Source organism: Kitasatospora sp. NBC_01539, from assembly GCF_045040525.1.
In the GTDB taxonomy this organism is placed as follows: domain Bacteria; phylum Actinomycetota; class Actinomycetes; order Streptomycetales; family Streptomycetaceae; genus Kitasatospora.
The window spans coordinates 4742783-5204155 of the sequence record NZ_CP109390.1 but is presented as its reverse complement, the minus strand read 5'-3'; the positions used below and the strand labels follow the sequence as shown (position 1 = coordinate 5204155).

The following is a 461373-nucleotide window of genomic DNA, read 5'->3' as shown; positions in this document are numbered from 1 at the left end:
GGAGCCGTGCCGCCGGCCGAGCCCGGAGTCGCCCATGCCGCCCATCGGCGAGGCCACCGAGCCGTACGCGGCGGCGTACGCCTCGTTGACGTTGACCGTGCCGGAGGTCAGGCGGGCGGCGACGGCCCGGCCGCGGCGGGTGTCCTTCGTCCAGACGCTGGCGTTCAGGCCGTACGGGGTGGAGTTGGCCAGGGCGACGGCCTCGTCCTCGGTGTCGAAGCGGTAGACGGAGACGACCGGGCCGAAGGTCTCCTCCGTGCACACGGCCATGCCGGGGGTGACGCCGTCGAGCACGGTGGGCTCGTGGAAGAGCGGGCCGAGGTCCGGGCGGGCGCGGCCGCCGGTGAGCACGGTCGCCCCGGCCTTGACCGCCTCCTCGACGTGCCGGGTGACGGTCTCCAGCTGCCGGGCGGACACCAGCGAGCCCATGTCGGCGCCGTACGCGAGACCGCCGCCGAGGCGCAGCGCCCGGGTGCGGGCGGTGAAGCGCTCCAGGAAGGCGTCGGCGACGGAGCGGTGCACGAAGAGCCGCTCGATGGAGATGCACAGCTGGCCCGCGGAGGAGAAGCAGGCCCGCACGGCGCCTTCGGCGGCCCGGTCGAGGTCGGCGTCGGCGAGCACGAGCAGGGCGTTCTTGCCGCCGAGTTCGAGGGAGCTGCCGACCAGGCGGGCGGCTGCCTGCTGGGCCACCTCGCGGCCGGTGCGGGTGGAGCCGGTGAACGAGACGTAGTCGGCGTGCGCGACGACGGCCGGGCCGATCACCGGGCCGTCGCCGACGACGATCTGCCACAGGTCGGCGGGCAGGCCGGCCTCGACGAGCAGTTCGCGGGCCCAGAGGGCGGTGAGGGCGGTCTGGGTGTCGGGCTTGGTGACGACGGCGTTGCCCGCGACGAAGGCGGGCAGGGCGTCGCTGACGGACAGCTCCAGCGGGTAGTTCCACGGGGAGATCTGGCCGACGACGCCCTTGGGGCGGCGGCCCTCGACGGTGTGGGTGAGCACCGGCAGGGCGCCGCCGCGGCGGCGGTCGCGCAGGTAGGCGGGCGCCTTGCGGCCGTAGTGCCGGGCGGCGAGGGCCGCGCCGAGCACCTCCTCGAAGGCGTGCAGGCGGGTCTTGCCGGTCTCGGCCTGGACGAGGTCGAGCGCCTCGTCCTGCCGGGCGAGCAGCAGGTCGTGGAAGCGCAGCAGGACGGCGGCGCGGCGGCGGACCGGCAGCGCGGCCCACGCCTGCTGGGCGCGGCGGGCGAGCCGGAAGGCGGTCTGCACGTCGTCCGGGGTGGACTGCGGCAGGGTCGCGAGGGGCTCACCGGTGAGCGGGGCCAGCGTCTCGGCGGGCCCGGCGCCGCCGGGGGCGGTGATGCCGCGGGCCAGCCGGGCGACGAGGGCGGGGGTGACGGCCGAGGCGACCGTGCGGGCGGCGCCGGGCGCCGCGGGGTTGCGTCCGGCCCCGCCGTCGGGCCGGGCCTGTGCGTCTGCCGTGGTGTCCGTCATGGAGCGCAGCCTAGGCCCTCGGCGGCCGGATGTGTACCCGCCGGTAACACCATTTTCCGTGACGGGTCACGCACGGAGCGCGACCGGACGGTGCCCGGTCACTGCTCCACGGAGAAGTTGTTCAGCACGACCGTGAACCGGCGCAGCGCCTCCTGCCAGTCCTTCTCCGGCGAGGCCACCAGCACGTCGTAGGAGGTGCCGTCCTCGGAGCGGAACTCGGCCTCCTTGAGGTGGCGGCGCCCGGAACCGTCCAGCGAGAGGTAGCTGAACTCCCAGACCGCGCCCTCCTGGCCGTTGACCTTGATGGGCGTCAGGCTCTCGCGCCGGTAGTCCTTCCGGTTCAGGTCGATGCTCTCCTCCATCTGCCGGAAGTGCTCCATCGGCGTCAGGGGCTGGCCCACCGTCACCGCGAACTGCAGGTAGTGCACCTTGGCGTCCGGGCTGTAGTAGATCTCGTTGTTGTCGGTGGAGCGCACCCACGGCTTGCCGCCGACGGGCAGCGGGAAGCGGAAGCCGGCCGCGTCCTCCTTCCACGCGTAGCCGCCCGGCGCGGGGCCGGGGTCCTTCGACGGGTCGGTGGTGGGCACGTTGATCTGCGGCGCGGCGCTGGTCGTCCGGTCGTCGGGGGTGCCGCCGCCGGACCCGCCGAGGCCGAGGGCGTAGGCGGCCCCGCCGGCGACCAGCGCGGTGGCCACGCCGGCGAGCAGCAGTCGGGGCCAGAGGCGCCGCGTACGGCCCGGGGCGGGCGGCGGGAGGGGCTCGGTGGCCCGGGCGGGCCGCGGGAGGGGCGCGGGCGGCGCGGAGACGGTGGGCGCCGGGGCGGGCACGGGCAGCGTCGCGGCGGTCGGCGGCGTGGCCGGCTCGACGGGAGCGGCCGGGGCCTCGGTGCGGTCGACGACGGGCACGGCCTGCGTGGGCACCCGGTGCGCACTGCCGTGCACCTTCATGCCGACGGTGTGCCCGGCGGTGACCTCGCGCAGCATCCGGGCGGCCTCGTCGGCGCCGGGCCGCGCGGCCGGGTCCTTGGTCATGAGGGCGGCGAGCACCGGCCCGAGCGCGCCGGCGCGGCGGGGCTCCGGCAGCGGGTCGCCGACGACCGCGGCGAGGGTGGTGAGCGGGGAGGTGCGGCGGAACGGCGACTCGCCCTCGACGGCGGCGTACAGCGTCGCGCCGAGCCCCCACAGGTCGGAGGCCGCGCCGGGGCGGTCGCCCTGCGCGCGTTCGGGGGCCAGGTAGTCGGGCGAGCCGATCAGGTCGCCGGGGCGGGTCAGTTCGGTGGAGCCCTCGAAGGTGGCGATGCCGAAGTCCAGCAGGACGGCGCGGCCGGTGCCCTTCTCCAGCAGCACGTTGGCGGGCTTCACGTCGCGGTGCAGCACGCCGAGCTGGTGGCCGCGGTGCAGCGCGGCCAGCACCTGCAGGCCGACCTCGGCGGCCTCGCGGGGCAGCAGCGTGCCGTCCTGGCCGATCACGTCGGCGAGCGAGCGGCCGTCGACGAGCTCCATGACGATCCAGGGCCGGCCGTCGTCCTCCAGCACGTCGTGGATGGTGATGACGCCCGGGTGCTTGATGCGGGCGGCGGCCCGCGCCTCCCGCTTCATGCGGGACTGCAGGATCTCCAGCTCCTCCTCGGGGAGGTGGCTGACGGTGAGTTCCTTGACGGCCACCTCGCGGTCGAGCATCTCGTCGCGCGCCCGCCAGACGGTGCCCATGCCGCCGCGGCCCAGCCGGTCGCCGAGCACGTACCGGCCGGCCAGCACGCGGGCGGTGTCCCTGCCGTCCGTCGACCGGTCCTGCACACCCATGGCGACCGTTCCCCCATCGTCGTTCCGCCGTCACCGCGACGGAGGATTCGGTGCACCGCAGACCCACCGTACGGACATCTTCCAACCCCACCCTAGGCGGCCGTCGCCCGGGGTTCGACAAACGGGCCGCAACCCGCCCGCGGACCGTTCAGCCCGCGACCAGCACCACCGCGGCCAGTCCCGCCAGCAGGGCCAGCAGCACCCCGCCGACCAGCAGCGGCCCCAGCAGGGAGGGCGGCACCCGCGGCGGACGGCGCGGCACCGGCAGCCGCTCCCGGCCGGCGTCCGCGCCGGGCCGCCGGGCGCGCGGGTGCGGCACCACGGGCCCGGCCGGGCGCACCACCGGCAGCAGCGGCGGAGCGTCGCGCAGCCCGTACGGCTCCGGTGCGCCGGCGAGCAGGCCGCGCAGCCGCTGCTGGACGTCCTGGGCGGTGGGCCGTGCGCCGGGCCGGGCGTCGAGCAGGTCGTCGACCAGGCCCCGCAGGGGGCCGCAGCCGTCCGACGGGTACCTGCGGCCGTCGCGGACGGCGGCCAGCAGGGTCGGCAGGTCGTCCTCCGGGTACGGGCCGTGGCCGGCCAGCAGCCGGTGCAGCAGCACGCCGAGCGCCCAGCAGTCGGCGGCCGGGCCGGCGTCGGCCGGCCAGCGCTCCGCGCGGGCGCCGAGCAGGTCGGCCCGGGCCTCGTAGACCCGGCGCGGCACGGGACCGCCGAGCTCCGCGCAGAGGGCCTCCTGGGCGGCGCCGAGCAGCAGGCCGCCGAGCTGGGCGGCGCCGTCCTCGCAGACCAGCACCGAGGCGGCGGTGACGTTGCCGTGCGTCAGGCCCGCCTCGTGGAGGGCGCGCAGGGCGCCCGCGAGGTCGGCGGCGATCTCGGCCACCCGGTACGCGGGCACCGGGCCGGCCCCGGCGAGGACGTCCAGCGGGGCGCCGCCGAGGCGCTCCTCGGCGACCCAGAGCAGGTCGCCGTCGGCGACGGCCCCGGTCTGGGCCAGCAGCCGGGGGTGACGCGGGGCGGCGGCGGCGAGGGCGGTGGCCAGGTCGGCCAGCCGGCCGCCCGTCCGCGGGTCGTCGCCGCCGTACACCTGACCGGGGATCAGCAGTTCGGGGAGGTCGAGGGCGTGCAGCAGCACCGGCGCACCCGACGCGGTGTCCAGCGCGGGCAGGCCGCCGCCCACCGGACGGTCCGTCACCCGGTACCGTCCGGCCACCACCTGACCGGGGGCCGCTCGCATGTGGAATCCTCTCGACCCGGCCAGCGTACGTCGGCACGGCCTCCGCCGGGCCCGGGCGCGGGCCGCGGAGCCGCCGCGGGCCCGCGGCTCCGAGGACGGCCGGCCGGCGCCGACGGTTGCACCGGGCGCCCGGGCCGCCCGCGGCCTCAGGTCACGGGGCGGGCCGGAAGGTCGCGAAACCGGTGCTGCGGGCCGCCGTGTCGGCGGCGGAGTTCCAGTCGGCGTCGGTGGTCGTCCAGTAGAGCGCGTAGCCGTACTTGCCGCCGCCGGTGACGAATCCGCGGTTCAGCGAGTGGTAGGTGGTGCTGCTGCCGTACGTCCACTCCCAGTCGGCGGCGTTGGTCCACTCGCGGTAGACGAGCGCCTGCAGCTGGATGCGCCGGTAGTTGCGGAAGGTCTGGTGCCGCTCGCTGGCCTGCCAGTCGGCGAGGGCGCTGTTCCCGGCGCCGAGCGTCCAGTCGACGACCAGCTTGAGGCCGTTGCCCTCGTACTTGCGGCTGGTCGCGTCGTAGTCCTGGCCCTTGTCGGCCATCCAGTCGGGCAGCACGATCGAGAAGCCGGAGGAGTCGCGGACGGTCCGGTACCCGGCCGGGACGGCGCCGTCGCCGCCGCCGCCGGGCGGGGTGGTGGCCGGGGCCGAGGCCGGCGGCGTGGACGCCGCGGCACTCGCGGAGGGCGGCGGCGTCGTCGCCGCGGCACTCGCGGAGCCCCCGGCGGAGGGGGTGCCGGCCGGGGCGGTGGCGGCCGCGGGCGAGCTCGCCGAGTCGGCGGACGGCGTGCCGCTGCTCCGGTCCTCGTCCCCGTCGCGCAGCACCAGGGCCAGGCCGACGAGCAGCAGGACGAGCAGCAGGGCGCCGGTGGCGATCAGCACGTTGCGGGGCGGCCCGCCCTGCGGCCGGACCACGGGGAGCGGCTCCGTGGGCGGGGCTGCCGGGGTCACGGGGGGCACGGCCGGCGCCGGCCCGGGTATCGGTCCGGCGGCACGGCTGCCGACCCGCACGGTGCCGACGCCGCCGCGCCGCGGACGGGCCGGGGCGGGCGCGGGGGTGGCGGGCTCCGCGGCGGGCTCCGCCGGGGCCGGCGCGGGCACGGGCATCGCCCTGGTGGGCTCGGCGACCGGCACCGCCTGCTGCGTGGTGGCCTCGGCGCGCGTCGTCGCCTCGGCGACGATCCGGCGCAGCGCGGCGCGGGTCGCGGAGGCGTCCAGGCGGAGGTCCGGGTCCTTCTCCAGCAGCCCTTCGATGACGGGCCGCAGCGGCCCGGCGTTGACCGGCGGGGTGAGGTCCTCGGTCATCACCGCGGTGAGGGTGGCGAGCGCCGAGCCGCGGTCGTACGGGGGTACGCCCTCGACCATGGCGTAGAGCGTGCCGCCGAGCGACCACAGGTCGGCGGGCGGGCCGGGCTTGCGTCCGCGGGCCCGCTCGGGCGAGATGTAGGACGGCGCGCCGACGAGCATGCCGGTGGAGGTGACGGAGGTGTCGCCCTCGACGCTGGCGATGCCGAAGTCGGTGAGGACGACGCGGCCGTCGTCGCCGATGAGCACGTTGGACGGCTTCACGTCGCGGTGCAGGATGCCGTGGGCGTGCGCGGCGGAGAGGACGCCCAGCACGTCGAGGGCGATCTCCGCGGCGCGGGCGGGCTTCAGCGGGCCGTCGTCCTTGATCACGTCGGCGAGGGAGCGGGACTCCACCAGCTCCATGACGATCCAGGGCCGCTCGTCCTCCTCGACGACGTCGAAGACGGTGACGGCGGCGGTGTGGCGGATCCGGGCGGTGGCCTTGGCCTCGCGGAGGGTCCGGACGATCAGGCGGTGCTTCTCGTCCTCGTCGACCCCGCCGTGCATGCGGAGTTCCTTGACGGCGACGACCCGGCCGAGCATCTCGTCCTCGGCCCGCCAGACCGTTCCCATTCCGCCACGGCCGAGCACCTCGGTCAGTCGGTACCGGCCGGCGAGCAGACGGCCGGTGGGCTCCTGCGGCTGCGTCATCGTGCGCTCCCCCATGTTGTGCTGGCCGTGTCGGTGATGACGGCGCGTCGGGCCACCGCGGGCGCACCCGGGCCTCAGAACGCCAAGTGCCCATCATCTCCTGTCGCTTCGGCCCGGGACCAATCGGCCCCATGGCCTGCGGTGGTCCCGCTACGGGGCAACGGTCCGTGCGTGGCCGAAAAACATCGCTCCGGACGGCCCGGAACGGGCCCCGCGGCCCGCCGCCGGGCACGCCGGAGCCCCCGGCCGCGCGGGCGGACGGGGGCTCGTACGGCCTGTCAGCGGTGGTTCAGCGCCGGGTTGACGGTGACCTCGACCCGCTGGAACTCCTTGAGCTCCGAGTAGCCGGTGGTGGCCATGGCGCGGCGCAGCGCACCGAAGAGGTTCATCGTGCCGTCGGGGGTGTGCGACGGGCCGGTGAGGATCTCCTCGATGGTGCCGACGGTGCCGAGGTCGACCTTCTTGCCGCGCGGCACGTCGTCGTGGACGGCCTCCATGCCCCAGTGGTGGCCCTTGCCGGGCGCGTCGGTGGCGCGCGCGAGCGCGGCACCGATCATGACGGCGTCGGCACCGCACGCGACGGCCTTGGCGATGTCGCCGCTGTAGCCGACGCCGCCGTCCGCGATGACGTGCACGTAGCGGCCGCCGGACTCGTCCATGTAGTCGCGGCGGGCCGCGGCCACGTCGGCGACGGCGGTGGCCATCGGCACCTGGATGCCGAGCACGTTGCGGGTGGTGTGGGCGGCGCCGCCGCCGAAGCCGACGAGCACGCCGGCCGCGCCGGTCCGCATCAGGTGCAGCGCGGCGGTGTAGGTGGCGCAGCCGCCGACGATCACCGGCACGTCGAGCTCGTAGATGAACTGCTTGAGGTTGAGCGGCTCGGCGGCGCCGGAGACGTGCTCGGCGGAGACGGTGGTGCCGCGGATCACGAAGACGTCCACGCCGGCGTCGACGACGGCCTTGGAGAACTCGGCGGTGCGCTGCGGCGAGAGCGCGGCGGCGGTGACGACGCCGGAGTCGCGCACCTCCTTGATGCGCTGCCCGATCAGCTCGGCCTTGATGGGCTCGGCGTAGATCTCCTGGAGGCGGCGGGTGGCGGCGGCCTCGTCGGTGATCGCGGCGATCTCGTCGAGCAGCGGCTGCGGGTCCTCGTAGCGGGTCCAGAGGCCTTCGAGGTTGAGCACGCCGAGGCCGCCGAGGTTGCCGATGGCGATGGCCTGCTGCGGGGAGACCACGCTGTCCATGGGCGCCGCCAGGAAGGGCAGCTCGAAGCGGTAGGCGTCGATCTGCCAGGCGATCGAGACCTCCTTCGGGTCGCGGGTCCGGCGGCTGGGGACGACGGCGATGTCGTCGAAGGAGTACGCCCGTCGGCCGCGCTTGCCTCGCCCGATCTCGATCTCAGTCACTTCGAGCCCTTCTGCTGCTTCTTTTCTCCCGACCGGGTCACCCCGGCCGCCCACCAGTATCCCGCACCGGGCCGCCGCCGTGCCGCGGCCACCCGCGGGCCGGACACCCCGGGCAGCGCGCAGGGCCCGCGCCGGGTGCGGCGCGGGCCCTGCGAGCGGCGGGGGTCAGCCCCGGCTGGTGTAGTTCGGGGCCTCGACGGTCATCTGGATGTCGTGCGGGTGGCTCTCCTTGAGGCCCGCCGAGGTGATCCGGACGAACCGGCCCTTGCTCTCCATCTCGGCGACGGTGGCCGCGCCGACGTAGCCCATGGTCTGCCGCAGGCCGCCGACCAGCTGGTGCAGCACGGCCGAGAGCGGGCCGCGGTAGGGCACCTGGCCCTCGATGCCCTCGGGCACGAGCTTGTCGTCGGAGGAGACCTCGGCCTGGAAGTAGCGGTCCTTGGAGTACGAGCGGCCCTGGCCGCGCGACTGCATGGCGCCGAGCGAGCCCATGCCGCGGTACGACTTGAACTGCTTGCCGTTGATGAACATCAGCTCGCCGGGCGACTCCTCGCAGCCGGCCAGCAGCGAGCCGAGCATCACGGTGTCGGCGCCGGCGGCGAGCGCCTTGCCGATGTCGCCCGAGTACTGCAGGCCGCCGTCGCCGATGACCGGCACGCCGGCCGCCTGACAGGCGACGGCGGCCTCGTAGATCGCGGTGACCTGCGGCACGCCGATGCCGGCGACGACGCGGGTGGTGCAGATCGAGCCGGGGCCGACGCCGACCTTGACGCCGTCGACACCGGCGTCGATCAGGGCCTGGGCGCCGTCGCGGGTGGCGACGTTGCCGCCGACCACGTCGACGGAGACGGCCGACTTGATCTTCTCGATCCAGGCGAGCGCGTTGTGGCTGTGGCCGTGCGAGGTGTCGACGACGAGGAAGTCGACGCCGGCGGAGACCAGGGCCTGTGCGCGGTCGAAGGCCTCGGCGGAGGCGCCGACGGCGGCGCCGACGAGCAGGCGGCCCTCGGCGTCCTTGGCGGCGTTCGGGTACTGCTCGGCCTTGACGAAGTCCTTGACGGTGATGAGGCCCTTGATCCGGCCCTCGTCGTCGACCAGCGGCAGCTTCTCGATCTTGTGGCGGCGCAGCAGCGCCATCGCGTCCACGCCGGAGATGCCGACCTTGCCGGTGATCAGCGGCATCGGGGTCATGATCTCCGCGACCTTGCGGCTGCGGTCGGTCTCGAAGGCCATGTCGCGGTTGGTGACGATGCCGAGCAGGCGGCCCTCGGGGGTGGCGACCGGGACGCCGCTGATGCGGAACTTCGCGCAGAGCGCGTCGGCGTCGGCGAGCGTCGCCTCGGGGCCGACCGTGATCGGGTCGGCGACCATGCCGGACTCGGAGCGCTTGACCAGGTCGACCTGGTTGGCCTGGTCCTCGACGGACAGGTTGCGGTGCAGCACGCCGACGCCGCCCTGGCGGGCCATGGAGATGGCCATCCGCGACTCGGTGACCTTGTCCATCGCCGCGGAGAGCAGCGGGATGTTCACCCGGACGTTGCGCGAGACGCGCGAGGAGGTGTCGACCTCGTTGGGGAGCACCCCGGAGGCCCCCGGCAGCAGCAGGACGTCGTCGTACGTGAGCCCGAGCATCGCGAACTTCTCGGGTACGCCTGCGGCGTTGTAAGACATTTCTGGGGACCTTCCGTGGCGGCCGCTGATCTGATCGCTTCCGGATGAGGGTGTCCGGACGCGTGGGTCTCGGAGGGTGGGGCACCGGAGCAGGTCCGGCGTCACACCCGCGCACACCGGCACGGACCGATTCGCCAAGACGCCGCAATGCTGGAGGTTCCTCCAGGGGAACCCCGACCGCACCCACGAAACTTTGGCGACCTGCCCAGGCGCCGATACCCCATGGTACCGGCGTCCGGCGTGTCGGATGGCGCCTCCTGGACAACGCCGGGATCAGGAGGACTCTTCCGCGAGCGCCCGCAGTCGGCTGAGCGCGCGGTGCTGGGCGACGCGCACGGCGCCGGGCGACATGCCGAGCACCTCGCCCGTCTCCTCGGCGGACAGCCCGGCGGCGACCCTCAGCAGCACGAGTTCGCGCTGGCGGGCGGGGAGGTTGGAGAGCAGTTCCCTGATCCAGGCGGCGTCGCTGCTGAGCAGCGCGCGCTCCTCCGGGCCGAGCGACTCGTCGGCGGTCTCCGGCAGGTCGTCGGGCGGGATCACGGTGGAGCCGGGGCCGCGCATCGCGGCCCGCTGCAGGTCGGCGATCTTGTGGGCGGCGATGCCGTAGACGAAGGCCTCGAAGGGCCGGCCCTCGTCGCGGTAGCGCGGCAGTGCGCAGAGCACCGCGACGCACACCTCCTGGACGACGTCGTCCACGTGGTGCCGGGCACCGCCGGGCAGCCGGACGAGCCGGCCGCGGCAGTAGCGGAGGGCGAGCGGGTGCACGTACGCGAGGAGGGCGTCGACGGCGGGGCCCTCCCCGGCGACGGCGGCCGCGACGACCTCGTTGAGCTGGGGGGACGGGCCGCTGCCCAGGACCGGCCGGCGGGGCCCGGCGGGGTGCGCGTACGAGACGGCCTCCGGGCCGTCGGGCTGTGCCTCGTCGGGCCGGGCCTCGGCCGGAGCGGCTGCCTCGTCGTCACGCATCGGTCCATGGTGCCTGGTCGACTCCGGGAACGCGGCACCGCGTCCGGAGTTGTGCACCGGAACGTTATGCGTGGACGCCGTACCCACCGCACCGCCTCCCGCCGCCGTACCGGTCGCCGCCTCTGCGGTCGCACTCGTCTCCGCAGTACCTGTCCGCTGGTCCCCGAGGTGCTCCACTCCTCCATGGTGCAGCCTCGGGACCACCACGTCACACGTCCGGGCCAAGGGATCTGCCGGGCGGCACCCTCTCAGCGGACCAGACCCCAGCGGAAGCCGAGCGCCACGGCGTGCGCGCGGTCCGATGCGCCGAGCTTCTTGAACAGTCGCCGGGCGTGCGTCTTGACGGTGTCCTCGGACAGGAAGAGCTCGCGCCCGATCTCCGCGTTGCTGCGGCCGTGGCTCATGCCTTCCAGCACCTGGATCTCACGGGCCGTCAGTGTCGGCGCCGCCCCCATGTCGGGGCTGCGCAGCCGGCGGGGGGCCAGGCGCCAGGTCGGGTCGGCGAGGGCCTGGGTGACGGTGGCCCGCAGCTCGGCGCGGGAGGCGTCCTTGTGCAGGTAGCCGCGGGCGCCGGCGGCCACCGCGAGGGCGACGCCGTCGAGGTCCTCGGCGACGGTGAGCATGATGATGCGGGCGCCCGGGTCGGCGGACAGCAGCCGCCGGACCGTCTCCACCCCGCCGAGGCCGGGCATGCGGACGTCCATCAGAACGAGATCGGAGCGGTCGGCCACCCAGCGGCGGAGGACCTCCTCACCGTTCGTCGCAGTGGTCACCCGGTCGACGCCGGGCACGGTCGCGACCGCTCGGCGAAGCGCCTCCCGGGCGAGCGGGGAATCGTCGCAGACGAGGACGGATGTCATGACCGTCCTCCGCAGCTGATCCGCGTCACGTTGAGCCTCCTGGCTGGTACGAACTCTCTCCGACACGGCCGTTTGGCGACGGGCCCCGTTTCTGATCGCCGATGCCACCGCGATCGTTCCCGAGGTCCGGCGCCCGCTAACCGCCTCCGTACATCCAACGACCGTCACTCGAATGAGTTACGGCCTTCGGGGCCATCACCGCCACTGTACGTGGCCGACCCATCACGCACCGGCCGCCTCGCGGCGCACACGCCGCAGTTTCGTGCGGTCCGCGCGCGGACCGCACGGCGCGCGCGGCCGAACCCGGGTGGTCGCACCCCGGGATCCGGTGCAGTGCCACCCGATTGCCACGCGGAGCCTGACCACCACCATGCCCCTTTTGTCCGTTTTTATAGCTTCCATACGGTCATTGACTGTTGTGTCGGTGTGTGGGTGACTTGTCCTGGTGAGTGGCGTAAGTCATATTTCCAGGTGTCCGTACCGGCCCCGTGCAGCCTCGCCGCAGCGAGCGGGCCCCGAGTCCTTGTGAAGCCGTCGAGTCCGAGCCCGAGTTCTGAGTGATTGAAGGGAATGAGCCATGGCCGATTTCTCCCGCCTCCCCGGTCCCAACGCAGACCTCTGGGACTGGCAGCTCTCCGCCGCCTGCCGGGGCGTGGACAGCTCGCTGTTCTTCCACCCCGAGGGTGAGCGCGGGGCCGCGCGCAGCTCGCGCGAGGCGAGTGCGAAGGAGGTCTGCATGCGGTGCCCGGTGCGCGCCGAGTGCGCGGCGCACGCCCTCGCCGTCCGCGAGCCGTACGGTGTGTGGGGAGGCCTGACCGAGGACGAGCGCGAGGAGCTGCTCGGCCGGGCGCGCAACCGGCAGCTGGTCGAGGTACCGCTGGCGATGCCGGCCACCATGCGGCGGTGAGGCCGGGGCAGGGCCGGGAGCGCCAGGGTCCGGCGCGCCAGGCTGTGCAGAAACGTTTCAGTCGCGCCGCCGTCCGGTGAGCGCGGCCCGTCAGTGTGCGGCGGCGACCGCCGTGAGCCGGTCCATCATCAGCTGCACCGCGGGCACGCCGACGAGGTCCGGCAGCGTCAGCGCCACCACCTCGCGCCGCGCCCGCTCCCCCGACGCCGCCACCAGGGGCACCGCCGCGACGCCCTCACGGCGCACCGCCCGCAGCGCCAGCCCCGGCAGCACCGCCACCCCCAGACCCGCCGCCACCAGCCCGACCACGGCCGGGTAGTCGTCGGTCGCGAAGTCGATCCGCGGCGCGAAGCCCGCCTCGGCGCACAGCTCCACCAGATGGCCGCGGCACTGCGGACAGCCCGCGATCCACGGTTCCTCCGCCAGCTCGGCCGGCGCCACCGGCCGGGCGTCCCGGTCTGCCAGCGGATGGCCGGCCGGGACGAGCACCACCAGCGGGTCGTCCAGCAGCGGCCGCACCACGAGGTCCGACCAGTCGGTCGCCGCGGCCGACGCCGCGGCCTCCAGCACCGCCTCCGCCCGTGCCTGCCGGGGCGGGGTCCGCGGCTCCGGCACCGGCCCGGCACCGCCGTACGCGCCCGGGTAGCGGAACGCCAGCGCCACCTCGCACTCGCCGGCCCGCAGCATCGCCAGCGACTCCGGCGGCTCCGCCTCCACCAGCGAGACCCGCACCCCGGGCCGGGCGGCCCGCAGCTGCGCCACGGCCTGCGGCACCAGGGTGGAGCTGGCCGTCGGGAAGGACACCAGCCGCACCCGCCCCGAACGCAGCCCGGCGATCGCGGCGACCTCCTCCTCCGCCGCCGACAGGCCCGCCAGGATCCCGGAGGTGTGCTTCAGCAGCACCTCGCCCGCCTCGCTGAGCTGCATGCCCCGCCCGGAGCGCACCACCAGCGGGGTCGCCACCGACTTCTCCAGCGCCTTCATCTGCTGGCTGACCGCCGGCTGGGTGCAGCCCAGCTCCCGCGCGGCGGCGGAGAAGGAGCCCGTCCGGGCGACGGCGCGCAGGACGCGGAGATGGCGGGCCTCGATCATGCGCCCAGGGTATAAGGCGCGCCGGGGTCCGCCCGGCGGGCGGAACGCCGGAGGCCCGGCCCGCCCCGGACGTGGTGTCCAGGGCGGGCCGGGCCTCGCGGGGTCCGACAGACGTCAGTGGGAGTGACCGTGGCCGCCGTGCGAGTGGCCGCTGTCGGACTCCTCCTCCTTCTTCTCCACCACGAGGGTCTCGGTGGTGAGGAGCAGGGAGGCGATGGACGCCGCGTTCTCCAGGGCGGAGCGGGTGACCTTGACCGGGTCGATGACGCCGGCCTTCACGAGGTCGCCGTACTCGCCGGTGGCCGCGTTGTAGCCGTGGCCGTCCTCCAGCTCGGCGACCTTGGAGGTGATGACGTAGCCCTCCAGGCCGGCGTTCTGGGCGATCCAGCGCAGCGGCTCGGCGAGCGCCTTGCGGACGACCGCGACACCGGTCGCCTCGTCGCCCGACAGGCCCAGGCCACCGTCCAGCACCTTCTGCGCGTGGACGAGCGAGGCGCCACCGCCGGCGACGATGCCCTCCTCGACCGCGGCGCGGGTCGCGGAGATGGCGTCCTCCAGACGGTGCTTGCGCTCCTTGAGCTCCACCTCGGTGGCGGCGCCGACCTTGATGACGCAGACGCCGCCGGCCAGCTTGGCCAGGCGCTCCTGCAGCTTCTCGCGGTCCCAGTCGGAGTCGGTCGAGGCGATCTCGGCCTTGATCTGGCCGACACGGCCGGCCACGCCCTCGGAGTCGCCGGCACCGTCGACGAGGATGGTCTCGTCCTTGGTGACGGTGATGCGGCGGGCGCTGCCGAGCACGTCCAGGCCGGCCTGGTCGAGCTTGAGGCCGACCTCCTCGGAGATGACGGTCGCGCCGGTGAGGACGGCGAGGTCACCGAGGATCGCCTTGCGGCGGTCGCCGAAGCCGGGGGCCTTGACGGCCACCGCGTTGAAGGTGCCGCGGATCTTGTTCACCACGAGGGTGGACAGCGCCTCGCCGTCGACGTCCTCGGCGATGATCAGCAGCGGGCGGGAGCCGCCGCCCTGCAGGATCTTCTCCAGCAGCGGGAGGAGCTCCTGGATGGAGGAGATCTTGCCCTGGTTGATCAGGACGTACGGGTCCTCGAGGACCGCCTCCTGGCGCTCCGCGTCCGTGACGAAGTACGGCGACAGGTAGCCCTTGTCGAACTGCATGCCCTCGGTGAACTCGAGCTCGACACCGAAGGTGTTCGACTCCTCGACGGTGATGACACCGTCCTTGCCGACCTTGTCGATGGCCTCGGCGATGAGCTCGCCGACCTGGGCGTCCTGCGCGGAGAGGGAGGCGACGGCGGCGACGTCGTCCTTGCCCTCGATCTCGCGGGCGATCGAGAGGAGGTGCTCGGAGACCGCGGCGACGGCCTTGTCGATGCCCTTCTTCAGGGCGGCCGGGCCGGCACCGGCGGCGACGTTGCGCAGACCCTCGTTGACCAGGGCCTGGGCGAGCACGGTCGCGGTGGTGGTGCCGTCACCCGCGACGTCGTTCGTCTTGGTGGCGACCTCCTTGACGAGCTGCGCGCCGAGGTTCTCGTACGGGTCGTCGAGCTCGACCTCGCGGGCGATCGTCACACCGTCGTTGGTGATGGTGGGGGCGCCGAACTTCTTGTCGATGACGACGTTGCGGCCCTTGGGGCCGATGGTCACCTTGACGGTGTCGGCCAGCTTGTTGACACCGCGCTCCAGCGAGCGGCGGGCGTCCTCGTTGAACTGCAGGATCTTCGCCATGTTCCCGTTTCCTCAAGGGTGTTACGGACGGACCGTGTGGATGGACCAACAAGCGCGCCCCGGGCCCGGGTCAGTGCTGACGCGGTTCCGGGGCGGGCTGCTGAGGCTTACTTCTCGATGATGGCGAGAACGTCACGAGCCGAGAGGACGAGGTACTCCTCGCCCTGGTACTTGACCTCGGTGCCGCCGTACTTCGAGTACAGGACGATGTCACCGACGGCGACGTCGAGCGGCAGGCGCTGACCGTCCTCGAAACGGCCCGGGCCGACGGCCAGGACGACGCCCTCCTGGGGCTTCTCCTTGGCGGTGTCCGGGATAACCAGGCCGGAGGCCGTGGTGGTCTCGGCGTCGAGCGGCTGGACCACAATGCGGTCCTCGAGCGGCTTGATGGCAACCTTGCTGCTGGTGGTCACGTCCGAGTTCCCCTTCGGAGATTACGGGGTTGTCTAACAGGAAAGGGCGATGTCCGCAGGCCTGCCGTCGCGGGGGTCAGGCTCGCTCGTCGCGTTGGCACTCACCCGGGGGGAGTGCCAGGAACGACCATAGGCCGCGGTTAGCACTCAGTCAACCAGAGTGCCAACGGAGACGCGGGTGTGTCGCGAAAGAGGTGAGTAGCCGTACTCATGTACGACGCACCGGCGCGGCGGACACTGGTGGCCATGCCCGCCACCTCCCCCGCACCCGGCCGAGAGCGCGACCGTGAGGGCGGCCGCGGCGGCGGCCGCCGGATCGCCGCGGACCTGCTGCTGGCCCTCGGCCTGCTGTGCCTGGAGGTCCTCGCCGCCGGATACACCCTGCTCGTCCTCGCGTTCGGCTCCCGGGAGGCCGACCCGGCCGGCGCCGCGACCGTCCCGCCCTTCGACTGGTCGCCGATCGCCGCCCTCGGCGGCTTCGGCGCGTTCGCGCTGCTCGTGGCGGTGCTCGCCGGCCGCGACCGGTGGTGGATCACCACCGTCGCGCACGGGCTGCTGGCCGCGGTGCTGCTGCTCGGCGCCGCGGCGGCGGGGGTCGGCCGGCAGCACGACCGGCAGCCCCCGGCCCGGCCGGAGCCGCTGCCCTCCGGCTACACGCCCTGCTTCAGCGGCAGCGGCCGGTGCAACTGACCCGAGCCGCGACAATGGCCGGGTGGAGATCGAATCGTTCCGGGCCCTGCTGACCGACGAGGGCCGCGCCCTGCTCGCCGAGCTGCGCGCCTTCACCCCCGACCAGGAGCTGGCGCTCGCGACCCGGCTGCGCCGCGAGCACCCGGCGGAGCTCGTCCGCGCCGCGTTCGAGCAGGCCAGGCTGCGGCAGCGGGCCCGCGCGAAGTTCGGCGACGACGCCGACGCCCTGTACTTCACCCCGGACGGCGTCGAGCAGGCGACCCGGCGCAGTGTCGCCGAGTGGCGGGCGCAGCGGTTCGCGGCGCTGGGCGTGCGGCGGCTGGCCGACCTGTGCTGCGGCATCGGCGGCGACGCGATCGCGCTGGCCCGGGCGGGCGTGTCGGTCCTGGCCGTCGACCGCGACCCGCTGACCTGCGCCGTGGCGGAGGCGAACGCGGCCGCGCTGGGGCTGTCGGCGCTGGTGGAGGTGCGGTGCGCGGACGTCGCCGGGATCGACGTGTCGGGCTTCGACGCGGTCTTCACCGACCCTGCGCGGCGCACCTCGCGCGGGCGGGTCTTCGACCCGGAGGCGTACTCGCCGCCGCTGTCGTGGGCCGTCGAGGCGGCGCGGCGCACGCCGTTCGGTGCGCTGAAGGTCGCGCCGGGCATCCCGCACGAGCTGGTGCCCGGGGACGCCGAGGCCGAGTGGGTCTCCGACCACGGCGAGGTCAAGGAGGCGGTGATCTGGTTCGGCACGGGCGCCGCCGAGCCGTACCGGGCCACCGTGCTGCCCGGCGGCCACAGCCTGGCCGGGGCGGGGCTGCCCGCGGAGGCCGGACCGGTGGGCCGGTACCTGTACGAGCCGGACGGCGCCGTCATCCGGGCCCGGCTGGTCTCCGACGTGGCCGCGCGGGTCGGCGGGCGGCTGATCGACCCGATGATCGCCTACCTGACCTCCGACCGGCTGGTCGCGACGCCGTACGCGCAGGCGTACGAGATCGGCGAGGCGATGCCGTACAACGTCAAGCGGCTGAAGGCGCTGCTGCGGGAGCGCGGCGCGGGCACCGTGGTGATCAAGAAGCGCGGGATCGCGATCACGCCGGAGGAACTGCGGCGGCAGCTGCGGCCGAGCGGGCCGCACGAGGTGACGGTGATCCTCAGCCGGACCGACCACGGGCCGCTGATGATGCTCGGTCAGCCCGCGTCGACGTAGTCCTCCAGGCGGGCGACCGCGAAGCCCTGCTCCCGGATGCGGCTGAGCAGCTCGCCGAACATCGCCGTCATCGACTCGCCCTTGAGGTCCTTCGGGCCGCGGAAGTGGGCGAGGATGATGTCGCCCGGGCGCAGCTTCTTGTCGGCGGCCTGGTACTGCATGTCGTGGATCTGCATCGACTCCCGCCACAGCACGACCGCGCGCGGGCCGCAGGCACGGACGGCGCCGCGCAGCCCGGCGCTGTGCGCGCCGTCCCCGTAGGGCGGGCGGAAGAGCAGCGGGGCGGTGCCGTACTGCTCGGTGAGGGCCGCCTGGGCGTCGCACACCTCGGCGTGCTGCCGCTCCGGGGAGATCGTGCTCATCGCCGGGTGGTCGGTGCTGTGGTTGTGGATGTGGTTGCCGAGGGCCTGCAGCGGCTTGAAGTAGCCGTAGTCGCCGCGGACGATGTCGCGGGTCAGGAACATCGAGAACGGCACCCTGAGGTCGGTCATCATCTCGACGAACCGCGGGTCCTTCTCGGCGCCGTCGTCGACGGTGATGAAGACGACCCTGTCCCGGGTGGGCACCTCGCTGAAGACCGGCACCTCGCCGTCGGCCGACAGCTTGACCGGCTTGTCGGCGGGCGCGGCGGGGGCGGCGGGGAGCGGCCGGAGGCCCCACTTCGCCCAGACGGCGGCCGGGTCGGCCGGGGGTGCGGCCGCGGCGGTGGTGCCGACCGGGCTGCCGGACGGTCCGGTGCGGGCGGGCGGCGCGGCGGCGGGCTTGCGCGGTGTGCCGCCGCACGCCGCGACGGCCGCCAGGAGGGCCAGTGCCCCCGCCACCCGGACCCATGACCTCTTCGGCACAGCGCGCTCCCCCACCCGCGATCCGGCACCGGATCGTGCGAATTCTCAGAGAGGCACGCTACTCGACATACGTACTGGTGAACGACCAGCGGTGCACGGGTCGCGCGAGCAGCCCGTCCGGCGGGTCGGGGACGGCGGCCGGCTCGCCCGGCCACCACGTGATCAGCAGGACGCGCCCGCCGTCGGCGGTGAACACCTCGCTGCGCACCGGTGCGGCGGGGCGCAGCGCGGGCAGGGCGGTCTCCCGCACCCAGCGCTCCAGTTCGGCGGCCCGGCCGTCGGCGGCGCGGGCCTCCCACATGTGCGCGCGGGTCACCCCAGCGACTCGTGGGCGTGCGCGTGCACGTCGGTGTGCGGCACGTGCACCTCGGTGACCGGGAGCGAGGAGTCCGCGGACAGGTCGAACGCCGAGGGCGTGCGGTTGCGGCGCACCATCTCGGAACCGAGCGCGGCGACCATCGCGCCGTTGTCGGTGCACAGGCCCGGCCGCGGCACGCGCAGCACGATGCCCGCCCGGTCGCAGCGCTGCTGGGCCATCTCGCGCAGCCGGGAGTTGGCGGCCACGCCGCCGCCGATCATCAGGTGGTCGACGCCGTTGTCCTTGCACGCCCGGACGGCCTTGCGGGTGAGCACGTCGGTGACGGCCTCCTGGAAGGAGGCGGCGACGTCGGCCACCGGCACGTCCTCGCCCGCGCGGCGCTTCGCCTCGACCCAGCGGGCGACGGCGGTCTTCAGGCCGGAGAAGGAGAAGTCGTACGCCGGGTCACTGGCGGTGCTCAGGCCGCGGGGGAAGGCGATGGCCTTCGGGTCGCCGTCGCGGGCGGTGCGGTCGACGATCGGCCCGCCGGGGAAGCCGAGGCCGAGCACCCGGGCGACCTTGTCGAAGGCCTCGCCGGCCGCGTCGTCGATGGTCGCGCCGAGCGGGCGGACGTCGCTGGTGATGTCGGCCGAGATCAGCAGCGAGGAGTGGCCGCCGGAGACCAGCAGGGCCATCGTCGGCTCGGGGAGGCGACCGTGCTCCAGCTGGTCGACGCAGATGTGCGAGGCCAGGTGGTTGACGCCGTACAGCGGCTTGTCGAGCGCCCACGCGTACGCCTTGGCGGCGGAGACGCCGACCAGTAGGGCGCCGGCGAGGCCCGGGCCCGCGGTGACGGCGATGCCGTCGAGGTCGGAGGCCTTGACCCCGGCGGTCTCCAGGGCGCGCCGGATCGTCGGGACCATCGCCTCCAGGTGCGCCCGGCTGGCGATCTCGGGCACGACGCCGCCGTACCGGGCGTGGTCGTTGACGCTGGAGGCGACCGCGTCGGCGAGCAGGGTGGTGCCGTGGACGATGCCGACGCCGGTCTCGTCGCAGGAGGTCTCGATGCCGAGGACGAGCGGTTCGTCAGCCATTCTTCGGGTCCTTCGAATCGTGCGTGGGGTGGTCGAGGCGCATGACGAGCGCGTCGACGTTCGCCGGCTGGTAGTAGCCGCGGCGGACGCCGACCGGCTGGAAGCCGAACCGCTCGTAGAGGCGCTGGGCGCGCAGGTTGTCGACCCTGACCTCCAGCAGCAGCTCGGCGCAGCCGCGGCGGGCGGACTCCTCGACGAGGTCGGTGAGCAGCGCGCTGCCGAGGCCGGCGCCCTGGAGGCGGTCGTCGACGGCGATGGTCTGGACGTCGCCCTCGGCACCGACGGCCATCAGTCCGGCGTAGCCGACGACACCGCCGTCCTCGGTGGTGGCGACGGTGTAGTGGCGGGTGCCGCCGGGGTGCGCCTCGGCCAGCTCCGACCAGTACATGGCGGGCGACCAGGCGTCCTCGGGGAAGAGCCGGAGTTCGAGCTCCATCACCGGCTCGATGTCCCACCAGCGCATCGGCCGGAGGGTGACGGCGGTCATGCCGGAAGCACCGCCTTGTAGCCCGCGGGCACCTGGGCGTCCGGGCGGCGCAGGTAGAGCGGGGCGTTCGGCAGCAGGTCGCGGCCGGCCGCGAGCTCGGCGGCGGCGAACGCGGCCAGCGCGCCGGCCGAGACGTGCGCGGGGCCGGTCGCCCCGGGGAAGGCGTCGGGGTAGAGCAGGGCGCCCGCGCCGACCGAGCGGGCCGGCGGGGCGAGGTCGCCGGGCCGGTCGACGGACGGCCCTGCGGTGCGGGTGCCGTCGGCGGCGTACGCGGCCCAGTACACCTCCTTGCGGCGCGCGTCGGTGGCGGCCGTGAACGCGCCGGCCAGGCCCTCGGTGCGGGCCTGGTGCGCGATCGCGTCGAGCGTGCAGACGCCGTGCACCGGCACGCCGAGGGCGTCGCCGAGCGCGGCGGCCGTCACCAGCCCGACCCGCAGGCCGGTGTACGGGCCGGGGCCGACGCCGACCGCGACGGCGGTCAGCTCACGCTTGTCGACGCCGGCGCTGCGGAGCACCGTGTCGATGGTGGGCAGGAGCAGCTCCCCGTGCCGTCTGGCGTCGACCTCGTAGGACTCGGCGAGGACGGCGGTGCCGTCGTGGACGGCGGCGGTGACGGCGGGGGTGGCGGTGTCGAACGCGAGCAGCAGCACGGCTCCAAGGTTAGAGGGTCGTCCGGCGGTGGCGTTCCGGCGGTACGGGCGCGGGCGGCGGGGCGGGAGGCGGCGGGCCCGGGACGGGAGGGGAACACACCATCGGATCGCCCCTGTCCGGCGGTGCGGACCTGGCACGATGGGGCCCGACACGTGGAGCGAGCGGCGGGAGCGTACGTGGTGAGGATGGGTCCTGGCGTGGTGGTCGCCGGGCTGACGGCGGCGGCGGTGGCCGTGGTGACGCTGCTGGCCGTGCAGGCGGACGGCGCCGGGTCGCGGGCCGCCGCCGCGGGGGCGTCGGCCGCCGCCGCCACCGAGGCCGCGCCGAGCAGCGGGCCCGCTCCCACCGCACCGGCGCTGCCGGCGTCCTCCGGTACGGGCTACCGCCTCGTGTACTCGATCGCCGGGCACCGGGTGTGGCTGGTCGACCCGAGGAAGACGCCGGAGCTGCAGGCCTCGTTCGCGGTGACCCCGGGCTCGGCGGAGCCGTCCCCGGGCAGCTACAGCGTGTACAGCCGCACGGCCACCGGGAAGGGCACGGACGGGCGGCAGATCGAGCACGTCGTGCGGTTCACCCAGCAGAGCGGCACGGTGTTCGGCTTCTCGGCCGCGGTGGACGGCTCGACGGAGCCGCCGGAGGCGGGCCTGCGGACGGGCGGCATCCGCTCGGCGCGGGCCGACGGGCAGCTGCTGTGGGACTTCGCGCCGACCGGCACCCGGGTGGTCGTGACGCCCTGAACCCGGGCCGCACCGGGCGCCGGCGGGCACGGCCGACAGGCCCGCCGCGCGGCCGTCCGCGGCTGCCGGGCGGCCCGCCGGGTCAGGCGGCCCGCGGCGGGGCGGACGGCTCCGTGCGGGCCCGCGCGGGCGCCGGGCGTGCGGGCGGGGTGGAGACGGCCGCGGCGGACGCGCAGGCCGCCAGCAGTGCCCGCATCGGGGCTCCGGCCGGGGCCGCGGTCGGCTCGGGCCGGTCCTGCGGCGTGGGTGCCGCAGCGGGGGTGGTGCTCGCCATGGGGCGCCTCCCTAGTTAGGCAGACCTAACCTCGGAGTCCATCCCATCACGAGCAACGGTCGTGCCGCAACACCTTGCCGACACCATGTCGGCAACCGTCGGCGCACCACGGCGGGGACGGAGACCCGGATCGGCAACCGTCGGCGCACCACGGCGGGGACGGAGACCGGACGCCCGCACGGCGCAACGGCCGGGTGGCATCGAAAGGCGCCCCGGCGCGTGCCGGGCGGCACCGGGGCCCGGACGGGTGCGGTGCGGCCCTGGCCCTAGCCCTCGCCCTCGCCCAGCACGGTGAGGTCGGCCCCGCCCCAGCGGGCGCCCAGCCCGGTCACCGTGACGCGGCGCGGATCGAGGTCGTCGTCGGCGGCCTCGGCGCCGATCGCCCGCTCGATCCGCACCTCCAGGCGCTCGTCGCTGAGCTGCTCGACCTTGCCCTCGCCCCACTCCACGACCACCACCGACTCCGGCAGCGAGACGTCCAGGTCGAGGTCCTCCATCTCGTCCAGGCCGCCGCCGAGCCGGTACGCGTCGACGTGCACCAGCGCCGGGCCGCCGGTCAGCGACGGGTGCACCCGGGCGATGACGAAGGTCGGCGAGGTCACCGCGCCGCGCACGCCCAGGCCCAGGCCCAGGCCGCGGGTGAGCGTGGTCTTGCCGGCGCCCAGCTCCCCGGAGAGCAGCACCAGGTCACCGGGGCGCAGCAGCGCGGCGAGGCCCCGGCCGAGCCGGCCCATCCGCTCGGGCGTGGCGACGGTGAGGGTGAGCTGGTTGCCCATGGCGGTGTCGGTGTCCTTCCGGTGGCGGCGCGCGGCGCGGGGGGTCAGCGTTCGGGGCGCGGGACGGGCGGCGGGGCGGCGTGGGCGTGCCCGGCCGCGCGGTGGAGCAGTTCGAGCAGGTGCAGGTCGACCGCTTCGGGGCGTTCCAGCATCAGCAGGTGCCCGGTGTCGGGCAGTACGGCGAGCGTGGCCTCGGGCAGGGCCCGGGCGATGTCCTCGCTGTGCGACGGCGGGGTGAGGAGGTCCTCGGTGCCGGCGAGGACGAGCACCGGGATGCCGTCCAGGGCGGCGAGCGCCGCCTTCTTGTCGTGCAGGCCGAACGCCGGGTAGAACTCGGCGACCACGTCGATCGGCGTGGCGTCGAGCAGCTGCTCGGCGAACCTCGCGACCTGCGGGTCGACGTCGTTCGAGCCGAAGGAGAACCGGCGGTAGAAGACCGCGGCGACGTCCGCGCCGAACCGCCGGGTGGCCTCGACGATCTCGACCTGGCGGCCGAGCAGCTTCACGGTGAGGGGGGCGATCCGGCGGAGCAGCTTGGCGCCGATCGGCGGGAGGCCGAGGGTGACGGAGTTCCAGTCGCCGGCGAGGGTGCCGACGAGGGCGACCCCGGCGACCCGCTCGCGGAACAGCTCCGGGTGCTGGTCGGCGAGTGCCATGACCGTCATGCCGCCCATGGAGTGCCCGACCAGCACGATCGGGCCCTCGGGCACGACCGCGTCGAGCACGGCCTTCAGGTCGCCGCCGAGCTGGTCGATGGAGGCCGGCTCACCGGCGAGGTACGAGCGGGAGCGCTCCGAGCGGCCGTGGCTGCGGTGGTCCCAGAAGACCAGCCGCATGCCGTCGCGCAGGGCGGCGCGCTGGAAGTGCCAGCTGTCCTGGCTGAGGCAGTAGCCGTGGCAGAAGACGACGGTCAGCGGCGGGGCGGCGGGTCCGCGCGTGCCGGGGGCGCCGCCCTGGGCGGCCCGGGCGAGTGCGCCGGAGCCGGCGAGCAGGCCGGGCAGGCCGCTGCGGTCGACCGGGCCGCCGCGGCGGCGGGCGAACCATCCGCGCCGCGCACGGCCGTCCTCCTCGGGCCGGGCGGGCGGCTCGGCGCCGGGTTCGGGCCAGCCGGTGCCGTCCAGCTCGACGTACAGCTCGGTGCCGTCGGGGGCGGCGACGGTGCGCGGGCGTCCGCGCAGCGAGCCGTACGGGGCGGCGGCGTCGAGCTCCTCGCGGACTCTGCGGCGCATCGACCGGCCGACGGTGAGGCGTTCGATCGCCACGCCGGCGGCGGCGCCGGCCGCGACCACGCCCAGGGAGATGCCGATCAGGCCGGCGCGGCTGACGCCGGAGGAGGCCGACCCGGCGACCCGGGCCGCCGTGACGACGGGGTTGGTGCCGGCCGGCCCGGTCATGAGGCCCCGGCCCCGGCGGCGCCCACGTAGCGGCGCGGCACCCGGGATCCGATCCGGGTGATGATCTCGTAGCTGAGGGTGCCGGAGGCCCGGCCCCAGTCCTCGGCGGTCGGCTCGCCGCGCTCGCCGCTGCCGAACACCAGGACCTCGGTGCCGACCTCGGGCGCGTCGCCGCCGAGGTCGACGACGAACTGGTCCATCGCGACCCGGCCGGCGACCGTGCGCCACTTGCCGCCGATCTGCACCGGGCCGGTGTTGGAGGCGTGCCGCGGGATGCCGTCGGCGTACCCGATCGGGACGAGGCCCAGGGTGGTGTCGCCCGGGGTCGTGTAGTGGTGGCCGTAGCTGACGCCGTGGCCGCCGGGCACCGTCTTGACGAGGGCCAGCCGGGCGGTCAGCGACATCACCGGGCGCAGCCCGAAGTCGGCGGGGCCGCCGACGTCCGGCACCGGTGACAGCCCGTACACGGCCAGGCCGGGCCGGACGAGGTCGTAGTGCGACTGCGGGAGCAGCAGCGTCGCCGGCGAGTTCGCGAGGTGCCGCACCTCGGGCCGGACGCCCTGGGTCTCGGCGTACCGGACGGCCTCGGCGAAGCCGTCCAGCTGGGCCTGGATCGACGGGTGGCCGGGCTCGTCGGCGGCGGCGAAGTGCGACCAGAGGCCGACGATCTCGACGAGGCCCTCGGCCTGCGCGCGCAGCGCGGCGGTGACGAGGTCGGGCCAGTCGTGCGGCTGGCAGCCGTTGCGGCCGAGCCCGGTGTCGGCCTTGAGGTGGACGCGGCCCGGAACGCCCGTCTCGCGGACCGCGGAGAGCAGCTCGTCGAGCGCCCACAGGCCGCTGACGGACACGTCGACGTGGGCGCGCAGCGCCTGCTGCCACGGTCCACCCGGTGTCCACAGCCAGCAGAGGATGCGGGCCTGCTCGGGGCGGATGCCCGCGGCCCGCAGCGCCAGCGCCTCCTCGGGGGTGGCCGTGCCCAGCCAGCGGACGCCCGCGGCGATCGCCTCGCGGGCGCAGGGCAGCGCGCCGTGGCCGTAGGCGTCCGCCTTGACCACGGCCATCAGTGCGGCATCGGTGCGCGCCCCGAGCGCGGAGAGGTTGTCGCGCAGGGCGGCCAGATCGATGGCGGCCTCGGCGCGGACCCCGTTCGTCAGGGCGGCGGTCCCGGTCGTCTTCGCAGTTGTCATCGCGTATCAGTCTCCCAGACCGGCGCCGCTGCCCGGCTCACGACCCCGGCCGGGCACGGCGGTCGTCAGGGGAAGACGCCGGAAACGGAGCGGACGGTTCCACCTCGGTCAGCCGTTCGGACCGGTACGGACCGCCCGCCAGGCCGCCGGCAGCGCCCGGGCGATGTCGAGGGCGGTGGCGGGCGCGCCGTCCGCGGCGGTACGGCCCGCCAGCCCGTGCAGGTACGCGGCCGCGGAGGCCGCGTCGAACGGCGGGAGGCCGGTGGCGAGGAGCGCCCCCGCGAGGCCCGAGAGCACGTCGCCGCTGCCGGCGGTGGCCAGCCAGGACGTGCCGGTCGGATTCACCCGGACGGCGCCGTCGGGCGTGGCGACCACCGTGGTGGAGCCCTTGAGGAGCACGGTCGCCCGGTAGGCGGCGGCGATCCGCCGGGCGGTCGCGAGACGGGCGGCGGCCAGGTCGTCCGCGGCGGGCGGCGGCCCCCCGTCGGCCCCGGCGAGCAGCCGGGCGGCCTCGCCGGTGTGCGGGGTGAGCAGCACGGGCGCGCGCCGCCCGGCCAGCGCGGACGGGCCGGTGCGGGCGAGTTCGGTGAGGCCGTCGGCGTCGACGAGCACGGGCACGTCCGAGGCCAGGGCCGCGCCGAGCACGTCCGCGGCGCCCTCCCCGGAGCCCGGGCCCGCCACCCACGCCTGCACCCGGCCGGCGTCCCGGGGACCGCCTCCGGTCACCAGGGCCTCCGGGAAGCGCCGCACGACCTCGGTGGCGGCCGTGCCCGCGTAGCGCACCGCGCCCGCGCCGCCGTGCAGGGCGCCCGCCACGGCGAGCACCGCCGCCCCCGGGTAGCGCGCCGACCCGGCCGCGACGCCGACGACGCCCCGCCGGTACTTGTCGCTCTCCGCGCCCGGCACCGGGAGCAGCGCCGCGACGTCCGCGTGCTGGAGGGCGGCCACGGCGGGCTCCGGCAGGTCGAGGCCGATCCCGACCAGCTGCACCACCCCGGCGTACGAGGCGCCCGGGTCGACCAGCAGCCCGGGCTTGTACGTGCCGAAGCAGACCGTGACGTCGGCGCGGAGGGCGGCGCCGGCCACCTCGCCGGTGTCCGCGTCGACACCGCTGGGCACGTCGACCGCGACGACCCGGCCGCGCCGCGGCAGCACCGCGTACGGCTGCGCGGCGGGCCGCAGCCCGCCGCGCCCGCCGATGCCGACGATGCCGTCGAGCACGAGGTCGGCCCGTTCGAACTCGGCGGGGTCCGTGGTCACCCGTCCGCCCGCGGCGCGCAGCGCGGCGAGGCCGCCCGGGTGCGCGCGGTCGGGCGACAGCAGGACGGCGGAGACCCGGGCTCCGCGGCGGGCGAGCGCGGCACCGGCGTACAGCGCGTCGCCGCCGTTGTCGCCGCTGCCGGCGAGGACGTGCACCCGGGCGCCGTACACGCGGGGCAGGAGGCGGGCGCAGGTCGCGGCGAGGCCGGCCGCGGCGCGCTGCATCAGGGCGCCCTCGGGGAGGCGCGCCATGAGGGCGGCCTCGGCGGCACGGACGTGGTCGACGGTGTGTGCGTGGCGCATGCGGGGCCCTCCTCGGACGCGCCCGGCGGCGCGTCAGCCTTCGGCGATCACTACCGCCGACGCTACGCCCGCGTCGTGACTGAGCGACACGTGCCACGAGCGGACGCCGAGTTCGGCGGCGCGGGCGGCGACGGTGCCGGTGACCCGCAGCACGGGCCGGCCGGAGTCCTCGGTGTGCACCTCGGCGTCGGTCCAGTGCAGGCCGGCGGGCGCGCCGAGCGCCTTCGCGAGGGCCTCCTTGGCGGCGAAGCGGGCCGCGAGCGAGGCGGTGCCGCGGCGGGCGCCCGACGGCAGGTGCAGCTCGGCCTCGGTGAACAGCCGGTCGGCGAGCTGCGGGGTGCGCTCCAGCGACGCCCCGAACCGCTCGATCTCCGCGACGTCGATGCCGACCCCGATGATCACCCGCGTAGCTCCTTCACGACACCCTCCGACACCGTCCGATGCCGGGGACTGTACGGCACACTTTCGGGTGAGTACCGCTTCGATCACCCTCCCGGACCGGTCTGTACGCCCACCGTGTGGCGCGGCACCGATCGGCAGGAGGGAGAAGGGCCATGGTCGCCATGCCAGCCGTCGAGCACCCGCCGCCTGCGGACGACCTGCTCCGCGCGTTCCTGGAGCTGGACACCGCGCACGTCCAGGTGTCGTTCGGCAAGTCGCTGGACCTGCCGGCCCCGTTCTCGTTCGCGCTCGACACGGGGCCCCTGCGGTAGCGCAGGGGCCCCGTGCCGGCCGTCGGCCGTCGGCTACTCGACGGTGACGGACTTCGCGAGGTTGCGCGGCTGGTCGACCTCGTGGCCCTTGGCGGTGGCCAGCTCGCAGGCGAACACCTGCAGCGGCACCGTCGACACCAGCGGCTGCAGCAGCACCGGGGTCGCCGGGATGCGGATCAGGTGGTCGGCGTACGGCACGACCGCCTCGTCGCCCTCCTCGGCGATCACGATGGTGCGCGCGCCGCGGGCCCGGATCTCCTGGATGTTGGAGACGATCTTGTCGTGCAGGATCGAGCGGCCGCGCGGTGACGGCACGACCACGACGACCGGCAGGCCCTCCTCGATCAGGGCGATCGGGCCGTGCTTGAGCTCGCCGGCGGCGAAGCCCTCGGCGTGCATGTACGCGAGCTCCTTGAGCTTCAGCGCGCCCTCCAGGGCGACCGGGAAGCCCACGTGGCGGCCGAGGAAGAGCACCGACTTCGCGTCGGCCAGCGAGCGCGCCAGCTCGCGGACGGGCTCCATGGTCTCCAGCACCTGCTCGATGGCCCTGGGGGCGTCGCCGAGCTCGCGGATGATGCCGACGATCTCGTCGCCCCACTTGGTGCCGCGCACCTGGCCGAGGTAGAGCGCCACGAGGTAGCAGGCGACCAGCTGGGTGAGGAACGCCTTGGTCGAGGCGACCGCGACCTCCGGGCCGGCGTGCGTGTAGAGCACCGCGTCGGACTCGCGCGGGATCGTCGAGCCGTTGGTGTTGCAGATCGCCAGCACCTTGGCGCCCTGCTCACGGGCGTGGCGCAGCGCCATCAGGGTGTCCATGGTCTCGCCGGACTGCGAGATGGCGACGACCAGGGTGCGGTCGTCCATGATCGGGTCGCGGTAGCGGAACTCGCTGGCGACCTCGACCTCGCAGGGGATGCGGGTCCAGTGCTCGATCGCGTACTTGGCGATCATGCCGGCGTGGAAGGCGGTGCCGCAGGCCACGATGACGACCTTGTCGACCTCGCGCAGCACCCGGTCGGGGATGCGCAGCTCGTCGAGGTGCAGGCGGCCGTCGGTGCCGATGCGGCCGAGGAGGGTGTCGGCGACGGCCTTCGGCTGCTCGGCGATCTCCTTGAGCATGAAGTAGTCGTAGCCGCCCTTCTCGGCGGCGGAGGCGTCCCAGTCGACGTGGTACTCGCGCACCTCGGCCGGGGTGCCGTCGAAGTTCGTCACGAGGACGCCCTCGCGGCGCAGCTCGACGACCTGGTCCTGGCCGAGCTCGACCGCCTCGCGGGTGTACGCGATGAAGGCGGAGACGTCGGAGGCGAGGAAGTTCTCGCCCTCGCCGCGGCCGACGACCAGCGGGGAGTTGCGGCGGGCGCCGACGACGACGTCCGGGGCGTCGGCGTGCACGGCGACGAGGGTGAAGGCGCCGTCCAGGCGGCGGCAGACGGCCCGCATGGCCTCCGCCAGGTCACCGTCGTAAGCCTCGCCCAGCAGGTGGGCGACGACCTCGGTGTCGGTCTCCGAGCGCAGGGTGTGGCCGCGCTCGGCGATCTCGGCGCGCAGCTGCGCGAAGTTCTCGATGATGCCGTTGTGGACGACCGCGACCCTGCGGTCGTCGTCCAGGTGGGGGTGGGCGTTGGCGTCCGTCGGGCCGCCGTGGGTGGCCCACCGGGTGTGGCCGATGCCCGTGGTGCCGGCCGGGAGAGGGGTCTCGGCCAGCGACTTCTCGAGGTTGGCGAGCTTGCCCGCCCGCTTGTCCGTGGCGAGGCTCCACTGCCCGTCGAGCCCCTGGGTCTGCACGGCCACACCGGCGGAGTCGTACCCGCGGTACTCCAGCCGTTGCAGACCTGCGATCACTACGTCGAGGGCCGTCTGGGACCCCACATATCCAACGATTCCGCACATGCGTGCCAGCATATGCGGCGTTCCGTTCACGCAGCCCACGCACGCCGCTCACCCCGGCCACGCCGCCCGGCCACCGCGCGTGACCGACACCACAGCACCCGCCGGGTCCGCTTCGGCCCACAATGGAGGATGTGCTGACCGAACTCTGTACGCGGGGCGCCACCACCCAGGCGCCCACCCCCTCCCCGTACGTGGATCTGGACCGGGCCGAGTGGAGTGCTCTCCGCGAGCGCACCCCGATGCCCCTGACCGCCGAGGAGGTCGAACGGCTGCGCGGTCTGGGCACCGCCCTCGACCTCGACGAGGTGCGCGACGTCTACCTGCCGCTCTCCCGGCTGCTCAACCTGTACATCCATGCGACGCACGAGCTGCGCAGCACCGTCGGCACCTTCCTGGACACCCCGGACACCGAGCGCATCCGCACGCCGTTCGTCATCGGCGTGGCCGGCTCGGTGGCGGTCGGCAAGTCGACCACCGCGCGTCTGCTGAAGGCCCTGCTGGCCCGCTGGCCCGAGCACCCCCGGGTGGAGCTCGTCACCACCGACGGCTTCCTGCTGCCCAACGCCGAGCTGCGGCGCCGCGGCCTGATGGCCCGCAAGGGGTTCCCCGAGTCGTACGACCGGCGGGCCCTGATGCGCTTCGTCGCCGACGTGAAGGCCGGCAAGGAGCGGGTGACGGCCCCGGTCTACTCGCACCTGGTGTACGACATCGTGCCGGACCGGCGGCTCACCGTGGAGCGCCCCGACATCCTCATCGTCGAGGGCCTGAACGTGCTGCAGCCCGCCCTGCCCGGCAGCGACGGCCGCACCCGCCTGGCCGTCGCCGACTACTTCGACTTCTCGATCTACGTCGACGCGCGCACCGACGACATCGAGACCTGGTACCTCGACCGTTTCCGCAAGCTGCGCGAGACGGCGTTCCAGGACCCGAGTTCCTACTTCCGCCGCTTCACCGAGGTGCCGGAGGAGGAGGCGATGGACTACGGCCGCCAGGTGTGGCGCACCATCAACAAGCCCAACCTCGTGGAGAACGTGCTGCCGACCCGGGGCCGGGCGACCCTGGTGCTGCAGAAGGGCGGCGACCACAAGGTGCGCCGCGCCCTGCTCCGCAAGCTCTGACCCCGAGCGCGGCGCCGCCGTCCGCCCGGTTCAGGGTTGCGGTGCCGCCGGCCACGGCCGGAGCGGGAGCGTGGCGATACCCGACCGGAAGGCCGCGCGGGCCCCGGGGTCGGCGGCGAAGCGGTAGTCGAACTTGCCGCCCTGGGCGACGCTGTGCTCGAACCAGACGAAGCCGAGCATCTGCGGGTGCGCCTTCATCCACTGGAAGAGGTCTGCGATCCAGGCGGGCTTGCCCGTCCCGGGCTTCGCCCCGGTCTCGGCGATGATCACAGGCCTGGAGGTGATCTTCCGGAGGGCCGCGTAGGTGGGGTCGAGCACCTCCGACGCGGTGGCCTCACCGAAGCCGTACGCGTCCATGCCCACCCAGTCGACGTAGTCGTCGCCCGGATAGAGCGGGGCGAGGTCGGCCGTCGTCCCGCGAAGCACGTTCGGGCTCCAGAGCCAGATGACGTTGTCGACCTTCTCGCGAGCGAAGACGTCGTGCACGTGTCGCCACGCGGCGGCGAGATCGCCCGGCCGGTTGCCGTTGACGTTGCTGCCCCAGGGATACCAGTCGCCGTTCATCTCGTGGGCGAACCGCAGCACCACCGGCCACCGCTGGTCCCGTACGGAGCGGGCGAAGCGCGTGATGTAGGCGTCGAAGTCTCCCGACGTGATCCGCCGGGGCGCGTACCACGGCTGGCTCGCGTCGTACGGAGCGTCCCCCGGCTCCCACGTGAGCATGGGAACGGCACCCTGGTGGTAGATCTCACGGACGGTCTCCGGGTCGAACTCCTTCCGCCAGTCGAGGAAGTACTGGAGCATCGTCGGCTTCCGCCCGGCCGCGGCGGCGACCGCCGCCGTCTCCTCGGCCGAGGGCGTCCGGAAGGTGCTGACGCCGAAGTACTGGCCGGCGGAACGCCTGATGTCCGCGGTCGCCGGCGGCTGCGCCTCCTGCGCCACCTTGTCGGCCTGGTGGGTCGGCGCGACCTGCATCCGCGGGCCCACCGTCGAGGAGGAGCAGGCCGGGGCCACCGCGACCAGCAGGACGCACACGACAGCGCGCAGCCACCGGCTGCTCCTGGTCATCCGTCAGCCCTTGTCGGCGCCGGCGTCCTTGGCGAGGGCTTCGCCGAAGTACGTTGCCAGCTCCTGCCCCGCAGTCCGCGCAATCGGGTTCTGGTCCCCGGCCGACCCGTTGAGCGGTCCCGCCACCGTGAGGTAGACGTAGCGGCCGGTGACGGCATGCGTCGTCGGGCAGGCCACGTTGCGGCAGAACTTGTTGACGCCGTCCTTGCCGTCCAGCGACTGGACCTGCCCCTTGAAGGCGCTCTCGGTCTTGCGCGCCTCGGCCTCGCTCTTGAAGACGGCCACGCCCACGGTGATCGCCGTGCTGCCCGAGAAGTAGGTGGCCCGCATGACCTGGGAGCAGTTGTTCGCGGTCAACACGTCCCCGAGGCCGAAGGCCGACGCCTTCCAGCACGGGATGTCGGTGGTGACGGTCTTCCGGACGTAGTTGTGGCCGCCCAGGTCGAAAGCGGCCTTGCCGAACAACTCGCTGGCGGACACGGCCGGCTTGAGCGGCGCGCTGGACGCAGGTGCGGGCGAAGCGCCTCCGGGCCCCTTGGAGCCCTTGCCGGGCGAGGCGCTCGCGGACGCCGTCGAGCTCGGCTCCGGGTCACCGCCCCGGGTCAGCAGGGCCGTGGCGACGGCACCGCCCCCCAGGACGAGGACGCCTGCGCCGACGCCGACACCGATGAGGAGCCGCCGGCGCTTCGCCCGCGCCTCGTGCTGCTGCGCCAGCAGCTGCCAGTCGGGCTCGGCGGGTTGGGGGAGCATGTGGTGCACCGGCGGCCACTGGGGCTGCTGGAAGGGCGGGGGCGAGCCGGCTCCCGGCTGGTTCCCCCCCTGCTGCGGGACGCCGAACGACTGCGGCGGCTGTCCCCCTGGAGTGTTCGGCGTCTGCGGTGCACCCGTCCCATCGCTCATGTGGCGGAATGCTAGGGCATTTCCCCCCGGCCGAGCCGCCCTGCCCGCCCGCTGCCCCCCTTTGCCCCGGTTCGGGATCCGCGGGCACCGGCCTTCGTGATTCAACCGTCACACGGGCCTTCAAGGGCCACCGTTGGCGTCCTATAAAATCCCCGGGTCACTTCGTCCGCACGACAACCGGCAGATCCGCCCGGACGGTCACACCACCGGGCCTGGGGGAAATCTTGTCCAGCAGTACCGATTCCGCGCACGGCACCGGGCGTCGCTCAGCACCCGCCCGCGGACGGAGGCGCAGGTCCGAGACCGCCGCTCCACAGCTGGGACTCCTGCCACGGCCTCCGGACGACCTCGAGAAGCACTCCTACGCCAAGCGGCACCTCTGGGTGCTCTCGGCCGCATCCCTCATCAGCTTCTCCTGCCTGACCGTCAGCCAGGTCGGCCTGGTGGCGGCCACCCCCTGGCTCTGGGCGTACGCACCGTTCCTCGCGTTCACCATCGTCTACTACCTCATCTCGCTGCGGGTGACCGGATTCACCGGTGATTTCGACGCGAAGGGTCACCGCAGACTCGTCCGTACCTGGCGCCCGGACACCTACCCCAGCGTCGACGTGTTCCTCCCGGTGTGCGGCGAACCCATCGAGGTGCTGCACAACACCTGGTCACACGTCCGCATCCTCGCCGACCAGTACCCGGGCATCTGCCGGCCGTACGTGCTCGACGACTCCGACAGTCCGGAACTCGCCGCCATGGCAGCCGATTTCGGTTTCCGCTACGGCACCCGACCCGACCGCGGCTGGTTCAAGAAGGCCGGCAACCTGCACTACGGGTTCGCGAACTCCGACGGTGAGTTCATCCTCGTCCTGGACGCGGACTTCACCCCGCGCGCCGACCTCCTGCAGGAACTGCTCCCGCACATGGCCGCCGATCCGCGGCTGGGCATCGTGCAGTCCCCGCAGTACTTCCGGGTGCTCGACTCCCAGAACTGGATCGAGCGCGGCGCCGGAGCCGTGCAGGAGCTCTTCTACCGGTCCGTCCAGGTCTCCCGGCAGAGCCGGGACGGCGCCATCTGCGTGGGCAGCTGTGCCGTCTACCGCAGGGCCGCGCTCGACGACAACGGCGGCACGACACTCATCGAGCACTCCGAGGACGTCCACACCGGGTTCGACCTCCGCCGGCTGGGCTGGAACCTCAAGTACGTGCCGCTCGCACTCGCCACCGGGGTCTGCCCGGACACCGCCGGCGCCTTCTACAACCAGCAGTACCGCTGGTGCTCCGGCTCGATGAGCCTGCTCGGCAGCAAGAAGTTCTGGGACACGAAGCTGCGCTGGAGCAGCCGGCTCTGCTACATGTCCGGCTTCTTCTACTACATCCACACGGCGCTGTTCATCTTCCTGGCACCCGTCATCCCGCTGTCACTGCTGCTCTGGCTCCCGGAGACGTTCCTCGTCGACCGACTGTGGCTGATCCTGCCCAGCCTGCTCTACACCACCATGATCTTCCCCATGTGGCACAAGGTCCCCTACCGGCTGGAGGCGTGGTCCTGCCGCATGATGTACGGCTGGGCCCACTTCTTCGCGATCTGGGACATCGTGCGCCGCAAGCGGATGGCCTGGCAGCCCACCGGATCCACCGGCGCGAAGAAGAACAAGACCCGCCGGCTCTGGATCGGCCTCTGGGCCTGGGGCGGCGGGACGGCCGCGCTGTGGGTCGGGCTCTCGGTCTGGCGGATGGCCACGCTGTACCCGCCGGACTTCGCCGTCGTCCTGGCCTCCGGCCTCTTCTACGCGCTGGTCGTCGGCCGCACCCTCATCCAACCCCGAAGCGAGAAGGTCACATGAGCCTGCTCCCGTCGCTCCGAGCGAAGGCCGCGGGCCTCGTCCTGGCGGTGGCCCTCACCGCACTCGCGGGCTGCGACCGTCCGGCGTCCGCAGGCAGCCCCGGCGACGCCCTCGACGCGGGGGCCGTCCAGGAGGCGCCCGCCGCGGGCAAGCCGCAGGACGGGGTGGACATCACCCCCCTCCTTCAGCCGTCGAAGAAGTACCTCGGCGTGGCGCTCGACGGCGCCCCGGCCTCCATGGACCCGGTGACGTCGTACACGGCGATGGTGGGCAAACAGCCCAACATCATCGAGAACTACGCTGCCTGGGGCGACCAGTTCGACGCCGCGGGCAGTCGGCTGAGCTGGCAGAACGGCGCCCTCCCGTACATCGCCTGGGAACCCTTCAAGACGCCCCTCGCCGACATCGCCGGCGGCTCCTCGGACGCCTACGTCAAGGGCTTCGCCTCGGCGGTCCAGAAGGCGAAGGTCCCGGTCGCCATCAGCTTCGCGCACGAGATGAACGGCCACTGGTACGACTGGGGCACCAAGTCCAACAGCCCCGAGGACTTCGTCAAGGCGTGGCGGCGGATCCACGACATCTTCCAGGACCGCGGCGCGAGCAACGTGATCTGGGTGTGGAGCCCGAACATCGTCAACCCCGTTCCCAAGGTCCCGTTGAAGCCCTACTACCCGGGTGACGGGTACGTGGACTGGGTCGGCATGGTCGGCTACTGGACCCAGTGCTGCGACCGCACCTTCGAGGGGCTGTACGGCCCCACCATGACCCAGATCCGCACCTTCAGCGCCAAGCCGCTCGTGATCAGCGAGACGGCGGCCGAACCCGGCAAGAGGGCCCCCGCCTTCGTCGACGAACTCTTCTCCGGTGTGGAGAAGCACGACGACATCGTCGGATTCATCTGGTTCAACATCACCAAGCGGGCAGACTGGCGCCTGGAGAAGGCCCCGACCACTCTCACCCAGTTCAAGCTCAGGGCCGCCGACGCGGCCTACGGTTTCGACCCGAGAAATCCCTGATGACACATCAGCGAGACACCTTCATCCCCGGCCAGGCATCCGAGTCGCCCCAGGACCACTCCTTCAGCTGGTTCGACGACCAGCAGATGTTCCGGGAGCCCGAGCAGACGCACGACGCGAAGCAGAAACCGGATCCGGGGTACGTGCTCCCCCCCGTGCCGGACGTCGGCTGGGACCCGCTGCCGAGCAGCCGCCGCGCGTGGCTCAGCAGGGCGCTGCTGGTCGGCATCCTCATCGCCCAGAGCCTGCTCACGCTCCGGCTGGGCAACAGCGCCTTCGAGGACGAGGCGCTCTACCTCTACGCCGGTCACCTGCAGCTCGACCACCTGCACGGAGGGCCCCCACCCCCGGCCTCCTTCGCGGCCTACTTCTCCGGATCGCCGCTGCTCTACCCGCCGTTGGCGGCCGCCGTCGACAACCTGCTCGGCCTCGCCGGGGCACGGGCCCTGTCGCTCGTCTTCATGCTCGCCACCACCACGCTGCTGTACATGCTGGCGCGGCGGCTCTTCAACGAGCGGGTCGGCCTCGTCGCCGCCGCCTGCTTCGCGGTGACCCAGTCCACGCTCTTCCTCGGCGCGCTGGCCACGTACGACGCCATGGCCCTCTGCCTGACGGCCCTCGCGGCGTGGCTGGCGGTCCGAACCGCCCGGAACCGCGCCTGGCTCTGCGCCCTCACCATCCCGCCGGTCCTGCTCCTGGCCACCGCGGTGAAGTACGCCGCCCTGATGTACGCCCCGGCCGTCGTCCTCCTCGCCGTCCTCGCTGCCGTGCCCTACCACGCGTGGTGGTCGCTGTCGCGGCTGTTCCTCATCCCGGGCGTCGCGGTCGGTGCCACCTACGGCGCGCTCAGGCTCAGCGGCTCCAACGTCCTGGAAGGCCTCCGCAGCACCACCACGGAGCGGGCTGCGGGCCACGGCGTGCCTGTGGACATGCTGCGCGACTGCGCCGAGTGGGGCGGCCTGCTCTTCGCCCTCGCGGTCACCGGCAGCCTGCTGTACGCCTGGAAGGGCCGCATGAACGAGGCGCCGCTCCTCGTCACCGTCCGCGTGCCGCGCAGGCTCTGGCGGGCCCTCATCGGCCTGCTGCTGACCGGCACCGCCCTGCTGGCGCCGGTCTACCAGATCTACCTGCGGGAGCCGGTCTCGCTGCACAAGCACATCGGGTACGGCCTGCTGTTCGCCGCTCCGATGGCAGCGATCGGCATCACCCGCATCGTCGGCTCGCACTTCCGCCACCCGCAGCTCGGCATCCTGGCGTGGGTGGCCATGCTGGTCCTCGGCATGGTCCAGTCGGCCGACCTGTACCACGCCTGGCCGAACTCCGAGGCGCTGGTCAGCACCATGCGCAAGCAGCTCGTGCCCGACGGGCACTACCTCGTCGAGGCCAACTCCGCGCCCCGCTACTACCTGCGGGACGACGTCGCGTTCGAGCAGTGGACGTCGACCTACACGATCAGCTACCGCACCCAGGAGAAGAAGATCCTCACCGGGGAGGCCGGGTTCCGCGCCGCCCTGAAGGACCGGTACTTCGACGTCATCGTCTTCGACCGCACCGTCACCAGGCCGCTGGACGACAAGCTGACCCAGCAGCTCCGCGTGGAGGGCACCTACCGCCTGCTGGTCAGCCTGCCGTACCACAACAGCTACGGCGACGGCTTCTACCAGGTCTGGATACCGGTGAAGAAGAAGTCCGCAGAAGTCCACTGACGGCAGGTCGGGGGATCACCGCGTCGACGGGATCCCCCGACAGCTCAGCCCAGGTACGTGCGGACGGCCTCGGCGAGGCGGTCCGCGACATCGCGGGCCTGGACCTCGTCGGCGGCCTCGACCATGACGCGGACGAGCGGCTCGGTACCCGACGGGCGCAGCAACACCCGTCCGGTGGCGCCGAGTTCGGCCTCCGCGGCGGCGACGGCGGCGTTGAGCTCGACACAGCTGGCGACCCGGGTGCGGTCGACGCCCTTGACGTTGACGAGCACCTGCGGCAGCCGGGTCATCACGGCGGCGAGGTCCGCGAGCGGCTGCTTGGTCGCGGCGAGGCGGGCACCCAGCATCAGACCCGTCAGGGTGCCGTCGCCGGTGGTGGCGTGGTCGAGCAGGATGACGTGGCCGGACTGCTCGCCGCCGAGGGCGAAGCCGTGCTGCTTCATCGCCTCCAGCACGTACCGGTCGCCGACGGCGGTCTGCACGAGGTCGATGCCCTCGCGCTCCATCGCCAGCTTGAAGCCCAGGTTCGACATCACGGTGGCGACGGCGGTGTTGCCGCGGAGCGTGCCGGCCTCCTTCATCGCGAGGGCGAGGACGGCGATGATCTGGTCGCCGTCGACCTCGTTGCCGTCGGCGTCGGCGGCCAGGCACCGGTCGGCGTCGCCGTCGAGGGCGATGCCGAGGTCGGCGCGGTGCTCGCGCATGGCGGTGCGCAGCTTGTCGAGGTGGGTGGAGCCGACGCCGTCGTTGATGTTGAGGCCGTTCGGCTCGGCGCCCAGGGTGTAGACGACCTCGGCGCCCGCGCGGGCGAAGGCCTCGGGGGCGACCCGGGCGGCGGCGCCGTGCGCACCGTCGATGACGACGCGCACGCCGTCGAGCCGGTTGGGGAGGACGGCGACGAGGTGGGCGACGTACTTGTCGAAGCCCTCGGTGTACTGGCGGACGCGGCCGACGGCGGCGCCGGTGGGGCGCTTCCAGTCCTCGTCGGTGCCGACGCCGTAGCGGTGGTAGTGCTCCTCGATGGCGTCCTCGATGGCGTCGTCGAGCTTGTGGCCGCCGCGCGCGAGGAACTTGATGCCGTTGTCGGGCATCGCGTTGTGGCTGGCGGAGAGCATCACGCCGAAGTCGGCGCCGAGGGCGCCGGTGAGGTAGGCGACGGCCGGGGTGGGCAGCACGCCGACCCGCAGGACGTCGACGCCGGCACTGGCCAGGCCTGCGATGACCGCGGCCTCCAGGAACTCTCCGGAGGCCCTCGGGTCGCGGCCCACCACGGCGACCGGCCGGTGCCCGTCGAAGGCTCCGGCGTCACCGAGCACATGCGCCGCGGCGACCGACAGGCCGAGGGCCAGTTCGGCGGTCAGGCCCTCGTTGGCCACACCGCGTACCCCGTCCGTACCGAAGAGTCGTCCCACTGTTCCGTCCTCAATGTCGCCCTGCTCGATGTTCATCGCCGTCCCGCCGTCCGCACCGGGCGGGAGAGCACGACGCCCCGGAGTACACGAGGTACTCCGGGGCGTACGGGTTGCACCGGGATGCGCACCACCGGAGCGGTACGCACCCCCGGGGTGCAATTAGCGCTTGCTGTACTGCGGCGCCTTGCGGGCCTTCTTGAGACCGGCCTTCTTGCGCTCGACGGCGCGCGAGTCACGGGTCAGGAAGCCGGCCTTCTTGAGGGCGGCGCGGTTGTTGTCCACGTCGGCCTCGTTCAGGGCGCGGGCCACGCCGAGGCGCAGCGCGTAGGCCTGACCGGAGGTGCCGCCACCCGCGATGCGGGCCACGACGTCGTAGCGGCCGTCGAGCTCGAGGAGCTTGAACGGCTCGTTGACGGTCTGCTGGTGCACCTTGTTGGGGAAGTAGTTCTCCAGGGTGCGACCGTTGATCTTCCACTTGCCGGTGCCCGGGACGATGCGCACGCGGGCGATCGCCTCCTTGCGGCGGCCGAGGCCGGCGCCGGGGATGGCCTCGCCGAAGCGGCCGGCCAGGGACTCGGAGGTGTACTCGGTCTCCGAGGTGTACTCTTCGACGTTCTCGTTCTCGTCGAACTCGACCTCGAGGGTGTTCTCGATGGCAGTCTCGGCCACGGTGTTCCTCAGCTCCTGCTGTAAATCAGTGATGTGGTGGGGTGGCCGAAATTACTGCGCGACCTGGGTGATCTCGAACGGCACCGGCTGCTGCGCAGCGTGCGGGTGCTGGTCGCCCGAGTAGACCTTCAGCTTCGAGAGCATCTGACGGCCCAGGCTGTTCTTGGGGATCATGCCCTTGATGGCCTTCTCGACGGCCTTCTCCGGGTTCTTCGCGAGGAGGTCGTCGTAGCGGACCGAGCGGAGACCGCCCGGGAAGCCGCTGTGGCGGTAGGCCAGCTTCTGGGTCTTCTTGTTACCCGAGAGGTGCACCTTGTCGGCGTTGATGATGATGACGAAGTCACCAGTGTCAACGTGCGGCGCGTAGATCGCCTTGTGCTTGCCCCGGAGGAGGTTGGCGGCCTGGGAGGCCAGGCGGCCGAGCACGACGTCGGACGCGTCGATGACGTGCCACTGACGCTGGACGTCGCCGGGCTTGGGGCTGTACGTACGCACGGTCGTAGCCTTCGCTTTTCAGTGAGTGGGTCCTGACAGGAGCACCTGGCCGACGTGATCAGCCTGGTCACCCCTGGACGCAATTCAGGGGCGAGCCGCTGGTCATCGACCGGGCAGTCTCCGGCGTACCGACCTCTCACGTGAGATGGAGCGAGCCAATACGCACAACAAGCGCCCAGCCTACCGGGCGTCCCCCGAAGGGTCAAAAACGCTCAGCGGTCACGCACGACGCGCGTCTCGTCCCAGACCGGTTCCGGCGACTCGTACACGCGCCCGTCGGAGCCGAAGACCAGGAAGCGGTCGAAGGTCCGGGCGAACCACCGGTCGTGCGTCACGCACAGCACGGTGCCGTCGAAGGCCTCCAGTCCCTGCTGCAACGCCTCGGCGCTCTCCAGGTCCAGGTTGTCCGTCGGCTCGTCCAGCAGCAGCGCCGTGACACCGGAGAGCTCCAGCTTGAGGATCATCAGCCGGGCCTGCTGGCCGCCGGAGAGCGACTCGAACTTCTGCTCCTCCTGGCGGTCCAGCTCGTAGCGGCGCAGCGCGCCCATCGCCGCGCCGCGGCTGAGCGCGTGCTCCTCCTCGACGATCGAGCGGACGGTGCGGCCCATCAGCTCGGGGTGGGCGTGGGTCTGCCGGAAGTGCCCGGGCACCACGCGGGCGCCGAGCTTCCAGCTGCCGCCGTGCTTCACGGTGCCGTCGCCGGCCAGCAGCCGCAGGAAGTGCGACTTTCCGGAGCCGTTGGAGCCGAGCACGCCGATCCGCTCGCCGTAGAAGACCTCCAGGTCGAAGGGCTTCATGAGGCCGCTGAGCTCCAGCTTCTCCATGGTGAAGGCGCGGACGCCGGTGCGGCCGCCCTTGAGCCGCATGGTGATGGACTGCTCGCGCGGCGGCGCCTCGGGCGGGCCGGCGTCCTCGAACTTCTTCAGCCGGGTCTGGGAGGCGGCGTAGCGGGAGGCCATCTCGTGGCTGACCGCGGCGGCCTGGCGGAGGTTGACGACGAGCTTCTTGAGCTTGGCGTGTTCCTCGTCCCAGCGGCGGCGCAGTTCCTCGAAGCGCTCGAAGCGGGCGCGGCGGGCGTCGTGGAAGGAGTCGAAGCCGCCGCCGTGCACCCAGACGCTGGAGCCGGCGGCGCCGGTCTCGACGCTGATGATCTTCTCGGCGGTGCGGGAGAGCAGCTCGCGGTCGTGCGAGATGTAGAGCACGGTCTTGTTGGTGGCCTTGATCGCCTCCTCCAGCCAGCGCTTGCCCGGCACGTCGAGGTAGTTGTCCGGCTCGTCGAGCAGGAGCACCTCCTCGGGGCCGCGCAGCAGCGCCTCCAGGACGAGGCGCTTCTGCTCGCCGCCGGAGAGGGTGTTGAGGCCGCGGAACTGCGCCCGGTCGAAGGGCATCCCGAGCGCTGCCGTGGTGCAGACGTCCCAGGTGGTCTCGTAGTCGTAGCCGTCGGCGTCGGCCCAGTCGGAGAGCGCCTGGGCGTACCGCATCTGGGTCTTCTCGTCGTCCTGCGCGAGCATGGCGAGCTCGGCGGCGTCGACCGCGCGGGCGGCGACGGCGATCCGGGCGGGGGCGACGGAGACCAGCAGGTCGCGGACGGAGGCGTCGGCGGGCAGGGCGCCCGGGGTGTCGCGGGTGTCCTCACGGCCGGTCGTGCCGACGAACTGGCGCATCACGCCGAGTCCGCCGGTGACGGTGACGGTGCCGCCGTGCGGCTGGACGTCCCCGGCGATCATGCGCAGCAGCGTGGTCTTGCCGGCGCCGTTCGCGCCGACCAGCGCGACGGCGGCGCCCTCGCCGACCCGGAAGGACGCGTCGTCGAACAGCACCCGCCCGTCGGGCAGGTAGTACTCAAGGTGTGAAATCTCGACGTGTCCCATGGCCCGGATTGTGCCAAGCGGGCGGCCCGGATCCCAAACCGTTATCGGGTGCCCGCTCCGGCCGGGCGTCAGTCCTGGCCGGGCAGGGTGCGCATCCGGCGGGAGGCCCGGTTGCGCTCGGCGAGGAGGTCGTCGGCGGGGTAGCCGACCTCCTCCAGCGTCAGCCCGTACGGGCGGACGACGTTGACGGCGGAGTTGCGCACCCGTCCGGCCAGCACCTCGCCGGGGAACTCCGGCGGGCGGTGGCCGTCGCCGACCAGCAGCATGGCGCCGACGAGCGAGCGCACCATGTTGTGGCAGAAGGCGTCGGCGCGCACGGTGGCGACGGCCAGCGTGCCCTCCTGGGCGGCGTACGGGTCGACGGGCACCCGGTCCCAGCGGAGTTCGAGCAGGGTGCGGATGGTGGTGGCGCCCTCGCGCTTCTTGCAGTACGCGGCGAAGTCGTGCTCGCCGAGCAGGAGCCGGGCGGCCTCGTTCATCAGGTCGACGTCGAGCGGGCGGTCGTGCCAGAGCACGTGGCCGCGCAGCAGCGGGTCGACGCCGCCGGGCTGGTCGGCGACCCGGTAGGCGTAGCGGCGCCAGACGGCGGCGAAGCGCGCGTCGAAGCCGTGCGGGGCCTCGGAGATCCGGTGGATCCGGACGTCGGCCGGCAGCCGGCCGGCGAGGCGGCGCAGCAGCTTCTCGCCGTGCTCGGCCCAGAGGTCCTCGGGGAGGTCGACGTGGGCGACCTGGCCGCGGGCGTGCACGCCGGCGTCGGTGCGGCCGGCGACGGTCAGCGCGAACGGGAGGGCGCTGCGGGTGACGATCTGCAGGGCGCTCTCGATCTCCTCCTGCACGGTGCGCCGACCGCGCTGGCGGGCCCAGCCGGAGAACTCGGCACCGTGGTAGGCCAGGTCGAACCTGATCCGGCGGTACCCGTCGGCCGGTCCGTCCTTGACGGGGGCCGGCTCGGCACAGTCGTTGACCACATCTGCTCCTGGGGGGACGGCCGGCGGCGGCCGGGAGGTCGGCGGCCGGGAGGAACGGCCTGCGGGAACTGCTCGGGCCCGCCCTCCCCACGGATGGGGAGGGCGGGCCCGGGTGTGACACCTGCGGGTGTCAGGCCTCGGTGGTCTCCGCGGCCTCGGCCTCGTCGGCCTTGGTCTCCTCGACCTTGGCCTCCTCGGCCTTGGCGTCGGACTCCTTGACCGCGCGCTTGGCGGCGGCCTCGGCCTCGGCGACGGTCGCCTTGGTGGCGATCTCGCCCTCGACCAGCTCGATCACGGCCATCGGCGCGTTGTCGCCGCGACGGCCGCCGATCTTGGTGATGCGGGTGTAGCCACCGGGACGGTTCTCGTAGCGCGGCGCGATCTCGGTGAAGAGGGTGTGCAGCACGGAGACGTCGGTGATCGTCTTGCGAACGAGGCGACGGTTGTGGATGTCGCCCTTCTTCGCCTTGGTGATCAGCTTCTCGGCCAGCGGGCGCATCCGACGGGCCTTCGCCTCGGTCGTGGTGATGCGGCCGTACTGGAACAGCTCCCGGCACAGACCGGCGAGCAGCAGCGGCTCGTGGTGCGGGCCGCCGCCGAGGCGGGCACCCTTGGTGGGACGCGGCATGGATGACTCCTTGGATCTCCGACTACGGCCGTATCAGGTACCGCAGCGGGCGTCCGGGCACTGTGCCCGGACGGCTTGGCATCGAAGCGGGGGCGATCCGCGAGGACCGCCCCCGGCTCCAAACTCTTAGTACTGCTCGGTCTCCGCGTAGCCCTGGTCGTCCAGGTCGTCGGCGCCGAAGGCGTCGGCGGCGGCGGTCGGGTCGAACCCGGGCGGGCTGTCCTTGAGGGCCAGGCCCATGCCGGCCAGCTTCGCCTTGACCTCGTCGATCGACTTCGCACCGAAGTTGCGGATGTCGAGCAGGTCGGCCTCGGAGCGGGCGACGAGCTCACCCACGGTGTGGATGCCCTCGCGCTTGAGGCAGTTGTACGACCGAACGGTGAGCTCCAGCTCCTCGATCGGCAGCGCCAGATCGGCAGCCAGGGCGGCGTCCGTCGGGGACGGGCCCATGTCGATGCCCTCGGCGTCGATGTTCAGCTCGCGGGCGAGACCGAACAGCTCCACCAGGGTCTTGCCGGCCGAGGCCATGGCGTCACGGGGGCGCATGGCGGGCTTGGTCTCGACGTCGACGATGAGCTTGTCGAAGTCGGTCCGCTGCTCGACTCGGGTCGCCTCGACCTTGTAGGTGACCTTCAGCACGGGGCTGTAGATCGAGTCGACCGGGATGCGGCCGATCTCCTGGCCGGAGGCCTTGTTCTGCACGGCGGAGACGTAGCCGCGACCGCGCTCGACGGTCAGCTCCATCTCCAGCTTGCCCTTGCCGTTGAGCGTGGCGAGGACGAGCTCGGGGTTGTGCACCTCGACACCGGCCGGGGGCGCGATGTCGGCGGCGGTGACCACACCCGGACCCTGCTTGCGCAGGTACATCACGACCGGCTCGTCGTGCTCCGAGGAGACGACCAGCTGCTTGATGTTGAGGATGAGGTCGGTGACGTCCTCCTTGACGCCCGGCACGGTGGTGAACTCGTGCAGGACACCGTCGACCCGGATGCTGGTGACAGCGGCACCGGGGATCGAGGAGAGGAGCGTGCGGCGGAGCGAGTTGCCGAGGGTGTAGCCGAAGCCGGGCTCCAGGGGCTCGATCACGAACCGGGAGCGGAATTCGTCGACGACCTCTTCGGTCAGCGAGGGGCGCTGAGCGATCAGCATGAGAGGTGTTCCTCCAGTTGTCTTCGGCACCCACTATTTGATGCCGACAGGACCAAGCGTACGGGGTCCCGCGCGAAGCAGGACCCCGTACGAGGTTTACATCACCCGCGTGCCCGAAGGCACCGCGTCAGACGCGGCGGCGCTTCGGCGGACGGCAGCCGTTGTGCGGGGTGGGGGTGACGTCCTGGATCGAGCCGACCTCCAGGCCGGTGGCCTGGAGCGAGCGGATCGCGGTCTCGCGGCCGGAGCCCGGACCCTTCACGAAGACGTCGACCTTGCGCATGCCGTGCTCCTGCGCACGACGCGCGGCGGACTCGGCGGCCATCTGCGCGGCGAACGGGGTGGACTTGCGCGAGCCCTTGAAGCCGACGTGGCCGGCAGAGGCCCAGGAGATCACGTTGCCCGCGGGGTCCGTGATCGAAACGATGGTGTTGTTGAACGTGCTCTTGATGTGAGCGTGCCCGTGGGCGACGTTCTTCTTCTCCTTGCGGCGGATCTTCTTCGCGCCGGCAGCCTGACGACCCTTGGGGGGCATAAGTCTGTTCTCCTACTGAGGTGGTCGGTCCGCTAACCCGCGGGCCGGAGGGATGTCCGGTGACGGGACGGACTACTTCTTGCCCGGCTTCTTCTTGCCGGCGATCGCGCGACGCGGGCCCTTGCGGGTACGCGCGTTGGTGTGGGTGCGCTGGCCGCGCACCGGAAGGCCACGACGGTGACGCAGACCCTCGTAGCAGCCGATCTCGACCTTGCGGCGGATGTCGCCGGCCACGGAGCGGCGGAGGTCGCCCTCCACCTCGAAGTTGGCGTCGATGTACTTCTGCAGCTTGACGAGGTCTTCCTCGGTGATCTCGCGGACGCGGACGTCCGGGTTCACTCCGGTCTCGGCGAGAGTCTGCTCGGCGCGGGTGCGACCGATGCCGTACACGTACGTGAGGGCGATCTCAATCCGCTTCTCGCGGGGGAGATCAACGCCGGCAAGGCGTGCCATTCATGGCTCCTGTGATTTTTCAGAGGTCTTGCGTGCCGCCTACTCCGTCGCCTCTCGGCGAGGGAGCCCCGGCCTCTGACCGGGGGTGGCAGTCCGTCCCGCGAGGGACGGATCGGGCAGCCCGCGTATGACGTTGTTGCGCGTCGCGCGAAGTACTACGAGAAATGCTGGAGAGCGTCAGCCCTGGCGCTGCTTGTGGCGCAGGTTGTCGCAGATCACCATGACCCGGCCGTGACGGCGGATCACCTTGCACTTGTCGCAGATCTTCTTGACGCTCGGCTTGACCTTCATCGTTCAGGTTCTCCGGGTCTCGATCTGACGGGTCTTTACTTGTAGCGGTAAACGATCCGGCCACGCGTCAGGTCATAGGGGCTGAGCTCCACCACGACCCGGTCGTCCGGGAGGATACGGATGTAGTGCATCCGCATCTTTCCGCTGATGTGCGCGAGGACCTTGTGACCGTTCTGCAGCTCGACCTTGAACATGGCGTTCGGAAGAGACTCGATCACGGTGCCCTCGATCTCAATGGCGCCTTGCTTCTTTGCCATGAACTGCGAGATCCACCTTCCGGGGCCGGCTACCGCATGCGGCACGCTCGTGCGAGCCTGGGTCCACCCCGCCCCTGCCGGAGAAAGCCCTTGCGGGATCCCGATCGGGAAGAGGACGTGCCGAAGCACGCTACGAGTGAGCCGACGCATCAGTCTACGACAGCCCCCAAGCGGACGCCAAAACGGCTCGGACGGTCACGCCCGGTGCTGCAGCGGCAGGGCCGCCAGGGGCTGCACCTGGGCGGTGCACGCCGAGCAGCGGCTGGCGGCCTGCGGGATCTCCGTCAGGCACTCCGGGCAGGGCCGCTTCGGCGTGGCGGGCTTCTTCGGCAGGTACCGCGCGGTGGCCTTCGTCACCGGCAGCACCACGCAGAAGTACAGGACCGCGGCGGTCAGCACGAAGGCCATCATCGCGTTGAGGAACTGCCCGTACGGGAACTCCACCCCGCCCAGGTGCGCCTTCTTGCCGCCGAAGTCACCGGCCGCGCCCACGGCCACACCGACCAGCGGGGTGAGGAAGGCGGAGACGAAGCCGGTCACCACACCGGTGAAGGCGGCACCGATCACGACACCGACCGCGAGGTCGATGACGTTGCCGCGCATCAGGAAGTCCCGGAACCCCTTGAACACTCTTCTTCTCCTTCGTCGCCGCACATGGCCGCGCGTGGCCGCGCCGTCCGCCGATAAAAATAGGACAAAGGGCCTGGAGAGCGAAACCTCCAGACCCTTCGGATGTCCTGCCGGCCGGGCTCAGCCCAGCGGGTCGGGCGCGGCCACCACGCCGTACCTGGCCAGCTCCGCGCGGCCGCCGTCGAAGGCGGTCAGCACGAGCGGGCCCTGCTCGGTGACGGCCACCGAGTGCTCCCAGTGCGAGGCCCAGGTGCCGTCGTTGGTGACGACCGTCCAGTCGTCCTCCAGCACGGCGGAGTGCGGGGTGCCGAGCGTCACCATCGGCTCGATCGCGAGCACCGTGCCGGGGATCAGCTTGGGGCCCTTGCCGCGGCCCGCGACGTAGTTGAGGACGTGCGGCTCCATGTGCATGGCGGTGCCGATGCCGTGGCCGCCGTAGCCCTCCACGATGCCCCACTTGCCCTTGGGCGGCAGCGGCTGGCGGCGGATGAAGCCCTCGATCGCCTTGGAGACGTCGACCAGCCGGTTGTTCTTCTTCATCTGGGCGATGCCGGCCCACATGGAGCCCTCGGTGACCTGGCTGAGCAGGGTGTGCTCCGCCGCGACCTCGCCCACGCCCACGGTGATGGCCGCGTCGCCGTGCCAGCCGTCGAGGATGGCCCCGCAGTCGATCGAGATGAGGTCGCCCTCCTGCAGGACCCGCTCGCCGGGGATCCCGTGGACGATCTCGTTGTTCACCGAGGCGCAGATCACACCGGGGAACCACAGGCCCCCGTGGTGCGCCCGGAAGTTCGAGGTCGCGCCGTGGTCGGTGATGACCTTGTCCGCGATGTCGTTGAGCTCCTGCGTGGTGATGCCCGGGACGACCGCCTCCCGGCAGGCCTTGAGCGCTTCGGCGACGACCAGCCCGGCCGCCCGCATCTTCGCGATCTGCTCGGGGGTCTTGATCTCCACCATCTGGTCACGCCTTCCACTGTCGGACGCCGTCCGGTCCTTGCCGGGCGGCCGTGCACTCGTTACCACCGTACGACGCCGCAACGGCCGGGACGCCCCGCGAGTGGGGCTTCCCGGCCGTTGCGGACCGTCTCAGGCGCTCTTGTTCTGCTCCAGGGCGGAGACCGCGCGCTCGGTCACCTCGTCCACCTTGCCGAGGGCGGAGATGGTGACCAGCAGGCCCTGCTCCTCGAAGTAGCCGATGATCGGCTCCGTCTTGGAGTGGTACTCCTCCAGGCGGACCCGCACGGCCTCCTCGGTGTCGTCGGAGCGCTGGTACAGCTCGCCGCCGCACTCGTCGCAGACACCTTCGGCGGTGGGCTGGTTGTACACCACGTGGAACACGTGGCTGCCGTTGTTGCGGCACAGCCGGCGACCGGCGATGCGCTTGACGACCTCGTCCTCGGGGACCTCCAGGTCGAGAACGCCGTCGAGGGCGATGCCCTCCTCGGCGAGGATCTCGTCCAGAGCCTTGGCCTGGCCGAGGTTCCGCGGGAAGCCGTCGAGCAGGAAGCCGTTGACGGCGTCCGGCTGCAGCATGCGGTCCTTGGCCATGCCGATGGTGACCTCATCCGGTACCAGTCGACCCGCGTCCATGTACGCCTTGGCCTCGAGCCCCAGAGGGGTGCCCTGGCTGATGTTGGCGCGGAACAGGTCACCGGTGGAGATGTGCGGGATGGACAGGGTCTTGGCGAGCACGTGCGCCTGAGTACCCTTCCCGGCCCCGGGAGGTCCGACGAGGACGATACGCATCAGCGGAGGAACCCTTCGTAATTACGCTGCTGGAGCTGGCTCTCGATCTGCTTCACAGTTTCGAGTCCGACGCCGACGACGATGAGCACGCTGGTGCCGCCGAACGGGAAGTTCTGATTCGCGTTGAAGGCAACCAGGGCGATCATCGGGATCAACGCGATCAGGCCCAGGTAGAGCGAACCCGGCCACGTGATGCGGGTAAGCACGTAGTTCAGGTACTCGGCCGTCGGTCGGCCGGCCCGGATGCCCGGGATGAACCCACCATACTTCTTCATATTGTCGGCAACTTCTTCGGGGTTGAAGGAGATGGCCACGTAGAAGAAGGCGAAGAAGACGATGAGGACGAAGTAGGTCGCCATGTAGACCGGGTGGTCGCCCTTGACGAAGTTCTTCTGGATCCAGCTCGCCCAGCCGGAGTCGCTGTTGGTGAGCTGCACCAGCAGGGCCGGGATGTAGAGGAGCGACGAGGCGAAGATGACCGGGATCACACCCGCCTGGTTGACCTTCAGCGGGATGTAGGTCGAGGTGCCGCCGAAGGCGCGGCGCCCGATCATCCGCTTCGCGTACTGGACCGGGATCCGGCGCTGGGCCTGCTCGACGAAGATGACGAGGCAGACGACCACGATGCCGATCGCGATGACGCTGAAGAACTCGACCCAGCCGCCGCCGATGGTGCCGGACTGCTTGATCGCCCACATCGAGCCGGGGAAGCCGGCCGCGATGGAGGTGAAGATCAGGATGGACATGCCGTTGCCGATGCCGCGGTCGGTGATGAGCTCGCCGAGCCACATGATCACCGTGGTGCCGGCGGTCATCGTGATGACCATGGTGGCCACCCGGAAGACGCCGGTGTCCGGCACGACATCGCCGGCCACGGAGCAACCCGAGAACAGCGCGCCGCTGGAGGCCGTCGCGACGATGCCGGTGCCCTGGAGCACGGCGAGCGCGATGGTCAGGTAACGGGTGTACTGGGTGATCTTCGCGGTACCGGCCTGGCCCTCCTTCTTCAGCGCCTCGAGTCGCGGGATCACGACCGTGAGGAGCTGGAGGATGATGCTGGCCGTGATGTACGGCATGATGCCGAGCGCGAAGATCGTCAGCTGCAGCAGCGCGTTGCCGCTGAACAGGTTGACCAGGCCGAACAGGCTGTTGGACGAGGTGTCCTTGAGACACTGGTTGACGGCCACGAAGTTCACGCCCGGAATGGGAACGTGTGCGCCCAGCCGGAACAGCACCATGATGCCCAGCGTGAACAGCAGCTTCTTGCGCAGGTCGGGCGTCTGGAACGCCCGCGCGAACGCACTGAGCACGGTGCCTCCTGCGCCTCCCGCACGTCGTCGGCGGGAGGGTCGGTCCTGATGGGGGGGTGGGTCCTTCTCGGCTCCCGTGCGCCTGCACAGACATGCCTGTGCCGCAGCGTACAAGGGAACTCCACGGACTCTAACAGTGTGCGGCGACGCTGGAGAAGCGCGTCAGGGCGCCATCCCCCGACCGCGAGCCGGGATGCCCGGTTTTGGCCGGTGTTGAGCACACGTCAGTTTCGGCGGAGCCGCCGGAAAGGCAGCAGGCCCGCACCTCCCGGAAGAGGTGCGGGCCCGCTGGGGTCAACGAGTTCAGAGAAGCTCGGTGACGGAACCGCCTGCGGCGGTGATCTTCTCGGCGGCGGAGCCGGAGACGGCGTCGACCGTCACCTGCAGCGCCACGGTGATGTCGCCCTGGCCGAGGACCTTGACGAGCTCGTTCTTGCGAACGGCGCCCTTCGCGATCAGGTCGACCACGGTGACCTCGCCACCGTTCGGGTAGAGCTCGGCCAGCTTGTCCAGGTTCACGACCTGGAACTGCTTGTGGGCCGGGTTCTTGAAGCCCTTCAGCTTCGGCAGGCGCATGTGGAGGGGCATCTGGCCACCCTCGAAGCGCTGCGGAACCTGGTAACGGGCCTTGGTGCCCTTGGTACCACGACCGGCGGTCTTACCCTTGGAACCCTCACCGCGACCCACACGGGTCTTCTCGGTCTTGGCGCCGGGGGCGGGCCGCAGGTTGTGGATCTTGATCGGCGAGTCCGCCATGTCAGTCCACCTCCTCGACCGTGACGAGGTGACGAACGGTCTGGACCATGCCGCGGATCTCCGGGCGGTCCTCCTTCACCACGGTGTCGTTCAGCCGCTTGAGGCCGAGCGAACGCAGGGTGTCACGGTGGTTCTGCTTGCTACCGATGTAGGACTTGGTCTGCGTGACCTTGAGGCGAGCCATCAGGAGCTCACCCCAGCCGCGCGGGCCCGCAGCAGGGCGGCGGGAGCCACGTCCTCCAGCGGCAGGCCACGACGGGCAGCGATCTCCTCGGGGCGCACGAGGCCCTTCAGAGCGGCCACCGTGGCGTGCACGATGTTGATCGCGTTGTCCGAGCCGAGCGACTTCGACAGGATGTCGTGGACGCCGGCGCACTCGAGGACGGCACGCACCGGGCCACCGGCGATGACGCCGGTACCGGGGGACGCCGGCTTCAGCAGCACGACGCCGGCCGCCTTCTCGCCCTGGATGGGGTGCGGGATGGTGCCCTGGATACGGGGGACCTTGAAGAAGCTCTTCTTGGCCTCCTCAACACCCTTGGCGATGGCGGCCGGAACCTCCTTCGCCTTGCCGTAACCGACACCCACGGTGCCGTCACCGTCGCCCACCACGACCAGCGCGGTGAAGCTGAAACGACGACCACCCTTGACTACCTTGGCGACACGGTTGATCGCGACGACACGCTCGACGTAAGCAGTCTTCTCGACGGCGGGGGCGTTGCCCCGGTCGTCACGCTTACGGTCGCGCCGCTCGCCGCCGGTGCCACCGCCGGCGCCGCTACCGCGGCGCTGGGGTCCAGCCATTGGAATTACCTCTCTCGTTTACGTCCGTCGACAGAGCCGACGAGCGGCTTAGAAGTCGAGCCCGGCCTCACGGGCCGCGTCCGCCAGAGCGGCGATGCGGCCGGCGTACCGGTTGCCCGCGCGGTCGAAGACGACCGCTTCGATGCCGGCGGCCTTGGCGCGCTCGGCGACCAGGCTCCCGACCTTCTTGGCCAGCTCGGTCTTGTCGCCCTCGGCGCCACGGATGGACACATCGAGGGTGGACGCCGACGCCAGGGTGTAACCCTTGGCGTCGTCGATGACCTGGGCGACCATGTGACGGTTCGAACGCGTCACGACGAGGCGCGGACGCACCTCGGTGCCGACGACGCGCTTGCGCACGCGGATGGCGCGACGCTTGCGGGCGGCGTTCTTGTAGGCGTTGCCCTTGCCGATCTTGACAGAGACGCTCATCGCTTACTTACCACTCTTTCCGACCTTGCGGCGGATGACCTCGCCCGCGTACTTGACGCCCTTGGCCTTGTACGGGTCGGGCTTGCGAAGCTTGCGGATCTTGGCAGCGACCTCGCCGACCTTCTGCTTGTCGATGCCGTCCACGTGGAACTTGGTGGGCGTCTCGACGACGAAGGAGATGCCCTCCGGGGCCTCGACGAGGATCGGGTGGCTGTAGCCGAGCGAGAACTCCATGTCGGAGCCCTTCGCCGCGACACGGTAACCAACACCGCTGATCTCGAGCGACTTGCGGTAGCCCGCGGTCACGCCGGTGATCATGTTCGCCACCAGCGTGCGGCTCAGGCCGTGAAGGGCCTTCGACTGACGCTCGTCGTTCGGACGCGAGACGATCAGCTTGCCGTCCTCGCCCTTGCCGATCTCGATCGGCGCGGCGACGACATGGGTGAGCGAGCCCTTGGGGCCCTTCACCGAGACCGCCTGGCCCTCGATGGTGACGTCCACGCCGGCGGGAACCGGGATGGGCAGCCGTCCAATGCGCGACATTGCTGTACCTCCGTTTCCCGAATTACCAGACGTAGGCGAGAACTTCTCCGCCTACGCCCTTCTTGGCGGCCTGCTTGTCGGTCAGGAGGCCGGAGGACGTGGAGATGATCGCCACGCCCAGGCCGCCGAGAACCTTCGGCAGGTTGGTGGACTTTGCGTACACACGCAGACCCGGCTTGCTGATGCGCTTGATGCCGGCGATGGAACGCTCACGGTTGGGACCGAACTTGAGCTCGATGGTCAGCTTCTTGCCGACCTCGCCCTCGGTGGGGTCGGCAACCTGGTAGGAGGAGATGTAACCCTCCTGCTGCAGGATCTCGGCGACGTGCGCCTTGATCTTGCTCGACGGCATCACGACGGAGTCGTGGTACGCCGAGTTGGCGTTACGCAGACGAGTGAGCATGTCTGCGATGGGGTCGGTCATGGTCATGGTGGCCTCAGGCCTCTCCCGCCGTGGTTTCTCCGCGCCAGGTCCCCCTGCCGCACTCACGGGGAGTGCGGAAGGGGCACAAACGCAGGGGACCTGCGACGTAGTAAGACATGGGTGTGAGCCCTCACTAGAGAGCCGCGAGCATCCATGGAGATGCCGCGGCAGGGGCCCGACCCCACCACCTTACGGGATTCCGAACGGAAGCCCAAAAGTGCGGGGGCCGGGCACGCTGCTCATCGGTGGTGTGCCGTGGGCGCCTGGACTACCAGGAGCTCTTGGTCACGCCCGGCAGCTCGCCGCGGTGTGCCATCTCACGGAGGCAGACACGGCACAGGCCGAACTTGCGGTACACCGAGTGCGGGCGACCGCAGCGCTGGCACCGGGTGTAACCCCGGACGCCGAACTTCGGCTTACGCTCGGCCTTTGCGATCAGGGCCTTCTTCGCCATGGCTCACGCCTCCTTGAACGGGAAGCCCAGAGCGCGCAGGAGCGCCCGGCCCTCATCGTCGGTCTGAGCGGTGGTCACGACGGTGATGTCCATACCGCGCTGACGGTCGACCTTGTCCTGGTCGATCTCGTGGAACATGACCTGCTCGGTCAGACCGAAGGTGTAGTTTCCACGGCCGTCGAACTGCTTGGGCGAGAGGCCGCGGAAGTCACGGATACGCGGCAGAGCCAGCGACACCAGACGGTCCACGAACTCCCACATGCGGTCACCACGGAGGGTGACGTGGGCGCCGATCGGCTGACCCTCGCGCAGCTTGAACTGCGCGATGGACTTGCGGGCCTTGGTCACGGCCGGCTTCTGGCCGGTGATCGCGGTCAGGTCCTTGATCGCGCCCTCGATCAGCTTGCTGTCACGGGCTGCCTCGCCGACACCCATGTTGACCACGACCTTGACCAGGCCGGGGATCAGCATGACGTTCTCGTACGAGAACTCCTCGTGCAGCTGGCCCTTGATCTCGGAGTTGTAACGCTCCTTGAGACGGGGGGCCACCTTCTCAACAGTCGTCTCAGACATCAGATGTCCTCACCGGTTCGCTTGGCAACGCGGATCTTGTTGCCCTCGTCGTCGAAGCGGTAGCCAACGCGGGTGACGACCTTCTTGCCGTCCTTCTCCACGACCAGCTGGACGTTGGAGACGTGCACGGGGGCCTCGACGGTGACAATGCCACCCTGGGTGCCCGGGCCCGGCTTGGTGTGCTTCTTGACCCGGTTGACACCCTCGACCAGGACCTTGTTCTCGGCGGGGATGGCCTGGATGACCTTGCCCTGCTTGCCCTTGTCCTTGCCGGTGATGACCTGGACCAGGTCACCCTTCTTGATCTTCATGCTGTTCGCCATGGGTTAGAGCACCTCCGGCGCCAGCGAGATGATCTTCATGAACTTCTTGTCACGCAGCTCGCGGCCCACCGGGCCGAAGATGCGGGTACCACGGGGGTCACCATCGGTGTTCTTGAGAACGACAGCGGCGTTCTCGTCGAAACGGATGTAGGAACCGTCCGGACGACGGCGCTCCTTGACGGTGCGGACGATGACGCACTTCACGACGTCACCCTTCTTCACCGAACCGCCGGGGATCGCGTCCTTCACGGTGGCGACGATGACGTCCCCGATACCGGCGTAGCGGCGACCGGAGCCACCGAGAACGCGGATGCAGAGAATCTCCTTGGCACCCGTGTTGTCGGCGACGCGCAGTCGCGACTCCTGCTGGATCACAGCTTTCTCCTGATCGTCAACGAGAGTCGACGGGCCGGCCGCTGCTCACTCGATCGCATCGCTGCATCGAGCACATACGGCCGTACCACATCGGCTTCGTTACTTGGCCTTCTCGAGGATCTCGACGACGCGCCAGCGCTTCGTCGCGGACAGCGGCCGGGTCTCCATGAGGAGGACACGGTCGCCGACACCGCACGAGTTCTGCTCGTCGTGCGCCTTCAGCTTGTTCGTACGGCGGATGACCTTGCCGTACAGCGCGTGCTTGACGCGGTCCTCGACGGCGACGACGACGGTCTTGTCCATCTTGTCGCTGACGACGAGACCCTCACGGGTCTTGCGGAAACCGCGCGTCTCGTTGGTGTTCTCAGTCATCAGGCGTTCTCCACCGTCTCGATGCCCAGCTCGCGCTCGCGCATCAGGGTGTAGATCCGCGCGATGTCCTTACGGACCAGCTTCAGCCGGCCGTGGTTGTCGAGCTGCCCGGTCGCCGCCTGGAAGCGGAGGTTGAACAGCTCCTCCTTGGCCTCACGCAGCTTGGCAACGAGGCCCTCGTTGTCCAGCTGACGAAGCTCAGCAGCCTTGATAGCGGCCGACATCAGCTCTCACCGTCCTCGCGCCGGACGATCCGGCACTTCATCGGCAGCTTGTGCGCGGCGCGGGTGAGCGCCTCGCGAGCAACCTTCTCATTCGGGTACGACAGCTCGAACATGACCCGACCCGGGTGCACGTTCGCGATCCACCACTCCGGCGAACCCTTACCGGAACCCATGCGGGTCTCGGCGGGCTTCTTGGTGAGGGGACGGTCCGGGTAGATGTTGATCCAGACCTTGCCGCCACGGCGGATGTGACGGGTGATCGCGATACGAGCGGACTCGATCTGACGGTTCGTCACGTACGCCGGGGTGACGGCCTGGATGCCGAACTGGCCGAAGGCCAGCTCCGTACCGCCCTTGGCCGCGCCACGCCGCTTGGGGTGGTGCTGCTTGCGGTGCTTGACCCTACGGGGGATCAGCATGGGGGTCAGGCCTCCGTTCCGGTGTTCTCGGCAGCCGGAGTCTCGGCCGCAGCGGCCGCGGGGGCCTCGGCGGCGGGACGACGGCCACCACGGCCACCACGCTCGGCACCGCGCTCGCCACCGCGGCGCTCGCCACCGCGGGCGGGACGACCACCCTCGGGACGGGCCGGGCGGTTGCCCGAGCGGGCGGCGGCGTTCTCAGCGCGGACCTCGGCGATGTTCTTGACGTCGCCCTTGTAGATCCAGACCTTCACGCCGATGCGGCCGAAGGTGGTCTTGGCCTCGAAGAAGCCGTAGTCGACGTTCGCACGAAGGGTGTGCAGCGGCACACGGCCCTCGCGGTAGAACTCCGAACGGCTCATCTCGGCGCCGCCGAGACGACCGGAGCACTGGACCTTGATGCCCTTGGCGCCGGACTTCATGGTGCCCTGCATCGACTTGCGCATGGCACGGCGGAACGACACGCGGGAGGACAGCTGCTCCGCGACGCCCTGAGCCACGAGCTGGGCGTCCAGCTCGGGGTTCTTGACCTCGAGGATGTTCAGCTGGACCTGCTTGCCGGTCAGCTTCTCGAGGTCGCCGCGGATGCGGTCGGCCTCGGTGCCGCGCCGGCCGATGACGATGCCGGGGCGAGCGGTGTGGATGTCGACGCGGACGCGGTCGCGGGTGCGCTCGATCTCGACCTTGGAGATGCCGGCGCGCTCCATGCCCTTCGTCATCATGCGACGAATGGCGACGTCTTCCTTGACGTAGTCCTTGTACAGCTTGTCGGCGTACCAGCGGGACTTGAAGTCCGTGCTGATGCCGAGACGGAACCCGTGCGGGTTAACCTTCTGGCCCATTACCGGGTCCCTTCCTTGCTGCTGACGACCACGGTGATGTGGCTGGTCCGCTTGCGGATCCGGTAGGCGCGGCCCTGAGCACGCGGACGGAACCGCTTCAGGGTCGGACCCTCGTCAACGTACGCCTCAGAGATGTAGAGGTCGTCCACGTTGGAGTGGTTGTAGTTGTGTGCGGCGTTGGCGATGGCGCTGTCGAGCACCTTGCCGACCGGCACGGTGGCGGCCTGCGGAGCGAAACGCAGGACCGCCTGGGCCTCCGTGGCGTTCAGGCCACGGATGAGGTCCACCACGCGGCGGGCCTTCATGGGCGTGACGCGGATGTACCGCGCCTGGGCCCTGGCTTCCATGGTTGTCCCCTTAATGGAGTAAGTCATTGAGTCGTTCTGGCGCTAAAGCTCAAGCTCAGCGGAGCGACTAGCGACGCTTCGACTTGCGGTCATCCTTCACGTGCCCCTTGAAGGTGCGCGTGGGAGCGAACTCGCCGAGCTTGTGGCCGACCATCGACTCGGTGACGAACACCGGGACGTGCTTACGGCCATCGTGGACCGCGATCGTGTGACCCAGCATGGCCGGGGAGATCACGGAACGACGGGACCAGGTCTTGATGACGTTCTGCGTGCCCGCCTCGTTCTGGACATCCACCTTCTTCTGAAGGTGGTCGTCGATGAAGGGGCCCTTCTTGAGACTGCGCGGCATCTGACCTGCTCCTAGCGCTTCTTGTTGGTCTTGCGGCGGCGCACGATGAGCTTGTCCGACGCCTTGTTCGGGCGACGGGTACGGCCCTCGGGCTTGCCCCACGGCGAGACCGGGTGGCGACCACCGGAGGTCTTACCCTCACCACCACCGTGCGGGTGGTCGATCGGGTTCATGGCCACACCACGCACGGTCGGGCGGACGCCCTTCCAGCGCATACGGCCGGCCTTGCCCCAGTTGATGTTCGACTGCTCGGCGTTGCCGACCTCGCCGATGGTGGCGCGGCAGCGGGCGTCGACCAGACGGGTCTCACCCGACGGCATGCGCAGGGTCGCCATGCGGCCCTCACGCGCCAGCAGCTGGATGCCGGAACCGGCGGAGCGGGCCAGCTTGGCACCGCCACCGGGACGCAGCTCCACGGCGTGGATGGTGGTACCGACCGGGATGTTGCGCAGCGGCAGGTTGTTGCCCGGCTTGATGTCGGCCCCGGGGCCGTTCTCGATCCGGTCGCCCTGAGCAATGCCACGCGGCGCGATGATGTAGCGCTTCTCGCCGTCGAGGTAGTGCAGGAGCGCGATGCGCGCAGTGCGGTTGGGGTCGTACTCGATGTGAGCGACCTTGGCCGGCACGCCGTCCTTGTCGTGACGACGGAAGTCGATCACGCGGTAGGCGCGCTTGTGACCGCCACCCTGGTGGCGAGCGGTGATACGACCGGCGTTGTTACGGCCGCCCTTGCTGTGCAGGGGGCGAACCAGCGACTTCTCCGGCGTGGACCGCGTGATTTCGACGAAGTCGGCCACGCTGGAGCCACGACGGCCCGGCGTAGTCGGCTTGTACTTGCGGATACCCATTTTCGTCCTCGTCCTTAACGACGATCACGTTCCCCGTCAGGCGGAGACCGGACCACCGAAGATGTCGATGCGGTTGCCCTCGGCCAGCGTCACGATGGCGCGCTTGGTGTCCTTGCGCTTGCCAAAGCCCGTCTTGGAGCGCTTGCGCTTGCCCTGACGGTTGAGCGTGTTGACAGCCTCGACCTTGACCGAGAAGACCGCCTCGACGGCCTGCTTGATCTGGGTCTTGTTGGCACCCGGCGCCACGACGAACGTGTACTTGTTCTCGTCGAGGAGCGAGTAGCTCTTCTCCGAGATAACCGGCTTGACCAGGACGTCACGGGGGTCCGTGTACGTCTTGCTCGTGATCTCCGCGGCCATCAGGCAGCGCTCCCTTCGAGCTCGCCCTCAGAGGCGACAGCCTTGGCGGACGCGGCCGGACCGGCCACGAAACGCTCGAAGGCGGCCTGGGTGAAGACCACGTCGTCAGCGACGAGCACGTCGTAGGTGTTCAGCTGGCCGGCGTCCAGGATGTGCACGTTCGGCAGGTTGCGAGCGGACTTCAGGCCCAGCTCGTCCTCGCGCTCGACGACCAGGAGGACGCTCTTGCGCTCGGAGATCTTGCCGATCAGGCTCTTCGCGGCCTTGGTCGACGGCGTCTCGGTCGCGGTCACGCCGGTGATGACGTGAATGCGGTCGTGGCGGGCCCGGTCGGTGAGGGCACCGCGGAGCGCGGCGACGATCATCTTCTTCGGGGTCCGCTGCGAGTAGTCGCGCGGCACGGGACCGTGCACGACGCCACCGCCGGCGAACTGCGGCGCACGGGTCGAGCCCTGACGGGCGCGGCCGGTGCCCTTCTGGCGGTACGGCTTGCGACCGCCACCACGGACCTCGCCGCGGCGCTTCACCTTGTGCGTGCCCTGACGGGCAGCGGCGAGCTGTGCGACGACGACCTGGTGCATCAGCGGAATGCTGACCTTGGCGTCGAAGATCTCGGCGGGCAGCTCGAGGCTGCCGGCCTTGTCGCCGGCCGGCGACAGGATGTCAATGGTGGTCATATCCTTCACAGCCCCTTCGCCGCGGTGCGGACGAGGACGAGGCCGCCGTTCGGGCCCGGGATTGCGCCCTTGATGAGCAGCAGGCCCTTCTCCGCGTCGACCGCGTGCACGGTCAGGTTCTGGGTGGTCACACGGTCGTGGCCCATCCGACCCGCCATGCGCATGCCCTTGAACACGCGACCCGGGGTGGCGCAGCCACCGATGGAACCGGGCGAACGGTGCTTGCGCTGGGTGCCGTGACCGGCGCCGAGGCCCTTGAAGTTGTGACGCTTCATGACACCGGCGAAGCCCTTGCCCTTGGAGGTGCCGGTCACGTCGACCTTGACACCCGCCTCGAACAGCTCCGCGGTGATCTCCTGGCCGAGGGTGTACTCGGACGCGTCCGTGGTACGGATCTCGACCAGGTGGCGGCGCGGGGTGACACCGGCCTTGGCGAAGTGACCCACGAGGGGCTTGTTCACCTTGCGGGGGTCGATCTCGCCGAAGCCGAGCTGCACGGCGTCGTAGCCGGAAGCGCTGTCGGCGGTGTGGACCTGGGTCACGACATTCGGCCCAGCCTTGACGACGGTCACCGGGACGACCCGGTTGTTCTCGTCCCAGACCTGGGTCATGCCGAGCTTCTCGCCCAGGATGCCCTTAATCTGCTTAGCCATCTTCGGTGCGCCTCTCAGAGCTTGATCTCGATGTCGACGCCGGCCGGCAGGTCGAGACGCATGAGCGAGTCAACCGTCTTCGGCGTGGGGTCGAGGATGTCGATCAGACGCTTGTGAGTACGCATCTCGAAGTGCTCGCGCGAGTCCTTGTACTTGTGCGGCGAGCGGATGACGCAGTACACGTTCTTCTCAGTGGGCAGCGGCACCGGGCCCGCGACCTGCGCACCAGTACGAATCACCGTCTCGACGATCTTCTTCGCCGAGGAGTCGATGACCTCGTGGTCGTAGGCCTTGAGCCGGATGCGGATCTTCTGTCCCGCCATGGCTACTCAGTAGTCCTTTGTGTCGTCTGCTGCTACTACGACCGGCCTAGTCCGGGTGGACTCGTCCGGCGGCGCCCCCGGGTGGTTACCTCGCGGTCTCCCTCCGACCCCCGCGCTCGGGCGTGTCGCCCTACCGCTTGCAAAAAACCAAAGAGGAATCAAACCCTCTTCGGTTCCAGCTCCGGGATCGGTGAGGTCTTGCACCCACCAGGCGCCGGGTCGAGGCCCCGTCCACGCTTCCCGGAAGATTCCCGTACGTCCGCCCCGCAGCTGCCGCGGTGTCGCTTACACACCACTGCGTCCACATACAGCACGTGAACACATGAACGGCCATCACGGGAACGACGAGTACATGGGACTCGCTTCCGGTCCTCCCGGCGGGAGGCGCGCAGCATCGGCACTCAACCGAGCAACTTGGACATACTGCCATACGGCGGAGCCCAAACGCCAATCGGGCGCTTTTCTGCGGCGCCCGCCACCCCCCGGCCGGGGCTACCCGCACACCCGGGCGTCCGGCCCTCCCGGCCCGCCCCGGCCGAGGTCCACGGACTCGGTGCCCGCGGTCCCGCCGCGTACCGCCCCGACCTCCAGGGCGCCCCGCAGATCGCCCGGCAGGGTCACCACGTAGACGGTGCGGGCGCCGTCGCCGGCCGGCGCGCCGTCCGGCTCCCGGAAGGGCAGGTACGTGCCGCCGCAGGCCACACCGGTGACCCGCTCGCCGTCGGCGGCGAGCACCAGGCGCCATCCGCCGGGCCCGGCCGCCGGGCCGAACACCCGGACGGTACGCGGTTCCCGGCCCACGGGCAGGGCGGCGGCGGCCCGGACGGCCCGGTCCAGCCCGGGATCGGCCGGGGGCGCGCCCGAGGTGACCGCGCCCCCGGCCGCCGCGCGCTCCGGCGCGACCGGTGGGAACGCTCCCCCGTCGCCGGTGCGTCCCGGGGCGCACCCCGCGGCCAGGGCGGCCGCCACCGCGACGACGGCCGCGAGACGGGCGGTGCGGAAGGGCGTACGGGAGTGCATGGGTCACGTCCGGGGGCAGGGGGTCCGGGTCTCGGGGCGACGGTACCCGGCCCCGCCGTACGGGCCCGCAGGCGGGCGGGTCCGGTCAGCCGGAGCGCCGCTGCCAACCGGAGTCCAGCCCGGCCGGGCCCGGCGCGCGTCCGGCCCGGCCCGTCCACCACTGCCGCCGCTCGTGCTCCGATGTCATCGCTCTCCCCCGTCGCTCCCGGCCGCCCGTGCGAACGGCCCCACCCATCCAGACGCTGCGGGCGGCCCTCCTGGTCACACCCCGGCCGGCTCTTCGCGGGGGCAAGGCTGCGCCGCCGGGCCGGGGATCACCCGTGGGCGGGTCGCCGGGCCCGGAGCTCGGGGCTGACGACCAGCTCGCGCAGCTGCACGAGGGTGAGCGGCGGGGCGTCCATGGCCGGCCCGGGGGCGCGGTAGCCGTGGTAGCCCGCGATGGCGTCGACGTACAGCGCGGTGCCGTCACCGAGCGGCAGGACGGCGTCGTAGCTGCGGCCCCAGCTCAGATCACTGCCGGCCGGGCCGCCCGGGGAGCGTTCCGTGACCTCCAGGCCGGCCGAGCCGAGCCGGGCGGGGTAGGTGCACGTACGCGGCGCGGGCTCGGGCAGCTCGGGGGCGCAGCCGAGCGGTACGGCGGAGGCTGACGTGGCCGTTTCGATCCGCACGACGCCGAGGCGCCCGTCCCTGCGGATCCAGTAGACGCCGTCCAGGGCGCCGGCGGCCCCCGGGTGGAGGACGTCGGCCGCGGCCTCCACCGATCCGATGCCGGGCGGCAGGAGCTCCCGGAGCCGGGCGGCCCGGTCGGCGGGGCCGACCGGTGCGGGCCCGTGCCGGCCGCCGGTCGCACCGGGTGCGATCACGGCGGCCGCGGCGACGAGCGCGGCGGCCAGCCCGAGTCCGGCCCTGCGGCGACGGCGGACGCGCCGTGCCTGCGTGAAGAGTTCGGCCGCGGGCCGGGGCTCCGGGGGCTCCACGAGTGCGTCGGCCAGCAGCGACCCGACCGTGGTGGTGCGGCTCATCTCGCGTCTCCCTGCAGCTCGTGGGTGTCCGAGGGGAGGAGGCCGCGCAGCGCGGCGATCCCGCGGGCCGAGTGGCTCCGGACGGTGCTCTCCGGCAGGCCGAGCAGGTCGGCCGTGGCAGCGACGCTGAGGTCCTCCCAGTAGCGGAGCACCAGGACGGCCCGCTGCTTCGGCGACAGGACGGCCAGGGCCGCCCGTACGGCGACCCCGGTGTCCGCGTCGTACGCGGGCAGGGGGGTCTCCGGCAGTTCGCCGTAGGCGTGTTCGCGCCACCAGAAGCGCCGCCGGGAGGCGATGAAGGTGTTGACCAGGGTCTTGCGCGCGTAGGCGTCGAGGCTGTCGATCCGCCGGAGGCGCCGAGCGCCGAGGATCAGCTTGACCAGGGTGGCCTGGACGAGGTCGTCGGCCTCGTCGCGGTCGCCGCAGAGGAGGAAGGCGCTGCGGAACAGCGCCGGCCTCCGCGCGGTGACGTAGTCGTGGAGCTCCTGCTCCTGGCGCACCGCCCCTCCCTCCCGGGCCGCCCCACCGGCGGCCCCACCCCTTCCAGTGCGGTGGGGCGGCCCCGGCGTTGCAGGCGTCGGTCAGGCGGAAGGGATCGGCTCCGCCTCGGCGCCCGCGGGGGCCGAGGCGGAGGGGCGGCGCGGGACGGCGCCGCGCAGGCTCCACAGCATCCCCGCGGCGCAGGCGAGCGGGCCGGCGGCGAAGGCGACGCAGACCCGGCCCTCGATCGGTCCCGGCACCAGGGTGACGCCGACCAGGACGGCGGTGCCGAGCAGCCAGCAGACCAGCTGGGCGCGGTGCCGGTGCAGCACGATGAGCGCCTGGCCGAGGACCATGGCGAGCAGGTAGCCGAAGGCGCCGAGGCACAGGCAGAGGAAGTCGGCACGGTCGAGCACCTCGGGTGCGGCGAACAGCAGGTGGATCAGCCACGGCCCGAGCACGACGGCGGGCACGGAGATCGCGACGCACAGCAGGGTGACCGCCGCGCACGCCCTGCGCAGCATGGCCAGGAAGTCGGCGTGCCGGCCGGCCGCCGCGGCACCGGCCAGGCCGGACAGCAGGGACGCCTGGAGCGCGCCGAACACGAAGATCGGCACCCGGGCGAGGACGAGGGCGCTGAGCAGCGCGGCGACGAGGTCGACCTGGTCCGGCTCCAGGAGCTGGACGCTCATCACGGCCGCGCTGACCATCCACTGGGCGAGCAGGGTCGACCCCATGAGCGGGCCGAGGCCGCGGACGAGGCCGGACCAGGGCTGCGGCGGTCCGGGGCGGACGGCGCGGACGGTGGCGGGCAGCGTCGCGAGCAGCGCCAGCAGGGGCGCGACGGTCATGATCAGGCTGAACGCGAGGGCGGAGTGCAGGCCCGCGGCGGCGCAGCCGAACGCGAGCAGCATCCGCAGCGCGCCGTCGACGGCGAGTTGGGTGCCGTACGGCGTGAAGCGGCCGAGGCCGGCGAGGATGCCGCGGGTCAGGTAGCAGAACGCCATGGCGGCGAAGGCGCTGCCGAGGGCCGCGACCAGGGCGGTGTCCCCGTGCAGCAGGAGGTCCGCCAGGGGGCGGGCGAATACCGCCATCAGGGTGAGGATGACGCCGAGGATGCCGCAGGTGAGCAGTGTCGCGCGGCGCAGGACGGGCCGGGCACCCTCGCCGCGGACGGTGCGGGCCGCGACGATCCGGGTGAGTTCCTGTTCGAGCGGGAGGAAGAGCCCGATGCCGACGGACATGACGATCGTCCACAGCACGGAGACGCCGGCCATGGCCTCGGTGGTGAGGCTGTGCCCGGCGACGGCCAGTTGCAGGTAGGAGGCGACGCCGAGGACGGCGGTGCCGACGGCGACCGTCCGGAGGCCGGCCGGCAGGGCGGTGGCGAGGCTGCGCAGGCGCTTCATCGGTCAGCGGGCCGCGTGCTTGATCATGGCGTTGACTCCCGGGCGGCCGGCGTGCCGGGCCGCACCCGGGAGCAGGGTGAGGGCGTGCAGGCGGGAGGAGAGGTGCAGCCGGGAGACCTTGGCGGCGCGGTGCCAGCCGAGGGCGTCGAGGCGGTCCGCGGTCTCCCGGAAGAAGCGCTTGGCCTCCTCGAAGCGGCTGCCGGTGTACGCCGTGGCCGAGGACTCGCTGCCGGCGTGCCGGCGGTAGCTGAAGCAGACCTCGGGGGCGGTGGCCAGGGACTCCCCCGCGACGAGCAGGTCGACGACGAGCGCGAGGTCCTGGATGACGCCGAGGTCGGCGCGGAAGCCGTACGGGCGGACGGCTTCGGTGCGCCAGCAGATCGACGGGAAGTACAGCCAGTTCCCGCGGAGCAGGCTGACGGCGAGGTCCTCACCGCCGAGGAGGTCGCGGCCGGGGCCCTTCGGGGCGTACAGGCGGCGCTTGGTGCGGTCGACGAGGGTGTCGTACGGCTGCCCGTCGGTGCCGATGACCTCGACGCCGGGCTGGATCATCGCGGCCTTGGGCTCGCGGGCGACGGCGGCGCGGACGACGTCGAGGTAGGTCGGGTGCATGAGGTCGTCGCAGCCCATGAGCACGAGGTACTCGTACTCGGCGAGGGCGACGCAGCGGTTGAAGTTGCCGGTGACGCCGAGGTTGGCGTCGTTGCGGAGGTACCGCACGCGCGGGTCGGCCAGGGTCTCGAACCACTCGGGCACGCCGGGCTCCTTGCCGTCGTCCACGACGGTGAGGCGCCAGTCGTCGCCGCTCTGCGCGAGGACGCTGTGCACGGCGTCCTGCATGAGGCGGACGTCGCCGTAGTACGGCAGGAGGATCTCGTAGCGGGACACGTGGCTCCTAGACCTCGGCCTCGGCGGGGGCGGCCGCGGGCGTCCGCCGGGCGGCGAAGGCGCGGTAGAAGTCGGACCCGGGGGCGAAGTCCCGGACGTGGCGGGGCATCCGGCGGATCACGGCGAGGAGCAGGACGAGTCCGGCGCGGACGAGGTAGACCATCGCCTTGAGCGGCGAGGCGCTGGGGCGTCCGGTGGTGCGGGCCCGCATCGCGACGGGGACCTGGCGGACGGTGAAGCCGCAGCGGGCGGCGCCGACCAGGCTCTCGACGGTGTCGCCGAGGTACTCGACGGGGTACCAGCGGGCGAAGAACTCGATCAGCGGCCGGTTGCAGGCGCGGAAGCCCGAGGTGGTGTCGGTCAGCCGGGCACCGGCGATGCGGGAGAGCACGAGGGAGAGCAGCTTCATCGCCCAGCGGCGCGGCCCGCGCACCCGGTAGTCGCCCTCGCCGTCGAAGCGGGCGCCGATGACGAGGTCGGCGTCGGCCAGGCGCTCCAGCAGGAGCGGCACGTAGAACGGGTCGTGCTGGCCGTCGGCGTCGACCTGGATGGCGACGTCGTAGTCGTGCTGCTGCGCGTAGCGGTAGCCGAGGCGCATGGCGCCGCCGACACCGAGGTTGAACGGCAGCCGGGCGACGGCGGAACCCGCCGCGGCGGCGACCTCGGCGGTGCGGTCGGTGGATCCGTCGTCGACGACGAGCGTGTCGACGTGCGGCAGCTGGCGCTTGATCTCGCCCAGGACGGCGGGCAGGCCGTCGGCCTCGTTCCAGGCGGGCAGGATGATCAGGACGCGCTGGCCAGTGGTCACGGCGTGGCCTCCGGGGTGGTGGCGGGGAGGGAGGCGTGCTGGGGGCCCGTGAGGATGCCCTGTTCGGCGAGCTGGGCGCGTATCAGGGCGACGTCCTCGGCGAGGGTGCGGGTCTCCGCCTCGAGACGGCTCGCCTCCCAGCTGAGGTGGAGGCTGACCAGCAGGACGAGCACGAAGCCGGCGAAGAGCACGAGGCTCACGCCGGACGCGACGCCGAGCCGGCGGGCGGTGGAGTCGAGCAGCGAGGGGAAGAAGCCGAGCGGCGCTATGGCGAGACCGATGGTCAGCCATATCGCCGCGTACTTCTCGCGGAGCTGCTGACGACGCAGCAGCTCCAGGATGTAGGCGAGCACCACCACGCCGGTGATCGAGGTGAGGATGGAGAGTTGCACTGCCGGCGCCTTCCGTGCGCGGGGCGGTCCCCGTGGGTGGCCAACAGCCTAAGGCAGCGGCCCGACGCACTCGAACGGGTGGTCGGCTAGGTGGCGGGGGTGACGAGGTCGCGGAAGGCGGGACGGCGCAGGGCTGCGGCGAGCGAGTCCCGCCAGTCCGGCAGCGGTGCGAGGCCCGCGGCGGCCCACCGGTCGTGGCCGAGCACGCTGTAGGCGGGCCGTACGGCCGGGCGGGGGAACGCGGCCGACGTGGTCGGCCTGATCCGCTCGGGGTCGAGCCCGGCGAGGGCGTACGCCTCGCGGGCGAGTCCGTACCACGTGGTGCGGCCCGCGGCGGTGCCGTGGTAGACGCCGGCCGGGGCGTGCGGGGCGCGGCCGAGGGCGAGCAGCCGAAGGGCGAGGTCGTACGACCAGGTGGGCTGCCCGTGCTGGTCGTCGACGACGTCGACGGTGGCGCGGACGGCGGCGAGCTTCAGCATGGTGGCCACGAAGTTCGGCCCGTGCTCGCCGTACAGCCACGCGGTGCGCACGACGTAGCCGGTGCCGGGGAGGAGCTCCAGCACCGCCCGCTCCCCCGCGAGCTTGGAGCGGCCGTAGGCGTTGACGGGTCCGGTCGCGGCGGACTCCGGGCAGGGCCGGTCGGTGTCGCCGGGGAGGACGTAGTCGGTGGAGACCTGGAGGAGCCGGGCACCGGCCTCACGGCAGGCGAGGGCGAGGTTGCGTACGCCGGTGCCGTTGACGGCGGTGGCGGCGGCCTCGGCGCTCTCCGCGCCGTCGACGTCCGTCCAGGCCGCGCAGTTCACGACCACCTCGTGGCCGTGCACGGCTTCGCGGACGGCCTGCGCGTCGGTGACGTCGAGCGCGGAACGGTCGAGCCCGGTGGCCTTCTCGCCGGCCGCGTCGAGCACGGCCAGCAGGTCGCGCCCGAGCATGCCGCCGGCACCGGTGACGAGCCAGGTGGTCATGCGAGGGCCGCCCGGGCCTTGAGCGGCTCCCACCAGGCGCGGTTCTCGCGGTACCAGGCGATGGTGTCGGCGAGGCCGTCGGCGAAGGACACCTGCGGCTCGTAGCCGAGCTCCTCGCGGATGCGGGTGATGTCGAGCGAGTAGCGCAGGTCGTGGCCCTTGCGGTCCTCGACGTGCTCGACCATGTCCCATCCGGCGCCCGCGGCCTCCAGCAGGAGGCCGGTGAGCTCCTTGTTGGTGATCTCGGTGCCGCCGCCGATGTTGTAGACCCGGCCGGCCCGACCGCCGCGCAGGGCGAGGTCGATGCCCCGGCAGTGGTCGGAGACGTGCAGCCAGTCGCGGATGTTGCCGCCCTCGCCGTACAGCGGCACCTTCCGCCCGTCGAGGAGGTTGGTGGTGAACAGCGGCACGACCTTCTCCGGGAACTGGTGGTGCCCGTAGTTGTTGGAGCAGCGGGTGACCACCACGTCCATGCCGTGGGTGCGGTGGTAGGCGAGCGCCAGCAGGTCGGAGGAGGCCTTGGAGGCCGAGTACGGGGAGTTCGGCGCCAGCGGCCAGTCCTCGGTCCAGGAGCCCTCGCTGATCGAGCCGTACACCTCGTCGGTGGAGACGTGGACGAAGCGGCCGACGCCGTGGCGGAGCGCGGCGTCGAGCAGCACCTGGGTGCCGACGACGTTGGTCCGCACGAAGGGCCCGGCGCCCTCGATGGACCGGTCGACGTGCGACTCGGCGGCGAAGTGGACGACCGCGTCGTGGCCGGCCATCGCGGCGTCCACCGCCTCCGGGTCGCAGATGTCGGCCCGGACGAAGCGGTAGCCCGGGTGGTCGGCGACCGGTGCGAGGTTGGCCTCGACGCCCGAGTAGGTGAGCTTGTCGAGCACGGTGATGCGGGCCGAGGCGTCGGCGCGGAACTGCGAACGGACGAACTCGGAGCCGATGAAACCGGCGCCGCCGGTGACCAAGATGCGCATAGTGCGCGCAGTCTACCGGCGGGCTCCGGCCGGCCCGAGGACGTCCGCCCGGGAGCCCGGACGGGCTCCCGTAGGCTGCTGCCCATGCGTGGAATCCTGCTGGCCGGCGGTACCGGCTCCCGCCTGTGGCCGCTCACCCGGGCCGTCTCGAAACAGCTGCTCCCGGTCTTCGACAAGCCGATGGTCTACTACCCGCTCTCCACCCTGGTGATGGCGGGCATCGACGAGATCCTCATCGTCACGACCGCGGACGACCAGCCGCAGTTCCACCGGCTGCTCGGTGACGGATCCCAGCTCGGCCTGCGGCTGCAGTACGCCGTCCAGGAACGGCCCGAGGGCATCGCGCAGGCCTTCGTGCTGGGCGCGGACTTCATCGGCGACGAACCGGTGGCGCTGATCCTGGGCGACAACATCTTCCACGGCAGCGGGCTCGGCACCCGGCTCGCCGAGCACACCGATCCCAAGGGCGGGCTGGTCTTCGCCTACCCGGTCGCCGACCCGACGGCGTACGGCGTGGTGGAGTTCGACGAGGACGGCCGGGTGCTGTCGATCGAGGAGAAGCCGCAGCAGCCGAAGTCGCGGTACGCGGTGCCCGGGCTGTACTTCTACGACAACCGCGTCGTGGAGATCGCGCGCGGCCTGAAGCCCAGCGCCCGGGGCGAGTTGGAGATCACCGCGGTCAACGACGCGTACCTGCGGGCCGGCGAGCTGCAGGTGACGAAGCTGGATCGCGGCACGGCCTGGCTGGACACCGGGACGTTCGTCTCGCTGGTGCAGGCCTCGGAGTTCGTCCGGGTCATCGAGGAGCGCCAGGGCCTCAAGATCGGCTGCATCGAGGAGGCCTGCTGGCGGGCCGGCCTGATCGACTCGGCCCGACTGCGCGCCCTCGCCGAACCGTTGACGAAGAGCGGGTACGGCCAGTACCTGCTGCACCTGCTGCAGGAGGAGAACCCCCGGTGAAGTTCCGCGAGTTGGCCATTCCAGGCGCGTTCGAGATCACGCCCGAGCTGCACGGCGACCCGCGCGGCCTGTTCACCGAGTGGTACCGCTTCGACCGGCTCGCCGAACACGTCGGCCACCCGCTGCGCCTCGCCCAGGCCAACCTCTCGGTGTCGGCCCGCGGCGTCGTGCGCGGCATCCACTTCGCGGACGTGCCGCCCGGCCAGGCCAAGTACGTGAGCTGCGTCCGCGGCGCCGTGCTGGACGTGCTGGTGGACCTGCGCACCGGCTCCCCCGCCTTCGGGCGCTGGGAGGGCGTGCGGCTGGACGACACCGACCGCCGCGCGGTCTACGTCCCGGAGGGCGTCGGCCACGGCTTCTGCGCGCTCACCGACGACGCCACGCTGTCGTACCTCTGCTCGGAGACGTACAACCCGGTCGGCGAGCACGGCGTGCACCCGCTCGACCCGGACCTCGGCATCGCCTGGCCCGCCGACGCCCCGCAGCTGTCCGACCGCGACGCGGCCGCGCCCTCGCTGGCCGAGGCGCTCGCATCCGGCCTGCTGCCCTCGTACGAGGCCTGCCTGGCGTACACCGCCGGCCTCCGGCACCCCGGCGCGGCCGACTGACACCGACGACGGGGCCGCCGGGAACGCGGCACCGGACACGCGGCACCGGACACGCGGCACCGGACACGCGAAAGGGCCCGCCCTCCCGTCCTTGCGGACGGAGGAGCGGGCCCTTCCGTTGCCTTGCGGCGAGCCTGCCGAACGGCGGACCGGGGTCAGATCATTACTTGATGATCTTGGTGACCTGGCCGGCGCCGACGGTGCGGCCACCCTCACGGATGGCGAACTTGAGGCCCTCCTCCATGGCGATGGGCTGGATCAGCGCAACGGTCATGGCGGTGTTGTCGCCCGGCATGACCATCTCGGTGCCCTCGGGGAGGGTCACGACGCCGGTCACGTCCGTGGTACGGAAGTAGAACTGCGGGCGGTAGTTGTTGAAGAACGGGGTGTGACGGCCACCCTCGTCCTTCGACAGGATGTACGACTGGGCCTCGAAGTCGGTGTGCGGCGTGACCGAACCCGGCTTGATGATGACCTGGCCGCGCTCGACGTCCTCGCGCTTGATGCCACGGAGGAGCAGACCGACGTTCTCGCCCGCCTGGCCCTCGTCGAGCAGCTTGCGGAACATCTCGATACCGGTGACCGTGGTGGTGGTCTTGGTGGTCTTGATGCCGATGATGTCGACGGTCTCGTTGACCTTGAGGACACCGCGCTCGATGCGACCGGTGACGACGGTGCCACGACCGGTGATCGTGAAGACGTCCTCGATCGGCATCAGGAACGGGAGCTCGGTGGCGCGCGCCGGGGTCGGGATCGACTCGTCGACGGCGGCCATCAGGCCGAGGAGCTTCTGGCCCCACTCGGCGTCGCCCTCGAGCGCCTTCAGCGCCGAGACGCGAACGACCGGCAGGTCGTCGCCCGGGAACTCGTACTCGGAGAGGAGCTCACGGACCTCGAGCTCGACGAGCTCCAGGATCTCCTCGTCGTCCACCATGTCGGACTTGTTCAGCGCGACGACGATGTAGGGGACGCCGACCTGGCGGGCCAGGAGGACGTGCTCCTTGGTCTGCGGCATCGGGCCGTCGGTGGCGGCGACGACGAGAATCGCACCGTCCATCTGGGCCGCACCGGTGATCATGTTCTTGATGTAGTCCGCGTGACCCGGGCAGTCGACGTGGGCGTAGTGACGCGCCTCGGTCTGGTACTCGACGTGCGCGATGGAGATGGTGATACCGCGCTGCCGCTCCTCCGGCGCCTTGTCGATCTGGTCGAACGGCGTGAAGGGGTTGATATCCGGGTAAGCGTCGTGCAGCACCTTGGTGATCGCCGCGGTCAGCGTGGTCTTACCGTGGTCGATGTGACCGATGGTGCCGATGTTGACGTGGGGCTTCGTCCGCTCGAACTTCGCCTTCGCCACTGCAGTCCTCCTGAGGACAGTTCTGTACGCCGTACGACGTCAGTTGGTCTGGATCGGGTTTGGGAACAGGGCGCCGGTAGCGCCTCGTGCCGTCCCGCGGGGTGGGGTGCCGGAGGGCCCGGGGGGATCTGGGGAGATCCCCCCGAGTTTCCTCCTTCTAGCCTAAGGGGTCGGGAAAGTCCCGTATGTCGGCAGCATGCGCCGCCGGCACGGCGGAACTACTCGCCCTTGGACTTGGCGATGATGTCGTCCGCCACGTTCCGCGGAACCTCGGCGTACGAGTCGAACTGCATCGAGTAGCTTGCGCGACCAGAGGTCTTGCTGCGCAGGTCACCGACGTAGCCGAACATCTCGGAGAGCGGGACGAGCGCCGAAACGACGCGGGCGCCGTGACGCTCGTCCATGGAACGGATCTGACCGCGACGGGAGTTGATGTCGCCGATCACGTCGCCCATGTAGTCCTCGGGCGTGGTGACCTCGACGGCCATCATCGGCTCCAGGATGGCCGGGGAGGCCTTCCGGGCGCCTTCCTTGAACGCCATCGAACCGGCGATCTTGAACGCGAGCTCGGACGAGTCGACGTCGTGCGACGCACCGTCGAGCAGGGTCACGCGAACGCCCTGGAGCGGGTAGCCGGCGAGGACACCGAACTCCATGGCCTCCTGGCAACCGGCGTCGACCGAAGGGATGTACTCCTTCGGCACGCGGCCACCGGTGACCTTGTTGACGAACTCGTAGCCCTCGCCGGACTCGAGCGGCTCGATCGCGATCTGGATCTTCGCGAACTGGCCGGAGCCACCGGTCTGCTTCTTGTGCGTGTAGTCGATGCGCTCGACGCCCTTGCGGATCGTCTCGCGGTACGCGACCTGCGGCTTGCCGACGTTGGCCTCGACCTTGAACTCACGCTTCATACGGTCGACCAGCACCTCGAGGTGCAGCTCGCCCATACCCGCGATGATGGTCTGGCCGGTCTCCTCGTCCGTGTTGACCTGGAAGGACGGGTCCTCCTCGGCCAGGCGCTGGATGGCGGTACCGAGCCGCTCCTGGTCGCCCTTGGACTTCGGCTCGATCGCGACGCGGATGACCGGGGCCGGGAAGTCCATGGACTCCAGGATGACCGGCTGCTTCTCGTCGGACAGGGTCTCGCCGGTGGTGGTCTGCTTGAGACCCATGACGGCGACGATGTCGCCGGCGCCCACCGAGTCGATCTCCTCACGCTTGTTCGCGTGCATGCGGTAGATCTTGCCGATGCGCTCCTTGCGGCCCTTCACCGCGTTGAGGACGGCGGTGCCGGCCTCAAGGCGTCCGGAGTAGATCCGGACGAAGGTGAGCTTGCCCAGGTGCGGGTCGGACATGATCTTGAACGCGAGCGCGGCGAGCGGCTCGTCGTCCGAGGCCTTGCGCGAGATCTTCACCGAGTCGTCGCCGGGCTTGGTGCCCTCGATGGACTCGATGTCCAGCGGCGACGGCAGGTACTTCACGACGGCGTCGAGCAGGGGCTGAACGCCCTTGTTCTTGAACGCGGTGCCGCAGAAGATCGGCGTGAAGGCCGACTCCAGCGTGCCCTTGCGGATCGCGGCGATCAGCAGCTCCTCGGGGATGTCGTCGCCCTCCAGGGCGAGCTCCATCACCTCGTCGCTGACGTTCGACACGGTGTCGAGCAGCGCCTCGCGGTACTCGGCCGCCTTGTCGGCGAGCTCGGCCGGGATGTCGACGACGTCGTACATCTCGCCCTTGGTCGCCTCGGGCGACCAGACCAGGGCCTTCATCTTCACCAGGTCGACGACGCCGACGAAGTCGGCCTCCGCGCCGATCGGCAGCTGCATGACCAGCGGGGTCGCGCCGAGGCGGTCCACGATGGTCTGCACGCAGAAGTAGAAGTCGGCGCCCGTGCGGTCCAGCTTGTTGATGAAGCAGATGCGCGGGACACCGTAGCGGTCAGCCTGCCGCCACACGGTCTCGGACTGCGGCTCGACGCCGGCGACGCCGTCGAACACCGTCACCGCACCGTCGAGCACGCGGAGCGAACGCTCCACCTCGACGGTGAAGTCGACGTGGCCCGGGGTGTCGATGATGTTGATGGTGTTGTCGACGCCGTCGAGCGTCCAGTGACAGGTCGTCGCGGCCGACGTGATCGTGATGCCGCGCTCCTGCTCCTGCTCCATCCAGTCCATCGTGGCAGCGCCGTCGTGGACCTCACCGATCTTGTACGAGACGCCGGTGTAGAACAGGATCCGCTCGGTGGTGGTGGTCTTGCCCGCGTCGATGTGCGCCATGATCCCGATGTTGCGGACCCTGGCGAGGTCAAGGGAGGTTGCAGCCATGGTGGCTCGTTCTCTCTCTGTCTAGTGACGGGGTTCGGACTACCAGCGGTAGTGCGCGAAGGCCTTGTTGGACTCGGCCATCTTGTGGGTGTCCTCACGACGCTTCACCGAGGCGCCCAGACCGTTGCTCGCGTCCAGGATCTCGTTGAGCAGGCGCTCGGTCATGGTCTTCTCGCGGCGGGCGCGGGAGTAGCCGACGAGCCAGCGCAGGGCCAGCGTGTTGGCGCGGCCGGGCTTGACCTCGATCGGGACCTGGTAGGTCGCGCCACCGACACGGCGGGACTTGACCTCGAGGGTCGGCTTGACGTTCTCCAGGGCGCGCTTGAGCGCGACCACCGGGTCGGCGCCGGTCTTCTCGCGGACGCCCTCGAGGGCGCCGTACACGATCCGCTCGGCGGTGGAGCGCTTGCCGTGCAGCAGGATCTTGTTGACCAGCGAGGTCACCAGCGGGGAGCCGTAAACCGGGTCGATGATGACCGGGCGCTTCGGGGCGGGGCCCTTACGAGGCATGGTTACTTCTCCTTCTTGGCGCCGTAGCGGCTGCGGGCCTGCTTGCGGTTCTTGACACCCTGGGTGTCGAGGGAACCGCGGATGATCTTGTAGCGGACACCAGGAAGGTCCTTCACACGGCCACCGCGGACCAGCACGATGGAGTGCTCCTGCAGGTTGTGGCCCTCGCCCGGGATGTAAGCGGTGACCTCGATCCCGCTGGTGAGGCGCACACGGGCGACCTTACGAAGCGCCGAGTTCGGCTTCTTCGGGGTGGTCGTGTACACACGCGTGCAGACGCCGCGTCGCTGCGGCGAGCCCTTGAGGGCGGGCGTCTTGTTCTTCTCGACCTTGTCCTGCCGGCCCTTTCGGACCAGCTGCTGGATCGTAGGCACCGTTTCTCCGTTTTCTGTGTGCCAAGGCTGCGTAAAACTAACCTGGGGCGAACCCAACTCTCCGACCCACGCGGTCGGGTGTGTTGGGCCTCCTGACGGAGGACGCGCGGAATCCCATGAGCTAGGGCAGCGTCGGCGCTCGCACGGCAAGAGCGGGATGCGCTCTGCTACGGCGGCCGGTCTGCTGGCACGCACAAGGACCCGGGGACACCCCAGGCACGAAACAGAGCGTACCTAGCGCATCGGCGGCGGTCAAAACAAATGGAACGCCGCAGCTCACCCGGGACGGCGCACGATCGGCCGGACGACGGTGGAGGTGTCCCGCCGTCCTACCACACGCACCACCCCTCCGCCACCGGAGCGGGCCGGGAGCCGGACCCCGGTCAGGCCGAGGAGGCAAGCGCCAGCAGGATCATCATCGCCCATCCGCCGATCGACAGCCACCCGATCACCAGGCCGGCGGTGGCCATCCCGTCGCCCTCCTCGCGGCCCTGCTTCAGCTGCGACTTCGCCATGTGCCCGGTCACCACCGCGGGGACGCCCAGCATGCCGAAGGTCGGCAGGCAGAGCAGCCCGAGCACCATCGAGGCGATCGCCAGACCGTTCGTCCGCACCGGGGCGTACGGCATCGGCGGCGGCAGGAAGGCCTGCGGCACGACCGGTCCCGCCTGGGAGATCTGCGGCGCGACCATCGGCCCGGACGGCAGGTCGCCGACCAGGTGGGAGAGCTGCCCGTACGTCTGCGCGCGGTGCACCGCGTCGAAGCGCTGCGAGTACTCCTCGGCCGTCAGCCGGCCCTCCGCGTACGCGGCCTTCAGGACGTCGACCGTCCGCTCGCGGTCCGCGTGGGCGGCGCGCATCGCGGACTGGGGGGTCTGCTGCGCGGGCTGCCACGGCTGCGGCTGCTGCCCGTACGGCTGCTGCGGCTGCCCCCACGGCTGTACGGCCATCCCGGCCACCTCCCTGACGCCCCGTCGCGCGCTGTGCGCACGCTGTGCCCCTACAGAATGCAGGACGAGTGGGCGGGGCGAGTAGTTGCCGGTGCGGCACCACGGATTCACCGGCCGCGCCCGCACGCCCGTACGGCCCGTACGGGCACCCCCGCGGTGTGACGCACCTCGCACCCGCCGGGCGCACCCGGCGCTCCGGCATCATGGACGGGCCGGGCCGGCGGTCGGACGGCGGTGGACGGAAGAGGCACAGTGGGCAAGCGCAGCAGCAGGGACGGTCGGGGTACGGCCGTCGACGGACTGCTGGCACAGGCGGTCGGGCAGGTGGTCGCGGCGTCCCCGGACGGCCTCGACTACGCCCTCGACGTGGGGGCGTCGCTGCTGGCGGCGTCCGCGGAGCAGTGGCCCGAGGTGAGCAGGGCGCTCCTCGCCCACACGGAGCTGACGGTCGGACGGTGCTGGAGCGCCGGGTGGCGGCCGGCCGACGTGGTGCGGGTGGTGCGCCGCGGCCTCGGCCCGGCCCACCTGGCGCTCGCCGTCGACCTGATCGCCGCCGAGGGCCGGCGGCACCCGGCGTCCTCGCTGGACCGCCGCTGGCACGAACAGCTGCGCGAGCTGGCCGTCGAGGTGTGGTGGGACGGCGACGAGGCCTTCCTGTCGGCGTTCGCGGAACGCCACCGGCTCGACCGCTTCGCCCTGGCGACGGCCGCGCTGGAGGTGCTGCGGACCTGGTCGCTGCTGCCGCCGGTCGCGCCCGTCGGCCCGGTGCCCGGGCAGGGCGCGCCGTCCGCCCGGTCGTTCGTCGGGGCTCCCGTCCGCTCGGCGGGCGAGCCGCGGATGCTCGGACGGATCCGGGCCCTCCTCGCGAAGGCCGAGTCGACCGAGTTCCCGGACGAGGCCGAGGCGCTGAGCGCCAAGGCACAGCAGCTGATGGCGCAGTACTCGATCGACGAGGCGCTGCTGGCGGTCGGCGCGCGGGCGAAGGACGCGCCCGCCGCCCTGCGGATCGGGGTCGACAACCCGTACGAGAGCCCGAAGGCGATGCTGCTGGACGCGGTCGCGGCGGCCAACCGCTGCCGGGTGGTGTGGGCGAAGGAGTTCGGCTTCTGCACGGTGATCGGCTTCGACGCCGACCTGGACGCGGTGGAGCTGCTCTACACCTCGCTGCTCGTCCAGGCGACGGCGACGATGAGCCGCGCCGGCAGCCGGAAGCACAAGGACGGCGCGCCCCGGACGAAGGCGTTCCGCCAGTCGTTCCTGATCTCCTATGCTGCGCGGATCCGCGAGCGGCTGACCGAGGCCACCGAGCGGACGACCGCGGAGGCCGCGGCCGGCCGGCACCTGCGGGAGGACGGCACCTCCGAGCAGCTCGTGCCGGACGAGCGGCTGCTGCCCGCGCTGGCGGCCCGCGGGCAGGCCGTGGACGAGACCGTGGGGCAGATGTTCCCGAAGCTGGTCTCGCAGCGCGTGCGGGTCAGCGACGGCGAGGGCTGGGCGGCCGGCCGGGCCGCCGCCGACCGGGCGGCGCTCCACGGCCGCGCCGGGGCCATCGGGCACTGAGCCGGACGCCACCGGGCGGACGGTACGGGCGGACCACACGGAGGGGGCAGGCATGGCAGGGGCGGGCAGCACGGCGGGGGCGGGCTCAGCGGACCGCGGCACGGAGGGCGGCGGCGCGGGGAGCCACCGCGACCGGGTGCGGGGGGCGCTGCTGGGCGGGGCGGTGGGCGACGCCCTGGGATGGCCGGTGGAGTTCCTGCGGCTGGAGGCGATCCGGCAGCGGTTCGGCCCCGCGGGGGTGACCGGCCTGCAGGGCGACCAGGTCACGGACGACACCCAGATGACCCTGTTCACCGCGGAGGGCCTGCTGCGCGGCGGGCATCCGGAGGCGCTGAAGGCGGCGTACCACCGCTGGCTGCTGACCCAGCGCCTGTCGGCCCCCGAGCGGCAGCCGGACGGCTGGCTGCTGGGGCACGCCTTCCTGTACGCCTCGCGCGCTCCCGGCACGGCCTGCCTGACCGGCCTGACGGAGCATCCGCGCTACGAGCCGGCGGCGGAGTTCGGCCGGCCCGGGCCGGTCAACCCGCACTCGAAGGGGTGCGGCACGGTGATGCGTTCGGCGCCGTTCGGGCTGGTCGGGCTGGGGGTGGAGGACGCGTTCCGGCAGGCGGCCCTGGCCGCGCAGCTGACCCACGGCCACCCGACGGGCTACCTCGCGGCGGGCGCCTTCGCCGCACTGGTCGAGCGGCTGGCCGCCGGGGTCCCCCTGCCGTCGGCGGTCGCGGAGACGACCGCCCAGGTGGCGGCCCTTCCGGGCGCCGGGGAGACCGTGACGGCACTGGAGCGGGCGGTGCGCGTCGCCGCCGAGGGCCCCGGATCGGCGGAGGCGGTGGAGCGGGTCGGCCTCGGCTGGATCGCCGAGGAGTGCCTGGCGATCGCGGTGTACTGCGCACTGGTCGCGGGCCCGCGGGAGGCCCTGCTGCTGTCGGTCAACCACTCCGGCGACAGCGACTCGACGGGCGCGGTCTGCGGCAACCTCGTCGGCGCGGTGCACGGTCTCACGGCACTGCCCGCGGAGTGGACGGGCGCGGTGGAGGGCCGTGAGGTGCTGCTGCAGGTCGCGGACGACCTGGTCGCGCAGGCCGGGGGCGACCGCGCGGCACTGGCGGGACGGTACCCGGTGTGGGTCTGAGCCCGGAGCAGGCCGCGGCGGACGCGCCGGAGCCGGTGGGCCCGTACCGGTCCGCCGGGGCGGGCGTCGACCGGTCCGGGTGACGGCCGCGGTCTGCCGCGCTCAGTCCCAGAGGGCGCCGAAGGCGAGGAGCTCGTCGCGGTACTCGATGCGCTCCACCCAGTCGCCGGGCCAGGCCGCCTCGCCGTGGTACGCCCCGGCGAACGCGCCGGCGAGGCACGCGACGGAGTCGGAGTCGCCGGAGGAGAAGGCCGCGCGGCGGACCGCGGCGACCGGGTCGTCCGGCAGCAGCAGGAAGCAGAGCAGGCCGGTGGCGAAGGCCTCCTCGGCGATCCAGCCGGCACCGGTGATCTCGCACGGGTCGGTGTCGAGCGACGGCCGGGCGAGAGCCGCGTCGAGCCGGTCCAGCACGAAGAGGCAGTCGTCCCAGCCCCGGGCGGTGAACTCCTCCGCCGCGTGGTCCTGGGTGTGCGCGGCGAGGTCGCCCAGCCAGAACGCGTCGTGCCGGGTGCGGTTGCGCAGCGCGTACCGCCGCAGCAGGCCGGGCAGCTCGCCGGGTGCGGTGCCCTCGGCGAGCAGCCGCACGGTGTACGCGGTGAGGTCGCTCGCCGCGAGCGCGGTCGGGTGGCCGTGGGTGAGGCCGGACTGCAGCTGGGCGGCGCCGGCCAGCTGGCGTTCGGTCAGGGAGCGGACCAGGCCGAGCGGGGCGACCCGCATGTTGGCGCCGCAGCCCTTGGAACCGATGTCGCTCGCCTCCTGCCAGGGCCGGTCGGGCCTGCTGAGCCGCTGGCAGGACTTCAGACAGGTCATGCCGGGCGCGCGGTTGTTCTGGGGCGAGCGCCACCAGTCGACGAACTCCTCGCGCACCGGCCGCTCCAGGCGCAGCGGGGTGAGCGGGCCGCGCTCCAGGGCGGTGCGCAGGCCGCGGGCCAGTGCGAGGGTCATCTGGGTGTCGTCGGTGACGCGGGCCGGGGCGGGCAGCGGGAGACGGCGCCAGTCGGGGCAGTGCGCGGCGATCTCGTCGAAGGTCTCGAACTCGGTCGGGTGGCCGAGGGCGTCGCCGATCGCCAGGCCCAGCAGTGCTCCGGTGGCAGCGCCCATGTGTCCCCCTCGGTCCGGTCCTAGATCTCGACCGCCAGCTCTTCGAGTCCGCGGATCACGTACCCCGGCTGCCAGACGGGCTCGCGGAGCAGCCGCATCCCGGGGGCCCGCCGCAGCAGTGCGCCGTACGACTCCGTGAGCTCCATTCTGGCGAGCGGGGCGCCGAGACAGAAGTGGATTCCGGCGCCGAAGGTGATGTGCGGGTTGTCGGTGCGGCCGACGTCGAGGCGGTCGGGGTCGGCGAAGCGGGCCGGGTCGCGGTTGGCGGAGCCGAAGAGCAGGGCGACCTCGCTGCCGCGGGGCACGGTGGTGCCGTCGATCTCGATGTCGTCCAGCACCCAGCGTTCGAACATCTGCAGCGGGGTGTCGTGACGCATCAGCTCCTCGACGGCGGTGGGCAGGAGTTCGTCCACCGCGCCGCGCAGCCGGGCGAGTTCGCCGGGGTTGCGGAAGAGCGCCCACCAGCCGTTGCCGGTGGTGTTGACGGTGGCCTCGTGCCCCGCGTTGAGCAGCAGCACGCAGGTGGAGACCATCTCCTGCTCGCTGAGCACGTCGGTGCCGTCGGCGACCTGCACGAGGGCGCTGACGAGGTCGTCGCCGGGGGTGGTGCGGCGGGTGCGGATCAGCGCGCGCAGGTAGTCGGAGAACTCGGTGCTGGCGCGGACGGCGCGCCGTGCGGTCTCCTCGGACGGGTTGAGCTCGAACATCCCGGTGATGGCGGCCGACCACGGGCGCAGCAGCGGGCGGTCGGCCTCCGGGACGCCCAGCATCTCGGCGATGACGGCGACCGGCAGGGGCTCGGCGACGGCGGCGACGAGGTCGCCTCCGCCGTCCGCGAGGAGGCCGGTGACGAGGTCGTCGGCGAGCCGGGCGACGGTCGGCTGCAGCGCGGCGACCATCCGCGGGGTGAAGGCCTTGGCCACGAGCCGGCGGATCCGGGTGTGGTCGGGGGCCTCCAGGTCGAGGAGTCCGTGGTCGTTGAGGGTGTGGAACGGCTCGTGCGCGGGGTCCGGCGCGGACCGGCCGAACTCCTCGTGGCCGAAGCGGTGGGTGTAGGTGCGTCCGAGCCGGCGGTCGCGGAGCAGCGCGGAGACGTCGGCGTACCGCGGCACGAGCCACTGGCCGGTGGGTTCGTAGAAGTGGACGGCCCCCTCGTCGCGCAGCGCCGCGTAGGCGTCGTACGGGTGCGCGACGAACGCGGGGGACCACGGGTCGAAGTGTGCAGCCGTCATGTCCGCTCCCTGCCGTTCGGGTGGCGCCATGCTATGCGGCGGCCGCTCCGGGCGCCGGGCCCGGTCCCCCGCGGGACTCACTCCCCCGCGGCGCCCGCTGCGAGGTCGCCCGTGATGAGGCGGGCCACCAGGGCGGGCAGGGCGGTCGAGATCGGTTCGCGGATCACCTCGTCCGCGAGCGGGTCGTACGGCGTGGGCTCGGCGTTGACGATGATCAGCCGGGCGCCGTTCTCCACCGCGAGCTCCGCGAGGCCCGCCGCGGGGTGGACCTGCAGCAGGGTGCCGACGGCGACGAACACCTCGCAGGCCCGGGCGATCGACGCCGCGGTGCCGAGCACGGTCCCGTCGAGGGCCTCGCCGAACATCACGGTGCACGGCCTCAGGATTCCGCCGCAGGCGCGGCAGGCCGGGTCGTCCTCGCCGGCGGCGACCCGGGCCAGGGCCTCGTCCATGCCGCTGCGCACGCGGCAGCGCACGCACTGCACCCGCTGTGCGGTGCCGTGGAGTTCGAGCACCTTGCGCTCCGGCAGGCCCGAACGCCGGTGCAGGCCGTCGACGTTCTGGGTGAGGACGCGCATCGGCACGCCGCTGCGCTCGAGTTCGGCCAGGGCGAGGTGGCCGGCGTTGGGTTCGGCACCGACGGCGCCGACCTCCTGCCGCATCCGCCACGACCGGCGCCGGACGTCCGGGTCGGCGAGGTACGGGCCGATGGTCACGAGGTCCTGTGCCGCCGGGTCGCGCTGCCAGAGTCCCTGCGGGCCGCGGTAGTCGGGGATGCCGGAGTCGGTGGAGATCCCGGCGCCGGTCAGGACGGCGACCAGGGGGCGCTTGGCGTTCATGGCCGGGACCGTACGCGGCGGGGGTGGGCCCGCGCCACCGGAAAACCGGGTGCGCGGCGGCGGCGGCCCGCGCACACTGACCGCGAACCGCCCCTCGTCGAAGGAGTCCCGTGCAGGGTGCCGTCACCGTCTCGCCGTCCCAGGTGCCCGAGTTGCTGCTGGGTCTGACGATCACCCGGCCGGTCTTCCTGTGGGGTGCCCCGGGCATCGGGAAGTCGTCGCTGGTACGGGAGTTCGCCGACTCGCTGGGCCTGGAGTGCGTCAGCCTGATCGGCACGCAGCTGGCGCCGGAGGATCTCGTGGGTGTCCCGCAGATCACCCCGGACGGCCGGTCGCGGTTCTGCCCTCCGGAGTCGATCGCCCGCGACACGCCGTACTGCCTGTTCCTCGACGAGCTCAACGCGGCCTCCCCGGACGTGCAGAAGGCCTTCTACTCGCTGATCCTGGACCGCCGGATCGGCTCGTACGAGCTGCCGCCCGGCTCGATCGTGATCGGTGCGGGCAACCGGGCGACCGACGGGGCGCTGGCCCGGCCGATGGCGTCGGCGCTGGTCAACCGGCTGGTGCACGTGCACCTGCGGGCCAGTGCGACCGACTGGCTCCGGTGGGCGGCGGGGAACGGCGTCCACCCGTGGGTGCTGGACCACCTGACGGACCGTCCGGACCACCTGTGGTCGGCGCCGCCGAAGACGGAGGAGCCGTTCTCCACCCCCCGGTCCTGGCACATGCTGTCGGACGCACTGCACTCCTTCGGCTCCGGCGTGGACGAGCGGACGCTCGCGGTGCTCGCCCACGGCCTGCTCTCCCCCTCGCACGCGGTGGCGTTCTGCGGCTACGCCAAGATCGTGCGGCACGCGTACGGCCTGGACGCCATCCTCAAGGGCGACGCCCGCTGGCCGCACCGGCCGGAGGACCGCGACCTGCTGTACTACCTGGCCGACGGCTTCCGCGGGCGGCTCGCGAAGGAGCTGCCGGCCCGCAAGGAGCAGGCCTCCCCCGCGCTGCGGCAGACGGCCTTCCGGGCGAAGTCGCTGCTCGTGCAGCTCGCGGAGATCTCCGTCGAGGTCGCCCAGACGGTCATCGCGGACGGATCGGACGGCAACCCGGTGCTGCCGTCGTGGTTCCTGGTCGAGGCCGCGCGCGACCTGCCCCGGCTGGTCGAGGCCCGCCGGTGAAAGCCCGCTCCCGCGCGCCGGAGCCGAGGCCCGACCCCGCGCTGGAGGCGTTCACCGAGGGGCTGGCCGCGGTGCGGGGCAACCCCGCGCTCGCCGCGGTGGGCGGCGACGTCTGCCGGGAGGAGGCCTGTGCCCCGGTCGGCGGCTGGGCGGCCGTCGACTCGAACGGCACCGTGCACGTGAACGTCCGCCGCCGGGCCGAACCCGCCGAGTGGGCGTGGGTGCTGGCGCACTGCCTGCTGCACCTGGGCTTCGGCCACGTGCCCGCCGCGCACGGCAGCCGCCCCGGCCCCGACGCGGACGACCTGGCGGCCCGCTGCGCGGTCGTGCACCGCTTCCAGGCGGGGTTCCCGCTCGGCCGCGCCCCGTACGAGGTACCCGTGGTGCCGGGCGGCGACGAGGAGGAACTCGCCGCCCGCCGGCGGCGCGAGGACCTGCCGCCCGTGCCGGGCACCGCCGGGCCGCACGAACCCGACCAGCGGCTGGTGCCCTGGCGTCCGCACGTCGACCTGCCTGACTGGATGGCCGCGTTCGCCGCCGCCCTCACCCGCACCGTCTCCGCCGCCATGGACGCCGCGGGTGGGCGCGCAGGCGGGCTCACCGCCGCAGGACTGCCCGTCCGGCCCTGGGATCGCGCGCTCTCCTGGTTCGTGTCCTCGTACCCGCTGCTCGGAGGCATCGCGGCCGGGCTCACCCTCGTCGCCGACGCCGAACTCGCCCGCGCCCACGGCATCTCGGTGGCCGCCGTCAACACCGCGGCCGGTGAGATCTACGTCAACCCGCTGCTGCGGTTCGCCGACGAGGAATGGCGGTTCGTCCTGGGCCACGAGATGCTGCACGCCGCGCTGCGGCACGGCGAACGCTGCGGGGCCCGTGATCCGTACCTCTTCAACGTCGCCTGCGACTACGTCGTCAACGGCTGGCTGCTGGAGATGGGCGTCGGCACCATGCCGGGCGGGCTGCTGCACGACCCGCAGCTCAAGGGGCTGTCCGCGGAGGAGGTGTACGACCGCATCGTCCGCGACGAGCGGCGGATCCGGCGGCTGGCCACCCTCGCCGGCAAGGGCCGCCCGGACGTGCTGGGCGAGCCGCTGGGTCCCCCGCGCGACTACGTCGACCTGGACGGCTTCTACCGGCGCGGCCTCCAGCAGGGCTTCGACCTGCACCGGCGTGACGACCGCGGCCTGCTGCCCACCGGGCTGGTGGAGGAGATCCGCGCCCTCGCCCACCCCCCGCTCCCGTGGGACGCGCGGCTCGCCCGCTGGTTCGACGAGTTCGTCCCGTCCCCGCAGACCGTCCGGAGCTACGCCCGGCCCTCGCGCCGGCAGGCGTCCACGCCCGGCATCCCGCGGGCCGGCCGGTACCGGCCGGAGGAGGAGCTCGCCCGCTGCACCTTCGGCGTGGTGCTCGACACCTCCGGCTCGATGAGCCGGGTGCTGCTGGGCAAGGCGCTCGGCGCGATCGCCTCGTACGCCGCTGCCCGCGACGTCACCGCCGCGCGTGTCGTGTTCTGCGACGCCGCCGCGTACGACGCGGGATACCTGCCCGCCGAGGACATCGCCGGCCGGGTCCGGATCCGCGGCCGCGGCGGCACCGTGCTGCAGCCCGGCGTCGACCTGCTGGAGCGCGCCGAGGACTTCCCGCCCACCGCGCCCGTGCTGGTCGTCACCGACGGCTGGTGCGACGTGCTGCGCGTGCGCCGCGAGCACGCCTACCTCGTCCCCCACGGGGCGGTACTGCCGTTCACCGCCCGCGGGCCGGTCTTCCGGATGCGCTGACCGGCCGCACCGCACGGACGCACCACCAGGACACACCGCCCGGACGCACCGCGCGGCCGCCTCGGCCGGCCCGCCGGGACGACCCGGAGCGCGGCGGGGGCGGGAACGCCGCAGGGCGGCCACCCCTTCCGGGGTGACCGCCCTGCGCCCGTGACGTGACCGTCAGCCGCTGTACGGGCCGTAGTCGTAGTCGTCCAGCGGAACCGCCTGGCCGGAGCCGGCGCCGAAGGGCGACAGGTCGTAGTCGTCGTAGCCGACGGCCGAGTACATCGCGGCCTTGGCCTCCTCGGTCGGCTCGACCCGGATGTTGCGGTAGCGGGGCAGACCCGTACCGGCCGGGATGAGCTTGCCGAGGATGACGTTCTCCTTGAGGCCCAGCAGCGGGTCCGACTTGGCGTGGATCGCCGCGTCTGTGAGCACCCGGGTCGTCTCCTGGAAGGAGGCGGCCGACAGCCAGGACTCGGTGGCCAGCGAGGCCTTGGTGATACCCATCAGCTGCGGACGGCCCGAGGCGGGGTGACCGCTCTCGGAGACCACGCGACGGTTCTCGGTCTCGAAGCGGCCGCGCTCGACGAGCTCGCCCGGAAGCAGCTCGGCGTCGCCCGACTCGATGATCGTCACGCGGCGGAGCATCTGCCGGATGATGATCTCGATGTGCTTGTCGTGGATCGACACACCCTGCGAGTTGTAGACCTTCTGGACCTCGGCCACCAGGTGGATCTGGACGGCACGCTGGCCCATGATGCGCAGGACGTCGTGCGGGTTGGTGGCACCGACGGTCAGCTTCTGGCCGACCTCCACCGCCTCGCCCTCGGAGACCAGCAGCTTCACGCGCTTGGAGACCGGGTAGGCGATCTCGTCGCTGCCGTCGTCGGGGGTGACGACGACCTTGCGGGTCTTCTCGGTGTCCTCGATGCGGACCCGGCCCGCGGCCTCCGAGATCGGGGCCACACCCTTGGGGGTACGGGCCTCGAAGAGCTCGACGACACGGGGCAGACCCTGGGTGATGTCGTCACCGGCCACACCACCGGTGTGGAAGGTACGCATGGTCAGCTGGGTGCCGGGCTCACCGATGGACTGGGCGGCGATGATGCCGACCGCCTCACCGATGTCGACCAGCTTGCCCGTGGCCAGCGAACGGCCGTAGCACATGGCGCAGGTGCCGACCGCGGACTCGCAGGTGAGGATCGAGCGGGTCTTGACCTCGCCGATGTTGTGGCGGATCAGCTCGTCGATCAGGACGTCGCCGAGGTCGGTGTTGACCGTGGCCAGCAGCTTGCCGTCGACGGTGATGTCCTCGGCGAGCATGCGGGCGTAGACGCTGGTCTCGACGTCGTCCGTCTTGCGCAGGACGCCGTCGGCACCGACCGTGCCGATCGCCAGCTTGAGGCCGCGCTCGGTGCCGCAGTCCTCCTCGCGGATGATGACGTCCTGGGAGACGTCGACCAGACGACGGGTGAGGTAGCCGGAGTCGGCGGTACGCAGGGCGGTGTCGGCGAGACCCTTACGGGCACCGTGGGTGGAGATGAAGTACTCCAGCACGGACAGGCCCTCACGGAACGAGGCCTTGATGGGACGCGGGATCGTCTCGTTCTTGGCGTTCGAGACCAGACCGCGCATACCGGCGATCTGGCGCATCTGCATCATGTTTCCGCGCGCACCCGAGTCCACCATCATGAAGATGGGGTTGGTCTTCGGGAAGTTCGCGTTCATGGCCTCGGCGACCTCGTTGGTCGCCCGGGTCCAGATGCCGATGAGCTCGCTCTTGCGCTCGTCGTTGGTGATCAGGCCGCGCTCGTACTGCCGCTGGACCTTCTCCGCCTGCGCCTCGTAGCCCTCGAGGATCTGGGGCTTGCTCGGCGGGACGACGACGTCGGAGATCGAGACGGTGACGCCGGAACGGGTCGACCAGTGGAAGCCGGAGGCCTTCAGGTTGTCGAGCGTCGCGGCGACGGTCACCTTGGGGTAGCGCTCGGCCAGGTCGTTGACGATGGCCGAGAGCTGCTTCTTGCCGATCTCGTAGTCGACGAAGGGGTAGTCCTCGGGCAGCAGCTCGTTGAAGAGCGCGCGGCCCAGGGTCGTGGTGAGCCGGAAGGGCTCGCCCTCGAACCAGGTGGTCTGGCCGTCCTCGTCGACCGGGGCGGTCCAGCCGCGCGGCGGCACCGTGCCGGCGGGCAGGCGCAGCTCGATCGGGGCCTGGACGTCCAGCTCGCGGGCGTCGAAGGCCATGATCGCCTCGGCGGTGGAGGAGAAGGAGCGGCCGGCGCCCTTCACCTCGTCGCGGTCCGAGGTGAGGAAGAACAGACCGAGCACCATGTCCTGGGTCGGCATGGTGACCGGACGGCCGTCGGCCGGCTTCAGGATGTTGTTCGAGGACAGCATCAGGATGCGGGCCTCGGCCTGCGCCTCCGCGGAGAGCGGCAGGTGGACGGCCATCTGGTCACCGTCGAAGTCCGCGTTGAACGCGGTGCAGACGAGCGGGTGGATCTGGATGGCCTTGCCCTCGACCAGCTGGGGCTCGAAGGCCTGGATGCCGAGGCGGTGCAGGGTGGGCGCGCGGTTCAGCAGCACCGGGTGCTCGGCGATGACCTCTTCGAGGACGTCCCACACGACCGGGCGGGCGCGCTCGACCATGCGCTTGGCCGACTTGATGTTCTGCGCGTGGTTCAGGTCGACCAGGCGCTTCATCACGAACGGCTTGAAGAGCTCCAGCGCCATGGCCTTGGGCAGGCCGCACTGGTGCAGCTTGAGCTGCGGGCCGACGACGATGACCGAACGGGCCGAGTAGTCGACGCGCTTGCCGAGCAGGTTCTGGCGGAAACGACCCTGCTTGCCCTTGAGCATGTCGGAGAGCGACTTCAGCGGGCGGTTACCGGGGCCCGTGACCGGGCGGCCGCGGCGGCCGTTGTCGAAGAGCGCGTCGACGGCCTCCTGGAGCATGCGCTTCTCGTTGTTCACGATGATCTCGGGGGCACCGAGGTCGAGAAGGCGCTTCAGGCGGTTGTTGCGGTTGATGACGCGGCGGTACAGGTCGTTCAGGTCGGAGGTCGCGAAGCGGCCACCGTCCAGCTGCACCATCGGACGCAGGTCCGGCGGGATGACCGGGACGCAGTCCAGCACCATGCCCTTGGGCTTGTTGGTGGTCTGCAGGAACGCGGAGACGACCTTGAGGCGCTTGAGCGCACGGGTCTTCTTCTGGCCCTTGCCGGTGCGGATGATCTCGCGGAGGCGCTCGGACTCCTCCGCCAAATCGAAGGACTCCAGGCGGTCCTTGAGCGCCGCGGCGCCCATCGAGCCGGAGAAGTAGGTGCCGAAGCGGTCGCGGAGCTCGCGGTAGAGCAGCTCGTCGCCCTCCAGGTCCTGGACCTTGAGGTTCTTGAAGCGGCTCCACACCTCGTCGAGGCGGTCCAGCTCGCGCTGGGCACGGTCGCGGAGCTGCTTCATCTCACGCTCGGCGCCCTCGCGGACCTTGCGGCGGACGTCGGCCTTGGCGCCCTCGGCCTCCAGCTCGGCCAGGTCGGTCTCGGCCTTCTTGGCACGGCCTTCGAGGTCGGAGTCGCGGCGGTTCTCGATCTGCTGCCGCTCGACGGAGACGTGCGCCTCCAGGGAGGGCAGGTCGCGCTGGCGGCGCTCGTCGTCGACCCAGGTGATCATGTAGGCGGCGAAGTAGATGACCTTCTCGAGGTCCTTCGGCGCCAGGTCGAGCAGGTAGCCCAGGCGGGACGGGACACCCTTGAAGTACCAGATGTGGGTGACCGGGGCGGCGAGCTCGATGTGGCCCATCCGCTCGCGGCGCACCTTGGCGCGGGTCACCTCGACGCCGCAGCGCTCACAGATGATGCCCTTGAAGCGGACGCGCTTGTACTTGCCGCAGTAGCACTCCCAGTCCCGGGTGGGGCCGAAGATCTTCTCGCAGAAGAGTCCGTCCTTCTCGGGCTTCAGGGTGCGGTAGTTGATGGTCTCCGGCTTCTTGACCTCGCCGTGGGACCACTGGCGGATGTCGTCGGCGGTGGCCAGGCCGATGCGGAGCTCGTCGAAGAAGTTGACGTCAAGCACTGGTCGTCAAGCCCTCTTTCGTGATTCGAGAGTTTGTCTGTGGTCTGAGGGGGGCCTGGGGGCGGGCCGGCTGCCTGGTTCAGGGGCAGCCGGCCCCACCTCCGTCAGACCTCTTCGACGCTGCTCGGCTCGCGCCGGGACAGGTCAATGCCGAGCTCCTCGGCGGCGCGGAACACGTCTTCGTCGGAGTCGCGCATCTCGATGGACTGGCCGTCCGAGGACAGCACCTCCACGTTGAGGCAGAGCGACTGCATTTCCTTGATGAGGACCTTGAAGGACTCGGGAATGCCGGGCTCGGGGATGTTCTCGCCCTTGACGATGGCCTCGTAGACCTTCACACGGCCGAGGACGTCGTCGGACTTGATGGTGAGCAGCTCCTGCAGCGCGTACGCGGCTCCGTACGCTTCGAGGGCCCACACCTCCATCTCACCGAATCGCTGACCACCGAACTGCGCCTTACCACCGAGCGGCTGCTGGGTGATCATCGAGTACGGGCCGGTCGAACGGGCGTGGAGCTTGTCGTCGACCAGGTGGTGCAGCTTGAGGATGTACATGTAGCCGACCGAGACCGGCATCGGGAACGGCTCGCCGGAGCGGCCGTCGTACAGCCGGGCCTTGCCGGTGGAGTTCACCAGGCGCTCGCCGTCACGGGTGAGCGTGGTGTGGTCCAGCAGGCCGGTGATCTCGTCCTCGCGGGCGCCGTCGAAGACCGGGGTGGCGAGGTTGGTGCCGCCCTCGACCTTGTCCGCGCCGATCGCCTGGAGGCGCTGGGCCCACTCCTCCGCGAGGCCGGAGACGTCCCAGCCCTGCTTCGAGAGCCAGCCGAGGTGGATCTCCAGCACCTGTCCCGGGTTCATGCGGGACGGGACACCCAGCGGGTTGAGGATGATGTCGACCGGGGTGCCGTCCTCCAGGAACGGCATGTCCTCGACCGGCAGGATCTTCGAGATGACGCCCTTGTTGCCGTGGCGGCCGGCGAGCTTGTCACCGTTGGTGATCTTGCGCTTCTGGGCCACGTAGACGCGGACGAGCTGGTTGACGCCGGGGGGCAGCTCGTCGCCCTCCTCGCGGTCGAAGACGCGGACGCCGATGACCTTGCCGGACTCGCCGTGCGGCACCTTCAGCGAGGTGTCGCGGACCTCGCGGGCCTTCTCGCCGAAGATCGCGCGGAGCAGGCGCTCCTCCGGGGTCAGCTCGGTCTCGCCCTTGGGCGTGACCTTGCCGACCAGGATGTCGCCGGTGACGACGTCCGCGCCGATGCGGATGATGCCGCGCTCGTCGAGGTCGGCGAGGACCTCCTCGGAGACGTTCGGGATGTCCCGGGTGATCTCCTCGGGGCCCAGCTTGGTGTCACGGGCGTCGACCTCGTGCTCCTCGATGTGGATCGAGGAGAGGACGTCGTCCTGCACGAGGCGCTGCGACAGGATGATCGCGTCCTCGTAGTTGTGGCCCTCCCACGACATGAACGCCACGAGGAGGTTCTTGCCGAGGGCCATCTCGCCCTCGTCGGTGCAGGGGCCGTCGGCCAGCACCTGGTTGACCTCCACCCGGGCGCCCTCGTCCACGAGCACCTTCTGGTTGAAGGCGGTGCCCTGGTTCGAGCGGGTGAACTTGGCGGCGCGGTACGTGGTGTACGTGCCGTCGTCGTTGGCCACGGTGACGTAGTCGGCCGAGACCTCCTGCACCACGCCGGACTTCTCGGCGGTGATGACGTCGGCGGCGTCGACGGCGCAGCGGTACTCCATGCCGGTGCCGACCAGCGGTGCCTCGCTCTTCAGCAGCGGCACGGCCTGGCGCATCATGTTGGAGCCCATGAGCGCGCGGTTGGCGTCGTCGTGCTCCAGGAACGGGATCATGGCGGTCGCGACCGACACCATCTGGCGCGGCGAGACGTCCATGTAGTCGATCTCGGTGCCGGGGATGTAGTCGATCTCGCCGCCGCGGCGGCGGACGAGGACACGCGGCTCCGCGAAGGTCAGCTCCGCGGTGAGCGGGGCGTTGGCCTGCGCGATGACGTAGCGGTCCTCCTCGTCGGCGGTGAGGTAGTCGACCTGCTCGGTGACGACACCGTCGATGACCTTGCGGTACGGGGTCTCGATGAAGCCGAAGGCGTTCACCCGGCCGTACGACGCGAGCGAGCCGATCAGACCGATGTTCGGGCCTTCGGGGGTCTCGATCGGACACATGCGGCCGTAGTGCGAGGGGTGCACGTCACGGACCTCGAAGCCGGCCCGCTCACGGGACAGACCACCGGGGCCGAGCGCGGACAGACGACGCTTGTGGGTCAGGCCCGACAGCGGGTTCGTCTGGTCCATGAACTGCGACAGCTGGCTGGTGCCGAAGAACTCCTTGATGGAGGCGACGACCGGCCGGATGTTGATCAGGGTCTGCGGCGTGATCGCCTCGACGTCCTGGGTCGTCATGCGCTCGCGCACGACGCGCTCCATGCGGGCGAGACCCGTACGGACCTGGTTCTGGATCAGCTCGCCGACGTTGCGCAGGCGCCGGTTGCCGAAGTGGTCGATGTCGTCGACCTCGATGACGATGTCGCGGCCCTCGTCGTCGCGCCATTCGGTCTCGCCGGCATGCAGCTTCACCAGGTACTTGATGGTGTTGATGATGTCGGGCTCGGTGAGCACGCCGGAGTCCAGGGACTCGCCGTTGCCGAGCTTCCGGTTGACCTTGTAGCGGCCGACCTTCGCGAGGTCGTAGCGCTTCGGGTTGAAGTAGAGGTTCTCGAGCAGCGTCTGCGCGGCCTCACGCGTGGGCGGCTCGCCGGGGCGCAGCTTGCGGTAGATGTCGAGGAGCGCGTCGTCCTGGCCCTGGGTGTGGTCCTTCTCCAGGGTGGCGCGCATCGACTCGTACTCGCCGAACTCCTCCAGGATCATCTCGGTGGTCCAGCCGAGGGCCTTGAGGAGGACGGTGACCGACTGCTTGCGCTTGCGGTCGATGCGGACACCGACCATGTCGCGCTTGTCGATCTCCATCTCCAGCCAGGCACCGCGGGAGGGGATGATCTTCGAGGAGTAGATGTCCTTGTCGGACACCTTGTCCAGGGTGGAGTCGAAGTACACGCCGGGGGAACGGACCAGCTGCGACACGACGACGCGCTCGGTGCCGTTGATCACGAACGTGCCCTTGTGGGTCATGAGCGGGAAGTCGCCCATGAAGACCGTCTGAGACTTGATCTCACCGGTCTCGTTGTTGGTGAACTCGGCCGTGACGAAGAGCGGGGCCGCGAAGGTGAAGTCGCGGTCCTTGCACTCGTCAATGGAGTTCTTCGGCGGCTCGAAACGGTGGTCGCGGAAGGTCAGCGACATCGACCCGCTGAAGTCCTCGATCGGGGAGATCTCCTCGAAGATCTCCTCCAGACCGGACTTCGTGGGGACGTCCTGACCACTGTCCAGTGCCGCCTCGACCCGGGACTTCCAGGCCGCATTGCCGAGCAGCCAGTCAAAGCTCTCGGTCTGCAGGGCCAGGAGGTTCGGGACCTCAAGGGGCTCCTTGATCTTCGCGAACGAGACGCGGAGCGGGGCGGTGGATGCGGCGGAATTGTTCGAGGCGTTGCGCGGCGCGGCCAAGAGGGGGGTCCTTCCGAGGGCTCGGAGCTCACTACGCGCGTACCGGCCGGGCCATGACGGGAGCCGATCCCACCTTCGGACACCTGCCCGGCCGGAGGATGAATCCCCAGGTCGGAACTGGTCTACGGAGGCGGTGCCAGACCCCAACAGGGCAGCGCAGACTCCGGGCGACGAGTCACGGAGCAGCTAACAGGCAGCGCAAAGGGACAGTGTAGCCAATGGCGACACTGCTGACAAGCCCTGATTCGGAGACCGAATCGGACACTCCCTCCGGTCGCATCCCGTACGCCCCGAACCCCCTCCCGGGGGGCGGTGCGCAGGGGTGCCCCTGCCCTCGTACAACCCAGTGGCCCGGGAACTCCCGGACCACCGCACCTCTACTCGGAGTCACTTCCCGCTGGGGCCTCTGAATATGCATCCAGGGCCGCTCCAACCGGGGCGGACGTCTCCGAGTGCGGCGCGCGAATCGAGAATCGCGCGCCTGCTCCCGCTCGTCAAGGCCCCCACCGCAGTGCGGACCTCGTGCACCTCATCGCTCCGGCCTCCGACGGCGTTACAGAGTCCGTGGTCGGGGGCGTGCACAGTGACGGTGATCACCCTACCCGCCGCCACCGACAGGGGCCGGGTGCGCGGCGGGCGGGTGCGGCGAGCCCCCGGGGGGCCGCTGGCGGCTCCGGCCTGCGGGAGGGGTTCAGCGGCCCCGGCCGGGGCCGTGCGGGGCCCTCAGGCGGCCCGGGAACGCAAAAAGGCCGGGCCGGCCACCCCGAAGGGTGACCGGCCCGGCCGTACGCCCCCTCAGAGGGGGCGTGGAGTCACTTGACGGTGACCTTGGCGCCGGCGCCCTCAAGGGCGGCCTTGGCCTTCTCCGCGGCGTCCTTGGCAACCTTCTCCAGGACGACGGCGGGGGTGCCGTCAACGAGGTCCTTGGCCTCCTTCAGGCCGAGGGAGGTCAGGGCGCGCACCTCCTTGATGACCTGGATCTTCTTGTCACCGGCGGCCTCGAGGACGACGTCGAACTCGTCCTGCTCCTCGACGGCCTCGGCGACCGGGGCAACCGGACCGCCGGCGATGGCGACCGGGGCGGCAGCCTTGACGTCGAACTTCTCCTCGAACGCCTTGACGAACTCGGAGAGCTCGATGAGGGTCAGGGTCTCGAACTGCGCGAGCAGCTCGTCCTGGGACAGCTTCGCCATGGTGGCGTCCTTCCACTAAATCGGCAGGTGGTGCCGGATGTACGGGATGGCGGGCGTACGGGCCCGCAGCGAGGCAGGAGCCCGCGGAACTACTCCGCGGCCTCGTCCTCGGCGGCGGGAGCCGGCGTACCGGCACCGCCCTGCTCGACCTTCGCTCGCAGCGCCTCGGCGGTGCGGGCGAACTCCACCAGCGGAGCCTGGAAGGTCGCCGCGGCCTTGGCCATGGACGCCTTCAGGCCGCCGGCCAGCTTGGCGAGCAGCACCTCGCGGGACTCGAGGTCCGCGAGCTTCTTGATCTCATCGGCGGACAGCGCCTTACCGTCAAGGACACCGCCCTTGATGACGAGAGCGGGGTTCTCCTTGGCGAAGTCACGCAGAGCCTTCGCCGACTCCACCGGGTCACCGGTGACGAAGGCGACAGCCGTCGGACCCGCGAACAGGTCGTCCAGCTCGGAGATCCCGGCCTCGTTGGCCGCGATCTTGGTCAGCGTGTTCTTCACCACGGCGTACTGGGCGTTCTCCCCCAGCGAGCGACGCAGATTCTTCATCTGCTTCACCGTCAGACCGCGGTACTCGGTCAGCACGGCCGCGTTCGAGGCACGGAACTTGTCCGTGATCTCCGCGACGTCAGCAGCCTTGTCGGGCCTTGCCATAGGCTTACGCCTCCTTCCGTGATGTCGAAGTCGGGCCGACCATGGAGCAGTCGACCATGCAACGCCTCGACACACCGGCCGGAAGGAAGCCTCAGCAAAACAGTGAGAGCCCCAGTGCGCAGGCGCACGGGGCTCCAACGACCTCGACGACCGACGCGACGGGTCGCGACGGACGGAAGTCCAAGCTCCAAACACTCCTGCGCGGGCCGTCTGCGGTAATTCGCAGATCCTTCGGCTGCCCGTCCTCCTTGCGAAGGCAGGGCAACAACCAGCGGTCTTTGGCAGACACCACCGTAACCGACACCCCGGGCCGTGGCCAAATCGCCCACGGCGGGCACCCCGGCTACAGCGGGGGCAGGCTCCGGCCGGCGGCGTCCCAGGTGTCGGCCTCCGCCGGGGCCTGGACGGAGAGCGGGCCCCCGAAGTCCTCGAACCGCAGCGTGTCGTCGACCCGGCCGGCCGTGCCGGACCCGGTGCGGTGCAACTGGACGACCTGGTCGCGGTCGTTCAGCCACAGGTCCAGCGTGACCACCCCGTCGCCACCCAGCGCCGTCCGCAGGGCCGCGCGGCGGGCGGGCGTCAGCAGGACCTGCGCGCCGGCGTAGTCCGCTGCCGTGAGGGCCACCCGGTAGTGCTCCACCGCGGTGTCGTCGAGTTCCTCCTCGCCGATCCGCTCCGGGGCCGTTGCGGCGGCGGCCGCGGTGACGGCCACCAGCGGGTTGAGCCGGTCGACGGTGTCCGCGTACGGCACGGTCAGCTCGCCGTCCGGTCCCGCCGGCCCGGTGTACTTCCGCCAGTGCGGGCCGCCGAGCAGGGCCGCGGTGGCGGTGTCCCCGCCGCGGTAGGCGGTGGTGTCGAGCACGACGAGCTGCTCGGTGGTGCCGGGGCGCTTCAGCTGGAGCACCGTCTTCGGCGCCCAGAAGAGCAGGCCCGCCACCGAGTCGCTCCCGAGGTTGCCGCCGAACCGCGCCCGGCGGGCGGTGTGCATCGCCAGCTGGGCGGCGAGCAGCACCCCGTGCGGGGAGCGGTCGGTCGGGGTGGCGAGGGCGGTGGGGTCGGCCGTGGAGCTCGGCGACGCCGAGGGCGTGCCGCCGGGGGCGCCGCCGCAGGCGGTCAGCAGCAGGGCGAGGGCCGTGGCCGCGGCCGCCCTGCGAGCCCTTCGTGGCGCCATGCCGCCGCCTCCCTCCGTCTGCCGTCCGCCGTCCGTCCCGGGTGCCCACCCTGTCATGCCCTGCGGCCGCCGGTCCGGGACCCCCGTGGTCCGGCGGCGTACGCCGACGGGCCCGCGCCCTCCGTTGGAGAGGGTGCGGGCCCGTCGGGACGGACTGCGCCTGCGCACAGGACGCGGCTACGGTCGGAGCACGGGTGCTCAGACGGCGGCCGGGTCCTCCTCGACGAGGAGGTTGCGGGTGCGGTTCGGGTCCACCAGGATGCCGGGGCCCATGGTGGTCGAGAAGGCGATCTTCTTGATGTAGCGGCCCTTGGCGGCGGCCGGCTTGCTACGGAGGACCTCGTCGAGCGCGGCGCCGTAGTTCTCGACCAGCTGCTCGTCGGTGAAGGAGGCCTTACCGATGATCAGGTGCAGGTTCGAGTGCTTGTCGACGCGGAACTCGATCTTGCCGCCCTTGATGTCGTTGACGGCCTTCACGACATCGGGGGTGACGGTGCCGGTCTTCGGGTTCGGCATCAGGCCACGGGGGCCGAGCACGCGGCCGAGGCGGCCGACCTTGCCCATGAGGTCCGGGGTGGCGACGACGGCGTCGAAGTCGAGGCGGCCCTTGGCGACCTCGTCGATGAGCTCGTCGGAACCGACGATGTCGGCGCCTGCAGCACGCGCGGCCTCGGCACGGTCGCCGGTCGCGAAGACCAGGACCCGGGCGGTCTTACCGGTGCCGTGCGGGAGGATCACGGTGCTGCGGACCATCTGGTCGGCCTTGCGCGGGTCGACACCCAGGCGCATGGCGATCTCGACGGTCGCGTCGAACTTGGTGGTGGACGTCTCGCGGGCGAGGCGGACGGCCTCGAGCGGGGCGTAGATGCGGCTGCGGTCGACCTTGGCGTCCGCGGCCTTGAGAGCCTTGCTGCGCTTCACTGCGTCTCCTGGAGGTGATGGAGTTCGTGGTGGGAGCGGGCCGCGCTGGGCCCTACCACGGGGACGACTGGGCTGATCAGCCCTCGACGGTGATGCCCATCGACCGGGCGGTGCCGGCGATGATCTTCGCCGCCGCGTCCAGGTCGTTGGCGTTCAGGTCGGGGAGCTTCACGGTGGCGATCTCGCGGACCTGGGCGCTGGTGAGCTTCGCGACCTTGGTCTTGTGCGGCTCGCTGGAGCCCTTGTCCACGCCCGCGGCCTTGAGGATCAGGCGCGCGGCCGGCGGCGTCTTCGTGATGAAGGTGAAGGAACGGTCGTCGTAGACCGTGATCTCCACCGGCACGATCATGCCGCGCTGCGACTCGGTCGCAGCGTTGTAGGCCTTGCAGAACTCCATGATGTTGACGCCGTGCTGACCGAGCGCGGGGCCGACCGGCGGCGCCGGGTTGGCCGCGCCGGCCTTGATCTGAAGCTTGATGAGCCCCGTGATCTTCTTCTTCTTGGGAGGCATTTCTCTCCGGGTCCTTCCGAGAGGCGATTGCTGGTGCGCGCATCGGCCGGGGCGACACCCGGCCGCCGGCACACACATCGGACCAGGCTAACCGCTGATGCGGCCCTGGACCAAAACGGCTGCGGGGCGGGGCCGAGGCCCCGCCCCGCAGCCGACGGCGTGGATCAGTTCTTCTGGATCTGGTCGAACGACAGCTCGACCGGGGTCTCGCGGCCGAAGATCTCGACGAGGCCCTTGACCTTCTTCGAGTCCGGGTTGATCTCGTTGATGGTCGCCTGCAGGGTGGCGAACGGGCCGTCGGTGACGGTGACCGAGTCGCCGACCTCGAAGTCGAGCACCTGGACCTCGACCGGGCGGACGGGCGAGGCCTTGCCGGCCTCCTTCGCCGCGGCGCGCTGGACGTCCGGGGCGAGCATGTTGACGACCTCGTCCAGGGTCAGCGGGTACGGGTCGTAGGCGTTGCCCACGAAGCCGGTGACACCGGGCGTGTTGCGCACGACGCCCCAGGACTCGGCGTCCAGCTCCATGCGGACCAGGACGTAGCCGGGCAGCTTGTTCTGGCGGATGGTCTTGCGGTCGCCGTTCTTGATCTGGACGACCTCTTCCTGCGGCACGGCCGACTCGAAGATGCGGTCCTCGACGTTCAGCGAGACCGAGCGCTGCTCGAGGTTCTGCTTCACGCGGTTCTCGTAGCCGGCGTAGGTGTGGATGACGTACCACTCGCCGGGGGCCAGGCGGAGCTTCTCGCGGAACTCGACGACCGGGTCGACCTCCACCTCCTCGGCGGGCTCGGCCTCGTCGTCGACCTCGGACTCCTCGTCCTCGGCCTCGGCGTCGGACGCCTCGTCGTCGGCGGCCTCGTGCAGCGCGTCGACCTCGGCCGGCTCGCCCGCCTCCGCCTCGTCCGAAGCCTCGACCTCGTCCTCGTCGGCGTCCGCGGCGTCGAGGATCTGCTCCACGGCCTCGGTGTCGGCAGCCTCGGCCGCGACATCCGCCTCGGTGACGGTCTCGTCGGCGTCGTACAGGGGGGACTCAGACACGGGCGCTGCTTCTTTCCTGGGATGTGGAACGGATACCTCAACAGTACCGAGTCAACGGTAGCGGGCCTGCCCGGTCTGCGCCGAAAGCCCGCCTTCGCCGCTCACCCCGCACCGGGCGCGGGGCCTGGTGTCGATCGGGTGTGCGGGCGGGCGGGCTTCCGGGGGCGTCGTCCGGCGGGCCGGAGGCGTCCGACGAGGAGAGGTCGGCCGGTCCGGCGGCGGGGATCAGCCGAAGATGACGAGGCTGAGCTTCGCGAAGCCGGTGTCCATGCCGTAGACGGCCAGCATGACCACCACGACGAACACCACGACCACGGTGGTGTACTGGAGCAGTTCGTTGCGGCTCGGCCAGACGACCTTGCGGAGCTCGGCGATGATCTGGCGGTAGAAGATCGCGATGCGGGCGAACAGGCCCTTCTTGGCCCGCTTGCCCGACTTGCGCTCGCCGCCCTCGCCCTTGCGGGCACGCTTGCGATCGCGACGGGAGAGAGCCTTGTCATCGCCCTCAGGCGTGGCGGCAGCGCCGTCGGCACCCTCGGGGTTGCCGCTCTCAGGCGTCGCGGTGGAGCCCGTGGTCTCCGTCACTCGTCCTCACCTGAATCCGGGTCCTGCCGAGGGGCGTGCCCTGGCGGCACGACCGATCCGGCGAATGCGTAGCTGGCGGGGCCCTCTCCGCATCAAGCCCGCTCGCTCTGCGGAGCGAACGGGCTCGGTACGGATCAAGCAGCAGGGCACGAGGGACTCGAACCCCCAACCGCCGGTTTTGGAGACCGGTGCTCTACCAATTGAGCTAGTGCCCTACGGTGCCTCGCGGCCCCGGAGTTGACCCCCAACCTACCGTATCCGGGACGCTGCGTGGTGGACGCATCGGCGGAACCGCACTTCGGGGGCCATCGAGCGACGAGCATACGGGTTCTTGAGCGTTTGGTCGAACCTCATTCCACCGTGATCCCGTCGCGTGCGGCGCCCGCCCGGGCACGGGACGGCCGGTACGCATGCTGGAACGCCCGTGACCGGCCCCGGACCCCTCTGCGACCATGCACCCCATGAGCGCTCCCACCCCCGCCCACGCCAGTCCTGCCGACCGCCGGGTGTCCGCCCGCATCGGCGCCATCGCCGAGTCCGCCACGCTCGCCGTGGACGCCCGGGCCAAGGCCCTCAAGGCCGCCGGACGGCCGGTCATCGGCTTCGGAGCGGGCGAGCCCGACTTCCCGACGCCCGGCTACGTCGTCGACGCCGCCGTCGCCGCCTGCCAGGACCCGAAGAACCACCGGTACACCCCGGCCGGCGGCCTGCCCGAACTGAAGGCCGCCATCGCCGCGAAGACGCTGCGCGACTCCGGCTACGCGGTCGACGCCTCGCAGGTGCTCGTCACCAACGGCGGCAAGCAGGCCATCTACGAGGCGTTCGCCGCGATCCTCGACCCGGGCGACGAGGTCGTCGTCCCGGCCCCGTACTGGACGACCTACCCGGAGGCGATCAGGCTCGCGGGCGGTGTGCCGGTCGAGGTCGTCACCGACGAGACCACCGGTTACAAGGCCTCGGTGGAGCAGCTGGAGGCGGCCCGCACCGACCGGACCAAGGTCGTGCTGTTCGTGTCGCCGTCCAACCCGACCGGCGCGGTCTACACCCGCGAGGAGACCGGGGCGATCGGCCGCTGGGCCGCCGCGCACGGGCTCTGGGTGCTGACGGACGAGATCTACGAGCACCTGGTCTACGGCGACGCGGAGTTCACCTCCCTGCCGGCCCTGCTGCCCGAGCTGCGCGACCGGTGCATCGTGGTCAACGGCGTGGCGAAGACGTACGCGATGACGGGCTGGCGGGTGGGCTGGCTGATCGGCCCGGCGGACGTGGTGAAGGCCGCGGCCAACCTGCAGTCGCACGCCACCTCGAACGTCGCGAACGTGTCGCAGCGGGCCGCGCTCGCCGCCGTGGCGGGCGACCTGTCGGCCGTCGACGAGATGCGGGCGGCCTTCGACCGCCGCCGCCGGACCATCGTGGCGATGCTCAACGCGATCGACGGCGTGGTCTGCCCGGAGCCCGAGGGCGCGTTCTACGTCTACCCCTCGGTGAAGGGACTGCTGGGCCGCGAGATCCGCGGCAGCCGGCCGGCGACCTCGGCGGAGCTGGCCGCGCTGATCCTGGACGAGGCCGAGGTGGCGGTGGTGCCCGGGGAGGCCTTCGGCACCCCCGGCTACCTGCGGCTGTCGTACGCCCTGGGCGACGCCGACCTCGTCGAGGGGGTCACCCGGCTGCAGCGGCTGCTGGCCGAGGCGCGCGACTGAGACCGGCCGGCCCGGGAGCGGCCCCGGGCCTGTCGCCGCCCCCTCGACATCCCGTCGAAACTCATTCTTTCGAGGGATGTCGAGGGGGCGGCTCCCGTTCGGCTCCCGGATGCGGCAGGATCGGTGGATGGATCACCCTTCCGCCCCGCGCGACGTCGCCGCCCTCCCCAAGGCCCACCTCCACCTGCACTTCACCGGGTCGATGCGTCCGGCCACCCTGCTGGAGCTGGCGGACAAGCACGGCGTGCGGCTGCCGGAGGCGCTCAGCTCGGGTGAGCCCCCGCAGCTGCGGGCGACCGACGAGCGCGGCTGGTTCCGGTTCCAGCGCCTCTACGACACCGCCCGCTCGGTGCTGCGCGACGAGTCGGACATCCGCCGGCTCGTCCGGGAGACCGCCGAGGACGAGCGGAGCGACGGCTCCCGCTGGCTGGAGATCCAGGTCGACCCGACCTCGTACGCACCGCGGCTCGGCGGTCTGATCCCGGCGCTGGAGCTGATCCTCGACGCGGTGCGGGAGGCCTCCGCGGCGACCGGCGTGGGCATCCGGGTCGTCGTCGCCGCGAACCGGATGAAGTCGCCGATGGACGCCCGCACGCTGGCCCGGCTCGCCGTGCGCTACACCGACCAGGGCGTGATCGGCTTCGGGCTCTCCAACGACGAGCGGCGCGGCTTCGCCCGCGACTTCGACCGCGCCTTCGCCATCGCCCGCGCCGGCGGGCTGCTGGCCGCCCCGCACGGCGGCGAGCTGGCGGGCCCGGAGTCGGTGCGCGACTGCCTGGACGACCTGGGCGCCGGCCGGGTCGGGCACGGCGTGCGCTCCGCGGAGGACCGCCGCCTGCTCGACCGGCTCGCCGACCGCGGTGTCACCTGCGAGGTGTGCCCGGCCTCCAACGTCGCGCTCGGCGTCTACGAGCGCCCCGAGGACGTACCGCTGCGGATGCTCTTCGAGGCCGGGGTGCCGCTCGCGCTGGGCGCCGACGACCCACTGCTGTTCGGCTCCCGGCTCGCCGCCCAGTACGACGTGGCGCGCACCGTGCACGGCTTCGGCGACGCCGAGCTCGCCGAGCTGGCGCGGCAGTCGGTACGCGGCTCGGTGGCGCCGGAGTCGGTGCGCAAGGAGCTGCTGGCCGACATCGACGCCTGGCTGGCGGGCGCCGACGCCCCGGTGGCGGCGGCCGCGCTAGAGCGCGACGCCCACCATCACGGGCTCGTTCACCAGCTCCACGCCGAAGGCGGCGCGCACGCCGTCGCGGATCTCGCGGGCTAGCGCCAGCAGGTCGGCGGTGGTGGCCGCGCCCCGGTTGGTGAGGGCCAGCGTGTGCTTGGTGGAGAGGGTCGCGGGGCCGTCGCCGTAGCCCTTGGTGAAGCCGGCGTTGTCGATCAGCCAGGCCGCCGAGGTCTTGGTGCAGCCGTCCGGCGCCGGGTAGGCGGGGGCGGCGAGGCCGCGGGGGCGGGCCGTGAAGGCGGCGTACTGCTCGGCGGTGAGCACCGGGTTGGTGAAGAACGAACCCGCGGACCAGGTGTCGTGGTCGGCCTCGTCGAGCACCATGCCCTTGCCCGCCCGCAGCCGCAGGACGGTCTTGGCGGCGGTGGCGAGGTCGACCCGCTCGCCGGCCAGGACGCCGAGCGTCCGGGCGACCTCCGCGTACTTCACCGGAGACGACTGCCCGGCGGCGTCCTCCAGCCCGAAGCGCACCCGTAGCACGACGTACCTGTCCAGGTCGGCCTTGAAGCGGCTGTGCCGGTAGGAGAAGGCGCACTCGGCGCCGGTGAGGGTGACCGTGCTGTCCAGGTGGCGGTCGTAGGCGGTGACCGAGGTGACCGTCCCGGCGACCTCCTGGCCGTAGGCGCCGACGTTCTGCACGGGGGTGGCGCCCGCCGAGCCGGGGATGCCGGACAGGAACTCGATGCCCGCCAGGCCCGCGTCGACCGTCCGGGCGACCGCCTCGGCCCAGACCTCGCCGGCGGCCAGCTCCAGGTCGGTGCCGTCGAGGACGAAGCCGCGGGTGGCGATCCGCAGCACGGTGCCCTCGAAGCCCGCGTCGCCGATCACCAGGTTGGAGCCGCCGCCGAGGACGAGGAGCGGCTCGCCCGCCGCGTCGGCCTCGCGGACGATCGCGACGACTTCCTCGTCGGTCGTCGCGGTGACCAGCCGGCGGGCCGGGCCGCCGAGCCGGAGGGTGGTCAGCGGGGCGAGCGGAGCGTTCTGGAGTACCTGCACGCGCTCCACGGTATACGGGACGCCGGGCCGTCCGGGCGGGTGCTCCGTCCGGGGCCCGCGGGGCATTTTGGAGACGTATGCTATCCATGTCGGTCCGCGGCTCACCCGCGCGCGGACCTCGGGAGCACTCGGGAGACGGGACGCGATGCGCATCGGAGAGCTGAGCCGGCGGACCGGGGTGCCGGTGCCGACCATCAAGTACTACCTGCGGGAGGGCCTGCTCCCCGGCGGCGAGCTGACCAGCCCGAACCAGGCGCAGTACGGCGAGGCGCACGTGCACCGGCTGAAGCTCGTCCGCGCGATGGTCGACGTCGGCAAGCTGTCGGTGGCCGCCACCCGCGACGTGCTCAACGCGGTCGACGAACCGGGCCTCAGCCTGCACAGCGTGCTGGGCATCGCCCAGGCCGCCGTCACGCCGGAACCCGTCGCGGCCGACCCGGACGCCTGGGCGCAGGCCGAGCAGCTGGTCGACGCCCTCGTGGAGCGGCACGGCTGGGAGGTCAAGCCGGACAACCCGGCCCGGCACGCCCTCGCCCAGCTGGTCGTGACCTTCCGCGACCTACGCCAGGACGACCTGCTCGACCTCTTCGACGACTACGCCGTCGCCGCGGAGCGGCTCTCCACCGCCGAACTCGCGATGATCGGCCGCCGCGAGGGCCTGGACAGCAAGGTCGAGGGGGCGGTGCTGGGCACGGTGCTGGGCGACGCCCTGATCGGTGCGATGCGCCGACTGGCCCAGGCGGACGCCTCGCACCGGGCGTTCGAGGCCGCCCGCGGCTGAGGCCGCGGTTCGCGCCCGCACACGCGCAGGCCCCCCGGAGCCGCTCCGGGGGGCCTGCGGGCGTACGGGGGCCGGTCAGGCGACGACCGGGGCGGGCTCGCCCGCGGGCACCTCGGCCGGCGCCTCGGCGGCCGGCCGCGGCGGGCGCGGGATGAAGAGGGCGCAGATGCCGCCGGCGATCACGACCGCCACGCCGACCCAGACCGCCGGGTGCAGGCCGTCGACGAAGTGCTGGGCGGAGTCCGGGCTGCCGTACTCCAGGAACACGCTGCTCAGCACCGCGATGCCGAGCGCGCCGCCGATCTCCCGGACGGTGGTGTTGGCGCCGGAGGCCTTGCCGCGGTGCTCCGGGCCGACCGCGCCGAGCACGACGGCGGCGGTCGGGGCGATCGCGAAGCCCATGCCGGCGCCGGCCAGGAGCATGGCGCCGACCAGGCGGGAGTACGGGGTGTCGTCGGTGGCGGCCAGGTTGATCCAGGCGAGGCCGGCGGCCTGCAGGAAGAGGCCGAGGGCCATCAGGCGCCCGCCGCCGACCCGGTCGGTGAGCGCCCCGGCGATCGGGGCGATGACCATCGGCATCAGCGTCCAGGCGAGGGTGAGCACGCCGGCGTGGAGCGGGGTGCGGTACGGGGCGATCTGCAGGTACTGGGAGAGGAAGAAGATCGACCCGAAGACGCCGAAGTACATGGAGGCGGAGACGATGTTGGTCAGGGTGAAGGCGCGGATCCGGTAGAAGCCGAGCGGGAGCAGCGGGTGCTCGACGCGGCGCTCCCAGAGGACGAAGGCGACGAGCAGGGCGGCTCCGGCGGCGAAGGCGCCGATGATGCGGGCGGAGGTCCAGCCGTGCTCGGCGCCGTTGACGATGCCCCAGACGAGGGCGAGCAGGCCCGCGGAGGCGAGCAGCATGCCGAGGACGTCGAGGCTCGCGCGCTCGCCGCGGCTCTCGCGGAGGACCTTGAGGACGAGCGGGACGGCGAGCAGGCCGACGGGCACGTTGATCCAGAAGATCCACTCCCAGGCGAGGCCGTCGACGACGGCGCCGCCCACGACCGGGCCGAGGGCGATGGCGAGGCCGCTGACGGCGCCCCAGAGGCCGAGCGCGAGGCTGCGGAGGCGCTCGGGCACGGCCTGTGAGAGGAGGGTCAGCGAGAGCGGCATGACGGCGGCGGCGCCGAAGCCCTGCACGGTGCGGGCGGCGATGAGCTGGGCGCTGGTGTCGGCGAGGCCGCAGGCGATCGAGGAGAGGGTGAAGATCGCGATGCCGATGGTGAAGACCTTGCGGCGGCCGAAGCGGTCACCGAGGGCGGCGCCGGTGAGCAGGAGGCAGGAGAAGCTGAGGACGTAGGCGTTGACGAACCACTGGAGGTCCTGGGTGTCGGCCTTGAGGTCGACGGCGAGGGTGTGGAGGGCGGTCGAGACGACGAGGTTGTCGAGCGCGACCATGAACATCGGCACGCTGCACGCGACGATCGAGAGCCAGAGCGGGACCGTGGGGCCGGGGTCGGCCGGTGCGGGGCGGGACCCCGTCATTGCTGTCGAGGACATGACACCTATCTCCTTCGGGTGTGGTGCGACGGGGCCCCGCAGGGCCGGAACAGGGAGGGACCGGGTGCGGACCCGGCCGGCCTCAGCCCTCGACCGCACCCTCGGCGGCGGAACCCTCGGCGGCCGCGGCCGCGTCGGCCTGCCGCTGCTCGGCCAGCCGGCGCCGCGCGTCCGGCCAGAGGATCGGGAGCTGCTCCACCGGCACCTCCCAGAAGGTGAAGGTGGAGTCGCGCATGGTCGACCGCAGCGAGGTCATGATCGAGTAGTGCGGCTCGGTCTTGGCGTAGGTGTAGAGGGCCTCACGGGCCTCCCACGCGGAGAGTGTCCAGAAGGTCCGCTTCGTCGGCTCGGCGATGAGCGAGGCGCCGAGGGCGCCGGGGGCGGTGCGCACCTGCTTCCAGGCGGCGAGCGACTTCAGGAAGAAGCGCGGCACGTCGGAGAGCGAGCGGACCTCCAGCCGGGAGGCCATCACGAGAGCACGGGTCTGCGGCCGAGGGGTGTTCGGCGTGATCCAGGGGAGTGTGGGCATGGAGGGAGCCTTCCTCGGTCGCCGGTCCGGCGAACCACCTCAGGGCGGTTCGCCGGTACCGATAATGGCACCTTGCGCTATCCACTATAGAGAGTGGAGATGTCCGATGCCAGTTTTTTCGGCGGGCGGCGCGGCGCGACGACCGGACACCCGCGGCGGCCGCTCAGCGGCCGAGCTCCCGCAGCAGTTGCTCCGCCGCCTCCAGCCCCGAGGAGAACCCCGCCTCGTGCGAACCGATCTGGTCGTAGTGCAGTTGCTTGGAGTGGAAGTACGAACCGGCCAGCTTGATCCGGGTGCCCTCGTTGACGCGGTAGATTGTCTTCTGCAGGGTGCGCAGATCGAGGTCGATGACCGGGTGCTCGTACCGCAGCTCGCGGATCACCGTCTCCTCCCGCACGGGCAGCGGGTAGTCGAGGGTCACGAAGTAGTCGCGCTCGGACGTGAATCCGTGCAGCCGGTTCATGTAGTACGCGACGTACGGGCGGCTCTCGCCGCCGGCCGCGACCTTGCCGTAGTTCCAGTTGTCCCAGCGCGACCGGTCTGCGGGCATCACCGACGGGTCCGTGTGCAGCACCGCCACGGACGCGTTGTAGCGGATGCGCGCGAGCGTCTCGCCCTGCAGCGCGCTCGGTTCGGTGAGGAGCCGGCGGGCCTGGTCGCCGTGCACGGCCACCACCGCGTGGTCGAAGCGCTCCGCGCCCGCCGCCGTCGTCACGGTGACGCCGTCCGGCTGCTCGGTGACCGACAGCACCGGCTCGCCGAGCCGCAGCTTCGGGTCGATCGCCGCCACCGCCCGCCGCACGTACGAGATCGAACCGCCCTCCACCGTCTGCCAGTCGACGCGCCGACCGCCCAGCCCGCCCTCGTCGTGCGCCATGAAGAAGGCGATGACCGTCGTCGCCGGCATCTCCCAGATCAGCTCGGCCGGCACCGACCACACCGCCGTGCACAGCAGGATGACGTAGCCGTACCGGAACTCGGCGCTGTAGCCGCCCCGGTCGAGGTACTCCCCCAGCGGCACGTCGGTGCGCTTGCGCAGGAAGTCCTTGCGGCCCTCCTGGTGGAAGCGGTGCGCCTCCCGCCAGATGGTGTGGAACTCCGCCGGGTAGCGGGCCAGCACCTCCTCCTCCGGCAGCGCCATCTCCTCGGTGCCGTACTGGAGTCCGGTGTCGAGGTCGAAGAAGTTGAAGCCGCCCTCGTGACGGCGGGTGGGCACGCCCAGCTCGGTGAAGAAACGGCTGAGGTTCGGATAGCTCGGCTTGTTGAAGACCACGAACGCGGTGTCGATGCCGAGCAGCCGTCCGGCGTCCTCGACCTCGATCGTGTTCGCGTGACCGCCCGGACGGGGCTCCTCGTCGAAGAGCGTGATCTCGGCGTGCTCGCGCAGCCGGTACGCGGCGGACAGGCCGGCCACTCCGGCGCCGACGACCGCGACCCGGGGCTTGGTGGGAGCAGACATGCGGGGGTTCCTTCGCAGGCTAGGAGGCGATCAGGGTGCGGTGGATCCGGCCGCCGCGGCCGCCCTGCACCGCGGCGGCGAGGACGAAACCCGGGGCGGGACTGAGCAGTTCGAAATGCCAGGCGGCGTTCTCGGCGACCGGCCGGAGCGGGTCGGTCAGCCGGATGGGCGTGACGGCCGGCGGGCTGAACGAGAAGCCGGAGAGCTCCCGGCGCAGCCCGGTGCCGACGGCCTTCAGGTAGGCCTCCTTCAGCACCCAGTACGCGGCGATCCCCGCCGGCCGCTCGCCCTCCGGCAGGACGGCCAGGGCGGCCCGCTCGGCCGGCGCGAAGTGCCGCGGCAGGTGGCGGACGGCGTCCGGCCCGGCCACCGCGGGTTCGACGTCGACCCCGCAGGTGCCGCCCGCCGTGACCAGGCACGCCACCATGCCGTCGGTGTGCGAGAGGTTGAAGCGCAGGCCGTCGCCGGCCGGTTCGGGCTCCGGCCGGCCGTCGTCACCGGCCCGCACCCGCCAGCCGTCCAGCGGACGGCCCGAACGGGCGCTCAGCGCGTACCGGGCGAGCACCCGGCCGCCGAGGAAGCGCCGCCGGGAGGCCTCGCGGCGCAGCCGGGCCAGGTGCGCCCGCTCGTCCGGGCCGAGCAGGGCGGCCCCGCCGTGGCGGGCGGCGAACGCCTCCACGGCGGGCTCGGGGAGCAGCCAGAGGTGGCCGTCACGTGCGGACATCACGCCTCCGCCGGGGCCGAGGGGCCGGGGCCGTGCCGAGCACGCCCATGCCGACGAGCTGCTTCAGCCACTCCGACATCTCCCAGCGCAGCCGTTCCCGGCAGGGCGGGCAGACCTTGAGATCCGGGTCGAGCCGGTCGCGTGATCCGCCCGCCCCGCAGGACGGGCAGGCCGCGCGGGTCCGGGGGTGTCGTGCCATGGGCGGGCTCCTTCCGGTGCGCGTTCACGGGGTCATCCGTCGGCGGGGCCGGGGCCGGTGCGCTCGGCCAGCCGGAACGGCCGGTGCGAGAACAGCCGGTTCTCCCAGTAGAGGCGGCGCAGCACGTCCATCACCTCGTCGACGACGGCGCTGTCGGTGACGGTCTCGTGCGGGTACCACTGCCGGCGCAGCCGCTCCAGTTGGAGGAGCAGCAGGGCGCCGCTGGGCAGCGGGTCCTCCAGGGCCTCCGCCGAGTGGACGTGGGTGTGCACGCAGGCGGCGACGGCGTGCAGCAGGCAGTACTCCTTGGCGAGGTCGAACAGCTCGGCGGACTGCCCGTAGTCGCGGCCGAGTTCGGCGCGCAGGGCGAGGCACCGGCTGCGGAGGCCGTGGGCCCGGCCGAGGAGGTCCCCGGCGGTGTCGGCGGCGCGGGTGAGGCGGTCGCGCTCGTCGCCCTTGGCCTCCTCCGCGAGGCGGCGGAGGGCGGCGAGGGAGGCGGGGGCGGCGAGCAGGGCGTCGTCCCGGCCGCGGCTGTACAGCTCCTGGTCCCAGGGGCGGTAGAGCGGCAGCGGGGTGTCGATGCCGTAGAGGGTGCGGACGCGTTCCTCCGCGGCGGCGACCGCGGCGGCGGGCGGCTCGACGGCGGCGGCGAGCAGGGCGTCCAGCTGGAGGGCGAGGTTCTTGAGGTTGACGACGGTGTTGCCGTCGGCGAAGTTGGCCACCAGGAGGTCGCGGAGCATCTTCTGGTGGATGCCGTAGTGCGGCAGGCCTCGGAGGTAGAAGCGGGCGCCGAGCACGATGTTGAGCTGCGACATGGTGCGTTCGAGCGTCGTCGGCACCAGGTACTTCGCCACCGACGACCACACGCTGGCCTGTTCCGGCACCAGCTGGAGGCTGCGGACCGCGCCGAGGCTGACCGCGTCGGCGACCATCAGGTCGGCGAAGCACTCGGCCAACTGGCGCCGGGAGTAGGGGATGTCGCTGACCGTGCGGCCGAAGATGACCCGGTGCTCGGTGAAGTCGAGCGTGACCCGCAGGGCGGTGTCGACGGCGGAGAGGGCGATGGAGCCGATGAGGGTCCGGGCGACCTGGGAGGTCTGCAGGGCGATCTCCAGGCCGGCGCCCTCGGCGCCGAGGCGGTTCGCCTCGGGCACGAAGACGCCGTCGACCCTGATGCCGCTCATGTCGAGGGCGCGCAGGCCGTGCAGGCGCTCGTTGGGCAGCTCCTCGACGGCACCCGCCGGGGTGCGGCGCTTCTCCAGCAGGAGGATGGAGTATCCGGCGGGGCCGCCCGACTCCTTGGTGCGGGCGAAGACGGTGAGGCCGTCGGCGACGCGGGCGTTGCCGATCAGCCACTTCTCGCCGGTCAGCAGGTAGCCGCCGTCGACGCGTTCGGCGCGCATCTCGTTGCTGAGCACGTCGCTGCCGTGGTTGCGCTCCGACAGGCCCCAGGCGTAGCGGCTGCCCTGCTTCATGGCGTCGACGAGGTACTGCTTCTGCTCGTCGGTGCCGGCGATCCAGGCGGGCAGGAACGCCAGGCTGGTGATGATGAGGGCGGTGGCGGTGGTCGGGTCGCGGCGGGCGATGAGGCGCAGCAGGTTGAAGCCGGTCTCGACGTCGCCGGCCCGGCCGCCCTGCGCGGCGGGGATGTTGTACTCGTGCACCCCCCAGCGCTGCAGCAGGTTGACGAAGGCGTACGGGTACTCCTCGCGTTCGTCGTGGTCGAGGATCCGCTCGAACGGCATGCGGCTCGCCGGGTCGTGCGGATCTCCCAGATGGTTCTCCAACTCTGATGCGAGTCGGTCGAGTTCTGACTTCGACACCGGTCTCCTCCGGTCACGTGAGGGCAGGGGGCGGTCAGGCCAGTGCCGCGGGCGCGGCCGCGTACATCCGGCCCGCCGCGGTGAGGTCGAGCACGGTGTCGAGGGCCGGGGCGAGCAGGTCGGCCTCGCGGCGCGGCGGCCGGCCGTCGGCCCGGGCGAGCAGGTAGGCCAGGCAGGCGCCGAGCCAGCTGGCGGAGCCCGGCTTCTGCCCGTACAGCGGCAGGTGCCGGCTCGCCCACCACAGCTGCAGGCAGCAGGCCCCGGCCTGCAGCCAGGCGAACCGTTCGGCGAGGTCGACGAGTTCGTTGCCGGGCCTGGCCCGCTCCGCCTCGGCGGGCAGCGCGAGCAGGCCGGCGTGCAGCTGCTCGGCGAGGGCCGCGACCGCGGGTGCGCCGCCCTCCGCGAGGGCGGCCGCGGCCGGCGCCGCGACCGCGCCGAGCGTGCCGGTCGGCAGGTCGCGGCCGCGCGCGTTGAGGTCGAGCCGGGCCGGGTCGTACGGCGGCAGCGGCGCGTCGAGCGCGAAGACCGCCCGGGCCCGGTCCTCGTCCGCGGTCACCGCTCCGGCCCGGGCCAGGGCGGGCAGTTGGCCGCTGAACGACCGCAGGTTGGCGAGCGTGCTGGTGTCGACCACGCGCACCAGGGCGGCGTCGCGCTGCAGCTTCTGGAAGAGGCCGCCGCCCGGGCCCTCGGCCCGCAGCACCGCCCGGGTCGCCAGGGTCGCGCCGCAGCGGGCGATGGCGTCCTCGACGGACTCCGCGACGACGTGCTTCGCCGCGCACCCCCAGACGCTGAACTGCTCGGGCGCGGCGTGGATGCCGCGGGCCGCGGCCAGCGCCACCGCGTCGGCGGCGAGCAGCGCGGCCGAGGCCACCGCCAGCTCCCGCCGCTGGTACGGGGTGTCCAGGAGGACGGCCCGCCCGGTCCGGCGTCCGGCGGCGAAGCCGAGGGTGAGCCGCAGCGCGGTGTCGGCGCAGCCGAGGCTGCCCGCGGTGGACATCAGCCGCACCACCTGCTGCGCCTTGACCGCCACCTCCAGCGCCTCGCCGGGCCGGCCCACGACCTGCTCCGCGGCGACCGGCAGCCGGTCGAAGCGCAGGTGCGCGAAGTCGATGCCGCGCATGCCGCCCGCGGGCACGGGCGCGCCGCGGTCCAGGCCCGGCCCGGCGGTGACGAGGTCGAGCAGCACGGCGGTGAACGACCCCGGCCCGCGCTCGCCGGTGCGGGCGACGACGTACGCGGCGTCGCACCGCTGCCCGAGGCCGACCATCCACTTCTCGCCGGTCAGCAGGTGGCCGCCGCCGCCCGCCGGATCGGGCACCAGCCGGGTCGTGTTGGCCAGCAGGTCGCTGCCGTGCTCGGCCTCCGACAGGGCGAACGCCACCGCGCCGCCGGCCCGCAGCAGCCCGGCGACCTGCGCCTGCTGCGCCGCGGACCCGTGCAGGCGGACGCAGGTGGCGGCGGTGATGGAGAACATCGTCGCCGGCATGGCGTTGAGGTCGCGGCGGGCCGCGGCCCGCACGAGGAGCATGCTGCGGTCGAAGGAGGCGAAGGTGCCGCCCATCCCGGCGGGCAGGTAGTCGAGGTGGAAGCCGGTCGAGCGGAGCGCCGCGGCCAGCTCGTCGGGGTAGGCGCCGGCGTCGTCGCGGCGGGCCGCGGCGGCGAAGCCGTACGGGTTGGCGGGGTCGTCGGCGGGGCCGAGCCGCTGCTCCAGCTGCTCGGCGGGCGCCGTCAGCCGGTCGAGGACGTCGGTCATCTCGCCCCCTCCAGGGAGCCGACCGACGACTCCAGCGGCACCGGCCGGTAGTCGGCCGCGGCGGCGGGCACGTGCACGCCCGCCGTGCGCAGCTGCGCCAGCCGGGTGTGGAACGCCGCTCCGCGCATCAGGTGGTGCGCGACCTCGGCGACGCGCCGGCTGCCGGGCGCCTTGAGGTAGCTGGCGGTCACCCAGTCGTTGAAGCTGCCCATCGCCGGGCCGCACCAGATCTGGTAGTCGAGCGTGCGGTCGGGGTCGCCGACGGTCGCCCAGCGCGAGGACATCCCGAGGTACCAGCGGAAGACCAGGGCCATCCGCCGCTTCGGGTTGTCCGCGGCCCGGGCGAGCTGCGCGGGGTCGCGGCGCTCGAAGTAGCCGACGCACTCGTCCCACACGTCGGCCAGCGGCCGCCGGAACACCTGCGCCTCCAGCCGGGCCCGCTCCCCCTCGGGCAGCGACTCCAGGCCGTCGTACGCCTGGTAGAGCTCGTACAGCTTCTTGGCGCGCATCGGGAAGAGCGTGCCCTTCTTCAGCACCTGCAGCTCGACGCCGAGCTCGAACATGTCGGCGGCCGGCGCCATCTCGCAGTCGGCGATGCCGGCCTCGGCGAGCAGCGTCTTCGTCGCCCGGGACGCCCCGGACTCCACGCACGACTGGTTGACCGAGCCGGTGACGACGTACGCGGCGCCCATCGCGAACGCCGCGGCGAGGGCGAGCGGCGTACCGAGGCCGCCCGCCGCGCCGACCCGGATCGGCACCGGGTAGCGGTGCTCGCGCTGCACGGTGTCGCGCAGCCGCAGGATGCTCGGCAGCAGCGCGGGCAGCGGGCGGCGGTCGGTGTGGCCGCCGGAGTCGGCCTCCACCGTGATGTCGTCGGCCATCGGCACGTACTTCGCGAGGTCGGCCTGGAGCGGCGTGATCAGGCCCTGCTCCAGCAGGGCGCTGACGGTGGCGGCCGGGGCGGGCCGCATGAACCGCTCGGCGGTCTCGGTGCGGGAGATCTTGGCGATCACCCGGTGCTCGGCGACGGCCTGGCCGTCCGGGCCCTGCCGCAGGCCGGCCAGCCGGTAGCGCACGATGTGCGGGCTCAGCGCCATGAACGCGGACGCCTCGACGCAGCGCACGCCGTGCCGCAGGAAGAGCTCGACGGCCTCCCGCTCCAGCCGCTCCTCGCTGGGGCTGTGGATGAGGTTGACGGCGAACGGCCGGCCGGGGATCTCCGCCGCGAACCGGGCGAGCGCCTTCTCGATGGTCTCCGGCAGCAGTCCGGCCGCGCCGAACGAGCCGAGGTACCCCTCGCGGGCGAGGGCGATGACCATGTCGGCGGAGGCGATGCCGCCCGCCATGGCCCCGGCGAGGTAGGGCTGGCACACGCCGTGCGCGGCCAGGAATGCGGCCGAGCCGAGCCGCTGCGGTGACAGCGGTGCGGCCGCCGCGAGCAGGGGCAGGCCCTGCTCGCGGCCCCCGGAGGGTACGGCCCGGCCGCCGGCGGCGGCGCCGATGCCCTGCGGGGTGCGGACGACGAAGCAGGGGCGCTCCAGGTCGGCCAGGGCCTGGTAGATCCCGGCCGGGTCGGTGCTGGGGTACTGCTCGCCCTGCCAGAGCAGTGGTGTCTGGGGGTGGTTCATAGGGGTTCCGTCTCCTCGGGCGGGCGGGTCAGGCGGTGGCGGACTGCGACCGGACCTCGACGGCCACACCGGTGAGCTCGTAGATCCGCAGGCCGGGCTTCCACAGGTCGGCGTCGGCGACGACGACGACCCGGCCGTCCTCGCGCCGCACCTCGCGGACGTGCACGTCGAAGCGGAGCTCCTCGTCGTGGCGCAGGATCTGGCCGCGGTACTTCCAGGCCATCTCGACGTCGGTGGCGGGCGCGAAGTGCGGGCTCTCCAGGCCGTCGGCGAGACCCTGCTCCAGCACGTACAGCCGCAGGGCCTGGAGGACGGCCTCGACGCCGAGCGAGCCGGGCATGACCGGGTCGCGGTGGAAGTGGCAGTCGAAGTACCACTCGTCGGGCCGCACCTCACGGTGCCCGTGCAGGTAGCCGAGGCCGTGCCGGCCGCCGTCGGCGACCAGGTCGACCCGGTCGACGAGGTGGAAGTGGCCGCCCGGCAGGTGCAGCATGCCGCCCGACGGGTCGGTGAACACGTCCGCGTCCGCGGGGAGTTCGATGCGGCGCACGCGGTCGGCGGCGGGCTGCTCCTGCTCGATCCACGGGGCGAGGTACCGGCCCGCGTCCAGGCCCGCCTGGTTGGCGAGCGCCGCCTCGCTGAAGTACCCGAAGAGCGACTCGCCGACGTAGAACACCTCGCCGTCGGCGGAGAGTTCGTAGCTGAACTTCTGCAGCACCGCGCCGTGCACGGCGCTGGTCATCAGCAGCTTCGAGTGGTGGCGGACGGTCTTCCCGCGCAGGTCGAGGTCCTTGACGAGGGTCGCGTGCCCGTCGAGGTTGCGGATGGCGTACTCGGCGTCCGGCTGCTTGAGGGTGGCGCCCAGGTAGTAGCCGAGCAGGATCGCGGCCTGCAGCGAGGTCTCCATGTGCACGCAGTTCGGCATGTGCGGGTGCGCGTTCTGCGTGTAGTACCAGGCGTCGGCCGGGGAGTCGTACTCGGTGACCATCTCGGAGCCCGGGCCGAGGTCGCCGCGGGTGCCGGTGAGCGACATGATGCGGTCGACGAACTGGAAGTCCCCGTTGGGGATGTAGGGCGCCCGGTGGTCGTGGTAGACGTCGAACTCGGGGCCCATGGCGGTGCCCAGGTCGCCCTTGGCGGCGTGCGCCAGGTGCAGTTCGTTGATCATGGCGGGCTCGCCGGAGCGGTTGCGCCGGCCGAGGAAGGCCGGCACGCCGCCCTTCTCCGGACGGTACGGGGTGCCCTCCTTCTCCCGGATCTGGATGCCGAAGTTGCGCATCCGGATGACCGGCTTGTCGCCGAGGTACACCAGCACGTCGGCGATCACCGAGGGCCGCGGGAGCAGGGTCAGCTCCATCACCTCGATCTCGTACCGGATCTCCCGGTGCGCCGGGGTGATCTGGCCGCGCACCTGCACCTCGGTCTGCAGGCCGACGATGGTCTGGAAGCGGGCGTCGGGCAGCACCAGGTGCAGGCCCTGGTGCAGCAGGTACGTCTGCAGCGCCTGCACGGCGCCCTCGGCGACCATCGATCCGGCGAGCACCGGGTCGTCCGGGAAGTGGCACTCGAAGTACCAGGCGTCGGGCTGCAGCTGCTTGGTGGCGGTGAGCGCGCCGAGACCCCGGGGGCCGCCGGTGCGGTCGATCCGCAGCTCGTCGATCATGCGCAGCCGGGCGTCCGGCAGGCGCAGCGCCGGGTTGAGGCCCGGGTCCTGCGCGTGCTCGGGGCCGAAGACCTCGCCGGGGCGGCCCTGGGCGAGGAGTTCGAGGTCGGCGGCGGTGAGGTGGTTCTTCGCCGTCCGTGCGAGCGGCTTGAACCACGTCTTCGTCAGGGCCTCGCGGGCGGCCCGCTCCTTCGCGGTGACGACGACGCCGAGCGGGGTGTCGAGCTCGGCCTGGCTGAAGAACCCGGCGGAGGCGTCCTTGAGTTCGAGGATCAGCTCGCCGTCGGCGTAGCAGAGGTAGCTGAAGAAGAAGAGCGTGGTGTCGCCCTGGGTGACGAACCGGTTGATGGAGATGTCGTAGCGCAGGGTCTGCCCGGCCCGCGGGAGGTCGCCGTGGAAGACCAGCGTGGAGTCGAGCAGCCGGTAGACCCGCTCGCCCTTGTTGCGGAAGTCGATGCCGAGGTAGCTGATCAGCAGCAGGTCGCACTGCCCGGCCTCGATGGCGACCGCCGGCGGCACGCCGCCGTCGACCGTGTACCAGGCGTCCTCGGGCACGTCGTACTCGGTGCGGATGAACGACGGCTTGTAGACCCCGGTCTCGGCCCGCAGGTCGGTGACCCGGGTGACGAAGTGGTACGGCGGCGCGGGCAGCCGCACGCGCTTCGCGTAGCCGTCGATCTCGGCGAACGCCGGGCCGAAGACGTCGGCGAGGCGGCCGGTGGCGAAGGCCAGCAGGTCGGCCTCGTCCCAGATGACACCCGGGCGCCCGGCCGGGGCGGCCGGCCCGGACACCGCGGGCGGGGCGGGCGGCAGGGCGGGCACGGGGGCGGGCGCGGGCGTGAGCGCGCCGGCGGGCGCCGGCCGGGGCGCGGCCTCGACGACCAGCGGCTGCGGCGCCTGCGGGGCCACCGGCAGCGCCTCGGCGGGCGGCGCCGCCAGCAGCGCCTCGGTCCGGGCGAGCGTGCTGTCCTGCAGCACCCGCTGGGTCTCCATCACCACCGAGTGGGTGGCCATGAGCTGCTCGCGCAGCTCCCGTACGAGGTCCTGCGGGCCGTACCCGCCGGGCGGCGGGACGGCCGGACGGGCGGCCGCGGGCGCAGCGGTCACCCTCGGCGCGGCAGGCGCGGCGGCGGACGGCGGGGCGGTCGTCGGCGGGGGCCCGGCGGGGGCCGCCGGTTCGCTCCACGGCAGGAAGGAGATCGGCTCGCCGTCGAAGGCGATGACCTCGGGGTCGGCGAGGGTCGGGTCGGCGGGCATCAGGTCCTCCGGGGAGAGGGGGGCGGCGGATCCGGGAGGGGCGGGCGGCAGCGGACGCCGGTCCGCCGGCCCCCCTCCGCCGGAGTGGTGCGCCGGGGCGGCGGCCGCGACGGCGGTGAGCACCGGCGCCGCCAGGTGCGCGGCCGGCACCGTGCCCGGCAGGCCGGGAGCCGCCGCGACGGGTGCGGCCCGGACGGCGGCCGCCAGCAGGTCGGCGGTGCCGGCCGCGATCCGGCCGGGCACCGAGGCCCCGCCGCCGACCGGGAAGAGCATCCGCCGGCGGGCGGCCGGCGCCGGGGCGGGGCCGAGCAGCCCCGCAAGGTCGAGCGGCACGCCGTGCGCGACGAGCCGGGCGGCCAGCTGCGCCACCGACCGGGCCGCGGGTACGCCGCGGCGGTCGACGGACACCGCGACGTGCGCGGCGTCGCCGAGCGTCTCGCGCACCCAGCGGGTGCAGGTGGCGCCCGGGCCGACCTCGACGAAGTAGCGGAAGCCCCGGTCGTACGCCTCCCGGACGAGCCGCGGGAAGTCGATCGTGGAGCGCAGCGTGTGGGCGATCCGGCCGGCGATCTCGGCCCGGTCGGAGGTGTCGACCGGCCCGTAGTCGTAGGCGCTGAGCAGTTCCAGGCCGCCGGGTGAGCCGGTCTCGTGGTCGTTGAGCTCGGCGAGGCCGGCGAGTTCGCCGTCGACGACCGGGCAGTGCATGACGCCGTTGACGGGCGAGCGGGCCGCCGGGCGGCCCAACTCCTCGATCAGGGCGCGGCACTGGGCCGGGTCGCCGGCGATGACGAGCTCGCCGGGCGTGTTGACGTGGGTGAGGAACACCCGGTCGTACCGGACGAGCGCGGCCCGGACGGACTCCGCGTCGGCCAGCAGCACGTGGCCCGCCCAGACCGCGGAGTCCGGGGTGTCCGCGGGCAGGTCCCACAGCTCGCGCACGGTCGTGCGGGCGCCGTTGAGGCGGTGCCGGAAGAGCGGGGTCGCGCTGATCCGGTCGTCGCGGCGGGCGGCCCGCTGCCAGCCGCCGGTGGCGAAGAGCATGCTGGACTCGCCCAGGCTGTAGCCGAACGCGCCGTGCGCACGCACCCCGAGCAGGTCGCGGACCAGGTCGGTGTGGAGGATCGCGAACGTGGTGCCGGTGGCCAGCATGAACGGCAGGTCGTCGGCGAGTTCGGCCTCCAGCGCCATGAGGTCGCGGCGCCCCGGGGTGACCTGGGTGCGCGGGTGGAGCCGTGCCGCACGGAACGTCGCGTCCGGGTGCTCCACCTCGGCCTCGAAGCGCTCCAGAAGCCCGGGGAACGCCCGGAACAGGTCACGCCCCAGCCCCGGGTACGAGTTGACCGCGCCCGGGTAGACCAGCGCCACCTTGGCGTCCGGGCCGATCGGCGCGGGCGTGAAGCAGCTGCCCGCCGGCGTCGCCCAGTCCTCGCCGCGCTCCCACGCGCCGGGCACGTCCTTGGCGGCGAGGGCGAGTTGACGGCCGAGCTCGTCGGCGTCGCGGCCCACCAGCACCACCCTCGGCACGCCGGTCGGCAGCACGGCGGCGGCCTCCCGGGCGAGCGCGTACGGGTCGGCGCCGTCGGCGAGGAGGCCGCGGTGGCGTTCGACGGCGGCGAGCAGCGCGGCCGGGTCGGGCGCGCCCAGGGCGAGCAGCGCGGGGCCCCCGGCACGCTGCCAGTCACGCTCCGCGCGGACCCCCGCGGTGTGGGCGGCCGACACAACGAGCAGGCCGTGCGCGCCGCCGTCGCCGATGAACGAGACCGCCGCGCACCGGCGGCCGGTGCGCTCGGTGCGCAGCCAGGGCCGGGAGGTGTCGGGCAGGTGGCAGCCGGTGGCGGCGAGCCGCTCCGCGTGCGCGGCGGACGGCCGCTGCCAGCCGGGCACGCCCGGCACGTAGCCGTGGTGCACGGCGAGGACGGCGCGCAGCAGCCCGGCCATCGCGGCGGCGCCCTGGGCGTCGCCGGTCTGCGCCGTGGCGCTGCCGAGCGCGGGGCCCGGTGTGCCGGCCGGGTGCAGGGCCGCGAGGGCGGTGATCTCGGCGACGTCGTGGGCGGCGGTGCCCGCGGCGTACGCCTCCAGGTAGCCGATGTCGGCGGCGGTGATCCCGGCGTCGGCGTGCGCCTGGGCGGCGGCGGCGGTGAGCGCGGCCGGGTCGGCCCCGGGCAGGGCGCCGTCGACGGCCTCGGCGTACCGCACGGCGACGGCGTCGAGCCGGGCGTACGCGGGCCGGGTGCCCTCCCCGGACCGGGTCAGGACGACCGCCCCGGCGCCCTCGCCGATCCGCCAGCCCTCGGTGCCGTCGCCGAAGGCGAGGCCGGGGCCGGCGGCGGGGGCGCCGTCCGCGGCGGTGCGGCGCAGCAGGCTCTCGGGCGAGCCGGCCAGGTCGACGGCGCCGACGAGGACGGCCTCGACGGTGTCGTCCAGGAGCAGCAGCCGGGCGGTCTCCAGCGCCTGGGCGGTGCCGGCGCCCTCGGCGGAGACGGTGAACGACGGCCCGGTGAGGTTCCACAGCGAGGAGATGCGGCTGGCCATGATGTTGCCGATGTAGCTGAGCACCTCGTTGGCGACGATCGGCTCGTGCACGCCGTCGCGGGCGAGGGCGGTGAGCCGGGTGCGCTGCTCGTCCGTGAGGGTGGTGCCGGCGAGGAGTTCGCGGACGTACCCGCCGATGCGGTGGCGGGCGAGGTGCAGGTGCGCGGAGGGCTCGATCTCCATGGCGACGACGACGCCGACCCGGCGGGCCTCGGGCGCGGACTGCCCGGGGGCGGGGTCGCGGCGGTAGCCGGCGTCGGTCAGGGCCTCGTCGGCGACCTTCGACATGAGGGCGTGCTGCAGGTTGTAGTTGCGCAGGTCGGCGGGCGGGATGCGCTGGTCGACGGGGTCGAGCCCGGCGGTGTCGACGAACGCGCCGACCGGCCGGGCGTCGGGGCCGATCCCGGCGTCGGCGAGGGCGCCCTCGGCGGTCTCCTCCAGGCCGCGCCAGCGGCGTTCGGGCAGCGGGTGGAAGGCGTCCAGGCCGTCGTGCAGGGCCCGCTCGTACGCGGTGACGGAGTCGAACGCGCCGAAGTGCGCGCCGAGGCCCACGATGTCGAGGGCGGGCAGGGCGGTGCGCGGGGCGCCGCCGGCGGCGGCCTCGGCGGGGACGGCGGACTCCGCGGGGACGGCGTCGGAGAGCACCACGTGCGCGTTGGTGCCGCCGAAGCCGAACGCCGAGACGGCGGCCCGGCGGGCCCCCGGGGCCGCGGGCCACTCCCGGCCGGTGCGGACGAGCGCGGCGGCGGCCGCCCCCCGCGGTCCGGCGACGGGCTCGGTCACACCGATCGTCGGCGGCAGGTGGCCGTGCTCCATCGCCAGCACCACCTTGAGCATGCTGCTCAGCCCGGCGACGGTCAGCAGGTGCCCGATGTTGCCCTTCACCGAGCCGAGCAGCGGCAGCGCGCCGTGCGGGCCGAAGAAGTCGGTGACCGAGCCGGCCTCGGTGGTGTCGCCGATGGGGGTGCCGGTGGCGTGGCACTCCAGGTAGTCGACGTCGGCGGGCGAGACCCCGGCGGCGTCGTAGGCGAGCCGGTAGGCGCGGTGCTGTCCGGCCGCGTTGGGCACCAGGAGGTGCCGGCCGCCGCCGTCGTTGGAGAGGCCGATGCCCTCGATGACGGCGTGGATGCGGTCGCCGTCGCGCTGGGCGTCGGCGAGCCGCCGGACGGCCAGCATGCCGGCGCCCTGGCCGGTGAGGATGCCCGCCGAACGGGCGTCGAACGGCTGGCTGAAGCCGTTCTCCGGGTAGGCGTGCAGGTCGGAGAAGCTGAGGTGGATGAGCGTCGGGTCGGGGGCGCACACGCCGCCGGCGAGCACCAGGTCGGCCTGGCCGGTGGCGAGGTGGTCGCAGGCCAGCTTCAGCGCGTACAGCGCGGAGGAGCACGCCGCGTCGAGCGCGTACCGCGGGCCGCCCAGGCCGAGGGCGGCGCCGACGATCCGGGCGGGGGCGCCGCTGACGTGCGCGTCGGCGGCGTCGCGGACGGGGGCGGGCCGGTACGGCGGCACGGCCACGCCACCGCGGCGCAGCCCGTCCGCGACGGCCTGCTCGATCAGCGGCAGGCTGATCCCGGCCGAACCCGGCGTCGGGAAGGAGTAGTTGCCGAGCACCAGGCCGGTGCGGGCGAGCAGTTCGGGCCGGTCGAGGTGGCCGGAGCTGCGCAGCGCCTCGCGGGCCACGTGCAGCGACCAGTGGAAGACCCGGTCGAGCCCGGCGAGCCGGTCGGCGGCCAGGCGGTAACCGGTGGGGTCGAACGCGAAGTCGCGGACGAACCCGCCGCGGGTGCAGGTGATCCGGTGCTGCGGGTCGAGGTCGCCGGGGTCGGCGGGCGGTCCGAAGACCTCCGGGCCGCCCTCGGTGCGGCTGTCGGTACCGGTGCTGAGGTTGTGCCAGAACTGCTCCGGGGTCTCGGCGCCCGGGAACAGGCAGGAAAGGCCGACGACGGCGTACGTGCTCATGGAAGCTGGGGTCCCTCCGGTCTGCGGGGCGGTCCGGCCGGCCGTACGGTGACGGCCGGCCGGACCTGCCGGGTCGGGTGCGTCAGCTGCTGACGAACTTGGCGGCCAGCTGCGGCGTGGACACGAGGCTGACGCCGCTCAGCCGGGCGAGGACCCGCCCGCCGCGGCCGACCGCGGTGACCGTCAGGCTCGCCGAGGTGCCGTTCACCGCGGCGGGTTCGACCACGGCGAGGAACGTCTCGCCGTCGGCGGGCGCCTGGTGCAGCTCGGCCCGGGCGACCGAGAGCGGCAGGCTCGCCGTCGCACGGAAGAGCCGCATCCACACCAGCCCCGCCTGCAGCAGCAGGTCGGTGGCGCCGGGCCGGTAGAGCCGGCCCCCGTACGCGCCTGCGGCGGTGGGCGGTTCGGCGAGCGCGCACTCCAGCACGAGCCGGCTCTCGTCCTCGGCGAGGATCCGGCGCACACCCTGCAGCGCGGCGCCGTGGAAGAGCGTGCCGTCGGTGTAGAGGCCGCTCGCGTCGCGGCCGCCACCGGCGGCGGGCAGGCCCGCCAGCACCGGGTGGTTGAGCTCCGACGCCGGGTCGGCGCCCAGCACGACGGTCGCCGCGTAGTGCGGGCGGACGGTGCCGTCCGCGGCGACCGAGCGGATCACCACCTCCGTGGTGGCCCGGTCGCCGGCCGGGGTGGCCGCCAGCTGCAGCCGCTCGGGCCGGGTGTCGTCGAACAGCACGCCCTTGTGGACGGCGAAGTCGCGCACCTGGCGGACCGTTCCGCCGCCGAGGCGCTCCACCGCGCCGACCGCCCAGCCGAGCGCCAGCGCCGCGGGCAGCACCGGCACCCCGCCGATCACGTGGTCGGCGACGATCGGCTCGGCGGCGAGCGGCGCCACCTCGCGCTCCAGCACGGAGGCGGTCTGCGGTGCGGACGGCGTGCGCACCGACAGCGGCGTCGTCGGGCCGAGCACGGTGACCGTGTCGTGGCCCCGACCGGCGGCGAACTGTCCGGTGAACAGCGCCGCCCCGGTCCCCACCGGGATCAGCGTGATGCCGCGCTCCTGGAAGACCGCCTTGATCTGCGGCGACACCATGCCGCTGTCCCACGCACCCCAGTTCAGCGAGGAGACCCGGGCCTGCGGGTGGCGCCGCTTGAACGAACCCGCCCAGGCGTTCAGCACCTCGTTGGCCATCGCGTAGTCCGACTGCCCCTGGTTGCCGAAGAACCCGGCCACCGACGAGAACAGCACCACGTGCCGCAGCCGCTCGGCCGGCAGCGCGTCGACCACCGCCCGCAGCCCGGCGAGCTTCGGCGCGAACACCCGCTCGACCTCCGACGCCCGCTTGTTGGCGATCAGCTGGTCCGCCAGCACCCCGGCCCCGTGCACCACACCGGTGACCCGGTCGGCGTACGGCGCGAGCGCGGCCGTCGTGGCCGCGGCGTCCGTGATGTCGACCGCCACGTACTCGGCGGCGGACCCGGCGGCCCGCAGCTCCTCCAGCGTGCCCCGCACCTCCCGCTCGCCGACCACGGCCTGGTAGAGCTGCTCCACCCGCTTCGGGGTGGGCTTCTCACCCGCGGCCCTGAGGTGGGCGACCGCCGCGGCCTTGAGCTCCGCCGTGCCGCTCACCCCGGCCGCCCAGGCCGGCTCGTCGCCGAGCGCCGTACGGCCGAGCAGCAGGAACCCGGGACGGTACGCCGCGGCCAGGTCGGCCACGCAGCGGGCGGTGATGCCCCGCCCGCCGCCGGTCACGACGATCAGGTCGTCGGGACCGGGCTCCGGCACCGCGGTGTCCGTGGCGGCGGCGAGCCCGGTCGGCGCCTCGCCGAGGGTCAGGGCGACCCGGCGGCCGCCGTCCAGACCCACCTGCACGGGCTCGGCGACCGCGTCGTGGATCTCCGTGAGCAGCAGGTCCGCGGCGGCCCGGTCGGTCACCGCGGGCGCCAGGTCGACGGCCCGGCAGAAGAGCTCGGGGGCCTCCACCGCGAGCGTCTTGACCAGCCCGCCGTACCCGCCGGACGGCACGAGGTCCTCGGCCACACCCGTCAGGCCGAACACGCCGTCCAGCCGGGTGACGGTGACGAAACCGGCCCGCCCGGCGGCGGCCGCCCGGGTCAGCGGCTCCACCAGGTGCTTGGCGACCAGCAGCGCCGACGAGAGCCGGCGGACGCCGTCCGCCCAGTCCGTGTCGGTGCGGGTCGCGAAGGTCACGGCCAGGGCGAGCGGCCTGGCCAGGAACTGCTCCGCCCGCTCCGCGAGTTCGGTCACACCCCAGCCGGTGAGCGCGAAGTCCTCGGTGCCGTCCACGATGCGGGTGACGGACGGCAGGCGCAGCACCCGGACGTGCCAGCCGCGCGCCAGCAGCCGCTCGGCGACCAGCGGCACCAGCGCGCCGCCGTCGTCCACCAGCAGGGCACCGGACCCGGCCGGGTAGGCGTCCACCAGCGTGTCGGGGAGGGGGAGTTCGGCGAGCGCGGCCTGCGCCCGGCCGATCGCGCCGACGGGCGGCGCGGTGTCCGTCCGCGGCGCGGGGGCGGCGGCCGGGGCGGGGGTCGCGGGAGCCGGCGCGGCGGCGGTCACGGCCGGGGCCGCCTGGGCCACCGGGGCCGGACCGGCGACGGTGCCGGTCATGAAGTCGACGATCTGACCGAGCGTCCTCAGCTCACCCAACTGCTCAGGACCCACCGGCACATCACTCGGGAACTGCTCCGACAGCACACCCAGGATCTCGACCCGCTTGATCGAATCGATCCCCAGATCCGCCTCGACATCCATGCCCAACTCGAGCATCTCCGCCGGATACCCCGTCTTCTGCGCCACCACCGCCAACAACGCGGCAGCCACCTGCTCCGCCGACACCACAGCCGGAGCCGAAGCAGCCACAGCAGCCGGAGCCTGCGCAGCCGACGTGGCCACCGGAGCAGCCACCCCGACCATGAAGTCGACGATCTGACCGAGCGTCCTCAGCTCACCCAACTGCTCAGGACCCACCGGCACATCACTCGGGAACTGCTCCGACAGCACACCCAGGATCTCGACCCGCTTGATCGAATCGATCCCCAGATCCGCCTCCACATCCATGCCCAACTCGAGCATCTCCGCCGGATACCCCGTCTTCTGCGCCACCACCGCCAACAACGCGGCAGCCACCTGCTCCGCCGACACCACAGCCACCACAGCCGGAGCCGGAGCCTGCGCAGCCGACGTGGCCACCGGAGCAGCCACCCCGACCATGAAGTCGACGATCTGACCGAGCGTCCTCAGCTCACCCAACTGCTCAGGACCCACCGGCACATCACTCGGGAACTGCTCCGACAGCACACCCAGGATCTCGACCCGCTTGATCGAATCGATCCCCAGATCCGCCTCCACGTCCATGCCCAACTCGAGCATCTCCGCCGGATACCCCGTCTTCTGCGCCACCACCGCCAACAACGCGGCAGCCACCTGCTCCGCCGACACCACAGCCGGAGCCGAAGCAGCGACAACGGCCGGAGCCGGAGCAGCCGGGGCCTGCACGGCGGGCGCGGGCACCACGGGAGCCGGGGCGGCCGGAACCGGCGCGGCCGGTAGGGCCGGCAGCGGTGCGACCTCGGCGATCGGTACGGGCGCCGGGGCCGCGGTGGGCGCGACCGCCGGGGCGGGCGCGGCCAGGTACGCGGCCGGGGCCGACGGGGCGGGGCCGGAGCCGCTGCCGCCGCCGAGTTCCAGCGAGGCGAGGTCGCGCAGGATCTCGTTGGCCCGCAGGTGGGTCCTGCCGATGGCGAGTCCGTGCTCCTTGACGGCGGTGACGCCGGCGAGCACGTCGTCGACCCGGCCCTGGCCGGCCGCGTTCTCCAGCAGCCCGGTGAGCCGCTGTGCGCTCTGCAGCTGGCCGTTCAGGTAGTCGTCGTGCAGGGCCAGGTGGTCGGCGATGAGTTCGGGCAGCCGGTCGGCGGCTGCACCGGCGGCGGGATCGTGGTCCACGGGTTCGTTCTCCTGAACGGCGGGCCGGTAGGCCTGGGCGGGTTCCACGGCGGTCGGCGCCGCAGGGACGGGTGCCGGCGCCTGCACGGGCACCGGCACGGACACGGGCACGGGTGGCACGGCGGCGGCGGCGGCGGGCACCGGCAGGGCGGCCGTGGCGGCGGGGACCGGCGCGGACGACGGCATCGCGGCGGGCACCCGGTAGCCGTTCTCCAGCGCCTCCCGGTAGGCGGACTTCCGGGCGTCGGAGACGTGGTTGATGCCGTTGAGCATGACCGTCATGCCCTTGCCGGACTCGGCCACCGGGGCGGCTGCCACGTAGCGGTCGGCGACCGCCAGCGGGAGTCCGAGGACGGCGAGTTGGGCGACGGCGCGCTTGAGGGCGAGGTCGGCGTCGGCGCCGGGCCCGCCGTCGAGGCGTACGGCGTGGTGCGGACGGTCGCCGAGGATGCGCCCGACGAGCTGGGTGAGCACGCCCTTGGGGCCGAACTCGACGAACGTGCGGAACCCGGCCGCGTACATCTCCTCGACGCGGTCGGCGAAGTGCACCGGGTTGACGAGCTGCTCGGCGAGCAGCACGGCGTTGGCGGCCGGGTCGTCGCCGTACGCGCCGCCGGGGGTGTTGGCGTAGACGGGCTGCGCGGGAGGGCGGACCTCGATCCGGTCGACGGCGGTGCGGAAGGCCTCCACGGCGTGCCCGACGAACGGGGTGTGGAAGGCGGCCGACACCGGCAGGCGGCTGATCCGCAGGCCGGAGGCGCCCGCCGAGGCGACCAGGCGTTCGACGGCCGCGGTCGGCCCGCCGAGCACGGTCTGGTCGGCGGCGTTGCGGTTGCAGACCACCAGCTCCGGGTGCCGGGTGAGGAGTTCGGCGATCGTGGGCGCGTCGGCGGTGACGGCGGCCATGGCGCCGGCGTCGAAGCCCGGGTCGGCGGGCGGCGCCATGGCGGCGCCGCGGGCGCGGGCGAGGGCGAAGTACGCGTCGTCGGTGAGGGCGCCGGCGGCCCAGAGGGCGGTGAGTTCGCCGAAGCTGTGGCCGAGGTGGCCGTCGGCGGCGAAGCCGAGCTCGCGCAGGTAGCGGTGCTGTCCGGCCGCGAGCGCGCCGATGGCGGGCTGCGCGTACTCGGTGCGGCGCAGCGACTCCTCCTGGGCCTGTCGGCCTTCGGTGGTGAACGCCGGTGCGGGGAAGGCGATGCGGGAGAGCGGCTCGGCTCCGTCGAACTCGCGGTTGGCGCGGTCGAAGGCGGCGCGCAGCGGGGGCAGGGCGAGGACCGCCCGGTGGCCGGGGTTGACGTACTGGCTGCCCTGGCCGGCGTAGAGGGCTCCGACCTTGCCGAGGTCGGCGGCGGTGCGGCGGTACCAGAGGCCGCGCGGGTGCGCCCAGTCGGCGGCGTCGGGCTTGGCGCGCAGTTCCTGGGCGGCGAGGGCCCGGAGGTCGGCGAGTTCGGCGTCGCCGCGGGCGGCGAGGGCGAGGCGGGCGTGCCCGGCGGGGGCCGGTCCGGTGGAGGCGGGCGCACCGTCGGCGAGCAGGGTGGCGAGGGCGGCCGGGTCCGCGGCGTGCCAGAGGTGCACCCGGGCGACGGGGAACATCACCTGGAGGTCGTCGCCGTCGCCGTGCTCCTCCAGCACGAAGTGGAAGTTGGTGCCGCCGAAGCCGAACGAGGAGATCGCGGCGCGGCGTTCGGTGCGGCGCGGGTCCTTGATCCAGGGGCGGCTCTCGGTGTTGACGTAGAACGGGCCGGTGGCGAAGTCGATGGCGGGGTTGGGCTCGTCGACGTTGATGGTGGGCGGCAGCACCTTGTGGTGGAGTGCGAGCGCGAGCTTGATCATGCCGGCGGCGCCGGCCGCGGCCTTGGTGTGCCCGATCTGCGACTTCACACTGCCGACGGCGGCGTACTGCCGTTCGCCGGTGGTCTCGGCGACGACGGCGGCAAGCGCGGAGAGTTCGGTGGCGTCGCCGACGGCGGTGCCGGTGCCGTGCGCCTCGAAGAGCTCGACGCTGTCGGGGCTGCAGCGGGCGTCCTCGTACGCGCGGCGCAGGGCGACCATCTGGCCCTCCTTGCGCGGGGCGTAGATGGACTTGAAGCGGCCGTCGCTGGAGGATCCGATGCCGCGGATGACGGCGTAGATGTCGTTGCCGTCGCGTTCGGCGTCGGCGAGGCGGCGGAGGGCGAACATGCCGATGCCCTCGCCGATGAGGGTGCCGTCGGCGTCCTTGTCGAACGGGCGGATCCGGCCGGCCTTGGAGAAAGCGGGGGTCTTGCTGAAGCAGAGGTACATGAAGATCGTGTTCTCGGCGTCGCAGCCGCCCGCGATCATCGTGTCGGCGCGGTGTTCGAGGAGTTCGCTGACGGCGGCCTTGGTGGCAGCGAGCGAGCTGGCGCAGGCCGCGTCGATCGTCATGTTGCTGCCGCCGAGGTCGAGCCGGTTGGCGATCCGGCCGGCGACGACGTTGCCGAGCATGCCGGGGAAGGAGTTCTCCTCCCAGGGGGCGAAGGCGAGTTTGAACTTCTCGGCGATCTCCTCGGCGTCGCGGTCGCTGAGGCCGCAGCTGCGGACGACCTCCTTGAGCACGGGGGTCTGGAGGCGCGCGGAGAGCGGCTGGGTGAGCTGGTTGGCGCCGGTGACGCCGAGGATGACGCCGGTGCGTTCGGCGTCGTACCAGGGCCGGTCGGCGCCGGCGTTGCGCAGCACGTCGCGGGCGACGACCAGGCTGAGCAGCTGGAGGACGTCGGTGACCTCCAGCGTGGTCGGCGGGAGGCCGAACTCCATGGGGTTGAAGGCGACGGGCGGGATGAACCCACCGCGTCTGGCGTAGGTCTTGTCGGGCGCGGACGGGTCCGGGTCGTAGTGTTCCGCGACGTCCCAGTGGGTGCTCGGCACGTCCTCGATGCAGTCGGCGGCGGCCATCACGTTGCCCCAGAACTCCCGCAGGTCACGGGACTTGGGGAAGAGCGCGGAGAGGCCGACGATGGCGACGGGCTCGTCCGCGAGGCGGCGGCCGATCTCCGCGTCGGTCATGGGGCTGGTGGGCTTCGAGGTGTTCACGGCAGGGCTCTCTCGGTGTCGGAGGGCCGGGCCCCGGCCTGGGTTCGGGCGGCCGGGGCCCGTTGTGGCGGGCCTGCGTCAGACCTTCGCTGCGTGGGCCGGCTCCTCGGCCCCGACCGGGCCGACCAGGTCCGCGACCACGGCGGCGGCGTCCGGTCGGCTGAGCATCGTGTAGTGGTCGCCGGGGCTCCGGCGGAGTTCGAGGCCGTGCGGGGCGAGCGGTCCCCAGCCGAGCGTCGGGTCGCCCGGGACGAGGCTGCGGTCGGCCGTCACGAGGACGAGCGGCACGCCGGCTGGCCGGGGGGTGTAGGGCGCGGTCAGCCGGTTGTTGCGCAGGAGCCCGTCGACGTAGGTGTCGTAGAGCTTGCGCAGGCCGTGCGGCGAGGTGTCGGCGGGCAGGGCGCCGCTCGCGGCCGCCGCGTCGAGGACGAGGCGCAGGCCGTCCGCCACCCCGCACCCGGCGAGGTGTTCGGCGGCGACGTCCACCGGGTGACCCCGCTTCGCACCGAGGTACATCGCGAACCAGCCCAGCAGCAGGGGCGGTTCGAGTGCGTCGTCGGGCTGCTGGTACTCCGCGGTGGGGGCGATGCTGTCGAGCAGGACGAGCCGGGGCGGGCGGAGGGCGGGCGGTTGGTGCTCGACCATGGCCTGGGCGACCACCCCGCCGAACGACCATCCGGCGAGGGTCCAGGGCCCGCCGTCGTGCTGCCGGGCGTGCTCGTCGGCGAGCCGCTCGGCGAGCGCCTCGACGGTGGTGCCGGCGCGGCCGCCGGTGAGGGCGGCCTCCCAGTAGGCGGGCAGGCCGGAGAGGTCGAGGACGGTCAGGCCGACGCCGTCCGGGAGGGCGTCGGCCAGGGTGCGGTGGACGCCCACGGCCAGCGCGCCCGGGTGGACGAGGTAGACGGTGCCCCGGCCGGCGGCGGCCCGGGCCAGGTGGTGGACGAGCGCCGGGCCGGCGTCACGCCGAGGCCGCATGCGGATCCCCCGCCCGGGTGGCGGACTCCTCGGCGATGTACTCGGCGAGGTCCTTGATGCTGGGGTGGTACCAGAGCGTCGTGGTGCCGAGTTCGAAGCCGAGCCAGTTCTCCATCTCGCCGGCGAGGATGAGGGCCTCGGTCGAGTCGAGGTCGAGTTCGTCGAAGTACTGGTCCGGCGGCACGTCCTCGGCCGGTACTCCGAGCCGGTGGGCGATCTTCTCGATCAGCCACTGCTGGGCCTCAGCTGCGGTCACGACAGGCACGGTCGTTCCTTCCCTCGGTGCATTGGAATTCGTCCGGGCAGAACATTTCCGCGGCAGTCGCGGGCACGGCGGAACCAGAACCGTACGGGCGGTGCGGCGGGCCCGAATCCCGGCCGGGACCGGCAGGGCCGGCGGCGGATTCGGGTGGGTGCACGATGGTGCGACGTGTCGGCGAGCGACCGTCAAAAGTCCTGACCTGCAGGAATGATGAGGGCGTGACGGCTCGGCCGATCAGTGGACGGGCGCAGGGATAGCGGGACCGGTAGCGGGAACTCCGCACCTCCCGGCTCAGGACCGTACGCGAGTGCTAATCCGCCGTGCAACCGACTCCGGGTAAATCAACGTGCCTGCAACGCCAAAGAAATGTGCCGACCGGACGGATTTTTTTGCCGCCGGAAGATAAACCGGTAATTCACGAATACCCGCAGGTAATGCTTCGAACACGTACGCGCCGTACCCCCGTTGGCATGCACGCCACCCGGCGGCCGGCGGGGCCCGGACACCACATGGTTCAGCCTTCAACTGCCTCTTGCCGCGCGGTCCGCCCTCTGGTTATGGTCACGTCAGAGCACCTCGGGGGCGGACCCGGCGGAGCTCCCCCGACTCCTGCGCGACAAGGGAACGAAAGCCGGCGTGTCCACGCAGCAGCCCGCACCGCTCGCACCAGCAGACCCCCCGTCACCCCGCGGCAGGTACGCGAAAGGGCGGCCCCGCCGTCCGGCGGACCCGCCCCTCGGAGCGTCGTCGCTCAGCCCAGCTGCACCACGGCGCGCGACATCCCGAGCACCTTCTGGCCGCCGGTGGTCGCCAGCAGGTCGACCCGCACCCGGCGTCCCTCCAGCAGTGCGGCCACCTTCGCCGACACCTCGACCACCGCGCCGACACCGTCGTTCGGCACCGGCACCGGCCGGGTGAAGCGCACCCCGTACTCGACCACCGCAGCCGGGTCGCCGACCCAGTCGGTGACCACCCGGATCGCCTCGGCCATGGTGAACATGCCGTGCGCGATGACGTCGGGCAGGCCGACCTCCCGCGCGAACTTCTCGTTCCAGTGGATCGGGTTGAAGTCGCCGGACGCGCCCGCGTACTGCACCAGGGTGGCGCGCGTCACGGGGAAGGACTGCGCCGGCAGCTCGGTGCCGACCTCGACCTCGTCGAAGCTGATCGCCATCGGTGTCACTCCCCCGCCTCGTCGGCCGCGCGCGCGACCAGCGTCATGACCGACGTCACCACGTGCTCGCCGGTCGCGTCCTCGACCTCGCCGCGCACGGACAGCACATCGTTGCCTGCCAGCGACTTGATGGAGTCGATGGTCACGGTGACCGACAGCCGGTCACCGGCCCGGACCGGGCGGCTGTACGCGAACTTCTGGTCGCCGTGCACCACCCGGCTGTAGTCCAGCCCCAGCTCGGGGTCGGCGACGACCTGCCCGGCCGCGGCGTACGTCAGCACGAAGGGGAAGGTCGGCGGCGCGATGACGTCCGGGTGCCCGAGCTCCTTGGCGGCCTCGGGGTCGGTGTACGCCGGGTTGGCGTCGCCGACGGCCGCCGCGAACTCGCGGATCTTCTCCCGGCCGACCTCGTAGGGCGCGGTGGGCGGGTACGTCCGCCCGATGAAGGAGGGATCGAGCGGCATGGGCAACTCCTCTGATCGACCGTCAGGATGCGGAAATGACTCCAGGCCGCGCCCCGAACGGGGAGCGGCCTGGAGTCGAGGCAAAGTCAGCGGGTCTCGCGGTGCGCCGTGTGAGAGTTGCAACGCGGGCAGTGCTTCTTCATCTCAAGACGGTCCGGGTCGTTACGCCGGTTCTTCTTGGTGATGTAGTTCCGCTCCTTGCACTCCACGCAGGCCAGCGTGATCTTCGGGCGGACGTCAGTGGCAGCCACGGGAGTGCCTTCCTGGGACAACGAATAAGAACACAGACAAGTGTAGCCGATCGGGAGTTCGAGACCCCCGATCGACTACGCGGGGTAGCGGTGACCGGACTTGAACCGGTGACACAGCGATTATGAGCCGCTTGCTCTACCAACTGAGCTACACCGCTTTGATGATCGGGACCCGCCGAGGCGGAACGCTCTCACCAGAGCCCCCATGCGGAATCGAACCGCAGACCTTCTCCTTACCATGGAGACGCTCTACCGACTGAGCTATAGGGGCGAACGAGGAAGAGATTACACGGTTCCGGGCCAGAGGTGAAATCCGTATCCGGCCCGGAAGATCGCAGGTCGGACGGCACGCACGGGCGCCCGGCCCGCGTACGGCCGTTCGACGGGGCCCGCGCCACGGGCGGCCCGACCGATACGACTTTCCCCGCCTGCGGGCGCCTCGCCCGCAGGCGTCCTAGGCTCGACCAGCAGTGATCTTCCGGCTCCCCCGGTGCCCCGCGGTGAGCCGCCCACGCCCCAGCGGGCAGCCGGACACGGAGGAGCGGGCCGATGACCGCGGACGACGGACCTGCCGACGGGCCGGCCTCCGGCCGCCCGCCCAACCCTCTCGGCCACGGACCGGTCCTGCTGCTGGCCGGCGCCCGGCTGGCCGACGGCCGGGTCGTCGACGTCCGCATCAGCGGCGACCGCATCCAGGCGGTCGGCACCGCGGGCAGCCTCGGCCCGATCCAGGCCGCGCCCGGCGCCCCCGCCGTCACCACCGGCGCCCGCATCGACCTCGACGGCTACCTGCTCCTGCCGGCCCCGGCCGAGGCGCACGCCCACCACGACAGCGCCTTCTCCGCCGCCCTCCCCGGCCCGCCGCAGGAGGGCCGCCCCGACCTCGTCCGCCGCGTCACCGAGGCCGCGCTCACCTCGCTCGGCTACGGTGCCACCGCGCAGCGCACCCACGTACGGATCGGCGACGTGCACGGCCTCGGCCGCCTGGAGGCGGTGCTCACCGCCCGCCAGGCACTGCGCGGCCTGGTCGACCTCCAGACGGTGGCGATGCCACGGCTGCTCACCGGCCTCGCCGGGGCGGACGGCCGCGCGCAGCTCCGCGAGGCGCTCAAGCTCGGCGCCACCGCGGCCGGCGGCTGCCCCGAGCTCGACCCCGACCCGGTCGGCTACGTCCAGGTGCTGCTGGAGGCCGCGCGCGAGGCGGACTGCCCGGTGGACCTCCACTGCTCGGGCGCCGACGCCGCCCGGCTCGCCCGGATGGCCGGCGTGCTGGCACCCCTGCGGCCGCGGGTGACGCTCGGCCCGTGCAACGGCCTCGCGCCCGGCTCCGCGACGGCCCTGGCCACCGCCGGCATCCGGGTGGTCTGCCTGCCGCAGAACGGCGGCTGCACCGGCACCGACGGCCCCGCGGACGGCCTGCGGGTCTCCATGGTGCGGGAGTTGACGCAGGCCCGGGTGCCGCTCGCCGCAGGCAGCGGGGCCCTGCGCGACCTCGCCGTGCCGGTCGGCCGCGCCGACCCCCTGGAGGCCGCCTACCTGCTCGCCGCCACGGGCGCGCTCGGCGTCCAGGCGGCGTACGACGCCGTCTCCCACGAAGCACGGATCAGCCTCGGCCTGCCGCCGGTACGGGTCGACGCCGGGTTCCCCGCCGAACTGCTCGCGGTGCGCGGCGACAGCCTCGCCGGAGCCCTGGCCGGCGGTCACAGCCGGCTCGTCGTGCACTGTGGCCGGGTCGTCAGCCGCACGAGCGCGGTCCGCGAGTTCGCCGACACCGTGGTGCTCGCGCTGCCGCGGCAGACCAACCCCGACTGACGGGGCCCCCGCCCCACCGGAGCCGGCGTCCGGGGCGGGAACGCCGGGGCCGCGACGCGAGGGCCGGTACGCCCGTCCGGGGCGGGACGCCGGGGCCGGGACACCCGTCCGGGGCGGGAACGCCGACCGGGCCGCGGCGCCGGCGCCCTGCCGTCACGTCAGCTGTTCTCCGGCGGGCCGATCCGTCCGTGGTCCCCGTGGAGCACGGGCTCGCCCCGGCGGACGGACCCGGGCGCCCGCCGGGAGGGCCGGTACGCCCGCCCGGAGGAGGTGAGCTGCCACGGCACGCTGATCACCATGACACCGGGTGTGAAGAGCAGCCGGCTCTTCAGCCACAGCGCCGACTGGTTGTGCAGCAGTTGCTCCCACCAGTGCCCCACCACGTACTCGGGGATGAACACCGCGACGGCGTCGCGCGGCGAGGTCCGCCGGCACTCCCGCACGTACGCCACCACCGGCTTGGTGATCTCCCGGTAGGGCGAGTCCAGCACCTTGAGCGGGATGCGCACGTCGAACTCCAGCCACTGCGCCCGCAGATCGGCAACGGCGTCCTCCTCGACGGCGACGGTGACCGCTTCCAGGGCGTCCGGGTGGAACGCCTCGGCGTAGCCCAGCGCCCGCAGGGTCGCCTTGTGCAGTCTCGACACCAGCACGATGCCGTGCACCCGCGACGGACGGGCGGACTCGGCCTGCGGGTCGGTCACCGCCAGCTCCACGGCGACCGCGTCGTAGTGCCGGCGGATCCCGCGCATCATCAGCCAGAGCAGGATCGCGGCGACCACGGCCAGCCACGCGCCCTGGGTGAACTTCGTGATCAGCACGATCACCAGCACCAGGGCCGTCGTGACCGCGCCCACGGCGTTGATCACCCGGGACCTCCTCGCGGCCGCCCGTGCCGCGCTGTCCGGCCCGCGGCGCAGCACGCCGTTCCAGTGCCGCACCATGCCGATCTGCGAGAGCGTGAAGGAGGTGAACACGCCCAGGATGTAGAGGTGGATGAGGCTGGTGACGTTGGCGTCGTACAGCCACAGCAGCCCGCCGGCCACGACCGCGAGGGCCAGGATGCCGTTCGAGAAGGCCAGCCGGTCGCCGCGGCTGTGCAACTGCGCCGGCAGGTAGCGGTGCTGCGCGAGGATCGACGCCAGCAGCGGGAAGCCGTTGAAGGCGGTGTTCGCGGCGAGGACGAGCACCAGGGCGGTGACCGCCTGGATGCCGTAGAAGAGCACGCTGTGGTAGCCGCCGAAGACGGCCGCGGCGAGCTGCGCGACGACGGTCGGCTGCACGTAGTCGGCGCAGTCCGTCGGAAGCCCCGTCAGCTGGCAGGCGTCGTCGACGTAGTGCACGTCGGAGGTGAGCGCCAGCGCCGTGATGCCGCTGAACATCACCACCGCCGCGAGACCCATCACCGCCAGGGTGGTGGCGGCGTTCCTCGACTTCGGCCGCCGGAACGCCGGGACGCCGTTGGAGATCGCCTCCACACCGGTCAGCGCCGTACAGCCGGACGCGAACGCCCGCAGGCCCAGCAGGAGCAGGCCCAGCCCGGCGAGCGTGTCCCTGCCGTCCTCCGGCACGATGCCGTACGCGGCACTGGACGCCTGCGGCCCGTCGCCGAACGCCAGCCTGATCAGACCGGTGCCGACCATCAGCACGATCCCGCCGATGAAGAGGTAGGTCGGCACGGCGAAGGCCGTGCCCGACTCCCGGACCCCGCGCAGGTTCATCGCCGTGAGCAGCGCCACGAAGCCCAGCGCCAGCGGCACCCGGTAGCCGGCCAGGCCGTCGAAGGCCGAGATGATGTTGTCGACGCCGGATGCCACCGACACCGCCACCGTCATCACGTAGTCGACCAGCAGCGACGCGGCGACGACCAGCCCGGCCCGGTCCCCCAGGTTGGTGGAGACCACCTCGTACGAGCCGCCCCCGCTCGGATAGGCGTGCACCACCTGCCGGTACGACATCACCACCACGGCCATCAGCACGACCACGCCCAGCGCGATCCACGGCGTGAGGTAGAGGAAGGCGGTGCCGCCGACCGTCAGCACCAGCAGGATCTCCTGGGTCGCGTACGCGACCGACGAGAGCGGGTCGGAGGCGAAGATCGGCAGCGCGAGCCGCTTGGGCAGCAGCGTGCCGCCCAGCTCCTCGCTCCGCATGGCCCGGCCGATGACGAGGCGCTTCAGCGCCTGGGGCAGGTTGAACACAGGCCGAGCGTAGGCCGCGCACGGGCCGCTGCCGTGAGCCGTGGGCCGTCACGGAGTGTCGCGGGGCCACGGTCCCCGCCCGGCAGCCGGGCCCCCGGCCGACCCGCCGGGAAACGCGAAGGGCCCCGATCCGTGAGGATTGGGGCCCTTCGCTCATCCTGTGGCTGGTGCAGGGTTCGAACCTGCGTAGCTTGCGCGGCAGATTTACAGTCTGCTCCCTTTGGCCGCTCGGGCAACCAGCCAGGATTGTGTCGCCCGGGGCGCTGCCCTGTTCGACGCGGTAAACAATACCTGATGGAGGGGGGTGGTTCGCCACTCCGTCGGCAACGCGGCGATCACGGGGGTGAACGGCAGGCGCGGGCGGGGTGGGGCGGGGCTGGATAGGCTGGGACGGCGCCCGTGCCGAGCGGCCGGGCGGCGACCGTGAAGCCAGCACCCAAGGAGACCAACACCCATGGCCGACTCCAGTTTCGACATCGTCTCGAAGGTCGAGTGGCAGGAGGTCGACAACGCGATCAACCAGACCTCTCGTGAGATCGCGACGCGCTTCGACTTCAAGAACGTCGGCGCCGAGATCAGCCGGTCGGGCACCACGATCGAGATGAAGGCCAACGGCGAGGAGCGGGTCAAGGCGATCCTGGACGTCCTGCAGAGCAAGTTCATCAAGCGCGGGCTCTCGCTGAAGGCTCTCGACGCCAAGGACCCCCAGCTGTCCGGCAAGGAGTACAAGATCTTCGCGGACGTCAAGGAGGGCATCACCACCGAGGACGCCAAGAAGGTCGCGAAGATCATCCGCGACGAGGGTCCGAAGGGCGTCAAGGCTCAGGTCCAGGGCGACGAGCTGCGCGTCACGTCGAAGAGCCGTGACGACCTGCAGGCCGTGCAGTCCCTGCTCAAGGAGAAGGACCTCGAATTCGCCCTGCAGTACGTGAACTACCGCTGATCTTCGCCGCCCCGCGGCAGGAGCCGGGCCCCCGGACCGTACGCGGTCCGGGGGCCCGACGTGTGTCGGCGGGGTCAGGAGCCGGGCGCCCGCAGACCGGGCAGCTGGACGGGGAGGCCGGCGAGGATCGCCTTGACGGCGGCGAGGAGTTCGTCGACCTTCTGCTGGAGGGCGGCCGTGTCGGGTGTGCCGGATCCCGGTGCGGCCAGGGCGAGGACGCCGCCGAGGAGGCCGAGCACCCCGTCGAGCGGGCCGAGGAGTGACGACGTGTCCGGCACCGCCGGCAGGGACGGCGCCCCCGGCAGGGAGGGCGGCGGGGGCACGCCCGGCAGTGCCGGGGTCGAGGGCAGCGCGGGGAGCGCGGACGTGTCCGGGACGCCCGGCGCGGGGACGGGGAGCGGGGGCACGTCGGCGGCCGCGGGGCGGCGGTAGGAGACGGCGAGCACGGCGTCGGGGTCGACGGCCGACGCGGGGGCGGCGGACATCAGCGTGACCGCGGTGACGGCGCATGCTGCGGTCATCGCGGCGGCCGTCCAGGTGGTGCGCATGGTGAAACGGTTCCTCTCAACGGGCTTTAGGGCGTATCGCCTGAATGCCACGTTGGGACACCCGGACGGACCCGGCCACCGGTCGTACGCCGAACGGTGCCGACCCCCCGTCACATCAGGCCGACGTGCCGTCAGCCGACGCCACGTCCGCTGACGCTCCGACGGCCGAAGGTGTGGGCCGGTCGGGCGTTCACTGCGGGAGCCAGTCCGCCGAACGGTGCAGGCGGTCGAGCCCGACCGCGGCGAACTCGTCGGCGCCGTCCTCGCCGGGCGTCGCACCGAGCCTGCGCAGCGCCTGACAGATGGCTCCGCCCTCGGGCGGCCGCGGGTCACCCTCGTCGGTCCGGAGCGGGCCGAGCGCGATCCGGCCGTGCACCCAGACCGCGGCCTGCTGCACCTCGCCGCCGGTCTGCCGCCCCGCCTCGACGTACGCGATCGGTCCGGCCTGCGACCAGGCCTCCAGGCGGCGGGCGAACCCGGCCGGGAAGCGGGTGAAACCGGGCTGGTCGCGTCCCTCCGGGTTGCTCAGCACCGCATGGAGCCGTTCCGTCATCGGGATCAGCGCCAGCCCTTGCGCCAGCCGGGCGACCCGGGCGACCGGGACCTCGGCCGCCACGACGTCGAGGAGTTCGGCGGTCGAGAGCAGAGCGTTGAGTTCGTATGACATTCCGTCATTTTGCGCCGGTGATCGCCGCCCGGTCAGCCGAATATTCGAACTGACTATCCAAAGGGGAGACTGGGGGCATGACGACTCCGCACCGGCCGACGGCCGACGAGATGGCGGCCGCGCACGGCACGACGATCCCCGACGTCGCGGGGCCGGGGCTCCGGGTGCTGTTCTGCGGGATCAATCCGGGTCTGTGGTCGGGGGCCACCGGGTGGCACTTCGCACGACCGGGCAACCGCTTCTGGCCGGCCCTGCACCGCTCGGGCTTCACCCCGCGGCAGCTCCACCCCTCCGAGCAGGGCGAGCTGGCCGCGTACGGGCTCGGCATCACCAACGTCGTGGCCCGTGCCACCGCGCGGGCGGACGAGCTGACCGCGGACGAGTACCGGGAGGGCGGGGCGGCGCTGACCGAGCGGGTCACCCGTCTGCGGCCGCAGGCGCTCGCGGTGCTGGGCATCGGCGCGTACCGCGCCGCGTTCGGGCGCCCCCGGGCACAGGTCGGCCCGCAGGACGCGGCGGTCGGGAACACCGCGGTCTGGGTGCTGCCGAACCCCAGCGGGCTCAACGCGCACTACTCGCTCGACGCCATCGCCGCCGAGTTCCGCCGCCTCCGCAGCACGGTGGAGGCGGCGGGGGTGAGCGAGGGCTGAGGCTCCGGCTCAGCCGCCCGTCACCGGGGCCGGCTCGCCGCCGGTCAGGCGCAGCAGGTCGTCGTACGTCACGGGGAAGACCGTGTGCGGGTGTCCGGCGGCGGCCCACAGCCCGGGGTGGGCGGCGAGGGCGGTGTCCACCACCGTGCGCAGCGGGGCGGGGTGTCCGACGGGCGCGACCCCGCCGATCGCCTGCCCGGTGTGGTCCCGCACCTGCTGTGCGGAGGCGCGGGTGATCGGGCCGGTGCCGAGCCGTGCGGCCAGGAAGGCGGTGTCGACCCGGTGGGCGCCGCTGGTCAGGACGAGCAGCGGCGCCCCGTCGCACAGGAAGACCAGGCTGTTGGCGATCGCGCCGACCGCGCAGCCGAGCGCGGCGGCGGCCTCCGCGGCGGTCCGGGCGGAGTCGGGCAGCACCCTGATCCGGCCCGGCACACCCGCGGCGGCGAGCGCCTCGGCGACCGCACGGCTGCGCTCGGGCAGGTCCGCGGGCACGCCGGAAGCAGCGGGCGCGGCAGCGGGCGCGGTGCCGGACAGGGCGGCGGGCGGGGTGGCGTTCATCGGGCTCCTCGTGGCGGGACGCGGCCGGTCCGGCCGGAACCGTCAGCCTGCCCGCGGCGCGCGCGGCCTGTCCACCGGATTCACCCGGACCCGGGCGGGCTCAGCGGGCCGCCCTCGCGGCGGCGTGCACCGCCCTGATCAGTGCGGCGTTCTCCGGTGCGGTGCCTGCCGGGTAGGCGAACCGGCGGCGGGTGTAGCCGTAGGCGAGGCCGGTGCCCGGGTCGGCGAAGCCCAGCGCGCCGGCGGCGCCGCTGTGTCCGAACGCGCCTGCCCCCAGGGCGGGGTAGGTGTCCGCCAGTGCGACGAAGCCGAGCCCGAAGGCGCTGTGGCGGCGCAGCACCACGTCGTAGCCGATCGAGTGAATCTGCGCGAACTCCGCCGCGGTGTCGTGCTTCAGCAGCGGTGCCCGGCCGTCGACCCGGCTGATCGCCGCCGCGTACAGGCCGGCGAGGCCGCGGGCGGAGCCGATGCCGCCGACCGAGGCGGGTCCCTTCGCGCGTACGGCACGGTGGTTGGGCAGGTGCTGGAGTTCTTCGGAGTCCGGCCTGTTCCGGTTGAGCGCGATGCCGGGGAGGCTGTGGCTGCCGGTGGCGGCCGCGCGCATCTCGGCAAACTGCTCGGCGGTGGGGAGCATCGGCAGGGTGGTGACGAAGCGCGGCTCGTGCTCCTCCGGCAGCCCGAGGTGCAGGTCGAGGGCGTAGGGCGCGCGCACCCGCTCCTCGTACAGCTCCTGGAGGGTCCGTCCGGTGGCGCGGCGGACCACCTCGCCGGTCAACGCGCCGATGACCAGGGCGTGGTAGCCGAACGCGGCGCCCGGCCGCCAGTAGGGCCGCTGCGGTGCGAGCCGTTCGGCGACCAGCCGGTCGTCGGCGAGTTCGTCGAGGGTGAAGCCTCCGTCCGCCCCGATGACGCCGGCGCGGTGGGCGAGGAGGTCGCGCAGGGTGATGTCCTGCTTGCCCTGGACGGCGAAGTCGGGCCAGTAGTGGGCCACCCGCTCGTCGAGGTCGAGCACGCCCTCCTGCACGAGCAGGGCCACCACCAGGTGGGCGGCGCCCTTGGTGGCCGAGAAGACGCCGATGAGGGTGTCGCCGCTCGTCCCCGGACCGGTCCACAGGTCGACGACCCGCTCGCCGTCCACCTGCACCGCCAACTGGGCCACGTGGTCGGGCTCTTCGCCCGTGATCACGGCGGCGAACTGCTCCCGCACCGATTCGTACCCGTCGGCGACGGTCCCCTGCACGGTGTTCCCGTTCGGCATCGGGCTCCCCCTCGGTCGGACGGCCGGCGGGCAGCCGGCCGGTCCACCAGCGTCCCGGGGCGGCGGGACCGGCGTCAACGGTTCGCCCACGCAGGGGAGTTGCCGCCGCACCGATCCCTAGGGGACCGGCCTCCCGACCCCGCCGGCCGCCGCCGTCGCCTCCCGGGCCTGCGCCTCCCGGGCCACCCCCCGCTCGGGCCACCCCCGCCCTGGCCACCGCAGGTCGGTCCACCACAGGTCAGGGCGCGGGGAACGCGTCGGCCGGGACATGCGTGGTGCTGGCGTTGCCGCCGACGACGGGGCGCAGGCTGAGCTTCCAGGTGGAGTAGGTGCGGCTGGTCGTCGCGAAGTCCAGCCCGTCGTCGAACTTGGTGAAGCTGCAGTCCCGGGTGAACCGCTTGGTCCCCGCGTCCCAGTCGGAGCCGCCGGTGAAGTAGACGTCGTAGGCGCCGTCGCGGATGCCGGTGACCTTGGCCGTCCGGCCCTTGGCGACGTAGAAGGAGTACGCGGTGTCGGAGCCGCGGACGAGGGTCAGCACGGCGTCGCCGCCTCCGCCGTTGTCGACCGTGAGCTCGCCGTGGCCGTCCGCGCGGCCCTTGCGGACGAAGGCGCCGTTCTCCAGCGCGCGGTTCTCGACCGGACCGGCCTGCGGCGCCGTCAGGGTGGCCGGGTAGCCGGCCGCGGCGAGCGCGGACAGTGCCGCGGCGGTGTCCTTCAGCCCCTGGGCCGCCGCCGTCTCGGCGAGCGCCGAGGAGGGCGCGCACAGCCGGTGGGCGTCGATACCGCTGCGGACCTCGCCCAGATCGGTCGCGAGCCGCTCCAGCGCGGTGTAGAGCTGCCGGTGGGTGTCGGCCACGGTGTCCGGCACGACGGCGAACCGCAGTCCGACGGCGGCGTCGGTCGCGGCGTCCTCGGCCTGCTCCAGGTCGCCGTCGAGCGCGTCCAGGGTGCTTCCGGCGGACAGCCGGCCGAGGGCGGTGTTCAGCGGGTCGATGCCGTCCGCCAGCGCGGTCCCGTACGGCGGGGCCGTCGGGGTGGGTGACACGGACGTGGCTGCCGTGGCCGTTCCGGCGGGCGGTGGTGGGCTGCCGGTGGCCGAGGCGCACCCGGTGAGCAGCAGAACGGCGGCGACCGGGACGGCCACCGCGCGCCGGACCGTCGGGCGTGGCGTGCGTGCCGTACGTGCCGTGCGTGGCGTGCGTGGCGGACGTGCCGTACGTGGAGTGCGTGGTGTGCGTGCCGTGCGTGCGGATTCGGACAAGTCGAGCCCCCCATGCCTGGCTTGTGCGTGCCACCAGCGTGGCGCCGCCTCCGGCGGGCCGTCAACGCGGCGCGTGGAGCACACCGCCCGGCGCGGAAGGGGCGGCCGGGCGGCGAGGGCGGTACCGGGACGGGTAGCGCGGAACCGGGGACGGGCAGCGCGGGGCAGGCGGGACGGGGCGGTCCGGGTCAGCGCCCGCCGAACGCCTCGTCCGTCTGCACCACCTCGCGGCCCAGCGGCATCAGCGAGATCGGGATCATCTTGAGGTTCGCCCAGCCGAACGGGATGCCGATGATCGACAGGAAGAGCGGGATGCTCGTCGCGATGTGCGCGAGCGCCAGCCACCAGCCCGCGAAGACCAGCCAGATGACGTTCCCGACGCAGGACGGCGCACCCGCGTCGGCCTTCTCGACCGTCGTGCGCCCGAACGGCCACAGGACGTAGCCGGCGATCCGGAACGCGGCGATGCCGAAGGGGATGGTGATGATCAGGACGAAGCAGATGATCCCGGCGATCGCGTAGCCGATGGCCATCCAGATCCCGCAGAAGATCAGCCAGAGGACGTTGAGGACGAAACCGAGCACCTTCATACCGTCCACCCTTGCACGGGGCCGCCCCGGCAGCCATCGATACCGGCCGACGGCGGTCTTTACCATCCCATTACCATGGGACGGCCGTCCTCCGGTCCGGCCCGCACCTGCCGGCGCGGCCGCCCGGGGATCCGCCGACGAGAGGACAGATGACGTGCCCATCCCGCGAGTCCGGACGACGAACCTGCCCGGTGTGGGCATCCAGTACGACCTGACGACCCGAGAACAGCGCCACCTCTCGGTGATCGCCCACCGGGACGGCTCACGGAGCCTCAACGTCTACCGCGCCGACGACCCGGACGCCTGCGCGCACTCCGTGCACCTCTCCACGGACGAGTCGACCGCCCTCGTGGACGCCCTGATGCCGGCCCACCACAGCCCCGGCCTGCTGCACACCACCGACCTCGGCCTGATAGCGGAACGCATCCCGCTGAGCGGCTCCTCCTACTGGAACGGGCGGGTGCTCGGCGACACCCGGATGCGGACCGCCACCGGCGCCTCGATCGTCGCGGTGATGCGCCGCACCGGCGCGGTGCCCTCGCCCGGGCCCGACTTCCGGCTGGCCGGCGGGGACACGCTGATCGTCATCGGCACCCGCGAGGGCGTCGACGCGGCCGCCGCGATCCTGGGAAGGGAGTGATCGGATGCACACCGCGACCGTGTTCACCGAACTCGGGGCGATCATCCTCGTCCTGGGCCTGCTCGGCCGGATAGCGAGCCGCTACGGCTTCTCGCCGATCCCGCTCTACCTCCTCGGCGGCCTCGCCTTCGGTCACGGCGGGCTGCTGCCGCTCAGCTCCAGCGAGGAGTTCGTGGCGACCGGCGCCGAGATCGGCGTCGTCCTGCTGCTGCTGATGCTCGGTCTGGAGTACACCGCGGCCGACCTGGTGACCAACCTGAAGCAGCAGTACCCCGCCGGCGCCGTCGACTTCGCGTTCAACGCGCTGCCCGGTGCGGCGATGGGCCTGCTGCTCGGCTGGGGGCCGGTCGCGGTCGTGGTGCTGGCCGGGGTCACCTGGATCTCCTCCTCGGGCGTGATCGCCAAGGTGCTGGGCGACCTCGGACGGCTCGGCAACCGGGAGACGCCGGTGATCCTCAGCATCCTGGTGCTGGAGGACCTCTCGATGGCCCTCTACCTGCCGATCCTCACCGCACTGCTCGCCGGGGCAGGCCTGCTGGCGGGCAGCATCACCCTCGCCATCGCGCTGGCCACCGCGGGCGCCGTGCTGTTCGTGGCGCTCCGGTACGGGCGCCTGATCTCGAAGTTCGTCTCGCACGACGACCCGGAGAAGCTGCTGCTGGTCGTGCTCGGCCTGACCCTGCTGGTCGCCGGGGTGGCGCAGCAACTGCAGGTCTCCGCCGCGGTCGGGGCGTTCCTGGTCGGCATCGCGCTCTCCGGAGAGGCGGCCGAGGGCGCCCACGTGCTCCTCAGTCCGCTCCGCGACCTCTTCGCCGCGGTGTTCTTCGTCTTCTTCGGCCTGAGCACCAATCCGGCGTCCATCCCGCCGGTGCTGCTGCCCGCGCTGGCCCTCGCCGTCGTCACCGCCCTGACGAAGATCGCCACCGGGTACTGGGCCGCCCGGCGGGCCGGCATAGCCGTCCGCGGCCGGTGGCGGGCCGGCGGGGCGCTGGTCGCCCGCGGCGAGTTCTCGATCGTCATCGCGGGGCTGGCGGTCACCGCGGGCATCGAGCCCGACCTCGGGCCGCTCGCCACCGCGTACGTGCTGATCCTGGTCGTCGTCGGCCCGCTCGCCGCGCGGTACACCGAACCCGCCGCGGGCCGGATCGGCGCGCTGGTACCGAAGCGGTGGGCACCGGCCGAGCAGCGCGTCCCCGCCGCACCCGCACCCTCCGCCCCCGCAGCGGCAGCGGCGGCCGGGGCGGCCGAGGACGGCACGGCGGCGGCAGCACCGTCCTGACACCCGCCTCAGCCGCACCCGCCGTCCTCCGGGGGCTCCCCCGCCACGGGCGCGGGGAGCGGTGACTTCTCCAGGGACGGCGGTGCGGACGGCCCGGGCAGCACCGGAGCCTCCTCCGCGGAGGAGGCCCGCAGGGCGCCGAGGCGGTCGCGCAGCGCCGCCGAGGTGGACCGCAGCCGCTGGGCGCGGTCGGCACGGACGCCGTCCGGGTCGACCGCGACCACCGGGATGCCGCGGGCCTTCGCGGTGGCGATCAGGCTCTCCGAGGCCGCCGGGAGCAGCGCGAGCACGGCGGCGGCGAACAGGCCGCCGTTCAGCTGCTTCGGCCGGCCCAGCAGGCCGCGGTGGACGATCTCGCACGGCAGCAGCAGGTCCTCGCGCTCGGCCGCCTCGACGGCCGCCAGCACCAGGGTGACCAGCCCCTCGGCGGCCCGTGTGACGACCCATCGGCGGCCTGGCACAGGTGGCAGGTACTCCCTGATCCGGTCGACCTCCTTGCCGACGACCACGTCGGGCAGCAGGTCGAGGGTGGAGTGCAGCCTGAGCTCCTGCACCTTCTCCCAGGCGACGTCGTCGCCGTCGAAGCCGACGCGTTCGGGGCCCACGGCGACCTGTCCGAAGCCGTCCAGCAGGTGCAGCAGCCGTACGGCCGGTCCCGGCACGCGGGGGTGGCGGCCGATCAGCGCGGCGATCGACACCTCCCACTCCACCGCGGCGGGCGCCTCGGGCGGCGGCAGGGAGGCGAGGGCGCGGCGCACCCAGTCGCCCTCGCCGACCACGTTGCGGGCCTTCCCCCGGCCGGTGTGCGCGGCGGCGCCGATCGCGGCGCCCGCCCTGCGGCCGATGTCCTGTGCGGTGTCGCGTACCCCCATGCCCCTGCTCCCCCTCCGCCCGGTCGCACCAGTCTGCCGGGCCGGGTCACCGCGTGGGGCCGGGCCGCTGCGGGAACCGGATCTCCAGCAGCGGGCAGCGGGCGGCGGGCGCTGGGCGCCGGCCGTTCCGGCGCTCCGTCTGTGCGTCGATGTCTGTGCGTCGATCGGGCGGGGCGGGATCCGACACGGGCGCGGCGAGTTCTTCCAGGGGTTCCCGGAGGACGGGCGGGTCCGCCGTCAGGTGCGGGGCCTGCCGGGTTCGACGGCGTTCTGCAGCCGGTCGAACTCCGCGATGTCGGGGTGGTGGAGGTCGAAGGCCGGGCTCTCGGAGCGGATGCGCGGCAGGGCGGCGAAGTTGTGCCGGGGCGGCGGGCAGGAGGTGGCCCACTCCAGGGAGCGGCCGTAGCCCCACGGGTCGTCGGCCTCGACCTTCTCGCCGTACCTGGCCGTCTTCCACACGTTGTACAGGAACGGCAGCACGGAGAGCCCGAGGAGGAACGAGCCGATCGTCGAGATGGAGTTCAGCGTGGTGAAGCCGTCCGAGGCGAGGTAGTCGGCGTAGCGGCGGGGCATGCCTTCCGCGCCGAGCCAGTGCTGCACGAGGAAGGTCAGGTGGAAGCCGGTGAACAGCGTCCAGAAGGTGACCTTGCCGAGGCGCTCGTCGAGGATCCTGCCGGTCATCTTCGGCCACCAGAAGTGGAAGCCGGCGAACATCGCGAAGACGACGGTGCCGAAGACGACGTAGTGGAAGTGGGCGACGACGAAGTACGAGTCGGAGACCTGGAAGTCGACGGGCGGGCTGGCGAGGAGCACGCCGGTGAGGCCGCCGAAGAGGAAGGTGACGAGGAAGCCGACGCTCCAGAGCATGGGGGTCTCGAAGCTGAGGGAGCCTCGCCACATGGTGCCGATCCAGTTGAAGAACTTCACGCCGGTGGGCACCGCGATGAGGAGGGTCATGAAGGAGAAGAACGGCAGCAGCACCTGGCCGGTGACGAACATGTGGTGGGCCCAGACGGTGACCGAGAGGCCGGTGATCGCGATGGTGGCGCCGATGAGGCCGGTGTAGCCGAAGATCGGTTTGCGGCTGAAGACCGGGATGATCTCGGTGACGATGCCGAAGAACGGCAGGGCGATGATGTAGACCTCGGGGTGGCCGAAGAACCAGAAGAGGTGCTGCCACAGCAGGGCGCCGCCGTTGGCGGGGTCGAAGACGTGGGCGCCGAACTTCCGGTCGGCCTCCAGGCAGAGCAGGGCGGCGGCGAGCACGGGGAACGCGAACAGCACGAGGATGCTGGTGAAGAGGATGTTCCAGACGAAGATCGGCATGCGGAAGACCGTCATGCCGGGGGCGCGCAGGCAGACGATCGTGGTGATGAAGTTGACCGAGCCGAGGATCGTGCCGAAGCCGGAGAACGCCAGGCCCATGATCCACATGTCGCCGCCGATGCCGGGTGAGTGGATCGCCCCGGAGAGCGGCGTGTAGGCGAACCAGCCGAAGTCCGCGGCGCCGCCGGGGGTCAGGAATCCGGCGACGGCGATGAGCGAGCCGAAGAGGTACAGCCAGTAGGCGAGGGCGTTCAGCCGGGGGAAGGCGACGTCGGGGGTGCCGATCTGCAGCGGCATGATCCAGTTCGCGAAGCCGGCGAAGAGCGGGGTGGCGAACATCAGCAGCATGATCGTGCCGTGCATCGTGAACAGCTGGTTGAACTGCGTGTTCGAGACGATCTGGGTGCCGGGCCGGGCCAGCTCGGCCCGCATCACCAGGGCCATCACGCCGCCGACGAGGAAGAAGGCGAACGCGGTGGTCATGTAGAGGGTGCCGATCCGCTTGTGATCGGTGGTGGTCAGCCAGCCCACCAGGGCGCGCCCGCGGTGGGGTCGGCGGGCCTCGTCGAAGCGCCGCCGCCGGGGGCGTGGGCGAGGTCTGTGGTCGGTGTCGGTCGGCAGAATCGTCACTGCGCCCACTCCTCCGCGCCTGGCCGGCCGGCCGGCCGACGGGTCACCGGCCCATCAGTACCAGGCGGGGCGGGCGGCGGGCGGAGGCTCGCCGCGCGGGAGCGCCCGGGTCACCCGGGCTGCCGCACCCGGGCACCGGGCGGGGCGGGGCCGTCTCAGCGGCCGGCCATGTGCTCCAGCCGGGCGATCCGCTCCCGCATCGGCGGGTGGGTGGAGAAGAGCCTGGCGCCGCGCTCACCGGGCCGGAACGGGCTGGCGATCATCATGTGGCTGGCCGTCTGGATCTGCGGCTCGGGCGGCAGCGGCAGCCGCTGGGTGCCCGCCTCCAGCTTGCGCAGCGCGCTCGCCAGGGCGAGCGGGTCTCCGGTGATCAGGGCTCCGTCGGCATCCGCCTGGTACTCGCGGGAGCGGCTGACGGCCAGCTGGATGAGCGAGGCGGCGAGCGGGCCGAGAATCATGATCATCAGCAGGCCGACCAGCCCCGGGCCGTCGTCGTCGTCGCCGCGGCCGACCGGGATCAGCCAGGCGAAATTCACCAGGAACATCACCACCGAGGCCAGGGCCCCCGCCACGGACGAGATCAGGATGTCCCGGTTGTACACGTGGCTGAGCTCGTGCCCGAGCACGCCGCGCAGCTCGCGCTCGTCGAGGATCTGCAGGATGCCGTCGGTGCAGCAGACGGCGGCGTTGCGCGGGTTGCGGCCGGTGGCGAAGGCGTTCGGCGCGGGCGTCGGCGAGATGTACAGCCGGGGCATCGGCTGCCGGGCGGCGGTGGAGAGCTCGCGGACGATCCGGTACAGCTGCGGCGCCTCGATCTCGCTGACCGGGCGGGCCCGCATGGCGCGCAGCGCGAGCCTGTCGCTGTTCCAGTAGGCGTACGCGTTGGTCGCCACCGCGACCACCAGGCCGATGATCAGCCCGGCGCGACCGAACAGGCTGCCGATGCCCAGGATCAGCGCCGACAGGGCGCCCAAGAGTACGGCCGTCCTCAAGCCGTTGTGCTGGCGGTGCACGGCTGACCCTCCGTGGTGGTGCGTCGGGGAGCCCGGTGGCGGCACCCTCGTCGGAATCAACGGAAGGATGCCGCTCGTTCGTTCCCCGCCGCATCCCGGGCGGGCCGCCCGGGTGGTCCCGCGGTCAGAACAGGGTGCCGTCCACGACCTGCAGCACGAGCTGCGGGACCACCGACAGCACGACCGCGCCGCACGCCGTGAGCGCCAGCGCGGCGGCCAGCGGAGCGGGGGTGCGGAGCGTCCCGGCCGCGACCGCCGGGGCGGTCTCCGGGGCGGGTGCGAAGAGCTTCGCCGTCCACTGCAGGTAGTAGAAGAGCGCGATCACCACGTTGACCGCCATCACCACGGCCAGCCAGCCCAGCCCGGCGTCGACGGCGGCGCGGAAGACCACGACCTTGCCGAAGAGGCCGACCACGCCCGGGGGCAGGCCCGCCAGGCACAGCAGGAAGAACGCCATCGCCAGGGCGCTCCACCGGTTGCGGGCGAAGAGCCCGCGGTGGTCGTCCAGCCGGGTGCCGGAGGTCCGGGCGACGACCGCGACGACGCCGAACGCACCGAGGTTCACCACGCCGTAGATCAGCGCGTACGCGACGGTCGCGCCCAGCGGACGCGGCGAGCCCTCGTAGCCCGCCGCGGCCAGCGGCACGATCAGGTAGCCGGCCTGGCCGACCGACGACCAGGCGAGCAGCCGCACCGCGCTGTACGGCGTGCCGGGCCGCTGGCGGAGCGCCGCGACGTTGCCGCCGGTCATGGTGAGCGCGGCCAGCACCGCCAGCACCAGGCCCCAGGTGTGCGCGTACGGGTGGAAGGCGATGGTGGTGACCAGGGCGAGACCGGCCAGGCCGGCCGCCTTGCCGACCACCGAGAGGTAGCCGGCCACCGGCAGCGGCGCGCTCGTGTACGTGTCGGGCAGCCAGAAGTGGAACGGCACGACGGCGACCTTGAAGGCGAAGCCGACGAGGGTGAGCACCGCGCCGGCTGCGGCGAGCGGCTTCAGCTGAGCCGGAGCGACCGCCAGCCCGTCCGCGATCGCGGTCAGGTGGATCGAGCCGCTCACCGCGTACACGAAGCCGACGCCGAGCAGCATGACCGCGGTGGCGGTCACCGAGGAGAGGAAGAACTTCAGGGCGCCCTCGGCGCCGCGGCCGTCCCGGCGCAGCGCGACCAGGGCGAAGGCGGGCAGCGAGGCCACCTCCAGCGCGATGATCAGCGTGGCGAGGTCGCGGGAGGCGGGCAGCAGGGCGGCACCGGCGGCGCTGCTCAGCAGCAGGAACCAGTACTCGCCGCCGGGCAGCCGCTCCTCGTCGACGGTGTGCAGCGACAGCAGCACCGCGATCAGGGCGCCGCCGAGCGCGAGCAGCTGGAAGGCCAGCGCGAAGTGGTCGGCGGTGTAGCTGCAGGCGCCGGTGCCCGCCGCGGTGCGCAGGCAGAAGGTCGAGCGGGCGTCGCCGCGCACCAGCGGCAGCATCGACGCCAGGGCGCCGACGAGGCCGGCGGCGGAGATCCAGCCGAGGGCCTTCTTCCGGGCGGCGGGCAGGAAGAGGTCCGCGACCAGCACCAGGAGCGCGGCCAGCGCCGCGATGAGCGGCGGCGCGACGGCCACCCAGTCGACGGACTGGATGAGACCGCCCGGGTCGGCGACGGCGAGACGGTTCATGGCGGGCTGCCCCAGGAGAGGAGATCCGAGCGGGGTGCTGATCACGGCTCAGCCACCCCCGAGCAGGTGCTTGACGGCCGGGTCGGAGAGGCTGAGCAGCAGCGCCGGCCACACGCCCGCGGCGAGGGTGAGCGCGGCGAGCGGCGTCCAGCTGACCGCCTCGTACGGCTTGAGATCGGGCACGTGGGCGACGGCCGCCGGCTGCTCGGGGTCGCCCATGCAGACGCGGCGGACGACGACGAGCAGGTAGCCGGCGGTCAGCAGGGTGCCGATGCCGGCGAGCACCATGTACGTCACGAAGGCGGGCCGGGAGAGCCCCGCGGCCGGGTCGAAGGCCCCGAACATCGCGAGCAGCTCGCCCCAGAAGCCCGCCAGGCCGGGCAGGCCCAGGCTGGCCACGGCGGCGAAGGCGAGCAGGCCTCCGATACGGGGCGCCCGGCCGTACAGCGCCGCGCCGGTGGCGCCGGCGAGCGTGTCGAGGTCGGCGGTGCCGTAGCGGTCCTTGACCGCGCCGACGAGGAAGAACAGCAGACCGGTGATCAGGCCGTGCGCGATGTTGGCGAACAGGGCGCCGTTGACGCCGGTCTGCGTCAGCGAGGCGATACCCAGCAGCACGAAGCCCATGTGGCCGACGGAGGAGTAGGCGATGAGGCGCTTGAGGTCGCCCTTCGCGCCGGGCCTGGCCAGCGCGAGGCAGGCCAGCGAGCCGTAGACGATGCCGACCGCGGCGAGCGCGCCCAGGTAGGGGGCGAAGGTGGCCGTGCCCTCGGGCACGATCGGCAGCAGCACCCGGACCAGGCCGTACGTGCCCATCTTGAGCAGCACGCCGGCGAGCAGCACCGAGCCGACCGTGGGCGCTGCGGTGTGCGCGTCGGGCAGCCAGCTGTGCAGCGGCCACGCGGGCGCCTTCACCGCCAGGCCCGCGAGGATCGCGAGCGCGGCGACCACCTGGGTGGTGTGGCTCAGACCGCTGCCGTGGGCGGCGGCCAGCTTCGTCATGTCGAAGGTGCCGGCGTCGGTGCCGATCAGCAGGAAGCCCAGCAGCATGACCGCGGAGCCGAGCAGGGTGTAGAGGATGAAGCGGTTGGCGGACGGCACCTTCGCACCGCTGCCCCAGCGGGCGATCAGGAAGTACATCGGGATCAGCACGACCTCGAAGGCCACGAAGAACAGCACCAGGTCGAGCACCGCGAAGGTGGCGAGCATGCCGACCTCCAGCAGGAGCAGCAGACCGGTGAACGCCTGCGCCGTCGGCACGCCCTCGCCGGAGGGCAGCCGCCGGGTCGAGTAGACCGCGCAGAGGAAGGTGAGCAGCGCGGTCAGCACGAGGAGCGGCAGCGAGATGCCGTCGACGCCGAGGTGCAGGCGGACGTCGAGCGCGGGGATCCAGGCGGTGTCGGTGACCGCCTGCACGCGGGCCGGCTCGTCGTGGTCGAAGCCGGCCGCGAGGGCGATCGTCAGCGCGAGCACCGCGCCGGTCACGGCGGTGCCGAGGCGCAGGGCGCGCCGGTCGGCGGTCGCCCGGTCGGGGCCGAGCGGGACGAGCGTCACGGCGGCGCCGGCGAGCGGCAGCAGCAGGAGGGCGATGAGGACTGCGTTCATCGGGGGCTCCAGGGTCGGGCTGCGGCCGGCTCGGCGGTACGGGCGGTACGGGCGGTGCTGGTGCTGCGGGCGGTGCTGGTGCTGCGGGTGCTGCGCGGGTGGCGGGGCGGCGGCAGGGTCATGTGCCGACCGCCACGAGGACGGCGAGCACGACGGCCCCGGCCAGGAGGGCGCTCAGGTAGGCCTGGGCGTTGCCGTTCTGGGCGCGCCGCACGAGCCACCCGAGGGCGTTCGCCCCGGTGCCGGTGCCGCGGACGTACGTCTCGACGACCTCGCGGTCGAGGAAGCGCACCAGCCGGGCGGCGGCCGCGGTCGGGCGGACGAACACGGCGCTGTAGAGCCGGTCGACGCCGAAACCGTGCTGCGCGGAGCGGTGCAGCGGGCCGAGGAGCAGCCGTCCGGGGTCGGCGGGCAGCCGCTCGGCCGGGGGCGGGCCGGCCTGCTCGGGCACGCGCCCGGCCGCGGCCGGGCGGACGGCCTGCCGGGCGGTGGCGGTGCGCCACGCCGCGTACGCGACGAGGACGCCGGCCACGGCCAGGCCGGTGCCGAAGACCGAGGTGGTGAGCGAGGGGCGCAGCGAGCCGCCGTCGAGGAGGGCGGGCAGCCAGCCGCTGCGCAGGCTGGTCACGCCGAAGGCCATGGTCGGTACGGCGAGCACCCACAGCGGCCAGCGCATCGCGGACGGCTCCGCGGTCGCCGGGTCGGCCTCGTCGATCTCCGGGGAGTACGGGGCGCCGTCGGCGGCCGGGGCGGCGGCGGGTGCCCCGGTGCGGCCGTGGAAGGCGACCAGCCACAGCCGGGTGGCGTAGGCCGCGGTGAGCAGCGCGGTGAGGGCGGCGGAGACCAGGACGATCCAGCCGGCCGCCTCGGGGACGGCTGCGGCCGGGCCGACGCCGTTGGTCAGCGCCTCGCCGTGCGCGGCGTGCTCGGCGGCCGTGAGCACGGACTCCTTGGTGAAGAAGCCGCTGAACGGCGGCAGGCCGACGAGGGCGACGAGGCCGATGCCCATCGTCCAGTAGGCGTCCGGCACCCGTCGGCGCAGGTCGTGCATGCCGGACATCGCGCTGAGGGAGTTGGTGTGCGCGGCGTGGATGACGACGCCGGCGGTGAGGAAGAGCAGGGCCTTGAAGGCGCCGTGGCCGACCAGGTGGAAGACGGCCGCCTCGCGGTCGCCGGAGGCCAGCGCGCCGGCCATGTAGCCGAGCTGGCCGACGGTCGAGTAGGCGAGCACCCGCTTGAGGTCGTCCTGGGCGAGGGCGCAGAGCGCCGAGCCGACCATGGTGAGGGCGGCCATCACGGACAGCACCACCAGGGCGGCGCCGGAGAGCAGGAAGACCGGCAGCAGCCGGGCCACGAGGTAGATGCCCGCGGCGACCATGGTGGCGGCGTGGATGAGGGCGGAGACCGGTGTGGGGCCCGCCATCGCGTCGGGGAGCCAGGTGTGCAGGGGGAACTGCGCGCTCTTGCCGGCCACGCCGGCGAGCAGCAGCAGGGCGATCAGCGTGGGGTGGCCGAGCCTGCCGTCGGTGGCGGCGGTCAGCACGTCGGTGATGCCGAAGCTGCCCGCGTCGGCGCCGAGCAGGAAGATGCCGAAGAGGAACGGCACGTCGCCGAGCTTGGTGACGAGGAACGCCTTCAGCGAGGCGGAGCGGGCGTCCTGGGTCTCCCAGTGGTGGCCGATCAGGAAGTACGAGCAGATGCCCATGATCTCCCAGCCGACCAGCAGGATGATCAGGTCGCCGGAGTAGACGACCAGGAACATCGCCGCGGTGAAGAGCGAGACCAGCGCCGCGTACGAGGGGTAGCGGGGGTCGTCCTTGAGGTACGCGGTCGAGTAGACCTGCACGCAGGTGGCGACGAGGCCGACGAGCACCGAGATCAGCGAGCTGTAGCCGTCGAGGTGGACGGAGAGCGCGATGCCGGGGCCGCCGGTCGGCGCCAGCCGGGTCGAGGCGTCGAGGGTCTGGCCGGTGCCGAGCTGCAGGGCGACGACGAGGGCGAGCACCGCCGACACGGCGACCGGGAGGACCGCCAGCGGACGGGCGAGGCCGGGGTACCGCCGGCCGGTGGCGAGGGTGGCGGCCGCGCCCAGGGCGGGCAGCGCGGGGACGAGGACGGGCAGGGCGAGGTTCATGCGGCCTGGCCCTCCGGCTGGGTCGAGGGGGCGGCGCCGGCACCCGTCCCGGACGCACCGGGCTCGGCCGCGGCGGCCTCGAACGGGTCGCCGAGCGCGGTCAGCCGGTCGATGTCCGCGGTGCCGCGGGTGCGGAAGACCAGCAGCACGATCGCGAGACCGAGCCCGATCTCGGCGGCGGCGACGGTGATGGTGAAGAGGGTCAGTGCCTGCCCGGCGTGCACCGCGTCGCGCAGCCAGGCGTCGAAGGCGACGAGGTCGAGGTTGACGGCGTTGAGCATCAGCTCGACGGACATCAGCACGAGCACGGTGTTGCGCCGGGCGAGCACGCCGTAGACGCCGACGCAGAACAGCAGCGCGGCGAGGACGGTGGGGTAGACGAGGTGCATCGGCGTCAGCGCTCCTGCGCGGGGGCGGTCGGGGCGGTGGACGGCTCCGGGGCGGCGGGGCGGCCGACGGGCTTGCCGGCCCGCAGCTTCCCGGCACGCGGCCGGGGCAGCCGGGCGGAGTCGTTCCGGGACAGCACGATGGCGCCGACGAGGGCGGCGAGCAGCAGCACGGACAGCGCCTCGAAGGGCAGCACCCAGTGCCGGAAGAGGTACTCGCCGGTGGCGCGGGTGGAGCCGCCGCCCCCGCCGAGGTCGATCCAACTGGTGCGGAACGCGTCCGCGACCAGCGTCACGAGGGTGCCCGCGGCCGCGAGGGCCACGCCGAGCGCCACCCAGCGGTTGCCGGAGTCGGCGTCCGGGGAGCGGCCGATCGGGGCCCGGGTCAGCATCAGCCCGAACAGCACCAGCACGATCACCGAGCCGAGGTAGATCAGCACCTGCGCCCAGGCGATGAACTCCGCCGTGAGCAGCAGGAACTCCACGGCCAGGCCGCCGAGCGCGACGACCAGCCACAGCGCGGCGTGCACCAGCTGCTTCGTCGTCACCGACACCACGGCGGCGCCGAGCACCACCAGACCGACCAGCAGGAAGACGACCTCGACCCCGGCCGGGGAGAGGAAGGAGCGTGCGGCGGGCTCCAGCGGGCCTGTCGCGGCGAGCAGGGCGGTCATGCGTCCTCACCGGCCTCGGCGGCCGCGGCGGCGGCGAGCTTCTCGGCCGCCTTGCGGGCGGTGGCGATCTCCTTGGGCTCCTCGGCGGCCGGGTCGAGCGCGGGTGGCGCGGGCACCGTCCACATCCACTCGCGCAGCCGGTCCCGCTCGTGGGTGAGGTCGAGGATGTCGGTCTCCGCGTACTCGAACTCGGGCGACCAGAAGAGCGCGTCGAAGGGGCACACCTCGATGCAGATGCCGCAGTACATGCAGAGCGAGAAGTCGATCGCGAAGCGGTCGAGCACGTTGCGGGTGCGGGCGCGGGCGTTCGGGTCGGCGGCGGGCAGCGTCTCCTTGTGGGAGTCGATGTAGATGCACCAGTCCGGGCACTCGCGGGCGCAGAGCATGCAGACCGTGCAGTTCTCCTCCAGCAGCGCGATGACGCCGCGGGAGCGCGGCGGCAGCAGGGGCTGCACGTCGGGGTACTGCGCGGTGACGGTCTTGCGCGTCATGGTGCGGAGGGTCACGGCGAGGCCCTTGGCCAGGCCGGTGCCGGGGATGTTCATCAGGAGATCGCCACCTTGACGATGCCGGTGAGGGCCAGCTGGACGAGCGCGAGGGGGATCAGCACCGTCCACGCGAAGCGCATCAGCTGGTCCTCGCGCAGGCGGGGGTAGGTGACCCGCAGCCAGATCACCACGAAGGCCAGCGCGAAGGTCTTGAGCAGCGTCCACAGCCAGCCGAGCGAGTCCGCGAGCGGCCCGTGCCAGCCGCCGAGGAACAGCACCGTGGTCAGCCCGGAGACGACCAGGATGCCCGCGTACTCGGAGAGCAGGAACAGCGCGAACCGCAGGCCGGTGTACTCGGTGTACGCACCGAAGATGATCTCCGAGTCGGCGATCGGCATGTCGAACGGCGGCCGCTGCAGCTCGGCCAGACCGGCCGTGAAGAAGACGAACGCGCCGATCGCCTGCCACGGGATCCACCACCAGTGGAAGGCGTCCACGATCTCCGGCAGTGCCACCGTGCCGGCCGCCATCGCCACCGAGGCCGCGGCCAGCAGCATCGGCAGCTCGTACGACATCAGCTGGGCCGCCGTGCGCAGGCCGCCCAGCAGGGAGAACTTGTTGGCCGAGGCCCAGCCCGCCATCAGGGAGCCGAGCACGCCGATGCCCATCACCGCGAGCACGAAGAAGATGCCGGCGTCGACCGTCTGCCCGACGAAGCCGTCCGGGCCGACCGGGATCACCAGCAGCACCACCAGGTACGGCAGCAGGGCCACCGCCGGGGCGATCCGGAAGACCTTGCGGTCCGCGCCCGCCGGGACGATGTCCTCCTTCTGCGCGAACTTCACGCCGTCGGCGACGAGCTGCGCCCAGCCGTGGAAGCCGCCCGCGTACATCGGGCCGAGCCGGCCCTGCATGTGCGCCATGACCTTGTGCTCGGTCTGGCCGATCACCAGCGGCAGCACCAGGAAGACGATCAGGGTGGCGACGCAGCGCAGCAGCGTGTCGATCAGGGTCACGCGCCGTCTCCGTCCTGGGTGGGGGCCTCGGGGGTGTCCGGGGCCTCGGGGGTGTCCTGGGTCCTGGATGCGTCCGGCGCCGCCGGGGCCTCGGGAGCTGCAGGGGCGTCGGGTGCCGCCGGTGCCGGGGCGCCCTCGGCGGTCTCCGGCGCCTCGTGCGCCGGGACGGGCGCGTGCCAGGGGGCGTCCGCGGACTGTGTGCGGGCCGGGCGGCGCGGGCGCTCGCCGGCCGGGGCGGCCGGGGTCTGCCCGGCGTCCTCCGCGGCCTGGCTCACCGAACCGTCGCTGATCGAGCGCGTGCGCCGCGGCCGGTCGGCGCGGACGGGCGCGCCCTCGGCTCCGGGCGCCGCGGCGGCAGCACCGGCCGCCGCACCGGCCGCGGCCCGGGGGCCGGTGCCGGCCGCGCGCGGGGCGCGGGCCGCACCGCGGGCGGGGCGCTCCGCGACCGGGGGCAGGGTGCCCTTGAGCGGGCCCCACTCGTTGGGGTCGGGCACGCCGGGGGGCTGCATCTTGCGCCGGGCCGGGCCGTCGCCCTCCGACTCGCCCGGCTCCTTGGCACCGGGCCAGGCCTTGGCGACGCGGGCGGCGAGCACGAAGTCCTTGCGCAGCGGATGGCCCTCGAAGCCGTCCGGCAGCAGCAGGGTCACCAGGTGCGGGTGGCCGGGGAACTCGATGCCGAACATCTCGTGCGTCTCCCGCTCGTGCCAGCCGGCACCGGCGTAGACGCCGACGGCGGTCGGCAGGGCGGCCTTCTCGCGCGCCACCCGGGTGCGCAGCAGCAGGTGGCGTACGGTGCCGGGGGATCCGACCTCGGCGAGGTGGGCGGCGACGGAGAAGCCGTCGGCGAGCTCGTCGACGGCGCTCAGCCAGTCGAAGTAGGTGAGGCCGAGGGTGTCGCGGGCGGCGGTGAGCGCCTCGGTCCAGTGCTCGGCGGGCACGTCGACGGTCAGCAGGCCGTAGGCCTCGGAGGCGGTGGCCCAGGGGCCGATCTCCGCCGCGGTGCGCTCGGCCGGCGTCGGCTCGGCGGGCGGCTCCACGGGGGCCTCGGGCGCGGGCTCGGGAACGGTCTCGGCCGACGCCTCGGGCGCGGGCTCGGCCGGGGTGGGCTCGGGGGTGGTCACTGCGCGCCCTCCGGTCCGGCGACCAGCCCGCGGCGGAGCGCGGAGGCCGGCGCGGCGTAGCGCTGCGGCAGCGACTCGGCGGCGATCTTCTCCTGGAGCTTGAGGATGCCCTGGAGCAGGGCCTCGGGCCGGGGCGGGCAGCCGGGCACGTAGACGTCGACGGGGATGATCTGGTCGACGCCCTTGGTGACGGAGTACGAATCCCAGTAGGGACCGCCCGAGTTGGAGCAGGCGCCGAAGGAGATGACGTACTTCGGCTCGGGCATCTGCTCGTAGAGGCGCTTCACGGCGGGCGCCATCTTGTCCGTGACGGTGCCGGAGACGATCATCAGGTCGGCCTGGCGGGGGCCCGGCGCGAACGGGATGACGCCCATCCGGATGAAGTCGTGCTTGGCCATCGACGCGGCGATGAACTCGATCGCGCAGCAGGCGAGGCCGAAGTTGAAGCACCAGAGGCTGTAGCGGCGGCCCCAGTTGAGCACGACCTTGACCGGGTCCGGCGCGAGCCGGGCGAGCGGGCCGATGCGGCGCGTCTCGACGGCGCCGGGGGCGGCCGGGTCGGGGATGCCGAGCGGCACGGGGCCGCCGGAGGCGCCGTGCGCGTGGCCGTGGGTCACGTCCATTCCAGAACGCCCTTCTTCCAGGCGTAGAGCAGTCCGACCGCGAGGAAGCCGATGAAGACGAACATCTCCACCAGCGTCGCCGCCCCGTACCCGGCGGCGGCGAAGACCGTCGCCCAGGGGAAGAGGTAGATCGCGTCGACCGCGAAGATCACGTACAGGAAGGCGTAGACGTAGTAGCGGATGTGGGTGTGGGCCCACCCCTCGCCGACCGGGTCGACCCCGCACTCGTACGCCAGCAGCTTCTCCGGCGAGTGGACCACCGGACGCAGCAGGCGGTTGGCGGTGAACGAGACCGCGACGAACAGCACGCCGACGAGGGCGATCAGGCCCACCGCCGCGTACGCGTCGAAGTAGCCGTCGCCCGCGGCCGCACCGGCACTGCCGGCGGCAGCCAGCTGCCCCTCCATGCGTTCGCCTCCACCTCGGCCGGGCCGCCGTGTGACCGGCGGGATCCGAACTCTTTGCACACCCATAACCAACGCTAAGGCGTGAGTCTAAATGCACCGCTGAGGTACTCCTGCACCCGCCCGAGCGGGCAGCCACATGCTGGACACCGGCCCCGGGCGCCACGGGAGCGGGCCGCCGTCCCCCGGGTGGGGATAACCCCCCTCCGGGGACGGCACCCAGCACCATGGCGCGGCGGCGCCACGGACCGCGATGCTGGTCCGGCAGCGGAGGCCGGGCGCCACGGGGGTGCCCGGATCCGCTGCTCCCCGGGGACGGGGGCGACGACGAAGGGGCAGGTGCGCGCACGATGAAGGACCTGGCTGACCGCGAGGCGGAGGCGGCCCGGCCCTCCCTGTACGGGCCGCGGCTGTGGCTGCAGGTGCAGCACCTGCTGCTGAACCTGCCGCTCGGCATCGCCGGGTTCGTTCTCACGGTGGTGACGCTGACGGTCGGCCTGGGCCTGGCGCTGACGGTGATCGGCCTGCCGGTGCTGGCCGCGGGCCTGGCCGGCAGCCGGTGGCTGGGGTCGGTCGCCCGGCGGAGGGCCCGGCACGCGCTCGGCTCGGACGTCGCCGAGCCGGGCCCGCTGACACCGGCACGGACGGGAGTGGCGGGCCGGATCGTCGCCGGGCTGACGGACTCCCTGAGCTGGCGCTCCGCCGTGTACGGCGTGCTGCTGCTGCCCTGGGGGATCATCGGCTTCGCCCTCACCCTGGTGCTGCTGATCGTGGGGTGGCCGGTGCTGCCGTGGGCGATCGGCGGCCTGGCCGCGCTCGACCGGATGCTCGTCGGCAGCCTGCTCTGCCCGAACGCGCTGACCGTGCGGGTGCGGGAGCTGGAGGACGACCGCGGGGCGGTGGTCGACACGGCGGCGGCGGACCTCCGCCGGATCGAGCGCGACCTGCACGACGGCGCGCAGGCCCGGCTGGTCGCGCTGGCCATGGACCTCGGCCTGGCGAAGGAGAAGCTGGGCGAGGCGGGCACGGCGGACGAGGTCGCCGCGGCGGCCCGGATGGTGGACACCGCGCACGGCGAGGTGAAGCTGGCCCTGCAGGAGCTGCGCGACCTGGCCCGGGGCATCCACCCGGCGGTCCTGACGGACCGGGGCCTGGACGCGGCGCTCTCGGCCGTCGCGGCGCGCTGCACGGTGCCCGGCGGGGTGAGGGTGCACGTCGACCTCGACGGCACCGACCGGCCGGACGCCGCGGTGGAGGGCATCGCGTACTTCACCGTCAGCGAGTTGCTGACCAACGTCTCCAAGCACTCCGGCGCGCACTCCGCGACGGTGGACGTCCGGCGGGCCGGCGACCGGCTGCTGCTGGTGGTGCAGGACGACGGCCACGGCGGCGCCGACCGCGGCCGGGGCAGCGGGCTGGCGGGTCTCGCCGAACGCGTCGGCGCGGTCGACGGGGTGTTCGCGGTGGAGAGCCCGGCGGGCGGGCCGACCTCGGTCACCGTCGAGCTGCCGTGGCGCACCCGGGCGGCGCGCGGCTGACGGAGGGGTGGTGCTGGAGGGCCCGGCGGCCGCCTCCCTTGCGCGGTGCGGCCGCCGGGCCCGGCCCGTGGGTGCGGGTCAGGCGGTCTTGAGGGTGTCCAGGGTGGCCTGGGCGGTACGCGTGGTGCCGTCGCGGGTGTAGGTCACGGTGACCTGCTCGCCCGGGGTGAGCTGGGCGAGCGCGGTGGTGAGCGAGGCGATGGTGGTGACGGGGGTGTCGCCGAGCCTGGTGATGACGTCGCCGGCCTGGATGCCGGCCGTGGCGGCGGACCCGCCGGGGAGGACGCTGACGACGGCGACGCCCGCGGGCTGGAAGTTCGCGTCGAAGTAGGTGCGTCCGGTGATGTCGAGGGCGGCCCGGCCGGAGTCGGTGACCTTGCCGTCCTTGATCAGCTGGTCGGCGATGCTGGTGATGGTGACCGACGGGATGGCGAAGCCGATGCCGGGCGCGGCTCCGCCGTTCAGCTCCTGGTCGACGGCGGCGAGGGTGTTGATGCCGATGACCTTGCTGTCCAGGCCCACGAGCGCGCCGCCGCTGTTGCCGGGGTTGATGGCGGCCGAGGTCTGCACCATGTTGCTGATGGTCGCGCCCGCCGCGTTGCCGCTGGCGGGCTCGGTGACGGTGCGCCCGGTCGCCGAGACGATGCCCTGGGTGACGCTGCTGGCGAGCCCCAGCGGGCTGCCCATCGCGAGGGTGATCTGCCCGACCTCGACCGTGGAGGAGTCCGTGAAGACGGCGGGCTTGAGCCCGCCGGGCACGCTGGTGAGCCGGATGACCGCCAGGTCGGACTCGGGGTAGCTGCCGACGAGGGTGGCGTCGAGGCCCTTGGTGCTGTTGGCCAGGGTGACGGTGAAGGTGGTGGCGGTACCGACGACGTGGGCGTTGGTGACGATGTCGCCCTTGTCGTCGTAGACGATGCCGGAGCCGAGGCCGTCCGCGGTGGTGATCTGCACGACCGAGGGCAGCACGTCGGCGATGACCCGCTGGTAGGCGTTCTGCAGCTCGACGCCCCCGGCGGCCGCGGCACCCGACCCCGCGGAGGCGCCGCCGGTGGCGGACCGGGTGGCGGACGCCGACCGGGAGGCCGAGCCGGACGCCCCGGGCTGCGGGGCGGCGGCACTGGTGCACCCGGTCGCCACGAGTCCGGCCAGCGCCAGGGCGGCGCCGTACGACCAGAGCTTCGGCCCGGTGGGGCGGGGTCCGGCCGGGTACGGGCGGGTCGGTTCCTTCTTCGGGCGCACCGGGGTTCCTCCGGAGGTGTGCACGGATGCGACAGGCGAGACGGCTTTGTCAGCATTTCACCTGTATGTCCGGTTCACCGGACCGGCGCGCCCGGAAACCCCGCCCTCGGGGCCGGCCGGCGGCCGGTCAGCCCCGCGACACCCGCCACACCCGCCACACCCGCCGGGTCACGCCTCCAGCAGCTCGAAGAGTTCCTCCCAGCGGTCCAGCACCCGGTCAGGGGCGTACCGCACGATCTCCCGGCGGGCCCGCTCCCCCATGGCGTCGCGCAGCTCCCGGTCGTCCATCAGCCGGCCGAGCTGCCGGGCCAGTGCGGCGGTGTTGCCGACCGGGGCGAGCAGCCCGTCCACGCCGTCCCGGACGATCTCGTGCACACCGGGGGCGCAGTCGAAGGCCACGCAGGGCACGCCGCAGGCCATGGCCTCCATGAGCGAGATCGGGAAGCCCTCGCCGCGCGAGGACAGCACGAACACCCCGGCCCCGGCCAGCGCCCCCGGCACGTCGTCCGTCCGGCCGGCGAACTCGACCGACCCGTCCAGCCCGAGCGCGGAGCACTGCGCGCGCAGCGCGTCCTCCTCCTCGCCGAGGCCGTAGATCCTCAGCTGCCAGCCGGGCCGGTCGGCGACCGCCTCGGCCCAGGTCTCCAGCAGCAGGTCGACGCCCTTCTCCTGGGCGAGGCGGCCGATGGAGACGACCGTCCGGGTGGCCGGTGCGACCGTCTCCGGCAGCGCGAACGGCAGCGGGTTCGGGATGCCGCAGGTGGAGTTCATGCCCTGGCGGATCCAGCCGTCGGCGTCCTCGTCGGTGAGCACGACCAGCCGGTCGACGTCGGCGTAGTACCGCTGCACCCGGCCGAACCGGGAGGACGCCCTGCAGGTCTCGAACGACTCGTGGCTCATGCCGATCACCTGAAGGCCCTTCAGGTCGGCCAGCGCCACCCACTCCATCGCCCACACCTGGGTGACGATCACCACCGCACCGGGCCGGGCGGCGCGGAACATCTCGCTCATCCGCCCGGCGGCCTCCCGCATCCCGGCGGCCCGCGCGGCCTGCCGCCGCCGGGCTCGCACGTCCAGCTGCTGCCACGGGAAGCGAGGCGTCCACGCCGCCGGCGGCTGCCCGGTGTGGAGGGTGGTCATGCCGTACGGGAGGTCGTCGCCGAAGTCCTTGTGCAGCACGGCGGGCGTGATGCCGATCAGCTCGACCCGGTGCCCGCGGCCGGTCAGCAGTCCGGCCATCCGGTGCGACCAGCTGGCCACCCCGCCCAGCTCGTCGACGCTGTTGCTGACGATGAAGATGTCGCGGCTCACGCGCCCGCCTCCCGCTCGTGCTTGCCGGCGCCGAACATCAGGTCGGCGACCCGTGCCGCCGCGTCGCCCCGGTCGTACTCGCCGTACGCCGCCGCGAAGTCGCGCCGCGCGTCCGCGTACTCCTTGCCCACCGACTCCAGCCCGGCCAGGGCGGCGAACAGCTCGTCCGGCTCCCGCAGCACCGGCCCCGGCGCCTCGCTCAGCAGGTCGAAGTACGTGCCGCGGACGTCGTCGGCGTACTCCTCCCAGTCGTAGGCGAAGAACAGCATCGGCCGGTCCAGCAGCGCATAGTCGAACATCAGCGAGGAGTAGTCGGTGATCAGCGCGTCGGAGAGCTGGTAGAGCGGGGTGACCTCCTGGACGTCGGAGACGTCGATCACCCGCCCGCGCACCGACGGCGGCAGCACCACCTTGTTGAGGTAGTGGCAGCGCACCAGCAGCGTCATCCGGTCGCCGAATCGCTCCGCGAACTCCTCCACGTCGAAGGGCAGTTCGAACGCCCGGACCTTGCCGCGGGCGTCGGCGCGGAACGTCGGCGCGTACAGCACCACCGGCTTCGACAGGTCGATGCCGAGCTCGCCGGCCAGCTGCCGGTCCTTGGCGGCGTCCTCGCGCAGCAGCACGTCGTTGCGCGGGTAGCCGGCCCGCAGCAGCCGCTCCTCGCCGATCCGGTACGCCGGGGCGAGCGTGCGCACGTCGTGCTCGGAGCGCACGACGAAGTGGTCGAAGCGGTTCAGCCCGGCCAGGTACTCGGCCTGCTGCACCGGCGTCTGCCGCTTCAGCGCGGCCAGGTCGAAGCCCATCTTCTTGAGCGCCGAGCCGTGCCAGGTCTGGATGTAGGTGGTCTCCGGGCGCTTGCGCAGCCGGTGCGGGAAGCCCTGGTTGTCGACCCAGTACTCGGCCTGCGCGAGGGCCCGCAGGTACGGCCACGACCAGCGCCGCACCAGGGTGGCGCCGGAGGGGAAGCCCTCGGTGCTCCGCGCGTACGACCAGACCGCCTTCATCGGGGTGCCGCGCCGCACCAGCTCCTCGTAGACGGCGCGCGGGCTGTCGCTGTACTGCCGGCCCTGGTGGCTCTCGAAGACGACCTGGCCCTTCACCACCGGCAGCTTCTGCAGGAGCTGGTGGTAGACCTTCAGCTTGGTGTCGCCGTTGTTGAGGGTGCGGCGCAGCTCCATGGCGCCGCGCACCGTCCGGCGGGCCCGGTCGGCGGCGGTGTTGGCGAGGGCGGACGCCTCGCCGCGCAGGGCGCGCTCGATCAGGTCGGTGCCCCTGCGGGCGGCCGCGCCCTCGGCGGTGAGCTCGAAGGCCAGGTGGCCGCGGGCGGTGGCCTGCGGGGTGAGCCGGTCGCCGGTGAGCCGGGTCAGCCGGGGCCGGACGGCCGGGGCCGGCGGGGCCGCGAGGTCGGTGTCGCCGACGGTGAGGCGGGTGGTGGTGCGCTCGCCGTTGACGGTCAGCACGCAGCGCACGTCCCACACCGCGTCGAGCACGCCGAGGGGCCGCAGCCGGCGGCCGAGGTCGGCGGTGGCGCTCCAGGCGATGCCGTCGCCGTCGTGCCGCACCTCCCCCACCGGGAAGGTGAACGACTTCATGCCCTTGCGGCGCGGCGAGAACAGCAGCCGGGCGGAGAGCTTGGCGTCGGACGGGATGCGGCCGAGCGGGTTGACGATCCGCCCGGCGAGTTCGACGCCGGCCGGGCCGGCGGCGTAGCGGGTGAGCCGGTTGCGCAGGAAGAGCTTGCGCAGCGGCGTCGCGTGGTAGCCGTGGGCCGTGACGTCGAGCACCCGGCGGCCCTCTGGGTCGTCGAGGTGCTCGGGGCAGAAGTAGACCCGGCCGTCCTGCTCGGTGAGCGGAGCGGCGAGCTTGTCGCGGTTGATGAGGGTGTCGACGGCGGGCAGCAGGTTGTCCCAGTCGTCCTGGCCGAGCAGGTAGGCGCAGACCCGCTGCGGGCTGCCGACCTCCTCGTACGCCTCGGGGGCGAGCCCGGTGAGGTAGTCGCGGGCGTGCCCGGCGAACTCCTTGCGGAAGTCCTCCGGCAGGAACGGCAGGTCGCGCAGGTGCAGCACCAGGTCGTGCTTGAGGAACTTCACGTCCTTGCGGTACTTCAGCTCCGTCATGCCGCGGTCGGCGAGCATGGCGTCGATCCGGCGGTGGATCTCCAGCCGGTCGGTGAAGTTGCGGATCTCGTGGCGCCGGTTGGAGAGCGAGCGCTCGCCCTTGGCGGGCGGGGCGACGTCCCACCAGTAGACCCGGTTGGGGATGAGGGTGATCCTCGCGGCGGCGAGGTACGCCTGCGAGGAGAACAGCAGGTCCTCGTAGAGGATGCCGACGGGGAAGGTCAGCCCCTGCTCGGCGAGGAACGCCCGCCGGTAGGCCTTGTTGGTGGAGAGGGTGTCCCACACCAGCAGGTCGGGCATCTCGGCGACGGAGTCGAGGGTGCGGGTGCGGGCGTAGATCCACGGGTACCAGGCGTCGGTCTTGCCGTGCCGGTTGCCGAGGAAACGGCGCACGCTGAGGCCGGAGACGAGGTCGGCCCCGGTGCGGGTGCCGGCCTCGTAGAGGTTGCGGGCGGCGTGGTCGGCCAGTTCGTCGTCGCTGTCGAGGAACATCACGTACTCGCCGCGGGCCTCCGCGACGCCGTGGTTGCGGGGCGCTCCGCAGCCGCCGCTGTTGGCGGGCAGCCGCAGGGCGCGGACGCGGCCGGGGTGTTCCTGCTCCAGCCGCCGGGCCACGGCGTGGCTGTCGTCGGTCGAGCAGTCGTCGACGATCAGCACCTCCAGGCCGCGCAGCGACTGTCCGAGGGCGGAGGCCACCGCCCGGGGCAGCCGGGCGGCGTCGTTGTAGACGATCACGATGACGCTGACCAGCGGCTGCGCCTGGCTGGAAGGCATGGAGCGAGGGTCCTTGTCGTCGGGTGCGCTGAGGGTGGTGGTGCGGGTTCCGTGCTCTGTCGATCGAGCCACGGCATCGTGGGATTCCCGTGAATTCTCCCACCGCGCGCGCAGTGCCCCGTCCCCCCGGGCCCCGTGGGGCACCCGGGGGCCGTGGGAGCGGTCAGCCGAGGCGGGCGAGGATGCGCCGCACGCGGGCCCGGACGACCTCCCAGCCGCCGCGCACGCCGTCGGCGACCCGCAGGCCGAGCTCGCCGTTGGTGGTGCCGTACGCCTGGACGAGGGCGAGGCGCAGCAGCGGCCGGTGGACGACGGCGTGCCGCTTGCCCAGACCGGGGGCGCGGACGGCGGTCACGGCGCGGGAGCCGTCGGCGAAGCCGAGGCCGACGCGCAGCGACCAGGCGGTCATCTCGCCGACGTCGCGCAGCTCGAAGGCGTCGACGGTGGTGGAGGCCGTCCAGCCGCCGTCGGCGTGCGGGGTGAGCTCCAGCCGTCGGCGGACGCTCAGCGGCGGGCCGAGCCGGGTGCGGAGCTCCAGTTGGGCGTTGATCGGCCCGGCGGCCGACACCAGCCCGTACGGGTCGTGCACGCGCAGCCGGACGACGCAGACCGGGCCGAGCCGCAGGGAACCGTCGACGGCCAGCGGCAGCCGGCCGGGCGGCAGGGCGTCGAGGCCGGTGAGCGGTACGCCCGCGGCGAGCACCGGGCTGCCGTCGTCGTCGGTGAGGTAGGGCGGGGCGAGCCGCGGGGGGCTGGCGGCGAGTTCGCAGGCGCGGGCGAGTTCGGCGCCGTCGACGGGTTCGGGCCGGGCCAGCAGGAGGTCGCTGAGCCAGCGGCCGGCCGGGCTGGCGGCGGCGGCCGGGGCGGGGCCGAAGCCGGCGAGGTGGGTGCGGGCGATGCGCCACCAGGCCGCGCGGTAGGCGGCGGGCTTCTGCCGCAGTTCGCGGACGTACATCCGCAGGTCGTGGTCGATGAACTTGGTGCGGGCGGCGTCGGCGAGTCCGGGGGCGCCGGACTCGTCGAGGATGCGGATCGCCTCGGCGTGCGCGTCCACGCGGTCCTGCCAGTTGCGGACCTCGTCGCGGCGCAGGGAGATCGACTGCCGGCCGGCCTCGCGGCGGACGTGCCAGAGGTAGACCGTCTCGCCGACGGCGACCAGGCGGGGCCGGGCGGCGTACAGGCGGGCGGTGAAGACGAAGTCCTCGTAGTGCACGGCGCCCTCGGCGAAGCGCACCCGGTGCTTGTCGAGGAAGTCCCGCAGGTACAGCTTGTTGACGCAGAGGGTGTCGCGGAGGAACTCCGGGCGGGCGTCGATGCCGTCGTAGCGGCGGGGCGGGGCGCCGACCGCGGGGAAGAGGTCGCGCTGCCAGGGGGTGTCGGTGCCGGCCGGGAGTTCGCGGCGCACGCAGACGCCGGCGGTCACCTCGGCCTGTTCGGAGACGGCGGTCGCCAGCAGGGTGCGCACGGCGTCGGGGGCGAGCACGTCGTCGCTGTCGAGCAGCATCACGTACGGGCTGCGGGCGGCGGTGAGGCCCTGGTTCCGGGGGGTGCCGCAGCCGCCGCTGTTCTCCGTCCGCGTGATGACTCTCACGCGGGGATCGGCGGCGGCGAGGCGGGTCAGGCGCTCCGGAGTGGCATCGGTGGAGGCGTCGTCGACCACGACGACCTCCGCGACGCAGCTCCCCTGGGACAGCGCCGAGCGCACCGCGTCGGCGATGTGCGCGGCGTCGTCGTAGACGATGACCACGATGCTGACCTGGGGTGTCGCGCCGGGCGTCGTGCCGGGAGTGCTGGCGGTCATCCCGCGACCTGCTCCTCCCGCTGACGACAACCGCCTGCGATCGTACCGGACCGTACTTATCAGGGTGTCGGATAACTCGCGCCTCGGACGCGCCGACCGGGCCCGCCGGGCGGCGGGAGTCGGCTCGAACGCGTGCCGCATAGGATTTCGAGTATGACTTGGTTGATCACGGGCGGCGCCGGATACATCGGCGGACATGTCGTACGGCAGCTCGCGGAGGCCGGCGAGCGGGTCGTCGTGCTCGACGACCTCAGCTCGGGCGCGCCCGGCCGGCTGCCCGCGGGGGTGCCCCTGGTGGTCGGCTCGACGCTCGACCGCGGGGTGCTCGACGCGGCGATCCGGGAGCACGGCGTGACCGGTGTGCTGCACGTCGCGGCGAAGAAGCAGGTCGGCCAGTCGGTGACGGAGCCGCTGCTCTACTACCGGGAGAACGTCGAGGGCCTGCGCACGGTGCTGGCCGCCGCCGTCGGGGGCGGTGTGCGCCGGGTGCTGTTCTCGTCCTCGGCCGCGGTGTACGGCATGCCGGACGTCGACGTGGTGACCGAGGACACCCCGTGCGCGCCGATCAACCCGTACGGCGAGACGAAGCTGGTCGGCGAGTGGCTGCTGCGGGCCGCGGCCCGGGCGTACGGGCTGTCGACGGTCTCGCTGCGGTACTTCAACGTGGCGGGCGCCCACTCGCCCGAACTGGCCGACGACGGGGTGAGCAACCTCGTGCCGATGGTCTTCCAGCGGCTCACCGACGGCCTGCCCCCGCTGGTCTTCGGCGACGACTACCCGACGCCGGACGGCACGTGCGTCCGCGACTACATCCACGTCGAGGACGTCGCCTCCGCGCACGTCGCCGCGGTGCGCCGGCTGGACGCCGAGGACGGGCCGCTGAGCCTGACCCTCAACATCGGCCGCGGCGAGGGCGTGTCCGTCCGCGGGATGCTCGACGCGATCGCCCGGATCACCGGCCACGACACCGCGCCGGAGAACGCCCCTCGCCGCCCCGGCGACCCGGCCCGGGTGGTCGCGGCCGCCGACCTCATCCGCAAGGAGCTCGGCTGGTCGGCGCGGTACGGCGTCGACGAGATGATCGGCTCAGCCTGGGACGGCTGGCTGGCCCGGCACCCCGGGGCCCGGCGGCCCTGACCCCGGCCCCGCGCCGGCGGGGCCGTGCGGGGCCGACCGGGGCCCAGGGCGTGTCTGACCATTCCCGACGGGCGCCCGACGCCGCACGCTGATCCGCCGCGAATGGTCAGACACGCCCTAGTGCGGTACCGCCGTGCCGTAGTACGAGTCCAGCGCGTAGACGCAGCGGTCCTTGCTGCCCGCGAAGACCCGGCCGGCGACGGCCACCGGTGACCCGGTGAGCTCGCCCTTGGTGCCGAGCTCCCAGCGGAGCCGCCCGGTGGCCAGGTCGACGGTGTGCAGGGAGTGGTCCCGGCTGCCGACGTGCACCAGGCCGTCGGCGACCGCGGGCGATCCGACGATCTCGCCGCGGGCGGTGTAGCGCCAGCGCTCCCGGCCGGTGGCCGTGTCGAAGGCGAACAGCGTGTCCCCGGAGCCGAGCAGCACGGCGGTGTCGGCGACCACCGCGGGCTCGGCGCCCTGGCGGCTGCCGGTCCGGCCGCGCCAGCGCTCCCGGCCGGTGGACAGGTCGACGGCGTAGAGGGTGCCGAGGTAGTCGGCGACGTACACGGCGCCGGCGTCGAGGGCCGGCGGGGTGAAGAGCACCACGGGGGCGTCGAACCGCCAGCGCTCGGCGCCGGTGGCCGCGTCCAGCGCGTGCACCCGGGTGCCGGACGTGACGTACAGCACGCCGCCGCGCTCCACGGGACGCGAGGGCACGTCCTCGCCGACCCGGAACGACCAGCGCAGCCCGCCGCCGCGGGGGTCGACGCAGCGCAGCCGCCCGCCGCCGTAGTAGTACGCGGCGCCGCCGAGCAGGGCCGGGCCGGACTGCGGGTTCTCGTAGTCCTGCTGGGCGTCGTCGGCCCGCCACAGCTCGGCGCCGTTGGCCGCCGAGCGGAGCTGGACCCCGCCGCCCCTGATGCCGCAGCAGAGCACGCCGTCGGCGGCGTCCAGGGCGTACACCCAGCCGTCGAGGGAGTTGCGCCAGCGCTCGGTGCCGTCGGCGACGTCGACCGTGTACAGGTGCGGGCCGTCGGCGGCGTGCACCCGGCCGTCGGCGACGGCCAGGGCCCAGGCGACGTCCCGGGTCTTCCAGCGCCGCTCGCCGGAGGCGATGTCGAGCGCGTGCACCTCGAAGCTGGAGACGAACAGGGTGCCGTCGGCGACCACCGGGGTGCCCCACACGTCGTTGGACATCCGGAACCGCCAGGGCCGCCACCGCACCGCCGGGGCGGGCGGCGGGGCGGGGGCGGGGGCGGGCACCGGGGCGCGGCGCACCCAGTCGGTGGCCGCCGGGGCGGCCGCGCTGCTGCCGGGCTGCCCGGCGACGGACTGGTCGGCCCGCGGTCCGGGCCCTATCCGTACGGGACCGCCGGACAGCCGCACCTCGCCGGCGGCCGGCCGGCGGCCCGGGGCGATGCGCTCGGTGGCGGCCTCGCCGCCGAGCGAGCCGGCGCCGGCGGCCACCGGCGGCGGGGCGACCGGCTGCGGCGGCACCGGGGCGACGGGCTGCGGGACGACGGGCTGCGGGGCGGGGACGGGGCGGCGGCCGCGCTTCTGCTCGATGAGTTCGAGGGCGCTGTCGGGCAGCCAGTCGCCCGCGTCGCCGAGGGCGTCGTCCGAGAAGAGGTGCGGGGCCAGCTCGGCCTGGATCTGCGCCGGGGTGGGACGGTGCTCCGGGGAGGGGCGCATGCAGGCCCGGACGAGGTCGACCAGCTCGACCGGCAGCCCGGAGAGGTCGGGCTGGTCGCGCAGGAGCTGGAAGACCGTCTCGACCGGGTTGGCGCCGCGGTACGGCGGGTGCCCGGTGCCGCAGAAGACGAGCAGCGAGCCGAGCGAGAAGACGTCGCTCGCGCCGGTGACGCTGCGGCTGTCGCGGGCCTGCTCGGGCGACATGTAGGCCGGGGTGCCGACGGCGACGTTGGTCATGGTGAGCCGGGTGTGCGAGACGCCCGCGGCGATACCGAAGTCGATCACGCGCGGGCCGTCCTCGACGACCAGCACGTTGGACGGCTTGAGGTCGCGGTGCACCAGGCCGGCGGCGTGGATCGACTGGAGGGCCTCGGCGATGCCGGCGACCAGCCAGCGCACCGCGACGACCGGCAGCGGCCCGCAGTGGTTGACCAGGTCCTCCAGCGAGGGCGCGGGCACGTAGGCGGTGGCGAGCCAGGGCACCCGTGCGTCGGCGTCGGCATCGACCACGGCGGCGGTGTAGAAGCCGCCGACCGTCTTGGCGGCGGCGATCTCGCGGGCGAAGCGGACCCGGAAGAGGTCGTCCTCGGCCAGCTCGGTGCGCACGGTCTTGATGGCGACGCGGCGGCCGGAGGCGGAGCGCGCCAGGTAGACCAGGCCCATTCCGCCCGCGCCGAGCCGCCCCAGCACCTCGAAGGGCCCGATCCGCCTTGGATCGTGCGCCGTCAGCTGGTCCACTGAGCTGCCACCTCCCCGTTGTGCCGTCCCCGGTACGGGGGTGCGCCCCCGATTCTCCAGTGCGCACCCCCCGGGAGCCAATCTCCCCCGCCCGCGGCACGCGGGCGGGCTGTAGCGGAGCGGCGGCCTCCGCCCCCGAACGCCTCCCGAACGCGGCGGCACGAACCGTATCGGCGCCCGCGTCCGACGATCACTGCGTGTCATCCGACCAACCCTCAGCAGACCGGTCGTCACGCTGTGGGGTCATCAGTGCACGGGGGGGCTGCAAGGTGATCGCTGAATATCCGTCCGGCCCCTTCCATTACCACCCCGGGCGGCGTAATAGTCGCATCACCGAATCGCGGCAAGATCGTGCCACGGTAAGCTGACGGCATGACAGGACAAGTTCGCACCGTCGACGGTCGCGTCGCCGGGCGACGCGGACAGGAGACGCGGCAGAAGCTGCTCGACTGCCTCCGCGAGATGCTCAGCACGTCGCCTTACCGGGACGTCAAGGTCATCGACGTCGCCCGTATGGCGGGTACCTCCCCCGCGACCTTCTACCAGTACTTCCCGGATGTCGAGGGCGCTGTCCTCGAGATCGCCGAGGAAATGGCCGAGGACAGCGGCGGGCTCAAAGAGCTCGTCGAAGGAAAGTCCTGGGCGGGAAAGACCGGCGCCGCCACTTCGGAAGATCTGGTGGACGGTTTCCTCGCCTTCTGGCGCAAGAACGATGCCATTCTCCGGGTGGTGACTCTCGGTGCTGCCGAAGGGGACAAACGGTTCTTCAAGATCCGTATGAAGGTCCTCAACTCGGTCGTCGCACCGCTCACCGAGGCCGTCCGGACGAACCACGGGAAGTCCGACACCACGATCGATCCGGCCGCGGTGGCGGGATCGCTGGTCTCGCTCCTGGCCTCCGCGGCCGAGCACCAGAAGGCGTTCACCTCCTGGGGCGTGAAGGTCAAGGACCTCAAGCCCAACCTCGCGCTCCAGGTCTACCTGGGCGTCGCGGGCAGGAAGCCGCCGAAGTAGGCGGCCCCACCACCCACCCGTCAGCTCGCACGGACGACCCCGGTTTCCTGTCCGGGGCGGGGCGGACGGCGGCCGTGTCCTCGGGGGAGGTTCGCCGACGTACCGCGACGTGCCCGACCAGCAGTGGGGCGCCGGAATCACTGATTCCGGCGCCCCACTGCCGCTGTCCGTGCCCACCGCGCCCGCTACGGGCAGCGCACCACCTGGCCGGCGTACGCCAGGCCGCCGCCGAAGCCGAAGAGCAGCACCGGGTCGCCCGGGCGGAGCTCGCCGCGCTCCACCAGCTTGCTGAGCGCCAGCGGGATCGAGGCGGCCGAGGTGTTGCCCGAGTCGACCACGTCCCGGGCGACGACGGTGTCCGGGCCGACGCCGAGCTTGGAGGCGATGGCGTCGATGATCCGCAGGTTGGCCTGGTGCGCGACGAAGCCGCGCAGCTCGGACGGCTCGATGCCGGCCCTGCGGCAGGTCTCGCGGGCCAGCGGGGCGATCTTCGTGGTGGCCCAGCGGAACACCGCCTGGCCCTGCTGGCTGATGGTCGGGTCCCAGCCGGTGATGACGACGGCGTCGCCCTTCTCGGGCTCGGAGCCCCACACCACCGGGCCGATCCCGGCCTCCTCGTCCGGCACGGCCTCCACCACCGCGGCGCCGGCGCCGTCCCCGAAGATCACGCAGGTGGTGCGGTCGGTCCAGTCGATGGTGTCGGACATCCGCTCGGCGCCGATCACCAGGGCCCGGGTGGCCGCGCCGGCGCGGATCGCGTGGTCGGCGGTGGCCAGCGCGTACGAGAAGCCCGAGCAGACCGTGTTGATGTCGTACGCGGCCGGGGCGGTGATCCCCAGCCGGGCGGCGACGGCTGCGGCGGTGTTGGGGCTGCGCTCCACGGCGGTGCAGGTGGCGACGACGACGAGGTCGACCTCCTGCGGCTGTCGGCCGGAGGCGGCGAGGGCCTTCTGGGCGGCTTCGGTGGCGAGGTCCACCAGGGTCTCGTCGACCGCGATGTGCCTGGTGCGGACGCCGACCCGGGAGCGGATCCACTCGTCGTCGGTGTCGACCAGCGTCGCCAGGTCGTCGTTGGTGAGGACCTTGGGCGGCTGGTAATGGCCGAGCGAAACGATACGGGAGGCGGTCATACATCAACTCAACCCGGTTACCGGCCAGTCTCCCGGTGACGCTCCGGCACAGTATCGGGGGGAGTTAGCTGTAGGAGGGCGACAACTCCGCCCAAACCGTCCGGGTCAGGCCGCCAGGGCCGCGGCGTCGCCCATGGCGATCACCGGGTGGGCCGCCGGGTCCAGCGTCCGGATGAGTTCGATCATGTCGGGCTCGGCCAGCGAGACGCAGGCGTGGGTCGGACCGCCGTGGTCGACGTGCAGCCAGACGCCGCCGCCCTTGGCCTTGCCCTCGGGGTACGCGGTGTCGAGCGGGGAGCGGCCCTCCACCCGGTTGTAGTTGATCGCGACCACGTAGTCGAAGGAGCCGGCCAGCTGCTCGCCGTTGAAGCCGCGGCCCCCGACGACGAAGCCGGGGTCCTTGTCGTACGGCAGCCGGCTGCCCGGGTCGGCCTTGCGGCCGCCGGCGTCGGTGAGGCCGAAGACGCCGATCGGGCTGTGCAGGTCGCCGGCCTTCTTCTGGGCGGACCAGCCCTTGTAGCCGTTGTGCGCCGCCCAGGCCCTGCCGGGCTTCCAGCGGCCCTCGACGGTGCGGGTCCACAGGGTGACGGTGGTGTCGGAGGAGTCCTCGCCCTGGCCGGAGGCCAGCACGACCTGGGTGGTCTCCGCCGGGATCTTCGCCAGGAACGCCGGGCCGAGGCCGGGGATGGCCGCCACTGTGCCGTCGTTCCGGTCGGAGCGGTCGGCGGCGCCCGGGCCCTCGGTGTGGTCGCCGGCGGACACCGGGGCGACGTCGGCCTGCTGCGCGGCGCTCTCGTCGCGGTCGGGGGCGCCGGCCGCGCTGATCACCGGCAGCGACCGCCCGGCACCGACGGTGAACCAGCCGGCGGCGGCCGCCAGGAGGACCGCGGTGCCGCCCATCAGGGCGCGTCCGCGGCGGCGGGGCTTCACCCGGCGCCGATGCCCGCGCTGCCGCGCCGTCTGCCCCTCCGCACTGCTGCGGGGGCCCGGCACGTCGGCCGAGCGGCGGTGTACGGAGGCGCGATGGGAACCGGACATGGGGACGATCCTCCCAAAGTCCCGGGCCGGAACGAAACCCGGGGCGTGTGGTGAGCCTGTGAGCATACGCGTTCCGTGGGGTGGCAAGGCCGTGTCCGGGGCGGCCGGGGCGCTCCGTGCGGGGTGCGCGCGGGACCGGGGCGCACGGGTGCCGGACACGCGCCGGGGCCCGTCGGCGGGGTGCCGACGGGCCCCGGGCGGACGGGTCGCGGTCAGAGGCGCATGGCCTGCGGGGTCTCGCGGCGGCCGAGGTCCGGGCCGTCGTACTCGCGGATGACCTCGTAGCGGGTGTTGCGCTCGACCGGGCGGAAGCCGGCGTCGCGGATGAGGTCGAGCAGGTCGTCGCGGCCGAGCTTGTTCGGGGTGCCGAAGTTGTCCGCGTCGTGGGTGATCTTGTACTCGACGACCGAGCCGTCCATGTCGTCCGCGCCGTGGCTGAGCGCCAGCTGGGCGGTGGTGACGCCGTGCATCACCCAGAAGACCTTGACGTGCGGCACGTTGTCGAACAGCAGCCGGGAGACGGCGAAGGTCTTCAGCGCCTCGGCGCCGGTCGCCATCTCGGTGCGCTCCATCAGGCGGTTGCGGACGATGCCGTCCTTGGAGTCGTGGAAGTCGTGCTGGTAGCGCAGCGGGATGAAGACCTGGAAGCCGCCGGTCTCGTCCTGCAGCTCGCGCAGGCGCAGCACGTGGTCGACCCGGTGGCGGGGCTCCTCGATGTGCCCGTACAGCATGGTGCACGGGGTCTTGAGGCCCTTCTCGTGCGCCAGGCGGTGGATCCGCGACCAGTCCTCCCAGTGGGTGGCGTGGTCGACGATGTGCTGCCGGACCTCCCAGTCGAAGATCTCCGCGCCGCCGCCGGTGAGCGACTCCAGGCCGGCGTCGATCAGCTCGTCGAGGATCTCGCTCGCCGAGAGGCCGCTGATCTTCTCGAACCAGTGGATCTCGGTGGCGGTGAAGGCCTTGAGGGAGACGTTCGGCAGGGCGCTCTTCAGTTCGCGCAGCGACCGCGGGTAGTAGCGCCAGGGCAGCGTCGGGTGGAGGCCGTTGACGATGTGCAGCTCGGTGAGGGAGTCGACCTCCATGGCCTTCGCCAGGCGGACGGCCTCCTCGATGCGCATGGTGTACGCGTCCTTCTCGCCCGGCTTGCGCTGGAACGAGCAGTACGCGCAGGACGCGGCGCACACGTTGGTCATGTTGAGGTGGCGGTTGACGTTGAAGTGGACGACGTCGCCGTTCTTGACCGTCCGCACGTGGTGCGCCAGGCCGCCCAGCCAGGCCAGGTCGTCGCTCTCGTAGAGGGCGATGCCGTCCTCGCGGGTCAGCCGTTCACCCGCGTAGACCTTCGCCTCCAGCTCGCGCTTGAGCCCTGCGTCCATGCGGTGACCAGCCTCCTCCGACTTCGAATCCTTGCCGGAACGAGACTACGCCCACGCACGCCGGGGGGAACGGCAGGGGCGCGCGAACCCTAGCGGGCGAGGAGTTCGGCGAGGAGCTTCGGCTCGATGTTGCCGCCGCTGACGACGGCCGCGAAGACCCGGCCGGCGATCTCGCCCGCCCGGTGGAAGTACCCGGCGGCGGCGACCGCGCCGGACGGCTCGGCGACCAGCCGGCCGCGGCGGGCCAGCAGGGCGACGGTGTCGCGGATCTCGTCCTCCGTCACGGTGACGATGTCGTCGACGTACGCCTGCAGGTGCTGGAAGGGCAGCACGCCGACGGTCGGGGTGCGCAGCCCGTCGGCGATGGTGCGGTAGGTGTCCTCGACCGGCCAGGCGAGGTGCTCGCCGGCCCGGAAGCTGGCCTGCGCGTCGGCCGCGAGCGCGGGCTCGACGCCGACCACCCGGACGCCGGGGCAGGTCAGCTTGAGCGCGGCCGCCGTGCCGGAGATGAGGCCGCCGCCGCTGACCGGCACCAGCACGGTGTCGAGCTCGTCGGGGGCGTCCTCGCCGATCTCCAGGCCGACGGTGCCCTGCCCGGCGATGATGTACGGGTCGTCGTACGGCGGCACCCAGACGTAGCCGTGCTGTTCGACGAGTTCGGCGGGGAGGGTGTCGCGCTCGCCCGGCGGCACGAGGACCACCTCGGCGCCGAAGCCCCGGGTGTTCTCGACCTTGACGGCCGGGGAGGTGTCCGGCATGACGATGACGGCCTTGATGCCGAGCAGCCCGGCGGCGTACGCCACCGCCTGCGCGTGGTTGCCGCTGGACTGCGCGACGACGCCGCGGGCCCGCTCCTCGGCGGTCATCGCCGCGAGCCGGTTGTAGGCGCCGCGCAGTTTGAACGCGCCGGTCGGCTGGAGGCTCTCGGGCTTGAGCCAGAGCCGGCGGGCGCCGTCCGCCGCCCAGGGGCAGGGCAGCAGCGGGGTCCGCACCGCGACTCCGGCGATCCGCTGCTGCGCGGCGCGCAGCTCCTCCAGGCCGACCAGCGTCATCCCGTCACTCCTCCGTCGTCCGGCCGGTCACTCGGCGCTGCCCAGCGGCATGTCGGTGACCCGGTTCTCCCACTTGGTGGACAGTACGACCGTGGTGCGCGTCCGGGCCACGCCCTTCGTGCCGGACAGCCGCTTGACGACCGATTCCAGTCCTTCGACGTCCGGGACGCGCACCTTGAGCATGTAGGAGTCGTCGCCGGCGATGAACCAGCAGTCCTCGACCTCGGGGAGGTCCTTGAGGCGGTGTGCGACGTCCTCGTGGTCGGCGGCGTCGGTGAGCTGAAGACCGATCAGGGCGGTCACGCCGAAGCCCAGCGAGGCCGGGTTGACGGTGGCGCGGTAGCCGGTGATCACCCCGGCCTGCTCCAGCCGGTTGATGCGGTCCGTCACGCTGGGCCCGGACAGGCCCACGAGTCGGCCGAGTTCCGCGTAGGAGGCGCGGCCGTTCTCCCGCAGTGCCTGGATGAGCTGTCTGTCCACTGTGTCCATATACCTGCCAGCGCCCTTCCGAACCTCACCGGACCGAGAGATCATTATCCGGATTCGAAGGCGCCGTGCGCGGATCGACCCGGATATCGCAAAGAACATACTCTCCCGATCCGCGCCCTCTCACTCAGCCCGGGCCGCTGCCCCGAGCTCGCCCTCCCAGCGGCGGTAGAGCGTGTGCGGCACGCCCGCCGCGTCGAGCACCCGGCCGGCGACGAAGTCGACCAGTTCGCGGGCGGTGGAGCCGCCCGCGTAGAAGCCCGGCGAGGCGGGGAGCACCACGGCGCCCTGCGCGTCCAGTTCGACCAGGTGCTTCAGCGTCACCCCATTGAGGGGGGTCTCGCGCAGGCACACCACCAGCGGCCGGCGCTCCTTGAGGGTGACGCTCGCGGCCCGCTGGAGCAGGTCCTTGCTGAGGCCGAGCGCGATGCCGGCCACGGCGCCGGTGGTCGCGGGGACGACGAGCATGCCCTTGGCCGGGTACGAGCCGGAGGAGGGCCCGGCCGCGAAGTCCCCGGCCGCCCAGTACCGCACGTCGCCGGGCACCTCGCCGGACACCTCCCCGGCGGGCCCCTGCGGCCCGGCCGGTCCGGTGCCGAGCCAGGCCGCCAGGTCGGTGCGCCAGTGCGCGTCGCGGAAGGAGATGCCGGTCTCGTCGAGGATGGTCAGCCGGGCGGCCCGGCTCACCACCAGGTCGACGGCCTCGCCGGCCGCCAGCAGCGCCCGGAGCACCGACGCGGCGTACGGCGTGCCCGACGCCCCGGAGACCCCGACCACCCACGGCCTGCGTACCTGCTGATCACTCATGTGCCCGACGATAGACCGGCGCACCGCTGCGGCGGCGGGGCCGGGCGGGGCAGGATGGACGGCATGGCGCCCACGCTGATCGACCTCACCCATCCGGTCACCACCGGCATGCCGGTCTACCCCGGCGACCCGGAGGTGGACCTCCGGCCGGCCCTGACGACGGCGGGCGCCGGGGTCAACGTGCTGGCGCTGCACCTGGGTTCGCAGTCGGGTACGCACGTGGACGCGCCGTACCACGTGGACGTCACCTGGCCGACGCTGGACGGGCTGCCGCTGGAGCTGTTCACCGGCCCCGCCGTGGTCGCCGACCTGCGCGGGCTCGCCCCCCGCACCGGGGTGACCGCCGACCTGCTCGCGCCCGCGCTGGCCCGCTGCACGGCGGGCACCGTGCTGCTGCTGGCGACCGGCTGGCCGCGGCACTGGGGCACCGACCACTACCTGGCGCACCCCTATCTGACGCCCGACGCGGCGGAGGCGATCACCGGGGCGGGGGTGCGGACGGTCGGGGTGGACGCGCTCTCGGTGGACCGGACGCCCGAGCCGGGCCCGGCCGACCCGGCGGTGGCCGCGCTGCTGGCGGAGCTCGCGGACGAGCACGACCCGACGGCCGAGCCGCCGAGCCTGGCCGCGCACCGGGTGCTGCTGGGCGGCGGGGGCGGCGGGGTGATCGCGGAGAACCTCACCGACCTGACGCCGCTGCTGGCCGCGCAGGAGGCCGGGGCCGCGCTGGAGGTGTCGCTGTTCCCGCTGCGGCTCGCGGCGGCGGACGGCGCTCCGGTACGGGCGGTGGCCCGGGTCGGCTGACGGCGTGTGAGGAGGAGTGCGGGGGCGGGCCGGAGGGCCTCCACGACAGGTCTAGACCATGCGCCGGGTGCCCGGCTACGCTCCCTGCATGGCAGAGATCTCCGGGGTCGTCGAGCGGATCTGGCGCTACCCGGTCAAGTCCACCGGCGGCGAACCCCTCGACTCCGTCGAGGTGGACGGACGCGGCCTCGCCGGCGACCGCCTGTACGCCGTCCGGGACGGCGCCGGCCGACTCGGATCCGGCAAGAACACCCGCCGCTTCCGCCGGATGGACGGCCTCCTGCGGCTCGGCTCGCGCCTCGGCCACCGCCTCGACGGGCCCGAACTCCTCGACCCGCTCGGCCACCGCGTCGAGGACCCGGACACCTTCCTCCGCGCCTACCTCGAACGCGACGACGTCGCCCTCGCCCGCGAGGACGCCGTCTCCCACTTCGACCAGCTGCCGGTCTCCGTGCTCACCACCGCCACCCTCGACTGGGTGCGCGCCGCCGCCCCCGACGCCGCGGTCGACGAGCGGCGCTTCCGCCCCAACCTGCTGGTCCGGACCCCGCCCGGCACCCCGCCGTTCGTCGAGGACACCTGGTTCGGCCGGGAGGGCCGGGCCGGCGACGGCGTCCGGCTGGCCTTCGTCCGCTCCAGCGAACGCTGCGCCATGGCCGGCCTCGCCCAGCCCGGCCTGCCGCACGCCCCCGGGATCCTCCGGGCCGTCACCCAGGGCCACGAGGGCCGGCTCGACGCGCTGGCCACCGTCGCCCGGCCCGGCCGCCTCCGGGTCGGCGACACCCTCGCCTTCACCACCTGAGGCATCCCGAGGCCTCCCGCAGTCCCGCGAGCCCGCACGCCCGGACGGCCGGGACGGTCAGGACGTGCCGCCACCCGGGCCGACCAGGCAGAACGGGTGCCCCGCCGGATCCAGGAACACCCGCCAGCCGGCCTCCCCGGCCTTCCGGACCGCACCCAGCTCGACGACCCGCCGCTCGGCGGCGTCCAGGTCCTCGACGTCGATGTCGAGGTGCATCTGCTGCGGGTGGGCCGGGTCCGGCCACATCGGCGGCCGGTAGTCCTCCACCCGCTGGAACGCCAGCACCTCACCGCCCGGCGTGTGCACGGTCGACCACTCCGCGTCCACCGACCAGCGCGGGTCCGGCCGGTCGACCTCACCGCCCAGCACGGTCGCGTAGAAGTGCGCCAGCCCCGCCGGGTAGTGGCAGTCCAGCACCACGCACTGCAGCTTGCCGATCATCGGTCCACACTCCTCGGGGTCGCGGCCGGTCCTTCGCACCCTCCCATCTTTCCGCCCGGCGCCCCCGCAAGCAGGGCAGGCGGACCGGCCCGGGTGGCACATCACCCGCGGCGCACCCGCCCCGGCCAGGTCAGGGCCGCAGCGGACGGCCCGTCAGGTGGCGTAATGCTCCGGCAACCCGGCCGCCATCGGACCGCCCCTAGGGTCGTCCCCGGCCGCACCGAGCCCGTACCGACCGCCCCCGGGAGCCCCGATGACCAGCGACAACCCCGCCCTGCCCGGCGCCCGGCGGCTGCGCGCCGACCGTGCCCGCCAGGTCGCGGACGTGCTGCGCCGCCAGGTGCTCGGCGGGGCGTACACCGCCGGGCCGCTGCCGCACGAGGACGTGCTCGCGGAGGAGTTCGGCGCATCCCGGAACACCGTGCGGGAAGCCCTCGACCTGCTGCGCGGCGAAGGACTGGTGCGGCGCGTGCCGGGCTCGGGGACGATCGTGGTCGCCGACAAGGTGCCGCACGGACTCAACCGCCTGCAGGGCCTCGCCGAGACGCTCCACGAGCACGGCGAGGTCGTCAACGAGGTCCGCGCCCTCGGGCCCGTCCGGGCGCCCGGCCCGGTCGCCCGCCGGCTCGGCCTGCCGGACGGCAGCGAGGTCGTCTACGTGGAACGGCTGCGCCGCCTCAACGGCCTGCCGCTCTCCCTCGACCTCACCTACCTGGCGCCCGACATCGGCGCCGGGCTCGACGCCGCCGACCTCGCCCACACCGACGTCTTCCGGCTGATCGAGGAGGCCGCCGGGCAGCCGCTCGGCGGCGCCGACATCACGCTGGAGGCCGTCAGCGCCGACGCGCACTCCGCAACCGTCCTCGAAGTCCCCCGCGGCGCCGCCCTGCTGATGCTGGAGCGGCTGACCACCCTCGCCGACGGGCGGCCCGTCGACCTCGAATACGTCCGCTTCCGCGGTGACCGGATCACCATGCAGGGCCGGCTGCTGCGCGACACCCCGTAGGAGCCCCCGTTGGCCCTCGCCGACCACCGCACCGACGTGCCCGTCACCATCGACGCCTCGCTGTGCATCGACGGCTGCACCCTGTGCGTCGAGATGTGCCCGCTGGACTCGCTGGCCATCGACCCCGACACGAACAAGGCCTTCATGCACGTCGACGAGTGCTGGTACTGCGGCCCGTGCGCCGCCCGCTGCCCCACCGGGGCCGTCACCGTCAACATGCCCTACCTGCTGCGCTGAGGAGCCCCCGCATGCACCGCCCCGGACCCCTGGCCCGCCTGCTGCCGGCCGCCGCCCTGCTCGTCGCCGCCACCGCGTGCTCCTCCGCCTCCGCCGGAACCTCCGGCACCGTCCGGGTGGTCGTCGGCTACCAGTCGAAGACCATCAACACCGTCACCGCCGGCACCCTGCTGCGCGCCCAGGGCTACCTGGAGCAGCGGCTCGCCGAGCAGGGCCGCCGGGACGGGCGGACGTACCAGGTCGTCTGGCAGGACTACGACTCGGGCGCGCCCATCACCGCCCAGATGCTCGCCGAGAAGATCGACATCGGGTCGATGGGCGACTACCCGCTGCTCATCAACGGCTCCCGCGCGCAGGAGGCCGGCGGGCCCGGCACCCGGCTGGTCTCCGTCACCGGCTACAACCTGCTCGGCGCCCTCAACGGCGTCGTCGTGCCGAACGGCTCCCCCGCGCACACCCTCGCCGACCTGAAGGGCAAGAAGGTCTCCACCTCGGTCGGTTCCGCCGCCGACGGCACCCTCGTCCAGGCACTGCGCAGGGCCGGGGTGCCCGACACCGGCATCCAGAAGCAGAACCAGCAGCCCGCCGTCGGCGCCTCCGCGCTCAAGGCGGGCAGCGTCGACGCGCTCGCGCAGTTCGTCGCCTGGCCCGGCGCGGTGGTCTTCGCCGGCGACGGGCACCTCCTCTACGACGGCGCCGCCCTCGGCCGCCCCACCCTGCACGGCGTGGTGATCCGGCAGAAGTACGGCACCGCCCACCCGGAGGTCGTCCAGGCCTTCCTGCACGCCCAGGCCGACGCCACCCGCTACCTCAACGAACACCCGCTGGACGCCAGCCGGAAGGTCGCCGAGGCCACCGGCCTGCCCGCCGAGGTCGTCCACCTCTACAACGGGCCCGACGGCATCGCCACCTTCGCCACCCCGCTGCGGCCCGACCTGCTGAACGCGCTCCGCCAGGACGTGCCGTTCCTCAAGTCGGTCGGCGTGCTCAAGGCGCTCGACGTCGACACGTTCGTCGACCCGTCGTACCTGGCCGCCGCCGCCCTGCCGGACGTCCCGCCCGCACGGATCACCGGCACCGACGAGGTCTGCGCGAAGCCCGTCACCGACCCCGGGCTCGCCGGGGAGATCTGGTACCAGGGCGAGGACGTCACCCACCCGGCCGCCGACCCCCGCTGCCTGCTGCGCGCCGTCCGGACGGCCACGGCCGCCGGGAAGAAGCTCCGCGCCGCCTACGTGCCGGACGCCGCGACCGGCACCCGCTGGTTCGCCGACAAGGACCACTGGGTGCTCGACGGCACCGCACTGCTGCCCTTCACCACCGAGGACGGCGTCCGCGCCCACCTCGCCGCCCACCCCGGCGCCCGCGCCGTCGGCTGGGACGAAGCCCTGGCGGCGGCATGAGCACCACCCTCCAGCGTCCCGGCGCCCCGCCGCGCACGGCCGCGCAGCGGCCCGCCCGCCCCGGCCGGGCCAGGCGCCGACTGCTGCGGACGGCCTCCCTGCTCGCCTTCGCCGGCCTGTGGCAGCTGCTGACCGCGCAGCACGTGCAGGCGTGGGTGCGCTTCGACCACCTGCCGACGGCCGTCCAGGTCGGGCAGGCCTTCGGCCGGCAGCTCGCCACCGGCCCGTACTGGCAGGACCTCGCCGACAGCCTCCGGCGGATCGGCACCGGCTTCCTGCTGGCCGCCGTGCTCGGGGTCGCGGTCGGCGTGCTCACCGCCCGCTCCCGGTGGGCCGCCGACCTGCTCGGGCCGGTGCTGGAGCTGATCCGGCCGATCCCGGCGATCGCCCTCGTCCCCGTGGCGATCATGCTGTTCCCGGAGAACGAGCAGGGCATCGTCTTCATCACCTTCACCGCGGCGTTCTTCCCGGTGACCGTCTCCACCCGGCACGCGGTGCGCGCCGTGCCGCCGCTCTGGGAGGACGCCGTCCGCACGATGGGCGGCGGCCGCGGCCGGGTGCTGCGCAGCGTGGTGCTGCCCGCGGCGCTGCCCGGCGTCGTCGGCGGCCTGTCGGTCGGCATCGGGGTGTCCTGGATCTGCGTGATCTCCGCGGAGATGGTCTCCGGCCAGTACGGGGTCGGCTACCGCACCTGGCAGGCGTACACCGTGCTCGACTACCCGGGGGTGTTCGTGGGGATGGCCACCATCGGCCTGCTCGGGTGGCTGACCTCGGGCGCCGTCGAGCTCACCGGCCGCCGGCTCACCGCCTGGCTGCCGCCGCGGACGGGAGGCGGGCGATGAGTCTGCGTCTGACGGCCCGCGGGCTGAGCCTCGGCCACCCCGGGCACCCGGTGCTCGACGGCGTCGACCTCGACGTCGGCCCCGGCGAGGTGCTGACCGTGGTCGGCTCCTCCGGCGGCGGCAAGTCGACCCTGCTGCGGGCGCTCGCCGGGCTGCTGCGCCCGAGCGGCGGCGAGCTGCTCGCGGACGGCGAGCCGCTGCGCGGGCCGGCCGCCGACCGCGCGCTGGTCTTCCAGGACGACGGGCTGCTGCCCTGGCGCAGCGTCCGGCGGAACGTCGAGCTGCCGCTGGCGGTGCGCCGGGTGCCGCGGGCGGAGCGGCGGGAGCCGGTCGCCGAGTGGATCGGCCGGGTCGGCCTGGAGGGCCTGGAGCGGCGGCTGCCCCGGGAGCTGTCCGGCGGGCAGCGTCAGCGCGTGCAGCTCGCCCGGGCGCTGGTGGGCTCGCCGCGGGCCGTCCTGATGGACGAGCCGTTCGGCGCGCTCGACGCGCAGACCCGCGCCGCGATGCAGCAGCTGCTGCTGACGGTGTGGGAACGGCAGCGGTGCACCGTCGTCTTCGTCACCCACGACGTGGACGAGGCGCTGCTGCTCGGCGACCGGATCGCCGTGCTGGGCGGCGGCACCCTCGCCGCCGTGCACGACGTGCCGCGGCCGCGCGACCCCGGCTCGCGCGCCGACCCGGCGGTGCGGCGGCTGCGCGAGACCGTCCTCGCCGCGCTGTGACCCGGCGCCGTCCCGGTGCGACCCCGACCCCCTGGAAGGAACCCCCCGTGGAGATCCCCGACCTCGCCGACGCCCGCCGCCTGCACTGCGACGTGCTGGTCGTCGGCGGCGGCACCGCAGGCTCGATGGCCGCGCTCAGCGCCGCCGAGGCCGGGGCCGACGTGCTGCTGCTGGAGAAGGCGCACGTGCGGCACTCCGGCGCCCTCGCCATGGGCATGGACGGCGTGAACAACGCCGTCGTGCCCGGCCGGGCCGACCCGGACGACTACGTCGCCGAGATCACCCGCGCCAACGACGGGATCGTCGACCAGCGCACCGTGCGGCAGACGGCCACCCGCGGCTTCGCCATGGTGCAGCGGCTGGAGCGGTACGGCGTGAAGTTCGAGAAGGACGAGTACGGCGAGTACCAGGTGCGCCAGGTGCACCGGTCGGGCAGCTACGTGCTGCCGATGCCGGAGGGCAAGGACGTCAAGAAGGTGCTCTACCGGGTGCTGCGGGAGCGCCGCATGCGGGAGCGGATCACCATCGAGAACCGCGTCATGCCGGTGCGGGTGCTGACCGCGGAGGGGCGGGCGGTCGGCGCGGCCGGCTTCGACACCCGGAGCGGGGAGTTCGTCGTGGTGTCGGCCGGGGCCGTCGTGCTGGCCACCGGCCCGTGCGGGCGCCTCGGGCTGCCCTCCAGCGGCTACCTGTACGGCACCTACGAGAACCCGACCAACGCGGGTGACGGCTACGCGATGGCCTACCACGCGGGGGCGGAGCTCAGCGGCATCGAGTGCTTCCAGATCAACCCGCTGATCAAGGACTACAACGGCCCGGCGTGCGCGTACGTCGCCAATCCGTTCGGCGGCTACCAGGTCAACCGGCACGGCGAGCGGTTCGTCGACTCCGACTACTGGTCGGGGCAGATGATGTCGGAGTTCGCCGCGGAGCTGGCCTCCGAGCGCGGCCCGGTCTACCTGCGCACCACCCACCTGCCGGAGGAGACCGTGCAGGCGCTGGAGTCGATCCTGCACACCACGGAGCGGCCCAGCCGCGGCACGTTCCACGCCGGGCGCGGGCACGACTACCGCACGCACGACGTCGAGATGCACATCTCCGAGATCGGCCTGTGCGGCGGCCACTCGGCGAGCGGCGTCTGGGTCGACGAGAACGCCGCCACCACGGTGCCCGGCCTGTACGCGGCCGGCGACCTCGCCTGCGTGCCGCACAACTACATGATCGGCGCGTTCGTCTTCGGCGACCTCGCCGGCAGCCACGCCGCCGCGCACCTGCCCCCGGAGCGCGCCGACCTCCCCGACGACCAGGTGAAGGCCGCCCACGCGCTCGTCTACCGCCCGCTGCACAACCCGGACGGTCCGCCGCAGCCGCAGGTCGAGTACAAGCTGCGGCGCTTCGTCAACGACTACGTCGCCCCGCCGAAGACCGGCGCCCGGCTCTCCGTCGCCCTCGACCACTTCGAGCGGATGCGGGGCGAGATCGCCGGCATGGGCGCCCGCACCCCGCACGAACTGATGCGCGCCGTCGAGGTCGACTTCATCCGGGACTGCGCCGAGATGGCCGCCCGCTCCTCGCTCGCCCGCGAGGAGAGCCGCTGGGGCCTCTACCACGACCGCGTCGACCACCCCGGGCGCGACGACGCCCGGTGGTTCCGCCACCTCAACCTGCGCCGCACCGCCGACGGCGCGATGGAGTTCCTGACCCGGCCGGTCGCGCCCTACCTGGTGCCGGTCGACGGCCTGGAGCCCCCCGGCGGCGACGTCGAACTGCTCGGCGAGGTGCACGCCCTGCTGGTGGGGCGCACCGGCGCCGCCACCACCGCCGCGCAGGACGGCCCGGCGGCCGCGGCCCCCGCCTCGCCGCGCCTGCTCGACCTGCTGCGCCTGGCCGACGAGCAGCCCGGCCTCGACCGGCTCGCCCCGTACCTCGCCGACCCGGCGGCCGACGTGCGCCGCACCGCCGTCGCCGTGCTCACCGAGACCGCGCCGGACGGCACCGGGCCGGCCCTCGCCGCGGCCCTGCACGACCCGGACGGGCGGGTGCGGGCCGCGGCCGTGGCCGGCCTCCGCGAACTCGCCGACGTGCTCGACCCGGCGCTCGGGGCGGCACTGGCAGGGGCGGCCGGCTCCCCCGACCCGGTCGTGCGGGCCGGTGTGCTGGAGCTGGGCCGGGCGCTGCGCACCGGCACCGGGGCGCTCTACACCGCCGGTCTCGCGGACGGCGCGGTGGCCGTGCGGCTGCAGGCGGTGCGCGGCCTCGTCTCGCTGGACGCGGCGGGCGGGCTCGCCGCCGCCGCAGCCGATCCCGCCCGCGAGGTGCGGGTCGCCGTCGGGGAGGGGCTCGGCACGGTCGGCGACCCGGCCGCCGAGGCGGTGCTGCTCGCCCTGGCCGCCGACCCCGATCCGCTGGTGCGGGCCGCCGCGTACGAGGGTGCCGCGGGGATCGGCTGCCCGCCCGCGCTGGCGGCGCTCGCGGGGCTGCCGGACGACGCCTGGCAGGTGCGGAAGGCCGCCGCCGGGGCGCTGGGCGCGGCCGGTGCGCTCACCCCGCTGCTGGCGCTGCTCGCCGACGCGAACGGCGACGTGCGGAAGGCCGCCGTCCGCGCGCTCGCCCCGCACGCGGCCGGCCCGGCATCCGCGGCGGCGCTGCGGGAGCGCCTCGCGGACCCCGACGCCGACGTCCGCGCCTACGCCCGTCTGGCGCTGCGGGAGGCCGCGGGGTGAGGTCCGCGGCCTCCCGGGGCGGGTCAGATCCGCAGGCCCCGGCTGACCAGGTCGATCAGGGTGAAGACGAAGAGCGAGATGCCGACGAAGCCGTTGGTGGTGAAGAAGGCCCGGTTGAGGCGGGAGAGGTCGCCGGGCTTCACGATCGAGTGCTCGTAGAGGAACGCCCCGACGACCACGGCGAGGCCGACCCAGAAGGCCGGGCCCGCGTCGGTGAGCAGGCCGTACCAGACGAGCAGGAGGGTGGTGACGGCGTGGCAGGCGCGGGCGCCGTACAGGGCGGCGGCGGTGCCGAAGCGGGCCGGCACGGAGCGGACGCCGTCCGCGCGGTCGGCGGCGACGTCCTGGCAGCCGAAGATCAGGTCGAAGCCGCCGATCCAGACGCCGACGGCGAGGCCCAGCACGACGGCGTCCCACGACCAGGTGCCGGTGACGGCGAGCCAGGCGCCGATCGGGCCGGCGGCCTGGGCGAGGCCCAGGATGGCGTGCGGGAAGTCGGTGAACCGCTTGCCGTACGGGTAGACCACCATCGGCACGACGGCGACCGGGGCGAGTGCCAGGCAGAGCGGGTTGAGCAGGGCGGCGGCGCCGAGGAAGACCACGAGGGCGATGCCGGAGCCGATGTACGCGGTGCGCAGGGAGACGGCGCCGGTGACGAGCTCCCGGCCGGCGGTACGGGGGTTCCGGGCGTCGATCTCGCGGTCGATGATGCGGTTGGCGGCCATGGCGAAGGTGCGCAGGCCGACCATGCAGACGGTGACGACGAACAGCTCGCCCCAGTGCACGCTGCGGTCGGCGAGGAACATCGCGGTGAGCGCGGCGATGTACGCGAAGGGCAGCGCGAACACCGAGTGCTCGATCATGACCAGCCGGAGGAAGGCCTTGACCTTGCCGGGCGGGACCTCGAAGGCGGCCGTGGTCACAGCCCGTACTCCTTCCAGCGCTTGGTGACGAGGGCGGCGGTCTCCGGGTCGGAGGCGACCATCTCGGGCCACCCGCCGTCGCGGGTGTAGCCCTCCTCGGGAAGCTTGCGGGTGGCGTCGATGCCGGCCTTGCCACCCCAGAACTGCTGGTACGAGGCGTGGTCGAGGTGGTCGACCGGGCCCTCGACGACGCTCAGGTCGCGGCTGTAGTCGGTGTTGCCGAGCGCCCGCCAGGCCACTTCCCGGTAGTCGTGCACATCGCAGTCGGCGTCGACCACGACGATCAGCTTGGTCAGCGACATCATGTGGGCGCCCCAGATGGCGTGCATGACCTTCTGGGCGTGCTTGGGGTACTTCTTGTCGATCGAGACGATCACGCAGTTGTGGAAGCCGCCGGCCTCGGGCAGGTCGTAGTCGACGATGTCCGGGATGATGATCTTGAGCAGTGGCAGGAAGAACCGCTCGGTGAACTTGCCGAGCGGGCCGTCCTCGGTCGGCGGCCGGCCGACGACGATCGACTGCAGGACCGGACGGCGGCGCATGGTCACGCAGTCGATGGTCAGCGCCGGGAACGGCTCCTGCGGGGTGTAGAAGCCCGTGTGGTCGCCGAACGGGCCCTCGGGCAGCATCTCGCCGGGCTCCAGCCAGCCCTCCAGCACCACCTCGGCGTCGGCCGGCACCTGCAGCGGGACGGTCCTGCAGTCGACCATCCGCACCCGCTCGCCCGCCACGAACCCCGCGAACAGGTACTCGTCGATGTCGCCGGGCAGCGGCGCGGTCGCCGCGTACGTCACGACGGGCGGGCAGCCGAAGGCGATCGCGACCGGCAGCCGCTCGCCACGGCCCGCGGCCACCGCGGCGTGGTTGCGGCTGTCCTTGTGGATCTGCCAGTGCATGCCGATGGTCCGCTTGTCGTGGCGCTGCAGCCGGTAGAGGCCGAGGTTGCGGATGCCGGAGTCCGGGTCCTTGGTGTGGGTCAGCCCCAGGTTGAAGAAGGAGCCGCCGTCGAGCGGCCAGGTGAAGAGGGCGGGCAGCTGGTCCAGGTCGACGTCGTCGCCGGTGAGCACCACCTCCTGCACGGGCGCGTCGCCGGGCTTCACGTGCTTCGGCGGCACGTGGGCCATCGAGGCGAGCTTGCCGAAGGCGTCCCGGAAGCCGGTGAAGCCCTGCGGCAGCTCGGGCTTCAGCAGGCCGGCGATCTTCTCGGAGATCTCGTCGGGCGACTTCAGGCCCAGCGCCTTGGCGAGGCGCCGCTCGGTGCCGAAGACGTTCATCGCGAGCGGCATCGCCGCGCCCTTGACGTTCTCGAAGAGCAGCGCCGGGCCCTTGGCCTTCTGGACCCGGTCGACGATCTCACCGACCTCCAGGTAGGGGTCCACCTCGGCCTTGATCCGCTTGAGGTCGCCCTCCCGCTCCAGAGCGCGGAGGAAGGAGCGGAGATCGTCGTATGCCATGCCAGTCAGTATCCGCCACCGGCTACCCTGGCCCCGCCAAGAGGGCCCTGTTCGACGTTCCCCGGGGGAGACCACCACCGTGCTGAGGATTCTGCCGCCACTGCTCATGCTCGCACTGTGGGTCGGCGCGTTCATCGACTGCCTGACCACGCCGGAGGACCGCGTCCGCCACCTGCCGAAGGTGGTGTGGGTGATCATCGTGCTGCTCTTCCCGCTGGTGGGCTCGATCGCGTGGCTGGTGGCGGGGAAGAACCGGGCCCGCGGGCCGCGGGAGCCGGCCGCCGGCGGCCCGCCGCGGGGCGGTTTCGTCGCCCCGGACGACAACCCCGAGTTCCTCGCCTCGCTGGGCCGCGACGACCGGCGGCACGAGGACATGCTCAAGGACTGGGAGTCCGACCTGCGCCGCCGCGAGGAGGAAATGCGCCGAAAGGACGAGCCCGAGGAAGGTCCTCGCGGCTGAGCGGATTTGGCGCTTCCCTACCATCTGCGCATCTTCCGGGGCAGGGCACCTGCAGGAACCGCACACCCCCGACCCGGCCTCCCGGCCGGGTTCTCCGCGCTGCCCGCGTGCCGTCCGCGGCGCCACTGACCTGCGGGATCAAGACCCCGGCCACACCCGGTGACGGGGAGGGCCGGCACCCCCGCCGCCCCTCCCCCGACGCCCACCGGGGTGGTGGGAACTGTGCGCCCTTCACAGGTTCTGAGGCTCGACCTTGTACGGAATCGACGCCGAGCCCCGACGCCACTCCCTCGTAGTGTCGTAGGTGAAGAAGTGTTCGCCGCAGCAGCAGCCACGTACCCCGGGCCGTCTGCCGGACAGTTCCCTCACACTTGGAGTGGTTCGAGATGACGGTTCTGCACGACGCGCCGGTCGGCGACGAGATCCCCGCGATCCCGGCCGACGCGCGCGGACGCGTGGCCGAGCTGCACGAACTCCGCGAGCAGGTGCGTCGGGGTCCGAGCGAGAAGGCCACCGAGGCCCAGCACGCGAAGGGCAAGCTGACCGCGCGCGAGCGCATCGACCTCCTCCTCGACGAGGGGTCGTTCCACGAGGTGGAACCGCTGCGCCGGCACCGTGCGAGCGGCTTCGGCCTGGAGAACAAGAAGCCGCACACCGACGGCGTGGTCGTCGGCTGGGGCACCGTGCACGGGCGGACCGTCTTCACCTACGCGCACGACTTCCGGATCTTCGGCGGCGCCCTCGGCGAGGCGCACGCGCAGAAGATCCACAAGATCATGGACATGGCCATCTCGGCCGGTGCGCCGCTGGTCTCGCTGAACGACGGCGCGGGCGCCCGCATCCAGGAGGGCGTCACCGCGCTCGCCGGCTACGGCGGCATCTTCCAGCGCAACACCAAGGCCTCCGGCGTCATCCCGCAGATCTCCGTGATGCTCGGCCCGTGCGCCGGCGGCGCCGCGTACTCCCCCGCGCTGACGGACTTCGTCTTCATGGTCCGCGAGACCTCGCAGATGTTCATCACCGGCCCGGACGTCGTGCAGGCCGTGACCGGCGAGAAGATCTCGCAGAACGGCCTCGGCGGCGCCGACGTCCACTCCGCCACCTCGGGCGTCTCGCACTTCGTCTACGACGACGAGCAGTCCTGCATCGAGGAGGTCCGCTACCTCCTCTCGCTGCTGCCGCAGAACAACCGCGAGATGCCGCCCGCCACCTCCGGCGACGACCCGGTCGCCCGCCGCAACGACTCGCTGCTCGACCTCGTGCCCGCCGACGGCAACCGCCCGTACGACATGCGCAAGGTCATCGAGGAGATCGTCGACCACGGCGAGTACCTGGAGGTCCACGAGCGCTGGGCGACCAACGTCATCGTGGCGCTCGCCCGGATCGACGGGCACGTGACCGGCATCGTCGCCAACCAGCCGCAGTCGCTCGCCGGCGTGCTCGACATCAACGCCAGCGAGAAGGCCGCCCGCTTCGTGCAGATGTGCGACGCCTTCAACATCCCGATCGTCACCATGCTGGACGTCCCCGGCTTCCTGCCCGGCGTCGACCAGGAGCACGGCGGCATCATCCGGCACGGCGCCAAGCTGCTGTACGCCTACTGCAACGCCACCGTGCCGCGGATCTCGCTGATCCTCCGCAAGGCCTACGGCGGCGCCTACATCGTCATGGACTCCCGGTCGATCGGCGCGGACCTGTCCTTCGCCTGGCCGACCAACGAGATCGCCGTGATGGGCGCCGAGGGCGCCGCCAACGTCATCTTCCGCCGGGACATCGCGGCGGCCGAGGACCCCGAGGCGATGCGCGCGCAGAAGATCAAGGAATACAGGACCGAACTGATGCACCCGTACTACGCGGCCGAGCGCGGCCTCGTGGACGACGTGATCGACCCGGCCGAGACCCGCGAGGTGCTCGCCGCCTCGCTCGCCATGCTCCGCACCAAGCACGCCGATCTGCCCAGCCGCAAGCACGGCAACCCGCCGATGTAACCGGTTCTTCCGCCGTTCGGAACCCGCAAGACTTCACCATGGGGGAGAAACAAGGACCATGAGCGCATCCGCCGAACCCCTCGTCCGCATCGTCCGCGGCTCGCTGACCGACGAGGAGCTGGCCGTCGTCACCGCCGTGCTGCTCGCCCGCGCCGCGGCCGCCCAGCAGACCGCCGCAGCACGGGCGGCCGAGCCGATCGCCCGCTGGCAGCGCCTGGAGCGCCGCACGGCGTACTACTCGCCCGTCAGCTGGCAGCAGGCCGCCTGACCCGCACCCGCGGGCACGCGAAGGCCCCGCACCCCGCCTCTCGGGCGGCGTGCGGGGCCTTCGGCCTACCAGGACGCCTCCGGTGCGCCAGGACGCCTTCCGGTGCGTCAGGCCGCCGCGAGGGCGGCCGGACGGCCCTCGTGCATCGTGGAGAGGTGCTCGGCGAGCACCTGCGGGTCCTGGCCCAGCCAGAGCCGCACGGCGGCGCCGAGCATCATGCAGGACGAGTCGATCCGCACGCCGGTGGTCTGGGCGATCCGGGTCGAGGCCGGCGCGAGCAGGTCGGCGAGGTCCGCGGGCAGCCACACGGTCTGCGCGCACGGCGCGGGCCGTGCCACCGCCGCCAGCAGGCGGTGGGCGTCCGGTGTGCAGTGCAGGGTCGGCAGGACGTCCAGCAGGCCGTCCGCGACGACCTCGGAGACGTCGCTGCGATGGCCCTGCGCGAGCCTTCTGAGCAGAGCTCTCTCCCCGGCGGTGATCCGGACGGTCAGCATGACCTCGTCGCTCTCCACGGCGGCCCCTCCTCGCGGCTCCCTGACGTCCTGGTCGACGACCGGACGGACGATCCCTCACGGTTCCCTGTGCACGGGGCCGGACGGCGGCACGCCCGTGGCGCCGCCCGGCCCCGCCGACGGCGGATCAGACGCCGGCGTAGGAGTGCTTCCCGGTGACGAAGATGTTGACGCCGTAGTAGTTGAACAACCAGCAGGCGAAGGCCAGCAGCGCCAGGTAGGCCGCCTTCCGGCCACGCCAGCCGGCGGTCGCCCGGGCGTGCAGGTAGCAGGCGTAGGCCACCCAGGTGATGAACGACCAGGTCTCCTTCGGGTCCCACTCCCAGTACTTGCCCCACGCCGCCTCGGCCCAGATCGCGCCCGCGATGATGGTGAACGTCCACAGCGGGAAGACCAGGGCGTTGATCCGGTACGACAGCCTGTCGAGGGTGACCGCGGCGGGCAGCCGCTGCCAGACGGACGCCGGGGTGCGCAGCGGACCGCCCGGCAGGCCCGCCTCGGCGCGCCGCTCGTACGCGTCCTTGCCGAGGTAGAGCACCGTCGCGACGAACGCCGCGTACAGCGCGCCGCCGCAGATGATCGCGGTGGAGACGTGGATGCCCAGCCAGTACGAGTGCAGCGCCGGCACCAGCTGGTCGGAGTCGGTGTAGAGCACCGAGACGGCCACGCCCAGCGTCAGCAGCACGGCCAGCACGACCGGCAGGCCCAGCCAGCGGACGTTCTTGCGCGCCGCCAGCAGGCCCAGGTAGGCCAGCATCATGGTGAGGGCGAAGGCGCACGAGAACTCGTACATGTTGCCCCACGGCCAGCGCATCACCGACAGCCCGCGGGAGAACACCCCGCCCGCGTGCAGCAGGACCCCGAGGACGGTCAGCGAGACCGCGATCCGGCCCGCCAGGTCGCCCTTCTCGCTGCCGCCCGCGGCACCCGGGCCGTCGACGGCGGCGGCCTCGCCGCGGCCGCTGGTGACCACGGTGGCGCCCGCGTCGGCGAGCGCGGTGCGGGTCAGCGTGGTGGTGCCGCCGTCGGCGGTGGCCACCGTGACGGTGACCGTGCGCGCGCCCTTAGCGGACTCCTCCGCGGCGGCCAGCGTCTCGGCCAGCCCGCCGGACTGCGCGGCCGAGCGGACCGCGATCGCCCCCTTGCTCCCGAACGTCCACTCGAAGAGGTGGGCGAACATCGCGAGGGTGTACACGGCCATCGCCGAGTAGATCAGCTTGTTCGAGAGGTCGGCCAGCTGTGGGTCGACCGAGGCGAGATTCACCGTCTACTCCTTGGAGTCCGGATCTGCGGGGGTTGCCGGTGCGGGGATCGCGGTGGCGGTGGAGGTGTCGTCGGCGCCGGTCCCGTCGTCCGGCGCCGGGGCGTCGTCCAGGGCCGGGGCGTCGTCCTGGAGCCGGACGGCGAACTCGGCCAGCTCCTCGGCCGTACGGGCGGACTCGCTGCGGCCCAGGCCGGCCATCTCGACCAGCGTGGTGCCGTCCGGGCCGGCGGTGGCCCGCACCCAGATCCGGCGGCGCTGGACGAAGAGCGAGCCGACCAGGCCGAGGATCGCGCAGACCGCGCCGGCCAGCGCGATCGCGTTGCCCGGCCGGTGCGACACCGAGAAGCTGGCCCACTGCTGGTAGCCGTCGAAGGTGATGCTGCCGTAGCCGTCCGGCAGCTCCCAGCCCTGGCCCGGCTTGAGGCGGGCCCGGGCGATGTCGCCGTCCTGCTTCAGCTGGGTCAGGTGCGTGGTGTCGAGCTGGTAGACGTTCTGCGGCAGGCCCGAGTCGGTGCCGAGGTCGCCGGCGTACGCGGTGATGACGAGCATCGGCTCGGCCGCGTCCGGGAAGAGCGAGACCGGGCCGGTCTGCTCGAAGTTCACCGGCGCCGTCGGCAGGAAGTAGCCGTTGAAGCCGAGCTGGGTGTGCTTGCCGTCCTTGTCGCCGTAGTCGCTGACCTTGATCACACCGGTGGAGGTGAGGTTGGAGTCCTGCGGCAGGAACGGCGTCGGGCCCTTGTAGACGACGTCGCCCTTGGCGTTCCTGACGGTCACCACGGGCGCGTAGCCGTGGCCGATCAGGAAGACCTTGGAGTCGCCGATCTCCAGCGGGTGGTTGACCTGGATCGACCCCTTGGTCAGGGCCGAGGCGTCCGTGCCCTTCCAGTAGCGGATGTGCGCGGTGAACTCGCGGGCGCTGCCGATCTGCTCGCCGGTGGCCTGGTACTTCGCGGTGAAGCCGTCCAGCTTGAAGCCGAACGCGTCCAGGTCGTCGGTGGTGTAGAACGCGGAGCCGGTGAAGTCGTCGAGCTGGGTGGTGGTGTTGGAGAAGCCCTGGCCCTCGATCACCAGCTTGCCGCCCTGACCGCTTCCCAGGCTCGCCCAGGCGAAGCCGGCGAGCAGCGCGAACAGCGAGAAGTGGAAGAGCAGGTTGCCGACCTCGCGGAGGTAGCCCTTCTCGGCGGCGACCGCGCCGCCCGCGAGGTCCGCCCGGAAGCGCCGCCCGCGCAGCAGCCGGTGGGCCGCGGCGTTGACCGCCTCCGGGTCGGCGTCGGTCCGCCAGGCCGCGTACACCGGCATCCGGGTCAGGTTGCGCGGGGCGGCGGGCGGCTGCGCGCGGAGCACCCCGACGAACTGCCACGTCCGCGGGACGATGCACCCGGCGAGCGAGACGAACAGCAGGATGTAGATCGCCGAGAACCACACCGAGCTGTAGACGTCGAAGAGCTGGAGCTTCTCGTACAGCGGGGTGATGCCCTGGTGGGTGGTCTTCCAGGTCTGCACCTTGAAGGCGTTCTGACTGTTCTGCGGGATCAGCGAGCCGGGGATCGCGGCCAGCGAGAGCATGAACAGCAGGATCAGCGCGACCCGCATGGACGTCAGCTGGCGCCACATCCACCGGACCCAGCCGAGGACGCCCATGCCGACCGGACCGTCCGACTCCTCGGGGGCGCTGGTGAGGCGCTCGGCGGAGAGGTCGTCGGGCCCGGTCGGGGCGGTCTTCGTCTCGCTCACGGTCAGATTCCGATCGTGACGTCGTCGGTGAGGTACTGCAGGTCGTTGACCATCGCGTCCCACGCGCCGGTCACCAGGAGCAGGCCGACCACGACGAGCATGCCGCCGCCGATCCGCATCACCCACTGGTAGTGCCGCTTGACCCAGCCGAACGCGCCGAGCGCCCGGCGGAAGGCCAGCGCGGCCAGCACGAACGGTACGCCGAGGCCGACGCAGTAGACGGCCATCAGCAGGGCGCCGCGCCCTGCGCTGGCCTGGTCGATCGACAGGGTGAGGATCGAGGAGAGCGTCGGGCCGATGCAGGGCGTCCAGCCGACACCGAAGACGACGCCGAGCAGGGGCGCCCCCACCAGGCCGATCGCCGGGCGGCGGTGCGAGCGCACCTCGCGCATCGTGAAGCCGGGCAGCAGGCCCATGAAGGCGAGGCCCATGACGATGGTGACCACGCCCATGACGGTGTCGATCGTCCGCCGGTGGTCGGCCAGGGTGCGGCCGAACTCGCCGAAGAGCGCCCCGCCGGAGACGAACACCGCGGTGAACCCGAGGACGAACAGCGCCGACCCGAGGAGCATCCGGCCGCGCCGGGCGCCCCTGGCGTCGGCGAGGTCGGCCGCCGAGAGGCCGGTGACGTACGAGAGGTAGCCGGGGACGAGCGGCAGCACGCACGGGGAGAAGAAGGAGACCAGGCCGGCCGCGAGCGCGATCGGCAGGGCGACCAGCAGGGCCCCGCTCGCGACCGTCTCGTTGTAGCCGATCCCGGCGAGCGCGCTCACTTCTGCTCCGCGAGGACCGGGGCGATCATCTTCTCCAGGTCCTCGCTGGAGAGCGCCCGCATCGCCCGGGCCGCCAGGCGGCCCTCGCGGTCGACCACCACCGTGGTGGGGATGGACTGCGGGTTGAGGCTGCCCTTGGGGAAGCGCAGGATCTGGGTGCCGTCCGGGTCGTAGATGCTCGGGTAGGTGATCCCGGTCTGCTCCTCGAAGCGGACGGCGTTGTCCGGGGCGACGTCCCGGGTGTTGATCCCGAGGAACTGCACGCCCTTGTTCTTGTACTTCGCCGACACCTCCTGGAGGTTCTTGCCCTCCGCGCGGCACGGGCCGCACCAGGAGCCCCAGATGTTCAGCACGACGACCGTGCCGCGGTAGTCGGACAGCTTGAGCGGCGCGCCCTGCAGGCTCGTGCCGGTGATGTCCGGCGCCGCCGTTCGCGTGTCCGGCTTCGCGGTGGCGATGCCGCCCTTGCCGGTGATGAATCCGGCCTGACCCTCGCTGCTCGACGAGCCGGAGGTGCATCCAGTGAGTGCGAGCGCAGCAGCGGCGCCGAGTGCGGCGGCCGGGCTGATGCGGCGGCGGGTCGTCCCAGACATGTGAAAAGTTTCGCATGGGACTTTGGGCAGGTTTGAGGGGGTCCGCCGTTACCGGCCGAACCCCCTCTGAACTGCGGTTTCTGCACTTATGATCCGCTTACTACGGGCACCCGGGCCCACTGCGGCCCGCCGGACCGTCAGACCCGGGCCCGCCGGGCACGGACCGCCGTAGGCGGCCGGCCGGGCACGCGCCGCGGGCGACCGGCCGCGGGCACGGACCGCGGGCGACCGGCCGCGGGCACGGACCGCGGGCGACCGGCGGCCGGCCCGGGCGTCAGGCGCCGAAGCTCTTGCCGACCGGCTTGTCCTTGCCGCCCTTGCCGACCAGGTGCGCGGGCAGCAGGTCGCGGGCCGGCTCGCGGTAGCCGATCGAGACGATCCGGTCGCCCTCGTACGTGAAGCTGGTCAGCGAGGCCAGCGAGCACTGCCGGTTGCGCGGGTCGTGCCAGAGCCGGCGGCGCTCCGCGAACGAGCGGAGGATCCAGATCGGCAGCTGGTGGCTGACGCAGACGGCCTCGTGGCCGCGCGCGGCGTCCCGGGCGGCGGCGAGCGCCCCCATCATCCGGACGACCTGCTCGATGTACGGCTCGCCCCAGGAGGGCTTGAACGGGTTCGTCAGGTACTTCCAGTAGCCCGGGTTGCGCAGCGAACCGTCGCCGACCCCGAAGGTCTTGCCCTGGAAGATGTTGTCCGCCTCGATCAGCCGCTCGTCCGAGGCGACCGCCAGGCCGTGCGCCTTGCCGATCGGCTCGGCGGTCTCCTGCGCCCGCTCCAGCGGCGACGCCACCACGTGGGTGATGTCGCGGTCCGCCAGGTGCTCGGCGACCCGGTCGGCCATCTGCCGGCCGAGTTCGGAGAGGTGGTAGCCGGGCAGCCTGCCGTACAGCAGGCCCTCCGGGTTGTGCACCTCGCCGTGCCGCATCACGTGGACGACGGTGGTGTCCTTGGCGCTCACTTCGCTCCCTCGGTGGGGTCGGTGGCCTCGGCGGCGGCGCGGGCCGCGGCGGGCAGGGCGGCGGCGATCCGCTCGATCGCCCGCTCGTCGTGGGCGGCCGAGACGAACCAGGACTCGAAGGCCGACGGCGGCAGGTAGACGCCCTGGCTCAGCATCGAGTGGAAGAAGCCGTTGAAGCGGTACGCCTGCTGGCGCCGCGCCTCGTCGTAGTTCGTGACCTGCTCCGCGGTGAAGAACACCGAGAACATGTTGCCCGCGCGCTGCAGCCGGTGGGCCACGCCCTCCTTCGCGAGCGCGCCCTCGACCAGCGACGAGATCTCGCCGGCGACCCGGTCGACGGTCGCGTACACCTCGTCGGTGCAGTGCCGCAGCTGCGCGAGGCCCGCGGCCGTCGCGATCGGGTTCCCGGAGAGCGTGCCCGCCTGGTAGACCGGGCCGGCCGGGGCCAGGTGCGCCATGACGTCGGCCCGTCCGCCGAAGGCCGCCGCGGGGAAGCCGCCGCCCATGACCTTGCCGAAGGTGAGGAGGTCCGGGGCCCAGCCCTCGTGGGCGGCCTCCAGGCCGTACCAGCCGGCCTTCGACACGCGGAAGCCCGTCATCACCTCGTCGGAGACGAAGAGCGCGCCGTCGGCGCGGCAGAGCTCGGCCAGGCCCCGGTTGAAGCCGGGCAGCGGCGGCACGACGCCCATGTTGCCCGGCGAGGCCTCGGTGATCACGCAGGCGATCTCGCCCGGGTGCGCGGCGAAGGCCGCGCGGACGGCGTCGAGGTCGTTGTAGGGCAGCACGATGGTGTCGCCGGCCTGGGCGCCGGTCACGCCGGGCGTGTCGGGCAGCGCGAAGGTCGCGACGCCCGAGCCGGCCGCGGCCAGCAGCGCGTCGACGTGGCCGTGGTAGCAGCCGGCGAACTTCACGATCTTCGCGCGGCCGGTGAAGCCGCGGGCGAGCCGGATCGCCGACATGGTCGCCTCGGTGCCGCTGGAGACCAGCCGCACCTGCTCGACCGGCGCCACCCGGGCGGTGATCTCCTCGGCGAGCTCGACCTCGCCCCGCCCGGGCGTGCCGAACGAGGTGCCGAGGCCCACGGCCTCCCGCACCGCGTCGACCACGGCGGGGTGCGCGTGCCCGAGGATCATCGGACCCCAGGAGCACACCAGGTCGACGTACTCGCGGCCGTCGACGTCGGTGAGGTACGGCCCGGTGCCGGACACCATGAATCGCGGGGTGCCGCCGACCGCGCGGAAGGCGCGGACGGGCGAGTTCACGCCACCAGGGGTCACGACGGAGGCCCGGTCGAACAGCGACTGCGACTGCGGGGCCTCGTACGGATAGCTCGGGACACCGGCCTGCGCGGTGCCCGCGGACCGGCTCTCAGGGTTGCTCACGGGGTTGGTCACCTGAACATGCTCTCAAATCGTGTCCTTCACCTTCGCATGGCGGACCCGATCATCTGGAACGATGATCCGTGTGCTGCTGCCTAGGCAGGGGGTTCGGACGGTACGGTTGTCCGTGCGACCGTCGCGAAGGAGTCCGGCCGGCGAGCCGGGGGTCCGGGCACGGCACGGGACGCACCATCGGGTCGGACCTTCGGGCATCAGGGGCGGGCATCCGCTCCGGGGCCGCGGGGACGTGGCGACGCCGTCGCGGAGTGGTGCGTACGGCAGTGTGTACGACGGCACGAGACGGGTAAATGGCACGTTCGGAAGAGGACACCGGGCGTGTGGGGGTCTGTCGATTCCGGCGAGTACCGGTGAGGATGGTCCGAGTGTCCGAGGCGCAGGACGGCTTCGAGGAGGCCACGGGTAGCTCCCGTCCCTCCGCGGAGGCCGCGCACGGGGGTACGGGTACGGGCAGGGGAAAGCGGGGAGAGGGGCGCGTGGGAGTCACCTACAAGTACTTCGGCGCTCCCGACCGGGCCACCGCCGCCAGAGTGCCCACCGCCCTCGGGCCCGGCGGGCTCGGCCTGGACGCCGGCGAGCTCGGCTCCCTCGGGCGGCTCGGCGACCTGATGGAGACCAGCGGCTCCCTCAACGGCCACCTCTCCACCAAGATCAAGCCGGAGACCATGAGCGCCATGGTCCTCACCGGCATCCAGGGCGTGCCGCTGCACCAGGTGCCCCCGCTGGAGCTCGTCGTCCTGCACCCGGACTACGCCGTCGTGCAGCTCCCGCACAACGTCGTCGAGCCGCTGCGCAAGGCCGACGAGACCCAGCTCGGCGCCGCCGCCTTCATCTGGTCGACCGTGCCGGACCGGCGCGGGCCGCGCGACGCCTTCGTGATCTACCAGATGCTCCACGAGTGGCAGGACTTCGCCAACCGGCTGCACGACGCCGGGCACCAGCTGTACTGCCTGGTCTGGCCGTAGACCGCCCGCAGTCACCGTCCGGTCCGGCCGCAGGGCCCGGCCCACGCGTCAGGGGTTCCGCGCCGAGTGCCGCGGAACCCCTGACGCGTGCGGGCCCCCGTGCCCCCGGGGTCAGTCCTGCGCTTCCGGGGCTTCCTGCGCGTCCTGCCGGCGGGACCCCGTGAGGACCGCCAGCGTCTCCACGACGAACGACTCGACCGCGGCGCGGTCGACGCCCAGCGTGGCGAGCGGGCCGCTGCCGCTCTCCAGTTCGAGCAGCGACAACAGGATGTGCTCGGTGCCGACGTAGTTGTGCCCCAGCCGCAGCGCCTGACGGAACGTGAGCTCCAGCGCCTTGCGCCCGCGGGCGTCGTACGGGACCAGCGCCGGCGCGTCGGCGGCGGCCGGCGGCAGCGCCGCGGTGAGCCCCGCACGGAAGGCCTCGACCGTGACGTCCTGCGCGAGGAGCGCCTGCACCGCGAGGCCGTCCGGCTCGACGAGCAGGCCGAGGGCCAGGTGCTCGGGGGTGATCTCGGCGTTGCCGGCGGCGACGGCCTCGTTCTGGGAGGCCATCACGACGTTGCGGGCCCGGTCGGTGAACCGGCCGAAGCCCTGCGCGGGGTCGAGGTCGGTCGGCTCGCCGGGGTCCTTCGGCACGAAGCGCTTCTGGGCCGCCTGCCGGGTGACGCCCATGCTGCGGCCGATGTCCGTCCAGGAGGCGCCGGAGCGCCGGGCCTGGTCGACGAAGTGGCCGATGAGGTGGTCGGCCACGTCACCGAGGTGGTCGGCGGCGATGACCGCGTCGGACAGTTGGTCGAGGGCGTCCGTGTGGACCTTCTTGATGGCATCGATCAGGTCGTCGAGCCGGACGGGATGCGTCATCTTGACTGGATTCGCCATGTGTCAACCATAGGTTGACACCTCTCACGTGTCAACCGTCGGTTGACAGTCGGCGGAACGCGACCGCCCACGCCGTACGCGCCCGGCGCACACCCGGCACGCAGCGGGCCGCCGCCCTGCACCCCGGAAGGGGAACGGAGGGCAGCGGCCCGGATGGTGCGGCACGGACCCGCGAACGGTCCGTCAGGCTCGGGGCCCGGTCAGCCGACGTTGGCGCAGGAGTTGCCGAACGCCGGGTTCAGCAGGCCGATCACGTCGATCGAGTTGCCGCACAGGTTGACGGGGACGTGCACCGGGACCTGGATGTTGTTGCCCGAGGCGACACCCGGCGAACCGGCCGCGACGCCCTCGGCACCGGCACTCGCCATGGCGGTGCCCGCACCGGCGGCGACGATGCCCACAACGGCGGCGCCGACGGCGGCGGCCTTCTTGACGCTCATATGAAACTCCTCGTTGTTCAGGTCTTCCACGAACCGCACTGGCTCGGCGCGGAAGCGCACGCGGCGTGCACCGGGCCCAACGAGAGCTGCACGGCGCGGTACCGAACGGACCGTCATGTTCACCCGGAAGCAGTAGTGAAGGCATTCGGGTGATCGTGGGATCAGCCCGTTTCCCCCGGCCGCCCGCCTCGTTCTTCCCTGCGTACCGGCTCCACCGGTCAGGCCCGGCCCACCGGACCGGACCGGCCCCACCCGTTCCGCGCACGCCCGCCGGTCGTCACCGGCCGTGCGGCGCGCGCGCACGGGAATCGCGAACAGAAAGAGACTGCACCATGCGCAAGATCGCCCAGGGCGCGTTCGGCACCGCGGCCGCCGCCGCCCTGCTGCTCGGCGGCGCCGCCGCCGCGTCCGCCACCGGCGCGTCGGCCGAGGGCGTCGCGGCCGGTTCGCCGGGCGTGCTCTCCGGCAACCTGATCCAGGTCCCCGTGCACGTGCCGGTCAACGTCTGCGGCAACACCGTCAACGTCATCGGCCTGCTGAACCCCGCGTTCGGCAACTCCTGCGCCAACATCTGAACCCGGGCCGCCCGAGCGGCGGCCCGCGTCGGCCCCGGCCGGCCCCACGACTCCCGGAGGAGCCTCCACAGCGCCCTCCGGAAGCGCCACGGCGTGACCAATTCCCGGCCGTGCGGGGAATGGTGGCGGGGCGCGTGAACGAACGCGATCCGAGCGCCCGCCCAAGCCACGGGCGACACGCGCCAGTTGGTCCGCGTGAGTGACAATCACGGAGCACCAAGGAAAGGTCGGGCGATGATGTCGATTCGCCCGTCACCCGGAATTGTCGGATCACCGCAATACCGGCCACGAACCGAAGGAACAATCCCCATGCGCACGTTCAAGAAGGCCGCTGTCCTCACCATCGCCGCCGCCGGCCTGGTCGCCTCCGGCGCCGGCGTCGCCGCCGCCAGCTCCGAGGCCGAGGGCGTCGCCGCCGGCTCGCCCGGCGTGCTCTCCGGCAACCTGATCCAGGTCCCCGTGCACGTGCCGGTCAACCTGTGCGGCAACACCGTCAACGTCATCGGCGCCCTGAACCCGGCGTTCGGCAACTCCTGCGCCAACGTCGGCTGAACAAGCCCTCGCTGACGGCAGTGTCCGTGCCGCGCCCGGCCTTCCCGGCCGGGCGCGGCGCACCCTCCCCGTGTGTGATTAGGAGATCGACCCCATGCAGAACGTGAAGAAGGCCGCCGTTCTCACCGCCGCGGCCGGCATCCTCCTCGGCGGTGCCGGTGCCGCCAGCGCCAGCTCCCAGGCCGAGGGCGTCGCCGCCGGCTCGCCCGGCGTGCTCTCCGGCAACCTGATCCAGGTGCCCGTGCACGTGCCGGTCAACGTCTGCGGCAACTCCGTCAACGTGGTCGGCCTGCTGAACCCCGCGTTCGGCAACTCCTGCGCCAACGTGGACGCGCCGGTCACCGTGCCGACGGACACCCCGGAGGTCGACGAGGAGGACTGCTGATCCCCGATCGGCACGACTCGCGCGTCCTGCCCCCCGGCCCCAGGCCGGGGGGCCGCTCGCGTCGGCCCGCCCGGCGGGCGCGAGCCCGGCGCCGGCCACCGCCGGACCGCCGGACACCCCACCGACACGAAGGGTTCAGCCCCATGGTGCTGAAGACCACCGGTGCCTGCGTGCTGGCCGCCCTCGGCGCGGCCGCCGTCGTGGGCGCCGCGGCCGGACCGGCCGCCGCCGCCGGTTCCTCGCAGACCGCCCCCGCCGGACTGCCGCGCCCCACGGCGCAGTTGCAGTCCACCGACACCTCGCAGCTGGTCGGCGGCACCACCGGTGCCCTGGGCTACGCGGTGGCCCCGGTGAAGGACCTGCGGCTCGACCCGTGGGCGCAGTCCTCCGCGGACGTGCTCGACAACGGCGTCGCCGTCGAACCCGACAACGGCATGGCACCGGTCACCACCTCCACGCTGACCGGCCCGCTGAGCGCCGGCGGCGGCCCGGCCAGCCTGCCCGCGGTCGGCCCGGTGCTCGGCCTGCTGCCCGGCTGACCCGCCCTCCGGCGCGGCGCGCACCGGCCCCCGTACACGGCGGAGCCCGGCCCGAGGGGGCCGGGCTCCGCTGCCGTCCGGGCCCGGGCCCGGAACGCCGTCCGCCGGTGCCGGAACTCCGGCTCAGACCTCCGGCTGGGCCAGCACGTCCTCGCTCAGCGCGCCGGTGGCGGCGGCCGTGAGGTTGCCGAGGGTGTCGGTGACGGAGACCTTCTGGTCGTCGCCGCCGAGCGAGGCCTTGGCACCCGGCACGGCCTGCACCGGGGCGGTCACGAGCTGCGGGTCGAGCTCGCCGAAGGACAGCGCGCCGTCGGCGAACTCCCCGCTGTGGTCGGCGGCGTAGCGGACGGGCTGGCCGAGCTCCAGGGCCGGGCCGGACGTCCGGATCGGCGCGGCCGGCACCGCGAGGACGGCCTGGCCGAGCTCGGTGCTCGAGTCGGCGGCGGGCAGCGGCACGACGGCGTCGACGGCGGGGCCGACCCGGCCGGCGTTGAGCGCGGGCACGATGCGCGAGGGGATGAGCTGGGAGCCGGGGTGCTCCTCGGGCACCGGCGGCTGGAGCGGCGAGGCGGGGAGTCCGCCGGAGAGCGTGCCGGTCTGGGTGAGCAGCGGCAGCGGCACGTTGAAGGGCACCTCCTGGCCGGCGAGGCCGTCCTCCAGCGCCGCCACCTCGCCCGGGGTCATCGGACGGGCCTCGGCCGCGCCCTGGGCGGCGAGGACGCCGGCCCCGACCGCGAGCAGCAGGGCGCCGGCGGCCCGCTTGGAGAGCTTCATGCAATTCACCGTTCTGTCCGAGAGCGTTCTACCGGGTGCGATCCGCCGCAGGCCGCCGGACGGGGTGCGCCGTCGGGAGCTGTGCGGAAAAGCAATCTGCGCAACGACCGAGCCCCGGGAGGATTGCGGACATTGACCGGTTCGGGTTAATAATCGGACTGGAATACCGCCGAGTTGATGATCAATCAGACGCCTGCGAAGAATCTGCGTAACTTTCCGGCCCGTCATTCTTTGAACCCGATGTCGCAGCTCGACGCGACGCGACCGGAATCCACCGATATACCGGGCACGGCCGCCGAGCCGGCGCACCCGAGCTTTTCAGAGAGGTATCTCCCCATGCTGAAGAAGACCTTCGCGGGCCTCGGCCTGGCGGCCGCCGCCCTCGCCTCCGCCGCCGCACCGGCCGGCGCGATCGGCAACGCGGACGGCTCCGCCGGCTCCATCCAGGGCAACGGCGGCACGAACGCGACCGGGACCTGGGGCAACCACAGCCCCAACTTCCACTTCGCCGACAACCCGAACGTCTGCCTCCCCGAGATCCACAACATCGGTGTGGCCGTGCTCGGTGTCGCGGTTCCGGTCGAGGTCGACGCACTGAACAACCAGCCCAAGCAGACCTGCGTGGTCGGCGAGGGCACCCTCGGCAGCGGCGACGGCGGCGTGTCCCACCTCGTCGGCTGACGCACGCCCTCCGCTCCACCCCGGGGCTCACGCCCCGTCCCGCACCCCCCGCGCGGGCCGCTCCCCCGGCCCGGGCGGCACAGCGCGGCCGGCGGGATCCACCCGCCGGCCGAGGCTCCTCCCCATCAAGAAGATCCGAAGAAGGAACGCTGAAATGATCAAGAAGGCTCTCGCCGCCGCCGGCGTCGCCGCCGCCGGTGTCGCCATGGTCGCCTCCCCCGCGATGGCCATCGGCGACGCCGACGGTGCCGCCACCTCCATCCAGGGCAACGGTGGCACCAACGCCACCGGCACCACGGGCGACCACAGCCCGAACTACCACACCCTGGACAACCCGAACCTGTGCCTCCCCGAGGTGCACAACATCGCCGTCGGCGCCGTCGTCGGCCTCGCCGTGCCGATCGAGGTCCCGGTGCTCAACAACCAGCCGGCGCAGACCTGCGTCGTCGGCCAGAACACCGTGGGCAGCGGCGACGGCGGCGTGTCCCACCTGATCGGCTGATCCTGCCGGTCCGATCCGCCGCCGGGTCCGGGGGGAACTTCTCCTCCGGGCCCGGCGGTTGCCGTTCCCCGGCCGGAGTCCGGCGGCCCCGCCGCACGGTCCTCCCCCGACCCGCCCGTCCGGCCCGTACCGCACAGCGGCCCGGGCGCGGCGCGTTCGGGTGACGGCGTGTCACGGCGGCGCGTACTGCCGGGCCCGGACGGGTTGTTGTGATCACACTGAGTCCGCATCACCGTCGAAGAGAGGACCCCTCCACCATGAAGAGCACGCTGGGCAAGGCCCTGGTGACCACCGCGACCGCGCTGGCCATCGCCGGCGTCGCGGCCCCCGCCCACGCGCACGTGGACGCCGGCGGCGGCGCCCACCTGGTCGCCACCGCCGACGACCCGTTCGTCGCGGGCGAGGGGCACGGCTGGGCGGAGACCGACCACATCTCCGTCCTCGGCCAGGAGTGGGGCTGGGCCACCAGCACCGCCGTCGGCGGCGGCGCCGAGGGCGAGATCCACGTCGGCTGAACCGACCCGCACGCAGCGGAGGCCGGGCCCGGGTGATCCCCGCGGCCCGGCCTCCCGCACGTGAGGGGGCGTCCTACCGCAGCATGCCGGCCGCCTCGACGGCCCAGTAGGTCAGGATCTGCTCGGCGCCGGCCCGGCGGATCGAGGTGAGCGTCTCCAGGATCATCCGCTCGCGGTCCACCCAGCCGTTCGCGGCGGCGGCCTCGACCATCGCGTACTCGCCGGACACCTGGTAGGCCGAGACCGGCACCGGGGAGGCGTCGGCGATCTGCCGCAAAATGTCGAGGTACGCCATGGCGGGCTTGACCATGACGAGGTCGGCGCCCTCGGCGATGTCCTGCTCCAGCTCGCGCAGCGACTCGCGGGCGTTGGCCGGGTCCTGCTGGTACGCCTTGCGGTCGCCCTTGAGCGAGGAGCCGACGGCCTCGCGGAACGGGCCGAAGAACGCCGAGGCGTACTTGGCGGTGTAGGCGAGGATGCCGGTGTCCTGGTGCCCGGCGGCGTCCAGCGCGCTGCGGACGACGCCGATCTGGCCGTCCATCATGCCGGACGGACCGACCAGGTGGACGCCCGCGTCGGCCTGCACGACGGCCATCTCGGCGTAGCGCTCCAGCGTGGCGTCGTTGTCGACCGAGCCGTCCGCCGCGAGGACGCCGCAGTGGCCGTGGTCGGTGTACTCGTCGAGGCACAGGTCGGACATGACGACCAGGGCGTCGCCGACTTCGGAGACGACGTCGCGGATGCCCTGCTGGAGGATGCCCTCCGGGTTGGTGCCCTCGCTGCCGACGGCGTCCTGGACCTCGGGCACGCCGAACAGCATGATGCCGCCCAGCCCGGCCTCGGCGGCCTCGGCGGCGGCCCGGCGCAGGGTGTCGCGGGTGTGCTGGACGACGCCGGGCATCGAGGTGATCGGCCTCGGCTCGGTGATGCCCTCGCGGACGAAGGCCGGGAGGATCAGCTCGGCCGGGTGCAGGCGGGTCTCGGCGACCAGGCGGCGCATCGCCGGGGTCGAGCGCAGGCGGCGCGGGCGTACGGTCGGGAATTCGGCGGACAACTCTGCTTCTCTCTCCGGACGATACGAGACCGCCGGGGAGGCTCGGGGCCTCCCCGGCGGCGGGGTACTAGCGGGCGGCCTTGCGGCGCGACCCGGGTCGGCGCTCGCTCGGCCGGTAGACCGGCTCCCCGGCGTCGACCGCGGTGTCCCGGCGCCTGGCGCCGAACTCCGCGAGGGCCTGGGCGAGCGCCCCGGCGGACGGCGCGGGCGCCATCACGTCGACCCGCAGGCCGTGCTCCTCGGCGGTCTTGGCGGTGGCCGGGCCGATGCAGGCGATGACGGTGACGTTGTGCGGCTTGCCGGCGATGCCGACGAGGTTGCGCACGGTCGAGGACGAGGTGAACAGCACCGCGTCGAACCCGCCGCCCTTGATCGCCTCGCGGGTCTCGGCCGGCGGCGGCGAGGCGCGCACCGTGCGGTACGCGGTCACGTCGTCGACCTCCCAGCCGAGCTCCACCAGGCCGGCGACGAGCGTCTCGGTGGCGATGTCGGCACGCGGCAGCAGCACCCGGTCGATCGGGTCGAAGACCGGGTCGTAGGGCGGCCAGTCCTCCAGGAGGCCGGCGGCGGACTGCTCGCCGGACGGCACCAGGTCGGGCTTGACGCCGAAGTCGACCAGCGCCTGGGCGGTGGTCTCGCCGACGGCGGCGACCTTGATGCCGGCGAAGGCGCGGGCGTCGAGACCGTACTCCTCGAACTTCTCGCGGACGGCCTTCACGGCGTTGACCGAGGTGAAGGCGATCCACTCGTAGCGGCCCGTGACCAGGCCCTTGATGGCGCGCTCCATCTGCTGCGGGGTCCGCGGCGGCTCCACCGCGATGGTGGGCACCTCCTGCGGCACGGCGCCGTAGCCGCGCAGTTGCTCGGACAGGCCGTGCGCCTGCTCCTTGGTGCGGGGCACGAGGACGTTCCAGCCGAAGAGCGGCTTGGTCTCGAACCACGAGTGGGAGGCCCGGTGGGCGACCTGCTCGCCCACCACGGCTATCACCGAGGTGGCCGGGTCGACGGGGGCCGACACCGGGGACGGCAGCACCCGGGCCGCCTTGAGGTCCGCGGCGATCGAGGCGAGCGTGGCGGTGAAGGTGCGCTGGCGCGTCGTGGTGCCCGAGAGGGTCGCGGAGAGCGGCGACTCGGGCTTGCGGCCGTTGGCGACCAGCGCCGCGGCGGTGGCCGGCAGCTGGCCGAGCGTGGTGCGGACGACCAGGGTGGTCTCCGGTGCGCCGAGGTCGACCCCGTTGCCGGAGACGAGCGCGGCGGCGTCGACGAAGCGCACGTCGGCGCCCTGGCTGCCGCGCAGCGGCACACCGGCGTAGGCCGGCACGCCGACGGACTGGGCGACGCCGGGGATCACCTCGAAGGGGATCGCGGCGCGCGCGCAACAGAGCATCTCCTCGGCGGCACAGCCGTCGAGGCCGGGGTCGCCGTCGACGGTGCGCACCACGTGCTTGCCGGCGCGGACGGCGTCCGCGACCAGCCGGGCGACGTCGAGGTCGGTGTCCTCGGCGGGGCTGTGCACCTGGACGCCGGCCGGGCAGTGCGCGCGGACGGCTACGGCGGTGAGCGGGTCGGCGATCAGGATGTCGGCCGAGGCCAGCACGTCGACCGCGCGCAGGGTGAGGAGACCGGGGTCCCCCGGGCCCGCACCGAGGAAGGTGCAGCGGCCGGCGGGGGCCTGGGGGGTGGACTGGCTCGCAGCGGTGGGGCTCATCGGCTTCGCTCCCCCATCAGGCCGGCCGCTCCCTGTTCGAGCAGCCGGGCAGCGAGCGCGCGGCCGAGGGCCGCCGCCTGCTCCTCGGCCGACTCGTCCAGGACGAGCGGACCGGTGGCGGTCATTCTCAGCAGGGTGGCACCGTCGACGGTGCCGACGACGCCCTCCAGCAGCAGTTCGGTGCCCTGCCACACGGCGAGCGCCCCGACGGGCGCCGAGCAGCCGGCTTCCAGGGCGGCCAGCAGCGCGCGTTCGGCGACGACCGCGGCACGGGTGGGGGTGTGGTCGAGCTCGGCCAGCCGTGCGGCGAGGCCGGGGTCGACGCACTCGACGGCGAGTGCGCCCTGGCCGGGGGCCGGGAGCATCAGCGCGGGGTCGAGGAGTTCGGTGATGTCGCCGCGGCGGCCGAGCCGGTTGAGGCCGGCGGCGGCGAGCACCACGGCGTCGAGCTCGCCCTGCGCGACGTAGCCGACACGGGTGTCGACGTTGCCGCGTATCGGCACGGTCTCCAGGGCGGCGCCGTGGGCCGCGGCCCAGGCGTTGAGCTGGGCCGTGCGGCGCGGCGAGCCGGTGCCGATCCGGACGGGGCGGCCCGCGTCGGCGAGCTTCTCGACGAGCTCCTGCAGGGCGAGGCCGTCGCGGGCGACGAGGGCGTCGCGGACGTCCTCGCGCTCGGGGACCGCCGCGAGCCGCAGGCCGGTGGGGGCGGCGGTCGGGAGGTCCTTGAGCGAGTGCACGGCGAGGTCGATACGGCCTTCGAGGAGTGCGTCGCGCAGGGCGGAGACGAAGACGCCGGTGCCGCCGATCTGCGCGAGCGCCTCACGGGAGGTGTCGCCGTACGTGGTGATCTCCACCAGCTCGACGGGGCGGCCGGTGACCCGGGCGACCTCGCGCGCGACCATGCCGGACTGCGCCATGGCGAGGGCGCTGCGCCGGGTGCCGAGGCGCAGCGGCTGCTCGGGTGCGCCCGGGGGGCTGCTGAGTTGACCATTCATGAGGTGCTCGTCCAGGTCGTGCCGGTGGGGATTGACGGGGTTCATCCGGCCGCACCGCCGAAGGCGGAGGGGCCGGCGCCCGGCGACGCTGCCGGGGTGCCGGAGACGGCGTGCACGGCCGCCGGGTCCAGGTCGAAGAGTTCCCGCAGCGCGTCGGCGTACGAGGCGCCGCCCGGCTCTGCGGCGAGCTGCTTCACCCGCACGGTGGGAGCGTGCAGGAGCTTGTCGACGACGCGGCGCACGGTCTGGCCGATCTCCGCGCGGGCGCGCTCGTCGAGGTCGGGGAGCCGGGCCTCCAGGCGGGTGAGCTCGCCGCTGACCACGTCGGAGGCCATCGAGCGGAGCGCGACCACGGTGGGGGCGATCCTGGCGGCGCGCTGGGCCGCGCCGAAGGCGGCGACCTCGTCGGCGACGATGCCGGTGACGGCGTCGACGTCGCCGGTGCCGGGGGTGGCGGCGGCGTGCGCGTGGGAGAGGCTCTCGATGTCGACGAGCAGGGCGCCGGGGAGTTCGTGCACGTCGTGGTGGACGTCGCGGGGCATCGCCAGGTCGAGGAAGGCCAGCGGGCCCTCGGCGGTGCGGGCGGCGACCGCGGCGGCGGCGTCCTCGGCGGTGATGACGACGCCGGCGGCGCCGGTGCAGGAGATGACGAGGTCGACGTCGGCGAGGGCCTGCGGCACCTTGGCGAAGTCGAGGGTGCGGCCGGTGCCGCCGAGGTTGGCGACGAGGCGCTCGGCGCGCTCGGGGGTGCGGTTGGCGATCAGCAGGTCGGAGACGCCGGCGCGGACGAGGGTGGCGGCGGCCAGGGAGCTCATCGAGCCGGCGCCGACCACGAGGACGCGCTTGCCGGCGACGTCCCCGGTGCGGGCGGCGACCTGCTCCAGGCCGAAGGTGACGAGCGACTGCCCGGCCCGGTCGATGCCGGTCTCGCTGTGGGCGCGCTTGCCGACCCGCAGGGCCTGCTGGAAGAGCTCGTTGAGGCCGCGCCCGGCGGTGTGCTCGTCCTGGGCGCGGGCGAGCGCGTCGCGGAGCTGCCCGAGGATCTGCCCCTCGCCGACGACCATGGAGTCGAGGCCGCAGGCCACCGAGAAGAGGTGGTGGACGGCGCGGTCCTCGTAGTGGACGTAGAGGTGGGAGGTGAGCTCCTCCAGGTCGACGCCGCTGTGGTGGGCGAGCAGCAGGGAGAGCTCGGCGACGCCGGCGTGGAACTTGTCCACGTCCGCGTAGAGCTCGATCCGGTTGCAGGTGTTGACCAGGGCGGCCTCGGCGACCGTGGCGGTGGCCGCGGCGTCGTGCAGCAGACGGGTGGGGACCTCGCCGGTGAGGGCGGCGCGTTCGAGCACGCCGACCGGGGCGGTGCGGTGGCTCAGTCCGACGACGAGCAGGCTCATGCCGGCATCACCGCCTGCACGTCGCCCTCGCCGCCGCCGGGCTTGGCCGGCGGCGCGGCGGCCTTCTTGGCGGCGGTGCCGCGGGCGGCCGGCTCGGCCTTGGCGGTGCCCGCGGCGGCGCGGCGCAGCTTGGCGGCGGCGGCGCGGACGGGGCCGGGGGCCCGGTCGAGCACGGAGTCGGCGGAGTCGGGCTCCTCGCCGGCCTTGCGCTGCTCGTGGAAGGCGAGGATCTGGAGCTCTATGGAGAGGTCGACCTTGCGCACGTCCACGCCGTCCGGGACGGTCAGCACGGTGGGGGCGAAGTTGAGGATGCTGGTGACGCCGGCGTCGACGAGGCGGTCGCAGACCTGCTGGGCCGCGCCGGGCGGGGTGGTGATCACGCCGATGGAGACCTGCTGGCTCTCGACGATCTGCTCCAGCTCGTCCATGTGCCGTACGGGCAGGCCGGCCGCGGTGGAGCCGACGACGCTCGGGTCGGCGTCGAGCAGGGCGGCGACCCGGAAGCCGCGGGAGGCGAAGCCGCCGTAGTTGGCGAGGGCGTGGCCGAGGTTGCCGATGCCGACGATGACGACCGGCCAGTCCTGGGTGAGGCCCAGCTCACGGCTGATCTGGTAGACCAGGTACTCGACGTCGTAGCCGACGCCGCGGGTGCCGTAGGAGCCGAGGTAGGAGAAGTCCTTGCGGAGCTTGGCGGAGTTCACGCCGGCGGCGGCGGCGAGCTCCTCGGAGGAGACCGTGGGGACCGAGCGCTCGGAGAGCGCGGTCAGGGCCCGCAGGTAGAGGGGGAGGCGGGCGACCGTCGCTTCCGGGATGCCCCGGGCGCGCGAGGGTCGGCGCGCGGCGCCGCCGTCGGGCGCCTGCGAACTGCTCTGGGTGGATCGGCCGATTGCCACGGTGCTCCCGAGGGTGAAGCTGGGCTTAGGCAGCCAGGCTATGCGTTTGTGAACGTGTGCACAAAGATGGTGTCCGATTTGTCCCTCCACAGTGATGCGCATCACTCACCGCCCGCCGCCGCCGGCAGGCCGCCGGGCAGCGGAGCGCCGCCCGGCCGCGGCCCCGGCACGGTTCCGCGCGGCAGCAGCGGCACCGCGCCGCCCTCCCCCAGCGACCGGGCCCGTGCCAGCCGCGGCCACGCCACGGGCGTCCCGGCGGACGGCGGCGCGCTGTGGTCGGCGGGCGGGAGGCCGCCGGAGCGGCCGTAGTGGCGGAGCAGGTCGGCGGCGGCCCGGGCGTCACCGAGGGCGGTGTGCGCCGCGTACCGGCCGAGGCCGGCGGCGTCGACGCACGCCGTGAGCCCCCAGCCGGTGGCCGCCGGCAGGCGGGTCCGGGCCAGGCGCATGGTGCAGAGCAGCGGCACCGCCGGCAGCGGCACGCCTATCCGGGCGAACTCGCGTTCGAGGAAGGCGTGGTCGCAGGAGACGTGGTGCCCGACCACGACCCGCCCGGCCAGCAGGTCGAGCAGGTGCGGCGCGACCTCGCGGAACCGCGGGGCGCCGACCACGTCGTCCTGGCTGATCCGGTGCACGTGGGTGGGGCCGACCGGCCCGACCGGGTCGACGAGCGTGGCGAAGGTCTCCTCGGTGCGCAGCCCGTCGTCCAGCAGCACCACGGCCACCTCCACGACCCGGTGCCGCCACGGGCTGCGGCCGGTGGCCTCGACGTCGACGACGGCGTAGCCGCCCATCGCGCCCTCCTTCGCCTGCTGGCCCCCGGGCGGACAAGAACAGGCTCGATCGTAAGCCGACGAATTCACCGGATTCCAAGGTGATCTCTATCGTCTCGGCAACGATTCGGCCGCGCCCCTCCGGGCGGAGGGGCGCGGCCGTGCGGGGCGGGCCGGGGTCAGGCGCCGAGCGCGGCGCGCAGCCGCCGCTCGTCCACCCGCCAGAAGTCGTGCTGACGGCCGTCGACGAGGGTCACCGGGATCTGCTCGGCGTACTCGCGGTACAGCGCCTCGTCCTGGGTGATGTCCTTCTCCTCGAAGGCGGCCCCGAGCTCCCCGGTGACCCGGAGCAGGACGGCCCGGGCGTCGTCGCACAGGTGGCAGCCGGGCTTGCCGATCAGGGTGACCACCCGGTCGGCGGGCTTCTTGTTCTTGTCTCGTCGCAGCAGGCTCACCGTGCCATTGTGCTCCGGCGCCCGGGTCACGCCGTGGACGCGGTCCGTTAACGGCGCCTGCACGCCGCGGTCACGGGACCGCCCTCCGATGCTGGCTATGCTCGGTCCATGGCCGCGCTGAGAAGGCTTCACCTGGCAAGGCGTTCCCCCGACGAGCGGAGCGCCCTGGCGGGCGAGGCCGCCGCCGACGCGGCGGAGGCCGACCTGCTCGTCCGGGCGACGGACACGGAGACGGGGGCGGACGCGGCGGCGGATCCGGAGAAGGGCGGGCGGCCCGACCGGGCCGGGCGCCACCCGAAGGCCCCCGCCGAGGACCACACGCCCACCCCGGACGACCCGCAGGCCGCCGCGTTCTTCGACTGCGACAACACGATCCTGCGCGGCGCGGCGATGTTCTACCTGGGGGTCGGCCTCTATCGCCGCCGCTTCTTCACCCGCCGCGACGTCGCCCGGTTCGTCTGGCAGCAGGCGTGGTTCCGGCTGCACGGCTCGGAGGACCCGGCGCACATCGCCGACGCGCAGGACACCGCCCTCGGGCTGGTCGCGGGAAAGCGGACGGCGGAGCTGGAGCAGATCTGCGAGGAGATCTTCGAGGAGGTGATCGCCGACAAGGTCTGGCCGGGCACCCGCGCCCTCGTGCAGATGCACCTGGACGCCGGCCAGCGGGTGTGGCTCGTCACCGCCGCGCCGCAGGAGATCGCCCGGATCATCGCCCGGCGGCTCGGCATGACCGGCGCGCTCGCCACCGTCGCCGAGACCGCGGACGGCGAGTACACCGGGCGGCTGGTGGGCGGGCTGCTGCACGGCCCGGCGAAGGCCGCGGCGGTACAGGCGCTGGCCCGCCGCGAGCAGCTCGACCTCGGCCGGTGCGCCGCGTTCAGCGACTCCGCCAACGACATCCCGATGCTCAGCCTGGTCGGCCACCCGTACGTGGTGAACCCGGACACCTCGCTGCGCCGGCACGCGCGCGCCCACGGCTGGCGGGTCCGCGACTTCCGGACGGGCCGCAAGGCCGCACGGATCGGCCTGCCGGCCGCGGCCGGCCTCGGTGTCGCCGCCGGGGCGACGGCGGCCGGGCTGGCGATCCACCGGCGCCGCCGCACCGCCTGAGGCCCGGCCCGCACCGTACCCGTCACCTGTCACCCGCCGGCCGTCACCTGTCACCCGTCGGCCGCCGCACCGTCCGGCCGCTCCGGCGCGGGCCCGCAGCCGGGTCCGGCCGGTCCACCCCGCGGCCTCCGCGGCACCTGCCGCGACCTGCGCCGACGTCCGCCGCCCGGGGTCGCCGCGGCGGCGTCCCGCGGGACCACCCGAGCGCCTGTCCGGTACGTGACGACCCCTCACACGTACGAGGGAACCGGCCCGGTCGGGAGCGCTTCACCGATGACCGGAACTGATCGTTCGACACCTCGGGAAAGTTGTGGGTTACCGAGCCGCGAGGCAGGGAAACCGCCCGGCGCCCCCTCGAATCGGTCACAGCAGGTTGTCGTTCGATCACTCGGAGCCAGTCCGTATCGGCCGCCAACGATCAGTACCGGCTGAATATACGCGCCAACCGGATCTCAAACGACCAGTTCCGCCACAGGGTGTAGCCGTCATTGCACAAAGCGTTATTCTTTCCCGGATGCACGGCACCTGCGTGTCCTCCGTCCCGGGGGGACAGGGGGCGTGCACTCCGCACAGGCGGAGGTGACCCGTCCACAGTTCTGCCTCTGGGAGTCCCGTGTACCCACCCGTCCGGAACGACGCGCCAGCCACCTCCCGCCCGTCGACCGCCGCCCTGCGCTCCGGCGCCCGGCTGGACCGGCTGTGGGCCGCCATCCGCGAGTTCCATCTGACCGGCCCGCAGCCGGCCCTGGCCGGGGCCGTGTTCGCCGGGCCGCCCGCCGCCCCGGCCGTGCCGTCCGCGCGCACCGCCGGCCAGGGCCGGCTCCTGCGCTCCACCACCACCCCGGGCTCCGCCACCGGCACCCGCGGCCGCACCCTCGGCGCCCCCGCCCGAAGCCGTGCCAGGACGGACCGCGGCACCGGCGCCGAGGGCGAGCACAACCCCGTCATGGAGCTGGTCGAGCGCGCCCAGGCGGGCGAGAGCGAGGCCTTCGGCGGGCTCTACGACCAGTACGCGGACACCGTGTACCGGTACATCTACTACCGGGTCGGCAGCCGGGCCACCGCCGAGGACCTCACCAGCGAGACCTTCCTGCGCGCCCTGCGCCGGATCGGCACCTTCACCTGGCAGGGCCGCGACTTCGGCGCCTGGCTGGTGACGATCGCGCGCAACCTCGTCGCCGACCACTTCAAGTCCAGCCGGTTCCGGCTGGAGGTCACCACCGGCGAGATGCTGGACTCCAACGAGTGCGAGCGCAGCCCCGAGGAGTCGGTGCTGGAGTCGCTCGCCAACGCGTCGCTGCGCGACGCGGTGCGGCGGCTCAACCCGCAGCAGCAGGAGTGCGTCAACCTCCGCTTCCTGCAGGGCCTCTCGGTCGCCGAGACGGCCCGGATCATGGGCAAGAACGAGGGCGCCATCAAGACGCTCCAGTACCGCGCGGTGCGCACCCTGGCCCGCCTGCTGCCCGCGGACGCCCGGTGAGGGCGACGGCGGGCGCACCCATAACCGACGGCCCGTCACCGGCCCCCGTGCGCGGACACGGGTGGGTGAATACGCGGTCACATGATCAGCCGTGCGTAACCGACTCCCCGCGCCACTCGTTGGCCAACGCGGAAACCACCAACGGGCTCGCGGTCAAGCAGGATCGGAACGCGTCACCCGATGGTGTGGTTTCGGCCCGCCGAGACAACCATCCGGCTGGCCACGGTGTCGACAACGACGAAGGGAGGTGCGGCCCGTGACGGCAAACGTGCTGGAACACCGCCGGGCGAAAGCCTTCGCCGAGGCATTGGAGGCCCACCGGACGGACGACGGCCCGGAGGGCGGCCCCGACGGACCGGAGACCGGCGGCGCCCATCGAGCCGGTTCCGCCGCCATGGCGGATCTGCTCGCCACGGCGGCCCTGCTCACCGAACTGCCCGAGCCGGAGTTCGCGGCGGACGCCAAGGCCGTCCAGCGCGCCCGGCTCATGGCCGCGTTCGAGCAGGCCTACGCGGGTGGCGGCGGCGCCGCGGCGGTGCCGCGACAGCGGCGCCACCACTCCGCCCGCGCGTCCCGCGGCCGGTGGGGCCGGCGGCTGGCGATCGGCGGCCTGGTCGCCGGTGTCGCGGTGGGCAGCTTCGCCGGGGCGGCGACCGCCAGCGGCAACGCGCTGCCGGGCGACGCGCTGTACGGCATGAAGCGCGGACTGGAGGGCCTGCGGCTCGACTGGGCGGGCTCCGACTCCGAGCGTGGCGCGCTGCTGCTCCAGCAGGCCTCGGCCCGCCTCGACGAGGCGCAGAGCCTGCTCCAGCGGTCCGGTTCGCCGGAGGCCCTCAGCCCGGGCACGGTCGAGCAGGTCAGGCGGGCGCTCGACGAGATGCACGCCGAGGCCGTCCGCGGCCGCGACCTGCTGCGCTCGGTCTACCGCAGCAACGGCTCGCTCGCCCCGATGCGGCAGCTCGCCTCCTTCGCCGACGGCGAGGACGACCGCTGGGCCAGCCTGCACGACCGGCTGCCCGGCCAGCTCGGCGCGCAGGCCGACAAGGTCGACGAGCTGTTCAGCGACATAAGCGAGGACGTCGCGCCGCTGCGGCTCGACCCGCCGGGCACCGGCGGTCAGAGCGGCACGGGCAGCGGCCAGGGCGGAGGCTCGTCCGACGGCTCGGGCTCGGGCTCCGGCCGGGGCGGCGCGGGAGCGCCGACGACGCACGGCAACGGCACCGCCCCCGGCGGGGCGGCACCGGGCGGCGCCCAGCAGGGTGTCGGCGGGCTGGTCGACGGGCTGACCAGCGGCCTCACCGGTGGCGCGGCGAGCGCCTCGCCGACCCCGGGCGCCACCACCGGCGCGGGCGCCTCACCGGCGCCGGACGGAACGTCCACCCCCGCACCGGAGGGTCCCGGCATCACCATCCCGCCGCTGATCCCCGGTCTGCTGCCGGGCCTCACCCTCGGCTGAGTCCGGCCCGCCGCCGCGGCGGCCGTGGGAATCCCGAGCTCCCACGGCCGCCGCGGCGTCGTCGTCGGACCTGCCGTCGGACCTGCCGCGGCGGGCGCGCGCAACGGGCGCCCGGTACGCGGTCCGTACCGCGCCCGGGCGCCGAGAGGAAGACCGCCCGGGCGCCGGGCTCAGAAGAAGACCGACCGCCGCTGCACGAGCAGCGTGTACAGCGTGTGCTGGATGGTCTCGCGCACCTGGTCGGCGAGGTTGAAGACCAGCATCGGGTCGTCCGCGGCCTCCCGCGGGTAGCCGTCCGTCGGGATCGGCTCGCCGAACTGGATCGTCCACTTCGTGGGCAGCGGGATCGCCCCGAGCGGCCCGAGCCACGGGAAGGTCGGCGTGACCGGCACGTACGGCAGCCCCAGCAGCCGGGCCAGCGAGCGGACGTTGCCGATCATCGGGTACGTCTCCTCGGCGCCGACGATCGAGCACGGCACGATCGGCACGCCGGCCCGCAGGGCGGACGAGACGAAGCCGCCGCGGCCGAAGCGCTGCAGTTTGTAGCGCTCGGAGAACGGCTTGCCGATGCCCTTGAAGCCCTCCGGCCAGACGCCGACGACCTCGCCGCGCTCCAGGAGCGCCTGGGCGTCCTCGTTGCACGCCAGGGTGTGACCCGCCTTGCGGGCCAGCTCGTTGACGATCGGCAGCACGAAGACGAGGTCGGCGGCGAGCATCCGCAGGTGCCGCTTCTGCGGATGGTGGTCGTGGATGGCGACCTGGGTCATCAGCGCGTCGAGCGGCACGGTGCCGGAGTGGTTGGCGACGATCAGCACGCCGCCCTCGGCGGGGATGTTCTCCGCGCCGCGCACCTCCACCCGGAAGTACTTCTCGGCGAGCGGCCGCAGCAGCGAGAGGAACACCTCCTCGGTGAGCTCCCGGTCGAAGCCGAACTCGTCGATCTCGTAGTCGCCGGTGATGCGGCGTCGCAGGAAGCCCAGGCCGCTCGCCGCGCGGTCCTCCCAGCCCTTGCCGAGCACCTTGGTGGCGGTCGCGCCGAGCTGGCCCGCCAGGGCCCCGCCCAGGGCGTCCGCGATGCGGTCGGCGACGCCTCCGCGGGCCTCGCCGGGGTGCCAGCTGGGTGCGGACTCGATCGGAATGACCTTGGCCTCGGCCGGTTCGGTCCTGCGGGCTGCGGTCATCGCGGCATCGGCTCCTCGGTGGTTCGGACGTCCCCGCGGCCGAGCAGGGCGGCCAGGCGGTCGGTGGCGGCGGCGAGCCGCTCGGGCGGCAGCAGGCCGCTCCCGCGGGCCGCCGCGAAGTCGGCGAAGGCCTCCGCCGTGGTGTAGCGCGGCGTGTGGCCGAAGGTCTCGCGGAGCTGCGCGGTGTCGACCACCCGCCCGTGGGTGAGCAGCTGGATCAGCTCGGGCGAGATGTCGGCGGCCCTGGTCTGCCGGGCCAGCCCGGCGACCACGCCGAGGGCCGTCCGCAGCAGCGGCACGGTGGGCCGGCCGAGCCGGCGGGCGCACTGCGAGAGCAGCAGCACGCCGTCCCCGGCGACGTTGAAGGTGCCGGTGTTGGCGGTGCCGGGGCGCGGGTCGAGGGCGGCGAGGCGGAGCACCTCGACGGCGTCGTCCTCGTGGACGAACTGCAGGCGGGGGTCGCGGCCGAGCACGGTGGGCAGCACCGGCAGGGAGAAGTAGGCGCAGAGCGGGGTGTCGCCCGCCGGGCCGACGATGTTGGCGAAGCGCAGCACGGTCACGGCGACGTCGGGGCGGCGCCGGGCGAAGCCGCGCACGTAGCCCTCGACCTCGGCGGCGTCGCGGGCGAAGCCGCCCGCCGGGAGCCCCTTGGGCTGCATGCGCTCGCCGAAGACGGCCGGGTCGCGCGGGGCCGAGCCGTACACGCCGGTGGTCGACTTCACCACGAGGCGGCGCACCCCGGGGGCCTTCTGGCAGGCACCGAGCAGCTGCATGGTGCCGATGACGTTGGTCTCCTTGACGGCGGGCCGGCCGCCGGGGCCCATCGCGGAGACGTTGAGGTGCACGACGGTGTCGACGCCGTGGTCGGCGACGACCCGGGCGACGGCGGGACGGCGCAGGTCGACGCGGACGAACTCGACGCCCGCCGGGAGGTCCTCGCCCGGCGGCCGGACGTCCAGCCCGACCACCCGGTCGACGCCTTCGGATCGGGCGATCGCGGCCGCGAAGCGGGCCCCGAGGTGCCGGGCCACACCGGTCACGAGCACGGTTCTGCCCACGCTGCTGCGCCTCCTCGGTTTCGCCCTGCGTGCACCGTACCGTGCGGATGTTTCGGGGCTGCGCGGGCGCCACGCCGTCCGCGTGCACCGGGCCCGGACACGTCACTGCCCGCCCGGGCTGGGCCCGGGCGGGCAGTGCGGACACCTGGTGCGCGCGAGGCGGCCATCGGTGTAGCGGCTGGCCCCCCGCGTGAGCGGGAAGTAGTCCGGCCGCGGGTTACTTCTTGTTGCGACGCTGCACGCGAGTCCGCTTCAGAAGCTTGCGGTGCTTCTTCTTGGCCATACGCTTGCGACGCTTCTTGATGACAGAGCCCACGGAACAACCCTCGCTCACTCGGACCCCGTCCATGGGAGACGGGAGTCCATACGACTGACGGAGGGCCTAGCCTACCTTCCGCTCCGGGTAAGCCGTAATCCTGGCCTGTCCGTGTCCGGCCTACGCGCTTTCGAGACGCACGTAGGACTCCTTCAGATACGCGTGGACCGCCTGCTCGGGGACACGGAAGGAGCGCCCGACCCGGATGGCCGGGAGCTCTCCGCTGTGCACCAGCCGGTACACCGTCATCTTGGAGACCCTCATGACCGCGGCCACTTCGGCCACGGTCAGGAAGGCGACTTCCTGCAGGGGGCGTTCGCCGGAACTCATGACCATCACCCGACCCTTACCCGTGTGCAAGGCACCGGCTTCCCCTCCGGTGACTCCACCGGCACACGTGTATCCCCAGAGTAGTTATGGGTGGTACCAGTGGGAAGAGGGGGATGCCCAGTCTCTGTACGGTGCGGCATCCCCCCGTTGCAGTACGTAGCCGATCGGCGTCTGGCGCAGAAGGACCGGGCCCGAACGGCCCCCGCGGGCGTGCGGGAGCACGGGCCCGGCGCGCGGGGCGCACCGGGCCGGTTGGGTCAGGGCAGCATGCCGTGGTGCGGCAGGACGGCCCGGCGGGCGGCGAGGATCGCCTGGTCGAGGCGGGAGGCCGGGTCGTAGCCGTGCTCGTGGAAGTCCCGCCAGTCCGCGGGGGCGCCGTCGGTCATCCGCAGCGGCGCCTGCTGCCGGGTGCGGCGGTACACCTCCGCGCGCCACTCCTCCGGGGTTTCGGCCGCGGGGTCGACGGGTCGCCCGGCGGCGGTGGCGACCAGGTGCGTCCAGGTCCGCGGGACGACGTCGACCACGGCGTAGCCGCCCCCGCCGAGGGCGACCCAGCGGCCGCCGGCGTGCTCGTGGGCGAGCCGGTGGAGCGATTCGGCGACCACGCGCTGGGCGTCGACGGTGACGGCGAGGTGCGCGAGCGGGTCCTCGACGTGGGTGTCGGCGCCGTGCTGGGAGACGATCACCTGCGGGCGGAACCCGGCGAGCAGGTCGGGCACGAGGGCGTGGAAGGCGCGCAGCCAGCCGGCGTCGCCGGTGCCGGCGGGCAGCGGCAGGTTGGCGGCGCTGCCGGGGGCGTCCTCGCCGCCGGTCTCGGTGGACCAGCCGGTCTCCGGGAAGAGCGTCGCCGGGTTCTCGTGCAGCGAGACCGTCAGCACCCGCGGGTCGTTCCAGAAGGCCTGCTGCACGCCGTCGCCGTGGTGCACGTCGACGTCGACGTAGGCGACGCGCTCCGCACCGAGCTCCAGCAGCCGGGCGACGGCCAGCGCGGGGTCGTTGTAGACGCAGAACCCGGAGGCGCGGTCCGGCATGGCGTGGTGCAGGCCGCCGGCGAAGTTCACCGCGTGCCGGGCCTCGCCGCGCCACACCGCCTCGGCGGCGGCGACGGACTGCCCGGCGATCAGGGCGGAGGCGGTGTGCAGGGCCGGGAAGGCCCAGTTGTCGTCGGTGCCCAGGCCGTGGCGGAGGTCGGTGCCGGCCGGGTCGTCGGCGGCCCGGCGGACGGCCGCGATGTACTCGGCGGTGTGCACCAGGCGGAGGGTGGAGTCGCCGGCGGCGGGGGCGGAGCGCAGGGTGACCCCGGGGCCGCTGCTGAGGCCGTACGCGTCGACGAGGTGCTTGGTGAGCGCGAGCCGGGTGGGGTCCATGGGGTGACCGGGGCCGAAGTCGTACGCGGTCACCGCGTCGTCCCAGAAGAGGTGCAGGCCGCAGGAGGTGTCACGCTCGGCGTCGGGCATGCCTCCACCGTAGTGGGTGCGCGCGGGTGGGCCGCACGGGGTTCAGGGCGTGCGGACGGGCTCGGTGACCTGCGGGGCCGGTGCGGGCGCGAAGTGCCCGGCGAGCGGTACGACGAGCAGCACGAGCAGCATCGGGGCGAGCATCGCGACCCGGTACGAGCCCGCGTCGCCGATCGCGCCGACCAGGGGCGAGCCGATCAGGAAGCCGACGTAGTTGAAGAGGTTGAGGCGGGCGACGGCGGCGTCCGAGCCGTCCGGGAAGAGCCGCCCGCCGGCCGCGAAGACCTGCGGGATGATCGCGCAGAGGCCGAACCCGAGCAGGGTGAACGCCGCGATGCCCGCCCACGGGGCCGGGGCGACCGCGGCGGCCAGGAAGCCGAGCGCGGCGGTGGCGGCGCCTATCCGCACCACCGGCACGGCGCCGAACCGCTGGACGGCGCGGTCGCCGACGGTGCGGCCGGCGAGCATCGCCACCATGTAGCCGAGGTAGGCGAGCTTGGCGACGTCGTCGGGGCTGTGCAGGGTGTCGGTGAGGTACTTGACGCTGTAGTTGGAGACCGACGCGTCCGCGATGTAGGCGAACGCCATCACCGCGCAGAGCGGCAGCAGCGGGCGCCACGGGATGGACCGCCCGGCGGCCTCCACGGCCTCGCGGACGGCGTCGCCCAGCTCGGCCGGTCCGGGGAAGCGGGTGCCGGCGAGCAGCGCCGCGGGGACGAGCACCGCGGCGGCGCCGCCGAACAGCACGGCGAGCGACACGCCGCCGTGCGCGCCGAGGCCGGCCACCGCCGCACCGGCGATGCCGCCCAGGCTGAACGCGGCGTGGAAGCCGAGCATGATGCTGCGCCCGTAACGGTGCTGCAGGCCGACGCCGAGCATGTTCATCGAGGCGTCCAGGGCGCCCACCAGCAGGCCGAACGCGGCCAGCGCGAGGGCGAGCTGCCACAGCTCCGAGCCGAGCCCGACGGCGGCCAGGGCGAGGCACACGGCGGGCTGCACGACCCGCAGGACGACGCGGGCACCGACCCGCCCGGCCAGCCGTTCGGACGCGATGGAGCCGGCCCCGGCGAGCACCGGCACGGCGGCCAGGAAGACCGGCAGCAGGGCGTCGCCCAGCCCGTACTGCCGCTGGATCTCCGGGATGCAGGTGACGAGCAGGGCGAAGGCCACGCCCTGCAGCAGGAAGCTCGCGGCGAGGGCGGCACGGGCCTGCCGGAGGCGTCCTGCGGTTGATGCCTGCATCAGAACCCCGCTGCTCGTGGGTACGGCGATGTTGGCGAGAGCGTAGGTCCTGCGGCCCGATTCCGGGAGGGGGTCAGGGCTGCGGGTTTCGGCAGGCCGGAGGCCCGGGGCCGCGGGCTCAGCGGTCCAGCAGGGCGAGCACCTGGGCCGGGTCGGTGAACAGCCCGGTGGCGCCCGCGGCGGTGAGGCGCGCCGGGTCGGTGAGGGCGGCGTAGCCGTACACGTCCATTCCGGCGGCGCGGGCGGCGAGGACGCCGTTGGGGCTGTCCTCCAGGACGAGGCAGCGCTCGGGCGGCACGCCCAGCGTGCGGGCGGCGTGCTGGAAGAGGTCCGGGGCGGGCTTGCCGACGCCGACGTCCTCGGCGCTGAAGATCCGCTCCTCGGCGAGGTGGCCGCGCAGGCCGGTGAGGTCGAGCGCGGTGCGGATCCACGTGTGCGCGGCGGAGGACGCCAGGCAGTACGGGACCTCGCGCTGCCGCAGCTCCTTCAGCAGCTCCTCGGCGCCGCGGACGGCCACGAGCTCGGCCTCGAACGCGGCGAAGACGCGGGCGTGGAACAGGTCGTCGAAGCCCTCGGGCAGCCGGGCTCCGTGCCGCTCCAGGATCACGTCGTGCACGCGGTGGGAGGCCGTGCCCATGAAGTCGCGGTAGGAGTCCTCGACCGTGGTCGGGTGGCCGAGCTCGGTCAGGTACTCGGCGAGCACCCGGTTGGAGATCGGCTCGCTGTCCACCAGCACGCCGTCGTTGTCGAAGATCACCAGGTCGTAGCTCACCCGGCGAGCCTACCGGGCCGGGCCGGACGGGGTCCGCCCGCTACTTCCCGCCGCCGGCGAGCTCGCGGGAGCGGTCGCGGGCGGCCTCCAGGGCGCCGAGCAGGGCCGCGCGGACGCCGTGGTTCTCCAGCTCGCGGATGGCCGCGATGGTGGTGCCCGCCGGGGAGGTCACCGCCTCGCGGAGCTTGACGGGGTGTTCGCCGGAGTCGCGGAGCATGACGGAGGCGCCGATCGCGGACTGCACGATGAGGTCGTGCGCGACGTGCCGGGGCAGGCCGAGCAGGATGCCGGCGTCGGTCATCGCCTCGACGAGGAAGTAGAAGTACGCCGGGCCGGAGCCGGACAGCGCGGTGGCCGCGTCCTGCTGCGACTCGGGCAGCCGGATCGCCTTGCCGACCGAGCGGAAGATCTCCTCGGTGCGCAGCAGGTGGGCCTCGGAGGCGTGCGAGCCGCCGGAGATGACGCTCATGCCCTCGTCCACCAGCACCGGGGTGTTCGGCATGACACGCACGACCGGGGTGCCGGCGGCGAGCCGCTCCTCGAACCAGGCGGTGGGGATGCCGGCCGCGGCGGAGACGACCAGCCGGTCGGCGGCGACGTGCGGGGCGAGCTCGTCGAGCAGGGTGCCCATGTCCTGCGGCTTGACCGCGAGGATCAGGGTGTCGGCGAGCTTGGCGGCCTCGGCGTTGGTGACGACGGTGACGCCGTACCGGGCGGCGAGTTCGACCGCGCGCTCGGGGCGGCGGGTGGTCACCAGGACGTCGGCCGGGTCCGTACCGGCCCGCAGCAGGCCGGAGAGCAGGGCCTCGCCGATCTTGCCGGTGCCGAGGAAGGCGATCTTCTGTCCGGGTGCGCTGGCCATGGGTCCGCTCCTTCGTCCGGTGCTTGCGGCCATCCTCGCACCGGCGTCCGCGGGCGGGCGGCGCCGTCCGAACGGTGGGCAATGTGGCGCGCCGCCACCCGGCGAGGCCCGCGGTGTCCGCCGGTACCGTGCCGGGCGGCCCGGCCCTGCTCGTACGGTCGGCTCCCCCCACCTGACGAGGAGCCGCACGACCATGACGACGTACGACGTGAGACAACGGTGGCGGGCGGCGCTGGCGCTGCTCGCCGTGGCCGCCGCGGCGGTGCTCGGGCTCGGCCACGGCACGGCCCGCGCCGCGGGCACCGTCCAGGTCACCGGGTTCGGCTCGAACCCGGGCAACCTGCTGATGTACCGCTACACCCCGACCGGCCTGCCGTCCGGGCGGCCCGTCGTGGTGGCGCTGCACGGCTGCACGCAGACCGCCTCGTACGGCGACGCGGCGGGCTGGACGCGCTGGGCCGACACCTGGGGCTTCGCGCTGGTGACGCCGCAGCAGCAGGCCGCCAACAACTCGTCGCAGTGCTTCAACTGGTTCCAGCCCGGCGACTTCTCGCGCGACCAGGGCGAGGCCCTGTCGATCCGCCAGATGGTCGCGAGGACCGTCGCCGACCTCGGCAGCGACCCGGCCCGGGTGTACGTGACCGGGCTGTCCGCGGGCGGGGCGATGACCGCCGCGCTGCTCGCCGACTACCCGGACGTGTTCGCGGGCGGCGCCGTGGTCGCCGGACTGCCGTACCACTGCGCCACGTCGACGGTCGAGGCGTCGGTGAACTGCATGACGCAGGGCACCGTGAAGACCCCGCAGCAGTGGGGCGACCTCGCCCGTCAGGCGTACCCGTCGTGGACCGGCGCGCGGCCGAGGGTCTCGATCTGGCAGGGCACCGCGGACTCGGTCGTGAAGCCGGTCAACCTGACCGAGCTGATGAAGCAGTGGACGGACGTCGCCGGCACCGGCCAGACCCCGGCGGTCAGCGAGACCGTCGGCGGCTTCCCCCACCAGGTGTACCGTGACGCGTCCGGCGCCGACCGGGTCGAGACGTACGCGATCACCGGCATGAACCACGGCCAGCCCGTCGACCCGGGCAGCGGGGCGCAGCAGTGCGGCACCGCGGGCGCGTACGTGCTGGACGTCGACCTCTGCGCCTCGTACCGGATCGGGCGCTTCTGGGGCCTGGACGGCGGCGCCTCCACGCCGTCCCCGTCGCCCTCCCCCTCGCCTTCGCCCTCGCCGACCGGTGGCAGCGGCAGCGTCACGCTCACCGACGACACCGCCCGGGACGGCTACGTGAAGGCCGCGGCCGACGGGAGCTCCCCCGCCCTCGGCACGCTGGCGGACAGCCTGGGCCTGGCCGTCGGCCGCGGCACGGACGGCAGGCAGAACCGCGCGCTGTTCTCCTTCGACACCTCGGCCGTCCCGGCCGGCGCCACCGTCACGGGGGCGCGGCTGACCGTCGGCTACGGCAGCGGCAGCGGAAACCCGTGGGCGTCGGCGCGGCTGGCGGTCGACGTGCGCAGCGGCTGCTTCGGCGCGGCCTGCACGGCCGGGGCGGACGACTGGTCGGCCGCCGCGAGCGCCGCGTCGGTGGCCACCGTCGGGGCGTTCGGCTCCGGCAGCACGGTGTCGAGCGGCTTCACGGCGGCCGGCCTGGCGGCGATCGCCCCGGGGTCGACGGTGCAGTTGCGGCTCGCCTTCGACCAGGTGCCCGCCTCCACCGCGTACGTCTTCCTGAAGCGCGGCGCGGGCGCCACGCTGACGGTGGACTGGACGCTCTGATGCGGCGCGGCCGCCCGGGGAGCGGACCCCGGGCGGCCGGGCCCGGTCAGCGCTTGGTGCCGTCGACGATGACCGGGCTGCCGACGGAGCCGCACGGGCTCGCGTAGACCGGGTTCTTCTCCGCGGCGGCCTTGAAGGCGTCGATGCACTGGCTCATGAGCATGCGGTCGGTCAGGGAGTCGGCGATGGCCCGGTTGGCGGCGGCCGTGCTCTCCGAGTCGATCTTCCGCTTCTCCGCCTCGGCCCTGGCGGTGCGCACCGCGGCCTCGGCCTGGGCGGTCGCCTGGTCCTGCTGGATCTTCTGGTCGATCGCGTGCTGCAGGCTGTCGCTGGGCTTGACGTTGCGCAGGTTGACGCCGTTGACGAGGATGCCGCGCGGGGCGAGACGGGCGGTGACGAGCCGCTCTATCTCGGCGCTGATGGCCTCGCGCTGCGAGCTGTACCCCTCGACGCCGGTGTGCCGGGCGAAGACGTTGCGGACGATCTCCCGGGTGTCCGGGTAGACCAGGCGCTGCTGGACGGCGCTCGCGCTGCCCGCCAGCCTGTAGAGCGCCAGGGTGTGCTGCGGGTCGATGGACCACTTGACGGTGAGGTCGGCGTAGAGCACGCCGCCCTCGGAGGAGCGGACCTCCACGGTGTCCTTGCCGGTGAGGTCGAGGTCGGCGGGCCGGGTCGAGAAGGTGGCGACGTCGGTCAGCGGCGACTTCAGGTGCAGCCCGGACTTCCAGGTGCCCCCGACCTTGCCGAGCGTGGTGGGCACGGCCACCTCGTACGGCGCGACGACGTGCACGAGGGTGGTCAGGCCGAGGGCGAGGCCGAGGAGCGCGCAGACCACGCCCGACACGGTGGCGACGGGCGAGTCGGCGACCCGCCGCCGGCGCAGGACGAGCAGGACGACGCCGGCGAGCAGCAGCAGGACGGAGAGGTAGAGCATCAGGGTGGGTCCCTCGGGCCGTGACAGCAGGACGGCCGGAGCCTAGGGGCCCGCGGGCGGCCCGGAGCCGTCGTTCGAGCGATGTTCGGACGGAGTTGGCCGGACGTCCACCGACGGGGTGTCACCGCACCGCTCCGCCGGGCCTGCAGACGCACCACACGACCTTGCCGACGCCGCCCGCCCGGGCCCGCACGCCCCACTCCGCGGCGAGCGCCTCGACCAGCCGCAGGCCGCGGCCGGACTCGTCGGCCTCGCCGGGCGTGCGGAGCACCGGCTCGTCGGCGCAGGCGTCGTGCACCTCGATGCGGAGGGCGCCGCCGGTGTACTCGAAGGCGACGAGGACGAGCCGGCCGGGCGGGACGCTGCCGTGCCCGACCGCGTTGGCGACGAGCTCGCCCACCAGCTGCTCGGCGGCGTCGGCCAGCGGCCCGCTGTCCGGGCGGGCCGCGAGGTAGGCGCGCAGCCGTCGCCGCGCCGCGCCCGCGGACTTGCGGTGCCGGGGCAGCCAGCACTCCTGGCGCGCGGCGCCGGGCGGGGCGGGGGCCGGCGTGCCGGGCGCCGGGCGGGGAGCCGGGCAGGGCAGGGGCGGGGTGAGCGTTTCGGGCATGGCACGGCCCCTCGGGGTCACGCCGGGATACGGCCCGGCGGCGCGGCGGTCGGTCATGAGCATGATCGACCTTGCGCCGCGGCCGGCGCGCCGCTTGTCGTGTTCCGCTCCCGCGCGGTCCGCCGGGCGGGTACGGTGGCGGGCTGCCCGCCCGCCGTCCGCTCCCGCCGGCCGCCTCCGGCGTCCGGCGTCCGGGGAAACTCGGGGATGACCCCTATGGATTTCCAGGGCCCCGCGGGCGCACCGTGGAGGTATGGGTAACGGAGATATGTCGCGAAGTGAGAGCCGTCAGGTCGCCGTCGCCGCGGCGACCCTGGGCCCGTGGCGCACGGCCGCGGCCGTCGGCACCGTGGTCGGCGGTGCGGCCCTCGGGGTGAACGTCGTCACCGGCAACTGGTCGCTGGACATCCTGGCCGGTCCGGTGGGTCTCGGCCTGTTCTTCTTCTTCCTCGTCGGCACGGTCGGCGGCCGGCTCCGCCGGGACACCGGCGACCGGCGGCTGCAGCGCTGGGCCGACGCCCACCCGTGGGAGTCCGCCCTGCCCGCGGCCGGGGCGCTGTGGGTGACCACCACGCTGGCGATGACGCTGCTCGGGAGTTCGGGACTCCTCGGGGCGCTGTTCGCGTCACTGCTCCCGGCCGGGCTGCTGCTGGTGATCGCCGGCGTGGTCGGCTCGGTGAAGCGGGCCCGGAAGCGCGCCTGACGGACGTACGGGGTGAAATCCCCCCGGACCGGCAGCGGTCCGGGGGCCCGCACGGCACCCCCTGCGCGGCGTGTCGGCGCAGCTCTGCATACTGGCGCGCGTGCCGATAGTCGATGAGCCCGGGCCACGCCCTGACGACCCGTTCGAGAACCTCGTGCTGGACGAGGACTTCGTCCGCGGGGCCGACGTGAAGGAGCAGTCGGGCCGGTCCCGGATGCTCGCCGCCCGCTGGAAGCAGCAGCCGCCGGACCCCGAGCCGTGGAGGGCGTCCGCCGACCGGGTGCCGGCCCGCCGCAGCCGCTTCGGACGGCGTCCGAAGCCGGTCGACCCGTGGGGGCGCCGCCGGAAGCGCAACTGGCAGACGCCGGTGTTCGTCGTGCTGGCCGCCGCGGTCACCCTGGCCGCGCTCAACGTCGACCGGCTGAACGGCTGGTACGAGGGACGCCAGGAGTCGTCCGCGCTGCCGCCCGTCGCCCCGGAGACCGCCTCGCCCACCGCGGCGCCGCCCGCGGTCGACCCGGACACCCCGACCGCCGACCACCCGTGGGCGGGCTCGCCCGCCGAGGCGTGGCCGTCCGGCGCGAACGGCATCGAGCTGCCCGCCGCCCAGGCCCTCGGGGTGTTCGACAGGACCCAGGTCGCCGCCCAGCTCAAGGCCGTGAAGGACTACCTGGTGCTCGCCCACCTCGATCCGGCGACGACGGCGGGCGGCACGCCGGCCGCCGCCCTGGCCCTGCTGGACCGCAAGGACCGCACCGAGCTGGAGGCCGCGCTCGCGCACCCCACCGCGGAGCACGACCCGGTGGTGTGGCTGAGCCGCTTCGACCCGCGGCTGGCCGTTCCCGTCACCGAGGTGGTCAAGGTGCTGGGCCGGACGACCTTCGAGAGCGACGGCGACCGCGGCATGCTCGTGCACACCGACTACACCTACGTCTACGCGCTGCGGCCGGGCCCGGACGTCGGGCGGGCCCCGGCCTCGCCCGCCGCGGGCGCCACGGCCCGACCGGTCGGCTGGACGACCGCGGGCGGCGACGTCCGGGTGGAGCGCGAGATCGTCCGGCGCCAGCAGGACTTCCGCTTCTACAACCCGGCGCGCTACCAGGTGCAGCGCGGCAAGCTCGTCCTCGACAAGGGGCAGAGCGCCTTCGGCAACAACGTCTGCACGATGGGCAGCGGCTACCTGGTGACCAGCTTCCCCGAGTCGGCCGAGGACGACGGGCCGTCGGGCGCCCCGACGGGCGGCCCGACGACGGACCCGTACGACCGCAGGACGCCGCTGGAGGAGGGCGACGGCAGCTGCGGCGCACTGTCGCGCACCTGAGGCCGCCGGGCGGCGGCTAGGCCCCGGCGGTGGCCGGCGCGTCGCCGCGCAGGTGCCCGAAGATCAGGCTGGTCTCGGTGTGCTGCACCGCGGGGTGCGCGGTGAGGTGGTCGAGCACGAAGTCGCGCAGCGCGTCGGTGTCGGCCACGGCGACGTGCAGCAGGTAGTCGTCCGGCCCGGCCAGGTGGTACGCGGCGACGACGCCCGGCATCCGGGGGATGCCGCCGGCGAAGCTGCGGATCTGCTCCTTGGTGTGGGCGTGCAGGCGCACCGCGATCATGGCCTGGATGCCGAGCCCGACGGCGGCGGGCTCGACCTCCGCGTGGAAGCCGCGGATGACACCGCGCTCGCGGAGGGCCCGGATCCGGCCGAGGCAGGTCGACGGCGCAATGCCGACCGCCTCGGCGACGGCGTTGTTGGGCATCCGCGCGTCGGCCACCAGCAGGCGCAGGATGGCGCGGTCGACGGGGGCGAGTTCGCGTTGCGGATTCTTCGGCACGGCGCCCACGATCGTGCGCCGGTCCGCACATCCACAAGGTCTACCGGCCGGTAGCCGAATGTTGTGCGGACCGGTGGCCCCGACCCGGCCGGGTCTTCACGATGGGGCCACCCCCCACCCCGCCGAGGAGGCCACCCATGCCCCACGCCGACACCCGGGCCGTGCACGCCGGCAGAACCGACCTGCGCGGCCTCGGGACGCACGTCCCGCCGATCGACCTCTCCACCACCAACCCGCTCCCCGGCGTGGAGGCCGGCGGCGACAGCTACGAGGCGCTGGCCACCGGCGGCCTGCTCCCCGAGGGCGGCAGCGCCGTCTACCAGCGGCTGTGGAACCCCACCACCGCCCGCTTCGAGCAGGCCCTCGCCGAGCTGGAGGACTGCGCGCAGGCGGTGGCCTTCGCCTCCGGCATGGCCGCCCTCTCCGCCTGCCTGCTGGCCGCCCGCGCCGAGGGCCGGGGGCACGTCGTGGCGGTGCGTCCGCTGTACGGCGGCACCGACCACGTGCTGGCCACCGGCCTGCTCGGCACCGAGGTGACCTGGGCGGCCGCCGGGGAGGTCGCCGCGGCCCTGCGCCCCGACACCGGGCTCGTCGTGGTGGAGACCCCCGCCAACCCGACCCTCGACCTCGTCGACCTCGCCGCCGTCGCCTCGCAGTGCGGCGGGGTGCCGCTGCTGGTCGACAACACCTTCGCGACGCCCGTCCTGCAGCAGCCGGTGCACCACGGCGCGACGCTCGTCCTGCACAGCGCCACCAAGTATCTCGGCGGGCACGGCGACGTGCTGGCCGGCGCGGTCGCCACCGACGCGGAGTGGGCGGCCCGCCTGCGCCGGGTCCGGGCGGTGACCGGCGGCATCCTGCACCCCCTGGCGGCCTACCTGCTGCACCGCGGGCTGCAGACACTGCCGCTGCGGGTGCGCCACCAGGCCGCGAACGCGGCGAAGCTCGCCGCCTGGCTGGGCGCCCGGCCGGAGGTGGAGCAGGTCTTCTACCCCGGCCTGCCGGAGGGCGACCCGCTGGGCCTGGTCGGCCGTCAGATGACGGGTGCGGGGTCGGTGCTGGCGTTCTCGCTGCGCGGCGGCTTCGAGGCGGCGGCGCGGGTCGCGGACGGCTGCGCGCTCGTCACGCACGCCGTGTCGCTGGGCGGCGTCGACACGCTGATCCAGCACCCGGCCTCGCTCACCCACCGGCCGGTCGCCCCGGAGGCCCGTCCGCACCCGTCGCTGCTGCGGCTGTCGGTCGGCCTGGAGGATCCCGAGGACCTCTGCGCGGACCTCGGCCGGGCCCTCGCGCGGAACTGACGCGCGGGCCTCCGGTCAGCGGCGCCCGCGGCGGGCGCGCTCGTACGCGGCCCGGTGCACGGCCTCGCCGGGCGCCTCGACGAGGCTGCGGAAGAAGTACGCGGCGAGCGCGCCGACCCCGCCGATCAGCCAGACCGCGCCGAGCGAGCGGTCCTCGGCCATCCAGCCGTCGAGGGACGCCCGGCCCTCGGTGAGGCTCTTCCAGGTGCGGATCCCGGCGAGGCAGGTGCAGATCGCCACGGCGCCGATCAGCAGCACGTCGACCAGCCGGCCCGCGTCGGAGAGCGCCACCCCGGCGACGGCGAAGCGCAGCAGCAGGGCGCCCGCCGCGGTGCAGATCAGCGCGCCGAGCGAGACCAGCACCCGGCGGAGCCAGTAGCCGCCGCCGTGGTCGACCCAGGTGGTGCCGAAGAACCGGATCGGCTCCGGTCCGGGGCCGCCGGGGGGCTGCTTGCGGGGGCTGCGCTGCTCGTTCACGGCCCGATTATCGCCCGTCGGCGGTGCGCGACGGCGCAGGGAGCCGCCCCGGCGCGACCGGGGCGGCTCCCTGCGGTGGGCTCAGCCCAGCTTGGAGACGTCGCGGACGGCGCCCTTGTCGGCGGAGGTCGCCATCGCGGCGTACGCCTTCAGCGCCTGGCTGACGTGGCGCTCGCGGTTCTTCGGCTTGTAGCCGCCCTCGGCCTCCAGCTTGAGGCGCCGCTCGTGCAGCTCCTCGAAGGAGACCTTGAGGTCGATCGTGCGGCCGGGGATGTCGATGGCGATGATGTCGCCGTCCTCGACCAGCGCGATGGTGCCGCCGGACGCCGCCTCGGGCGAGGCGTGGCCGATGGAGAGGCCGGAGGTGCCGCCGGAGAACCGTCCGTCGGTGACCAGCGCGCAGGCCTTGCCGAGGCCGCGGCCCTTGAGGAACGAGGTCGGGTAGAGCATCTCCTGCATGCCGGGGCCGCCCTTGGGGCCCTCGTAGCGGATGACGACGACGTCGCCCTCCTTGATCCGCTTGGCGAGGATCGCCTCGACGGCGTCCTCCTGCGACTCGACGACGACGGCCGGGCCGCTGAACGTCCAGATCGACTCGTCGACGCCCGCGGTCTTCACGATGCAGCCGTCCTCGGCGAGGTTGCCGTACAGCACGGCGAGGCCGCCCTCGACGGAGTAGGCGTGCTCGACGCTGCGGATGCAGCCCCGGGCGGCGTCGGTGTCGAGCGTCTCCCACCGCTCGGACTGCGAGAACGCCTCGGCGGAGCGCACGCAGCCGGGGGCGGCGTGCCACAGCTCGACCGCCTCCTCGGACGGCGAGCCGCCGCGGACGTCCCAGGTCTTCAGCCACTCGTCGATCGAGGCGGAGTGCACGGTGTGCACGTCCTCGTGGAGCATGCCGCCGCGGTAGAGCTCGCCGAGGATCGCGGGGATGCCGCCGGCCCGGTGCACGTCCTCCATGTAGTACGAGCCGTTGGGCGCGACCTTGGAGAGGCACGGCACCCGGCGGGACACCGCGTCGATCGCCCGCATGTCGAAGTCGACCTCGGCTTCCTGCGCGGCGGCGAGCAGGTGCAGGATCGTGTTGGTGGAGCCGCCCATCGCGATGTCGAGCGCCATGGCGTTCTCGAACGCGGCGCGGGTCGCGATGTTGCGCGGCAGCACGGACTCGTCGTCCTGGTGGTAGTGCCGCTCCGTGATCTCGACGACCGTCCGCCCGGCCCGCTCGTAGAGCGCGCGGCGGGCGGTGTGGGTGGCGAGCACCGAGCCGTTGCCGGGCAGCGACAGGCCGATCGCCTCGGTGAGGCAGTTCATCGAGTTGGCGGTGAACATGCCGGAACACGAGCCGCAGGTCGGGCAGGCGTTCTCCTCGATGATCGCGATGTCCTCGTCGGAGACGTTCTCGTTGACCGCCTGCGAGATCGCGTCGACCAGGTCGAGCTTGCGCACGGTGCCGTCGACGAGGGTGGCCTTGCCGGCCTCCATCGGGCCGCCGGAGACGAAGACCGTCGGGATGTTGAGCCGCAGGGCGGCCATCAGCATGCCGGGGGTGATCTTGTCGCAGTTGGAGATGCAGATCAGGGCGTCCGCGCAGTGCGCGTTGACCATGTACTCCACCGAGTCGGCGATCAGGTCGCGCGAGGGCAGCGAGTACAGCATGCCGCTGTGGCCCATCGCGATGCCGTCGTCGACGGCGATCGTGTTGAACTCGCGCGGGATGCCGCCGGCCTCCTTGATCGCCTCGGAGACGATCCGGCCGACCGGCTGCAGGTGGGTGTGGCCCGGCACGAACTCGGTGAAGGAGTTGGCCACCGCGATGATCGGCTTGCCGAAGTCCTCCCGGGCTACGCCCGCCGCCCGGAGAAGGGCACGGGCGCCCGCCATGTTGCGGCCGTGGGTGACGGTACGGGACCTCAGCTCGGGCATGCGCTCCACTCCTTCGGGGCCGGCGTGCGGGCCGCTGCGCGGGTGAGAGGGTGCAGGGCCGCCGTCCTACCGAGGTTACGCCTCCCGCTCCGGGCCGCGGACGCGCTGTCCGCGATGCGGTCAGGCCGGTCCGTCAGGCGGCGGGCCGCCGCGCGACGAAGAGGTCGAGCACGTACGGCTCGGTCAGCACACCGTCCGGATGCCCGGCGAGCAGGGCCTCGCGCTCCGCGGCGAGCACCGGTGCCTGCCGCTCGGCGGGCAGAACGGCGAAGTACGACCGCGAGCCGAGGTCGGCGAGGTGGCTGTCGAGGGTGACCTGCCGCTCCCAGTGCAGCCTGGCCGTGCCGACCTCCAGGCCGCGGGCGGCCAGCGGCTCGGCGAACGCCGTCAGGCTGCTCCCGTAGAAGTGGTACGAGGGCAGGGCCGCGGCGAGCCGCCGCTCCTGCGCGGCGATCCAGTCGACGGCCCGGTCCTTGACGTTCCACCAGAGGGCGAGCGAACCGCCGGGGCGGAGCACCCGCAGCGCCTCGGGCACCGAACGCTCCGGGTCCGTCCAGTGGAAGGCCTGCGCGTAGGTGACGAGGTCGGCGGAGCCGTCGTGCAGCGGCAGCTCGTCGCCGACGCCCTTCACCACCGGCAGGTCCGGGGAGACGGCCCGCAGCCGGGCCGCCATGCCGGGGCTCGGTTCCACGGCGAGCACCCGGGCGCCGCGGGCGGCGAGCAGCCGGGTCGCGATGCCCGTGCCGGCGCCGACGTCGACCACGTCGGCGCCGCGGAGCGGGCGGCCCGCGAGGCGCTCCAGCGCGTCGACGAGGGCGTCGGGGTACGAGGGCCGGGCCGCGTCGTACTGCTCGGCCACCGGGCCGAAGGACAGTGCGTGCGCCTGCTGCTGAGAATCCGTCATCGGCGTCCCTCCGTGTGCGACCCGGCGCCGTTCAGCCTACGCCGCCGGGCCGGTGCAGCCGGGCGGGGGTGGCGAGGTGCAGCCGGGTGAAGGCGAGCGCCTCCGCGAGGTCGGCCTCGCGTTCGGCGGGCGACCCGGAGCGCCGGGTGTTGACCTCCAGCACCACGTGGCCGTCGAAGCCCGTACGGGCGAGCTGCTCCAGCAGCACCGCGCACGGCTGCGTGCCGCGGCCGGGGATGAGGTGCTCGTCCTTGCCGGAGCCGGAGCCGTCCGCGAGGTGCACGTGGGCGAGCCGGCCGCCCATCCGGCCGACCATCTCCAGCGCGTCCACGCGGGAGGTCGCGGCGTGCGACAGGTCGACCGTGAAGTGCCGGTACTCCTCCTCGGTGACGTCCCAGCCGGGCGCGTAGGCGAGCATCTCGCGGTCCTTGTACCGCCACGGGTACATGTTCTCCACGGCGAAGCGGACGTCCGTCTCCCCCGCCATCCGGCCGATGCCGGCGACGAACTCCCGCGCGTACTGCCGCTGCCAGCGGAACGGCGGGTGCACCACCACCGTGTCGGCGCCCAGCTTCTCGGCCGCCGCCCGGGCCCGCACGAGCTTCGTCCACGGGTCGGTGGTCCACACCCGCTGGGTGATCAGCAGGCACGGCGCGTGCACGGCGAGGATCGGCATGCGGTGCGCGTCGGAGAGCCGGCGCAGCGCCTCGACGTCCTGGCTCACCGGGTCGTTCCAGACCATCACCTCGACGCCGTCGTAGCCGAGCCGCGCGGCGAGTTCGAAGGCGGTCGCCGTGGTCGACGGGTACACCGAGGCGGTGGAGAGCGCCACCTTCGTGTCCGGCACGTGCACGCCCGGGTGCGGGGGCAGCACCAGGCGGTCGGTGGTGCGCAGCAGCGGTGCCGGGCGGGGGTCCTTGCGGCGGGTCTCCTTCACCGCCCGGGCCACCTTGGCGGCCTTCGCCACCCTGGCGGTCTTCGCGGCGGTCACCGACCGGACGGTCCTGGCGGAGCGGGCGGCCGCGCCCTTCGCGGTGCGTGACGCGGCGCCCCGGGTGGCACGGGGGGCGTCGGCGGCCTGCTCGCCGGGGCCGCCGTCCCGATCCTCCGTACGGCGCCTGGGCGGGGTGCCGGCCTCGGCCCGGCGCGTGCGGGGGGCCCGCCGTGCCGCGCCCTCGGCGGCGCGGCCGGCCGGCGCCGCGTCGTCGTCCGCTGCTTCCGCCACGGGAGACAGGGTATGCGGCGGGGCGGACGAATGGGGGCAGAGGCGGAGGAAGCGTGGCCCGGATCTCACTCCGGGCGGTCGGGCGACCGCCCGGGGCGGGTTCAGGGGGCGAGCGCGGGGCGGCGGTCGGCCGGGCCGCCGAGGGCGTCGAGGCGGCGCAGGATGATGCCCTCGCGCAGCGCCCACGGGCAGATGTCGAGCTGCTCCAGGCCGAAGAGGTCCATCGCGGCGTCCGCCACGACGGCCCCCGCGAGGAGCTGCCGGGCGCGGCCCTGCGACACGCCGGGGATCCTGGCCCGCTCGGCGACGGTCATCGCGGCGAGGCGGGGCAGCCACGCCGCGAGGCCGCTGCGGGTGAGCCGCCGCGGCACGCGGGGGCCGGCGTCGGCGGGGGCGGCGCCGGTCATGCGGGCCAGTTGCTTGAAGGTCTTGGAGGTGGCGACCGCGTGGTCCGGTGCGCCCTGCCGGGTGAACTCGCCGACCACCTGGGCGATCTCGGCCCGGACGTGGCGGCGCAGCTCCCGGACGTCCTCGGGGTCGGCGGTGTCGCCGGGGAGGCGGGCGGTCAGCCGGCCGGCGCCGAGCGGCAGGGAGGCGGCGATGTCGGGCTGCTCGTCGCGGCCGCAGGCGATCTCCAGCGAGCCGCCGCCGATGTCCAGGTTGAGCAGCCGGCCGGAGGACCAGCCGAACCAGCGGCGTACGGCGAGGAAGGTCAGCCGGGCCTCGTCCTGCCCGGCGAGCACCCGCAGTTCGATGCCGGTCTCGTCGGCGACGCGGCGCAGCACCTCCCCGCCGTTGGCGGCCTCGCGCACGGCGGAGGTGGCGAACGGAAGTATCTCCACGACGCCCTTGTCCTCGGCGACGGCGATCGACGAGGCGACCATCGACACGAGGCGGTCCACACCCGTCGGGGAGATCGCCCCGGTGTCGTCGAGCAGCTCGGCGAGCCGCAACTCGGCCTTGTGCGAGTACGCCGGGAGCGGGGCCGCACCGGGGTGCGCGTCCACCACGAGGAAGTGGACCGTGTTGGAACCTACGTCGAGGACACCGAGTCGCATAGCGGTCCACGCTACGCGATGCGGGCCGCTCACCTGCCCCGGTCGGGCGGGCCGGGCGCCCGCCGGGGTGCCGTCCGGGCGGCCCGGTTCCGGCGCCGGGTCACAGCAGGCCGTGCCAGAGCTGTTCGACGATCACCGCCCACCAGTTCTCCGGGTCGGTGAAGACGGTGCGGTCGATCGCGGCCAGCGCCCACTGGAGTTCGGCGACGGCCGGGCCCGCGGCGTGCGGGTGGAGGCCGCGCAGCGCCGGGAGGCGTTCGGCGAGCAGGGCGAGGCCGCGGGTGAAGGCGGTGAGGTCGGCGTTGCAGTAGCGCGCCGCGGCGGTGTCGGGGTCGATCGCGCGGACCCTGCCCTGCAGGGTGTCGACGGTGATCAGGGCGCGGCCGTCGGTGCCGAGCACGATCTGGCCGAGCAGGCCCTGCCGGGCCGCCGCGGTGGCCCGGGTGCCCCGGCCGAGGGCGGCGAGGTGGCCGGCGGCGTCGGGCAGCACCGGGGCGGTGCGGACACCGTCGTGGACGCCGTCCGGCCCGGGGTGGTGGAGCGTGAAGAAGCCGTCCACGGCGACCGGCAGGCCGACCTGGAGCAGCGGCCTGGCCAGCGCCTCCGGCAGGTCGGCCAGCACGACCGCCTCGGTGTCGAAGCGGCGGACGCCCTGCGGCCCGAACCGCTCCGCCAGCCGGGCGGCGAGGGTGCGGCCGTCCTCGGGCTGCGCCGGCGGCACCGCCCGCGGGAAGGGCACCCGGTTGGGCCGGACGCCCGCCGGCGCGGGCAGGGCGCGCACCGCCCGGGCGCGGAGGTCGAACCACGGCCCGTACGCGTGGTCGTGGGTGACCGGCACGCCGGGCAGGGCGGCGGCGACGGCGTGCGCCGCGTAGCCGCCGGGCAGGGCGGAGAGCTGCAGGTCGGTGTGCACGCCGAGGACGTCCTCCACCGGCACGCCCTGCTCCCGGAGGCGCTCCCAGGCCCGCAGCACGGGGTGCGGCAGGCCGGTGGCGGAGTGCACGACGAGGGTGCGCTCCTCGCCGAGGGCGTCGCGGTGGCGGAGTGCGGCGCGGAGGCCGGGCCCGGTGGCGGGCGGCAGCGCGGGGTCGTGGTCGCCTGCGCCGAGGAAGTCCCGGTACATCCGGACGACGTCGGGCACCGGCACGGACGGCCAGACGGTGAGGCCGCCGCCGAGGCGGTCGACGACGCCGCAGGCGGCGCCGATCTCCTCCGGCGCGCGGCGCACCCCGGTGAAGGGGTCGACGTGCACGGGCGGCGGTTCCGGCCAGACGACCCAGCCGTGCTCGAACTCGAAGCTCCGGACCTGACGGGCGCCCTCCGCGGGGAGGCCGCCGTTGATCCAGTGGTGGGCGGCCTCCAGGGCCTGCTCGCGGGTGGTCATCGGCGGGTGCTCCCGGCAGCGGTGCGGTGGACGGTGAGCCGGGACCGGGGCGGTGCGGGCTCGGCGGGACGGGCGGGCTCGGGGACGGGTTCGGGTGCGGCGGCGGCCGGCTCGGGGGCGGGCGGCTCGGGGGCGGGCGGCTCGGGGACGGCTTCGGGTGCGGCGGCCGGCCGGGCGGCCGGGGCCGGGCGGGTGTCCGCGAGGTCGAGCGGTCGGCAGCGGGCGTCCAGGGCGATCGCCCACAGGCCGTGCTCGGCGCTGTGCAGCGGTTCGGCCGCGACGGCGCCGGTCTGGTGGTCGACCCAGGTGAGGCGGTCGCCGTGGTGCACGACGTTCCACAGGTGGGACCGGCGGAAGGCGTCCAGGGTGAGCAGGACGGCCTGCGCGCCGGGGCCGGAGCGCCGCAGCGCGTCGGCGATGCGCGCGAAGGCGCCCTCGCCGTCGCCCAGGTCGAGGAAGTGCGTGCCGAGTTCGCGTTCGGCGCGGTCGCGGCCGCCGTACTCGCCGAGGGGGCCGTCGGGCAGCCGGGGGGCCGCGCAGACCGGCAGGCCGGCGAACGTGTCGACGCCGGAGAGGGCGAGGTCGACACCGGTGTTGGCGCGGCCGGGCTCGCGCGGGCCGCCGCCGTTCAGGGCCTGCGCCCAGCCGCCGCCGGACGGGTCCGGGTGCGGCGCGGGGGTGCCGTCCGGCTGCCGGGGCACCAGCCGCTCCACCTCCGCCTGGTGCGCGGGGTCGACGGGCCCCAGGCCGCCGGGGCGCCCGTAGGGGCGGCCGTCGGCGAGGCTGCGGACCGGCACGGGCGCGCCGGGGCCGTCGGCGGGCCGTCCGGCCCGCGAGGCGAGGTAGGCGGCCGCGACCTGCCCCGGGTGCAGCACCGCCACCACCGTGGGTCCGGTGTGCGGCTCGGTGCCGAGGGCCTCGGGGCGGCGGCGGAGGTCCGCGGTCGGCTCGCCGAGGCGGACCGGCAGCGGCGCCGCACCGGACCCCGGGGCGGCGGGCGTGCCGGGGGCGCCGCCCGCGGGGGTGCGGGAGGCGGCGCCCGGGGTGCCGACCACGGCGCCGACGACCCCGGCGGAGCCGCCCTGCGCGCCGGGCTGGCCCGCCGCGCCGGGGACGGCCGTGCCGACCGGGGCACCCGGCGCACCGGCGGCGCCGGGACCTCCGGCGGGGGCACCGGTGACCGGTGCGCCGCCGACCGGACCGGCGGCGGGAACGCCGGCCGACGGGACGGCGCCGACCGGTGCGGCACCGGCGGGAGCCCCGCCGACCGGGCCGAGCGGGAACCCGGCCGCCGCACCGCCTCCGGACGCCACCGGCCCGGCCGGCTCGCCGCCGTGCCGCACACCGGACACCGGCATGCCGGGATCGGCGGTGCCGCCGTAGGAACCGCCGGAGGAGGGCTGCGGCGCGAGGACCACCGAGTCGGTGTGCACGCTGACCGGGCCGGCTGGACGCGGGGCGGCGGCGGGCAGGTCGTGGACCGGTTCGTACACGGGTGCCTGGTAGGAGTGGCCGGCCGACGGGGCGGAGGTGTGTCCGGCGACCGGGCTGCGGTGCCCCGCGCTCTCGTGGGCCGCCGGCAGGGACGGGCCGGACGCGGCGGCGGCCTGCACGGTGACGGGGCCGGCCTGCACGGTCACCGGACCGGTGCCGCCGGGGCCGGTGACCCCGGGGCCGGTGACGGCGTCGAGCAGCGGGTCGCCGCCGGGACGGCCGTGCCCTCCGTGCGCGCCCCGGACGGCCCCGGGCACGGTGTCCGTCCCGAGGTCGGCGGCGGCCACCGGGAGGCCGTCCACGCCGAGCCGGACGCCGTCCGGGCCGACGGCCGCGTCGACGAGCGGGCGGCCGTCGCGGCCGACGCCGGCGACGACCGGCCGGCCCTCGCCGTCGGTGAGGATCCGGCCGTCGGTACCGACGGCCAGGCCGGCGGCGGGGTTGCCCTCGGCGTCGAGCATGACGGGCCGGCCGTGCCGGTCGAGGACGGGGTGGCCGTCCTTGCCGACGGCCAGGGTCAGGCCGGTGTCGCCGACCGCGCCGTCGGCGGTGACGGTCAGGGGCTTGCCGTCGGCACCGGTGAGGGGCTTGCCGTCGGCACCCAGGGCGAGGCCTGCGATCTCCTTGCCGTCGGCGCCGACGACGACGGGCCGGCCGTCCTCGCCCAGCAGCGGCCTGCCGTCGGCGCCGACCGCGACGGTGACGCCGTCGAGGCCGCCGAGCGGCGCGCCGTCCGCGCCGAGCAGCACGGGCCGGCCCTCGGCGTCGGTGAGCACGGTGCCGTCGGGGCCGACGGCGGCGGAGAGGGCGCGCACCCCGGCCACGGCGGCGGCGCCGCCGACGGCGCTGCCGGCGAGCTCGCCGGTGAGCGCGCCGCCGGAGCGGGCCGCGCTCAGGGTGCGGAGTTCGCCGTGCCGGCCGGCGCCGTCGGCCTGGGCGATGCGTTCGAGGGCGGTGACGGCGGGCTCGCGGAGCGCCGCCTGCAGGCCGTCCTTCATCGCGCGGCCGAGTTCGGCCAGCAGCGCGGTGACCCTGGTCCTGGCGGCTCCGACGGCGACGGCCTCGCCCGCCTCGGCGACGGCGCCCTTGACCGTGCCGGCCACCTGGCCGACGAGGCCGGTCAGGCCGTCGTCCGCGGCGTCCTTCACCTGCGCGGCGGCGGCGGCCTCGGCGGCGTCGGCCTTCCTGATCTCCTCGGCGAGCTCGGTGAGCACGGCGACGATGTCGGCCTTGCAGCTGTCGGTGGCGGCGGCGGCGCGGTCGAAGGCCCCGGCGACGGCGTCCGCGGCGGCGTGCGCGTCGTCGAGGTGGCCGCGGCCGCCGCCGGAGAAGCCGCGCCAGTGGTCGGCGAAGGCCTCGACGGCGGGTCCGGAGTTCTCGCCGGTGACGCGCTGCGCGGCGGCGACGCCGCGTCGGCCGATCTGCTCCGCCTCGGCGCCGAACTCGCGCCAGAGGCAGGCGGCGCGGCGCAGCGCGTCCTCGTCGGCCTCCGGCCAGTGGCGGCCGAGCCGGGCCATGACCGGGGCCAGCTCCTCGGGCAGGTTCCTGGGCATGTGGTCCCCCTTCGGTGGTGCGGCTTGACGGTCCGTCGGATCAGACCGCGGACGGGCCCGGGCCGGTTCCCGGGCGGATCGCCCGGAAGGCGTCGCGGTTGTCCCGGTCGGTGTGTTCGGCGTTGTCGGCCATGGTGTGGAGGCCGGAGCCGACACCGCCGAGGCGGTCGGCGAGACCCTGCAGACCGGCGAGGACGCCTTCGCGGGCGCCTTCGTAGGCGGTGCCGAAGCCCTGGCCGGGCTCGTCCCGGCCCCAGGGGGTGCCGAGGGCCGCGAGGCCGTTCTCCAGGTCGAGCGCGGCCCGGGCGAACGCGTTCGAGACGGTCTCGAACTCCCGCCCCTCGCCGTGCAGTTCCCAAGGCTTGATCAGGACCTTGTCGGTCATCGCCGTCCCCCGTCGTCCGTTGCGTCCCCGTACGCGCCGTCTGCAGCCCGCCATCCTAGGGCCCGCGGGTGGGGCCGCCGCGGGCCCTGCGGGCGTTTTCACCCTGCCTTCACGAGCCGCCGCGGGCCTGCGCACACCGCGTCCGGGCGGTTCCGGGCCCCGGTACTGCGGGGATGCCGCGGCGAGGCCATACCCTTGCAGCGTGGCAGCAGCAGAGACCGAGAAGCGCAAGAAGCCGGGCAAGAGCAGCTCGGGGGCGGCCCCGACGGTCGTCGACCTGGCGATGCCGACCGTGCGGCCGGAGGTTCCGCTGGACTTCCCCCGGGCCTGGGCGGAGTTCGGCGACCCGGCCGACGACGAGCAGGTGTTCCGCTGCGACCTCACCTGGCTGACGTCGGGCTGGGGCTGCATCTTCGGCAAGGGCTGCCACGGCATCCGGGAGGGCCGCGGCGCCTCGGACGGCTGCTGCACGCTGGGCGCGCACTACTCCGACGAGGACGACGAGCAGCGCGTGGCCGGGCACGCGGCCCGGCTGACCCCGCAGATGTGGGAGAACCACGCGCACGGCACCGACGCCAAGGGCCGGATCAGGCTCGACGGCGGCATCACGATGTTCGACGAGGACGGCGACCGGCAGACCCGCCGGATCGACGGCGCCTGCCTGTTCCGCAACAGCCCGGACTTCGCGGGCGGCGCGGGCTGCGCGCTGCACATCCTGGCGCTGTCCGAGGGGCGCGAGCCGCTGGAGACCAAGCCGGACGTCTGCTGGCAGCTGCCGGTCCGGCGCACCTACGACTGGATCGACCGCCCGGACGACACCCGCTACCTGCAGGTGAGCATCGGCGAGTACGACCGGCGCGGCTGGGGGCCGGGCGGCCACGACCTGCACTGGTGGTGCACCGGGAGCCCGGAGGCGCACAACGCGCCCGACCCGGTGTACATCGGCTACCGCGCCGAGCTGACCGAGCTGATGGGCCCGGAGGCGTACGCGGTGCTGGTGGGGCTCTGCGAGGAGCGGATCGCCTCGGGCGGCCACCGGAACCTCGCCCCGCACCCCGCCGACTGACGGGCGGGCCGGGCGGGGGGCGCCGCCCGGCCTACTTGTCGATGTCGCCGACGACGAAGAACATCGAGCCGAGGATCGCGACCATGTCGGCGACCAGGGTGCCGGGCAGCAGCTCGGTCAGTGCCTGGATGTTGTTGTACGACGCCGAGCGGAGCTTGAGCCGCCACGGCGTCTTGTCGCCGCGCGAGACCAGGTAGTAGCCGTTGACGCCGAGCGGGTTCTCGGTCCACGCGTAGGTGGCGCCCTCGGGGGCCTTGAGCACCTTGGGCAGCCGCTGGTTGACCGGCCCGGGGGCGGACTGCGCGAGGCGGTCGAGGCAGGCGTCGGCGAGGGCCAGGGAGTTGGCGGCCTGCTCCAGCAGGCACTCGAAGCGGGCGAGGCAGTCGCCCTCCTCGCGGGTGACGACGGTGAGCACGTCCTGCAGCTCGCCGTAGGCGAGGTAGGGCTCGTCGCGGCGGAGGTCGAAGTCGACGCCGCTGGCGCGGGCGATCGGGCCGCTGACGCCGTAGGCGTGCACCTGCTCGCGGGTGAGGACGCCGACGCCGGCGGTGCGGCCGCGGAAGATCTCGTTGCCGAGCACGAGGTCCTCGTACACGGGCAGCTGGTCGCGGACGGCGGCGACCGCCCGGCGGACCCGGCCGAGCCAGCCGGCGGGGAGGTCCTCCTTGAGGCCGCCGACCCGGTTGAACATGTAGTGCATGCGGCCGCCGGAGGCCTCCTCCAGCACGTGCTGGAGCTCCTCGCGGGCGGTGAAGGCGTGGAAGATCGGCGTGATGCCGCCGAGCTCCAGCGGGTACGAGCCGAGGAACATCAGGTGGTTGAGCACCCGGTTGAGCTCGGCGAGCAGGGTGCGGGTCCAGACGGCCCGCTCGGGCACCTCCATGCCGAGCATCCGCTCGACGGCGAGCACCACGCCGAGCTCGTTGGAGAAGGCGGAGAGCCAGTCGTGCCGGTTGGCCAGCATGATGATCTGGCGGTAGTCGCGGGCCTCGAAGAGCTTCTCCGCGCCGCGGTGCATGTAGCCGATGACCGGCTCCGCGGTGACGATCCGCTCGCCGTCCAGCACCAGCTTCAGCCGCAGCACGCCGTGCGTGGACGGGTGCTGCGGGCCGATGTTGAGCACCATGTCGCTGGTGCCGAGCTCGCCCGTGAACTGCTCCGCGCCCGCGCCGATGCCGACCGTCGTCTCCCTCATGGCATCAGAGTCTGCCACCCCGCGGGCGCGGGCAGGCCCGCCAGGCTCCGCGGTACCGGCATGCGGACGGCCTGTGCGAGCCAGCCGAACCCGCCCAGGCCGGCCGGGTCGGTCAGCTCCGCCGCCTCCCCGGCGCCGCCGAGGGCGCGCAGGTAGGCCGCGGGGTCGCTGGAGGCGAGGGCGAGCGGCGGCCGTCCGCCGTGCACGCCGAGCGCGTGCAGGGCGGCATGCTGCGTCGTCCACAGGCTGTGGACGGCGGGCGCGGCCGCGGCGTCGAGGGCGACGTGCGCGGTGACGTCGCAGCTGCCGTCGGGGACGGGCGGCACCTCGCGGCCGGCCCGGAAGCCGGCGAGGGTGCCGAACGGCGGGCGGTCCCCGGCGCCGTGCGCGTAGTCGACGGCGACCGCGAGTCCCTGCGCGAGGCTGCCGACGGCCCGCGCCCAGGCCTCGTCGCGGGGGCGGCCGATCTCGACGCGTCCGCCGCCGGGCCACCAGCGGGCCGCCCACGCGGCGTCGGCGGCGTCCAGCGGGCCGCCCGGGCGCTCCTCCCCCTCCGGCGACACCTCGACGTAGCGCAGCACGCCGTCCTCGCCGGGCTCGGCGACGTCCAGCGGCACGTTGTCGAGCCACTCGTTGGCGAACAGCAGCCCGCGCACCCCCGCCGGCGGCCGGTCCGTCCACACCACCCGCTCCGGCAGGCCGGCCGGCCGGGCGGCGAGCTCCACCGCGTACGGGCGGACCCGCGCGGCCGTCGGCGCGTCGAGGGCCGCGAGCACGCCCGCGGTCAGCTCGCCGCGGCCCGCCCCGACGTCGACGAAGGCCAGCTCCGCCGGGCGGCCGAGGGCCTCGTCCACCTCGGCGAGCAGCCGGGCCACCGCCCCCGCGAACCCCGCCGAGGCGTGCACGGACGTCCGGAAGTGCCCGGCCGGGCCCTCCGGCCTGCGGTAGAAGCCGTCGGGGCCGTACAGCGCGCGTTCCATGGCGGGCCGCCACCGCATCCACGTCATGGGGCAGGACGCTACCTTCCGGAGGGGGCGTCTCCACCCTGCGGCGGATACCGGATCGCCCTCACGGCGGACCTGGGGGCCCTCCGCGACTGCCTACGCTTGAGAGGTGCATCGACTCAACGCCTGGCTCCGCCGCCACCCGATGGTGGTGGACTCCGCCTGGGCACTGGTCGTCCTGCTGCTGGGGCTGCTCTCGGACTTCACCGGCTCCGGCTGGCAGCGGTACGGCGGCGTGGCCGTGTCCTTCGCGATCGCGGGCCTGATGGCCGTCCGGCGCCGCCGGCCGGACCTCGCCGCGGCCGGCGGCACCGCGCTCGGGCTGGGCCAGATCGCCCTGCACGTCGAGCCGGGCGGGTCGTCGATCGGCTACCTGGTCTTCGCCTACACCGGAGCCGCCTTCGGCTCGCCGTGGGCGTCGCGGCTGGTGCTGGTGGTGGGGCTGGCGGCCGGCCCGCTGACGCTGTGGCGGTTCGACGGGAGCGGCAGCCCGCCGGAGACCGTGGACGCCGCACCGCCGCCCGGGCCCGGCACGTGGCAGTCGGTGTTCATCGCGGTGCTGATGTCGACGCCGTTCGTGCTGTGCTGGGCGTGGGGCCGGCTGACCCGGGTCCGGGCGGCGTACCTGGTCGAGCTGGAGGACCGGGCCGCCCGGCTGGAGCGCGAGCGGGACGCCCGCGCGAAGGTCGCGGTCGCCGCCGAGCGCGCCCGGATCGCCCGCGAGCTGCACGACGTCGTCGCGCACAACGTCTCGGTGATGATCGTTCAGGCCGACGGCGCCGCCTACGTGCTGGACAACTCGCCGCAGCAGGCGAAGGAGGCGCTCGCCACCATCGCCGGCACCGGCCGCCAGGCACTGGTCGAGATGCGCCGGCTGCTCGGGGTGCTGCGCACCTCCGAGACGGCCGGGGAGTACGTGCCGCAGCCCGGCGTGGAGGAGCTGCCGGACCTGCTGGAGCAGGTCCGCACGGCCGGCCTGCCGGTCGACTTCGCCACTTCCGGCGACCAGCGGGAGCTGCCGCGCGGACTGGAGCTGACGGTCTACCGGATCGTCCAGGAGGCACTGACCAACGTGCGCAAGCACGGCGGTCCGGGCGTCCGGGCGCGGGTCGCCGTCGACTTCGGCGCGCACGACCTGGAGGTGTTCGTCGAGGACGACGGCCGCGGCGCCGTCGGCACCCGGGCCGACGACGGTGGTGGCGACGGCACCGGCCATGGTCTGATCGGCATGCGCGAGCGCGTCGGCATGGTCGGCGGCAGCCTCGACGTCGGCCCGCGGCCCGGCGGCGGCTTCCGCATCCGGGCCGTCCTCCCGCTGAGGGCCGCCAAGTGAACCCGATGGTCCCGCCGACGAAGGAGTGCCCGACCGTGCCCATCCGCGTGATGCTCGTCGACGACCAGGAACTGCTGCGGACGGGCTTCCGGATGGTCCTGCAGTCGCAGGGCGACATCGAGATCTCCGCCGAGGCCGGCGACGGCGCCCAGGCCCTGGAGGTGCTGGCGCACGCCGAGGTCGACGTGATCCTCATGGACGTCCGGATGCCGCGCATGGACGGCGTGCAGGCCACCCGACAGATCTGCCTGGACGCCACCGGCGCACCCCGCCCCGGGGCGCCGCACGTGCTCATCCTCACCACCTTCGACCTCGACGAGTACGCCTTCGCCGCCCTGAAGGCCGGGGCGAGCGGCTTCCTCCTCAAGGACGTGCCGCCGACCGAGCTGGTCGCGGCGATCCGCTCGGTGCACGGCGGCGACGCGGTGGTCGCGCCGACGACCACCCGGCGGATGATCGACCGCTTCGCCCAGGTGCTGCCGACCCCCTCCTCGGCGCCCGGCGCACCCGTGCTGGAGCCGCTCACCGACCGCGAGCGCGAGGTGTTCCTGCTGGTCGCCCAGGGCCTGTCGAACAGCGAGATCGCCGCGCGCCTCGGCCTGTCCGAGGCGACCGTGAAGACCCACGTCGGCCGGATCCTCGCCAAACTCCGCCTGCGCGACCGGGTCCAGGCCGTGGTCCTCGCCTACGAGAACGGCCTCGTCCGCGCCGGCGCAGCGGACTGACCGCACCCGCGTGCCGCCCGGCCCCACGCGGGCCCGCCGCGGCCGACCCGTACGATGGACCGGTACGTCTGGTACCTGCACAGGACTGGAACGGGAAAGCAATGACGAGGGCCGAGCGGTGAGCGCGTCCGACAATGCCCCGGCCCTCGGGCCGACCGATCCCTTCGGTGATCCGCTGGACCCGGAGAACCGGCCCGCCCGCCTCGCGGTCGGCGTGGTCGGCACCGGCCGGGTCGGGCCCGCGCTGGGTGCCGCCCTGCAGCTCGCCGGGCACCGGGTGGTCGCCGCGTCCGGGGTGTCCGCCGTCTCCCGGCGGCGGGCCGACGCGCTGCTGCCGGGCGTGCGACTGGTCTCCCCGCCGCAGGTGCTGGCCGCCGCCGACCTGGTGCTGCTCACCGTGCCCGACGACGCGCTCGCCGACCTGGTCGCCGGGCTGGCCTCCACCGGTGCCGTCCGGCCCGGACAGATCGTGGTGCACACCTCGGGCGCGCACGGCGTCGCCGTGCTGGAGCCGGCCACCCGCGCGGGCGCGCTGCCGCTGGCCCTGCACCCGGCGATGACGTTCACCGGCACCTCCGTCGACCTGGACCGCCTGGCGGGCTGCCCGTTCGGCGTGACGGCGCCGCCGGAGCTGCGACCCGTCGCCGAGGCGCTGGTGGTGGAGATGGGCGGCGAGCCCGAGTGGGTGCCCGAGGAGGTGCGTCCGCTCTACCACACGGCGCTCGCGCACGGCGCGAACCACCTGGTCACGCTGGTCGCGCAGGCGATGGAGCTGCTGCGCACCGCAGGCGTCGCCGAGCCGGGGCGGCTGCTCGGCCCGCTGCTCGGCGCCGCCCTCGACAACTCCCTGCGCTCCGGCGACGCGGCACTCACCGGCCCGGTCGCCCGTGGCGACGCCGGCACCGTCCGCCGCCACCTGGGACAGCTGGGAGCGGTGTCGCCGGACATCGGCCAGGCGTACCGTGCGATGGCCCGCGCCACCGCGCAGCGGGCGGTCCGGGGCGGATCGCTCAAGGAAGAGGCGGCGGCGGCGCTGCTGGACGTACTGAACGAGGAGACCACCTGATGGCACGCGGCAGGCAGCCGAAGGCGAAGGCCACCCCCACGACCGTGCTCACCCGCACCGTCACCGAGTTCGAGGCGGCCTTCTGGCCCGACGAGCAGCCGGTGGACAACGCCGTCGTCATGACGATGGGCGCGCTGCACGCCGGGCACGCCGCACTGATCCGCGCCGCCCGCAAGCAGGTCGGCCAGGACGGCCGGGTCGCGGTGACGGTCTTCGTCAACCCGCTGCAGTTCGGCGCGGGCGAGGACCTGGAGCGCTACCCGCGCAGTCTGGACGCCGACCTCGCGCTCGCGCAGGAGTTCGGCGCGGACGTCGTCTTCGCCCCCACCACCGAGGAGGTGTACCCGAACGGCGAGCCGCAGGTGCGCCTCTCCGCGGGCCCGATGGGCGCCGGCTTCGAAGGCGCCTCCCGGCCCGGGCACTTCGACGGCATGCTGACCGTCGTCGCGAAGCTGCTGCACATCACCGACCCGGACTTCGCGTTCTTCGGCGAGAAGGACGCCCAGCAGCTGGCGCTCGTCCGCCGGATGGTCGCCGACCTCGACTTCGACGTGGAGATCGTCGGCGTCCCGACCGTCCGCGAGGAGGACGGCCTGGCGCTGTCCTCGCGCAACCGCTTCCTCTCCGACGCCGAGCGTGCGCAGGCACTCGCCCTCTCGAAGGCGCTGTTCGCCGGCCGCGACGCGGGCGCGCAGGGCCCGAAGGCGGTCCGCGACGCGGCCGCGGGCGTCCTGGACACCGCCGACGGCGTCACCCTCGACTACCTCGCCCTGATCGACCCGGACTCCTTCACCGAGGTGCCGGACGACTTCCAGGGCGAGGCGGTGCTGGCCGTCGCCGCGAAGGTGGGCCCCGCCCGCCTGATCGACAACACCGGCATCATCGTCCGATGAACGGCACCACCGCACCGCACCATCCGCACCGTCCGTAGTAGGCATGCACTCACAGGAGGCGTGACCAGATGCTCCGCACCATGCTCAAGTCCAAGATCCACCGGGCCACCGTGACCCAGGCCGACCTGCACTACGTCGGCTCCGTCACCGTCGACGAGGACCTGCTCGACGCCGCCGACCTGCTCGCCGGCGAGCTCGTCCACATCGTCGACATCAACAACGGCGCCCGCCTGGAGACCTACACCATCGCCGGGCCGCGCGGCTCCGGCGTGATCGGCATCAACGGCGCGGCCGCCCGGCTCGTGCACCCCGGCGACCTGGTGATCCTCATCGCCTACGGGCAGATGGACACCGCCGAGGCCAAGGGCTACCTGCCGAAGGTGGTCTTCGTGGACGGCGACAACCGGATCACCGGCCTCGGCGGCGACGCCGCCGAGGCACCCGAGGGCGGCGGCCTCGTCCGCGGCGACCTGGTGGCCCCCACCCCGACGGCAGGGGGCGCGTACCGTGATGCGAACGGCGCGACCCCCACCGCCGCGCGCTGAAGGAGCATGTGAACGCCATGTCGTACCGCCTGACCGCCCCCGTCCCCGGCTGGACCACGACCACCGACGTCGTCGTGGTCGGCTCCGGGGTCGCCGGCCTCACCGTCGCGCTCAACGTCCGCAAGGCCGGCCTGCGGGCCATGGTGGTCACCAAGGCGATGCTCGACGACGGCTCCACCCGCTGGGCCCAGGGCGGCATCGCCGCCGCCCTGGGCGACGGCGACACCCCCGAGCAGCACCTCGACGACACCCTCGTCGCCGGCGCCGGCCTCTGCGACGAGGAAGCCGTGCGCACCCTCGTCACCGAGGGCCCCGACGCCGTGCACCGGCTGATCGGCACCGGCGCCGCCTTCGACCAGGACGCCGACGGCGCGATCCTCCTCACCCGCGAGGGCGGCCACCACCGCCGCCGGATCGCCCACGCCGGCGGCGACGCCACCGGCGCGGAGATATCCCGCGCACTGGTCGCCGCCGTCCGCTCCGACCCGGGCATCGAGCTGATCGAGCACGCCCTCGTCCTCGACCTCCTCACCGACGCCGACGGCCGCGCCGCGGGCCTGACCCTGCACGTCATGGGCGAGGGCCAGCGCGACGGCGTCGGCGCGATCCGCGCCCGCGCCGTGGTGCTCGCCACCGGCGGCATGGGCCAGGTCTTCTCCGCCACCACCAACCCGGCGGTCTCCACCGGCGACGGCGTCGCGCTGGCGCTCCGCGCCGGTGCGGAGGTCACCGACCTGGAGTTCGTCCAGTTCCACCCCACCGTGCTCTGGCTCGGCCCGGACGCCGAGGGCCAGCAGCCGCTGGTCTCCGAGGCCGTCCGCGGCGAGGGCGCGTACCTCGTCGACGGCGCGGGCGTGCGGTTCATGGCCGGGCAGCACGAACTCGCCGAGCTGGCCCCGCGCGACATCGTCGCCAAGGCCATCACCCGGCAGATGCAGCTGCAGGGCGCCGAGCACATGTACCTCGACGGCCGGCACTTCGGCGCCGAGATGTGGGAGCAGCGCTTCCCCACCATCCTCGCCTCCTGCCGCTCGCACGGCATCGACCCGGTCACCGGCCTCATCCCGGTCGCGCCCGCCGCGCACTACGCCTCCGGCGGCGTCCGCACCGACCTCACCGGCCGCACCACCGTGCCCGGCCTGTACGCCTGCGGCGAGGTCGCCTGCACCGGTGTGCACGGCGCCAACCGGCTGGCCTCCAACTCCCTGCTGGAGGGCCTGGTCTTCGCCGAGCGGATCGCGGCCGACCTGGCCGAACGCCACCGCGCCGGCGACCTCCCCGAGCGCTCGGTCGACGTCGCCGCCGCCCGTTCGGCGCGCACCGCGCCGCTGCTCGCCCCGGAGACCCGGGCCGAGATCCAGCGGCTGATGTCGCGCGGTGCGGGCGTGCTGCGCTCGGCCGCGTCGATGGCCGCCACCGCCGAGGGCCTCGCCGCGCTCGGCCGGGAGGCCGGCACCCACCTCGACGAGGGCAAGCCCGCCGACCCCCGGGTGGAGACCTGGGAGGCCGCCAACCTGCACCTGGTGGCGACCGCCCTGGTCGCCGCCGCGGTGCTGCGCGAGGAGACCCGCGGCTGCCACTGGCGCGAGGACTTCCCGGAGCGCGACGACGCGCACTGGCTGCGCCACGTGGTCACCGTCCTCGGCTCGGACGGCGCCCCCGAGGCGTCCGCCGGCCGGCCCTGACCTGCCCCGTCCACGTCCCGCGCGGCCGACGGCCGCCCACCCTCCGCCCGGCCCGCGCCGGACGTCAGAGTTCAAGGAGCACCCGATGACCCACGACGAACTTCCCATGGCCGGCGGCTGCGGCGACGGCTGCGCCTGCGGCGAGGGCGAGGCGTACGAGACCGGCCTGGACCCGGCCCTGGCCGGGCTGCTGGAGAAGGCCGGCCTCGACCCGGTCGAGGTCGAGGACATCGCGATGCTCGCGCTCGGCGAGGACCTGGCCGGCGGCGAGGACGTGACCTCCGTGGCGACCGTCCCGGCGGACGCCGTGGCCACCGCCGACTTCACGGCCCGCGAGGCCGGCGTCGTCGCGGGCCTGCGGGTGGCCGAGGCCGTGGTGTCGCTGGTCTGCGAGGAGGAGTTCGAGGTCGAGCGGCACGTCGAGGACGGCGCCCGGGTCGAGGCCGGCCAGGTGCTGCTCTCGGTGCGCAGCCGCACCCGCGACCTGCTCACCGCCGAGCGCAGCGCGCTGAACCTGCTCTGCCACCTCTCCGGCATCGCCACCGCCACCCGCGCCTGGGCCGACGCCCTGGAGGGCACCGGCGCGACCGTCCGCGACACCCGCAAGACCACGCCGGGCCTGCGGGCGCTGGAGAAGTTCGCGGTGCGCTGCGGCGGCGGCGCGAACCACCGCATGGCGCTCTCCGACGCCGCGCTGGTGAAGGACAACCACGTGGTGGCGGCCGGCGGCGTCGCGGAGGCGTTCCTGGCCGTCCGGGCCGCGTACCCGGACCTGCCGGTGGAGATCGAGGTCGACACCCTGGAGCAGATCCCGCCGGTGCTGGAGGCCGGGGCCGACCTCGTGCTGCTCGACAACTTCACGGTGCCGCAGCTGAAGGAGGCCGTCGCCCTGGTGGCCGGCCGGGCGAGGCTGGAGGCCTCCGGCGGGCTGACCCTGGCCACCGCCCGCGAGGTCGCCGAGACTGGTGTCGACTACCTGGCCGTCGGCGCCCTCACCCACTCCTCGCCCGTCCTCGACATCGGCCTGGACCTCCGGGCCTGACCCCACCTCGACAGAAAGCCATCCCGTGCTCCTCAGCATCGACGTCGGCAACACCCAGACCACGCTCGGCCTGTTCGACGGCGAGGACATCGTCGAACACTGGCGGATCTCGACCGATCCCCGCCGCACCGCCGACGAGCTGGCGGTGCTGATGCAGGGGCTGATGGGCGCCCACCCGGTCGCCGGCACCCCGCGGGCGGCCGGCACGCCCGCGGGCGACGACCGGGTGTCGGGGCTGGCGATCTGCTCGTCCGTGCCCGCCGTGCTCCACGAGCTCCGCGAGGTGACGCGCCGTTACTACGGCGACGTGCCCGCGGTGATCGTGGAGCCGGGGGTGAAGACCGGCGTGCACGTCCTCATGGACAACCCCAAGGAGGTCGGCGCCGACCGGATCGTGAACGCGCTCGCCGCCAACCACCTCTACGGCGGCCCGTGCATCGTGGTCGACTTCGGCACCGCCACCACCTTCGACGCGGTGAACGCCCGCGGCGACTACGTCGGCGGGGCGATCGCGCCCGGCATCGAGATCTCGGTGGAGGCGCTCGGCATGCGCGGCGCGCAGCTCCGCAAGATCGAGCTGGCCCGCCCCCGCAACGTCATCGGCAAGAACACCGTTGAAGGGATGCAGTCGGGCATCCTGTACGGCTTCGCCGGACAGGTCGACGGCCTGGTCAACCGGATGTCCCGGGAGCTCTCCAAGGACCCGGACGACGTCCAGGTCATCGCCACCGGCGGCCTGGCGCCGCTGGTGCTCGGCGAGGCGGAGACGATCGACGTGCACGAGCCCTGGCTCACGCTGATCGGCCTGCGGCTGGTCTTCGAGCGCAACAGGGCGGCCTGAACGGGCCGGGCGGGAAAGCCTGCTGACGGCCGGTCCGGTCCTCCGGGCCGGCCGTCGGCAGGTCGGATCAGCGGCAGATACGCCAATCGGGACAACGGCGGCGCCAATCGCCCGAAATCGGACGTACGCCACGTACTGTCACCTCATGCCTACGCCACACGGATCGCGCGGCGGCATGGCCTTCAGCGCCGACGAAGTCCGCGTGCTGCGCCGCGCCCTCGCCCAAGCCCTCTACCCGGCCCTCCACGAGCGGCTGCAACCGCCCGGACTGTCCGCCGCGCTGTGGGCGGAGGACGTCCAGGAGGCGCTGCGGCTCACCGAGTCGATCGACGAGGCCGCACGGGAGGGCGGACGGCTGCGCAGCTTCCTGCTGGCCGACCTGTCCCGCTACCGCGCCGCACTGCCCGGCAGCGCCTGCGGCTACCTCGAACGGCTGGAGGAGGCGGTCACCGACGGCTACCTCCCCACCCCGGACGACCTCTCCGCGCTGCGGTCGCTCTCCCGGCTGCCCTGCGGCCCGGCCGAGCGCTCGCGCCGCTCCCGCCTGGCGGGCCGCTGCCACGCCCTGGCCGAGGCGGAGGTGCGCGAGCGGCTGTCCCTCACCTCGGGGCAGCGCCACCTGACGGCCGTCCCGAACCCGGCGTCCGAGTCCCTGCCCGCCATCACCGTTGGAGGACGCATCCCCATGAGCACCCCCAAGTCCCCGGCCCCCGCCGAGCGCCCCCAGCCGCGCCGGATGCCGACCCCCGCCGAACTCTTCGGGCGACGCACCAAGGCGAACCCGCAGAACGAGCCGCCCGCCCCCGAGGACGACGACGAAGGCACCGAACTCGCCACCGGCACCGGCTGAGCACGGCGGAGGCCCGTTCGGGGGCGGCCCGCGGCAGAGCGCCGCGGACCGCCCCCGCGGCATGCCCGCGTCGATGCCGTGGCGGCCTTCGGTCACAGGTCTGCAACTTCTGCTATCGATACGAACGTTCACGTCCCGAACTGTCCGATTGATCTGGCTGCTGCCGGACCGGGAACGTCCTAGGGTCTGCGGGCACACGTACACCGATCTCTCGGGGGGACCATGCGCCGTACGCGCGCACGCATCATCGGCCTGGCGACCGCCGTTTCGTCCATCGCCCTCGGCGGTTCGTTCGCCGCGCCGGCGCACGCCGCGGATCTCGCCCTCGACGCGCCGGCCGCTGTCTCCGTCATCCCACGGCCCGCGACGGGCGATGCCGTCGCCAAGCCGGTCACGCTCAACCTGACCGGCACCGTGGCTAAGGGCCAGCACGCCATCACGTACACCTTCGACGCGAGCGGCCTCGCCGGCCTGGCCGAGCTCGACCCGAACCTCGGTGGCTCCGCCTGCACCTCCGCGAACGCCGTCTTCACCTGCACGTCCCTGCTCTACTCGCAGGACGGCAAGCTGAGCCACCAGGTGAGTCCGGAGCTCACCGCCGTCAAGGGAGCAGCCCTCGGCAGCACCGGGCACCTGCTGGTCACCGAGGCCACCGACGCGGGCACCGTCACGGCGGACGTCCTCGTCTCGGTGGGCGGCCCCGACCTGCGGATCTCCACGGACAGCCAGCTGAAGGGGCTCAAGCCCGGTTCGTCCGTCACTCCCGTCCTGAAGATCGTGAACCAGGGGTCGCTGCCCAGCGGCCGCCTCGTCCTGGTCTTCGACGCGATCGCCGGCCTGACCATCGAGCACCGGTTCGCCAACTGCGAGTACGCGAGCGGCGCCGGTGCGCCCGAGTTGGCGATCTGCACCATCAACACCTCCGTCGCCCCCGGCGAGACGGTCACGATCGATCCGGTACGGCTCGGGGTCGGCAGCGACGCGCTGAAGAGCTGGATCGACGTCACCGCCTTCCCCGGCGAGAGCGACCAGACCGCCCGGTACCGCGCCCGGCTCGGTTTCGAACACGGCTCCGGCCCCGCGCGGCTCACGGCCGGAAGGGCCGAGTCGGAGGACACGAAGCCGGGACCCCCGAACGCCACCCGGTACGACGAGAACATGGTCTCGATCGCCGTGGAGGTCGACAACACCGCGGACTTCTCGGCCATCGGCGCCTGGGTGCCCGGTACGGGCGATCACGTCGGCAGGTTGACCGCAGGCCTCCGCAACAGCGGCCCCGGCCACCTGCTGGACCGCAGCGGCGGCGAGGCCGCACCGAACGTCCGCGTGGTGCTCCCCGCCGGGACGGTCGTCACCGGGAAGCCCGCCGGCTGCGAATCCGCCGAGGGCGGGGACCACCTCACGTGGTCCTGCACCGGCCCGTGGGACGTGCCGGCCGGATTCCAGAAGACCTTCGACTTCGAGCTGAGGACCACCGGGACGGGCCCGGTCGCGGTCGTCTCGCTGCAGAACACCCGCAGTGACAACGAGCCCGGTCACCCCTCCGCCGTCATGCCGTGGGACCCCCACCCGGACAACGACCTGACCCGGGTGACGCTCGGCGCGGCACCGGACGGCCAGGTCCCCGCCCCGGGAACGTCCCCGAGCACGTCGGCGTCCGCCTCACCGACCGGCTCGGCCTCTCCGTCCGCCTCGGCGACGCCGTCCCCCTCCGCCTCCGCCTCCGGGAGTGCCGGGGCCGGAAGCGGCACCGGCGGCGGCCTGGCCTTCACCGGCGCCTCCGCCATCGGCCCGATGGTCGGGATCGGCACCGGCGCCGTGGCGGTCGGCGGCACCGTGCTCCTGCTGGCACGCCGCCGCCGCGCCGGCTCGCACGGCTGACCCGTCCGGCAACCGGCGGCCCCGGAGCGTCCCCGTGACGCCCGGGGCCGCTGCGCGTATCCCGTGCCGGACCAGGCCGTGCCGGTGGCTACCCTTGTGGGGTGAGCGATCAGAGCACCGTCCTTGCGACCGACGACCTCCCCGAGCAGATGCGCGTCCGGCGCGAGAAGCTGGACCGGCTCCGGGCGGCCGGCGTCGACCCCTACCCGGTCGGCTTCCCCCGCACCTCCACCATCGCCGACCTGCGGGCCAAGCACCCGGACCTCGCCGCGGACACCGCCACCGGCGAGCGGGTCGGCATCACCGGCCGCGTCATCCTGGCCCGCACCGGCGGCAAGCTCTGCTTCGCCACGCTGCGCGACGGCTCCGGTGACCTCCAGGTGATGTTCTCCCTCGACAAGCTCGGCGAGGAGCGGCTCGGCGCCTGGAAGACCGACATCGACCTCGGCGACCAGGTCGGCGTCGAGGGCGAGGTCATCACCTCCCGCCGCGGCGAGCTCAGCGTGATGGTCGACCGCTGGGAGCTCACCGCCAAGTGCCTGCGGCCGCTGCCCGACAAGCACAAGGGCCTGACCGACCCCGAGGCGCGGGTGCGCCAGCGGTACGTCGACCTGATCGTGAACCCCGAGGCGCGCGAGATGCTCCGGCTGCGCACGAAGGTCGTCCGCTCGATCCGCCGCACCTACGAGGACCGCGGCTACCTCGAGGTCGAGACCCCGATGCTGCAGCCGATCCACGGCGGCGCCAACGCCCGTCCCTTCACGACGCACATCAACGCGTACGACATCGAGCTGTACCTGCGCATCGCCACCGAGCTCTACCTCAAGCGGCTGGTCGTCGGCGGCGCCGAGAAGGTCTTCGAGATCAACCGGAACTTCCGCAACGAGGGCGCCGACGCGACCCACAACCCGGAGTTCACCGCCCTGGAGTCGTACGAGGCGTACGGCGACTACGACACCCAGGCCGAACTGATCCGCGCGATCGTCGTCAACGCCGCCCGGGACGCCCTCGGCACCACCGTCGTGCGCGGCCTCGGCCCGGACGGCGAGGAGCACGAGATCGACCTGGCCGAGCCCTGGGAGGAGGTCTCCGTCTACCCGGGGATCTCCGCCCGGATCGGCACCGAGATCACCCCCGACACCACGGTGGACGAGCTGCGCCGCCTCGCCGACGGGGCCGGCGTGCCGTGGGAGAAGGAGTGGGGGCACGGCCAGATCGTCCTGGAGATGATCGAGCGGCTGCTGGAGCACCACGCGATCCGCCCGACCTTCATCCGGGACTACCCGACCGAGGTCTCCCCCCTCACCCGGCAGCACCGCTCGATCCCGGGCGTCGCCGAGAAGTGGGACCTGGTCATCTTCGGCACCGAGATCGGCACCGCCTACTCGGAGCTGATCGACCCGGTCGAGCAGCGCGCCCGCCTCACCGCGCAGTCGCTGCTGGCGGCCGGCGGCGACGTCGAGGCCATGCAGGTCGACGAGGACTTCCTCCGCGCCCTGGAGTACGCGATGCCCCCGACCGGCGGCCTCGGCCTCGGCGTGGACCGCCTGATCATGCTGCTGACCGGCAAGAACATCCGCGAGACGGTGCTGTTCCCGCTGGTGAAGCCGGAGAAGCAGACCACCACCACCTCCGAGGAGGAGTGACCTGATGGACTACGTCAGTGCGATCGTGCCGCCGCTGGTCATGGCGATCGGCTTCGGCTTCCTGGTGCGGGCGATCATCCGCAGCCAGGGCGGCTCCCAGAAGGGCAAGGAGGACGCCGCGGCCGACGCGATGGCCGCCTCGGCGGGCCGCACCGCCGAATAGCCGGGCGCTCCGGGGACCCATCCGGCGCGCCGCCGCCCCCGCCACGGGGGCGGCGGCGCGCCGTTCGCTTGCCGAATCGCCAATTTTGTCCGATTCAGTTCCTATCCTGGCCGGACTATGGTGCGGCAACTCGGAGAACTCGAGAACGACATCATGACCAGGGTGTGGCAGTGGAACCGCCCGGTCACGGTTCGCGAGGTTCTGCACGATCTGCAGGCGGAACGCGATATCGCCTACACGACCGTGATGACGGTGCTCGACAAGCTCCACAGAAAGGGCTGGCTGCGCCGGGAACAGGTCGGCCGGGCCTATCGATATGAGCCGGTCTCCTCCCGCGAGGCGTACACGGCGGCGCTGATGAACGACGCCTGGGCCACCAGCGACAATCCGGCGGCGGCCCTCGTGCACTTCTTCGGGCTGATGTCGCCGGAGCAGCGGGAGGCCCTCCGGGACGCCCTGCGGGTCACCGCGGTCCTCCCCGCGGAACCGGATCCGCCGGAACCCGCGGGCCCTTCCCGCGGAACCGGGGAGACCGGGGGCGGTGCGGCACGATAACGTCCCGGCATGGAGGTCACCATCCGCCGGGCGCGGACCACCGACGTGCGGGCCGTGCGGGCGCTCATCGACGCCTATTCACGGGACGGCATTCTGCTCGACAAGCCGACCGTCACTCTGTTCGAATCCGTGCAGGAGTTCTGGGTGGCCGAGCGCGACGACACGGGCACCGTGGTCGCCTGCGGCGCCCTGCACGTCATGTGGGAGGACCTGGCCGAGGTCCGCACGCTCGCGGTCCATCCGTCCTGCAAGGGGCTCGGCATCGGGCACGTGCTCCTGGAGAAGCTGGTGCAGACAGCCCGCTGGCTCGGCGTCCGTCGGATTTTCTGCTTGACGTTCGAGGTGGCCTTCTTCACGAAACACGGTTTCGTCGAGATCGGCGAGACCGACGACAGCACCTCGGACCCGGCGGCCGTCGCGGCGGAAGTCTATGAAGAACTCCTGCGCTCGTACGATGAAGGTGTCGCGGAGTTCCTTGACGTGGAGCGGGTCAAGCCGAACACCCTGGGCAACTCACGCATGCTGCTGCACCTCTGAGCGCTGCCCCCGTGCGCCCTGCGGGCCCGACTCCGGGCGGCAGGGGTTTGTGTTTTCCGGGAAAAGGCGGTTTCCTTTGCCTAGGCAAATGGTCGTTTACTCGGAAAGGGAAGCCCGTGGCACAGAGGGTGCAGGTCATTCTTGAAGACGATCTCGACGGTGGCTCCGCGGACGAAACGGTGACGTTCGCGCTGGACGGCGTTGCCTACGAGATCGACCTGAAGAGCGCCAACGCGGACAGGCTCCGCGATCTGCTGGCCCCGTACGTCGAGAAGGGCCGCAAGCAGAGCGGCCGCATCGTGGGTGCCCGCCGCGCCACGAGCAGCCGGAGCGCGGGTCGTCCCGCCGCCGCCTCGGGGCCGGACACCGCGAAGGTCCGCAGCTGGGCCAAGGAGCAGGGCCTGGAGATCAACGACCGGGGCCGCGTCCCCAGCGAGATCAAGGCGCAGTACGACAAGGCGCACGCCTCCTGACGGACGGCGGCGCCGGAACCGGGCCCGCCCCGGGAACGGAACCGGCCGATCGCGCACCATTGTCATGGCATGCGCATGATCGGCCGGTCCGATGACGGGCAGCGGGACCGGGCCGTGCTGTGCAACGCTGTAGGGAGCGGAGCGGCCGGCGGGACGCGTCCGACCGACGGAACCCGCGGGCCCGGCCGACGCCCCGACCAGGGCGGTCGGCCCGGTGCGGCGTCATTCCGGCCGCGACGACCGGGCCCCTCCCGGGGCCGCGTTCCGGGCGGACTTCTCGCCAGGCGAACAGCGCCACCCGGGAAACAGCGCGAATCTCCCCCGAATACCGGGTATGAATGCAGGTGGGCGGGGTCGACAGGGCCCCCGCCAGGACAGTCCGCGCGGCCGGCCGTCCCCGCACCGGGGGTGCCTGTTCGCCGATGGCGTAGCGGCTATCGGGTGCATCAGGGCCACCTGTGGGAACACCGTCTCCCAACATCAGGTTGGGAATGGTGTCGGCTGGTCGCGCAGCATGATGTCCCCACGCGAGTGGGGCTGTCCGTGGGCCGCGCCGCTGAGCGGGACTAGCATGCGGAAGGACAGGGCGGGGACGGACCCCGCACTGGCCGACCGCTCTGAGGAGCGAAAACGATGTTCGAAAGGTTCACCGACCGCGCGCGGCGGGTTGTCGTCCTGGCTCAGGAAGAAGCCCGGATGCTCAACCACAACTACATCGGCACCGAGCACATCCTCCTGGGCCTGATCCACGAGGGTGAGGGTGTCGCCGCCAAGGCCCTGGAGAGCCTCGGGATCTCGCTCGAGGCGGTCCGGCAGCAGGTCGAGGAGATCATCGGCCAGGGCCAGCAGGCCCCGTCCGGTCACATTCCCTTCACCCCCCGGGCGAAGAAGGTCCTGGAGCTGTCGCTCCGCGAGGCCCTTCAGCTCGGTCACAACTACATCGGCACCGAGCACATCCTGCTCGGTCTGATCCGCGAGGGCGAGGGCGTCGCCGCCCAGGTCCTGGTGAAGCTCGGCGCGGACCTCAACCGGGTGCGCCAGCAGGTCATCCAGCTGCTCTCCGGATACTCGGGCGGCGGCAAGGAGTCGGCCGCGGCCGGCGGCCCGGCGGAGGGCACCCCCTCCACCTCGCTGGTCCTCGACCAGTTCGGCCGCAACCTCACCCAGGCCGCCCGCGAGGCCAAGCTCGACCCGGTGATCGGGCGCGAGAAGGAGATCGAGCGGGTCATGCAGGTGCTGTCCCGCCGCACCAAGAACAACCCCGTGCTGATCGGTGAGCCCGGCGTCGGCAAGACCGCCGTGGTCGAGGGCCTCGCCCAGGCGATCATCAAGGGCGAGGTCCCGGAGACGCTGAAGGACAAGCAGCTCTACACCCTCGACCTCGGTGCCCTGGTCGCCGGCTCCCGGTACCGCGGTGACTTCGAGGAGCGCCTGAAGAAGGTGCTCAAGGAGATCCGCACCCGCGGCGACATCATCCTGTTCATCGACGAGCTGCACACCCTGGTCGGCGCGGGCGCCGCCGAGGGCGCGATCGACGCGGCGAGCATCCTCAAGCCGATGCTGGCCCGCGGCGAACTGCAGACGATCGGTGCCACCACGCTCGACGAGTACCGCAAGCACCTGGAGAAGGACGCCGCGCTGGAGCGCCGCTTCCAGCCGATCCAGGTCGCCGAGCCGTCGCTGCCGCACACCATCGAGATCCTCAAGGGCCTGCGCGACCGGTACGAGGCGCACCACCGCGTCTCGATCACCGACGCCGCCCTGGTCGCCGCCGCCACCCTGGCGGACCGGTACATCTCGGACCGCTTCCTGCCGGACAAGGCGATCGACCTGATCGACGAGGCCGGCTCCCGGATGCGCATCCGCCGGATGACCGCGCCGCCGGACCTGCGCGAGTTCGACGAGAAGATCGCCGACGTCCGCCGCGAGAAGGAGAGCGCGATCGACGCGCAGGACTTCGAGAAGGCCGCGTCGCTGCGCGACGACGAGAAGCAGCTCCTCACCGCGAAGGCGAAGCGGGAGAAGGAGTGGAAGGCCGGCGACATGGACGTCGTCGCCGAGGTGGACGAGGAGCTCATCGCGGAGGTCCTGGCCACCGCCACGGGCATCCCGGTCTTCAAGCTCACCGAGGAGGAGTCCTCCCGGCTGCTGCGCATGGAGGACGAGCTGCACAAGCGCGTCATCGGCCAGAAGGACGCCATCAAGGCGCTCTCCCAGGCCATCCGGCGCACCCGTGCGGGCCTCAAGGACCCGAAGCGCCCCGGTGGCTCGTTCATCTTCGCCGGCCCGTCCGGTGTCGGTAAGACCGAGCTCTCGAAGACGCTGGCGGAGTTCCTCTTCGGCGACGAGGACGCGCTCATCGCCCTCGACATGTCGGAGTTCTCGGAGAAGCACACCGTCTCCCGGCTCTTCGGCTCGCCCCCCGGCTACGTGGGCTACGAGGAGGGCGGCCAGCTCACCGAGAAGGTGCGCCGCAAGCCGTTCTCCGTCGTCCTCTTCGACGAGGTCGAGAAGGCCCACCCGGACATCTTCAACTCGCTGCTGCAGATCCTGGAGGACGGTCGCCTGACCGACTCCCAGGGCCGCGTGGTCGACTTCAAGAACACGGTCATCATCATGACCACCAACCTCGGCACCCGGGACATCTCGAAGGGCTTCAACCTCGGCTTCGCGGCCGCAGGTGACGCCCAGAGCGGGTACGAGCGGATGAAGGCGAAGGTCAGCGAGGAGCTCAAGCAGCACTTCCGGCCGGAGTTCCTCAACCGTGTCGACGACATCGTCGTCTTCCACCAGCTGACCGAGGAAGACATCATCCAGATCGTCGACCTCATGATCGACAAGGTGGACGGCCGCCTCAAGGACCGCGACATGGGCCTGGAGCTCAGCATCGAGGCCAAGAAGCTGCTGGCGAAGAAGGGCTACGACCCGCTCCTGGGCGCCCGTCCGCTCCGCCGGACGATCCAGCGCGAGATCGAGGACCACCTCTCCGAGAAGATCCTCTTCGGCGAGCTGCGCGCCGGCCACATCGTGGTCGTCGGCACCGAGGGCGAGGGCAAGGAAGCGAAGTTCACCTTCCGCGGTGAGGAGAAGTCGCCCGTGGCGGACACTCCGGCCGCGGTCGGTTCGCCCGGCCCGGACCTGACGAAGTAACCCGCAAAACCCGAAAAACGCCTCGGCCCCGACGATCCGTCGGGGCCGAGGCGTTTTCTGTTTCAAAACTGTTTAGACATCCATAACCTGTGATCCCGGCCGTCTCGGGCGCCTCTCGGCGCGACACGCGAGCTGGTACGGGTGCGATGCATGCCCTGAACAGGGGCGCAGGCTTTAGTCTTGACTGATCATCAGTTGATCACGAGCGCCGGAGGATAGCGGTGTGATCATGCATGGTCAAGGTCTTTCTTTTTCATCCTGGCTTGGATCCAATGTCGTCCACCTGTCTTTCATTGGTTCGCCGGCGGGCCAAGAGCCCGGCCGGTAAGGGGAGGACGTCACCACGTTGAAGATATCCAAGAGGGTCGCTGCGGCCACTGCCGCCGTCGCGGTCACGGCCGCGCTCGGCGCGGGCCTGCTGCCCGGGACGGCCACCGCCGCCACGCCGACCCCTGTCTCGAACGACCCTGCCGACGCGCAGGCGCTCAAGGTCGACCACGACCTGCCGGGTCCGCTGACCGAGAAGGTCGAGGCCGAGCAGAAGGCCGCCACCGAGCAGCTCCTGGCGGGCACCGCCAAGATCGAGAAGCACGGCAGCAGCACCTCCGTGAAGCTCGGCCGCGACAAGTACGTCGAGCTCGCCCGTGAGCGCACGGACAAGATCTTCACCATCCTGGTGGACTTCGGCGACCAGGTGGACACCACCACCACCACCGCCGACGGCAAGGTCAAGTACGGCGGCCAGCCCGGCCCGGGCCACAACCAGATCGCCCAGCCGGACCGCGCCAAGGACAACTCCACCGCCTGGCAGGCCGACTACAACCAGGCGCACTACCAGGGCCTGTACTTCTCCAAGACCGGCGACTCGCTGAAGACCTTCTACGAGAAGCAGTCCTCCGGCCGCTACTCGGTCGACGGCCAGGTCACCGACTGGGTGCGCGTGCCGTGGAACGAGGCCCGTTACGGCTCGGACTACTGCGGCGCCCACGTCTGCAACAACGCGCAGGACCTGATCCGCGACGGCATCAACGCCTGGGTCGCCGACCAGAAGGCCAAGGGCCAGACGGACGCTCAGATCCAGGCCGCCATCGCGCAGTACGACCAGTGGGACCGGTACGACTTCGACGGCGACGGCAACTTCAACGAGCCCGACGGCTACATCGACCACTTCCAGATCGTGCACGCCGGTGAGGACCAGTCCGCCGGTGGCGGCGTCCAGGGCACCGACGCGCTCTGGGCCCACCGCAGCTACGTGTACGGCGCCCAGGCCGGCAAGACCGGCCCGGACAACAACAAGCTCGGCGGCACCCCGGTCGGCGCGTCCGGCATCTGGGTCGGCGACTACACCATGCAGCCCGAGAACGGCGGCCTGGGCGTCTTCGCGCACGAGTACGGCCACGACCTCGGCCTGCCCGACCTGTACGACACCGCCGGTGCCGACGACAACTCGGTCGGCTTCTGGTCGCTCATGTCGTCCGGCTCCTGGCTCGGCGACGGCAAGACCGAGATCGGCGACAAGCCGGGCGACCTCGACGCCTGGTCGAAGCTGCAGCTCGGCTGGCTGACCTACGACAAGGCCACCGCCAACAAGCTGTCCTTCCACCTGACCGGTCCGGCGGAGTACAACACCAAGCGCCCGCAGGCCGTGGTGGTCGACCTCCCGAAGAAGACCGTCACCACCGAGGTCAACACCCCGTACGCGGGTGCGAACGAGTGGTGGAGCGGCAGCGCCGACGACCTCAACGTCTCGCTGGTGCGCGACGTCGACCTGACCGGCAAGTCGGCGGCCACGCTGACCGCCAAGGCCTGGTACGACATCGAGCAGGACTACGACTACGGCTACGCCGAGGTCTCCACCGACGGCGGCGCCAACTGGACCGCGGTCGACGGCACCTTCAACGGCACCCAGCTGCAGCGTGACGGCGCCGACGCGCCGGCCCTCACCGGCACCTCGGGCGGCGCGTGGGGCGACCTGTCGTACTCGCTCGACGCCTACGCCGGCAAGGCCGTCAAGGTCCGCTTCCACTACACCACCGACGGCGGCCTGCACATGAAGGGCCTCGCGCTGGACAACATCGCGGTCACCGCCGACGGCTCCGCGCTGTTCAGCGACGACGCCGAGCAGGGCGACAACGGCTGGACCGCCACCGGCTTCTCGCGGATCACGGGCAAGTTCTCCAACGACTACGCCCAGTACTACATCGTCGAGAACCGTCAGTACGTGTCCTACGACACCACGCTGAAGACCGGTCCGTACGTCTTCGGTTCCACGGCCCGCCCGGACTGGGTGGACCACTACAAGAACCAGGACGGCATCCTGATCTGGCTGTGGGACACCTCGCAGTCCGACAACAACGTCACCAGCCACCCGGGCTCCGGTCTCGTCCTGCCGGTCGACTCGCACCCGACCCCGATCAAGTGGGCCGACGGCACCCTGATGCGCTCGCGCATCCAGGGCTACGACTCGACCTTCGGGCTCGAGCGCACCGACGGCCTGCAGCTGCACCGGGCCGACGTCCTCACCAAGATCCCGAGCGCCTCCGCCGTCGCCACGTTCAACGACAGCAAGGCGTACTGGGACGCGTCGACCCCGTACAGCAGCGTGAAGGTCCCGAACACCCACACCGCGATCGACGTGCTGTGGAACAGCTCCAACAAGCTGGAGACCATCCTCATGGTCCGCCCGGTCAAGTGACCCACGAGGTCCTCTGACCGCATCCGTCGGCCCGCTCTCCCCTCACCCGGGGGAGCGGGCCGATCCGCGTCCCGGGCCGCCGGCAGGAGGCGCACACGGCACGCGGCGGGCGGCACGCGGCGGGCGGCACGCGGCGGGCGGCACGCGGCGGGGCGGCGCTCAGGACAGGCTGCGGACCAGCGCCAGGAACTCCGTCACGGCGTCCGTGACCTCCTGCGCCGACCAGGCCAGCGCGGCACTGCCGACGGTCACCTCGGTGACGGACGTCCCGGCCGCGCCCGGCTCGTCCCAGAAGCCGAACAGGCCGGTGCCGCGCTCCTCCGCGAACCGCAGCGTGGCCTCGGTGAGCAGCCCGGCCGTGTACGGCAGCCAGAGCCGGAACTGGTGGGTGTGCGGCGGCGCCGGGTGCACCCGGGCCCCCGGCACCTCGGCGAGGGCCGCCGCGACCGTCCGCGCGTGCGCCACGTAGCCCGGCAGGCGCGGCAGTTCGTGCTCCAGGCCGGCCAGCGCCGAGAGGGCCGCCGGCCACTGCTGGAAGAGCTGGCCGCCGTACCGGTGGCGCCAGACCCGGGCCTCCCGGACGAAGTCCTCGTCGCCGGCCAGCAGGGCGCCGCTCAGCCCGCCGAGGGACTTGTAGCAGGAGACGTACACCGAGTCGGCGAGGGCGGAGATCTCCGCGAGCGTGCGGCCGAGGTGCACGGTCGACTCCCACAGCCGCGCACCGTCGAGGTGCACCAGCGCGCCGAACTGACGGACCGTCTCCACCACCTCCACCAGCTCCTGCCAGCTGGGCAGCACGAAGCCAGCGTCACGCAGCGGGAGTTCAAGCATCAGGGTGCCGAACCGCTCCTCACAGGAACGGAGTTCGTCCGGGGTGGGCAGCCGGGGGGCCGTCGTCGGCCAGACCGTGTGCAGCCCGGTGAGCCGGGAGACCGCCCGCCGCTCGTGCACCTCCGGGTGCGCCAGCGGGTGCATCGCCACCACCTGGCTGCCGGAGCGGTCCGCCCAGAGCCGCAGGGCCACCTGCTGGGCCATCGTGCCGGTCGGGAAGAAGGCGGCACCCTCCCGGTCGAGCAGGCCCGCCACACGCCCCTCCAGGGCCCGTACGACCCCGTCCCCGTAGACGTCCACCCGGCCGTCGAGGTCGTACATGCCGTCGGACTCGGACACCAGGGCCGCCATCCGCTCCCGCAGGGACTTCGGCCGGCTGCCGGACAGGACCCGCTCGCACGAACGGAACGCCGCGAACCGGCGTTGCTGGATTTCTTCGTTCACCCCCCGATCTTCGCGCAGAACCCGGCGCCGCACGGCGCGGGACACCGCCCGGCGCCGGATCCGCACCGGACCGCACCCCGCTGTGGCCCGGGTCACGATTGGCCTTCCCCGCCGAGGGGTACCGCGGTGGCAGTGGTCACAGGCCCACCCCGCGGTACGAGGGGCGGTAGTAGTCGCCGGCCCGCCCGCCGCCCCGCCTTCGCGGGGGCGGGGCGGCCCGCCGCGGCGTCCGCTACGACGGCCCGTCGTACGTCACACCGTTTGGGGCCCGCCGACCCAGCGATTACACCGGAGAAGTCCCCGCCAGGGAGCCCCGCGGCTCCGCTGCGCACCGCCCCCTTCCGCGAGGTTCCGCTCCGATGTCTTCGTTCTCCGACGCCGCCCGTCGCCTCACCCGCACGGCCACCGCCGGCACGGCCACCGCCCTGCTGAACGCCCGCTCGCTGAGCTCCCGCGCGTTCTCGGCCCGCTCGCTGACCGGCGTGCTGCCGGGGGCCCCGGTCGTCACCGGCCTGCGGAGCGGCGGCCCGGCCGTCAGCGGACTGCGGACCGGCGGCCACGGGATGCTGCACCAGCACCGGGCGAAGGTGGCCTCGGGCGGTGTCGCGGCGCTGGCGCTCGGCGTGCTGATGCTGCCCGGCCACGCGGCGGCGCAGACCACCGTCAGCCCGACGGTGCCCGGCAGCTCGGTGTTCACCGCGGCCGCAGCGCCGCACCAGGACACCCGCGTGGTGCAGCTGGCCGAGCCCAGCACGTACAAGCAGCCGCGCTCGGCCTCCGCGCAGGACGCCGTCGCGGTGGCGCACAACCTCACCCCGCCGGCCCCCGAGCAGCCCGCGGCCCCCGCCGCACCGGAGCAGCAGCCCGCCGCCCAGCCCGCCCAGCCCGCCCAGCAGCAGCCGGCCCCGCAGCCGCAGGAGCAGCCCGCCGAGCAGAAGCCGGAGTGGACCTCCCCGGCGCCCGGCGCGCGGACCAGCAACCCGTACCACAAGACCAACCACGGCTACGCCGCCGGATTCCACACCGGTGTCGACTTCGCCGTGAAGGTCGGCACCCCGCTGGTGGCCGTCGGCGACGCGACCGTGGTGTCGTCCGGCTGGGCGGGCGCGTACGGCAACCAGGTCGTCCTGAAGCTGGCGGACGGCCACTACGCCCAGTACGCGCACATGTCGAAGCTCGGCGTGCACGCCGGGCAGAAGGTGCAGGCGGGCGACCGCGTGGGCCTCTCCGGCAACACCGGCAACTCCACCGGGCCGCACCTGCACTTCGAGATCCGCACCGCCAACCGGTACGCCGCGGTGATCGACCCGATCGCCTACCTCTCGGCGCACGGCGCGAACAACTTCTGACCGCGCCCGAGCGCCCTCGGGTCGCCCCCGCGCGACCTGTGCGCGCCCTCCGCGCGACCCGCACGTACGGCGGCGCCGGCTCCCCGGGAACGGGGGGCCGGCGCCGCCGTACGTGCGGGGTCCCTCAGGCCGTCGGCCCGCCGGCGGGCTCGATGCGGGCGGCGATCTCCAGGGCGAGCTCCACGGCGGCGTCCATCGCCTCCACCAGGGTCACCGGCGGCGAGGCGTACGCGACGGAGCCGGTGCCGCACGGCTCGGAGTGCTCCTGCTTGAGCAGGAAGAAGGCGGAGTTGATCGCGAAGAGCGCCATGGTGGCGCGGAGCCGGTCGTGGAACGTGGCGTCCGGGCCCTGGACGAGCTCGATCATCGCCAGCATCCGCTCCTTGAACTCGTGCCCGGCGGCGGACTCCCGCAGCGCCGGCTGGTTCTCGTGGAAGAAGCGGAGCAGCGGCGCCCGCTCGGCCATGCCCGCCGCGAAGCGGCGCACCAGCTCGTCGCGCAGCTCCGGCGACCATGCCTGGCCGCGGCCCCAGGCGATGGCTTCGTCTATCGGCGCGGCCATGGTCCGGACGATGCCGTGGACGATGTCGTCCTTCGTCTTGAAGTGGTAGTACAGCGCGGCCTTGGTGACGCCGAGCCGGTCGGCGATCTCCCGTAGCGAGGTCTTCTCGTAACCCTGTGAGGCGAAAAGTTCCAGGGCGACGTCGATGATCCGCGCGCGGGTGTCGCTGCGGGGGCTCTGCGTCGTACTCATCGCTGACTGGCCTGCCTCGTGGCTGCGGTGGTGGCGGGTGGGACCGGCTTCCGGCACACTCCCCAGGTTCATTGTCCCTGTCCCGGGGGCATCCTCGGAAACCGGCTTGACGCCCGGCTGGGGGACAACTTACCGTGCCACGCGACGGGTAACTAGCCGGTCGACAAGTAAGTAGGTCGCGAACGGCGCGGCCACGCCGCTCTCGGGGAGAACACCACCCATGTCACAGCAACAGGTCGAAGCCTCCGCGGACGGACCCGCGGCGGAGTCCTCCGACCCCGCCGAGCCCGCGCAGCGCTCGCCGCGCGAGATCCGCCTGGTCATGGTCGGCCTCGTGGTCGCCATGCTGCTCGCCATGCTCGACAACCTCATCGTCGGCACGGCCATGCCCACCATCGTCGGAGACCTCGGCGGCGCCGAACACCTCTCCTGGGTCGTCACCGCCTACACCCTCGCGACCGCCGCCTCCACCCCGATCTGGGGCAAGCTCGGCGACATGTACGGCCGCAAGGGCACGTTCGTGATCTCCATCGCGATCTTCCTCGTCGGCTCGGCCCTCTCCGGCCTGTCCAGCACGATGGGCCAGCTCATCGCCTTCCGCGCCATCCAGGGCCTCGGCGCCGGCGGCCTCATGGTCGGCGTCATGTCGATCATGGGTGCGCTCGTGGCGCCCCGCGACCGCGGCAAGTACCAGGGCATGTTCGCCGCCGTGATGGCGCTCGCCACCATCGGCGGCCCGCTCGTCGGCGGCTTCATCACCGACCACCTCAGCTGGCACTGGACCTTCTACATCAACCTGCCGCTGGGCGTCCTCGCGCTCGCGTTCATCGTGGTCACCCTGAAGCTGCCCACCACCCGCTCCACCGCGCGGATCGACTACGCGGGCGCGGTGCTCCTCACCGTCGGCATCACCTCGCTCGTCCTCATCACCACGTGGGGCGGCCAGGAGTACGACTGGACCTCGAAGCAGATCCTCGGCCTCGGCGCGCTCGCCGTCGCCACGCTCCTCGGCTTCGGCTACGTCGAGCAGCGGGTCGAGGAGCCGATGCTCCCGCTCGACCTCTTCAAGAACCGCAACTTCGCCCTCGTCTCGGTGATCGGCTTCATCGTCGGCTTCGCGATGTTCGGCGCGGTGACGTTCCTCCCGCTCTACCAGCAGACCGTGCAGGGCGCCTCGGCCACCAACTCCGGCCTCCTGCTCATGCCGATGATGTTCGGCATGCTCGTGATCTCCCTGGTCGTCGGCCAGGCCGTCACCAAGACCGGCAAGTACCGCATCTACCCGATCATCGGCACCGCGGTCATGGCGGGCGGCTCCCTGCTGCTCTCCACCCTCTCGACCGACACCAGCCGCTTCACCTCGGCCTGCTACATGGTCGTGCTGGGCGCCGGCATGGGCTTCCTCATGCAGATCACCATGCTGGTCGCGCAGAACAGCGTCGAGCTCAAGGACATGGGCGTCGCCTCCTCCACCGCCACGCTGTTCCGCACCATCGGCGGCTCCTTCGGTGTCGCGCTCTTCGGCGCGATCTTCAACAACCAGGTCACCTCGACCATGAAGGACCGCCTCGGCAACGCGGGCGGCAGCCAGGGCGCCAACCTCAGCCAGATGGGCCCGGGCGCGCTGCGCAAGCTCCCCGCCGCCGTCCAGGACGCCTACCACCACGCGGTCTCCAACGGCATGCACACCGTCTTCCTGTGGGGCGCGGTGATCAGCCTCGTCGCCGTCGCCGCGGCCGTGTTCCTGCACGAGGTGCCGCTGCGCGGCGCCGGCACGCAGAAGCCCGAGCCCTCGCTCGAAGCGGTCTGACACCGGGGACGCGGCACGCGTCACCGGCGTGGCGGACGCCGCAGCCCGGCCGCCGCCGCACCACCACGGAAGGACCCGCCCGGCACGTCCGGGCGGGTCCTTCCGCCGTCCACGGGGCCGGGCCGGGCCGGGCGGCATCCGCAGGGCCGGGCGCGCTGCGGCGCGCGACGACGGCATGCGTGTGGTGCGCTGCGGGGCTGCGGGGCTGCGGGGCTGCAGGGCCGTGTCTCAGTGCGGCAGGCGGTAGACGCCCTGCGCGACGGGCTCGACCAGGCCGTCCGCGACCAGCCCGTCGAGCGCACGGGCCCGCTGCACCGCGTCCGGCCAGACCTCGTCGAGACGGCTCCGCGGCACCTCGCCGTGGGCGTCCCGCAGCACCGCGAGCAGCTTCCCCCGCACCTGGCGGTCCGTGCCCTCGTACGTCTGGCCCCGCCGTGCCGGCCCCTCGTACGGCGGTCGGCCGGCACGCTGCCAGGCGCACTCCGCGAACAGCGGGCACGCGCCGCACTCCGGCCCCCTGGCCGTGCACACCAGCGCGCCGAGCTCCATCACGGCGACCGCCCAGGTCGCCGCGGTCTCCGGCGTCGCGGGCAGGTACTCCCCGGCGGTGCGCCGCTCGGCCGCCGTGGTGGCCTGGGCCGGGTACTCCACCCCCGTCACCGCCCGCGCGAAGACGCGGCGCACGTTGGTGTCGAGCACCACGTGCCGCTGCCGGAAGGCGAACGACGCGACCGCCGCGGCCGTGTACTCGCCGACGCCGGGCAGCGCCAGCAGGGCGGCGTGGTCGTCCGGCACGCGTCCGCCGTGCTTCTCCGTGATCGCCACCGCGGCGCCGTGCAGCCGCAGCGCCCGGCGGGGGTAGCCGAGTCGGCCCCACATCCGCACGGCCTCACCGGGTGCGTCGGCTGCCAGGTCGGCAGGGGTCGGCCAGCGCTCCATCCACGCGGCGTACGCGGGCAGCACCCGCTTGACCGGGGTCTGCTGGAGCATGAACTCGCTGACCATCACCGCCCACGGCGAGGCGTCCGGAGTGCGCCAGGGGAGGTCGCGGGCATTGGCCTCGTACCAGCCGATGACCGTGGTGTGCAGTGCGGCGGGCAGGGCGGCAGGGGAAGTGACGTCAATGGCAACCATGGCACCGTCGATCCTCCCACGGCACGGGAGCCGATCCGGGCCGTACCCAATCCCCCGCACCCGGTCTTCGCGCCTCGGTCCCCGGCATCCGGTCTTCGCGCCTCGGTGACGGCCGGGCGGGAACGCCTCAGAGGCCGAGGTCGTCCAGTTCCTTCAGCAGCGCGGCACGCGGGCTCTCCGGAAGGCCGGCCGCCGGCCGGACCGCCGGGGGCTGGGACGGCACGGCCGCACCCGCCGGCCGGACACCGCCGTCGTGGTCGCCGTGCGTACCGAGGCCGATGCCTTCGCCGTGGCCCCGGTGGCCCCGGTCACGGAAGACCCAGGCGCCGGCGAGGCCGCCGACCAGCCCGCCGAGGTGCCCGAGCCAGCTGACACCCGGCGTGCCCGGCACGGCGGTGGTCAGGATGTAGGCGAAGGAGGCCCCCATGACGAGGCCGATCAGGCTGTCGATCAGGTTGCGGTCGATCAGGCCGCGCAGGACGACGTAGCCGAAGTACCCGTAGATGACCCCGCTCGCCCCGACCGTCACCACGCCCTCGCGCTCGAACAGCCAGACCGCCGCGCCGCTGGTCACCACGACGAGGAGGGTCAGACCGAGGAACTTCTTCACCCCGCGGTAGGCGGCGAGGAAGCCGAACACGAAGAGCGGGCCGGAATTCCCCTCCAGATGCTGCCAGTTCACGTGCAGGAACGGTGCGGCGAGGACGTCCGGGAGCCGCTCCACCCGGTGCGAGCGGATGCCGAAGTCGAGCGTGAGCCCGTAGTCACCGACCCAGTTGACGAGTTGGACGGCCCACACCGCACAGAGCAGGAAGAACATCACGAAGAACGCCCGCCGCGCCTCCGCGATCATCCGGGCGGGGTCGGGATCCGTACGCTGCGCTCTCGCCATGACGCGACTATAGGGCGCCCGCGCGCTCCGTCACAGGCGCCGAGCAGCCGCGTGACACGCCGAAGGTCCCTCGCCCGTCCGGAGCAAATGGCGGATCATGTGAAGGAAGTGATACCCGTACAGTGTTGATGCATCAACGGGTGCACACAGTCTCGTAGAGTTTGCCCGTGCCCTCTATGCGTCAACCCGTGGGACCGTTGCCAGCCTCGATCTACTGGCGACGGCGCGTCGTCGTGCTCGCGGCACTGGCCGTCGTCATCGCGCTGGTCGCCTGGCTCGTCACCGGATCGGGTGACGAGGGCGCACAGGGGTCGAAGAAGGGCTCGCAGGCACCGCCCGTCCAGTCGATCACGCCGGGCGCCAGCCCCAGCGGGTCGGCCATCACCTCCCGGCCCGGCGGCACCGGCGGCGGCACGGGCAGCGTGTCCGGCTCCGGCGGCGGCGACGTCAGCCTGACCACCGGCGGCACGGGAAGCGGCAGTTCCGGTACGAACGGCACCGAGGGCACCAGCGGTACGACCGGTACGACCGGCGGCGGTTCGGCCGCCGGCGGCTCGACCGGCACCGGCGACGGGCAACCTCCGGTCAACACCTCCGCCGTGATGGCACTGCCGGTCTGCAAGGCCTCGCAGGTCTCCCTGGAACTCGCGAGCGAACTCAACGCGTACGCCGCCGAGGTCAGGCCCCGGCTCGCGCTGACCGTCCGCAACACGTCGACGTCCGGCTGCCGGGTCGACCTCGGCCGCACGGCCTCCACCCTCACGGTCACCTCCAGCGCAGGCGAACGCGTCTGGTCCTCCGGCGACTGCCCGAGCGCCCGCCAGGCCACCTGGGTCCGCCTGGCCGCCGGTGCCGGACTCACCGAGAACTTCACCTGGGACCGCAGCCGCAGCAAGCCGCTGTGCGCCACCGCCCCCACCACCGCGGCCGAGGCGGGCAACTACCTCGTCCAGGCCGACCTGACCGGCCCCGCCGGCGGACCGGTCTCCGCACGGACCTCCATCCGCCTGGAGGGCTGAGCACGCGCCCACGCCCCCGGGGCGCCCGGCGGGCCGAACCGCACCTGCCCGAGGTCGGGAATCCGGCCACCGGCCCGCGCGCAGCGATCGGCTCAACATCGGCACCCCGGCGGGCGGACGGACGGACCACCGCATCCGCGGACCGGCGGCCGCACCTCCGGGTCGTACGTGGCGGGCACCGCCCGCGCCGCGTCCGCCGCAGAACCGCGACGGCCGGCCCACCGGCCGGGCGTCCGCCGCCCTGCGGCCCAGCAGCGAGGGTCGGCGGCCGGGCATCCCGCGGCTGGGCTCAGACGTACCGCTCCAGGATGGACGACTCCGCGAGCCGCGAGAGCCCCTCCCGGACGGAACGGGCCCGGGTCTCTCCGACGCCCTCGACCGTCTGCAGGTCGTCGATGCTGGCCGCCAGGAGCTTCTGCAGTCCGCCGAAGTGCTCGACGAGTCGCTCGATGACGGTGTTGGGGAGGCGCGGCACCTTGGCGAGGAGCCGGTAGCCGCGCGGGGAGACGGCGGAGTCGAGCGTTTCGAGGGTGCCGGAGTAGCCGAGGGCCTTGACCACGGTCTGCAGGTCGAGCAGCTCGGCGTGGGTCAGTGCTTCGAGGTCGGCGAGGACCTCGGTGACGGTCCGGCCCTTCTTGGCGGCCCGCTCGGGGAAGTAGTCGCGGGCGACGAGTTCGCGCTCGGGTTCCACTCCGGCGATGAGTTCGTCGAGCTGGAGGGAGAGGAGCCGGCCGTCGGTGCCGAGTTCCAGGACGTAGCCGGCGATCTCGGCGGCGATGAGTCGCACCATCTCCAGGCGCTGGACGACGGCGGCGACGTCCCGCACCGTCACCAGGTCCTCGATCTCCAGCGCGGAGAGCGTACCGGCGACCTCGTCGAGCCGGAGCTTGTAGCGCTCCAGGGTGGCGAGTGCCTGGTTGGCACGGGAGAGGACGGTGGTGGAGTCCTCCAGGACCCGGCGGGTGCCGTTGACGTACATCGCGATGAGGCGCATCGAGTGGGAGACCGCGACGACGGGGAAGCCCGTCTGGCGGTTCACCCGCTCGGCCGTGCGGTGCCGGGTGCCGGTCTCGTCGGTGGGGATGTCCGCGTCCGGCATGAGGTGGACGCCCGCACGCACGATCTTGGTGATGTCCTTGTCGAGGACGACCGCGCCGTCGAGCTTGCACAGCTCACGCAGCCGGGTCGCGGTGAACTCGACGTCCAGCACGAAACCGCCGGTGCTGAGCGCGTCGACGCTCCGGTCGAAACCGAGCACGATGAGGCCGCCGGTGTTGGCCCGCAGCACCCGCTCCAGGCCGTCCCGGAGCGCCGTTCCGGGCGCGATCGCACTGAGGGAAGCCCGCAGCAGGGCCTCCTCGCGGGGGGACTTGTCCGCCCGGTCGCTGCCTGCCACGTGACTCCTCCGGTCGAGCCGGACCGCGTGGCGCGGCGCCCGACGATCCCTCGCTTGTTTACTGCACCTGTGACCAATTGCCCATTAGACAGGGCAAAGTCTAACTGTGTGCGGCAACAGCGGTGCCGGAGTCATACGAGTTCGTCCCCGTCGACCGGTTCCCAGCCCTCCATGAGCTCCTCCGGGTAGGCGGCGACGGGCCGGTCGGCCGGTGCCCGGCCGTTGCCGCCGGCGGCTCCCGCACCGCGGGCGGGGGCCCCTCCGCCGGCGGCCGACTGCTCGCCCCGCGGACGGGCGGGCGCACGGCGGCGGCCCGGAATGGCGCGCAGGGCCTCGCCGATGTCGGCGACCTCGACGACCTTCATGCCGGCCGGCACCTTGCCCGGGTCCGGCGGGACGAGGGCGTGGGTGAAGCCCAGCCGGTGGGCCTCGGCGAGGCGTCGCTGCACGCCCGTCACCCGCCTGACCTCGCCCGCGAGGCCGACCTCGCCGATCGCGACGAGGTTGGTGGGAAGCGGCGTGTCGGAGGAGGAGCTGGCCACGGCGAGCGCGATGGCGAGGTCCGCGGACGGTTCGGTCAGCTTCACTCCGCCGACGGTGGCGGTGTAGATGTCCTGCTTGCCCAGCTTGACCCCGCCGTGGCGTTCGACCACCGCGAGGATCATCGCGATGCGCGGCGATTCCAGGCCGGAGGTCGTCCGGCGCGGTGACGGGATCTGCGAGTCCACCATCAGCGCCTGCACCTCGGCGACGAGCGGCCGGCGGCCTTCCAGGGTGACGGTCAGGCAGGTGCCCGGCACCGGCTTGTCACGGCGGGTCAGGAAGAGCCCGGACGGGTCGGCCAGGCCGACGATGCCCTCGTCGTGCAGTTCGAAGCAGCCGACCTCGTCGGTGGCGCCGTAGCGGTTCTTGACCCCGCGGATGATGCGCAGCCGGGCGTGCCGGTCGCCCTCGAAGCTGAGCACGACGTCGACGAGGTGCTCCAGGAGGCGCGGCCCGGCGATCTGGCCGTCCTTGGTGACGTGGCCGACGAGCAGGGTGGCCATGCCCCGGTCCTTCGACGCCCGGATGAGGGCGCTCGCGACCTCGCGGACCTGGGCGGGGCCGCCGGGGGCGCCGTCCAGCTCGGCGGAGGCGATGGTCTGCACGGAGTCGAGGACGAGCAGGCCGGGGTTGACCGCCTCGATGTGCCCGAGCACCGCGCCGAGGTCGGACTCGGCGGCGAGGTAGAGGTGGTCGGAGATGGCGTTGATGCGGTCGGCGCGCAGGCGCACCTGGCCGGCCGACTCCTCGCCGGTGACGTAGAGGGTGCGGTGCCGGTCGCTGGCGGCCTTGGCGGCGACGTCCAGCAGCAGGGTGGACTTGCCCACGCCCGGCTCGCCCGCGAGCAGGACGACCGCGCCGGGGACGATGCCGCCGCCGAGCACGCGGTCGAGCTCGGGCACACCGGTGGTGCGGGCGGTCGCGACCTGCCCGTCGACCTGCCCGATCGGCTTGGCCGGGGAGCTGACCGGGCCCGCCGCGGTCGTCCGGATCGGTACGGCGCCGTACTCCTCGACCGTGCCCCAGGCGTTGCACTCCGGGCAGCGGCCCACCCATTTGGGGAGCTGGTTGCCGCACTCGGTGCAGCGGTAGGCCGAGCGCGGCTTGGCGGTGGTCTTGGTACGGGCTGCCATGCGGCCACCGTAGCGGGTGGGTCCGACAACCGGCCGCCGTCGATCCGAACGGCGGGAGGAACCCCGCGCGGGAGCCGTCACCGGACCCGGCCCGGAAGGGGTGGACGACGGGCCGAACCGCGACGGTCCGGGCGCGGTTCCCCCGGTGCGGGGCACATCGCGCGCAGGACACGGGTCGCACTGTCCTGTTACCCGAAAGAAGGACAAGCGTGCCGATTTCCCGGGGCGGAGAGGCGGTCTCTCTACCGTCGGTGGGGTGACGAGCTTGCTTGAGAACCCGGTGTCCGTCGGGTCCCCGGTCCTGGACGCCTACGGACGGCACGTGGACGGGCTGTTCACCTACTGCCTGTCCGTCCTGTGCGAGCACGACGCCGCGGTGGCCGCCGTGGGCGAGGTCCGCGACCTCGCCCTGCGGCACGGCGACCGGCTGGCCGACGCGGACATGCGACGGGCCTGGCTGTACGCGCTGGCCCGGCACTGCTGCCTCCGGCGGCTGGAGAACGGCGCGCCGCCCGGCATGGTGCCCGGCACCGCGGGCGGCACCACCGAGGCCCGCGGCACGGAGGCCCACGGAACGGGTGCCGGCACGGCCGCCGACTCCTCCGGCACACCGGCCGGCCCCTGGACCACGGCGGGCTCGCCACGCCCGGCGCGCCCGGCCGTCCTCGCGCAGCGGCGCGAGGAGCTGTCCCGGCTCGCGTGGCCGGAGGCGGCGGGCACCGGCCCGGAGCAGCGGGAGGCCCTGGAGCTGGCCGTCCGTCACCGGCTGACGCCGGGCGAGGTGGCGGCCGTCCTGGGGATGTCCGCACCGGCGGCCGCCGAGCTGCTGGCCGCGGCCGGCGAGGAGGTCGGCCGCACCCGGACCGCGCTGCTGGTGCTGGGGGTGGGCAGTTGTCCGGAGCTCGCACACCTGGGCGGTGTGGGGGCGGAGAGCTGGCGGGGCTGGGTGCTCGGCCCGGCGCTCCGCCGTGAGCTGGTGCAGCACGTGGTGGAGTGTCCGACCTGCCGGGGGACGGCCGACCGGGTGGGCGGCGCCCTGGAGCACGGGCTCGACGGCCTGCCGGGGCTTCCGCTGGTGTCGGCGCCGGTGACCGTACGGGTGGGTGCGACCCCGTCGCAGGTACCGGAGGGTGCGGCGGGCGCGGCGTTCCTGGCGGGAGCGGCGGCCGGGCGGCGGCTGGCCGCGGCAGCCGCGGCGGCGGGCGGGCGGCCGCCGGTGAGGTTCGACCAGCGGGGCTTTCCCCGGCACCGTGCGGCCGGCGGCGGCAGGCCGCTGGTCCGGCAGCGGGTGGTGACCGCCGGGGTGCTGGCGGCGGTGCTGACGGCGCCGGTGGTCGCGCTGTGGGCCGCCCACCGGGGCGGGGAGGGTGTCGGCTCGGCGGCGCCGGTGTCGTCCGTCCGGGTGTCGACGCCGCCGGCCGACTCGGGTGCGGCCGACGTACCCGGGGCGGGTGGGGCGGACACCACGGGCCCGGTGGAGGGGCTGCAGTTGGCAGGAGCGTCCGCTGAAGAAACGTTGCTGCCGGTGGTGGAGGGGGCGGCTGTCCCGGTTCCCTCGCACGGCGCGGGCCCGCTCGCCGGGGCCGAGGTGGCACCGGTCCCGGTCAGGCCGTCCGCACCGGCCCCCGGCCTGCTGACCGTGGAGGCCAGCGAGTGGGAGAACCGCACCGTGATCACCCTCACCAATTCCGGTGGCACCACGATCCGGTGGCACGCGGTGGTCGGCGCCGACTGGCTCCGTCTCAGCCGGGACGAGGGCACGCTGGAACCCGGCCGCCGAATCACCCTGACGGTGACCGTCGACGAGGCGCGGGTGCCCGCCGGCCACTGGACGGCACGGATCACGCTGCCGCCGTCCGAGGCCGTGGTCACCCTGGAGGGCGGACCGGTGCAGCGCGGCGGCCAGTCGGGCGGTCCGCAGGACGGCACCGGCGGCCCGTCCGGGCCTGCCGACCCCGGCTCCGGACCGTCCAGGGGCACCGGTCCGGCACCGGGCGGCACACCGACCGGGGGCCCGGACCCGAGCCCGGACCCCGGCCCGGGCGGGACCGGCTCCGGCGGCACCGGCACCGGCACTGGCACCGGACCGTCGGACCCGGGCCCCGGCGGTGGCGACCCCTCCCCCGGCCAGGACGGACCCCCGTCGGCACCGCCCGCGACGGGCGACGACCACGCGGACCGGGGCGACGGCAGCACCGGCGGCGGCCCGGCGGGCAGCACGGCGACGCCCTGACGGCACACGCCGGACGGCTGCGCACCCGGCGGCGCTGCCCACGACCGGCCTTCCCCGGGCTCGCGGAGCGGCGCCGCGCCGCCGGCGTCAGCGCTGCGCCGCCGGCCCCCGCCCGGTCGGGACCGGCAGGGCGGCCTCCCAGACGGGGTCGAGTGCGATCGCCTGCAGCCTGTCGACCCCGAGCGGCGGATCCGTGCGCTCCGCCAGACCACCCGGCCGACCCGAGTTCCACTCGGTGACGGAGACCCGCCGGCCCGCGGGCGTGGCCAGCAGGCACGACCAGAACCGCGCCTCGGTGCCGCGGCGTCCGGACTTCCAGATCAGCAGTGCGGAGCCGTCCTCCAGGTCCTTCCGGGTGCACTGCATGCCGGTCTCGGCGGGGTCCTCGCAGACCGTCGTCTGCTGCACCGTCCGGTAGGTGTCGCGCCAGACCGCCGTCCGGACGGCTCCGGTGCCCTCGCCGTCCTGCACGGTGACCTCCACCAGCGGGGCCGCTCCGCCCTGTTCGGCACCCGACGACCCGGCGTCCCGGACGTCGACGACGGTAAGACCCCGCAGGTGCGCCCTGAGGGCCTCGGCCATCTGCTGGTCCGTCATGCCTCCGGCGGTGATCCCGCCGGTGGGGACGGCGCTGCCCACTGCCCGTTCCCGGCCGGGCACGGGCAGGGCTCCGATCGCCGCGGCGCCGCCGACGATCGCGGCGAGGGCGAGCGCTCCACCGAGCACGGTGGTGGCCCGGCGTCGGCGCAGCGCCCGTCCGCGTTCGACGGCACCGATCAGGATCAACGGCCGGTCGGCCTGAAAGCCGTCGCCGACGTGCCGGAAGAGCTGGGTGAGCTCGTCCTCGGGGAGGCTCTCGGGCGGTTCGGACATGGGCTGGTTCACCGTCTCTGCGGTCGTGGCCGGGTGGGGTGTCGGTGGAGGCGTGGGCTCGGGCGGTCGGTCCGGTGGTCGGGCGGTCCCGGCGGGGGCTGCGGTCCCGGCGGGGCTGCGGGGCGGGCCGTCGGACGGGATCCGCCCGGCCCGGGCCGGGCGCCAGGGCACCCGGGCCGGGCGGCCGGACGCCGGTCAGCGCGGCGCGAGGTCGTGGAGGTCGGAGCCGAGCAGGGCGCGCAGCCGGGTGAGGGCGCGTGACGTCCGGGTGCGGACGGCGCCGGGGCTGGACCGGAGCAGCTCGGCCGTCTCCTCGACACTGACGTCCTCCCAGTAGCGCAGGACGAGCACCGCGCGGTCGCGCGGCGAGAGCCGGCCGAGGGCGCCGAGGAGGGTGACCCGGAGCGAGGTGTCGCCGTCCAGGCCCGCGATGTCCGGCAGTTCGCCGGTGGGGCGCTCCGCGCTGCTGCGCCGCCGGACATGGCTCAGGAAGTGACGGTAGAGGACGCCCTGCGCGTAGGCGGCGGGATTGTCGATGCGCCGTGCCGCGGACCGCAGGCCGATCCCACCGGGCCAGACGGCGTACATGCGTCCCAGGGTCTCCTGGACGAGATCCTCGGCCAGGTGGGTGTCACCGCCGGTCAGCAGGCAGGCGGAACGGTACAGATGGCCGGTGCGGGTGGCCGCGAACTCCAGGAAATCCTCGTCCCGGCCGGCGCATACCGGACCTCCCCTGGCCATGACCGCTCTCCCCCGTACGCCTCGCCGTCCACCGGCCCTGTCTCTATGACGCTCCGGCCACGGTGCGGCGTTACAGGGGTGGCCGACTTTCTCCGGCGCCGGGTCCGCCGGGCGGCGGTCCCCAGCCGCGCCCCGGCGCCTGCGGCACTCCGCCAGGAGTGAAACCGCGTGTGCGGGCGGGCGGGCGGGGACAGGTGCCCGGCATGGACATCCTGATTCTCGGTGGCTCGTCGTTCCTCGGCCGGGCCTACGTCACGGACGCGGTCGCCCGGGGCCACCGCGTCACCACCTTCAACCGCGGTGTGAGCGGGCCCGACCACGAGGGTGTCGAGGCCGTGCACGGCGACCGCAACGCGCCGGACGACCTCGCCCGGCTGGTCGCCGACCGCAGCTGGGACGCCGTCGTCGACACGTCCGGCCAGCAGCCGTACGCCGTCGCCCGGACCGCCCGGCTGCTGCGGGACCGCGCCGGGCACTACAGCTTCGTCTCCTCCGTCCACGCATTCGCCGAATGGCCGGCGAAGGCCGTCGACGAGTCCGCACCGACCCTCGACTGTCCGGCCGACACGCCACCCGACCAGCCGCCTGCCAACGCGTTGAAGGCGGGTTGCGAGCGCGCGGTGACGGAGCACTTCGGCGATCGCGTCAGCCTGCTCAACTGCGGCCTGCTGATCGGCCCGTACGAGAACGTGGGACGGCTACCGTGGTGGCTGGAACGGATCGCCCGGGGCGGCCGGGTGGTGCTGCCGGGCGATCCGGGGCGGGCCGTGCAGTTGATCGACGCCCGGGATTTCGCCGCCTTCGGCCTCGGGCTGCTGGAGAGCGGCCGGACCGGCCGGTACGTCACCACCGGGCCGACCGGCGGGACGACCGTGGGCGGGCTGCTGCAGGCCTGCGTCGATGCCACCGGCGCCGAGGCCGAACTCGTCCCGGTGGACGACGACACGCTCCTCGCGGCGGGCGTCCAGCCGTGGACGGAACTCCCCCTCTGGACGCCGGACAACCCCGACTGGGCCGGCATCTGGCAGGCCGACACCTCCCGGGCACGGGCCGCCGGCCTCCGGACCCGGCCGGTCGAGGAGACGGTGCACGACACCTGGGCGTGGCTCAGGCGGCGCGGCCCGCGCACGACGCCGTACACCCAGGGCAGCACGCCGCTGGGCATCGCCGCGGAGAAGGAGGAGAAGGTGCTGGCGCAGGCGCGCTGACGGCTCCGAGCGGGCAGCGACCGCACGGTGCAGCACGCGGTTCAGGACCACGCGTTCCTGGAACACGCGCTCCAGGAACGCGTGGCACCGGCCCGGGCCGCTCGGGCCCGGGCCGGGGCAGCTCCGCGGGCGTGTCAGTGCGAGCGGCGGGTGACCAGTTCGGCGAGGGCGAGCAGGTCGTCCGCGGCGGACGGATCCGGGATGGCCTCCGCCAGGTGGGCGATGGCCGCGGCCATCCGCTCGCAGGACTCCCCCTGTGCCCAACTCCGGCCCCCGGCGCGCTCCACCGCCGATGCGGCGGCCTGCAGTTCGGCGGGGCCGAGCGGGCGGTCGAGCGCGTACAGCGCGGCGAGTTCCGCGGCCGCCGGGGTGCCGGAACCGAGCGCGTATACGACCGGGAGCGACTTCTTGCGGGCCGCCAGGTCGGCACCGACCGGTTTGCCGGTGACGGCGGGATCGCCCCAGATGCCGATCAGGTCGTCGATCAGCTGGAAGGCGAGGCCGATCTCGCGGCCGAAGGCGTCCATGACGTCGGCGACGCCCTCCCCGGCCCCGGCGTAGAGCGCGCCGATCGCGCAGGCACAGCCGAGCAGTGCGCCGGTCTTGCCCTCGGCCATGACCAGGCATTCGGCGAGGGTCACGTCGGTGCGCTGCTCGAAGGCGCAGTCGGCCTGCTGGCCCGCGCAGAGTTCGACCACGCAGTCGGCGAGTCTGCGGATGGCGGCCGCGGCGGCCGGGTGGTCGTCGTCCGCGAGCACGCGGAGAGCGAGCGCGTGCATGGCGTCGCCCCCGAGGATCGCCTCCGTCGTGCCGAACACCCGCCAGGCGGTGGGCCGGTGGCGGCGCGTACGGTCCCGGTCGATGACGTCGTCGTGCAGCAGGGTGAAGTTGTGGACGAGTTCGACGGCCGCGGCGGCCCGGACGGCGCTGCCGGGGATTCCGCCGGCCGCCTGGGTCGCGGCGAACACCAGGGCCGGCCGGATCGCCTTGCCGGACCCGGCTGCGCTGGGTGTCCCGTCCGCCTCCTGCCAGCCGAAGTGGTAGGCGGCGATGCGGCGCATCATCCCGGGCAGGGAGTCGACGGCGGCCCGCAGCGCCGGGTCGACCGTGCTGCGGGCACGGGCCAGCACCTCCCTCGCCTCGTTGCCGTCGGTGTGGTCGCGTTCGGGCGCGGTGATCCCCATTGGTCCTCCCCCTGGGTGTGGTCGGCCCGGGCGGGGGCGGTCTCGGCCCCCGCCGGGCCGGCGGTGGTGCTCGTCGGTGGTGCTTGTCGGTGGTGCTTGTCGGTGGTGCTCGTCGGTCGGCGGCCGTCAGCGGCGGACGCCGAGCTCGACGTTCTCCAGTACGCCGAGGGCGTTCGGCACGAGGATCGCGGCCGAGAAGTACGCCGTGACGAGGTAGGAGATGACGGCCTTCTCGTCGATGCCGGCGAAGCGCACCGACAGGCCGGGCTCGAACTCGTCGGGGATGCCGGTCTGGTGCAGGCCGATCACGCCCTGGTCGTCCTCGCCGACGCGCATGGCGAGGATGGAGCTCGTGTTGCCGTCGGTGATCGGGATCTTGTCGCAGGTGAGGATCGGCACGCCGCGCCAGGCGGTGACCGTGCGGCCCTGCACCTCCGTCGACCCCGGGTACACGCCGCGCCGGTTGCACTCGCGCCCGAAGGCGGCCACGGCGCGCGGGTGGGCCAGGAAGAACCTGGTGCCGCGCCGACGGCTGAGCAGGTCGTCCATGTCGTCGGGGGTGGGCGGTCCGGACCGGGTCTGGATGCGCTGTCCGTGGTCGGCGTTGGCGAGCAGGCCGTACTCGGGGTTGTTGACGAGTTCGTGCTCCTGCCGCTCGCGGAGGGCCTCGACGGTGAGGCGGAGCTGGTGCTCGGTCTGGTTCATCGGCTGGTTGTAGAGGTCCGCCACCCGGGAGTGCACCCGCAGGACGGTCTGGGCGATGCTCAGCTCGTACTCGCGCGGGGCGAGCTCGTAGTCCACGAAGGTGGTGGGCAGTGCGTGCTCGCCGACGTGGCCGGCCGAGAAGGCGATCTCGGCCTCGCCGTGCTTGTTCTGCGGCTTGCGGGCGCCCTCGGCGTACGCGCGGATGCGGTCGCGCAGGGCGGGCGATGCCGCCGCGAGCCGGTCGAAGGCCGGCCGGGGCAGGGCCAGCAGGGTGCCCGCGGTGGTGGCGCGGAGGTCGGCGGGCCAGACGGCGCCGCCGTGGGCGAGCGCCTCGTCGCCGAGGTGGTCGCCGTCGGCGTGGGTGCCGAGGACGGTCGGTTCGCCGTACGGCCCGGTGCCGGCCCGTTCGACCTTGCCGTGGGCGATCAGCAGGACGTCGTCGACCGGGTCGCCCGCGGCGGCGAGCCGCTCGCCGGCGCTGAACTCCCGCTGGACGAACGCCTCGGCGAGGGTGGTGAGAAGGGAGTCGTCCTCGATGCCGTGGAGCAGCGGCAACTCGCCCAGGGTCGGTGCCAGGACCTTCACCGCGGAGCCCGTCCAGACGAACGCGACGCGGCCCCGTCCGACCGCGTGGCTGAGTCGCCGGTTCACCCGGTAGGTACCGCCGGAGACCGGCACCCAGGGCAGCATGCGGAGCAGCCAGCGCGAGCTGATCTCCTGCATCTGGGGGGCGGACTTGGTGGTACTCGCCAGATTCCGCGCACCGGCCGTGCTCAGGCTGGACTGCTCCCGAGTTTGCGGAGCACCCCCCTGTGCGGGAATACCGAGGCTGGTTTCGGTCGACATGAAGAACCCTTCGCACGGAGCAGGTGCGCACCGGGGACGCCACCTTGCGAAATCATGCTGACGCCCGTTCAGCCCTGTCCGCAATCACTCGTACGAGTGGTCAATTCGGCCCCACATATCGTACGAACGAAGGGAATGCGCGATAAACGGGGAAGGCGGCCGGATCGGCCGGTCGTATTCGGCCACCCCCGGAAGGCGTCATGCGCACGCCATCACGATGCCGCGGCCGCGCGTCGCCCCGGACCGGTCGAGCGGTTGCCACCCTGTCGGCCGGTATGGATTTCATCTGATCGCAACACGGCAGGCGCCGCCGTCACAGACATGTCACGGCTCACCAACTATCCTGGAGTTCAGGGCGTGTTGACCGTCAGGCGCACAGACCCCCCACCCACCGTTCACCCGGCCCGGCCAGAGCGCTAAGGTGCCACCTCAAGAGCGCGGCATGACGCCGGCAGGCAGGCCGCCCCGACCGCGCCCTCCCACCGTTGCGCCCTTTTCCAGGGAGACTCCCGTGAGCGCCCCCGTTCGCGTCTGGCTGAACCGTACCTTCGCCGAGAACGTGTTTTTCATCGACCTGCTGCGGTCCGCCCCGCGCCCGGTCCAGATCCATGCCACGCACGTGGACAACGACTCCCCGGTGCTGGCCGCCGCGGACTTCGGCTCGCTCGAACCCGACGGCCTCTCCCCCGAGGCCTATGTGGAATTCGCCCTCGAATTCTGCGCCCGGCACAGCATAGACGTCTTCGTCCCGCGACTGGGTCAACTCGCGATTTCCCTGCGCCGCCGGGATTTCGAAGCGATCGGCACCGCCCTCGTGTGCCCGCCGGCCCCGGCCATCGCGGTCTTCGAGAGCAAGGTGGACGGCTACGCGGCGATGGCCGCGGCCGGCCTGCCCGTCCCGCTGTGGCGGCACGTCCGCACCGCCGACGACCTGCTGGCGGCCGTCGAGGACATCGAGGCGGACGGTTCGACAGCCTGCCTCAAGCCGGCCACGGGCGCGGGCGGCGAGGGCTTCCGGGTGCTCACCCGCGAGCCGTTCAGCCTGCGGCGGCTCACCGGCTTCCCCGACGCGCGCGTCCAGCTCGACCTGGTGCTCGACGCGCTCGACAGGAGCCCGGAGCCGGCCGACCTGCTCGTCATGCCGCTCCTGGAGGGGCCGGAGGTCTCGGTCGACTGCCTGGCCTCGCCCGACGGCCGCCTGCTCGCCGCCGTCGGCCGCACCAAGACGCGCCGCCGCCGCACCTTCACCACCGATCCGCGCTACCTGGAGCCCACCCGGCACCTCATCGAGACCTTCGACGTCGCGTACCTCTCCAACGTCCAGTACCGCCACCACCACGGCCGGCCGGTCGTCCTCGACGTCAACACCCGCCCGTCCGGCGGCCTGCACCAGCTCCGGCTGTGCGGGCTCAACCTGCCCTGGCAGGCGGTGCAGCTGGCGCTCGGCGAGACCCCGGCCACGGCCTACCCCGCAGACCTGCTCGACACCGAGTACACCCTGGTGTCCGGCATCCAGCCGGTCCTGCCCCGGCAGCGCGCCCACGACTGGGAACCTGCTCCGGCCGCCGCCGTCTGACCCCGGCGCGCACCGGACGGGCCCGGCCGGTCAGCCGGTCGGGCCGTTCCAGTCCAGCGTGGGCGGCAGCACACCCTCCAGGGTGAGCAGCCACTTCTTGGTCTCCATTCCGTGCGGCCCGCCGCCGAACCCGCCCAACCCGTTGGCCGCGACGACCCGGTGGCACGGCACCAGCAGTGCCAACGGGTTGGCGCCCATCATCTGCCCGACCGTCCGGGCCGCCGTGCCGGGCTCGGTGACGTCGTCGAAGACCCCGCTGCGCGCCGCGAGTTCTCCGTAGGTGATGGTCCGGCCGAAGCCGACGTCGGCCAACAGCCGCTGCAGCACGGTGCGGTGCGGCCCGGCGGCGAACCGCCAGTCGATCGGCAGGCCCAACTCCCTCCGCTCACCGGCGAAGTACTCGGCCAGCCGGTCGTTGACCGCGGCGATCCTGCGCTCGTCGGTGCACACCGGTGCGCCGACCTGCTGCCCGGCCACCGACTCCCCCGCGTACGCGACCGTCGCCACCCCCTGCGAGGTGACCGCGAGCCTCATCGGCCCGGTGGGGAGCGGAGTTCGGACGGTGATCCAGGACAGCTGATCCATGCGGCCGAACCTACCCCGCGGCGGCCGGGCGCAGCACCGCCGTGTCGAAGACGACGGTGGATTCCGCCACCAGGCCGTCGCGGAGGGTCATCCGGTCCACCCCCTCCCACTGCAGCGGCGCGCCGCCGACCGTGGCCGTCGCCCGCCAGGCGACGAAGCTCGTCGCGCCGTCGCGGGCGTGCGCGACCACCGCGAGCCGCAGGTCAGGCAGTTGGTCCAGTGCGCCGGCGGCCTGGGCCCGCCACTGCTCGATGCCGCGGATCGGCTCGGCCCGTCCCGGCCAGTGCATCACGATGTCGGGCGCGCTCAGCCCGTCGATCGCGGCCGGGTCGGGTGCCGCCCAGAATGCCGCCCAGCGGGCGACGAACTCCTCGTGCGCGTCGGCCATGACGCCCCCATCACATACTCAAAGTACGTACTGTCAGTATGGAACTTACGTACCGCTAGTCTGCGTGTCAACGGGAGGGTCGACGGGAAGGGCGGAACGATGGCGCGGCGCACCCAGGCGGACAGGTCCGGGACGACCACGCGGCAGATCGTCACGGCCGCCGCCGAACGCTTCGGCGGCGCGGGGTACGCAGCCGTCTCGATCGACGACGTCGCCCGGGCCGCCGGCCTCACCAAGGGCGCCGTCTACCACCACTTCGACGGGAAGACCGCCCTGCTCCGGGCCGTGTTCGCGCAGGCCGACGAGGACCGCGCCCGACGACTCGCCGAGGCCGCGGCGGGCCTGGGCCCCCGCGCCGCCCTCCGCGCCGGCTGCCACGCCTTCCTGCAGGGCTGCCTCGACCCGGCCGCCCGGCAGATCCTGCTGCTCGACGGCCCGGCCGTCCTCGGCTGGGCCGAGGTCCGGGCGATCGAGGCCGAACACTCCGTCGCCCTCCTGGAGCGCGGCGTCGCCCGCGCCATGCCGGGGCACGACCCCGGGATCCGCACCCACCTGCTGCTCGGCGCCCTCTGCGAAGCGGGCATGCTGCTGGCCAGGGCCGCGGACGGACCCGCGGCCCTGGCCGGAATCACCGCCGAGCTCGACGTCCTCCTCGACGCCCTCCTCCACACCGCAGCCGGGCACTGACCCGGCCGGGCGTGCTCAGAGGTGCGCCGCCAGGTACTCCGAGAGCTTCCCGCACCAGGCGGTGAGCTCCTCGCGGGAGTGCTCCCGCCCGGCGCACAGCGCGGCGACCTGCGTGTCGCTCATCCGGTCGATGCCGGGCTCCCCGAGCATCCGCGCCATCTCGCCGAGCATGGCGGACATCCGCTGCGCGTCCTCGTGGCTGAGCATCACCAGGGCATCGGTGTGGCTGATCGTGACGGAACCGGGCATCTCGGCCTCCCGTGGCCTCGGGCCTTGTCTCAGGCGTCCTCCGGTGGTCCCCCGTCCACCGTACGACCGCACCGCACCCCTCGCCCGGGGGGGTGCCTCTATGTCCTTCGTCAAGGACGTGGTGCCGGATTTGGTGCCGTTTGGGGTGGTCATGCGGCGAGGGTGACGGCTGGCGTTCGGGACTCGTAGAGGGTGCCGTCGCGGAGCATGGCGAACAGGACGCTGATGCGTTGGCGGGCAAGTCGGAGGAGGGCCTGGGTGTGGGTTTTGCCGCGGGCTCGTTGCTTGTCGTAGTAGGTGCGGGAGGCGGGGTCGGCGTTCATGCAGGCGAAGGCCGACAGGAACATGGCGCGCTTGAGCTGCCGGTTTCCTCCTCGGGGTGCGTGTTCTCCGTGGATGGAGGTGCCCGACGACTTGGTCGTGGGGGCGAGGCCGGCGTAGGAGGCGAGGTGGGCGGCGGTGGGGAAGCCGGAGCCGTCGCCGACGGTGACCAGCAGGACGGCGGCGGTCCTGACACCGACGCCGGGCATCGACGTCAGGACCGGGGAAAGAGGGTGGGCCTCCAGCAGGGTGCTGATCTGGGCTTCCAGGGCCCGCCGCTGTTCCTGGACGGCCGCGAGCGATCGGGCCAGGGAGGGCACGACGATGTCGAGGGTGCCGGTCCCCGGGACCACGACGGTCTGCTCGTCCAGCGCGTCGAAGACGTCGTCGATCAGCCGCTGGGCCATGCGCGGGGCCTTGGGCCGGATGAGTTCGACGAGTCTGCGGCGTCCCGCTTTTCTCAGGGCGGCCGGGGATCCGTGGCGCTCCAGGAGCCAGGTGACGGCCTGGTGGTCGAGCCGCGGTCCGAGGACGCGCTCCAGGCTGGGGTGGAACTGGGTGAGCAGGCCGCGTATCCGGTTGGACGTGCGGGTGGCCTCGGCAGCGAGGTCCTGGTCGAAGCCCACCAGGACGGTCAGTTCGGCGGTGATCTCGTCGGTCAGTTCCAGCGAGCGCAGGGTGTGCGGAAGGGTGCGGGCGGCGTCCGCGATCACGGCGGCGTCCTTGGCGTCGGTCTTGGCCTCGCCGGGGTAGAGGTCGGCGATCCGGCGCATGGCGAGGCCGGGCAGGTAGGCGACCTTGCAGCCCGCGTCTCGCGCGACGGTCAGTGGCAGGGCGCCGATCGAGGCGGGCTGGTCCACGACCACCAGGACGGTGCCGAACTTCGCGGTCAGCTTGTCGAACACGGCTCGCAGCTTCGGCTCGCTGTTGGGCAGCTGCTTGTCGAGGACCTTCTTCCCGGCCGGGGTGAGCCCGTGGCCGTGATGAGTGCTCTTGCCGACATCCAGGCCGAGGAACACGCCCACGTTTTCCGTATCGAACATCGCGCCCCTCCAGGCGGGTTGAACGGGCCGGCCTCGGCATGGGTGTCGTGCGCGCGCATCCACGTTATGCAGACCTGCCGCCCGCGGACTGTCCGGCGTTGCGCCGGACCGGACGGTGGCCGGACCTCTCATCAGCGTCTCCGACGGCACCTCCCGGGCCCGGTGACACCACCCCCCAGGTCATCTCTTCGACAGGGGGACACAGTCATGCCGGGCCCGGAGGCCAGCGGCCCTCTTGCAGGACCGCGAAAAACATAACGGGGGCGGGCGCGAGGCGGCCCCGTCCGCCGCCGGTCACCCGCGCCGCCGCACCGCCGGCATGCCGCACGCCGTCGCAGGGGCCGCACCCCGTCACGTCTCGCAACGCCTGCCGCACGGGGCCTCCGTGCAGCGGGCGGCTCCGCTACTTCCGCATGACGGCCGGTTCCTGTCGGCGCAGGAGGGCCAGGACGGCGAGGCCCAGTGCCACCGAGAGGGCGACCAGCATCACCATGCAGCGGAGCCAGCGGGCGCGGTCGGGCCGGAACAGCGGGTCCGCGGTGATCCCGGTCGGGAAGACCGTGTGCAGGTCGACGGTCTGGGCCATGGCGGCCAGACCCCAGCGGGACGGCACCAGCCAGGCGAACTGCTCCAGGCCGGGCACCCCGTGCAGCTTGAGCATGGCGCCGCTGAACACGATCTGCACCACCGAGAGGAGCACCAGCATCGGCATGGTGGCCTCCTCCTTGCGGACCAGCGCGGAGACCAGCAGGCCGAGCATCATGGCGGTGAACGAGAGCAGCGCGACGGCGATGATCAGCTCGACCAGCGGCGGCATCATCACCCCGCCCTCCACCTGCTTTCCGTCCGGAAGGGTCGGTGCGAGGTCGACGCCCGCCAGGCCGACGGTGGTCAGCACCGCCGCCTGCGCCACCGTGACCGTGCCCAGCACCACCACCTTGGAGACCAGGTAGGCCGATCTGGACAGGCCCACCACGCGTTCCCGCCGGTAGATCGGCCGTTCCTTGACCACCTCGCGGACCGCGTTGGCGGAGCCGGTGAGCAGGCCGCCGATGCAGAGCGTCAGCATGACGTTGACCGCGTTCTCCGAGGAGATCGATGCGCCGGCCATCGCCCGGCACATCAGGCCGATGAGGAACGGCAGGACGATCATCACGGTGAGGAAGAGCCTGTCGGCGGCCAGCACCGAGGTGTACCGGCGGACCAGCGTGGACAGCTGCGAGAACCATCCCTGCGGCTGTTCCGGACGGATCGGGCTCCCGGCGGCGCGGCCGCCGTCCGGCGCGGCCCGCTCCCGGGGCTGGACGGCCGGGACCGCCCCGGCGGCCACGTACCGCTCGTACTGCGGGGACTCACGGAACCGGCGCTGCCAGGCGGCGCGGTCCTCGCTCTCGAAGGCCTCGAAGGCCTCCGGCCACTCGGTGAAGCCGAAGAACGGCAGCGCCTCGTCGGGCGGGCCGTAGTAGGCGGTCCGGCCGCCGGGCGCCAGCACCAGCAGCCGGTCGCAGACGTTCAGGCTGAGCACGCTGTGGGTGACCACGACCACCGTGCGGCCGTCGTCGGCCAGGCCGCGCAGCATCCGCATCACCGAGCGCTCCATGCCCGGGTCCAGTCCCGAGGTCGGTTCGTCGAGGAAGAGCAGCGACGGCTTGGTGAGCAGTTCCAGGGCGACGCTGACGCGTTTGCGCTGGCCCCCGGAGAGGCTGGAGATCACCAGGTCGGCGCGGCCCTCCAGGCCGAGTTCGCGGACCACCTCCGCGACCCGGGCTTCCCGCTCGTGCCCGGTGGTGTCGCCGGGGAAGCGTAATTCGGCCGCGTAGGAGAGTGCGCGGCGCACGGTCAGCTGTGTGTGCAGGATGTCGTCCTGCGGCACCAGGCCGATCCGGCGGCGCAGTTCGGCGTAGTCGCGGTAGAGGTCGCGTCCGTCGTAGAGGACGGCGCCCTCGTCGGCGGGACGCAGCCCGGTGAGCGCGTTGAGCAGGGTGGACTTGCCGGCGCCGCTGGGGCCGGCCACCGCGAGCAGCGACTTCTCGGCGAGCGGGAAGCCGACGTCGTCCAGCAGCACCCGCCGGTCCGGGCCGACCTGGACCACCAGGCCCTGGACGTCGAGCGAGACCTCGCCGGTGTCGGTGTACTCGACCAGTTCCTCGCCGGAGAGGCAGAGCGCGGAGTGGCCGATGCCGATGATGTCCGCCGGGCCGACGAGGGCGCGTGTCACCGGGCGGCCGTTGAGGTAGGTGCCGTTGTGGCTGGCCAGGTCGGAGATCTGGTGGCCGCCGTCCGGCAGGGTGTGCAGCTCGGCGTGGTGCCGGGAGACGTCCAGGTCGCCGAGGACGAGGTCGTTGTCGAGGGCCCGTCCGATCCGCACCGTCCGGCCGGGCAGCCGCAGCACGGTGGTCGGCCGGCGGAACACGCCGGAGGCCTGCGGGGCGATCAGCGAGGTCCGCTCGCCGGCGACCGGGACGGGCAGGTCGGCGAACGAGGCGGACGGGCCGTCGGCCGGGTTGCCGAACCGCAGCCGACTGCCGGGGCCGATGTCCTGGTGCCGGGTCCGGCGTCCGCCGGCGAACGTGCCGTTGGTGCTGCCGACGTCCTCCAGCAGCCAGTGTCCGTCGACGGCGCTGAGCACGGCGTGATGCCAGGAGACCCGGGGGTCGTCGAGGACGATCTCGCCGGTCGGGTCGCGGCCGACGTGGTACGCCCGGCGCGGATCGATCAGCTGCGAGTCCGTGTCGGTGACGAGAACCAGTGGCGGCGCGGTGGGTGCGCCCGGGCGCTCTCCCATGGTGCGAATTCTATGATCGATCTTGTAGGAGTTCGAGCCGAGCCGCCCGGCGCGGGCGCGGGACGAGCCGCTCACTCCGACTTCAGATCCCCCTGACCACGACACGATCCCCGCAGAGAAGTCTCATGTCCTCCTCGTCGGACGGGAAGATCGTGACGTCGCCACGCTGACGCAGCGCCGCTGCGGCGGGAGCAGCATCGGTGGCGTACTCGTACCCGGGCGGACCGGCCACCTCCAACAGCTCGATCGCCTCCCCGCGATCTCCCTCGTCACCGGCCCGACTGCGATCCTGGAGAGGGCCCATGCCCGTGCGGCTTCCTCACCATGCCCGCCTTCCCACCAGCCGACGAACTCGTGCAGATGATCCCTCTCACGCTGACGCTCCACGGCCTGCGCGACATACCGACTGAAACCCCCCGGCCCCACCTCGGCGCGGATCTCCTCGGCCAGTTCCTCCGGCAGCGTCACCGTGTACTTCTTCGTTGCCGTACCGGTCGTCATGCCGACCGGCCGGCGCAGGCGAGCCGTCGTGCCCACCGCCCCGCGAGTCATCGCGCCGCCCACGCGAACGGCCCCGGACGAGTCGTCCGAGGCCGGCGGTGAAGCTCCCGGGAGGCCGAAGCTCATCCGAGGTGGAGACGAGAGCCCCCTGTCGGGTTCGAACCGACGACCCCCGCTTCACAAGCTCGACCATGCGTGCCCGTCAGCTCGTAAGGATGGCCTTCTCTTGCCACCCTTGCTCGCCATGTACGCGTGATAGTCGACATCCGTCCGCTGTCGTTGGTGTCAGCAGGCGATGTCAGTGGAACAGCGTCGGGGTAGCCCATGCCCTTTCGTCCCGAAGCAACCCGGACACCCGCCCCACGTGGGCCGAACATCGGCCGACCTGTGCCAAAACTCCCCGAACGTCCGTATCTGTCCGCTGAAGTACGGGTACGTTGTAGCGCAGTTGGACACTCAGCCCGGCGGTGGACCTTCCGGCGCGTGCTACCGCTGTCGGCTATCACCAGTCACGCCACTCATCCGTGATTGCATACTGGTCGACGCCGTGGCGCCCCGTAAGCGCCGGGACATCAATACTGCTGTGTGCAAGTACCTGATCGATGTAATCGCACAGCTGCTCTCGTTCGCCGGTCTCGTAGGCGGCGTGATCGGCAACGACACCCGGGCGGTGGTGTGACCGCCCGTCACCGCCGCCGCAGATAACCCGTACAGTTGTTCGTAGACGTGCACTAGCATTCCCCGCGCCCGCCGAGCGGCGTTCGACCGGAACGCCACCGACGGGGACTCCAAGGGGAGAGCACCACGTGAACAGAACCCTGGCCGCACGCACCCGTGCGGCCTTCGCCTCGGTCGCCGCGGCCGGCCTCGCGCTGCTTGCCGTCGCCGCGCCCGCGCACGCGGCCGGCGGCACGCCGACGACGCCGACCAACCTGTACAACGCGTACCAGGCGTGCTCCACCGACCAGGCCAAGCCCGTGTACGTCGCGGGGCGTGCCGGTCTCACCGTGGAGGGCATCCCGGGCTACACCGATCTCGGCGTCCGGTGGGTCACCGAGCAGTTCCGGGCCTGGCCGGTCTCCGACCCGTCACAGGTCGTCACCGCCGAGCGGCCGTACTCCTACCTGGGCAACGAGGCAACGGCCACCCTGGGCGGCTACAACGCTCCGCTGCTCGACGGTGAGACCTACGCCTGGCAGGCGCGGACCGTGGACGCGGACAGCAGTGCCGCCTCCGACTGGTCGGCGCCGTGCTACGTGGCCACCGACGACACCTTCCCGAGCGCGGCGCCGACCGTCAGCTCGCCGAACTACCCGGAGGGGCAGCAGAACCAGGGCGGCACCCCGATCAAGCTCACGTTCGGCGCCAACGGTGTGAGTGACGTCGCCGGCTACGCGTTCACCTGGGTCGGCACGTTCCCGGTCCCCGGAGTCGCGTCGATCGGGGAGCACGGCATCCCGGAGTACCACGACCCGTACGAGACCAGCCCGAACTACTTCGCCCGGGCGGACTCCCTCGGCGGCTCGGCCACGGTGGACCTGATGCCGCCGTACAACAGCGGATTCCTGGTCCTACGGGTGGCCAGCCTGGACCGGGCGTTCAACATGTCCCAGCCCACGACCTTCTACGTCTCGGTCAAGCCGGACGCGCCAACGGTCACCAAGGTCTCCAACTCGCCGCAGTACGGCAAGAACGCGATCTTCAAGCTCACCCCCGACCCGGGTCTCCAGGCGGTGAGCCCCGTCGTCAGCTACACCGTCCAGCACCTCGGGCAGAGCCAGTCGCAGACCACCGTCAACGCCTCCACGAGTGGAATCGCCGAGCTGAAACTCACGCTGGACGACCCGTACGGTGACATCCTGCTCGTGACCTCCACCAGCGCGAACGGCTGGGTGAGCCAGCAGCAGTGGTGGAGCACCGGTGGCACCGACACCTCCCCGACCGTGACCTCGGACATCTATCCCGAGAACGGCTCGGGCGGCGGCGCGGGCGTGCCCGGCACCTTCACCTTCACCCCGAAGATCAAGGGCGCGGTCAGCTACACGTACTCCGTCAACTGGGGCGAGGGCACCACGGTGAAGGCCGGCGCCCGCGGCGAGGCGCAGATCTCGTGGACCCCGACCGACAGCGGCTGGTACGCCCTGGAGGTCTACGGCACCACCAAGGACGGGGCCCAGACGGCTCCGACCGACTACTTCTTCACCGTCAACTGACCTGTTCTGCCGGTCCGGAGGAGCGCTGGCTGCGGGCCTGCGCCCCTCCGGCGTGCTACCGGGCGTCGTGGCGCTCGCGGGTCGACCATGCAGAACTACCGCCGGCACATCGAGGAACATCTCTTGCCGGAGTTCGAGGACAAGGCGCTTGCGGAGATTGGCCGGACTAACGTGGAAGTTCGGGCGGAGAAGGAGCGGGTTCTCTACACCGCCTCCAGCGTCAAGACGTGGCACGGCACATTGCACCTGATCCTGGCCGATGCCATCGAGGACGGCCTGATCACGGCGAACCCGGCGATCGTCGGGACCGCCTGCAACTGAAGTGCTGCTGCGTTGACGCTGCCAGGAGAGAGCGTCTGCGATGAGCTGCATTGAGTTCACGATGACGACTGCGCCAGCAGCCGCCGACCGAGCATCCTTCCCTGGCTTGTTGGCGTAGCCGATGGTCGCCACCCCGGCCGCATCACCAGCTTCGACGTCTCGTGCGGCGTCACCAATGAAGACACACTCTTCCGGCTTGCTGGCGGCGGCGTCCATGGCCTCCAAGAGGAGCCTCGGATTGGGTTTCATGGACGAGGGGTCGCCTGGGGCCCACCCGAACACACCGGCCACGTAGTCGCTGAGGCCGTGGTCGGCGAGATACCGCTCAATCGCGACACCTGCGTTGTTGCTGACGACCGAGACAGACCGGCCGGACCGAGCACATGCCCGCAGAACCGATTCGCTGCCCGCGTTGGGTCGCCCGACGCGCACCGCCTCGGTCTCCAGCTCCGCCAGTGCACCGTCTGTCGCTTCCGCAAGGTCTGGCCTGGCGTCCGCAACGAGACGGAGAAGGGCAAGCGGGTCCGTTTCGGTCTCGACCCCAGCGGGCGCTGATGTCAGGCTGAGATGTCGAAAGGCCCCGGACCGCTCGCGGTCCGGGGCCTTTCTGCGTTTGCGGGCCACTGACCAGCACAAACCGGGGAGCCCCCTGTCGGGTTCGAACCGACGACCCCCGCTTTACAAGAGCGGTGCTCTGGCCAGCTGAGCTAAGGAGGCACGGTGACCGTCCGCGGCAGGCCACGGCGGCACCACCGGCAGTGTAGCGGGCCGGTGCGGCGCGCCGGGGGTGGTTTCCGCCGGTGGGGCAGGGTGCGCGCCGCGCGATTTGGGTGGTGTGTCCCGGTTGTGATCGGACCGATGCGGAAATCGGCCACCGGCGGGGGCTGACAACCGGATGAACGTACGGGTACCGTCGCGGAGAACCCCCCGACGTGTTCAAGTCCTGAACACCGCACGGGCGGCGACCATCCACCTTTACTCGGATCGTCCGGCACGTTCCTGCCGGTGAAGGAGAGCAGAACCATGGCTTCCGTCACGTTCGACAAGGCGACCCGCCTGTACCCCGGCGGCACCAAGCCCGCCGTCGACGGCCTCGACCTGCACGTCGAGGACGGCGAGTTCCTCGTCCTCGTCGGCCCCTCCGGCTGTGGCAAGTCCACCAGCCTCCGCATGCTGGCCGGCCTGGAGGACGTGAACGGCGGCGCCATCCGCATCGGCGACCGCGACGTGACGCACCTGCCGCCGAAGGACCGCGACATCGCGATGGTCTTCCAGAACTACGCGCTGTACCCGCACATGACCGTCGCGGACAACATGGGCTTCGCGCTCAAGATCGCCGGCGTCAACAAGGCCGAGATCCGCGCGAAGGTCGAGGAGGCGGCGAAGATCCTCGACCTCACCGACTACCTGGACCGCAAGCCGAAGGCGCTCTCCGGCGGTCAGCGCCAGCGTGTCGCGATGGGCCGCGCGATCGTCCGTGAGCCCCAGGTCTTCCTCATGGACGAGCCGCTGTCGAACCTCGACGCCAAGCTCCGCGTCTCGACCCGTACCCAGATCGCCGGCCTGCAGCGCCGCCTGGGCATCACCACGGTCTACGTCACCCACGACCAGACCGAGGCCATGACCATGGGTGACCGCGTCGCGGTCCTCAAGGACGGTCTGCTGCAGCAGGTCGACGCCCCGCGCCACATGTACGAGCGCCCCGCCAACGTCTTCGTCGCCGGCTTCATCGGCTCGCCCGCGATGAACCTGGTCGACGTTCCGCTGGTGGACGGCGGCGTGAAGTTCGGCGGCTCCGTCATCAACATCTCCCGCGAGGACCTGGCCGGCGCCGGTACCGACAAGGTCGTGACCGTCGGCATCCGTCCCGAGCACTTCGAGATCGTCCCCTCGGGCGGCATCGAGGGCGTCGCGGTCACCGTCAACGTCGTCGAGGAGCTCGGCGCGGACGGCTTCGTCTACGGCACCACCAAGATCAACGGCGACGACCACGACCTGGTCGTCCGCGTGCACAGCCGTCAGGTGCCGCAGAAGGGCGAGACGATCCACGTCGTCCCGACCGGCGGCGAGACCCACGTGTTCTCGAAGAGCACGGGCGAGCGCCTGAGCCGCTGACCCGGCCGACGGAAGGGCCCCGCCGGACACGTTCCGGCGGGGCCCTTCCGCATGTCCGCCCGGGTCCGCGTCAACCTGATGGACGCGCAGAACAGGACACCTGTCACTCATTGGTGTAACGGAGCGCGCCGCGACGGCCACCCAGCGCTACGCTCCTGTGCGTGAAACAGCTCGTACGCCGCATCGGCCAGACCGTGGCCCTCACCCTGCCCGTGATCCTGGTGACCACCGGCACACTCGCCGTGACCCGGGTCCCGTGGGCCCCGCCGACCGGGCTCGACCAGCAGGTGGTCGCGGCGTCCAGCAGTGACGGCACCATCGGCCGCACCTCGACCACGCCCGACAGCCCCCGGGACGCGCTCCGGACGGACCTGCTCAACGAGCTGGACGTCCACAACCCGGGCACCGCGCTCGACCTGCTGGAGCGCAGCATGCGGGAGAAGCCCTCGCTGACCCCGTACTGCTCCGACCTGGCGGCCGAGCTCGGCCGCGCCGCGGTGCGCAAGTACCAGGGCGACGCCCAGCGGGCCCGCTCCTTCGCCCGCCCGGTCTGCGACGGCTCCTTCGCCGCTGGCGCGTCCTGACGCCGGTACGGCACCCGGCCTGACGCCGCCCCGGGCACCCGGCCCGACGCCTGTACGGCCCTGCCCGGCACCGGGTGCTCCCGCGCGGGCGCCCGGGGCGGCCCGTGCTCCGGTGGCGGCCGTCCTGCGACGGCGCCGGGAGGTCCGTCGTGCCGGAACGGTAGGAATCCGCACCTCGCGGGTCCTACTGTTCCGGCTATGACCGCCGACGCGATGTCCGCCGACCACGGCGCAGACCCGACAGCCCTCTCCGGTCCCGCCGATCCGGCGCCACCGGCCCCCGCACCCGCCGTCACGCAGGCCGTGATCCTGGCGGGCGGGCAGGGTTCCCGCCTCCGCCCCTACACCGACGACCGCCCGAAGCCGCTGGTGGAGATCCCCGGCACGGGCACGCCCATCGTGGGCCACCAGTTGGCGTGGCTCGCCGCCGAGGGCGTCACCGACGTGGTCATCTCGTGCGGCCACCTCGCGGAGGTCCTCCAGGACTGGCTGGACGGCACCGACCTGCCGCTGAACGTCCGCACGGTGGTGGAGACCGAGCCGCTGGGCCGCGGCGGCGGCCTGAAGTACGCGTCCGCGGCACTGCCGAGGCCGGACGAGGCCTGGTACGCCACGAACGGCGACATCTGGACGCGCTTCAGCCTGCGCGAGATGGCGGCGTTCCACCACGAGCGCGCGGCGGTCGCGACGCTGGCGCTGGCCCGGCCGCGCATCCCGTGGGGGGCCGTGGAGACGGACCAGTTCGGCAACGTGCTGGACTTCATCGAATCCCCGCCCTCGCCCTTCCTCATCAACGCGGGCCTGTACGTCTTCGGTCCGGCGTTCCGCGCGCTGCTGCCCGACGTGGGGGACCACGAGCGCACCACGTTCCCGCAGTTGGCGCGGTCCAGGCAGCTGGCCGGGTACCAGCTGCCGCAGGGCTGCTACTGGCGGGCGATCGACACCGCGAAGGACCTGACGGAGGCGGCCAAGGAGCTGGCCGCCGCGGCCGGCCGCCTGCCGGCCTGAGCACGCCCCTGCCTGAGCACGCCCCGGCCGGGCCCGGCCGCGCCGCCCGGCCGCCGGAAGAACGCCGGAAGACGCCGTAGGGCCCGCACGAGGCCGACCGGGGCACGGCACGGGCACGGCCGGGGCAGGGAGCAGCGCCGTACCGAACCGACCGCAGCGCCGAAGGGGGCCCGCCACCGTCCAGGACGGTGGCGGGCCCCCTTCTCGCTTCGGGCGGGCGGGCAGGCCGTGGTCAGACCGCGGGCGCCTCCGCCTGGCGTTCCATCCCGAGGGCCGACAGTCCGCCCAGCGGGCCACTGCCGAGGACTCCGCCGATCAGTCCGGGGCTGGTGCCCGGCCGGGGCGTGGAGCCGCCCGTGGTGCCCGTGCCGCCCCCGGTGGTGCTGCGGGTGCTGGTGCTGGTGGAGCGTCCCGGGGTGCTGTGGCCGCCGGTGCCGGCCGACTTGGACGACTTCGCCTTCCCCGTCCTGCTCGACGAGGACGACGGCGAGGTCGTGGCCGACGGCGAGGAGGAGCGGCCGGGCGAGGGGGAGGTGCTCGGCTTGGGGCTGGGCGACGGTGTGGTGGTGCTGTTGCCCGGCCACATCGGGGAGCCGTAGTCGGTCGGCGGCTTGACCGGGCCGGGCCCGGTGGTGCCGCCGGTGCGGACGGCCGCGCCGAGCATCGAGCCGGTGAGCAGCGTCAGGCCGACGACCACGGCGGCCACCACGGAGCTGCGGCGCAGCACCCTGCGGCGTACCGCGCGTGGCCTGTCGGGGCCGTACCGCCGCCAGGCGTCGAGGGCGATCCGGCCGTCGAGCGAGCCGAAGGGGGCGCCTGCGATGAGGAGGGGGCTCCACGCCGCGAGGAAGATCATGTCGGGGGTGTCGTAGACCGGCACGGACCGCCAGCTGACGGTGAAGAGCAGGGCGGCGGAGAGCGTCATCGCCGCTCCGGCGGCGAAGCGCTGCCAGAGGCCGAGGACGGTCAGCACACCGACCACGATCTCGGTGAAGGCGACGCCGAGGCCCGCGCCGACCGGGTGGCTCATCGCGAAGGCGAGGAGCGGCTCGGCGACCTTCCAGGGGTGCAGCGAGGAGAGCCAGCGCATCATGGAGCCGCGCTCGCCGCCGTCGAAGTACACCGGGTCGCAGAGCTTGCTGAACCCGGCGTACACCGAGAGCGAGCCGAGCACGATCCGCAGCGGCAGCAACACGAGCCCGAGGTCGACCCGGCGGCCCGGGTACCAGGCGTGGCGGGCGTCGACGGGGCCGTTCTGCGCGGAGACCTCGGGGAGTTCTCCGCTGGGCGCCCAGCCCGGGCCGACGGGCTCGTACGGCAGCGGGGGCGGGCCGGACTGCCGCGGCACGCCGTGCAGCGGCTGCGTCTCGTCGATCCCCGCCGGGAAGCCCCCGGGCATGCCGGACATCGGCGAGCCGTGGCCCGCTGCGCCGGCCGGTGCGGGCACCGTGGTGAGGCGCACCGCCTCCAGCAGCCGGGTGGCCGCCTGGTCGCCCGGGGCGGCCTGGCCGCTCCAGGTGACCGTGGTGACGCGGCCCTTGCGCCGCGGGGTCGTCACGCCGCCGCCCGCCATGGCCGGGATCTGCGCGCTCGGCACGACGACCTGCGGGGTGACCAGGGCGCGGGCGCCGTAGCCGGACGCGCCGGACTGCATGCCGTACGGGTCCCCGAAGGCGGCGCCGGCAGGCGCGTCGATCATCGGGGCCATGGGGGCGGAGAGCCTGACGCGGAAGCTGGCCTGGGTACTGCTGAGCTTCGCGGGGTCGGACGGCACCCTGACCGTGCTGAGGCCGGGACCGGGGTCTATCCCCGCCGTGCCGCCCTGCCCGGGGCGCCGAGGTGTTCTGGTGTCCACACCCCTCTAACCGGGTGACGGGCCCGGAGGACACTCTCCCGGGTGGATTCCCGGCGCGAATTTGAAGTGATCATGGGAGAACCGATCGGGCCCAAGCGGACCCGATCGGTTCCGTCCACGAAGCAGTCCGTTCCGGACCGCAGCCGCCCCGAGGGGCCGGTGCTGCCGGTGCGTCAGCGGCGGGCGCGGAGCCGGGCGGCCTCGTACAGCACGATGCCGGCCGCGACGCCCGCGTTCAGCGACTCGGTGGCGCCGGGCATGGGGATGCGCACCCGGATGTCGCAGGTCTCGGCGACCAGCCGGGAGAGGCCCTTGCCCTCGGAGCCGGCCACGACGACCACCGGGCCGGTGAGGGCGTCGAGGTCGCCGATCTCGGACTCGCCGTCGGCGGCCAGGCCGACCACCATGAGGCCGGCCTTCTGGTACGCCTCCAGGGCGCGGGTCAGGTTGGTGGCGCGGGCCACGGGCAGACGGGCGGCGGCACCGGAGGAGGTCTTCCAGGCGCCGGCCGTCATGCCGGCGGCGCGGCGCTCGGGGATGACCACGCCGTGCGCGCCGAACGCGGCGGCCGAACGGACGACCGCGCCGAGGTTGCGGGAGTCGGTGACCCCGTCCAGCGCCATGATGAGCGCGTCCTGTCCCGCGTCGGACGCGGCGGCGACGAGGTCGTCCGGGTGCGCGTACTCGTACGGCGGCACCTGGAGCACGAGGCCCTGGTGGTTGAGGCCGCCGGTCATCTGGTCGAGCTGGGCCCGGGGGGCCTCCATGAGCGGCACACCGCGCTCGTTGGCGGCCTGGTAGGCGTCGCGGACGCGGTCGTCGGTGTCGATGAACTGCATGACGTACAGCGCGTTGGCGGGCACGCCGCCCTTGAGCGCCTCGACGACGGAGTTGCGGCCGACGACCAGCTCGGCCGCCCCGGCACCGCCGCGACCGCCGCGGCCCGCGCCGGCCTTGCGCATGCCGGCCCGCGACTTGGCGTCCCGCTCGCGCTTGACGGCAGCGTTGGCCGCACGCTGCTTGGGGTGTCCCTTGCGGGCCTCGCCGGGCGGGGTGGGGCCCTTGCCCTGGAGTCCCTTCCGGCTGTGGCCGCCGGTACCGACACTCGCGCCCTTCTTCGAATCGGGGTTGCGGCGGTTCCTGCGCTGGCTGTTGCCGGCCATGGCTGTACTTCCTGTCTCTTCTTCGTCTTGAGGTTCGTCATGAGGATGGGCCGTAGCCGGTTCCCACCGGCTGCGGCCCACGCTCGCCCCTGCGGGGGCTACTGGTTGTTGATCGTCCAGCGGGGGCCGGACGGGGTGTCCTCGATGGCCAGCCCGGCGAGGCCGAGCTGGTCGCGGATGGCGTCGGAGGTGGCGTAGTCCTTGCGCTCGCGGGCCGCCTGGCGCTGGTCCAGGACGAGCCGGACGAGCGAGTCGACCACGCCGTGCAGGTCGTCACCGTGCCGGGCACCGGCCCAGTGCTCGTCGAGCGGGTCGAGGCCCAGCACTCCGAGCATCGCACGGACCTCGGCGAGTCGCGCCACCGCACTCTCCTTGTCGTCCGCGGTCAGGGCGCTGTTGCCCTGGCGGACGGCGGTGTGCACGACGGCCAGCGCCTGGGGCACGCCCAGGTCGTCGTCCATCGCCTCGGCGAAGGCGAGCGGCACCTCGGGCGCCGCGTCGACCGGGCCGCAGCGCTCGACGACGCGCTGGACGAAACCCTCGATCCGGGCGAAGCCGGTCTCGGCCTCGCGGAGCGACTCCTCGCTGTACTCGATCATCGAGCGGTAGTGCGGTGCGGCCAGGTAGTAGCGGAGCACGATCGGGCGCCAGCGCTGGACCATGTCGGAGACGAGCACCGAGTTGCCGAGCGACTTGCTCATCTTCTCGCCGCTCATGGTGACCCAGGCGTTGTGCACCCAGAAGGCGGCGAAGTCGTCGCCGAACGCCTTCGACTGGGCGATCTCGTTCTCGTGGTGCGGGAAGATCAGGTCGAGGCCGCCGCCGTGCACGTCGAACGCCGTGCCGAGGTACTTGTGCGCCATGGCGGAGCACTCCAGGTGCCAGCCCGGGCGGCCGCGGCCCCAGGGGGTCTCCCAGCTGGGCTCGCCCTCCTTGGCGCGCTTCCACATGGCGAAGTCGCGGGAGTCGCGCTTGCCCGTCTCGCCGGCGCTCTCCGGCTGGCGGAGGTTGTCCAGCTCCTGGTTGGAGAGGGCGAGGTAGTCGGGGTACGTGGTGACGGCGAAGTAGACGCTGCCGTCCACCTCGTACGCGTGCCCCTTCTCGATGAGCGTGCGCATCATCTCGATCATCTCGGGCACGTGGCCGGTGGCGCGCGGCTCGACGCTGGGCGGCAGGCAGCCGAGCGCGGTGTAACCGTCGTCGAAGGCACGCTCGTTGGCGTACGCGATCTGCCACCACGGGGTGCCGAGTTCGCGTTCCTTGGCGATGACCTTGTCGTCGATGTCGGTGACGTTGCGCACGAACGTGACGTCGTAGCCGCGGTAGCCGAACCACCGGCGCATCACGTCGAAGTTGAGGCCGGACCGGATGTGCCCGATGTGCGGCGGCGCCTGGACGGTAGCGCCACACAGGTAGATCGAGACACAGCCCGGTACAAGCGGGACGAAGTCGCGTACCTGGCGGGTGCTGGTGTCGTACAGGCGAAGGCTCACAGCGTCAAGCGTAGTGGGCGCCGGGGGGTGCCCCGCCACCTTTCGTGCTCAGGACACCTCTGTCTCCGAGCCGTCGGTGGCGCCGTCCGCCCCGGACGATCTTGGCCGGGCCGGTCAGGCCCCCGCGGACGGCGCCACCGGGGCGCCGGACGCGGGGGCCTGACCGCTCCTCGGCCGTGCGGGGCACCCCGGACGCCCGCACGGCCTCACCCGGTGAGCTCGAACAGCAGCGCGGCGAGGCAGACCGTCGCGACCAGCACCGCCGTACCGGCGATGCCGGTGGCGACCCGGCCGCTGCGCCGTCCGCGGACGACCAGCACGGTCGCCGTCGGGCAGCCGACGAGCAGCGGGACCAGCGGCCAGCCGCCGTTGCCCCTCGCCAGCCCGATCACGGCCGCGGCCACCAGCACCGCCGAGACCGCGGTGACCGACCACCGCATGCGGGCGAGGCCGTGCTCGTCCGTCCGGGTGGGGCGGAGCGCTCCGCGCGCCACGGTCACACCGTCGCAGCGGGGTGGTCGTAGGCGCCGCCCACCTCGGGGAAGTCCTGCATGACGCCGGTGACGGTGCCGATGATGACCGACTTGGCGGTGAGCACACCGGTCAGCGCGAGCGACACCTGGGCGAGCTGGGCGGTCATCTCGGCCCACTTGTCGATCGCGATCACGACCTGGGCGACCGCGGCGGCGTAGCCGATCGCGGCTCCGGCCGCGCCGACCACCGTGGAGGCCGCCGCCGTGGCCGCGACCTGCAGGGCGAGGGCGACCAGCAGGCGGTCGACCATGAACGCGAGGCCGGCCTTGAGGAACTCGGCCAGCGAGAAGACGAACTGGGCGATCTCGAAGTAGTGCGCGTCGAGTTCGGCGAAGCCCTGCCCGACCTCCCGCAGCTTGCCCTGGAACCGCTCGAAGTACGCCCAGGCGGCGTCGGCCGCGTTGCCGTCCCAGGTGGTGGCGAGCGTGTCGTTGCCGCCCTGCACGTTGTCGGCCATCGCCCCGCACGCCTTGCCTATGCGCGACCAGGTCGTGCCGCAGGCCGCGTACGACTCCCAGTCGCCCATGATCGCCTTGAGCAGTTCCCCGTACGGGTCGAACCCGAGGAAGAGCTTGCAGGCCTCGTTGATCAGCGCCGACGGGCTGCCCAGGTCGAGGACGGTGCCGACCACCTTGTTGACCGGGGTGAACTCGAACTCGGCGACGTGACCGGCGAGGTAGCCGTCGCCGCCGTCCTTCTTCGCGAGCTCGGCGACGGCGTCGCGGCGGTCCGCGAACGACGGGCCCGAGCCGGTGCCGCCGCTCGGGGCGGGGCCGCCGGGCCGCGCGTACGTGGCGTCGAGCCGGGCCGCCTCGCCGGTCTCGGTGCCGCTGTAGTTGGCGGCGACGTTGCCGAGTTCGCGCGAGCCCGCCACCATCACGGCCCGGATCTTCTCCAGGATCTGCGTGCCGGAGTCCACGAACTTCTCGTGCTCGACGGAGCACATCTCCCACAGCTCGGACGCCAGGCCCTTGTCGACCGTCGCCTCGCTCCCGAGGTGGTCCTTACAGGCGGCGGCGTTCTCGGCGGACCGCCCGACCAGCGTCCCGTAGCCCCGGACGTCCCCGACGTTCACCCGAAAAGACATGCGTCCCATCCCCGTTCCCCGTGACCGCACCGGTCGTCGACGTGCCCCTCCCGGCCGGGCCCGGCGGGCGGCGGGAGGGTGGGTGCCCCGTGCTCAGGAAGCGCCCGGGCGGTAGTCCCAGCGGACGGCCGGCAGTTCCTCGCCGGCCGCGCGGGCCTCGTCCTCGATCTCCCGGTCCTCCTGCGCGATGAACCGGCGCCCCTGCTCGGCGAGTTCGTCCCGTTCCCGGTCGGACATCGCGGAGAGCCGGTCGTGCAGCGAGTCGGCACCGGCCAGCAGCTCGGGGCTGTAGGCGCTCTGCGAGAGCGCCTGGCGCAGGCCCGTACGGCCGGCGAGCACGTCCCGGGCCATCTCCTGCATGGCCGGGCCGGCGCCGCCGTCGGCGAGCTGCTTCATCGCCTTGTGCAGCAGCCGGGCCTCGCCGGGGCTCTGCGCGATGTCCTGGAACTCCTCGTAGCCGACCTGGCGGTCCATCGGCGCCTCTCCCCCGTCGCGTGGCGGGCGTCCGGCCCGCCCAGTGGCCCTGGCACGTTACCGGCGCCCGGGCCACCCGTCCGGCGAGTCGCGGAACCGGTACCGAAGCTCAACGCACCCGGTACACAAGGGCGGTGGCGATCGCCGCCAGCCCCTCGCCGCGGCCCGTGAGGCCGAGCCCGTCGGTGGTCGTGCCGGAGACGGACACCGGCGCCCCGACGGCGGCCGACAGCGCGGCCTGGGCCTCGGCCCGGCGCTTGCCGATCTTCGGACGGACCCCGATCACCTGGACGGCGACGTTGCCGATCTCGAAGCCCTCGGCGCGGACGATCCGGGCGGCCTCGGCGAGCAGGGCGACACCGGCCGCGCCGGACCACTCCGGGCGGTCCGTGCCGAAGTGCGCGCCGAGGTCGCCGGCACCGGCCGCGGAGAACAGCGCGTCGCACGCGGCATGGGCGGCGACGTCCGCGTCGGAGTGCCCGGCGAGGCCGTCCCCGGCGTCGGGCCAGTCCAGGCCGGCGACCCGCAGCGGGCGGCCCGCCTCGAAGGCGTGGACGTCGGTGCCGATCCCGACGAGCGGGACGACGGGCGGGGCGACCGGTGCGGCGGGCCCGGGAACGGTCGGGTCAGAAACCATCGGAGGCCCTCCTGCGGGCGAGTACGGCCTCGGCGAGCACGAGGTCCAGTGGTCGGGTCACCTTGAACGCCTCCTCGTGGCCGGGCACCACGACGACGGTGCCGCCGAAGCGTTCGACCAGGCCCGCGTCGTCGGTCACCGGCGGCAGCCCGCCCGCGGACTCCTCGGCGAGCGACTTCTCGTGCACCTCGTGGAGGACGGCGCGGCGGAAGCCCTGCGGGGTCTGCACCGCTCGCAGCGTGGCCCGGTCCGGCGTGTCGAGGACGGGCTCCGGTACGCCGGCGGCCCGCGGTTCGACGCGCTTCACGGTGTCGGCGAGCGGTACGGCCGGCACCACCGCGTCGGCACCGGCGCGGACGGCCGCGGCGACCGCGTCCACGACCTCGACCGGCACGAGCGGCCGGGCGGCGTCGTGCACGAGCACGACCTCGATCGTGTCGGGGATCGCGGCCAGGCCGAGGCGGACGGACTCCTGGCGGGTGGCACCGCCGGCGACCACCCGGACGTCCTTGCCGTCCAGTCCGTGGCTGTCGAGCAGGGCCTCCACTCCGGCGACGCCGTCCGGCGGGGCCGCGACCACGACCAGGCCGATCGCCCGGCTGCGGGCCAGCGCCCGGACGGCGTGGACCAGCAGGGGCACGCCGCCGAGCTCGCGCAGCGCCTTCGGGGCACCGGGCCCCAGCCGCTCCCCGCGCCCCGCGGCCGGTACCACCGCCGCTGCAACTGCTGCTGACGCGTTCAGGTTTCGCTCCTTCGGCGAAGTGGGTATGGCCCTTGGCGTGCGCCGACCGGCGTACACCGCAGACCCTTCCGACTGCACGTTAGCCACAACGCCGGGCCGCCCGCGCGGAGCGGCGGACGGACCCCTTCCGGGCCGCCCGCACCGCGGGGCCGCGCGTCGCCCCGACACACCCGCGCCCGGGCACGCCGAAGCGCCCGAGGTGCCGAACCGCCGTCCCGTCGACGAGCATGACGGGGAGGCGCGCCGGCATCGGGCGCTGGGCGTTCTGGAGCCGCTTAGGAGGCGAGGACCTCGTCGAGCAGCGTCTCCGCCTTGTCCTCGTTGGTGTTCTCCGCGAGCGCGAGCTCGCTGACGAGAATCTGGCGGGCCTTGGCGAGCATCCGCTTCTCGCCGGCCGAGAGACCGCGCTCACGCTCGCGACGCCACAGGTCGCGGACGACCTCGGCAACCTTGATCACATCGCCGGACGCGAGCTTCTCGAGGTTCGCCTTGTAGCGCCGAGACCAGTTGGTGGGCTCTTCGGTGTACGGTGCGCGAAGCACCTCGAAGACCCGGTCGAGACCTTCCTGACCGACCACGTCGCGCACGCCGACGAACTCCGCGTTCTCGGCGGGCACACGCAGTGTCAGGTCTCCCTGCTGCACCTTGAGCACCAGGTAGGTCTTGTCCACACCTTTGATCTGGCGAGTTTCGATGGCCTCGATCAGCGCGGCCCCGTGATGGGGGTAGACCACCGTGTCGCCAACCTTGAACGTCATGTGACAGGACCCCTTCCGTGGCTTTCCAGAATAACACGCTTCTCGGCGCACCCGAAGGGCGTTTTCGCAGGTCAGGGCGGGTCTCAGGGCTTGACAAGGACCCCCATGACGTGCTGCGACCGGTGTTCGACGAAGGCTTCCCGCAGGTCGGAGGCGGTGCGACAGCTCGGCGAAACCTCTGGCAACACCGCCGAAACCATGATTGGATCTTGAGTTTTTGCCCTGTCGCGTGTCGTGTCCCCCGTCACGACCTGCCGCCCGGCCCCACCCACCCGCACGACCTGCACCGGTTCGTGGGCGTCCGGAGCCGGGCGCGAAACCCGCTGCGCACACGTACGGATGCCGGGGGCGCGACACGGGGCCACCCCGTGGGGACCGGGCGTAAGCGGTCGGTAGGCTGACGCCGACCACCGAACGTGATCCACATCGTGCGATCCACGCAGCTCATCCACCTCCAAGGAGAAGTCGCCGCCGTGAGCCGGAGCCTTCGACGCGGCGCGATCGCCGCCCTCGTCCTCGCCGCCATCGTCCCGCTGTCCGCCTGCTCGACCGGCAACCAGGCGGAGACCCTCCAGGTCAAGCCGGACTCCGCGGCCACCTCCGTGGGCCAGAACCTCCGCCTCAACAACATCGTGGTGGTGACCGCCGCGACCGCCTCCTCCGACGAGGCCGGACCGGCGAACGTCACGGTCAACATCAGCAACACCGGCACCACCCCCGAGGTGCTGCAGGCCGTCACCGTGGACGGCGGCGCCGCACAGCTCACCGACGCCAAGGGCGCGGACGTCACCGAGATCGTCATCCCGGCCGGCGGCGCGCTGCTGCTCGGCGGCGAGGGCCTCCCCGGCGCCCGCGTGGCCTCGGCGAAGCTCCCCGTCGGCGGCTACGCCGACACGGCCTTCACCTTCAAGACCTCCGGCAAGGTGAGCGTCCCGGCCGGCGTGAGCCCGGCGGTCGGCCTGTACGCCTCCTTCGGCCCCAAGGCCGAGCCCGCTCCCGAGACGTCCCCGTCGGCCTCGGCGTCCGCGTCGGCATCCGCGTCGGCATCGGCGTCCGCGTCCGCCTCGCGCTCGGCGAGCCCCTCCGCCGGCGCCTCCGGCTCCGCGTCGGGCTCCGCCAAGCCGTCCGGCTCGGCCTCCGCGTCGACGAGCGCCTCCGCCGGCTGACCCCGCCCTCGCGGCGCACGCCGCAACGGCCGAGGGCCCCGCTGCTGCGGGGCCCTCGGCCGTGTCGTGTCGTGTGCGGCAGGGTCTACGGCTCGAACTTGTAGCCCAGGCCGCGGACGGTCACCAGGTAGCGCGGCGCACCCGGGTCGGGCTCGATCTTGGCCCGCAGGCGCTTCACGTGGACGTCGAGGGTCTTGGTGTCACCGACGTAGTCGGCGCCCCAGACCCGGTCGATCAGCTGCATCCGGGTGAGCACCCGGCCCGCGTTGCGGAGCAGCATCTCCAGCAGGTCGAACTCCTTGAGCGGCAGGTCGACCTTGGCGCCGTCGACCGTCACCACGTGCCGGTCGACGTCCATGCGGACGGGGCCGGCCTCCAGCGCGCCGGGGCCGCCGCCGTCACCGTTGCCGTTGCCGTCCTCGCCGCGGCGGCGGAGCACCGCGCGGATCCGGGCGACGAGCTCCCGGGTGGAGTAGGGCTTGGTGACGTAGTCGTCCGCGCCTATCTCCAGGCCGACGACCTTGTCGATCTCGCTGTCCTTGGCGGTCACCATGATCACCGGGACGTTGGAACGGACCCGCAGCTGACGGCAGACCTCGGTGCCCGGGAGGCCCGGGAGCATCAGGTCGAGCAGGACGAGGTCGGCGCCGTTGCGCTCGAACTGCTCCAGCGCGTCCGGGCCGGTGGCGGCGACGGCCACCTCGAAGCCTTCCTTGCGGAGCATGTACGACAGGGCGTCGCTGAACGACTCCTCGTCCTCGACCACCAGTACTCGGGTCACGATCGGGCCTCCGGGGCAGGAAGGGGGGTGGGTGCGGTGCGTGGGTCACGGCCGTCCGCCGTGATCGACGGGACGGCGGTGTCGCGGTCCCCGGCCGGGGCCTGCCCGGCCGGGAGCCGCAGGGTGAAGGTGGAACCCTGGCCCTCGACGCTCCACACCGCCACGGTGCCGCGGTGCGAGGCCGCGACATGCTTGACGATGGAGAGGCCGAGGCCGGTTCCGCCGGTCGCCCGGGAGCGGGCCGGATCCACCCGGTAGAAGCGTTCGAAGATCCGCTCGCGGTCCTTCTCCGAGATGCCGATGCCCTGGTCGGTCACCGAGATCTCGATCAGCTCGCCGTCGGCCTCGCCGAGGACGGCGGCGCTGGAGATGCGGCGGGTGGCGATGGCCACCCGGGTCCGCGGCGGGCTGTAGTTGACGGCGTTCTCGACGAGGTTGCCGAGGGCCGCGGCGAGCTGGCCGCGGTTGCCGTGGAGGTAGAGGCCTGACGTGCCGCCGGAGGCGATGAGGATCTGCTTGGCGGCGGCGGGCTGCCGGCACCGGTCGATCGCCTCGGCGATCAGCTCGTCCACCGGGACGGGCTCCGGGTCGACCAGCCGCTCGTCGTCCTGCACCCGGGAGAGGTCGATGATCTCCTGGACGAGGCTGGCGAGCCTGGTCGCCTCGATCTGCATGCGGCCGGCGAAGCGCTGGACGGCCTCCGGGTCGTCGGACGCGTCCGCGACCGCCTCGGAGAGCAGGGAGAGCGCGCCGACCGGCGTCTTCAGCTCGTGCGAGACGTTGGCGACGAAGTCGCGGCGGATGGCCTCGATGCGGCGCCGCTCGGTGAGGTCCTCCACGAGGACGAGGACGAGCCGGGAGCCCAGCGGGGCGACCCGCACGGACACCGCGAGCGGGTCGGCGGCGCGGGCACCGCCGGGGCGGGGCACCTCCAGCTCGACCTGGCGGATCTCACCGTCGCGGCGGGTCGCCCGGGCGAGCGACAGCATCGGGTCGACGGCCATCGCCCCGCCCCGCACCAGACCCATCGCGTACGCGGCGGAGCTGGCCTTGACCACCTCGTCGGCGTCGCCGAGCACGATGGCGCAGGAGCGCAGCACGGAGAGCACCGTGTCGACCCCGGGCGGGAGCGGGGTGTCGTGCACCGGGAGCCCGCTGCTCCCTGTCCTGCCTGCGTTGCCGATCCTCGGAGCGCCCCCGCGGGCCTGCTCGCGTTCGCTCCAGCGGAAGGCGATGGCGGCCGTGAGACCGACGCCGAGCCCGGCTATGGCGCAGGCAGCGGCGGTGGCCACATTCACGTCCATGTCATTCAGCCTAAGCGCACGGTGGGCGGGCTCCTCAACGGTGCGATCAAGGGATCGGCCGCACGTTGCCGAGAATTCACCTTCAGTCCGCTGCCGGTTCACTGCACGGGTCGTACGAGGTCGCCCGGACGGCCCAGTGTTGTCGTCGCAAGCCCGTGCGGGCGGTGACGCGGCTACCATTCGCGCCACCAGCAGCGGCCGTCCCCGGACGGACCGGTCGGCACCGCCACCGACACAGCTACTGATGGAAGGTCCGCCCCGGCAGCGGGACGGGCGGCCAGGAGGAGACAGCATGCGCGACGCGTACCACGAGGAACTCGACTCGATCAGCGACGGCCTGGTCGAGATGGCCCGGCTGGTCGGCTCGGCGATGGGCCGGGCCACCACGGCGCTGCTCGACGCCGACCTCGCCCTGGCGGAGAGCGTCATCGCGGCCGACGAGAAGGTCAACAACCTCCACCACGAGCTGGAGAACCGCGCCATCGACCTGCTGGCCCGCCAGCAGCCGGTCGCGACCGACCTGCGCATCGTGGTCACCAGTCTGCGGATGAGCGCCGACCTGGAGCGCTGCGGCGACCTCGCCCGGCACGTGGCGAAGGTCGCCCGGCTGCGCTTCCCCGAGAGCGCGGTGCCGAACGACCTCCACCCGATCGTGCTGGAGATGGGTCAGCTCGCGCAGCGCCTCGTCGCCAAGGCCGGGCTCGTCATCTCGACGAAGGACGTCGACGCCGCCCTGGAGCTGGAGCGGGACGACGACGCCATCGACGCCCTGCACCGGGAGCTCTTCTCGCACCTGCTGGACGACCGCTGGCAGCACGGCATCGAGACGGCCGTCGACGTCACCCTCGTCGGCCGCTACTACGAGCGGTTCGCCGACCACGCGGTCTCGGTGGCCAAGCGCGTGGTGTTCCTGGTGACGGGCGAGCACGCGGACGGGTTCGCGGCCGAGGCGGCGGCCGTTCCGGCCGTCACCGCCGCCGACTGAGCGGAGCGGCCCCGCGGGCCCGGGCGGGCCGCCCGGGCCCGGTGGCGCGTCCGGTGCGGACGTCGCCTCCGGTGCGGGCGGCGTGTCCCGGGCCGGGGGCGCACACGGGTCCTGGTGTCCTACCTCCGCGCGCCCGTTGACGCCCCGTCGCCCGGCGGTCTTCACTCGAACCGGGCATGCCGACGAGTGCTGCGCATGCCGCCGTGTGCCGTCGATGAGGAGGCCCAGCACGATGAAGGCTCACCGGACCCCGACCACGCCCGCGGCGAGCGCCGCCGAACAGCCCGCCCCGAAGCTCCTGCCGGTCCTCGCCGCGGGGTGCGGCTGCGGCCCGGGCTGCGGCTGCGGCTGCCAGTCCGGGGCGCCCTGCCAGTGCGGCGGCGCCACCGGCGGCTGCTGCGGCGGCCACTGAACGACGGTGCCCCGCCGGTCCGGCTCCGGCCGGTCCTGCGGGGCACCGCTGCGTGCGGGGACGCCTCCGGGTCAGAAGGTGACGTCCATGCACTGGTAGAAGGCGTTGCCGGTGTCGGCGACGTCCCACACCGCGAGGATCACCTGGTGGCCGGTGCGGCCGCCCGGCAGGGTGCCGACGTGGCTCACCGTGGCCGGCGGCTGGGCGCCGTTGTAGGGCACGGTGAGGAACGGGGTCAGGTCGAGGCTGCTGCGGGTGATCTTCGTGCCCGCGTTGTAGCCCGCCTTGGTCAGGTAGTAGCGGAACTGGCTCGTCGAGTGCCGCGCGGTGAACTTCCAGGTCATCGTGAGCCGCTGCCCGGCGGTGACCCTGGTGGCCGGCCAGGCCCCGCCGCGCGGGTCGTCCAGCTGGGCGAAGCGGCTGTTGCCGCCGGCGCAGAGGGTGCCGTCGGACGGACCGGTCGACGGGAAGCCCTTCGGGCCCTCGACGCTCTGCGGCTCCCACTGGATGTCGCCGCAGTTGGTGACCGTGCCGGCCGCGCACAGGGCGGCGCGGCTCGGCGGCGTCGTGACGTAGGCGTGCGACTGGGCGGGGACGGCGGTGGCGAACGGGACGGCCGCGGCGGCCGCGGCGGCGGCCAGGATGTGACGCTTGCGCATGGTGCTCCCTCCGTGGGGGTGGATGGAGTGCGTGTGCAGGTGCGTGTTCCGTGGTGCGCGTGGTCGTGCACGAACAGACCGGCGGGCAGCGCTCGACGTGGGGTTGGCGTGCTCGCGCCAGGTCTGGACCACCACGCTAGGAGCCGGGGCGGCCGCCCGTCAATGGTCTGAACCAGTCTGGTACCAGCGGGAGGTGACGGGCCGTCGGGTGCCCGGACGTTCCCGGGCACCCCCGGGCGGCGCCCGCCGGACCCTCCGGGATACTTCCCTGCCATGACGACTGCGCTGATCGCGACCATGACGGTCCTGCTGCTGCTCGGCGCCGCCCAGGCCGTCCACAAGGCGCGGGCCCGCCGCTGGTACGACGCCGGGGCGTCGCTCTGCGGGACGCTCGGCGCCTGGCTCGTCACCGTCGCCGGGGTCGCCTGGCAGGTCGACCTGCTCTTCTGGACGGGCCTGGCCATCGTGCTGCTGGGCTTCGCCCTCGAATTCGCCTCACGGCGTACGGCACGGGTCCGCGCCGCCGGCTGAGCACCGGCGGACGGCCCGGGAACGACGGAGGCCCCTCGCCAGCGACAAATGCGCTGGTGAGGGGCCTGATCGCGTGTGGGCTTACTTCTTGCCCTGGTTCTTGACCGCCTCGATGGCCGCCGCGGCGGCGTCGGCGTCGAGGTAGCGGCCACCGGGGGTGAGCGGCTTGAAGTCGGCGTCGAGCTCGTAGACGAGCGGGATGCCGGTGGGGATGTTCAGGCCCGCGATGTCGGCGTCGGAGACGCCGTCGAGGTGCTTGACCAGCGCGCGGAGGCTGTTGCCGTGCGCGGTGACGAGCACGGTGCGGCCGGCGGCGAGGTCGGGGACGATCGCGTCGTACCAGTACGGGAGCATGCGCTCCACGACGTCCTTGAGGCACTCGGTGCGCGGACGCAGCTCGCTCGGGATGTCGGCGTAGCGGTCGTCGCCGGCCTGCGAGTACTCGTTGTCGTCGGCGAGGACGGGCGGCGGGGTGTCGTACGAGCGGCGCCAGAGCTGGAACTGCTCCTCGCCGAACTCGGCGAGGGTCTGGGCCTTGTCCTTGCCCTGCAGGGCGCCGTAGTGGCGCTCGTTGAGGCGCCAGCTGCGGCTCACCGGGATCCAGTGGCGGTCGGCCTTGTCCAGGGCGATCTGCGAGGTGCGGATCGCCCGGCGCAGCAGGGAGGTGTGCAGCACGTCGGGGAGGAAGCCCTCGGCGGCGAGGAGCTCGCCGCCACGCGCGGCCTCCTTCTCGCCCTTCTCGTTGAGGTCGACGTCGACCCAGCCCGTGAAGAGGTTCTTCTGGTTCCACTGGCTCTCGCCGTGGCGGAGCAGGATGAGTCGGTAGGTCGTGTCAGCCATGGGCGCCAGTTTAGAGGAGGAGGAATTCGGTTGGTCGGGCCGTCTCATCCCAGGTAATGTCCGCCTATCGCCTTCGCCTCTTACCACCGCGCCGGTGGGCCTCACCCTGCCCGGCCGCGCGCGTGGCCGCACGCCCGGGAGCCGCCCATGCCCGCCGCAGTCCGTCTGCGCTCCGCCGCCCGGGAGACGGTCGGCGGCCTGCCCGGCCCGTTCTGGTGGCTGTGGACGTCGACCCTGGTGAACCGCCTCGGCGGCTTCGTGGTGACCTTCCTCGCGCTCTACCTGACCGCCGACCGCGGCTACTCGCCGGCGTACGCGGGCCTGGTGGCCTCACTGTTCGGCCTGGGGTCGGCGGTGGCGGCCGTCGGGGGCGGCGTGCTGACCGACCGGTGGGGCCGGCGGCCGACCCTGCTCGCCGCCCAGTCGGGCACCGCGGTGTCGACGGCGGTGCTGGGCTTCTGCGACGGCCGGGTGACGATCGCGGCGACGGCGTTCGTCGTCGGTCTGGCGAGCAACGCCTCCCGGCCGGCCGTCTCGGCGATCATCGCGGACATCGTGCCCGCCGAGCACCGGGTGCGGGCCTACTCCCTGAACTACTGGGCGATCAACATCGGCTTCGGCGTCTCCGCCGCGGTGGCCGGGCTGATCGCCGCTCACGGCTACCTGGCGCTGTTCCTGCTGGACGCCGCCTCCACGCTGGCCTGCGCCGTGGTGATCTTCGTGCGGATCCCGGAGACCCGTCCCGAGCGGGCCGCCGCCGTGGCCGAGGCCGCCCCGGCGGAGCCCCGGGTGGGCCTGGGCGCGGTCTTCCGGGACACCCGCTTCATGGCGCTGGTCGCGGTGAACCTACTGCTGGCCGTCGTGGTGCAGCAGGGCAGCACCACGCTGGCGGTGGACATGGGCCGCGAAGGGATCTCGGCCGGCCGGTACGGCCTGGTGATCGGCCTGAACGGCCTGCTGATCGTGCTGCTGCAGCTGCCGGTGACCCGGCTGATGGCGGGCCGCGGGCGGACCGGCCTCCTGGTGGTCAGTTCGCTGCTGACCGGCTGGGGCTTCGGGCTCACGGCCCTCGCGGGCGGTTCGGCGGGGTTCTACGCGCTGACGGTCGCGGTCTGGACGGTCGGCGAGATCATGGCCGCCCCCACGATGATGGGCCTCGTCGCGGAGCTGTCGCCCGCCCGCGCCCGCGGCCGCTACCAGGGCGTCTACTCGCTCTCCTGGTCGCTGGCCTCGTTCGTCGGCCCGGCAGCCGGCGGCTTCCTGCTGGAGCACGCCGGCGGCCGGGTGGTGTGGGGCGGCTGCGCGGTCTTCGGCACGGCCGCCGCCGTGGCGTTCCTGTGGCTCGGGCGGCGGCCCGCACCGGCCGCCGTGGCGGAGGACCTGCCGGTCGGGGCCGCCGAACTCAGCCGCTCGTAGCGGCGTCCGTGCCCGCGTCCGGTGATCCGCCGTCCGCGGGCGCGGCCAGGTGCGCGAACGCCGCCAGGTTGCCGACGGACTCGCCGCGCTTGGTGCGCCACTCCCACTCGCGGCGGATCGCCGTGGCGAAGCCGAGTTCGAGCAGCGTGTTGAAGGGTTCGTCGGCGCTCCGGAGCACGGTGCCCAGCAGCCGGTCCACCGCGTCGGGGGTGAGCGCCTCCAGCGGCAGCCGTCCGGCGAGGTAGACGTCGCCGAGGCCGTCGACGGCGTACGCGACGCCGTACAGCCGGGTGTTGCGTTCGAGCAGCCAGCGGTAGACGGCCTCGTGGTTCTCGTCCGGCCGGCGGATCACGAAGGCGTTCACCGACAGGGTGTGGTCGCCCACGCGCAGCGCGCAGGTGGTGGAGAGCTTGCGGGTGCCGGGCAGCGTCGCGACCAGCGTGTACGGGTCGGTCGCCGCCGCTTCCCAGCCCACCCCGGCCTCGTCGAGCGCGGTGCGGAGGAGGGCCAGCGCGTCGTCCTTGGTACGGATTGCCATGGGGCTGACGCTACTCGCCGGTACCCCCGGGGCGCACGGCCCGACCCGCCGCAGGAGGCCGCCGCGCCGGCCGCGCCCGGTCAGGCCCGGCGGCGCAGCCGGTCCTCCGGGCGGACCATCGCCCCCGCGTACACCTCGGCCGTCGCGGCCGCGGCCGTGCCCCAGCCGAAGGCCGCGGCGTGCCGGGCCGCCGCCTCGCCTTGCCGCCGCACGAGGTCGGGCAGCGTGGCGTACGGCTCCAGGGCGCGCGCCCAGGCGACCGGGTCGTGGCCGTGCACGAGGGTGCCCGTCCGGCCGTCCCGGACGGCCACCGGCAGGCCGCCCACGGCGGCGGCGACCACCGGCGTGCCGCAGGCCTGGGCCTCCAGCGCGACCAGGCCGAAGGACTCGCTGTAGGAGGGCATGACCAGGGCGGTGGCCGCGCGGTACCAGGTGGCGAGCCGCTCCTGGCCGACCGGCGGGTGGAAGCGGACGACGTCGGAGATGCCGAGCTGCGCGGCGAGCTTGTGCAGGCTCTCGGGCCGGGCCAGGCCCGTGCCGGACGGCCCGCCGACCACCGGCACGACCAGTCGCTCGCGCAGCTCCGGTCGCCGGTCGAGGAGCACGCCGACGGCCTTCAGCAGCACGTCCGGCGCCTTCAGCGGCTGTATGCGGCCGGCGAAGAGCAGCACGGCGGCGTCCTGCGGCAGCCGCAGCTCGGCGCGCGCCCCGGCGCGGTCGCCGGGGCGGAAGACGTCCAGGTTGACGCCGGGGTGCACGACGGCGAGCTGGTCGCCGCGGGCCGCGTAGTGCTGCGAGAGCTCGCCCGCCTCCTCCGCGGTGTTGGCGATCAGCCGGTCCGCGGCCTCGACGACCTGGGTCTCGCCGATCACCCGGGCCACGGGCTCGGGCGTGTCGCCCTCCGCGAGCGCGGCGTTCTTGACCTTGGCCATGGTGTGCATGGTGTGCACCAGCGGCACGCCCCAGCGCTCCGCCGCGAGCCAGCCGACCTGCCCGGACAGCCAGTAGTGCGAGTGCACGAGGTCGTAGTGCCCGGGCCGGTGGCCCGCCTCGGTGCGCAGCACCCCGTGGGTGAAGGCGCAGAGCTGCGCGGGCAGGTCCTCCTTGAGCAGCCCTTCGAACGGGCCGGCCGTGACGTGCCGCACCAGCACGCCGGGGGCGAGCTGCACGGTCGGGGCGTCGTCCGAGCTGATCGCCCGGGTGAACACCTCGACCTCGATGTCGAGCGCGGCGAGCCGCTTGGCCAGCTCGACGATGTAGACGTTCATGCCGCCAGCGTCGCCGGTGCCCGGCTGGTGGAGCGGCGAGGTGTGCACGCTGAGCATCGCGATGCGCCGGGGCCGGCGCTGACGACCCCCGACGAGGGCCTGCAGCCGGGAGAGGCGGGCGGGCGGGGCGAGGCCGGCGCCCTGTCCGGCACCTGGGGCCTGGGCAAGGCCCGCCACCTGGGCGAGCCGCTCACGACGGGCCGCGCGTGCGGGGTGCTGCGTCACCTGGCTGAAGCCTCCTCGTGCTCCCGGCCGATCGGTACGTCCGACCGTGCGGGCGGGCCCGCAGGACGGCCGCGGGGCGCGGCCGGGCCGCCCCGCGGTCGGCGCGCTCCGCCGGGGCCGACAGCTCCGGGCAGGACATACGCCGAGGGTGGCAACCACGGGCCCGCCGTCCGCTATTCCCGCGCCGCTCCCGTGGCGACGACCGTCACAGCGCCGGGCCGCCGCCCGCCCCCACCGGCGCTCCACCGGGGAGAGGGCCCGGGGCGGTCGAGGGCGCCGCGTACGCTGAGGCGTGGCCGCATTCGACCCCTCCCCCGTCCGCGGAGCCCGTACGACCCACCCGGTCGGGACGGTCACCCGAGGCACCACCAACACCAACCGGCTCCGCCGGATGGACCGCTGGATCACCCACACCCTGGCCCGGACCCTGCGGACCGCCGCCCGCCCGCCGGTCGCGGTCGACCTCGGCTACGGCGCCGCGCCCTGGACGGCGGTCGAGCTCGCGACCCGGCTGCGCGCCGTCCGGCCGGACGTGCGGGTGGTGGGGATCGAGATCGAACCGGCCCGGGTCGCGGCCGCCCTCCCCTACGCCGACCCGCCGTTGCTGAGCTTCCGCCGCGGCGGCTTCGAGGTGCCGCTCGACGGCGGGGCCGCCCACCTGATCCGCGCCGCGAACGTGCTGCGGCAGTACGACGAGGAGACCGTCGGCACGGTCTGGGAGCGGCTCCGCGGACGGCTCGCCCCCGACGGGCTGCTCGTCGAGGGCACCTGCGACGAGATCGGCCGCCGCCACGTCTGGGTGGCGCTCGGACCCGAGGGGCCGCGGACGGTCACCTTCGCCGCACGGCTGGCCGACCTGCGGACCCCGTCCGACCTGGCGGAGCGGCTGCCGAAGGCGCTCATCCACCACAACGTGCCGGGACGCCCGGTGCACGCCTTCCTCTCCGACTTCGACCGCGCCTGGGCGTCGGCCGCGCCGTACGCGGCGTTCGGGGCACGCCAGCGGTGGATCGCGGCCTGCACGGCGCTCGCGGGGAGCTGGCCGCTGGTGGACGCGCGCGGCCGGTGGCGGCAGGGCGAGGCCACGGTGGACTGGGCGGCGCTGGCCCCGTAGGCCACGCGTACCCGTACCCGTACCCGTACCCGTACCCGTACCCGTGCCCGTACCCGCACGCATCGCGCACACCCGCACGGACCCGGCCGGCCGCGCCCGGTCCGCACCCGTCCCCGGCTGTCCGCACCCGCACGGCCCGGCCGGCCCGGGAGCCGTGGCCCGCACGGCCGCACCGCCGGACACCGGCGGCGACCGCGGGCCCTGCCGGGGCGGGCCCGTGTACGGCTCGACCGATTCACTCGAACGAGTTATCGATTTCCTCTGGCGTGTTGACGGCCCGTCACGCCACCATGGGGATGTCGCATCCGCCGCCGCCCGTCACACCCGGCGCCGCCGACCCCGCCGCCACGATCCCCGCCCGACCGCACGCCCCACCGGGTCCGATCCGCACCGGCGCGGCGCCGACCGCCCGACCCCTCATCAGCCCGACTCCGCCTCAGCCCGACACCTCACGCCGCACCTGCTCGAACACCGCGTACGCCTCCGCGTCGAACAGCACGAACCGCACCTCCGCCGGCCCTTCGGCCGATCCGTCCGGCGCGACACGCGCCCCCTCCTCCACCACGGTCGTCAGCGCGATCCGCGCGGCGTCCTCCAGCGGCCACCCGAAGATCCCGGCCGAGATCGCCGGAAAGGCCACCGTCCGTGCACCCAGCTCCCGCGCCACGCGCAGCGATTCCCGATAGCAGGAGGCCAGCAGCGCAGTCCGCCCCGTCCGTTCCTCCGGGAGGAAGACCGGCCCCACGGTGTGCACCACCCACCGGGCCGGCAGCCGCCCGGCCGTCGTCGCCACGGCCCGACCGGTCGGCAGGCCCTTGCCGTAGTGGGAGGCCCGCAGTCGACGGCAGTCCGCGAGAATCTCCGGGCCGCCCCTGCGGTGGATCGCCCCGTCGACCCCACCACCGCCGAGCAGTGAGGAGTTGGCGGCGTTGACCACCACGTCCACCTGCTGATCCGTGATGTCACCCTGGACCAGCGTGATCTGCATCACCGAAATCGACCTTCCGTCAGCCCTCGTGCGCACGGCCGCCACGGTAGCCGTGCACGCCGCCGAGCGCGTGGCGATAACCACAGCCGCGGCTGCCAGTCAGAGAAATCCCCGGAGATCACGTTATGGTCGCGAGAAGCTCCTCGACCCGCGGTGCCAGGCGGGCACTGCACACGGACGTCAGCCGTTGGGCAGTCGGGGAAAGGAAGGACCGACCAATGCCCGCATCGGGAGACGGCCGGGCATCCACTGCCACAGGCAGGTTCGGTGCCGCCGACGCCGCGGACACCGCACTTCGTGCGGGCCCGGTTCCAGTCACTGATCCGGCCACGGACGCGCCCGCCCCCGGCGGCGCGGGCCCGGGCCACCAGGCCGCGCGTGCCACGGGAGCGGCGGACGCCCGCCCCGCGGAGCGCCCGCACCGGCCCGCCGCGCCCCGCGAGCCGGCACCGATACCGCATCCCCGGTCCAACTCCGGCGGACCGGCCGACACCGTCGGCGAGGCCCCGTACCGCCTGCTCGTGATCGAGGACGGCGACACCGGGGACTTCGGCCTGATCGAAGCCCTCGTGGCGGACAGCGGCGCCCGCGTGGACCTGTACCGCGCCGGCGGCGTCGCCGAGGCCGCCGACCTGCTCGCGCCCACCACGCTGTCGGCACGCCGCAGCCGCGGACGCCCCGTCGACTTCAACTGCGTGCTCCTCGACCTGGCCGCCCCCGGCCACCTCGCCGAGCCCGCCCACCCGGCCGACGGCGCCTTCCCGTCCGACGGCCTCGACGGGCTCCGCGAGCTCCGCCGCCGCGCCCCGCACGTCGCCCTGGTCGTCCTCACCGACGCCGCGGGCGCCGAGCTCGGCGCCGCCGCCGTCGCCGCCGGCGCCCAGGACTTCCTGGTCAAGCGGGAGACCGACGGCCCCCTGCTGGCCCGCGCTCTCCGGTACGCCGTGGAACGCAAGCGGGCCGACGAGTCGCAGCGCCGACTCGTCGAGGCCGAGCTCCGCGGCCAGGAGAACGCCCGCCTCCAGCGGCACCTGCTGCCCACCCCGCTGCTCGACGGCGCCGGGCTGGCCTTCACCCGCCGGTACCGGCCGGGCCGGCGGCGCGCCCTGCTCGGCGGCGACTTCTACGACGCCGTCCGCACCGACGACGGCACCGTGCACGTGGTCATCGGCGACGTCTGCGGCCACGGCCCCGACGAGGCCGCGCTCGGGGTGGCCCTGCGGATAGCGTGGCGCACCCTGGTCTTCGCCGGACTCACCGGGCAGCAGCTGCTCACCACGCTCCAGCACGTGCTGGAGCACGAGCGGCGCAGTGACGAGATCTTCGCCACCCTCTGCATGCTCGTCCTCACCGCCGGGCCGCGGCCGCAGGGGGCGGACGGGGCGTCCCCGGGCGCACCCGGGGTCGAGCACGCCAGCCTCTTCCTGGCCGGCCACCCGGCGCCCCTGCTGCTGGGCCCCGGCGGCACGCCGCAGCTGCTGCCCGCCGAGCAGGCGGGCCCCGCACTCGGCCTGCTGCCCTGCGACGACGGACTCGCCGCCTGGCCCGCGCAGCAGCTCGAACTCCACCCCGGGTGGAGCCTGCTGCTCTACACGGACGGGCTGGTGGAGGGCCGGGTCGGCGCGGGGTCGCGCCGGCTCGGGCAGGACGGCCTGATCGAACTCATCGCCGACCACCAGGCCGGCGGGCTGCGCCGGGGCCGGCTGGTCGACAGCGCCCTCGCCGAGGTCGAGGAGCTGAACGGCGGCGCACTGACCGACGACGTCGCGGTGCTGCTGCTGGAGCGCAACCCGGTGCCCGCCCTCATGGGCTGACGGCCGGGCCTGCGCCTGAACGTGCCGCGAGGGCGGCACCCCCGGTCGGGGGTGCCGCCCTCGCGGCACGTTCAGGTCGGACGCCGGATCACCAGGGCCCGTAGGGGCCGATGTTGCGGCGCCCGCCGCCCCGGCCGTCCGTGAGCTGCTTGATCGCCGGGCGGACGTCGACCATGTACACGATGGCGGCGACCAGACCGATCAGGGTCAGGAAGTTGCTCAGCACGTACGCGCCCAGCAGGAGGTCGAGGCCGAGGGCCAGCCCCAGCACGATCAGCCAGAAGCCCTTGGTCTTCTTGTCCGCGGCCCGGTACGCGTCGTCGCGGCGCAGTGCCGCGTCGCCGAGGGCGAACAGCTTGAAGCCGATGATCGCCATGGCGAGCCACCAGAACGGGTTCAGGTAATCGAAGAGCAGGATGTCGGACACTTCGGTCTCCTCACGGCGGCCTCGGCTCTACCGCCCATCGTGGCACGGCACGCGGCCCGCCTCGGTGACAACGCCCGGATCGTCCCGGACGTCCCCGGAACCCGTCGCACGCACGCACACCGACCGAACGGGTGACGGCCGGGCGGCGCGTCCGGGCGGCGCACCGGAGGGTGCGCCGCCCGACGGGTGACGGCTCAGGTCACTTGGTGCTCTTGCGGGCCCGCGGCGTCTTCTTCTCGGCGTCCGGGGTCTGCTCCTCCACGAGCTCGCCCTCGACCGGCTCGGCGTCCAGCGCGACCTCGGTCACCACGACCTCGGCGACGGGCTCACCCACCGGGGCGGTCCCGGCCGGGGCGGTACGGCCCTTGTCGACGACGGACTTGCCGCGCACGGCCAGCTCGTCGTACGCCTCCTTGGCCTTGACGGCCAGCTCGGCCGCGCGGGCCACCTGCTGCAGGGCGAAGGTCTGCGCCTTCTCCTGGAGCTCCTTCAGGTCGGTCGGCAGGGTGGCGACGGCCTCGTTCACCTTGCCCTGCGCCTCGACCAGGCGGGCCTGGGCCTCGTGCAGCCGCGCGGTGGCCTTCTCCTGCGTGGCCTTGCGGTCGGCGGCCAGCGCCTCGACCTTGCCCGGCACGACGCGCAGCTTCTCGTACGCGAGGTCGCCGGCCCCGGCGAGGGCGTAGAGCGGGGTGGGGTCGCTGAGGGTCTTCTTGATGTCGTCGGTGATCGGCATGACCGGTCCTCCCGGGCGTTCGGGTGCGTGCGGTGGTCTCGGTGGCGGCCAGGTGCGGCCGGGCGCCGGCGGCGGGTGCGCGGCGGCGCGTCAGCCCTCGGCCGGCGCGGTCGGCGCGGCCCGGGCGGCAGGAGTCCCGGCGGGAGCGTCGGTGCTCTCGCGGTTCTCCTTCAGGAAGGCGTCGTAGACGGCGAGCAGTGCCTGCTTCTGCCGTTCGTTGATCAGGGGGTCGGCGAGGATCGAGGCCCGCAGTTCGAGCCCTTCGCCGTGCCGCTCCTCCAGGATTCCGGCCTGCACGTAGAGCGTCTCGGCCGAGATCCGCAGCGCCTTCGCGATCTGCTGCAGGATCTCCGCGCTCGGCTTGCGCAGCCCGCGCTCGATCTGGCTGAGGTACGGGTTGGACACGCCGGCCGCGTCCGCGAGCTGCCGCAGCGTGAACTGCGCGGTACGCCGCTGCTCGCGGATGTACTCGCCGAGTGAGCCGACGTTCAGTGAGGCCATGCCCACCAGCATGCCCAGCCATGCTTGCAATTGCAAGCACGTTGCTAACTGCAGCAACCGTTTCGGCCCGCGGAGGGCGCCGCCCGGCGGCCCGGCCCGCCGCGGGTCGCCGCGGGTCGCCGCGGGTCGCCGCGGGTCGCCGCGGGTCGCCGCGGGTCAGCGTCGGGGTTCAGGCCCGGGGGTTCACGGGTTCCGCCGGTACGGGGTGCCGGACGCGGCCGGGCGGCCCTGGCCGCCGCGCCGTCGCGGGCCGGGGATCCGGTGCGGGACGCCGACACCCAGCTGCCGGGCCAGCGACGGCTCCAGCGGGTACGGGCGCTCGGTGGGCAGCAGGCGGACGGCCTGGGCGTTGAGACCGGCCCGGATGAGCCCGGAGATCCGGTGCACCCGGGGGGTGAGGTCGGTGACGGAGACCGTCCACTCGTCGACGAACGCGTTGAGGAGGGGCCGTCCCACACCGACCTGGATGCTGTGGTGGCCGAGCGCCGCTCCGGCGGCGGAGCGCTCCGGGTCCCACCGGACGTGCGCGGCGGCGTCGGCGGGCGCGGCCTGGTCGTCCGTCGCCGGGACGGCCTCGGCGAGCGCGCGTTCCCAGCCCTCGCGGGTGATCCGTACGGCCAGCACGCGTTCCTGGCCCGTCCTGCGGGCCCAGTTGGTGCGGTGCATGAGCCAGCGGAAGGAGGGCTCGATCCAGATCGTGCGGTGGCCGGCGAACGGCTCGGCGGGGTGGCCGGGAGCCCCGGGTGCATGCGCCCGGTACATGACGATGGTGCGGTCGTCGTAGTCGGCACGGATCCGGCGCAGCTCGGTCACCGCACCACCCTGCCAGGCCGCCGGGAAATCCCGCAGCGGTTTTCCGCCCGGTCCGGCAGCATGGCGGCCATGTCGGTCTTCACCTCGTACGACGGGACCCCGCTCTGGTACGACCTCGCGGGCGACGGACCGCCGTTGCTGGTGCTGGGCGGCGGCCCGGGAACGGACGTCCGGTACCTGGGCGCGCTCGGCGGCCTGGACGGCGGGCGCACCCTCGTCCGGATGGACGGGCGGGCCGCGGGGCGCTCGGGCGTGCCGGCGGACCGGGCGAGTTGCGCGTTCACCGCGCAGGCGGCCGACGTGGACGCGCTCCGCCGCCACCTCGGCCTCGACCGGGTGGACGTGCTCGGCCACTCGGCGGGCGCCCTCACCGCGCAGCGGTACGCGGCGGGGTTCCCGGCCGCCACGGGCCGGCTGGTGCTGGTGACGCCGGTCGGCCGGGCCGCGAGGGAGCCTGACGAGGCGGAGCTCCGGACGATCCGCGCCGCCCGTGTGGACGAGCCGTGGTACCCGGACGCGGCGGCCGCGGCATCCGAGGCCGCCGCGGGTACGGGCGATCCGCAGGAGCTCGCGGCGCGCCTCGCGCCGTTCGGCTGGGGTCGCTGGGACGACCGGGCCCGCGCCGAGGCCTTCCGTGAACTCCCGCTCGCCCCGGCCTGGTTGCGGGCGGCCTTCTACGCGGGCGGCGCACCGGTGCGGCCGGTGGACGCGCCGGTGCTGGTGGTGGCGGGCGGACGGGACGGCCTGATCGGCACCGTGCCGGCCCGCCTGGTGGCGGACTGTCACCCGCACGCACGGCTGGAGGTGCTGACGGAGGCCGGCCACCGTCCGTGGGTGGACGAGCCGGAGCGGTTCCGCGCGCTCGTCGAGGAGTTCCTCGCCCGGGGGTGGACGGCGGGGCGCGGGCCGGTGGCCGGGCCGGGGCCGGAGGTCAGTCCGGGGCGGTGAACCGGCGGTAGGCCGGGGCGAACAGGTCCGCGAGGTCGCGGCCGCGGACGGTGATGCCGGAGGGGCCGAGCGGGTCGATCGCGGGGGCCGCCGGGCGGTCGGGGACCTCGTCCCCGCGGAGGGTGAAGTCACCTTCCCAGTACGGGTCCGGGGGTGCGGGTCGGGGGCGGTCCGGCGTCGGGTCGGGGCTGTGGCCGTCGGTCACGGTCAGGCTCCGATCGCGTCGGCGGAGAGGGCCAGCAGGTCGCGCAGCTCGTCCGCGGGCAGTTCGGTGAGCCACCGCTCGCCCGTGCCGACCACGGTGCCCGCCAGGGTGCGCTTGGCCTCGATGAGGTCGGCGATCCGCTCCTCGACCGTGCCGGTGCAGACCAGCCGGCGGACCTGGACGTCGCGGCGCTGGCCGATCCGGTGGGCGCGGTCGGTGGCCTGGTCCTCGACGGCCGGGTTCCACCAGCGGTCGAGGTGGACGACCTGGTTGGCGGCGGTGAGGTTGAGGCCGGTGCCGCCGGCCTTCAGCGAGAGCAGGAACACGCCCGGCCCGTCGGGCTGCTGGAAGCGGTCGACGAGCCGCTCGCGTTCGGTCCTGGGCACGCGGCCGTGCAGGTGGAGCACCTCGGTGCCGAGCCGCCGGGCGAGGTGGGGGCGGAGCCGGACGGCGAAGTCGGCGTACTGGGTGAAGACCAGGGCGCGGTCGCCGGCGGCGAGTGCGGCGACGAGGATCTCCTCCAGCCGGTCGATCTTGCCGGAGCGGCCGGCCAGTCCGCCGCGGTCGTGCACGAGTTGGGCGGGGTGGTTGCAGACCTGCTTGAGGCGTCCGATCGCGGCGAGCACGGCACCCTTGCGTTCGACGCCGCGGACCCCCCGGACGCGTTGCAGCAGGTCGGCGACGACGGCCTGGTAGAGCCCGGCCTGTTCGGCGGTGAGGTTGCAGCGCACGGTGAACTCCTGCTTGGCGGGCAGGTCGAGGGCGATCGCGGGGTCGCCCTTGACGCGGCGCAGCAGGAAGGGCCCGCTGAGCCGCCGGAGGTGGTCGGCGACGGCCTGGTTGGCGTTCTGCTCGACCGGGACGGCGAAGCGTTCGCGGAACGACTCGGCGCTGCCGAAGAGGCCGGGGTTGGCGAAGTCGAGGATGGCGTGCAGCTCGGCGAGCCGGTTCTCGACGGGGGTGCCGGTGAGGGCGATGCGCGGGCCCGAGGGCAGCGAACGCAGGGCGCGGGAACGGTCGGTGGCGCCGTTCTTGACGGCCTGGGCCTCGTCCGCGACGATGCGCCGCCACCGGACGGTGCGGAGCGGCGCGGCGTCGCGCTGGACGACGCCGTAGGTGGTGACGACGAGGTCGGCGCCCGCCGCGGCGGCCTCGATGCCCTCGCGGTCGGCGCCGTGGTGGACGTGCACGCGCAGGCCGGGGGTGAAACGGGCGGCCTCGCGCTGCCAGTTGCCGACGAGCGAGGTCGGGCAGACCAGCAGGGTGGGTCCGGTGGCGCCCTCGGCGTGTTCCCGGGCGAGCAGGGCGAGGGTCTGGACGGTCTTGCCGAGGCCCATGTCGTCGGCGAGGACGCCGCCGAGGCCGAGTCGGCCGAGGGCGTGCAGCCAGGCGGCGCCGCGCCGCTGGTACGGGCGGAGTTCGCCGTGGAAGCCGGGCGGGGGCGGGCCGTCGGCGGTGTCGGCGGGGGCGGTGCCGGCCCGGCCGGCCAGCAGGTCGCCGAGGGGGCCGTCGGCGTGCACGGCGGTGACGGGCAGACCGGCGACGCTCGCGGTGTCGTCGAGGGCGAGGCGGAGGAGTTCGGCCGGGTCCATGGTGCCGGTGGCGTGCCGGAGGAGGAAGGCGTAGGCCGCGCGGATCTGGCCGGGGTCGACCTCCGTCCACCGGCCGCGCAACCGGACCAGGCCCTGCTGGGCGGCGGCGAGTTCGGTGAGTTCGTCGTGGGTGAGGACGGTGTCGCCGAGGGCGGCCTGCCAGTGGAACGCGACGACGTCGTCGCGGTCGATGCGGGAGGGCTGCTCGACGGCGCCGGGGGTACCGGTGCGGGTGGTGAGGGCGAGGCCGAGCCGGGGCCGCCGCTGCCACCAGGCGGGCAGCATGACGCCGAAGCCGGCGGCGGCGAGGGCGGGTGCGGCGTCGCGCAGGAAGGCGAGGGCACCGGACCGGTCGAGGACGAGCCCCGTCGGGCGGAGCTGCCGGGCGGTGTCGTGCAGGGCGGGGTGCAGGAGGGCGGCCCGGTCGAGCTCGGCGGCGAGTGCGGCGCCGGGGCCGTCGACCGTGCGGGAGAGCGCGGCGTGGCCGGGGCCGTGCGCCCAGAGGTCCTCGGCGGGGACGAGCAGCGACGGCCGGTCGACGGCCTGGAGCAGCAGGTCGAGCCGCCAGTCGTCGTCGGCCCCCCGGGTGCCCTCCGGGCCGGGGGCGGCGTCGGGCAGGCCTGCGCCGGGGGCGGCGTCGGGGAGGTCCGCGTCGTGGCCGAGCGGTTCGGTGAGCCGTAGGACGAGCCGGACGGCGGGGTCGGCCGGCAGGCGGGCGTGCCAGGCGGCGAGCTGTCCGGCGAGCTCCGCGGGGGCGGCACCGAGGTGCCCGTCCGGGGCGTACCACGCACCGAGCCAGGGGGGCCCGGCGGCCGGGGGCGGGGTGTCGGCGAGGGCGGCGCGGGCCTCGCGGTCGGTGAGGGTCTCCAGGGCGTCGGCGAGCAGCCGGTCGGCCCGGCGGCGGCCGGCGGCGCCGTCCGCGTCGGTGGCGAGGAGCGCCCGGGGGCACCCGGCGGCGAGGGCGGCGGCCTCGGCCCGGTCGGCGGCGTCGGGGGCGGGCCGCCAGGCCGCGTACGCCGTGCCGTCGCGGTCGTCGAGGACGGGCAGGACGCGGCCCCGGCCGACCAGCCGCCACGCGAGGTCGTGGACCGCGGTGAGCCAGCGCAGCGAGCCGCCGTAGCCGAGTTCGGTGGGCGGGGCGCCGTCGGGCTGGCAGTGGGCGCCGCCGTGGTGCGGGTCGAAGAGCGCGCCGAGCAGCTGGGCGGGGTGCGGGCCGTCGAGGACGAGCACGGGCACCCGCCAGGCTGCGGCGGGGGCGGCGCCGGTGCGGGTGCCGCCGGGGAGCTGGGAGGACGGTGCGGGTGCGCCGCCGGTGGTCGGCAGGTGGAGGGTGGTCCAGCGCTCGGCGGCCTGGGCGGCGAGCCAGCCGGGGCCGGGTCCGAGGCCGGCGAGCAGGCGGGCGACCTGCGGGGCCGGGCAGGCGTACGGGTGGGCGGCGGGTCCGTGGCCGGGGTCGGGCGGGGGCTGTGCGGTGTCGGGCGTGGGGCGGGCGGCGGCGTCCTCGGCCCACAGTGCGAGCCGGCCGCCGCCCTGCCAGAGCGCGTGCAGGGCGTACATGGGTGCACCTTCCGTGGGCCGACGCCTTCACCTTAGCCAGGGCCGGACCTTGGCCCCCGCCGGACCTTGGCCAGGCCCGGACCGCGGCCAGGGCCGGCGGGTCGGCCGCCCGGGGGCGGAGCGGTCGGCGGCGCCCGGCGGGGGTGGTGCGGGACTCACCCCGCCAAGTGGTTGAAGTTTGAACCATGGCGCGTTATGGTGGAGCCAACAAGTTGAAGCCTAAACAAATGGCTTCGGACCAGAGGAGCAGGCCATGGGCATCTTCAGCCGCAAGAACGACACCACCGTCGCCGTCGCCACCCCGGTCGCAGGCCCCGGCCTCGGCCACCTGACCGGCGGGTACACCATCGACACCACCCACAGCCAGATCGGCTTCGCCGTCCGCCACGCCATGGTCACCAACGTGCGCGGCGAGTTCACCGAGTACGAGGGCAAGCTGCACCTCGACGGCGACCAGCCCGCCAACTCCTCGGCCGACCTCGTCATCAAGGTCGCCAGCATCGACACCAACCAGGCCCAGCGCGACGAGCACCTGCGCACCGGCGACTTCTTCGCGGCCGACACCTACCCGGAGATCCGCTTCCGCTCGACCTCCGCCGAGCGGGTCGGCGACGAGTCGTACCGGCTGACCGGCGACCTCACCATCAAGGACACCACCCGGCAGGTCGTCCTCGACCTCGACTTCACCGGGCACGCCACGGACGTCTACGGCGCCGAGCGGGTCGGCTTCGAGGGCAGCGCCACCGTCGACCGCACCGCCTGGGGCCTGACCTACAACGCGGCGCTGGAGACCGGCGGCGTGCTCATCGGCGAGAAGGTCAAGCTGAGCTTCGACATCTCCGCCGTCAAGGCCGCCTGACCGGAACGCCGGCACCCGCCCCACCTGGCCACGCCCCCGCCGGTCCGACCGGAGGGGGCGCCGCCGTGTCCGGGGCCTGACGCCGGGCGTCCCCCGGCCCGCCGCCGGGCCGAAGCCCGGGAAGCGCCGTCAGCGCCCGCCCGCGGAGGCCCGCCCGGCGGGCACCAGTGCCGCGTCCTCGGCCGGCAGCCAGCTCCCCGGCGGCCGCACGAGCCAGCCCTCCCGGCGGCCGAGCCGGGCGGCCGCGGCGCGCAGCGCGGCCAGGCCGGGATGCCGCAGGCCCGGCCGGTGCACCAGCCCCAGCAGGGCCAGCGGCAGCGGGTCGACGAGGGGCCGGGTGACGGCGCCGGGGATCCTGGGGCCGCCGGTCGTGGTGAGCACCGGCACCCGGTGCCGGCCGAGATAGCGCGCGAACTCCGGCACGCCGACCGGCGGCGTACGCCCCGGAGTCGCCGACAGCCCGTGGTCGCGGACGAGGCGGAGGCCCAGGTCGGTCCACTCGGTGGTCGCCGGGTTCCCCGCGAGGACGTCCAGCGGGTGCCCGGCGAGTGCGGCCACGGGCAGCGGGCCCGGGGCGGCGAGCGGATGCCCGTCCGGCACGACGACCGCCAGCGGCTCCAGCCGCACCGGCACGTGCACGAGGCGCTCCCGGGTGCGGGCCGGAAGGCCGGCGAACCGGCCGAACGCGACGTCCAGCCGGTGGGCGGCCAACTCCTCGGCCGCCGCGGCCAGTCCGCCGTGGAAGCGGGCGAGCAGTTCGGTGTCCGGCGCGGCGGTCCGGGCGGCGTCGAGCACCCGCGCGGGCGTCAGGTCGTCGCCCTCGACATCGCTGTTGAGGTCGACGAGCAGGACCCTGCGGTGCACCGACGTGAGGATCTCGTCGTGCAGGGCGAGCAGCCGCCGTGCCCGGGGCAGCAGCGACTCCCCCGCCGGTGTCAGCCGCACACTGCGGCTCGTACGGTGGAACAACAGCTCGCCCAACTGCCGTTCCAGCGCCTGCACATCGCGACTCAGGGCCTGTTGGGCCACGTACAGGCCGGCGGCGGCGCGGCCGAAGTGCAGGGTCTCCGCGACGGCGACGAAACCGCGCAGCAGGCGGGGGTGGAGGTCCGGCGGCATGGTCCGTGCACCCTAGGCGGCCGCCCCGCGGATCGACAACAGAAATGCGTCGGTCTGGCTCGCACAGGTGTTGGACCTCGCACGGACCCGTCGGAAGACTCGGGGCGACCCCACTCAGCCCGATCTCGCCGCTGGAGCTCCGTGTTCGCCTCGTACCGCCGCATCCTGTCCCTGCCGGGGGCACTCGCCTTCACGCTCTACGGGCTGCTCGCCCGCCTCGCGATGTCGATGAGCGGGGTGTCCGTCGTCGCGATGGTCGCCGAGCGGCGCGGCTCGTACGCCCTGGCGGGCGCGGTGTCGGCGGCCGGTCTGGCGACGGTCGCCGTCGTCATGCCGCTGCTCGGGCGGCTCGTCGACCGCTACGGCCAGGCCCGGGTGGCCGTCCCCGCGACGCTGACCGCCTCGGTGCCGCTGGCCGGCCTGCTGGTGTGCGTCCGGCTCGGCGCCCCCACCTGGACGCTGTTCGTCTGCTGGGCGGCGGCCTCCACCGTGCCGAACGTCGGCGGGATGGTCCGGGCCCGCTGGACCCACCTGCTGCGGGACGACGCCGCCGGCCGCCACCTGGCGAACTCCCTCGAACAGGCCCTGGACGAGCTCTGCTTCATGACCGGCCCGGTGCTCGCGGTGCTGCTCTGCGGGTCGCTCCTCCCGGAGGCGGGGCTGATCGGCGCCGGGCTGCTCTGCGCGTCCGGCATGTTCCTGCTGGCCTCCCGCCGCGACACCGAGCCGCCCCTGTCGGGCTCCGGCGGTACGCCCGACGCCACCGCCCCCGGACGCACCGCCGACGCGCACCCGGCCCGGTCCGGAGCCCCGGCGCGCGGCCGCCGCGGCCTGTGGGCGCTGCTGCCGGTCTTCCTCTGCACCGGTGTGGTGTTCGGCGCCCTGGAGGTGACCACGCTGGCCTGCGCCGATGCGGGCGGGCACCGGGCCTGGGCGGGGCTGCTGCTGGGCCTGGTGGCGGCCGGTTCGTGCGTGTCCGGCCTGGCGTTCGGCCTGCTGCGGCCGCGCAGGCCGGCCCGGACCCGGCTGCTCGTCGGACTGGCCGCGATGACCGGCCTGCTGCTCCCGCTGCCCCTGGCAGGGTCGGCCGGGGGCAGCCCGGCGCTGCTCGCCCTGGCACTGTTCGCGGCGGGCTCGGCGACCGCGCCGACCATGATCAGCGGCATGACGCTCGTCCAGGAGGCCGTCCCGGCGCACCGGCTGAACCAGGGCATGGCCGCGGCGGTGTCGGCGATCCTGATCGGCATCTCGGCGGGTTCCGCGCTCGGCGGGCTGGTCGCCGGGCAGGGCGATCCGGCCTCCGGATACCTGGTGCTGGTCGGGGCCGCCGCCGCGGCGCTGCTGGTCGCGGCGGCCGGGCTGCGGGTCCTGCGCGGCGCCGGGCCGGGCACGCCGGACGGCCGCGACCTGCGGGAGCCCTCTGTGGGTGCCGCCCGCTAGCCTCCGGGCATGGGAGCGGAGATCACGTACGTGCGCGGGGACGCCACCGCGCCGCAGGGGGCCGGCGTCAGGATCATCGCGCACGGGTGCAACGACCTGGGTGGCTGGGGCAAGGGCTTCGTGCTGGCGCTGTCGCGCCGCTGGCCCGAGCCGGAGGCCGCCTACCGGGCGTGGCACCGGGGCCGGGCGGGCAACGACTTCGCGCTCGGCGCCGTCCAGCTCGTGGAGGTCGGGCGGTACCTCCGGGTGGCCAACATCGTGACGCAGCGCGGCATGCGGACCGCCCGCTCCAGCGGGGTGCCGGTGCGCTACGAGGCGATCGACGCCGGACTGGCGACCCTCGGCGACCACGCGCTGCGGCTCGGCGCCTCGGTGCACATGCCGCGGATCGGCTGCGGCCTGGCCGGCGGCAACTGGACGAGGGTGGAGCCGCTGGTGGTCTCCCGGCTCGCCGAACGCGGCGTGGCGGTCACCGTCTACGACCGGTGAGACGCGGCGCGGCCGCCGCCGCCCACCACCGCCGCCGCCCACCACCGCCGAGGCGTGGCCGCCGCCTAGGGCCGGTGGGACGCGGCCGGCCAGCTGTACTCGTACTCGGGCAACTCGTACCCGCCGGGGAAGTGGCCGGTCCGCTCGTCCGTCCGCAGGCCGCCCTCGCGCTCGTAGAACGCGACGGCGCGCCGGTTGTCGCACAGCACCTCCAGGCGCAGGACGGCGGGCGCGGCGCGGTCGAGGGCGGCGCGGAGCAGCCTGCTGCCGATGCCGCCGCCGGTGCGGCCGGGGCTGACGTGCAGGTTGTCGAGGAGGACGCGGCCGTCGGGCTCGGGCACGAGGTAGGCGAAGCCGACCGGCCCGTCGGGGTCCTCGGCGACGAGCAGGGTGGGGGTCGAGGCCGGGTCGCCGTAGTCGGCGGTGAGCCGGATCGCCCAGATCTCCTCGCGCTCGGCGGCCAGCCCGTCGCCGAGGGCCTCGTCGGGGACGAGGCCCGCGTAGGCGGTGCGCCAGCTGCGGGCGTGCAGGGCGGCGACGGCGGGCGCGTCGGCGGCGCCGCCGGCCCTGATGGCGATCTCTCCGGTCATGGGGCCGAGCCTGTCACACGGCAGGCCGCCCCCACCTACTTGAACGCGTTCAAAACTTCCCGTAGAGTCGTCGCGCCGATCATGGACGCGTCCCTGCCCGGCGAGGGACCGCACCGGGCGCGGAGGGGATGTCCGGTGCGGCCCCGCCCTTGCCCCCGCCGCCCCGGGGCCGCGGCGGACCACGCCGCCGCCCCACCGGGCTAGGCTCGGGCCCGTGGACGAGCAGAAGGGCAGCACCCTCGACATGGACGAGCCCGCCCAGGAACCCGCACTCGGTGCGGAACTGCCCGGCGGCCGTGCCCGCCCCAAGACCGGCAAGAGCGAGCAGACCCGCGCCCTGATCCTCGCCACCGCGATGCGCCTCTTCCAGGAACGCGGCTACGAGAAGACCACCATGCGGGCCATCGCCACCGAGGCCGGGATCTCCGTCGGCAACGCGTACTACTACTTCGAGTCGAAGGAATTCCTGATCCAGGGGTTCTACGACGGCATGACCCTGGAACACGCGGCCGACGCCGCGGAGCGGATGGAGGGGCACCGGGAGTTCGCCGACCGGCTGGGCATCGCCCTGACCTCCTGGCTGGACTGCGCGGCGCCCTACCACGAGTTCGCGGCGCAGTTCTTCCGGACGGCCGCCGACCCGAACAGCTCGCTCAGCCCGTTCGCCAACGAGTCGCACCGGGCCCGCGCCACCGCCGTCACCCTCTTCCGCGACGTGCTGACCGGCTCGGACGTCGCCTCCAAGCTCGACCAGGAGCTCGCCGAACTGCTGCCCGACCTGCTCTGGCTGCACCTGATGATCATCGTGCTGTACTGGGTCTTCGACCACACCCCCCAGCAGGAGCGCACCCGCGAGTTCGTCCGGCGGTCGACACCGATGGTCGCCAAGGTCGTCGTGCTCTCCCGCTACCGCGTCTTCCGCCCGCTCGTGCGGGACGCCAAGGGGCTGATCCAGGACTTCATCCTGCCGACCATCGGCCGCACGGCCACCTGACCGCCCCGCCCGCACGCTGCCGAGGCCGAGGCCGGGATCGGGCCGGATCGACGCCGGGGCCGGGATCGGCGCCGGTACCCGGGCCGGGGGCCGTCCGGTCAGAAGCTGTCCGGGTTGAACGGCTCCACGGCGGTCCGCAGCAGCAGGTCGGCGCGCTCGGCGCCGCCCGGGGCGGGCTCGGCGGCCTGTCCCGCGGCGACCAGCCGGACGGCCGACTCGGCGCCCAGGTGGAGGGAGCCGAGGGCGGCGACGTCCAGGGCGAGGTCGGCGGGCCCGTCGGCCGGGCCCTCCAGCCGGGTGCAGCGGCCGGTGCCGTCCGCGGCGGCCTCCAGCAGCCAGCGGCCGGCCGTCCAGCCCTCGCGGTCGGTGACGTCCAGGACGAGCCGCCCGGCGGTGCGGTAGGTGCGGGCGCCGAAGGCCGCGGGCAGGTCGAGCAGGCGCAGCCAGAGGAAGTCGCCGCCGGCCCGGCCGGGCACGGCCGCGCGGGGGTCGGTGAGCTGCAGCGGCAGCGGGTCGTCGGCGGCGAGGACGCCGATCGACACGGTGCGCACCCAGTCGACGGAGAAGGCGAGCCGCCAGAGCGCGGTGGCGGTGGGGCCGTCCGTCGCGAGGAAGTCGTGCACGGTGAGGGTGCAGTTCGGGCTGTCGCCCTCCCACGTGTCGTCGACGGTGTAGGCGATCAGGCCGGTGACGGTGCCGTCGGGGGCCCGGTGCAGCGCGACGAACGGTTCCTTCCAGTCGTAGCCGGGGAGGCTGGTCGCGCCGGTGTGGAGCTTCCACCAGACCGGGGAGCGGCGCAGCGCGCCGGGCCTGGTGCGCCGCCAGCGTTCGTGGAGCTCGGCGCCGAGCTTGCGGACCTCGGCCATGCCGGCGAAGTCGATGCGGCCGCCGGATTCCGGCAGGCCGGCGCGGAGGGACGCGCGGGTGAGGTCGACGGTGAGCGGGCGTCCGCGGGTGGCCGGGCCGAAGCCGAAGCGGCCGTAGATGGGGTACTCGGCGGCGATGAGGACGGCGGCGGCGGTGCCGCGTTCCCGGGCGGCGGTGAGGTCGCGGTGCATCATCCGGCTGAGCAGTCCGCGGCGGCGGTGCGTGGAGTTGACGGTGACGGCGGTGATCGCGTCGACCGGCAGCAGGGCGCCGCCGGGCAGGGTCAGCTCGGAGTCGAAGCTGCGGAAGGTCGCGACGCAGCGGGTCGGGTCGTACGGGTCGAAGGCGCCGAGGAAGCGGCCGGGTTCGAACTGCAGCCGCCGGAACTCGATGCCCTCGTCGAGGTGCGGGCGGAGGAAGCCGCGGGCCACGCCGCGGTCCCACAGCGGGAGCTCGTCCTCGGTGACCGCGCGGATCTCGATGCCGCCGTCGGCCGCCTGCTGCTGTCGGACGGGCCGGTCAGGCCCGGTCTGCGCGTCGTTGCCCATCCGGCCACGGTACGGCGGGCCCCCGGCGCGGGCATCCGATTTTCGCCCGCCCGTGCCGGGGCGTCGGGTGCTCACCCGGCGTCGACCCGCACGGGCACCCGCGCGGGGCACCTGCGCCGGGCACTCAGACGGGGCGCTCAGGCGGGGCGGCGCTGCTGCGGGTGCGGCAGGCGCGGGTGGCGGTACGGCGCGTGCGGGCCGGGGGCGGTCACCGTGGCGGCCGGGGGCGGCCCGCCGGGCCGCAGGGTGTAGGTGCGGTGCCGCCCGGCCCGTACGGTGCGGCGGCGGGCGTGGGATTCGGCCCGGGTCCGCCGGGCGGCGTCGCGTCCGTCGGCGGTCCGGCCGGGTGCGGTGTCCGGGCGGCGTCCGGCGAGGACGGCGGCGCGCCGGTCGGTGAGCCGGGCGGAGCGGCGGGCGAGTGCCCGGGCGTGCTGGGCGTCGAGGTGGGCGGTGGCCCGGGCGGCCATCTTCTCGGCGACCCGGTGGGTGGCGACGTGGTGCGGCGCCACCTTGTCGGGTGCGCCGGCGATCAGGTCGAAGAGCCAGGTGCGGGCGCGGTCGGCGCGGCCGTGCAGGCGGCGTTCGCGCCGGACGGCGCGGTGGCGGAGCCGGGGGCGGCTCGCGTAGCGCCAGCGGGCCCAGGGGCTCCCGGGCCGGGCGAGCCGGACGGCGCCGATGAGGGAGAGGCCGGGCACCATGATGCCGAGCAGGCCGGTCCAGAGTTTGCCCTTGAGCAGGGCGACGACGGAGGCCAGCGCGTTGGCGGAGATCACCGCGACCAGGCCCCAGCGGCCGGCCTCGACGGCGGACTGGCCGGGTACGACGCCGAGCGGCACGTAGCCGGTGAGGAGGAGGGCGGTGACGAGCAGGCCGAGGACGACGGCGTCGACCGACTTCCGGCCCTGCTCGCTCCAGTAGACGTCGTCCAGGTGCAGGATCAGCGCGAACTCGTCGAGGACGAGGCCGCAGCCGATGCCGAAGCAGAGCCCGAACCAGTCGATCCACGGGTGCCCGCCGTTGGTGGCGAAGACGCCGATGCCGCCGACCAGCAGGAAGCCCAGGCCGAACACCATGTGGTGGATGTGCAGCCCGCCGGGGGTGATGTTGCCGGGCCACCAGCGCACCTGCGCGCGGATCATGCGGACGCTGACGCGGATGCCGACGAAGGCGGTGATGAACCCGACGAGCAGCAGGAACAGCGGTTGCTTGTGCGCGGCGACGATGTACTCGCGGTAGCCGTCCAGCAGGTGACTGATCACGGGTGGTGCCTTCGTTCTCGGTGGTGCGGAGGTCCGGCCGGGCCGGATCCTGCTCAGAAGCCCCGGGTGCGTTTCGCGGCGCGGCGGGGGACGAGCAGGTGGGGGGCGAGGCGTTCGGTCGCGCCGGGCGCCTTGAGGAACAGCCGGGCCACCTCCCCGCCCAGGTTGACGCCGATGGCGAGCGCCAGGGCGAGGGCCGCGGCCCGGGTGACGGAGACGAGCCCGGCGGAGGCGTGGCCCTGGGCGAAGGACAGCATGCCGAGGTAGAGCGCCGAGCCGGGCATGAGCGGGCCGATCGCCGCCGTCACGTACGGCAGCGCGGAGGCGTAACGGTACCGGGCCATCAGTTCGCCGAAGAGGCCGACGAGGCCGGCCGCGGCGCCGGTGGCGGCGATCGGCGACACCCCGGCGTTGGTCAGCACGCCGTACGTGGACCAGCCGATGCCGCTGCTGAGCACGGCCATCGGCAGGGTGCGGCGCTCGGTCTGCAGCAGCATGGCGAACGCCAGGGTGAGGACGAGGGCGGCGAGGAGCTGGACCGGTGGGTCGACGGCGCCGCCGAGCGATTCGTCGGGTCTGAGCGCGGCGTTGTAGTTGACGCCCAGGTAGAGCACCGACATGACGCCGATGACGATGCCGGCGATCAGGTAGAGCACTTCCAGCAGGCGGGCCGCAGCAGTGATGTAGAAGCCGGTGAGGCCGTCCTGGACGGCGGCGACCATGGCGCGGCCGGGCAGCAGGGCGAACAGGCCGCCGGTGATGACGACCGAGCCGCGCAGGTGGAGGTCGTTGAAGGAGAGCACGATGCCGAGCACCGCGGCGGGCATCGCCGCCAGCACGAACTGGTAGAACTCGGGCAGTCCGCGGCGGGCGATGAGGGAGGCGAGCCGGTCGCCGAGGACGGCGGCGACGAACGCCCCGGCGAAGACCAGCCACGCCTTGCCGTCGACCCGGCCGCCGACGAGGAAGGTCGCCGCGCCCGCGAGCAGGCCGGTCGCCACGGCGAGCAGCCACGCGGGGTACGGGTGCCGGTTGCGGCGGATCGACGCCAGCCTGCGGTAGGCGTCGTTGACGGTCACCTGCTCGGCGGTGATGTCGGCGACCAGCCGGTAGACGGCGGCGAGCCGGGTGTAGTCGGAGGTGCGGCGGCGCACCGTGCGGGCGGCGCTGACCGGCGGGTCGACGAGCGACGGGTGGTAGGTGATGGAGATCAGCGTGAAGGTGACCTGTGGTTCGCAGTGGTCGAGCCGGTAGGCGTGGGCGATGCCGAGCATGGCGGCCTCGACGTCCTCGGCGGCCTCGCCGCTGGCCAGCAGCAGCTCGCCGATGCGCAGGGTGAGGTCGAGGACGCGCGGCACGTGCCGGGCGGCGGACGGGTGCAGGTCGCGCGGGGTCCGCTCGAAGGAGGGCCGCTCGGACATCGGGGTGCGCAGCAGGGTGCGCATGCGGTCGGGCCAGGGTGCGGTGCCGGGGGCGCCGGCCCGCAGCTCGGTGAGGTCGATGCCGGCGGCGGGGGTGTAGCCGGCGGCGCGCCAGTCCTCGGGGGTGAGGGTGTCCTCGGAGCCGGGGCCGGCCGTGGGGCCGAGCAGGCCTTCGGTGGGGGCGGGTGACGGTGCGAGCGGCACCTCGGTGCGTACCGGGCGGGGCGGGGCGGCGGAGCCGAGCAGGCCCTCGGTGGGGCGCGGCGCGGCGGCGGGGCCGGGCGGGTTCGCGGCGGTCCCGGTGCCGGGGGGTGCGGGTCTGGCCGTCCGCCCGCCCCTGGCCTTCTTGCCGCCGCCCGGCCGGCCCCGCTTCGGCACGTCCGCCACTCCTCGCCTCCCCTGGTGGCCTCCCGGCCACGCGCTGATCCTCCCCACCTTGCCCGATCGGCCGGGCGGACGCACATGTACGGAGCGTCGCGTTCCGCGCGTACGGCGGGCCGGATCGGGTGAGAAGGCTTGCATGTCGACATACTTCGTACGGTGAGCCCGCACCCCCAGCAGCCGGTCGAGGCCGGCTCCCCCGCGTCAGCCGACACCTCGGAGAGCGCCACCACCGTGGTGGTCGCCGGGGTGTGCAACCTCGGCATCGCCGTCGCGAAGGCGGTGGCCGGTCTGGTGAGCGGCTCGGGCGCCATGCTCGCGGAGGCGGCCCACTCGCTGGCCGACACGGTGACCGAGGTGCTGCTGTACTTCGGCCTGGCGCGCAGTGCGCGGCCGGCCGACGACACCCATCCGTTCGGCTACGGGCGGGAGCGCTACGTGTGGGCGCTGCTCGCGTCGTTCGCGACGTTCGTCGGCGGCGCGGTGTTCTCGGTCAACGACGGCGTGCACACCCTGCTGGACGGCGAGGAGCTCGGCAGTCCGCTGCTCTCCTACGCGGTGCTGGCGGTCGCGTTCGTGCTGGAGTCGGTGTCGCTGGCCCGGACGGTCCGCCAGGTCCGCTCGGAGTCGGGGCGGATGGGCGTGTCCGGCGGCCGTTTCCTGCGGCGCACCCCGGACACCGCCGTGAAGGCGGTGTTCCTGGAGGACGTGGCGGCGCTGATCGGCCTGCTGTTCGCGTTCGGCGGCCTGCTCGGCAGCGAGCTGTCCGGTTCGGCGGTCTGGGACGGCGTCGCCTCGCTGCTGATCGGCGCCCTGCTGGCGTGCGTGGCGTACGTGCTCGCGCGGGCGAACGGGTCGCTGCTGATCGGCCGGGCACTGCCGCAGGCCGCCGAGGACCGGATCACGGCGACCCTGCTCGACCAGCCGCGGGTGCGGCGGGTCTCGGACCTCGTGACGCTGGTGCACGGCCCGCAGGACGTGCTGGTGGCGGCCAGGGTGTCGTACGAGGCGTCGGCGACCGCCGCCGAGGTGGAGGCGGCCTCCGAGCAGGCGGACCGGGCGATCCGGTCCGCCTTCCCGGCGGTCGCCCGGGTGTACCTCGACCCGACCCCCGACCATGGGGGCCGGGGGCCGGAGGCCGGTCAGAGCCCGTAGCGCCGGACGATGTCCTCGTGCCGGGCGGTGTCGCTCCCCGCGGCCCTGGCCAGGTCGAGCCAGCTCAGCGGGTGCGGCCAGGCGGCGGTCAGGCGCAGCAGCAGGGCGTCGGCGTCGGCGGAGGACGCGGTGGGCGGCACGCCGAGGGCGGCGTAGATGCCGGGCAGGTCCTCGTCGTCGTCCTTCCCGGCGGCGCCCGGGTCGGTGACGCGGTACTGGTCGCCGCTGTACGCCCACAGGCCGTACCCCGCGCCGGCGAGGTCCTCGCGCAGCGCGTACCAGGCGTCGTCGCCGGGCCAGGCGCCGTCGAGCCAGTGGGTGGTGTAGCCGGCCGGGTCGAGGAGGGTGAGCTGCCCGAAGACGGGCTGCCAGTCGTCGTCCTCGCCGTCGGCGGGCCGCTCGTTGAGCAGGGCGGGGCCGAAGACGACGACGTCGCGGTGGTTGAGCGGCACGTCCTCGCCGAGCACGGGGACGATCCGCGCGGTCGCGGGGCCGGTGCGGACGGCGGGCAGGTCGACGGTGGCGCCGTTGGTGCGGGTGGCGCGGACGGTGACCATCTGCCACTCCTCCTCCACCGGGCCCTCGGGGGCGTCGAACTCGATGCCGATCAGGGCGCCGGTGCTGCGCACGACGGCCCAGTCCCGGTTGGCGGTGGCGGCGGTGATCAGGTGCCAGAGGTCGGGTTCCCGGACGGTGCGGTGCTCCTCCTCGCCCTCGGTGCCCGCGGGGGCGGCGTGCTCCAGGAGTTCGAGGTAGAGCCGCTGGGCGCGGGCGTGGTCGCCGAGGCGGGTGGCGGCGGTGGCCGCGAGGCGACGGGTGTTGAGGGCGTTGGGCTCGTACGCGAGGAGGCTGTCGCAGTGCTCGCCGGTCTCCTCCCAGCGGCCCTCGGCGGCGGCCCAGCGGGCGCGCAGCCAGTACGCCTCGGAGGGGTGCCCGGGCATCAGGAGCTCGGCGAGCCGGCGGATGCCGTCGGCGTCCTCGGCGTCGATCAGCACCTGGCCGAGCATGCCGCGCAGCTGCTCGTCGGCCGGGTCGTCGGCGACCCGGGCCCAGAGCAGGTCGGCGGCGGCCCGGGGGTGGCCGAGCGCGTCGAGCGCGCGGGCGGTCTGCGGGGCGAGCAGGGCGGCGGCCTCGGCGGACTCCTCGCTCGCGGCGGCGAAGTGGTCGAGTGCGGCCTCGTACGTCACCTGGCGGCCGCCGAGCCACTCGGGGAGGTCGGCGGCGGGCACCGGCACCTCCGGGAGCGGCAGGGACTCGGCGGCCTTCCGGAGCTCCGCGAGGCGGTCGGCGACGCCGTCGGTGCGGCGCAGCTGCGCGAGCTTGCGGTCGCCGGTGGCGGCGAGGGTGAGGGCCACGGTGCGGGCGCCGCGGGCGACGGCCAGCCGACCGGCGATCAGCAGCAGGTCGAGGCAGGGCCGGTGGGAGCCGGCGGTGTCCAGGTGGCCGACCCAGCGGGCGAGCTGCGCGCCGGTCGCGGCGTCGTTGGCGAGGTCGCCGTGCGGCAGGGCGCCCGCGCCGGCGAGGGTCTCGACGGCGGTGGCCCAGCGGTGCCGGATGTCGGGGTACCGGTCGGCCTCGGCGGCGTCCGGCAGCAGGGCGAGCGCCTCGTCGGTGCGGCCGAGCGCGGCCAGGGCGACGGCGCGGCCGGCGCCGAGCTTGCGGCGGTCGTCGTCGTCGAGCGGGGTGCGGGCGGTGTAGGCGCGTTCGGCGGTGTCGTAGGCGTCGAGGGCGTCCTGGTGGCGACCGAGGCGGCCGAGGGCGCCGGCCCGGCTGTGGCCGAAGGAGAGCGAGACGTGCTCGCCGGCGCCCTGGATGCGGGCCTGGGCGCGGTCGAGGTGGGTGAGGGCGTCCGCGGGGCGGCCGTCGTCCTCCAGCGTGTCGGCGTACTCGCGGGAGAGGCAGTCGAAGCAGGCGCGGGAGGGCTCGACCCGGGCGAGGGTCTCCTCCAGGACGGCGAGCCGCTCGGGCACGTAGCCGGGGCCGTCGATGTTGGAGTGGCAGATGGTGAAGTCCTGCACGACGCAGACCGACTGCGGACAGGAGGCGGTCTCCTCGCGGTGCGCGAACTCCAGCAGGTCGACGGCCTCGGCCATGGCGGCCTCGCCCTGGTACCGCTTGTTCAGGAGGTTCTGCATGCGCCAGTGCCGCAGGAAGACCTCGACCCAGGGCAGGCCGAGCGCGCGGGCGGAGGCGAGCGCCTCCGGGTACATCGCGTCGAGCTGTTCGTTGCGGCCTTCGACGGCGTGGCCGGCGATCTCGACCAGGGCGGTGGCGAGCCGGTGGTGGCCGGCCTCCGAGAGCTGCTCGTGGGTGTCGCGCACCCAGGCCCAGATGTCGGTGCTCATGCGGTGTCCCCCTGCGGGTCGTCGGTCTGCGGTGCGCCGGCCTGCGGCTCGCCGGTCGGGCGGTCGTCCGCGGGCAGTGTGTCGGGCAGGTCCGACAGTCCGTCGGGCACGGCGGCGGTGAGGGCCGCGACGGCGGTGCCGATCCCGGCGAGGGCGGCGGTCAGGTCGCCGGCGGCGGAGCCTCCGGCCGCGGCCATGATGACCTTGAGCGAGCGGAGCAGGGCGGCGGCGGTGGCGCTGCCGGTGTGCCCGGCGCGATAGGCCCCGAGGATGTCCTGGACGGCGGGTGCGGCGAGGTTGAGATAGAGCCGGGCCTTGACGGTGCCGTCGGTGCGGGCGGTGAAGGCGCGGGCGAGCCGCAGCGCGGCGGAGGGGATCCGGGCGTCGGCCTGGTCGTCCTCGATGCGGGCCTTGAGCTCGGCCTCGCGGTCGGGCACGAGCACGAGCGGCAGGCCGGGCGGGTCGAAGCGGGCGGCGACGAGCTGTTCGCCGTCGTCGGCGAGCGCGGCGGTCAGCCAGGCGTTCTCGTCGGCCGCCAGCGGCCGGTCGGGGTCGCGGAAGAGTTCGCGGTTGCCCTGCTCGCTGCCGAGTTCGACGATCCGGCAGTTCTTCAGGCCGGCGTAGCGGCGCAGGAACGGCAGCACGGCGTACCGGTCGCCGCGGGCGATGGGCACCTGCATGGCGCGGTACAGCATCTCCTCGAAGCCGCCGCCGGAGCCGAGGGCGACGTGGAGGGCGCCGTGTCCGGCGGCGCGCAGTGCGCCGGCGGTCAGGTCGCCCTGGGAGGTGGGCACCGGCACGTCGTCGGCGAGCAGGGAGAAGAGCCGGTCGTCGCAGAGGGCGGCGCCGAGGAGCTCCTGGCCGTGCCGGGCGAGGATGCGGCGCCAGGCGGCGGGGTGCAGCCGGGCGGTCTCGTAGAGGCCGTCGACGACGGCGTCGGCGAGGGCCTTCTGCAGGGCGCGGTAGTGCTCGTCGCGCTGCAGGTCCTCGCGGCTGGCGGTGGGGGTGAGCCGGCTCGACTCGACGACGCCGCCGATGAACCCGGCCCAGCTGGGCAGCAGGTCGCGGGCGTCGTCGGCGAGCAGCATGCCGCGCAGGTAGACGGCGAGGTCGCGGTTGTCGGTGGAGCCGTACGTGCCGCCGTCCTGCACCCAGAGCAGGCCGACGGCGTCGGTCGCGCCGTCGGCGGGGGCGAAGGGGAAGGCGGTGAGGGGCTCGAAGCGGCGGCCGAAGGCGGTGGCGAAGTGCATCCGGGCGGCGTGGAGGTCGCCGCCGGTGTCCTGGCGCCACGGCACGGGGATGTCGTTGACCGGCCGTTCGTCGTCGCCGACGTACACCGGGACGGCCAGCAGCACGCAGTAGCGGCCGAGCACCTCGCGCAGGGCGCCCTCGTCCGCGAGGTGGCCGTGCTCGGTCTTGAGGTGGAGTTCGACGGCGGTGCCGGGGGCGGGACGCGGCCCGGTCGGCTCGACGCTGTACTGCTCGCCGCCGCGGCTGCGGTAGCGGTGGCCGAGGTGCGGCTCGCGGTGCGAGGTGGTGGTGACGACGACCTCGTCGGCGACGGAGAACGCGGAGAGGAAGCCGAGGCCGAAGGCGCCGATCAGCTCCTGGTTGCCGGTGAGGTCGCGCAGCATGCGGGTGTAGCCGGTGCCGACGGTGGCGAGGTAGGCGTGGATCTCGGGTTCGGTGAGGCCCGCCCCGGTGTCCTCCACGGTGACGGTGCGGCGCGCGGCGTCGGCGCGCACCCGGATGACCGCGGGTGCGGCGGAGTCCGGGTCCTCCAGGCGGCGGCGGGTGTGCGAGTCGTGGGCGTTCTGGACGAGTTCGCGCAGTGCGACCAGCGGCGTGGAGTAGAGGTGCGTGGCGAGCACGCTCACCAGACCGCCGAGGTCGACCTCGGTCGTACGCAGATTGTCGGCGGATGGCAGACCTTGGGACATGGGGTCAGAGTCTGCCAGTACGACTATCCGCCCGACCAGCGCTTTTCGCAGGGTTCCGGAGGGGCCCGTGCGGCCGGTGGCCGACCGCCGGGTCAGACGTCCGGCGGGAGCCCGAGGACGGCGCGGCCGGCGGACTCCAGCAGGGCGGCCCGGCCCGGCCCGGACGCCTCGGCCGGGTGCCGGACCCCGTCGTTGAGCAGGGCGAACATCGCGTGCACCCGGATCCGGGCCTCGGCGGTGTCGTACTCGGGCCGCACCTGCTGGAGGAGCCCGACCCAGACACGCAGGAAGCTGCGGCGGAAGTCCACCGCCGCCCTGCGGTCGGGCGGGTCGAGGCGCTCGGTCTCGCTGACCATGGCCCCGAGGTAGTGGCTGTGGCGCAGGGCGAAGTCGAGGTACGCGCGGAGGCCGGCCGTGAGGGCGCCGGCCGGGCCGCCGGGCGCCGCGGCGATCGCCCCCTCGACCTCGTGGCGGAGGCGTTCGCGGCTGCGGACGAGGGCGGCGGCGAGCAGTTCGGCCTTGGTGGTGAAGTGGCGGTAGACGCTGGGCCCGGAGATGCCGACGGCCGCGCCGATCCGGTCGGTGGAGACGTTGTCGAAGCCCCGCTCGTGGAAGAGCCGGACGGCGGCGACGAGCAGTTCCTCGCGGCGCGACTCCGGGACGGGCGGCAGGACGGACGGCGGCGAGGACGGGCCGGCGGCGGGCGGGCCGGTCGCGTCGGCGGGTGCGGGCGCGGGCGCGGATGCGGGCACGGCGGCGAGGAGGTCCGTGCCGATCCGTGTGAGCAGCCGTTCGAACCACCGCCGGGGCGGCGCGAACGTGTGGTACGACAGGCTGCCGTACGCGGAGAGCAGCGACCAGCAGAGGAACTCCGCCTGCGCCGGGGGGAGTTCGGGCCTGGCCCGAGCGAGGCCGCGGGCCATCTGCCGAACGTCCCCGCGCAGTTCACGCCGGAGGGCGGCGCGCTGCGCGGGGGGCAGCAGCCGGGCGTCGCGCTGCCAGAGGGTGCCCAGGGTGCGGTGCTCGACGGCCGCGGCGGCGAGGGCCGGGCAGAGCGCGGCGGGCCCGCCGGCACCCGCGCGGACGGCGGCGCGCAGGGCGGCGAGGTCGGCGGCGACGGCGTGCAGCAGGAGTTCCGGCTTGTTGCGGACGTGCCGGTAGAGCGCCGGGGCGGTGATGCCGACCTCGGCCGCGACGTCCGCCATGGAGACCGCGTGGTAGCCGCGCCGGTGGAACTGCCCCGCGGCGGCGGCGAGGATCTGCGCCCGCCGTCCGGGGGGACGCCGGACGACCCGGGCGCCGCCGGCGTGCCGGGGATCGCGCTCCGCTGCCACTGCCTGCCCCCCGTCCGCCGCCGATGACCGACGCACAGGCTAGCAAGCATTCACTTATCCCTCCCGCGACCTGCGGGAGATCACGGCGCCGACGCTGGACAGCCGAAGCTACCGGCGATTAACTTGTCAGGCGATCAGCCGCCCAACGAAGGGAGCCCGCCGTGCGCCGGACGGTGTTCAACGAGGACCACGAGGCGTTCCGGGAGACCATCCGGGACTTCATCGCCAAGGAGGTCGTCCCGGTCTACGAGAGCTGGGAGGCCGCCGGCCACCCGCCGCGGGACTTCTACCGCAAGCTGGGCGCGCTCGGCGTCTACGGCATCGAGGTCCCGGAGGAGTACGGCGGCGCCGGCGAGAGCGGCTTCAAGTACCAGGCCGTCGTCACCGAGGAGGTCGCCCGGGCGGGCGTGAGCTTCGGCTCCTCCGGCGTGCACACCGGCCTGGTGCTGCCGTACCTGCTGGAGTACGCCGACGAGGCGCAGAAGCAGCGCTGGCTGCCCGGCTTCGTCTCCGGCGACATCATGACGGCGATCGCCATGACCGAGCCCGGCGCGGGCTCCGACCTCGCGGGCATCACCACCACCGCGAAGCTCTCCGAGGACGGCACCCACTACGTCCTCAACGGCGCCAAGACCTTCATCACCGGCGGCGTGCTGGCCGACCTCGTGCTCGTCGTCGCCCGCACCGCGCCGTACGACCCGGCGAACCGCCGCGCGGGCCTGTCGATCCTCTGCGTCGACACGACCTCCGAGGGCTACGCGGTCGGCCGCAAGCTGCAGAAGATCGGCCTGCGCACCTCGGACACCGCGGAGCTGTCCTTCAGCGACGTCAGGGTGCCGGTCGAGGACCTCCTCGGCGAGGAGGGCAGGGCGTTCAGCTACCTCACCCACAACCTGGTGCAGGAGAGGCTCGCCATCGCCGTCGGCGCGTACGCCGCCGCGGCGGCCGCGGTGCGCTTCGCGGTGCAGTACGTGAAGGACCGCAAGGTCTTCGGCCAGGCGGTCGCGGAGTTCCAGAACACGAAGTTCACCCTGGCCGACTGCGAGGCCCAGGTGGTGGCGCAGCAGTCGATGGTCGACCGCGCCCTGGAGCTCTACCAGGCCGGGGAGCTGACGGTCGCGGACGCCGCGGCGGCGAAGCTGTTCTGCACCGAGTCGGCGTCCCAGGTGATCGACAAGTGCCTGCAGCTGCACGGCGGCTACGGCTACATCCTGGAGTACCCGATCGCCCGCCTCTACACCGACAACCGGGTCTTCCGGATCTACGGCGGCACCAGCGAGGTCATGAGGACGATCATCGCGAAGTCGCTCGGCCTGTAGCTCCCCCGGCCCACGGACCACCTCCCGCCGCGCGGCGACGCGACCCCCACCGCGCCGCGGCGCGACGACGGCGGCGGACGCACCCGTTCGGGTGGGTCCGCCGCCGTTCGCCCCCGCCTCGGACCGGTCGGTCTCAGTTGGACGAGGCCCGGCCCTGGGAGCGCCAGGCCTCCATGCCCGCCAGCGAGGCGGCACGCGCCTGGTTCACGGCCCGGGCGGCCCGCTCGCTCGGCGGGGTGTCCAGCTGCTGCATCCAGTCGCGGCCGGCCGAGGCGAGCGTGGCCGCGAGGATCGCCGCGCCGGTCAGCGAGAGCACCGCACCGAACCCGGTGAGGACCGCGCCACTGACCAGCAGACTGCGGTTGACATTGAATCCGTTGAACTTCTGGTTGGTCGCCATGCCTCCACGATCGGTCCGCCCCGCGCGACCCGCACGCCGGACGGCCCGGGCGGGTGCGGGTGCGGTGGAGCGGCCGTCAGGTGTCTCATGGATCTGGTCCCGTCCGTGGATCCGGTCCTGCCCGTGAATCCGGTCCTGTCCGCCCGCAAGGAGGCCGCGATGACCGCCCTCGTCCGCGTCGACCTAGGCGCCCTCGCCGACCAGCACTCCGCACTCGCCGCGGAGAGTCCGCACGGCCGCAGCGCCCACCTGCTGCTGCACGACGGCGTGCTGCGGCAGACCGTGATCGCGCTGACCGCCGGCAGTTCGCTGGACGAGCACAACGCGCCGGTCGCGGCCAGCATCCAGGTGCTCCGCGGACGGGTGTCGCTGACCGTCGCGGGCCGGCGCCAGGAGGCCGCCGCCGGTGAGCTGCACGGCGTGCCGCAGGAGCGGCACGGGCTGCTCGCCCACGAGGACTCGGTCGTCCTGCTGACCGCCGTCACCGCCTAGCCGGGCACGCCCGGGGCGGCACCGGCCGGGCCCGCCGCCACGCCGGGCAGCACGGCGCCGCCGACCATCTGCAGGCCGCGCAGGAACGTCGCGCCGTCCGGGGCGGACTCCGGGGCGAGGGCCCACTGCGCGGCGAGCCCCGCGAGCAGCGCCTGGTAGAAGGCGCCGCGGGTCAGCTCCTCCGGGGTGTCGGGCACCTCGGGCAGCCCCTGGAACATCGCCGAGAGCCCGAGCCGGGCCTCCTTCTGCGCCGGACCGAGGATCTGCCGCAGCTCGGGCGAGTGCTCGACCTGCGCGAGGATCTCGAACTGCACCCGCCACAGGCCGCGGTGCTCGGTGAAGCTCTGCAGCACCCTGTCCCACGCGGCGACGAAGCGCTCCTGCGGGTCGGCGCCGGTGTCCGGTGCGCCGAGCACGCGGCCGAGTTCGTCGCCCCACTCCGCCATGGCCGCCATCAGCGCCTCGGTGAGCAGGGCGTCCTTGGATCCGTAGTGGTAGCCGATGGCCGCCAGGCTGACGCCGGCGGCGGAGGCGATGTCGCGGGCCGTGGTCCGGCCGTAGCCCTTCTCCAGCAGGCAGCGCTTGGCGCCCGCCAGGAGGTCCTCTCGATTTCCCATGCCCCGATGGTACGGCCCACCTGGACGTTCGTCTTGCACGAGCGATCCACACATATGAATTAGACGCTTGTACTATACGTACGTGTCACACGTCCGTACAGTTCCTGCCATGACCACCCCCCACGGCCGCGCCGGCCGACGTGAATGGACGGGCCTCGCCGTCCTGCTCCTGCCGACCCTCGTCCTGACCATGGACATGGGGGTGCTCTTCTTCGCCGTCCCGTTCATCTCCACCGACCTGCGGCCGAGCGGCACCCAGCAGCTGTGGATCCTCGACATCTACTCGTTCCTGCTCGCCGGGCTGCTCGTCCCGATGGGCGCCCTGGGCGACCGGATCGGCCGGCGGCGGCTGCTCATGGTCGGCGCGGGCGGCTTCACCGTCGCCTCGCTGCTCGCCGCCCACGCGGACGGGGCCGGCCAGCTGATCGCCGCGCGGGCCCTGCTCGGGGTCGCCGGGGCGACCCTCATGCCGTCCACGCTGGCGCTGATCCGCAACATGTTCCACGACCCGCGGCAGCGGCAGGCGGCGCTCGGCGTGTGGAGCGGCGCCATGATGGGCGGCGCCACCCTCGGCCCGGTCGTCGGCGGCCTCCTGCTGGACCGCTTCTGGTGGGGCTCGGCCTTCCTGATCGCCGTACCGGTGATGCTGCTCGTGCTCGCCGCCGCCCCCGCCCTGCTGCCCGAGTACCGCACCGCCCGACCGGGCCGCTTCGACCTGGCCGGCGCCGCCCTCGCGATCACCGCCGTGCTCCCCGCGGTCTACGGCATCAAGAACCTCTCGGTGGACGGCCCGCAGCCGCTGCCGCTGGCCGCGCTCGCCCTCGGCCTGCTGTCCGCGGCCGGCCTGGCCGTCCGCCTGCGCACCGCCGCCCACCCGCTGATCGACCCCGCGCTGTTCCGCATCCGCAGCTTCACCGGCGCGATCACGGTGAACACGGTGGCGATGTTCGCGCTGATGGGCTTCACCCTCTTCACCTCGCAGTACCTCCAGCTGGTCAAGGGCATGAGCCCGCTGAGCGCCGCCCTGTGGGCGCTGCTGCCCTCCGTCGGGGTGGGCGCGGCGGTCGGCGCCGTGGGCGCGCTGGCCGGACGCGTCCGACCCGCACCGCTGATGACCTGCGGCTTCCTCGTCGGCGCGGCCGGGTTCGGCCTGATGACGCTGGTCCGGCCGGACTCCCCGCTCTGGCTGGTCCTCACCGCCGCCGGCGTGATCGCGGCCGGCGCGGTCGGCACCTCGACCCTCACCGCCGAGATGGTCGTCTCCGCCGCGCCGCCGGAGCAGGCCGGCTCCGCCTCCGCCACGTCCGAGACCGCGACCGAACTCGGCAGCTCGCTCGGCATCGCCCTGCTCGGAGCGGCGGGCGCCGCGGTCTACAAGGCCCGGCTGGACGGCGGCCTGCCGGCCGGGGTGACCGGCGACGCCGCCCGCGCCGCACAGGACACCCTCGGCGGGGCCGTCACCGTGGCCGCCCGGGCCGGCGGCACGGCCGGCGGTGAACTGCTGGAGGCGGCCCGGTCCGCCTTCACGGACGGCATGCACCTCGCCGCGGTGGCCGGGCTGGTCGTGCTGGTGGGCGCCGCGATCGCGGCGGCCAGGCTGATGCGGCACCTGCCGGCCGGGCCGGTGGCCGGGACCGGCTCCCCGGAGACGGTGCCGGCGGGCACGGCCCCCGTGCCCGGGCCCGCCGCGACGGCCGCGGCCGCCTGACCGCCGGACGCCGGGGAGGGACCGCGAGCTGCGGTTCCCCCCGCTCCGACCAGCGCCCCGAAGCGCGCGAGTGGTCCAGACCACTACCGGAGAACCACCAGCATTTTGACCACGGTTTCCGGACCGGTGTATACGTTCGCCGATTCGGCCAGGCATACTGGCCGGAGCCGGGCAGATCGGTCCGGTGTTCCACAAGCGACGAGAAACTCCTCGGAAGGACCGGTGGTCAGGGATGTTCCGTAACGGTCTCGAGCCCTGGCACATCCTCGTGATGGTGGCAGTGCTCGTCCTGCTGTTCGGCTCGAAGAAGCTCCCGGAGATGGCGCGCGGGCTCGGCAAGTCCATGCGCATCCTCAAGGCGGAGACCAAGGCGCTCCGCGAGGACGACGCCCCCGCCGAGGCCCAGAACACCACCGCCGCGTCGACCCCGGCCCCGGCGCCCGCCGACCAGGCGCGCCCGGCCGTGAACCCGACCAGCATCACCACGGCGGCCGAGACCACCACCAAGTCGGCCCACACCGCCTGATTCTCCCCGGAGCCGCCGGTGCGTCACCTGACGCACCGGCGGCTCCGGCGTTCTCCCGACTGGCCCGCACCTCTGAGCCGGTGTCTGCTGAGGAGCAGAGACCCACCAGCGGAGGCGCCGATGGCCAGCGACACCCCCGACGGACCACCCGCCGGGGCGGCCGCCGCCCGCCCGCGCCGCCGCCCGCTGCGCTCGGCCCTCGCCGTCGTGCTGATCCTCGCGGCCGCCCTGCTCACCGCGCCCGCCGTCGTCGCCGTCTGGGCCGCCTCCGAGATCGACGACACCGACCGCTACCTCGCCACCGTGGCCCCGCTCGCCCGGAACCCCGCCGTCCAGGCCGCGGTGACGGACCGGGTGACCACCGCCGTCGTCGACCGGCTGCCGGCCGCTCCGATCCCCGGCACGACCGGCGACGACCTGCTCGGCGACCTCCTCCGGCAGTTCGCCCCGGTCCTGGGCGCCGGGCTCGCCGGCGTCGTCCACGGCCTCGTCCGGGACATCGTCACGAGCGACGCCTTCCCCGCGATCTGGACGGCGGTCAACCGCGACGCGCACGCCGCCCTGGACGACGCCCTCGCCGGACGCGGGGGCGCCGTCACGGTCACCGACGACACCGTCACCCTCGACCTCGCCCCGGTGGTCGAGCAGGCCAGGGCCGCCCTGGTCGCCGACGGGGTGGCCGCCGCCGCCGCGATCCCCGACGTCGACGCCACGTACACGCTGGTGCGCTCCGACCGGGTCGGCACGACACGGGACGTGCTCCGCCGACTGGCCGGGGCCGGCCCCCTGGTACCGGTGAGCGCGGTCGCCTGCGCCCTGGCCGGCGTGCTGTGCGCGGTGCGCCGCCGCCGGGCCCTGACGGCCGCCGCGCTCGCCATGGCCGCGGCCGCGGCCGCCCTCGGCATCGCCCTGGTGGTCCTCCGCGGCCGCTACCTCGACCGGCTGCCCGCCGACGTCGACCGGGCCGCCGCGGCCGCGGTGTACGACGCCCTCGTCCGCCACCTGCGCGGCGCCGTCCGGACGGTGGTGGTGTTCGGCGTGCTCGTCGCGCTCGGCGCCTGGCTCGGCGGCCCCGGCCGCCACCCGCGGCGGGTGCGCGGGCGGTGCCGGGCCGGCCTGGCGCGGGTCCGCACCGCCGTGGGCGCGACCGGCGTGCGGCCCGGGCCGGTCGGCCGCTTCGTGCACCGCCGCAAGTCCTGGCTCCGCGGCGCCGCGGTGGCCGCCGCCGTGGCGGTGCCGGTGTTCTGGCCGTACCCGACCGCGCTCGTGGTGCTCTGGCTCGCGGCGGCGCTGCTCGCGGTGCTCACCGTCCTGGAACTGCTGGACACCGGCGGGCCCGGCGCCCCGGCGCCGACGGCCGGCGAGGAGGCCCGATGACGAAGTTCGGCCACTACGTCCGCGGTGCGCTGGTGCTGGTCGGCGGGCCGGTGCTGATGCTCGTCGTGTGGTTCACCGTGCCGCTCCAGGTCTTCGGGCCGCACAACCCCGTGCTCAGCTGGACGGTCTTCGCCGGGGCCCTGCTGGCGCTGGCCGCCCTCCTGCTCCGGCAGATCTGGGCGGAGCTGTCCGGCCGCGCCGACCGCCATCCGGTGGTGGGGATCTCCCTGCTGATGGTCGCCTCGATGCTCGTCTTCGCCACCTGCTACCTGGCGCTCGCCCGCGACCCGGGGCAGTTCGCCGGGCAGCTGACCACCCGGGTCGACGCGCTCTACTTCACCGTGATCACGATGGCCACCGTCGGCTACGGCGACATCACCCCGTCCGGCCAGGAGGCCCGGTCGATGGTGATGCTGCAGATCCTCTACACGCTGGTCTTCCTGACGGCCGGCGCCACCTCCATCAGTCGGCGGACCCGCATCGTCATCGGCCGCCGCCTCGGCCACGAACCGCCGGACGGCCCGTCGCGGACGCCCTGACGGCCGGGCTCAACCGGCCTTCTGATGCGCCGTCGCCACGAGCGCGGTCAGCCGCGCCTGCCAGCTCTGGTACGTCGCGGTGGGGATCGCGTGGCGCCGGGCGAGGTCGCGAACGGTCCGCTGGGCGGCCTTGAGCTCGTCCTCCGCGGTGTCCCAGGCCCCGTCGTCCATCGCCTCGGCGGCGCCGTCGAGACTGCGGAGCAGTGCCGCCTTGCGGTCGCGCTCCTTGCCCGCGTCGGCCCGGGCGACGTCGGCGCGGAGCGCGGCCAGCACGGCCTCCGGGCCGGAGCGGGCCGACGGCGAGGCCGACCGCGCGGGACTGCTGCGGACCGTGCTCGGCGACGGCACCGCGGCCGGCGCGGCCGAGGCCGGGGCCGGGGTCGCGGAGGACACCGCCGCGGACGCGCTCGGGGTGGCCGCCGCGGCCGTCCCCTCGCCGGAGGGACCGCCGAGCGCGAACGCGACGACCGCCGCGGTGCCGCCCAGCACGGCGGCGCCGGCGCCGACCAGCAGCCAGGGGCTCCGCCGACCGCGCGGCGGGGCGTCGTCGTGGTACGGCGCACCGGCGGGCAGCTCCACCGGGGGCAGCAGCGAGGTGCGCTGCTGCTCGGCGTAGGGCGCGGCGTGCGGCTGCTCGGCGTAGGGCGCGGCGTGCGGCTGCGGGAAACCGCCGGGGTGCTGCGGGAAGGCCGCGAGCGGGACGCTCGGCAGCACCTGGGTGGCGGAGCCGAGCAGCTCCGCGGTGCGGTCCGGCACGGCCCCCGCGGGGACGGCGCCCAGCAGCTCCGCCCGGGCCGCGGCGGCCGTGGCCGGGCGGTCGGCGGGGTCCTTCGCCAGCAGCCGCATGATCGCCACGTCGAGCTCCGGCGGGATGCCCGCCCGGCGGACGGACACCGGCGCGGGCTGCTCCCGGACGTGCTTGAAGGCGATGGCCACCGGCGTGGCGGCGGTGAACGGCGGCTCGCCGGTGAGCATCTCGGCGAGCACGCAGCCGACGGCGTAGAGGTCGGAGCGGCCGTCCAGCGGGGAGGCGGTGGCCTGTTCCGGCGAGAGGTAGGCGGCGGTGCCGAGCACCGCGGCGCTCTGGGTGAGCTGCTGGCCGGCGGAGGAGTTCGCCCGGGCGATGCCGAAGTCGACGACCTTCACCCCGCCGTCGTCGGTGATCATGATGTTGCCCGGCTTCACGTCGCGGTGCACCAGACCGGCGCCGTGCGCCACCTCCAGTGCCTCGCAGACCGCCGCGGCGATGCCCACCGCGCGGTCCACCGGCAGCGGACCCGCCTCGGCGAGCAGGCGGCCCAAGGTCCGGCCCTGCACCAGCTCCATGACGATGTACGGCGAGCCGTGGTCGACCCCGGAGTCGAAGACCATGGCGATCCGCGGGTGCACGAGCATCGCGGCCAGCTGGGCCTCCCGGCCGAACCGGTCCGCGAACCGGGGATCGTCGGCGAGACCGCCGTTGAGCACCTTCACCGCGACCTGGCGGCCGAGCTGGTGGTCGAGGGCGCGGAAGACGGTGGCCATGCCGCCGACGCCGAGTATCTCGACCAGTTCGTAGCGCCCGTTCAGTGCGCGTCCGATCACCGGTCCAGCTCCTCTCGTCGGTCGGACGGCCGGTCGGCCGCCTGCTGCACCCTAGCGGCCCGGGCACCGGCGGACGCAGCCCGGCGGGCCCGCACCGACACCCGACGGCCGGTGCCGCCGGGCCGGCCGGCCGGTGGATACGGGGGAATCCACCGACCGGCCGGCGGTCGCGGCTGCCCGTCGGGCAGGACCGGACGGGCGGCAGGACCCGGGGGAGTCCCGCCACCCGCCCGGAGCGGTCCCGGGGAGCCGGTGGGCACAGGGGGTCCCACCGGTCCCCCGGAGTTCGGGGGGGCGCTGTCGGTCGTACGACACCGGGCGGCCGACGGTTCCGGGGGGTACCCGCCGGCCGCCCGGTGGATCGGGGGTCACCTCACGGCCGCGCCCTCGCTGCCGTCGGTGAGGTCCGAGTGGGCCGGATCAGCGGTCCGCCGGCTCTTCGTCGGGGACGGGGTCGGGGTCGACGACCGTCCGCCGGAGCCGCTGCCCGCGGTGGCGGCCGGGCTGCCCGCCCCCGGGCTGCCCGACGCCGTGGCCGCGGACTCCACGGCCACGACGTGCACGGTCCGGCAGTACGCCACCACCTTCGCCTCCTTGCCCGCCGCGGCGACCAGCGGCGCCATCGACGGGTCGGCCAGCAGCTCCCGCAGCTTGCCGCCGGCCGCGGCCCGCCCGGCCAGCTCCCGGCAGAGCCCGGCGAGGTCCGCGGGCCCCGCACCGGGGGACGCCGACCTCCCGGGGCCCGCCGACGGACCGGGGGTGCCGGGGCCGCCCGGGGCGGACGCCCCGGCGGACCGGCCGTCGGCCCGGGTGAGCCCGTGTCCCGAGGAGGCGGACGGGCCGGACGGACCGCCCTGCGGGGTGCGCACCGCCGCCGGGCCGCCGCCGAGGGCCCGCGGCAGACCGCCCGTGCCCGCGGCCACCGCCACGCCGCCGACCGCGGTCACGGCGAACGCCGCGACGAGGGCCTTCACGGTGAAGGCCCTCCTGCGCGCGGTGTCCGCCATCGCTGCTCTCCCGGGGTGCGGTTCAGGACTGCGACGAGCCTCCCGGAAGGCCGCCACGGCCTGCTCCTCCCCGGGCAGCACGCCACCGGCCGCCGGGGCGGCGGCAGCGGCGAGCAGCCCGGCGAGGGCCGCGTGCCCGGTGAGGGAGTCCGCACCGGCCTCCGCGCCGACCGGGCCGCCGCCGAGCAGCTGCTCGGCGGTGTCGCGGTCGATCCGGCGGGATCGGTTCTTGCTCATCTCATGTCCTTCAGCGTCGCGGCCCGCGCCGGTGTCACACCCCGCGGAGAAGTTTTTCCGCCGGTCTGCTGCCGGGGCACCCCGGCGGCCGCCCCACCCGCCTGGTCGAGCAGCGATGCCAGCCGTTTCAGGCCCCGGTGGGCGGCCATCCGGACGCTGCCGGGGCGCTTGCCGAGCACGTCCGCGGCGCTCTGCGCGTCGAGGCCGAGCAGCACCCGCAGCAGCACGGCCTCGGCCTGGTCGCGGGGCAGCCGGGCGACCAGCGCGAGCGCGTCGGCGGTGGCCACGCCCGCGAGGGCGCTGCCCGCGGTGTCCTCGGCGGCGGCGAGGTCCGCCAGGTGCTCGACCGGGAGGTCCGCGACCGGGCGGCGGCGGTGCCGGCGGAGGTGGTCCATGGCGCGGTTGCGGGCGATGGTGGCGGCCCAGCCGCGGAATCCGTCGCCGTCGCCGTGGAAGGAGCGGAGGTCGCGGGCGATCTGGAGCCAGGTCTCGGAGGCGATGTCCTCGGCGTCCTCCGCGCGGCCGCCGACCAGCACGCCGAGGTAGCGGAGCAGGCCCGGCTGGACGGCTCTGAAGAGCAGCCGGAACGCCTGCTCGTCGCCTCCCTGCGCGGCCTGGACGGCATCCGTGAGGTCGGGCCGTGGGCCCGGGCCCGGGTGGTCCGGCGCGCGCCCGCCGCCACCCGGCCCGTCGTGGTCTGCACTGTGCACCCGCCCCATCATGGGCCATCCGGGCGAGGCCGGGGCCGTAGGGGCGGGATCGGCCCGCGCGGGCCGGAGGACTGCTCCGACCAGGACCAATGTCCTGTCAGTGACTGCCGTTCGCCTGCGGCCGCCGGGGGAGGCGGCTGCCTACGGTGACAGTGGGCCCCGAGCGGCCCCTCCCCCGATCCCGACCCCAGGACACGTGATGACCTCTGCCCGGACGCTCTTCGCGGACGGCATGCGCGACCGTCTCGCGCCCGCCCTCCGCGCCCTGGGCCTCTCCGGCGGTCGGCACGGCTTCATCCTGCCGGACGAGGACCACTGGGCCCTCCTGGGCGTGGAGATCGACACCGCCGACGACCGGCTCGTGCGCTACACCGTCAACCTCGGCCTCACCCGCAGGGCCGACTGGTCGGCCGCCCACCCGGGCCGCGCAGCGCGCCCCGAACCCAACGCCGTCACCGGACTGGAGTGGTGGCGCACCCGGATCGGCGCACTGATGCCGGTGGGCGGCGAGGTCTGGTGGGAGATCGTGCCCGGCCCGCGCTGGCAGGTCGCGGTCGACGACACCGTCGCGGCCGTCCGCCACTACGGGCTGCCGGAGCTGCTGCGGCGTCTGGAGCAGACGGCGGGCACCGAGACCTACCTCGCCGCCGCCGAGCTGGTGGATGTCAACGAGGCGCTGCGGCTCGCCGAGGTCGCCCCGATCCACCGGTCCGAACTCGCCGACAAGGCGCTGGTGCTGCACGGCGTCTGGCACCCCGCCGACGTGGTCGCGCGCGAGGTTCTGCGGGGCGCCGCGACAGGGTTCCTCTCCGTCCGGGACGAGCGCTTCGCCGCCGTCCACTGCCGGGACGCCCGCGGCACGCTGCTCTGGACCTTCGACCACGACGGACGGTCCGGCCGCACCGCGGTGTGACGCATCCGTACCCGGCCGACCGTGGGCACGGGAACCGTCGGACGGCCGGCGGGAGTCTGATCACCGGGGGCGCCGCACCGATGCGGCACCCCCGGATCGGCAAGGGGGAACGGGGACATGACGGACGATCGACAGCTGGACTGGGACGGCTGCCTGAACGTGCGCGAGCTGGGCGGCCTGCCCACCGGCGACGGGCGGTGGACCCGCCGGGGGGCCGTCGTCCGTGCGGACAACCTGGACCGCCTGACCGCCGAGGGCTGGGCCGCCCTGCGGGCCCACGGCATACGCACGGTGGTCGACCTGCGCAACGCGGAGGAGTACCGGCCGCTGCTGGAACGGCCCGACGGGATCGGCCTCGTCCGGGTGCCGCTCGACGAGCTGGCCGGAGCGGACTGGTGGGCCCGCTTCGGCGGCCTGGACGGCACACCGCTGGCGTTCCGCCCCTACCTCGACCACTGCCGGCAGGCGGTCGCCGACGTGGTGGCCGCGGTCGGCCGCGCGGCGCCGGGCGGCGTCGTCGTGCACTGCGGGGCCGGACGCGACCGGACCGGCCTGGCCTCGCTCGTCCTGCTGTCGGTCGCCGGGGTCCGGGCCGACGCGATCATCGACGACTACCTGCTCAGCACGGCGAACCTGCGCCCGCTGTGGGGGATGCTCGGGCGGCCCGACGAGGCCGCCGCGATCGAGGCGGTGCTCGACGCGGCCGGCACCACCGCGGAGGCGGCGCTGCGCGAGACGCTGGAGGAGTTCGAGCCGGTGGCGTACCTGCCGGCCGGCGACGCGGCCGCCGTGCGCGCCCGGCTGCTCGGCTGAGCCCGCCCGGCCGACCCGGGGCGGGGGCGCCGGACGGGCCGCCGGGGGCCGCTCGGCGGCAGCGGGTCCAGTGGGTCCAGCGGGTCTAGAAGCCGGAGACCGGACTGGTCACCATGCGGACCCGGCCGTCGGCCCGCGCCGCGAGGCCCGCGGAGAGGCGCAGTGACCGGGCCGGGCCGAGCAGGCCGAGCGCCTCGTCGACCGCGGCCCAGCGGAAGTGGTCGAGTTCGCCGACCGGGAGGGTGATCGGGGTGTCGGCCGGGATCGTGCCCAGGTCGAAGAGGAAGTGGCAGGCCGGGTGGTCGAGCTCGGCGGAGGGGTTGGTCCAGGCGACGGCGAGCAGGGCGCCGGCCTCCTTCTCGATGCCGGTCTCCTCCAGGAGTTCGCGCGAGGCGCCCTGCTGGGGGTTCTCGCCGACGTCGACGGTGCCGCCGACGAACTGCCAGTGCTCCCGGTACCCGGCCTTGACGATCAGCACCCGGCCCTCCGGATCGGTGATCAGACAGCCGGCGGCCGCGTACACCCGGGGCAGCGAGGCGAGCCACTCCTCGCGGCTCTGCAGCAGCGGGCTCTGCGGCAGCGAGCTCTGCGGCAGCGGGTTCTGCGACGGGGTGTCGGACATCTGCACTCCTCCGGTCGGGGCGGCCGCCCTCCGACGGCGCGCGGCCCCACTCTCCCGCATCGGCGCACGGCCGCGCCCCCTGCCGTGGCGGCGGGGGGCGCGGCCGGAGTGTCCTCCCGGGGTGCGGTCAGTGGGCGGAGTGCTTCTCGGCGCCGCGGTGCCGGTGGCCCGGCAGTTCGACGTGGTGGGCGGCGCCGTTCATCGGCCCGGCCGCGCCGTCCGTGCGGCGGCGGCCGCCGTGGCCGAACGCCTCGTCGCCGAAGTACGGCGTGCTGCGCGCGGCGGCCGGCCCGTCGGTGTGGAGCTGTGGGGCGAGCGGGCCCGGGGTGCCCGCCATGCCGCGGCGTTCGAGGATGTCCTGGGTGCCGCGACGGAGCCTGGTCATCTTGCCGCTGGGGCTCTTGGTCATGGTCCGCCTCCCTTCGGCGACCGGGCCGCCCCGCCGGGGGTCGCGGGACTCGGGAACACCAGCCGCACGGGGTGTTATGTCCGTATTTTAGGCTCTTCACTCCCCCTGGCACGGTCACGGTCCGACGACCCGCCGTCCCGGCGCCGCGCCGTGTGGGAGCATGCCGCGTGGCCACGCTGACCCCCGTCGACGATCTGCGGACCGCCCCCGCGACGCCGCGAGCCGGACGCGTGCGGCACCCCGCCGCCATGACCCGCGCCCTCGTCGGCCTCGCGGGCGTCGGCCTGCTCCTCCTGCTCGCGCAGTACGCCCAGGGCACCGCGGGCGGGCTCGACGCGGACGTCGCCGAGGGCACCGGCCTCCTGCCGCGCCCACCGGAGCGGCTGGTGGCCGCGTTCGGCGCCGCCGCCCTGCTGCTCGTCCCCCTCGCCTTCGCCGTCGACCGGCTGCTGCGCCGCTCCGGACGGCGGATCGCCGACGGGGTGCTGGCCGCCGTCCTCGCCTACGCGCTGTCGCTCTCCCTCGATCTCGCGGTGGGCGGCCTGACCGCCCTCACCCACCCCTCCCCCGGCGGTCCCGGCCGCACCGACCCGGTGTACGGGCACCTCGCGCCGGTGCTGGCCTTCATGACGGCCGTCGGTGCGGGCGGCCTCCCGCGCTGGCGCACCGCCCTCGCCGCGACGCTCACCGCGGCGGGCCTCTCCGGCCTGCTCACCGGCTACGCCACCCCGCTCTCCGTCGTGCTCGCCCTCCTCGTCGGGTGGACCGCCGCGCACGCGGTCACCTGGGCCCTCGGCGAGCCCACCCGCGAGCCGTCCGAGCTGCAACTCTGGGTCGCCCTGCGCAACGCCGGCACCCGGCCCAACACGATCCGGGTGGCGGGCACCTGCTGCTACCGCGTCACCCAGCACCAGGACCGCCCCGACCTGGACGTCCACCTGCTCGACCGCCGGTCCGGCGCCACCGGGCTGCCGCACCACGTCTGGCAGCTGCTGCGGCTGCGCACCGCACCGCTCCCGCTGGGGCTGCGCCCGGTGCGCGCCGCCCTGGCCCACCAGACCCTGATCGCGCACGCCGCGGCCGCCGCGGGCGTGCGCACCCCCGAACCCCTCGCCGCCGCCGAGCTCGGCCCGGACTCCGCCCTGGTCGCCTACCGGCACCTGCCCGGCCGGCCGGTCGGGCAGGTGCCGCCGGCCGAGATCACCGACGCGGTGCTGGCCGACGCCTGGCAGCAGCTGCGGCTCCTGCAGCGCCGCTGCATCGCCCACCGCGCCCTCACCCCGGACGCCGTCCGCCTCGGCGACGACGGCCTGGTGCAGCTGACCGACCTGGCCCACGGCGAGATAGCCGCCGGCGAGCTGCTGCTCCGCCTCGACGTCGCCGGGATGCTCACCGTGCTGGGCCTGCGGGCCGGAGCGCGGCGCGCGGTCGCCACCGGCATCGCGGTGCTCGGCCCGGCCTCGATCGGCGCCGCACTGGCGCTGCTGCAGCCCATCGCCCTGCCGCGGGCCACCCGCGAGGCGCTCGCCCGGCAGCCCGAGCTCGCCGCGGGCATACGGGCGGAGGTGCTGCGGCACCGCCCGCAGGCACCGGTGGAGCCGGTGCGGCTGGAGCGGCTGCGTCCGCGCACCCTCGCCACCGTGGCGGCGGGCATGGCGGGCGGCTACCTGCTGCTGCAGGCGCTGTTCGGCGCGGGCCTCGACTCGTTCCGGGCGGTCGCGGAGGCCGATCCGCTGTGGCTGGCCGCGGCGGTGCTCGCGGCGGCGGGCAGCTACCTGGCGGCCACCCTCGGCTTCGTCGGCTTCGTGCCGGAGCGGATCGGGCTGCGCAGCGCGCTGGCCGCCCAGGTCGCCGGGTCGTTCGTGAAACTCGTGTCGCCCGGCGGGGTGGGCGGTGTCGCCCTCAACACCCGCTTCCTGCAGTGCAGCGGCATCCCGACCGCGCAGGCACTGTCGAGCGTCGGTGCCGCCCAGCTGCTGGGGCTGGTGCTGCACCTGCTCCAGCTCGCCCTCTTCACCACGATGATGGGCCTCGGCCCGCAGACCGACCTGCCCGACCCGGCGTGGCTCGCCGCGGGCCTCGGCCTCGTCGCGGCCGTGCTGCTGTCGGCCCTGGCGGTGCCGTGGCTGCGGCGGCGGATCGTCGGCCTGCTGCGGCCGCTGCGCGCCGAGGTGCTGCCGCGGCTGCTCGACCTGCTGCAGCAGCCCGGCAAGCTGGCGGCGGGCGTCGCGGGCCAGCTGCTGGTGTCGATGGCGTTCGTGGTCTGCCTGTACTGCTGCGCGATGGCGGTCGGGGCGCGGCCCGCGTTCAGCGCCGTCGCGGTGGTGTTCCTCGCGGGCAACGCGGCCGGTTCGGCCGCCCCCACGCCCGGCGGTGCGGGCGTGGTGGAGGGCCTGCTGACCGAGGGCCTGGTGCACACCGGCGGCATGGACCAGGGCAGTGCGTTCGCCGCGGTGATGCTGTTCCGGCTGCTGGTCTTCCTGCTGCCGGTGCTGCCGGGCTGGCTGGCGTTCACCTGGCTGCAGCGCCGCCGGGCGCTCTGAGCGGCCCGAGGCGCGGGCGCGGGCGCGGGCACGACGGTGGGAGCGGCGCGGGTCAGTCGCGGTAGTCGTCCTCGTCGTCGAGCGCGACCACCAGGGACTGCTCGACGGCGTCGCCGTCGTCCGCCTGGCGGGCTCCGAGGGCCCGCCGCTCGCGCAGCTGCTCCAGCTCGTCGACCTGCGGCTCGGCCACCTCGCGCTCCTCGTCCTCGGTCTCCGGCACGGCGGGCGACTCCTCGTCGTAGTCCTCGGGGAACTCCGGGTTCTCTGGGTTCTCGCGCATGGCGCCAGTATCCGCCGCGGACCGGCCGCGCGCGCCCCGTCGGCCCGGGACCGGCGCGGCGGAGGCAGGCGTCAGATCCGTCCGGCCCGCCGCTCCGCGGCGAGGAGCCACAGCAGGTAGCCGCCGCCGAGCAGGCCGGTCACCACGCCGACCGGCAGCTGGTGGCCCGCGACGAGCCGCTGGGCCGCGAAGTCGGCGGTGACCATCAGCGCCGCACCGGTGCACAGCGAGACCGCCGGGTTGGGGCCGGGCGAGCGGGTGAGCCGGCGAGCCAGCTGGGGTGCGGTCAGCGCGACGAACGAGACGGGCCCGGCGGCCGCCGCGGCGAGCGCGGCGAGCAGCACGGCGGCGGCGAGCAGCAGCAGCCGCAGCCGCCCGACCCGGACACCCAGCGCGGTGGCCGTGTCGTCGCCGAGCTCCAGGCCCTGCAGTGCCCGGCCGCAGCCGAGCAGCACCACGGGCACGAGCACGGCCATCGCGACGAGCAGCGGCAGGGCGTCGTCCCAGCCGCGGCCGTCGAGGCTGCCGGTGAGCCAGAGCACCGCGCGGGCGGCGTCCATGAGCTGCGCGCGGGTCAGCAGGTAGCCGTTGACGCCGCTCAGGACGGCGGCGGTGCCGATGCCGACCATGATCAGGCGGCCGCCGTGCAGCCCGCCGCGCCAGGACAGCGCGCAGACCGCGGCCCCGGTGGCCAGGCCGCCGGCGACGGCGCCTCCGGCGAGCGCGAGGCTGCTGCCGCCGACCACCACCACCACGAGGGCGCCGGTCGCGGCGCCCTGGGTGAAGCCGAGGACGTCCGGGCTGCCCAGCGGGTTGCGCACGAGCGACTGGAAGAGCGCGCCGGCCAGGGCGAGGGCGGCGCCGACGAGCAGGGCGGTGACGACCCGCGGCAGCCGGAGCTCGTTGACCACGAAGTCCTCGGCGGGGGTGCCGCCGCCGACGAGGGTGCGGAGTACCTGCTGCGGGGAGATCGGGTAGTCGCCGCTGCCGAGCGTGAGGACGGAGACGGCGGCCGCGAGCAGCAGGCAGGAGGCGGCGGCGACCAGGGCCCGGGGCCGGAAGCGCACCGACAGGCGGCCGGCGGTGAGGACGGTGCTCATGCCCGCACCGCCCTGCCGCGGCGGGTGAACCAGATGAAGAACGGGCCGCCGAGGACGGCCGTGACGATGCCGACGAGGAGTTCGCCGGGCCGGGCGACGACCCGGCCGAGCACGTCGGCGCCGAGCAGCAGGACGGGCGCGAGCACCGCGCAGTACGGGAAGAGCCGGCGCAGGTCGGGGCCGGTCAGCCGGCGGACGAGGTGCGGCACCAGCAGACCGACGAAGAGGATCGGGCCGCAGGCCGCGGTGGCCGCCCCGCAGAGCAGGGTGACGGCGAGGATGCCGCCCGCCCGGGCCAGGGCGGGGTTGGTGCCGAGGGCGACGGCGGAGTCCTCGCCGAGGGCGAGCGCGTTGAGCGGGCGGGCCAGGACGAGCGCGAGGAGCAGGCCGGCGGCGACGAACGGCAGGATCCGCCAGACCGTGCCGGGCCGGGCGTCGGCGAGCGAGCCGACCGTCCAGAAGCGCATGCGCTCCAGCGAGGTGGTGTCGAGCAGCATCACGGCGCTGACGAAGGAGAAGAGGGTCGCGTTGAGGGCGGAGCCGGCGAGTGCGAGCCGGGCCGGGGTCGCGGTGCGGCCCCCGCCGACGGCGTACACGAGCACGGCGACGGCGGCGGCCCCGGCGAAGGCGAACCACACGTAGCCGTCGAAGGTGGTCACGCCGAGGAGGGCGATCGCGGCGACGACCGCGGCGGAGGCTCCGGCGTTGATGCCGAGCAGGCCGGGGTCGGCGAGCGGGTTGCGGGTGAGCGCCTGCATCACCGCGCCGGCGAGCCCGAGGGCGGTGCCGGCGAGCAGGCCGAGCAGGGTGCGCGGCAGCCGCATGTCGTGCACGACGGTGTGGGCGGGCGACTGCGGGTCGGTGAGTCCGGGCCAGATGTCGCCGAGCGGGATGCGGCCGGCGCCGACGGAGATGCTGAGCACCACCACGGCGGCCAGCAGCAGGACGGCGGCGGCGAGCCCGGCGGCGCGGCGCGCGGGGCGGGTCGGCGGGGCGGCGGGCGCGGCCGGGTCGGCGGCCTGCGGTCGCCGTGGTCGGGTGACGGGCACGGAGGGCTCCGGGGAGGGGCGGGGATGGTTCGGGCACCCCCGGGGCAGAAACTTAGGTTAGGTTAACCTATGCTCCCCGAGGGGCCATCACCGCCCTCACCTGCCACGACGCACCTGCCCCGAAGGACCGCCATGTCGCACGACCGGACCTCTGCCCACCTCTCCCGCCGCGGCCTCCTCGCCGCCGGCGGGGCCGCCGCCGCCGGTGCACTCCTCACCGCCTGCGGCAGCGACGGGAAGTCCGGCGGCGCGCCGGCCGGCGGCGGCGCCGCGAGCAGCGGCCCGTGGTCGTTCACCGACGACCGCAGGAAGGCCGTCACCGCGAAGTCCGCCCCCACCCGCGTGGTCGCCTTCACCGGCACCGCCGCCGCCCTCGCCGACTTCGGCCTGGGCAGCAGCCTGGTCGGCGTCTTCGGCGAGACGAAGAAGGCGGACGGCTCGGCCGACCCGCAGGCCGGCAGCCTGGACCTCGGCAAGGTCGAGATCGTCGGCAACGCCTGGGGCGAGTTCAACATCGAGAAGTACGCGGCGCTCCGGCCCGACCTGCTGGTGACCCACATGTACGACGCGGACGCCCTCTGGTACGTGCCGGACGAGAGCAAGGACAAGATCCTCAAGCTCGCCCCGTCCGTCGCGATCACCACCGGCCGGGTGCCGCTGACCCAGCCGATCGAGCGCTACGCCGCCCTCGCCGCCTCGCTGGGCGCCGACCTGACGGCCCCGAAGGTCACCGACGCCAAGGCCCGCTTCGAGAAGGCCGCCGAGACCCTGCGCCAGGCCGCCAAGGCCTCCGGCGGCCTGCGGGTGCTCGCCGCGTCCGGCAGCCCGGACCTCTTCTACGTCTCCAACCCGAAGGTCAGCACCGACCTGCTGTACTTCTCGCAGCTGGGCGTCGACGTCATCGTGCCGGAGAAGACCGACGGCGGCGACTACTACGAGGGCCTGAGCTGGGAGAACGCCGGCAAGTACGCCGCCGACGTGATCCTGCTCGACAACCGCAGCACCGCGCTGCAGCCCAAGGACCTCACCGCCAAGCCCGCCTGGGGCGAGCTGCCCGCCGTGCGGGCCGGCCAGGTCACCCCCTGGGACGCCGTGCCGCGCTTCTCGTACGCGGGCGCCGCACCGCTGCTGGAGAACCTCGCGAAGGCGATCCGGAGCGCCCGGAAGGTGGCGTGATCCGCCCATGAGCAGCGCATCCGCCCCGGAGGCCGCGGAGTTCGGGTTCTTCGGGGCGGCCGTCGTCCGCACCGCCCGGCTCGGCCCCACCCTGCTGCGGATCACCTTCGGCGGCGAGGGCCTGCGGGGCTTCCGGTCCGGCGGCCGCGACCAGAGCCTCTCGCTCTTCCTGCCGCATCCCGGGCAGGACGCCCCGGTGCTGCCGCTGGAGGCCGGGGACGGATGGTTCGCCGCCTGGCGCGCGCTCGACCCCGCGGTCGCGGCGGTGATGCGCTCGTACACCGTGCGGGCGCACCGGCCCGAACAGGCCGAGGTGGACGTGGACTTCGCCCTGCACGGGGTCGGCACGGAGGTGTCCGGCCCCGCTGGACCGGCGGCCCGCTGGGCCGCCGGCGCCCGGCCCGGCGACCGGGTCGTGCTGCTGGGGCCCGCCGTCGCGGACAACCGCAGCGTCGGCTTCCGCCCGCCCGCGGACGCGGAGTGGGTGCTGCTGGCCGCCGACGAGACGGCGCTGCCGGCCGTGGGCTCCGTACTGGAGTCGCTGCCGGAGGACCTGCCCGCCACGGTGTTCGTCTCGGTGCCGTACGCGGCCGACGTGCAGGAACTCGCCGGGCCGCCCGGCACCCGGATCACCTGGCTGGTGCGGGAGGCCGGCGACCCCGGGCTGCCCGAGGCCGTGCGCGCCGCCGACCTGCCGGCCGGGCGGCCGTACGCGTGGCTGGCCGGCGAGGCCGGGGCGGTGCGGGCGCTCCGCCGTCACCTGGTCGGCGAGCGGGGCACCGACCGGCGGTCGGTCTGCTTCTCCGGGTACTGGCGCCGGGGGGTGTCCGAGGAGCAGCTGCGCGCCGAGGCGGCCGCCGCGGCCGGCCCGGCGGACTGACCCGGGCTCAGCACCGCTGCGGCGGAACGGCCCGGGCCGCCGGCGCGGCCCGGACCGGGCGCTGCCGGAGGTGGTGACGGAACCCCGAGGGCTATGTAAGGTAAACCTTGCCTAAGGGGTGCCCGCACCCCGGTCGGCCGCCGCCTCCGGGCCGGCCGGCGACCCGGGCCACGGGGGCGGGCCGCGCCGCCGTGCGGACTTCGCGACCCTGGGGGACGAGTGAGCAGCCGCCTCGCCGAGCGACCCGGCCCCGCCCGCCGGGACACCCGCCCGCACCACCGCACCCACCGCCCGCTCGACCTGCTGCCCCGGCTGGCCCACCTGCGCGGCCGCACCGTCGTCGTGAAGTTCGGCGGGAACGCCATGGTCGACGAGGACCTGAAGGCGGCCTTCGCCCAGGACGTCGTCTTCCTGCGCTACGCCGGGCTGCACCCGGTGGTCGTGCACGGCGGCGGCCCGCAGATCAGCGCGCAGCTGGAGAAGCTGGGCCTGGAGTCGTCGTTCACCGCGGGGCTGCGGGTCACCACGCCGGAGACGATGGACGTCGTGCGGATGGTGCTCTCCGGGCAGGTCCAGCGCGAGCTGGTGGGCCTGCTCAACGGCCACGGCCCGTTCGCGGTCGGCATGACCGGCGAGGACGCGCACACCATGACGGCCGTGAAGCGCTACGCCGTCGTCGACGGCGAGCAGGTCGACATCGGCCTGGTCGGCGACATCGTCGACATCGAGGCCGGCGCGGTGAAGGCGCTGATCGGCGACGGCCGCATCCCGGTCATCTCCTCGATCGCGCGCGGCACCGACGGCCACGTCTACAACATCAACGCCGACACCGCCGCGGCCGCCCTCGCCGTCGCCCTCGGCGCCGAGATGCTCGTCGTGCTCACCGACGTCGAGGGCCTGTACAAGAACTGGCCCGACTCGGACGACGTGATCGACCGTCTGTCCGCCTCCGAGCTGGAGGAGATGCTGCCGACCCTGGCCAGCGGCATGCTGCCGAAGATGGAGGGCTGCCTGAACGCCGTCCGCTCCGGTGTCGGCACCGCCCGCGTGCTCGACGGGCGCGTGCGGCACAGCCTGCTGGAGGCCTTCCGGCCCGGCGCACCCGGCACCCTCGTGACACCCGGCCCACTCCCCCACCCCAACGCTGCGCACACGGACGGAATTTGACCTACCCCTGACCGGTAAGGGAAGTTAGGCTAGCCTTACCTTATGGGGGGGTCGATCGGCAGAGCGGGTCTCCGCCGCCCGAGCAGCACAAGCGACGGAAGGACGAGCATGTCTCGACTGCGTAAGGACGACGTGCCCGGCCAGGGCGACGCCATCGAGGACCTCGTCGGCATAGGCTTCGGCCCCGCCAACCTGGCGCTCGCCATCGCGGTCGACGACCACAACGGCCGCAACCCGCAGGACACCCTGCAGGTGCGCTTCCTGGAGCAGCAGGAGCGCTTCGGCTGGCACCGCGGCATGCTGCTCGAAGGCGCCACCATGCAGGTGTCGTTCCTCAAGGACCTCGTCACCATGCGCGACCCGCGCAGCCGCTTCACCTTCCTGACGTACCTCCAGGAGCGCGGCCGGCTCGCCGACTTCATCAACCAGAAGTCCTTCTTCCCGACCCGGCTGGAGTTCCACGACTACTTCGAGTGGTGCGCCGCCGAGTTCTCCGGCGCCGTGGCGTACGGCCGCCGGGTCGTCGGGGTCCGCCCGGTGCACGCCGACGGCCGGGTGGCCGCCGTCGAGGTCACCGACGAGCGGGTCGGCGGCGGCGACCGGCGCACCTCCCTCGCCCGCAACATCGCCGTCGGCACCGGCCTCCGTCCCACCCTGCCCGAGGGCGTCACCGCGGGCGAACGCGTCTGGCACACCCGCGACCTGCTCTTCCGCGCACCGGCCCTGACGGAGCTGCGGCACCGCCGCTTCACCGTCGTCGGCGCCGGGCAGTCGGCCGCCGAGGCCGTCGAGTACCTGCACCGCACGTACCCCGACGCCGAGATCTGCGCGGTGTTCTCCCGGTACGGCTACAGCCCCGCCGACGACAGCCCGTTCGCCAACAGGATCTTCGACCCCGCCGCCGTCGACGACTACTACGGCGCCCCCGAGTCCGTGAAGCGGGACCTGCTCGGGTACCACGCCAACACCAACTACTCCGTCGTCGACGGCGACCTCATCGAGGCGCTCTACCGCACCGTCTACCAGGAGAAGGTCGCCGGCCGCGAGCGCCTGCGGATGCTCAACACCTCGCGCCTCACCGGCGTCGAGCACACCGCCGACGGCGCCCGCGCGTTCGTGCGCAACCTCGCCACCGACGAGGAACTCGCCCTCGAATCGGACGCGGTGGTGCTCGCCACCGGCTACACGCACGTCGACCCGCGCGAACTCCTCGGTGCCTTCGCCGCCGACTGCCTCACCGACGACCGGGACCGGCTGCGGGTCGACCGCGACCACCGCGTGCTGATGGCCGACCACGTCGACGTCGGCATCTACCTGCAGGGCGGCACCGAGCACACGCACGGCATCACCTCCTCGCTGCTCTCCACCCTGGCCGTGCGCTCCGGAGAGATCTCCGACTCCCTGCTGCTGCGCCGCACCGGCCGCACGCTCGCCGCCGACCGGGCGGCCGCCGTCCGGCCCTGACCGCCGCACGCCGACCCACACCGCCCGTACGCCCCCGACCGGAACGGACCACCCGACCATGCCCGACGGCACGCCTGCCGGCCTCGACCTCGACACCCTGCGCGCCGACCTCGCCGACGTCCTCGGCGAGCGGCCGGAGGACATCGCGGACGACGACGACCTCCGCGACCTCGGCCTCGACTCGATCCGCCTGATGGGCCTCGTCGAGACCTGGCGGGGCCGCGGCGCGCAGGTCGAGTTCGCCGACCTGGTCGAGCTCGGTCCCGCCCCGACCCTGCGCTCCGTGGCCGCCCACCTGGCCGCCTGAGCCTCCCCCGACGCCCGCCGGCGGCACCCGTCGGCCGCCGGGCAACCGCACCACTCCCGAGGAGAACCATGCGCACCACCGCCCTGCCCCGGACCCGCCGCAGACTCGCCGCCGTCTCGCTCTCCGCGGCCGCCGTGCTCACCCTCGCGGCCTGCGGCTCCGACGGCGGCAAGGACGCCGCGCCCGCCGGCGACACCGCGGGCAGCGGCAGCGCCGCCGCCGGCCCGGTCGTGGTCGAGGCCACCAACGGCAAGGTCACCGTGCCCGCCGGCGTGAAGCGGATCGTCTCGATCTCGTACGCCACCGGCGCGCTCCTCGACCTCGGCGTGCAGCCGGTCGGCACCAGCACCCTCGACGAGAACAACCCGGTCGAGCTGCTGCCCGCGCAGAAGGAGGCCGCGGCGAAGATCGAGCCGATCGGCTCCGGCATCGAGATCAACATCGAGAAGGTCGCCTCGCTCAAGCCCGACCTGATCGTCGTCGAGGGCGCCACCGCCTTCGACTGGGGCGTCAAGAAGCTCGAAGGCATCGCCCCCACCCTGTACTTCGGCATCGAGACCCCGGTCGACCTGCTGAACGCCCAGGAGAAGATCGCCACCGCCGTCGGCAAGGACGCCGAGTTCGCGAAGCTCAAGGCGGACTACGACGCCAAGGCCGCACAGATCAAGGCCACCTACGCGGGCAGGCTCAACTCGGTGAAGTGGACCATCGCCTCCTCCTACGGCGGCGGCGAGTTCCTCGTCGACACCAGCACCTCCTGGGTCGGCCGGGTGCTGAAGGACGCGGGCGCGACCTTCTCCCAGGCCTCCGCGGACGGCAAGGAGCACGAGGTCACCTACTCGACCGAGAAGCTCGACGTGCTGGCCGACGCCGACATCGTCCTCGTGCCGCGGATGGCCGCCACCGGCGAGGTGCCGCAGGACACCAAGGACCTCGACAAGCAGCCGGCCTGGCAGAACCTCAAGGCCGTCAAGGCCGGGAAGGTCCTGCCGGTCACCTACGCCACCAGCGACCGCTACGGCACCTCCATCGACGTGCTGAACCAGATCGAGACGATCCTCAAGGGCCTCTAGGCCCGCCCCCGGGCGGCCGCCGCCGCGGCCGCCCGGGTCCGTTCCACCAGCACACACCGCACCACCCCCGCCCCGGCGGGCGGCGCACCGACGACCGGGAAGGGCCGACGATGCCTGAGGCGAGCACCCCCACCCCGCAGCACGCGGCCGACGGGACGGCCGGTCTGACGGCCGCCCAGGCCGGAGTGCTCGCCGCCCAGCGGATCGACCCCGACAACCCCGCGTACAACGTCGGCCAGTACGTCGAACTGGACGGCCCGCTCGACACCGCCGCCCTGGAGCAGGCACTGCGCCGCACCCTCGGCGAGGCCGACGGACTGCACATCCGCCTCGCCACGCAGGACGGCCGCACCGTCGCCCGGCCGTCCGGGTTCGACGCCGACACCTGGCACCTGCCGCGGCTCGACACCCGCGGCGCCGCCGACCCGGTCGCCGCCGCCGTCGGCCTGGTGCGCGACCAGCTCGCCCTCCCCACCCCGCTGGAGGGCCCCGGCGCCGGCCCGCTGACCGGATCGCTGCTCGTCCGCACCGGCGAACAGCGGCACCTGTGGTTCCAGTGGTTCCACCACCTGGTGGTCGACGGTTACAGCGTCGCCCTGCTCACCCGCCGGGTCGCCCAGGTGTACACCGCCCTCGTCCGCGACGAGCCCGTGCCCGCGAGTCCCTTCCGCCCCTCCCGGCTGCTCGCCGAGGCCGAGGCCGCCCACCTGGGCTCCGAGCAGGCCGCCGCCGACCGGGCGTACTGGCTCGACCGCCTCGCCGACCGGCCCGCCGCGGCCGGGCTCACCGAGACCACCGCGCAGGCCTCGCCCGCGTCGCTGCGGCACCGGGTGGAGCTCTCCGCCGAGGCGTCCGCCGCGGTGCTCGGCGCCGCCCGCGCCACCCGCACCACCTGGGCGGAGGCCGCCGCCGCCGGCTTCGCCGCGTACCTGCACCGGATGACCGGCACCCCGGACGCGCTGCTCGGCACGCACGTCATGGCGCGCACCGCGCCCGGCACGCTGCGGGTGCCCGGCATGGCCGTCAACATCCTGCCGCTGCGCCTGGCCGTCGGCGGCGCCGACACCTTCACCGGCCTGCTGCGGCGGGCCGCGGCCGCGCTGAAGGAGCTCCGCCGGCACCAGCTGCACCGCGGCGAGGAGCTGCGCCGCGAGCTCGGCCTCGTCGGCACCGACGAGCGGCTGTACGGGCCGCTGCTCAACCTCAAGCCCTTCGGCACCGGCCCGGACTTCGCCGGGGTGCCCGGACGGACCGTCACCCTGGCCTCCGGCCCGGTCGACGACGTCGCGCTCTCCGTCACCAAGGACCCGCAGGACCGCCTGGTGCTGGAGTTCGACGCCAACCCGGCGCTGTACACCGCCGCGGAACTCGCCGGCCACGCCCGCCGCTGCGCCGACCTGCTGACCCGGCTCGCCGGTGCCCCCGACCGCCCGATCGGTGACCTCGCGCTGCCCGCCGACGAGGAACTCGCCGAGCTGCTGCACGGCTGGAACGCCACCGACCGCGAGGTGCGCCCCGGCACCCTCGTCAGCCGGATCGCCGAGCGCACCGCCACCGTGCCGGACGCCGTGGCCGTGGTCTTCGAGGGCACCGAACTGACCTACCGGGCGCTCGCCGAGCGCTCCGACGCGCTCGCCCGCACCCTCGTCGCCGCCGGCGCCGGACCGGACCGCGTGGTCGGCGTCGCCGTGCCGCGCTCCGCCGGGCTGATGGTCGCCCTGCTCGGCGTGCTCAAGTCCGGCGCCGCCTACCTGCCGCTGGACGCCGACTACCCGGCCGAGCGACTCGCGTACATGGTCGAGGACGCCGCCCCCGTCCGGGTGGTCACCGTGCCCGCCCTGGTCGACCGCCTCCCGGCCGGCGCTCCCGTGCTGCTGCTCGACGGGCAGGACGGGCTGCACGGGCAGGACGGGCAGGACGCGCCCGGCACCGCCCTGCCCGCCGTCGCCCCCGACCACGCCGCCTACCTGATCTACACCTCCGGCTCCACCGGCCGCCCCAAGGGCGTCGTCGTCACCCACCGCGCCATCGTCAACCGGCTCGCCTGGATGCAGCACGCCTACCGGCTGCAAGCCGACGACCGGGTGCTGCAGAAGACCCCGGCCAGCTTCGACGTCTCGGTGTGGGAGTTCTTCTGGGCGCTCTGCGAGGGCGCGTCGGTCGTCCTCGCCCGCCCGGAGGGCCACAAGGACCCGGCGTACCTCGCCGCGCTGATCGCCGACCGGCACGTCACCACCCTGCACTTCGTGCCGTCCATGCTGCGGGCGTTCCTGGAGGAGCCGTCCGCGGCCGCCCGCTGCGCCGGGCTGCGCCGCGCGTTCTGCTCCGGCGAGGCCCTGCCGGGCGACGTCGTCGAACGCTGGTACGCGGCCCTGCCCGCCGTGCCGCTGCACAACCTGTACGGGCCGACCGAGGCCGCCGTCGACGTCACCCACCACCGCACCGCGCCCGGCGCCGGGGTCGTGCCGATCGGCCGCCCGGTCTGGAACACCCGGCTGTACGTGCTGGACGCACGGCTGCGCCCGGTGCCGGTCGGCGTGCCCGGCGAGCTGTACCTCGCCGGCGTGCAGCTGGCCCGCGGCTACCTCGGCCGCCCCGGCCTGACCGCCGGCCGCTTCGTCGCCTCGCCGTTCGCCGCGGGCGAGCGCATGTACCGCACCGGAGACCTCGTCCGCCTGGCCCCGGACGGCGAGGTCGAGTACCTCGGCCGCACCGACGACCAGGTCAAGGTGCGCGGCTTCCGCATCGAACTCGGCGAGATCGAGGCCGCTCTGGAGGCCCTTCCCGAGGTCGGGCAGGCCGCCGTGACCGCCCGCGAGCTGACCCCCGGCGGCGCCCGGCAGCTCGTCGGCTACGTCGCGCCCGCCCCCGCCGACCCGGAGGCGCTGCGCACCGCGCTGGCCCGCACCCTGCCCGAGCACATGGTGCCCGCCGTGCTCGTCGGCCTGGACACGCTGCCGCTCAGCCTCAACGGCAAGCTCGACCGCAAGGCCCTGCCCGCCCCGCGGCAGGCCGCCGGCCCCGCCGCCGCCCGCGCGCCGCGCACCGAGGCCGAGCGGGTCCTCACCGACCTCGTCCGCGAGATCCTCGGCCTCGCCGAGGTCGGCGTCGACGACAACTTCTTCTCCCTCGGCGGCGACTCCATCTCCGCCATCCAGCTCGGCAGCCGGGCCCGCCGCGCCGGGTACGGCATCACCCCGCGGGTGGTCTTCGAGCGCCGCACCGTCGCCCGGATCGCCGCCGTCGCGGAGACCCTGCGCGCCGCCGAGGAGACCCGGCCCGCCGCGGACGCCGTCGGCCCGCTGCCGCCCACCGCCGTCAGCGAGTGGCTGCGCGGCCGCGGCGGCCCGGTCGCCAGGTTCGGCCAGACCACCGTGGTCACCGTGCCCGGCGGCCTCGACCGGGCCCGCCTCACCGCCGCCCTGGACGCCCTCACCGACCGGCACGACGCCCTGCGGCTGCGCCTGCACGTCGCCCCCGACGGCACCTGGACGCAGGAGGTCCGCGCGGCGGGCAGCGCCCCCGCCGCGGACCGGCTCCGCCGGATCGCCGTCGCCCCGGACGAGCTCACCACCGCCGCCGCCCTGGAGCGCGAGGCCGCCGCCGACCGGCTCGACCCCGAGCGCGGCAGCGTGCTGCAGGCCGTCCACCTCGACGCCGGCCCCGGCACCCCCGGCCTGCTCGTCCTCGCCGCGCACCACCTCGCCGTCGACGGCGTCTCCTGGCGCGTCCTGCTGCCCGACCTGCGGGCCGCCTACGAGGGCCGCACCCTCGACCCCGTCGTCACACCCCCGCGCCGCTGGGCCCTCGGCCTCGCCGAGGCCGCCACCGGCGACGCCCTGCGCGCCGAACTCCCCCTCTGGCAGGCCGTCCTCGCCGACGGCGCGGGGCCCCTGCTCGGCGACCGGCCGCTCGACCCGGCCCGCGACACCGCCGCCACCGCACAGCGGCTGCGCCTCACCCTGCCCGCCCACCGCACCGCACCGCTGCTCGCCGACGTGCCCGCCACGCACCGGGCCGGCGTCGACCACGTGCTGCTGACCGCCCTCGCCCTCGCCCTGCTCGGCCGCCGCCGCACCGGCACCGACCGCGCCGACCTGCTGCTGCGCCTGGAGGGCCACGGCCGCGAGGACCACCTCGTGCCCGGCGCCGACACCGCGCGCACCGTCGGCTGGCTCACCACCGAGCATCCGGCCCGACTGGACCTCGCCGGCGTCGACCTCGCCGACGCCCGGGCCGGCGGCCCCGCGGCCGGCCGCGCCCTCGCCCTCGTGAAGGAGCAGCTGCGCGCCCTGCCGAACGCCGGTGCCGGCTACGGCCTGCTGCGCCACCTCGACCCGGTCGCCGGCCCCGCCCTGGCCGACGCCGAGCAGCCGCAGCTGCTCTTCAACTACCTCGGCCGGTTCACCGCGACCGGTGCGCCGTGGACGGCCGCCGCCGGCGGCGACGCGATCACCGCGACCGCCGACCCCGGGCTGCCCGCCGCGCACGCGCTGGAGGTCGGCGCGTTCGTCCACGACGGCCCGGACGGCGCCGAGCTGTCCGTCGGCCTCACCTGGCCGCGCGGCGTGCTCACCGAGGACGCCGCCCGCGACATCGCCGACCGCTGGTTCGCCGCGCTCGACGCGCTGGCCGCGTACGCCGCCCGGCCGGACGCGGGCGGGCTCACCCCGTCCGACGTGCCGCTCGCCGACGTCACCCAGCCGGTCCTCGACCGGCTCGCCGCCGCGCACCCCGGCACCGAGGACGTGCTGCCGCTGTCGCCGCTGCAGGAGGGCCTGCTCTTCCACGCCGACCAGCAGCGGGCCGACGGCGCGGACGACCTCTACACCTCGCTCACCTCGCTGGAGCTGCGCGGCCCGCTCGACGCGGACGCGCTCGCCGCGGCCGTCGACGCGGTCGTCGGCCGGCACACCGCACTGCGCGCCGGGTTCGCCGGGGACGGCACCGGCCGTCCGCTGCAGCTCGTCGCCGCGGCCGTCCGGGTGCCGTGGACGCACCACGACCTGACCGCGCTCGACGCCGCCGCGCAGCAGGCCGCGCTCGCCCGGATCGAGGACGACGAGGCCTCCCGCCGCTTCGACCCGGCCCGGCCGCCGCTGGTGCGCTGCGCCCTGGTGGAGCTCGGCCCCGGCCACCACCGGCTGGTGCTGACCCGCCACCACATCGTCATGGACGGCTGGTCGACGCCCGTGCTGCTGCGCGAGCTGATCGCCGTGTACGGCGGCGCCGACGCGGCCGCGATGCCCGCGCCCACGCCCTACGCCGACCACCTGGCCTGGCTGGCCGGGCGGGACGCCGCCGCGGACACCGAGGCGTGGCGCGGCGCGCTGGCCGGCCTGGCCGGGCCCACCCTGCTCGCCGACGCGCTGGGCACACCGGCGGACTCCCCCGCCGCAGGCGGGCGCGAGGTCGAACTGCCGATCCCGGCGGAGCTCGCGGCCGCACTGACCGCGACCGCCCGCCGGTACGGGCTGACCCTGAACACCCTGGTGCAGGGCGCGTGGGCGATCCTGCTCGGCCGGCTCACCGGCCGTGCCGACGTGGTGTTCGGCGCGACCGTCTCCGGCCGTCCCGCGGACATCCCGGGTGTGGAGTCGATGGTCGGGCTGTTCAGCAACACCGTGCCGGTGCGCTTCGCCGCGGACGACGACGAGCCGGTCGCCGAGGCGCTGGCCCGGCTGCAGGCGGAGCAGTCCGCGCTGCTCGACCACCAGTACCTGGGGCTGGCCGACATCCAGGCACGGACCGGCCACGGCACGCTCTTCGACACCCTGCTGGTCTTCGAGAACTACCCCGTCGACCCGGAGCAGCTGACCGCCCGCGGCGTGCGGGTCGCCGGCATCGGCAACCGGGGGGCGACGCACTACCCGCTGACCGTCCTCACCCTGCCCGGCGAGGCGCCGCAGCTGACCGTCGAGTACCGGCCGGACGTCTTCACCGCCGAACAGGCCGGCACCGTCGGCGCCCGCCTGATGCGGCTGCTCGGCGCGATCGCCGACGACCCGCAGGCCCGCGTCGGCACCCTGGAGGTGCTCGACGCCGCCGAGCGCACCGCCCTGCTCGGGACGTGGAACGCCACCGGCCGCGAGGTGCCCGCCGGCACCGTCGTGGACGCCCTCGAACGGCAGGCCGCCGCCACCCCGGACGCCGTCGCCGTCGTCTGCGGCGGACAGCGGACGACCTTCGCCGAGCTCGCCGCCCGGATCGACCTGACGGCCCGCCACCTGGCGGCGCTCGGCGCCCGTCCCGGGCAGGTCGTGGCGCTGGCCCTGCCGCGCTCGGCCGAGCTGGTCGCGGCGGTGTTCGGCGTGCTGAAGTCCGGCGCCGCCTACCTGCCGGTCGACCTGGACCACCCGTCCGAGCGGGTCGCGCTGATGCTGGACGACGCCGCGCCGCTGCTCACGCTGACCACCGCCGAGGTCGCCGCCCGGCTGCCGGTGCTCGCCGCGCACGGCCTCGGCACCGTCCTCGCCGACGAGCTGGGCGGGCGGGCCGCCGAGCCGGTCGCCCCGCACGCCGACGACCTGGCGTACGTGATCCACACCTCCGGCTCCACCGGCCGTCCCAAGGGCGTGCAGGTGCCGCACCGCGGGCTGGCCAACATGCTGGAGCACCACGGCGGCACGGTGTTCGCCGACGCGGTGGCGGCGGCCGGCGGCCGGCGGCTGCGGGCCGCGCACACCGCGTCGTTCTCCTTCGACTCCTCGTGGGAGCAGCTGCTGTGGCTGGTGCTCGGCCACGAGCTGCACGTGTACGGCGAGGACCTGCGGCGCGACCCGCAGGCGCTGGCCGAGCGGCTGCTCGCCGACCGGATCGACACCCTGGACGTCACGCCGTCGTTCGGCCGGCAGCTCGTCGAGTGGGGCGTGCTGGACTCCGCCGTGCACCGTCCGCTGCTGTTCCTCGTCGGCGGCGAGGCCGTCGACCAGGCCCTGTGGACGCGGCTGCGCGAGGCCGAGGGCGTGATCGGCCACAACTTCTACGGCCCGACCGAGTACACCGTCGACACGCTGGGCGCGGCCTGCGCCGACAGTGCGACGCCGTCCGTCGGCCGCCCGATCGGCAACACCCGGGCGTACGTGCTGGACGCCCGGCTGCGGCCCGTCCCGGTGGGGGTGCCGGGCGAGCTGTACGTCGCGGGGCCCGGCCTGGCGCGGGGCTACGGCAACCGGCCGGCGCTGACCGCTTCGCGGTTCGTCGCCGACCCGTTCGCCGCGGGCGGCCGGATGTACCGCACCGGCGACGTCGTGCGCCGCCGTGCCGACGGCTCGCTCGACTACCTGGGCCGCGACGACGACCAGGTGAAGATCCGCGGCTTCCGGGTGGAGCCCGGCGAGGTCGAGGCGGCGCTCGCCGCCCTGCCGGGCGTGGCGCAGGCCGCCGTGCTGGCCCGCGGCGGGCACGGCGTGAAGCGGCTGGTCGGCTACGTCTCTCCCGCCACGGCGGACCCGGCCGCGCTGCGCGCCGCGCTCGCCGCCGAACTGCCCGAGTACATGGTGCCCGCGGCGATCGTGCCGCTGCCCGCCCTGCCGCTGAACGTCAACGGCAAGCTCGACCGGCAGGCGCTGCCGGAACCGGACGCCGCCGCGTTCGCCGCACCCGCCGGGCGCGCCCCGCGCGACGAGCGGGAGGCCGTGCTGTGCGGCGTCTTCGCGGACGTCCTCGGCCTGCCGCGGGTCGGCGTCGACGACGACTTCTTCGCGCTCGGCGGGCACTCCCTGCTCGCCACCCGGGTGGTCGGGCGGGTGCGAGCCGCACTCGGCGTCTCCACCGCCGTGCGCGACCTCTTCGAGACCCGGACGGCCGCCGCGTTCGCCGCCCGGCTGGCCACCGCCGCCGCGGACCGCCCCGGCCCGGCCGCCCGGCCGCGCCCGGAGCAGGTGCCGCTCTCCCCGGCGCAGGCCCGGCTGTGGTTCCTGCACCGGCTGGACGGCCCGACGACGGCCTACACCATCCCGTGCGCGCTGCGGATCGACGGCCCGCTCGACGCGGCCGCGCTGGAGGCGGCGTTCGGCGACGTGCTGGCCCGCCACGAGGCGCTCCGCACGGTCTTCCCCGACGTCGACGGCCGCCCGTACCAGCGCATCCTGGCGCCCGAGGCCGCCGGGACGCCCTTCGAGGTGCGCGAGGTGGCACCGCGGCAGCTCGACACCGCGGTCGCCGAGGCCGGGGCGTACGCCTTCGACCTGGGGGTGGAGGTGCCCGTCCGGGCGACGCTGCTCACCGCGGGACCGCGGCGGCACGTGCTGAGCGTGGCCCTGCACCACATCGCGGGCGACGAGTGGTCGGAGGGCGTGCTGCTACGCGACCTCGACACCGCCTACGCCGCCCGGACCGCCGGGCGGGCGCCCGCCTTCGCCCCGCTGCCGCTGCAGTTCGCCGACCACGCGCTGTGGCAGGCCGACCTGCTGGCCGGCACGGACGGGCCGGCCGCCGCGCAGACCGCGTACTGGACGGACCGGCTGGCGGGCCTGCCCGCGGAGCTGGCCCTGCCCACCGACCGGCCGCGGCCCGCCGAGGCCACCGGCCGCGGCGGCGCCGTCCGGCTGCGGCTGCCCGACGGGCTGCACACCGCGCTCGGCGCGTACGCCCGGCGCAGCGGCGCCACGCCGTTCATGGTGACGCAGGCCGCCGCCGCCCTGCTGCTCGGCCGGCTCGCCGGCACGGCGGACGTCCCGCTCGGCACGCCCGTCGCCGGGCGGTCCGACGAGGCCGTGGAGTCGGTCGTCGGCTTCTTCGTCAACACCCTGGTGCTGCGGCACGACCTCTCCCCCCGCTCCGCCGGGGGTGCCCCTGCGGGCATGCCGACCTTCGACGAGCTGGTGCGGCGCTCCCGGGAGACCGTGCTCGGCGCGCTGGCCCACCAGGACCTGCCGTTCGACCGGCTGGTGGAGATCGTCAACCCGGAGCGGTCGCTCGGCCGGCACCCGCTCTTCCAGGTGATGGTGCAGCACCGCCGGGAGGCCGGCGGCCTCGACGCCCTGCTGGGGGCGCGTACGGCGCTGCTGCCCGACCCGGTGCACGCGGCCCGCTTCGACCTGGCGTTCACCTTCGTGGAGTCCGCCGACGGAGCCCGCACCGACCTGACGGTCATCCACGCCGAGGACCTGTACGACCGGGCCACGGCCCGGCTGTTCGGCGCCCGGCTGATCCGGGTGCTGGAGCAGGCGCTGGCCGCACCCGACCGGCCCGCGGAGCGGATCGAGCCGACCGCCGCCCAGGAGCGGCGCGGCCTGGCCGGCGAGTGGAACGCCACCGACCGGGAGGTCCGCGACGGCACCCTGGTCGACCGCATCGCCGAACGCACCGCCGCCACCCCCGACGCGGTCGCCGTCGACTTCGAGGGCGAGCAGCTGACGTACCGGCAGCTCGACGAGCGCGCCGGGCGGCTGGCCCGGGTGCTGGCCGCGGCCGGTGCCGGGCCGGACCGGATCGTGGCCGTCGCCGTGCCGCGGTCGGCCGGGCTGATGGTCGCGCTGCTGGGCGTGCTGCGCGCCGGGGCGGCGTACCTGCCGCTCGACACCGAGTACCCGGTGGAGCGGCTCGCCGCGATGGTCGAGGACGCCGCGCCGGTGTGCGTGCTGTCGGTGCCCGGGCTGGACGACCGGCTGCCGCGGGTGCCGGGCGTGCCGGTGCTCGCCGTCGACGCGGACGGCCCGCAGGCAGAACCCGCCGCGGCCGGGCCGGACCACGCCGCGTACGTGATCTTCACCTCGGGCTCCACCGGCCGCCCCAAGGGCGTGCTGGTGACGCACCGGGCGATCGTCAACCGGCTCGACTGGATGCGCGAGGTCTACAGCGTCACGCCCGAGGACCGCGTGCTGCAGAAGACCCCGGCGAGTTTCGACGTGTCGGTGTGGGAGTTCTTCCTGCCGCTGGTGAGCGGCGCCCGCGTCGTCCTGGCCCGGCCCGGCGGCCACCGCGAGCCCGACTACCTGGCCGCGCTCGCCGCCCGCGCCGGGATCACCGCCTGCCACTTCGTGCCGTCGATGCTCACCGCCTTCACCGGCGCGGCCGAGCAGGAGCCGGCCGTGCGGGCCGGCTTCACCGGGGTGCGCCGGGTGTTCTGCTCGGGCGAGGCGCTGCCCGCCGCGGCCGTCGACCGGTTCGCCGCGCTCTGGCCGCAGATCGAGCTGCACAACCTGTACGGGCCGACCGAGGCCGCCGTCGACGTCACCTACCACCGGGCGTGGGCCGGCGCGGGCACCGTGCCGATCGGCCGCCCGGTCTGGAACACCCGGCTCCACGTGCTGGACGCGCGGCTGCGCCCGGTGCCGGTCGGCGTGCCCGGCGAGCTGTACCTCGCCGGCGTGCAGCTGGCCCGCGGCTACCTCGGCCGTCCCGGCCTGACCGCCGGCCGGTTCGTCGCCGACCCGTTCGCCGCCGGCGGGCGCATGTACCGCACCGGCGACCTGGTGCGCCGCCGGGTCGACGGCGAGGTCGAGTACCTCGGCCGCACCGACGACCAGGTCAAGGTGCGCGGCTTCCGCATCGAACTCGGCGAGATCGAGGCCGCCCTGGCCGCGCTGCCCGGTGTGGGGCAGGCCGCCGTGACGGCGCGTCAGCTCGCCGACGGCGGCGCCCGGCAGCTGCTCGGCTACGTGGTGCCGCAGGCCGGCGCCTCGGTCGGCGGCGACGCGGTGCGCGCGGCGGTCTCCGCGGTGCTGCCCGAGCACATGGTGCCCGCCGTGGTCACCGTGCTGGACGCGCTGCCGCTGAGCGTCAACGGCAAGCTCGACCGCAAGGCGCTGCCCGCCCCCGGCCGGGGTGCCGCCGTGGTCCCCGCGGGGCCGGGCCCGGCCCCGGCGATGGCCCGGGTGTTCGCCGAGGTGCTGGGCCTGGCCGAGGTCGGCGAGGACGAGAACTTCTTCGCACTCGGCGGCGACTCCATCGTCTCCATCCAGCTGGTCGGCCGGGCCCGCAGGGCGGGCTTCGCCATCACGGCGAAGGACGTCTTCCAGCACCCGACGCCCGCCGCCCTGGCCGCCGCCGCCAAGGGCCTGCCGACCGCCGCCGCGGCAGGCCCCGCCGCCGCACCGCCCGCCGCCGTCGACGGGCCGCTGCCCGCGCTGCCGGTCGTGCACTGGCTGCGCGAGCGCGGCGGGCCGATCGACCGCTTCAACCAGTCCGTCGTGCTCACCGTGCCCGCGGGCCTCCGGGAGGAACCGCTGCGCCGGGCCCTGGCCGCCCTCGCCGAGGCCCACCCGGCCCTGCGGCTGCGGCTGGCCCGCACCGACGGCATCTGGACGCAGGAGGTGCTGCCCGCCGCACAGGCCCCGGCCGTCACCGACCCGCAGACCCTGCGCCGCGTCGCCCGGGACGGCGCCGACCCCGCCGCCGAGGCCGACGCGGCGGCCGCCGCCCTCAGCCCCGACACGGGCCGGGTGCTGCGCGCCGTCTGGTTCGACGGCGGCCCGGAACGCGAGGGCCGCCTGCTGCTGACCGTGCACCACCTCGCCGTCGACGGCGTCTCCTGGCGCACCCTGCTGCCCGAACTCGCCGCCGCCTACGCCGGCCGCACCCCCGAGCCGGAGACGGACCCGCTGCGCGCCTGGGCCGAGCACCTGCTCGCCCACGCCCACGAACGCCACCGGATCGCCGAACTCCCCCACTGGCGGGCGGTGACGGCCGGACCCGCCGGGCCGCTGGGCGGCCTCGCCGCCGACCCGGCCCGCGACACCGTCGCCACCCTGCGCACCCTGCGCCGCACCCTGCCCGCCGACCGCACCGCGCCGCTGCTCGCCGACGTGCCGCAGGCGTTCGGCGCCGGGGTCGACGACGTGCTGCTGGCCGGCCTCGTGCTCGGCGTGGCGGCCGCCCGTCCCGGCGCCGTCCCCGCCGTCCGCGTCGACCTGGAGGGCCACGGCCGCGGCGGCCACGAAGGCCGCACCCCGGACCTCGCCCGCACCGTCGGCTGGTTCACCACCGTGCACCCCGTGCGGCTCGACCTGGCCGGGCTGGACCCGGCCGCGGCGATGGCCGGCGGCGAGGCCGCCGGCCAGGTGCTCAAGCAGGTCAAGGAGCAGCTGCGGGCCGCCCCCGACAAGGGCCTCGGCTACGGCCTGCTGCGCCACCTCAACGCGCAGACGGCGCCGCTGCTGGCGGCCGCACCGCGCTCCGAGGTGCTGTTCAACTACCGCGGCCGGACCGACGGCCGGGCACCCGACGCGGGCGGCTGGCCGCTCGCCCCGCAGGACGAGCGGGCGGCCGTCGCGGCGGCCGCCGGGCCCGACCCGGCGATGGCGGCCGGATACCCGCTGGAGATCGACGCGGTCGTGCAGGCCGGGCCGGACGGCCGGCCCGAGCTGGCCGTCGAGTGGAGCTGGCCGCAGGCCCTGCTGACCGACACCGAGGCGGCCGCCCTGGCGGACGCCTGGTTCGCCGCGCTCGACGCGATCGCCGCGCACACCCGCACCGGCGGGGGCGGCGGCATCACCCCGTCCGACCTCGACCTCGTCGCGCTGAAGCAGGAGCAGATCGACCGTCTGGAGGCCCGCATGCGCGGCGGCGCCCGGCCCACCCGGCGGCGGCGATGAGCCACCGCGACGAGCCCGCGGCGGCGAACCGCCGCCCCGGGCCGAGCACCCGTCCGAGCACCCGTCCGACCACCCGTCCGACCACACCCGGGACCGAGAACACCGTGACGCACTCCACCGAACCGACCGCCCCGACCGACCGGCCGGGGGCCGACCAGCCGCAGGGCGACCAGCCGCGGGCAGGGGCCCGGCTGGAGGACGTCTACCCGCTGTCCTCGCTGCAGGAGGGCCTGCTCTTCCACGCCCTCTACGACGACGGGGCGCGCGACGTCTACGTCGTACAGTCGCACCTCGACCTGGCGGGCGCCGTCGACACCGCCCGGCTGTCCGCCGCCGTCGACGCGCTGCTGCGGCGGCACGCCAACCTGCGGGCCGGCTTCTGGTACGAGGACCCGGAGGCGATCGTCCAGTTCGTGCAGGGCACGGTGGCGACGCCGCTGCGCGAACTCGACCTGACCGGCACCGCCGCGCCCGAGGACGCCGTCCGCGCGGCGATGGACGAGGACTGGCACCACCGTTTCGACCTCGGCACCCCGCCGCTGCTGCGCCTCACCCTGCTGCGCCTCGCCGCGGACCGCGCCCGGCTCGTCATCACCTGCCACCACCTGCTGCTGGACGGCTGGTCGATGCCGATCGTCGTCCGCGAGCTGCTGGCGCTGTACGGCTCCGCGGGCGACACCTCGGTGCTGCCCGCCGTCCGCCCGTACAAGGACCACCTGGCGCTGCTCGCCACCCGCGACACCGCGGCCGCCGAGGCCGCCTGGCGGACCGAGCTGGCCGGGTTCGCCGAGGCGCACCCGGTGGCGCCCGGCGCGGCGGCCGGCGCCGCGGTCGAGCCCGGCACGGTGGAGGCCACCGCGGGCCCCGAGCTGTCGGCGGCGGTCGCCGCGGCCGCCCGGGGCCGCGGCCTGACCCTGGGCAACGTCGCCCACACCCTGTGGGGCGTGCTCGTCGGCTCGCTGACCGGCACCACCGACGTGGTCAGCGGCACCACCGTCTCCGGCCGACCGGACGACCTGCCGGGCGCCGGGTCGATGGTCGGCCTGTTCATCAACACCGTGCCGGTCCGCGTCCGTCTGCGGCCCGGCACCACCCTGGCGGAGGCGGCCGCGGAGACCCAGCGCCGGCAGGCCGAGCTGCTGGCCCACCAGCACCTGGGCCTGGGCGCCGTACAGCGGGTCTCCGAGGTCGACGGCCCGCTCTTCGACACCCTGCTCGTGGTGGAGAACTACCAGGGCGGCGGCGACGCGCTCGCCGAGACCCTGGGCACCGCCGAGGGCCTGGCCGTCACCGGCCTCGGCGCGCGCGACGCCACCCACTACCCGCTCACCCTGTCGGTGCTGCCCGGCGCCGACCTCCGGCTCGAACTCGGCTACCGCACCGACCTCTTCGACGCCACGGAGGCCGGGCGGATCACCGCCCGCTACCTCGCCCTGCTGGCCGCGTTCGCCGCCGACCCGGACACCCCGCTCGCCCGGCTCGACCTGCTGCCCGCCGACGAGCGCGCCGCCCTCGCCGCGACCGCCTCCGGCGGCACCCACGACGTGCCGGCCGGCACCGCCGCCGACCGCTTCGCCGCGCAGGCCGCCCGCACCCCGCAGGCCCGCGCCCTGGTCGGCCCGGCACTCACCGGCACCGGCACCGAGGAGTTCACCTACGCCGAACTCGACGGGCACGCCGACCGGCTCGCCCGGCTGCTGCTCTGCCGCGGCCTGGGCGCCGACCGGATCGCCGCCCTCGCCCTGCCCCGGTCCGCCGCCACCGTCACCGCCCTGCTCGCCGTGCTCAAGGCCGGCGGCGCCTACCTGCCGCTCGACCTCGACCACCCCGACGAGCGGCTCGCCCTCGTCCTCGACGACGCCCGCCCGGCCGTGGTGCTGACCACCCGCGAGGTCGCCGCCCGCCTGCCCGAGGTGCCCGGCGCGGTCACCCTGCTGCTGGACGACCCGGCCACCGCGGCCGCCCTCGCCGCCCTGCCCGGCGGCCCGCTCACCGACACCGAGCGCGGCGGCCCGGTCGACCCGGCGCAGGCCGCGTACGTCATCCACACCTCCGGCTCCACCGGCCGGCCCAAGGGCGTGGTGATCCCGCACGCGGGCCTCGCCAACCTGGTGCACGACCACCTGGAGACGGTCTTCGCGGACGCGCTGCGCGCCACCGGCCGGGAGCGGCTGCGGGCCCTGCACACCGCCTCGTTCTCGTTCGACTCCTCGTGGGAGCAGCTGATCTGGCTGATCGGCGGGCACGAGCTGCACGTCCTCGGCGAGCAGGACCGCCGCGACGCGGAGGCCGTCGTCGCCCACGTCCGCGCGCACCGCATCGACACCCTCGACGTGACCCCCTCGTACGCGCGGCAGCTCGTCGACTCGGGCCTCCTCGCGGGCCCGCACCGCCCGCCGGTGCTGCTGCTCGGCGGCGAGGCGCTGCCCGCACCGCTCTGGGCGCGGCTGCGCGCCGAACCCGGCGTGACCTGCGTCAACTACTACGGGCCGACCGAGTTCACCGTCGACGCGCTGGTCGCCGACCTCGCCGACAGTGCGGAGCCGAGCGTGGGCCGCCCGCTGCGCGGCACCCGCGCGTACGTGCTGGACGCGCTGCTGCGGCCCGTCCCGGCGGGCTCCCCCGGCGAGCTGTACCTCGCGGGCGCCCAGCTGGCCCGCGGCTACCTCGGGCGTCCCGGCCTGACCGCCGGCCGGTTCGTCGCCGACCCGTTCGCCGCCGGCGGGCGCATGTACCGCACCGGCGACCTGGTGCGCCGCCGCACCGACGGCACGATCGACTTCCTCGGCCGGGTCGACGACCAGGTGAAGATCCGCGGCTACCGCATCGAGCCCGGCGAGATCGAGGCCGTCCTGGCCGCGCTGCCCGGCGTCGCGCAGGCCGCGGTGCTGGTGCGCGGGGGCACGGTCGACCGCCTGGTCGCCTACGCCGTGCCCGCGCCGGGCGCGGAGCTCTCCGCCGACGCGCTCGGCGAGGCCCTCGCCGCCCGCCTGCCGGAGTACATGGTGCCGTCGGCGTTCGGCGTGCTCGACGCGCTGCCGCTGACCGTCAACGGCAAGCTCGACCGGGCCGCCCTGCCCGACGACGCCCTCGGCTTCACCGGCCTCGGCCTCGGCCGCGCCGCCGGCACCGAGACGGAGGAGCTGCTCTGCGAGCTGCTCGCCGAGGTGCTGGGCCTGCCCGGGGTCGGCGCCGAGGACGACTTCTTCCGCCTCGGCGGCGACTCCATCTCGTCCGTCCGCCTGGTCGGCGCCGCCCGCGCCGAGGGCCTGGCGCTCAGCCCCCGCGACGTCTTCGAGCAGCGCACCCCCGCGGCCCTGGCCGCCCTCGCCGACCGGCGCGAGGCCGCCGACCGTTCCCCGGCGCCGCCGGCCCTGCCGGCGCCGTCCGCGGAGCTGCTGGCCGCCGTACGGGCGGCCGTGCCGAAGCTCGACGTCGAGGACGTCTGGCCGGTCTCACCCCTGCAGGAGGGCCTGCTCTTCGAGGCCGGGTACGACGACCGGGCGCTCGACGTCTACACCTCCCGCGACGTCGTCACCCTCACCACCCGGGTGCCCGCCGACGTGCTGCGGGCCGCCGTCTCCGCCGTACTGGACCGCCACCCCAACCTGCGGGTCGGCTTCCTGCAGGACGGCCTGGAGCGGCCGGTGCAGTTCGTGCCGCGCGCCGTGGACGTGCCGCTCACCGAGACCGACCTCACCGCCCTCGACGAGGCGGCGTTCGCCGCCGAGCTGCACCGCATCAAGGAGGCCGAGGCGTTCACCCGCTTCGACCTCACGGCGCCGCCGCTGCTGCGCCTGGTCTCGGTGCTCGCCCCGGACGGCCGCCAGCACGTCCTGATCACCAACCACGCGCTGCTGTGGGACGGCTGGTCGTCCGGCCTGTTCCTGGAGGAGCTGCTGACGCTCTGCCACGACGGCACGATCGACACCCCGACCGGCCTGCCGTACCGCGACTTCCTCGGCTGGCTCGCCGCCCAGGACACCGCGGAGGGCCGCACCGCCTGGCGGCGTTCGCTGGACGGCCTCGACGAGCCGACGCTCGTCGCCCCGCAGGCCCGCGAGCGGGCCGCCGTGCTGCCCGAGGAGGTCGTGCTCGCCGCGCCCGTCGGGCTGTCCGAGCGGATCGCCGGGTACGCCCGTACGCACGCCCTGACCCTCAACACCGTGCTGTCCGGCGCGTGGGCGCTGCTGCTGGCCGGTCTGACGGCCCGGCAGGACGTGGTGTTCGGCGCGACCGTCTCCGGCCGCCCCGCCGAGCTGCCCGGCATCGACCGGACGATCGGCATGTTCCTCAACACCGTGCCCGTCCGGGCCCGGCTCGACCCCGCGGAGAGCGTCACCGCCTTCCTGACCCGGCTCCAGGCCGAGCAGGCCGAGCTGCTGCCGCACCACCAGACGAGCCTGGGCGAGATCCAGCGCGGCACCGGTTTCGGCCGCCTCTTCGACACCCTGCAGGTGCTCCGCAACACGCCGTCCGACGACGAGGTCCGCGACCGGATCCGCACCGGGCTGGGCGTGCAGCAGGTCACCGACGTCGACGCCACGCACTTCCCGCTGATCTTCATCACCAACCCGGGCGCCACCCTGGGCTTCGAGTGGAAGTACCGCCCGGACGTCTTCGACCGCGACACCGTCGAGCAGCACGCCGAGCGGCTGGTCGCCCTGCTGGAGCAGATCACCGCGCAGGACGGCCTGCTGGTCCGCGAGACCGACGTGCTGACGGAGCGGGAGCGGGAGCTGATCCTCGGGAAGTGGGCCGACACCGCCCACGAACTCCCCGACGCCTCCGTCGCCGACCTCCTCGCCGAACGCGCCACCCTCGCACCCCACGACACCGCACTCGTCTTCGGCACCGACACCTGGACCTACGCCAGACTCGACGCCCGCATCAACAAACTCGCCCGCCTCCTCACCACCCACGGCGCCGGCCCCGAAAAAACCGTCGCCCTCGGCCTCCCCCGCTCCCCCGACATGGTCGCCGCCCTCTTCGCCGTCCTACGCGCCGGAGCCGCCTACCTCCCCCTCGAACTCGACTACCCCCGCGACCGCCTCACCTTCATGGTCGAAGACACCGACCCCGTCTGCCTCCTCACCGACTCGACGGCCGCCACCCTCATGCCCGAACACGGCACCACCCTGCTCCTCGACTCCACCGAGACACAGGCCGAACTCGCAGCCCTACCCGACGACCCCTTCACCACCCCCTACATCCCCGACGCCCCCGCATACGTGATCTACACCTCCGGCTCCACCGGCCGCCCCAAGGGCGTCGTCACCCCCTACCACGGCCTGACCAACATGCAACTCAACCACCGCGAAGCCATCTTCAACCCCGTCGTCACCTCCGCCGGCAACCGACGCCTGCGCATCGCCCACACCGTCTCCTTCTCCTTCGACATGTCCTGGGAAGAACTCCTCTGGCTCGTCGAAGGCCACGAGGTCCACGTCCTCGACGAAACCCTCCGCCGCGACGCCCAGGGCCTGGCGGACTACTGCACCGAACACCGGATCGACGTCATCAACGTCACCCCCTCCTACGCACAAGCACTCGTCGAACAAGGCCTCCTCGACCACGACCGCCACCGCCCCGTCCTCGTCCTCCTCGGCGGCGAAGCCGTCGCCGAAACCCTCTGGACCACCCTCCGCGACACCCCCGGCACCACCGGCTACAACCTCTACGGCCCCACCGAATACACCATCAACACCCTCGGCGGCGGCACCCTCGACAGCACCACCGCCACCGTCGGCCGCCCCATCTGGAACACCACCGCCCACGTCCTCGACACACACCTGCGACCCGTCCCCATCGGCGTCCCCGGCGAGCTCTACATCAACGGCACCGGCCTCGCCCGCGGCTACCTCAACCGCCCCGCCCTCACCGCCCAACGCTTCGTCGCCGACCCCCACGGCAACCCCGGCGACCGCATGTACCGCACCGGCGACATCGTCCGACGACGCCCCGACGGCCTCCTCGACTTCCTCGGCCGCGCCGACGACCAGATCAAAATCCGCGGCTACCGCATCGAACCCGGCGAAATCGAAGACACCCTCACCACCCACCCCGACATCACCCACGCCACCGTCCTCGTCCGCGAAGACACCCCCGGCATCAAACGCCTCACCGCCTACCTCGTCCCCACCGACCACCCCGTCGACATCGCCCGCCTACGCAGCGACCTCGCCACCCGCCTGCCCGAATACATGGTCCCGTCCGCATTCGTCGTCCTCGACGCCCTCCCACTGACCGTCAACGGCAAACTCGACCGCAAGGCCCTCCCCGCACCGGAGAGCACCGGCGCGGGCACCGGCCGGGCCCCCCGCGACGCCCGCGAGGAGATCCTCTGCGGACTCTTCGCCGAGGTGCTCGGCCTGTCCGAGGTCGGCCCCGAGCAGCACTTCTTCGACCTCGGCGGCCACTCGCTGCTCGCCACCCGCCTCGTCGGCCGGGTGCGGTCCGCGCTCGGCGTGCAGCTCGCGGTACGCGACCTCTTCGAGGCGCCGACCCCGGCCGGCCTCGCCCACCGGGCCGCGTCCGGCGGCGACCCCCGCCCGGCCCTCACCCGCCGCGAGCGGCCCGCCGAACTGCCCCTGTCGCACGCCCAGCGCCGCATGTGGTTCCTGCAGAACCTCGACGACTCCGGCTCCGCGTACAACGTGCCGCTCGTGGTGCGGGTCTCCGGCCCGCTCGACCTCGACGCGCTGCGCGCCGCCGTCCGCTCCGTCACCGAGCGGCACGAGAGCCTGCGCACGGTCTTCACCGAGCGCGACGGCGGCGTGTTCCAGCAGGTGCTGGAGGCCGACGGCACCGTGCACGTGGTGGCGTCCGGCGAGGAGCGGCTCGCCGACGACGTGCAGGCCGCCGTCCGGTACGGCTTCGACCTCGCCGCGGAGCGCCCGCTGCGGGTCACCGTGCTGGAGGTCGGCCCGGCCGACCACGCCCTCGTCCTGCTCTTCCACCACATCGCCGGCGACGAGTGGTCGATGCTGCCCTTCATCGACGACCTGACCGCCGCCTACACCGCGCACGCCGCCGGACGGGCCCCGCTGTGGGCGCCGCTGCCCGTGCAGTACGCGGACTACACCCTCTGGCAGGAGGAGCTGCTGGGCGGCGGCGACAGCCCCGAGAGCCTGCACGCCCGTCAGGTCGCCCACTGGAAGCAGGCGCTGGCCGGGCTGCCGGAGGAACTGGCCCTGCCCACCGACCACCCGCGCACCGCGACCGCCGGGCACCGCGGCGACACCGTGCACGCCCGGGTGCGGCCGGAGGTGTACCGCGGGCTGCGGAACGCCGCCCGCGCGACCGGCACCACCACCTTCATGGTGCTGCAGGCCGCGGTGGCCACGCTGTTGCACCGGCTCGGCGCCGGTACGGACATCCCGCTCGGCGCGCCGGTCGCGGGCCGCTCGGACACCGCGCTGGACGGGCTCGTCGGCTTCTTCGTCAACACCCTGGTGCTGCGCAACGACCTCGCCGGCGACCCGGCCTTCGCCGAGCTGCTGACCCGCACCCGCGACGCCGACCTGGCCGCCTTCGCCCACCAGGACCTGCCGTTCGACCGGCTCGTCGAGGCGGTCAACCCGCCGCGCGTGCCCGGCCGCCACCCGCTGTTCCAGGTGATGCTCGGCTACCAGCACAACGACGGGGCGGCCGGCCGACTGCTCGGCCTGGAGAGCCGGATCCTGCCGTTCGAGCTGGGCGCGGCCAAGTTCGAGCTGGACTTCAACTTCGAGGAGACGTCCTCCGCGGAGGAGATCGACATCGCCTTCGAGTACGCCGCCGACCTGTACGACCGGTCGACCGCGGAGGCACTCGTCGAGCGGCTGCTCACCGTGCTGGCGCAGGTCGCCGCCGACCCGGCCCGCCGGATCGGCTCCCTGGACGTGCTGACGGAGCGGGAGCGGGAGCTGATCCTCGGGAAGTGGGCCGACACCGCCCACGAACTCCCCGACGCCTCCGTCGCCGACCTCCTCGCCGAACGCGCCACCCTCGCACCCCACGACACCGCACTCGTCTTCGGCACCGACACCTGGACCTACGCCAGACTCGACGCCCGCATCAACAAACTCGCCCGCCTCCTCACCACCCACGGCGCCGGCCCCGAAAAAACCGTCGCCCTCGGCCTCCCCCGCTCCCCCGACATGGTCGCCGCCCTCTTCGCCGTCCTACGCGCCGGAGCCGCCTACCTCCCCCTCGAACTCGACTACCCCCGCGACCGCCTCACCTTCATGGTCGAAGACGCCGACCCCGTCTGCCTCCTCACCGACTCGACGGCCGCCACCCTCATGCCCGAACACGGCACCACCCTGCTCCTCGACTCCACCGAGACACAGGCCGAACTCGCAGCCCTACCCGACGACCCCTTCACCACCCCCTACATCCCCGACGCCCTCGCATACGTGATCTACACCTCCGGCTCCACCGGCCGCCCCAAGGGCGTCGTCACCCCCTACCACGGCCTGACCAACATGCAACTCAACCACCGCGAAGCCATCTTCAACCCCGTCGTCACCTCCGCCGGCAACCGACGCCTGCGCATCGCCCACACCGTCTCCTTCTCCTTCGACATGTCCTGGGAAGAACTCCTCTGGCTCGTCGAAGGCCACGAGGTCCACGTCCTCGACGAAACCCTCCGCCGCGACGCCCAGGGCCTGGCGGACTACTGCACCGAACACCGGATCGACGTCATCAACGTCACCCCCTCCTACGCACAAGCACTCGTCGAACAAGGCCTCCTCGACCACGACCGCCACCGCCCCGTCCTCGTCCTCCTCGGCGGCGAAGCCGTCGCCGAAACCCTCTGGACCACCCTCCGCGACACCCCCGGCACCACCGGCTACAACCTCTACGGCCCCACCGAATACACCATCAACACCCTCGGCGGCGGCACCCTCGACAGCACCACCGCCACCGTCGGCCGCCCCATCTGGAACACCACCGCCCACGTCCTCGACACACACCTGCGACCCGTCCCCATCGGCGTCCCCGGCGAGCTCTACATCAACGGCACCGGCCTCGCCCGCGGCTACCTCAACCGCCCCGCCCTCACCGCCCAACGCTTCGTCGCCGACCCCCACGGCAACCCCGGCGACCGCATGTACCGCACCGGCGACATCGTCCGACGACGCCCCGACGGCCTCCTCGACTTCCTCGGCCGCGCCGACGACCAGATCAAAATCCGCGGCTACCGCATCGAACCCGGCGAAATCGAAGACACCCTCACCACCCACCCCGACATCACCCACGCCACCGTCCTCGTCCGCGAAGACACCCCCGGCATCAAACGCCTCACCGCCTACCTCGTCCCGGCGGAGCAGCGCACCGCCGACATCGCGGAGGTCCGCCGCACCCTGGCGGAGCAGCTGCCGGAGTACATGGTGCCGTCCGCGTTCGTCGTCCTCGACGCCCTCCCACTGACCGTCAACGGCAAACTCGACCGCAAGGCCCTCCCGGCGCCCACCGCGGCCGACTTCACGGCGACGGGGCCGCGGCGCAAGCCGCGGTTCGCGACCGAGCGGGTCGTGCACGCCGCCTTCGCGGACGTGCTCGGCCTGCCCGAGGTCGGGATCGACGAGAACTTCTTCGACCTCGGCGGGCACTCGCTGCTCGCGATGGCGCTGCTCCAGCGGCTCCGCACCGAGTTCGACGGCGAGCTGTGCCTCGCCGACCTCCTGGCCAGGCCCACCGTCGCGGCGCTGACCGCGTTCCTCGTGGACCGGCTCGTGGACGGCGCTCTCGGCCGTCCCGGCGGCGGCCCGGCTCCGAGCTGCTCCGGCTGACCCGCACCCGTACTTCCGAACACCTCACCGACCCACCACCGAAAAGGACGACACCATGAGCACCACCAACCCCTTCGAGGACGACGACGCCCGCTACTTCGTGCTGGTCAACGCGGAGAACCAGCACTCGCTGTGGCCCGCCTTCGCCGAGGTGCCGGCCGGCTGGACCGTCGTGCACGGCGAGGACACCCGCCAGGCCTGCTCCGACTACGTGGACGCGCACTGGACGGACATGCGCCCCGCCTCCCTGATCGCGCGCTCCGAGGCCGCGACCGCCTGACGGACCCGTCGGGGGCGGTGCCGCGGCACCGCCCCCGGGACCCGGCCCCGCGGGCCGTCCCGGCCGCACCGGCCGGACGGGCCCACCGCACCGAACAGACGGACCGAAGAGTGAGCACCCATCAGACGGACCCGCCCGGAGCCCCGGACGACGGCATGACCGCGGAGCGGCTGGCCGACGACGACCTCGAACCCGGCGCGCTCTCCCCCGAGCGGCGCCGTCGGGCCCGGGCCCTGCTGCGCGGCTCGCTGCGCCCGCACCGGGCCCTCGTCGCCGCGGCGATGATCGCCGCGGCGATCCGCCAGGTGGCGCTGCTCGCCGTGCCCTGGTGCGTCGAGAAGGCCATCGACGAAGGGCTGCAGAAGCACGACCGGCACGCCCTGCTCACCTGGTGCGCGGCCACCGCGGTCACCGCCGCGGTGCAGTTCGCCGGCCTGTACGCCTGGCAGTACTGCGCCGGGTACGCGGACGCCAGGGTCGGCGCCGACCTGCGCTCCCGGCTGCTGCGGCACCTCGCGGTGCTGGACCGCGCCGCGCTGGGCTCCCGCGGCCACGGCGACCTGGCGATGCGCGCCACCCGCGACACCGACCTGGTGCGCGAGTGGGTGCACGGCCTCGCGATCTGGGTGGTGCTCGGCACGACGTTCGTCGTGGTGCTGCCCGCACTGGCCTCGCTCGACGTCGGTCTGCTGCTGGTGGCGCTCGGCACCCTGCCGTTCCTGGTGTGGGTCAACCTGTACTTCCCGAAGCGGTTCGCGGCGGCCAGCGGCGAGCTGTCCCGGGCGCACGGCGTCCGCGCGGACGCCGTGGCCGACCTGCTGCAGGTCGGCACCGGGCTGCGCGGCACCGGCGGCCACCGTCCGCTGGTCGACCGGCACCACACGGCGAGCGCCGAGGTCACCGCGCGCACCGTGGACGCCGCCCGGATCGAGGCGAGCTGGGCGGCGATCGCCCCGTTCGTGCCGCGCCTGGCGGTGGCGGCGGGCGTCGGCATCGGCGGCCTCGCCGTGCTGGACGGCCGACTCGGCATCGGCGGCCTGGTCGCCTTCACCTCCTGGATGGCGATCATCACGCTCGCCACCCGGGTGCTCGTCGACCGGATGCTGGAGCGCGGGCAGGCCGACGTCGCCGCCGCCCGGATCGACGAGGCGCTGTCGCTGCTGCCCGAGGTCGCGGAGCCCGCGCCCGGCACCGCCCGGCCGCTGCCCGCGACCGGCGCGCTCACCCTGACCGGCGTCCGCGCCGTCCGGGACGGCCGCACCGTGCTCGCCCCGCTCGACCTGACCGTCGCGCACGGCGAGTTCGTCGCCGTCAGCGGCGCCACCGGCGCGGGCAAGTCGACCCTGCTGCGCCTGCCCGTCCGGCTCGACGACCCGGCCACGGGCACCGTCGCCTACGGCGGCACCGACCTGCGCACCGCCGCCCTCGACGAGGTGCGCGCCCGGATCGCCTACGTCGCGCAGCGGCCGCTGCTGCTGTCCGGCACGGTCGCCGACAACCTGCGGCTGGGCCGCGACCTCGACGACGGCCTGCTGCACGAGGCCTGCCGCACCGCCGGGATCCACGACCAGCTCACCGCCATGCCGGACGGCTACGCGACCGAGCTCGGCGAGGGCGGCACCGCGCTCTCCGGCGGGCAGGTGCAGCGCCTGGCCATCGCCCGGGCACTGCTCGGCGACCCGCAGGTGCTGCTGCTCGACGACGCCACGTCGGCACTGGACACCGCCACCGAACGGCTCGTGCTCGACCGGCTGCGGGCCTGGGCCGCCGACCGGACGATCGTCTTCGCCACCCACCGCACCGCCGTGCTGGAGGCCGCCGACCGGACCGTCCGGCTGGATCCGCCCCTCGGCCGACCGGACCGGACCGACCGTGCGGACGCCTCCGGCACCCCGCAGACGACCCCCGTGGAGGTGGGCCGTGGCTGAGCAGCCGCTGCTGAACGACGAGGCCGACGAGCGGGCCGTCCTGCGCCGCGCCGCGCCGTACCTGCGCCCGCACCGCGGCCGGATGGCCGGCGCGCTCGCGGTCGGGCTCGCGGACTCGGCGGCCCTGGTGGCCGTCGCCCCGCTGGTCGGCCTGGCGGTGGGGGCCGTCCGCGACGGCGACCGCGGCGGGCTCGGGCTGGCGGTCGGCCTGCTGGCCGCGCTCGGCGCGGCCCAGCTGGTCTTCGCCCGGGCCGGCGAGCTGATGCTCATCCGAGCCGGCGAGGAGGTGGTGCGCGGGCTGCGGGAGCGGGCCGTCGAGCACCTGGCGACGGCGCCGCTGCGGTTCCTGGAGACGCACCGCAGCGGGGAGCTGCTGCGCCGGGCCACCGGCGAGGTCGCCGACCTCGCGGCGTTCGTGCGGCTGCACCTGCGCAACCTGGTGGCGTCGACGGCGACGCTGCTCTTCACCCTGGTGGTGCTGGGCTGGTACTCGTGGCTGCTGCTGCTGGTGCAGCTGGTGGTCTTCGTGCCGCTGACGCTGCTGGTGACGCGGTGGTTCCGGCGGGACGCCCCGTCGGCGTTCGGCGGCAAGGCGCAGGCGGAGGCGGCCGTCGCGGCGACCTTCTCGGAGACGCTGACGGCCCGTGAGGCGCTGCAGACCTCCCGCGGCCTGACCGGCTGGACGCGGCGCTTCGACCGGGAGAACACGCACGCCGTCCGGACGGCCGCGCGGGCGCTGCGGGTGGAGAACCGCATCGACCTGGTCAGCCTCGTGGAGGGGCTGGCGCTGGTGGTGCTGCTGGTGGTGGGCGGCTGGCTGGTCACGGAGGGGCGGCTGCCGCTCGCCACCGTGGTGGTGTTCGTGGTGGCGAGCCGTACGCTCTTCGACTCGTTCACCGACCTCTCGCAGCTGGTCGGCGAGGCGCAGACCGCCCGGACGGGCCTGGCCCGGCTGCTGGACCTGCTGGCGGCGACCGCGCCGGAGCAGGCCGTCGAAAAGACCGGGGCGGAGTCCGCCGGGGAGACCGGGGCGGAGTCCGGGGGCGCCGGACGGCTGCCGCTCCGCGGCGACCTGCGCTGCGAGGCGGTGGAGTTCGGCTACCGCGCGGAGGGCTCCGCGCTGAGCGCCGTCACGCTGGACTTCCCCGCGGGCAGCCGTACCGGTGTGGTCGGCGAGACCGGCTCCGGCAAGACGACGCTCTCCAAGGTGCTGTGCGGCCTCTACCGGCCGGACGGCGGCACGGTGCGCTTCGCCGGCACCGACCTGCGGGAGATCCCGGAGGAGGAGCTCCGCCGCCGGGTGGTGCTGGTGCCGCAGGAGGTGCGGATGGTGTCCGGCACGGTCGCGGACAACCTGGCGCTGGTGCAGGGCGCACCGGACCGGGAGCGGATCGAGCGGACGGTCGGGCAGCTCGGCCTGCGGGAGTGGATCGCCGACCTGCCGGCCGGGCTGGACACCGAGGTCGGCCGGCACGGCGGACGGCTGTCCGCGGGCGAGCGGCAGATCCTGGGCGTCGTCCGGGCGGTGCTGGCCGACCCGGCGGTGCTGGTGCTGGACGAGGCCACCGCGGACATCGACCCGGTGACGGCGGGTCGGCTGGAGCACGCCCTGGACGAACTGCGGGCGGACTGCACGCTCGTGGTGATCGCGCACCGACCGGCGACCATCGCCCGGCTGCCGCGGGTGGTCCGGCTGGACGGCGGCCGACTGGTGGGTGCCGGGACGCCTGGTGCGGACGTGCGAGGTTAGGCTAACCTAATAAACGACGTGTGCCCGGGTGCCGTCGGTCCGTCAGCGGACCGGCGGCACCCGCACATCCGCACCCGGCGCCACCACTCACCGGATCGAGGCGAACGATGACCACCGAGACCGCCCCACCCCGCATGCGCATCGTCCGCCACCCGCTCAGGTACCGCCTGCTGGAGGTGAAGCGGGTCCACCGGGTCACCCCGGGCACCGTCCGCGTGACGCTCGGCGGCGAGTCGCTGGAGGACTTCCACGAGCAGGCGCCGACCGACCACGTGAAGGTGTGCTTCGCCCACCCCGGCGACGCGCTCCCGGTCGAGCCGGTGGTCGTGGACGACACCTGGATGGACGCCCCGGTCGAACCCGTCACCCGCGACTACACCGTCCGCCACTACCGGCGTGACGCCCGCGAGCTGGACATCGACATGGTGCTGCACGGCACCGGCGTCGGCTCCACGTGGGCCGCCGCCGCCGCACCCGGCATGCGGCTCGGCATCCTCGGACCTCGCGGCTCGGAGGAGGTGCCCTTCGTCCACGACTGGTACCTGCTCGCCGCCGAGGAGACCGCCCTGCCCGCCCTCGGCCGCTGGCTGGAGATGCTGCCCGCCGGCGTGCGGGTCATCGCCTTCGCCGAGGTGCCCGGCCCCGCCGACGAGCAGCACTTCGGGACGGCCACCGACCTCACCCTCACCTGGCTGCACCGCGGCGACGCCGCCCCCGGCAGCACCGACCTGCTGGAGCGCGCCGTCCGCGCCGCCGACCTGCCCGGCGGTACCGGTTTCGCCTGGGTCGCCGGCGAGGCGAACTCCCTCCGGCCGATCCGCCGCCACCTGCGCAACGAGCGCGGCCTCGGCAAGGACCAGGTCGACGTCGACGGGTACTGGAAGCGCGGCGTGGTCAACCACGACCACCACGAGGACGAGCACACCCCCCACGCATGAGCACCACCGTCCTCGACAAGCACCCCGCCGCCGACGCCGCCGCCCGACCCGCCCGCACCGGGCGCAAGGTCGCCTGGCTGCTCGGCTCCCTCGCCCTGCTGGCCGTCCTCGCGGTGGCCGGCATCGCGATCGGCTCCCGGTACATCCCGCCGGGCCAGGTACTGCACGTCCTGCTGCACCGGGAGCCGGCGTCCGACGACTGGATCGTCGTCCACCACGCCCGGATCCCCCGCACCCTGCTCGCCGTCGCCGTGGGAGCCGCACTCGGCCTCTCCGGCGCGCTGATGCAGGCGATGACCCGCAACCCGCTCGCCGACCCCGGCCTGCTCGGGGTCAACGGCGGGGCGGCGGCCGCGGTCGCCTGCGCGACCGCCCTGTTCGACCTGCGCGGCTTCCACGCGTTCGTGTGGTTCGCACTCGCCGGGGCGGCGGCCGCGGCCGTCGTGGTGCACGTCCTCGGATCCGCGGGGCGGGCCGCGGCGACACCCGTCCGGCTGGCCCTCGCCGGGACGGCCGTGACCGCGGTGCTGACCGCCGTGGTCAACGGCCTCGTCCTGCTCGACCCGCTCACGCTGAACCGGTTCCGCTACTGGCAGGTCGGCACCCTCGCCGGCGTCGACTCCGCGGTGCTCGGCCAGGTGCTGCCCTTCCTCGCGGCCGGCGGCGTGCTCGCCCTGGCCCTCGCCCGCCCGCTGAACGCGCTGGCGCTCGGCGACGACGCCGGGCAGGCCCTCGGCGCCAACCCCGTCCGCACCCGGGTGCTCGCGATGGTCGCCGTCACCCTGCTGTGCGGCGCCGCCACCGCCGCGGTCGGCCCGATCGCCTTCGTCGGCCTCGCCGTGCCGCACGTCGCCCGGTACGTCTGCGGGCCCGACCAGCGCTGGGTGCTGCTGCTCTCCGCGGTACTCGCCCCGGTACTGCTGCTGGCCTCCGACATCGTGGGCCGGCTCGCCCTGCACCCGGCCGAGCTGCAGGTCGGTGTGGTCACCGCCTTCGCGGGTGCCCCGCTCTTCATCGCCCTGGTCCGGGGCCGGAGGATCGCCAACCTGTGAACAGCACCGACGTGCACCCGACCGGTACGGCCGCGCAGCCCGTCACGGCCGCACCGCCCGGGCCGGGGCCCGTGCCGCTCGCCGCCGTCCGGCTGCCCCGCGGGTACTCGCTGCGGCTGCACCCGCGGGCCGCGACCGTCTGCCTGCTGGTCCTGGCCGCCCTGGTCGGCGTCTCGGTGTGGGCGCTCACGCTCGGCGACTTCCCCATGCCGGCCTCGACCGTGGTCGACGTGCTCACCGGCGGCGGCACCCGCGGCGAGCACTACATCGTCATGGAGCTCCGGATGCCCCGGCTGCTGACCGCCCTGCTCGTGGGCGCGTCGCTGGGCCTCGCCGGGGCGCTCTTCCAGACCGTCGCCCGCAACCCGCTGGGCAGCCCGGACGTCATCGGGTTCACCGTCGGCTCGGCGACCGGCGCCCTCGCCGTGATCCTGCTGACCGGCGGCAGCGCGGCGGCGGTCGCGGGCGGCGCCGTGGCCGGCGGCCTCGCCACCTCGGTGCTCGTCTACCTGCTGTCCCGGCGCGGCGGCACCCAGGGGTACCGCCTGGTGCTGGTCGGCATCGGCGTCAGCTCGCTGCTGTCCTCGCTGAACGCCTACCTGATCGCCCGGGCGTCGTTCGGCGACGCGCAGAGCGCCGCCGTGTGGCTCACCGGCAGCCTCAACGCGCGCGGCTGGGAGCACGTCGTGCCGATGGCCGCGGCGCTCGCCGTCCTGCTGCCCGCCGCGCTGCTGCTCGGCCGCCCGCTGCGGATGCTGGAGATGGGGGACGACGCCGCCTGCTCGCTCGGGGTGCGGGCCGAGCCGGTGCGCATCGGCCTGGTGCTGGTCGGCGTCGCACTGACCGCCGCCGCGACCGCGGCCTCCGGGCCGATCCCGTTCGTGGCGCTCGTCGCGCCGCAGGCCGTCCGGCGGCTCACCCGGGCCACCGGGCCGAACCTCCTGGGCTCGGCCCTCCTCGGGGCCGTCCTGCTCGCCGCCTCCGACATCGCCGCGCAGCGCCTCCTCGCCCCCACCCAGCTGCCGGTCGGCGTGTTCACCGGCGTGGTCGGCGGCGGCTACCTGATCTGGCTGATCGCCGGCCGGTGGCGCGGCCGGGCCGGGCTGTAGCGGCGGCGGCCCGGTGCCGGGAACGGCGCCCACGGACCACGGGCCCGGCCCCGGTCACGGTCACGGCGCCGGGGCCTCCCACCGGTACACCCGGGAGCCCCGGGCCGGATCCAGCGCGGCCGCCCACGGCGCCGGGGCCCCGGCGGGCGGCACCTGCCGGAAGCCGTACCGGTGGAACAGCCGGCCGTCGCCGGTGGTGGCGGTGAACACCTCGCGGACGCCCTGCCGGGCCGCCTCGTCGAGGACGCCCTCCACCAGGCTGCGGCCGAGCCCCGCCCCCTGCCGACCGGCCCGCACGCACAGGTTGTAGAGCACCCCGGCCGCCGGGTGCACCGGGTCGGACGGCAGCGGGCGCAGCGCGGCGCAGCCGTCCGGGCCGAGCACGCCCGGCACCACCAGGTACCACCCGACCGCCGCCCGGTAGTCGGCGATCGTCCGGCGGCGCAGCGCGCCGCCGCGCATGAACGGCTCGGAGAGCCGGTACAGCGCGTCGGCGTCGGCCTCGGTGGCGCGCCGGACGGACGGGTGGACGGCCAGCGTCACCGGCGGACGGCGGCGTGCCCGGGCGCCATCGGCACGACCAGCGGAGTGCCGGTCTGCGGGTCTTCGATGACCTGGCAGGGCAGGTCGAAGACCCGCTCGACCAGCTCGGCGGTGACGATCTCGGAGGGCGGGCCCTCGGCGACGACCGCGCCGTCGCGCATGGCGATCAGGTGGGTGGCGTACCGGGCGGCCTGGTTGAGGTCGTGCAGCACCGCGACGAGGGTGCGGCCCTGCTCCTGGTGGAGCCGGGCGCACAGGTCGAGCACCTCGATCTGGTGCGCGATGTCGAGGAAGGTCGTGGGCTCGTCGAGCAGCAGCAGGGAGGTCTGCTGGGCGATGGCCATGGCGAGCCAGACGCGCTGGCGCTGGCCGCCGGAGAGCTCGTCGACGTACCGGTCGGCGAGTTCGGCGACGTCGGTGGCGGCCATCGACTCGGCGACCACCCGCTCGTCCTCGCGCGACCACTGGCGGAACAGGCCCTGGTGCGGGTAGCGGCCGCGGGCGACGAGGTCGGCGACGGTGATGCCGTCCGGCGCGGTGGAGGTCTGCGGGAGCAGGCCGAGGCGGCGGGCCAGTTCCTTGGAGGGCAGGCCGCCGATCTGTTCGCCGTCCAGCAGCACCCGCCCGGCGGACGGCTTCAGCAGCCGGGCGAAGGCGCGGAGCAGGGTGGACTTGCCGCAGGCGTTCGGCCCGACGATCACGGTGAACGAGCCGTCCGGGACGGCCACCGACAGGTCGGTGGCGATGGCCCGCTCGCCGTAGCGGAGGCTGACCTCGTCGGCGACCAGCCGTCCGGCGGTGGGTGCGGTGCTCACTTGCCCTCCAGGAGCTGCTCGGTGCCGACGACGACGGCGCACTTCTCGGCGGCCCACCGTAGCGCCTCGTGGTGGCGCTGCTCGTCGAAGTCCGCCACGGCATCGGCCACCACGAAGGCCTCGATGTCGCGCATCCACGCGTCGCAGGCGGTCATGAGGACGCCGATGTGCGCGTACACGCCGACGATCACCAGCTGGTCGCGGCCGGCCGCGGCGAGCTGCTCGGCGAGGTCGGTGCGGACGAACGCGCTGTACTTCCACTTGGTCAGCAGGGTGTCGCCCTCGACCGGGGCGACGATGTCCGGCACGGCCTGCGCGTGCGCGTCGGCCGGCAGGCCGGGCCCCCAGAAGTCCTGCTGGAGGCCGCGCTCCGCGGGGGTCTGGCCGCCGCGCTGGTGCGAGTAGACGACGGGCATGCCGAGGCCGCGGGCCCACTGCAGCAGCCGGGCGGTGTTGGCGAGGGCGGGGGCCAGCGGCGGGGCGGCCGGGGTGAATGCCGCGAGGAAGTGGTTCTGCAGGTCGTGCGCGAGCAGCACGGCGCGGTCGGGGTCGACCCGCCACGGCACCTTCGGCGCGGGGATCGCGTCGGGTCCGGGCAGCGGGTAGGGGGAGATGCGGGGCAGTGCCATGGGGTTCGTCTCTCGGTGCTCCGGGCGGTGCCGGGGGGCGTGCGGGGGCGGGTCGGGTGCTGGTGGGCGGGCCGGCCGGGCGGGGCCGGTCCGGGCCGGGCGGGGGCTAGTCGGCGGCGGCCCGGAGGTCCTTCTTGCTGACCTTGCCGATGCCGGTCTGCGGGAAGGCGGTGACGAACTCCACCCGGTCCGGCACCTTGTAGTCGGCGAGGCCGGCGGCCCGGACGAACGCCTTCAGCTGCACCGGCCGCGGCCGGTCGGCGCCCGGCCGGAGGACGACGTACGCGCAGCTGCGCTCGCCGAGGTAGTCGTCGGGGGTGGCGACCACGGCGACGTCGTGCACGGCGGGGTGCGCGAGCAGCACGTTCTCGACCTCCTCCGCGGCGACCTTCTCGCCGCCGCGGTTGATCTGGTCCTTGGCCCGGCCCTCGACGACGAGGTGGCCGGTCGGGGTGCGGCGGACGATGTCGCCGGTGCGGTAGAAGCCGTCGGCGGTGAACGCGCGGGCGTTGTGCCCGGGGGCGTTCCAGTAGCCGCGGATGGTGTACGGGCCGCGGGTGAGGAGGTGGCCGGTGCCGCCGTCGGGCACGTCGACGTCCTCGTCGTCGACGACCCTGACCTCGTCGTCGGGCGATATCGGGCGGCCCTGGGTGGTGAGCACGGTCTGCTCCGGGTCGTCGGGGCGGGTGTAGTTGACCAGCCCCTCCGCCATGCCGAAGACCTGCTGGAGGCGGCAGCCGAGGGCCGGGCCGAGCCGGCGGGCCGCCTCCTCGCTGAGCTTGGCGCCGCCGACCTGCAGCAGCCGCAGGCTGGAGAGGTCGGCGGCGAGGCCCGGTGCGGCGTCGGCCCAGGCGAGCGCCAGCGGCGGCACGAGACCGGTCAGGGTCACCCGCTCGCGTTCGATCAGCGGCAGGGCGGTGCCCGGGCTCGGGTCGGGCGCGAGCACGACCCGGCCGCCCGCCCAGAAGGTGCCGAGCGTGCCGGGCGAGCTGAGCGGGAAGTTGTGGGCGGCGGGCAGGGCGCACAGGTAGACGGAGTCCGGGCCGAGTTCGCAGATCCGGGCCGACTCGCGGACGCTGTACAGGTAGTCGTCGTGGGTGCGCGGGATCAGCTTCGGCAGGCCGGTGGAGCCGCCGGAGAGCTGGAGGAAGGCCAGGTCGGACGCGGCGGGCGGCTCCGGCGGGGGCGCACCGGCCCCGGCGGCGCGCAGCGCGTCGACGGGCGTGTGCGGGCCGGCGTCGCCGACCACCACGACCTCCCCGAGGCCGGGTACGGCCGCCAGCACCTCGGCGGCCAGCGCACGGTGGTCGAACCCGGCGTGCCGGTCCGGGACGAACAGGGCGCGGGCGTCGGCGAACTCGCAGAAGTACGAGAGCTCGGCGCGGCGGTGCGCGGGCAGCGCCATGACGGGCACGACGCCGGCCCGCAGGGCACCGAAGAACACCTCGAAGAACTCCGCGGTGTTGGGCAGCTGGAGGACGATCCGGTCGCCGCGGTGGATCCCGCGCGCGTGCAGGCCCGCGGCCAGCGTGTCGGCCCGGCGGTCGAGTTCGGCGTAGGTCCAGTGGCGGGCGCCGTCGGTGACGGCGACCCGGTCGGGGTGCGCCGCGGCGTGCCGGCGGACCATCGCGTCGAGCGGCTCGCCCGTCCAGTGCCCGGCGGCCCGGTAGCGGTCGGCGAACTCGTCCGGCCAGTACGTCACTTGCCCTCCTCCAGGCCGACGGCGTGCAGGAACGTCCGGAACTTCGCCGCGGTCTCGGCGAGTTCGTCGTCCGGCCGCGAGTCGGCGACCACGCCGGCCCCCGCGAAGAGCCGCAGCCGGTCGCCCTCGACCTCGGCGCAGCGCAGGGTGACGACCCACTCGCCGTCGCCGGCGGCGTCGCCCCAGCCGACCACGCCGGTGTACAGGCCGCGGTCGAACGGCTCCAGGCCGCCGATGAGTTCACGCGCGGCGGAGGTCGGCGTGCCGCACACCGCCGGGGTGGGGTGCAGGGCGAGCGCCATGTCGAGCGCGGAGACCGCAGGGTCCGCGAGGGTGCCGGTGACGGTGGTGGAGAGGTGCCACATCGCGGCGGTGCGGATCAGCTCCGGGCCCTCGGGCACGTGCAGTTCGGCGCAGAACGGCGCGAGCGAGCGGCGTACGGCGTCGACGACGAAGGCGTGCTCGGCGCGGTCCTTCGCGGACTCCAGCAGGGCGGCGCCCCGGGCTGCGTCCTGCGCCGGGTCGGCGCTGCGGGCGGCGGAGCCGGCCAGCGGGTTGGACACCACGGCGCGGCCGCGGCGGGAGACCAGGAGTTCGGGGCTGGCGCCGACCAGGGTGGCCGCACCGCCGGCCGGCACCGCGAAGGTGTAGCCGTGCGGGTCGCGGTGGATCAGCCGGTGCAGCATCGCGCGGAGGTCGGCGCCGCCGGGCGAGGTCAACTGCAGGGTGCGGGCCAGCACCACCTTGCGCAGCTCCGGGTCGCGGCCCATCAGCCGGACGGCCTCGGCCACGGCGGCCCGGTAGAGCACGGGTGCGGGCTGCGGCTGCTGGCGCCACGCGGGCGAGGCCGCCGCGGGCGGGGGGAGCCGCAGCAGCGGGTCGTCCGCCGCGGGCGGGGCCCAGTGGACGGCGGCGGGCACGAAGAGCTCCGCCGGGCGGTCCGGGGCGAACGGGATCGCCCCGACGACCAGCGGCCGCGCCGGGCGGTCGGCCGTCCCTGGCGTGTCGCGGTCGGCGGCCTCGCGCAGCACCCGGGCGACGTCCGCCGGGTCGGGCACGGCCTGCCGGACGCCCTCGGCCAGCAGGGTGCCGGTCGGACCGGCGAAGAGCGCGGCGGCCGGGCCCGCCCGGTAGCCGGCCACCAGGTCGCCCGCGGAGGGCTGCGGCACTATCGCGTCACGGGCTTCGAAGGCCGTGGTCATGATGCTCCGTTCGGAAGGTTGGTGGGCACCGGTGGCGGCTCGGCCCCGGCGGGGCCCGCGCCCGGGGCCGGGCGGTGGCCGGCCGGGGAGGCGGGCGGCCCGGCGTCAGGCACGGAGGGTGGCGCCGCCGTCCACGTAGAGGTCGTGCATGGTGATGTGCCGGGCGCGGTCGCTCACGAGGAAGGCGACGGCCTCGGCCACGTCCACCGGGTCGGCGATCCGGCCGAGCGGTATGCCGACCCGGTAGGTGGCCGGGTCGCCGTCGAGGACGCGCTGCTCGGCGGTGTCGTCGGCCCAGAGGGACCGCTGCATGTCGGTGTGCGTGGAGCCCGGGGAGACCAGGTTGCAGCGCACGCCGTCGCGGGCGAGTTCGAGGCCGAGGCAGCGGGTGAACATCGTGGCGGCCGCCTTCGACGCGGCGTACGCGGCCATGCCGGTGCGGGGCACGCCGGCCGCGTTGGAGCCGACCGTGACGATGGCGCCGCGCCCGCGGGCGGCCATCCGGCGGCCGACCGCGCGGCTCGTGTGCATGACGCCGGTGGTGTTGACGGCGAAGGTCTGCGCCCAGTCGTCGTCGGTGATGTCGACGGCGGCGGCCGGGCGGAGGATTCCCGCGACGTTCACCAGGATGTCGATCGGACCGGTCCCGCGCTCGGTGCGTTCCGCGAGATCCTCGACGGCGGCGGCGTCGGTGACGTCGAGCCGGGTGACGCCCGGGTGCGGGACGTGCCGGTCGGCGGCCACGACCACGGCGCCGCGGGCGGCGAGCGCCGCCGCCACGGCCGCGCCGATGCCCCGGGCCGCGCCGGTGACCAGGGCGACGCGCCCTTCGAGTTCGGCGTCGGCGCTCATGCCAGCACCGCCGTGCGGCACGCTTCGGATCCGGCCCCGGGTCCGGTGGCGGGGGCCGTCTGACGACGTGTGGGAGGCGGCAACGAGCCCTCCGGAGTGAGTCGGAGCAGGAGGAGCCGGGGCCGGCGCCGCAGCTTCATGGTTAGGTTAGCCTAACCGTATGATGGGGTGCTGCCGAGGGGGTGAACACACCCCGGCCGGCCCGTGCCGCCCCGCACCCGTCCCGCCCGCACGCCCCGCCGCCACCCGCACCACCGGCGCGCCCCCGCACCACGTCCCGCCGTACCGCCACGTCCCGCCGCACCACCACCGCTCCGCCGTACCGCAGCCCCCGCCCGCCGCCGGATCCGGCGGCGGGCGTCCCGGCCCGCGCGCTCCGCAGCCGAGCGCGGCGCAGTGATCCTGTGCCGCCGCACACCCACCTGGAGACCTGCATGCCCTCGACCGACGACATCCCCGCCCGCCGCCCGGCCGTGCCCGCCGCACCCCGCCGGACGGCCCGCCCGCGCCGCTTCCTCATGTGTCCGCCACGGCACTTCGACGTCCGCTACTCGATCAACCCGTGGATGGACCCGGCCAAGCCGGTCGACACCCGGCTCGCCGAAGCGCAGTGGGCCGGTCTGAAGCGGCTCTACGAGGAGTTGGGGCACACGGTCGAGGTGATCGAACCGGTCCCGGGCCTGCCTGACATGGTGTTCGCCGCCAACGGCGCCACCGTCGTCGACGGCAGGGTGCTCGGCGCGCGGTTCCGGCACGTCGAGCGGACGGCCGAAGGGCCCGCCTACCTCTCCTGGTTCACCGGGCGCGGGTACACCGACGTCCACTGGCCCGAGCACATCAACGAGGGCGAGGGCGACTACCTGCTGGTCGGCCGCACGCTGCTCGCCGGCACCGGCTTCCGTACGGACCCGCGCTCGCACGCCGAGGCGCAGGAGTTCTTCGGGCTCCCGGTGGTCGGGCTCACCCTGGTCGACCCGGAGTTCTACCACCTGGACACCGCGCTGGCCGTGCTCTCCGACGACGAGGTCATGTACTACCCGGAGGCGTTCAGCCCCGGCAGCCGCGCGGTGCTGCGCGAGCTCTACCCGGACGCGGTCCTCGCCACCGCCGAGGACGCCGCCGTCTTCGGCCTCAACGCGCTCTCCGACGGCCGGCACGTGCTGCTGCCCGACGCCGCCGTGCACCTCAAGGAGCGGCTGCGCGAGCGGGGCTTCGAGCCGATCGGCGTCGACCTGACCGAGCTCCTCAAGGCCGGCGGCAGCGTCAAGTGCTGCACGCTGGAGCTGCGCCCGCGCTGAAGCCGGCCCCGGAGACCCGGCGGCGCCCCGGACGGTCCGGGGCGCCGCCGACCGCCCGTGCTCCGACCGGACCCGTCAGACGTGCTCCGGCCGGACGGCCGCGGCCGACCCCACCGGCCCGTCGAGGGTGGCGATCCGGGCCGGCCCGGCACTCGCCACCGTCAGCAGCAGGCCGCTCCGGCGGTCTGCCCACTCGGTCAGGCAGAGGTCCTGCCACCGGTGGGCGGCCGGCCCCGGCCCGGTCTCGTCGAGCGGCAGCGCCGACAGGTCGAGGCCCGCCATCGAGTCCAGCGTTGCCCGGCCGATCTTGATCAGCGCCTCCTTGCGGACCCACTGCCGCAGGAACGCCGCCCGCGGGTCGGGGTGCGCCGCGATCGCGGCGGCCTCCGCCGCGGTGAGCACCCGGTCGTACAGCTCCGCGCCGACCCGCGCCTTCTCCGTCGACTCGACGTCCACGCCCACCGGTCCCGGCCCGGCCGCGACCGCGGCGGTGCCCGTCGTGTGCGACATGCTCAGCCCGATCTCCGGCCGGCCCGTCAGCCGGGGCACGCCGTGGCCCGCCTGCCTGCAGTCGGGGCAGTACTGCTCCAGCACGGGCACTGTCACGGGCACGTCCAGCAGGCGGGCCGCGCAGAGCCGCACCAGCAGGTGCGCGGCCACGAAGTCGTCGCGGAGCTGCGCGGTCCGGAAGCGGTCAGCCCGCTCCCGCTCCACCGGCGTCAGCAGGTGCTCGCCGAGCTCCGGCAGGGCGAGCACCGACGCGCTCGCCGCCACCAGGGCCAGCGGTCCGCCCGCACCGGCCGCCGTCCCCGCAGGCGTGGTCGCCATCCCGTCCTCCGATCGGTCGCGGCCCACCCTAACCGGCGCGGGCCGACCGGCCGGGCCTCGTCAGCCCAGCTGCGGCTTCACCCGGGCCGCGATCAGCTCCAGGTGGTCCAGGTCGTCGAGGTCGAGGATCTGCAGGTAGACGCGGCTGCTGCCGGCCTCCCGGTAGGCGGCGATCCGCTCGGCGACCTCGTCCGGGGTGCCGGCCAGGCCGTTCGCCTTCAGCTCGTCGACCTCGCGGCCGATCGCCGCCGCCCGACGCGCCACCTCGGCGTCGTCCTTGCCGACGCAGGCGACCAGCGCGTTGGAGTAGGTCATCGCGTCGGCGGGCCGGCCCTGCGCGGCGACGGCCTCCCGCACCCGGCCGATCTGCTCCCGGGTCCGGTCGACCGAGACGAACGGCAGGTTGAACTCGTCGGCGTAGCGTGCCGCGAGGGCCGGGGTGCGCTGCGGGCCCATCCCGCCGACGAGCACCGGGATCCGCTCCTGCACCGGCTTCGGCAGCGCCGGGGAGTCCTTCAACTCGTAGTACTTCCCGGCGAAGTCGAAGGTCTCGCCGACCTTCGTCGCCCACAGGCCGGTGATGACGGCCAGCTGCTCCTCCAGCCGCCCGATCCGGCCCGCCGGGAAGGGGATGCCGTACGCCGTGTGCTCCGCCTCGAACCAGCCCGCGCCCAGCCCGAACTCGACCCGGCCCCCGCTCATGGCGTCGACCTGCGCGACCTGGATCGCCAGCACCCCGGGGTGCCGGAACGTGCCGGCCGTCATCAGCGTGCCCAACCGGATCCGCCGCGTCTCGCGGGCGAGCCCGGCGAGCGTGGTCCAGGCGTCGGTCGGGCCGGGCAGGCCGTCGCCGTCGCCCATCCGCAGGTAGTGGTCGGACCGGAAGAAGGCGTCGTAGTCGAGCTGTTCGGCGGCCTGTGCCACCCGCAGCAGCGTGTCGTAGGAGGCGCCCTGCTGCGGCTCGGTGAAGATACGGAGATCCATGCCCGCCATCATGCCCGCCGGACGCGCGCGGTCCCGGCGGCTCCACCGAGGCTTCACGCGCCCGTCGAACGGGCGATGGGAACAGCCTGACACCCGGTCAGGCCCTCACCGTCCGGAGGCCCGACAACACCTCCACCACGCTGAAGACCGCCGCGATCGTCCAGACCGGCCTGGCCGTCCGCGTCGCCCCCGTGGCCGTCCACTTCGACACCCTGAAGTCCAGGCTCAAGGAGGACACCGGGACCGCCGCGACGGTCATCCCCGGCATCTCCGTCGATTACTCGCCGATCTCCGTCGCCGGCACCCGGGTGATGGCCGCAGCAGGCCGCCGCCGCGAACTCGCCGCCCTCGACCTCGCCGGCGCCACCCGCGCCCGGACCCCGCGGGTCATCGCCGCCGAGGCACTCCTCGCAGCCGTTACCGGGGCCGCCGTGATCACCACCCAGCGGCTGTCGCTCACCGAACCGATCGACGACGTCCCCGTCATCGTCCCGCGGGGCTCCACCTGGCAGGCCGTCACCCGCTGCGCCGCCACCGCGATGGTCGCCGCCGCCCTCTCCACCTGGAGCACCACCCGCGGCCGCACCATCGAGATGGCCGGCACCCGCGACCGACCCGCGTCACCCGCAGCACGAACGAGGGGCCCGGCCGGTCCTCACGGCTGTCCGTACCCCGAACAGCTCAGAACAGTGGCGGGTCCGGCGTCCGCGGCACCCGGATGGCCCCCTTCATCAGCGCCATCACCCGCTCGTGCGTGTCACCGACCCGGTCGACGACCTGCACCCGCAGGAAGACGTTCTCGATCTCCGCCATCGCCTTCTCCGTGAACCAGCCCACGAACATCAGCCCCTGCACCGAGATCGGACGACCGGGGGCGATGAGGCTCAGCATGAAGTCACCTTCGGCCGGCAGGCCCCGCGCCGTCAGAACCGCTGACACCTCCTCCTGCGACAGCCAGCGGGTGGATGCCGGGGCGCCGTCGGACCTCGCAGCCAGGGTGAAGGCGAGCCGGTAGTCGATGCCCGCGACGACGGCGACGTCCTGGGACCCGTTGACGACATGGCAGGTCCAGACAAGCCGGCCGTCCGGGGCCAGACCGGCGGCCACACGGCCGGACCAGCCGAGCGCCGGCCGCACCGTACGCGCGTACTGCGCACGCGCCAGCACCGCTCCCGCGGAGGCAAGCACCACCGCGACCGCGGCCTGGGTGTCCAGCAGCTCGATCCTCCAGATCCCCGCGGGATGCGCCAGGTTCTTCCTGACCAGGTTGTGCACGAGGAGCAGCATGCTCACCGCCACCAGCCCGAGCGGCAGCCGCGCGAACCACCCGCTCCGTTTGACCACCCGTTGCGCCGTCTCCACGTCTCCCCCTCAGCCCGGTCGGGCTTCCCCTCCGCCGGCAAACCCCTGCACCGCCCTGCCATGTCCGGGGAACGACCCGACCCGAACGCCCCCCGACACCCGGACCCCCTACCCGCCCGCACACTCCGATAGGCATCCGCCCCGGACCACCGCCCGCGCCCGCCACTCAGCCCGAATCCACCGATGATCTTGAGACGGGGCAGCCGACTGCGAGTGTTCGCCGATGCGTTGGCCACATCACCCCCTGCACCTCGGAAGTGCAGCGGTTGAATGGCCAGATCATGACCGTGAGCTGCGGAAACACTGCTCGCGATACAAAGGCTTCGGTGGATCCGCGCTCAGAAGAACAGGGCCGCGTGAACGCAGCCCTGCTCCGTACGTCGGCGAGACCGCAGGGGAGCAGCCTCGGTCACGTCACGTGCGCTCCGTCTTCACGATCCGGTCGGTGGTCTCCGAACCGGGCGAGACGACCTCCACGACCAGCAGCACGTGCTCGGGGCGGGTCGACGTGATGTCGATCGTGCCCGCCCGGTACACGACGACATCCGGACGGCGGTTGGTGAGCGGGACGTCCTGGAGCCGGACGTCGAAGCCGGTGTCAGCGTTCCGGTCCGGTCCCCCCGCGGCCTCCAGAGCATGGCGGTCCGCGGTCGAACGGGTCTGATCGCGCCGGTGGCCCCCTTCCGCAGGCTGGAAGGAGTTTCACAACCATTGGTTCCCTTCCGGAAGCGATCCGGGAGAATGGCATCATGCGCCCCGCCCCGTCCTCGCCGTCAGTGACCATACGAATGCGCCGGCAGGCGCGCAGGGACACGGCACCCGAGCTCGCGGTCCGCAGGTTGCTCCACCGAAGCGGCCTCCGGTATCGGGTCAACGTGCCCGTACCCGACATGTCCCGCCGGACGGTGGACATCAGCTTCCCGCGAGCGAAGGTCGCGGTGTTCATGGATGGCTGCTTCTGGCACGGCTGTCCGGAACACGCGACCGAGCCGAAGGCGAATGCAGAGTGGTGGCGGGCCAAGCTCAACCGCAACATGGAGCGCGACGAGGAGACGACACGCCACCTCGCGGCCCGGGGATGGACCGTGTTGCGGTTCTGGGAGCACGAGACAGCCCCGGACGTCGCTGCAACAATCATCGCGACCGTGCGGAGGAAGCCAGCCTGAGCGCCCGCCGCCGTCATCTGCCAGTGGGGGACCCACACTGCACGGAGTACCCGGTGCACCGGCCCCGCACCAGTGCGGCCGGTGCCGACGACAAGGGGAGCACAATGACCAGGTTCACATCACTGGAGTTGTGCGCCGGGTCGGGCGCGCAGGCACTCGGATTGGAGCGCGCCGGGTTCGACCCTGTCATGTTGATCGACAACAACGAGTTCGCATGCCGGACGATCGGGCTGAACCGCCCGGGGTGGGATGTCCGCTGTCGAGATCTGATGAGCTTCGACCCGTTGGACGAGGACGAGCCGGACCTGCGCAAGGTTCTGGACATCGACCTCATCAGCGGAGGAATGCCGCGCATCAAGGCCGCGGCGGCGGTCGCACGCCGTGGTGGGGACGATCACGAGCGTGCGCTGCTCAAGGCGGCGGTCAGTGTGCTGATGGCCGTCAAACCGAAGGCGCTGATGCTGGAGAACCTGGAGGGGCTGGTCCAGAGCGAGGACTATGCGGAGGACCGGTCCTGGATGGAGGCGGAGCTGCAGAACCTTGGATATCGCCCGCTCTGGAAGGTGCTGGACGCCGCGAACTTCGGCGTGCCGCAGCACAGGCGGAGCGGCTTCCTGGTGGCCCTCGCGGACGACTACAGGCACGGATTCGTCTGGCCCGAGCCGAGCACCGCCCCGACACCGACGGTGGGCCAGGCGCTGGGGCCCTCGATGGGGGCCAACGGGTGGCCCGGCGCGGAGCAGTGGGCGGCAGCGGCGGACCGACCCGCTCCCGCCCTCGTCGGCGGCTCGGACAACCGCGGTGGCGGGGATCTCGGGCCGACCGGCAGCAAGAGGGCATGGGCGGCAATCGGCGTCGAAGGGGCCAGCCTGAGCGACGCCAGCCCCTCGACCGACTTCCCCGTCAACGGCAGGCCCCGGCTGAGCGTGCGGCAGGCAGCGATCTTGCAGGCGATCCCGGAGAACTGGCAGATCTACGGACGGAAGACACGCGCCTACCGCCAGGTCGGAAACGCGCTGCCCCCACCGGTCGCAGAAGCCGTGGGGCGATCGATCGCAACTGCGCTGTGCGGCGGCGCACCTTCGACCATCAGCTGATCCGATGCCGTCCGTGCCGGCGTGGCCCGGACGGCCGCCGGCGCTGGCTAGCATGGTCCGTCGCGGCCCTGCGGTCCAGGGGCCGGAAGGCCAGCCCGTGCCACGATCCAGCCCCCGCTCAGCAAGGAATCCGCATGTCCACGCCGTTCACGATTGTCGACCTGTTCGCCGGCCCCGGCGGACTCGATCTCGCGGCGCGCCAGCTGGGCATTCCCGCCGTGGGCATCGAGTGGGACGGCGGCGCCTGCGCGACCCGTGCGGCGAACCGGTTGGACACGAGACACGGCGACGTCCGCCTCTTCGGACCCGAGCAGTTCGAGCACGCCAACGTTTTGGCGGGTGGTCCCCCGTGCCAGACGTTCACGGTGGCCGGAAGCGGCAGCGGGCGAAAGGCCCTGGACCAGGTACTCGAATTCGCCGACCGTTTCGTGGCCCGCGAACCGCTGGAGGCGATCCGCGCCGACCTCTCCACGCTGGAGGACGAACGCACCGGCCTGGTTCTCGAACCGCTGCGTTGGGCGTTGCAGGCCCTGGACGCCGGCCGCCCCTTCGAGGTGATCGTCCTTGAGCAGGTCCCTGCGGTCCGCCCGGTGTGGGAGAAGTACGCCGAACTGCTCGACAAGGAGGGCTACTCGGTCGCGGATCCCAAGGTGCTGCGCACCGAGGAGTACGGTGTGCCGCAGACCCGCCGTCGAGCGATCTTCATCGCCCGGCGACGCGACTCGGATCGTCTTTCCGGCATTCCCGGCATGCCGCAGCCCACGCACGACCCGTTCAACCCGCTGAAGAAGGTCCGGGCCGCACGCCTGCACGGTCCGACGGGCCCCGTGCCGATGGCCACGGCGCTCCCGGACCGACCGGCCCCCTTCGTCGTGATCTCCAACTACGGGACAGGCGGCGACCCGAAGGCCCGCGGCCGTCGATATTCCCACGAGCCGTCGGCGACCGTCACCGGCAAGGTGTCCCGGAACCGGGTCGAGGCGCCCGAGGGCGTTGCCACCGACCGGTTCACCTGGTCCGAGATGGGACAGTTGCAGACGTTCCCCGCCGAGCCGGACTGGACGTGGACGGGCAAGGACATCTCCCAGCAGATCGGAAACGCCGTGCCGCCCCGGCTCGGCATGCACATCCTCGCCGCCGCTCTGGACATTCCGCAGGAGGATCTCGACGCGGCGATCCGGAAGCACTACACCTACTGACCCCGTCGACCGTCAGGCCGATCCGGGCAGGGCAGGAGTTCCCGGCCCTGCCTGAATGCCCCTCGGTACGTCAGAACAGGCCGGGCACCACCCCGTCCGGCGTGCCGACGAGAGCAACCCGGTCGAGGAAGGCGTTGTTCGTCTCACAACTGGTCTCGGGCAGCAGGACACAGGCATGGCACGCCGCAAGGTTGACGCTGTCGGCGCCGCTCGCCGCTGCCTCGGAGCAGAGGGGGTCGTTGGAGCACCAGGAGGCGCGGAGCAGTGCGGACTCCAGCGAGTAGGCGAGGCGCTCGGGTTCGCCTTGGGCAACAATGCCGCCGAGGCTTCCTGCGGAATCGCTGGTCGCCGTGTAGATGAGGAAACCGGCCATGTCGTCGCCGATGTACAGGCGCTCGCGCAGGGACGCGGCCGGGTAGCCGCCGTCGAGGCTCCACTCGTTGATGAGCAGGTGCGCGAGCGTGTGCACCGCCAGGTAGCGGGGGGAGATCGGGGACGGCGGGACGGGCCGGTCGGAGTTGGCGTAGCGCTCCCGGAGCAACGCTTCGTGGTTGCGTCGAACGCGCGCCGCGCGCTCCTGCGGCTGGGGCCGCCGCTCCCAGGCGGCGAGACGTTCCGGGTCGAGGCGGACGAAGACGCCTTCCCCGCTGACCTCGATGGCGGGCAGCCAGTCCGGCTTCTGGAGGGCGAGCGCGGCCCGGCGGGAACTGCTCGCGGTGTCGCCGACGGCCGGCTCCTCGACCCGGGTGAAGGAGTGCAACGCGCGGATCTCACGGACCCGCTTGACGAGCATGACCTGTCCGATGCCGTCCGGCGTCTGATCACCGCTGGGCGGCTCGCAGACGAAGTCCTGCAGTTCGTCCCGCCCGCCCTCCGGACGCTCACGCTGGAGGGTCCGGTACTCCTCCTGGTAGAGAAGATCGCGCGGCGACAGTGTGGCGTGCTCCTCGGCCGGGTGCTCTGCCTCCGCCTCGCGGACCCGCAGCACGGCGGCGACCGCGTCGCCGACGGTCAGTCCCCGGTTCTTCTCCTCGAACTTCACCATCCTCAGGTAGGTGCGGATGTCGGCCTCGGCCCCGTCCTGGATGTTGCTCCAGTGGGGGCCGAGGGCCTTGAGCACGCCGTCGCTCCACGGTGGGATGGACAGGGCGGAGTGGACAACCGGGTACCACACGGTGGAGGAACCGCGCTGGAGGGTGCGCGGCGGCTCGCCGCACTGCTGGGCGGGGGCGTCCTTGAGCCAGGGGCGACGTCCGGTGCACCGGATGCCGAGGTCGCGCAGCGCCTGGCTGCGGAAGGCTCCCTCCATGGACACCTCCTTCGCGCCACAGGTGCAGCCGATGACGACACCGCGGAGGGAGGCCGTGGAGCCTTCGGCGCGCAGTCGCAGCTTGCCGCCGCACAGGCTGGCCGAGCCGGCCTCGCCCGACCCGTAGGAGGAGGAACGGTGGACCCACTTCCAGTACGGGAAGTCGTCGAGGTGACCGTTGACGCAGGCCATCACGAAGCGGGACGGAACGAGGTCCCGCTCACAGGTACCGCAGACTGCCTTGTCCTTCGGCGGGTTGAACTTCGAGTAGTACTGCAGCTCACGGCACTCCGGGCACGAGTACAACTGCGGGAAACGGGCGGCCCGTACCCCGTCGCGGGCTTCCTCCGGATCGACAGCGGGCGGCAGTTTGAACTCGTGGGCACCCGTCACCCTGGTGAGGCGGGGCTCCCAGAGGGTCCGGGTCCGGCTGACGTCCCAGGTGTCGAGCCCCGCGATGACGAAGGACTCGTTGTCGACCGCGATCATGGCGCCGACGCCGTAGGTGGTGATGGCCTGGGCGCGGCGGATCTCGCCGAGCTTGCGCAGGGGCGTGATCGGCGCGCCGGGTCGGACGGTTCCTCGCTTGCGAGGGGGCGGCGGGGTCATCGCTTCTCCAGAAAGAAGGTCGAGGAGGCGTCCACGTCGCGCAGGCTCCACAGCGTGGGCCAGCCCGTGCGACCCTCCGGGAGGTCGTTGTCGAAGGCGCTGAGGAGAGTGGTCCTGCCGCTCCTGGCGTGGGCCTCGTAGAGCAGGTTCGGATCGACGGCCGCGGCCTCGCGCCACCAGTCGACGAACTCGTCGAAGGCGGCGGCGGTGGCGTCGTGTTCCCGGGGCGCAACTCTCGCGACCCGCTCCAGCAGCGCGTCCCGAACAGCGCCGTGGATCTCGTCGACGAAGTCCTCGATCCGGGCCGCCGCCGCGTTGTCGCGCGCGCCCGGGACCATCAGCCGCGCCAGGGCCACGATCACGGCGTGCAGGCCGCGGTCGCGGGCACGCGCCGAGAAGGGCGTGACGCTGGTGGACTCGACCTCGCGGTAGAGGGCGGAGTGGAAGTGCTGGAAGCTCTCGTAGTGCGAACGGTCCCGGGATCGGGTCGAGTTGAGCATGACTGCAACCAGGCCCGGATGACGTCGGCCGACCCGGCTGGTCGCCTGGATGTACTCTGCGGTGGTCTGTGGCTGGCCCATGACCGCCATCAGGCCGAGGCGGTCGATGTCGACACCGACGGAGATCATGTTCGTGGCGAGCAGGACGTCGGTGGTGTCCGGGGACGGGAACCTGCGCTCAATGTCCTTGAGGCGCTTGGGGATGTCGCTCGCGCTGGCCCGGCTGCTCAGCTCCGTCACCGCCTCGGGGTGGCGGGGCTTCTCGATGCCGTCGCGGGCGGCGAGTTGCTCCATCCGGTCCTGCACGTCGTCGAGGACCTGGAGTTCGGCGGCGGACAACAGCCGCAGGCTGTTGAAGTAACCGACGAGGGTCCAGTAGGCGTCCTTGACCTCGTCGTCGGCGCCGCCGAGCTGAATCTGGTGCAGCAGGGCGGCGTAGGTACGGATCAGCAGGGTGGACTGGCTGGTGCTGGAGGTCAGCAGGCCGATGTACCGACGGGTGGCCTTGTCCTCGCGGGAAGCCTCGACTGCGAACCAGGAGTCACGGGAGTCGAGTCCGGCCGGCGGGAACTGGCAGACCTCGCGGTTGAAGAGGTGCAGGCCCTGTTCGTCGGCGCGCCGGATGGTCGCCGTGGACGCGATCACCTTGGGCCGGTTCGCCAGGATGTCCACCGCGGTCTCGTAGAGCCCGGTGAGCGTCCCGAGCGGGCCGGAGATGAGGTGCAGCTCGTCCTGGACGATCAGCTCCGGCGGCCTGGTCTCCTCCAGATCGCGGTTGAACAGCGCGGCCGTCCGCTCCCGCCACGGCATGGACGCGAACTTGTCGACGGTGGCGATGATCAGCGTCGGGTGCGCGGCGTAGACGGAGTCGTCGACCAGGTGCACGGGCAGTCCCTCGCCGCGGTGGAACGCGCAGTCCGCGTCCGGGCAGTGGACGTACATGCGGGCATGTTCCGGTGCGGCCTCGTAGTTCGACGCGTCGAGCCGGCTGCCGCACCAGGGGCATGCCTGGAGCTGCACCGGGTTCTCCTTGTCGAGCGAGCGGCCGCCGGCGCGCAGGGCATCCAGCTTCTCGCCAGCCGTCACCAGGTCGTTCGGGGTCGCGGACTTCCCCACCCACATGCCGATGGAGATGCCCTCCCGTCCCAGCTCCTCCTCGTGGCGGGAGCGGATCAGCTCCATGGCACAGATCAGTGCGGTGGCGCGCTCGAACTGCTGGAGCGTCAGCAGTCGCAGGGTGTACCGCATCAGCACGGTGACACCGCCGCCGTGCACGGGGTCCTTGAGACGGCGCAGGAAGGTGGTGAAGGCGATCAGGCCGAGGTACGCCTCGGTCTTGCCACCACCTGTGGGGAACCAGAGCAGGTCGGCGATTCCGCGATCGGGATGCTCGTCCTCGACGATGCCCTGGAGGCAGAGCAGCATGAAGCAGATCTGGAAGGGTCGCCAGTATTCCTTGCTCTCGTCCGGTCCGCAGGCGGGCTTGCCCGCCCTGACCCAGGACGTACGTGCGCGCTGCTCGGCCATGGCCCGGTTGGCCAGCTGGAACGCCCGCATCGCGTGGGCATGCGCGGGCTCTGCGAGCAACGCGACGCCTGTGCTCATGCGAATGAGTGCCGTCTCGCACTCCTCGATCCGATCCTGCGCGGCGGCCTCGTACTCGGTGCCGGCCAGGGTCTCCGCCTCGGCCTTGCGTTCGTCGATCCACGTCCGATAACCGTCGAGGAGCGCACCGAGCGCGTCCAGCACCGTCTTCGGATCGGCGGTGCCGAGACCCCGCATGGACAACGCGTCGACGGCGATGGCTCGGTTCGAATCGGTCAGCAGCACCTCGTGGGTGGGCACGAATTCGGTCCGAACCTCGGCGACGGCGGCGCGCCCGGTGGTCGTGGCGCCGATCGGCGGAGGCGTCCAGTCCCAGACGGCCGCGCAACCGTGACCGGTGGCGAAACCGGGCGCGTGTCGGTGGAGCAACCGGCTGAGCATCAACTCCCGGTCGTGGCTTCCGGAGGAGGTACGACGCTCGACGAAGGGCTCGGCGCCGGGCGCGAGTGCCCGGACCCGGAGGGTGGGCTGGTAGTAGCAGGCAGCGTCCTTCAGCTCCCGGGCGCCGACCGTGCGGGTGTTGATCAGCGTGGCGGTGACGGTCACGGTGCCGTGCTCGCCCCTGGGGCGTACCAGGACCCGAAGTTCCAACCCCTCTGCAAGGGTATGCCCGACCGTGGTCGGCGTCGTCACGTCCACCTCGACGTCGGCCAGGTCGAGCGGGACCCGGCGCCAGCGCTCGCGCTGTTCCTGGGTGCTCCGGGCCTCGATTCGGGTGGCCGCGACGGGGTTGCCCTCGGCATCCTCGGGGCGGTAGACGGCGGCCGTGATGTGCAGCACGATCCGCTCCGCCACCATCGGGTCCACGGCGAAGGTGAGCCCCATGGAGGAGGGCCGCCGCATGTTGGCGAGCGAGACGCCGCGCTCGACGGCGTCCTCCTCGCCGTCGCCGCCGCGGACGAGGGCGGGAGAGTCGTCTCCGTCGGCCTCTTCGCCGTCCCGGTTGCCGCGGGCGACCTCGGGCGTCTCTTGGGGGAACAGGATACCGACCGGATACATCGTCACCGGCGCGTCGTCCTTGAGGATCTCTTCTTCACCACCGACCGGACCGAGGAGGTCCAGACGGAGGGCGGCGCCGAGCCGGTCGCGCAGGGCGTAGTAGTCGTGGATGGAGGGGCTCATGAGGAAAGTCGCTCCGTGTTCGAGTCGTCGGACGGGTCGGTCCAGTCGAAGCGGCCGAGGCCGCTGAGGCGGGGGGCGAGCCAGGCTCCCGAGCTGCCGAGACCGGCACGCTCGGTCGCGATGTCGCTGCCCGCGACGGTTTCGACGCAGTCGATGTGGAGGCCGGTGATCCGGCCGGGGACGTTGTACTCGGACCAGCTGCCGCCGCGGCTGAGCATGAGGTGCAGAGCGCGACGGAACGCCTCCGACACCTCGCCGACGGGGCGACCGTTATGAACGACCGCGTACGGCGGCGTCTGGTCCTCGCCCTCGGGCAGGCGGTGGAGCAGGACCAGCTCGACGGCATCGCCGGTGTGAACCTCGTGAGCGAGTTGTCGCTGAACCTCGACGGGGTCGGCGGCGACGTTGCGCACGCCCGGGGGGTGTGCGTGGCAGACGTCGAGGCCGAGTGCCTCGATGCCGTTGCGGGCCCAAGATCGGCTACCTCCGATGTACCAACGGTCCAGACGCCTGTCCTTGCGGACCAGCCAGGTGTTGGGACGGTCGAGTCGGTAGAGGTCGTCGCGAGGCCGGGTCATGGCGACGTAGAGGAGCCGGGCTTCCGCGGCCGGGTCGTAGTCGATCTTCTTCTTGGCCACGTCCTTCGGACGTCTCAGCTCCACCGGCTCCACAACCAGGACGCGGTCGAACTCCAACCCCTTGGCGCGGTGCACCGTCGAGACGACCAACGACGCCGGTTCGGCCGCCGTGAGCTCGTCGGGAAGCCGTCCCTCCGCCACCGCCAGGCGCAGCGCGGCGAGCTCTACCCGGCCGCGCCGGTTGCCGGTGACCCGGCGTACCGCTCGCGCCAGCACCGACGGATCCAGGTCGGGCCGGGGGTCGAGGCCGGCGACCAGTTCGGCGAAGCGCGCCTCGGAGAGGTCGGCCGCGTCGGTGGCGGCGAGCAGGCCGGCGATCCAGGCGGGAGCGGGACGGTCCCGGACGGAGCGCTGGAGCCGGTGGTCCACGCCGGCCTCGTGCAGGGTCTGGCTGATGGAGAGCGCCTGACCGTTGTCCCGACACAGGATCGCGGTCGGTCCGTCGAAGTACCGGAGCGAGTCCAGGACGAAGGGGTCGTCCAGCGTGCCGAAGTGGTGGGCCTCATCGAGCAGGAGTCGCAGCTCACGGTGGATCTGCTCGGCCTGCGCCTCGGCCGGCTCCCGCTCGGCGGCGAGCCCCTGGAGCCGCGGGCCGTAAGGAAGGGCCACCCGGGCCTGCTCGGTGCGGGCTCGAAAGTTGTCGCCGAGGTGGATCTCGACCAGGTCCTCGGCGAACGAGCCACGGATCCAGTCGAAGAAGTAGTTCGTCTCCTGCGCCCGCTGGTCGGAGTCCGTGACCTGGAAGCCGTAGACGGCCTGGGCGCCGTCCCCGACCACGGTGAAGCCGCTCTGCGCCTGGAAGCGGTCGAGGAGCACCTCGACCATCTCACGCCGCACCCCGACAAGGTCCTGGACCTCGTCGATCAGCACGTGGGCGGGGGCGCCGAACTCGCCCGCCTCGACCGCGCCCCTCTCGATGGCCTCGGTGGCGGCCTCGATGCGCTGATCGAAGGTGGTCCCCGACCAGTCGCGGTCCGGATACGCCCGTCGCAGCAGGGTGGCCGCCCAGGAGTCGAAGGTCTGGGCGCGCACCCGACGGGCGGCATCGGCGTGGCGCTCGATCCGCTCACGCAGCTCGCGCACCGCGGCCCGGGAGAAGCTGAGGACGAGGATCTCGTGCGCCTCCAGCTCCTCCCGTTCGACCAGCGCTTCCAGGCGGCGGACCAGGGTGTGCGTCTTACCGGCGCCGGCGCCCGCCGTGACAAGGGTGCGGGCGTCCCACGGCTGGTCGACGACGGACTGCTGCGCCGGGGTGATCGCGTGCTGGGGCCCGCTCACTTGTCCCCGTTCCACAGGTAGTCGAACTTGGTGAAGGCCAGCTTGCCCTGGTAGTTGACCACGTTGTCACGCACGTTCAGGATCAGACAGGTTGGCGTGCCGTTGTTCTTCGGTCCGCGCAGACCGCGGCCGATCATCTGCTGATAGACGTTCGGACTGTAAGTGGGACGGGCGACGACGACCGCACGGGTGGCGGGGGCGTCGAAGCCCTGGGCGAGGACTCCGTAGTTGGTGAGCACCTGGATGCGGCCCTTGCGGAAGTCCTCGATGCGCTTGCGACGTTCGGACACCGGCGTGGCCGAGTCGATCGCCGCAGCGCGTATCTGTCGGTCGTTCAGCTTGGCGGCCAGGAACTTGGCGTGGGCGACCGAGGTGGCGAAGACGAGGATCGGCCAGTCCGCGGGCAGGTTCTCGATCTCCTCGATGATGCGCTGATTGCGGTCCTGGTCCTCGGCGAGGCGCTGCTCGGCGCGCTTGGGCAGCACGCCGAACTTCTCCGAGCTGGAGACCTCGTCGGAACTGAGCCGGATCTCGGCCCCGAGGAGCTCGCGGTGCCTGACATGGGCCAGGACGCCGAGGTCCTGGAGCTGCCGGATGGCCTCGTTCTGGTCGCCGGCGAAGACGTCGAGGTCGAGGCGGGTGCCGAAGCGGCGCACCAGGCGCAGGGTCAGGTCCTCGTTGTTGCGGTAGGGGGTGGCTGTCAGTCCGACCAGGTGGCGACGCGTCATCGGCGGGTTGACGCCGAGGTGCTCGAAGATCTCGCCGTAACGGGGGGAGGTGGCCCGGTGCGCCTCGTCGACGATGACCAGGGCGGCGTCCCGCAGCCAGGCGTAGTCCTCGTTACCGAGCACGCTCTGCAGTTTGGCATCGGTGGCGACGACCAGATGCGGCTCACCGGTCACCGGCGCGGCCTCGTTGGAGGACCAGAGGCGGCTGATGACCAGCGGCATCTCCGCGCCCACCTTTGACCAGACGAAGCGCCAGCTCTGCACTGCCTGCTCGCACAGCTCCTCGCTCTCGGCGATCCACAGCACCGGCCCGGGGAGCTCGCCGCGGTTCCGGATCCACCGGATCACGGCCTCGGAGGTGACGCGTGTCTTGCCCGCGCCGGTCGGGATGGACATCATCCCGCGCTGCGGCATCGGATTGTCCAACAGCCGCTGGAGCGCCTGTGCCAGCTGTTCCTGGTACTCGTGCAGGGCAGGGAACTCGGACGGGCCCTCGACCTGGATGCGCGCCTCCAACGGCGGCACCCGGGAGCCGGCGAAGGAGTCGGGCAGTCCGAGGTCGGTGACGAACTTCAGCGCCTTGGCGTCGCCCGTGAAGCTGCTCGGCGCGATCCCGGGGAACGCCAGAGCCAGATCCCGGCTGTGGATGCGCAGAATCTCCTCGCCGTGGGAGTTGAAGGCCAGTTCAGCGATTCGCCGGGCATCCGGCTGCTCACCGTCACGCTCGGCGACCTCACTGTCCAGAAGGCCCGGGGGCAGCTCGGTGCGCAGTTCCTCCTCGCTGATCAACAGGGCGATCTTGTCGATGACGCTCTCGGCCTCGGCGATCTGTCGCAGGCGGGCGCGGGTCTCCCGGTCCTGCTCCTGACGCGCCTGGAGGTCCAGCACGCTCTTGCAGCCCTGAGGGCCGAGCTGCCAGCCGAACTCCCGGTCGGCGGCCACCAGGACCTCGATCGGGGAGAGCGTGTCGAGCACCAGCAGGGTCGACCCGCTGCGGGCCGAGGGCAGCGGCTTCAGGTCCACACCGCGCGGCGTGCGGATCTCCTGCTCCAGCTCGCCGCAGCGCTGAACCTTCCGGTTCTCCACGCTCTTGCCGAGGCGCTGCCGTAGCGGCGGGAACTCGTCGACGAGCAGCGTCGCCCGGGTCGTCCCGGCCTTGCGGACCTGCTTGCTGATGACGTCCTCGACCTTGAGCATCCCCCACTGCTCGATCATCTGGGCCGCGACGGCGGAGTCGGCCCGGTCTGCGACCAGGAGCGCGGGCAGCTGCTCGCGAACGAGCTCGGCGAAGTCCGCCTCGGATGTCGCCACCACGATCTCGGCGTCGGGACGGGCCCCCCAGGATCCGCCCACCCGGCAGCGGGTCTGGATGCCCTCGGGGAACTCCATACCGACACGCATCAGCAGGGCGTAGGCGCGGCCGATGAAGGCGTCGTCCTCGCTGACCAACACCCGGTCCAGCAAGGCGCGCCAGCGGTTCGTCGGCACGTCCTCCGGAGTGGTCGGCATGCGCAGCCTGCGGGCCTTGTCCTCGGAGATGCCGGTGGCCACGGGCAGCACCTCCGCGTATGCCTTGAGCTGTGGGCCGACGGCCTCGCGCACCGAGGTCAGGCCCAGCGAGGTGCGCACCAAGCCGTGCTTGTTGAGCATCCAACGCAGCGGTGACGCCACTTGAGTACGGCCGTTGGCTGAGGTGCCGTAGGCGCGGGTCCAGCTCTCGACGACGCCGACGTCCGGAATCGCGGCGACGAACGCGGCGCGACCCTCCTCGGAGAGGCGGGGTAGCAGGTCCAAGGGGCCGGACGGCGCGGCTCCCTCCAGGACGAGCCGGTTGATGCTGGTCCGTGGGGCGTCCGCGGCGAGCCGTCGCAGGTACTGGTCGTGCACCGCCTGCCGGTACTCCTCGAACCAGGACTGCCGCTTCGGGTCGTGGGCGACGACGGGCCGGTCGACCAGGCCGAGGTCACGGAAGATCGCGGTGTCCGCACCGTGGAAGTCCGTGTCCACGGCGATCGAGCCGTCCCTGCTGCCGTCCCTGGGCACGACGACGCCGGGCAGCAGGCACGAGGCCATGGGCCGGAAGCATCCATCGACCGTGCGGACATGGAGCACGGCACGGGCATCCGGGTAGCGACCGCGGATGCGGTCCACCTGGGCATTTCCGCCCGCGCTGCGCAGCAGCATCCAGAACTGGGTCCACAGTTCCGGGGTGTAGCCGTCGAAGCCCTGGTCGAGCACGCCCTGGAAGCGGCCATGGGCATCGGCGATACGGATGCCGATGGTGTGCAGGTGGCGCTGCATCTCCATCCGCTCGGAGATGGCCGTGTGCACGTAGACCATGTCGTCGCGGAGCTCATCGGCACCGGTGCGGTGGAAGACCTTGCCCGCGACCGGGGCGACCATCCCGTGGGCCTCGGTCAGCACGATGCGAGCGGTGCGCGCGGCCTCCAGCGTCTCCTTGTCCCCGTTGTGCTCCACCATGGCTGCGAGGATGCGGATCGCGTGACAGGACGACTCGGCGGTGCCGTCCGAGACCAGTGCCTCCAGCCAGGTGCGGATGTCTTCCGTCGACTTCCTGGCGGCCAGCAGGATGTGCTCCATCTTGCCGTGGCGCAGCGGGTTGGCGTCGACCGAGGGGTGTACCCAGTCGCGCGGGCGCCCGGGGTACTCGGCCCAGATGCGCAGCCACTCCGGCTGCAGCTTCTCGGGGTGAATGTGCAGGTCACGGGGGACGCGGAGTACGCCGTCCTGGTCAGGAAGGGACGGCAGCTGCGCTGCGGCGTCCCAGACGTGGCGGATGAAGTACTCCTCCGCCCAGTTCACGGCCTCCTTGGTGCGGCCGGGCAGGAGCGGCAGGAAGGCGGCGGGGTCCTCCTTGCGGGACAGCCGGGGCAGGGAGGTGATCACCAGACGGGCCGCGACCTGGAGCAGTTCACGGTTGAAGGCGCTGCCGTCGAGGAGGTTCTGCCGGTCCTCGTTGGTCTTCCACGCCGCGTTCAGGTAACCCGTCACGGAGACCGGGTACTTGGTGGGGAAGTAGGACCAGAACTGGCCGCGCCCCAGGGGTACCGTCAGCAGTCCGTCCTTCTCGACGAAGGCGGGAACCGCCCACGAGACGTCGATGACGCTGCGGTCGTGCAGCTCGCCGGCACTGCCACGGGCCTCCGCGGTGGGCTCGTGGGCGACCGTGAAGACGTTCCACTCGTTCACAGTCTCCTTGATCCCTGTGCCGACCTCGCGGATGACCCGCCGCTCACCGGAGACCTGCACCGTCAGCTTGCGGCGTTGAATGGGAAGCCGACGCCGGTCCTCCAGCAACACCTCGCCGACGTGGGAGGAGAAGATCTGAAAGCCGGAGGGGAAGGCGTCGGTCTCGCGACCGTCGCGGTGCTTGAAGCCGGCCATGTCGTGGCCCAGGCGCTCGGCTGCCCCCGGCAGCAGGGGGAGCTTGACCACGGTGGTCGCCCAGGACAGGAGCTCCCGCAGTACATCGTCCTTGTCGAGCTCCTCCTCACGCTCGAGAGGACGGGCCATCCGGAGCACCGGAGTGTCCATGTCGAGGGGCTGCTGGAGTCCGAGAACCTCGGCGATTCGGTCGGCGGACCAGGTCCGGTCGAAGCCGAAGCATCCGCTGGTGCTGAAGAACTGGGGCGCGTCGGTCACCGACAGCACCGATTTCACGCCGACGCCGAAGCGGCCGATCTGGCCGCCGCGCTTACGGGAGACGCTCATGCGCAGAATCGTGTCGGCGCCCTGCGGGGTGACCGGGGTGCCCTGGTTGGCGCAGTAGAGCGTGTCGTCGGTCAGCACCACGGCCAAACGACCGCCGGGTTCACTTGCAATCTCATCGGCGCCGTTCTGTACGAGCTCGAACAACTGCCGCTCGCCGTATCCACCCTGTGTGATCCGCAGCTCGCCGTTGGCGTGCTCCTGCACCAGGCCGGGATCGATGCGATAGGTCTCCAGGGTGCGGGTCGACTGCTCCAGCACCTTTTGGATCACCAAGGTATCCGAACCCTGCGACAACGTCTGATCGCTCACGACCCAGCTGCTTCCTGCCCGGGGCGACCCCGGACCAAGTATCAAGATGAAGCCCGACGGAAAACAGAAAAGCGGTGCACCTACCGAAGATACGGAGCGCGTCGATCCCTCGAAGGCATCCGTGGCGACAACGGCCGGCCCCGGCCCCCCGATCCTGCAGGAGATCGGAGAGCCGGCCACCGCCGCCGCCCCTAATTCTCGGACAGCATGATGACAATGACGACGGAAGCATCGGAACGCCCCCGGAACCCGAGCCGACGACCGCCGCCGGAACGGCTCCGTCCCGGACCGGTGGCGGCGGACCCGGACGACGGAGGAGCGGAGCTGTACGGCCGCGGACGGGCATTGTCGTTGCCCCCACCAGCATCGAACCGGAGCTCAACGCGGCCCGTCGCCCTCGGCAGCCGAACGGCCACCACCACCGCCTTGGACTCGGGCGACTCGTTGCCCACGCCCCCCGACGTCGAACTCCCCTCCGCCTGCGACGCATTGGTCGACGCCCGCTGCCTACCGGCCGCACGCCGCTGCCGCTCGTAGGCCGAGACCATCGACCTCCAGCCCTCCCGCGTCATCCCCATCGCCTCGAGGAGCTCCGAACGCAGGTACGGGTCCATGGAGTTGTACTCCTGGATCAACGACGGGATGTCGTCGTCGCTGGGGGAAAGCAGGGTCACAGCGGCCTCCTACGGACACGGCGAGAGCGAAAATCGGCGCATGGAACAGGGAGGAACAAGGTGCGCTGGCCTCGCCGCTGGGCTCATCCAGTGGTGACTGACACTCCGTCCGACGAACAGCCGAACAGGGCACCCGATCTATGCAATTTGCCGTACAGGGGCACGCCAAAAGAGAGCCCACAAATTCCTCAACTGCCTTGCTGTCACTTGACTCCGACGGCACGTCAGCTCCACAACAGTGGCACAGGACCCTCATCCGTGTCCAATGATTCTCCGCCCACAGACACCCGTCGCCCGGCACGTCCCCATCGCCCCGTTTTCGACGGTTTTACACCCTCCCCGGGAGACGGTGCACCGACAGGAGTCGGCAGCTCGCACCCCTTCCGCACCGTTGCCCGCATCGTCCGGGGCTCCCGAGTAAGGTGCTGTCATTCATCGTCAATCATCTGCTGGCGCACCCCGAACCGGCTTGCCGACAAGACTCTTTGACATATTGTGGATGTCAAATATCACTGCTAGCATCCCTCTGACCAGCACAAATGACCGGCGGCATACGGGGTCGACGGCTCGGCGGAGGGGAACGCCCGCAGTGATCGATGAGAGTGAAGACTTCGGACCCTGGCTCGGGAGGCAGCTCCGACGTCGAGACATGACCCAGGCCGAGCTCGCGACCAGGGTCGGCGTCACCCGGGCCGCGGTGTCCGCGTGGATCACTGGCCGGGCGCAGCCACGGCCGGATACGGTGCGCCTGATCGCCGATGCCTTCGACACCGATCTGGCCACCGTGTACGAGCGCACGAGCGACGCTGTCGCCGCACGGCCGGTGACTTGGTATCACCGCCCGGCGCACGCCGACGGTGGACGGGAGTTCGGCAACGCGGCGGCGTTCGCCTTCGACGCGGACCTTGGTGTCCTCGCTCGCGAGGCGACGCAGAACTCTCTCGACGAGCGGCGTGACCCCATGCGGCCGGTCCGTGTCCGGTACATCCTGCACGAGCTCACCGGTGAACATCTTCGCAGCTTCCTGGATGCCGTGCGGTGGGAATCACTCAAGGCCCACTACGCCGCCGCCGCGACCACCGACCAGAAGGTCGGCCGGGCGCTCGCCGAGGGGCTGAGGGAGATGGAAGCCTCCGGTTCTCTCCTGCTGCTCCGGGTCGACGACTACAACGCCAACGGTCTCACCGGACCCGAGTACGAGGACGGCCGCTTCGCCGCCGTCGTCCGACGTCAGCTCGACAGCCACAAGGGCGACAACCACCGGGCCGGTGGCTCCTACGGCCTGGGCAAGGCGACCCTCTGGGCCACCAGCAGGCTCGGCCTCGTCCTCATCAACAGCACGCTCGCGGTCCCCCACGAGGGCCGCACGGCAAGGCGGTTGATCGGTCGCCTGGACCTGCCCTGGCGCGAGGTGGGCGGCGAGGCGTTCGCCGGACCGGCCTGGTTCGGCGAACCGGACAGCGACCGCGCCTTCGAGAACGTCTCCCGTTCTTGGTGGGGCGTCGAGCAGGAGACCACGAACCTGCATCTGGAACGTGAGGGCGAGGACCCGGGCACCTCCTTCCTGGTGGTCGGCGCCCACGACGCCGCCGCCGTCGCGGCCGGGGACGAGGGCCTCCAGGCCATGCACGACAAGCTCTGCGACTCCCTGGCGGAGAACTTCTGGGCCGCGATGACCGGAACGGACACGGTGCCACCGCTGCTGGAGGTGTCGGTCCGGACCCTGCGCAACGGGTGCGAGTTGATCCCGGAGACTCGTGTCAGCCCCGAGCAGCGCCGCCCCGCCCTGGCCCGTGCGCTGCGTGCCTACCTGGCCGGAGAGACCGTCACCGAGCTCACCAGCCGGACCGACGTGGTCGAGCGTGCCGTCACGCTCACCGTGCCGCCGCTGCGCACCGACGGCAAGGGGGCCACGTCTGTCACCCACGACGCGGTGCTGCTGCTCACGCCGGCGGACGACAGCGACCGGACGCACAGTCAGGTCGTTTCCATGCGCGGCAATCGCATGCGGATCACCAGCCGCAGGCCGCGCGACCTGAGTCTCGGCGTCGAGCCCTACCAAGCGGTTCTGCTCGCCGGCTTCGCCACCGCCCGTGACGGGGAGGACGTCGTGCGCGCCGAGGCCTTCCTTCGCGCGTCGGAGCCGCCCGAGCACAACCGCTGGGAGTGGACGGAGGAGCTGTCCGACACCTATGTGCGCGGAGCGAAGAGGCGCCTCGACGAGTTCCGCGTGGCGGCCGACAACGCCGTACGCGCGATCGTCGGCGTGCGAGCTGTCACGTCCACGGCCGGAGCCGGCCCCGAGCTGCTGCGGAGCCTGCTGAAGCTCACCGCGGCAACTGGCGGTGGGCGGACGGTTGCCCGTCGTGGCCGCGGTTACCCCGCCGTCGACGACATCGACGGCGAGGTCGACACCACCGGGGCATGGTCGCTGCGCGTGCGCGTCGCCGTCCCGCAGCAGGACGACCCCTGGCACCTCTCGCCGACCGCGTGCTTCGGCGCCGGCGGGTCGGACTCCGGCAGCCCGGTCCGCTGGGCCGAACTGACCGCCGTGGAGAACTGCTCCTTCGCCAAGGACGTCCTCGTCATCGCTCCGGGCGTCCGGTACGCGATGTTCAGCGGCGTCACCGACGTCGACAGCCACCCGGTGACCGCGAGCCGGACCAACGTCACCGTGAGCCTGCGCAAGGCCGTCGAAGGAGCTGCGCGTCCATGAGCCGGATCATCTACCCCTACGCCGTCCTGAGCGGACGGGTCGAGGTCGAGATCACCCGCGTCCGGGTCGACAGCCGTCCACTCGACTACGCCAAGATCTCCCCCTCGCTGCAGACCGTCGCCCTCGACGACGCCGGCCGCGACGACTGGCAGGAAGCGGTGGTCGACGTCCGGGCCGTGCTGCCGGAGGAGGAGATCGCCTACGGCCCCTGGTCCGAACTCTTCTGCGTGGCCGTGCTGGAGGAGTCGACCACCAACACCAGGACCGTTCAACGCCTCACCAAGGACCGCGGCTCCGGCACTTGGCAGGGCTCCGTGCGACTACGCCGATCCCGGCACCGTTCCCGGGCCACCCTCGGCGTGCAGGTCGTGGCGGCGGTCGAGGGGGTCCGGGGGCGAATGATCGGGCGGAGCGAGACCGACTGGGTGATCGACCTCCAGACCGAGATCCCCGTCCGGGACAAGGAGATCCGAATCGTTGAGGCCGACTTCCGCGACGGCCCGTACGCCTGGCTGCGCCCGCTCAAGGATGCACCCTGGTTCGTCGACACCTCCGGTGACATGCCGACCGTCTACCTGAACCAGGGCATCGAGGGGCTGACCGCCCTGCTGCGCGGCAGCAGCACCGTGGAGAAGGCGACGGCCGCTCTCGTCAACGCCCAGATCGTCAGCGACGTATGGGAGACGATGTTCCACGCGGCCATGAGCGACGTCGAGTTGGACGAGGACGGCCAGCCGCGGATGCCCATCGGGTGGCGCGAGTCCGTCCTCGAAACCATGCTCTCCGACGTTCTCCCCGGGCTGTCCCCCACGGACGCGATCATCGAACTGCAGGCACGACGCGAGGAGGGTTACGGCTGGACCGAGCTGCAGTCCCGCATCCAGTACGCCGCCGCGCTGCGCGCCCAGCTACCCAAGCAGCTCGCCACGACGCTGCGCCTCACCGCCCGCTCGTCCCAGGGAGAAGACCGGTGAAGTTCGAGCACGCCACCGACGCTCAACTCGCTCTGCTGCCGGTGGGGGTGGCCACCCGTCACCTCAACCAGGCCGTTCTGTCCGGAGCCGAGCCGCCCGCCCAGGTCGCTCTGCTGCGCGCCGCGACCGTGATCGCCGACCCGTCGGCGCGGTGGAACACCGCACCGGTCCGGGAGCTGCTGGACCAGGCCGTGGCCCGCTTCGCGAGCGACCGCGCAGACGCCGACGCCTGGCTCGCGCCCCGCCTGCATGCGACCCTGCGACTGACCAGGAGCGAGGCTGCCGACAAGGATCTGTGGGCATACCTCGCCATGGTTGTCGCCCCGGACTACGTCCTCTGGCGGCACCTCCCGGCAGGCGGCGAGGACGCGCGACGGACTCCCGTCGTCCAGGCGTCCCGATTCGTCGGAGGCAGCTCCGTCCAGGCGTTCGCCCGGCTCTGGTGGGCCGCCGAAATGTGCCGCGACGGTGCCGACTACCGTCCCGTCGAGGCGGCCTGCGGCAACCAGGACTTCCTCAACACCGCCCTGCGCCTCGGCATCATGGACCACCGCCCCACCGCACTGGCCATGCTCCGGGTCATGGAAAACCTGGCCGCGGCCGGCGCTCCCCGATTGGGCGACCAGTTGAACGCGCTGTGCAAGGCCATCGGCATCGCCGGCAGCACCCTGATGTACGAGATCATAGGGCCCGACGAACTCCCGGACGACGCGGAGCTGCTGGCCTGGATCGGCGACGCCGACTCTGCTCCCCCCGTCGCCTGGGACCGTCTCCCTGACGGCCCCGACGACGGCACCGCCCCCGCCTCGTCCGTCGACACCCTCACCCGCCTCTTCGAGGACATCAACGCGCACCTGGGCCGACTCCGCGACCGAGGTCGCACGCCCGTGCCGCTCGGGTGACACCGAACTGCCCTCGCCGCCGGGCGCGCACCGCAGCGCCCGGCGGTGCCCCGTACTCCGAAGGACCCGAGTGAGCGGAAGTCCGAAGCCGAGAAGGCCAGGAAGAAGGCGAAGCCCAAGGCCGGGAAGGCCAAGGGCTAGACCAAGATCAACCAGCGCGCTCACGCACCGCTCACGCAAGCGATCTTGTGGCGCATCGCCGAGACATGCCCGCACGCCGAGGAACACAAAACCCCAGGTCACGGCGAGTGAGTCCTGGGGTTTCGCAGAGCCGCCTGCGGGATTCGAACCCGCGACCTACGCATTACGAGTGCGTTGCTCTGGCCAGCTGAGCTAAGGCGGCACCGTCGCCGGGTGGAGCCCGACCGTGAGGTCGAGGATCGCATCGGCAACGCGGGCAAGTCTACACAGTTTCGCGGGGTGCTCCGTACCGGCCCGGTGCGGGTCAGGCGGAGGAGACCGCGAGCTTGGCGGCGAAGCCGGCGAAGAGCAGGGCGACGCTGCTGGTGAGGCCCGCGGAGAGGCGCTTGCGGCGGCGGAAGGCCGCGGCGAGCGTGGTGCCGGCCATGATCAGGACGGAGAGGTACAGCACGCTGAAGCACTGCAGGATGCCGCCGAGGAGGGCGAAGGAGAAGACCGGCTGCCCGTAGGCCGGGTCGACGAACTGGGTGAAGAAGGAGAGCAGGAAGAGGATCGCCTTCGGGTTGAGGAGGCTGATCACGAGGGCCCGGCGGAAGGGCCGCTCCGTGCTCTCCGGGAGGGCCGCGCCCTCGGCCGCCCCGATGGCGGGCCCGTCGGCCGCGCGGCGTTCGCGCCACAGCTGCCGGGCGGACCGGAACATGCCGAAGCCGATCCACAGCAGGTACGCGGCGCCGCCGAACTTCACCACGGCGAAGACCGCGGGGTTGGCCTCCAGCAGGGAGGAGGCGCCGAGCGAGGTGAGGCTGATGAGGGTGAAGTCGCCGACGAAGACGCCGGCGGCGGCGCGGTAGCCGGTGCGGACGCCCTTGCGGGCGGCGACGGAGAGGACGTAGAGCGAGTTCGGGCCGGGCAGGACGACGATCAGCAGGGCGCCGAGGACGTACGTCGCCAGGTCGTTGACTCCGAGCACGGGGGCGCTCCTGTCGGGACGGGCGGACACGGGGGGCGACTCATGCTAGCCGCCAGCAGCGTCCGTCTTCGACGGAGATTACTTGGCGCAGTGCGTCCCGTTCTCCGGGGCTTCGCCGCCGAGCAGGTAGCGGTTGACCGCGCCGTCCACGCAGGTGTTGCGCCGCCCGTACGCGGTGTGGCCGTCGCCGTCGTACGTGACCAGCCGGCCGGACTCCAGCTGGGCGGCCAGCGACTGTGCCCAGGCGTACGGGGTCGCGGGGTCGCGGGTGGTGCCGACGACGACGATAGGGGCGGCGCCCGCCGCGGGGACGGTGTGGGGTTCGCCGGTCGGCGGGTGCGACCAGTAGGTGCAGGAGAGCGCCATCCAGGCCATGTCGCGGCCGAAGTGCGGGGAGGCCTGGGCGAAGTCCTGCTCGGCGGCGCGGGCACCCTCGGGGCCGGTGAACGGCGCGGGCAGGTCGAGGCAGTTGACGGCCATGTTGGCGGCGATGAGGTTCGGGTAGCTGCCGTCCGCGGCGCGCTCGTAGTACTCGTCGGAGAGGGCGAGGAGCGCGGTGCCGTCACCGGCGACGGCGTCGGTGAGGGCACTGCGCAGCTGCGGCCACAGGAATTCGGCGTACATCGCCTGGATGACGCCGGTGGTGGCCTGCGCCTCGGTGAGCGGACGGTCGGAGTCGGTGGGGAGCGGCTTGGCGTCGATCGACGCGAAGAGCTCGGTGAGGCGGCGGCCGACCTCCTGCTCGGTGCTGCCGAGGGGGCAGCCGTCGCGGCCGGCGCAGTCCTTGGCGAAGGCGGCCCAGGCGGTCTCGAAGCCGCCGGCCTGGGTGCGGTTGCCGGCGCGGGCGTCGAGCGAGGGGTCCATCGCGCCGTCGAGGACCATGCGGCCAACCTTGTCCGGGTAGAGGCCGGCGTAGGTGGCGCCGAGGAACGTGCCGTACGACTTGCCGAGGTAGTGGAGCCGGTCGTCGCCGAGGAGGGCCCGGAGCACGTCCATGTCGCGGGCTGCCTCGACGGTGGAGACGTGGGCGAGCACCCCGCCGGACCCGTCCTTGCAGGCGGCCGCGAACTCCTTGTCGACGGCGACGAGCGCGTCGACCTCGGCCTGGTCGTCGGGGGTGATGTCGGCGGCGGCGTAGGCGTCCATGCGGGGGCCGCTCAGGCAGCTGACGGGGGTGGAGCGGCCGACGCCGCGCGGGTCGAGGCCCACGAGGTCGTAGGCGGCGCGGACCTGGGGGTCGTAGGTGCGCGCCACGCCCTCCAGGTAGTCGACGGCGGATCCGCCGGGGCCGCCGGGGTTGAGCAGCAGCGAGCCGAGCCGCTTGCCGCCGGGGGTGGCGCTCTGCCGGGCGGCGGTCAGGGTGATGTCGCCGTCTCCGGGGTGCTCGTAGTCGAGTGGCACCGTGAACTCGGCGCACTGGAACTCGCCGTCGCAGGTCTTCCAGTCGAGCTTCTGCGCGTAGTACGGGGCGAGCGCGGCCGGGACTCCGGCGGGCAGCGGCTCCAGCGGGGCGGCGTTCGAGACGGGGAGGGTGCCGTCCGCGGAGGGGGTGGACACCTGCGGGCCCGCTGCCGGAGAGCTGCCGGAGGTGCAGCCCGCCAGGAGCACGGCGGCCGCTGCGGTGGCGGCCAGCACGGCGGTGGTGGGACGGCTCCGCCGGGTGGCTCGCATGGTGTGGGTCTCCCTCGGACGCTGCACGGTACGGACGGCGCTCGTGCACGGGTGGCGGTGCGGCTGTCCGGGGCCCGGCGGTGATCGCTCGGGCGTTCCCAGCGTATCCGGCACCGCCCCGCCGACCGGCCCGGCGACACCCGCCCGACGGCGGCGGAGCAGCAACGGCAGAGCGTCGGCGGAACGGCGACAGCGACGGCACGGCAACGGCGGAGCAGCAGCGGCAGAGCGGCGGCGGTGGCCGGGGGAGCCCGGCCCTCAGCCGGCCCTGGCCGGGCCGAGGCTCTCGGCGAGGTACTGGACGGCCACCCGGACGAGTCGCAGCCTCTCCCGCTCGTGCGTGTAGTCCTGCACGATGTCGGAGATCCGGACGTCGGCCCGGGCCGCGGGGCCCTTGCCCTCGCGCAGGGCGGCCCGGAGGCCCTTGGCGGCGGTGACGCCGGCGCCGTCGGCCTTGGCCGCGGCGAGCAGCAGGCGGGTCGCGGCGTCGGCGGGCGCCTCCGCGCCGGTCTCGGCGAGGGTGGGCGCGTCGTAGCGGCCGGAGACGGCGGCGGCGGCACCGTACAGGTCGGGCCGGGCGAGGCCCGCGGCGGCGGCGCACGGCGCACCGGTCTCGATGCCGAGCACGCCCCAGCCGCCGGGGCCCGCGGGCAGGGTGCGGAAGGCGGCCTCGACGGCGGTGCGCAGCGCGGCGTCGTCGGCGACGGCCTGCGGGGCGGCGGCGACCAGCTCACAGGGTCGTTCGGTGCCGCTGGGCGCTTCGGGTGCGACCACGACGAACGGGCGGGCCCGGCCGAGGGCGACGGCCGAGGCCACGCCGTCGAAGACGTCGGGCAGTTCGGCGTCGGCGGTCTTCCGGGGGGTGCCGGAGTGCAGCACGATCACGGGGAACCTGGCCTGCCGGTCGGTGCGGTACTGCGCGGGCAGCCAGACCCGGACGGTGCGCGGACGGCCGTCCGGGCCGGCCACCTGGGCCTCCAGGAGGTCGCCGTCGGCGGGGTGGCCGATGGAGGTGAAGGCGGTGACGACGGGCGGCAGGGCCCGGGCGTCCGTCGGTGAGGACGAGGTCTCGGGTGCGGCCTGCGGGGCGACGGCGGCCGGGGACGGGGCCGCGGACGGCGACGGCAGCGTGTCGACGGCGGCCCCTGCGGGTCGGGCACCGAGCACCCGGTCGACCGCGTGCCGGTACGGCAGGGTCGCCGCGGCGAGGGCGGCGGCCAGGGCCGCGGCGAGGGCGAGGCAGAGCGCCGAGGCCCCCGCCCTGACCAGCACGGGCCGGTGGGGCGCGGCGAGCTCGTAGGTGCGGGCGGCCCGCACGTCGCGCCAGTGGGTGAGCGCGGAGCGGCCGAGCCACAGCCCGGCCGCAGCGGCCGTCAACAGGGGTACGACGAGGAGCGGACGGGGCATGGGCGCACCACCTCGGGAGGAGTACGGTCGCCGGACCACGGCGTTCGGACCGACCGTCCACAGGGTGCACAACGGGCCGTGCGGGGTGGCGCGGGCCGGGCGGGCACGGGCCGACGTTCACTCGAACGAGCGAGGTGACGCGGGGTCAGCCGGCCCGGAGCGCGAGGGTCATGGCCTCGACGGCGAGCAGCGGGTCGACGTTGCGGTCCAGCGCCTCGCGGCAGGCCAGCACGGCTTCGATGCGGCGCAGGGTCGACTCGGCGGGCCCGGCGGCGGCGATCCGGTCGAGGGCGGGGCGCTGGTCCTGGTTGGCGAGGCGGCCGGCGGAGCCGAGTTGCAGGGCGAGCACGTCGCGGTAGAACCCGAGCAGGTCGAGCAGGGCGACGTTCAGGGTCTCGCGGCGGGTGCGGGTGGCGCGGCTCTTCTGGCGCTTCTCCAGCTCCTTGACCGCACCGGCCATGCCGCGCGGGGCGCGGGTGCCCTCGGAGGCGCCGTACGCGGCCCGGAGGTCGTCGGTCTCCTTGGCGTCCTGGGTCTCGGCGAGCGCCTCGGCGTCGGCCTTGGCCGTGTCGACGAGCCGCTGGGCGGCGGACAGGCAGCCGCCCACGTCGGCGACCTCCAGCGGGATGCGCAGCACGTCGGCGCGGCGGGTGCGGGCTTCCTCGTCGACGGCGAGGCGCCGGGCGCGTCCGATGTCGCCCTGCCCGGCCAGGGCGGCGAGGTGGGCGGCGGCCGGTTCGACGCCGTCGCGGCGCACCAGCATGTCGGCGACGGCCTCCGCGGAGGGCGTCCGCAGCACCAGCAGCCGGCAGCGGGAGCGGATGGTGGGCAGCACGTCCTGCACGGAGGGCGCGCAGAGCAGCCACACGGTGCGCGGCGACGGCTCCTCGACGCCCTTGAGCAGCGCGTTGGCGGCGGCCTCGGTGAGCCGGTGCGCGGCGTCGACGAGGATCACCGACCAGCGTCCGCCGGTGGGGTAGCTCGCGGCGCGCAGCACCAGGGCGCGCATGTCGCCGACGCCGATGGAGAGGCCGTCGGTGCGGACGTACTTCACGTCCGCGTGGCTGCCGGAGAGCACGGTGTGGCAGCCGTCGCAGAAGCCGCAGCCGGGGGTGCCGCCCATCGCCAGGTCGGGGCTGGTGCACTGCAGGGCGGCGGCGAAGGAGCGGGCGGCGGTGATCTGGCCGGCACCGGGCGGGCCGGTGAACAGCCAGGCGTGGGTCATCAGGGAGGCGTTGCCGCCGGGTGCGGCCGCTCCTTCGCGGCCCGCGGCGGCGATGGCGTGGGCGGCGACGGCGGCCGCGGACAGCTGCTCGACCACGCGGTCCTGGCCGACCATGTCGTCCCACACGCTCACGCCGTACTCCCTGCCCTGCCCGTGCGGGCCCGCGTCCGGCCCGGGGCCGTACGCCGGGTCCGTCGTCGAGCCTAACGCCCCACGCCGACACCACGGCCGGACAACGGCTCGCGGACGGGCGCACGGGACGGCTCGCGGACGGCTCCGCCCCGGTCCGCGGTGACCGGGCCGTCGGGGCTGCCGGCGGTACCGCCCGGGCCGTCGGGGTTCGCGCTCGCCCGGGCGGCGGGGTCGTGGCCGGCGGCGTCGTGGGCGGTGGCGTCGTGGGCGGCGGCGTTCCGCGGGGACGGCAGGTGCAGCCGGACCTCGGCGAACGAGGCCGCCAGCCGGGGCTTCATCCACCGCGCGGCCGGCCGCTCCACGTACCGGTGGACCAGCCAGGAGGCGCCGATCATGGCGACGAGCAGCCCGCCCGCCAGCAGCCAGGGGTCGACCCGGTGCCCGAACCGGGTGATCATCTCCCAGCCGATGTACTCGTGCAGGAGGTACAGCGGGTAGGTGACGGCGCCGGCGGTGGGAAGCCAGCGCCAGTCCACTCCGCGGAACCAGTCGAGGGCGACGCCCGCCATCAGCAGGTAGAACACGGCGAGGACGGCCACCAGGCCCCACTCCGGCACCGGGTAGCCGGCCTGCGCGGCGACGAAGCGGTACGTCGGCAGCACGGCCCGGCAGCCCGCCAGGAAGGTGAACCCGACCAGGAGCCAGAGCATCAGGTTGGGGCCGAAGCGGCGCATCAGGTAGTACGCCAGGCCGCCGATGAAGAACCAGCAGTACTCGGGCATCGCCAGCACCTGCAGCAGCTGCTCGCCCGGCGCCGCCTCGGCGAGCACGCCGGCCGCCGCCCACAGCAGGCAGAAGGCGAGCACCCGGCGGTAGGTGAGGCCGAGGGCGACGACCACCGCGAAGATCAGGTAGAAGCGGCCCTCGACCCAGAGGCTCCAGTACACCCCGTCGACGTACGGCGCCCCGAACGGGTACTCCATCATCGTGAGGTTGGTGAGGACGTCCCGCAGCGCCCGCGGCTCGGTGCCCCCGGGCACGGCGGCGACCACCGCCGTCGTGGCGAGCACCCCGAACCAGTACGCGGGGAACAGCCGCACCACGCGCGAGCTGAGGAAGTCCGACGTGGAGCGGCCCCAGCAGCTCAGGCAGATGACGAAGCCGCTGATCAGGAAGAACAACTGCACGCCCATCCAGCCGTAGGCGGCCGGCCGGTACAGCACCGGGAATATCTCCCCGCGGGGCCGGCCCCAGTCGGAGCCGAACGCCACGTAGTGGTAGACGACGACCAGCAGCACCGCGACGAAGCGCAGCCCGTCCAGCACCGGCAGCCGGCCACCGGGGGCACGGGCGGCCGGCGGGGCGGCGACGGGCGGGGCGGTGGCGACGACGGTCACGGGTGCGGGCTTCCCTCGGGCAGGCTGGCGGACGGCGGACGGGCACCGCAGTCTCTCAGACCACGGTGCCCGCCCATCGCTCCGGTATGCGCCACCCGATCTGACGACACGTCGGACGACGTGCTGTCAGCAGACGAACGGCCCTTGCGCCGCAAGGCGCCCGGCAGGGTGTGTCAGTCGCGTCGGCGCTTGCGTCCCCAACCGCGCTGACCCCGCTGGCCCTCGCCCTCGGTGCCGGCCTCGCCCTCGCCCTCGTCCTCGGCCGACTCCCAGCTGGCCCACTCGTCGCGGGACCCGAGCAGGCTGTCGGTCAGGCTCGGCAGGTCGTCCATCGGCGTCTCCTCCGCCCAGGCGGGGCGCGGACGGTCGACGGGCGTCAGCTCGCGGGTCGTGTCGGCGGGCGGCTCCTCCCGCCACAGGCCCGGCGCCACCCGGTGGCCCGTGGTCGGGGCGGTGGGGGCGGTGGGGGCGGTGGGGGCTACCGGCGGCATCACCGCGGTCTCGTCGACGGCGGGCAGCAACGCCGTCTCGTCCGGCCGGGCCGGGGCCTTCCGCGGCGCCGGCTCCGCCTTCGGCAGCACCGCGGTCTCGTCGGCGGCCGGGACGGTCGGCAGCACTGCGGTCTCGTCGGCAGCCGGGACGGTCGGCAGCACCGCGGTCTCAGCCGTGCGAACGGCCTCCCGGCGCTCCCGCTCGGAGATCTCCTGCGTGGTCTCCTCGTCCGGCACCTGCGGAAGCTCCGCGGTGGGTGCGTGGGCCGCGGCCGCGGCCGCGGCGGAAGCCGCAGTGGCAGCAGCGGCGGCCTCCGACTCGGCCTGCAGCCGCGCCTCCTCGGCCCGCTGGAGCGCCTCCTCCGCACGGCGCCGCTGCTCGGCCCGCTGGAGTTCACGCTGACGCTGGAGCTCGGCCTGTGCGGCGTTCTCCGCCTCCAGGCGCTCCCGCGCGACGGCCTCGGCGCGCAGCCGGGCCTCCTCCGCCCGGCTGCGGGCGGCCTCCTCCTCGGCCCGGCGGGCGGCCTCGGCATCGGCCCGGAGCCGCGCCTCCTCGGCGGCCTTCCGCGCCTCCTCGGCGGCGGCCCGTTCGGCCTCCAGCCGTGCGAGGCGGTCCTTCTCGGCCTGCTCGGCGCGCAGCTCCTCCAGGAGTGCCTGCCGCTTGCGGTCGGCCTCGGCGGCCTCGGCGGCCTTGCGGGCCTCCTCGGCGACACGGCGCTCGGCGGCCTCGCGGGCGAGGCGGTCCTGGTCGGCCTGGGCGGTCCGCTCCTGCACGGAGAGCGGCAGCTCGCGGTCGAGGCGGTGCCGGATCGCCGTGGTGACCTGCTCGGGCTGGCGGGCGGCGTCGACCACGAGGTAGCGGGCCGGGTCGGCGGCGGCGAGAGCCAGGAATCCGGAACGCACCCGGACGTGGAACTCGGTGGGCTCGGACTCCAGGCGGTCGAGCGCCTCGGTGAAGCGCTCGCGGGCCGCGGCCGGGTCGACGTCCAGCACGACCGTCAGGTCGGGGACGAGGCCGCCGGTCGCCCAGCGGGAGATCCGGGCGATCTCGGTGGCGGCGAGGTCGCGGCCGGCGCCCTGGTAGGCGATCGAGGAGTCCATGTAGCGGTCGGTGATCACCACGGCGCCGCGGGCCAGCGCGGGGCGGATGACGTTCTCGACGTGCTCGGCGCGGTCGGCGGCGTAGATCAGCGCCTCGGCGCGGTGCGACAGGCCGGTGTTGCCGACGTCGAGCACGAGACCCCGCAGCCGCTGGCCGACGGGACTGCCGCCGGGCTCGCGGGTGAGCACCACCTCGTGGCCCTTGGAGCGGATCCACTCGGCGAGGGCCTGGGCCTGGGTCGACTTCCCGGCGCCGTCGCCGCCCTCCAGGGCGATGAAGTAGCCGGTGCCGGTGCGGTGCTGCGCGGGCTCCGCGCCGGTCCGGAGCGCCTGGTAGAGCTCCTTGCCGAACGGCGCGACACCCCGCCGGTCGTCCGTGCGCAGCAGGACGACCGCGGCCAGCACCAGGGTGAGCAGGCCGGCGGTGGAGACGGCGAGCGCCGCACCGCCGTGGATGAAGGTGAAGCTGCCGGGCTCGACCTCACCGAGCTCGACCTCGCCGTACGCGGCGGCGATCAGCGGCACCCCGATCAGGGCGGCGCCGACCACGACGCGGAGCACGGCGTACAGGTGCTCGGTGACCTTGGGCAGGCGCGCCTCCTCGACCTCCTGGGCGAGGAGGGCGCGGCCCACCGAGATCGCGAGGCCGGCGGCGAGGCCGGCCAGCACGGTGAGCAGCAGCACGAGGACGAAGTCCAGGACGAGCCCGGCCAGGATCAGTGCCACGCCCTGCACGAGGAGGGCGAGGGCCAGGAGCCTGCGTCGCGGGAAGGCCGGCAGGGTCGCCCGGGTGAGCCGGATGCCCGCGGCGGGCGCGAGTGCGGCGGCCAGGACGATCGTGCCGTAGCCGATCGGACCGGCCCGGTGCTCGGCGGCCGTGAGCAGGCCGAGCGAGGCCACCCCGGCCATCGCGGCGTAGGCGGCGGCCACCGCGAAGGTGAAGTACGGGGCGGAGCCGGTGCGGCCCTTCGTCAGCGCCGGGCCGGGTGCGGCGTCGACCGGCGCGCGCAGGCCCTGCAGCGGGGAGTGCGGCGCGGTGGCGGTGCCGGCGGGGAGCTCCTGGAGGAAGAGGAGGACCGCGGAGGCGGCGAACAGCAGGCCGGACCCGACGGCGGCCGCGGTCACCTGGTGGCCGCGCAGCCAGTCGGAGCCGACGGCCGCGGCGACGTTGTTGACCAGGGTGAAGGCGACGAGGGCGGTCGCGGCGAGGGGCACCGTGCCCCAGCCCGTCCGGGCGTCGAGGGTGCGGACGGCGTCCAGGCTCGCGGGCGCCGGTCGGCGCTTCTCCGCGGGGGCGTAGGGGGCGGCGGCCGGCAGCAGCGCGGGGACGGCCGCCGCCTTGGCCACCGTCCAGACCCGCTCGGCGGCACCGGCCAGGAAGACCGTGCCGAGGAGGGCCCAGGTGGCCGCGTCGGCGGTCCAGGTGGTCCACCAGGGTGCGGCGGCGATCAGCGCCGCGCGCAGCACGTCCGCGCCGATCATGGTCCAGCGACGGTCGAGACGGCCGCCGACCAGGGCGTGGACGGGCCCCAGCAGGACGGCGCCGAAGATCACGGTGGCGAGCAGCCGGGCCGCGAAGACCGCGGCGACGGCGAAGGCCAGGGCGCGGTAGCCCGCGCCGAACTGGCCGCCCAGCACCGCGGCGACGACCGTCAGCGGGACGAGCACCAGCAGCGCCAGGCGGTCCGCGGTGCCGCCGACGAGCTGCGCCGTCCACAACCGTCGGTAGGGTCGCAGGCCGAGCAGTGTCCGGGCCCGCTCACCCGGTGTCCCGGCCGGCGGCACCTCCGGGCGCTCGGACGGGGCGGTGCTCGTGCCGGTGGGCTGCTCCTCACTCGTCATACGGTCAGCGTAGCGGTCGGGCGCTACGCCCAAAGGGACGAGTGGGGTTCCTGAAGCCTGTCATGACACGGTTGTGACGCACCGCGGGCCCGCACCCCGAGGGGAAACGGGCCCGCGACGGGTGTCCGGCTCAGCCCTCCTCGGGCGCGGATGCGGCGGCCTTGCCCGCGGCGGTCTTCCGCACGGTGGTCTTCTTCGCCGCCGTCGCGGTGGCGGCGGTCTTGGCGGTCGCCGTCTTCTTGGCGACCGTCTTCTTCGCCACCGTCTTCTTGGCCGCGGCCGTCTTGGCCGGCGCCTTCTTCGCGGGCGCCTTCTTGGCCGTCTTCTTCACCGGCCCGCGGGCGCGCTTCTCGGCGAGCAGCTCGTAGCCGCGCTCCGGGGTGATGGTGTCGACCTCGTCGTCCTTGCGGAGCGTCGCGTTGGTCTCGCCGTCGGTCACGTACGGGCCGAAGCGGCCCTCCTTGACGACGACGGGACGCTCGCTGACCGGGTCGTTGCCGAGTTCCTTGAGCGGGGGGGCGGCAGCGGCGCGGCCGCGCTGCTTGGGCTGGGCGTAGATGGCCAGCGCCTCGTCGAGGGTGATCGTGAGCAGCTGGTCCTCGCTGGTGAGCGACCGCGAGTCGGTGCCGCGCTTGAGGTACGGGCCGTAGCGGCCGTTCTGCGCGGTGATCTCGGCGCCCTCGGCGTCGTTGCCGACCACGCGGGGCAGCGAGAGCAGCCGCAGCGCGTCCTCCAGGGTGACGGTGTCGATCGCCATCGTCTTGAAGAGCGACGCCGTACGCGGCTTGACCGCGTTCTTGCCGGTCTTCGGGGTGCCCTCCGGGAGCACCTCGGTGACGTACGGGCCGTAGCGGCCGTCCTTGGCGATCAGCGGGTTGCCGCTCTCCGGGTCGGTGCCGAGGGCGATCTCGCCGCTGGGCTTGGCGAGGAGCTCCTCCGCGAGCTCGACGGTGAGCTCGTCCGGCGGCAGCTCGTCGGGGACGTCGGCGCGCTGGCCGGGCTCGCCCTCGACGGTCGAGGCCTTCTCGACGTACGGGCCGTAGCGGCCGACGCGCAGCGTGATGTCCTGGCTGAGCGGGAAGGAGCTGATCTCGCGGGCGTCGATCGCGCCGAGGTCGGTGACGAGCTCCTTGAGGCCGCCGAGGTGGTCGCCGTCGCCGTTACCGGCCTCGGCGGCGCTGCCGGCGACGGCCGCGCCCTCGCCCGCACCGAAGTAGAAGCGCTTCAGCCACGGCACGGACTCGGCCTGGCCGGCCGCGATCCGGTCGAGGTCGTCCTCCATCCTGGCGGTGAAGTCGTAGTCGACCAGTCGGCCGAAGTGCTTCTCCAGCAGGTTGACCACCGCGAAGGAGAGGAACGACGGGACGAGCGCCGTGCCCTTCTTGAAGACGTACTTGCGCGCGATGATCGTGTCGATGATCGACGCGTAGGTGGAGGGGCGGCCGATCTCGCGCTCCTCCAGCTCCTTCACGAGCGACGCCTCGGTGTAGCGGGCCGGCGGCTTGGTGGCGTGGCCCTCCGGGTTCAGCCGCTCGGCGGCCAGCGGGTCACCCTGGGTGACCTGCGGCAGCCGGCGCTCGCGGTCGTCGAGCTCGGCGTTCGGGTCGTCGGCGCCCTCGACGTAGGCCTTGAGGAAGCCGTGGAAGGTGATGATCTTGCCGGAGGCGGAGAACTCGGCGTCCCGGCCGTCGGCCGACCGGCCGCCGACCTTGACGGTCACCGACTGGCCGACGGCGTCCTTCATCTGGGACGCGACGGTGCGCATCCAGATCAGCTCGTACAGCCGGAAGTCGTCACCCGCCAGGCCGGTCTCGGCGGGGGTGCGGAAGCGGTCGCCCGACGGACGGATCGCCTCGTGCGCCTCCTGCGCGTTCTTGACCTTGCTCGCGTAGACCCGCGGCGCGTCGGGCAGGTAGTCGGCGCCGTAGAGCTGCGTGACCTGCGCGCGGGCCGCCGTGACGGCCGTCTCCGACAGCGTCGTGGAGTCGGTACGCATATAGGTGATGAAGCCGTTCTCGTACAGCTTCTGCGCCACCTGCATGGTGCGCTTCGCGCCGAAGCCCAGCTTGCGGCTGGCCTCCTGCTGGAGCGTGGTGGTGCGGAACGGCGCGTACGGCGAGCGGCGGTACGGCTTCGACTCGACGCTCCGCACCGCGAACGACGTCTGCGCCAGGCCGGCGGCCAGCGCGCGGGCGGCCTGCTCGTCGAGGTGCAGCGTGTTGGCGGTCTTCAGCTGCCCGTCGGCGCCGAAGTCGCGGCCGGTCGCGATCCGCTTGCCGTCGACGGCCGACAGCCGGGCCCCGAAGCTCTCCGGGTTGGCGGCGTCCGCGGCGGCGCGCCCGGTCGAGAAGGTGCCGACCAGGTCCCAGTACGAGGCCGAGCGGAACGCGATCCGCTCCCGCTCCCGCTCGACGACGAGCCTGGTCGCGACGGACTGCACGCGGCCCGCCGACAGCTTCGGCATGACCTTCTTCCACAGCACCGGCGAGACCTCGTAGCCGTAGAGGCGGTCGAGGATGCGGCGGGTCTCCTGGGCGTCGACCAGGCGCTGGTTGAGGTCGCGCGGGTTGCGGACGGCCTCCTGGATGGCGTCCTTCGTGATCTCGTGGAACACCATGCGGTGCACCGGCACCTTGGGCTTCAGCACCTGCTGCAGGTGCCACGCGATGGCCTCGCCCTCGCGGTCCTCATCGGTGGCGAGGAAGAGCTCGTCGGACTCCTTGAGCAGCGACTTCAACTTGGTGACCTGCGACTTCTTGTCCGCGTTCACCACGTAGATCGGTGCGAAGTCGTGGTCGACGTCGACGCCGAGGCGACGCACCTCGCCGGTGTACTCGTCGGGGACCTCGGCCGCCGTGCCGGGCAGGTCGCGGATGTGCCCGACGCTCGCCTCGACGATGTAGCCGGGGCCAAGGTAGCCCTTGATCGTCTTCGCCTTGGCCGGCGACTCGACAATGACGAGTCGCATGCCGTGCGCGGTCTCGCTGCTCGGGGACACCTTCGCTCTTCTCTCCCGGTCGTTACGTGTGCTGGCGGCGCGGGCAGCGGGGGAGGCGATCCGCCTGTCCCGTCCGCCGTCCTGGCTGTCGCTGCGCGACGAGCCCACCAGCGGAGTGTGACCGTACCCTGGCCACCCTTGTCAAACGGACGGTTCTTGCTTTTTCACCGGCAAGGCCGACCTACGCCACTCGAACGGTAACCCGACGACGCGGCCGCGCGCCCCGTGGAGGGGGCTCCGGACGCCCGCCGAGGCCGAATCCGGACGCGCCGTGGACGGAATTCCCGCCGTCCGGCACTCCTGCGCACCCGTACCGTACCTGCAGCGATGCCTCCGGACCGGCCTCGCGGAGCGGCTCCGCAGCCGATCCCGGCCGGATCCGGAACGGACGGGAACCGGATCCGGGGCACACGCGAGGCCGGTCAGGGGCGGCTCAGGGGCGGAAACGCGCCACCCGTGCGGCACTGCACACGGCGCAGTCCGCCGTACGCGCGGGGCACGGCACACCGTCCGGAGCACCCCGGCGGGCGCACCCGCGCACCGGTCGGCCCGCCTCGAACGGCGCCGCCGCCGAAGGGCCGGTCAGTGCGCCAGCAGCGAGGCGAAGAGGCTCAGCCCGCCCGCGAGCGCGCCCGTGCCGAGCAGCGCCCAGAAGATGTCGCTCCCCATCGCGGGGAGGATCTCCGTGCCCGCGAGCACCACCCGGCTGGGGCGCCGCGCGTCATACCTGACCTGCACGATCGCACCCGGCACCAGACGTGCGGGGCGGCGCAGCGGCGTGGTGCCCCGCGGGCGGGCCAGCACGGCCTCGGCGGCCCGCACCAGGTGGGTGCCGCCGCCGTCCGAGACGTCGTGCACCGGCACGATCCCGACCGCGGGAAGCACGGTGTAGGAGAGCAGCGGCGCGCTGTCGAGCTCGCCGTACGTGTCGCCGTACGGCTCGCCGAAGGGCTCGCCGTCGGCGACCACCCGGGCGGTCGCCGGTATGCCGTGGCGGCGCAGGTGGTGGCGAAGGCGCAACTCGGCGGCGCACCACAGCAGCAACGCGCTGCCGAAAAGTGTCAGAACCACCCCTGCCGCAACCGCCGTCGGCGTCTCCACCGCTCCCGCCCCCTGTCTGCTCCGCCCCGCCCACAGCCTGTGGACGGGAGCGTGGCAGGCTGCGGACAACCCCGGACCGACGCTCGACGTACACCGGGGAACGACCGGGATACGGGAAGGTGAACGACCCGCTGCCGGGTCCGCACGGCGGGCGGCGACCTGCGGCAGGGACCGTCCGGAGGGGTCGTCCGGAAGCGCCGACCGGAGGGTCCGTGCGGAGGGTCCGTCCGGACGCCCGGGTGGCCGGTCCCCACGTCACCGCCCCGACCCGCACGTAACGGCTCCGGGACGTGGTGTCACAGCCCCGCTACGGCAGGCCCGACGGCCCGCGGCGACCGGTAGACCGGAGGAAGACACCAGGCCGGCACCTGACCGGCCACATCCCCGGGGGGCCACCATGTCCGCACACCGTCTGCTCGCCACCGCCGCCCTGCTCGCCGCCGCCACCCTGGCGCTCACCGCCTGCGACCCGGACGGCACCGGCACGGACGCCGCCGCACCCGCGGCGGGGGCGACGGCCTCGACGACCGCCCCGGTGCCGGTCTCCCCCGCCGCCTCCACCACCGGCACCACCCCGAGCGGCACCCCGTCCGCCAAGGCCACCGTGAAACCGGGTGCCACCCGCAGCACCGGCGCCAAGCCGTCCGGCACGGGCACGCCCACCGCGAACTGCACCACCGCGGCCCAGCACCCCGGGCACAAGGTCGTCGGCGTCGTCGCCGCGACCGCCACCGGCGTCTCCGCCACGCCGACCCGTTTCGTCTGCGGGGCGGACATCGAGAACGACGGCTACTACGCCACCGCGGGCACCGCCCGTGGCTACACGTTCGCCCCCGGCGCCACCGCCGAGCTCTTCGCGATGGGCGGCATCATGGCCCCGCAGCGGGTCCCGCTCGCCGACTTCGCCGCGCACGCCGAAGCATGCGCGCACAACACCACGGTCGCCGAGCCGTACGCCTGCTACGGCGGCTTCTACGACATCACCACCGACTCGGCCGGTCGCATCACCGCCGTCAGCGAGCTCTTCCACCCGTGACCGGGGAGCGCCGGGGGCCCGGCGGGGCCGGCCGCCGGCTCGGGCCGGGCCCGCCGGTCAGCCCCGTCTGCTCCGTCAGCCCGGCCAGCCCGGTCAGCCCGGTCAGCCCGGTCAGCCCGGTCAGCCCGGTCAGCCCACGATCGGGGCGACGAACCCCTGCTCGGTGAGCAGCCGCAAGGACTCGGGCACCCGGTCCCGGAGGACCACCCGCTCCTCGTCCAGCAGCTGCGCGATCGCGTCGACGATGTCGCCGGCCGCCAGCGTCCCGTCACAGGCGCCGACGAAGCCCGCGGCCACGGTGTCCACCTTCGTCGCCCGCCGCATCCCGCGGTTGTGACGCAGAATCACGTGCTCCGGGTCCTCCGCGCCCGGCGCACCGATCTGCTCCTGCACCACCTCGTCGGCCAGCACGTAGCGGGCCGACAGCAGGGCGGCGTCGTCGTGCGCCCGCAGGAAGTCCTGCCGTGCGAACCACTCCTCGATGTGCGGCCCGAGGGGCTGCTCGACCGGGTGCGGCCAGTCCTCGATCCGGACGGTCGGCTCCGCCGCACCGCCCGCGCGCAGCGTGATCCAGCCGAAGCCGACACCCTCGACACCCGCCGCCTCGAACGCGTCCAGCCACTCGCCGTAGCGGGCCCGGTAGTCCGCGCCCCGACCGAGGTGGTCGCCGCCGTCACGCAGCCACAGCTCCGCGTACTCGGCGATGTCCTGCACCTGACGCTGCACCACCCAGGCGTCGAGGCCGGTCCCGGCCACCCAGCCGGCCAGGCGCTCGTGCCAGTCCTCGCCCTTGACGTGCTGCCAGTTCGCCAGCAACTGGCAGTAGCCGCCCGGCTCCAGGTGCGCCGCGGCACCGCGGACGATGCTGCGGCACAGGTCGTCGCCGGCCATCCCGCCGTCCCGGTAGACGAAACGGCTGTCAGGGGAGATCACGAACGGCGGGTTGGACACGATCAGGTCGAACCGGCGGCCCGCCACCGGCTCGAACAGGCTGCCCTCCGCCGTGTCGACGTGGTCGAAGCCGGACAGCGCCAGCGTGAGCCTGCTGAACTGCAGGGCCCGCGGATTCAGGTCGGTCGCGGTCACCTGCTGGGCGTGCCGGGCAGCGTGCAGCGCCTGCACCCCGGAACCCGCGCCGAGGTCGAGCACGGCCCGCGCGGGGCGCCGCACCGCCAGGTTGGCCAGCGTGGTCGACGCACCGCCGACACCGAGCACCAGGTCCTTGCGCGCGACACCGCCCGAACTCTCGCCCGACCCGATGCCGCCCGCACCGCCCACCGCACAGCCGAGGTCCGACACGACCCAGGCGTCCGCGCTCGGCAGACCGGCGACCTCGTTGGCGTACGGCCGCACGTCCACCGTCGCACGTACCCCGTCGCCGTCCCGGACGAGCCACCCGTCGACCAGGCAGTCGTCGACCGGCAGCGCCGCAGCGGCGGCGGCCTCCGGGACGGTCTCCTGCAGCAGGAAGAGCCGCACCAGGGTCTCGATCGGACTGCCGCCGCGGGTCGCCCGCAGGGCGGGCACGGTCTCGCTGCGCGCGAGCGCCGCGTAGGCGGTGGGGCCGAGCAGGTCGAGGCAGCCGTCCGCCGTGTACTGGGCGGCGAGCAGCGCCTCACGGAAGGCGGCGAGGCGGGTGGGGTCCGGGACTGGGCTCTTGGTCACGACGCCATTGTCCCGCGGCCGGGACGTGCCGCCGCATCCGTCCGGCGCGAGCACCGGACGCGGGCGCCCGGCGCGGGGCAGGCGTGCCGGCAAGGGCAGGCATGCGGGCGCGGGCAGGCATGCCCGGCGCGGGCACACCGGTGGTGGTCGCCAGGTCAGCCCGAGGACTCGCTCGGGGATGCCTCCGCGGACCCGTCGGCGGCGGGCTCCTCCGAGGTGGCGGTCGCCGAACCCGACGCACGGCCCGAGGGCGCCGACGAGGTCTTGCCCCCGGACGGCTTCACCGACGGCGCGGCCGACGCGCCCCCGGTCTCGGTGGCCTGGCCTTCGACCGCCGAGGCGGTGGCCTCGGACGGCCGCGCCGCGGCATTCGCCTTGCACCCCGGCTGGCGCTTCATCGCATCGCCCGCCTCGCCGGTCTGGAGCCGGTTCAGGCCCTGGGTGGACAGCTGCGCGAGCTGCTGGACCTGGTCGCCGACACTGCGCAGACCGTCCGCGAACCGTGCCTGGTCCGTCGTGGTCAGGGCGTCCAGCTTCTTCTGCGCGTCCAGATAACCCTGCCCCGCCTGCCGGAGCTCGTTGACCGCGGCGGTCTGGGACGCGGCGCCGTCCTCCGACTTCGGGGCCTCGACCTTGGCGACGGCGTCCGCCAGACCGCTGTTGGCACCGGCGAGAGTCGCCAGGTCGGCCGACAGCCTCTTCTGCAGATCGACCGGAACCTCACCGGGGATGATCTTCTCGGTGTCGGCCAGGGCTGCGCGCGACTGAGCTATCGGGCCCTTGGCGGCGTCGCAGACGCTCTTCGCCCACGTGTCGAGCTGCGCGGTGTTGTCGTCGCTGCAGGCGACGAGGCCGAACGCGAGCAGCGCGCCGAGCGCGGGTACGGTCAGCAGTCGCTTGTTCACCGGGTGGCCTTTCGGTCGCGGACGTCGATCTGCGAACCTACACGGCTGCCCGCCGGACGGGCTCCCGCCGGTGGCACCGCCACCGGAACACCCGAGGTCTGCCCTGCACAGGGCCGACGCGCTCACCGGCCTCGGATCCGGGCGGCGCCACCCCGTCGGACCGCCGCCGCCGTGGAAGGACCGGCCGGGACAGGCAGCCGGCGTGGGCCTTCAGCGCGAGGGCGGCGTGGGCTTCAGACCGCGACGGGCGCGGTGGAGACCGGCCAGCTCATCCGGATGACGCCGCCTTCGAGACTGCTGCTGACCTCGACGTCCTCCACGAGCCCGGTGATCACGGCAAGGCCCAGCATGTCGTCGTCGGCGCTGTCCGTGCCGCCGCCCCCGGCGGGGGCCGGCACCATGGTCGGGCCGGCTTCGTCGGCGACCTCGATGAGGAAACGCTTCTCCTGCTCGGTGAGAGCGACGCGGATCGCCCCGTGGGCGTCGCCGCGCTGGTGCAGACCGACCGCGCGGGAGCATGCCTCGCCGACCGCGAGTCGGACCTCGTCGAGCACCGACTCGTCGACCCCGGCGCGTCTGGCGACTGCGGCGGCCACGAGACGGGCCGTACGCACGTGCTCGGGAAGCGCGCTGAATCGAAGTTCGACGGTTGCCATTCCTCCCCCTCCGGGGTTGCTCCCTGGCTCGGCCGGGCGCTGACGCGCCCGGAGGACGGGCCCGTACAGGACCCGCCCGACCGGCGGGGCCGCATCAACGGCCACGCCGGTACGGGACGTCGGATCAGTCGGTGGAAGCGACCGCGTCGTCCACCGACGTGTGGATCGGGAAGACCTTGGTCAGACCGGTGATCCGGAAAATCTTCAGAATGCGCTCCTGGTTGCAGACCAGGCGGAGCGAGCCCTCGTGCGCACGAACCCGCTTGAGCCCGCCCACGAGCACGCCGAGGCCGGTGGAGTCGAGGAAGTCCACGCCCTCCATGTCGACAACGAGGTGGTAGTTGCCATCGTTGACGAGCTCGACAAGCTGCTCGCGCAGCTTGGGGGCGGTGTACACATCGATCTCGCCGCCGACTTCGACGACCGTGCGATCGCCAACCGTACGGGTCGACAGGGACAGGTCCACGGAACCTCCAGCACCTTGCCTTGCTACGTCATTGCGATCCTCGGCCGGGTGGCCGTCACCGCGTGGTCGCAGGCCGGGCGAGGCAAGCCGGTGCAGACGAGCCTCGGCGTGCGACCCTCGGCCGTGCGGCCGTCACGGGCTCATTCAACCACCTGCGGCCATGCCCGCACGATGGCTTGCAGCGATTCTCCGTCACGCCAGTGACACACTGGGTCCCCATGCCGCCCCGTCATCACTCGCCCGAGGCCCTGCTCGAGACCCTGTCCACCAGCCGGGGCCGGTCGGACCGCCTCACCCATACGGAGCATCTTCCCGCGCGTCCCGCACGCCACGCCTCCTGGCCGGAAGGAATCCGTCCGGAAATCCGGGAGGCCGCGCGTGAGCTCGGCGTGGACGAGCCGTGGGCCCATCAGGCCACCGCGATGGAGTTGGCGAAAAGCGGTCGGAGTGTCGTGATCGCCACCGGTACGGCCTCCGGCAAGTCCCTCGGCTACCTGGCGCCGGTGCTCAGCGATCTGCTCGACGGCACGGAGGCCCGCAACGGCCGCGGTGCCACCGCGCTCTACCTCGCCCCGACGAAGGCCTTGGCCGCCGACCAGCGCAGGCGCGCCGCCGAACTCGTACCGCCACGTGTCCGGGTCGCGCTCTACGACGGCGACACCCCGGTCGAGGAGCGCGAGTGGGTCCGCCAGTACGCCTCCTACGTGCTGACCAACCCGGACATGCTGCACCGCGGCATCCTGCCGGCCCACGCGCGCTGGTCGACCTTCCTGAAGACCCTGCGCTACGTCGTGATCGACGAGTGCCACAGCTACCGCGGGGTGTTCGGCTCGCACGTCGCCCAGGTGCTGCGGCGCCTGCGGCGATTGTGCGCCCGGTACGGCGCGGAGCCGACGTTCCTGCTGGCCTCGGCCACCACTGCGGAACCGGCCGTCACCGCGCGCCGCCTCACCGGCCTCCCGGCGGTCGCGGTGACGGAGGACGCCTCCCCGCGCGGCCCGCTGGTGTTCGCCCTGTGGGAGCCCCCGCTCACCGAACACGTCGGCGAGCAGGGCGCGCCCGTACGCCGCACGGCGACGGCGGAGACCGGATATCTGCTGACCGACCTGGTCTCCGCCGGCATCCGCACGGTGGCCTTCGTCCGGTCCCGCCGCGGTGCCGAACTCGTCGCCCTCCAGGCCCAGGACCTGCTGGGCAGCCCGCTCGCCGGGCGGGTCGCGGCCTACCGCGGCGGCTATCTCGCGGACGAGCGCAGGGCGCTGGAGCGCGACCTGCACTCCGGCCGGCTGCTGGGGCTCGCCTCCACCTCGGCCCTGGAGCTGGGGGTCGACGTGTCGGGCCTGGACGCCGTCCTGATCGCCGGATACCCGGGCACCCGGGCCTCGCTCTGGCAGCAGGCCGGACGGGCCGGACGCGAGGCCCAGGGAGCCCTGGCCGTCCTGATCGCCCGGGACGACCCGCTGGACACCTACCTCGTGCACCATCCCGAGGCGCTGTTCGACAACCCCGTCGAGGCGACCGTGCTCGACCCCGACAACCCGCACGTCCTGGCCCCGCACCTGTGCGCGGCCGCGGCCGAGCTGCCGATCGCCGAGGCCGACCTGAGCCTGTTCGGTCCGTCCGCCGCGGCGCTGCTGCCGGTGCTGGAGCGCCGCGGACTGCTCCGTCAGCGGGCGGACGGTGCCTGGTACTGGACCCGGCGGGAGCGCGCCGCCGACCGGGTCGACCTGCGCGGCGGCGGGGGCGATCCCGTCCAGATCGTCGAGGCCTCGACCGGGCGGCTGCTTGGCACCGTGGACGCGGCCGCGTCCCACACGACCGTGCACACCGGCGCCGTCCATCTGCACCAGGGGCGCACCTACCTCGTCCGGGACCTCGACCTGGAGACCTCGGTCGCCCTGGTCGAGGCAGCCGATCCGCCGTACACGACGGCCGCCCGCGACATCACCTCGATCTCCGTACTGTCCACCGACATCACCGAGGCATGGGGCGAGGCCCGGATGAACTTCGGCGCGGTCGAGGTCGTGAACCAGGTCGTGGGATTCCTGCGCAAGCGGATCGCGACCGGCGAGGTGCTCGGCGAGACCAAGCTGGACCTCCCGCCCCGGACGCTGCGGACGCGCGCCGTGTGGTGGTCGGTGACGGAGGACCAACTGCTCGACGCGGACATTCCGTTCGACCGGCTGCCCGGTGCCGCCCATGCCGCCGAGCACGCCTCGATCGGGCTGCTGCCGCTGTTCGCCACCTGCGACCGCTGGGACATCGGTGGCGTGTCGGTGCCCCTGCACCCCGACACCGGGCTGCCGACGGTGTTCGTCTACGACGGGCACTCCGGCGGCGCCGGCTTCGCCGAGCGGGGCTTCCGCCGTGCGCGCCAGTGGCTCACCGCCACACGGGACGCCATCGCCGCATGCGAGTGCGAACGCGGCTGCCCCTCCTGCGTGCAGTCCCCCAAGTGCGGGAACGGGAACGACCCGCTCGACAAGGCCTCGGCGGTGCGGCTGCTGGACGCCCTGCTCGCCGGGGCCCCGGCGGACGCCGGACGGCCGGACCCGGGGGACGGCGACGAACCCCGCTAGGGAGACCCGGCCGCGGACCGACTCGGGTGCGACGTCGCCCCCGGCCCACACCGGGCCGGCCCGGGCCCTGGCCCTGGCCGGCCCGGTCGGCAGCGGAAGCCGGGTGACGACCGCGCCCGCGCGGACCTCCACCACGACCTCGACGGCGTCCTCGGACGGCACAGGCGTGCAGGAGACCAGCGACGCCTCCTGAGCCACGGCGATCCGGCCCGCACGCCCGCAGCCCCCGTCGGGATCGACCAGCAGCCGCTCGGCCGCTGCGAGCGCGGCAAGGTCCGCCGCCGACTCCGCACGGTGCCGCGCGGCCACCGCCGTGCCCATCACCAGGCCGGCCGTGAAGACGACGCAGGTGACCATGCCCAGGGCGAGCAGCCACACGGTGGCGGAGCCGCGGTCCGGCGGCCCGGGTCGCGGGGGCCCGTTCAGGACGGCCATGGCGTTCCTCCTTCCGGGCCCACGGCGTCCTCGCGCGCGGCGACCGCCGAGGCGGTGAGCCGCACCGCCAGCACGGCACCGAACCGGCCGGGTCCGGGGTAGGGCGACTCGACGGTCACCCGGACGGTGTCGGCCTCCCGCAGGACCTGGACAACCGCTCCCGGCGGAGCGGCTGCCCGGGCCGAGGTCGCCGGATCGGTCTCGCCCCGTGCGGCCGCCCGGGCACCCACCCGCGCGGCGTCGACACAGCGGATCTGCGCCACCGTGCCGAGGACGCCCCAGGTCAGCAGGGCCGCCAGGAGCACCATGGCGGGCAGCGCCACCGCGGTCTCCGCCGTCACCATGCCCGCGTCCCCGCACCCGTCGCGGCGCCGCCCCGGACGGCGGCGCCCGTCCTCACACCGCATGAAGGGCCCGGTCGAGCACCTCACCGAGGGCCCCGGACACGGCGGCGCTCGTGACGACCCGGTAGAGGACAGCCGCGAACCCGCACGCGGCGACCGTGCCGATGGCGTACTCGGCGGTCGTCATGCCGGCGTCCGGCGGGCCCACGGTGAGGCGTCGCAGCCTCCAGGACAGCCGGCGGGCGGGACGCCCCGGCGGCCTGTCGGAGCAGCGCCGGTGCCACGGACGTCCGGTCGGGAGCTGGGTGGTGGCGCGGGCAGTGGGCAGAGACATGGAAGTACTCCTTCGGACGAGGAACACGGGACGGTCAGGACGAGGAAGACGGGACGAGGAGCGCGAAGGGGAACGGTTCAGGCGTTCCGGAGGTACGCGGCGGTGAGGCCCATGACCACCGGCACCACGCCGATCAGGACGAAGGCGGGCAGGAAGCAGAGGCCGAGCGGCGCGGTGGCGAGGACACCGGCCCGGCGCACCCTGGCGTGTGCGGCCCGTACGGCGGCGGCCCGCTGCGCCTGGGCCAGACCGGCCAGGGCCGCGGACGGCGGCGCCCCGCCGAGGCTCGTACGCGCCAGGCAGCGCGCCAGCGGTGCGAGTGACGGACTGTCTGCTGCGAGCTGCTCCCAGCAGGCATCCGGCGGGGCCCCCAGCGCCAGGTGGGCGGCGACCGCGTCGAGGCGCTCACGCATGGGCGGTTCAAGGCTCGCCGCGACGGCCGCCGCGGCTCGGCCGGGCGACGACGAGACGGTCAGGAAAGCGGCCAGGAGTTCAGCCGCGAGTGGGAGCTGGCGCAGCAGATGCTCCTGCTCCCGCGCCGCCCGTGCGTCCTGCGGGAGTGGCGGACGCGGTAGCCGGTGGTACGCCAGTGCGGCGGCGAGCGATCCGGCGACCAGTCCGACCGCCCCACCGGTCAGGGCAGCCACGGCCAGCCCGGCCGCGGCCGGCAGCAGCCAGACCCTGGCCCGTAGGCGGTTGCGCGGCGGACCTACGCGGCGCGCGCCCGGTCCGTACCGGGGGTCGCGACAGGCCGCCGCGCGGAGGCCCCGGAGTCGGCGTCTGACCGTCCTGCGCCCGACCGGCCCCGGCAGCAGGGCGCCGAGCACGGCCAGCGCCGACAGCACGGCCGGGGTGGCGTTCACCGTTCCGCCCCGGCGTGTCCGTGGCCCGGTCGGCCGCCGCTGCCGACCGGATCCCGTCGGGTGTCCCGACGCCGGGTCAGTCCGCAGGAGCCGGAGAGCACGGCGCGCTCCTGGCGCTTCCGGGGGCCGCCCTCGGCGTCCCTGACGATCCGCGACGTCCAGGCCAGTCCGGCCGCTTCGAGCAGCACGCCCGCCGCCAGGCAGCCGAGACCGGCCGGGGTGTGCAGCAGCGTGGTGAGCGGGTGCGCCCCCAGAGCGGCGCCGAGCAGCAGGGCGAGCACCGGGAGCACCGCGAGCAGTGCGGTGGTCGCCCGGCAGCCGGCGAGCTCGCCGGCGATCTCCTCCGCCAGGGCGCGCTCGGCCCGCAGCGCATCGGCGAGCCGGTCCAGTCCGTGTGCGAGACCGGTGCCGCTGTCGCTGCCGACCTGCCAGCACGCGGCCAGGGCGGCCGCGCCGCGGCCGCCGGGCAGCTCGGCGACCAGCCGGAGGGCCGCGGGGACGTTCGCCCCGTACGGCGCTGCCGCGAGCCTGGCCGAGGCCTCCAACCCGAGGTCGCTGCGGAACGCCGCCTCCCTGCCCATGACCATGTGGAGGGCCTGTTCCGGGGTGGCCCCGCTGCGCAGTTCGCCCACCAGACCGGTGCAGAGGTCGATCACGGCGGCGGCCCGTCGCCGCGCCTGCTCCGCGGTGCGGCGACGGGCGCGCCACCTGAGGAGCGGGACGACGCCGACGGCTGCCGCGAGGACCGGCACCGGGGAGTCGACGGCGTGCGCCGCCAGCAGCCCGACGGGCAGCAGGGCGAGCTCGGGCACGGGTCTCGGCAGGCGGTTCCTCCATCGGGTCCCCCGACATCGGGTGCCCCGAGCCGCGGGCGCCGTTCCGCACCCGCGTGGACGGCCGCCGCGGGCGGTGCCGTGGAGCACGGCCGAGGCCCGTCCGCCGGACCGCCTGCGCCGCAGGTGCCCGAGCAGCAGGCCTGCCGACAGCCCGCCGAACATCCCGGCCCAGGGCATCAGGTACACGCTCACGACGTGCCTCCCTGGCCGTCACCGGTGCCGCGGTCCTTCGGCGGCCGGCCGGCGTACTCCAGCAGCCACCAGGCGAGGGCTGCAGCACCGCACAGGGCCAGGGCCCAGATCAGCTCGAACTGACCGAGCGTCATGCGAACCTCCCCGGGAGGATCACGCCGCGTTCCGCGCATGTCCGCTGGAGTGTCGGCCAGCCGGGGCCGGTCTCGGACCGGCCGGCGCCGAAGCGGACGGCGGGGCGGGTGGTGGCCAGCCCCCGGCTGTCCCCCTCCACGATGTGGAGTTCGGCGACGCGGCGCTGCCCGGTCTGCGGGTCGCGGACGAGGTGGACCACCACGTCGAGGGCTGCACGGAGCTGGCTGTGCAGCGAGAATCGGTCGAGGCCGGCGAGCGACCCGAGCGCCTCCAGCCTGGCCGGGACGTCCGCCGCCGCGTTCGCGTGCACGGTGCCGCACCCGCCCTCGTGGCCGGTGTTCAGTGCTGCGAGCAGGTCCACCACCTCGGCACCGCGGACCTCGCCTACGACGAGCCGGTCGGGGCGCATGCGCAGCGCCTGCCGTACGAGTTCGCGGAGGGTCAGTTCGCCGAGGCCTTCCTGGTTCGGCGGCCGGCTCTGGAGGCGCACGACGTGCGGGTGGTCGGGGCGGAGTTCCGCCGAGTCCTCGGCCACGACGATGCGCTCCCGGGGGTCGACCAGGCCGAGCAGGCTGCAGAGGAGGGTGGTCTTCCCCGAGCCCGTTCCCCCGCTGACGAGCAGTGAGAGCCTGGCCTTCACCACACCGGCGAGCAGTTCCGCACCGGACGCGGAGACCGTGCCGCCGCGGGTGAGCTCGTCGAGGGTGAACGGGCTGGATCGGCAGATGCGCAGCGAGATGTGGGTGCAGCCGGTCGCGATCGGGGGGAGGACGGCGTGCAGGCGCGTCCCGTCCGGGAGCCGGGCGTCCACCCATGGCATGGCGTCGTCGAGTCGGCGGCCGGCGGAGGTCGCCAGCCGGTGGGCCAGGTGCCGTACGGCGTCGGGGCCGGGGAACCGGACCTCGGGCACCCGCTGCAGCCCGCGGCCGCAGTCGATCCACACCTCGTCCGGCGCGTTGACGAGGACGTCCGTCACGTCGGGACGTTCGAGGAGCTGGTGGAGCGGGCCCGTCCCGATCAGCTCGGCCTGGATGGCCCGGACCGTGTCGAGGACGTCGCCGCCGCCCAGGGTGGGCCGGCTGGCCCGGAGCGCGGCGGCGACGGACCCGGTGGTGGGCGGGGTGCCGGTCTCCGCCAGCCGGAGCCGGACGGCGTCGAGCAGCGCGACGGGTTGCTGCGGGACGTCGCCGGCCCGGCCCGGGGACGCCGCCCGGGGCGCGTCTCGGTTGCCGGGCGGCGGCCCGGGCGGCGGCGCTTCGGAGTCGCGGTGGCGTCGGCTCTCCCGGACGGTCCGGACGGCCGTTTCCCCGGTCCTGCCCCGCCGGGGTGCGGCGGCGGGTCCGGCACCGGACCGCCGTCCTCGCAAGATGAGGCGGCCCGTCACAGCGCACCGCCGCCGGCCGCCGCGACCGGCGGCATGACCTCGTCCAGGAAGCCGCTGCAGAACCGCGCCAGCGGGCCGCGCTCGCGGACGCCGGGCGGCAGCCCGCGTTCGACGTCGAGACCGAGCCCGGGCTCGGGCGGGAGTTCACCGGCGAAGGCCAGTCCGAGGTTGCGGGCGATCTCGACGGCCGTCAGCCCGACCGGGCCGGGTGTGCGGACGACGGCCCGCAGGTCGGTCATGCGCATTCTGGCGGCGGCGGCCACACGGTCGGCCGCGGCGAGCGCGCGCAGTTCCGCGGGCACCACCAGCAGTCCGGTGTCGACCTGCTCCAGGGCCTGCGCAGCGGCCGCGTCGAGCTGCCTGGGCAGATCGACGACGACGAGGCCCCCGCGTCGCCTGGCGGCGGCGAGCACGCTCTGCATCGCCTCCGGCGGGATGGTCAGGCAGTCGCTGCGGTCCCAGGAGAGCGCGCTGAGTCCTCGGAGCTCCGGCAGCGCCTTGGCGAGTTCGGCGCCGCTCAGCCGGCCCCGGGAGGCCGCGAGGTCGGGCCAGCGGAGCCCGTCCGACGTCTCACCGCCGAGGAGGACGTCGAGGCCGCCGCCGAGCGGGTCGGCGTCGACGAGCATCGTGCGGTGTCCGGCGCGTGCCGCGGTCACGGCCAGCGCGCAGGCGAGCGTGGAGGCACCGGCCCCGCCGCGGCCGCCCAGCACGCCGACCGTGAGCGCGGACGGCCCGACGCCCTCGGTGGCGTCGGCGATCCGGTCCAGCAGCCAGGCCTGGGCGTCCGGCAGGAAGAGGACGTGCTCGGCGCCGACCCGCACGGCGCGGACCCACACGCTGCCGTCGTCGAGGTCGATGCCGAGGAGGAGGACGCCCGGTCGGCGGGGAAGCCCGCTGCACCGCTCGGCGAGGTCGTCACCGATCAGGACGAGCGGCGCGTTCTCCCAGGTCGCCCTGGGTGGCGCGTCGCCGAGGACGTCGGGTTCGGCCCCGGCGGCGGCGCAGATCCGGGTGAGGTGTTCGGCGACGGACGCGTCGCCGGTCACGATGAGGGGGCGGGGCTGTGCCGGCCGGCCGGTCGGCTGGGAGTCGGTGGTGGGTGTCGACATGGCGGTCTCCCCCAGGGGTCGCTGTCCGGTGTGGTGCCGAGAAGGCCGGGCAGGTTCGGCCTGGCGCAGGTCGGCAGGGCGTTCCGCTCCTTCCGGTGGCCCGGAGGTCGGCTGCCCGGTCACCAGACTGCGGATCCGGGGACGCCGGCCCGGAGGGCTGCGGAATACCTGTGGACAACTGGGGGGCTGTGGATAACTTCTTCACCCGACCGGGGGGTATTGCATCGGGGAATTGACGTTCACAGCGGGCGGCGGGCCATTCACGGGGCCGTGAAACAGGCCGGTTTTCCACCGAGGACGCAGTCACCGAGAGTGACAGAAGTGCAGTCGTGGTGATGATGGGGATGCCGTGCGCAATCCTGGTGACGGAATCGCGCCGAACGGCCACCGAACGTGTCAACGGGCCCTCGAAACGGGCCCGGACGTGCGACGACCCCCGCCGGGGGGGAGAGCGGGGGTCGTCTATCCACGGTCCGACTCGGGGGGGAGGAGCCGGACCGGGTTAGCACGGTCGCGAACGATCCGTGACTTCCATGGTGTACCCGAGCGGCCAGAAACACAAACCCGCGCGCCCTCGCGTACACCGAATGGCGGCGGGCATTACCCCGCCCTCTATCCTCGGTCCCGTGGACAGCACCGAGAACTCCGACACCGTCGGCCCCGACGCCGATCCAGCGAGCGGAACCGGTACGGAGGGGCCCGCGGCACCCGCCTCCGGGCAGTCCGCCGAGCCGTTCCCCGGCGCCGGCCGGCCCGCGTCCGGCGAGACCCCCGCCGCGGAGCCGGTCGCCCTCGGGTCCGCCCTCGTCCGTCCGCCCGGCGGACCGCGCACGGCGGCCTTCTTCGACCTCGACAAGACCATCATCGCCAAGTCGAGCGCCCTCGCGTTCAGCCGGCCCTTCTACCAGGGCGGCCTGATCAACCGTCGGGCCGTGCTGAAGAGCGCGTACGCGCAGTTCGTCTTCCTGCTGGGCGGCGCCGACCACGACCAGATGGAGAAGCTGAGGCAGTACCTGTCCGCCCTCACCCGGGGCTGGAACGTGCAGCAGGTCCGCGAGATCGTCGCGGAGACCCTGCACGAGCTGATCGACCCGATCATCTACGACGAGGCCGCCTCGCTGATCGAGCAGCACCACACCGCCGGGCGCGACGTCGTGATCGTCAGCAGCTCCGGCTCGGAGGTGGTGGAGCCGATCGGCCGCCTGCTCGGCGCCGATCACGTCATCGCCACCCGGCTGAAGGTGGAGGACGGGCGCTACACCGGCGAGATCGAGTACTACGCGTACGCCGAGAACAAGGCGGCCGCGATCCGCGAGCTCGCCGCGGAGCAGGGCTACGACCTGGCCGACTGCTACGCCTACAGCGACTCGTCGACCGATCTGCCCCTGCTGGAGGCCGTCGGCCATCCGTCCGCCGTGAACCCCGACCGGGCCCTCCGCAAGGAGGCCGTGGCCCGCGAGTGGCCGGTGCTCGTGTTCAACCGCCCGGTCGAACTCCGCAGCCGGCTACCGGAGTTCTCCGCCCCCAGCAGGACGGTCCTGCTGGGCGTGGCACTCGGCACCGCGGCCGTCACCGCCGGCCTGCTCTGGTACGCGGCGAAGCAGCGCCGCCCGGCCGCCTGACGGCCGGACCTGCACATCTCGCCGAATCGGACAAGCGGGAAAAACTTCCCCTTTCGGGTTCCGCTTTGCAGCGATCCGCGATAGAAAGGACGTACGGCCCGCGAGACCCGGTCAGGACCCTAAGGGGTCGATCCGACAACGCAGTTAAGGCCCACGGACCGCGTACAGATAGTCGAGCACCCACATGCAGCCGACCCGCTGACGGGCCGCCGCACCAGGTGAACGGGCCAGATCCCCACCTGATGGGCACTTCCGGTGCATGCTCTGGTAACCCGGCACCTGTACCAGCGGCGGCACCCGGCAGGATCGGGTGCCGCCGCATCTGCGCTCTCCCCCGCGCTGTCAGACCATGCCGCGCTGCATGGCCTCGCACACCGCGGTGCTCTCGCGGACGCCCAGCCGCAGGGCCTCGGCGCAGTGCGCGATCCAGCGGGCCATGCCCTCGCCGGTGCCGCCGAGGTAGCCCGCCAGGGCGTCCCGGTAGGCGGCGGTCCCGAGTTCCGCGAGGCCGACCTCGGCCGGGCAGATGGCCTTGGGGTCGAGGCCCTCCGCGATCAGCACGATCCGCTGGGCGGCCCGCGCGATGACGCCGTTGTGCGAGGCGAAGGGGCGAAGCGCGAGCAGCTCGCCGTGCACCACCGCGGCCACCACGAGAGCGGGTGTGCCGCTCGCCGCGCCTTCCGCCCGGCCGGCCAGCAGTCGGGCGAGCTGGTCGAGGCGCGCCGCGGCCTCGTCGGCGCCCGGGGCGGCGGGAAGTTCCAGCCCCTTCGCCGACCGGTCGAAACCCTCCGCCGCGGCGATCACCAGCGGGAAGAGCGGCGCAGCGGTCTCGTCGCCCCGGCGGGGTCGGCCCGTGGTGGCGTCGGCGTCACCCGTCGCGAGCAGGTGCAGCCGCGCCAGGACCTGCAGCGGGGAGTGCCGCCACACGCCGAGCAACTGCCCGGCCTCGGCCGAGATCCGCAGGGCGCCGCCGACCGCGCGGGCCTGTTCGTCGCCGCTGAAGTCACTGCGCCGCCGGATCTCCTCCAGCGGCCAGTCGGCGCCGTCCAGGGCCGCGGAGGCCCTGGCGCCGCGCAGGGCGGCCTCGGAGGTGACCTCGCCGGCCCGCCGGCGCATCACCCGGTGCCCGTAGAGGCGGTCGACGGCCTTGCGTACCTCGGCGACGGCCTCGGGCACCCCGGGCAGTTCGGCCAGCGAGGCGAGGGGATCAGTTCCAGTGCTCACCTACCAGAGGGTAATGACTCCCTCCGCACCCTCGGCACAGCAACCCCGGTGTCACCCGATCGAGGCAATCCGCCTTTCCCGCATGTGCCAGCCGTCAAACCACCGCTAGCATGACCGCTAATCGGTGACGATAACGATTTCCAACACAGCCGAGCGGCCGGGGGCCGCCGCGGCGGGAGCCGGAGCCTCAGATGAAGATCGCCTTCGTCGGCAAGGGCGGCAGCGGCAAGACGACGCTGTCCGCACTGTTCATCCGCCACCTGGCCGCCGTCGGCCGCCCGGTGATCGCCGTCGACGCCGACATCAACCAACACCTCGGCCCGGCACTCGGCCTGACGGATGACCAGGCAGCCCGGCTGCCGGCCCTCGGCGCCCACCTGCCGGACATCAAGGAGTACCTCCGCGGCGACAACCCGCTGATCGGCTCCTCCGACGAAATGATCAAAACCACTCCCCCCGGCCGCGGCTCACGCCTGCTGCGGATCGTCGAGGAGAACCCGGTCTACGGCGCGTGCGCCCGCCCGATCGCCCTGGACGAGGGATCGGTCCGGCTCATGGCCACCGGGGCCTTCACCGAGGAGGACCTCGGCGTCGCGTGCTACCACTCCAAGGTCGGTGCGGTCGAACTCCTGCTCAACCACCTGGTCGACGGCCGCGACGAGTACGTGGTCACCGACATGACGGCGGGTTCGGACTCCTTCGCCTCCGGACTCTTCACCCGGTTCGACCTGACCTTCCTCGTGGCCGAGCCGACCCGCAAGGGCGTCTCGGTGTACCGGCAGTACAAGGAGTACGCGCGGGACTTCGGCGTCGCCCTGCGGGTGGTCGGCAACAAGGTGCAGGGGGCGGAGGACCTCGCCTTCCTCCGCCGCGAGGTCGGCGAGGACCTCCTGGCGGCCTTCGGCCAGTCCGACTGGGTGCGGCGGCTGGAGCAGGGCTCCGAGCCCGCGCTGAGCGCGCTGGAGCCCGCCAACCGCACGGTGCTGGCCCGGCTGGAGGCCGAGGCGGACGCCGCCCACGCGCTCCGCGATCCGCGGAAGTACACCGCGCAGGCCGTCCACTTCCACCTCCGCAACGCGGAGAGCTGGGGCAACGCCAAGACGGGGCGCGATCTCGCCACGCAGGTCGACGCGGGCTTCGTGCTCGGCGCGGACGACCTGGACTCCGCGCACGCCTGACCCCTCCCGGGCAGCCGGCCGCGCAGCGGCCGACAGGGCCGGTGAACGCTCCCACCTGGGCGTTCACCGGCCCTGCCCGTTGCGAGTTCCCCGCGTGGCGCACCTCCACCCGTAAAGGTGAATCCACCGCTCCGGCGCGCCGCCCGCCGTCACGTCGTGCAAAGATTCCATTACTCTCGGTTTACCGACTCTTGGCATACCGGCTTCCAGATGGTCCTAGGTCCCCGCGGGAATCAACCGCCGCGTCCTCACCATCCCGCCCAGCCGTCGCGATCCACACAGCCGATCCGCCCGTGTGCCTTCACAAGCCGGACCTGACTGCTTTCGTTCCCCCGGACAGACGGGACACCATGACCCTCGACATCTCCGCCGCACCCATCGCCTCGGACACCACGGACCACGCGCCACCGCCGCGGCCCGGTCGCCGCGGCCGCCGCCACGCGCACCTCCTCCACGACCTGCCCGCATCGCTGGCGGTCTTCCTGATCGCCGTGCCCTTCTCGCTCGGCATCGCACTCGCCACCGGAGCGCCGCTGACCGCAGGGCTCGTCACCGCCGCCGCCGGCGGCCTCGTGGCCGGGCTCCTCGGCGGCACCCCGCTCCAGGTCAGCGGGCCGTCCGCAGCGCTGACCGTCATCACCGCAGGCATCGTCGCGCAGTACGGCTGGCGGATCGCCTGCACCGTGACCGTCGCCGCCGGGCTGCTGCAACTCCTGCTCGGCTCGCTCCGCGTCGCCCGCGCCGCTCTGGCCGTCTCCCCCGCCGTCGTCCACGGCATGCTCGCCGGTGTCGGCCTCACCATCGCCCTCGCACAGCTGCACGTCGTGCTCGGCGGCGCCCCGCAGAGCTCGGCACTCGCCAACCTGATCGCGCTCCCCGGCCAGGCCGCCGGCCCGTACCTGCCCGCACTGGCGGTCGGCGCGCTCGCGGTGGCCGTACTCGTCGCCTGGCCGCGGCTCGGCCGGCTCCCCGGGGCCGCCGGGCGCGTCGGTCACCGGCTCGCCCGGATTCCGGCCGCGCTGGTCGCCGTGGCCGCCGGGACGACGCTCTCGCTCGGCCTCGGACTGCGGCTCGCCCGCGTCGAACTGCCCGGCTGGCAGCACCACGCCCTCGCCGAGGCACCCACCGGACAACTGTTCGCGGCCCGGTGGCCGGAACTCCTCGCCCTCGTACTGACCGTCACCGCGGTGGCCGGCGTCGAGTCCCTGCTGTCCTCCGTCGCGGTCGACCGGATGACCCACACGACCAGCGACCTCGACCGGGAGCTCCGCGGCCAGGGCCTCGCGAACATGGTGTCCGGCATCCTCGGCGGCCTGCCCGTGGCGGGCGGCGCGGTGCGGAGCACCGCCAACGTGAAGGCCGGGGCCGCGTCCCGGTGGTCCGCCGTGCTGCACGGATGCTGGGTGGTGCTCGCCGCGCTCGCGCTGGCGGGCGGGCTGAGCCGTATCCCGCTCGCCGCGCTGGCAGCCCTCGTGCTCGTGGTCGGCATCCAGATGGTCAGCTTCGCGCACATCAGGCGCATCCACCGCCACCGCGAGTTCCCCGTCTACCTGGCGACCGTGGTCGGCGTCGTCGCCCTGGGCGTCCCGCTGGGCGTCGCCCTCGGCGGCACCGTCGCCGCCCTCCTCGCACTGCACCGGCTGACCCGGGCCCACGTCGACGCGAGCACCGACCCGGACGGCTCGCACCACGTCCGGACGTACGGGCCGCTGACCTTCGCCGCCGTGCCCACCCTCAGCCGGACCCTGGCACAGATCCCCGCCGGCGCCGCGGTGACCGTCCACCACGACGGATCATTCCTCGACCACGCCGCGTACGAGGCGCTGCACACCTGGCGCGCGATGTACCAGACCGCAGGCGGGCGGGTCTCGCTGGTGACGGAGCACCGCACGGCGGAACCCCTGGATCCCGACGGCATCGTGCGCCACGACGCGACCGCGGGCCTCCACCACTGCCGGGCGTGGACGCCCTGGATGGGCCACCACTGCATCGACCAGGACCCCGACGACCCGCACGGTCGCCTGCTCGACGGTGTGCGCGGCTTCCAGCAGCACACGGCGCCCCTCGTCCGTGACGAACTCGCGCGCCTGGCGAGGGAGGGCCAGACCCCCTCCCAGCTCTTCCTGACCTGTGCCGACTCACGGATGGTCACGAGCATGATCACCAGTAGCGGCCCGGGCGACCTGTTCACCGTACGGAACGTCGGGAACCTCGTGCCCGCACCGCACGAGCCCGGCGCCGCCGACGACTCGGTGGCCGCGGCGGTGCAGTACGCGGTCGACGTCCTGGAGGTCCGCTCCATCACGGTCTGCGGTCACTCCGGCTGCGGCGCGATGAAGGCCTTGCTGGACGGTCTCCACGAGCAACCCGGCGCCCCCACGCCGCTCAGTCGCTGGCTGCGCAACGGGCGGGGGTCGCTGGCACGACTCAGGCGTGCCCCGGCCCGGTTCGCCGACCGTCCGGCCGCCGACCAGGTCGAGGAGCTCTGCATCACCAACGTCGTCCAGCAGTTGGACCAGCTCCTCGCCAACCCGGCGGTGGAACGCCGGGTCGCCGAGGGAAGCCTGCGCCTGGTCGGCATGTACTTCGACTTCGCGACGGCCCAGGCCTACGTCCTGGACGGCCCGAGCGGGCGCTTCTCCCCCGTGTCGGCCGAGCTCCACGAGGCACTCCGCCCCGAGCGGACGGCGGTCACCGCCTGACGGACCGGGAGATCCCCCGACCACCCGCAAGGACGGTCCGGGAAGCCCCCGGGACACCACCGTCAGCTCCGCAGCAGACTCCACAGATCGGCCGGGGTCACGTACCCGGGCCACCGGCCGTCCGAGAAGAGGTGGACCCCTGCGTCCAGGTAGCACTGGTCGACGAGCTGGGAGCAGATCATGTGACGACTGTCCGCCACGTACCCCTTGAGGAGCGGACTGAAGGGCAGACGGAAGCGGTGCGCGGCCAGCGCGAAGTAGTCGGCGACGCTGTAGGGCACGCCCACGTAGCCGCGCGCCGCGGTCACCAGGGCCGCACGCTGTCCGTCCGTCAGGGTGTACCGGCCGGTGGACCAGAGGGCGGGATGCCCGTCGTACACGGAGACGGGACGCAGCTCGGCACCGCCGGGCTGCGCCTCGACCAGCTGCCCGTCCCCGACGTAGATGAAGGCGTGCTCGTAGTCGGCGAATCCGTCGCCGTTGAGCCACTGTCCGATCCGGATGAGACGGCCGACCCGGCCGTCCATCCGGACGACCGCGAAATCGCCCGGGAGGGCCGCGGCGGAAGGCGGTGAGGTGGAGGAGAGGGATGTCTGCGTCACGGCTCGGACCTCCGTCGCAAGGAAGGGTTCCGATGGTCGGGCCTGCGGCGATGACCACAGGCCCGCCTGGTCAGTGGAGTACCGATCCGCCGGACCGTCAAGTACTCGCGCACCAGAACGCGGGCGGCAGCGTCCGCGGCCGGCAGCGGGAGGAATGCGCCCCGACGGTACGACGCCAAGGAACCGGCTCGGACAGGCGGTCGGACAGGTGATTCCGACGGGCTGGACGGTTCGGGCAGGCGGTCGGACAGGCGATTCGGACGGGAGCGGCGTCGAGGGTGGGGTGGGTGTCCGCG

Annotated in this window: 396 protein-coding genes, 7 tRNA genes and 5 pseudogenes (1 of these 408 running past the window's edge); 130 read left to right on the top strand and 278 right to left on the bottom strand. The window is 73.7% G+C overall.

Annotated elements, in window-relative coordinates; genetic code table 11:
* From OG335_RS22610 to OG335_RS22575, 8 genes are all read right to left on the bottom strand, one after another.
* Window positions 1–1488 carry the 5' portion of a succinic semialdehyde dehydrogenase gene (locus tag OG335_RS22610; RefSeq protein WP_405012939.1) on the bottom strand. 147 nt of this gene lie to the left of the window's left edge, so 1488 of the gene's 1635 nt are visible here — the first part of the coding sequence; it begins with the start codon at window positions 1486–1488; its stop codon lies beyond the left edge, outside the window.
* 98 nt (window positions 1489–1586) lie between these two features.
* Window positions 1587–3290, bottom strand: coding sequence for a protein kinase domain-containing protein (locus OG335_RS22605; protein ID WP_405012938.1), 1704 nt, complete (start codon window positions 3288–3290; stop codon window positions 1587–1589).
* A 148-nt stretch (window positions 3291–3438) separates the two neighbouring features.
* A complete protein-coding gene (locus OG335_RS22600) occupies window positions 3439–4521 on the bottom strand; it encodes a protein kinase (protein ID WP_405012937.1) in 1083 nt (360 codons plus the stop codon).
* Between the two features lie 151 nt (window positions 4522–4672).
* A complete protein-coding gene (locus OG335_RS22595; protein WP_405012936.1) occupies window positions 4673–6508 on the bottom strand; it encodes a serine/threonine-protein kinase in 1836 nt (611 codons plus the stop codon).
* 278 nt (window positions 6509–6786) lie between these two features.
* On the bottom strand, window positions 6787–7914 hold the full coding sequence (locus OG335_RS22590) for a GuaB3 family IMP dehydrogenase-related protein (protein ID WP_405012935.1): 1128 nt from the start codon (window positions 7912–7914) through the stop codon (window positions 6787–6789).
* A gap of 165 nt (window positions 7915–8079) precedes the next feature.
* Complete coding sequence (gene guaB, locus OG335_RS22585) at window positions 8080–9585, bottom strand: IMP dehydrogenase (protein ID WP_405012934.1); 1506 nt, start codon at window positions 9583–9585, stop codon at window positions 8080–8082.
* A gap of 273 nt (window positions 9586–9858) precedes the next feature.
* Window positions 9859–10551, bottom strand: a complete 693-nt coding sequence (gene shbA, locus OG335_RS22580; protein WP_405012933.1) for an RNA polymerase sigma factor ShbA — start codon at window positions 10549–10551, stop codon at window positions 9859–9861.
* 248 nt (window positions 10552–10799) lie between these two features.
* Window positions 10800–11411 carry a response regulator transcription factor gene (locus OG335_RS22575; RefSeq protein ID WP_014136228.1) on the bottom strand — a complete coding sequence of 204 codons (612 nt, stop codon included), beginning with the start codon at window positions 11409–11411 and terminating at the stop codon, window positions 10800–10802.
* 577 nt (window positions 11412–11988) lie between these two features.
* Between OG335_RS22575 and OG335_RS22570 the strand changes: the two genes are divergently transcribed.
* Complete coding sequence (locus OG335_RS22570; protein WP_405012932.1) at window positions 11989–12318, top strand: WhiB family transcriptional regulator; 330 nt, start codon at window positions 11989–11991, stop codon at window positions 12316–12318.
* A 90-nt stretch (window positions 12319–12408) separates the two neighbouring features.
* On the opposite strand, the gene OG335_RS22565 is transcribed toward OG335_RS22570, so the two are convergent.
* The 3 genes from OG335_RS22565 to groES all read right to left on the bottom strand — a co-directional run bounded on the left by OG335_RS22565 (window position 12409) and on the right by groES (window position 15566).
* Window positions 12409–13410, bottom strand: coding sequence for a LysR family transcriptional regulator (locus tag OG335_RS22565; protein WP_405012931.1), 1002 nt, complete (start codon window positions 13408–13410; stop codon window positions 12409–12411).
* Between the two features lie 114 nt (window positions 13411–13524).
* The gene (groL, locus tag OG335_RS22560) at window positions 13525–15153 is read right to left on the bottom strand and encodes a chaperonin GroEL (protein WP_405012930.1); all 1629 of its coding nucleotides are present in this window, start codon (window positions 15151–15153) and stop codon (window positions 13525–13527) included.
* Window positions 15154–15260: 107 nt separating this feature from the next.
* Window positions 15261–15566 (bottom strand): co-chaperone GroES, encoded by a 306-nt coding sequence (gene groES / locus OG335_RS22555; RefSeq protein ID WP_014136232.1) that lies wholly within the window; start codon window positions 15564–15566, stop codon window positions 15261–15263.
* A 246-nt stretch (window positions 15567–15812) separates the two neighbouring features.
* Between groES and OG335_RS22550 the strand changes: the two genes are divergently transcribed.
* Together OG335_RS22550 and OG335_RS22545 are read left to right on the top strand one after the other, a co-directional pair.
* Window positions 15813–16256, top strand: a complete 444-nt coding sequence (locus tag OG335_RS22550) for a DUF6234 family protein (RefSeq protein ID WP_405012929.1) — start codon at window positions 15813–15815, stop codon at window positions 16254–16256.
* 22 nt (window positions 16257–16278) lie between these two features.
* A complete protein-coding gene (locus OG335_RS22545) occupies window positions 16279–17448 on the top strand; it encodes a THUMP-like domain-containing protein (RefSeq protein ID WP_405012928.1) in 1170 nt (389 codons plus the stop codon).
* Here the strand turns inward: OG335_RS22545 and OG335_RS22540 are convergent.
* From OG335_RS22540 to tsaB, 5 genes are read right to left on the bottom strand one after another with little or no spacing between them, the layout of a single operon-like run.
* Entirely contained in the window at window positions 17430–18293 is an 864-nt protein-coding gene (locus OG335_RS22540) for a polysaccharide deacetylase family protein (protein ID WP_405012927.1), read from the bottom strand. The genes OG335_RS22545 and OG335_RS22540 overlap by 19 nt on opposite strands.
* A gap of 58 nt (window positions 18294–18351) precedes the next feature.
* Complete coding sequence (locus OG335_RS22535) at window positions 18352–18609, bottom strand: hypothetical protein (RefSeq protein ID WP_405012926.1); 258 nt, start codon at window positions 18607–18609, stop codon at window positions 18352–18354.
* Window positions 18606–19685, bottom strand: a complete 1080-nt coding sequence (gene tsaD / locus OG335_RS22530) for a tRNA (adenosine(37)-N6)-threonylcarbamoyltransferase complex transferase subunit TsaD (RefSeq protein WP_405012925.1) — start codon at window positions 19683–19685, stop codon at window positions 18606–18608. Before tsaD ends, OG335_RS22535 begins: the two co-directional genes overlap by 4 nt.
* Window positions 19678–20172 (bottom strand): ribosomal protein S18-alanine N-acetyltransferase, encoded by a 495-nt coding sequence (rimI, locus tag OG335_RS22525; protein WP_405012924.1) that lies wholly within the window; start codon window positions 20170–20172, stop codon window positions 19678–19680. The genes tsaD and rimI overlap by 8 nt, the downstream gene beginning before the upstream one ends.
* Complete coding sequence (gene tsaB / locus OG335_RS22520) at window positions 20169–20822, bottom strand: tRNA (adenosine(37)-N6)-threonylcarbamoyltransferase complex dimerization subunit type 1 TsaB (protein ID WP_405012923.1); 654 nt, start codon at window positions 20820–20822, stop codon at window positions 20169–20171. The genes rimI and tsaB overlap by 4 nt, the downstream gene beginning before the upstream one ends.
* A 186-nt stretch (window positions 20823–21008) precedes the next feature.
* Between tsaB and OG335_RS22515 the strand changes: the two genes are divergently transcribed.
* A complete protein-coding gene (locus tag OG335_RS22515) occupies window positions 21009–21560 on the top strand; it encodes a hypothetical protein (RefSeq protein WP_405015486.1) in 552 nt (183 codons plus the stop codon).
* Window positions 21561–21642: 82 nt separating this feature from the next.
* Here the strand turns inward: OG335_RS22515 and OG335_RS22510 are convergent, their stop codons facing one another.
* From OG335_RS22510 to OG335_RS22485, 6 genes are all read right to left on the bottom strand, one after another.
* Window positions 21643–21834, bottom strand: a complete 192-nt coding sequence (locus OG335_RS22510; RefSeq protein WP_405012922.1) for a hypothetical protein — start codon at window positions 21832–21834, stop codon at window positions 21643–21645.
* A gap of 266 nt (window positions 21835–22100) precedes the next feature.
* Window positions 22101–22610, bottom strand: a complete 510-nt coding sequence (gene tsaE, locus OG335_RS22505) for a tRNA (adenosine(37)-N6)-threonylcarbamoyltransferase complex ATPase subunit type 1 TsaE (protein ID WP_405012921.1) — start codon at window positions 22608–22610, stop codon at window positions 22101–22103.
* Between the two features lie 44 nt (window positions 22611–22654).
* A complete protein-coding gene (locus tag OG335_RS22500) occupies window positions 22655–24004 on the bottom strand; it encodes an alpha/beta fold hydrolase (protein ID WP_405012920.1) in 1350 nt (449 codons plus the stop codon).
* A complete protein-coding gene (gene alr / locus OG335_RS22495) occupies window positions 24001–25191 on the bottom strand; it encodes an alanine racemase (RefSeq protein WP_405012919.1) in 1191 nt (396 codons plus the stop codon). Before alr ends, OG335_RS22500 begins: the two co-directional genes overlap by 4 nt.
* Before the next feature lie 108 nt (window positions 25192–25299).
* A complete protein-coding gene (locus OG335_RS22490) occupies window positions 25300–26754 on the bottom strand; it encodes an NAD(P)H-hydrate dehydratase (protein ID WP_405012918.1) in 1455 nt (484 codons plus the stop codon).
* Window positions 26755–26787: 33 nt separating this feature from the next.
* Window positions 26788–27156, bottom strand: coding sequence for a holo-ACP synthase (locus OG335_RS22485; RefSeq protein WP_405012917.1), 369 nt, complete (start codon window positions 27154–27156; stop codon window positions 26788–26790).
* Between the two features lie 152 nt (window positions 27157–27308).
* Here OG335_RS22485 and OG335_RS22480 point away from each other — a divergent pair, with 152 nt between their 5' ends.
* Window positions 27309–27467: a hypothetical protein gene (locus OG335_RS22480; RefSeq protein WP_405012916.1), complete on the top strand. Its 159-nt coding sequence runs from the start codon at window positions 27309–27311 to the stop codon at window positions 27465–27467.
* Between the two features lie 33 nt (window positions 27468–27500).
* Here OG335_RS22480 and glmS read toward each other — a convergent pair whose 3' ends face one another.
* Window positions 27501–29357 carry a glutamine--fructose-6-phosphate transaminase (isomerizing) gene (gene glmS / locus OG335_RS22475; protein WP_405012915.1) on the bottom strand — a complete coding sequence of 619 codons (1857 nt, stop codon included), beginning with the start codon at window positions 29355–29357 and terminating at the stop codon, window positions 27501–27503.
* Between the two features lie 122 nt (window positions 29358–29479).
* Between glmS and coaA the strand changes: the two genes are divergently transcribed.
* Window positions 29480–30475 (top strand): type I pantothenate kinase, encoded by a 996-nt coding sequence (coaA, locus tag OG335_RS22470; RefSeq protein ID WP_405012914.1) that lies wholly within the window; start codon window positions 29480–29482, stop codon window positions 30473–30475.
* Between the two features lie 30 nt (window positions 30476–30505).
* Here the strand turns inward: coaA and OG335_RS22465 are convergent, their stop codons facing one another.
* Together OG335_RS22465 and OG335_RS22460 are read right to left on the bottom strand one after the other, a co-directional pair.
* The gene (locus tag OG335_RS22465; protein ID WP_405012913.1) at window positions 30506–31543 is read right to left on the bottom strand and encodes a glycoside hydrolase family 26 protein; all 1038 of its coding nucleotides are present in this window, start codon (window positions 31541–31543) and stop codon (window positions 30506–30508) included.
* A gap of 3 nt (window positions 31544–31546) precedes the next feature.
* Window positions 31547–32293 carry a hypothetical protein gene (locus OG335_RS22460; protein WP_405012912.1) on the bottom strand — a complete coding sequence of 249 codons (747 nt, stop codon included), beginning with the start codon at window positions 32291–32293 and terminating at the stop codon, window positions 31547–31549.
* Window positions 32294–32826: 533 nt separating this feature from the next.
* Here OG335_RS22460 and OG335_RS22455 point away from each other — a divergent pair.
* The 3 genes from OG335_RS22455 to OG335_RS22445 are packed head-to-tail and all read left to right on the top strand — an operon-like array spanning window position 32827 to window position 37003.
* Window positions 32827–34281 carry a glycosyltransferase family 2 protein gene (locus OG335_RS22455; RefSeq protein ID WP_405012911.1) on the top strand — a complete coding sequence of 485 codons (1455 nt, stop codon included), beginning with the start codon at window positions 32827–32829 and terminating at the stop codon, window positions 34279–34281.
* Entirely contained in the window at window positions 34278–35297 is a 1020-nt protein-coding gene (locus tag OG335_RS22450) for a glycoside hydrolase family 26 protein (protein WP_405012910.1), read from the top strand. The genes OG335_RS22455 and OG335_RS22450 overlap by 4 nt, the downstream gene beginning before the upstream one ends.
* The gene (locus OG335_RS22445; RefSeq protein WP_405012909.1) at window positions 35297–37003 is read left to right on the top strand and encodes an ArnT family glycosyltransferase; all 1707 of its coding nucleotides are present in this window, start codon (window positions 35297–35299) and stop codon (window positions 37001–37003) included. Before OG335_RS22450 ends, OG335_RS22445 begins: the two co-directional genes overlap by 1 nt.
* Before the next feature lie 44 nt (window positions 37004–37047).
* Here OG335_RS22445 and glmM read toward each other — a convergent pair whose 3' ends face one another.
* The 45 genes from glmM to rfbB form a co-directional block, all read right to left on the bottom strand.
* Window positions 37048–38415, bottom strand: coding sequence for a phosphoglucosamine mutase (glmM, locus tag OG335_RS22440; protein WP_405015485.1), 1368 nt, complete (start codon window positions 38413–38415; stop codon window positions 37048–37050).
* 159 nt (window positions 38416–38574) lie between these two features.
* The gene (gene rpsI / locus OG335_RS22435) at window positions 38575–39084 is read right to left on the bottom strand and encodes a 30S ribosomal protein S9 (protein ID WP_405012908.1); all 510 of its coding nucleotides are present in this window, start codon (window positions 39082–39084) and stop codon (window positions 38575–38577) included.
* A gap of 51 nt (window positions 39085–39135) precedes the next feature.
* Window positions 39136–39579 carry a 50S ribosomal protein L13 gene (rplM, locus tag OG335_RS22430; protein ID WP_405012907.1) on the bottom strand — a complete coding sequence of 148 codons (444 nt, stop codon included), beginning with the start codon at window positions 39577–39579 and terminating at the stop codon, window positions 39136–39138.
* 212 nt (window positions 39580–39791) lie between these two features.
* Window positions 39792–41450, bottom strand: coding sequence for an ABC-F family ATP-binding cassette domain-containing protein (locus tag OG335_RS22425; protein WP_405012906.1), 1659 nt, complete (start codon window positions 41448–41450; stop codon window positions 39792–39794).
* 68 nt (window positions 41451–41518) lie between these two features.
* The gene (gene truA, locus OG335_RS22420) at window positions 41519–42418 is read right to left on the bottom strand and encodes a tRNA pseudouridine(38-40) synthase TruA (RefSeq protein WP_405012905.1); all 900 of its coding nucleotides are present in this window, start codon (window positions 42416–42418) and stop codon (window positions 41519–41521) included.
* A 130-nt stretch (window positions 42419–42548) separates the two neighbouring features.
* Window positions 42549–43046, bottom strand: coding sequence for a 50S ribosomal protein L17 (gene rplQ / locus OG335_RS22415; RefSeq protein WP_405012904.1), 498 nt, complete (start codon window positions 43044–43046; stop codon window positions 42549–42551).
* Between the two features lie 126 nt (window positions 43047–43172).
* On the bottom strand, window positions 43173–44195 hold the full coding sequence (locus OG335_RS22410; protein WP_100889786.1) for a DNA-directed RNA polymerase subunit alpha: 1023 nt from the start codon (window positions 44193–44195) through the stop codon (window positions 43173–43175).
* Window positions 44196–44322: 127 nt separating this feature from the next.
* Window positions 44323–44730 (bottom strand): 30S ribosomal protein S11, encoded by a 408-nt coding sequence (gene rpsK, locus OG335_RS22405; RefSeq protein ID WP_253797211.1) that lies wholly within the window; start codon window positions 44728–44730, stop codon window positions 44323–44325.
* Between the two features lie 72 nt (window positions 44731–44802).
* On the bottom strand, window positions 44803–45183 hold the full coding sequence (gene rpsM / locus OG335_RS22400; protein ID WP_405012903.1) for a 30S ribosomal protein S13: 381 nt from the start codon (window positions 45181–45183) through the stop codon (window positions 44803–44805).
* Window positions 45184–45360: 177 nt separating this feature from the next.
* Window positions 45361–45474, bottom strand: a complete 114-nt coding sequence (rpmJ, locus tag OG335_RS22395; protein ID WP_003956441.1) for a 50S ribosomal protein L36 — start codon at window positions 45472–45474, stop codon at window positions 45361–45363.
* 35 nt (window positions 45475–45509) lie between these two features.
* Window positions 45510–45731: a translation initiation factor IF-1 gene (gene infA, locus OG335_RS22390; protein ID WP_003956442.1), complete on the bottom strand. Its 222-nt coding sequence runs from the start codon at window positions 45729–45731 to the stop codon at window positions 45510–45512.
* 195 nt (window positions 45732–45926) lie between these two features.
* Entirely contained in the window at window positions 45927–46361 is a 435-nt protein-coding gene (gene mscL / locus OG335_RS22385) for a large conductance mechanosensitive channel protein MscL (RefSeq protein WP_405012902.1), read from the bottom strand.
* A 120-nt stretch (window positions 46362–46481) separates the two neighbouring features.
* Window positions 46482–47318: a type I methionyl aminopeptidase gene (gene map / locus OG335_RS22380; protein ID WP_405012901.1), complete on the bottom strand. Its 837-nt coding sequence runs from the start codon at window positions 47316–47318 to the stop codon at window positions 46482–46484.
* A gap of 129 nt (window positions 47319–47447) precedes the next feature.
* Window positions 47448–48107 carry an adenylate kinase gene (locus OG335_RS22375; RefSeq protein ID WP_405012900.1) on the bottom strand — a complete coding sequence of 220 codons (660 nt, stop codon included), beginning with the start codon at window positions 48105–48107 and terminating at the stop codon, window positions 47448–47450.
* Window positions 48107–49417, bottom strand: a complete 1311-nt coding sequence (gene secY / locus OG335_RS22370) for a preprotein translocase subunit SecY (RefSeq protein WP_405012899.1) — start codon at window positions 49415–49417, stop codon at window positions 48107–48109. Before secY ends, OG335_RS22375 begins: the two co-directional genes overlap by 1 nt.
* A 303-nt stretch (window positions 49418–49720) precedes the next feature.
* The gene (gene rplO, locus OG335_RS22365; RefSeq protein ID WP_405012898.1) at window positions 49721–50173 is read right to left on the bottom strand and encodes a 50S ribosomal protein L15; all 453 of its coding nucleotides are present in this window, start codon (window positions 50171–50173) and stop codon (window positions 49721–49723) included.
* A gap of 1 nt (window position 50174) precedes the next feature.
* Window positions 50175–50357: a 50S ribosomal protein L30 gene (gene rpmD / locus OG335_RS22360; RefSeq protein WP_057231310.1), complete on the bottom strand. Its 183-nt coding sequence runs from the start codon at window positions 50355–50357 to the stop codon at window positions 50175–50177.
* A complete protein-coding gene (gene rpsE / locus OG335_RS22355; RefSeq protein WP_405012897.1) occupies window positions 50357–50977 on the bottom strand; it encodes a 30S ribosomal protein S5 in 621 nt (206 codons plus the stop codon). Before rpsE ends, rpmD begins: the two co-directional genes overlap by 1 nt.
* Window positions 50978–51025: 48 nt before the next feature.
* Window positions 51026–51409, bottom strand: coding sequence for a 50S ribosomal protein L18 (gene rplR / locus OG335_RS22350; RefSeq protein ID WP_405012896.1), 384 nt, complete (start codon window positions 51407–51409; stop codon window positions 51026–51028).
* 3 nt (window positions 51410–51412) lie between these two features.
* Window positions 51413–51952, bottom strand: coding sequence for a 50S ribosomal protein L6 (rplF, locus tag OG335_RS22345; protein ID WP_405012895.1), 540 nt, complete (start codon window positions 51950–51952; stop codon window positions 51413–51415).
* Window positions 51953–51974: 22 nt separating this feature from the next.
* Complete coding sequence (gene rpsH / locus OG335_RS22340; protein ID WP_405012894.1) at window positions 51975–52382, bottom strand: 30S ribosomal protein S8; 408 nt, start codon at window positions 52380–52382, stop codon at window positions 51975–51977.
* A gap of 262 nt (window positions 52383–52644) precedes the next feature.
* A complete protein-coding gene (locus tag OG335_RS22335) occupies window positions 52645–52830 on the bottom strand; it encodes a type Z 30S ribosomal protein S14 (protein WP_037575347.1) in 186 nt (61 codons plus the stop codon).
* A 3-nt stretch (window positions 52831–52833) separates the two neighbouring features.
* A complete protein-coding gene (gene rplE, locus OG335_RS22330) occupies window positions 52834–53403 on the bottom strand; it encodes a 50S ribosomal protein L5 (protein ID WP_405012893.1) in 570 nt (189 codons plus the stop codon).
* Complete coding sequence (gene rplX, locus OG335_RS22325) at window positions 53403–53714, bottom strand: 50S ribosomal protein L24 (RefSeq protein WP_345286354.1); 312 nt, start codon at window positions 53712–53714, stop codon at window positions 53403–53405. The genes rplE and rplX overlap by 1 nt, the downstream gene beginning before the upstream one ends.
* Before the next feature lie 15 nt (window positions 53715–53729).
* Entirely contained in the window at window positions 53730–54101 is a 372-nt protein-coding gene (rplN, locus tag OG335_RS22320) for a 50S ribosomal protein L14 (RefSeq protein WP_030263487.1), read from the bottom strand.
* Window positions 54102–54200: 99 nt separating this feature from the next.
* A complete protein-coding gene (gene rpsQ, locus OG335_RS22315) occupies window positions 54201–54473 on the bottom strand; it encodes a 30S ribosomal protein S17 (RefSeq protein WP_405012892.1) in 273 nt (90 codons plus the stop codon).
* Complete coding sequence (gene rpmC / locus OG335_RS22310; protein WP_405012891.1) at window positions 54473–54697, bottom strand: 50S ribosomal protein L29; 225 nt, start codon at window positions 54695–54697, stop codon at window positions 54473–54475. The genes rpsQ and rpmC overlap by 1 nt, the downstream gene beginning before the upstream one ends.
* On the bottom strand, window positions 54697–55116 hold the full coding sequence (rplP, locus tag OG335_RS22305) for a 50S ribosomal protein L16 (RefSeq protein ID WP_030232476.1): 420 nt from the start codon (window positions 55114–55116) through the stop codon (window positions 54697–54699). Before rplP ends, rpmC begins: the two co-directional genes overlap by 1 nt.
* 5 nt (window positions 55117–55121) lie before the next feature.
* Window positions 55122–55958, bottom strand: a complete 837-nt coding sequence (gene rpsC, locus OG335_RS22300; protein ID WP_405012890.1) for a 30S ribosomal protein S3 — start codon at window positions 55956–55958, stop codon at window positions 55122–55124.
* Window positions 55958–56305: a 50S ribosomal protein L22 gene (gene rplV / locus OG335_RS22295; RefSeq protein WP_030232471.1), complete on the bottom strand. Its 348-nt coding sequence runs from the start codon at window positions 56303–56305 to the stop codon at window positions 55958–55960. Before rplV ends, rpsC begins: the two co-directional genes overlap by 1 nt.
* Window positions 56306–56372: 67 nt before the next feature.
* Window positions 56373–56654, bottom strand: a complete 282-nt coding sequence (gene rpsS / locus OG335_RS22290; protein WP_363635500.1) for a 30S ribosomal protein S19 — start codon at window positions 56652–56654, stop codon at window positions 56373–56375.
* An 11-nt stretch (window positions 56655–56665) separates the two neighbouring features.
* Window positions 56666–57502: a 50S ribosomal protein L2 gene (gene rplB, locus OG335_RS22285; protein ID WP_405012889.1), complete on the bottom strand. Its 837-nt coding sequence runs from the start codon at window positions 57500–57502 to the stop codon at window positions 56666–56668.
* Window positions 57503–57538: 36 nt separating this feature from the next.
* Window positions 57539–57862: a 50S ribosomal protein L23 gene (gene rplW, locus OG335_RS22280; protein ID WP_405012888.1), complete on the bottom strand. Its 324-nt coding sequence runs from the start codon at window positions 57860–57862 to the stop codon at window positions 57539–57541.
* The gene (gene rplD, locus OG335_RS22275) at window positions 57862–58539 is read right to left on the bottom strand and encodes a 50S ribosomal protein L4 (protein WP_405012887.1); all 678 of its coding nucleotides are present in this window, start codon (window positions 58537–58539) and stop codon (window positions 57862–57864) included. The genes rplW and rplD overlap by 1 nt, the downstream gene beginning before the upstream one ends.
* 5 nt (window positions 58540–58544) lie before the next feature.
* Window positions 58545–59192, bottom strand: coding sequence for a 50S ribosomal protein L3 (gene rplC / locus OG335_RS22270; protein ID WP_405012886.1), 648 nt, complete (start codon window positions 59190–59192; stop codon window positions 58545–58547).
* Window positions 59193–59206: 14 nt separating this feature from the next.
* Window positions 59207–59515 (bottom strand): 30S ribosomal protein S10, encoded by a 309-nt coding sequence (gene rpsJ, locus OG335_RS22265; protein ID WP_012785157.1) that lies wholly within the window; start codon window positions 59513–59515, stop codon window positions 59207–59209.
* Between the two features lie 492 nt (window positions 59516–60007).
* A complete protein-coding gene (locus OG335_RS22260) occupies window positions 60008–60535 on the bottom strand; it encodes a hypothetical protein (protein ID WP_405012885.1) in 528 nt (175 codons plus the stop codon).
* A gap of 314 nt (window positions 60536–60849) precedes the next feature.
* Window positions 60850–61557 (bottom strand): hypothetical protein, encoded by a 708-nt coding sequence (locus tag OG335_RS22255; protein WP_405012884.1) that lies wholly within the window; start codon window positions 61555–61557, stop codon window positions 60850–60852.
* A complete protein-coding gene (locus OG335_RS22250; protein WP_405012883.1) occupies window positions 61554–62057 on the bottom strand; it encodes a SigE family RNA polymerase sigma factor in 504 nt (167 codons plus the stop codon). Before OG335_RS22250 ends, OG335_RS22255 begins: the two co-directional genes overlap by 4 nt.
* Before the next feature lie 81 nt (window positions 62058–62138).
* On the bottom strand, window positions 62139–63446 hold the full coding sequence (locus OG335_RS22245) for a lipopolysaccharide biosynthesis protein (protein ID WP_405012882.1): 1308 nt from the start codon (window positions 63444–63446) through the stop codon (window positions 62139–62141).
* Between the two features lie 3 nt (window positions 63447–63449).
* Complete coding sequence (locus OG335_RS22240) at window positions 63450–64334, bottom strand: glycosyltransferase family 2 protein (protein WP_405012881.1); 885 nt, start codon at window positions 64332–64334, stop codon at window positions 63450–63452.
* Window positions 64335–64341: 7 nt separating this feature from the next.
* Window positions 64342–65142, bottom strand: coding sequence for a glycosyltransferase family 2 protein (locus OG335_RS22235; RefSeq protein WP_405012880.1), 801 nt, complete (start codon window positions 65140–65142; stop codon window positions 64342–64344).
* Window positions 65139–65534, bottom strand: coding sequence for a DUF2304 family protein (locus OG335_RS22230; protein WP_405012879.1), 396 nt, complete (start codon window positions 65532–65534; stop codon window positions 65139–65141). The genes OG335_RS22235 and OG335_RS22230 overlap by 4 nt, the downstream gene beginning before the upstream one ends.
* 86 nt (window positions 65535–65620) lie before the next feature.
* Window positions 65621–66499, bottom strand: a complete 879-nt coding sequence (gene rfbD, locus OG335_RS22225) for a dTDP-4-dehydrorhamnose reductase (RefSeq protein ID WP_405012878.1) — start codon at window positions 66497–66499, stop codon at window positions 65621–65623.
* A complete protein-coding gene (rfbB, locus tag OG335_RS22220) occupies window positions 66496–67470 on the bottom strand; it encodes a dTDP-glucose 4,6-dehydratase (RefSeq protein ID WP_405012877.1) in 975 nt (324 codons plus the stop codon). The genes rfbD and rfbB overlap by 4 nt, the downstream gene beginning before the upstream one ends.
* A gap of 84 nt (window positions 67471–67554) precedes the next feature.
* On the opposite strand from rfbB, the gene rfbA reads away from it, so the two are divergent.
* Together rfbA and rfbC are read left to right on the top strand one after the other, a co-directional pair.
* Entirely contained in the window at window positions 67555–68430 is an 876-nt protein-coding gene (rfbA, locus tag OG335_RS22215) for a glucose-1-phosphate thymidylyltransferase RfbA (protein WP_405012876.1), read from the top strand.
* Window positions 68427–69038, top strand: a complete 612-nt coding sequence (rfbC, locus tag OG335_RS22210; RefSeq protein ID WP_405012875.1) for a dTDP-4-dehydrorhamnose 3,5-epimerase — start codon at window positions 68427–68429, stop codon at window positions 69036–69038. The genes rfbA and rfbC overlap by 4 nt, the downstream gene beginning before the upstream one ends.
* Before the next feature lie 163 nt (window positions 69039–69201).
* Here rfbC and tuf read toward each other — a convergent pair whose 3' ends face one another.
* The 5 genes from tuf to OG335_RS22185 form a co-directional block, all read right to left on the bottom strand.
* A complete protein-coding gene (gene tuf / locus OG335_RS22205; RefSeq protein ID WP_405012874.1) occupies window positions 69202–70395 on the bottom strand; it encodes an elongation factor Tu in 1194 nt (397 codons plus the stop codon).
* Between the two features lie 218 nt (window positions 70396–70613).
* Window positions 70614–72719: an elongation factor G gene (gene fusA, locus OG335_RS22200; RefSeq protein ID WP_405012873.1), complete on the bottom strand. Its 2106-nt coding sequence runs from the start codon at window positions 72717–72719 to the stop codon at window positions 70614–70616.
* A 39-nt stretch (window positions 72720–72758) separates the two neighbouring features.
* Window positions 72759–73229 (bottom strand): 30S ribosomal protein S7, encoded by a 471-nt coding sequence (rpsG, locus tag OG335_RS22195; protein WP_405012872.1) that lies wholly within the window; start codon window positions 73227–73229, stop codon window positions 72759–72761.
* Window positions 73230–73231: 2 nt separating this feature from the next.
* Window positions 73232–73603, bottom strand: coding sequence for a 30S ribosomal protein S12 (rpsL, locus tag OG335_RS22190; RefSeq protein WP_014144289.1), 372 nt, complete (start codon window positions 73601–73603; stop codon window positions 73232–73234).
* Window positions 73604–73986: 383 nt separating this feature from the next.
* The gene (locus tag OG335_RS22185; RefSeq protein ID WP_405012871.1) at window positions 73987–74553 is read right to left on the bottom strand and encodes a DUF1707 and DUF4190 domain-containing protein; all 567 of its coding nucleotides are present in this window, start codon (window positions 74551–74553) and stop codon (window positions 73987–73989) included.
* Between the two features lie 252 nt (window positions 74554–74805).
* Between OG335_RS22185 and OG335_RS22180 the strand changes: the two genes are divergently transcribed.
* Both OG335_RS22180 and OG335_RS22175 read left to right on the top strand, forming a co-directional pair.
* A complete protein-coding gene (locus OG335_RS22180; RefSeq protein ID WP_405012870.1) occupies window positions 74806–76113 on the top strand; it encodes a DUF2786 domain-containing protein in 1308 nt (435 codons plus the stop codon).
* 52 nt (window positions 76114–76165) lie between these two features.
* The gene (locus OG335_RS22175) at window positions 76166–77245 is read left to right on the top strand and encodes an ADP-ribosylglycohydrolase family protein (RefSeq protein ID WP_405012869.1); all 1080 of its coding nucleotides are present in this window, start codon (window positions 76166–76168) and stop codon (window positions 77243–77245) included.
* Window positions 77246–77347: 102 nt separating this feature from the next.
* Here OG335_RS22175 and OG335_RS22170 read toward each other — a convergent pair whose 3' ends face one another.
* The 3 genes from OG335_RS22170 to OG335_RS22160 all read right to left on the bottom strand — a co-directional run bounded on the left by OG335_RS22170 (window position 77348) and on the right by OG335_RS22160 (window position 80417).
* Window positions 77348–78346, bottom strand: coding sequence for an ADP-ribosylglycohydrolase family protein (locus OG335_RS22170; protein ID WP_405012868.1), 999 nt, complete (start codon window positions 78344–78346; stop codon window positions 77348–77350).
* Between the two features lie 20 nt (window positions 78347–78366).
* Window positions 78367–79578, bottom strand: a complete 1212-nt coding sequence (locus OG335_RS22165; protein WP_405012867.1) for a cytochrome P450 — start codon at window positions 79576–79578, stop codon at window positions 78367–78369.
* A gap of 77 nt (window positions 79579–79655) precedes the next feature.
* A complete protein-coding gene (locus OG335_RS22160) occupies window positions 79656–80417 on the bottom strand; it encodes an SIR2 family NAD-dependent protein deacylase (protein ID WP_405012866.1) in 762 nt (253 codons plus the stop codon).
* A gap of 110 nt (window positions 80418–80527) precedes the next feature.
* Here OG335_RS22160 and OG335_RS22155 point away from each other — a divergent pair, with 110 nt between their 5' ends.
* Both OG335_RS22155 and OG335_RS22150 read left to right on the top strand, forming a co-directional pair.
* Window positions 80528–81592 (top strand): ATP-binding protein, encoded by a 1065-nt coding sequence (locus OG335_RS22155; protein WP_405012865.1) that lies wholly within the window; start codon window positions 80528–80530, stop codon window positions 81590–81592.
* Complete coding sequence (locus tag OG335_RS22150; RefSeq protein ID WP_405012864.1) at window positions 81589–83370, top strand: DUF2201 family putative metallopeptidase; 1782 nt, start codon at window positions 81589–81591, stop codon at window positions 83368–83370. The genes OG335_RS22155 and OG335_RS22150 overlap by 4 nt, the downstream gene beginning before the upstream one ends.
* Before the next feature lie 162 nt (window positions 83371–83532).
* Here the strand turns inward: OG335_RS22150 and OG335_RS22145 are convergent, their stop codons facing one another.
* The 10 genes from OG335_RS22145 to OG335_RS22100 all read right to left on the bottom strand — a co-directional run bounded on the left by OG335_RS22145 (window position 83533) and on the right by OG335_RS22100 (window position 97296).
* Entirely contained in the window at window positions 83533–87426 is a 3894-nt protein-coding gene (locus OG335_RS22145; RefSeq protein WP_405012863.1) for a DNA-directed RNA polymerase subunit beta', read from the bottom strand.
* A 104-nt stretch (window positions 87427–87530) separates the two neighbouring features.
* Complete coding sequence (rpoB, locus tag OG335_RS22140; RefSeq protein WP_405012862.1) at window positions 87531–91007, bottom strand: DNA-directed RNA polymerase subunit beta; 3477 nt, start codon at window positions 91005–91007, stop codon at window positions 87531–87533.
* Window positions 91008–91819: 812 nt separating this feature from the next.
* Window positions 91820–92200, bottom strand: coding sequence for a 50S ribosomal protein L7/L12 (gene rplL, locus OG335_RS22135; protein WP_405012861.1), 381 nt, complete (start codon window positions 92198–92200; stop codon window positions 91820–91822).
* Between the two features lie 89 nt (window positions 92201–92289).
* On the bottom strand, window positions 92290–92853 hold the full coding sequence (gene rplJ / locus OG335_RS22130; RefSeq protein WP_405012860.1) for a 50S ribosomal protein L10: 564 nt from the start codon (window positions 92851–92853) through the stop codon (window positions 92290–92292).
* Window positions 92854–93196: 343 nt separating this feature from the next.
* Window positions 93197–94024, bottom strand: coding sequence for a hypothetical protein (locus OG335_RS22125; RefSeq protein WP_405012859.1), 828 nt, complete (start codon window positions 94022–94024; stop codon window positions 93197–93199).
* A gap of 198 nt (window positions 94025–94222) precedes the next feature.
* Window positions 94223–94945 (bottom strand): 50S ribosomal protein L1, encoded by a 723-nt coding sequence (gene rplA, locus OG335_RS22120; RefSeq protein ID WP_405012858.1) that lies wholly within the window; start codon window positions 94943–94945, stop codon window positions 94223–94225.
* Window positions 94946–95021: 76 nt separating this feature from the next.
* A complete protein-coding gene (gene rplK / locus OG335_RS22115) occupies window positions 95022–95456 on the bottom strand; it encodes a 50S ribosomal protein L11 (protein WP_405012857.1) in 435 nt (144 codons plus the stop codon).
* 164 nt (window positions 95457–95620) lie between these two features.
* Window positions 95621–96496, bottom strand: coding sequence for a transcription termination/antitermination protein NusG (gene nusG, locus OG335_RS22110; RefSeq protein WP_405012856.1), 876 nt, complete (start codon window positions 96494–96496; stop codon window positions 95621–95623).
* 225 nt (window positions 96497–96721) lie between these two features.
* Window positions 96722–97081 (bottom strand): preprotein translocase subunit SecE, encoded by a 360-nt coding sequence (gene secE, locus OG335_RS22105; protein WP_405012855.1) that lies wholly within the window; start codon window positions 97079–97081, stop codon window positions 96722–96724.
* 142 nt (window positions 97082–97223) lie between these two features.
* Window positions 97224–97296 (bottom strand) — tRNA-Trp (locus OG335_RS22100).
* A 246-nt stretch (window positions 97297–97542) separates the two neighbouring features.
* On the opposite strand from OG335_RS22100, the gene OG335_RS22095 reads away from it, so the two are divergent.
* Window positions 97543–98781 (top strand): pyridoxal phosphate-dependent aminotransferase, encoded by a 1239-nt coding sequence (locus OG335_RS22095; RefSeq protein WP_405012854.1) that lies wholly within the window; start codon window positions 97543–97545, stop codon window positions 98779–98781.
* Between the two features lie 127 nt (window positions 98782–98908).
* Complete coding sequence (locus tag OG335_RS22090; RefSeq protein WP_405012853.1) at window positions 98909–100048, top strand: adenosine deaminase; 1140 nt, start codon at window positions 98909–98911, stop codon at window positions 100046–100048.
* Here OG335_RS22090 and OG335_RS22085 read toward each other — a convergent pair.
* A complete protein-coding gene (locus tag OG335_RS22085; RefSeq protein WP_405012852.1) occupies window positions 99962–101002 on the bottom strand; it encodes a UDP-N-acetylmuramate dehydrogenase in 1041 nt (346 codons plus the stop codon). The two genes, OG335_RS22090 and OG335_RS22085, sit on opposite strands and share 87 nt — an antisense overlap.
* A gap of 145 nt (window positions 101003–101147) precedes the next feature.
* On the opposite strand from OG335_RS22085, the gene OG335_RS22080 reads away from it, so the two are divergent.
* A complete protein-coding gene (locus OG335_RS22080) occupies window positions 101148–101783 on the top strand; it encodes a MerR family transcriptional regulator (protein ID WP_405012851.1) in 636 nt (211 codons plus the stop codon).
* Between the two features lie 75 nt (window positions 101784–101858).
* Here OG335_RS22080 and OG335_RS22075 read toward each other — a convergent pair whose 3' ends face one another.
* The 17 genes from OG335_RS22075 to OG335_RS21995 all read right to left on the bottom strand — a co-directional run bounded on the left by OG335_RS22075 (window position 101859) and on the right by OG335_RS21995 (window position 129257).
* A complete protein-coding gene (locus tag OG335_RS22075) occupies window positions 101859–103328 on the bottom strand; it encodes an MFS transporter (RefSeq protein ID WP_405012850.1) in 1470 nt (489 codons plus the stop codon).
* Window positions 103329–103410: 82 nt separating this feature from the next.
* Entirely contained in the window at window positions 103411–103857 is a 447-nt protein-coding gene (locus OG335_RS22070; RefSeq protein WP_405012849.1) for a DUF3291 domain-containing protein, read from the bottom strand.
* Between the two features lie 163 nt (window positions 103858–104020).
* A complete protein-coding gene (locus OG335_RS22065) occupies window positions 104021–105316 on the bottom strand; it encodes an NAD(P)/FAD-dependent oxidoreductase (protein WP_405012848.1) in 1296 nt (431 codons plus the stop codon).
* A 19-nt stretch (window positions 105317–105335) separates the two neighbouring features.
* Window positions 105336–106040 carry a 4'-phosphopantetheinyl transferase family protein gene (locus tag OG335_RS22060; protein WP_405012847.1) on the bottom strand — a complete coding sequence of 235 codons (705 nt, stop codon included), beginning with the start codon at window positions 106038–106040 and terminating at the stop codon, window positions 105336–105338.
* The gene (locus tag OG335_RS22055) at window positions 106027–106239 is read right to left on the bottom strand and encodes a hypothetical protein (RefSeq protein ID WP_405012846.1); all 213 of its coding nucleotides are present in this window, start codon (window positions 106237–106239) and stop codon (window positions 106027–106029) included. Before OG335_RS22055 ends, OG335_RS22060 begins: the two co-directional genes overlap by 14 nt.
* Window positions 106240–106271: 32 nt before the next feature.
* A complete protein-coding gene (locus OG335_RS22050) occupies window positions 106272–108062 on the bottom strand; it encodes an acyl-CoA dehydrogenase family protein (protein ID WP_405012845.1) in 1791 nt (596 codons plus the stop codon).
* A 34-nt stretch (window positions 108063–108096) separates the two neighbouring features.
* A complete protein-coding gene (locus tag OG335_RS22045) occupies window positions 108097–109815 on the bottom strand; it encodes an acyl-CoA dehydrogenase family protein (RefSeq protein WP_405012844.1) in 1719 nt (572 codons plus the stop codon).
* Window positions 109812–111443, bottom strand: coding sequence for a PfaD family polyunsaturated fatty acid/polyketide biosynthesis protein (locus OG335_RS22040; RefSeq protein WP_405012843.1), 1632 nt, complete (start codon window positions 111441–111443; stop codon window positions 109812–109814). The genes OG335_RS22045 and OG335_RS22040 overlap by 4 nt, the downstream gene beginning before the upstream one ends.
* A gap of 28 nt (window positions 111444–111471) precedes the next feature.
* Entirely contained in the window at window positions 111472–118851 is a 7380-nt protein-coding gene (locus OG335_RS22035) for a beta-ketoacyl synthase N-terminal-like domain-containing protein (RefSeq protein ID WP_405012842.1), read from the bottom strand.
* A gap of 82 nt (window positions 118852–118933) precedes the next feature.
* Window positions 118934–125860: an SDR family NAD(P)-dependent oxidoreductase gene (locus OG335_RS22030; RefSeq protein ID WP_405012841.1), complete on the bottom strand. Its 6927-nt coding sequence runs from the start codon at window positions 125858–125860 to the stop codon at window positions 118934–118936.
* 78 nt (window positions 125861–125938) lie between these two features.
* Window positions 125939–126835: a thioesterase domain-containing protein gene (locus OG335_RS22025; RefSeq protein ID WP_405012840.1), complete on the bottom strand. Its 897-nt coding sequence runs from the start codon at window positions 126833–126835 to the stop codon at window positions 125939–125941.
* A complete protein-coding gene (locus OG335_RS22020) occupies window positions 126819–127091 on the bottom strand; it encodes an acyl carrier protein (protein WP_345706322.1) in 273 nt (90 codons plus the stop codon). The genes OG335_RS22025 and OG335_RS22020 overlap by 17 nt, the downstream gene beginning before the upstream one ends.
* Window positions 127092–127848: 757 nt before the next feature.
* Window positions 127849–128271 (bottom strand): MaoC family dehydratase, encoded by a 423-nt coding sequence (locus OG335_RS22015; protein WP_405012839.1) that lies wholly within the window; start codon window positions 128269–128271, stop codon window positions 127849–127851.
* Window positions 128272–128276: 5 nt separating this feature from the next.
* Window positions 128277–128735, bottom strand: coding sequence for a MaoC family dehydratase N-terminal domain-containing protein (locus OG335_RS22010; protein ID WP_405012838.1), 459 nt, complete (start codon window positions 128733–128735; stop codon window positions 128277–128279).
* 86 nt (window positions 128736–128821) lie between these two features.
* On the bottom strand, window positions 128822–128986 hold the full coding sequence (gene rpmG / locus OG335_RS22005) for a 50S ribosomal protein L33 (protein WP_006604855.1): 165 nt from the start codon (window positions 128984–128986) through the stop codon (window positions 128822–128824).
* Between the two features lie 85 nt (window positions 128987–129071).
* A tRNA-Met gene (locus tag OG335_RS22000) sits at window positions 129072–129144 on the bottom strand.
* A 40-nt stretch (window positions 129145–129184) separates the two neighbouring features.
* Window positions 129185–129257 (bottom strand) — tRNA-Thr (locus OG335_RS21995).
* A gap of 278 nt (window positions 129258–129535) precedes the next feature.
* On the opposite strand from OG335_RS21995, the gene OG335_RS21990 reads away from it, so the two are divergent.
* The gene (locus OG335_RS21990; protein WP_405012837.1) at window positions 129536–130798 is read left to right on the top strand and encodes a hydrolase; all 1263 of its coding nucleotides are present in this window, start codon (window positions 129536–129538) and stop codon (window positions 130796–130798) included.
* A gap of 158 nt (window positions 130799–130956) precedes the next feature.
* On the opposite strand, the gene OG335_RS21985 is transcribed toward OG335_RS21990, so the two are convergent.
* Together OG335_RS21985 and OG335_RS21980 are read right to left on the bottom strand one after the other, a co-directional pair.
* Window positions 130957–132999, bottom strand: a complete 2043-nt coding sequence (locus OG335_RS21985) for an APC family permease (protein WP_405012836.1) — start codon at window positions 132997–132999, stop codon at window positions 130957–130959.
* Between the two features lie 161 nt (window positions 133000–133160).
* A tRNA-Tyr gene (locus OG335_RS21980) sits at window positions 133161–133241 on the bottom strand.
* Between the two features lie 212 nt (window positions 133242–133453).
* Between OG335_RS21980 and OG335_RS21975 the strand changes: the two genes are divergently transcribed.
* Window positions 133454–133942: a YajQ family cyclic di-GMP-binding protein gene (locus tag OG335_RS21975; RefSeq protein ID WP_405012835.1), complete on the top strand. Its 489-nt coding sequence runs from the start codon at window positions 133454–133456 to the stop codon at window positions 133940–133942.
* Between the two features lie 74 nt (window positions 133943–134016).
* Here the strand turns inward: OG335_RS21975 and OG335_RS21970 are convergent, their stop codons facing one another.
* Together OG335_RS21970 and OG335_RS21965 are read right to left on the bottom strand one after the other, a co-directional pair.
* Window positions 134017–134490: a hypothetical protein gene (locus OG335_RS21970; RefSeq protein WP_405012834.1), complete on the bottom strand. Its 474-nt coding sequence runs from the start codon at window positions 134488–134490 to the stop codon at window positions 134017–134019.
* A 190-nt stretch (window positions 134491–134680) separates the two neighbouring features.
* Window positions 134681–135157, bottom strand: a complete 477-nt coding sequence (locus OG335_RS21965) for a hypothetical protein (protein ID WP_405012833.1) — start codon at window positions 135155–135157, stop codon at window positions 134681–134683.
* 77 nt (window positions 135158–135234) lie between these two features.
* Here OG335_RS21965 and mug point away from each other — a divergent pair, with 77 nt between their 5' ends.
* The gene (mug, locus tag OG335_RS21960) at window positions 135235–135807 is read left to right on the top strand and encodes a G/U mismatch-specific DNA glycosylase (protein WP_405012832.1); all 573 of its coding nucleotides are present in this window, start codon (window positions 135235–135237) and stop codon (window positions 135805–135807) included.
* A 9-nt stretch (window positions 135808–135816) separates the two neighbouring features.
* Here mug and OG335_RS21955 read toward each other — a convergent pair whose 3' ends face one another.
* From OG335_RS21955 to OG335_RS21940, 4 genes are all read right to left on the bottom strand, one after another.
* Window positions 135817–136365 carry a YbaK/EbsC family protein gene (locus tag OG335_RS21955; protein ID WP_405012831.1) on the bottom strand — a complete coding sequence of 183 codons (549 nt, stop codon included), beginning with the start codon at window positions 136363–136365 and terminating at the stop codon, window positions 135817–135819.
* Window positions 136366–136465: 100 nt separating this feature from the next.
* Complete coding sequence (locus OG335_RS21950; RefSeq protein WP_405012830.1) at window positions 136466–137623, bottom strand: serine hydrolase domain-containing protein; 1158 nt, start codon at window positions 137621–137623, stop codon at window positions 136466–136468.
* A 238-nt stretch (window positions 137624–137861) separates the two neighbouring features.
* Entirely contained in the window at window positions 137862–138668 is an 807-nt protein-coding gene (locus tag OG335_RS21945) for a hypothetical protein (RefSeq protein WP_405012829.1), read from the bottom strand.
* Between the two features lie 404 nt (window positions 138669–139072).
* Complete coding sequence (locus tag OG335_RS21940; RefSeq protein WP_405012828.1) at window positions 139073–139474, bottom strand: YccF domain-containing protein; 402 nt, start codon at window positions 139472–139474, stop codon at window positions 139073–139075.
* 154 nt (window positions 139475–139628) lie between these two features.
* Between OG335_RS21940 and OG335_RS21935 the strand changes: the two genes are divergently transcribed.
* A complete protein-coding gene (locus OG335_RS21935; protein WP_405012827.1) occupies window positions 139629–140114 on the top strand; it encodes a cation:proton antiporter regulatory subunit in 486 nt (161 codons plus the stop codon).
* A 4-nt stretch (window positions 140115–140118) separates the two neighbouring features.
* Window positions 140119–141393, top strand: coding sequence for a cation:proton antiporter (locus OG335_RS21930; RefSeq protein ID WP_405012826.1), 1275 nt, complete (start codon window positions 140119–140121; stop codon window positions 141391–141393).
* 8 nt (window positions 141394–141401) lie between these two features.
* Here the strand turns inward: OG335_RS21930 and OG335_RS21925 are convergent, their stop codons facing one another.
* The 13 genes from OG335_RS21925 to OG335_RS21865 all read right to left on the bottom strand — a co-directional run bounded on the left by OG335_RS21925 (window position 141402) and on the right by OG335_RS21865 (window position 155342).
* Window positions 141402–142265 carry a hypothetical protein gene (locus OG335_RS21925; protein ID WP_405012825.1) on the bottom strand — a complete coding sequence of 288 codons (864 nt, stop codon included), beginning with the start codon at window positions 142263–142265 and terminating at the stop codon, window positions 141402–141404.
* 237 nt (window positions 142266–142502) lie between these two features.
* Window positions 142503–144221 carry a cytochrome c oxidase subunit I gene (gene ctaD, locus OG335_RS21920; RefSeq protein ID WP_405012824.1) on the bottom strand — a complete coding sequence of 573 codons (1719 nt, stop codon included), beginning with the start codon at window positions 144219–144221 and terminating at the stop codon, window positions 142503–142505.
* 155 nt (window positions 144222–144376) lie between these two features.
* Window positions 144377–145234 carry a zinc metalloprotease HtpX gene (htpX, locus tag OG335_RS21915; RefSeq protein WP_405012823.1) on the bottom strand — a complete coding sequence of 286 codons (858 nt, stop codon included), beginning with the start codon at window positions 145232–145234 and terminating at the stop codon, window positions 144377–144379.
* Between the two features lie 124 nt (window positions 145235–145358).
* Window positions 145359–146891 carry an NADH-quinone oxidoreductase subunit N gene (locus tag OG335_RS21910; protein ID WP_405012822.1) on the bottom strand — a complete coding sequence of 511 codons (1533 nt, stop codon included), beginning with the start codon at window positions 146889–146891 and terminating at the stop codon, window positions 145359–145361.
* Window positions 146892–146939: 48 nt separating this feature from the next.
* Entirely contained in the window at window positions 146940–148493 is a 1554-nt protein-coding gene (locus OG335_RS21905) for a NuoM family protein (RefSeq protein WP_405012821.1), read from the bottom strand.
* A gap of 118 nt (window positions 148494–148611) precedes the next feature.
* A complete protein-coding gene (locus OG335_RS21900; protein WP_405012820.1) occupies window positions 148612–150627 on the bottom strand; it encodes an NADH-quinone oxidoreductase subunit L in 2016 nt (671 codons plus the stop codon).
* Complete coding sequence (gene nuoK, locus OG335_RS21895; protein WP_405012819.1) at window positions 150624–151016, bottom strand: NADH-quinone oxidoreductase subunit NuoK; 393 nt, start codon at window positions 151014–151016, stop codon at window positions 150624–150626. The genes OG335_RS21900 and nuoK overlap by 4 nt, the downstream gene beginning before the upstream one ends.
* A gap of 5 nt (window positions 151017–151021) precedes the next feature.
* Window positions 151022–151687 (bottom strand): NADH-quinone oxidoreductase subunit J, encoded by a 666-nt coding sequence (locus OG335_RS21890; protein WP_405012818.1) that lies wholly within the window; start codon window positions 151685–151687, stop codon window positions 151022–151024.
* Window positions 151684–152235, bottom strand: coding sequence for a NuoI/complex I 23 kDa subunit family protein (locus tag OG335_RS21885; RefSeq protein WP_405015484.1), 552 nt, complete (start codon window positions 152233–152235; stop codon window positions 151684–151686). Before OG335_RS21885 ends, OG335_RS21890 begins: the two co-directional genes overlap by 4 nt.
* Window positions 152232–153185, bottom strand: a complete 954-nt coding sequence (nuoH, locus tag OG335_RS21880; RefSeq protein ID WP_405015483.1) for an NADH-quinone oxidoreductase subunit NuoH — start codon at window positions 153183–153185, stop codon at window positions 152232–152234. Before nuoH ends, OG335_RS21885 begins: the two co-directional genes overlap by 4 nt.
* Window positions 153186–153187: 2 nt before the next feature.
* Entirely contained in the window at window positions 153188–154312 is a 1125-nt protein-coding gene (locus OG335_RS21875) for an NADH-quinone oxidoreductase subunit C (RefSeq protein ID WP_405012817.1), read from the bottom strand.
* Window positions 154309–154935 carry an NADH-quinone oxidoreductase subunit B gene (locus tag OG335_RS21870; RefSeq protein WP_405012816.1) on the bottom strand — a complete coding sequence of 209 codons (627 nt, stop codon included), beginning with the start codon at window positions 154933–154935 and terminating at the stop codon, window positions 154309–154311. The genes OG335_RS21875 and OG335_RS21870 overlap by 4 nt, the downstream gene beginning before the upstream one ends.
* Complete coding sequence (locus tag OG335_RS21865; RefSeq protein ID WP_405012815.1) at window positions 154926–155342, bottom strand: NADH-quinone oxidoreductase subunit A; 417 nt, start codon at window positions 155340–155342, stop codon at window positions 154926–154928. The genes OG335_RS21870 and OG335_RS21865 overlap by 10 nt, the downstream gene beginning before the upstream one ends.
* A 347-nt stretch (window positions 155343–155689) precedes the next feature.
* On the opposite strand from OG335_RS21865, the gene OG335_RS21860 reads away from it, so the two are divergent.
* Window positions 155690–156877: a sensor histidine kinase gene (locus OG335_RS21860; RefSeq protein WP_405012814.1), complete on the top strand. Its 1188-nt coding sequence runs from the start codon at window positions 155690–155692 to the stop codon at window positions 156875–156877.
* A 78-nt stretch (window positions 156878–156955) separates the two neighbouring features.
* Here the strand turns inward: OG335_RS21860 and OG335_RS21855 are convergent, their stop codons facing one another.
* The 4 genes from OG335_RS21855 to OG335_RS21840 all read right to left on the bottom strand — a co-directional run bounded on the left by OG335_RS21855 (window position 156956) and on the right by OG335_RS21840 (window position 164122).
* A complete protein-coding gene (locus OG335_RS21855) occupies window positions 156956–158035 on the bottom strand; it encodes a S1C family serine protease (RefSeq protein ID WP_405015482.1) in 1080 nt (359 codons plus the stop codon).
* Window positions 158036–158287: 252 nt separating this feature from the next.
* Window positions 158288–159430: a glycosyltransferase gene (locus tag OG335_RS21850; RefSeq protein ID WP_405012813.1), complete on the bottom strand. Its 1143-nt coding sequence runs from the start codon at window positions 159428–159430 to the stop codon at window positions 158288–158290.
* Window positions 159427–162321 (bottom strand): CDP-glycerol glycerophosphotransferase family protein, encoded by a 2895-nt coding sequence (locus tag OG335_RS21845; RefSeq protein ID WP_405012812.1) that lies wholly within the window; start codon window positions 162319–162321, stop codon window positions 159427–159429. Before OG335_RS21845 ends, OG335_RS21850 begins: the two co-directional genes overlap by 4 nt.
* Window positions 162322–162484: 163 nt before the next feature.
* On the bottom strand, window positions 162485–164122 hold the full coding sequence (locus OG335_RS21840; protein ID WP_405012811.1) for a glycosyltransferase: 1638 nt from the start codon (window positions 164120–164122) through the stop codon (window positions 162485–162487).
* 153 nt (window positions 164123–164275) lie between these two features.
* On the opposite strand from OG335_RS21840, the gene galE reads away from it, so the two are divergent.
* Window positions 164276–165259: a UDP-glucose 4-epimerase GalE gene (galE, locus tag OG335_RS21835; RefSeq protein WP_405012810.1), complete on the top strand. Its 984-nt coding sequence runs from the start codon at window positions 164276–164278 to the stop codon at window positions 165257–165259.
* Between the two features lie 117 nt (window positions 165260–165376).
* Here galE and OG335_RS21830 read toward each other — a convergent pair whose 3' ends face one another.
* A complete protein-coding gene (locus OG335_RS21830) occupies window positions 165377–167671 on the bottom strand; it encodes a serine/threonine-protein kinase (protein ID WP_405012809.1) in 2295 nt (764 codons plus the stop codon).
* Between the two features lie 372 nt (window positions 167672–168043).
* Between OG335_RS21830 and OG335_RS21825 the strand changes: the two genes are divergently transcribed.
* Complete coding sequence (locus OG335_RS21825) at window positions 168044–168685, top strand: TetR family transcriptional regulator (RefSeq protein ID WP_405012808.1); 642 nt, start codon at window positions 168044–168046, stop codon at window positions 168683–168685.
* A gap of 185 nt (window positions 168686–168870) precedes the next feature.
* Here OG335_RS21825 and OG335_RS21820 read toward each other — a convergent pair whose 3' ends face one another.
* The 6 genes from OG335_RS21820 to OG335_RS21795 form a co-directional block, all read right to left on the bottom strand.
* The gene (locus OG335_RS21820; RefSeq protein WP_405012807.1) at window positions 168871–169815 is read right to left on the bottom strand and encodes a beta-ketoacyl-ACP synthase III; all 945 of its coding nucleotides are present in this window, start codon (window positions 169813–169815) and stop codon (window positions 168871–168873) included.
* Between the two features lie 105 nt (window positions 169816–169920).
* Window positions 169921–170853, bottom strand: coding sequence for a hypothetical protein (locus OG335_RS21815; protein WP_405012806.1), 933 nt, complete (start codon window positions 170851–170853; stop codon window positions 169921–169923).
* A 212-nt stretch (window positions 170854–171065) separates the two neighbouring features.
* On the bottom strand, window positions 171066–172229 hold the full coding sequence (mqnE, locus tag OG335_RS21810; RefSeq protein WP_405012805.1) for an aminofutalosine synthase MqnE: 1164 nt from the start codon (window positions 172227–172229) through the stop codon (window positions 171066–171068).
* Window positions 172230–172318: 89 nt separating this feature from the next.
* Window positions 172319–173281, bottom strand: a complete 963-nt coding sequence (locus OG335_RS21805; RefSeq protein ID WP_405012804.1) for a threonine/serine dehydratase — start codon at window positions 173279–173281, stop codon at window positions 172319–172321.
* 27 nt (window positions 173282–173308) lie between these two features.
* Complete coding sequence (locus OG335_RS21800) at window positions 173309–173770, bottom strand: Lrp/AsnC family transcriptional regulator (protein WP_405012803.1); 462 nt, start codon at window positions 173768–173770, stop codon at window positions 173309–173311.
* 120 nt (window positions 173771–173890) lie between these two features.
* Entirely contained in the window at window positions 173891–174574 is a 684-nt protein-coding gene (locus OG335_RS21795) for a UbiX family flavin prenyltransferase (protein WP_405012802.1), read from the bottom strand.
* 63 nt (window positions 174575–174637) lie between these two features.
* On the opposite strand from OG335_RS21795, the gene OG335_RS21790 reads away from it, so the two are divergent.
* Entirely contained in the window at window positions 174638–175378 is a 741-nt protein-coding gene (locus OG335_RS21790) for a cyclase family protein (RefSeq protein WP_405012801.1), read from the top strand.
* 88 nt (window positions 175379–175466) lie between these two features.
* Entirely contained in the window at window positions 175467–176180 is a 714-nt protein-coding gene (locus OG335_RS21785) for an MOSC domain-containing protein (protein WP_405012800.1), read from the top strand.
* A 57-nt stretch (window positions 176181–176237) separates the two neighbouring features.
* On the opposite strand, the gene OG335_RS21780 is transcribed toward OG335_RS21785, so the two are convergent.
* On the bottom strand, window positions 176238–176621 hold the full coding sequence (locus OG335_RS21780) for a VOC family protein (protein WP_405012799.1): 384 nt from the start codon (window positions 176619–176621) through the stop codon (window positions 176238–176240).
* A gap of 253 nt (window positions 176622–176874) precedes the next feature.
* On the opposite strand from OG335_RS21780, the gene OG335_RS21775 reads away from it, so the two are divergent.
* Genes OG335_RS21775 through OG335_RS21750 form a run of 6 tightly spaced genes read left to right on the top strand, consistent with a single transcriptional unit; the run spans window position 176875 to window position 183554 of the window.
* A complete protein-coding gene (locus OG335_RS21775; RefSeq protein ID WP_405012798.1) occupies window positions 176875–177627 on the top strand; it encodes a GntR family transcriptional regulator in 753 nt (250 codons plus the stop codon).
* A 9-nt stretch (window positions 177628–177636) separates the two neighbouring features.
* Window positions 177637–177864 carry a ferredoxin family protein gene (locus tag OG335_RS21770; RefSeq protein WP_405012797.1) on the top strand — a complete coding sequence of 76 codons (228 nt, stop codon included), beginning with the start codon at window positions 177637–177639 and terminating at the stop codon, window positions 177862–177864.
* Between the two features lie 11 nt (window positions 177865–177875).
* Window positions 177876–179267 carry an ABC transporter substrate-binding protein gene (locus tag OG335_RS21765; RefSeq protein WP_405012796.1) on the top strand — a complete coding sequence of 464 codons (1392 nt, stop codon included), beginning with the start codon at window positions 177876–177878 and terminating at the stop codon, window positions 179265–179267.
* Window positions 179264–180109: an ABC transporter permease gene (locus OG335_RS21760; protein WP_405012795.1), complete on the top strand. Its 846-nt coding sequence runs from the start codon at window positions 179264–179266 to the stop codon at window positions 180107–180109. The genes OG335_RS21765 and OG335_RS21760 overlap by 4 nt, the downstream gene beginning before the upstream one ends.
* Entirely contained in the window at window positions 180106–180831 is a 726-nt protein-coding gene (locus OG335_RS21755; protein WP_405012794.1) for an ABC transporter ATP-binding protein, read from the top strand. The genes OG335_RS21760 and OG335_RS21755 overlap by 4 nt, the downstream gene beginning before the upstream one ends.
* A 47-nt stretch (window positions 180832–180878) precedes the next feature.
* Window positions 180879–183554, top strand: a complete 2676-nt coding sequence (locus tag OG335_RS21750) for a fumarate reductase/succinate dehydrogenase flavoprotein subunit (protein ID WP_405012793.1) — start codon at window positions 180879–180881, stop codon at window positions 183552–183554.
* Window positions 183555–183577: 23 nt separating this feature from the next.
* On the opposite strand, the gene mqnP is transcribed toward OG335_RS21750, so the two are convergent.
* Together mqnP and OG335_RS21740 are read right to left on the bottom strand one after the other, a co-directional pair.
* On the bottom strand, window positions 183578–184477 hold the full coding sequence (mqnP, locus tag OG335_RS21745; RefSeq protein WP_405012792.1) for a menaquinone biosynthesis prenyltransferase MqnP: 900 nt from the start codon (window positions 184475–184477) through the stop codon (window positions 183578–183580).
* The gene (locus OG335_RS21740) at window positions 184474–185931 is read right to left on the bottom strand and encodes a menaquinone biosynthesis decarboxylase (RefSeq protein ID WP_405012791.1); all 1458 of its coding nucleotides are present in this window, start codon (window positions 185929–185931) and stop codon (window positions 184474–184476) included. The genes mqnP and OG335_RS21740 overlap by 4 nt, the downstream gene beginning before the upstream one ends.
* 79 nt (window positions 185932–186010) lie before the next feature.
* Here OG335_RS21740 and OG335_RS21735 point away from each other — a divergent pair, with 79 nt between their 5' ends.
* The 3 genes from OG335_RS21735 (at window position 186011) to OG335_RS21725 (ending at window position 188647) form a co-directional block, all read left to right on the top strand.
* Window positions 186011–186391 (top strand): PLD nuclease N-terminal domain-containing protein, encoded by a 381-nt coding sequence (locus OG335_RS21735; protein WP_405012790.1) that lies wholly within the window; start codon window positions 186011–186013, stop codon window positions 186389–186391.
* 386 nt (window positions 186392–186777) lie between these two features.
* Window positions 186778–188379, top strand: coding sequence for an acyl-CoA carboxylase subunit beta (locus OG335_RS21730; protein ID WP_405012789.1), 1602 nt, complete (start codon window positions 186778–186780; stop codon window positions 188377–188379).
* 58 nt (window positions 188380–188437) lie between these two features.
* Window positions 188438–188647 (top strand): acyl-CoA carboxylase epsilon subunit, encoded by a 210-nt coding sequence (locus OG335_RS21725; RefSeq protein WP_405012788.1) that lies wholly within the window; start codon window positions 188438–188440, stop codon window positions 188645–188647.
* Between the two features lie 107 nt (window positions 188648–188754).
* On the opposite strand, the gene OG335_RS21720 is transcribed toward OG335_RS21725, so the two are convergent.
* From OG335_RS21720 to hemL, 7 genes are all read right to left on the bottom strand, one after another.
* Complete coding sequence (locus OG335_RS21720; RefSeq protein ID WP_405012787.1) at window positions 188755–189159, bottom strand: hypothetical protein; 405 nt, start codon at window positions 189157–189159, stop codon at window positions 188755–188757.
* A gap of 127 nt (window positions 189160–189286) precedes the next feature.
* A complete protein-coding gene (ccsB, locus tag OG335_RS21715) occupies window positions 189287–190423 on the bottom strand; it encodes a c-type cytochrome biogenesis protein CcsB (protein ID WP_405012786.1) in 1137 nt (378 codons plus the stop codon).
* Window positions 190424–190426: 3 nt separating this feature from the next.
* Window positions 190427–192157 carry a cytochrome c biogenesis protein ResB gene (locus OG335_RS21710; RefSeq protein ID WP_405012785.1) on the bottom strand — a complete coding sequence of 577 codons (1731 nt, stop codon included), beginning with the start codon at window positions 192155–192157 and terminating at the stop codon, window positions 190427–190429.
* Between the two features lie 2 nt (window positions 192158–192159).
* Window positions 192160–192930, bottom strand: coding sequence for a cytochrome c biogenesis CcdA family protein (locus OG335_RS21705; RefSeq protein ID WP_405012784.1), 771 nt, complete (start codon window positions 192928–192930; stop codon window positions 192160–192162).
* Window positions 192927–193523: a TlpA family protein disulfide reductase gene (locus tag OG335_RS21700; protein WP_405012783.1), complete on the bottom strand. Its 597-nt coding sequence runs from the start codon at window positions 193521–193523 to the stop codon at window positions 192927–192929. The genes OG335_RS21705 and OG335_RS21700 overlap by 4 nt, the downstream gene beginning before the upstream one ends.
* A 274-nt stretch (window positions 193524–193797) precedes the next feature.
* Window positions 193798–194478, bottom strand: coding sequence for a histidine phosphatase family protein (locus tag OG335_RS21695; protein ID WP_405012782.1), 681 nt, complete (start codon window positions 194476–194478; stop codon window positions 193798–193800).
* Window positions 194475–195860, bottom strand: a complete 1386-nt coding sequence (gene hemL, locus OG335_RS21690; RefSeq protein WP_405015481.1) for a glutamate-1-semialdehyde 2,1-aminomutase — start codon at window positions 195858–195860, stop codon at window positions 194475–194477. The genes OG335_RS21695 and hemL overlap by 4 nt, the downstream gene beginning before the upstream one ends.
* A 491-nt stretch (window positions 195861–196351) precedes the next feature.
* On the opposite strand from hemL, the gene OG335_RS21685 reads away from it, so the two are divergent.
* On the top strand, window positions 196352–196840 hold the full coding sequence (locus tag OG335_RS21685; RefSeq protein WP_095874334.1) for a hypothetical protein: 489 nt from the start codon (window positions 196352–196354) through the stop codon (window positions 196838–196840).
* Window positions 196841–196951: 111 nt separating this feature from the next.
* Here the strand turns inward: OG335_RS21685 and OG335_RS21680 are convergent, their stop codons facing one another.
* Both OG335_RS21680 and OG335_RS21675 read right to left on the bottom strand, forming a co-directional pair.
* Entirely contained in the window at window positions 196952–197719 is a 768-nt protein-coding gene (locus tag OG335_RS21680; RefSeq protein ID WP_405012781.1) for a Clp protease N-terminal domain-containing protein, read from the bottom strand.
* Between the two features lie 200 nt (window positions 197720–197919).
* Entirely contained in the window at window positions 197920–198159 is a 240-nt protein-coding gene (locus OG335_RS21675; protein WP_263108057.1) for a chaplin, read from the bottom strand.
* 332 nt (window positions 198160–198491) lie between these two features.
* Here OG335_RS21675 and OG335_RS21670 point away from each other — a divergent pair, with 332 nt between their 5' ends.
* From OG335_RS21670 to OG335_RS21655, 4 genes are all read left to right on the top strand, one after another.
* The gene (locus tag OG335_RS21670) at window positions 198492–198734 is read left to right on the top strand and encodes a chaplin (RefSeq protein ID WP_405012780.1); all 243 of its coding nucleotides are present in this window, start codon (window positions 198492–198494) and stop codon (window positions 198732–198734) included.
* 309 nt (window positions 198735–199043) lie between these two features.
* Window positions 199044–199286: a chaplin gene (locus tag OG335_RS21665; protein WP_405012779.1), complete on the top strand. Its 243-nt coding sequence runs from the start codon at window positions 199044–199046 to the stop codon at window positions 199284–199286.
* Between the two features lie 94 nt (window positions 199287–199380).
* The gene (locus OG335_RS21660) at window positions 199381–199671 is read left to right on the top strand and encodes a chaplin (RefSeq protein ID WP_405012778.1); all 291 of its coding nucleotides are present in this window, start codon (window positions 199381–199383) and stop codon (window positions 199669–199671) included.
* Between the two features lie 143 nt (window positions 199672–199814).
* Window positions 199815–200210, top strand: a complete 396-nt coding sequence (locus OG335_RS21655; RefSeq protein WP_405012777.1) for a hypothetical protein — start codon at window positions 199815–199817, stop codon at window positions 200208–200210.
* 123 nt (window positions 200211–200333) lie between these two features.
* On the opposite strand, the gene OG335_RS21650 is transcribed toward OG335_RS21655, so the two are convergent.
* The gene (locus OG335_RS21650) at window positions 200334–200984 is read right to left on the bottom strand and encodes a hypothetical protein (RefSeq protein WP_405012776.1); all 651 of its coding nucleotides are present in this window, start codon (window positions 200982–200984) and stop codon (window positions 200334–200336) included.
* A gap of 336 nt (window positions 200985–201320) precedes the next feature.
* On the opposite strand from OG335_RS21650, the gene OG335_RS21645 reads away from it, so the two are divergent.
* The 3 genes from OG335_RS21645 (at window position 201321) to OG335_RS21635 (ending at window position 202682) form a co-directional block, all read left to right on the top strand.
* Window positions 201321–201665, top strand: a complete 345-nt coding sequence (locus OG335_RS21645; protein ID WP_405012775.1) for a rodlet layer protein — start codon at window positions 201321–201323, stop codon at window positions 201663–201665.
* 154 nt (window positions 201666–201819) lie between these two features.
* On the top strand, window positions 201820–202167 hold the full coding sequence (locus OG335_RS21640; RefSeq protein WP_405012774.1) for a rodlet layer protein: 348 nt from the start codon (window positions 201820–201822) through the stop codon (window positions 202165–202167).
* Between the two features lie 257 nt (window positions 202168–202424).
* Window positions 202425–202682 (top strand): hypothetical protein, encoded by a 258-nt coding sequence (locus OG335_RS21635; protein ID WP_405012773.1) that lies wholly within the window; start codon window positions 202425–202427, stop codon window positions 202680–202682.
* 73 nt (window positions 202683–202755) lie between these two features.
* Here OG335_RS21635 and hemB read toward each other — a convergent pair whose 3' ends face one another.
* From hemB to OG335_RS21600, 7 genes are all read right to left on the bottom strand, one after another.
* Window positions 202756–203736, bottom strand: a complete 981-nt coding sequence (gene hemB, locus OG335_RS21630; protein ID WP_405012772.1) for a porphobilinogen synthase — start codon at window positions 203734–203736, stop codon at window positions 202756–202758.
* Between the two features lie 67 nt (window positions 203737–203803).
* Window positions 203804–205444: a uroporphyrinogen-III synthase gene (locus tag OG335_RS21625; protein ID WP_405012771.1), complete on the bottom strand. Its 1641-nt coding sequence runs from the start codon at window positions 205442–205444 to the stop codon at window positions 203804–203806.
* Window positions 205441–206439, bottom strand: coding sequence for a hydroxymethylbilane synthase (hemC, locus tag OG335_RS21620; RefSeq protein ID WP_405015480.1), 999 nt, complete (start codon window positions 206437–206439; stop codon window positions 205441–205443). The genes OG335_RS21625 and hemC overlap by 4 nt, the downstream gene beginning before the upstream one ends.
* A 41-nt stretch (window positions 206440–206480) precedes the next feature.
* Window positions 206481–207830, bottom strand: coding sequence for a glutamyl-tRNA reductase (locus tag OG335_RS21615; protein WP_405012770.1), 1350 nt, complete (start codon window positions 207828–207830; stop codon window positions 206481–206483).
* The gene (locus OG335_RS21610; protein WP_405015479.1) at window positions 207827–208717 is read right to left on the bottom strand and encodes a redox-sensing transcriptional repressor Rex; all 891 of its coding nucleotides are present in this window, start codon (window positions 208715–208717) and stop codon (window positions 207827–207829) included. Before OG335_RS21610 ends, OG335_RS21615 begins: the two co-directional genes overlap by 4 nt.
* A 107-nt stretch (window positions 208718–208824) precedes the next feature.
* Window positions 208825–209514, bottom strand: a complete 690-nt coding sequence (locus OG335_RS21605) for an exonuclease domain-containing protein (protein WP_405012769.1) — start codon at window positions 209512–209514, stop codon at window positions 208825–208827.
* 158 nt (window positions 209515–209672) lie between these two features.
* Complete coding sequence (locus OG335_RS21600; protein WP_405012768.1) at window positions 209673–209948, bottom strand: glutaredoxin family protein; 276 nt, start codon at window positions 209946–209948, stop codon at window positions 209673–209675.
* A 108-nt stretch (window positions 209949–210056) separates the two neighbouring features.
* Here OG335_RS21600 and OG335_RS21595 point away from each other — a divergent pair, with 108 nt between their 5' ends.
* The 3 genes from OG335_RS21595 (at window position 210057) to OG335_RS21585 (ending at window position 213994) form a co-directional block, all read left to right on the top strand.
* Window positions 210057–211058, top strand: coding sequence for an HAD family hydrolase (locus OG335_RS21595; protein ID WP_405012767.1), 1002 nt, complete (start codon window positions 210057–210059; stop codon window positions 211056–211058).
* A gap of 724 nt (window positions 211059–211782) precedes the next feature.
* Complete coding sequence (locus OG335_RS21590; RefSeq protein WP_405015478.1) at window positions 211783–212538, top strand: ECF subfamily RNA polymerase sigma factor, BldN family; 756 nt, start codon at window positions 211783–211785, stop codon at window positions 212536–212538.
* 256 nt (window positions 212539–212794) lie between these two features.
* Window positions 212795–213994, top strand: coding sequence for a DUF5667 domain-containing protein (locus OG335_RS21585; RefSeq protein WP_405012766.1), 1200 nt, complete (start codon window positions 212795–212797; stop codon window positions 213992–213994).
* A 170-nt stretch (window positions 213995–214164) separates the two neighbouring features.
* Here the strand turns inward: OG335_RS21585 and OG335_RS21580 are convergent, their stop codons facing one another.
* The 8 genes from OG335_RS21580 to proC form a co-directional block, all read right to left on the bottom strand.
* Window positions 214165–215175 (bottom strand): lysophospholipid acyltransferase family protein, encoded by a 1011-nt coding sequence (locus OG335_RS21580; protein ID WP_405012765.1) that lies wholly within the window; start codon window positions 215173–215175, stop codon window positions 214165–214167.
* Window positions 215172–216233 carry an NAD-dependent epimerase/dehydratase family protein gene (locus tag OG335_RS21575; protein WP_405012764.1) on the bottom strand — a complete coding sequence of 354 codons (1062 nt, stop codon included), beginning with the start codon at window positions 216231–216233 and terminating at the stop codon, window positions 215172–215174. The genes OG335_RS21580 and OG335_RS21575 overlap by 4 nt, the downstream gene beginning before the upstream one ends.
* A 217-nt stretch (window positions 216234–216450) precedes the next feature.
* The gene (locus OG335_RS21570) at window positions 216451–216549 is read right to left on the bottom strand and encodes a 30S ribosomal protein bS22 (protein ID WP_003948845.1); all 99 of its coding nucleotides are present in this window, start codon (window positions 216547–216549) and stop codon (window positions 216451–216453) included.
* 120 nt (window positions 216550–216669) lie between these two features.
* Entirely contained in the window at window positions 216670–216879 is a 210-nt protein-coding gene (locus OG335_RS21565) for a helix-turn-helix domain-containing protein (RefSeq protein WP_405012763.1), read from the bottom strand.
* A 257-nt stretch (window positions 216880–217136) separates the two neighbouring features.
* Window positions 217137–218336, bottom strand: a complete 1200-nt coding sequence (locus OG335_RS21560; protein ID WP_405012762.1) for an acetoin utilization protein AcuC — start codon at window positions 218334–218336, stop codon at window positions 217137–217139.
* Between the two features lie 42 nt (window positions 218337–218378).
* Complete coding sequence (locus OG335_RS21555) at window positions 218379–219578, bottom strand: MFS transporter (RefSeq protein WP_405012761.1); 1200 nt, start codon at window positions 219576–219578, stop codon at window positions 218379–218381.
* A gap of 118 nt (window positions 219579–219696) precedes the next feature.
* Window positions 219697–220350 (bottom strand): HAD family hydrolase, encoded by a 654-nt coding sequence (locus OG335_RS21550; RefSeq protein WP_405012760.1) that lies wholly within the window; start codon window positions 220348–220350, stop codon window positions 219697–219699.
* Between the two features lie 40 nt (window positions 220351–220390).
* On the bottom strand, window positions 220391–221212 hold the full coding sequence (gene proC, locus OG335_RS21545; protein WP_405012759.1) for a pyrroline-5-carboxylate reductase: 822 nt from the start codon (window positions 221210–221212) through the stop codon (window positions 220391–220393).
* A 193-nt stretch (window positions 221213–221405) separates the two neighbouring features.
* Here proC and OG335_RS21540 point away from each other — a divergent pair, with 193 nt between their 5' ends.
* Window positions 221406–222986: a PHB depolymerase family esterase gene (locus OG335_RS21540; protein WP_405012758.1), complete on the top strand. Its 1581-nt coding sequence runs from the start codon at window positions 221406–221408 to the stop codon at window positions 222984–222986.
* Between the two features lie 46 nt (window positions 222987–223032).
* On the opposite strand, the gene OG335_RS21535 is transcribed toward OG335_RS21540, so the two are convergent.
* On the bottom strand, window positions 223033–223920 hold the full coding sequence (locus OG335_RS21535) for a prohibitin family protein (RefSeq protein WP_405012757.1): 888 nt from the start codon (window positions 223918–223920) through the stop codon (window positions 223033–223035).
* A 121-nt stretch (window positions 223921–224041) separates the two neighbouring features.
* Window positions 224042–224527 (bottom strand): ATP-binding protein, encoded by a 486-nt coding sequence (locus OG335_RS21530; RefSeq protein WP_405012756.1) that lies wholly within the window; start codon window positions 224525–224527, stop codon window positions 224042–224044.
* Window positions 224528–224795: 268 nt separating this feature from the next.
* On the opposite strand from OG335_RS21530, the gene OG335_RS21525 reads away from it, so the two are divergent.
* Complete coding sequence (locus OG335_RS21525) at window positions 224796–225230, top strand: hypothetical protein (protein ID WP_405012755.1); 435 nt, start codon at window positions 224796–224798, stop codon at window positions 225228–225230.
* Window positions 225231–225330: 100 nt separating this feature from the next.
* Window positions 225331–226551 (top strand): hypothetical protein, encoded by a 1221-nt coding sequence (locus OG335_RS21520; RefSeq protein WP_405012754.1) that lies wholly within the window; start codon window positions 225331–225333, stop codon window positions 226549–226551.
* Between the two features lie 16 nt (window positions 226552–226567).
* On the opposite strand, the gene OG335_RS21515 is transcribed toward OG335_RS21520, so the two are convergent.
* Window positions 226568–227050, bottom strand: coding sequence for an Lrp/AsnC family transcriptional regulator (locus tag OG335_RS21515; RefSeq protein ID WP_405012753.1), 483 nt, complete (start codon window positions 227048–227050; stop codon window positions 226568–226570).
* 137 nt (window positions 227051–227187) lie between these two features.
* On the opposite strand from OG335_RS21515, the gene OG335_RS21510 reads away from it, so the two are divergent.
* A complete protein-coding gene (locus OG335_RS21510; RefSeq protein WP_405012752.1) occupies window positions 227188–228351 on the top strand; it encodes a trans-sulfuration enzyme family protein in 1164 nt (387 codons plus the stop codon).
* Window positions 228352–228366: 15 nt separating this feature from the next.
* Here the strand turns inward: OG335_RS21510 and OG335_RS21505 are convergent, their stop codons facing one another.
* From OG335_RS21505 to OG335_RS21470, 8 genes are all read right to left on the bottom strand, one after another.
* The gene (locus OG335_RS21505; protein ID WP_405012751.1) at window positions 228367–228828 is read right to left on the bottom strand and encodes a hypothetical protein; all 462 of its coding nucleotides are present in this window, start codon (window positions 228826–228828) and stop codon (window positions 228367–228369) included.
* Window positions 228829–228909: 81 nt separating this feature from the next.
* The gene (ilvD, locus tag OG335_RS21500; protein ID WP_405012750.1) at window positions 228910–230754 is read right to left on the bottom strand and encodes a dihydroxy-acid dehydratase; all 1845 of its coding nucleotides are present in this window, start codon (window positions 230752–230754) and stop codon (window positions 228910–228912) included.
* Window positions 230755–230887: 133 nt separating this feature from the next.
* The gene (locus OG335_RS21495; protein ID WP_405012749.1) at window positions 230888–231658 is read right to left on the bottom strand and encodes a class I SAM-dependent methyltransferase; all 771 of its coding nucleotides are present in this window, start codon (window positions 231656–231658) and stop codon (window positions 230888–230890) included.
* 31 nt (window positions 231659–231689) lie between these two features.
* The gene (locus OG335_RS21490; protein ID WP_405015477.1) at window positions 231690–232511 is read right to left on the bottom strand and encodes a sugar phosphate isomerase/epimerase family protein; all 822 of its coding nucleotides are present in this window, start codon (window positions 232509–232511) and stop codon (window positions 231690–231692) included.
* A 473-nt stretch (window positions 232512–232984) separates the two neighbouring features.
* Window positions 232985–233941 (bottom strand): Ppx/GppA family phosphatase, encoded by a 957-nt coding sequence (locus OG335_RS21485; protein WP_405012748.1) that lies wholly within the window; start codon window positions 233939–233941, stop codon window positions 232985–232987.
* A 100-nt stretch (window positions 233942–234041) separates the two neighbouring features.
* Window positions 234042–235325: an SUKH-4 family immunity protein gene (locus OG335_RS21480; RefSeq protein ID WP_405012747.1), complete on the bottom strand. Its 1284-nt coding sequence runs from the start codon at window positions 235323–235325 to the stop codon at window positions 234042–234044.
* Window positions 235322–238372: a toxin glutamine deamidase domain-containing protein gene (locus OG335_RS21475; protein ID WP_405012746.1), complete on the bottom strand. Its 3051-nt coding sequence runs from the start codon at window positions 238370–238372 to the stop codon at window positions 235322–235324. The genes OG335_RS21480 and OG335_RS21475 overlap by 4 nt, the downstream gene beginning before the upstream one ends.
* A 40-nt stretch (window positions 238373–238412) precedes the next feature.
* The gene (locus tag OG335_RS21470; RefSeq protein ID WP_405012745.1) at window positions 238413–238757 is read right to left on the bottom strand and encodes a WXG100 family type VII secretion target; all 345 of its coding nucleotides are present in this window, start codon (window positions 238755–238757) and stop codon (window positions 238413–238415) included.
* Window positions 238758–238959: 202 nt separating this feature from the next.
* On the opposite strand from OG335_RS21470, the gene OG335_RS21465 reads away from it, so the two are divergent.
* A complete protein-coding gene (locus OG335_RS21465) occupies window positions 238960–239823 on the top strand; it encodes a hypothetical protein (protein ID WP_405012744.1) in 864 nt (287 codons plus the stop codon).
* A 31-nt stretch (window positions 239824–239854) separates the two neighbouring features.
* On the opposite strand, the gene OG335_RS21460 is transcribed toward OG335_RS21465, so the two are convergent.
* Window positions 239855–241018: an NADH-quinone oxidoreductase subunit D gene (locus tag OG335_RS21460; protein ID WP_405012743.1), complete on the bottom strand. Its 1164-nt coding sequence runs from the start codon at window positions 241016–241018 to the stop codon at window positions 239855–239857.
* The gene (locus tag OG335_RS21455; RefSeq protein ID WP_405012742.1) at window positions 241015–242025 is read right to left on the bottom strand and encodes an SAM-dependent methyltransferase; all 1011 of its coding nucleotides are present in this window, start codon (window positions 242023–242025) and stop codon (window positions 241015–241017) included. Before OG335_RS21455 ends, OG335_RS21460 begins: the two co-directional genes overlap by 4 nt.
* A 142-nt stretch (window positions 242026–242167) precedes the next feature.
* On the opposite strand from OG335_RS21455, the gene OG335_RS21450 reads away from it, so the two are divergent.
* The 17 genes from OG335_RS21450 (at window position 242168) to OG335_RS21370 (ending at window position 262102) form a co-directional block, all read left to right on the top strand.
* On the top strand, window positions 242168–243355 hold the full coding sequence (locus OG335_RS21450) for a sensor histidine kinase (RefSeq protein ID WP_405015476.1): 1188 nt from the start codon (window positions 242168–242170) through the stop codon (window positions 243353–243355).
* A 35-nt stretch (window positions 243356–243390) separates the two neighbouring features.
* Window positions 243391–244080, top strand: coding sequence for a response regulator (locus tag OG335_RS21445; protein WP_405012741.1), 690 nt, complete (start codon window positions 243391–243393; stop codon window positions 244078–244080).
* Window positions 244081–244198: 118 nt separating this feature from the next.
* Entirely contained in the window at window positions 244199–245146 is a 948-nt protein-coding gene (locus tag OG335_RS21440; protein ID WP_405012740.1) for a Rossmann-like and DUF2520 domain-containing protein, read from the top strand.
* Window positions 245146–246039 (top strand): pantoate--beta-alanine ligase, encoded by an 894-nt coding sequence (panC, locus tag OG335_RS21435; RefSeq protein ID WP_405012739.1) that lies wholly within the window; start codon window positions 245146–245148, stop codon window positions 246037–246039. The genes OG335_RS21440 and panC overlap by 1 nt, the downstream gene beginning before the upstream one ends.
* 68 nt (window positions 246040–246107) lie before the next feature.
* On the top strand, window positions 246108–246584 hold the full coding sequence (gene panD, locus OG335_RS21430; RefSeq protein WP_405012738.1) for an aspartate 1-decarboxylase: 477 nt from the start codon (window positions 246108–246110) through the stop codon (window positions 246582–246584).
* 17 nt (window positions 246585–246601) lie between these two features.
* Entirely contained in the window at window positions 246602–248269 is a 1668-nt protein-coding gene (locus tag OG335_RS21425; RefSeq protein ID WP_405012737.1) for an L-aspartate oxidase, read from the top strand.
* 85 nt (window positions 248270–248354) lie between these two features.
* Window positions 248355–249311 (top strand): carboxylating nicotinate-nucleotide diphosphorylase, encoded by a 957-nt coding sequence (gene nadC, locus OG335_RS21420; protein WP_405012736.1) that lies wholly within the window; start codon window positions 248355–248357, stop codon window positions 249309–249311.
* A gap of 25 nt (window positions 249312–249336) precedes the next feature.
* A complete protein-coding gene (locus tag OG335_RS21415) occupies window positions 249337–250152 on the top strand; it encodes a type III pantothenate kinase (RefSeq protein WP_405012735.1) in 816 nt (271 codons plus the stop codon).
* A gap of 145 nt (window positions 250153–250297) precedes the next feature.
* The gene (locus OG335_RS21410) at window positions 250298–251002 is read left to right on the top strand and encodes a hypothetical protein (RefSeq protein WP_405012734.1); all 705 of its coding nucleotides are present in this window, start codon (window positions 250298–250300) and stop codon (window positions 251000–251002) included.
* A 222-nt stretch (window positions 251003–251224) separates the two neighbouring features.
* A complete protein-coding gene (locus OG335_RS21405; RefSeq protein ID WP_405012733.1) occupies window positions 251225–252883 on the top strand; it encodes a hypothetical protein in 1659 nt (552 codons plus the stop codon).
* A gap of 101 nt (window positions 252884–252984) precedes the next feature.
* A complete protein-coding gene (lysX, locus tag OG335_RS21400; protein WP_405012732.1) occupies window positions 252985–254529 on the top strand; it encodes a bifunctional lysylphosphatidylglycerol synthetase/lysine--tRNA ligase LysX in 1545 nt (514 codons plus the stop codon).
* A gap of 4 nt (window positions 254530–254533) precedes the next feature.
* Window positions 254534–254692, top strand: a complete 159-nt coding sequence (locus OG335_RS21395) for a hypothetical protein (protein WP_405012731.1) — start codon at window positions 254534–254536, stop codon at window positions 254690–254692.
* 117 nt (window positions 254693–254809) lie between these two features.
* Window positions 254810–255247: a BlaI/MecI/CopY family transcriptional regulator gene (locus OG335_RS21390; protein WP_405012730.1), complete on the top strand. Its 438-nt coding sequence runs from the start codon at window positions 254810–254812 to the stop codon at window positions 255245–255247.
* Window positions 255248–255256: 9 nt separating this feature from the next.
* Window positions 255257–255784, top strand: a complete 528-nt coding sequence (locus tag OG335_RS21385; RefSeq protein ID WP_405012729.1) for an amino-acid N-acetyltransferase — start codon at window positions 255257–255259, stop codon at window positions 255782–255784.
* 116 nt (window positions 255785–255900) lie between these two features.
* Entirely contained in the window at window positions 255901–256257 is a 357-nt protein-coding gene (locus tag OG335_RS21380; RefSeq protein ID WP_405012728.1) for an Lsr2 family protein, read from the top strand.
* 633 nt (window positions 256258–256890) lie between these two features.
* On the top strand, window positions 256891–259407 hold the full coding sequence (locus tag OG335_RS21375; protein ID WP_405012727.1) for an ATP-dependent Clp protease ATP-binding subunit: 2517 nt from the start codon (window positions 256891–256893) through the stop codon (window positions 259405–259407).
* A 346-nt stretch (window positions 259408–259753) separates the two neighbouring features.
* Entirely contained in the window at window positions 259754–262102 is a 2349-nt protein-coding gene (locus tag OG335_RS21370; RefSeq protein WP_405012726.1) for an immune inhibitor A domain-containing protein, read from the top strand.
* A gap of 159 nt (window positions 262103–262261) precedes the next feature.
* Here the strand turns inward: OG335_RS21370 and OG335_RS21365 are convergent, their stop codons facing one another.
* Complete coding sequence (locus tag OG335_RS21365; RefSeq protein WP_405012725.1) at window positions 262262–263410, bottom strand: threonine aldolase family protein; 1149 nt, start codon at window positions 263408–263410, stop codon at window positions 262262–262264.
* 326 nt (window positions 263411–263736) lie between these two features.
* Between OG335_RS21365 and OG335_RS21360 the strand changes: the two genes are divergently transcribed.
* Entirely contained in the window at window positions 263737–264726 is a 990-nt protein-coding gene (locus OG335_RS21360) for a M23 family metallopeptidase (RefSeq protein WP_405012724.1), read from the top strand.
* Between the two features lie 124 nt (window positions 264727–264850).
* On the opposite strand, the gene OG335_RS21355 is transcribed toward OG335_RS21360, so the two are convergent.
* Window positions 264851–265480: a TetR/AcrR family transcriptional regulator gene (locus OG335_RS21355; RefSeq protein ID WP_405012723.1), complete on the bottom strand. Its 630-nt coding sequence runs from the start codon at window positions 265478–265480 to the stop codon at window positions 264851–264853.
* 220 nt (window positions 265481–265700) lie between these two features.
* Here OG335_RS21355 and OG335_RS21350 point away from each other — a divergent pair, with 220 nt between their 5' ends.
* Complete coding sequence (locus tag OG335_RS21350) at window positions 265701–267290, top strand: MDR family MFS transporter (RefSeq protein ID WP_405012722.1); 1590 nt, start codon at window positions 265701–265703, stop codon at window positions 267288–267290.
* A 228-nt stretch (window positions 267291–267518) separates the two neighbouring features.
* On the opposite strand, the gene OG335_RS21345 is transcribed toward OG335_RS21350, so the two are convergent.
* A complete protein-coding gene (locus OG335_RS21345) occupies window positions 267519–268424 on the bottom strand; it encodes an A/G-specific adenine glycosylase (RefSeq protein WP_405012721.1) in 906 nt (301 codons plus the stop codon).
* A gap of 127 nt (window positions 268425–268551) precedes the next feature.
* Entirely contained in the window at window positions 268552–269316 is a 765-nt protein-coding gene (locus tag OG335_RS21340; protein ID WP_405012720.1) for a rhomboid family intramembrane serine protease, read from the bottom strand.
* Window positions 269317–269504: 188 nt separating this feature from the next.
* Between OG335_RS21340 and OG335_RS21335 the strand changes: the two genes are divergently transcribed.
* On the top strand, window positions 269505–270335 hold the full coding sequence (locus OG335_RS21335; RefSeq protein ID WP_405012719.1) for a hypothetical protein: 831 nt from the start codon (window positions 269505–269507) through the stop codon (window positions 270333–270335).
* Between the two features lie 289 nt (window positions 270336–270624).
* Here OG335_RS21335 and disA read toward each other — a convergent pair whose 3' ends face one another.
* Entirely contained in the window at window positions 270625–271683 is a 1059-nt protein-coding gene (gene disA, locus OG335_RS21330; protein ID WP_405015475.1) for a DNA integrity scanning diadenylate cyclase DisA, read from the bottom strand.
* A 179-nt stretch (window positions 271684–271862) separates the two neighbouring features.
* Window positions 271863–273407 carry a DNA repair protein RadA gene (gene radA, locus OG335_RS21325; RefSeq protein WP_405012718.1) on the bottom strand — a complete coding sequence of 515 codons (1545 nt, stop codon included), beginning with the start codon at window positions 273405–273407 and terminating at the stop codon, window positions 271863–271865.
* A gap of 256 nt (window positions 273408–273663) precedes the next feature.
* Between radA and OG335_RS21320 the strand changes: the two genes are divergently transcribed.
* Window positions 273664–275640 (top strand): BACON domain-containing protein, encoded by a 1977-nt coding sequence (locus tag OG335_RS21320; RefSeq protein ID WP_405012717.1) that lies wholly within the window; start codon window positions 273664–273666, stop codon window positions 275638–275640.
* Window positions 275641–275727: 87 nt separating this feature from the next.
* On the opposite strand, the gene OG335_RS21315 is transcribed toward OG335_RS21320, so the two are convergent.
* Both OG335_RS21315 and OG335_RS21310 read right to left on the bottom strand, forming a co-directional pair.
* Window positions 275728–276513, bottom strand: coding sequence for a hypothetical protein (locus tag OG335_RS21315; RefSeq protein WP_405012716.1), 786 nt, complete (start codon window positions 276511–276513; stop codon window positions 275728–275730).
* Between the two features lie 195 nt (window positions 276514–276708).
* Complete coding sequence (locus OG335_RS21310; protein WP_405012715.1) at window positions 276709–277254, bottom strand: SigE family RNA polymerase sigma factor; 546 nt, start codon at window positions 277252–277254, stop codon at window positions 276709–276711.
* Between the two features lie 203 nt (window positions 277255–277457).
* Here OG335_RS21310 and OG335_RS21305 point away from each other — a divergent pair, with 203 nt between their 5' ends.
* Entirely contained in the window at window positions 277458–278462 is a 1005-nt protein-coding gene (locus OG335_RS21305) for an NAD-dependent epimerase/dehydratase family protein (RefSeq protein ID WP_405012714.1), read from the top strand.
* A 134-nt stretch (window positions 278463–278596) separates the two neighbouring features.
* On the opposite strand, the gene OG335_RS21300 is transcribed toward OG335_RS21305, so the two are convergent.
* Both OG335_RS21300 and OG335_RS21295 read right to left on the bottom strand, forming a co-directional pair.
* Window positions 278597–279646 carry a family 2 encapsulin nanocompartment cargo protein polyprenyl transferase gene (locus tag OG335_RS21300; RefSeq protein ID WP_405012713.1) on the bottom strand — a complete coding sequence of 350 codons (1050 nt, stop codon included), beginning with the start codon at window positions 279644–279646 and terminating at the stop codon, window positions 278597–278599.
* A gap of 126 nt (window positions 279647–279772) precedes the next feature.
* Window positions 279773–281197 (bottom strand): family 2B encapsulin nanocompartment shell protein, encoded by a 1425-nt coding sequence (locus OG335_RS21295; protein WP_405012712.1) that lies wholly within the window; start codon window positions 281195–281197, stop codon window positions 279773–279775.
* A gap of 511 nt (window positions 281198–281708) precedes the next feature.
* On the opposite strand from OG335_RS21295, the gene OG335_RS21290 reads away from it, so the two are divergent.
* Window positions 281709–282773, top strand: a complete 1065-nt coding sequence (locus tag OG335_RS21290; protein WP_405012711.1) for an ATP-grasp domain-containing protein — start codon at window positions 281709–281711, stop codon at window positions 282771–282773.
* Window positions 282774–282803: 30 nt separating this feature from the next.
* Here OG335_RS21290 and OG335_RS21285 read toward each other — a convergent pair whose 3' ends face one another.
* Window positions 282804–283358, bottom strand: coding sequence for a methylated-DNA--[protein]-cysteine S-methyltransferase (locus OG335_RS21285; RefSeq protein WP_405012710.1), 555 nt, complete (start codon window positions 283356–283358; stop codon window positions 282804–282806).
* A gap of 10 nt (window positions 283359–283368) precedes the next feature.
* Window positions 283369–283746: a nuclear transport factor 2 family protein gene (locus OG335_RS21280; protein WP_405012709.1), complete on the bottom strand. Its 378-nt coding sequence runs from the start codon at window positions 283744–283746 to the stop codon at window positions 283369–283371.
* 99 nt (window positions 283747–283845) lie between these two features.
* On the opposite strand from OG335_RS21280, the gene OG335_RS21275 reads away from it, so the two are divergent.
* Window positions 283846–284433, top strand: coding sequence for a TetR/AcrR family transcriptional regulator (locus tag OG335_RS21275; protein ID WP_405012708.1), 588 nt, complete (start codon window positions 283846–283848; stop codon window positions 284431–284433).
* 15 nt (window positions 284434–284448) lie between these two features.
* On the opposite strand, the gene OG335_RS21270 is transcribed toward OG335_RS21275, so the two are convergent.
* The 6 genes and pseudogenes from OG335_RS21270 to OG335_RS21245 all read right to left on the bottom strand — a co-directional run bounded on the left by OG335_RS21270 (window position 284449) and on the right by OG335_RS21245 (window position 289552).
* The gene (locus OG335_RS21270; RefSeq protein ID WP_405012707.1) at window positions 284449–284682 is read right to left on the bottom strand and encodes a hypothetical protein; all 234 of its coding nucleotides are present in this window, start codon (window positions 284680–284682) and stop codon (window positions 284449–284451) included.
* 149 nt (window positions 284683–284831) lie between these two features.
* Complete coding sequence (locus OG335_RS21265; RefSeq protein ID WP_405012706.1) at window positions 284832–286046, bottom strand: IS110 family transposase; 1215 nt, start codon at window positions 286044–286046, stop codon at window positions 284832–284834.
* Window positions 286047–286449: 403 nt separating this feature from the next.
* A complete protein-coding gene (locus tag OG335_RS21260; RefSeq protein WP_405015474.1) occupies window positions 286450–288831 on the bottom strand; it encodes an ATP-binding cassette domain-containing protein in 2382 nt (793 codons plus the stop codon).
* A gap of 82 nt (window positions 288832–288913) precedes the next feature.
* Window positions 288914–289135: a hypothetical protein gene (locus tag OG335_RS21255; protein ID WP_405015638.1), complete on the bottom strand. Its 222-nt coding sequence runs from the start codon at window positions 289133–289135 to the stop codon at window positions 288914–288916.
* Window positions 289136–289152: 17 nt separating this feature from the next.
* A pseudogene (locus tag OG335_RS21250) lies at window positions 289153–289332 on the bottom strand (hypothetical protein); the annotation flags it as partial.
* Between the two features lie 142 nt (window positions 289333–289474).
* A tRNA-His gene (locus OG335_RS21245) sits at window positions 289475–289552 on the bottom strand.
* A gap of 586 nt (window positions 289553–290138) precedes the next feature.
* On the opposite strand from OG335_RS21245, the gene OG335_RS21240 reads away from it, so the two are divergent.
* A complete protein-coding gene (locus OG335_RS21240; protein ID WP_405012705.1) occupies window positions 290139–291545 on the top strand; it encodes a hypothetical protein in 1407 nt (468 codons plus the stop codon).
* A gap of 81 nt (window positions 291546–291626) precedes the next feature.
* A pseudogene (locus OG335_RS21235) lies at window positions 291627–291842 on the top strand (LacI family transcriptional regulator); the annotation flags it as partial.
* Between the two features lie 144 nt (window positions 291843–291986).
* Here the strand turns inward: OG335_RS21235 and OG335_RS21230 are convergent.
* A pseudogene (locus tag OG335_RS21230) lies at window positions 291987–292490 on the bottom strand (HAD family hydrolase); the annotation flags it as partial.
* 19 nt (window positions 292491–292509) lie between these two features.
* Window positions 292510–292583: transfer RNA gene (locus OG335_RS21225), tRNA-Thr, on the bottom strand.
* 306 nt (window positions 292584–292889) lie between these two features.
* Here OG335_RS21225 and OG335_RS21220 point away from each other — a divergent pair.
* The 3 genes from OG335_RS21220 to OG335_RS21210 all read left to right on the top strand — a co-directional run bounded on the left by OG335_RS21220 (window position 292890) and on the right by OG335_RS21210 (window position 295573).
* Window positions 292890–293981: an ABC transporter ATP-binding protein gene (locus OG335_RS21220; protein ID WP_405012704.1), complete on the top strand. Its 1092-nt coding sequence runs from the start codon at window positions 292890–292892 to the stop codon at window positions 293979–293981.
* 161 nt (window positions 293982–294142) lie between these two features.
* Window positions 294143–294565, top strand: coding sequence for a hypothetical protein (locus OG335_RS21215; RefSeq protein ID WP_405012703.1), 423 nt, complete (start codon window positions 294143–294145; stop codon window positions 294563–294565).
* Window positions 294566–294763: 198 nt separating this feature from the next.
* Window positions 294764–295573, top strand: a complete 810-nt coding sequence (locus OG335_RS21210) for an NDP-sugar synthase (RefSeq protein WP_405012702.1) — start codon at window positions 294764–294766, stop codon at window positions 295571–295573.
* Window positions 295574–295805: 232 nt separating this feature from the next.
* Here the strand turns inward: OG335_RS21210 and OG335_RS21205 are convergent, their stop codons facing one another.
* The 9 genes from OG335_RS21205 to OG335_RS21165 form a co-directional block, all read right to left on the bottom strand.
* Complete coding sequence (locus tag OG335_RS21205; RefSeq protein ID WP_405012701.1) at window positions 295806–297347, bottom strand: DoxX family protein; 1542 nt, start codon at window positions 297345–297347, stop codon at window positions 295806–295808.
* 254 nt (window positions 297348–297601) lie between these two features.
* The gene (gene rlmB / locus OG335_RS21200) at window positions 297602–298591 is read right to left on the bottom strand and encodes a 23S rRNA (guanosine(2251)-2'-O)-methyltransferase RlmB (protein ID WP_405012700.1); all 990 of its coding nucleotides are present in this window, start codon (window positions 298589–298591) and stop codon (window positions 297602–297604) included.
* A 98-nt stretch (window positions 298592–298689) separates the two neighbouring features.
* Window positions 298690–300084: a cysteine--tRNA ligase gene (cysS, locus tag OG335_RS21195; protein ID WP_405012699.1), complete on the bottom strand. Its 1395-nt coding sequence runs from the start codon at window positions 300082–300084 to the stop codon at window positions 298690–298692.
* A gap of 206 nt (window positions 300085–300290) precedes the next feature.
* Window positions 300291–300578 (bottom strand): hypothetical protein, encoded by a 288-nt coding sequence (locus OG335_RS21190; protein ID WP_405012698.1) that lies wholly within the window; start codon window positions 300576–300578, stop codon window positions 300291–300293.
* A 2-nt stretch (window positions 300579–300580) separates the two neighbouring features.
* Complete coding sequence (locus OG335_RS21185) at window positions 300581–301705, bottom strand: hypothetical protein (RefSeq protein WP_405012697.1); 1125 nt, start codon at window positions 301703–301705, stop codon at window positions 300581–300583.
* A gap of 93 nt (window positions 301706–301798) precedes the next feature.
* Window positions 301799–302179 carry a hypothetical protein gene (locus OG335_RS21180; RefSeq protein ID WP_405012696.1) on the bottom strand — a complete coding sequence of 127 codons (381 nt, stop codon included), beginning with the start codon at window positions 302177–302179 and terminating at the stop codon, window positions 301799–301801.
* Between the two features lie 109 nt (window positions 302180–302288).
* Entirely contained in the window at window positions 302289–302816 is a 528-nt protein-coding gene (ispF, locus tag OG335_RS21175; RefSeq protein ID WP_405012695.1) for a 2-C-methyl-D-erythritol 2,4-cyclodiphosphate synthase, read from the bottom strand.
* Window positions 302806–303585 carry a 2-C-methyl-D-erythritol 4-phosphate cytidylyltransferase gene (gene ispD, locus OG335_RS21170; protein ID WP_405015473.1) on the bottom strand — a complete coding sequence of 260 codons (780 nt, stop codon included), beginning with the start codon at window positions 303583–303585 and terminating at the stop codon, window positions 302806–302808. The genes ispF and ispD overlap by 11 nt, the downstream gene beginning before the upstream one ends.
* Before the next feature lie 248 nt (window positions 303586–303833).
* Window positions 303834–304316 (bottom strand): CarD family transcriptional regulator, encoded by a 483-nt coding sequence (locus tag OG335_RS21165; protein WP_014136563.1) that lies wholly within the window; start codon window positions 304314–304316, stop codon window positions 303834–303836.
* Between the two features lie 473 nt (window positions 304317–304789).
* On the opposite strand from OG335_RS21165, the gene OG335_RS21160 reads away from it, so the two are divergent.
* Window positions 304790–305482 carry a DUF461 domain-containing protein gene (locus OG335_RS21160; protein ID WP_405012694.1) on the top strand — a complete coding sequence of 231 codons (693 nt, stop codon included), beginning with the start codon at window positions 304790–304792 and terminating at the stop codon, window positions 305480–305482.
* Between the two features lie 85 nt (window positions 305483–305567).
* Here OG335_RS21160 and OG335_RS21155 read toward each other — a convergent pair whose 3' ends face one another.
* Both OG335_RS21155 and OG335_RS21150 read right to left on the bottom strand, forming a co-directional pair.
* The gene (locus tag OG335_RS21155; RefSeq protein ID WP_263104752.1) at window positions 305568–306263 is read right to left on the bottom strand and encodes a response regulator transcription factor; all 696 of its coding nucleotides are present in this window, start codon (window positions 306261–306263) and stop codon (window positions 305568–305570) included.
* Window positions 306260–307567, bottom strand: a complete 1308-nt coding sequence (locus OG335_RS21150; RefSeq protein WP_405012693.1) for a sensor histidine kinase — start codon at window positions 307565–307567, stop codon at window positions 306260–306262. Before OG335_RS21150 ends, OG335_RS21155 begins: the two co-directional genes overlap by 4 nt.
* Before the next feature lie 292 nt (window positions 307568–307859).
* Between OG335_RS21150 and phoU the strand changes: the two genes are divergently transcribed.
* Window positions 307860–308552: a phosphate signaling complex protein PhoU gene (gene phoU / locus OG335_RS21145; protein ID WP_405012692.1), complete on the top strand. Its 693-nt coding sequence runs from the start codon at window positions 307860–307862 to the stop codon at window positions 308550–308552.
* Between the two features lie 232 nt (window positions 308553–308784).
* Complete coding sequence (locus tag OG335_RS21140) at window positions 308785–308964, top strand: hypothetical protein (protein ID WP_405012691.1); 180 nt, start codon at window positions 308785–308787, stop codon at window positions 308962–308964.
* A gap of 71 nt (window positions 308965–309035) precedes the next feature.
* Here the strand turns inward: OG335_RS21140 and OG335_RS21135 are convergent, their stop codons facing one another.
* Complete coding sequence (locus OG335_RS21135) at window positions 309036–309623, bottom strand: lytic polysaccharide monooxygenase (protein WP_405012690.1); 588 nt, start codon at window positions 309621–309623, stop codon at window positions 309036–309038.
* A gap of 273 nt (window positions 309624–309896) precedes the next feature.
* Between OG335_RS21135 and OG335_RS21130 the strand changes: the two genes are divergently transcribed.
* On the top strand, window positions 309897–310154 hold the full coding sequence (locus tag OG335_RS21130) for a hypothetical protein (protein ID WP_405012689.1): 258 nt from the start codon (window positions 309897–309899) through the stop codon (window positions 310152–310154).
* A gap of 81 nt (window positions 310155–310235) precedes the next feature.
* On the opposite strand, the gene OG335_RS21125 is transcribed toward OG335_RS21130, so the two are convergent.
* Complete coding sequence (locus OG335_RS21125; protein WP_405012688.1) at window positions 310236–310994, bottom strand: phosphoglyceromutase; 759 nt, start codon at window positions 310992–310994, stop codon at window positions 310236–310238.
* A gap of 147 nt (window positions 310995–311141) precedes the next feature.
* Here OG335_RS21125 and OG335_RS21120 point away from each other — a divergent pair, with 147 nt between their 5' ends.
* Window positions 311142–312410, top strand: coding sequence for an MDR family MFS transporter (locus OG335_RS21120; protein WP_405012687.1), 1269 nt, complete (start codon window positions 311142–311144; stop codon window positions 312408–312410).
* On the opposite strand, the gene OG335_RS21115 is transcribed toward OG335_RS21120, so the two are convergent.
* The gene (locus tag OG335_RS21115; protein ID WP_405012686.1) at window positions 312397–312948 is read right to left on the bottom strand and encodes a YbjN domain-containing protein; all 552 of its coding nucleotides are present in this window, start codon (window positions 312946–312948) and stop codon (window positions 312397–312399) included. The two genes, OG335_RS21120 and OG335_RS21115, sit on opposite strands and share 14 nt — an antisense overlap.
* An 80-nt stretch (window positions 312949–313028) precedes the next feature.
* On the bottom strand, window positions 313029–314321 hold the full coding sequence (gene mshA / locus OG335_RS21110) for a D-inositol-3-phosphate glycosyltransferase (RefSeq protein ID WP_405015472.1): 1293 nt from the start codon (window positions 314319–314321) through the stop codon (window positions 313029–313031).
* Window positions 314322–314733: 412 nt separating this feature from the next.
* Here mshA and OG335_RS21105 point away from each other — a divergent pair, with 412 nt between their 5' ends.
* The gene (locus OG335_RS21105; protein ID WP_405012685.1) at window positions 314734–315555 is read left to right on the top strand and encodes a class I SAM-dependent methyltransferase; all 822 of its coding nucleotides are present in this window, start codon (window positions 314734–314736) and stop codon (window positions 315553–315555) included.
* 436 nt (window positions 315556–315991) lie between these two features.
* Here the strand turns inward: OG335_RS21105 and OG335_RS21100 are convergent, their stop codons facing one another.
* Complete coding sequence (locus tag OG335_RS21100; RefSeq protein WP_405012684.1) at window positions 315992–316543, bottom strand: O-acetyl-ADP-ribose deacetylase; 552 nt, start codon at window positions 316541–316543, stop codon at window positions 315992–315994.
* A gap of 218 nt (window positions 316544–316761) precedes the next feature.
* Here OG335_RS21100 and OG335_RS21095 point away from each other — a divergent pair, with 218 nt between their 5' ends.
* Complete coding sequence (locus tag OG335_RS21095) at window positions 316762–318357, top strand: PP2C family protein-serine/threonine phosphatase (RefSeq protein ID WP_405012683.1); 1596 nt, start codon at window positions 316762–316764, stop codon at window positions 318355–318357.
* Window positions 318358–318445: 88 nt separating this feature from the next.
* On the opposite strand, the gene OG335_RS21090 is transcribed toward OG335_RS21095, so the two are convergent.
* The 4 genes from OG335_RS21090 to OG335_RS21075 all read right to left on the bottom strand — a co-directional run bounded on the left by OG335_RS21090 (window position 318446) and on the right by OG335_RS21075 (window position 320831).
* Window positions 318446–318775 carry a DUF2516 family protein gene (locus tag OG335_RS21090; protein ID WP_405015471.1) on the bottom strand — a complete coding sequence of 110 codons (330 nt, stop codon included), beginning with the start codon at window positions 318773–318775 and terminating at the stop codon, window positions 318446–318448.
* Between the two features lie 208 nt (window positions 318776–318983).
* On the bottom strand, window positions 318984–319517 hold the full coding sequence (locus tag OG335_RS21085) for a hypothetical protein (protein WP_405012682.1): 534 nt from the start codon (window positions 319515–319517) through the stop codon (window positions 318984–318986).
* 90 nt (window positions 319518–319607) lie between these two features.
* Window positions 319608–320018, bottom strand: a complete 411-nt coding sequence (locus OG335_RS21080; protein ID WP_405012681.1) for a helix-turn-helix domain-containing protein — start codon at window positions 320016–320018, stop codon at window positions 319608–319610.
* Window positions 320019–320201: 183 nt separating this feature from the next.
* A complete protein-coding gene (locus OG335_RS21075; protein ID WP_405012680.1) occupies window positions 320202–320831 on the bottom strand; it encodes a DUF4291 family protein in 630 nt (209 codons plus the stop codon).
* A 69-nt stretch (window positions 320832–320900) separates the two neighbouring features.
* Between OG335_RS21075 and OG335_RS21070 the strand changes: the two genes are divergently transcribed.
* Complete coding sequence (locus OG335_RS21070) at window positions 320901–321779, top strand: alpha/beta fold hydrolase (RefSeq protein ID WP_405012679.1); 879 nt, start codon at window positions 320901–320903, stop codon at window positions 321777–321779.
* Here OG335_RS21070 and OG335_RS21065 read toward each other — a convergent pair.
* Window positions 321763–321984 carry a hypothetical protein gene (locus OG335_RS21065; protein ID WP_405012678.1) on the bottom strand — a complete coding sequence of 74 codons (222 nt, stop codon included), beginning with the start codon at window positions 321982–321984 and terminating at the stop codon, window positions 321763–321765. The two genes, OG335_RS21070 and OG335_RS21065, sit on opposite strands and share 17 nt — an antisense overlap.
* A gap of 2 nt (window positions 321985–321986) precedes the next feature.
* Complete coding sequence (locus OG335_RS21060; protein WP_405012677.1) at window positions 321987–325133, bottom strand: SNF2-related protein; 3147 nt, start codon at window positions 325131–325133, stop codon at window positions 321987–321989.
* Between the two features lie 253 nt (window positions 325134–325386).
* On the opposite strand from OG335_RS21060, the gene OG335_RS21055 reads away from it, so the two are divergent.
* On the top strand, window positions 325387–325992 hold the full coding sequence (locus OG335_RS21055; protein ID WP_405012676.1) for a YceI family protein: 606 nt from the start codon (window positions 325387–325389) through the stop codon (window positions 325990–325992).
* A gap of 129 nt (window positions 325993–326121) precedes the next feature.
* Here OG335_RS21055 and OG335_RS21050 read toward each other — a convergent pair whose 3' ends face one another.
* Window positions 326122–327111: a LysR family transcriptional regulator gene (locus OG335_RS21050; protein WP_405012675.1), complete on the bottom strand. Its 990-nt coding sequence runs from the start codon at window positions 327109–327111 to the stop codon at window positions 326122–326124.
* Between the two features lie 141 nt (window positions 327112–327252).
* On the opposite strand from OG335_RS21050, the gene OG335_RS21045 reads away from it, so the two are divergent.
* Both OG335_RS21045 and OG335_RS21040 read left to right on the top strand, forming a co-directional pair.
* A complete protein-coding gene (locus OG335_RS21045) occupies window positions 327253–328551 on the top strand; it encodes an MFS transporter (protein WP_405012674.1) in 1299 nt (432 codons plus the stop codon).
* Window positions 328552–328560: 9 nt separating this feature from the next.
* The gene (locus OG335_RS21040) at window positions 328561–329040 is read left to right on the top strand and encodes a macro domain-containing protein (RefSeq protein WP_405012673.1); all 480 of its coding nucleotides are present in this window, start codon (window positions 328561–328563) and stop codon (window positions 329038–329040) included.
* Window positions 329041–329105: 65 nt separating this feature from the next.
* On the opposite strand, the gene OG335_RS21035 is transcribed toward OG335_RS21040, so the two are convergent.
* Entirely contained in the window at window positions 329106–329630 is a 525-nt protein-coding gene (locus tag OG335_RS21035; RefSeq protein WP_405012672.1) for a GNAT family N-acetyltransferase, read from the bottom strand.
* A 214-nt stretch (window positions 329631–329844) separates the two neighbouring features.
* Between OG335_RS21035 and OG335_RS21030 the strand changes: the two genes are divergently transcribed.
* Window positions 329845–330624 (top strand): TetR family transcriptional regulator, encoded by a 780-nt coding sequence (locus tag OG335_RS21030; RefSeq protein ID WP_405012671.1) that lies wholly within the window; start codon window positions 329845–329847, stop codon window positions 330622–330624.
* A 98-nt stretch (window positions 330625–330722) separates the two neighbouring features.
* Here the strand turns inward: OG335_RS21030 and OG335_RS21025 are convergent, their stop codons facing one another.
* From OG335_RS21025 to OG335_RS21015, 3 genes are all read right to left on the bottom strand, one after another.
* Window positions 330723–332039 carry a GNAT family N-acetyltransferase gene (locus OG335_RS21025; RefSeq protein ID WP_405012670.1) on the bottom strand — a complete coding sequence of 439 codons (1317 nt, stop codon included), beginning with the start codon at window positions 332037–332039 and terminating at the stop codon, window positions 330723–330725.
* Window positions 332040–332176: 137 nt separating this feature from the next.
* A complete protein-coding gene (locus OG335_RS21020; protein ID WP_405012669.1) occupies window positions 332177–333298 on the bottom strand; it encodes a hypothetical protein in 1122 nt (373 codons plus the stop codon).
* A 53-nt stretch (window positions 333299–333351) separates the two neighbouring features.
* Window positions 333352–335106: a threonine/serine exporter ThrE family protein gene (locus OG335_RS21015; RefSeq protein WP_405012668.1), complete on the bottom strand. Its 1755-nt coding sequence runs from the start codon at window positions 335104–335106 to the stop codon at window positions 333352–333354.
* A 153-nt stretch (window positions 335107–335259) separates the two neighbouring features.
* Between OG335_RS21015 and OG335_RS21010 the strand changes: the two genes are divergently transcribed.
* A complete protein-coding gene (locus OG335_RS21010; protein ID WP_405012667.1) occupies window positions 335260–336255 on the top strand; it encodes a cation diffusion facilitator family transporter in 996 nt (331 codons plus the stop codon).
* Here the strand turns inward: OG335_RS21010 and OG335_RS21005 are convergent.
* The 3 genes from OG335_RS21005 to OG335_RS20995 all read right to left on the bottom strand — a co-directional run bounded on the left by OG335_RS21005 (window position 336243) and on the right by OG335_RS20995 (window position 341874).
* The gene (locus OG335_RS21005; protein ID WP_405012666.1) at window positions 336243–338600 is read right to left on the bottom strand and encodes a hypothetical protein; all 2358 of its coding nucleotides are present in this window, start codon (window positions 338598–338600) and stop codon (window positions 336243–336245) included. The genes OG335_RS21010 and OG335_RS21005 overlap by 13 nt on opposite strands.
* Complete coding sequence (locus tag OG335_RS21000; protein WP_405012665.1) at window positions 338597–340540, bottom strand: ATP-binding protein; 1944 nt, start codon at window positions 340538–340540, stop codon at window positions 338597–338599. Before OG335_RS21000 ends, OG335_RS21005 begins: the two co-directional genes overlap by 4 nt.
* Before the next feature lie 92 nt (window positions 340541–340632).
* The gene (locus OG335_RS20995) at window positions 340633–341874 is read right to left on the bottom strand and encodes a TetR/AcrR family transcriptional regulator (protein WP_405012664.1); all 1242 of its coding nucleotides are present in this window, start codon (window positions 341872–341874) and stop codon (window positions 340633–340635) included.
* Window positions 341875–342035: 161 nt separating this feature from the next.
* Here OG335_RS20995 and OG335_RS20990 point away from each other — a divergent pair, with 161 nt between their 5' ends.
* Window positions 342036–343193 (top strand): acyl-CoA dehydrogenase family protein, encoded by a 1158-nt coding sequence (locus OG335_RS20990; protein WP_405012663.1) that lies wholly within the window; start codon window positions 342036–342038, stop codon window positions 343191–343193.
* Between the two features lie 133 nt (window positions 343194–343326).
* Here the strand turns inward: OG335_RS20990 and OG335_RS20985 are convergent, their stop codons facing one another.
* A complete protein-coding gene (locus OG335_RS20985) occupies window positions 343327–343593 on the bottom strand; it encodes a hypothetical protein (RefSeq protein ID WP_405012662.1) in 267 nt (88 codons plus the stop codon).
* 159 nt (window positions 343594–343752) lie between these two features.
* Between OG335_RS20985 and OG335_RS20980 the strand changes: the two genes are divergently transcribed.
* Window positions 343753–344085, top strand: a complete 333-nt coding sequence (locus OG335_RS20980; protein WP_405012661.1) for a cupin — start codon at window positions 343753–343755, stop codon at window positions 344083–344085.
* On the opposite strand, the gene OG335_RS20975 is transcribed toward OG335_RS20980, so the two are convergent.
* Window positions 344082–344702 carry a TetR/AcrR family transcriptional regulator gene (locus OG335_RS20975; protein WP_405012660.1) on the bottom strand — a complete coding sequence of 207 codons (621 nt, stop codon included), beginning with the start codon at window positions 344700–344702 and terminating at the stop codon, window positions 344082–344084. The two genes, OG335_RS20980 and OG335_RS20975, sit on opposite strands and share 4 nt — an antisense overlap.
* Before the next feature lie 109 nt (window positions 344703–344811).
* On the opposite strand from OG335_RS20975, the gene OG335_RS20970 reads away from it, so the two are divergent.
* The 4 genes from OG335_RS20970 (at window position 344812) to OG335_RS20955 (ending at window position 348852) form a co-directional block, all read left to right on the top strand.
* Entirely contained in the window at window positions 344812–346410 is a 1599-nt protein-coding gene (locus OG335_RS20970) for an MFS transporter (RefSeq protein ID WP_405012659.1), read from the top strand.
* Window positions 346411–346642: 232 nt separating this feature from the next.
* Window positions 346643–346936, top strand: a complete 294-nt coding sequence (gene tatA / locus OG335_RS20965) for a Sec-independent protein translocase subunit TatA (protein WP_405012658.1) — start codon at window positions 346643–346645, stop codon at window positions 346934–346936.
* A 120-nt stretch (window positions 346937–347056) separates the two neighbouring features.
* A complete protein-coding gene (locus OG335_RS20960) occupies window positions 347057–348313 on the top strand; it encodes a hypothetical protein (protein ID WP_405012657.1) in 1257 nt (418 codons plus the stop codon).
* Window positions 348310–348852, top strand: a complete 543-nt coding sequence (locus OG335_RS20955) for an ion channel (protein ID WP_405012656.1) — start codon at window positions 348310–348312, stop codon at window positions 348850–348852. Before OG335_RS20960 ends, OG335_RS20955 begins: the two co-directional genes overlap by 4 nt.
* A gap of 9 nt (window positions 348853–348861) precedes the next feature.
* On the opposite strand, the gene OG335_RS20950 is transcribed toward OG335_RS20955, so the two are convergent.
* From OG335_RS20950 to OG335_RS20940, 3 genes are all read right to left on the bottom strand, one after another.
* Window positions 348862–350436 (bottom strand): protein kinase domain-containing protein, encoded by a 1575-nt coding sequence (locus OG335_RS20950; protein ID WP_405012655.1) that lies wholly within the window; start codon window positions 350434–350436, stop codon window positions 348862–348864.
* Window positions 350437–350804: 368 nt separating this feature from the next.
* Window positions 350805–351680 (bottom strand): hypothetical protein, encoded by an 876-nt coding sequence (locus OG335_RS20945; RefSeq protein ID WP_405012654.1) that lies wholly within the window; start codon window positions 351678–351680, stop codon window positions 350805–350807.
* The gene (locus OG335_RS20940; RefSeq protein WP_405015470.1) at window positions 351677–352399 is read right to left on the bottom strand and encodes an RNA polymerase sigma factor; all 723 of its coding nucleotides are present in this window, start codon (window positions 352397–352399) and stop codon (window positions 351677–351679) included. The genes OG335_RS20945 and OG335_RS20940 overlap by 4 nt, the downstream gene beginning before the upstream one ends.
* A 190-nt stretch (window positions 352400–352589) precedes the next feature.
* On the opposite strand from OG335_RS20940, the gene OG335_RS20935 reads away from it, so the two are divergent.
* Both OG335_RS20935 and OG335_RS20930 read left to right on the top strand, forming a co-directional pair.
* Complete coding sequence (locus tag OG335_RS20935) at window positions 352590–353303, top strand: hypothetical protein (RefSeq protein WP_405012653.1); 714 nt, start codon at window positions 352590–352592, stop codon at window positions 353301–353303.
* Window positions 353304–353420: 117 nt separating this feature from the next.
* Entirely contained in the window at window positions 353421–354116 is a 696-nt protein-coding gene (locus OG335_RS20930) for a tyrosine-protein phosphatase (protein WP_405012652.1), read from the top strand.
* Between the two features lie 85 nt (window positions 354117–354201).
* On the opposite strand, the gene OG335_RS20925 is transcribed toward OG335_RS20930, so the two are convergent.
* Together OG335_RS20925 and OG335_RS20920 are read right to left on the bottom strand one after the other, a co-directional pair.
* A complete protein-coding gene (locus OG335_RS20925; RefSeq protein WP_405012651.1) occupies window positions 354202–354738 on the bottom strand; it encodes an NUDIX domain-containing protein in 537 nt (178 codons plus the stop codon).
* A gap of 127 nt (window positions 354739–354865) precedes the next feature.
* Window positions 354866–355147 (bottom strand): hypothetical protein, encoded by a 282-nt coding sequence (locus tag OG335_RS20920; RefSeq protein ID WP_405012650.1) that lies wholly within the window; start codon window positions 355145–355147, stop codon window positions 354866–354868.
* A 167-nt stretch (window positions 355148–355314) separates the two neighbouring features.
* On the opposite strand from OG335_RS20920, the gene OG335_RS20915 reads away from it, so the two are divergent.
* A complete protein-coding gene (locus OG335_RS20915; protein ID WP_405012649.1) occupies window positions 355315–357690 on the top strand; it encodes a lysylphosphatidylglycerol synthase domain-containing protein in 2376 nt (791 codons plus the stop codon).
* Between the two features lie 52 nt (window positions 357691–357742).
* On the opposite strand, the gene OG335_RS20910 is transcribed toward OG335_RS20915, so the two are convergent.
* The 3 genes from OG335_RS20910 to OG335_RS20900 all read right to left on the bottom strand — a co-directional run bounded on the left by OG335_RS20910 (window position 357743) and on the right by OG335_RS20900 (window position 360119).
* Window positions 357743–357970, bottom strand: coding sequence for a hypothetical protein (locus OG335_RS20910; protein ID WP_405012648.1), 228 nt, complete (start codon window positions 357968–357970; stop codon window positions 357743–357745).
* Window positions 357971–358041: 71 nt separating this feature from the next.
* Window positions 358042–359070, bottom strand: coding sequence for a FecCD family ABC transporter permease (locus OG335_RS20905; RefSeq protein ID WP_405012647.1), 1029 nt, complete (start codon window positions 359068–359070; stop codon window positions 358042–358044).
* Window positions 359067–360119 (bottom strand): FecCD family ABC transporter permease, encoded by a 1053-nt coding sequence (locus OG335_RS20900; protein ID WP_405012646.1) that lies wholly within the window; start codon window positions 360117–360119, stop codon window positions 359067–359069. The genes OG335_RS20905 and OG335_RS20900 overlap by 4 nt, the downstream gene beginning before the upstream one ends.
* Before the next feature lie 132 nt (window positions 360120–360251).
* On the opposite strand from OG335_RS20900, the gene OG335_RS20895 reads away from it, so the two are divergent.
* The 14 genes from OG335_RS20895 to OG335_RS20830 all read left to right on the top strand — a co-directional run bounded on the left by OG335_RS20895 (window position 360252) and on the right by OG335_RS20830 (window position 395561).
* Window positions 360252–361295: an ABC transporter substrate-binding protein gene (locus OG335_RS20895; protein ID WP_405012645.1), complete on the top strand. Its 1044-nt coding sequence runs from the start codon at window positions 360252–360254 to the stop codon at window positions 361293–361295.
* A 7-nt stretch (window positions 361296–361302) separates the two neighbouring features.
* Window positions 361303–362175, top strand: coding sequence for a siderophore-interacting protein (locus OG335_RS20890; RefSeq protein WP_405012644.1), 873 nt, complete (start codon window positions 361303–361305; stop codon window positions 362173–362175).
* 300 nt (window positions 362176–362475) lie between these two features.
* Complete coding sequence (gene argB / locus OG335_RS20885) at window positions 362476–363342, top strand: acetylglutamate kinase (protein ID WP_405015469.1); 867 nt, start codon at window positions 362476–362478, stop codon at window positions 363340–363342.
* A 108-nt stretch (window positions 363343–363450) separates the two neighbouring features.
* Window positions 363451–364806 (top strand): lysine N(6)-hydroxylase/L-ornithine N(5)-oxygenase family protein, encoded by a 1356-nt coding sequence (locus OG335_RS20880; protein WP_405012643.1) that lies wholly within the window; start codon window positions 363451–363453, stop codon window positions 364804–364806.
* A gap of 58 nt (window positions 364807–364864) precedes the next feature.
* Window positions 364865–365113, top strand: a complete 249-nt coding sequence (locus tag OG335_RS20875; protein WP_405012642.1) for a phosphopantetheine-binding protein — start codon at window positions 364865–364867, stop codon at window positions 365111–365113.
* A 68-nt stretch (window positions 365114–365181) separates the two neighbouring features.
* Complete coding sequence (locus OG335_RS20870) at window positions 365182–366186, top strand: ABC transporter substrate-binding protein (RefSeq protein WP_405012641.1); 1005 nt, start codon at window positions 365182–365184, stop codon at window positions 366184–366186.
* Window positions 366187–366296: 110 nt separating this feature from the next.
* Window positions 366297–378725, top strand: coding sequence for an amino acid adenylation domain-containing protein (locus tag OG335_RS20865; RefSeq protein ID WP_405012640.1), 12429 nt, complete (start codon window positions 366297–366299; stop codon window positions 378723–378725).
* A gap of 104 nt (window positions 378726–378829) precedes the next feature.
* Entirely contained in the window at window positions 378830–388504 is a 9675-nt protein-coding gene (locus OG335_RS20860; protein WP_405012639.1) for an amino acid adenylation domain-containing protein, read from the top strand.
* A gap of 55 nt (window positions 388505–388559) precedes the next feature.
* A complete protein-coding gene (locus OG335_RS20855; RefSeq protein ID WP_405012638.1) occupies window positions 388560–388784 on the top strand; it encodes an MbtH family protein in 225 nt (74 codons plus the stop codon).
* 110 nt (window positions 388785–388894) lie between these two features.
* The gene (locus OG335_RS20850) at window positions 388895–390712 is read left to right on the top strand and encodes an ABC transporter ATP-binding protein (protein WP_405012637.1); all 1818 of its coding nucleotides are present in this window, start codon (window positions 388895–388897) and stop codon (window positions 390710–390712) included.
* On the top strand, window positions 390705–392462 hold the full coding sequence (locus OG335_RS20845; RefSeq protein ID WP_405012636.1) for an ABC transporter ATP-binding protein: 1758 nt from the start codon (window positions 390705–390707) through the stop codon (window positions 392460–392462). The genes OG335_RS20850 and OG335_RS20845 overlap by 8 nt, the downstream gene beginning before the upstream one ends.
* A gap of 107 nt (window positions 392463–392569) precedes the next feature.
* A complete protein-coding gene (locus tag OG335_RS20840; protein ID WP_405012635.1) occupies window positions 392570–393400 on the top strand; it encodes a siderophore-interacting protein in 831 nt (276 codons plus the stop codon).
* Complete coding sequence (locus tag OG335_RS20835; protein ID WP_405012634.1) at window positions 393397–394452, top strand: FecCD family ABC transporter permease; 1056 nt, start codon at window positions 393397–393399, stop codon at window positions 394450–394452. Before OG335_RS20840 ends, OG335_RS20835 begins: the two co-directional genes overlap by 4 nt.
* Window positions 394449–395561: a FecCD family ABC transporter permease gene (locus OG335_RS20830; protein WP_405012633.1), complete on the top strand. Its 1113-nt coding sequence runs from the start codon at window positions 394449–394451 to the stop codon at window positions 395559–395561. The genes OG335_RS20835 and OG335_RS20830 overlap by 4 nt, the downstream gene beginning before the upstream one ends.
* Before the next feature lie 60 nt (window positions 395562–395621).
* Here OG335_RS20830 and OG335_RS20825 read toward each other — a convergent pair whose 3' ends face one another.
* From OG335_RS20825 to dhbA, 6 genes are all read right to left on the bottom strand, one after another.
* On the bottom strand, window positions 395622–396104 hold the full coding sequence (locus OG335_RS20825) for a GNAT family N-acetyltransferase (protein WP_405012632.1): 483 nt from the start codon (window positions 396102–396104) through the stop codon (window positions 395622–395624).
* A complete protein-coding gene (locus OG335_RS20820) occupies window positions 396101–396919 on the bottom strand; it encodes an ABC transporter ATP-binding protein (protein ID WP_405012631.1) in 819 nt (272 codons plus the stop codon). Before OG335_RS20820 ends, OG335_RS20825 begins: the two co-directional genes overlap by 4 nt.
* Window positions 396916–397548, bottom strand: a complete 633-nt coding sequence (locus tag OG335_RS20815; protein WP_405012630.1) for an isochorismatase family protein — start codon at window positions 397546–397548, stop codon at window positions 396916–396918. The genes OG335_RS20820 and OG335_RS20815 overlap by 4 nt, the downstream gene beginning before the upstream one ends.
* A 106-nt stretch (window positions 397549–397654) precedes the next feature.
* Window positions 397655–399250, bottom strand: a complete 1596-nt coding sequence (locus OG335_RS20810) for a (2,3-dihydroxybenzoyl)adenylate synthase (RefSeq protein WP_405012629.1) — start codon at window positions 399248–399250, stop codon at window positions 397655–397657.
* The gene (locus OG335_RS20805; RefSeq protein ID WP_405012628.1) at window positions 399247–400452 is read right to left on the bottom strand and encodes an isochorismate synthase; all 1206 of its coding nucleotides are present in this window, start codon (window positions 400450–400452) and stop codon (window positions 399247–399249) included. The genes OG335_RS20810 and OG335_RS20805 overlap by 4 nt, the downstream gene beginning before the upstream one ends.
* Before the next feature lie 105 nt (window positions 400453–400557).
* Complete coding sequence (gene dhbA, locus OG335_RS20800) at window positions 400558–401304, bottom strand: 2,3-dihydro-2,3-dihydroxybenzoate dehydrogenase (RefSeq protein ID WP_405012627.1); 747 nt, start codon at window positions 401302–401304, stop codon at window positions 400558–400560.
* Between the two features lie 434 nt (window positions 401305–401738).
* Between dhbA and ddaH the strand changes: the two genes are divergently transcribed.
* Complete coding sequence (gene ddaH, locus OG335_RS20795; protein ID WP_405012626.1) at window positions 401739–402602, top strand: dimethylargininase; 864 nt, start codon at window positions 401739–401741, stop codon at window positions 402600–402602.
* A 75-nt stretch (window positions 402603–402677) separates the two neighbouring features.
* Here the strand turns inward: ddaH and OG335_RS20790 are convergent, their stop codons facing one another.
* From OG335_RS20790 to OG335_RS20770, 5 genes and pseudogenes are all read right to left on the bottom strand, one after another.
* Window positions 402678–403430 carry a 4'-phosphopantetheinyl transferase family protein gene (locus OG335_RS20790; protein ID WP_405012625.1) on the bottom strand — a complete coding sequence of 251 codons (753 nt, stop codon included), beginning with the start codon at window positions 403428–403430 and terminating at the stop codon, window positions 402678–402680.
* A gap of 60 nt (window positions 403431–403490) precedes the next feature.
* Window positions 403491–404414, bottom strand: a complete 924-nt coding sequence (locus tag OG335_RS20785) for an LLM class F420-dependent oxidoreductase (RefSeq protein WP_405012624.1) — start codon at window positions 404412–404414, stop codon at window positions 403491–403493.
* 97 nt (window positions 404415–404511) lie between these two features.
* Window positions 404512–404673 (bottom strand): hypothetical protein, encoded by a 162-nt coding sequence (locus OG335_RS20780; protein WP_405012623.1) that lies wholly within the window; start codon window positions 404671–404673, stop codon window positions 404512–404514.
* Between the two features lie 422 nt (window positions 404674–405095).
* Window positions 405096–405776 carry a hypothetical protein gene (locus tag OG335_RS20775; protein ID WP_405012622.1) on the bottom strand — a complete coding sequence of 227 codons (681 nt, stop codon included), beginning with the start codon at window positions 405774–405776 and terminating at the stop codon, window positions 405096–405098.
* A gap of 420 nt (window positions 405777–406196) precedes the next feature.
* A pseudogene (locus OG335_RS20770) lies at window positions 406197–406415 on the bottom strand (Uma2 family endonuclease); the annotation flags it as partial.
* A 149-nt stretch (window positions 406416–406564) separates the two neighbouring features.
* On the opposite strand from OG335_RS20770, the gene OG335_RS20765 reads away from it, so the two are divergent.
* From OG335_RS20765 to OG335_RS20755, 3 genes are all read left to right on the top strand, one after another.
* Window positions 406565–406942 (top strand): very short patch repair endonuclease, encoded by a 378-nt coding sequence (locus OG335_RS20765; protein ID WP_405015468.1) that lies wholly within the window; start codon window positions 406565–406567, stop codon window positions 406940–406942.
* Between the two features lie 104 nt (window positions 406943–407046).
* Window positions 407047–408039, top strand: coding sequence for a DNA cytosine methyltransferase (locus tag OG335_RS20760; RefSeq protein WP_405012621.1), 993 nt, complete (start codon window positions 407047–407049; stop codon window positions 408037–408039).
* A gap of 134 nt (window positions 408040–408173) precedes the next feature.
* Window positions 408174–409238 (top strand): DNA cytosine methyltransferase, encoded by a 1065-nt coding sequence (locus tag OG335_RS20755; RefSeq protein WP_405012620.1) that lies wholly within the window; start codon window positions 408174–408176, stop codon window positions 409236–409238.
* A 70-nt stretch (window positions 409239–409308) separates the two neighbouring features.
* Here OG335_RS20755 and drmB read toward each other — a convergent pair whose 3' ends face one another.
* The 5 genes from drmB to OG335_RS20730 form a co-directional block, all read right to left on the bottom strand.
* The gene (drmB, locus tag OG335_RS20750; protein ID WP_405012619.1) at window positions 409309–411156 is read right to left on the bottom strand and encodes a DrmB family protein; all 1848 of its coding nucleotides are present in this window, start codon (window positions 411154–411156) and stop codon (window positions 409309–409311) included.
* Window positions 411153–414383: a helicase-related protein gene (locus OG335_RS20745; RefSeq protein ID WP_405012618.1), complete on the bottom strand. Its 3231-nt coding sequence runs from the start codon at window positions 414381–414383 to the stop codon at window positions 411153–411155. The genes drmB and OG335_RS20745 overlap by 4 nt, the downstream gene beginning before the upstream one ends.
* Window positions 414380–416299 (bottom strand): UvrD-helicase domain-containing protein, encoded by a 1920-nt coding sequence (locus OG335_RS20740; RefSeq protein ID WP_405012617.1) that lies wholly within the window; start codon window positions 416297–416299, stop codon window positions 414380–414382. The genes OG335_RS20745 and OG335_RS20740 overlap by 4 nt, the downstream gene beginning before the upstream one ends.
* Window positions 416296–421029 carry a DEAD/DEAH box helicase family protein gene (locus tag OG335_RS20735; protein WP_405012616.1) on the bottom strand — a complete coding sequence of 1578 codons (4734 nt, stop codon included), beginning with the start codon at window positions 421027–421029 and terminating at the stop codon, window positions 416296–416298. The genes OG335_RS20740 and OG335_RS20735 overlap by 4 nt, the downstream gene beginning before the upstream one ends.
* Before the next feature lie 230 nt (window positions 421030–421259).
* Window positions 421260–421742 carry a hypothetical protein gene (locus OG335_RS20730; protein WP_405012615.1) on the bottom strand — a complete coding sequence of 161 codons (483 nt, stop codon included), beginning with the start codon at window positions 421740–421742 and terminating at the stop codon, window positions 421260–421262.
* Between the two features lie 592 nt (window positions 421743–422334).
* Between OG335_RS20730 and OG335_RS20725 the strand changes: the two genes are divergently transcribed.
* From OG335_RS20725 to OG335_RS20715, 3 genes are read left to right on the top strand one after another with little or no spacing between them, the layout of a single operon-like run.
* A complete protein-coding gene (locus OG335_RS20725) occupies window positions 422335–424458 on the top strand; it encodes a helix-turn-helix transcriptional regulator (protein WP_405015467.1) in 2124 nt (707 codons plus the stop codon).
* Window positions 424455–425432, top strand: coding sequence for a hypothetical protein (locus OG335_RS20720; protein ID WP_405012614.1), 978 nt, complete (start codon window positions 424455–424457; stop codon window positions 425430–425432). Before OG335_RS20725 ends, OG335_RS20720 begins: the two co-directional genes overlap by 4 nt.
* Window positions 425429–426334, top strand: a complete 906-nt coding sequence (locus OG335_RS20715) for a DUF6339 family protein (protein ID WP_405012613.1) — start codon at window positions 425429–425431, stop codon at window positions 426332–426334. The genes OG335_RS20720 and OG335_RS20715 overlap by 4 nt, the downstream gene beginning before the upstream one ends.
* Window positions 426335–426603: 269 nt before the next feature.
* On the opposite strand, the gene OG335_RS20710 is transcribed toward OG335_RS20715, so the two are convergent.
* The 9 genes from OG335_RS20710 to OG335_RS20670 form a co-directional block, all read right to left on the bottom strand.
* A tRNA-Thr gene (locus OG335_RS20710) sits at window positions 426604–426677 on the bottom strand.
* A 102-nt stretch (window positions 426678–426779) separates the two neighbouring features.
* Window positions 426780–427445 carry a leucine efflux protein LeuE gene (gene leuE, locus OG335_RS20705; protein WP_405012612.1) on the bottom strand — a complete coding sequence of 222 codons (666 nt, stop codon included), beginning with the start codon at window positions 427443–427445 and terminating at the stop codon, window positions 426780–426782.
* Window positions 427446–427523: 78 nt separating this feature from the next.
* A complete protein-coding gene (locus OG335_RS20700) occupies window positions 427524–429116 on the bottom strand; it encodes an alpha/beta hydrolase (RefSeq protein WP_405012611.1) in 1593 nt (530 codons plus the stop codon).
* A 258-nt stretch (window positions 429117–429374) separates the two neighbouring features.
* Window positions 429375–430523 carry a hypothetical protein gene (locus OG335_RS20695; protein WP_405012610.1) on the bottom strand — a complete coding sequence of 383 codons (1149 nt, stop codon included), beginning with the start codon at window positions 430521–430523 and terminating at the stop codon, window positions 429375–429377.
* 145 nt (window positions 430524–430668) lie between these two features.
* Complete coding sequence (locus OG335_RS20690; protein ID WP_405012609.1) at window positions 430669–431880, bottom strand: DNA polymerase III subunit delta'; 1212 nt, start codon at window positions 431878–431880, stop codon at window positions 430669–430671.
* 71 nt (window positions 431881–431951) lie between these two features.
* Window positions 431952–433277: an acyltransferase family protein gene (locus OG335_RS20685; RefSeq protein WP_405012608.1), complete on the bottom strand. Its 1326-nt coding sequence runs from the start codon at window positions 433275–433277 to the stop codon at window positions 431952–431954.
* Between the two features lie 173 nt (window positions 433278–433450).
* Complete coding sequence (gene tmk / locus OG335_RS20680; protein WP_405012607.1) at window positions 433451–436711, bottom strand: dTMP kinase; 3261 nt, start codon at window positions 436709–436711, stop codon at window positions 433451–433453.
* A 130-nt stretch (window positions 436712–436841) separates the two neighbouring features.
* Window positions 436842–439709, bottom strand: coding sequence for a type I DNA topoisomerase (topA, locus tag OG335_RS20675; protein ID WP_405012606.1), 2868 nt, complete (start codon window positions 439707–439709; stop codon window positions 436842–436844).
* Between the two features lie 582 nt (window positions 439710–440291).
* On the bottom strand, window positions 440292–440780 hold the full coding sequence (locus OG335_RS20670) for a hypothetical protein (RefSeq protein ID WP_405012605.1): 489 nt from the start codon (window positions 440778–440780) through the stop codon (window positions 440292–440294).
* A gap of 427 nt (window positions 440781–441207) precedes the next feature.
* Here OG335_RS20670 and OG335_RS20665 point away from each other — a divergent pair, with 427 nt between their 5' ends.
* Complete coding sequence (locus OG335_RS20665) at window positions 441208–441846, top strand: hypothetical protein (protein WP_405012604.1); 639 nt, start codon at window positions 441208–441210, stop codon at window positions 441844–441846.
* 129 nt (window positions 441847–441975) lie between these two features.
* Here OG335_RS20665 and OG335_RS20660 read toward each other — a convergent pair whose 3' ends face one another.
* From OG335_RS20660 to bldG, 4 genes are all read right to left on the bottom strand, one after another.
* Window positions 441976–443511, bottom strand: coding sequence for a methyltransferase (locus tag OG335_RS20660; protein ID WP_405012603.1), 1536 nt, complete (start codon window positions 443509–443511; stop codon window positions 441976–441978).
* Between the two features lie 155 nt (window positions 443512–443666).
* Window positions 443667–444416 (bottom strand): hypothetical protein, encoded by a 750-nt coding sequence (locus OG335_RS20655; RefSeq protein ID WP_405012602.1) that lies wholly within the window; start codon window positions 444414–444416, stop codon window positions 443667–443669.
* A 233-nt stretch (window positions 444417–444649) separates the two neighbouring features.
* Entirely contained in the window at window positions 444650–445072 is a 423-nt protein-coding gene (locus OG335_RS20650; protein ID WP_405012601.1) for an ATP-binding protein, read from the bottom strand.
* Between the two features lie 124 nt (window positions 445073–445196).
* The gene (gene bldG / locus OG335_RS20645) at window positions 445197–445538 is read right to left on the bottom strand and encodes an anti-sigma factor antagonist BldG (protein WP_405012600.1); all 342 of its coding nucleotides are present in this window, start codon (window positions 445536–445538) and stop codon (window positions 445197–445199) included.
* Between the two features lie 218 nt (window positions 445539–445756).
* Between bldG and OG335_RS20640 the strand changes: the two genes are divergently transcribed.
* Window positions 445757–448117 (top strand): DEAD/DEAH box helicase, encoded by a 2361-nt coding sequence (locus tag OG335_RS20640; RefSeq protein WP_405012599.1) that lies wholly within the window; start codon window positions 445757–445759, stop codon window positions 448115–448117.
* Between the two features lie 111 nt (window positions 448118–448228).
* Here the strand turns inward: OG335_RS20640 and OG335_RS20635 are convergent.
* The 8 genes and pseudogenes from OG335_RS20635 to ssd form a co-directional block, all read right to left on the bottom strand.
* Window positions 448229–448552: pseudogene (locus OG335_RS20635) on the bottom strand (Rv3654c family TadE-like protein); the annotation flags it as partial.
* Complete coding sequence (locus OG335_RS20630) at window positions 448540–448896, bottom strand: TadE family type IV pilus minor pilin (protein WP_405012598.1); 357 nt, start codon at window positions 448894–448896, stop codon at window positions 448540–448542. The pseudogene OG335_RS20635 and the gene OG335_RS20630, both read right to left, overlap by 13 nt.
* Before the next feature lie 52 nt (window positions 448897–448948).
* Window positions 448949–449230 carry a DUF4244 domain-containing protein gene (locus OG335_RS20625; RefSeq protein ID WP_405012597.1) on the bottom strand — a complete coding sequence of 94 codons (282 nt, stop codon included), beginning with the start codon at window positions 449228–449230 and terminating at the stop codon, window positions 448949–448951.
* A 77-nt stretch (window positions 449231–449307) separates the two neighbouring features.
* Window positions 449308–450093 carry a type II secretion system F family protein gene (locus OG335_RS20620; protein WP_405012596.1) on the bottom strand — a complete coding sequence of 262 codons (786 nt, stop codon included), beginning with the start codon at window positions 450091–450093 and terminating at the stop codon, window positions 449308–449310.
* Window positions 450090–450905: a type II secretion system F family protein gene (locus OG335_RS20615; RefSeq protein WP_405012595.1), complete on the bottom strand. Its 816-nt coding sequence runs from the start codon at window positions 450903–450905 to the stop codon at window positions 450090–450092. The genes OG335_RS20620 and OG335_RS20615 overlap by 4 nt, the downstream gene beginning before the upstream one ends.
* A gap of 212 nt (window positions 450906–451117) precedes the next feature.
* Complete coding sequence (locus tag OG335_RS20610) at window positions 451118–451255, bottom strand: hypothetical protein (protein WP_405012594.1); 138 nt, start codon at window positions 451253–451255, stop codon at window positions 451118–451120.
* Entirely contained in the window at window positions 451252–452418 is a 1167-nt protein-coding gene (locus tag OG335_RS20605) for a TadA family conjugal transfer-associated ATPase (RefSeq protein WP_405015466.1), read from the bottom strand. The genes OG335_RS20610 and OG335_RS20605 overlap by 4 nt, the downstream gene beginning before the upstream one ends.
* 218 nt (window positions 452419–452636) lie before the next feature.
* On the bottom strand, window positions 452637–453749 hold the full coding sequence (gene ssd / locus OG335_RS20600; protein WP_405012593.1) for a septum site-determining protein Ssd: 1113 nt from the start codon (window positions 453747–453749) through the stop codon (window positions 452637–452639).
* 626 nt (window positions 453750–454375) lie between these two features.
* On the opposite strand from ssd, the gene OG335_RS20595 reads away from it, so the two are divergent.
* Entirely contained in the window at window positions 454376–455371 is a 996-nt protein-coding gene (locus tag OG335_RS20595; protein ID WP_405012592.1) for an HAD family hydrolase, read from the top strand.
* A gap of 342 nt (window positions 455372–455713) precedes the next feature.
* Here OG335_RS20595 and OG335_RS20590 read toward each other — a convergent pair whose 3' ends face one another.
* Window positions 455714–456595 (bottom strand): oxidoreductase, encoded by an 882-nt coding sequence (locus tag OG335_RS20590; protein WP_405012591.1) that lies wholly within the window; start codon window positions 456593–456595, stop codon window positions 455714–455716.
* Window positions 456596–456786: 191 nt separating this feature from the next.
* Between OG335_RS20590 and OG335_RS20585 the strand changes: the two genes are divergently transcribed.
* Window positions 456787–457773: an ATP-binding protein gene (locus tag OG335_RS20585; protein WP_405012590.1), complete on the top strand. Its 987-nt coding sequence runs from the start codon at window positions 456787–456789 to the stop codon at window positions 457771–457773.
* Window positions 457774–458123: 350 nt separating this feature from the next.
* Window positions 458124–460475 carry a SulP family inorganic anion transporter gene (locus OG335_RS20580; protein WP_405012589.1) on the top strand — a complete coding sequence of 784 codons (2352 nt, stop codon included), beginning with the start codon at window positions 458124–458126 and terminating at the stop codon, window positions 460473–460475.
* Window positions 460476–460537: 62 nt separating this feature from the next.
* Here the strand turns inward: OG335_RS20580 and OG335_RS20575 are convergent, their stop codons facing one another.
* Window positions 460538–461077, bottom strand: a complete 540-nt coding sequence (locus OG335_RS20575) for a hypothetical protein (RefSeq protein ID WP_405012588.1) — start codon at window positions 461075–461077, stop codon at window positions 460538–460540.
* Window positions 461078–461373: the final 296 nt, after the last annotated feature.

Coding starts and splice junctions, on each gene's coding strand:
- tsaE (WP_405012921.1), bottom strand. CDS start 22,610: ATGGGCAACCAGCTCACCCTCACCGTCGCCACGCCCGAGCGGATGGGC.
- rplR (WP_405012896.1), bottom strand. CDS start 51,409: ATGAGCGTCTCTGTCAAGATCGGCAAGGGCAACGCCTACAAGAACGCC.
- OG335_RS21390 (WP_405012730.1), top strand. CDS start 254,810: ATGGTGCGGCAACTCGGAGAACTCGAGAACGACATCATGACCAGGGTG.
- OG335_RS21345 (WP_405012721.1), bottom strand. CDS start 268,424: ATGGTTGCCATTGACGTCACTTCCCCTGCCGCCCTGCCCGCCGCACTG.
- OG335_RS22605 (WP_405012938.1), bottom strand. CDS start 3,290: ATGGGTGTGCAGGACCGGTCGACGGACGGCAGGGACACCGCCCGCGTG.
- OG335_RS21265 (WP_405012706.1), bottom strand. CDS start 286,046: ATGTTCGATACGGAAAACGTGGGCGTGTTCCTCGGCCTGGATGTCGGC.
- OG335_RS22445 (WP_405012909.1), top strand. CDS start 35,297: ATGACACATCAGCGAGACACCTTCATCCCCGGCCAGGCATCCGAGTCG.
- OG335_RS21635 (WP_405012773.1), top strand. CDS start 202,425: ATGAAGAGCACGCTGGGCAAGGCCCTGGTGACCACCGCGACCGCGCTG.
- OG335_RS21790 (WP_405012801.1), top strand. CDS start 174,638: ATGGCGCCCACGCTGATCGACCTCACCCATCCGGTCACCACCGGCATG.
- OG335_RS21310 (WP_405012715.1), bottom strand. CDS start 277,254: ATGGCCAGGGGAGGTCCGGTATGCGCCGGCCGGGACGAGGATTTCCTG.
- coaA (WP_405012914.1), top strand. CDS start 29,480: ATGGAGGATGTGCTGACCGAACTCTGTACGCGGGGCGCCACCACCCAG.
- OG335_RS21475 (WP_405012746.1), bottom strand. CDS start 238,372: ATGCCCAGGAACCTGCCCGAGGAGCTGGCCCCGGTCATGGCCCGGCTC.
- OG335_RS21825 (WP_405012808.1), top strand. CDS start 168,044: ATGACAGGACAAGTTCGCACCGTCGACGGTCGCGTCGCCGGGCGACGC.
- radA (WP_405012718.1), bottom strand. CDS start 273,407: ATGGCAGCCCGTACCAAGACCACCGCCAAGCCGCGCTCGGCCTACCGC.
- OG335_RS21615 (WP_405012770.1), bottom strand. CDS start 207,830: ATGAGCCTGCTCGTCGTCGGACTGAGCCACCGCACCGCCCCGGTCGGC.
- OG335_RS21580 (WP_405012765.1), bottom strand. CDS start 215,175: ATGACCGCAGCCCGCAGGACCGAACCGGCCGAGGCCAAGGTCATTCCG.
- OG335_RS21755 (WP_405012794.1), top strand. CDS start 180,106: ATGAGTCTGCGTCTGACGGCCCGCGGGCTGAGCCTCGGCCACCCCGGG.
- tatA (WP_405012658.1), top strand. CDS start 346,643: ATGTTCCGTAACGGTCTCGAGCCCTGGCACATCCTCGTGATGGTGGCA.
- OG335_RS21665 (WP_405012779.1), top strand. CDS start 199,044: ATGCGCACGTTCAAGAAGGCCGCTGTCCTCACCATCGCCGCCGCCGGC.
- OG335_RS20700 (WP_405012611.1), bottom strand. CDS start 429,116: ATGCGAGCCACCCGGCGGAGCCGTCCCACCACCGCCGTGCTGGCCGCC.
- rfbD (WP_405012878.1), bottom strand. CDS start 66,499: ATGACCACCTGGCTCGTCACCGGTGCCGGCGGCATGCTCGGGCGCGAC.
- OG335_RS21060 (WP_405012677.1), bottom strand. CDS start 325,133: ATGTACGCCCTGCACGCGCTCTGGCAGGGCGGCGGCCGGCTCGCACTG.
- OG335_RS21555 (WP_405012761.1), bottom strand. CDS start 219,578: ATGCAGGCATCAACCGCAGGACGCCTCCGGCAGGCCCGTGCCGCCCTC.
- rplV (WP_030232471.1), bottom strand. CDS start 56,305: ATGGAAGCCAGGGCCCAGGCGCGGTACATCCGCGTCACGCCCATGAAG.
- OG335_RS21185 (WP_405012697.1), bottom strand. CDS start 301,705: ATGTCTTTTCGGGTGAACGTCGGGGACGTCCGGGGCTACGGGACGCTG.
- OG335_RS20815 (WP_405012630.1), bottom strand. CDS start 397,548: ATGGCACTGCCCCGCATCTCCCCCTACCCGCTGCCCGGACCCGACGCG.
- OG335_RS21725 (WP_405012788.1), top strand. CDS start 188,438: ATGAGCGCATCCGCCGAACCCCTCGTCCGCATCGTCCGCGGCTCGCTG.
- OG335_RS22490 (WP_405012918.1), bottom strand. CDS start 26,754: ATGCGCCACGCACACACCGTCGACCACGTCCGTGCCGCCGAGGCCGCC.
- OG335_RS22175 (WP_405012869.1), top strand. CDS start 76,166: ATGGCAGGGGCGGGCAGCACGGCGGGGGCGGGCTCAGCGGACCGCGGC.
- OG335_RS21560 (WP_405012762.1), bottom strand. CDS start 218,336: ATGCCCGACGCCGAGCGTGACACCTCCTGCGGCCTGCACCTCTTCTGG.
- rplE (WP_405012893.1), bottom strand. CDS start 53,403: ATGTCTGAGACGACTGTTGAGAAGGTGGCCCCCCGTCTCAAGGAGCGT.
- OG335_RS21285 (WP_405012710.1), bottom strand. CDS start 283,358: ATGGATCAGCTGTCCTGGATCACCGTCCGAACTCCGCTCCCCACCGGG.
- OG335_RS22375 (WP_405012900.1), bottom strand. CDS start 48,107: ATGCGTATCGTCCTCGTCGGACCTCCCGGGGCCGGGAAGGGTACTCAG.
- OG335_RS22565 (WP_405012931.1), bottom strand. CDS start 13,410: ATGATCGAGGCCCGCCATCTCCGCGTCCTGCGCGCCGTCGCCCGGACG.
- OG335_RS22040 (WP_405012843.1), bottom strand. CDS start 111,443: ATGAACCACCCCCAGACACCACTGCTCTGGCAGGGCGAGCAGTACCCC.
- OG335_RS21890 (WP_405012818.1), bottom strand. CDS start 151,687: ATGACCGCCCTGCTCGCCGCGACAGGCCCGCTGGAGCCCGCCGCACGC.
- ddaH (WP_405012626.1), top strand. CDS start 401,739: ATGCCCTCGACCGACGACATCCCCGCCCGCCGCCCGGCCGTGCCCGCC.
- OG335_RS21180 (WP_405012696.1), bottom strand. CDS start 302,179: ATGGACCGCCAGGTCGGCTACGAGGAGTTCCAGGACATCGCGCAGAGC.
- OG335_RS20840 (WP_405012635.1), top strand. CDS start 392,570: ATGACCACCGAGACCGCCCCACCCCGCATGCGCATCGTCCGCCACCCG.
- hemC (WP_405015480.1), bottom strand. CDS start 206,439: ATGAATGGTCAACTCAGCAGCCCCCCGGGCGCACCCGAGCAGCCGCTG.
- phoU (WP_405012692.1), top strand. CDS start 307,860: ATGCGCGACGCGTACCACGAGGAACTCGACTCGATCAGCGACGGCCTG.
- OG335_RS20940 (WP_405015470.1), bottom strand. CDS start 352,399: ATGGGGCGGGTGCACAGTGCAGACCACGACGGGCCGGGTGGCGGCGGG.
- OG335_RS21425 (WP_405012737.1), top strand. CDS start 246,602: ATGTCGTACCGCCTGACCGCCCCCGTCCCCGGCTGGACCACGACCACC.
- OG335_RS20980 (WP_405012661.1), top strand. CDS start 343,753: ATGACCGCCCTCGTCCGCGTCGACCTAGGCGCCCTCGCCGACCAGCAC.
- OG335_RS21640 (WP_405012774.1), top strand. CDS start 201,820: ATGATCAAGAAGGCTCTCGCCGCCGCCGGCGTCGCCGCCGCCGGTGTC.
- OG335_RS21150 (WP_405012693.1), bottom strand. CDS start 307,567: ATGGACGTGAATGTGGCCACCGCCGCTGCCTGCGCCATAGCCGGGCTC.
- OG335_RS21845 (WP_405012812.1), bottom strand. CDS start 162,321: ATGCCTTCCAGCCAGGCGCAGCCGCTGGTCAGCGTCATCGTGATCGTC.
- OG335_RS21680 (WP_405012781.1), bottom strand. CDS start 197,719: ATGGCGAATCCAGTCAAGATGACGCATCCCGTCCGGCTCGACGACCTG.
- OG335_RS21135 (WP_405012690.1), bottom strand. CDS start 309,623: ATGCGCAAGCGTCACATCCTGGCCGCCGCCGCGGCCGCCGCGGCCGTC.
- OG335_RS21360 (WP_405012724.1), top strand. CDS start 263,737: ATGTCTTCGTTCTCCGACGCCGCCCGTCGCCTCACCCGCACGGCCACC.
- OG335_RS22125 (WP_405012859.1), bottom strand. CDS start 94,024: ATGGCGCCACGAAGGGCTCGCAGGGCGGCCGCGGCCACGGCCCTCGCC.
- OG335_RS22075 (WP_405012850.1), bottom strand. CDS start 103,328: ATGTCCTCGACAGCAATGACGGGGTCCCGCCCCGCACCGGCCGACCCC.
- OG335_RS21970 (WP_405012834.1), bottom strand. CDS start 134,490: ATGCGCACCACCTGGACGGCCGCCGCGATGACCGCAGCATGCGCCGTC.
- OG335_RS21480 (WP_405012747.1), bottom strand. CDS start 235,325: ATGACCACCCGCGAGCAGGCCCTGGAGGCCGCCCACCACTGGATCAAC.
- rpsS (WP_363635500.1), bottom strand. CDS start 56,654: ATGCCGCGCAGTCTCAAGAAGGGCCCCTTCATCGACGACCACCTTCAG.
- OG335_RS21000 (WP_405012665.1), bottom strand. CDS start 340,540: ATGTCCCAAGGTCTGCCATCCGCCGACAATCTGCGTACGACCGAGGTC.
- OG335_RS21930 (WP_405012826.1), top strand. CDS start 140,119: ATGCACACCGCGACCGTGTTCACCGAACTCGGGGCGATCATCCTCGTC.
- OG335_RS21070 (WP_405012679.1), top strand. CDS start 320,901: ATGTCGGTCTTCACCTCGTACGACGGGACCCCGCTCTGGTACGACCTC.
- ssd (WP_405012593.1), bottom strand. CDS start 453,749: ATGTCGACACCCACCACCGACTCCCAGCCGACCGGCCGGCCGGCACAG.
- OG335_RS21650 (WP_405012776.1), bottom strand. CDS start 200,984: ATGAAGCTCTCCAAGCGGGCCGCCGGCGCCCTGCTGCTCGCGGTCGGG.
- tsaD (WP_405012925.1), bottom strand. CDS start 19,685: ATGGCTGACGAACCGCTCGTCCTCGGCATCGAGACCTCCTGCGACGAG.
- OG335_RS21115 (WP_405012686.1), bottom strand. CDS start 312,948: ATGGCAATCCGTACCAAGGACGACGCGCTGGCCCTCCTCCGCACCGCG.
- OG335_RS21940 (WP_405012828.1), bottom strand. CDS start 139,474: ATGAAGGTGCTCGGTTTCGTCCTCAACGTCCTCTGGCTGATCTTCTGC.
- OG335_RS20720 (WP_405012614.1), top strand. CDS start 424,455: ATGAGCCGGATCATCTACCCCTACGCCGTCCTGAGCGGACGGGTCGAG.
- OG335_RS20865 (WP_405012640.1), top strand. CDS start 366,297: ATGCCTGAGGCGAGCACCCCCACCCCGCAGCACGCGGCCGACGGGACG.
- rpsE (WP_405012897.1), bottom strand. CDS start 50,977: ATGGCTGGACCCCAGCGCCGCGGTAGCGGCGCCGGCGGTGGCACCGGC.
- OG335_RS20805 (WP_405012628.1), bottom strand. CDS start 400,452: ATGACCACGGCCTTCGAAGCCCGTGACGCGATAGTGCCGCAGCCCTCC.
- OG335_RS22515 (WP_405015486.1), top strand. CDS start 21,009: ATGGGTCCTGGCGTGGTGGTCGCCGGGCTGACGGCGGCGGCGGTGGCC.
- OG335_RS21470 (WP_405012745.1), bottom strand. CDS start 238,757: ATGACCGACAAGGTCCTGATCAAGCCTTGGGAACTGCACGGCGAGGGG.
- OG335_RS20745 (WP_405012618.1), bottom strand. CDS start 414,383: ATGAGCCCCTCCATCCACGACTACTACGCCCTGCGCGACCGGCTCGGC.
- rpsC (WP_405012890.1), bottom strand. CDS start 55,958: ATGGGCCAGAAGGTTAACCCGCACGGGTTCCGTCTCGGCATCAGCACG.
- OG335_RS22450 (WP_405012910.1), top strand. CDS start 34,278: ATGAGCCTGCTCCCGTCGCTCCGAGCGAAGGCCGCGGGCCTCGTCCTG.
- rplJ (WP_405012860.1), bottom strand. CDS start 92,853: ATGGCAAGGCCCGACAAGGCTGCTGACGTCGCGGAGATCACGGACAAG.
- drmB (WP_405012619.1), bottom strand. CDS start 411,156: ATGACCCCGCCGCCCCCTCGCAAGCGAGGAACCGTCCGACCCGGCGCG.
- OG335_RS22510 (WP_405012922.1), bottom strand. CDS start 21,834: ATGGCGAGCACCACCCCCGCTGCGGCACCCACGCCGCAGGACCGGCCC.
- rplO (WP_405012898.1), bottom strand. CDS start 50,173: ATGGCGGACTCGCCGATCAAGATCCACAACCTGCGGCCCGCCCCCGGC.
- dhbA (WP_405012627.1), bottom strand. CDS start 401,304: ATGAGCGCCGACGCCGAACTCGAAGGGCGCGTCGCCCTGGTCACCGGC.
- OG335_RS22080 (WP_405012851.1), top strand. CDS start 101,148: ATGCGCATCGGAGAGCTGAGCCGGCGGACCGGGGTGCCGGTGCCGACC.
- rplB (WP_405012889.1), bottom strand. CDS start 57,502: ATGGGTATCCGCAAGTACAAGCCGACTACGCCGGGCCGTCGTGGCTCC.
- OG335_RS20640 (WP_405012599.1), top strand. CDS start 445,757: ATGCCGCCCCGTCATCACTCGCCCGAGGCCCTGCTCGAGACCCTGTCC.
- nuoK (WP_405012819.1), bottom strand. CDS start 151,016: ATGCACCTCGTCTACCCCACCGTCCTCGCCGCGCTGCTGTTCTGCGTC.
- rplF (WP_405012895.1), bottom strand. CDS start 51,952: ATGTCGCGCATTGGACGGCTGCCCATCCCGGTTCCCGCCGGCGTGGAC.
- OG335_RS21670 (WP_405012780.1), top strand. CDS start 198,492: ATGCGCAAGATCGCCCAGGGCGCGTTCGGCACCGCGGCCGCCGCCGCC.
- OG335_RS21125 (WP_405012688.1), bottom strand. CDS start 310,994: ATGGCTGACACGACCTACCGACTCATCCTGCTCCGCCACGGCGAGAGC.
- OG335_RS21800 (WP_405012803.1), bottom strand. CDS start 173,770: ATGGACACAGTGGACAGACAGCTCATCCAGGCACTGCGGGAGAACGGC.
- rpsK (WP_253797211.1), bottom strand. CDS start 44,730: ATGCCCCCCAAGGGTCGTCAGGCTGCCGGCGCGAAGAAGATCCGCCGC.
- OG335_RS20790 (WP_405012625.1), bottom strand. CDS start 403,430: ATGGCGACCACGCCTGCGGGGACGGCGGCCGGTGCGGGCGGACCGCTG.
- OG335_RS21540 (WP_405012758.1), top strand. CDS start 221,406: ATGACGACGTACGACGTGAGACAACGGTGGCGGGCGGCGCTGGCGCTG.
- rlmB (WP_405012700.1), bottom strand. CDS start 298,591: ATGGCCGGCAACAGCCAGCGCAGGAACCGCCGCAACCCCGATTCGAAG.
- OG335_RS20975 (WP_405012660.1), bottom strand. CDS start 344,702: ATGGGAAATCGAGAGGACCTCCTGGCGGGCGCCAAGCGCTGCCTGCTG.
- OG335_RS21355 (WP_405012723.1), bottom strand. CDS start 265,480: ATGAGTACGACGCAGAGCCCCCGCAGCGACACCCGCGCGCGGATCATC.
- OG335_RS21840 (WP_405012811.1), bottom strand. CDS start 164,122: ATGACCGCCAGCACTCCCGGCACGACGCCCGGCGCGACACCCCAGGTC.
- OG335_RS21385 (WP_405012729.1), top strand. CDS start 255,257: ATGGAGGTCACCATCCGCCGGGCGCGGACCACCGACGTGCGGGCCGTG.
- OG335_RS21165 (WP_014136563.1), bottom strand. CDS start 304,316: ATGACGTTCAAGGTTGGCGACACGGTGGTCTACCCCCATCACGGGGCC.
- OG335_RS21955 (WP_405012831.1), bottom strand. CDS start 136,365: ATGAACGCCACCCCGCCCGCCGCCCTGTCCGGCACCGCGCCCGCTGCC.
- mug (WP_405012832.1), top strand. CDS start 135,235: ATGACGACTCCGCACCGGCCGACGGCCGACGAGATGGCGGCCGCGCAC.
- OG335_RS21280 (WP_405012709.1), bottom strand. CDS start 283,746: ATGGCCGACGCGCACGAGGAGTTCGTCGCCCGCTGGGCGGCATTCTGG.
- panC (WP_405012739.1), top strand. CDS start 245,146: ATGGCACGCGGCAGGCAGCCGAAGGCGAAGGCCACCCCCACGACCGTG.
- OG335_RS21040 (WP_405012673.1), top strand. CDS start 328,561: ATGGGAGCGGAGATCACGTACGTGCGCGGGGACGCCACCGCGCCGCAG.
- nadC (WP_405012736.1), top strand. CDS start 248,355: ATGACCCACGACGAACTTCCCATGGCCGGCGGCTGCGGCGACGGCTGC.
- rplX (WP_345286354.1), bottom strand. CDS start 53,714: ATGAAGATCAAGAAGGGTGACCTGGTCCAGGTCATCACCGGCAAGGAC.
- OG335_RS20935 (WP_405012653.1), top strand. CDS start 352,590: ATGACCTCTGCCCGGACGCTCTTCGCGGACGGCATGCGCGACCGTCTC.
- OG335_RS22260 (WP_405012885.1), bottom strand. CDS start 60,535: ATGCACTCCCGTACGCCCTTCCGCACCGCCCGTCTCGCGGCCGTCGTC.
- OG335_RS20630 (WP_405012598.1), bottom strand. CDS start 448,896: ATGGTGACGGCGGAGACCGCGGTGGCGCTGCCCGCCATGGTGCTCCTG.
- OG335_RS21095 (WP_405012683.1), top strand. CDS start 316,762: ATGCCCGCATCGGGAGACGGCCGGGCATCCACTGCCACAGGCAGGTTC.
- OG335_RS21595 (WP_405012767.1), top strand. CDS start 210,057: ATGGCCGCGCTGAGAAGGCTTCACCTGGCAAGGCGTTCCCCCGACGAG.
- OG335_RS21675 (WP_263108057.1), bottom strand. CDS start 198,159: ATGAGCGTCAAGAAGGCCGCCGCCGTCGGCGCCGCCGTTGTGGGCATC.
- rpsJ (WP_012785157.1), bottom strand. CDS start 59,515: ATGGCGGGACAGAAGATCCGCATCCGGCTCAAGGCCTACGACCACGAG.
- OG335_RS20910 (WP_405012648.1), bottom strand. CDS start 357,970: ATGCGCGAGAACCCAGAGAACCCGGAGTTCCCCGAGGACTACGACGAG.
- OG335_RS20780 (WP_405012623.1), bottom strand. CDS start 404,673: ATGACCGTCGCGGCGGTCCCGGTGTCCTCCTTGAGCCTGGACTTCAGG.
- OG335_RS21495 (WP_405012749.1), bottom strand. CDS start 231,658: ATGACGGATTCTCAGCAGCAGGCGCACGCACTGTCCTTCGGCCCGGTG.
- OG335_RS21100 (WP_405012684.1), bottom strand. CDS start 316,543: ATGCAGATCACGCTGGTCCAGGGTGACATCACGGATCAGCAGGTGGAC.
- rpsQ (WP_405012892.1), bottom strand. CDS start 54,473: ATGACTGAGAACACCAACGAGACGCGCGGTTTCCGCAAGACCCGTGAG.
- OG335_RS20870 (WP_405012641.1), top strand. CDS start 365,182: ATGCGCACCACCGCCCTGCCCCGGACCCGCCGCAGACTCGCCGCCGTC.
- rplW (WP_405012888.1), bottom strand. CDS start 57,862: ATGGCCGCGGAGATCACGAGCAAGACGTACACGGACCCCCGTGACGTC.
- OG335_RS21660 (WP_405012778.1), top strand. CDS start 199,381: ATGCAGAACGTGAAGAAGGCCGCCGTTCTCACCGCCGCGGCCGGCATC.
- OG335_RS21340 (WP_405012720.1), bottom strand. CDS start 269,316: ATGGCGAGAGCGCAGCGTACGGATCCCGACCCCGCCCGGATGATCGCG.
- OG335_RS21975 (WP_405012835.1), top strand. CDS start 133,454: ATGGCCGACTCCAGTTTCGACATCGTCTCGAAGGTCGAGTGGCAGGAG.
- OG335_RS20695 (WP_405012610.1), bottom strand. CDS start 430,523: ATGCCCCGTCCGCTCCTCGTCGTACCCCTGTTGACGGCCGCTGCGGCC.
- OG335_RS22055 (WP_405012846.1), bottom strand. CDS start 106,239: ATGGCACGACACCCCCGGACCCGCGCGGCCTGCCCGTCCTGCGGGGCG.
- OG335_RS20585 (WP_405012590.1), top strand. CDS start 456,787: ATGAAGATCGCCTTCGTCGGCAAGGGCGGCAGCGGCAAGACGACGCTG.
- shbA (WP_405012933.1), bottom strand. CDS start 10,551: ATGCGTGACGACGAGGCAGCCGCTCCGGCCGAGGCCCGGCCCGACGAG.
- OG335_RS21760 (WP_405012795.1), top strand. CDS start 179,264: ATGAGCACCACCCTCCAGCGTCCCGGCGCCCCGCCGCGCACGGCCGCG.
- OG335_RS21870 (WP_405012816.1), bottom strand. CDS start 154,935: ATGGACGTGACCCACGGCCACGCGCACGGCGCCTCCGGCGGCCCCGTG.
- OG335_RS21120 (WP_405012687.1), top strand. CDS start 311,142: ATGCCCGCCGCAGTCCGTCTGCGCTCCGCCGCCCGGGAGACGGTCGGC.
- OG335_RS21605 (WP_405012769.1), bottom strand. CDS start 209,514: ATGGGCGGCTACGCCGTCGTCGACGTCGAGGCCACCGGCCGCAGCCCG.
- OG335_RS21130 (WP_405012689.1), top strand. CDS start 309,897: ATGACGACTGCGCTGATCGCGACCATGACGGTCCTGCTGCTGCTCGGC.
- OG335_RS20855 (WP_405012638.1), top strand. CDS start 388,560: ATGAGCACCACCAACCCCTTCGAGGACGACGACGCCCGCTACTTCGTG.
- OG335_RS22060 (WP_405012847.1), bottom strand. CDS start 106,040: ATGTCCGCACGTGACGGCCACCTCTGGCTGCTCCCCGAGCCCGCCGTG.
- OG335_RS22045 (WP_405012844.1), bottom strand. CDS start 109,815: ATGACCGACGTCCTCGACCGGCTGACGGCGCCCGCCGAGCAGCTGGAG.
- mqnE (WP_405012805.1), bottom strand. CDS start 172,229: ATGGACGCAGGGCTCAAGCGCGAGCTGGAGGCGAAGGTCTACGCGGGT.
- OG335_RS22550 (WP_405012929.1), top strand. CDS start 15,813: ATGCCCGCCACCTCCCCCGCACCCGGCCGAGAGCGCGACCGTGAGGGC.
- rpmC (WP_405012891.1), bottom strand. CDS start 54,697: ATGTCGGCCGCTATCAAGGCTGCTGAGCTTCGTCAGCTGGACAACGAG.
- OG335_RS21210 (WP_405012702.1), top strand. CDS start 294,764: ATGACCGCCGACGCGATGTCCGCCGACCACGGCGCAGACCCGACAGCC.
- panD (WP_405012738.1), top strand. CDS start 246,108: ATGCTCCGCACCATGCTCAAGTCCAAGATCCACCGGGCCACCGTGACC.
- OG335_RS21260 (WP_405015474.1), bottom strand. CDS start 288,831: ATGGGAGAGCGCCCGGGCGCACCCACCGCGCCGCCACTGGTTCTCGTC.
- OG335_RS21785 (WP_405012800.1), top strand. CDS start 175,467: ATGGCAGAGATCTCCGGGGTCGTCGAGCGGATCTGGCGCTACCCGGTC.
- rplP (WP_030232476.1), bottom strand. CDS start 55,116: ATGCTGATCCCCCGTAGGGTCAAGCACCGCAAGCAGCACCACCCCAAG.
- OG335_RS21055 (WP_405012676.1), top strand. CDS start 325,387: ATGGGCATCTTCAGCCGCAAGAACGACACCACCGTCGCCGTCGCCACC.
- OG335_RS22575 (WP_014136228.1), bottom strand. CDS start 11,411: ATGACATCCGTCCTCGTCTGCGACGATTCCCCGCTCGCCCGGGAGGCG.
- OG335_RS21080 (WP_405012681.1), bottom strand. CDS start 320,018: ATGGCCTCACTGAACGTCGGCTCACTCGGCGAGTACATCCGCGAGCAG.
- OG335_RS21460 (WP_405012743.1), bottom strand. CDS start 241,018: ATGAGGGAGACGACGGTCGGCATCGGCGCGGGCGCGGAGCAGTTCACG.
- OG335_RS21775 (WP_405012798.1), top strand. CDS start 176,875: ATGACCAGCGACAACCCCGCCCTGCCCGGCGCCCGGCGGCTGCGCGCC.
- OG335_RS21300 (WP_405012713.1), bottom strand. CDS start 279,646: ATGGGGATCACCGCGCCCGAACGCGACCACACCGACGGCAACGAGGCG.
- OG335_RS20895 (WP_405012645.1), top strand. CDS start 360,252: ATGTCGCACGACCGGACCTCTGCCCACCTCTCCCGCCGCGGCCTCCTC.
- OG335_RS21255 (WP_405015638.1), bottom strand. CDS start 289,135: ATGGGCCCTCTCCAGGATCGCAGTCGGGCCGGTGACGAGGGAGATCGC.
- OG335_RS21140 (WP_405012691.1), top strand. CDS start 308,785: ATGAAGGCTCACCGGACCCCGACCACGCCCGCGGCGAGCGCCGCCGAA.
- ilvD (WP_405012750.1), bottom strand. CDS start 230,754: ATGCCCGAGCTGAGGTCCCGTACCGTCACCCACGGCCGCAACATGGCG.
- rpsG (WP_405012872.1), bottom strand. CDS start 73,229: ATGCCTCGTAAGGGCCCCGCCCCGAAGCGCCCGGTCATCATCGACCCG.
- OG335_RS21005 (WP_405012666.1), bottom strand. CDS start 338,600: ATGAGCACCGACATCTGGGCCTGGGTGCGCGACACCCACGAGCAGCTC.
- OG335_RS21625 (WP_405012771.1), bottom strand. CDS start 205,444: ATGAGCCCCACCGCTGCGAGCCAGTCCACCCCCCAGGCCCCCGCCGGC.
- OG335_RS21220 (WP_405012704.1), top strand. CDS start 292,890: ATGGCTTCCGTCACGTTCGACAAGGCGACCCGCCTGTACCCCGGCGGC.
- OG335_RS21295 (WP_405012712.1), bottom strand. CDS start 281,197: ATGTCGACCGAAACCAGCCTCGGTATTCCCGCACAGGGGGGTGCTCCG.
- OG335_RS20905 (WP_405012647.1), bottom strand. CDS start 359,070: ATGAGCACCGTCCTCACCGCCGGCCGCCTGTCGGTGCGCTTCCGGCCC.
- OG335_RS20875 (WP_405012642.1), top strand. CDS start 364,865: ATGCCCGACGGCACGCCTGCCGGCCTCGACCTCGACACCCTGCGCGCC.
- OG335_RS22025 (WP_405012840.1), bottom strand. CDS start 126,835: ATGCGGCCTCGGCGTGACGCCGGCCCGGCGCTCGTCCACCACCTGGCC.
- OG335_RS21990 (WP_405012837.1), top strand. CDS start 129,536: ATGACCGCGGACGACGGACCTGCCGACGGGCCGGCCTCCGGCCGCCCG.
- OG335_RS21860 (WP_405012814.1), top strand. CDS start 155,690: ATGAAGGACCTGGCTGACCGCGAGGCGGAGGCGGCCCGGCCCTCCCTG.
- alr (WP_405012919.1), bottom strand. CDS start 25,191: ATGACAACTGCGAAGACGACCGGGACCGCCGCCCTGACGAACGGGGTC.
- OG335_RS21450 (WP_405015476.1), top strand. CDS start 242,168: ATGGTGGTGGACTCCGCCTGGGCACTGGTCGTCCTGCTGCTGGGGCTG.
- OG335_RS22070 (WP_405012849.1), bottom strand. CDS start 103,857: ATGCCCACACTCCCCTGGATCACGCCGAACACCCCTCGGCCGCAGACC.
- OG335_RS20755 (WP_405012620.1), top strand. CDS start 408,174: ATGTCCACGCCGTTCACGATTGTCGACCTGTTCGCCGGCCCCGGCGGA.
- OG335_RS21525 (WP_405012755.1), top strand. CDS start 224,796: ATGTCGCGAAGTGAGAGCCGTCAGGTCGCCGTCGCCGCGGCGACCCTG.
- OG335_RS20960 (WP_405012657.1), top strand. CDS start 347,057: ATGGCCAGCGACACCCCCGACGGACCACCCGCCGGGGCGGCCGCCGCC.
- OG335_RS20650 (WP_405012601.1), bottom strand. CDS start 445,072: ATGGCAACCGTCGAACTTCGATTCAGCGCGCTTCCCGAGCACGTGCGT.
- OG335_RS20930 (WP_405012652.1), top strand. CDS start 353,421: ATGACGGACGATCGACAGCTGGACTGGGACGGCTGCCTGAACGTGCGC.
- OG335_RS20955 (WP_405012656.1), top strand. CDS start 348,310: ATGACGAAGTTCGGCCACTACGTCCGCGGTGCGCTGGTGCTGGTCGGC.
- OG335_RS22570 (WP_405012932.1), top strand. CDS start 11,989: ATGGCCGATTTCTCCCGCCTCCCCGGTCCCAACGCAGACCTCTGGGAC.
- OG335_RS20760 (WP_405012621.1), top strand. CDS start 407,047: ATGACCAGGTTCACATCACTGGAGTTGTGCGCCGGGTCGGGCGCGCAG.
- OG335_RS21820 (WP_405012807.1), bottom strand. CDS start 169,815: ATGACCGCCTCCCGTATCGTTTCGCTCGGCCATTACCAGCCGCCCAAG.
- OG335_RS22160 (WP_405012866.1), bottom strand. CDS start 80,417: ATGAACGCCAAGCGCCCCCTGGTCGCCGTCCTGACCGGCGCCGGGATC.
- groL (WP_405012930.1), bottom strand. CDS start 15,153: ATGGCGAAGATCCTGCAGTTCAACGAGGACGCCCGCCGCTCGCTGGAG.
- OG335_RS21645 (WP_405012775.1), top strand. CDS start 201,321: ATGCTGAAGAAGACCTTCGCGGGCCTCGGCCTGGCGGCCGCCGCCCTC.
- OG335_RS22065 (WP_405012848.1), bottom strand. CDS start 105,316: ATGTCTGCTCCCACCAAGCCCCGGGTCGCGGTCGTCGGCGCCGGAGTG.
- rimI (WP_405012924.1), bottom strand. CDS start 20,172: ATGACCGCCGTCACCCTCCGGCCGATGCGCTGGTGGGACATCGAGCCG.
- OG335_RS21350 (WP_405012722.1), top strand. CDS start 265,701: ATGTCACAGCAACAGGTCGAAGCCTCCGCGGACGGACCCGCGGCGGAG.
- rpmD (WP_057231310.1), bottom strand. CDS start 50,357: ATGGCTCGCCTCAAGGTCACGCAGACCAAGTCCTACATCGGTAGCAAG.
- galE (WP_405012810.1), top strand. CDS start 164,276: ATGACTTGGTTGATCACGGGCGGCGCCGGATACATCGGCGGACATGTC.
- OG335_RS20880 (WP_405012643.1), top strand. CDS start 363,451: ATGTCTCGACTGCGTAAGGACGACGTGCCCGGCCAGGGCGACGCCATC.
- OG335_RS21565 (WP_405012763.1), bottom strand. CDS start 216,879: ATGAGTTCCGGCGAACGCCCCCTGCAGGAAGTCGCCTTCCTGACCGTG.
- OG335_RS21805 (WP_405012804.1), bottom strand. CDS start 173,281: ATGACGCTGGTCGGCCTGGAGGAGCTGCGCGCCGCGCAGCAGCGGATC.
- OG335_RS22090 (WP_405012853.1), top strand. CDS start 98,909: ATGGATCACCCTTCCGCCCCGCGCGACGTCGCCGCCCTCCCCAAGGCC.
- OG335_RS22010 (WP_405012838.1), bottom strand. CDS start 128,735: ATGCCGCTCGATCCCTCCTTCATCGGGCGGACGTACCCGCCCACCGCG.
- OG335_RS22480 (WP_405012916.1), top strand. CDS start 27,309: ATGGTCGCCATGCCAGCCGTCGAGCACCCGCCGCCTGCGGACGACCTG.
- guaB (WP_405012934.1), bottom strand. CDS start 9,585: ATGTCTTACAACGCCGCAGGCGTACCCGAGAAGTTCGCGATGCTCGGG.
- OG335_RS20625 (WP_405012597.1), bottom strand. CDS start 449,230: ATGTCTCTGCCCACTGCCCGCGCCACCACCCAGCTCCCGACCGGACGT.
- OG335_RS22600 (WP_405012937.1), bottom strand. CDS start 4,521: ATGCGAGCGGCCCCCGGTCAGGTGGTGGCCGGACGGTACCGGGTGACG.
- OG335_RS21410 (WP_405012734.1), top strand. CDS start 250,298: ATGCCTACGCCACACGGATCGCGCGGCGGCATGGCCTTCAGCGCCGAC.
- OG335_RS21910 (WP_405012822.1), bottom strand. CDS start 146,891: ATGAACCGTCTCGCCGTCGCCGACCCGGGCGGTCTCATCCAGTCCGTC.
- rplC (WP_405012886.1), bottom strand. CDS start 59,192: ATGGCTAAGCAGATTAAGGGCATCCTGGGCGAGAAGCTCGGCATGACC.
- OG335_RS21700 (WP_405012783.1), bottom strand. CDS start 193,523: ATGTCTGGGACGACCCGCCGCCGCATCAGCCCGGCCGCCGCACTCGGC.
- rplK (WP_405012857.1), bottom strand. CDS start 95,456: ATGCCTCCCAAGAAGAAGAAGATCACGGGGCTCATCAAGCTTCAGATC.
- OG335_RS21395 (WP_405012731.1), top strand. CDS start 254,534: ATGGACTACGTCAGTGCGATCGTGCCGCCGCTGGTCATGGCGATCGGC.
- OG335_RS22095 (WP_405012854.1), top strand. CDS start 97,543: ATGAGCGCTCCCACCCCCGCCCACGCCAGTCCTGCCGACCGCCGGGTG.
- fusA (WP_405012873.1), bottom strand. CDS start 72,719: ATGGCTGCAACCTCCCTTGACCTCGCCAGGGTCCGCAACATCGGGATC.
- OG335_RS22165 (WP_405012867.1), bottom strand. CDS start 79,578: ATGACGGCTGCACACTTCGACCCGTGGTCCCCCGCGTTCGTCGCGCAC.
- OG335_RS20665 (WP_405012604.1), top strand. CDS start 441,208: ATGTCCGCACACCGTCTGCTCGCCACCGCCGCCCTGCTCGCCGCCGCC.
- OG335_RS20580 (WP_405012589.1), top strand. CDS start 458,124: ATGACCCTCGACATCTCCGCCGCACCCATCGCCTCGGACACCACGGAC.
- OG335_RS20785 (WP_405012624.1), bottom strand. CDS start 404,414: ATGGATCTCCGTATCTTCACCGAGCCGCAGCAGGGCGCCTCCTACGAC.
- OG335_RS21405 (WP_405012733.1), top strand. CDS start 251,225: ATGCGCCGTACGCGCGCACGCATCATCGGCCTGGCGACCGCCGTTTCG.
- OG335_RS21035 (WP_405012672.1), bottom strand. CDS start 329,630: ATGACCGGAGAGATCGCCATCAGGGCCGGCGGCGCCGCCGACGCGCCC.
- OG335_RS21730 (WP_405012789.1), top strand. CDS start 186,778: ATGACGGTTCTGCACGACGCGCCGGTCGGCGACGAGATCCCCGCGATC.
- OG335_RS21950 (WP_405012830.1), bottom strand. CDS start 137,623: ATGCCGAACGGGAACACCGTGCAGGGGACCGTCGCCGACGGGTACGAA.
- OG335_RS20970 (WP_405012659.1), top strand. CDS start 344,812: ATGACCACCCCCCACGGCCGCGCCGGCCGACGTGAATGGACGGGCCTC.
- ispF (WP_405012695.1), bottom strand. CDS start 302,816: ATGGTTTCTGACCCGACCGTTCCCGGGCCCGCCGCACCGGTCGCCCCG.
- OG335_RS21275 (WP_405012708.1), top strand. CDS start 283,846: ATGGCGCGGCGCACCCAGGCGGACAGGTCCGGGACGACCACGCGGCAG.
- OG335_RS20765 (WP_405015468.1), top strand. CDS start 406,565: ATGCGCCGGCAGGCGCGCAGGGACACGGCACCCGAGCTCGCGGTCCGC.
- OG335_RS22460 (WP_405012912.1), bottom strand. CDS start 32,293: ATGCTCCCCCAACCCGCCGAGCCCGACTGGCAGCTGCTGGCGCAGCAG.
- rplQ (WP_405012904.1), bottom strand. CDS start 43,046: ATGCCGCGTCCCACCAAGGGTGCCCGCCTCGGCGGCGGCCCGCACCAC.
- OG335_RS21270 (WP_405012707.1), bottom strand. CDS start 284,682: ATGCCCGGTTCCGTCACGATCAGCCACACCGATGCCCTGGTGATGCTC.
- OG335_RS20985 (WP_405012662.1), bottom strand. CDS start 343,593: ATGGCGACCAACCAGAAGTTCAACGGATTCAATGTCAACCGCAGTCTG.
- OG335_RS21795 (WP_405012802.1), bottom strand. CDS start 174,574: ATGAGTGATCAGCAGGTACGCAGGCCGTGGGTGGTCGGGGTCTCCGGG.
- rpmJ (WP_003956441.1), bottom strand. CDS start 45,474: ATGAAGGTCAAGCCGAGCGTCAAGAAGATCTGCGACAAGTGCAAGGTG.
- rplD (WP_405012887.1), bottom strand. CDS start 58,539: ATGACCACCATTGACATCCTGTCGCCGGCCGGCGACAAGGCCGGCAGC.
- OG335_RS21655 (WP_405012777.1), top strand. CDS start 199,815: ATGGTGCTGAAGACCACCGGTGCCTGCGTGCTGGCCGCCCTCGGCGCG.
- OG335_RS21900 (WP_405012820.1), bottom strand. CDS start 150,627: ATGAACCTCGCCCTGCCCGTCCTCGTCCCCGCGCTGCCCGCCCTGGGC.
- OG335_RS22255 (WP_405012884.1), bottom strand. CDS start 61,557: ATGAGCCGCACCACCACGGTCGGGTCGCTGCTGGCCGACGCACTCGTG.
- OG335_RS22425 (WP_405012906.1), bottom strand. CDS start 41,450: ATGGGACACGTCGAGATTTCACACCTTGAGTACTACCTGCCCGACGGG.
- OG335_RS21485 (WP_405012748.1), bottom strand. CDS start 233,941: ATGCGACTCGGTGTCCTCGACGTAGGTTCCAACACGGTCCACTTCCTC.
- OG335_RS21375 (WP_405012727.1), top strand. CDS start 256,891: ATGTTCGAAAGGTTCACCGACCGCGCGCGGCGGGTTGTCGTCCTGGCT.
- OG335_RS20835 (WP_405012634.1), top strand. CDS start 393,397: ATGAGCACCACCGTCCTCGACAAGCACCCCGCCGCCGACGCCGCCGCC.
- OG335_RS22465 (WP_405012913.1), bottom strand. CDS start 31,543: ATGACCAGGAGCAGCCGGTGGCTGCGCGCTGTCGTGTGCGTCCTGCTG.
- OG335_RS21085 (WP_405012682.1), bottom strand. CDS start 319,517: ATGCCGATCACCGACGACATCAAGAAGACCCTCAGCGACCCCACCCCG.
- OG335_RS22410 (WP_100889786.1), bottom strand. CDS start 44,195: ATGCTGATCGCTCAGCGCCCCTCGCTGACCGAAGAGGTCGTCGACGAA.
- OG335_RS22595 (WP_405012936.1), bottom strand. CDS start 6,508: ATGACGCAGCCGCAGGAGCCCACCGGCCGTCTGCTCGCCGGCCGGTAC.
- rpsM (WP_405012903.1), bottom strand. CDS start 45,183: ATGGCACGCCTTGCCGGCGTTGATCTCCCCCGCGAGAAGCGGATTGAG.
- OG335_RS20945 (WP_405012654.1), bottom strand. CDS start 351,680: ATGAGCAAGAACCGATCCCGCCGGATCGACCGCGACACCGCCGAGCAG.
- OG335_RS20890 (WP_405012644.1), top strand. CDS start 361,303: ATGAGCAGCGCATCCGCCCCGGAGGCCGCGGAGTTCGGGTTCTTCGGG.
- infA (WP_003956442.1), bottom strand. CDS start 45,731: ATGGCAAAGAAGCAAGGCGCCATTGAGATCGAGGGCACCGTGATCGAG.
- OG335_RS22500 (WP_405012920.1), bottom strand. CDS start 24,004: ATGACCGGGCCGGCCGGCACCAACCCCGTCGTCACGGCGGCCCGGGTC.
- OG335_RS21865 (WP_405012815.1), bottom strand. CDS start 155,342: ATGGAGGGGCAGCTGGCTGCCGCCGGCAGTGCCGGTGCGGCCGCGGGC.
- rplL (WP_405012861.1), bottom strand. CDS start 92,200: ATGGCGAAGCTGTCCCAGGACGAGCTGCTCGCGCAGTTCGAGACCCTG.
- OG335_RS21535 (WP_405012757.1), bottom strand. CDS start 223,920: ATGCTCTACCTCTCCGTCCTGCTGCTGCTCGCCGGCGTCGTCCTGCTC.
- OG335_RS21965 (WP_405012833.1), bottom strand. CDS start 135,157: ATGTCATACGAACTCAACGCTCTGCTCTCGACCGCCGAACTCCTCGAC.
- OG335_RS21905 (WP_405012821.1), bottom strand. CDS start 148,493: ATGAACGCAGTCCTCATCGCCCTCCTGCTGCTGCCGCTCGCCGGCGCC.
- OG335_RS22335 (WP_037575347.1), bottom strand. CDS start 52,830: ATGGCGAAGAAGGCCCTGATCGCAAAGGCCGAGCGTAAGCCGAAGTTC.
- OG335_RS21530 (WP_405012756.1), bottom strand. CDS start 224,527: ATGCCCGAAACGCTCACCCCGCCCCTGCCCTGCCCGGCTCCCCGCCCG.
- OG335_RS22245 (WP_405012882.1), bottom strand. CDS start 63,446: ATGAAGCGCCTGCGCAGCCTCGCCACCGCCCTGCCGGCCGGCCTCCGG.
- rpsH (WP_405012894.1), bottom strand. CDS start 52,382: ATGACCATGACCGACCCCATCGCAGACATGCTCACTCGTCTGCGTAAC.
- glmS (WP_405012915.1), bottom strand. CDS start 29,357: ATGTGCGGAATCGTTGGATATGTGGGGTCCCAGACGGCCCTCGACGTA.
- OG335_RS20610 (WP_405012594.1), bottom strand. CDS start 451,255: ATGACGCTCGGTCAGTTCGAGCTGATCTGGGCCCTGGCCCTGTGCGGT.
- OG335_RS21765 (WP_405012796.1), top strand. CDS start 177,876: ATGCACCGCCCCGGACCCCTGGCCCGCCTGCTGCCGGCCGCCGCCCTG.
- OG335_RS21050 (WP_405012675.1), bottom strand. CDS start 327,111: ATGCCGCCGGACCTCCACCCCCGCCTGCTGCGCGGTTTCGTCGCCGTC.
- rfbA (WP_405012876.1), top strand. CDS start 67,555: ATGCGTGGAATCCTGCTGGCCGGCGGTACCGGCTCCCGCCTGTGGCCG.
- OG335_RS21815 (WP_405012806.1), bottom strand. CDS start 170,853: ATGTCCGGTTCCCATCGCGCCTCCGTACACCGCCGCTCGGCCGACGTG.
- OG335_RS21925 (WP_405012825.1), bottom strand. CDS start 142,265: ATGGGGGTACGCGACACCGCACAGGACATCGGCCGCAGGGCGGGCGCC.
- OG335_RS21315 (WP_405012716.1), bottom strand. CDS start 276,513: ATGTCCGAACCGCCCGAGAGCCTCCCCGAGGACGAGCTCACCCAGCTC.
- OG335_RS22170 (WP_405012868.1), bottom strand. CDS start 78,346: ATGGGCGCTGCCACCGGAGCACTGCTGGGCCTGGCGATCGGCGACGCC.
- rfbB (WP_405012877.1), bottom strand. CDS start 67,470: ATGCGCATCTTGGTCACCGGCGGCGCCGGTTTCATCGGCTCCGAGTTC.
- OG335_RS20925 (WP_405012651.1), bottom strand. CDS start 354,738: ATGTCCGACACCCCGTCGCAGAACCCGCTGCCGCAGAGCTCGCTGCCG.
- OG335_RS21305 (WP_405012714.1), top strand. CDS start 277,458: ATGGACATCCTGATTCTCGGTGGCTCGTCGTTCCTCGGCCGGGCCTAC.
- OG335_RS22015 (WP_405012839.1), bottom strand. CDS start 128,271: ATGGCGATCAGCTTCGACGAGGTCGAGGTCGGCACCGAGCTGCCGGCG.
- OG335_RS21740 (WP_405012791.1), bottom strand. CDS start 185,931: ATGGCATACGACGATCTCCGCTCCTTCCTCCGCGCTCTGGAGCGGGAG.
- proC (WP_405012759.1), bottom strand. CDS start 221,212: ATGGCCAGCGCACCCGGACAGAAGATCGCCTTCCTCGGCACCGGCAAG.
- OG335_RS22185 (WP_405012871.1), bottom strand. CDS start 74,553: ATGGCCGTACAGCCGTGGGGGCAGCCGCAGCAGCCGTACGGGCAGCAG.
- OG335_RS21510 (WP_405012752.1), top strand. CDS start 227,188: ATGCCCCACGCCGACACCCGGGCCGTGCACGCCGGCAGAACCGACCTG.
- OG335_RS21455 (WP_405012742.1), bottom strand. CDS start 242,025: ATGACGTGGATGCGGTGGCGGCCCGCCATGGAACGCGCGCTGTACGGC.
- OG335_RS21780 (WP_405012799.1), bottom strand. CDS start 176,621: ATGATCGGCAAGCTGCAGTGCGTGGTGCTGGACTGCCACTACCCGGCG.
- OG335_RS22035 (WP_405012842.1), bottom strand. CDS start 118,851: ATGAGCACGTACGCCGTCGTCGGCCTTTCCTGCCTGTTCCCGGGCGCC.
- OG335_RS20920 (WP_405012650.1), bottom strand. CDS start 355,147: ATGACCAAGAGCCCCAGCGGCAAGATGACCAGGCTCCGTCGCGGCACC.
- OG335_RS21025 (WP_405012670.1), bottom strand. CDS start 332,039: ATGGGCAACGACGCGCAGACCGGGCCTGACCGGCCCGTCCGACAGCAG.
- map (WP_405012901.1), bottom strand. CDS start 47,318: ATGGTGGAGATCAAGACCCCCGAGCAGATCGCGAAGATGCGGGCGGCC.
- tmk (WP_405012607.1), bottom strand. CDS start 436,711: ATGACGAGTGAGGAGCAGCCCACCGGCACGAGCACCGCCCCGTCCGAG.